Raw genomic sequence first — 461,373 nt, 5'->3', positions numbered from 1 at the left:
CAAGCTCGTGGAGCATCCTGCGGTAGCTGAGGCGGGTGTAATCGGTAAGCCGGATGTGACACGTGGGGAGATCATCAAGGCCTTTGTGGCGCTTCGTGAAGGATATGAGGCGACACCGGAGCTGAAAGAAGAGATCTATCGTTTTGTCAAAGAGGGCCTATCTGCCCACGCTGCTCCGCGTGAGATTGAGTTTAAGGATAAACTGCCCAAGACACGTTCCGGCAAGATCATGCGCCGTGTCCTGAAAGCCTGGGAGCTTGATCTGCCAACAGGAGATCTATCCACCATTGAAGACTAACGCGACAATGCTAGGATCATCAATGTGGTGCTATCGATACCGATACATTGAGTAGTGGGGAGAAGTTAATACTCTACGAAGCCAAATACAGTGACTCTACCCATTTAAAAAAATGGATTGTAAAAGCCTGCTTTATGCCAATGGCATGAAGCAGGCTTTTTGACTACTGTAAATACAAATAAAAAGCCGCACACTCAGATACAGTCTGAGGATGCGGCTTGTTTTGGAACGCTATGCCTGAATCAGGGTTGAAAATGTAGGGCTGCAGAAGGTTCGGATTCACCCGCACTGTTGCTGGCAGATACCTTGAACCATCCACTGGTCGATGCGGGTACTCCATAATCCATGGTATTTCCCGCTGTTGTTCCAATTTTGGTGTAAGGAGCCGAGCCTGTTTCACTGTAATATACAGTATAACTATCTGCGTTTGGACTGGCTGCCCATTGAATACGCAGTCCTTGAGTGAGGGCAGATACGCTGACTTGACCAGGTGTGCCTGGGGCTGTCGTTGTTGTATTATCGGTCTGCGTTTCTCCCGGCGTAACGACTGTACCTGGAACTTCAATCGGTTCATCAATCTCTTCTTCCACAGGAGGAGCTACACCAGCACTATTTACTGTAGCGCTAGGAGCAGATTCTCTGCCGGCAACATCCACTGCCGTTACATAGAAGGCGAAGTTACCGCCTTGCGCTGCATATGCAGAGAATGATCTGGATTCACCAGTCAGGACAACCTGACCCTGGTTCTGGAATCCTCCACCGTTTACAGAACGGTACAGACGATAACCCACGACATCATTTTCAGGTGTGGCATTAAATGTAATGACAGCTCTGTCACCTGAGGTTGAGATGCGTACGTTGCTTGGTGCATCAGGAGCTTTTCCGTTATCTGTCCTTGGATCAATCTGTGTTGGCATGTCTGCACCAGCATCTTCAGGAAGATAATAAGCAAGTGACTCATGTCGACTCATACGTGAGAATGCATTTTGCAATTCTTTGATGAGATCCGAGATTGGTTTTTTACGCTTAATTACTGTTTTTTCCTTCAACATGTCCGAAGGTGTTCCGTCACGCGGAATATAGTTTACACCATTGTAAGTAATGTACCTAGCTTTGGAGACACCGTCATCGCTATCCTTCGGAACAAACTTGCTGTTGAAAATATCCGTAACAAATTTGTCAGTCATGGATGTTGGCAACTTGCCACTGTATGCAGACACCGTGCGCGTTTCGATGCCAGACGGTTTTTTGAACGAATCCGTAACGAACAGATCTTTTTGCGTATCGATCACTTCGTTCAGGATTTTCGACCACAGTTGCTGCGCACGTTTTCTCTGTGATTTACTTTCCAGCGTATTCACGGGCTGTTTGTATCCAACCCACACACCAAGTGTGACATCTGGTGTATAACCTTCAAACCACACATCTGCGTAGTTTTGAGTGGAACCCGTTTTACCTACGATTGGCACACTCTTGGAATATTTGTAATTTTCACGTACTTTATCTGCCGTTCCTTCTGTAATAACGGTCCGCAGCATATCGGTCATCAGGTATGCTGTCTGCTCCGAGAAGGCTTGGACAGGTTCAGTATCGTGTTTATAAACGATGTTTCCTTTGGAATCTACAATTTTGCTAATCATGTAAGAATCGTTATATACACCCTTATTGGCGATAGCACCATAGGCACTGGTTAATTCTTCAACCGTTACACCGTATTGGAGACCTCCGAGAACACCAGTCTGAGCCTGATAGTCTTCCTTCTGAATGGTGGTAATCCCCAGTTTCTTGGCGAAGGTCCAAGCCTTCTCGATCCCCACTTCTTCATTAAACAACTTCAGAGCTGGTATATTGAGAGAATAATTCAGTGCTCTGCGGGCAGTGACTAGTCCCTGATACCGGTTGTTGGCATTCTTGGCAATGTGGTATCCGCTCGGACCATTTTTGAGAATGATCGGTGAGTCATCAATAATTGAAGCTGGCTGAACAAGACCTTCATCTAGCGCAGGAAGATAAGCGGCTATAGGTTTCATCGTTGAACCTGGCTGACGTATCATCTGCGTTGCGTAGTTCATCTGTTCATCTTGGAAATCCCGTCCCTCAATCATCCCTAGAATTGCACCGGTTTTGTGATTAATCAGCATAGCAGCAGTTTGTTCTTTTCCTTTGACAGGATCATCTGCTGAGAAATTGCTGTCATCTTCCGCAATGGTACGCATCGTTTTGTAGATGCTTTTGTTGATGGTCGTGTATATACGATATCCACCTGTCCGCAGTTGCGTCTGAGCTTCCTCTAATAATGCACTGCTTTCCTTCTGAGGTGTGGCTGCATCCGTAGCTTTGTCTGCAGATTCAGCTGTGTCGGAATTCAACTGTTTCATCAAAATCTGTGCAGCTTGTCGTTCCGTTTCCATCATAAGATATGGATAAGTGTTGTAAGCCTTGATGGTTTTCGGAGCGAGTGCGCTTTTGATATCAAAAGCAAGAGCTTTGTCATACTCGGACTGATTGATTTTGCCCAATTCAAGCATACGGCGCAGTACCAGATGCTGACGGTTGATTGCGCGGTCAAAATTCTCCTCTACAAAATCACCTTTACCGTTAAAAGCGGAGTAAGAGGAGGGGAGTTGTGGCAATCCAGCAAGATAAGCAGCTTGAGCGATGTTGATTTTTTCCAGATCGTTAATATTGAACAATCCTTTGGCGGCTGCTTTGATTCCGTAAACGTTGTATCCGCTGGAACCATTACCAAAAGGAACTTTGTTCAGATAGGCAGTCATGATCTCGTCTTTGGTCAGGAAACGTTCGAGTCGGAGTGAGAGCAAAATTTCTTTCACTTTCCGATCTTCCGTGCGATCCAGATTCAAAAACACACGACGCGCCAATTGCTGAGTCAGTGTACTACCGCCGGTTTGTACTGATTCTTTCAGCACTTTCTGTTTCACGGCACGTAGGGTTCCACTCATGTCTACACCTTTATGTTCGTAAAAATGATTGTCTTCAATTGAAACGACAGCATCAATAACCTTTTGTGGGATCTGGTCCGTAGTGACCGGACGCCTGTCTTCTTCCGTACGTAATTGACCGATCGGACTGCCGTCGGCAAAGTAAGCAAAGCCTGTGATGGAGTTTTCGCTGACTTTTTGTTCAATCAGGGCCCTTGAACGGACAGGCTCGTCTTTCACAATGGAACTGACGTATCCCATCAAAGCACCGCCTACAAATAGTGCCCCCATAAAGCCAAGGACAACCATCCATTTGACGAAACTTCCCAGTCTGCGGGCAAAGCTACGCTTGCGTACAGGCTGTTCATCGGGCTTTTTCTTATTAACATCAACCATTCAGTGTCTTCCTCCTTTTAACAGCACTTATTATAGCATAAAAAGGCGGGTTTGCATGCCTGAGAAATACAAGTAATGGTCGAAATTTGCCATTCTGCCATGCATTATGCTATATATCATGCGATATTGAAGCACATTTCATGAGTTGTAAGCCATAATAAGCAGGCCACCTCCATGCTGAGGTGCATAGGGTGGCCTGAATGATGTGTCGTAATGGAGGTCTTCTACATTAGGTTTTGAATCGTTGAATCAGCTCTAATAGTTCCTGGGTAAGATTAGCCAGTGAGGCAGATGCCGCCGTAATCTCTTCCATGGATGCGAGTTGTTCTTCAGAGGCAGAGGCGACACGAGTTGCGTGATCTGCTGTCTCATGACCAATGGTTTTGAGTTGCACTAACGTGGCATCAACCTGTTGTGATCCAGCTGACATCTGCTGCGCAATGGCTGAGACATGCTCAATCTGCTCATTAACATCTGAAATCTGTGATGAAATCGAGAGGAATAGTTCACCACTCTCATTAATCACTTCCGCTATATGGCTCACCTCGGCATTTCCATGTTCCATATTTTCAACGAGAGAAAGGACCTCTTGCTGAACGCTATGAATTAACGCTGCAATCTGCGCTGCTGATACTCTGGATTGTTCAGCCAGATTACGAATCTCGGAAGCAACAACACCGAACCCGCGCCCGTGTTCACCTGCTCGCGATGCTTCAATGGAAGCATTAAGTGCAAGTAGGTTGGTTTGACGGCTAACTTCCGTGATCATGCCTGTAATATGGCCAATCTCTTCCGAACGTTGGCGGAAATTCTCCAGTGCGGTCATCGACGTCTGCACAGAAGAAGTGGCACTATCGACCATACGCATAGCGGACTGAATCTTATCAGTTCCGATGGTTGTTCGTTCGGCCACAGTTCGCGATGAATCGGATACATCGGAGGCGGCCTTTGCAATTCTTCCGATCCCTGCAGATATTTCATTCATGGAACGGGAGGACTCTTGCAGCTCCTGCACCTGTTTACCTGCTTTATCTGCAAGTTCGACTCCTGTTAATGCAATCAGTTCGGCGGCTTTACCTGTTTCTTCGGCACCTGCGGTCAACTGTTGAGAGGTGGAGCCGACAGATAAAGCATGTTCGGATATAACCGATATGGTATGACGCAGGGTATCCATCATCTGATTCATATGACCCGCCATGATGCCAAATTCATCTTTGGATCGTACAGGTAACTTTTGTGTCAAATCTCCGCCAGCCAGCTGTCCAGCGACGATATTAACTTGATTCAACTGTCTAACAATGGAGATGATGGTGTAGGTAACCACACCTGCAAGCAGAAGTACTGCCAGTGCGGCAATCAGTATGGACCAGTTCAAGCTGTCATAGAAGGGTTGAAGGATATGGCTCTTTGGCAGCGCCGATACAAGGTACCAGTTTGAATCTGTTCCTTGTAACCTGGCAGGCTCGGCAATAAATAGTTCTTCACCTACTTCAGGGTCTGTAGCGTAAAACTGAGACTCGCCAGACTGTATACGCTGAATGACTGTCTTCATTTCAGATGGAATTACGGCTCCTTCATGAGCCAGCTCCGGTTTGGAGCCGTGTGCAGCAATCTGTCCTTCACTAGTAATAAGCATGGCATAACCCTGATCCGGATTAAGTGATGCTATATTTTGTTGAAAACGATCAATGGTAAAGTCGGCCCCAACAATGCCTAGAAAATTTTTGTTTTCATCTAATAGAGGGAGGACAATCGAAACGAGCAGTGTTTCTTTTCCGCCAACCGTGTAGGTAACAGGTTCGGACCAATAGATGGATTTGGTTTTCTTTGGATGCTGATAGTAAGTACTAGTTTCACCGCTTCCCTCATAAGTAGGCATAGGCTCAAAATGCAGGGAGTTGCCATCACGTATAACGTATGGAACGAATCGACCCGTAGCATCATCATATTCTTTTTTGTTGATGTGCTCCGCATCGTTTCCATCGAAGGCATTTGGTTCCCAGCCCGTATAAAAGCCAAAAACTTTCTCGTCCTTCTTCAGATATTGTTCAAGGAGTCTGACGACTTCTTCACGGTTGAGTGATCCGTTCTGAGCTGCATCCAATAACGTGGTACTCATGGTGTCCAACGTGTTTTTCACCTGATTAATGTCAGTCATAAACTCATTCGTAGCCCGGTTTGCTGCCTGTCCAGCAACGGTTTCGCCGTACTGGAGGCTTTTGTCGTAAATGGATTTGGTATTAAATGCAATCAGGGCTCCAATACAACAGAGTAATACGATCCCGAGTAAAAGTCCAAGCTTAACAGCAAGCTTGCGATTGCGAAAAAAATGCATGTTTTAATCCCCCTCGATGTCATTCTTGTGATGTATATATGGATGTGTGCTTCTCCTGAAGGGAGTCTATATTTTATATCGTTATTTACGTTCCTATAATGAAGATAATTAAAAAAAAGCATAGAAAAACAGCTGTCGAGAAAATCTCGACAGCTGTTTGGGTTGAAACTTTAATGTGATTGCAACGATTAACGGTTGTAGAACTCGACGATTTGTTTTTCATCGATGTCTTGGGACAATTCAGCACGCTCAGGCAAGCGGATGAATTTACCTTCTACAGCTGCTTCGTTGTATTCAACGTATGCTGGAAGATGCGAACGGCCTTCCAAAGCTTCTTTAATGGAAGAAAGAGCGCGGCTCTTCTCACGCAAGCCGATTACATCGCCAGTGCTTACTTGGTAAGAAGCGATATCGACTTTTTTACCGTTTACAGTTACGTGACCGTGTGCTACCAACTGACGCGCTCCAGCGCGGGAGTTAGCAAACCCAAGGCGGTAAACGAGGTTGTCAAGGCGGCACTCAAGCAAGAACATGAAGTTCTCACCGGCAATACCTTGCATTTTTTGAGCTTTAGAGAACAGTGTGCGGAATTGCTTCTCGCCCAAACCGTACATGTGGCGCAATTTTTGTTTTTCTTGCAATTGCATACCGTAGTTGCTGATTTTTCTGCGTTGGTTAGCTCCGTGCTGACCTGGAGGGAAAGGACGTTTCAATTCTTTGCCTGTTCCGCTAAGGGAAATGCCGAGGCGACGGCTCAATTTAAATTTAGGACCAGTGTAACGTGCCATGTTTAAAGTAGCTCCTTTTTAGTTAAAGTTCATATTAGGGCTCTGTTTGCGCTCCAATTTGTTGATGCGGGCTTGGCCACGCATAGAACGATCAGGAAAGTTCAGCCGCTGTCCTGAAAGCAACAAAAAGAATGAGGGTGACACAACCGGTAATGCCCAAATTTAAAGACCCATTAGTAGTCTTCATCAACAATTTATATTACAGTTTAAGAGAAACAAAGTCAAGCGCAGAATAAAAGCAAAAAAACGTCTAAATTTGTCGATAGGTCATTGGGCCTAAAATAATGGGACAATTTTCTGAAATATGGATGCAAAAATGGTTTAAACAGAGTAAAATAGATTGTATCTTAACTTTAAATCATCTTTATGTAACAAGGTTATCGCAACGAATTTGCAGGTTTGCGATAACGTCTGCAGATTAATGCATCCTGGTGGATGCAAAAACGGTGCAAAGGAGCGCCTGACATGTTAGAACATCTAAGAAGTTTACCTGCCAGCTTGAATTCACGAAGTTCGGGCGATTCCGCATCTTTTGCCGCTCCTCGTTCTCATGAAGAGCATGTGTTGTGGATGCAAAAAATGGATATCACACCTTTTGATTTTTCATATTTGGGCAGCTTGCTAGAGCAGGCATACAGTGACTGGAACTCCAGAGTGGGTTCAAGGCTGGCCAGACCATCAACCTTTTACAGCGTGTGGAACACGGAAGGTGATTGCATAGGATACGATAGCGATCATGAAACTGATCCGGGCGTAAATGCACGCAGGCTGGTATTGGAATGTTTGGATAAGAGACAGGCCCTGTCCCTTAAAGGGACAAGCGAACACGGAGAATATCTTATAATAACACATCCCTTATTCTCCAGAACTAACAAGGATATGTTTGCCGTATTCACTGCTGTGATCTATGAATCCAATGGATATGAAACGTCTGAAGCTGTGGTTCAATCTGAGGCATTGCATTATCACACCTGCTTTTACCGAAGATTCGAATACATATTTATGACGGACCTGTTACATGCTCATGAACAAACAGCTCGTGAGGAACACCGGAGGTCCATCCTCTTTCAGATTGTTCAGCGAATGCATGACAAAATGGATGTCGAGGCCATATTGGATGAGGTATTTGACAGTATGGATTACTTGTACCCGGCCACTTATATCAAATTGTATATGTCTCAGGATCAGAGCAACTCTGATCCACGGATTAAACCGTTGCTTGTCCACGAGCGAGGAGAAGATATTTGTGTGCGTTCATTTATGGAAGGTAAGCTGATCGTTGCTCGCTCACATGATGCAGAGAACCGCATTGTAGATGTAGGGATTCCGCTGAAAGGCAAACAAGGCATATACGGTGTGTTCCATATCGAAATGAATGAAGAGATTATGGAAGAATCGGACTTGCAATTGATTACGATGATGGTAGACACTGCAGGAACGGCCTTTGAGAACGCCAAGTTGCATGAACAATCCAATATGTTAATTCAGGAACTTCGTTTAATTAATGATCTTACACAGCGGTTGAACAAGAGTCTGCATCTTTCAGAGATTTATCAATTATCCGAACAAGAGTTAAAGGAAATATTCCAGGCTGAAACGTGTTGCATTCTTCAACTCAATGACAGTACCAATGACTTCGAAGTCATGTCATCTAACGTGAAAGATGTTTTTCACCGATCCTTTTCTGTAGACTACGGTATCGCAGGTTTGGTCTATCGAACAGAGGAACCGCTTATTATAGCCAATTATGCGCAATTTGATAAAGTGTCCTCCTTTTTCATGGAAGATACGGGATCCATGTCACTGATTGCATCACCGATCAGAGTCAATGGTGAAGTGAAGGGTGCCATTTTGCTGGGACACAGTAGAGAGCACTACTTTTCATATGATAACTATAGGCTCTTGCAGATGTTATCTATTCATATCGGGCTTGCCCTGTCAAATGCCACACTGCATGCCGAGGTTCGGCGCTTGGCTAATCTGGATATGTTGACAGGCCTGTACGTGAGGCATTATCTGGACAGTGTGATTCACGAGCGACAGGCTCATGAATTCTGTGGCTCCCTCATTGTGGTGGATATTGATCAGTTCAAACAGGTGAATGACACATTCGGACACCAGACGGGGGATCAAGTATTGAAGCAAGTGAGTGAGATCGTCACCAGCTCTGTTCGCTCGGAGGATGTCTGCGCCAGATGGGGTGGAGAAGAACTGGCGATCTATATGCCACAGGTGAGTGTAAGGCAGGCGTTAGATTATGCGGAAGTGATTCGAAAGAGAGTCGCAGAAGAGACCAGACCGCCCGTTACGGTATCCAGTGGCATCGCAGAGTGGAGTTGGATGGATGAAAAGGTCAGTGTAGAGTCCTTGTTTTATCGGGCTGATATGGCTTTGTACAGCGCCAAGAATGGTGGTCGGAACAGAATCGTTGTAGAGGAACAGGAAGTAACACGTTAAGAGAGAACAATTCCAATTGCGGAGTCGTTCTCTTTTTTTGTGCATGGGAGAATCAAGATGTGTATAGAAGGAAGTATAAGCGTATACGGGCGGGGCAATCTATGGAGAAAGTTCATGGAAGGGTGAAGATAGACATGTTTAACCGCCATTCGGTACGTACATTATGGTTATTTGTGAGCATCGTGATTATTGGTGTTCCGGGTTGTGGATTAATCCAGCGAGATCAAACGCCTGAAGAGGTCTTTTCCTTGGCTTTATCGGGGATAGCGGGAAAAGAAACGTTGAGTTTTGAAGGAGAGGCAGGACTTCGACGGGAAAACAGTGGGCTGTTTGAGAATCAGTTCAAATTCGAAGGCAAGCTGGAGAATCATGATCGTTTGACCCTTCAGACCCGATTACCTGGAGAAGTAACTGCTGTGGGGACAGGCATTCAAACAACTGCCGTAAAAAATAATGGACAGCCCAGTGGGTTTAGCGCCTCTTTCGAGCGGAAACAAGGGCAATGGATGGCATTGTCAGCGCAGCATGAGCCGCTGCGTGGGTCTCTTTCTCGATTTAATCCAATTGCCCAATTGGAGAAGATCGATGGGATGCACAAAACCATTCAATCCGAGTATGGTGCTGGTCGTCGAACCAGAACATTACGGATTGAACTTGCACCGGAAGACGCCAAATCATGGGCTGTAACCCAGCTAAACGACGAGATGAACGCCATTCGGGCAGAATATATGCATAAGGCAGCTACGGTGAAAGGGGCGCGTAAGGAGAAGCTTGAGAAGGATCTGGAGAAAGTTTGGAAACAGGGTGAAACAACGATGCAACAGATGATGAAACAAGCGAGCGTGCAGACGGTATATCATCTCACGGTAGATCGGAAGAGCAGTCTGCCTCTTCGCTTATCCTCTGAAAGTCAGATGAGTTACACGGACAACAACCGTAAAAGTAACAAAGAAGCCCTTGTCACCGATGTTAACTTCAAGTCATATCAATAAACGAAGTGAGGGACTGCCTGCTGACGGGAGGACTGTTCGCGTGCTACAATAGTATCGTAATTTACCGTTGTTCAATTCAAGTATGGCAGATGACAGGAGGATTTTACCAAGATGAAAGACCCAAGAATTCAAAAGCTTGCAGCAAACCTGGTGGGCTATTCAGTAGATGTACAGCCTGGTGAAAATGTATTGGTTGAGATGATTGGATCGGAACGTGATCTGATTAACGCCATTATTGAAGAGGTAGGAAAAAAAGGTGGTAACGTCTTTGTACAGTTGACTGATAAAACCGTACAGCGTGCGATGCTGAAAAATGCCACAGAAGAAATGATGAAAACATGGGCAGAGATTGATCTGAACCGTATGAAACAGATGGATTGTTATATCGGTATTCGTGCGGGAGAAAATGTGAATGATCTGTCCGATGTGCCGGAAGAAAAAATGAAAATGTACAATTCATTGTACTCCCACCCGGTACATAGTGAACAACGTGTCAAACATACGAAATGGGTTGTACTGCGTTACCCTAACGCAAGTATGGCGCAACTCGCCAATACAAGTACAGAAGCGTTCGAAGATTTCTACTTCGACGTATGTAACCTGGATTACGCCAAAATGGACAAAGCGCAGGACTCGCTTGCTAACCTGATGAAGCGGACGGATAAAGTTCGTATCACCGGACCAGGAACAGAGCTGAGCTTCTCCATTAAAGATATCGGTGCAGAGAAATGTTCTGGCCAAAAAAATATCCCGGATGGCGAAGTGTACAGTGCCCCTGTGCGCAATTCCGTGAACGGAACGATTAGTTATAACTCGCCAACCCTGTACAATGGAGTGACTTTTGAAAATATCAAGTTCACGTTCAAGGATGGCAAAATTGTTGAAGCGACAAGTAACGATACAGAGCGTTTGAATGAAATCCTGAATTCGGATGAGGGTGCTCGTCATATCGGTGAATTTGCAATTGGATTTAACCCGCATATTCTTCATCCGATGAAAGACATCCTGTTTGATGAGAAAATCGCAGGCAGCTTACACTTTACGCCAGGTCAGGCGTATGAAGAAACCGACAATGGCAACCGCTCGTCTATCCACTGGGATCTCGTATTAATCCAGCGTCCGGATTATGGCGGCGGGGAGATTTATTTTGACGATGTGCTGATTCGTAAAGACGGTATTTTTGTCATTCCTGAGCTGGAATGCTTGAATCCGGACCGTTTGAAGTAGGAACAGGATTTTGCTGTTGCTAGGAAAGCGGATTCACGGTATCATGTAGTGGTAATTAATAGATGATACCAATAGTAAAAAGACGGAGGGATTCCTATGTCGAGTAATAACGCGGCTGTAGTAGAAATTGCTCAAACAGCAGGCAAGTTTACTTCTTCAATCGTGCTTCATTCGGAGAACAAGTATATCGATGTAAAAAGTATTCTCGGATTATTTACAACGCTGATCAGCACGCACAGCTATGAACTGCATGTTCATGGTCCAGATGCAGTTGAAGCGAAAGCAGCCATGTCAGAAGTATTTGCCAAGCATGGACTGAATGTAAGCATCGCATCTGAGTAATAGCTCTCAAGAAGCACCTTTGCCTTTTTTGGCAGGGGTGTTTTTTGGCATGGAATGATCTGAATACTCGTCTGGACGTGACTGGAACAGGTGGATTAAGCTTCAACAAAAGGCTTAACTTTGCGGGCTTATTTTGGTCAGGTTCTTGTATTAGCTCTTCATTTCGTCTAATATTAGAGGTAGAACGTCTTTACGCGATTTTTGGGACATAGGGGGGAAAAATGCATGACTTCATCTGATCTGCAGGACCAGCTGAGTTTGAAAGCGATCAGTCTTCTTCAAGAAGATGCAGATAAAATACAGAAGCTTATTGAAGTACAGATGGAGAATCTGGCTACCCGCTACTGCCCTCTCTATGAGGAAGTATTGGATACACAGATGTATGGGTTCTCCAAAGAAGTTGATTTTGCTGTTCGTGCAGGGCTCCTTCCAGAAGGTGCAGGTAAGCAGCTGGTTAGCGCGCTTGAGCGGAATTTGGCAATTTTATATGAAGCCTTGAACAAGAAGAATGAGCAATAGCCTGCAAATGCGCGGGTCAGAATAGAAGGCATGCAGGCGTTTATGCATGCTTTTTTTGTGCGCCTGAACGGGACTGGGATGAAAGCCAGCCGGAAGGCGTATACAAATAAAGAGACAGCTCCAAATGTATATTGGGGCTGCCTCTTGTGGCTTGTTTATTTTAATCATGGCTACGTGAGGGCCTGGTTACACCAGGAAGAAGGATACACCGAGTATGATATATACGACGAGCAGGAGTAAACCTTCGTACCAATTCGTTGAACCATCTTGGGTAATGGACTTCGCAATAAATACGGATACGCCGATGGCGACCAGTTCAATCGTTGTGAATACGATATCCATGGTTCTGCCTGTGAAGTAGCTGACAAAAATCAGCACAGGAGCAACGAATAGTGCGATCTGCAAGCTGCTGCCGACCGCAATTTCAACGGCGGCTCCAATTTTATTTTTCATGGCAAGCATGATGGCTGCACTGTGTTCGGCCGCATTACCGATGATGGCCACAAGGAATGCACCGACAAACAGTTCGCTAAGTCCAAATTCCGAAGTGAAGACTTCAAGCGTGCCGACCAGCCATTCACTGACGAAGGCAACCATGACTGTTGCGAGCACCAGATAGAGGATTGATTTTTTCTTGGACCATGCCGGAGCATGCTCATGAGGTAGCTCTTCATCGCGATCCTCAGTGACGTCTGCGAGGTAGTTCTTATGCGTCACCATGGAGAATAGCAACCACGCAATATACGCGAGGATGAGCAATCCGGCCACGATGAGACTAAGTGTATTGGTGTCTTTCTGTGTAATGGAATGTGTATTGAGAAAGACTGCCGGAATAAACAGGGCAATGATGGCAACAATCATCAGGGAACCATTCAGACCTGCGAGTGAAACATTATAATTCTGAATTTTGAACTTGAGTCCTCCGGCAAAAATACTTAACCCGAGCACTAACAGCAGATTTCCAATGATGGAACCTGTCAGACTAGCTTTGACCATGTCGAAGAGTCCCTCTTTGACGAGGAAAATGGCGATGATCAATTCGGCAGCATTGCCGAAGGTGGCATTCAAGAATCCTCCCAGCCGCTGTCCGGCGTAGTGGGCTACATTTTCGGTGGCTTTGCCTAAAAAACCGGCCACAAAAATAACCGAAATGGCTGATATCACGAACTGTAGAATCGAATCCCATTTCAAGTAGTGGGCGATGGCACTGAGTGCAAAGAACGCAATCAGCAAAATGGATGAAATCCGGTTTCTCACAACAAACACCTCGGTTATAAATTATTTTGTTTTTGAATTACACTGTAAATCGCTTATGAGATTATTTTCATATTTCAATATAACCAAATGGTGGTAGGTTGTAAACGCATCTTTTTGAGTTTAATTTGCTTTTTGGGGTGGAAAGGATTTAAAATACGAGTAACGAAGTGAAGGAGGATGTGGCATGGCAGAACAACTTCAACTGGAGAGCGGAAACATCCGGATTGCCGATGACGTGGTTGCAAAAATTGCCGGAATGGCTGCAATGGAAACACCCGGAATTGCCGCAATGTCTGGAGGATTGTCAGAGGGCTGGGCGAAGCGACTCAGCGGTAAAAACGTACAGAAAGGCGTGAGCGTTGAGGTCGGCCAGCTGGAAGCAGCCATTGACCTGCGCATCATCGTCCTGTACGAAACCCCGATTCATGAAGTTTCCCGTATGCTTCAGCAGAATGTAAGAGAAGCGGTAGAGACCATGACCGGATTACGCGTGGTTGAAGTCAATGTAAAGGTAGAAGGCGTATCTTTCAAAGGCGACGATCTGTAGAAATCGCAATCCGCAATGGAGGACAGAGCGATATTGACCTGTTCTTCATCTTGATAGACAGAGTTTATTCAGTACACAGAAAAAGGCTGCGCATCCATTGGGTGCACAGCCTTTTTTGTGTTGCTTTTTTATCGAATCCGACGAATGGACTCCCGTGAACGAAGAGCAGGAGAGGTACGAGTCTGTGTCTGTACAGTCACGGACTTCGTTTTCTCTTCCTTGATCACGTCCAGATTGTTAGTACGTGAGATACTGAGCAGAATGCCCATGGCAACCATCATTACAAAGAGTGAGGTACCCCCATAACTGATAAATGGAAGCGTGACCCCCGTCACCGGAATGGTTTGAGTTACACCACCGATGTTGATAAATGCCTGAATCGCGATTAGTCCCATGATACCTATGCCGACCAATGTTCCGAATGGATCGGGACAGCGGAGAGAGACAATAATTCCGCGCCAGATGAAGTACAGGTAAACAAGCAGGAATAAGGCACTTCCGATGAATCCGAGTTCTTCCCCGATTACGGAGAAAATAAAGTCATTATACGCATTTGGCAAATAGTGCAGCTTCATCGTACCTTGTCCAATTCCCGAACCTGTCATGCCGCCATCACCAATGGCAACAAGAGAACGGTAGAGGTTAAGACTTCCGCCATTAATATCGGACATTGGATCAAGGAAAGCCTGAATACGTCCGATCTTGTAGTTCTGCTCCGCAGTGACTGCTGTTGTAGCAGTCGTTGTGTCGGAAGGAGACATGGAAGAAAACAAGGAATTCGCTCCAAACGCCAGTGCCCCACCGAGTACAACCAAGAGAATCGAACCCAGGATATGCTTCATACTGGCTCCACCGGCATAGATCAAGAGACCACAGGTGGACACCAGAATGAAGGTGGTACCGAAGTCTGGTTGCAGCATAATCAGCCCTGCGATGAATCCAACGATGAACAAGACGGGAACGTACCCTGTCTTGAAAACCCTGAATTTCTCACCTTTTTTGGTAATAAGAGCAGAGAGATAGAGAATGATAGCAATTTTCGCGAACTCTGCAGGCTGAAGACTGAAACCAAAAATGTGAATCCAGCTTCGTGCACCGTTCAATACTGCACCTGAGATCAAAACAATCACCAGCATGACCGTAGTGAGCAGGAAAAAGGGTGCATAGAGCTTTTTGTACTTGTTGAAGCGGATATTCATGGCAAAAAACATGCCAAATAGACCGATAATCGCCCACATAAGTTGTTTTTTCGTGAAGTAAAGGGCATCATTGTTAAATTTTTCGCTTGCGATTGCAATGCTGGAACTGGAGCTGAATACCATCACCAGTCCAAAGCCCACCAACAATAAAGTGAGGATTAGCAGTTGAAAATCCGGCGTGCCTCTCTTCGTTTTCGTTTGGGCCGTTTGTTGTTTCATCGTTTGGCCCAGCCTATGCTTCCAGCAGTTCTTTAAGCTGCTGTAATTTTTGGGCTGCCAGCTTCACGACTGGTTGCGGAACGGAAGAGTCATAATCCAGGCCGTGAGGGAAAGTGGCTTTGCCAAGGTATACTGCTTCAACAGCAAGAACGGTATCCGGTTTTTCCAATTTGCCTTCCACAGCGCGGGTATTAATGCGTACAAAGTATTCTGAGTTGGTTAGTTCATCTTCAATTTTGTAGTCATATGTAGCACGGTAATATTCCCATTGCCACCGGACAAATCCGACTTTCTCGGCGCTCTCATCCAGGTATGCCAAGTCGCTCTTCAAGCCATCCAAGCCTGTATTCTCAAAAATCATAAGCGTTTGATCCTCCTCATAAGCTTCCGAGTATAATTTCTCGAGTATTTCTCTAGTTCATGATAGTATGTTTCCCCTTCCCGTGCAAGCTTTCCAAAGGCGTTTCGTATCGGTTTTCTTCCAATTCTGCTACAATATACAGCAATAGGTTTGAAGAGGAAGGTTCGGGCTTGATCCAAGTCCCGTTCAAGATTGAAAGGGTGGAGAGACATGACTAATAATATATGGTGGGAAGATCTGCAGATCCACATGGTGGAATGGCGGCGTCACCTTCATCGCAATCCAGAGGTTTCCTTTCATGAGGAGAAGACATCCTCTTTTGTAGCGGATATGTTGGAGAGCTTTGGCGTTGAAGTGAGGCGTCATGTTGGTGGCCACGGGGTCATCGGTACCATTCGTGGGGACAAGCCGGGTCCTGTCGTCATGTTGCGAGCTGATATGGACGCACTGCCAATTCAGGATGAGAAGAATATCGAGTATGCATCACAACAAGCAGGAGCAATGCATGCATGCGGCCACGATGGTCATATCTCAATCTTGCTCGGTACGGCATTGTATTTCAGCCGTCACAAGCAGGAGATCCAAGGCGAGATTCGTTTTTTGTTCCAGCCAGCAGAAGAACTGCTTCCGGGTGGTGCAGTTCAGGTCATTGCGGATGGTGCGCTTGAAGGCGTGGATGTCATATATGGCATTCATCTGTGGACTCCGTTGCCTGTAGGTGTTGTTGCCAGTAAAGCAGGACCGATGATGGCGGCGGCGGACGATTTTTACATTGAGATCAAAGGCAAAGGTGGACATGGCGGGATGCCACAATCCACGATAGATAGTCTTATCGCGGGTTCTGCGCTTGTGATGCAGCTTCAGACCGTTGTCAGTCGTTCGGTTGATCCATTGCAACCCGCGGTGCTGACCATTGGTACAATGCAGGCGGGCTCGGCTCAGAATGTAATTGCAGAGCAATGCAAAATGAGCGGTACGGTAAGAACGTTTGATGAAGAGACCCGAAACGGGATGAAAGAGCGCGTGCTTACCATGGTAGCCCAGACAGGGGCAGCATATGGAGCAGAGACGCAAGTGAAATATATTATGGGATATCCGCCTGTGGTGAATGATGAACAAGAGACAGCACGTTTCTTCAGAGAGGCTACAGAATTATTTGGGGCAGAACGAGTGCAAGCATCCCCGATGCTGATGCCAGCGGAAGATTTTGCGTATTATCTGCAGAAGGTTCCAGGGTGCTTTATGTTTGTTGGAGCAGGTAACCCGGATAAAAATGCGATCTATCCGCATCATCATCCGATGTTTGATTTTGATGAAGACGCGATGCAGACGGCCGTGAGATTATTTATCGCCATGGCTAAAGGTTACACAGCCGAATGACTTTAGATGCAGTTGGGCATCCTGTTCATACCGAGGTATGGGCAGGATGTTTTTTTTGTGGATTTTATAGATGTTGTTCAAAAAGTCCACTTTTCGGTACTGAAAACTAGACTTTTTGAACGTGCACTTTATAGAGGTTCATTTTCGGAAGTTGCCGGAACTGGACTTTTTTTGTGATAGGAGGAAGGCTCCAAATGGAAGAAACAGAACATACGGTAAGGACAGATGCTTGTATCGTTCAGCGAGATTTTACAGTTTTGCTGGAAGTTGGTCACCCCGGATTCGAAAGAGCAAGAGAGCAGCTTGGGATGTATTCAGAACTGGTTAAGACACCAGCAGCGTTTCATACCTACCGAATCACTCCGTTATCGCTCTGGAATGCGGCTGCGCTGGGATGGAATGCAGATCAGGTCATCGCAAGTTTGGAGCTGGTATCCCGCTGGAACGTGCCTGCTGCACTGATACAGGATGTTCGGAGAATCATGGATCAGTATGGCAAATTAAAGCTGCATTCCGAAGCAGATCACACCAGAATGCGTCTTTACAGTGAGGATGAGCGGTTGCTGGATGAATTAAGTGGATTGAAAACAATAGCTGCCTTTCGCATGGAACGTAAGGACGCTCATGAACTTCTGCTCCCAGGAGAACAGCGAGGGTTATTAAAAAGGGAATTAACACGATTGGGTTACCCCGTACTTGATTACGTGGGATATCGGGAGGGAACCAAGCTTTCATTTGATTGGCGGTCTAATGATCCGGGGGACCACTCTGAGCGGTTTGCGCTGCGTTCTTACCAGAGAGAGGCTGTGGATGCATTTGAAGGCAGTGAGGGCATGGGAGGAAGCGGTTTACTCGTACTTCCTTGCGGGGCAGGAAAAACAGTCATTGGCATGGCCGTGCTGGAGCGGCTTCAATGTGAATGCCTTATTTTGACGTCTAATACAACGTCTGTGCGACAGTGGATTCAGGAAATTCAAGACAAAACCACGATTACCAGCGAACAGATCGGTGAGTATTCCGGTCAGAAAAAACAGGTGAAACCTGTGACTGTAGCTACATATCAGATTCTTACACACCGGAAATCAAAGGATGCTGATTTTACCCACATCAAACTGCTCAGTGAGCGGCAATGGGGGCTGATCATATATGATGAAGTACATTTGCTGCCAGCACCAGTGTTTCGTGCAACTGCGGATATTCAAGCTACGCGAAGGCTGGGATTGACGGCCACCTTGGTTCGAGAGGATGGCTGTGAACAGGATGTGTTTTCGTTGATTGGTCCAAAGCTCTATGATATGCCGTGGAAACAACTGGAGCAGCAAGGGTGGATTGCTGATGTACAATGTCAGGAGATACGTATCCCGTTTTCCCCGGAACTAAGATCAAATTATCTGCAAGCCGAGGTTAAACATCAATTTCGATTGGCTGCCGAGAATCCGGCGAAGGTACATGTAGTTAAGCGTTTGCTGGAACGTCATCGGGATTTGCCTGCGCTAGTGATTGGACAATATCTGGATCAACTTGAGTTGATTGCCCGGGAAATTGAAGCACCTTTGATCTCGGGTACCATGTCACAGCAAGAGCGAATCAAGTGGTTTGCCGCTTTTCGATGTGGAGAGATTAAAACAATTGTGGTATCCAAGGTTGCTAATTTTGCTGTGGATCTGCCCGATGCTGCTGTTGCGCTTGAGATATCCGGGAGTTTCGGGTCTAGGCAGGAAGAGGCACAACGTTTGGGGAGAATTCTGAGACCAAAAGCTGGAGAAAACAAAGCATATTTCTATGCGTTGGTATCAGAGGATAGTAAGGAACAGGAGTTTGCATTAAACCGTCAGATGTTCTTGGTGGAGCAGGGATATGAATATGCCATTGTGCACGAGAACGAATAGTCCATTTATACTCGTGAAAAGAGGAGGGATTGGGATATGTCTTCATTTGAACCAATAGATGAGCCTATGGTACTGAACCTTGATTCATGGTCAAAGCTTGCTTTGGTGGAACAAAAAGTGCTTGGTGCAATTTTTCACAAATATGCCGGTCAGTCTTTTTCCTCCCTCCTGCCGCGAGAACAGTGGGCCATCGAAGGACTAAGTGTCGCAGAAGCCAATTCTTCATTCGCCAACCTTAGGCAGCAAAGATGGATTGAATCTGTATATAAAAGTTGGGGGGAGCGATTATTCTATATTCCTGCTTCGCTGTTGGAGACATTGACGATTGCTTACGCACAAAGAGTGGGTATGATCGTTAAACAGATGGTACAGCATGCTCATGTAATACAGGAAGGAAAGCCGGATACTGCTGCGGAGCTGCTTCATCTGATCGCGTGGATCGAAAGAGAAGGACTTCCTTTGACAGGGAAGGGCACCATACATAAGAAAAGTGTTCAAAAATTAAGTGTGATCACGGTATTATCTTCGACAGACTTTGAAGGTCTGGGCATCCGATATGAACATTCGGATTTGTATCCGACCCACGTAGCAATCCTTCTCGATCTACTGCTCAGTCTGAATCTCGTTCAGAAGTTAGATGGCCAAATTCAGATTGTAGATCATCGGTTACAAACATGGTTGAAGCTCTCGTGGAGACAGATGCATCGGGAAATATATCAAGCGTGTATGGAAAGATACGGAGAAGCTGAACCCGCGTTGCAGCATTTCCGTTATCAATTGGCAGTGTTTGCTCCAGAAAAAAACATATGGTGCCATATAGAGAATTCGGAATTGATACCACGGGTCAGGGGCTGGCTCTACGCACTGGCTGGCTGGGGTTATGGTGAAGTAGGAGAAGATCAGTCGGGAGCGCTGGCATTCCGTTGGCTGATCGAACCGCATAGCCTGTTATATCGAGAACAAGAGATGGTAAGTGAGGCGGAGCCGTGTGGATTTTACATGCAGCCTGATTTCGAAGTGTTGGTACCGCCGGAAGCAGGGCCTGATGTGATCTGGATGCTGGAGCAATGCGCAGAACGGGTGACGCGTGATCGAATGTCCATCTACCGTATGACAAGAGAGCGATTCATTTCGGCCTTAGCCAGAGGGTATGAATTACATGAAGTGATAGAGTGTCTGGATCAATATGCGCTGAAAGGCATACCAGAGAATGTACGTATTGCGTTAGCAGATTGGGGCAAGGAGACGGATGCTGCACCGTTGACTGTAAATCGGAGTATGAAGGTAATGGAGGCAAGTACAGGCTCCGCAGATGATCCGAAGTTATTAGAAAATGATGTGTTGAGCGGTGTATATTCTTCTTTCTACACTCCCGATAATCTAGGTCTGGTTGATGTCCCTGCTTCTCTGCATGGGTTGGAGCGTGATCATTCTGTCATTGAGAAGAAGTTCTCTCTGTTGGGATTTGAGGAGATACCGGAGACCTGGTACAAGGAGTGGCGTCGATATCATAGTTCAACCGCCCGACAGATTGCTGCCAAAGCCATTGAGTGGCAGACCAAGCTGGGGATACAACAGGAAAATCAAACGCAATACCTCATTCCACATCAGGTAGAGGGTCATGAACAATGGACTTTAAGCGGTTGGTGCATGTTGGATTCAAGTGAAAATACATCAGAGACGGAATGGCGTACATTCTCCCCGTCAGAGTGGGATACAATGCGTCTTATCCTGCCAGATGATGTCATAACCTGACTATTTCACGTGAATATCAGGTTGAAAGGCGAATTTTCGAGTTCCCCCTATTTCTAATTGCAGGAAAAACTCTTCTTAACTATTCATGGATATGCTATGATGAGGTAGTCTACGTTAAGTAGAACTTTATATATAGATAGGATGAATATTTCATGAGCGTAGCGGAAATGAACACGGTCGATATGGCCCAAGTGTTAACGGGCGCATATGAACTGGGCGACATGATTAACCAATCTGCCGAAGTATCGGATTATTTATATTGGAAGCAGCAAGTCGAGACTACCCCTGAGATTCAGATGGGGATTCGGAAGCTGAATGCCAAGAAGGAATTGTTTGAAGAAACACAGCGTTTCGGTCATTTTCACCCGGATTATCATGCAGCAAAAGACCAGGTGAAGGCTCTGGAACAGGAGTTGGAAAATTTCGAGGCGGTAATCCGCTTCAAACAGGCAGAGAAGTCCCTGGATGATATGTTATTCCAGATGTCAGAGACCATTGCATTTGCAGTGTCAACGACCATTAAAGTACCGAGCAATGACCCGAATCCGAAGGGCGGCTGCGGTAGTGGCGGCAAGTGTGGTTGCAGTTAAGTAATCATTATAGAAGGGCGGGGAACGATGATGTTTGCGGAAAGGACAGGATTCATTATTTGGGTCAGTGATTTGAAGGCTGCCCGTAATCTCGAAAAATATGGCACCGTGCATTATATCTCCCGCCGTATGCATTATGTAGTCATGTATGTTAATGCAGAACGGGCAGATGATACGATGAAAAATGTGAAGCGACTTTCCTATGTGCGCAAGATCGAACGCTCGTATCGTAATGAGATCAAAACCGAGTATGCCAGCAAAACGATGGACAAAACGAGCTTTTACGGAATATAGACGAGAAACTGGAGGGACCCTTTGGGGTCGCTCTTTTCTTGAATTATACACAAATTGGCTATTGTGAAAAAAAGTTAAACTTACGCCTTGAGGTTGCGGGACTAATGTTGTAATATATTTGGTAATAAATAGATAGAAAGTCCTATCTGGTGGAGAGTGATTCCCATGCGTGATAAGGTGATGCAACGTTGGAGCACCTACGAGCCGTTTTTCGTGGCTCTTGGAGACAAGAAAGTGGCCGACATCGTCATTACCCATCATGCCAAGATGCGGTATGCAGACCGTATTGAGCCTGCACGTAGTGATGATGACCATATTGCGGCGTGGTTATGGGAGTGTCTGAAGCAGGACCGTATAACACCATACTACCGTAATGAACAGGACGTCTACCTGATTGATGAGGATCTGGTGGTGGTCGCCGAATTTTCCGAACTTGAAGGAGAATATGATATTGCGGGCAACCCGCTGCACAAAATGATTGTAGTTACGTTTCTGGGACGTATGTCGGAGACCATTGAATTAAGGGACCTGAAGTCATATTATTCATGGTTAAGACATTCAAGAAGAATGACGCTGGTCAAAAATAGCCGTAAGCATAAGTAAGCCTGAGTAGATTCAATATGTTGAAATCATAGATTCAAGGATTATCGCATGCAGACAAGCTGCATGCTTTTTTTGTTGCCAAGCGAGAAATCGGCTACAATGTAGAGAGTGTAATCGAAGAGGGGCGAAGATATGAATTTTCACCAATTGCATATTTTTTATACGGTAGCAGAGAAGGGGAGTTTCTCGGCTGCTGCACAAGCATTACATATGACTCAACCGGCAGTAACGATGCAGATTCAATCATTGGAGGACTATTTTGGCACCAAGTTATTGCATCGTTCCACCAAAAAAATAGAATTATCCGAGGCTGGCCGGACTTTATTACCTCATGCGAAACGGAGTGTAGAGTTGGTCAGACAGACGGATGAAGCGATGTCGGCATTTACCCAGATGTTACAGGGCAGACTCCAGCTGGGAGCCAGCTTAACAATCGGGGAATATGTGCTTCCACGCATGCTCGGACCATTTGCACTTCAATATCCCGATATTTCAATTGTCATGAAAGTGATGAATACAACGCAAATTATGGATGACATATTGAAGCACCAGCTTAATTTTGGTCTGATTGAAGCGCCAGTGCACCACCCGGACATGATTGTAGAGCCTGTCATGCAGGACGAACTGAAACTTATTGTACCTGCCGGGCATGATTTGGCTAAGCGTAGCAAAGTGAATATTGAGGATGTAATGAATTATCCTTTTGTGCTGCGTGAGAAGGGCTCGGGTACTCGTCAGGTGATGGAAGACCAATTGCAAAAGAAAAAAATTGATCCACAAGATATGAATGTTGTGATGGAACTTGGCAGTACAGGAGCGGTAAAATCGGCCGTGGAGGCAGGGGTAGGTATTACGATGTTATCTCCTTCTTCGGTGCAGCATGAACTGGCTCTGGGACTCGTTCATATTGTGGATATCCGCGGACTCGAATTCAAAAGGCAGTTCTATGCCATCCATCTAAAATCGTCCTTGTTGCCCCTGTCAGCAGTCGCTTTCCTGAATTATCTGCGTCAGCAGGAGCAGCCTAAGTCGGTACATAAAACGGGGAAGGCATAATCGTTGGCAACATCAATGGTAGATAAGATTAAATCATAATCAATTTACACAAAGGAGCTGTTGATCATGGATCAACGCCAAGGACGCTGTGATCTTCATACGCATAGTCAGGCTTCCGATGGAATGCAGCCACCTGCTGATAATGTGAAGCTTGCCAAACAAAAAGGGCTATCTGCGGTTGCCCTAACGGACCATGATACAGTAGCTGGTGTAGCGGAAGCACAGCAAGCGGGAAAAGAGTACGATATTGATGTTGTTGCCGGAGTGGAGATCAGCACTCGGGCTGGTGGGAAAGATATTCATGTGCTGGGCTATTACGTTAATACGGAGGATGAGATATTCCTGCAACGGTTGGCCGGATTACGAGAAGCGCGAGATGAGCGGAATCATCTGATTATCGCCAAGCTGCAAGAACTCGGGCTTGATATAAGCTGGCAGGAGGTACTGGATGAGCTGGGACGCCCGTTAGAGCCGGATGAGAGTATTGGCAGACCTCATATGGCCGATGTGCTGGTGAAAAAAGGCTACGCTGTTGACATGCGGGATGCATTTGATCAGTATCTTGCTGAAGGCAAGCCAGGCTTTGTATCTGTACCCCGCGTTGCACCAGAGGATGCTTGCGAGTGGATCAGAGCCGCAGGTGGAGCCGCTGTGATTGCCCATCCGGGTCTCTATAACGATGATGAATTGGTGCGACGTATCATCGAAGACTCTCATCCAGATGGCATTGAGGTGTTTCATTCGGACCATGGCCCGGAAGAGGAACGCAGGTATGCTGAGATGGCCAGGGAGTATGATCTTATTGAGACTGGTGGATCGGATTATCATGGCAAACGGCAAGGTGTTGTTTTCCACGGGGATCTTGGTAGCAAGACCGTAACGGTTGATGTGTTGGAAAGGCTGAAGGCAGCTGCTTCACAGCAAAAGGGAGAGTAAGCGAGACGTCGCAACGCTCTATCTGACTATAATAAATTCTGTATTACTGGATACATTTAAGATCGAAGGAGTAAAGGACATGCAAGCATGATAGGGCTGAACCTTCATGTTTCCATGTCCTTTTTTGTGTTAAAAAGAGTCTATGTAATGGAATAGTTTACCCAAGCGCCACGTGTAGCCCCGAGACGTTCGAATAATTGCTGGGCTCGCTCATTGGTCACTGCTGTGATCCAAGACATATATGCACATCCATGGTCACGCGTATATTGCTGACAGTGTGCGAATAATTTAGCTTCTGCTTCGCCCTCTCTAAATGTTTCCGTAACAAATAGGTCGTTCATAATGGCGACACGCTCTGCTTTCATCGTGCTGTAGGTAAAGAACAGGGTGGAAAATCCGATAAGCTTCCCGTCCTCTACTGCCACAAATTGAGCACCGATCTTCTGATTAAGCAGGTTGTTGATCAAAAGCTGGATGGATTGATCACCAGGCCAGGGGTTGTTGTAGAATCCCACCACATAGTCATGCATTAATGCCATCAGGGGTTTCAGATCATCAGGTTGCGTTTCTCGAATATGTATGGTCATGATACACTTCCTTTAACTATAAATTTATTCATCACAATCGAATTATTATACATATAAATGAATCAATATTCAATGAGAAAGCTAAATAAGCTGAGCTTCACATATCATTCAAACAAGTAATGCAATAACAAAAATCCCCTGAGCCGTTAATGGTCAGGGGATTTTTCTATTGTTACTGTTACATCGCACCTTATGAGCTAAGCATACTATCCATTTTTAATCGTGGATGGCAGACTCTTGATCAATTCATCATTTGGTGTAACAAACAAGGTCTTCTGATGATCATAGATCACAAAACCTGGCTTCGCACCACTTGGTTTGCGCACATGACGGATAAACGTGTAATCCACAGGCACACTGCTGGACTCCTTGGCTTGGCTGAAATAGGCAGCAAGCTGTGCTGCTTCTTCCAATGTAGCTTCACCAAATTCCGTACTGCGAATAACAACATGTGAACCTGGAATATCTTTGGTATGCAGCCAGGTGTCGTTGGAAGAAGCGAGACGGTTGGTCACGTACTCATTCTGCAGGTTGTTTTTGCCCACAAGAATATCAATCCCCTCGGAGGAGGTGAACTGGTGGACGGTTGGACGGTCACTTTTCTTCTTCTTTTTACCTTTTTTATTGCGGTCACGAAGGTATCCCTGTTGCACAAGCTCGTCCCGTATTTCCTCAATATCGTTCATCGATGCAATGGAGAGCTGCTGTAACAGGTTATCGAGATAGTCGATCTCGTCTTTGGTTTTGCCAAGCTGCTCATGAATGACAGCCAGACTGTTCTTGTATTTGTTATAACGCTTGAAATAACGTTGTGCGTTGTCAGACGGTGTGAGCAGTGGATCAAGCTGAATGGTAATGTTGGCTTGGTCTTCATCGTAGAAGTTCACAAGCTCCACGCTCTTGTCCCCTTTGTGAACCTGATGCAGGGAGGCAAACAGCAACTCACCCCATAGTCTGAACTTGTCCGCATCGTCCGCTTCCAGCAGGTCCTTGTTCAGGTTGTCCAGCTTTTTGATGTTTTTGCTTCGCTCATTCTGCAGAAAACGGAGCAGATCACTTACTCTCTGTTTTACCGTGTCCCGTTCAGCCTTGTCTCCGTAGTAATCCTCCATGCACTTGCTCATCGTGTCATAGGTTTTCTCCAAATCCTGAATACTCTGAAGATGAACGGCCGAGAAAATCATTTTGCCTTTGGCGTTCATTCCAGTTACAGGCGTGTAGATATGATCTCTGACAGGCCCCATCACGGCTTCAAAAGCGTTCCAGAGTGCACCAGCCTCAACTCGGCTTTCACCCTCAATCACAGCTTGAGTACTCACTGTGCCCTCAGCAGCAATTCCACGAGCAGCAATCTCTCCCGCAATTAACGGGCTAAGACCGCTAAAGGAGTTCACAAGCCAGCGTGATGCCTCTTCCTCAGCGGCATGATAGCTGTCCTCGAATGCTGTACGACTCACTTCGAGCGGATTACTTTTATGTTGCTCGGGTGGGGCAGTATACGCGAATCCAGGCATGATTACCCGGTAGCTACTGATGGAAGGAGTCACATGATGAATGCCATCCAGAATCGTTCCTGTAACAGGATCAAGCAAAATAATATTACTGTGACGCCCCATCAATTCAATGATGATCCGTTTAACCGAAACATCCCCCAGTTCGTCGCGCTGGCGCACATTGATGTGGATAATACGCTCCATGCCAATCTGACGGATCTCCTCAATGATTGCACCTTCACAGTGCTTACGGAGCAACATGCAGAACATGGGTGCTTCCGTAGGGTTAAGGAATGTCTTTTCCGTATAATGCACACGGGGATAGGTTGGGCTTGCCGAAACAAGCAATTTACTATTTCCGCGCTGAGCACGCAGGGTGAGAACTACGTCATGGCCATTCGGCTGATGGATTTTGCTGATACGTCCACCAATGCAGCCTTGCAGTTCATGAACAATGGCCCGTGTTACAATGCCGTCCAATGCCATTTTTTCCACTTCCTCTCTCTATCGAGCATCTGCATTTATCATGCCAAATGCTTCATCTATATAACTGAAACGTGCAACCAGGTATGTAAAAAAACAAGGACTGGCTACAGATTCTTCGTTGCTTGCCTGTTGAACGCTGGAATTGGTACTGCGCAGAACATCGCAGACTTTTATTTTAGCCTATTCTGTCCATCAGGGAAAGGATTCACCTTCCGGGTGCTAATCACAGACCTGTCCGAATACATATAGAGCAGGTAGTTTGTCCGGCATAGTGTACAGCCTGTCGACCAGCGCGCCGGTGAGTCATGTGAGCTTATTTTGCAGATGAAATACAGACTGGGAGGGAAACTTGAAGCATGGAACATACCAAGTGGCATCAACTTAGTGATGAAGAGCTTCGTAACACTCTTGGCGTCAGCCCGCAGGAAGGATTGACGGATGAAGCCGTAGCAGAGAAGAGGAAAGTGGTCGGTTCGAATGAGCTGAGCGAGGGGAAACGCATTTCTCCAATTACATTGCTCTTGAATCAGTTCAAGGATTTTATGGTGCTGGTGTTAATGGGAGCAACGTTGGTATCCGGATTACTGGGTGAGTATCTGGATGCGGTAACGATTGTGGCTATTATCGTACTGAATGCAATTCTGGGGTTTGTACAGGAATTCCGGGCTGAACGATCTCTTCGTGCATTGAAACAGTTGTCTGCACCTCTTGCCAAAGTGCTTCGTTCAGGCCAGGAAGTACACCTTGCCGCCAAACAACTTGTCCCTGGGGATATTGTCATGGTGGAGAGTGGGGACCGCATACCCGCTGATGTACGCTGGCTGCAAACGAACAGTCTGGATGTCGAGGAGTCGGCACTTACCGGGGAATCGGTTCCTGTAAGCAAACATTGCCGTCCGATTGCGGACGAGGACGTTCCGCTGGGTGATCAGAAGAATATTGGTTTTATGGGTACCATGGTCACTCGTGGCACAGCCAAAGGTGTGGTTATCCGTACGGGGATGGAGACGGAGATGGGCAAAATCGCCGATCTGATCCAAAATACGGAGGAGCAAGAAACACCGCTACAGCACAGGCTGGAGCAATTGGGCAAAATTCTGATTTTTGTCGCATTGGGATTAACCATTATGGTTGTCGTCGCAGGGATATTGCACGGACAACCAGCTGTTGGCATGTTTCTGGCAGGGGTCAGCCTCGCGGTGGCTGCCATACCGGAGGGTCTGCCGGCCATTGTAACCATTGCACTCGCACTAGGCGTGCAGCGTATGATCAAACGTAAAGCCATTGTACGCAAACTGCCTTCTGTCGAGACCCTTGGTTGTGCATCCGTAATCTGTTCGGATAAGACTGGCACGCTCACCCAGAACAAGATGACGGTAACGGATGTGTGGTTGGAGGGACGTAACATCAAGGTTACCGGGGATGGTTATGCACCTGAAGGGCAGATGCTGGAGAACGGTCGTACGGTGGAACTGAAGAGTGACCAGTCCCTGCGCAGAATGCTTCAGATCAGTGCGCTTTGCAACAATGCGAGTATTGTGGAAAGTGCTTCAAACGAGGTGGGGAGCAAGAAAAAGGGCAAGGATAACAAAAAGGACAGCAAGAAAAACACGAAAAAAGGTGACCTCCAAGAAGAAACCGTTCAACGAGATAATGTATTTTGGGAGCTGAAAGGCGATCCGACGGAAGGGGCACTCGTCACACTGGCCTCCAAAATGGGGCTTACTCCTGCCGGACTCAAAGAGTTGTATGCCCGCCAGCAGGAATTCCCGTTTGATTCGGAGCGTAAACGCATGTCGGTCCTGGTTCATCATCAGGGAGGCCGAATGATCTACACCAAAGGTGCACCGGATGTGTTAATCGGACACTGCAGTTATATTTTGTGGGAAGGCAAGGTTGTACCTTTCACTGGAACGCTGCGGCAGAAAGTGATGGCAGCTAACGAGAGCATGGCCGGAGCGGCACTACGTGTCCTTGGAATGGCCTATCGTGAAGTGCGGCCGGAAGAAAAAGTGGCTGACGAACACGCCGCCGAGAGTCAGCTTGTCTTCGTAGGACTTGCAGGTATGATAGATCCACCGCGTCGTGAAGTGCGAGATGCGATTGCCACATGCCGCAAGGCGGGGATACGAACTGTCATGATCACAGGTGATCATGGAACAACGGCAGAAGCCATTGCTCATCAGTTGGGGATTCTTCCCCGCGGAGGGGCTTCGTTAAGTGGTCAGCAACTGGCAGGCATGACAGACGATCAACTGGATAAACAGGTAGAGGGCATATACGTGTTCTCAAGGGTATCTCCGGAACACAAGCTTCGCATCGTGAAATCGTTACAGCGCAAAGGGCATGTCGTCGCCATGACGGGTGATGGAGTTAATGATGCTCCAGCCATTAAAGCAGCAGACATCGGGATCGCGATGGGCATTACGGGTACAGATGTCACGAAGGAAGCTTCGGCGCTCATTCTGAGTGATGATAACTTCTCAACCATTGTGGCTGCCATTGAAGAAGGCCGTAATATTTATGAGAACATTCGCAAGTTTATCCGTTATTTGCTGGCATCAAACGTGGGCGAAATATTGACAATGTTCTTTGCAATGATGATGGGCCTGCCGCTACCACTCGTGCCTATTCAGATTCTGTGGGTTAACCTGGTGACGGATGGTTTGCCTGCAATGGCGCTCGGGGTAGATCAGCCTGAGAAAGATTTGATGGAACACAAACCCCGTGGAGCCAAGGAAAATATTTTTGCGCGGAGACTGGGTTGGAAAATCGTTAGCCGGGGTGTGTTGATTGGATTATGCACACTCGGAGCGTTCTGGCTTACCCTTCAGGCTGCACCGGATAATCCGGGTCAACTGATCAAGGCGCAGTCTGTGGCTTTTGCTACACTCGTTTTGGCACAGCTTATTCATGTCTTTGACTGCCGTAGTTCGCGGTCGATCTTCCACCGGAATCCTTTACAGAACAAATATCTGGTTCTTGCCGTGATTTCATCGGTTGTACTGATGCTGGTTGTCATGTACGTTGAACCATTGCAGCCGATCTTCAAAACCGTACCGCTTGGTTTGCGTGAATGGGCGATCTGCATCGTTGCTGCGGGCATTCCAACGTTCCTTATGGGTGCAGGCAGCGTCTGGGGTGGTCGTCGTAACCGCCGCCGTATGGGTGGTTCTGGCCGCTTCGTACCGAAAAGTACAAAGTTTTCGGCATAAAATCAATACCTTTTCCTGACCTATTTCGTTATGCTATCCTCAAAATGATTCGAAGCGAGAGCTTTGGCATTTTGCAGGATAGCTTTTTTGTGTAAATGTTGAATATGAATTTCTATGGTAATCCTGTAGAAGAGCAAGAATATAGCTTTGGTAGCAGACTGCCAAAAGGAGTGGGCAAGATTATGGAATTTACGAAAATGCATGGACTTGGTAACGATTTTATCGTTGTATTTGGTGAAAAGGAGCTTCCGGCAGATGCAGCAGAACTGGCTGTGAAATGGTGCAACCGTTTCTTTGGCATCGGTGCGGACGGCCTGGTTTATATACTGCCTTCAGAAAAGGCAGACTTTCAGATGCGTATCATGAATTCGGACGGTTCGGAAGCAGAGCAGTGCGGTAATGCCATTCGCTGTGTATCCAAATACGTATACGATCATGGTCACGTGAACCTGGAGCAGATCACCATTGAAACGATTGGTGCAGGGGTACAACCTGTGAGTCTCAACATTCGTGATGGTAAAGTGGAAACTGTTCGTGTCGATATGGGTGAGCCGATTCTGAACGGTCTTCAAGTGCCTACAACGGTGGATGCCAACCCAGTGGTTGATCACTACATTGAAGCGAATGGACATGCGTTCAAATTCACTGCCGTATCCATGGGTAACCCGCATGCGGTTATCTATGTTGATGATGCTGTGAATTTTGATCTGACAACCTGGGGACCGCTTCTTGAAGTACATCCGATGTTCCCGAAAAAAATCAATGTGGAATTCGCCACAGTTCGTGACCGTGGATATGTGGACATGCGTGTATGGGAACGCGGAGCGGGTCCAACACTAGCTTGCGGAACCGGAGCTTGTGCGACACTGGTATCCTCTGTCCTGAATGGACATACAGATCGTACAGCAGTCATCAGCCTCAAGGGTGGGGATCTCCACATTGAGTGGAATGAAGCTGACAATCATGTGTACATGACTGGACCTGCTGAAGTTGTTTTTAAGGGTATCACTTCATAAAAAGTGAAAGGTTTAACCAAAGGGGCCTGCGGGCCTCTTTTTTTGTCAAAAAGGACAGGTCGTGTCTCCTGTACAGAGACATATTGGGGGCTGTATGGCAAGAAAGTCCATATGAGCTGGATACTCATTAAAAACCTGTGTTTTTCTTCGTTTTTTAGCGTTTTTTGTGTTACATTAGTATGTAAATGATCACAGCTAGGCGGGGGGAAATGGGATGAAGGCGGATTTGCGCAAAGTTATGCAGGAACGGGTTCTCGTTGGAGATGGGGCCATGGGAACATTTCTGTACCAAATGGGGTTCCCGGTGGGGATTTCATATGAAGAATTAAACTTGATTTCACCTGAAGTAGTGGCGGATGTACATCGCCGTTATCGGGATGCAGGTACAGAAATATTTGAAACAAATACGTATTCTGCCAATTACGACAAGTTGTCCAAGTTCGGTCTGGAGTCCAAGGTGGAGGACGTGAACCGTGCCGGCGTACGCATTGCCAAAGAGGTAGCTGGAGATACCGGTTATGTGCTTGGTGCAGTTGGTTCCATTCGAGGTGGCAAGCGGACGAATGTATCAACGAGTGAACTGAAACGCTTTTATCAACAACAGATCTCTGCACTGCTTGATGAAGGCGTGGATGGCATTTTGCTTGAGACCTTCTATGATATCGAGGAAATGGATATTGCCCTTTTGCAAGCGCGCAAGCTAAGTGATCTGCCCGTGATTGGACAGTTCGCGGTAGAGGATGTAGGACACACACTGGACGGATATACAATGCCTGAAGCCTTCCGTATTATGCGGGAGCAGGGTGCGGACGTCATTGGTTTTAACTGTCGCTCAGGTCCAAACGGGATTATGCGTGCCATGGAAACCGTCTCGGGACGAATTGGTATTCCAATGTCCGTCTACCCGAACGCGGGTGCCGCAGATTATGTAGATGGTGAGTTCCGTTATGGTGCGACTCCGGAGTACTTTGGTCAGACGGCAGTGCAATTTGCTGAACTGGGCGCTCGTATTATCGGTGGTTGCTGTGGTACGACACCTGATCATATTACCGCTATGAAAGAGGCGCTTGCTGACTATGTGCCTTCGCCTATTCTGGAGCCTGATCCGTCAGAATCTAAACCGCGTATTGTGTTGCATGAAAATGTGGATGAGCGTTCCGGACGTGGCGGACAGCCTACGATCGTTGATCTGGTCAAGCATCGTCACACCGTTATCGTTGAACTTGACCCGCCACGTGACTTGGACATTGCCAAGTTCATGAAAGGTGCCGAGACACTGAAAGCAGCCGGAGCCGATGCCCTGACACTGGCCGATAATTCACTCGCGGTTACACGCATGAGCAACATGGCGCTGGGTCACCTCGTTCAGGATCGCACGGGCCTTCGTCCACTGGTGCATATTGCCTGCCGTGACCGGAATCTGATTGGAACGCAGTCCCACATGATGGGGTTTGATGCTTTGAGTATTAATCATGTACTGGCTGTAACAGGAGATCCTGCAAGATTTGGCGATCTGCCTGGTTCGAGCTCGGTATACGATCTGACTTCTTTTGAAATCATACGCATGATCAAACAGTTGAACGATGGAGTAGCTTTCTCAGGTAAACCACTGAAGCAAAAAGCTGGTTTTGTAATCGGAGCAGCATTTAATCCCAATGTGAAATATTTGGAGAAAGCTGTACAACGTCTGGAGAAGAAAATTACCTCTGGCGCTGATTACATCATGACACAACCGATCTATGATCCTGAGTTGATTGTAGCAATGCACGAAGCGACCAAACATCTGGATGTGCCCATTTTTGTAGGTGTAATGCCGCTAGCGAGTGGACGGAATGCAGAGTATCTGCACAACGAGGTTCCCGGAATCCAGCTTTCGGATGAAGTGCGTTCCCGTATGGCAGGTCTGGAAGGCGAAGAAGGCCGTGCGATGGGAGTGAAAATTGCCAAAGAACTGCTGGACGTAGCAACAGCGCATTTCAAAGGCATCTATCTCATGACACCGTTTATGTTCTACGGCATGACGGCCGAACTGACTCAATACGTATGGGAGAAGTCGGAGCATCAATGTCCTACTTGTTTCAACCCTAATAATCAATTACAATAGTAAAACGGATGTGATGCCGATGTCATTCAGTATGACCGGATACGGTCAATCCGCCTTTCATTTTGGCGGCTATAAGGTACAATTAGAGATCAAATCTGTTAATCATCGTTATTGCGAAGTGATGATGCGTCTGCCAAGAGAGTGGACGTATTATGAAGACGGTTTGAGGAAGATCGTACAGAGTCGTTTGAAACGTGGGCGGATTGATGTTTATGTAATGAAAGAAAAAGAGGAAGACCAGGCTCTTCCCGCTGTTCTGAATGAACAGACGGTCAGGGCCTATCTGCAGGCTGCAGAGCAACTGGAGACCCAATATGGATTGCAGGGCAAACCAAGTATTGTGGATATGCTTGGGCTGCCGGACGTCATGGTTCATTCGGATGGGACAAGTTCCATTCCCGAAGAGCAGAAGGACGAATGGGAGCGAGTTCTGCAGGAAGGATTGAAAGAGGCTCTGTCCAGCCTTGAACAGATGCGCGCTCGCGAGGGTCTTCATCTGGCCAGTGATCTGGAACGGCGGATTACCCGTCTGGAGTCACTGCATACCGAAATGCTTGATCTTGCACCGACTGTGGTAAGTGATTATCGCAACAAGCTAAGACAAAGGCTTACGGAAATGCAGGAAGAAGGCTCTTTCCCTTTTGATGAGCATAAATTGGGTATGGAAATTGCAATGTTTGCCGATCGTTCTAACATAGAAGAGGAGCTTACGCGTCTACAGAGTCACTTTGGACAGAGCAGGGAACTGCTGAAGAGTGATGAGCCCGTAGGTCGTAAGTTGGACTTTCTAATTCAAGAGATGAATCGGGAAGTCAATACGATTGGATCAAAAGCCAACCATTTGGCTCTGGTGAATCGTGTTGTCGAGATGAAGGCGGAGCTGGAGAAGATTCGTGAGCAAGCTGCGAATATCGAATGAACGGCCACATTTCGGCAAAAGAGTCGCATGTATAGGGGGAAGAACCTGATTATGGCAATCAAACTCATTAACATTGGATTCGGTAACATCGTATCGGCGAACCGGATTATATCCATCGTGAGTCCGGAATCGGCGCCGATCAAGAGAATTATACAAGAGGCAAGAGATCGTCACATGCTGATTGATGCAACGTACGGAAGACGTACTCGTGCCGTAATTATTACGGATAGCGATCATGTCATTTTGTCTGCAGTTCAGCCTGAGACGGTCGCCCATCGTCTTTCTTCGAAAGATGATGATAACGACGAATAAAATGGAGTGTAATATGTCTAAGGGATTACTGGTAGTGTTGTCCGGCCCATCTGGGGTCGGGAAGGGTACTGTATGCAGCGCTTTGCGCAAACGGGTGCCGGAATTGATCTATTCCGTATCGGCAACAACCCGTCAGCCTCGTCTTGGTGAAGAACATGGTGTTAACTATTTCTTCAGAAGTCATGAAGAGTTCCAGAACATGATTGCTGAAGATCAATTGTTGGAACATGCGGAGTATGTTGGTAATTATTACGGAACACCGCGTGATTTTGTAGAGAAAACGATTAACGAAGGCCGCGACATCATTCTGGAGATTGAGGTTCAAGGCGCGTTAAAAGTGAAAGAGAAATTCCCGGAAGGGATCTTTGTTTTCCTGCTTCCTCCTTCATTGGACGAGCTGAAAGATCGCATTCAGGGCCGTGGTACCGAAAGCCAAGCGACCATTGATCACCGGATGTCCGTGGCGGTTGATGAGATCAGTCTGCTGGAGCAGTATGATTACGCTGTTGTTAATGATGAAATTGATTTGGCGTGCAAGAGAATAGAAAGCATCATAATCGCCGAACATTGTAAGATCAATAAATAATCCCTTTTGCCGCTGCAGAATGCGATATAAGTGGGGCAGTTGTCATATCATATACTGAAGCACTCCTTCTCGGAATGCCCGGGTGTGAAGACATGCCACATCAGTTCTGTCAGGCGGCAACTTGCGATTATACTAATGCGAAGAGGTGTTTGTTAATATGCTGTATCCTTCTATTGATGAAATGATGAACAAAGTCGACAGCAAGTATTCCCTTGTTGTTGCTGCTTCCCGCCGGGCTAGACAGCTACGTGAAGGTGAAAAAACGGATTTAAGAGGTGCGAGATCCCATAAACAAGTTGGCGTTGCACTGGAAGAAATCTATGGAGACCTGCTCGTTGTCATCAAAGGACAGGACGAAGAAGAAGAGTAAGCCGCCTGCGGCTGCTCTTCAACTGCATACGGCGTAAGCCGGATTAATTGACAACCGCGAGGTTGTTATTTTTTTACGAATAAGCATATTTTAACGGAATCTTACTTAGGACGTGTCTCAAAACTCGCTGAAGTGCATCTTTTACCGCCTTTTCGCCCCCTGCTGCGTCACTTTCCCTTGACGTGCCCCGGCACGCCTGCGGAAAACTTCCTTGCTTGGAACGAAAATTCGGGAAAATCTGCTTCCTTCGGAGTTTTCAGACGCGCCCTAGACGTCGTATAAATATCGGGGGAAATAAACATGTTGAACGGTAAAAAAATCGTGCTTGGTGTGACTGGCGGCATAGCCGCTTACAAAGCGGCAACATTATGCAGCAGACTGGTGCAAAAGGGAGCGGATGTTCATGTTATTATGACAGCTTCCGCTACACAGTTTATTACCGAATTGACGCTGCAAACGTTGACCCGAAATACCGTATACACCGATACATTTGATGAGCGTGAGCCAGCAGTCGTATCTCATATTCATCTGGCCGATCTGGCTGATCTTGTTCTGGTTGCTCCGGCAACAGCCAATGTGATTGCCAAGATGGCGCATGGCATGGCAGATGATATGCTCTCAACAACTCTTCTTGCGACGACAGCTCCTGTCATGATTGCACCAGCGATGAATGTACATATGTATGATCATCCAGCTGTAAAGCATAATATGAACCTGCTTGTTGAACGGGGCGCTATGATGATTGAACCGGGTGAAGGTCTGCTTGCGTGTGGATATGTGGGTAAGGGACGTCTGGAAGAACCGGAGAGCATTGTGGATGTGGTAGAACGTTTCTTTGAACAGCGAGAGTCCGCAGGCATTAGTCGGCAGGGACAAGCTCCATTGTTACAAGGCAAGAAGGTTGTTGTTACGGCTGGAGGTACGATTGAGCGCATTGACCCAGTACGATACATTACGAACGATTCATCTGGCAAAATGGGATTTGCCATAGCCGCAGCTGCGCGTGATCTGGGGGCAGATGTGAAATTGGTTATGGGCAGTACCCAATCCAAGCCACCGGAGAACGTGGAGTTGATCCCTGTACAGTCTGCACAGGATATGTATGAAGCGGTAACACGCGAGTGGGACGATGCTGATATCGTGGTTAAGGCGGCGGCAGTTGCCGATTATCGTCCAAAGGAAGTTTATACCGAGAAGATCAAGAAGAAAGGCGACACGCTGTCGCTCGAACTTATTAAAAATATAGATATTCTTGAAACACTGGGCAAACAGAAAACCCATCAGTTTTTGATTGGTTTTGCTGCGGAGACTCAGTCAGTTGAGATGTATGCACGTGAGAAATTGGAACGGAAAAACTGTGATCTGATCGTAGCCAATGATGTAACCCGCACGGGTGCAGGATTTGGAACAGACACCAACGCGGTACATATCTATGACCGGGAAGGTTTGGTGGAGGAGCTTCCAGTGATGGCCAAGGACGATGTGGCTCATCGGTTGCTCCAGATTGCGGCGGAGCGCATTGCCGGGAGGAATTAGGATATGGAGATTGCCAAGGTCATAGTCGATGTTCCCGTGAAGGAAACAGATCGGCCGTTTGATTACCTGGTACCTGAATCGATGAGAGAATGGATCGAGATTGGCAGCCGGGTGGGTGTGCCTTTTGGTCATCGGACGGTGCAGGGATTCGTGATTGATCTTGTGCCGCGTACCGGAGAGGAAACATTCAAGCTTAAGCAGATTCAGGAGTTACTGGACATTGTTCCCCCGTTGTCAAAGGATTTGGTTGAGTTGGCCGAATGGATGAGTGGACGTTATGCCAGCAACCGGATTTTGTCATTGCAGGTCATGGTGCCGACGGCATTGAAAGGGAAAGCAGAGCGATACATCTCGCTGGGAGATGCACTTGATGGACAGATGGCGGGAGCACAACCAGATGATGAGGTGTTATTTGTTTGGGGAGAAGAGTCTACGACCGAGAAAGTACAGCAGGATATCATCCGTTTTGTCAAAAGTCGGGGTCAGGTACCGCTACAACAACTGAGTCGAAAATATCCCAATCATGCTACACTAATTAAGAAATTATTGCTTGGTGGTGTGCTGCTGGAAAGTCAGGCCATCAAGGACAAGTTAAATAAAAAAACGATGAAGTCCGTTGATCTGGCTGTAGATATTGCTGCTGCTCAGGAAGCACTTGCTTCATTCCCGGCGAAAGCACAGCGGCAGAAGGAGATTCTGGCTTTTTTGCTGGAAATGAAAGAACTGCTGCCCATGCCGATGAAAGAAGTGTTATCTACACTACAGGTATCGGCCGCAACGATTAAAGGGCTTGAGGAAAAGGGATTGATTGTCACCGAGGACGTTGAGGTCTTCCGTGACCCTTATCAGGGCAGGACGTTCAAAGCGACTGAACCGCTGGTTCTGACCGATGAGCAAAAACTTGTCTACGACAATATCAATGGCCGATTGCAGGAACAACGCCATGGAGTGTTTTTGTTACATGGTGTTACGGGAAGTGGCAAGACGGAAGTCTATCTTCAAACCATTCAACAATGCATCGAACAGGATCGGCAGGCTATCGTACTGGTGCCCGAGATTGCGCTCACACCACAGATGGTAGAACGTTTTAAAGGGCGATTTGGGGACCAAGTTGCTGTTATGCACAGTCGTCTGTCTGGCGGTGAACGTTATGATGAATGGCGCAAGATTCGTGAGGGTCAGGTAAAGGTTGCAATTGGGGCACGTTCAGCTGTATTTGCTCCATTCAGTCGGCTTGGGTTGATCATTATGGATGAAGAACACGAGACTTCCTACAAACAGGAGGAAACTCCGAAATATCATGCTCGTGATGTAGCGGTAAAAAGAGCACAGCAGCATCAGGCGGTGGTTGTTCTGGGTTCAGCGACACCTTCGCTGGAAAGTTATTACGCTGCACGCTCGCAGAGTAATGATGATTTTGCACCACTCTTACTGGAGATGCCAACACGGGCACTGGGTAACAAGCTGCCTGAAGTGCGTATCGTTGATATGCGTGAAGAGTTGAAGGATGGCAACCGCTCCATGTTCAGCAGGGCTTTGCACAAAGGGCTGGAGGAACGCTTGGAACGTGGTGAACAGACGGTGCTTCTGCTGAATCGCCGTGGATATTCGACCTTTGTTATGTGCCGAAGTTGTGGATATGTGGCAGGTTGTCCTGAATGTGATATTTCATTGACGTATCATCAGCGCTCGAATAATCTCCGTTGTCATTACTGCGGGTATGCGGAAGCGGCTCCGGAAGTGTGTCCGGACTGTGGAAGTGAGCATATTCGATACTTTGGTACAGGTACACAGCGAGTCGAGGAAGAGCTTGCCAAGCTCTTCCCGGGTATTCGGGTCATTCGGATGGATGTGGATACAACAACGGAAAAAGGGGCTCACGAGAAGCTGCTGAAACAGTTTCGTGAGAAAAAGGCGGATGTATTGCTGGGCACCCAGATGGTTGCGAAGGGTCTTGATTTCCCGGATGTAACCCTGGTTGGCGTGATAACAGCGGACTCAGCGTTGAATTTACCTGATTTCCGTGCTGCGGAAAAAACGTTTCAGTTGCTAACACAGGTAGCTGGCCGAGCGGGTCGGCACCAATTGCCTGGTGAGGTGTTTGTTCAGTCCTATACGCCGGAACACTACTCCATTGGTCATGCGAGTCAGCATGACTATGTGTCGTTTGTACGTGAGGAATTGCTGCACCGTCGCAATTTGCAATATCCGCCATACTGTCGCCTGATTCTGGTGACCTTTTCGCATGAGCAACTTCCAGTATTGATTCGTCTTGCCGAGAACTATACGCGAATACTGAAAGAGAAGGCTAATGCGGCTGGATGGCTCGGCAGTCTGGATCGATTCAGCAATGATGCCTTTGATGTACTGGGGCCGGTAGCGTCTCCGATTCCTCGGATCAAGAATAGATACAGATTCCAATGTATGATAAAATGGCGGGGGGATGTAGACGCCATAGGACTCGCTCTGGCTACGGCCCGGCGCATGGACGATGATGTTCAGGCGCAAAAATTGCTTATTAGTCTGGATGTAGACCCGCAAATGTTAATGTAAGCATTTTGCAGCAATGCGGATGTAAACAAGCGGTATAAACATAGATTAAAATGAATACCCCAAAAATACAGATATCGTCCTGAAATTATGATGAGGATTAGGAAGGTGCTTACAACATGTCGATTCGCATTATCGTGCAAGAACCAGATGAGGTGCTCCACAAGAGAGCCAAAGAAGTAACCAAAATTACACCAAATGTACAAAAATTGCTGGATGATATGGCTGATACCATGTACGATGCGGAAGGTGTGGGTCTTGCTGCGCCACAGGTTGGTATTTTGAAACGTCTGATTGTTATCGACGCAGGTGATGAGCAAGGGCTGATCAAGATGATTAACCCGGAGATCATTGCAAGTGAGGGAGAACAATTTGGACCTGAAGGTTGTCTGAGTATCCCTGGAATTAATGGTGATGTTCGCCGTTTCGAGACCGTTACAGTTAAAGGTCTGGATCGTGAAGGTAAAGAGCTGATTATTACGGGTAGTGGCTTGCTGTCCCGTGCATTCCAGCATGAGATTGATCATCTGGATGGTGTACTCTTTACGGATGTCGCCGAGAAAGTGTACGAAATTGCAGCCGATCAAACGGGACCGCGTCGTAATTAAGGAGTGATCGATTTGAATATTGTTTTTATGGGAACACCTGAATTTGCAGTGCCTTCTCTCGATATGCTGATGGCAGAGGGGTACAATGTGGTGGGTGTGGTGACTCAACCTGATAAACCACAGGGACGCAAAAAAATACTTACGCCAACACCGGTTAAGGCCGCGGCAGAACGCCACGGTCTGCCGGTGTTTCAACCTGTTAAATTGCGTGATCCGGAAGCGGTAGCCCGCTTGGCTGAATGGAAGCCGGATCTGATCGTAACCGCGGCCTTTGGACAGATTCTGCCCAAAGCCGTGCTGGATATGCCTGTTCGTGGTTGTGTGAACGTGCATGGCTCTCTTTTACCGAAATATCGGGGAGGAGCACCGATTCAACGTTCCATTATTAACGGGGAATCCGTGACAGGAGTCACATTGATGTATATGGCTGAAGGCTTGGACACCGGAGATATGATCTCGCGTGTGGAACTGCCAATTACGGATGAAGATACATCAGGATCGATGTTTGATAAATTAAGTGAGGCTGGTTCCAAACTGCTTCAGGCAGAAATGCCACGATTGATTGCAGGCGAGACAACGGCGGTCCCTCAGGATGATGCTGAGGCTTCGTATGCTCGCAATCTGACTCGGGATGACGAGAAAATGGACTGGAGTCGTACTTCACGTGAACTGTTCAATCAGATTCGTGGTCTTGTGCCGTTCTCCGGTGCATTTACGATGTGGGATGATCAGGTCTTCAAAGTTTGGGCTGCGGCTAATCCCGATCAGGTGGACCTAGAAACTTCTTCAGATGCTGGACAAGCAGAGCCGGGAACGGTGCTGCAATTGAATAAGGCAGGGATTGAAGTCCGCACAGGCAATGGATCTCTCTGGTTGACTGAAGTGCAGCCAGCAGGTAAAAAGGTGATGCAGGCCGCTGACTTTGCTCGCGGTGGTACACTGAAACCTGGAACGGTGCTACGATGAGCGGTAATATACCAGGTCGTTCGTCAGGAAAAGGCCAGCAAGCTAATGGAAATTCATCCGGACGTGAAGGAAACCGTCGTCCGAATTCGGGTAAATCGGGTGGTGCATCGCGCTCCCAGCAACCCAAAACATCTGCTCGTACATTGGCAGTCAAGGTTCTGAGTGCTGTTGAGCAAGATGGAGCATACAGTAATCTGGAGTTGAACCGCCGTCTGAAAGAGGCGGATCTAAGCCCCGCAGATGCTGGACTAGCTACCGAATTGGTGTATGGAACAATCGCCAGATTGAATACACTTGATTATTTTCTGGAGCGTTACGTCGCCAAAGGAGTATCCAAACTGCAACCATGGGTTCGCAGCCTGCTGCGAATTAGCGTATATCAGATGATATACCTGGATCGTATTCCTGAGCATGCCGTGGTGAGCGAAGCGGTTAATCTGGCGAAGAAACTGGGCCATCAGGGAATCTCGGGTATGGTGAATGGAGTGCTCCGCAATATGATCCGCAATCGGGATGAACTTCGTATTCCAGAACATCTGCCCGTTGCCGAACGTATTTCACTGGAGCATTCCCACCCGTTATGGATGGTTGAACGCTGGATTGCCCAGTACGGCGAAGAGACAGCGGAAGCGATCTGTCGTGCGAATAATGAGCCGCCAGCGGTGAGTGTCCGTGTCAACACAACAATGACCACACGGGAGAAACTGATGCATGAGATGACCAGTACAGGTGCAGTCGTTGAAGCTTCTCAGCTGAGTTCCGATGGAATTCTTGTACGTAGTGGCGGAAACATGGCTCTAACGTCCTGGTATCGGGACGGGTTGTTCTCTGTACAGGACGAAAGTTCCATGCTTGTCGCTGAAGCAGTTGCGCCAGAAGTAGACCAACTTGTATTGGATTGTTGCGCAGCTCCAGGTGGTAAAACAGCTCACATGGCTGAGAAAATGCAGGATCGCGGTCGTATTGTCGCGAATGATGTACATGCTCACAAGCGCCAGCTGATCCTGGATCAGGCGGAGCGTCTCGGTCTGACTTGTATCGATGCTGTAACTGGAGATGCGCTAGACCTGAATGAACGGTATCCGGAAGCGTCGTTTGACCGCATTTTGCTGGATGCACCATGTTCAGGTCTGGGTGTTATTCGCCGCAAGCCTGATGTGAAATGGACCAAAACCGTAAAAGATATCGAAGATATCGCAGGCTTGCAGCGTGAATTGCTTGATCATGTTGCGCCGTTGTTAAAACCAGGTGGTATTCTGGTGTATAGCACGTGTACGATTGAGCCTGCTGAGAATGAGGATATGGTTGCAGACTTCTTGAATCGACATCCGGAATACAGCCCAGCAGAAGCATCCGTCTGGTCTGAATCGGAGACAGCGAACTTGAAGGTTGTGAACGGTGGTATTCAGATTTTGCCACAATACGCTCACAGTGACGGATTTTTCATCGCACGGTTGACAAAAACAGTGGAATAACAGTTTAATAGAGCACGGAAGTATGACCGCCGAGGGGAACTTCGGCGGATTTCTTTGTGATGGGACTTCGATATAATTGTCAGAGAATGTGGTGACAGGGTGCGATGGCGGCATTGAGATGTTATAATGCATGAAGTACAGATATCAAGGGTATACATGGATGTAACGTGGTCTTTGTGATAGAATAGGACGAATGGAACGAAAAGAAGGAAGCCAACGAAAAGAAAAGAAGGAATAGGTGTTGACAACAAAATGAAACCTTTTATATATGATTATTCTCTGGAACAACTGCAGCAATGGGCTGTTGAGAATGGGGAGCCGGCGTTTCGCGGTGGCCAAATCTTTGACTGGATTTATGTAAAACGCGTGAATGATTTCAGTGAAATGACCAATCTGTCCAAGCCATTGCGTGAAAAACTGACAGAGCAATTTGAATTCGTAACGCTTAAGGAAATTACCAAGTTTGAATCCAAGGATGGAACGGTTAAATTCCTCTTTGGTCTTCATGATGATCATGCCATTGAGACAGTAATTATGAAGCATAACTACGGGAACAGCATCTGTGTAACCACACAGGTTGGTTGTCGTATTGGTTGTACGTTCTGTGCATCCACATTGGGTGGACTCAAGCGTAACCTTACGGCTGGGGAGATTGTTGCACAGGTTGTGCAGGCTCAGAAAATTCTGGATGAACGCAACGAGCGTGTCAGCAGCATTGTGATCATGGGTTCGGGTGAACCTTTCGAAAACTATGAAGCTACGATGACTTTCCTACGCATTATGATTCATGAAAAAGGGCTGAACATCGGTCAGCGTCACATCACGGTATCCACGAGCGGAATCGTTCCGAACATCTACAAGTTTGCAGATGAAGATACACAGATTAACCTCGCCATTTCGATCCATGCACCAAATGATGCACTGCGTTCGAAATTGATGCCGGTTAACCGTCGTTTTCCTTTTGAAGACGTGATGGAGTCCCTTCGTTATTATCTGGCCAAAACAGGTCGGAGAATTACGTTCGAGTATGCACTTATTGGTGGGGTAAACGACCAGCCAGAGCATGCAGCAGAACTGGCAAGTGTGCTTAAGAACATGTTGTGCCACGTGAATCTGATTCCGGTTAACCATGTACCTGAACGCAAATACGTAAGAACATCGAGAAGCGACATTTTCAATTTTCAGAAGATTCTCTCGGAACAGGGTGTTAATGTAACCATTCGTCGTGAACAGGGACATGATATTGCTGCCGCTTGCGGTCAGCTTCGTGCAAAGCATATGGAGTTGAGGTGAGAACGTTTTGATCAAAACAGTTCATGTGAGCCATATCGGACGAGTGCGTTCGGTGAATGAAGATTCAGCCTGGATTCGTAATCTCGATACAGGATATATTCTGGGTATTGTTGCCGATGGCATGGGTGGACATCTTGCAGGGGATACGGCAAGCCGCTTGGCAGTAGAGACGTTGGTGAAAGATCTGGGAACACTGGAACCAGGTCTGTCACATGCGTCTCTGTCTGCGGCTCTCAGCGATGCTATTTTGCATGCCAACGAAGTTATCTTCCGCACGGCATCAACAGATGACAAGTATCACAACATGGGAACAACGGTGGTTGCGGCTTTATTGAACGATACGGAAGGTGTTATTGGACACATCGGTGATAGCAGAGCCTACAAAATTGCGAACAAAGCTGTGATCCAGCTAACCGAGGACCATACACTGGTGAATGAATTGTTCAAAAATGGTCAGATTAGCAAAGAGGATGTGTCCCATCATCCACGTCGCAACGTACTAACTCGTGCGCTTGGAACAGATGCCGAGGTGAAGGTAGATCTGGATACCGTCAAGCTGGAGGAAGGCGAAGTTCTTCTCCTGTGCAGTGATGGTCTCAGTAACCTGGTCAGCAATGAGCAGATTATTCAGGTTGCCGGCAATCTGGAACTGGCATTGGAAGATCGTGCAGACCGACTGCTTCAGTTGGCTTTACTTGCTGGGGGAGACGACAACATCACGCTTGCTTTGTTCGAGTTGCAGAGGGAAGGTTCCGTGGATACGGAAACGGGGTGTGAGTCATGATTGGGCACCAGCTAGGCGGACGCTATGAAGTGATTGAGCGTGTCGGCGGTGGCGGCATGGCTCTTGTGTACAAAGCCCAGGATCTTCTGTTGAACCGGAATGTAGCGATCAAAGTCCTTAGACAACAGTTTGTGCATGACGAAGAGTTTATTCGCCGTTTCCGCAGGGAAGCACAGTCGGCAGCATCGCTGTCTCATCCGAATGTAGTTAGCATTTATGACGTGGGGCAGGAAGATGACGTTCATTATATTGTCATGGAGTATGTGGAAGGCAAAAACCTGAATGAAATTATCAAAGAACGTGCCCCTCTGCAGGTGGACGAATCGGTGCGAATCGCTTCCCAGATTGCAGATGCTCTTGATCATGCACATCATAATCAAATCATTCATCGGGATATCAAACCCCACAATATATTAATTGGCCGGAATGGCCGCGTGAAAGTCACGGATTTCGGGATTGCCCGTGCCGTTACGTCTACAACGATTACGCAGACGGGTTCCGTAGTTGGTTCTGTACATTACTTCTCACCGGAGCATGCCAAAGGCATCGTTACTGGTGAAAAATCGGACTTATATTCTCTTGGGATCGTACTTTACCAAATGCTTACCGGGCAACTTCCGTTTCTGGGTGAAAGTCCAATCAGTGTGGCATTGAAGCATTTGCAGGAAGAGTTCGATGAACCACGCAAATTCAATCCATTGATTCCGCAAAGTGTGGAAAATGTCATCTTAAAATCCATGCGTAAAAATCCGCAGGAACGTTATCAGTCGGCCAAAGAAATGCAGACCGATCTGGAAACTTGCCTGATGCCGGAGAGACGAAATGAAACGAAGATTGATTTTCCGGATGAGGATGATATAGACCAGACTCGCGTAATGCCTGCGATCAAGCCTGAACCGCGCGGAGTTACATCCACGGGTGCGGTGCCTGTGATGGAGTCTGACGAAGAAACTGGCAAGGGTAAAGCGAAATCGAAGAGCTGGAAGAAGCCAGCTCTACTCATTTCATTAACCGTTCTTATTCTAATCGCCATGGTGGGCGTTGTATGGTATGTCAAGGGTATGTTGGTTGTACCTGAAGTTACCGTACCTAACGTGATCACCCAGACTGAAGAAAAGGCTCGGGAACTACTTGAGGAGAAAGGACTCGTCGTCAGTGATGAGGTCATCCGTCTTTACCAGGAAGGTGTCGAACCCGGTATTGTGTTTGACCAGAGCAGAAAAGAAGGCGATGTTGTCAAAGAAGGCTCCGAGGTCCAGATCAGTGTTGGTGCAAAAAAAGAACTGGTGAAGATGATTGATGTCAAAAAAGAAACTTATGATGAGGCTGTCAAGAAGTTGACTGCGCTTGGCATTAAGGAAGATCAGATTCAGCGGAAAGACGAGTTCTCCAATGATGTGGCTTCAGGTTCTGTTATTTCCCAGACACCGGGTGTGAATGAGGAATTCGATCCTGTGACAGTTCAGATTGAGATAACCGTAAGTAAAGGCACTGAAACGGTCAAAATGCCTGATCTGAAAAATCATACCCGCAGTGAAGCCGAAGAAAAACTTAAATCAGTTGGACTTGTACTTGCTCAGGTGCAGGAAGAATCAAGTTATACGGTGGACCAGGGCAAAGTGACGCAGCAATGGCCTGTGGAAGCTGGCGCAGAGGTTAGTCCTGGCGATAAGATTACAATCTTTATCAGTACAGGGTATCCGCCAGAAGCGCTGGAATATCCTTTTAATATCAATGTCTCACCCAAAGAAGAGGGCAAAAACAGTAAAATCCGTATCACATATGAAGACGCACGTGGCAAGAATCAGGAATGGGGAACACGCACCGTGAACTCAACCCAGACCTTGACCATTCCACTTGTGCTCGCTCCAAATGAAAATGGGGCTGTGTCCGTATATCGTGATGGACAGTTCCTGGATACGTATCTTGTCTCCTACAGTGAAGCCAAAAACGGAACAGTAAACGTACCTTCCATTGACCCGGAACAAAGCACTGAGACGCCGCCAGAAAATGAGCCTGATCCAGGTGAAGGTAGCGTTGATGAGGGAAGTGTTGATCCCAATCAGGAAGGTGAACCTGAGTCCACACCGGCAGACGGTGAGGGTGACAGCGTAGATGAGGACACTTCTGCCATGAATAATGGTAAGGGGCACGGCAAGGAAAAAGAGAAGAAAAAGGAAGTCATTAACGCATCAAGCCGTCCATAAGGGCGGCTTATGCTGGCGTCTGGAGTAAATGTACCACCATCTAAAGGAGGGCGTCGGAGCTATGCCAGAAGGTATCATCGTTAAAGCGCTAAGCGGTTACTATTATGTCATGCCAGTGGAAGACAACGGGGTTCCTTCGGTTGAAGGTTCCGCCGTTCAATGTCGAGCCAGAGGTATCTTCAGAAAGCGGGGAACGTCACCGCTTGTAGGTGACCGCGTCAGCTACATGTTGACAGAGAACGGAGAAGGAACGGTAGATGAAATCCGGAAGCGTGAGACGGAACTTATCCGTCCTCCTGTAGCCAATGTAAGTCTGGCTGTTCTCGTGTTCTCTGTGAAGGAACCGGATATGAACCTGAACCTGTTGGACAAGTTCCTTGTTCATATCGAGCAGGCGGGGCTGGATGCACTCATTGTGTTGACCAAACTGGATTTGGCTGATCCAGCCAAAGACACTGTTGCTGAAGTGAAAGCATTGTATGAGCAGGTTGGTTATGAAGTGATCTCCACAAGTTCACGTACCGGTGAAGGCAGTGAATTGCTCAGAGACCGACTGGCTGGTAAGATCAGCGTATTCTCCGGACAATCCGGTGTAGGCAAGTCTTCGATGTTAAATGCATTGATGCCGGGCCTGACGCTGGAGACAAATGCGATCAGCATGCGTCTAGGACGAGGGAAACACACCACCAGGCACGTGGAGCTTATTCCGTTGGATAATGGTGGGTTTGTTGCAGATACGCCAGGATTCAGCCAACTGGACTTTCTGGAGATCGGTGTGGAGGAACTCTCCACTTGTTTCCGCGAATTCGCCCAGTTTGCAGATCAGTGCAAATTCCGAGGTTGTACCCATACACATGAACCAGGCTGTCGTGTGCTTGCGGCCAAGGAGGAAGGTCTGATCTCCGAAAGCCGATATCAGCACTATGTGCTGTTCCTGAACGAAATGAAAGATAAGAAGCGGAGGTATTAACATGATTAAAATTGCCCCATCGATATTATCAGCTGATTTTGCCCGCCTTGGTGCGGAAGTTGCAGAAGCTCAAGCTGCAGGAGGAGACTGGATTCATGTTGACGTTATGGACGGTCATTTCGTCCCTAATATTACGCTTGGACCTGCGATAGTGAAGGCAATCGCTCCACATACAAGCTTGCCGCTCGATGTGCATTTGATGATTGAGAATCCGGAGCGTTATGTTGAGGAATTTGCCAAAGCGGGTGCAGCGGTAATTACCGTTCATGCTGAGGCTTGTGTGCATTTGCACCGCGTTATTCATTTAATTAAGGAGCAAGGAGTGAAGGCAGGAGTTGCCCTTAATCCGGGAACGCCAGCGTCTGCCATTCTCGAAGTTCTGGATGATGTGGACATGGTTCTTGTCATGACGGTCAATCCTGGCTTTGGCGGACAGGCATTTATCTCGGGTACGATGAACAAAATCAAGCAGATTCGTACCTGGTTGAACGAAAAGGGACGCCATGATGTACATATCGAAGTAGATGGCGGAATTGCTGCCGATACAGCCCCTCTTGTGGTGGAAGCTGGAGCAGATGTGCTCGTTGCCGGAAGTGCCGTATTTGGACGTGAGGATCGTGCTGCCGCGATTACTGAAATTCGCCGTAGCTATGGAGGTTGATCTATGACCCTCAAGGAGACACTGTGGACGATGGCTGCGAGTCTCGTGACGGGACTTGTGCTTGCTTTGTTTGCGGTTATTCAATCCCCGTTTAATGCTATTACGTCATTAATCGGGGTAGGCGTTGTTATTATGTATTTCCGCAAATTTGATCGTACGGGACATCGGGTTACTTTTGTCATTTTCGGCATACTGTATTATTTACTGAGTGTTTTCATGATCGCTGCCTATCAATATATTCCTGCCCAAACGTAAATGACCTGATCTTCGGGCTTGTCATTGTGGAATAGGGATCGAAGGTTCCGCATAAATATGGTTACATGAGCAGGTTTCTCATGTAGCCTTTTTTGTCGTGTTTGAGGTAAAGAAGGCCTGAAGCATAGGATACGGCGGACGCATGAGCATGATGGGGAGGGTGAATTATGAAATTTTACACATTCAAACTGCCGAAGTTTTTGGGAGGGTTTGTAAAGGCGATTCTTAATACGTTTCAAAAGCACTGATCCGATTGATAAGGTAACAGGGAATACCGCCGCTTTGGCTCAGGCTTATCTGGAATTCGTACCTGCGAAGCGCCATGCGGCGGCCATTCACATGTTAATGAGCGTATTCAAGAATCCCTTTTTTGAATACCAAAAAAGCACCTGCAAGGAACAAGGTGCTTTTTGCTTACCCGATTTATAGTAGCTTTGCGTGATTATACGCGAGTCACTTTACCGGCTTTCAGTGCACGGGTGCTTACGTATACACGTTTTGGTTTGCCGTCAACGAGAATGCGGACCTTCTGAACGTTTACGCCCCAAGTACGACGGTTACGGTTGTTAGCGTGGGATACGTGGTTACCGGTGCCCGGTTTCTTACCTGTCACATAACATTTGCGAGACATAGATTACACCTCCTATCCTAAAATAACCAGTTGCCTTCAGAAACGAAAAGTCATTCCATAAGGACTAAATTGTTCTTCCTGATCATAAAGATCAGGTTTCAGTAGCTAATGGCGTTGTTTAAGCCGGCATGAACCGGATCATTTCCATTACTTAACCTGCATAAAACAATACTTGAATATAATATCATAATTAAAAAAGCTTCGTCAACTGATCCAAAAACTTTATTTATTTCTCCTGTCTAATATAGTACAATGTTGAGTAGTCCATAATACAGTGGTGAACAGGCTGTTGCCGCGAGGAAGTCGGAGAATAAACCGTACTTAGAGGTCGGTGGTCTGCTTTTTGGCAACGCTGTGAGCTGCGGCATTCCATCATTGGCACCAGTCTCCATGCGGCATTCATGCCGGCTCTTGATACCGGTGCATATCCGTATGCCCCGAAGTTAGGGGTGCAGAGAGTGCAGGATATTGGTAGCCCGGCCGCCCAGACCGTTAATCCGGCTGACATGTTGTATTGTATGCCTGTGCCGGACAAGGTATGGACGAAGAATAACGCAGTCCGCGTTAGCGCATGAACAGACCAGACACATCTTGGTGCAAGGTGTTCGTGTATCAAGCTAGGAAGGGGAATTCTCACTTGAGTATACGTTCTTTAAATGGAACAGATTTCACCGCAATGGTACTTGCCGGAGCGGAACAACTTGGACAGCATGCAGAGCACGTCAATTCCCTGAATGTTTTCCCTGTGCCGGATGGTGACACGGGAACGAACATGAATTTGACAATGAGTGCAGGAGTCGCAGAGATTAAAAGAAAAAGTTCTGCCTCCATCGGCGAAGCTGCCGGTATTCTATCGAAAGGCCTGCTTATGGGCGCACGGGGGAATTCAGGAGTTATTCTGTCGCAATTGTTCCGTGGTTTTAGTCGTTCAGCTGCTCCCTATGAGGAACTGAATACGCTCCAATTTGCAGCAGCCCTGCAGAACGGTGTTGACGCAGCTTACAAAGCAGTCGTAAAGCCCGTTGAAGGGACCATTCTTACCGTAGCCAAGGAAGCGGCGAAACATGCCAACTACTACGCAAGACGGACGAATGATATTACTGAATTAATGAATGAAGTTTTGTTAAAAGCAAAAGAAGCACTGGCAATGACTCCGGAATTACTGCCTGTACTGAAACAGGTTGGTGTTGTGGATTCAGGTGGTCAGGGGCTTGTATATATCTACGAGGGCTTTATGGAAGTATTGTTGCAAAGTAACGGAGGGAGTCGTACTTCACTGAACAAAGAAGTAACCCCATCCGTGGTAGCATCTGCTTTGAAACCGGCTGGACCGACAGAAGTGGATATCAAGAAGCCTGCACAGCAGCAGGTGATTGCACCGGAGATGCCATTGTCTGCTCAGGCGAGACTGGAAACGGAAGATATTGAATTCCTGTATGATATGGAATTCTTCATTAATCGTGAGCTTGGAGAGAACGCAGGAGTGGCATTTGATGATGAAGCATTCCGGAAAGCGTTGTCAGTTAATGGGGATTCGATCATCATCATTGCCGATGATGAAGTCATCAAAGTTCATGTCCATTCCAAGACACCAGGCGATGTATTAAACCTGGCGCTGCATTATGGTGAGATTACACAGATTCATATTCTCAATATGCGTGAACAGCATCGGGATCTCCTGACAGCAGGCATGGATATTGCTCCATCACCTGAATTGTTTGCAGAGATTCCACCTGAGGCAGCGCGTAGTATGGAAGAGGCTGTGCTTCCTGCAGATGAGATGGCACCGTATGGTTTTATTGCGGTATCCTCCGGTGACGGTATTGCAGAGATTTTCCAAAGTCTTGGCGTTGATGTTGTTCTGTCCGGTGGACAGACAATGAATCCGAGTACTGAGGATTTTGTAAAAGCCGTTCGTTCCATTGCTGCGGAGCAGGTATTTATACTCCCGAATAACTCGAATATTGTACTGGCTGCGGAGCAGGCTCGTGAATTGCTTGAAGATGAGCGCCGGATTACGGTTATTCCAAGCAAGACCATTCCACAGGGAATGGCTGCTGCTTTTGCTTTCCAGGAAGATGAGTCTGCGGAAACAAACCGTGACCAAATGTTGGAGGCCATCAGCCGGGTACAGTCCGGTCAAGTGACTCATGCGGTTCGTGATACGCAATATGATGAATTGGATATCAAGGCGGGGCACTATATCGGTATTCATAACTCCAAAATTGTAGCGACGGATGAAACCATGCTTCAAGCATGTGAAGGTCTGCTCAAACAGATGATGGAGAGTGGAGATGAAGTGGTGACGATCCTTGAAGGGGACGAAGCTGACCCTGAGGTTACTGCTGCCCTCGCTGCATGGCTTGAAGAACAGTATCCTGATGCTGAGGTAGAGGTACATCTTGGAGGACAGCCGGTGTATTATTATCTGTTCTCCGTAGAGTCCTAATAGCACTCTAGCGAAGAGGAGGAGAGTCATGAGCCACAAGGTTACGATAGTAACAGACAGTACGGCAGATATTCCCGAAGAACTCATTCGCAAATACGGGATTCATATTGTTCCGCTACGTGTTCTATTCGGTGAAGAGACCTATGCAGATGGCGTTGATCTGACTTCGGAACAGTTCTACGAAAAGTTGAAGAAGGTATCTGTGTTGCCTACAACCTCACAGCCATCTCCAACCGATTTCATGGATGTGTACCAAGCATTGCTTGATGAGAACCCGGAACGCCCGATTGTATCGATCCACCTGTCATCCGGCATGAGTGGTACCTATCAATCGGCCATGCTTGGCAAGTCTTTGCTGGAGCGTGAGGGTGACATCACCGTGCTGGATTCGAAGTCAGCATCTTATGGATACGGTCTAATGGTGGTACAGGCTGCTGAACTTGCCGAACAGGGCAAGTCAGCAGTCGAAATCGCTGCTGCTATTGAAGGGATCCAACAATCTCGCAAGTTGTTCTTTCTTGTAGATACTTTGGAGTATCTGCAAAAGGGCGGTCGGATTGGCAAAGCTTCAGCCATCTTGGGAACGTTGCTTAACATTAAGCCGATCCTGTCTATTGATGAAGAAGGCGTTATCTACGCAGTTGAGAAAGTCAGAGGTCATAAAAAAGCAATGGCACGCATTATTGAGCTGTTTCAGAAGGATCTTGCAGGCAAACGGGTGAACCTGGCGGTAGGTCATACCGCTGACCCGGGATCAGCGATTGCTTGTGCAGAGCAGCTGCGGGGTCATTTTACACTGAATGAAGTGATCTATACCAATATTGGAGCCGTAATAGGCAGTCATGTTGGACCTGGTGTCATTGCGATCTTTATGTGGCCTGTTCCGGAATGAGGGATTAGACATGAAATTGGAAGAAATATCAGTTAAGCAAATTAACGGCGTGAGTGCTCTCAAAGAGGGAGAGCTTCACGCCTTTGGCATCTCTACTGTTAAAGACCTGCTTGAGTACTATCCTTTCCGTTACGAGGATTATCGTCTGCGTTCACTTAGTGAAGTGAAGGATGGGGACAAGATTACGGTCCAGGGACAGGTGATGGGTATTCCTGTATTACAACGATACGGTAAAAAGTCCCGTCTTACCTGTAAGATCATGACGGAAGAGTGGATGATTACAGCCACCTGGTTCAATCGCCATTTCCTCAAAGAACAACTAACCCCCAATCGGGAGATTGTGATTACGGGAAAATGGGAACAAAAACGCATGCAGATGACCGTGACTGACTCGGAGTTCCCTGATAAAGGCGATGGGCGTTCAGGTACATTGCAACCTGTATATTCGGTAACTGGCAAACTGACACAACAATGGATGCGGAAAACGATCAATCAGGGATTAATTCAATTCGGAGATATGATTCCTGAGATTCTGCCTCAGTCCTTGATGAGGAAATACAGCTTGATGCCTCGTAAACAAGCGATTGCTGGAATTCATCGTCCACAGGACAACCGGGAAGGTCAGCAGGCCAGACAGCGGATGGTGTATGAAGAGCTGTTTCTGTTCCAGTTAAAAATGCAGGCGTATCGCGCGCTCAACCGGAATCGCATGGATGGTGTAGTGCATACCACGGACAATACGACGATTCGTGAGTTTGTACGCAGTTTACCTTTTGAACTGACAGATGCTCAGAAAAAGGTGGAGCTTGAAATTCTGCATGATATGCGTTCGCCCTATGCAATGAATCGGTTATTGCAGGGTGATGTCGGATCAGGTAAAACGGTTATTGCGGCAATTGCGCTATACACAACTGTTCGATCTGGGTTCCAAGGGGCTCTGATGGTGCCTACGGAGATTCTGGCGGAACAGCATATGCGCTCACTGCAAAAGCTGTTTGAACCGTTTGGGGTAACCGTAGGGCTGTTAACGGGCAGTGTAAATGGACGCAAACGTAAAGATCTGATCGCCTCGTTGCAAATGGGCATGATTGATATCGTGGTGGGTACACACGCCCTGATTCAGGAAGATGTTTTCTTCCGTGATCTGGGTCTTGTGGTGACGGACGAGCAGCATCGCTTCGGGGTGAATCAGCGCAGCGTTTTACGACGCAAAGGATATAACCCGGATGTGTTAACGATGACGGCAACGCCTATTCCGCGGACACTGGCCATTACAGCTTTTGGGGATATTGAGGTATCCACGATCTCAGAGCGTCCGAAAGGACGGATTCCCATCTCCACGTATTGGGTCAAACACGATATGATGGAGCGGGTGCTCGGTTTTATCTCGAGAGAAGTGGATCAGGGACGTCAGGCTTATCTGATCTGTCCGCTCATTGAAGAGTCGGAGAAGCTGGATGTGCAGAATGCCATTGATCTGCATGTGCAGATGCAGCAGAACTTACCGAAATATCGTGTAGGTCTGTTGCATGGACGGATGACGGCTGCGGAGAAAGAAGAGATGATGCGGGACTTCTATAGCAATGATATTCAGTTGCTTGTCTCCACCACCGTTGTCGAGGTTGGGGTCGATGTGCCAAATGCCACGTTGATGGTCATTATGGACGCGGACCGCTTCGGTCTCTCCCAGCTGCATCAGCTTCGTGGTCGGGTCGGTCGTGGTGCTCATGCTTCCTATTGTGTACTCATTGCTGATCCCAAGACGGAGGTTGGACAGGAGCGCATGAAGGTCATGACGGAAACGGAGGATGGATTCGAGGTATCCCGGCGGGACCTGGATCTCCGGGGTCCGGGTGATTTCTTTGGTACCAAACAGAGCGGACTACCCGAGTTCCGTCTTGCCGATATGGTTGCCGATTTTGCTGTGCTGGAACAGGCCAGAGATGACGTGACCCACTTAATTGAGGATGCGACTTTCTGGACCTCCATGGACTATGCACCTCTGCGTGATTTCCTACAGCAACAGCAAGTATTCAAGGGTGATCTGATTGACTAAAGCTTGCCTTGATAGCTGGTTTTTCGTATTACCTTTGTAAAAAAAGACAAGTGTACAAGCCCTCCCGACATATGAATAAGAAGTGAGTTCATTCTTTTGGGAGGTGCTATACGTTTTGGGTTATCAACAATATGGAATTAGTCCGCAGCTGGTGGAGCGGATCAAATTAAAGATGAAAAATCCCGCTGTCAAAGAGCGTATCAAAAAGTTGATTGATGGCGTGACCAAGTCTGATCTGCAAGATAAGGCCAAGGTCAGAAGGTTGGTCAAGTCCTCGGCAGTTATTATGAATGAGAATTTCTCTCCGGCGCAGGAGGAGCAGTTTGTTGCTTTTGTGCTTGCACAGAAGATTGATCCGAACAATACGTTTCATTTGATTAAGCTGTGGGGGATGTTTAGGTAGGGATTCGATGTAATGTGGGTGGAAAAAAACATTCGTTTACACGAGGGCACTACGATGACAGAATAACCTTCCGAGCGCTGTTATCCCCGGATTTTCTGATTGACCCTTTCCAAGGGTAAAATCCGGTGATAAAGGCGCACGCTTCGCTTCTTTAGGTTATTTCTGTCCTCTCCGTTGTTGTGTAAATTGATTTATTTTACAAAACCAAATTACATCGAATGTTTATGAAGTAATTTTAGTGGGTGGGGCGTTCCATAAGTCAGGAAGATGACTTTTGGAACGCCCTTTTGATTGAATAACCAGGGACAAGCCTTGTGGTATTACTCGGTTGAATATTGGTTGTAGTTATCGAAATGACCCATGACCTTGCTTGTGTTACCGCAAAAACAAAATTTTCATTGAGTATGTTATGTTGGTTAAATCGACCATCTTAGTACTTGCGAGCTTCAAGGAATATGGGCTGATGGAAGAAGGCCAGTACCTGCCGAATGATCGCTAAGAACCACAACAACGAAAACAAGGAACTGGGCCATCATGCATGGCCTGGTTCCTTGTTGTTTGCGGTGAAGGATTTGTGTTGCTTTCGGTATTCCTCTGGGGTCCAACCGGTCAATTTTTTAAACACCCGAAAAAAATATTTTGGATTGTCGTAACCCAACTGTTTGGCAACCCGGTAGATTTTATCGTCTGTGCTCGTTAAAAGCTGCTTGGCTTGCCTGATCCGTAGTCTGTTTACGTAATCAGTGAAGTTCTCGGATGTCTTTTCTTTAAATAAATGACTGAGGTAACTCGGGTTCAGGTAGAACAGGGACGAAACCCATTCCAGCGTTAAATCCTTGGTATAGTGATTATCGATATATGTCCTGACGTTGTCGATCACTTGATCTGATGAGTAGGGGTTGTCTTCCTTAAGCAGAAGAGCTGTTTCCGTCAGCACCTTTACCATGTAATGCCTAATGCACTCCATATCGAACGAGACGTTCAGGACGGCCTCCAAGCTGGAAGAGGCGCTACTGTTGCCTCCGTTCTGGATATAGTTACTCAGCAGCCGTTTGGTTTCCGTGATAATGTCTCTGCACTGCTCTTTCAGGTGGGCAAGCAAAGCGTCAGGCTGGCGTATGTAGAAAGCAAAGAAATCGGTGATGACCTCTTCCACCTTCGGCACATTCCCGCTCTCTATAAAAAATAACAGTTCATATGTTCGAGCCCACTTCAGTTGATGTAGTGGAATTTGCTCCCGTGAAAATACGTAACATTTGCCAAAATCGGTAAAGGCTCGTTCGTCCAACGCAAGGATCGTTTGATGATGAGCTTCTCGGGCCCCACCAATGCCTGTATGAGGCAAACTGATCCCCACACAACAATCCGTAGTTTCAGATTTGGTCAAAATGATACTCGCAGTTTGTTCCGCCATTTTCTGCAAATCAAGCTGGCCTGAGTAATCCAGATCATGCATCAGGAAAAACAGTACCTGATCCGTTTGTGGATGAGGAATGTACAGGCCATTCGAAAAGGTAGGTAGTTGCTGTGCTGTAAGCGGTTGAGGACCATAAATCGTCAATAAAATGAACTGGTCAGATGCCATGATGGCGGCAAATTCCGCAGAGCGGAACACAGGTGTTTTGATGGATGAATGGGGAGCCAGCACATAATTCAGGAAGGCTTGCATGTCTGTATCCCTTTTCATCTGCTCCGTTTCTACTTCTCTTAGAACGACTTCCCGCTGAAGAGAGCGCTCCTGTTCGATGGATTGGATGGCTTGGTGAAGCGTACCGTGGATCTCGTCCCGGCTAAAAGGCTTCAGCAGGTAATTTACAACTTTCGCAGAGATTGCCTCCTGCATATAATCAAAATCGGTATGTCCGCTAATGACAATTAACTTAATGCGCGGATATTGCTGGCATACTGTCCTGATCAACAGCTTGCCGTCGACCTCAGGCATGCGCATGTCCGTAAAGATAATGTCCGGCTTGAACGATTCAATCAAAGCCAAGGCGTCTGCGCCGTTATCTGCTTCGCCTAAGAGTTCAAGCGAGTGCTCAAAATTCCCGATTTTTTTTAACAAACCTTTGCGGATCAAGGGTTCATCGTCCACAACGATATACGTGTACATCTCTTGGTCACCTCTTTTCCCAATTGGCCGGAATTTCGAGTGTAATTCGAGTTCCTGTATTCAAATCGGTATGAAACGAAAGGCCGTAACCCTCTCCGTAATACAAAGCAATTCGTGAATGCACGTTTTTGATGCCGATGCTTTGTTTATGCCTTTGACCAACGGCGATGAATTCAGGTGGCTGCTGGAGCAATTGTCGAAGTTCCTCCGCTTGTGTTGAGGACATGCCCACGCCGTCATCCCAGATCTCGAACACGATGCTGTCCCCCTGAAACAACCCGGTAATGGTAACGGTACCCTTCCCACGTTTGTTCTCCAACCCGTGATAGATGGCATTTTCCACGAGTGGTTGCAACAGAAGTTTCAGCATGCGACGACTCCGAATTTCCGGGTCCACATTCAGGTTGAACGCGAACTTGTCACCATACCGAATCTGCTGGATGGCCATGTAGTTTTCTACATGCTGAAGTTCTTCGCTGACCACGACCAGCTCGCTGTCCGTTTTGATGCTGTAGCGGAACATGTCCCCGAGTGACTTGGTCATCACCACAATACTCTCAACTTCTTCGATCTCGGCAATGCTATTAATCGACTCCAGCGTATTGTAGAGGAAATGGGAGTTGATCTGTGCTTCCAATGCCTTCATCTGGGAGTCCAGCATGAGGATTTTATTCTGGTAACTTTCTCGGATATGCGTATCGATGTCTTTCATCATTTTGTTGAACTCATGGTAAAGGATTCCAATCTCGTCGACTTGCCTTGTTACTTGAGGCTTGATGGTCACAAAACGATGAGATTTGGTTTTGCGCATCAGTTTGGTCAATTCGATGATGGGTTTGGTGATCAGGTTGGACAAGAAAAAGGAAAGTAGAAGGAAAATGACGGCACAGCTTACGGCCACGTATAACAGCAACTTTTGTGAGATGTTGTACTCCTCATACAGCCGATCCATAGAGATGTTGGCAATCACGTTCCAATTGCGGCCGGGAACTTTCTGGATTACCGTCATCATGTTATCTTGGATTGATTTGTACTGTGAACTGTTGCCGACTTGATGCGTTGCCGCAGCCAGAGTATCGGAGAGAGGAGTGCCAACTCTACTTCCGTCGCTGGAGTACAGGATCTCGCCAGCGTCGTTCGCCAGATATAGATTGGACAAGCTTGGTGCCGGATTACGTTTTAGACCGTCAAAAATGTTCATACTGCAATCCAGCATAAACACGCCTAGGAACTCGTTGTTGTTGGGATCGTAGAGGGCTCTGGAAAAGCCAATGGATTCCTTGGCGTTAATGATGTAAGGTTTGACGCCAACTTCACCAATATACAAATCGCCTTTGCGCTGGATCGTATCCAGATACCACTCATCGCGAAGTGCGACATAATCGAGGCGTAGGTCTGTGCCGCTACTGCCATAGCTTATCCATTTGCCATCAGGTGTGAAAAGGTACAAACCATTGATGTAATTGTAACCAAGCAGAATGTTTTCAAAGATCAATTTCAATTTGCTGCGAATCATGAAGATTTCATATTGATCGTTGGTACCGTTCAACTTGATTAGTTCATCACTCACAGTGCTGTAAGCGGTTGCATTGGAAGACTGCTGAAGGAGTGTGACAGAGATCCGGTCGATGTTCTGCAAAATTTCCTCCATGCTCTTGACCGAATTGCCTATAGTTGTCGATGTCACGAGAGAGGTCTGCTCATTCACCAGCTTCGTGTAACTGCGATAGGAACTGACAGAAACAACGATAATTGGCACGATTGATACGAGGACGAGGACCAGAAAAAGTTTAGTTTTGATGTTGAACAGAATCATACGTGCTCCTCCCGCCATTTGTCAATTCTAAAAATAGTGCACCATACGAGCCAAAGCAAATGCACTTTTGCCCACCGTATGATGAGAATGTGCACAAAGCAAGAATAAACATGAATTGGGGGAATGACAAGATGAAAAAAAGAAAACGACTGTGGTCCCTAACTTTGGTACTGCTCATGATGTTTCTGAGCGCATGTAGCTCCAGTAGCCAGGAGGGGAGCGGTACGGATACCAATAACGGGAGTTCAGATGAGTCAGGAAAGCCAATTACGTTGACGATGATGCTTTCGGGAAACAAGGCATCCGAGGGAGAGGATTTTGAGCTGGAGACCTTGCCGCGTCTAGTCAAAGAGAAGTTCCCGAACATTAACTTGGAAGTACAAAAGTTGCCTGATGATCAATACAATACATCTGTTCGAACCAAGCTTGCGGCTGGACAGGGACCGGACATTTTCTGGATTTTCCCGAAGAATGCGGCTGGCGGTGTCATTGATTTTGCAAAGGCTGGTTTCGCTGCAGATCTGTCAGATCTGAAGTTCTGGGACAACATCAGCCAAGGAGCGAAGGAAGATATGTCCTATGAGGGTAAACCTTACGGGGTGGCCGAAGGGTTGGACTTCTTGGGCGTTTACTACAATAAGGAGTTGTTACAACAAGCGGGATATTCCGAGTTTCCGAAGGATTGGCCTTCGTTTCTGGACTTATGCCAAAAGTTGCAGGCAGCGGGCGTAACACCAATTGCGATGGGTGACAAGGACCCTTGGATGATCCAATTCGGTATGTATCCGATTGCGGCCAATGTCGTGTATCCGAATGAGCTGGATTTTGATGTCAAACTGCAGAACGGCGAAAAATCGCTGACTGATCCAAAGTGGGTTCAAACGATATCGAAATACAAAGAGCTCTATGATAACAACTACGTTGTCAAAAACTCGCTTGGTATTGGCAGTGCCCAATCTGCACAGTTGTTTATCGACGGGAAAGCAGCCATGACCTTTACGGGAACATGGGATTATGCCTCCATGACGTCCAAAGGCGCTACCGATTTTACTCGCGGATTCGCTTCATTGCCAGGTAACGAGCCGGAACAGCCGGTGTTTGTATCTGCTGCAACATCTGCCGGATACGCTTTGAACGCCAAATCGGCAAACCTGGATGCAGCCAAGGAAGTACTGAACTACCTGTTTGATGGTGAATCCGATCTGTTCAAAGCATTTGTGGAAGCCAACAGTTCCATCAGCGTCTATAAGGACGTAGAACTTGAAAATGAATTGTTCAAGGAAGTGAATGACAATTATCAACAAACTGGAAATTCCATCTACTTCAGCAACCAGATGTGGCCAGCAGGAGTATCGGACGTCATGCAAGCAAAGTTTGCCGAGATTATTGCTGGACAGAAAACAACACCAGAAGATGTGGCAAACGCCATGGAAACCAAGTTTAGAGAGCTGTGGAAAAACTAGAACAAAACGATGCTGTCTGCTGTAAAGGGGAGAATGATTGTCCTTCTCCCTTGCCGCAGGCCCTCTTGGAAAGGATGGAGCAGGATGAGCTCTACTGTAATGAAAAAGTCCATGTACTGGTTTGCTTTGCCGGCATTGATCTTCTACCTGACCTTCTGGATCTTCCCGATCCTGCGGTTGTTCCAGTACAGTATAACGGACTATAACGGGTACGCCCAAGCCTATAACTATATCGGTTTCGACAACTATAAGGAATTGTTCCGGAGCGACATCCTAGGCATTTCTTTAAAAAATACACTGATCTATACATTCGTCACCGTCATAGCTGGCAATATCATCGGTTTGGCAATGGCTTTGCTGTTAAATATGAAAATAAGAGGAACCGGGATTTACCGTTCCCTGGCGTATATTCCCACATTGTTCAGTGCGATTGTCGTCGGCTTTTTGTGGAGCTACGTCTATATGCCGGATTACGGGCTGATTTCTTCCTTTCTCGATAAACTGGGTATCGCAAATGAACTGAATTTCCTGGGTGACTACTCGACCGCACTGTATTCTATTATCTTCGTGGAGATCTGGAAGACGATCGGAACGACAATGATTATCTTCCTTGCAGGACTACAGACTGTTCCAAGCGACCTTTTGGAAGCAGGACGGATTGATGGCTGCGGCTCATGGAGATTGCTGCGACATGTGAAGATTCCATTACTGGCAACAGCGATTACAATTAACGTGACGTTAAGTCTGATCAATGGACTCAAAGCGTTCGACTTCCCGTTTATCATGACGAATGGCGGTCCCGGCACGGCTACCAACACACTGATTTATACCATCTACAAGATGGCATTTACCGAACAACTCTTTGGTAAAGCTTCGGCTCTTGGCGTTATTTCCTTTGCCGTGATTATCGTCATTACCGCTGTTTTTGTCCTGAAAATGAACAAACGGGAGGTGTCGGCATGACGCTTCGTAAAGTTTTGGGGAAAGGGTCCGTTCAGGTCGTTGTGTTGTTGGTGATGGCGTTAAACCTGATTCCGTTAATTATTGCCTTTTCGACATCACTCCGAGATCCAAGCAACAACACAAATCCGCTGGTCCTGTTCCGGGAGATGTCCTTTGCAAGTTACAAGGCTGCCTTCGACCGCATGCACTTTCCGGAAGCGCTATGGAACAGCGTGGTGTTAACCGGCGTATCAGTCGTGTTCGTTGTCCTGTTTGCGGCGATGGCGGCCTACCCGATGGCCCGTTTGAAAACAAAGCTAAGCAAGTTCATGTATTTGTTTTTTTTGTCCGGACTCGTGGTACCTGCGCAAATGGTATTGATACCGATCGTGCAAATGATCAATGCACTGCATATTCCAACAAATCAATATACGCCTATTTTCATGTTCATTACGTGCAGTTTGCCGTTTTCAACTTTCCTGTACACGGGCTTCATTCGAAGCGGTGTGCCTGAGGAGGTAGAAGAAGCGGCGCACATCGACGGGGCGGGATTATTCCAACGGTTCTGGACCGTCGTGTTCCCCTTACTCATTCCGGTAACGGTTTCGGTCATTATTACACAAGGTGTCTGGATCTGGAACGATTATTTCTTCAATATGATCTTTATTTCCAGCGCAGGAGATTCACCGTTACCACTGGCCATGCTTGGATTTTTGGGCGATCAGCAAAATCCCACGCAGTGGAATGTCCTGTTTGCAGCGTGCTTTCTGTGCGCACTACCGTTGCTGCTGGCGTTCTTGTTCCTGCAAAAATATTTTATCGGTGGTATGACCGTTGGGGCGGTCAAAGGTTAAGGAGGACACTGCAATGAATGAAAAAGTGATAAACAATGCCTGGCTGGAAAAAGCACAGCGTCTAATGCCGGAGCTTCACCAGCAAAAGGTCTATCCGGAACATATCGTGAGCGCAGTTCCGGATGCGTCGGCTTTTCAGGGGTGGCGTATCGAACCACTCGGCTTAGCAGAACAACTATCTGATCAAGTGTTGTGCAAGGGAGACAGTGTTACGCTGGATTTCGGGGAGCATCTCGTCGGTTATCTGACCTTGTCGCTTCTTAACGAACGCAGCAATGCAGATGCACCTCTCAGGTTGAAGCTCACATTTGGAGAAATGCCCTGTGAGGTCGGTGAGAATTTTGCAGAATATTCGGGCTGGCTTAGCCGTTCATGGCTTCAGGACGAGATCGTGAATATGGATGTGTTACCTGGCACGCTAACACTGAACCGTCGATATGCCTTTCGGTATCTGAAAATCGAGGTGGTAGAAACGTCGATCCGTTACGATATTCGAATTAACGATATATATTGCTTGACGGTGACTTCAGCAGACATAGGGGCAGTACCTCAATTGCCTGAAGGTATCGACAAGGAGCTGCTGGAAATAGATCGCGTGTCCGTGAAGACACTCCGGGATTGCATGCAGACGGTATTCGAAGATGGACCGAAGCGCGATCGACGTTTATGGATCGGAGATCTTCGCCTTCAGGCCCTCGTCAATTATGAAACATTCGGCTGTAATGATCTCGTCAAGCGCTGTTTGTATCTCTTTGCCGGAACGAGACTGGAAGGCGGCCAGGTAGGAGCCTGTTTGTACGAACAACCAGAACCGTACGTGGACGACATTTACCTATATGACTATGCGTTGTTCTTTATTGCGACATTATGGGACTATTTTGAAGCTACCAAGGACAGGGAAACGTTGGAAGAACTTTGGCCGGTGGCTAGAGAACAGATTGAGATTGGGCTTAAACGACTTGATGAGCGGGGCATCGTAAGGGATGACGATACATGGTATTGTTTTCTGGACTGGCATGAAGAACTAAATAAACAGGCCGGTGCTCAGGCAGTTCTCATCTATAGTATGAAAAGGGGAAGGTCGATTGCCAAAGAACTAGAGTTGCCGGAGTATGAGCAATGGATTAACGCACACATCAAAGACGCTGAGCAAGCAGCCCACAAATATCTGTGGGATGGTGAGCAGGGCTTTTTCGTCAGTGGTGAAAAAAGACAGGTATCCTGGGCATCGCAAGTATGGATGGTACTGGCTGAGGTCATGGATGCTCCAGCTTCCCGGCAATTACTTGATCGGTTAATGAGTAACGAAGAAGCTATTGGCATGACCACGCCGTACATGGTTCATCATTATGTTGATGCATTAATAATGTGCGGGGAAGAGGAGCAGGCACTGGAGCAGATCCGAAGGTATTGGGGCGGTATGCTGAAGGATGGAGCGGACACTTTCTGGGAGCTCTACGACCCGGACGACAATACGTATTCTCCTTATGGTAGCAATTTGGTCAACAGTTATTGCCATGCTTGGAGCTGCACGTCAAGTTATTTTATCAGGCGAAATTTTTCATAAATTTTGGACTTGAGGTCAATCAGGTACGTCTGGTTGGCCTTTTTGGATTAGTTTCAGATAGTATAGAGCCTGCCATGGCCTATTGTTTTTATTTTTATCTGTTTTTGTTCGTAACGTTAAAAGAACGAGTGGCTATTAATGAAGCGATAAATACGAATATTAAAATATAGTTATATGGGTTTCCTTTAAGGTTGTAGACTTGAACGATGAGTGTCAGAGTTGAGATGCTTATGATTATTCGCAGGACAATCGCCGATGAGCGATCGGGAATAATTGGAATAACATGACAACTGATTATAACATAGGTTTTTCTGGAGTCGGATATTTTCATAGAAGTTAAGGGATGAACTATCATATGCATGCATGGTGCTGTCTTGTTGATGTTTTTTCACAGGATGGACTTTGCTTTCCTCCGGGGGGAGCGGTAAACTGTTGCATACGAGCTTTATGGATTAATGTCCTAGATGTTCTTTCAAAAAGGCGTGGCTGTGTCGGTATGCATTTTATTTTTCAAACAGATGTGGAGGAAGTACGATTGGAAATGTTTACGATGCTGCTAGGTTTATTTGAACGGGCGGCGCTGTTGATTATATTTTTATTCTTTCTGTCGAGGGTGCCAAGGTTTAGGCAGATTCTGCAAAAGGGGAAATTAAGGTGGCAGGAGTCTATTGCGGTTACCTTGTTATTCTGTGCTTTTGCCATTTTCGGGACATATACGGGCATTAATGTTGAAGGTTCACTGGTGAATGTACGGATCATCGCCGTGTTATCGGGTGGTATTTTGTTCGGAGCGCCTGTGGGTATTATTACGGGGATTGTCTCCGGGGTACATCGGTATTTGATTGATATGGATGGAGTCACAGCTATACCGTGTCTGATCACAAGTATCCTGGCGGGTCTAGTCTCCGGATATATACATAAGTACACGCCCAAGCCCAAGCGGTGGATCATCGGTATTGGTGCTGGAATGATCTGTGAAGCGCTCACGATGTTATTAATCCTGCTATTTTCCTATCCCGATCCACTGGGTGCCGATATTGTCTCGCAGATTGCGCTGCCTATGATTCTGGGTGAAGTCAACATTGGGCTGATTGTGCTCTTGGTACAGAGTGTGGAAGGGGAAAAGGAAATGATTGCAGCTCGTCAGGCGAAGCTGGCACTGGAGATTGCAAACAAAACCTTGCCGTATTTTCGATCGATTGATGAGGATTCTCTGCGCAAAATTTGCCGGATTATTCAGGAGGATATTCAGGCCGATGCGGTTGCAATTACGGATACCCGGAATGTGCTGGCGTATGTAGGATTTGGTGAAGAACGATACCATATCGGTAATGAAATTATAAGTGAGATGACCAAGAAGACAATATCCAGCGGGGAGATTACGATCAGTAATGATGTGATTGATGAAAAAACACCCGATATCCACTCGCTGTTAATCATTCCGCTCCAAGAACGAGGAGACATTACAGGTGCGCTCAAAATCTATTATCGCAAAGCGTACAAAATTACGTATCCATTACAAACGATGGCTGTAGGTCTATCGCAGATCATCTCGACCCAGATGGAGGTATCGCGGGTAGAAGAGATCAAGGCTGCTGCCAACAAAGCAGAGCTGCGTGCATTACAGACAACCATTCATCCTCATTTTTTGTTTAATGCGCTAAATGCGATTGCATCGTCCATCCGAACCAAACCGGATCGTGCTCGGGAGCTGATTGTGAATCTATCCGGGTACATGCGTTACAATCTGGAGCTGTCGGATGAGTTAATTGATATTCATAAGGAACTGGAGCAGGTCCGTAATTATGTAGAGATTGAGAAAGCTCGCTTTGGCAGCCGACTTAACGTGATCTATGACATTGATGAAGTCGCGGTGCATATTCCGAGTCTTGTTATCCAGCCGCTCGTCGAAAATGCAATTATTCATGGCATTCTCAAGGTCAAAGGACCCGGGACTGTTCGAATTCGGGTACAGGATTATCCGGAGTTTGTGCGAATCAGTGTCAGTGATACAGGTGCAGGCATCAGTGCAGATATTATTGAACGGGTCTACCACGACCGTATGCCTGGTAACCAGATCGGGCTATATAATGTGCATCGCCGGGTCAAGCTTATCTACGGACAAGGTGTAACCATTACAAGGCTGGAACAAGGAACCGATATTTTATTTGATGTGCCCAAAGGAGATGTCGTAACAAGGTGATGATGGATCAATGAGAGCTCTTATTGTGGAAGACGAGATTCTGGCAAGTGAGGAATTGAATTATTTAATCCAGGAACATAGTCAGATTGAAGTTGTGGACCGCCTTGAAGACGGGCTGGATGTACTGAAATTTTTGCAGGAACAAGAAGTAGATGTCATTTTCCTTGATATCAATATTCCCTCGCTGGACGGTATGATGCTGGCCCATCATATTGGGAAGTTTGCAACGAAACCCTACATTGTATTTACGACGGCGTATAAGGAACATGCAGCGGAAGCCTTTGAGTTGGAGGCATTTGATTATATTCTGAAGCCGTATGACGAGAAACGAATTGCTGCAATGCTCCATAAGCTGGAGCTCGCATTCAAACGTGATCATGCGCCGGTGGAGCAACATGTTGAGGATGGACCAGCCCCTACGGCGGACGGATCTGCTGCGCATGGTGAACTGGTACGAGAACGAGATACGAATTCCCATACAGACAGAAGAATTAATCTGCTGCGGAATGACAATATTATTGTTACGGATACGGCAGATATCTACTATGCGGAAGCACAAGAGAAAGTGACGAAGGTATATACCAAAAATGGGGAGTTCACCATGCCAGTGAGCATATCGGATTTTCACAGCCGTCTGCCACAGGATACGTTCTTTCGCTGCCACCGTTCGTACGTCGTAAATCTGTCGCAAATCCGTGAAATTGTACCTTGGTTCAACAATACGTATCTGCTCCGTCTGCGCGATTTGGAAGCTGAAGTGCCCGTGAGTCGTGGGAAGGTCAAAGAATTCAGGCAACTCATGCGCATCTAGAAGCATTTCATTCCGCATCTGATGCAACTCATGCTCAAAACGGTGTGATGAATCCCCTTTCATGTATGATTAGCTTGTGAACGCATTCATGTATATGACATCGGCAAAGGGGAGATCACGATGAAAGCAACAATTTCATCCGTTTCATCAACACCTGAATCAACTTCTGCACCTACAAAAATGAACCGCTGGCTTATTGTATTGGGGACCATCATTGTACAAATGGGTCTTGGAACCATCTATACTTGGAGTTTATTTAATCAACCGTTGTCTGATCGTTTCGGATGGGACGTCAGCTCGGTCGCGATAACTTTTTCAATTACCAGTTTTGCTTTGGCTTTTGCCACATTGTTTGCAGGTCGGTTGCAGGAACGTTGGGGTCTTCAGCGCTTGATCCGTGTAGCCGGGGTTGTGCTTGGGCTGGGTCTTATTCTGAGTTCCCAAGTCACCTCGTTAACACTGCTGTACATTTTGGCTGGATTTGTCGTTGGTTTTGCAGATGGTACGGCGTACATCACGTCGCTGTCTAATCTGATCAAATGGTTCCCGGAGCGTAAAGGCCTAATCTCGGGGATCTCGGTCGGCGCCTTTGGTACCGGTAGTTTATTGTTCAAATATGTGAACACGGCATTGATTGGTGCCGTTGGTCCTGCTCAGGCATTTATGTACTGGGGCATTATTGTTCTTGTTCTGGTCGTTGCGGGATCATTCCTGATCCGTGAAGCGGTTGTTCGTGAACAGGCTCCGGCAAGCAAGGAAGGATCCAAACAAGTCGTAGCACGTCATGACTATACGGTAAAAGAGATGCTGCGTACAAAAGAAGCGTATATGCTGTTTGTTATTTTCTTCACGGCGTGTATGAGCGGTCTGTACCTGATCGGTATTGTCAAAGATATCGGTGTACAGCTTGCAGGTCTTGATGTAGCTACCGCTGCAAACGCAGTGGCCATGGTTGCAATCTTTAACACGGCAGGACGTATTATTCTCGGTGCGCTGTCGGATAAAGTAGGACGAATGAAAGTCATCGCTGGTGCGTTGCTGGTTACAGCCGTAGCTGTCATGACACTTAGTCTGGTTCCACTGACCTTCGGGATCTTCTTCGCCTGTGTGGCGGCCGTTGCATTCTGCTTTGGCGGTAACATTACGGTATTCCCGGCGATTGTGGCCGATTACTTCGGATTGAAAAATCAGAGCAAAAACTATGGTGTGATCTATCAGGGATTTGGATTTGGTGCTTTGGCTGGATCATTCATCAGCGCCCTGCTGGGCGGATTCCATCTGACCTTCATCGTGATTGCTGTACTCTGCGCTGTCTCGCTGTTGCTCGCACTGATCATTACCCCTCCAGGTGAAGGTCGTCGTGCACGTCAACGTGAAAAACAGATGAACCTTAACCCTTCATCACGGGCAAGCTAACAACATGCACTGGAAGTACGGAACTGAGGATATTTCTTCATCTTAAAAAGCAAATTAAAAAACAAAGTAAACAAAGCGGTCTCCAGTTGAGGCCGCTTTTTGGTATCTACAGTGTTCAGATTGCTGACTTAGTTGGCCTATCGGACCATCTGGCTGCCTGCAAGCATGGTGCCTTGTGTGCATTCCATCATTCGCATCTGTTATACTCTAGGTGAATTCAACAAGACCAAGACAAGTTATGTACCCCAGAGGAGGCATATCATGAAGTTCATTAAATACACACAACCTGATTTTGATGATTATTATGCATTGGTTTCCAATATGGAAGTAATGAAACAGATTACAGAACGTGCAATACCTGAGCAAGAGGCGAGAACGCAATTTGAGTCCATGCTGGAGTTTAATGAGCGTTCCACTTGCGGACATTACCGAGTATATAGTGAAGATGGTGCCGGTGTGGCGTATGCCAAATTGATTCCGGATCAGGAGGACCCGACCAAGGCTGAGATAGGTTACATGATCCTACCTGAACATTGGGGCAAAGGTCAAGGCACATCCATAGCGTCACGGTTGATTATTCAGGCACAAGCCGCAGGGATTGGATCACTCTATGCAGTTATCGATCCGGGTAACGCTGCTTCCCGCCGGATCTTGACCAGGCAGAACTTTGTATCCACCTGGACAGGTGATTACGATGGTCTTCCTGGTGAGATCTTGGAGTTAAATCTTCAAATGAAGCGGTAAAGGAACTGTTCTGAGGGTAATCAGATAATATAGGGCATTTTGCATGAGATGGCTGGAACTCATTATCATCATGGTGCATGGGTTCAACATTTCATGCATGATGCTTGCTTATATAGAGATGTGGAGGAGATGAGATATGAGCAATTCAACCATGGAACGTCTGAATGCATTACTGCCGGAGTGGCTGGAGACCAGTCGTTTGCACACCGGGCAAGGTAAGGTGGCTTCTTATATCCCGGAGCTTGTCAAAGCCTCTCAGGATGAGCTCGGTATACATATCATGGACGCCGAAGGAAACTATGTGTCAGCAGGGGATTGCGGTGTCCCATTTACGATGCAAAGTATCTCCAAAGTATTTACCCTTATTCTGGCCCTGATGGATCATGGGGAAGAAGCGGTTTTCTTTAATGTAGGAAAAGAACCGACAGGCGACGATTACGATTCGATGATCAAGCTTGAATTGGTTGAACCCGGAATCCCATTTAATCCATTAATCAATGCGGGTGCGATTACGGTGTCTTCTCTTGTTGGAGGAGATTGTAAGGAAGAGAAATCACGGCGTATTCTGGAGTTTTTCCGCAAACTGGCGAATAATGATCAGCTGGGCTATAACGAAGAGGTATTCCAGTCCGAATCGGAGAGCGGTCATATGAATCGTTCACTTGGCTACTTTTTGAAGCACAACGGGGTCATTAAGGATGATGTTGAAGACGTGCTTGCCGTGTATTTCCGTCATTGCTCCATTGAAGTGACGTGTGCAGATCTGTCTCGAATGTCACTCGTTCTGGCCTATAATGGAACAGATCCAATTACGGGAGAAGAACTCATCCCTCGTCGCTATGTTCAGATTGCCAAAACCTTCATGACCACCTGTGGTATGTATAATGCATCAGGCGAATTTGCCATCGAGGTCGGCTTGCCCGCCAAAAGTGGAGTATCCGGTGGAATTCTGACCCTTGTACCGGGACAATTCGGCATAGGTCTTGTTGGCCCGGCTCTGAATCGCAAAGGCAACAGTATTGCCGGTGTGCATCTGCTCGAGCGTCTGTCCAAGGAATTCGACTGGAGCTTTTTCTAAATAAAGGGATTCAAAAGTCTTTGATAGGTTCGGTTTGAAAAGCAAACATAACATTAATATGTTCTTTAGGGATAGAAAACAACCTTCGCAATACATATTATAACTATTGGAAGGTTGTTTTCTATTATTATTGAATTTCTCGTCTTTCTAGCCAGTATTCCTCAATACTTTTAACCTTATTTTCTGTAAGAAACGTTTGAGTATCATTCTCTAAATTCATCAGCAATTCAATCCAAGAATCATTAGCAATGCTTTTTATTTGTGTGTTTGCCATAGTATTACTCCACTTTTTATTCAATTGTTGTGCCTTTTCAATTACATTTTTAGTGTTAGAATCAAGAATTTTTTCTTCATTGTCACCGTTTAAACCTTTGAAATATTGTGTAAGCTTCAAGGCGTTTTGTTGGGTTTCTGTGTATTGAGCTTCGCCTAATTGAACAGCTAAAGTTGAGTAATTATCAACGGTTTTTCTAATTTCATCATTATTTTCCATGAGATAGTTAGATTGGTCTTTTGAAAGCTTATCAGATTGCAAAATTTCTTCATAAGCCAAGTCGTTAGAGGACAATGCGCTTCGTAACTCGGTGATATCAGTGTTCAATTGATTTGTAAGTGCTGATTTGTACAACTCTTTAGCCTTGTATTGTGAAATATTCGTAACAACGAGTATCATAATTGTTAATACAAGAAGTATTTGAATATAGTTTTTTTTCAACATAGATATTCCTCTATTCCTCAGGTTGTTTGAGCAAAGAAGAGGCAACTCACTAGAGTTACCTCGCAAAAATTATTTAGAAACATTGTATTGGAATGTAACCTCTTTTTGACTTGTATTCAATAAGGCGTTAGCATACATAACGTCCCATTTAATGGTTAAGATAGCGTTTGCTGTAGCCGATGTGCCAGTATCGCTTTCATACTGTACCACAGTCTGGAGGCTTAAATGATGCCCCGTATTAGAACCGTTCAAGTCTGTAATCTTAAACATTTGATTATTTCCAGAGTTAACAGATTCAACTACAGTAGGGGATGTATTGAGTTTAATGTTTGAGCTTCCAAGTGTCACAGTTTTACTTGTTCCTGCATCTATAATAGCATTAACCCAACTTCTAATTTCACTAATAGAAGGTGCTAGAGGTAAAGCTTTTGACCATGCTTTTTCTGCGATTTTAATAGCCAGACTAGACCCACTGTTTATCCCAGCAAGGCGACCATCGATAAACGCAGTAACTATGGAAGACTTTGCTCCAACTGCTGTACTTAACTTGACATTACGATATTTGAAAGGGCTATCTACGCTTCTATTAGTTTGTCCATTTACAGTCACATGTTCTGCAATTTTAAAACTATTTGTCCATGTGGATTGATTTTTTACATCTAAAGCTTTCCATGACCCATAAGGCAGTGAATAAGCTTGAATATAGTCGCTTCCAATATAAAATGATTTATAGTATGTCGTGCTGTGCGTCCAATCTGAGAAATATCCAACTGCTGTGGGGGAAACAGAATCCACGCCAAGAGCCGATTTTATAGTATCGTTGGTTGGGATCTCTTTTTGCTCATATGGAGTTATAATATCATTGAACCAAAAGAAATCCTTTTCAGTATCAATTTTCTCATTATTACTTACAGAAACACGTTCTAGATCTTTAGGAAGAGGTGTTTCAAAAAGTATGATGTTCCCTTGATGGTCGGTTAAGTATGTTTTTAAATGTGGTTTATTCTGAAGAGAATAATCCGCGATCATTTTTTCTTCAGATGTATCGTTGTAAACATCAAATAATTTTATTTCAAAATTACCGCTTTGATCTTGAAGGTCGCCGACAATACTATTAATTGAATCTTGCTGTTTATAGCTATTGTAAAGTTCTCCAGTGGCCTCAAGTGTCTTGCTTTGGTTATTATAATCGACTATTGCAGATAGAGAAAGTTGGTTACCAGTAATCTGAATATTTTGAATTTGTATGCTGGCATTCTTTTCAATACTTGTAATTTCTTCTGGATCGCTAGTTGGTTTACCATAAAGAACATTGAATCTGTCTATAGGTAGGGCCAATCCTTGAACTTCATCCAGGTTTTCTTCTACCTGCTGTGCAAAAGCAGGTACAGTCAGACTTAATGTAAGGATCATTGTAAGCAAAATCTTCATAATAAACCTTGAATTTTTCATAAATAATCTTACCTCCTTATATTTTGAAATCAAAAACAATTATACCATTATATTTAAATTTAGTACATAACAAATAGAATTTAAGTGAAATACTGTAAACAATAATGTGTTCTATCAACATTACAGTACTTATTCCTATATGGAATTTCTTGAATGTAACCGAATCTTATAGTTTAATTAGCAACCTTTGTTACTAGGATGTGTCTTCAAACTCAGGCAAGCTAGACTATAATGAATGCCAAAGTCAAAAAAGCCTGAACGTACACGCTAATTTAACGTAGCGGGTCGCTAGACGACGATATTTGTTTACTTTATGAAGAAACATTTCACTAAATGACGTTCTCTATAGATATCTCGATTATAAGGTTGAATCTCTCTTGCTTGGTAACACTGAAATAGCCTGTTGCTTATGCAAAAGCACCTAAATCGCATTCGTATTTTACGCTCAATCGACCAATATTTGCTTCATCGAGCCCAAATTCTTCTCTGGGAGGATGAAGAGCGCTCGAATGGTCGCCTTTCGGATGTAGAAATTGCTGAGCGTTTGCAGGTGCACGCCAATATCGTGCATTTCGTTCGCAAGCGCTTTGCCGAGCAGGGACTTCAACCTAGGTTGGAACGGTAGAAGCGTTTGACACCTCCGAATCCGCCTAAGGTGACCGTTGAACTGGAAGCCCGGATTATCGCGATTAGTTGCAGCGAACCTCCTGCCGGGAAAAGTCGTTGTTTTTTCACGGTTTCTCTCAGACAAAGCGGTTGAACTGAATTATATCGAGAACCTTACTTACGATACGGTGGGAAAAATTTTAAAAAAACGAACTCAAGCCGCACCTTCGTAAAAGCTGGTGTATTCCGCAAAAACAAAATGCTGCATTTGTGGCAGCGATGGTGTACTCGAAGTCTATCGCTTGCCTTACGATCCGAATTGTCCAGTGATTTGCATGGATGAAAAACCATACCAGCTCCTGGACAAAGCTCGGAATCCTATCCCGATGAAGCCTGCCAAACCCCTGAAAAAAGGTGCAGAATATGAACGTTAGGAGACATGTAGCATCTTCATCTTTACCGAACCGTTTGGCGGATGGCGTCAGGTGAGTGTGCGATCCCGGCGCACGAGAATCGAATGGGCCGAAGAAATCCGAGAGTTACTTGACGTCCAGTATTCCGATGCCCCGAAAGTCTGCTTGGTGATGGATAATCTGAATACCGATGCCATTGCATCGGTATATCAGGCATTTGAACCGTAAGAGGCTTTACGACTGGCGAAACGTTTGGACATTCATTACACTCCGAAACATGGAAATTTGGCTAAATCTCGCAGAGATTGAACTCAGTGTGATGACCCGTCAATGCCCTAGGTTGCCGATCCCCTCAGAAACGGAGCTGGCTCGTGAACTTTCGGCATGGGAAAACGAGCGGGAGTGGATTGGCAATTTACTACCGAGGATGCTCGAATTAAACTCAAACGTTTATATCCACTCTTTAAAGACTGATGGAATACTAGTACTAATTTCTATAACATATTTTGAAAATATGACTAATTATCTTTCTTTTTGAGTCGCAAAGATTTTACATACACGTAATTACCATCCGATTCTAAATTATTGAAGTAGGATGAATAGTTCATTTGCAATCATCTTAATGAAGACTAGAAGTTGTGAAGGTTCGGAGAAATTATGTTTGAAGTTAAAGGATAATCTTGTTTTATATGAATTTTTTATATTAAATATTGTGTGTTTCATTTTTGTGTAGAGTGATTTAATCTATTAATTTATTTTCTTTGTTCATCTATCTTTTCAATCCTTCTCAGGGTCACGCATCCATCCACTCATTGGCAAGCTCGACATCCGTAATGAGGTTCATCTGAATATCCCGGGACCCATCTTCCATCAGCAGTCTGAGGGTACGAGCCGGACGGTCCAGTCGAAGCACTTGCCCCGTGTAACGAATATCATCATGTTCGTGAAACACGGTAATAGTGACCCTATCTCCAAGCATCATCGAGTTGCTGAGCAAACGGGACATTTCTTCCGCGGCCTGGGCATCCAGAGATGGGCGGGTACGAGGAGCAAGTTGTTCCTGATGAAGAATGTAAGCTTCCCGGTGTTCGGGGAGCATCATACGTGAGGACTCGAAGATACCGTTTTGCTGCAATTTTTTACTCATTTATAATGACCTCCAATTTTATGAGAACGTTCATGGGCTTGCGCGGACGAGCAGAGGGAGGATGCCCGCATAATGGCGGTTTCTCCGTACCTGCGCTTGATATCATCCGTGGCACGTTCCAATTCTCTTTTACGTTCACGATCATCGAACCAGGACAGCTGTACTTCGGAATCAGGCACTAGTCCGGTCAGTGACACGCTGATGCGGCGGATGGGTAATCCGTCCCAATGGCGCAGGAACAGAGCTGCTGCCGCATCGTATACTTCATCCGTAATGTTGGTGGGTTCTTTCACCTTCATCTGGCGGGAGAAACCGGTTGGCCGATCATAATCCTGTCCGCGACATCCAACCGAGACCACATGGCCCATGAGTGATTTGTCCCGGGAACGTCGACTGACGAGTTCCGCCAGTTCAAGCAGTACCACCTTGATATCTTCCCAGGAGTCATAGTCCCGGGGCAGCGTCATTTGATGTCCGATTCCCTGCTGCTGATGAGCATATGTCCCGGGTTTGACCGGGGAATCATCAATACCGCGGGCGATACGCCACAGTACCTCGCCATTCACACCCCAACGTTCTCTCAGTCGGGACAGTGGGGTCTGGGCCAGATCCCCGATCGTATGGACGCCCATCTTGTAGAGGTGCTGCGCCATGCGGGAACCGACCATGAACATGTCTCGTACAGGCTTCTGCCAGATGGTTGAAGGCAGATCTTTACGAGGCAACGTGCAGATGCCTCCCGGGACTTTTTTGGCATACAGATCACAGGCCATCTTGCTTACGACCTTGGTATCACTGATACCGATCCGAATGTACACACCCGTCTCATCCATCACCCTCGATTGAATGCTGCGGGCAATCGTCTCGGGGCTGCCGAACAGATCCAGGCTTCCGGTGACATCGAGAAATTGTTCGTCAATACTATAGGGTTCCACCAGATCGGTGTAAGACTGAAGGATACGTGTAATATGAAGGGACACCCGAATGTATTCGGCCATCCGGGGACGAACAACAACAACATCTGGACATTTGGCGAGCGCTTCGCCCAGTCGTTCTGCTGTCGTAATTCCATAGGACTTGGCGAGTGGACAGGCCGCAAGAATAATACCCGAACGGCGCGCCGGATCTCCCGCGACTACGAGGGGGCGGTCCTTGTATTCGGGATGTGCAGACTTCTCCACACTGGCATAGAATGACTGGCAGTCTGCCAGCATGATGACACGTCTGTCTTGGCGGGGCATAAGACTTCTCTCCTTATTCGTGATGCTAAGCTCTTATGTTAAGAAGCAATTATTTTCATTTGAACATCGATAATTAACAGTTTATTTACAGTATGGAACAAGTGTTCTTGTTTTATAAGCATATCTGACAATTCGAAATGCGGCAACCGGAATTTTTTTGCAAATTGGACACAATTATGGGTTAGCCATATTAGAGGCAGAAATTAGGAAATAAGATGTGCTTTTTTACATTTAATGTGAGAGATCCATGACCTACGGTTGATGACCGGGCGTTCATTTGGGTTTTTGTAAAAGGGTTATAAATGGGCACAGTCCTAGAGAGGGGGACTGACGTCCTTTTTTGATTTTCTGCATTTTTCAGAAAACCTTGATGTGACGCGGAATATCGCTGATGCGTTATCGGACTATAGTATCAATTTTGTAATCTTTATGGTTAATACTGTAAAAAGGTCCGCAACTTTAAATAATGACTCGCGTTTAATGGGGTATGTGTTCCAACGGCAAACGTTGCCTGTACCCGCGTTGCACATAACAATATAGGTTCCAGAATTGCAAGATCAGCAGGGCACCAATACCATGCGATTCCAGCAGATATTAGTGTTCGGGAATCAGACGTATCTCAGAGGCTTCCCGGTGCTAGTTGATGGCTCTTTTTACGAATTATGGGCAGAATGTTCCATTTCATGTTTGCTTCCATCAGCCTAGTTACAAATGCAGAGTCTTAGCGCTATAGTGAGAACTACACCGCTGACATCTCTACCAAGCGGACATCCGAAGCGGAAAGATTCGTAAACTTCATGTTGGACCATTCGATGTTGAAGCAGGATGCATATTAGAGAGGTGAGCAATCTAAAGACATGAGCAGACAAAGACGAAGACGCTGGCTATTAACGGTGTTGACAGGAGCAGTGGTGGTGACCGGTGGGATATTTGCCGGATGGCACTATATGCAACCCAAGCTCGTTACGTACACAGCGGAGAACGGCACGGAGATGAAATTCAAGACCGATGGAGACCGGTTCATGGAATACGGGCCAGATGGAACGTGGAGGGAGATGTTCGTCAAAGGTGTCAACCTGGGCGCAACTTCACCGGGGCATTACCCGGGAGAATTCCCGCTGACCAAAGAGGATTACTTGCGGTGGTTCCAGCAGATCGAGGATCTGGGAGCCAATGTAATCCGGGTATACACGGTTCACGAACCGATTTTCTACTCCGCATTAGTCGAATATAACCGCGGCCGGGAGCAACCGTTATATTTTATACAGGGCATATGGTCACCTGAAGAAGAGTTAATTGAGAAGCAGGATGCCTATGCGGCGCATATTGAGCAGACGTTCAAGCAGGAGATTGAAAAGGCCGTATCTGCTGTCTATGGCGATGCGGACATTCCTGCCAAGCAGGGAGAGTCCAGCGGCAAATATAAAACAAATGCAGGAAAATACCTGATGGCCTGGCATGTGGGGACGGAATGGGACCCGGCGATGGTGGACAACACAAACGCAAAACATGCGGACGTGCCGCAGTACAAGGGAGTTCATTTCTCGGCGAGTCCAGAAGCGTCACCGTTCGAGAACTGGCTGGCAGAGCTGCTGGATCATACGGCGGTCCTGGAGAAGAAGTATGGGTGGGAACATCCGATGACCTTCACCAACTGGGTAACGACCGATGTGCTGGATCATCCCGGCGAGCCGCTGTATGAAGAGGATCTCGTCAGTGTGGATGCCCGACATATTCAGCCGGAGGCGTGGCAGGGAGGTTATTTTGCAGCCTACCATGTGTACCCGTATTACCCGGATCTGTTCCATATCGATAAAACGCTCCAAACCATCAAGGATGAGAACGGTGAGTACAACACGTACAAAAGTTATCTGCGCAAGCTGAAAGCCGAGTTTTCCGATATGCCTGTAATGATTACAGAGTATGGCGTACCCTCTTCTCTTGGTATTTCCCATCTGGGTATGGGAGGACGGAATCAGGGTGGACATAACGAAGTAGAGCAGGGAGATATTGACGCGTCACTGACGCAGGATATCTATGATGAAGGATACTCGGGAGCGATTGTGTTCATGTGGCAGGATGAATGGTTCAAAAAAACATGGAACACGATGCCACTGGAAATCCCGGCTGATCGCCGTGCATATTGGCTGAACGTGCTGACAAACGAGAAGATGTTTGGTCTGCTTGCCATGGACCCGGGTAAACAGGAACAGTTGACCATCGACGGATCACTGGATGACTGGGATGATCTGAAGGTTGAAGAGGTCACGACCTGGCAGGGCCAAGTGGACGGCATTCAGGAAATGAAGATGACTCATGATGAAGCCTATCTGTATATTGGGCTGACCTTGGATCAACCGTTTGACCCGGAGAAGACAGTGCTGCGAATTGGCACAGATACACTTGCTGGAGGCAGTCAGCCTGACAAGTTACTCCCGGGCCGGACACTCAGTGATGGTCTTGAGACAGTGATTACACTGGGGCAGGATGAAGAATCACAGGTGGAGATTGCCAAGGATTATGACTTTAATCAGCGTCTGTACGGCAAAGAAGGATACGATATGCTGCCAGATCAGCAGTCAGATTCCGCAGATAATCCGTTCCACCCATGGAATCTGGCAGTCAGCCTGAGGATGACACCGCCGGATACCCGATCTGCTCAACCGTTCATGAATGAAAAGGTCGGAACATTGAAGCGAGGAACGACGGCTCCCGGCCAACCTGATACGGATTCATTAACGGCATGGCAGTATAATGGCAATCAAGTGGAGATGCGAATTCCCTGGATGCTGCTTGGGTTCGGTGATCCGAGTTCGCTGCAAGCGATCGACTATGGACCACTCAAGAATGGACGTGAGTTCTCTACAGTTGCTGTGAAAGGCGTTACCCTCATTCCGTGGTTAACGGACCGCGCCACGAAGAAAGTATCTTGGCCTGGGGGTGAACAGACGACCCTGGATCTGAATACATTGCCGGTATATAGCTGGCAGCCTTGGGAGCAGGTGCAGTATAGTGAACGCCTGAAGCTAAGCTACGAAAAAATGAAGAAGAGTTATGAAAAAATTCCTAGTTTTCAGATCGAATAAATGAGTATAAAGGAGGACCTTTTCACATGTTTCCAAGTTTGGCTTTGGCCTATCTGTTTTTGTACATCTGTATCGCACTTGTTGTTGTAGGCGTCATCGTATTGTTTGCCATGAAAATGTCCCACAATGGCAAACGACGTAAGACGGCATTTTATGAATTGAAGCAGCGTGACTACTTCACCTATCTGCAAACGGCTTTAACCGAGAATAGTCCGCTCAGACTGCCACCAGGCAAGCTGGCTCCGCTGGAACGCAGAGTCATTCAGGACAGGCTGATTGAATGGATCGACCAGTTCAAGGGTGAATATCGCGACAAATTAATTGTACTGTGTCGTGAAGCAGGATTCGTAGAGCATGATCTGAAGGAACTGGGTCGTCTGCGTTACGGTCGCCAGATTGATGCGGCTTATCGCTTGGGTGGCATGCGTTGTCCCGAAGCCGTTCCGGGCTTGATGGAATTGCTGAAGGATGAGAAGCCGGGCCCGATGGCCATTATGATTGGTCGTTCTATCTCCAGATGTACGACTCGACAAGGTGAACTGAAAGACATGCTGGCGTTGCTGTTAACCAAAGGCAATTCAATTCACCATCTGGCAGCAGATATTCTGCTCGAAACGAGTCTGGATACGAGCAGAATTCTAATCGAATTGCTGGAAGACCGGAATCCTGATTTTGTCAAAGTCGGACTGGTTGCCATGTGGGGGCAGGCTGTACCTGAAGTGATGCCTGCACTCGACAGACTGGTAGGCGCAGAACATCAGGATGTACGTGCCGAGGCGGTGAAGCTGTATCTTAGCGCAAGTCCGGCGCTCCGGGATGAGACAATTCTGAAGCTGATCCAGGACCCCGATCCGGAAGTTCGCGCCGAAGTGGTACAAGCGCTTGGTTACAAGCATGCATCTGGAAGCATTCCATTGCTGCGCAAAGCGCTGCGGGATGAGGACTGGAGAGTTCGCTATAACAGTGCGGAGAGTCTGAGCAAGCTCGGTGAACCGGGATTCGAAGCGCTGTGTCAGGCTGCGGTGCAAGGTACAGTTGCTGAGCGCGAGATTGCGATGCAGCAGATTGAGAGTACCATGCAGCATACGAGAACCGATGACAGAGCTGTAGAGCAGATGATTGCACATAACAAAAAAAGACTGCTGTACGATCGCTATTTTGGCCCTGTACGAGAGAACAGAACCAGCAAGAAGCGCACAGGTGTCGCTACGGTAGGAGGGGATTACACTGCTTAGGGATCTACTATTAATCTACGGCATGGTCGCAATCTACTATGTTGTTTTTGTAAATACACTCTATTTTTCCATTCTGGCCTTATCGTTCCGTAACATCTGGACGATCTTCCGGCGGTCGCATTATTCCAAATACAATACATTGTCAGGCTCGGAACTGGTGCCTTCCGTTTCTCTGCTGGTACCGGCATACAACGAGGAACTGACGATTATTGAAAATGTGAACTGTCTGATGACGCTGAATTATCCAACGTATGAAGTCATTGTGGTGAATGATGGCTCCAGTGATGCGACACTGAATATCCTGTTGAAAGAATATCGTCTGAAGCCAGTACCCAATACGAAGATTCGGGGCAAGATCGCCTGTCAGAAAATTCGTGGGATCTACCATAATCCGGAGTTCCCGGATCTGTATGTCATTGACAAGGAAAACGGCGGGAAGGCCGATTCCCTCAATGCCGGGATCAACCTGTCCCACTATCCGTTGATCTCTTCGATCGATGCTGACTCGTTGCTGGAAAAGGATGCCCTGATCCGCATGGCACGGATGTATATGGAGAATCCGGAAGAGACGGTAGCCATCGGTGGAGATGTAAGGATCGCCAATGGCTGCAAAATTGAAAACGGAGCAGTGCAAGATGTATCGCTGCCACGCAAGATCTGGCCCATGTTCCAGTCGATCGAATATCTCAAAGCCTTCCTGGGCGGACGGATTGGCTGGAGTCACATGAACGGTCTGATCATTGTCTCCGGTGCCTTCGGTATGTTCCGTAAGGACGCTGTTATCGCCGTAGGTGGATACCGGGATGGTTATCCTGGGGAAGACATGAACATCATCATCAAACTTCACCGTTACATGCTGGAAAACAAATTGAAGTACCGCATTGCCTTCTGTCCTGAGGCCGTATGTTGGACGCAGGCACCGGATTCCTACCGGATCTTGTCCAGTCAGCGTAAGCGCTGGGGCCGCGGGAATCTGAAGAACATGATCGAGAATCGTGGCATGTTGTTCAATCCGAAATATAAGGTTATGGGTATGGTGACCATGCCATATAACGTCCTTTTTGAAGCGCTCAACCCGTATTTCCGGATTACCGGACTTCTGGCTCTCGCTGGATATGTCCTTCTGGACATGACGCAATGGCCAATTCTGGTTCTGTTCGGACTGCTGAACTTTGTGAGTGGTTATCTGCTGAGTGTAGGCGCACTTGTCCTGGAGGAGATTGCTTTCAAACGTTACAACAAACTCTCCGATCTGGTCAAAATGCTCGTCTACTCCGCGCTGAAATTCGTGGGTTACCACCAGCTCGGCGTACTGTGGAGATTGCAGGGACATGTGCAGTTCATGCAAAACAACAACTCATGGGGTACCATGACACGTCAAAGCTGGTCCGAGGATGAGAAGAAAACAAGCGAAGCCGCTTAAGTAAAGAATAATCAAAGCAATTATATGTCCAACTAGACATTTACACGATAACGGAGAGGGCAGAAAAAGCCTGAAGAAGCGAAGCGTGCACCTAAAAGCTTTCTGAAAGAAAGCTGCATCGAAAGCATACCTTTATCCCCGGATTTCCCCTTGTATAAAGGAATCAAACAATCTGGGATAACAGTGATCGAAAGGCTGTTCTGTCATCAGAGTGTCAGTGTAAATAATATTTTTTGGACTTATAGATAATCGAGGAGAAGGGTGGAAAAGAACATGCCAAATACGGCGACATTGCAGCGTGAGGCTGCCGTTAATGTGTACCGAAGTGTAGAACAGGGATTGAAGGAAACGGGTGCCGAAACATGCGGCTTAATGTTCATCCATTGTGCAGGAAACTCTCAACCTGAGCAGCAGGTCAGGACACATCTGGAACAAACGAGTGAGTCTGCCTTCCAGGTGTGGAAGGATGGGGCTACCCAAGCGATTGCCGTCCTGTTGCCAGGTTTGTCACTGGATGAAGTTCATTATGAAGGACTTCGGATCAAACATGAGTTGCAAGAGACTGTACCCGGTGCCGATCCACAGATTACACTGGCCAGTTTCCCGGAAGGGGAGCGCCCTTCGAAGGCAACTATTCAGCATATGGCTGAGTCCTCGAAGCTCGTAGATTCGTCGGAGATTCATATCTACACGCTGGACAATACGGCGGACGAGCCGGAACGAATTTTGATTGTGGACAACGATCCGACGGTACGCGAATTCCTGCAATTGCGGTTGAAGATGCAGGGATACGAAACCTATGAAGCCGTTGATGGACTGGCTGCACTGGAGTTGATCGAGAAAGTCACACCAGATCTGGTGCTCACCGAACTGAATCTGTATGGCATCGATGGTCTGCCGTTCATCCATCATATTCAGAATCTGGAGATGGAGCAGCCACCCAAAATTGTCGTGTTGACCGAACAGCGTGTCGAGCAGACGATTAGTCAATGCTTCCGCAGCGGCGTGGATGATTACATGACCAAACCGTTCTCACCTGTAGAGCTGGATGCCCGAATCAGACGCTGCCTGCATTAGAAGACAGCTTGGAACAACTGATTGTGTGAAGTGCAAAGTAAGAGCTTTTTTACACTATGAATCAGATAGATTAGAGCAACATTTAGAGCACAGACACTCATCTATTTATATGGATTTTAAGCACCACCAAATACACTGCCCGGAGGGAATATCATGGAGAATCAACAATTCCACACATTACTGAATGCGATTGAAAATAAAGAAGCTGTACTCGGCGTTGTCGGGCTCGGTTACGTAGGACTTCCACTTGCCGTGGAAATGGTCAATCAAGGTTTCACGGTAATCGGAATTGATCTGGATGCGTCCAAAGTAGAAAGTATCTATCAAGGAGATTCCTATATTCACGATATTTCGTCTGATGAGTTGAAAAAAGTAATGCAAAGCGGCCGTTTCCAGCCAACGACAGATTACAGTATGCTGCGCGTTATCGACGCACTCAGTATCTGCGTACCGACACCACTTAGTGAGAATCAGGACCCGGATACGTCTTACATCGAGACTGTTGTGGATCAGATCAAACTGCACATGAAACCAGGCATGCTGATTACGCTGGAGAGCACCACTTATCCAGGTACAACCGAAGAACTGATCCAGCAGCAGCTGGACAAGATCGGACAAGAAGCAGGTAAAGACTATTTCCTCTGCTTCTCGCCTGAGCGTGTGGACCCGTCGAACGGACGTTTCACAACATTTAATACGCCGAAAGTAATCGGGGGCACAACTGAAGCTTGCTTGAAGCTCGGAACAGCGCTATATGGAAAATATGTAGAAACCGTAGTACCGGTATCTTCACCAAAAGTGGCTGAGATGTCCAAACTGCTGGAGAACACATTCCGCAGTGTGAACATTGCCTTTGTAAATGAAATGGCGATGATGTGTGACCGCATGGGCATCGATATCTGGGAAGTTATTGACGCGGCGGCGACGAAACCATTTGGTTTCATGCCATTCTATCCAGGGCCAGGCATCGGTGGACACTGCATCCCGCTTGATCCGATGTACCTGTCATGGAAGGCCAAAGGCTTCCGTTTCTATAGCAAATTCATTGAGCTGGCGCAATCCACCAATGACAACATGCCATATTATGTATTGAACAAAACGTCAACGATTCTGAACGAATACGCTAAATCCGTACGTAAATCAAATATTCTGCTCCTTGGCATGTCGTACAAGCCGAATATTGCCGACCTGCGTGAATCACCAGGACTGGAAGTATATGAACTGTTCAAGGAAAGTGGAGCTAACGTTAGCTACTACGATCCACATGCGGATTCCTTCCAGGACAAACATGGCGAGACCGTACACAGCGAAGCGTTCAATCTGGAGCAGTTCAAGAAGTACGATTGCATCGTGCTGATCACCAACCACAGCGATTTGCCTTACTTTGATATTGCCGAGATGGGTGTGCCGATTCTGGATACACGTAATGCGTTCCGTTCGTACACACATCCGCATATCTACAAAATTGGTCACTCGGTACAGCATCCTGTGCTTGAACCAAGTGAAGCGTTGCTCGTCTGAGGAAATATATGAGGCAACGGGGCAAGCTGGTGGGTATGGCGAAATGGGCTATTCTGGCTGTGGTGTTGTGCCTGCTGCTTCTGTCCTGGATGTTCAAATGGTTCTCGGCAGAGGAACACAAAGCGACCTGGCTGTGGGACGCGTCCATTATTGCAGAGCAGACACCTGAGATTATTGCTTTCTCCAAAGAACAGGGCGTCGATACCATCTTCCTGCAAATCCAGGATGAGTTGCCTGACTCAACATACCGCAAATTCATTGCGGCTGCCCGACAGGCTGAGATTGAAGTGCATGGACTTAACGGTCATGCAGACTGGGCCTATGAGGAGAAGCGGGATGAAGGACTTGCTTTTATCGAGCGAGTAAGAGCATACAATGCAGCTTCGGCCAAGAATGAACGCTTCCAAGGTATTCAACTGGATGTGGAGCCGTATCAGTTGAAGCGCTGGGAGAACGAGGAGAGCAGCGTCATTGCAGAGTGGCAGAACAACATGAAGGCCTGGACAAAAGCCGGCGAGGATGCCGGACTGTACATGAGCGCTGCCATTCCTTTCTGGCTTGATGCCCGTCAGTCGGCTGAAGGAGGTACATTCAGTCGCTGGGTGATCTCCCACTTTGATGCGGTGGCCATTATGGCTTACCGGGATAGTGGGCAGCAGATGTATGATCTGTCCAAGGAAGAACTGGACGAAGCGGATGATCTCGGCAAGAAAGTCTGGATCGGAGCGGAACTCGCGGATACACAAGAGGGTGATCACCTGACCTTTTTCCGTAAACCGGTTAGCAATATGAATGAAGAGATGGCAAAGGTGTTTGATCTGGGTACCTCTCATTCTTCATTTGCAGGTGTGGCTGTGCATCATTATGAAGCATGGTATGCCAAGGAGAACGGTATTCCGCTTGCGCGCAAGGATGAAAAGAAGGAATAGCGTTAGGTCAACGTAAAAAAGTTTCTAGTTTCAGGTAGTACGTGTAGTCAAGACTATAGTATAGAAAGAAGGCAAGTCCCGGGTAGATGGGGCTTGCCTTTTTGGTGGTGGATTTCGTAATGGGTTTGGCAGCACTATGATGTGCAGGATATGAAACTCAGGAGTCCGTTGTACTTTGGTAGAGGCAACATCTTACACACAGTACACAAGGCATGGAGTATAGGCTGAGGAGCGAAAGTCGCTCCCTCATTCTTTCGTGCTCTCCGCTGTGCGATAGCGATTGGGCGGCAGACCAACTTGCTTTTTGAACGCTTTAGAGAAGGAGAACAAGTCCGGGTAACCTACCGAATGAGCCACTTCAGTTAAGCTTAGCGGCGTCTGCACGAGTAGACGTTTGGCTTGGGTCATTTTCAATTGCTGGATATATTGCACAGGGGACAGACCATAGGCTTTGCGGAACTGTTTGGCAAAATGGGTTCGATCCACACCCGCATGAGCGGACACACCTTCCACGGAGATGCCGCCTGCAAAATGAATGTCCATGTATTCCTTGCCTTTCTGGAGCCAAGGTGTAGCTGAATCCGGTTGCAATCCTTTGGTTGCGGGGGAGCGGGCAATCCGGTCGAATAGAGTTAGAAACCGGGTGAGTCGTCCCAGATCACTCGCTCCGTCCTGCGGTTTGCGAACATCCTCCATGAATGAGCGCATGGCACTTGCAGTCTCCGGGGTAAGTACACCTGAACGGTATGGTGAGTCGGGTGTAAGTCCAATTCGGGAAAGCAGTTCGGCTGCATGTGCACCATCAAAGGCAATAAATATTTTCTGCAACGTATCCTCGGGGTCCGTCCAGTACTCATGGGTAACATGTGGAAACAGACAGAACGCATCCCTGGCACGAAGGGCGTGACGCTGTCCGTTCTGTATGAATGTACCTTCCCCCTCCAGCACAAATAGCAAATAATAATAAGGTGTAGTGCGCGGGCCAATATGATAGTTGGTCTTGGCTATATTACGGCCGATGCGGATCGGCCAGGCGCCACCAGCTTTCTCGAATTCAGATGGAGTGAAGAAAATAATATCCAAAAACTCATGGTGGTCCTCCTTCATGCTCTCGGTCATCAGGAACACCTCTTTATTATATAAGTATCGTTTGTACATTCTAAAAGTTTCGCTTATAGATGTAGTTCAAAAAGTCCACTTTTGATTACGAATCATGCCTAGTGGCATCATCAACAACGAAGCTGAAATTCAGCCGAAATAAGCGGGAGGCTTACGAAGAATGTTTCCTTTGGAAACATTGTGGTTGCTCACGTAGTTTTCCTACGCTCCGCTACTCCATTTCTAACTTCATTCCATCTTCTCGGTACTGAAAACCAGACTTTTTGAACACATATTTAAACCTATTATACAGGTGGGTTTTATATATATTCAAGATCTGGAAGACCTAAATCTGAGAAAAGACCACAAAATGACAAAATAAAATTGCCGCGAAATGACATTGATCATAGACAAATCAATTGTTATGATGTCCATACCTATTAAACCAAGTTAATTAATCGGTATTTGATTCTGAATATGTCTAATAAATCAATTTAAAGAATGACACGACAACGGAGGGGACAGAAAGGACCTGAAGAAGCGAAGCGTGCGCCTTTGTCACCGGATTTCCCCATGAAAGGGGAATGAGAAGAAATCTGGGGACAAGAGTGCTCGAAAGGTTTTCTGTAACCGAAGTGCTTGAGTGAAACATTTTTAGAGCAATTTATCATAGAAGGGACTGACTTTTGTGAGCGAACAGGAAGATATGAAGTTTGGATGGTTTTTGCCTACAGCAGGGGATGGTAAGTATGTAGGGGTTGCCCCGGAGCGGGAGCCGAGTCTGGATTATCTGGTCGATGTGGCACAGACGGCGGAGAAGGCAGGATTCGAATTTGTATTGATTCCGACAGGGGGAGCCTGTCTGGACGCGTGGGTGGTTGGCTCGGCTGTGATGAGTCACACAAAGACATTGCGTCCCCTGGTCGCTATTCGCCCGGGACTGGTTACACCCGTACTCGCTGCACGAATGGGAGCGGCACTGGATCAGCTCTCTGGTGGTCGCGCCATGATCAATGTGGTGACAGGCAGTTCCGTTCGAGATCTGGAGGAACTCGGCGATCCACTGGCACATGCGCATGATGAACGGTATGTGCGGGCGAGCGAGTATATGGAAGTCATGAAGCGTTCATGGACCCAATCGACGGGCTTGAATCTGACGGAGTTTGCCGGAAGTGGTTCAAAATCTGGTGCAGACGCACCCAGCGATCCTAATCCTGAATTCAACGGCCAGTATTATAATTTCAAAGGACCGGTAGGCATGCCGGAGACGGTGCAAAATCCGCATCCACCATTCTATCTGGGAGGAAGTTCTCCGATTGCCAAGAAGGTCGCTGTTGAACATGCGGATACGTTCCTTATGTGGGGCGAGCCTCATGACTGGATTCAGGAGCAGATCGAAGAGATTGAGGTCATCCGTCAGCAGGTGAAAGAGGAAACGGGACAAGATCGTCAGCTCCGTTACGGCATGCGTGCTCAGGTACTCATTCGGGATACCGAAGAAGAAGCATGGGCAGCAGCTTGGGAGATTATTAGCAAAGTACCACCAGAAGCGATCGAGAAAGCCAAAGCCGCTTTTGCCGAGACGGATGCAACCAACCAACGCAGACAGAACGAGCTACGGGAGCTGTCCGAGAAGCAGCAGTTTGTCGTAGGACCCAACCTGTGGACAGGCTTGTCCGTTGTGCGTTCCGGCGGTGCGATCCTCATTGTAGGTACAGCCGAACAGGTCGCAGAGCGTTTGATGGAATATGGAGATCTCGGCGTTACGACTTTCATTCTGTCCGGTTACCCGCATCTGGAAGAGGCCGAAATTTTCGGCCGGACTGTGATGCCGATCATTCGCGAGAAATGGAAAACAAGACAGAAACAGCATCAAGTTACTACTAACTAAGTAAGTTTAACTAATCTTTTTATACGAAAACGGAGAGGACAGAAATAACGTGAAGAAGCGAAGCGTTCGCCTTTATCCCCGGATTTTTCCTTTTATAAAAAGGAATCAAATAAATCTGGGGATAACAGCGATCGGAAGGTTATTCTGTCATCGGAGTGGTCAGTATAAACATTCTTTAGTTAAAATATCAAGCATCCTCAGGAGGTCGTCTTTCATGAAAAAAAATAAAAAATTAATCCTACCGCTTGTCAGTATGCTGGTGATGTCCATCCTGCTGTCAGCTTGCGGCGGCGGGGATAACACGTCATCTGGAGAGAACGGCTCCTCGGGTTCAGGTAAAGTTACGATCAGCTTCATGCACTGGCGTGGAGAAGATGTGGAAGCACTGAACAAAACCATTGACGCTTTTGAGACAGCAAATCCGAACATTAAAGTGGAGATGCAGACACTGCCCTCCGATCAATATCAGTCCACCGTACAATCCAAAATCAGTGACGGTTCGGTAGGGGATGTATTTGCTTCCTTCCCGGGTGCACAGTTCGAAGCTTTCACCAAAGCCGGCTTGTTCACGGACCTGACCGGATCATCGTTTCTGTCGGCCTACAATTCAAAGCTGATTGAATCAGGACAGCACGATGGCAAGCAATATGCGATCCCGTATCAACTCGTATATAACGATCCAATCTATAACGTAAAACTGTTTGAACAATACGGCTTGACGCCACCAACCGATTGGGAAGGCTTCCTGGCACTTTGCCAGAAGCTGAAAGACAATGGTATCATTCCGATTGCCTTTGCCGGAGCGGACATTGGCCCAGGGCAATTCATGAATACGATGGTGATGAACAATGCACCGAGTGACGACATTTTTACCAAAGTAGAAGCTGGCGAAGCCAAACTGACGGATGAGTTTTGGGTGAAAACATTGACTCAAATCAAGGAACTGAACGATAAAGGTTACTTCCAACAGGATGCACTGGGTACGAAAGACCCTGCGGCTGGCGCATTGTTTATTCAAGAAAAAGCAGCGATGCTCGCAAGTGGATCATATCAGTTGGCTCAGAACAAGCAGCAGAATCCTAATCTGGAGCAAAAACTGCTTGCACCAATTACAGTAAGTGCAGATCAAGCGAAGTATGAAGGGGTGCATACGACCACATTCATGCTCGCCGTGAACAGCAAGTCTAAACATCCGGAAGAAGCGAAGAAGTTCCTCGAATTCCTGAGCAATCCGGAAGTGGCGAGCGAGTATGCCAACCAGACTGGACAAAATGTAACGGTGAATGATGTGAAGTACGACACGCCTGAGCTTCAGGTAGCCGGAGAATGGGCAAGCAAAAAAACCGTGTTCCAGCCACGGTTCACCATCCTGAACGGAGACAATCAAAAAGCAGTAACCAACTCCATCCAGGCTGTACTGAGCGGCACTTCTCCAGAAGAAGCAGCACAGCAGGCACAAGCGATCATTGATCAGCATATCGGGAAATAAACGATGAAAAACCGTCTTCAGCTATCCCTGTTTCTGATCCCTGGGTTGCTGCTGTACGTTGGATTGTTCGTATTTCCTACATTGACGGGGCTGTTCTATTCCTTTACGGACTGGGATGGGGTATCCCCGTCGTATGCATTTGTAGGGCTGGATAATTACAAGGACAGTCTCAGCAGCATCGTATTCCGCAAAGCCTTTGGCAACAACGTGGAGTTCATGTTAACGGTTGTTATTGCACAAACCTTTATTTCACTTGTCCTGGCTCTACTCTTGGTACGTAATACCAAGACACGCATCGTGCTTCGGGCATTGTATTTCCTGCCTGCGATTCTGTCCTCCGTATCGGTTGGACTGATCTGGGCATTTATGTATGATCCATCCATTGGATTGATCAACTATGGACTGAATGAAGCGGGTATGAGCAGCATCGCTCGCAACTGGATTGGTGATCCCAAGATCGCCATCTATTCCATCGCTGCGGTGCAAGTCTGGGCCCACGCTGGCCAGATGATGATTGTATTTATCGCGGGTCTGCAAGGCATTCCGGCAGAACTGTATGAAGCGGCTCGTATGGATGGCGGCAGCAAATGGCAGGTATTCCGTACCGTGACCTGGCCACTGCTGGCACCTTCGGCAACGATTGTTGTGGCCTATACGACGATTCAGTCGTTCAAGGCATTTGACCTCATTTTCACAATGACGGACGGAGGGCCGAACTACGCAACTGAAATTTTGACAACATATATCTATCATACCGCCTTTGGCAGCTATTCATTTGGTCTGGCTTCTGCCGGTTCCATGATCTTCCTGGTGTTGCTCGCGCTCTTGACGCTGTTGCAGTTCAAGGCACTGCGTGCCGACCGGGTAAGTTATTGAGGTTGATGTTGGAGCATTCATCCTGCAATCGAGGCAGAAGGGAGTTCACATGTTTTTAAAATGGTTCAATCGCCTGATCTTATTGGTGTACGCGCTGCTGATTCTGGTGCCGCTGTACTTTGTGTTTGTATCCTCGTTCAAAACAAGCAGCAATTTCTTCACCAGTCCATTCAGCTGGCCGGACCCGTTTACGTGGGATAACATCACTGGCATGTTCCGCAATCAGCCGATGTGGCAATATTTCGGAAACAGTCTGGTCGTGACGCTTGGTACGGTTGCCATTGAGTTATTGCTGAGTAGCATGATTGCTTACGCCATTGTCCGCTGGGGCGGCAGTGTAGGCAAAATTGTATTTGCTCTGTTCGTAGCAGGGTTGATCGTTCCATCCCAGGTGAGTATGCTGCCGATCTATTCCCTTACGCGTACCCTCGGCTGGTCGGACAGTCTCACGGGCCTGATTGTCGTATCCGCGGCTATGCTGATGCCTGTCTCAGTATTTATGCTGACAGGTTTCATGCGCATGCTCAATTCGGAGATTCTGGAAGCGGGCAGTATGGATGGGGCCAGCGAATGGAGACTCTATACGCGGATTGCACTGCCACTGGCTGCACCTTCGCTGGCGGCAACGGCTACGTTCCTGCTCGTCATGGTCTGGAATGACTTGCTTATTCCGATGCTGATGCTCAGCAGTAAGTCCAAGCTCACTTTACCGCTCGCACTTATGCAGTTCCGCGGGGAATACGTGACGAACTACCCGATGATGCTTACAGGTGTGCTGGTAACGGCCATTCCGATGATTGCGTTGTTCCTTCTACTCCAGCGTTACTTTGTAGCAGGTCTGACAGCGGGTTCACTCAAGGGGTAAGGTATCGCAGAAATCGGAAGGAAAAGCTTATTTTGCATTGATTTCTGGAGCATTCTGCATAATAATGATTTAGTGTCAGAATGACTACATAGAGATCAAGGGAGCTATAAGTGATGAGCAAACTGGAAGTATTGCGGAATCCCAAGCAGCGCAAGCTGCTGTTTAGTGCCGGCATGAGCTGGCTGTTTGATGCGATGGAAGTTGGTATGATCTCCTTTATCGTGGCTGCACTTGCCAAGGAATGGAGTCTCAGTCCCGGACAAGTCGGTGTGCTTACGAGTATTAACTCCATCGGTATGGCATTAGGTGCTTTGCTTGCAGGTGCACTTGCGGACCGTTTTGGACGGAAGGCCATTCTGATGTGGACCTTGTTAATCTTTACGATTGCAAGCGGTCTGTCTGCATTGGCGACTGGATTTGCGGTATTGTGTGCACTGCGTCTGGTTGCGGGTATTGGACTTGGTGGAGAGCTGCCCGTGGCATCCACACTGGTATCGGAGTCGATGCCTACAGCCGAACGGGGACGTGCCGTTGTATTATTGGAAAGTTTCTGGGCAGGAGGCTGGATTGTATCGGCGCTCATTGCCAACTTTGTCATTCCGGAGTACGGATGGAGAATTGCTTTTGCCATTGGTGCGCTTCCGGCGTTCTATGCACTGTATCTGCGTCGTGCCATTCAGGACCCGCCGCGGTACAAGAATCATACCAAGCTTCATAAAATCACGTTCCGCGAGAAAGTGGCTACCGTCTGGTCAGCACCACATCGCCGTACAACGTTGATGCTCTGGATTTTGTGGTTTACCGTCATTTTCTCTTATTATGGAATGTTTCTGTGGCTACCTTCGGTTGTGATGGCAAAAGGATTCACGTTGGTTAAAAGCTTCCAATACGTGCTGATCATGACGATTGCACAGTTGCCAGGTTACTTCACCGCTGCGTACTTTATTGAACGTTACGGTCGCAAGTTCGTACTGGTTGTGTATCTTACCTTGACTGCATTCAGTGCGATTGCGTTTGGATTGGCTACAACGGAAGCGACGATCCTGACCGCAGGAATCTGTCTTTCCTTCTTCAATCTGGGAGCCTGGGGTGGTCTGTACGCCTACAGCCCAGAATTGTATCCGACTTCCGTTCGTTCGACAGGTGTTGGCCTTGCCACATCGGTTGGCCGAATCGGTGGCGTACTGGCTCCATTAATGGTCGGTATGCTGGTTCAACGCGAAGTGGCAATCAGCCTAATTTTCACGATTTTCTTCGTGACAATCCTCATTGGCGCAGCAGCTGTACTGTTCTGGGGCCGGGAAACGAAGGGTCAGGAACTTGCTGAGTAATTGTCAATAAATACAACGCAACTTTTGTACGGGTCTGCCTGCCTACGGAAATAACGGGTTGGACAAGCGGTATATGGTTGATACAAGAAGGGGTGTGACCATGGTGTGACCATGGGCTCATGCCTCTTTTTGTTATGTTCGGTGTCGTTTTTTCACTGCGTCATCGGTCCGATAGACTTCATTTTTTCTATATCCTATAATGACACTCGGGATGTCCAACCGTGAGGATTCAGGAGGAAGATGTGGGATCTGGATTCAGAAAAGTGGAGGTTAATGGAATGATGAAGAATAATATTGGAATGGATCAACCGAATGAAATCAATGAAAAGAATATGATAAGTGAATTAGATAGCGTAAGTGAGATGACAGAGATGAAGGGGGGAAGCCATATGAACAGTAATGAACGGACTACAGTTGATAGCACAAATGAGGGGCTGAATCCATTAACGTTTGCTGACAACATGGAACCTATCACTGTCAGTCGGAAAGTCACTCATGGGAAGGGTAACATGGCTGGCAAAAGAGCAGGGCGGGTCAGTATGCTTCTCGGTGCCTGCGCATTGACTCTGGGCTTGACCGTGGCAGCTCCTTCTGCGGGAGCACAGAAGTTGGAACAGGGCGTTCGCAGCGAGCATGTACTGCAATTGCAGGAGCAATTAAGCGATCTGGGGTACTTTGACGCCGGAATGACTGGATATTACGGTACCATCACCAAAGGTGCTGTCCGCAAGTTCCAGCAGGCGCAGGGACTGAGTGCAGACGGTGTTGCTGGTCCAGCGACGCTGAATAGGCTGAACAAAAAGGCCAAAGCCGAGGGCGAGACGCTGCGCCAGTTGGCGAAGCTGATCCACGGTGAAGCGCGCGGGGAGTCTTTTGAAGGGCAAGTCGCTGTAGGAGCGGTTGTGTTGAATCGGGTACATTCGAGTGAATTCCCGTCGTCTATTTCGAAGGTTATTTTCCAGAAAGGGCAATTCACGGCTATAGATGATGGGCAGTTTAATACCAAGCCAACCCAGACTTCTTACAGGGCTGCTCGTAAGGCATTGAATGGCGCTGATCCGACAAACGGAGCGCTCTATTATTACAATCCGAAGATCGCCACTTCGGTGTGGAGTAAGAGCAGGCCAACGCTGCTGACTATTGGGCAGCATGATTTTACGAGATGAGTTAAGTTGAGATAGGTAGTGTAACATTTGAAATGGTAATGGTGAACCTCGGCTGTACGCTGCTGAATGCAGACGTGTACCGGGGTTTGTTTTATATTTTGGTTGTGTAGGCGAGGAGTGGCTACTCATCCTTTAACCGCCGTTGATACAAAATAACAGACACAATCGTTAATACAACCGTCCATATCAAAATAATGAGGAGAGGTTTTAAGAGGTCTCCAATTGTAAAGCCTGTATGGGGTATATTTAGCAAAGTCACAAGTTGAATGCTTGGTGTATAATCCAGCATTTTAAAAATCGGGAAATCTCCAAACAAGATTGTTGCAACAGGAGGAGCAGAAAATACCATTGCTGCAGGAATGATTGCTAATGAAGCTTCAAGGACCGTTTTAGAGAATAAACCACATATCGTTCCTACTGCTGTGTATAGAATTATTGAAAGAATGATTGCAATTGCAAATGCCCATATACTAGGTGGCTCATAGCCTAATATATACGTAGCAATAGCCAGAACAATAGCAGACATGACAAAGACTAAGGTGCTTTTACCAACTAATACATCCATCGTTGTGGCTGGAGTCATCATTAATGATCGTAAGGTATTACGTTCCTTTTCTTCCGCGATCAAACATGCTTGTGCGAAAGAGGTTAAGAGCACAAACGAAATATTTAGAAGAAAACCTATTGCCCCAGGGAAAGAAGGGCCTGCAGTGCGAAAAAGAAATGCGAATAGAATCGGAACAAGCAACATGATGGAAATGCCATAATTGCGTGAAAACTCTTTGTAGTCCTTTACAAATATTGCTCGCGCACGTTTTAACGAGATACTCATAACAGTTCACCTCCTGTCACTTTAATAAAGATATCGCCTAAACTTGGCTCTTTCGATTCCAATCGCTCGATTAAGCCTCGCTTCATCCAATCGGCAATTTGCTCAGCCGTTCCTTCATTCATCGGGAGCTCGTAGGTTTCCCCGTTTACCAATTCTACACAAACGACGTTTTCCCGATGCTGTTTTCTAAGTGCCTTAGGCGAGCCAATAGCTTGGATTTCACCTTGATACAAAATCGCTACACGGTCACATAACAATTCTGCTTCTGACATATCGTGTGTCGTTAGAAAAATTGTTGTCCCTTTCTCATTTAAGTAGCGTAGCCCTTTATAAATATGTGTGGAGTTTACCGGATCCAAAGCTGAAGTAGGTTCATCTAAAAATAATAATTCCGGCTCATGGATAATTGCGCATGCCAGCATAACACGCTGACGCATCCCTTTCGATAAGTGGATGACTTTCTTTTTGCGTTCTTCGCTTAAGTTTACAAACTGCAATACTGTATCGATCGAAGTTTTAGGAAGGTCATATAATTGGCGATACAACTCCAGATTTTCATCTATCGATAATCTTTCATATAGACCACTGTTATCTGACAAAATACCAAAGCGCATCTTCTGTGCAGACTGATGCATCATCGCCACTGGCTGGTTAAATACAGTTGCCTGTCCACTTGTCGGATTTAATTGCGCAGTTAAAATCTTAATTAAAGTTGTTTTTCCAGAACCACTTGGACCCAGGAAACCTAAAATTTCACCTTTTGGAATTGAAAAAGATACTTCTGATAATGCATTCTTATTTTCAAATCTCTTTCGAATACGTTCTACTCGGATAACATCCATGCATATCACTTCCTTGGAGTTGATGACTTAAGCATATAAAGATTACATGCCTCCAACCATCGAAATCCGCCGAAATGTAGCTGTCAACGGCTGAACGGTACCATTAGTTGCTTGATTGAATCGATATTTCCCTGGAAATCAAATGTTAAGATGTGTTTTTAATTCTTGTAATTTTGAACGAGATAACGGAACAATCGCATCTTGTCCTGTATTTAATCGCAAGCTGTAGCTATTTTTCGTCCATGTAATAATCTCTCTTACCTTCTGTAGATTAACAATATAGGATCGATGACATCTAAAAAATCCGAAGTTAAACAATTTCTGCTCGAGCTCGGTCAGCGTCAGCGCACAGATAAAACTTTCTCCACCTACATGGACAAGAACTGAACCATCCATACTTTCTATGTAATCAATTTCAGGCGGATTAAACAAAATCACTTTGTCATTTTTTTTCGTATAAATCTTCTGCAGGGTTATATTGGCTCGATCTTGTTCCTGCACTGTTTGCTTGTCCTCTTCTGAATCACGAATATCCAACAGATGAAATCCGGATTCATTCAGACGATAAATTGAATCACAGGAAATCATAGCATCCTCTAAATTAGAAGTTAAAATTAAAATCTGTATTTGTTTCGAAAGATCATCTAAAATCCGTTTAAACTGGCGACGATCTTGTTCTTCCAAATAAAAATAGGGTTCCTCCAGTACCAGTGTAGGCTGATGTGCAAAATAAACGCGCAGCAACGTCACATACATTCTTTTTGATGGGCTTAGATGCTTGATTTTTACCTTCTGTTCTTCTTTCAAAGCGAAATAATTCAATAACATAGTGGCACGATCATTCCGCTCTGTTACGTTGATTAGAAAAGTGATTAATTCTTCCACCGTTAATTGTGTATACTCGTTTTGTTGAGCTCGAAGTATGTAATATTGGGAACGATCCTGCAGTTGATTCATTAAAATCTGTTTTCGCTTCAAGTCTGTTATAATGCCAATCGATTGGTTACATGCCATATTTAATTCGATTTTGGGTAAAAATAGTTCCCCATCATGATACACTGGTTGAAATTGCATCTTGTCCTCCTGGTCATCACTGCTTTTGGATAATATGTAACAATTATAATGTTGAAGTTATTTTTTGTCAGCTTCAATTGAGATGATTTAGATCCTCGATCAGGCATATGAATAATGAGTCTCCAGAAATCGGTTGGACGTAGCAGCATTGCATACGAAAAGCGATTGGATACCATGGATATATAAACAAAAAACCACTCCAAATGAATGAACTGCATTCCAATTGTTAGACACAACTACCAATTGGAGGTGCAGTTCAATGAATTAGGGTGGTTTTTAGAGTAGTAGTTTTGTCGTAATGAGCGATGGAGCTGTGTTTACACTACTCTTGAAGAGCAAAAGGAATTTTCAACAAAGTGGGCTCTACAATGGTTTTTCCAGTATCGTAGTCATAGACTTTGTTGAACACAAGTTCAATGGATTCCAACTTATCAGGGTCATCGGTATATACCAAACCGTAATTGGTATTATCAATAACTACGCCATCATACTGATTATAGACATATGATTTTCTCATAAAATTGCGATCTGCGGAGATCGGCTTTCCCGTGTTTGGATGAACGGAGTTTAAGCCGTAAAAACCGATATTCTGATCGGTTGTATTTTCCACAGTGTAGAGGATATTGATATAAGTGATCTTGGAACCGATATCTTCCCGATTTAGAATGGAAATGTTTTTCTGTGAATCCTCAGGAATGTCACTAGCCTCTAATAATTGGGCATGAACAATATGAATGGTTAGTGGGCCACGTTCAAAACGTGTATTCAGAGGCACAGACTTTAGTAATTTCAGATTCCCGCCATAATCAAATATTCCTGTATCGCCAGGTTTGGATAGGATCGGTGACACAACACTTTCAAATAGCCTGTTCTGAAGACTGCTGGCGGCCTGCTCGAATTGATCGAGTTCTGGCTCCCATCCATTATAATTGCGCTCGGACCGGAAAGGTTCTAAACCGGTTTCCATGACTTGTCCAGGAGAAGCATCCATAGGCTGTATTTGGTTGATTTCTAGTTGTGTAGAAGTGGCATAATTTGAGCTGTCTGAGCTGCCCAGAAGTGCGATAGCGAGCAGTAATTGAACAATAAACATAGGATGAGACACCCTTTCTCTCTAAAATAAAATTAAATAAGATCATCAACCCACCTAGTTGTTATCTGAAAATAATTTGGGCTGATATGGTATTGGTGGAATAGATTTACGGTCAAAGTAATAATAATCATAGCAAAATGGCGCATTGAGATAATGAGAATAACGACCTAACTTCAGGTAATAGAAGATTGACGAGTGGATATAGTGATTTAGATATAAGGACCCATGCGACAAAGTGGGGATTTCTGTTCGGTAAGGACCAGGATCGGTTATGAGTGGATACATAGAACCATTTTAGAAGAATAACAATGAAATTTATCGGAGGAACAGATCGAACAGATTCTACAGGCTGGATCGGTTGTGTTAGAATATAGGAATTATGGAAGTTGGAGGGTTGAAGTGGGAATACATAAAGAGTTAAGTCAAATTAGAGCTGAAAACCAATCCACTACAAAACAAAATGTCCTTTCAATTGTAAGTGCGATAACGATCGGAGTGATTTTAGGTTTAGCGGCAAAGCTTGTGGATGCTCAGGGGATTAACCCCATATTTGACGATATTGGTGGGCGTCTAGGTATTTGGATTTTTGTTGCCACACTCATATCGGTTATTAGTTATTCTCCTAAACTAGCAGTAGTTAAGGTATTCTTCTTTTTTGTGTCGCTACTAACTGTTTATTATCTATACACCGTGTTTTTTCTACATTTCGTTCCAATGAAAGAAATTATTTTTTGGGGGATGTGTGCAGTAGTATCTCCGATGTGTGCTTATGTGATGTGGTATGCACGAGGCAATGGAACTGTACCTAGTCTAGTGTTATCCCTTCCAATCACAGCTCTACTGTCCGAAGGGTATCAATTGCGCGATGCTTACTTGCCCGAGCATACTCATTACTATTTGATCCCAATACTTATGGGAATATATCTAATCATGGTCATTATTTTATTATTTATTGTTCCTACGAAAAGACTTAAATTTTTGATTATACTACCAATATCTATAATAATGTCTTTCATCATCATATATTTTGATGTCCTAGGGCGGTTATTCGGTGGCTTGAACGGAGTGTTATAGATCACTTTGGCAGATTGTCATACAAATGCGACAGTCTTTTTTACAATAGTATATTTGCTTGTGTCAAAGTCTGGTTCGTCCTGTGTTGCCATAACAGGATTAATATTTGAAAAGATGAGAGCTACTGCAAAAATGGTGACCATAATCTTCTTGAAATTCAAAATAATTCTTCATTTTCTCTAGATGTAATTTATTATGATCTCTTATTTTGCTAATTTAGTATTTGCTATATCTTGACTATAAAGGAGGATTTATTATGAAGAGAGTATCGTTTTTTTTGCTTTTTCTTCTTCTATTGACAGCATCCGCTTGTTCAAACAAAGTCATTTCATATACAGGAGAGAGTGAGAATTGGAGTGTCTCATGTACCGTTCAAAGTAATAGCTCTGTAGCAAGTTATGAATATGAAATTAGGTACTTAGGAGATAATCCTTCATTAATTGAAAAAGTTAAAACCAAATTTATGAGCAAAAATATTCATTCTACAGGAGAAGTTCCTTTTAATACTGTAATCAGAGGAAAAGCTGAAGGGATGTCCCCATTTTTGGATGAGGATGAATTTATAGTTCAGATGGATTGGGAAGGAAAATCGGAAAAGATAGTGGTTACCAAATGATGGTGATAATAAGCGGAAATATTAATAGAATTACAAACTACAGGCTAAAGTGAGGTGAATAAAATGAAATTTCTAAAGGGAGTATTGATTGTAATTGCACTAATAGTTGTAGCTTCAGTCACATGGTATGGCTCCTATAAGAATGATATGAAGGATCTTGAAGATGGTTTAAGAACGTATTTAATCGTTGAAAAGGGTATGGATGAACATGATATTATTAGCATCACCGCTCGTCGAAGTAAAATGCCACAGTATCCTGTAGTCGTCAAATTGGAGGATAACCCACAGGAATATGTCTACACCTACAGAGAAACGAAATGGGTACAACTATGGCCTGATCCATAATTCTTCAATGGTATGTCCGATATTATTCGGTTTTATGGAATATTACGTCCTTTGGATGGGTTAGGCCTTATCTGTTGGATATGCAAGAATAAGTTGCAAGGTCCGGGTTTCAGCTCGCTTTATCAATTTTGGGGTAGCAAACTCTCAGATCATCTTTAATCTGAAAGCAACTGCATCCGGGGCCAAGATGGAAAGAGGGTAAATGGTACGTTGCTAAATAGAAGGAAGGTCATATTTGAGAAAAGGATTATTTATAGGTTTATTATTGATTACAGTAATCATTCTGGTGTTTTTTATGATGAAAGATCCGGTTCCCGTAGAAACTAGCAGGCATGTAAAATCTGTTGAACTAAAAGGTAATGTGTGCTTAGTTACCGTCAATAACCCTCAAAAGTCTACAGAGAGTACTCAAACAGAACAGTTCGAAAGTCAGTCATGCACAAATTTAAAAGAAGGAGATGCAATAAGCTACCAATCTCTAAGTCAAGGTAAGTATCTACACATCGTTTCAATTAATAAAGAACTAACAAGAGATCCTCTGTCAGGCTCAATAACTAAGAAGTTTGAGGAGGGTGGAAATATGTATATCTCCGTTGAATTACCTGGTGTAGGGGAAGAAATCTTCTTAATAGATAAATCGGACATTACTTTTTACTTGGATACTTGGGGACTTCCTATTCATTTAATTTAAGTCTATTGTTCAACCAATACATATCTGAAGACTCACCAGTTGCTTTTACTACATGGGGGAATATGTCGAGGGACAAAATGTGGTCATTTAAAATTCGCTAATTTAAATTTAAAGATAAGTAAGATGTTCAAATATGATAATAAAATGGATCAATAAAGAAGGTAGTACTCTTGCAGTTCAGGTTTTTGATATATGAATAAAGTTAGGAGGATCATATATGGACAAAACGAATATTATGGCTGAATTTATCATTACAGGAGATCATTTCGAACCGAAGTTAATCACAGAACAGATTGGAATTGAACCATCTGGAACCTATATAAAAGGAGAAAAGATTGATGATAGAGATTTGTATCGAAAGGAAACCTGTTGGTTTTTGGAGACGGACTATCAGGAATCTTTTGATATCAATCAGCAATTGAATCACATACTCAATCTTTTGGAGCCACATATAGAAAAGTTGAAAACCTTGAGAATGAAGCATAATTTGAATTTTCGGTTTAGCTTCTCGATTAGGATTATGCATAATGAGACCCCTGCGATTACTATTGAGAAAAAGGCAATTGGTATAGCCTATGATTTGAACGCAGAGTTTGATTTTGATTTGTATATTCTGTAGCAATGGAAACAAGTCATTCTGAAAATACATACAGAGGACAAGGGAAATGATTAAATGAATATTGGAGATATTGAGAAATTAGCGGATAGGTTACCTACAGAAGTTTTACTGTCTTTGTTCAGGAATGCTTTAAAAGATTTTGAAAATAAGATTCTTGATAAAAAAGTTTTTTTGTTAATCCTATCCGAATTAACAGATCGACAAATCATGACTTATGAGCTTTTAGAGGATAAAACTAGAAATGAGATGGATGTCTTAATGAGGAAGTTATGGAATACTAATTCCTACGAAGATGTAGATATCATACTCTCTATTGTTGTTAACCTTGGTTTGAAGAATTGTTTTATTAAAATTAAAGAGTCTATAAGTAAAGAAGATAATATAGATTTGATAATTTTAAACGAGATTAAAGAGACGATTATGGAGGTTGGAGATCATATTTCAAATCCATACTATGACTTAGAAAGGTTTAAATCATCTAAAAGTGAGTTTTAGCTCATAAGATGGTAACCTGTGATATAAATTTATAGTTTTAATTTTGGTTCGTATCATTACTCATTCGAAGATGCCATTAAACATTTTGATGGCTCTTTTTTTGTGACAGTAGGGCAGTTTATTTAGAATATGTGTACACCTACAGAGAAGAGCAATGGATACAACTCCTGATCCATAATACCCAGATGAATTGATGATCACTTTCTTGATAGGAATAACCGGGTACTGGACGCCGATTCATCCACCTTTCTCTTCTCTACTTTACCTAATAGTAGTTCAAGCGCGGAATATCCTTGAAACCTAATACGAATTTACAAAGTATATATAAAGAAGGATATAATTAGTTACCATTTATAAATTTGTACTCGGTTACATCCATAGAGGGGAGGACGGATATGCCATTTATTGGGGGAATCATTTTAATTTTTATCCTAGCATTTATTCTATGGTCATTAATGTTCCCGCTATTCAATAAAATAGGTAGTAGAATTCTGAAGAAATACAATAAATTCAAACAGGAGGAGAATGGTGATGAAAAATTCAAAGACGTTTAGGGTAGGGGCAATTGCGGTTGCATTAGTTATTATTGTGGGAGTGCTAATGGTGACCTTCTTTTTAACACGAATTCCTAATGGATATGTTGGGGTCGTATATTCACCAAATGGAGGCGTAAAAGATAGCACACTGAGTCAAGGGTGGAAACTCGTTGGAGCGTTTGATAAAGTGACGAAATATCCGATCCGAATTCAAACGGTGGAATACAGAGATATTCAGATTGCTACTTCTGACGGGAAAAACATCACAATCGATTTTGCTTACAACTACCAAGTAGAACCAAGTAAAGTATCTTCTATCTTTAATACATTTGGGCCAATTAGCATTCAAGAAATTGAGGATACATATCTCAAAACACGTTTCCGTGACGCAGCTCGTAAGGGGATTTCCAAGTTTACAGTCATTGATGTGTATGGTGAAAAGTCATCCGAAGCAGGAGTAGACGTGCAACAACGTTTTTCTGATGACGTTAAAGAGTTAGGCTTTATTGTATCCAACGTTACTGTAGGTGTTCCTCAACCTGACGCCAAGACTCAGGAAGCAATCGATAAGCGTGTCGAAGCTTCTCAAGAACTGGAACGTAAAACGACTGAACTGGAGATCGCCAAGAAAGAAGCAGATCGTAAGCGCGTGGAAGCGCAAGGTAATGCAGACAAACTATTGATCGAAGCAGAAGGTCAAGCTAAAGCAAATAAAGAACTTCAACAATCATTGTCGAGTCAACTCGTTGAATATGAAACCATTAAGAAATGGGATGGAGCCCTTCCATATGTAAGTGGGTCAAATACGCCAATGATTCAATTGCCGACTACAAAAACTGAGCAAAATAGCGGCGGGGGGAGCGTATCTCCCTAATAGCGGTTTGAAATGCACGCCTTGCTTTCTCACCAATTTAATGTGTTGAATTCTAATGAACAAGCCGGTCCAATCGTGGGCTGACTTGTTCATTTTAAGTCTTTTCAAAGGTACCATGAGGGATTTAGTTAAGCCATGGCATTGGATTCACCTGTCCAATCCTGTACAATGGATAACGACAAAAACAACGGTAGATTAAGGATGGATCAGCACGATGAGAATTATCATATCACCAGCTAAAAAGATGAAGATTGATACCGATCTTATGGCTATCGCACAGATGCCGCAGTTTATAAACGAGTCAGAACAGCTATTGAGTCTGCTTCAAAAGTTATCCTATGACGAACTCAAAGCGATGTGGAAGTGTAACGATGCAATCGCCGAACAGAACGTGGAGCGGATTCAGAATATGAATATAAAAGCAAATCTGACACCAGCAATCTATGCCTATGAGGGCATTCAGTATCAATATATGGCTCCAGGTGTTTTTCAAAATGAGGAACTGGCGTATCTTCAGCAGCATTTACGCATATTATCCGGTTTTTATGGCATGTTACGGCCTTTGGATGGCGTTACTCCTTATCGGTTGGAGATGCAGGGCAAGCTGCAAGGTCCAGGTTTCAAATCGCTCTATCAATTCTGGGGTAGCAAACTCGCAGATCAGCTTCAGTCGGAAAGCAATTACATCCTAAATCTAGCGTCCAAAGAGTATAGCAAAAATATCACGCCTTTTCTAAGTGAGGAAACCCGGTTCATTACTTGTGTATTCGGACAAATGGTCAATGGGAAGCTTGTTGAAAAGGCAACCTGGGCTAAAATGGCCAGAGGTGAAATGGTACGTTATATGGCAGAGCATAAGATTGCAGAGGTGAAGGACGTAAGAAACTTTGATCGGTTAAACTTTGCCTTTTCAGAAGAGCGATCTGACGAGAGTACGTATGTATTCATACAAGCAGAGGGAAAGTAGCCTACAGTGCAACGGTGGGTTTCTATACAAAGTCGCGCCCTTTAAGGTCACAATGAGAAAAGACGCAGGGGATGTATATCCCTGCGCCTGATCAAGAATTATTAAATCCATGTCCAAAGCTGATGAGCTTTTGGGCTTACTTTCCGTATTCCTCAGGATAGAACCAGGATAGCCAAATCCTCCAATATTCATATTACATCCTTCCTGTTAGCGAACATTAATCCAAGCGGTCCACTGAGTTGGAATATTAATGGAATAGACTGTACCTACAAATTGTCCCCCTGTAGTAGGCGCTTCATAAACCCAAGAATAGGCCCAAGCATCTACGACACGGTCACCGTCCAGATCAATAGCTTCAGACCAGTTGTTTGTCATTGTATTGCCGGCGAGTGTGCCGTAGTGACTGCTGTCATAACCGATCTGGAAAGTAATACACTGAATCCAAGCCCCACCATGATCATTGGTTGTGGACAGTGGGTTGTTATTGAAGCCGTAAATTTCTTGACCGCCATTCGGAGATACGACACCGTATACATTAATGTGAGATACTTTCGGAGCAGGCGCAAACAGAACTGGACCACCCACATTATCAGCCTTCTGCGATTCAAATTCAGCCTTAGCCGCTTTCACAGCTTCACGGAATTCTTTGGAATTAATAATTTCTTCCTTTGTCATAGGTTTGGCTTGAGTCACATCACCGTCTGCATAGGCAGCTACATTAAATGAAAGCATTAGAACAAGAATAAGAGCTAAACTAATCAACTTTCTCATAGCAATAAATTCCACCTTTCTTGTTATGGGTATTCTTTAACAAAAACATGCGGTTACGACAAATAGACCTGCTTGCAGCTTAAAGCCTCTTGCCCTCCTCTCTTTTAAAGATGATTCTTCTCCTTTTTTCTTTACTAAAAAAGAAATTAAGAGGTAGAACTCTACAGGCTAGAAAACTCTATGAAGTAGGAATGTATATGTAAAATGAATGCCTGCCAATGATTATGTGTTGCAGACAAAATGTAAAACTCATTTATACGCATTGATATCTTAGTTATGTTAGGCTCTGATCCCCATCTTGTTAATATAAGATTCCAAAATAAATATTTAAATTGTAATATATTCCATTTATACAAACATATAGTACCCCCTATCAACGGCACAAGTCAAGTTCATTCTTTAATTCTATTATTTGTTAAAGTTTTCTGCTTGTCGTAGTAAAATGCCACAGTATCCTGTAGTCGTAAAAGGAAAACCCTCTGGAACATGTATACACCTACATAGAGATCGTATGGGGCTGAGGGACGGATATAAATCATTCTGAGCGTGGATTCATGCAGTGAAATCAGGAGGTTAGCCGGATGTAATTGCCATTAAAATTCTGCTAACATAGTCCTATCATATCTTAGATGAGCGGTGAAAACGGATGAGTACAATTAAGGTGACTCCTGAGCAACTACATCATGTATCCAATCAGGTGGATCAGGCCAGACAACAGTTGGAGCATATTCGCAGTGAACTGACGAGACAGATCATGTTCGTTCAGATGATGTGGATGGGGGCGACGCAGGAGCGATTCTACTATGAGTTTGAGCAGTCGCGCCCTGTATTGCAGAAGGCGCTGGAAAGTATGGTGGGCATCTCCAAGGAACTCAAGGATATCGCCATGCGGTTTGAGAATGTCGATGCTGAAAAGGTGAGTCTTGGAAGTGCTGTTGGCGCTGTGGGTGCGGGAGTAGTGATGAAGACCTTGGGTAATGATGCGAGTACGGAGGATAAAGGCTACCGGATGGCGCAAGTCAATGTGTATGGGAAGCTGATGTGGATGCCTGTGAACGAGAATGGTGTTACGGATCAGGCAGCCCTTCAGGCATATAAGAAGGATCAGGGGCATTTGGATATCAATCGGATGCAAGCTACGGATGCTGAAGCGCCAGGAGAAGATATTTATGCGATGCAGATCAAAGCCTTTGAAAATGGAATTCATCCCTTCACAGGCGAGCCTGTATCCGATAAGTATGCTCAGATGATGTTGACTTCTCTGAAGTTCAGCCAGCTATTTATGGCATTTCAGATGGTTCGTGGGAGTATGCCGGGTGGCAAAGGGCCGTTTCGCTTGCCTGCCTCTGATCCGGCTGTGGCGAAGATTAAAAAGAATCTGGAAGCGAGGAAAGCGAATGAGCAGAAGAAGGGTTCTGAGGGCAAGGGACAAGCAACTAAGACAGTAATAAGTGAACATGTAAGTGATGCGGAGAAATTGCAAAGGCCATATGCTCACCTAGTAAACGTTGATGGATTTAAGAGAGGTAGCAGACCTGGAGTATCTGGTGGTCATAATATGGACAAATTTAATGGGGCCTTACAAGAAGACGCAAATAAGTATGGACTGAGTGTTAAAAAGGATTATTTTATAGGTGAACCCAAGAAGCACAATGTCGAGGGGATCTACGAGGTGGAGTATCAAATTCCGTCCTTGAAACGAAGTGAATCAGATAAAAGTATTTTTGAACCGATAACGGACTCAAATGGAAATGTGCTTGGGAAGAGAGTGAATGATCCCAAAACAGTATATGATCCTAATATAATTTCTAATGAAAAAATGTATAATTGGGGAAAAGCAGCATTAGAGCCACAGATACAGGCTGGAAACGTGAAAAACGGGATAGTTAAAGGAGAACTAAATGGGCTGAAATTTGTGGGGTTCGTAGATGAAAAAGGGAACATAAAGAACTTTTATCCTGCTTTTTAATTAATATCGAAGGAGAGATATGATGTACAAAATTTTGACAACAAAAGCTGAAATAGATAGATTAGTCGAATCTTATTTCTGGATTATTGATTTTCCGAGAGCTTTAACATACTTCGGAGATCATGAGAGACATGGATATGGTTCAGGTCCACTGGAGGTACAATTTTCATCCTATCATATGCCAGAAGAGGAAGAGTATATTGGTGATCAGAAAGTGTGTTTTATTGGAGAGCCGCCAGCATATGATGAAGATGTAATTGCAGTGATGGAGCATGATGAATTTTATAACTATTTGATGATTTACAGTGAGAAGTACGTGGAGGAGCACCCAGAAGCTAAACAGGAGATTTATAATTTATTAGATATGGTAAAAAAAAGATTGGGTTTACATTCTTAACTCACTGATTGTGAATCATAAATCATTTACGAGGATCTACGAAAGTTCGTTTATCTTATACGTCCATAGTATTCATAGTCCAAGTATTGGCTGTACAGTTGGGAAGATATGCAAGCACTAAAAACGTTACCGTATGACCCCGATTGGTGTTATAAAAAATCCGAAAGCTCTTCCCACCTGAATGTTGTGAGGAACGAGCTTTTTTGTATGCAGAAAATAAACCAAAGAAGGTGAGAGGACAGCAAATAGAGGTGCTGAATAAATTATTGTAGGCTATATTGATATGATTACATCCGCCTATCCGTTGTATTAAAAAGATTGGAGATACGAACATGATTAAATACAGGTATACAATCGAATATAAAGAAGATTTCAACGAAGTTAACGTGGACTTAGGCATCGATTCATCATTAAAGAATGGTTATCTGATTAGTAATTCTTTGGGATCGGATATATTTGGAGACTTCGCCACGATCCAGGAAGAGATCGGAAACTTAATCGAATTACTGAAAGGGGAAATAACGTTATACGAAGGTGGAGGGAATGTGAACTTAATAAGATCTGACCAGTCTTTTACAACTTTTGAAGATATCTTTGCAGAAGAAGATGAAGAGGACAGTACATGTGAAATTGAGACGTTAGAATATGTAAAGATACTATTGTTATGGGCAAAAGAGAACTTTCAGTATAAAAGCCAGCGAGGCGTTATCTTGAAAGAAGAAGGGCAAGTAGCATTAGAGTGGTTAAACGAAAAATATATTGAGGTTTTAGTTTTGGGTCAAAAGATCGAGCGTATCAACAATTTGAAATTGATTGAATGAATGGTATGAACAATAGATCTGTAATATTTTGCGGAGAAAAGTGAAACTTTTCATTGCTCAAAAGTTACTGCAGTATAGCGAATTCGGAAAAACGTGTGCGAGTCAACGGTTAATACTATATCAAGTAAGTAATTAATAGATCCATTACATATACCTAGTTTGTTTCACTAAATGCGCGTAAGAACCAATTCATCTGCAATACTCAATGAGTTTCCCAATGGAATAACATCAAGAACGCGAAATTCACAATATAAGGAATATTAAAAGACAAAAAAGCCTAACCCCTCAGTATCTTGAACGAGGAATTTGGCTTATGGTCTTCAGCTTAAACAGTCGCGACCGATGGGTGATTAAAATAATGATTTATTTATCCATGTATAATTAATGAATTTTAACATTTGCCCATTCATTTCAAATTCTTTATCACTAGTTTCTGTATGCTCGAATCCGTTTTGCTCTAAAACTTTTTGAGATGCTATATTGTTGGTGGTTGTTTTTGCCTTAACTTCTTTTATATCTAAATCAACTATTGTATTGAGTAATAATTTTAATGCTTTTTTAGCAACACCTTTTCCAGTGTGGATTTGTCCCACTCTATAGCCGAGAAATCCTATTTTATCGGAATCAATATCAACTAAATTTATTCTTCCAAGAATAGAGTTATTTTCGTTTTTTATTAAATAAAAAAAGGAGAGTCCTTTGACTTGTTCATCAAGCAGAGATGCATTCCTTACTTTAAAAACCTCAGGTATGTAATAATCATCTCCTCGAGACGGTACCATCTCCTCAAAAAAAGTTCTGTTTTCAATTTCGAATTCATACAAGCTTTCAATATCTGTATCTTTTAACTTCTCAATTACTATATTCATGATCCTTTCCTCCTATCAACTTTAATGCAAGATACTACGAATCTGCTTATGTAAACTATAATTTGTACTACGATAGTTTGTTCTAGTTCCGTATTTTGGATATGTTGAATAAATACTGAATTTATTGCAATTAAGTTTTTGTGCATCAAGTATAACATCCTATTTCGTTATTCAACATCGCCCCTTGAATCTCGTGTATTACCTGTGACGAATGCTTGTTTTTTAGCGCGATTAAATCTCAGAAAAGGAAGTACCTTTTACAGTATGGTCCCGATTGGCAGGAAGAGGAAAATGTTTTAACCCAACTTTACCCGAAAGTAGTTTCTTAAAATGCTTGCGATTTTGCTCTAAAGATCGAGAGGATCAAAGGTTTCGGAAATATAGAATAACGTCAGGGTGAATAGAGACGAAGTCTCTAAAGAGAACATTGATTGTAATCACATTAATAGTCATAACTTCAGTCACATGGTATGGCTCATATAAAAATGATATGAAGGAACTTGAAGATGGTTTAAGAACGTATTTACGTTGAGAAAGGTATGGGTGAAAAAATATTAATAGCATCACAGCTCGTCACGGTAAAGTGCCACAGTATCCTGTAGTCGTTCAATTTAAGAATAACCCACAGGAATATACACATATAGAGAGAAAAATGGATACAACTTACGGTCGGGGGGAAGGTCATTGAAAAGGCAACCCGGGCCAAGATGGCCAGAGGCGAAGTGGTACGTTATATGGCGGAGCGTAAGATTACAGATGTAAAGGACGTCAGAAACTTTGATCGGCTTAAGTTTGATTTTTCAGAAGAGGTATCGGATAAGAGTATGTATGTCTTCTTGCATTCAGAAGGGAAATAGCCAGTTTTACAGCGATGGGTTTGATGTAAATCTTGCAAGGGAGCTTGTTGTCATGTCTACATTAACAAACATGGTAATTAGGAAATAATGATCTACACATCCCTGTCATTGATGAGATGTTTGCGTGAATCAATTTCTATAGAAGCTTCAGCTAATAGTATTAGTGGAAGTTATTCATTTGGATAAAGGAACAATGTTCGTCATATTCATCCATTTTATGGTATGATAAGACAGTTGATCATGTAGCTTATGTTTGGAAAAGAATGCTTTTATTCGGGGTGACCATTACTAAAAATGCGCAATTCATTTTTTATATCCAATACTTCAACTAAATTAAAAATAAGTTTTTCTATTGCTGGCATGATAATATTGTGGTGCTCTATTTTTGCACTAAAAAAGTACACGCCTGATTTGAACCTTCATGAGGAACCCAGAATTCTTTACTATGCGATCCTTGTCACTCTTATTTCGGCTATGGGTTCTTTATTAGGAGCAATAATGATTTTGAGTCATTTAAATTACAAAAATAAAATCAATCAGTTTATGTTGTTCTTGTTAATGGTTATCTTAATAGGCGTTAGTGTGTATAACAGTCTTACAAGAATTTTACTTATTACATTAATTGTAGATGCAATTATATTTTTTATAGTAGTTATATTGTTTAAAGTATACTCTACAATTACCACTATGATTGTTACCTCTTTTATATATTTGTTACTTGTTATGAGTAGTAGTGCATTGCTGTTTTTATTTGTCCCCAATTTCACAATTAATCTTAATAGTATACTTTATACTCTGATTACATTATTTCTAATTTTATATCGCATAGTAGGAGTATGGGTCAATCAGTTTTTTATTTCTGTTGTTATGAGTCAGAAAAAAATTAAACACGAATACACTTCTGAGGTTTTAGTATCACATATCAACCTAATCTATATAGTGATTTTCATATTAATAAATTCTACTGGATTAATTTATATGCAGGGAGATTACAATTTTTACAACGTACTTAATAATTGCTTTATTACTGCTATTGCGATTAATCAAGTTAATTGGCGAAGTTTTAAATTTTGATTTCATTAATTGTGTAAACAGCCACATAACTGGGATGTTCGCGTGAATCAATTGTTAAGAAGCTTCTGCCAAAGGAACTGGCGGAGGCTTTTTGTTTGAAAGTATAAGATTAGTGATCGTTATATTCTTTCATTTAGTAGTATAATAAAAACATGCTTCGAAAAGGCTATTTAAACACGATGATTTCGTTTAATCAATTGTATTCCTTATATTTACGAACTTCGTGGATATTACGTTATAAGAAATGGGGCAAGACTTGAATCTAAAACCCAACAAAAACACAAAGGATAGTGAAAACAGTGAAAGAAGAACTTTTGAATTTGGTTTCCATCTTCAGTTCGGGATTAACAATGTTTGAAAATAATCAATATATCCCTAAAATTAGAGATTATTTTGTTGAGTATATTCTACAATGTAAATCTGATTCATCAATTGATGAAGTAATGAAATACGAATTTACTAAAAAGGATTTAATTAACTCCACGATTTACTACATTCAAAGGAATGATAACGTTAGAAGTAAATCTGCAATTGATGACTATTTAATTGCAGTAAATAGATTTTTTGCAGAAACGATCTTTGAAAAATATCCTAATCAAAACTTAATTACAATCAGACCATTTACAATTCTATGTAAAGATGTAGAACAGGGATTATTAGATCAACAAATTTATCTTGAAGATAGACAAACTTTCCCTGCAATCAATGAAGAACAGTATAAATTTATCTTGAGTCATATTAATGAAGATTCTGAAGCATCTTATAAAACAAAGCAAATCCATATAATAATCAAGCTTACTTTATTATACGGTTTGAGTCCTGATAGAATAATTAACATGAAAAGAAGTAACTATCTCCATGATGAGAGAGTATTAGAAATAGTTTATTCAGCAAACCCATACAGAAATCTGAATTTAGATATTCCATATAAAGTACATAAATTGATTAATGACTATTTGAAGGATACCTTAAGTGAAAATCTTAAACATGATAATTTTTTTGTGAATAGGAATGGTAAACCTATTAAACATGATTTTCCTACCGGATATTTGAAATCACTAAAAGAAAAATATTTTACACTCTATCCTATTGAAGGCGAAGTAAGGAATCCGTTTACTCCAACAGGATTAGCTAAATTTGCAATTACTAGAATGATACTTAATGGAATAAATCCATCTGTGATATCTGATTTAACCGGATACATGGGTGATATAATTTCAGATTGCCAGAACAAAGTGAATGAAATGAAAGAATTAAATAGAAATAGATATATAAACCATATGATTAGAGGAATTCAAACTTATGAAGAAATCTAGTGAATTATTGAGAATAATTCGAAGAAGGCCCCACATATTATAACAAAGTATCTACGCTGCGGGCTTCGCCCTTGGTTCGCGAGAACTGGTAGGCAGAGAAGTTGAATCAGCTCACAACCTTGCGAGGCAAAGTCCGTTGGATCTGGTCGCCTCGCTCCCTTAAGCCTCTCAAGTTCGTAGTTACGAGAACGTTATTTGAAACAAAATGAATAACCTACCATCAATTGAAGAAGGCGAAAAGATGGTTGCAGAGCAACTAAAAAATTGGAATTCTATATAAATAGTGGTAGAAATTGCTGTGATGTTATCGCAAAATCTATTGAGGCATTATAGGTTGAACATATCTTAGATGAGCGGTGAACATGGATGAGTACAATCAAAGTTACTCTGAGCAACTACATCACGTATCGAATCAGGTGGATCAGCCCAGACAACAGATGGAGCATATCCGCAGTGAACTGACGCGACAGATCATGTTCATTCAGATGATGTGGATGGGGGCGACGCAGGAGCGATTCTATTATGAGTTTGAGCAGTAGCGCGCCCTATACTGGATAAAGCACTGTAGGGCATGGTGGGCATCTCCAAGGAACTCAAGGATATCGCAACCCGTTTCGAGCAAGCCGATGCTCATCAGGTAAGTTTAGGTAGTGCAATGATGGCCACGGGCGTGATGGCTGTGACGCAGAATCGACAGGGGAGGTCGATGCAGAATCAGTTAACAAGGGGTATCGAATGGCGGTTAACTCTGCACTTGGTGGCTGTTTGCCTGTGAATGAGAAAGGTGTAACGGATCAGGCCGCCCTTCAGGATTATGAGCGAGATAAAGGCAGTCTGGATGTAAATGGCATGCAAGCAGTGAATGCAGAACTGCCAGGGGAAGATATCTTTGCGCTACAGATCGAGGCATGGGAAAAGGGAATCCATCCATCAGGCGAGCCTGTGTCTATTCGTATGCTCAGACCATGCTTGCTTCTCTCAAGCTAAGTCAGGTATTCATGGTTGTTCAGGGAATACGCGGGAGTATGCCGGGTGGCAAAGGACCATTACGGATACCATGGTCCAGCCCAGCTGGAGCGAAAATAAAGAAAAACTTAGAGGCGGCTGAAGCAAGGAAAACGAGTGAGAAAAGAAGGTTACTGAGAGTAAGAGGCAGAGTAGTTGGAAAATCAATGATTTAAAGAATACTGAGGGTTTAAAAAAAGGAACTACAAGTAATGTATTGAATCATATCTTCGAGGGTGAAATAATAAAGGGACAAGTGGTTGGATTCCATTATGAAGGTATGCCAAATACCAAAGGGAAAATTAAGGGGAAAGTTACTTGAGATAGTAATAACAATCATTCTAGAAGAATGGAGTTTTTTGAGGTGTATAAATGGACAATTCAGTACTTTTAGAAGCCGCGGAGCGATTGAAAATAGGTTTGCTTGCCAAAGCTACAGATGGAGAGTACCTTGACTTAAACTATAAAGAAGATTTAAGAGTTCTATCATCTGATAATCGATTAAATATGATGTTACCATCTTTTATTCGTTTGAACCGCTCTAGCTCAGATTTTAGGAGAACTATGCAAACTAAATTTAAAGGCTACGCGGAACGTAGGAACTTTATTGATAAAGAATTAGAACCAATCTTTCAATACCTGGAAAGTGCTCCTAGTGGTAAATGTGAATTGAATATAGATGCATATGAATTAGGCGAACAGCTTGGTAATGGAGGATTTGGAGTAGTATATAAATACCACCACAAATTGTTGGACATTGATTTTGCGATTAAAATTTTTGAACCTGTATTTGTTTCTAACGATGAAAACATAGAAGGTGAAAGACGTTTTTTTAGAGAAGCAAAGATGTTATTTCAATTAAACAGTGATTATATTGTCCGAGTGTATGACATAGGTCGCATAGATGGAAAACCATTTATCCGAATGGAGTTAGTGGAAGGTTATACATTACTTGATTTCATATCACAAAATGGTTCAGTTTCTTTTACACGATCTATAAAACCTATTACTGCATTACTAAAGGGTTTGAATTATGCTCACAAAATGGGTGTTATCCACCGGGATTTAAAGCCCAGTAATGTTATGGTCACCAAGGATGGGAAGTTCAAAATTATAGATTTTGGCATCAGTGCCTTCTTAGAGAATGAAAATCATACAAAACTAACGAAAACTGGAGAACGTGTAGCCGGTGGGCCGTATACTGACCCTGCGCTGATAAATAATCCTAAATTACGTGATATAAGAAGCGATCTGTATTCTGTAGGCGCAGTTTGGTATTATCTATTGGTGGGACGATCTCCTGCCGGAGGCGATGCCCGAAGAGTTTTATTAGCATCTGGTAACGCCACAGAACTTCAAAGTGATATCATCTTTAAATGTTTGACTAGTGATCCTATTAATCGTTATCAATCATGTGAAGAGATATTAGCCATCTTGTATCCAAAGGAAATCGTAACCAATTCACCTTTTGCTGTTACAATGCCTAACAGAATTACAGAAATAACAAGAGAAGCAATTTTTGATTACTTAACAGAACGTCACTATGATGAATGTAATGCATATATTTTTTCACAATCAGGTGCATATCAGGAACCTGAACGTGTTTTTTATTATTATGGTAAAAGAAATTGTGCTACATTTCTCAATCGATTGTATGACTTGGGCAGTATGCCAAGTAGAGATTCTCGTTTAAAAACATTCAAAGAAGAAATCCAACGACACACTGTGGCAAATGACGACTATGAGTATGATTGGGTTTTTCACGATGAGAGCTTGGGATTAGTAGCTGGTAACGATGAAGTATTGCTTAAGGTTCTATGTGAAATGTTTCATCCATTAGTGCGCTCAGAGAAAAGTGATTGGCAAAGTGTTAAAGAGAGTATCAATGAGCTAATAAAAATAGATGGATACGAAATATACGAAAACGAAAAAATATCTGGTCGTTCTGTTTATTCTTATCGATATTGTCTTTAAAGAGAATGTTTCTACTCGAAAAAATAAAATCATGGTCTAAATCTTCTTTAGTAATATAAATATATTTTGTTTCCCAATCAACCTGATTATATATTTTTTGGACCGATCTTATTTAATAATCAAACATAATAAATGTTAATTAAAAATCAAAAGCGATCATGTCACACTGAGCATGATTGCTTTTGTTGTTTGATTGTAGTTATTTCTTTTTATTTCCTCGATTTCATTTTCAACCAAATCTTCTGCATTTCCAGCGCCGCGGCAATTCAATGTTTACTTAGGGGTTTCAAAACTTGTCCAAAAATCTCTTCTGAGTTCAAGGCTACACCTCTTTTTAAACTCATTGTCCTTGTGTATCTTGCGATATTCAACGGAGTATCTCTATAAAATGATGCAAATCTCTATTTTTATGAGATTTTAAAATTTTTGTGAATGATGAAAGTATGAAGGGTACCTTAAATTTGCAGATGGAATGTATGGAGAACGAACTCAATTTAAAATAGTTGCTGGAGCATCATTGGATAGTAATAACACTCCAAATCGGAAGATATTACTTCTGGAGAATATACTTTGAATTAACCAAGACAATTCTAACTGTTAACTCAGATGGAAGTATGTACATTACTTCAAGTAAGCCAGCAACAGTGTAATTGGTAGAACAATTGGTCCCGATCGACCAAGTAACAGCTCTGGGTAAGGATTAAGTGACTGAAGCCGATGTAGGTACTTTGGTTCCGACTCAAAGTTTGTTCCTGGAACCTATAGATTAATCACAATCAATAGAAATGTAATTAATGGCATTGTATTGAAGCAATAGATTAAATACAGGGCCGCTTTTTATTTTATTTTTTATTTTTTTATTCAAAAGCAAACATATGTTCTTATTTGTGTTAGAATTATTATATTGAGCTCATGAAAAAAAATCTATGAATGGAAGGAGGTATCGGTATAGTCGACATTACTACAAAAAGTAATCACAATTTGATTTTTCTGCTTGTAGAATGATGCATCTTTTGCCCAGCTCCCAGGCAACCTTGTCCTCAAATCATGGCAGAATAGGGAAATCAATTGATTAGCGGAAGTTCACGGAAGAGAATAAAGAAGAAAAATGCATAAAATAGAAGGATTTTGAATATATTTGTCGAAATATTCCTAATACTATAACCCCTTGTATGACGGAGGAAATGGATTAATGCAAATTTATATAAATAATTTGTGTAGAGGAATAGACAATGAATAATCAAAGTAAAGCTGCTGTAAATGCTGGGGTTCATGGTTCGACGGGCACTGAATTTCAAAAACATTGTGCCTTATACTTTTTGTTCGAAAAGTACAAAGATATAAAAGATAGAAAGTACTTTATTTGTATAGAGCACCATGATGATTTTTTGTTTTGTTATCAAACCTATGATGAACTTATCTCCTCCATTGACTCTTATCAAGCAAAGAAGTCTTCTGAAAAGTGGGAAATGAGTGGCTTGTATGAATTACTTGGAAAAATGACTGGAGTAGGATTATCACTGAACGCAGATAGTATGCCGAAAGAAAAAAACTATAAACATAACTTAGAATTTATAACGAATAACTCTATAAAATTAAGTAATGGTGCCAAAGGAAAGGGCAAAAATAAAAGTATAACTATAAACGAAAGCAATAGTAGGTTGAAATTTACTGAGTTAGATACAGAAATCACTAACAAAATTGAAGTGGAAATTAAAAAAATACTTGGCAATGACTTAGAAGGTTTAAAAGAATTAAATAATATTTCACTAGCCTATATTGATTTTCCAAAGAAAAGTGCTGGGCAAAAGGATTCATTAGTTGGACAGTTTAATAGAATATTTGGAGAAAAGGTCAGTGATCATAGAGCTGCTGTAGATGCTCTGTTGCTTTTATTTAGAGATGTAGAAAACACTTTAAACCAAGGTAATGTTGTGAAGTTAATGGATGAAACGAAACGAGTTAGTTCTTCAAGTATTAATGATGCTATTGATGTAATTACTACAAAAACGATGGCATTTGATTTGTGGCGAAACGAGGAAAAAGAAGTGTGTAGAAATCTGGAAATTGCCATTCCAGAAAAGAGTGAGTTTAAACTAAATTTTATTAATAGTTTTGATAGATTTAAAGATTATCAACAAGTTGAACATAAAAAAATACTCTCCTTTGTTAAGGATAATAGTAATATAATGTATCGCTTTACCGTGGAGACTGATTGTATTTTAGAATTATATCAGATGTTTCGAAAGAACGTAAGTTCTCAATTGTCAGAGCTTAGTATAAAAGCAGCTATTTATGCTGCATATATAGAAGTAAGGGGGCAATTATGAAAACAAAATTATTAATTAATAAACTTTTTGCATATTCAGAAAGTAAAAACAAATATTTTTACACAGAGTTTGATGATGATACAAACATTATTTATGGAAAAAACACATCAGGAAAAAGCACAGTTTTTCAAATGCTCTTATACACTTTAGGAATAAACGACAATAATGACCACCTAAAAGAAATTATTGAAGAAGGTGCTTTTTTAAGGGTAGATGTTCAAGTGATTAATAATCGAAAAAGTGAAAAAGTTACTTTTGTTAGAGATGATGAAACCATTTTCATTAAAAGGTTCGATAAACCCACTATGAGGTTTAATGGTATTAGAGCGAATCAGTCTGCTGAACATATTAAACTTAAAGGGTACCTCCATGAACTATTTAACTTCTCGCTTAAATTAGAGAATAAGGAGGGATACAAAGCTGCTCCAATAGAAGCAATGTTTTTGCCTTATTATATACCTCAGTCAGTAGGGTGGGTATATCTTAGAAAATCTTTTAGTAGCTTTGAATATTATAAAAATCTTAAAGAAGACTATCTTGACTATTATTTGGGAATCGAATCACTTGTTGATAGGGATAAGAAACAGGAATTAGAAAGAAAATTGAAAAGTAAAGAAGATGAAATTAAATTTTATATGAATTTAGAAAAAAATAATGACGAGTTCCAAATTACAAAACTAATTGATGAAGAATTCATTGAAGAGTCATTAGAATATATTAAGTCACACAGTGATAACCAGGTGCTTTTAAATAAAAATGAAGAAGAATATATTTCTAAATGTAATGAACAAAGCTATTATAAAGAACGGCTGTCTTTACTTCGGAAAGTGTCAAGGCATCATAAGAAACAAAACCCTATGGGGGGGGCATGTCCTGCTTGTGATCGTGAACTCTCATTTAGTATTACTTCATCATATAAGTATTTTCAAGAAGAGAATGATACTGAGTCAGAAATAGTAAAATGTAAAGAAATGATAAAGAAGCTGCAATCGGAAATTAATTCTTTGGGAAAACGTATAAATGATCTTAAAGAAAGTAACTTAAAAACATACAAAATACTAAAAAGATATTTTAAACATAATTTATCTTTTGATAGTTGGCTGGATAATAAAGTGAATATACAGTTGATTCATGATATTAAATATAAGCTAGGGGTATTAAGTGCTGAAAAAAATAGTATAGAGAATAGTCTCAAAGGATTTAAAACACAAGAAGAGGTTCAAAAATCTAGAGTGTCCAAAAGTAAAGAATTTGAACGGATATTTATAGCTTATGTTGATGATTTGGGTGTTAAAGCTTTAAAAGAAGATAGATATATATCATTATATAACATTTCAGCATTTCCTTCTCAAGGAGTAGAACTTCATAAAACAGTACTTGCATATAACTTTGCTTTGAATAAATTAATAGAAAAAACTGATGGTATACATCGTTTTCCCTTTATGCTCGATGCAATTTTTAAGGAAGATATAGAGCAATCCAATAAAAATGCTATTGTTGAGTTTATTGGGAAAAATAAACCTACCGATACTCAATTAATAATATCAATAGCAGAAACTAAAGAAAACGAAAAAAATATACACGAATACAATAAGAAGTATTTTAATGGAAGTGCTAAATTGATATGTATAGGAGAAGGAGTTAGAGAACGCGCATTTTTAACTCACTATGATGGTAGCATGGAAAATTATTTAGATGAGACTCTGAATATTATTAATTGATAAGTGTAATTAATTTTGAGCTACACGAATCATTTAGTGGGACGACAGAGATGTCGTTCTTCTTTGATTGTACAGCAATTGAACTGTGCTCACCTTATCTGAAGACGCTTTTGAAGTCGTCAAGCTCGAAAATAAGCCTATGTTCTTATCTATTGGATATAGCTAGTTGTTTATTCACACGTACCTGTCAATCATGAGATACCTGAAACAGTTCTGCATAATTATATTTTTAGTTAGAGGCTATGCTTACAGTGGTTTTGCTTAGCCTCAATTTATGTTTAGAACCAATTTCGTTCAACTTGAAGGATATGGCCTTCTTACATCCGTACGATTCAAAAGATAATCTGTACTGGTTTGATGATAATCAGCCAGCTTTATCAATATAGCTGTGGGAATATCCAATTCACCACGTTCATAGTTGCTATAAACACGTTGACTACAGCCAAGATAGGTGGCCATCTGTGTTTGGGATAAGTCTTTGTCTTCACGAAAATTGCGTATACGAGCGTACATTATCATCACCTCACCAATATCATACTTTAGCGTGTTATCCGCTATTGATTTTTAGCGGAAAATCCGCTAAAGTATAGTGAGAATAGTTGGTAAAAAGACTAGGTGGGGATAACATGTCAAACCTGATCGAAGATTTGTTTCACGGGAACCTGCGGTTGGACGAGTCGATTCATCCTGAGCAGGCCGAGTATCAGGAGATCAATCGCCAGATATCGGACCTGATGCAGGACTACAAAACACAGCTTACCGAGAACGAATACGATGCTCTGGAACAACTGATAGACTTGATAGGACAGTCCACGTCCATGTATGTGGAAGCGGCGTTTGAGCAAGGTTTTCGCACAGGCGGCAGGCTCATGATTGAGGTTTTAGCCAAACCTTGAATATCTATATACCTTATAAGGTAGCGGCAGACAATACAAAGCAATTCAAAAATCCCCTCCTCCATTACCACCGATCAGGCTGGCATGGGGGAGGGGATTTTGCTTTTAAATTATTCCTTTATCTAAATAACTACCACTTACCGTGCCCCAATATTCTTACCCGCTGGCGTACCCGAGCCGATCAAATCACTGCCACCCACAAGCTTGAGGAAATTACCCAAGACAGGTGTTCCGTCTGCGCTGCGCGTTACCGAAGGCACGAGGGAGACAAAGTCGGCTGCGCTGGCGAGCAGGCCTTTGGCGTTCTCACTTTTTTTGTTCTTCCACCAGACGTTGGTGCTGCTGACGTCAGTTCCGCTTGTTTTGTCACTGGCGCCGCCTTGGAAGGACAGGTTGTTGGTGAAGATGTGGGTGCCTACATCAAAGGCAAAGTTGCTTTGCCCATTGTTCCAGGAGGTGTTATTTTTCATCTGGATCGAACCGGGATTGCTGTTGTAGGTGAAGCCGTGCTTTTTATTATTAAATGCAATGTTGTTCTCGACGATATGATTTACCGCAATCTTCTCACCGCCGAGCTTGAAGCCGTTGCCATCACTGTTGGAGGTAGAAGTGCCGTCTGCGGTTGCGCCATTGGCGTAGGCGATGCTGTTGCGGATCGTAACCGCGCCGATGGCGCCTGTATCTGTTTTACTATACAGATCCCAGCCATCGTCCACGTTATAGGCTGCAATACAACCGTCGAAGACGTTGCCCGGGCCTACGGTCAGTTTGGCCGCAAAACCGTCTGCATCCTCGCCGTCATCCGGGTCATAGTTGTTGTGGGAGTATGAACGAATCACTTCATTATATGCTGGCCATTCACTCTTGGCGGCTGTGGAAGCATAACGTCCCATTTGAATACCCGTATCCCGGTTGTGATGAGCTTCAATCTGCTCCAGACGGTTGTAACTACCTCCGATGAAGATGCCGTTGTCGCCCGCACCTTTCACCTCAAGCCCTTTGACGAACCAGTAGTCTCCGAACATTTGCAGTCCACGATTGGTGGAAGCGAAGGCTTGGGCTGAGAAATCAAAGACCGGTTTTTCCGATCCATACGCTACCAGGTTTTTACGTTGGCTCGATGTACCGCTGTTGCCACGTTCAATGGTAATGGTCTGGGAGAAGTTATAGTTACCGCCGCGTAGATAGATCGTTTTGCCTGGTGCGATCTGGGTCAATGCGTTAGCCAGTGACGTTGGACTGTTCAGTGTTCCCGGATTGCTGGCTGAGCCGCCAGGAGACACATACAGATCACCAGCAGCAAGTGCGATATTCGAAGTCGCCACCGATTCAGAGGGATTTTGCAAGCTGCTCTCGATCAGTTCCTCAGCACCGGCCGATCCACCACCAATTAATAATAGAGGGAACGCGGCACTCAGACAGATATGGGCCATTTTGGATTTGAGGGAGCGTTCCTTCAGAGAACGTGCAGATCGTGCAGATACATGAGTAGATGTGGATGGGAATAATTTCATTACGTAGACCTCCTTGGTTAATTGGGAATAGAATGAAGAGCATGTGGTAGCCGTGTACCAGACGTTACCTATGAGATAGATCATGCCGGCTGGTTAGATGTAATCTCTAGGACACAGCTTTATGGTAAATGTTGTAAGCGTTATCATCAATAATCATCTGATCAGATGGAGGTACATGCAGGCAGGTCAGGCCTGCAAGCTTCCAATGCCTGTAATATCACGTGAATTATGTAATCTTTCCATTGGGTGATAGCTCTCATTTAACGAAGAATCATCTGAAATGAACGTAGAGAAGTACGCTTTTCCATCCTCAGAGTACCAGTTTTACTTATGATCCACTCCTATGAACTTCATTCAACCTAAAATAAATAGAAGCCTACATCCTGAAGTGAAGATTATACTCAAACTAGTCATGAAAAAGCCCTGATAGCAGCTGCAATTGGCAACTTGACGATCAGGGCTATGTTTAATCCAGAACGTAATCTCCTTACTCAAAATACCCAAATGTACCAACAGTGTCAGACTCAGCGATCCAAACGCTGTCCATCCACCTTAATATCCGTCCGTCTCACGACTGCGTTTCTCTGCTTGCTCGACACTTGGTTCATGTTTCGGTTGGACTGTGGCACTATCATCGGTTGGAACAGAGGCCAGCCCTTCAGCCACACGACGACCATAATCGGCATCGGCTTGGGTAAAATGAGAGATCATGCGCTCCCGGATATCCGGTTTGCATTGCGCCAAAGCCCCGACCATGTTGCTGACCAACTCATCTCGCTCCCAATCTTCGAACGCCCGATACGTATCACCGGCTTGACCAAAGTCATTCGTACGCTCAATCTTCTCACGAACAAGTCGGCCTTCCACCAGTGGTTCATGCTCCTTACCACGTGGCGCCGCTTCCTTTAGTCCACCGAGCGAGGAAGGTTCATAGTTCACATGTGGATTCTGACCCGGTGCCCGATCGACCTGATACTGCATCTGCCCGCCGCTCTGATTGGTTGCCACCCGGTTTTTCGGCGCATTCACAGGCAGTTGCAGATAGTTCGCACCCACCCGGTGACGCTGGGTATCCGAATAGGAGAAAGTCCGTCCTTGCAGCAGTTTGTCATCTGAGAAATCCAGCCCGTCTACCAATACACCTGTGCCAAACGCTGCTTGCTCCACTTCATTGAAATAATCCTCGGGATTACGATTCAGCGTCATTTTGCCCACAGGTAGAAAAGGAAACTGCTCCTGCGGCCACAACTTGGTCGGGTCCAGCGGGTCGAAATCCAACTCCGGATGCTCGCCGTCTTCCATCACTTGAACGCACAGCTCCCATTCGGGATAGTCCCCTTGTTCAATGGCGTGATACAGATCCAACGTCGCATGGTTGAAGTTCAGTCCCTGAATCTCGCTTGCGTCTTTTTGCAGCAGGTTGCGTATCCCTTGATTGAGCGGTTCCCAGTGGTATTTGATGAGTACGCCCTTGCCTTCCTGATTGACCCATTTATATGTATTGACGCCCGAGCCTTGCATCTGCCGATAATTCGCTGGAATGCCCCATGGAGAGAAGAGGAATGTCACCATATGGGTAGCTTCAGGACTTAATGATACAAAATCAAAAAAACGCTCCATATCCTGTGCATTGGTCAACGGGTCTGGCTTGAAGGCGTGTACCATATCCGGGAATTTAAGCGGGTCGCGAATGAAAAAGATTTTCAGATTGTTACCCACCAGATCCCAGTTGCCATCCTCGGTATAGAATTTTACAGCAAATCCGCGCGGGTCCCGCAGGGTCTCCGGTGAATGTCCACCATGTATAACGGTAGAGAAGCGAACGAACACGGGCGTTTGTTTGCCTTTTTCCTGAAATAGACGTGCACGTGTGTACTTCGATACTGGTTCACTCCCGGCTGTTCCATACGCTTCAAATACGCCATGAGCACCAGCACCACGGGCATGGACCACACGTTCCGGAATACGTTCACGGTCGAAGTGAGTAATCTTTTCGAGAAAATGATAGTTCTCCAGCGTAGTCGGTCCCCGGTTGCCAACGGTTCGTACATTCTGATTGTCCGTAATGGGATGACCTTGTCGATCCGTTAATGTCTCAGGGTCTTTGTCTGAGGAATGCTCTGATTGTGAAGACTGATGATTCATGGAGTGGAGCACCGCCTTTCCTTAAAGTGGATTCCTGTATATATTTTCCCTGAAAATTGGTTCTATACATTAAACCTCGCAAATAATCTCGTAAAAAAAGCTTGTCACCCGCTTCATCGCGTGAGATAATTAACTTTTGCCCTGCGGCCTTTTTTGAACGGAAAATGAAAGAGGACCGCGTCTAAGAATGGAGGCTGACCTAGGATTGTCTACACAACGTTATCCTTTTGCATATGATCCGGCTGAACCTTTTGTATCCCGTCTGGGAGAATGGGTCGCCGATGTTTTTTACGATATTTTGCCAGAGTTCGGCTTCGAGGTACGGGATGAACAGATTTTTATGGCGTACCAGCTCGAACGGGCCTATGGAGATAAAAAGACCATTATGGCGGAGGCCGGTGTCGGAACAGGCAAGACGTTAGTCTATCTGCTCTACGCGGTCTGTTATGCACGTTATACGGGCAAACCGGCGGTGATCGCCTGTGCCGATGAGTCCTTGATTGAACAGCTTGTGAAGCCCGGTGGAGATATTGCGAAGCTGGCTGCACATCTGGACTTGGAAGTGGACGCACGTCTGGGCAAATCACCGGATCAATACGTCTGTCTGAACAAACTAAGTGCGATGCGATTTGCGGATGAAGATGCGCCTGTTATTGAAGAAGTGCATGAGAGTCTGCCGGATTTTGTGAACACGCCGGGTACACTTCAGGCCTTCCATCCGTATGGTGACCGCAAGCAGTATCCACATCTGAATGATCGTCAGTGGAACAAAATCAACTGGGACCCGTTCCAGGATTGTTTTGTTTGTCCTAAAAGACAACGTTGCGGCCTGACGCTGTCGCGTGACCATTACCGACGTTCCAAAGACATCATCATCTGTTCCCATGATTATTACATGGAGCATGTGTGGACCTATGATGCGCGCAAACGCGAGGGACAATTGCCACTGTTGCCTGATCACAGTTCAGTTGTATTTGATGAAGGACATTTGCTGGAAGAAGCAGCCCTGAACGCACTGAGCTACAAGCTGAAACACCGCATCTTTGAGGAACTCGTCACTCGCCTGTTAGAAGGAGAGATTCGTGAATCCCTCGCGGAGTGTGTAGATGAAGCGATTGAGAGCAGTGAGCGACTGTTTGCATTGCTGGATACGTATACGGTGGCGATCCCTGGTTCGGAACGGAAAGAAGTTCGGGTAGAAGCACCGCTTCTGCGTGAGATTGAACGTCTGACGAGTGTGCTGGATGCGATCGGTGAGGAACTGGTATTTGAGAGCGGATTGTTCTCGCTGGATGGTTATCAGATGCGTGTCGTGGAAGAACATCTCGATATGATTCAGTCTGCGCTTGCCTTGTTCCGCAAGGAAGATGGTTACATCTGTTGGGCGGAAGAGAGCGAGGATGAGACGACCTTATCGATCATGCCGCGCACCGTGAAGGAAATGCTGAACGAGCGTGTGTTCAACACAGGTATTCCAATTGTATTCTCCTCCGCGACGTTATCTGTGGACAGTTCATTCCGTTATGTGGCGGACAGCCTGGGCATTGATGATTTTGTATCATTCTCGGTGGCTTCCCCGTATGATTATGCGGACAAAATGAAGATGAAAATTACCGATGAAGCTATACCGGGTCACCCGGAGAACGAAAATCGCATGCGTGATGCGGTGTCGTTACTTCAGGAGAGTGGAGGACGTGCGCTGGTTCTGTTCCGTACGATGGAAGAGCTACGTGCGTTCAAGCAGGACATCGTTCATGTACCTGAAGCAGAAGGTTTGCGCTTTATGTATGAGGGCGACCGGGAGATCAGTGATCTGATCGCGGCATTCCAGCAGGATGAGGAGAGTGTGTTGTGCTCCGTTAATCTGTGGGAAGGTCTGGACGTTCCAGGCCCGTCATTATCCAATGTCATGATCTGGTCGCTTCCGTATCCACCACAGGACCCTGTCTTCAATGCAAAACGCAGTGCGTCGGCAGCACCATACGAAGAGATCGATCTTCCGTATATGCTCTTGCGTGTGAAGCAAGGTCTCGGACGTCTGATTCGGACAAGCACGGATTCTGGTTCCGCGGTCATTCTCGATGAATCGCTGTATACCAAAAAGGAAGCCAAAGACCGCATTGCGGCTCTGCTTCCTGAAGGTGTGGAATGGACAACCCTGACACACTAACCAGCTTAGGTTACATGTTCTTGCTTTATTTTTGATGATAAAGTTTCTTGCCAAAATAAGTTCTTGTTCTCTGCGGATTCACCATCCGTAAGTGAGCAAGGGCTTATTTTTTTATTTTAATGGTTCCTTCAATGTACTTCTCTTCCCTTTTTTCAAGGGATTTCCCCTCGTTCCTCGCTACCAATTCCTTCAACATTCTAACGAACCTACCGCACCTTGTTAGGGTGATCATTAAGTGATGTAAATTCTAACGAATCTCAGTAACGTTATCCCGTCCGAAAGTGGCTTTTCAACCTGGAAATCGACCGAATTTGGAGAAATAACGTCGCTGTGATTCGTTACACGTCAAACCCACGCAAAGAGGAGCGAATTGCGTGGGTCAGGTTCATTAGAACCAATGACCAATGAGCGCTAATAAGGGAGGGCCTCTGTCATGCTCATGACTTATGGGAGATGGAAGCCCCTTTTTGATGTGTGCAGATTTTAGCTGTGTTAAAAAATACCCATGCTCAGATACCGTTCCCCGGTATCCGGCGCAATGCAGAGCACGCGGTGCCCCGGCCCCAGTTCCTTCGCAATGCGAAGGGAGGCCCACACCGAAGCGCCAGAGGAAGGGCCGAGCAACAGCCCTTCCCGGGCAGCAAGTTGCCGCATCGTATCCAGTGCGTCCTCATCGGACACCTGGATGATGGCATCCCACACGTCGGTATTCAGGATGTCCGGAATGAACCCCGGACTTGTACCGACGAGCTTGTGTGGTCCGGGCTCGCCACCGGACATCACCGGAGAACCTTTGGGCTCCACCGCATAGATGCGGATGTCAGGTAACTGCTTACGCAGTTCTTCCCCGCTGCCAGTAATGGTTCCGCCGGTTCCCGCCGTAGCGATGAAGGCGTCCAGCCTGCCTTCCATCTGTTGCATAATCTCGGGAGCCGTCGTGATCCGGTGAATGTCCGGGTTCGCCTGATTCTCGAATTGCTGCGGAATCAAACTTCCTGGAATGTCTGCCTGAAGTTCTTTCGCTTTGCGAATCGCACCAGGCATCCGCTCCGCAGCAGGGGTGAGCACCACATCTGCGCCATAGGCTTTCAGAATGTTGATGCGCTCCTTGGACATATTGTCCGGCATAATCAGAATGGCTTTATATCCTTTGGCGGCGGCATTCATCGCAAGACCAATCCCGGTATTTCCGCTCGTCGGTTCAATAATGGTAGCACCAGGGAGCAAGTGTCCCGCAAGTTCAGCCTGAACGATCAGGTTGTAGGCGGCACGGTCTTTGACGCTGCCACTTGGGTTGAAGTATTCCAGCTTCACATATACGTCAGCGGAGTCGCTGCCTGTGAGTCGGTTTAGTTTAACAGCAGGTGTATGGCCGATCAGTTCTGTTACATCTGCGGCAATGCCTGTATGTGCGGGTGTTTGTTTAATCGAATGTGTATTCAAATCCATGAAGTACAGCTCCTTGATTGATAAGACGTTGAGAGTATATCCGGTTGAAACTATATCATGCCTTATTGGAATGGTTGGATATCTCTATTCCATCTTAATGAACGTAACCTTCCGTGGTCAACTTGTTTTGCTGGGGAATGGGTTATATATTGTCAGAGTTGTATCAAGTCTGCGCCAAGTCCATCTGCAGATGCCGACTGAGTTCTTTTTTGACTTCATTGCGTGCGAATGTCCACAGCATATAGAACCGTTGCCAATACCCTCTGCACATATACAGAGTTTCGATTCCCTCGGCTTCCCGTTTCTCTTCCAGTACTTTGACACCGCGTGTTCTCATCTGTTTACGAAGGGCCAACATCTCCTTGAGCACATTGTTTTGAATGCGGGTCAGCGACAGAATGTAGACTTCGGGCATCTTCAGCAGCAACGTATCCAGTGTGTGAATATCTCGTTCAAGTACATCCAGCAAAAGCGTACGCACAACCAGACCTTTAATCAGACGATGGTCTTCATCCGCAGGGGATGGGGCGGAAGTTGAGGATGTCATATGTTCACTTCCTTAACCTTTAATTGGAATTTTATATTTACAGAACATGTGTTCCTATATTATAATCAATATATGTAATGGAGATACACAATACAACCGAGAAATATTGGAAGCACACATTATCGCATTTTCCTAAAGGTACAGATAATGAGTGAGGCTAGGGATTTAGGGACAAGCCTGCTCCAAAATAAGGTATAATTTATGGGTTTTGCAGGAAACCTAAGGCCATAAACCAAATAAGCCTTATGCAATGCATCTGCTACAGAAGTAATTACAAGCAATGAATTAAAGCAGTGAATTACAATAAGGATTTCAGAATGACTTGCCGCAACACGATGGCACCAGGTCAACGAGTAGAAGCAGTTTTATTTTAGCGAAAATGAGCAACAAAAAAGCCCCTGCCTTGGGCGGCGGGGCCTATGAAATACTGCCGATTCAGCGGCAGGTTTGATGATGTGTTCAGAAATTAAGCAAGATATTGAGGCTTTTCGTAGAACGCCTCTTTTTCAAGGATGACCTTATAAGGTCTTTCCTTGCCCTTCAGGGAGGGCCCAATGGTAGTTAGCGGTACGGCCGGCTTGTGGAAACGATCTTCTTCCTTGGGTTCCGGAACCGGTCGTGATGATTCGGGCGCAGAACTGAGGCGTACTTTTTTTTCGCTGCCCCAGCGCTTGCTTATTTTTTTCGTTTCCGGTTTCATTCCGGTTCGCCTCCTAACAAATCGTTGATGGCGTTGAACAGTTGACGATTCTGTAGGTCAATCTGCTGAAATACCGCCTCATCCGCTTCAATATGTCCAATAATGTGAACGGTGATTACATACCTCTTGGCTACAGGATAGCATAGCAGATACTCTTTCTCAAGGTAATCATCATACAGGTTAATCTTGATTTTATTCTCCCGGTAAGAATCAATCACCAGAATGCGCTTGGGATCATCCGGTTGTTTGTCGTCGTTAGCGGACAAGTCATACTTTCTCCCCGGTTCTCCAACATTACCACATAATTGCTCAATGTAACCACTGTCATCTGTACGGTATATGGCTGTGCCACGTACAGCGAATGGAGGATGAGAGACAAAGGCAGTACGCAGGGCATCGCTCATTCGCTCCAGCATCTTGGCATCTGCTTTGCGGGTACGCAGTAATTCCCTAAAGAACCGCAGCAACTTAAGCAGTTGTAACCTTGCTTCTCCCTCAGTGCGTTTATGCTCCTCAATGATGTTCTCCAATTCTGGATCACTCCAGCGTCCTTGTTCCTCAATACTGTCTGCGATTTTGGAACATGCCACGGACACGGCTGGTGCCCACTTTCCGTCAGAACGGATTTCATATACGAGTGGATTTAACCCCAGCAGATCTGTGGGCATACGCAATCCTTCGACCTTGGTTGTGTCCTTGATGTCTGTAATATCCTCAGGAAGAATGAAAAAAATACGTTTTCGTCCCAGACGACCCATAAACAGACCCATTTCCAGCATTGTATTATCCCGGACCGACGCGTAGTACTTCCCGCGAATTTTGGATATATCATCCGGATGAAAAATAAAAATGGCAAAGTCAGTCGTACGGACCTCTACTTCCAGATCGTCCATGGTATAGCTGCTTGGATTAAAAACCCCGGAATACCAAGGGGTAACTTCGGCTGAAAAACGTAAGTTTTCGTGTACTGCGGCTGCAATCGGCTTCGCTTCCAGCGAGCAGCCAATAAAGACTCTTGGCTTTAACGTTTTCATCAATCCGCCTCGCTTAAACGGTAGTGGGATTCAATTGTTATATTATACCATAAACAGCAGAGTAAGTCTGGAAACGTCTGAACTGGACAAAGAATAAGCCGATTACGTTTGCTATAGTGTATGTGTGAAAGGAAAATGATTCCTTTAAAAAGCGCAAGAAAATAAAAAAAGGCCCCAATTTGTCACAGTTGGGTGACTGACAGTTATTTTTGGAAGCTTTGGTCATAGAATAAAGGAGCAGGTTGCACCATTAGCAAGCATTGCTTATCCTGGTGTTGCCGTATGACTGCTGGAGCAGTCCAAAGGCTGCTTTATGCCTGTTTTTGAGGGGTCTACTGTTTAGACCCGGTCACGTTGGTGTTATATAATAGAAGAACAAGCAAGTTAGCTTTGGTGTTTAAACTGAATGAACTTGCAACTGCTGTAAGTTGGATTTACAATTTACACAGGAACGAAGAGTGCAGAACCCATCTGTAGAAGCGAAGCGTTCGTCTGAAAGCTTTTTGAATGAAAGCAGATTCGGAAGCATAAGCGATCACCGGATTTTCCCCAGAGGGAAAATGGAATTCCAAAAATCCGGGGATAACCGCGATCAAAAGAGGGTACTGTAATCCAAGTGTAAGTGTACAATTAAATGTTCAAGCTTATGCATTGTAGTTATTTTTCAGTTTAACTGAGCACAGCTAACCACAACAGAACAGAAAGGATCAGGATACCATGAGTTCCCGAAGGACAATCTCCCCAAGGACGATCTGGAAACGTTACGATCTCTCATACACATAGCGCCCCTTGTAGAGTACACCAACCGGTTCAAAAAAACGGCTGACTCTGCGAAAGAGGGGATTGGAATGAATATTCGAAGGACGTACACGATGATTTCTTCCAGGCTTACCTTTTGCAGGGTACGGTCGGTCTAAAAAACCAACCTACAAACTGCGAGGGAACCTGAATGAAGAGAACATCGTTAACCTTACAACACGTTAAAACAGAGGCGATCAAATTCGCCATTATGCTACTCGGTACATTTATTTTAGCTTTTGCTTATTATCACATTAACTTTCAGAATCATTTATCGGAGGGCGGATTTGTTGGTCTGGCCCTGCTCGGAAAATACGCAACAGGCTTATCACCTGCTATCGGTATGTTGTTACTGGACATTCCGGTCATGATCCTGGCTTGGTTCCTTAAAGGCTGGAAATTCATGATTCAGGCATTGCTTGGCGTCGGTGCATTTTCCCTATTCTATGACGGCTTTGAACGATACTCCACACTGGTATTGTCGTTTAACGGAAATCTGTGGATTCCGGCAGTTCTATCCGGTATATTGACAGGGGTAGGCGCTGGGATCGTGCTTCGATTCGGTGGAGCGACAGGTGGAGACGATATTCTCGCCGTGCTGGTTAGCCGCTGGAAGGGATGGAAGCTGGGAACAGTTTTCTTTGTCAGCGATGCTTTTGTATTGGGATTGTCGCTTTTCTTTCTTCCGGTAAAAGAAACTTTATATACGATTCTGGCCGTATGGATTGCCAGCAAAGTCATCACGTACGTCGTTAGTGTTCCGGCTCGCGGAACCGTGGTTACAACTTCGGCTGTGAAATTGCCGATGCCATCGGCTGCAGCCAAGGCAGTTAACGCTGCTGCTATTTCACAACGGACTACGGTGGCTAGAGGTGTATCCAATTAACCATACGTTTCAGAACAACCATAACCTGTATGCATCATATTCAGGTCTTGATAGTTAAAGTTCATACAAAATCCCTTTTGACTGCTCTTCAGCAGCAAAAGGGATTTTGTTGTTTTCCGATTCATTCAAGACTTGATCGAAGAAGCAATCTGACCATCCTGATTATGGATAATCGCTCGAATATTTTGTTTGCTACTCAGTTCTTTGGCCTTATCTACAGCTTCTGCCTTAGTATCAAATGTGGACAGATAGGTAGACTTTCCTTCTTCTTTGATCGCCCAACCGGAGTCGGTAGGCACGACATGGATGTTGTCATGACTTTTGGACGAAGAAACGGGCTTGGAATGACGACGATCCGTGGAAGACGACTTTTTAGGGTTGGAATTATCGGAAGAAGATGTGGAGTCCGATTTCGAACTTTCCGGTGCGGGATGATTTTCATCCCATTCTTCCGCCTTAGCTGTCGCTATGGCAATCGAGCGTCCTTCCTCATACCCGTCATCGAGCAGAGCATTGGCAATCTCAATTGCTTTATGTCTAACACGTGGTTCCAGATTCTTCATGGATACCGGATAATCCTGTTTGTTCCAAGGCATATGAACCCCTCCTGTACAATAATGGATTAATTGTATATTACCCTGTGAGGGGAGGGATAAACGATGAACAGCCGAGGTCGTAAGTGCATTTACCGATGATCTATATAAATTGAAATAAACATTTACACGAAACGGAGAGGACAGAAAAAACCTGAAGAAACGAAGTGTTCGCCTTTATCCCCGAATTTACCCCTTTATAAAAGGAATCAAAAAATCTGGGGATAACAGCGATCGGAAGGTTGTTCTGTCATCGGAGTGTCCATTGTAAACATTCTTTATTTAAACTTATATAAAAGGATCTCGTTCCTATACTTTTGCAAGCCAGAGGAGTATAATGCTGTCCATGAAAGAAATAAGTTCAATAACAGGAATATAAAGGAGTACATACATATGTTTAGTCTTAGTCTGGCAATCCCTATGCTGTTCACCATGCTGATTCATGCCGCAGACAGCTTGTCATACGCGCTCCGCCTCGGTGGATTACGCACCCGCAGAATCGCGTTGGCCATTTCATTGGCAGGTATCTTGTTGTTGGTTTCTCGAACCTCGAATATGGCCCAGGGTCCGATGGTAGGTAATCTAGTGGATACTGCAACACGTGGAGCCAATCCACACTTTGCGGCGCAGCTGCACTGGTTAATGGGTGCGGCAACAATTGGAACGGCATTAGCCATATTGTGTTTTCCAACCATGGTGAAGCTCTCATCAAGAATGGTTGTACATTTTGAAGCAGCCGGTTCCATCCCTGCGATGGTTCGCGGTATGCTGAAGCGAAGCAAGATTAGAAATGCAACGTATTACATCACCCCGCCATCCTGGAAGATGGCCAAACGATTAGTACAACATGGGATGCCAAGACGGTTAATGCTGCTTAATGTAGCGGTAACCGCAATCTATACCACGGGTGTCCTGTCCAGCTTATACGCAGCGTACCTTTACCCAGGGCAGGCTGTAGCTGCATCCCAATCGACCGGGTTAATTAACGGAATAGCGACTATTTTGCTAACCATCCTGATCGATCCACGGATTTCTCTGCTCAGTGACAAATCATTACGTGGCGAGATCCGTTTGGATCGCATGAATCAGATTTATGGCTGCATGCTCGTATCCCGTTTATTCGGTACTCTGTTGGCACAGTTGTTATTAATTCCATTTGCGTATTGGATCGGTTGGATTGTAAGTATGATGTGACTTCTTCTTTCCTGAATTGTAGCCAGGCACTCTCTTGTACATCCTTTTGAAACAGCAAATGAGAGGGTGCCTGTGCAAAATGAATTGACGGAGTATTTGTGCTGTGATACTATTAGACCGAATAGTCGGTTTAATTTATGGAGGTTTTTCCAATCGAAGTTAAACGAAGAAAAGATGTTACCCAGATAAAGAAAGACATTGCACGTAATACCAAGGAACTGTTTGCCCAAAAGGGATATAGTGCAACTTCCATGGAAGACATATGTACGATTAACAATCGGAGTAAAGGCAGCATCTATTATCATTTCAAAAGCAAAGAAGAGTTATTCATGTATCTAATCAAGCTTAACAATGAAGATTGGATGGATGCTTGGCTGGACAAAGAATCCGGGTATAAGACTGCCATAGACAAATTGTACGGACTTGCTGATCATTACGTGGATGATTTGGCTAACCCGCTGAATCACGCCATTAACGAGTTTGTCTCGGGTCAGGTCGTCAGTCAGGAGATGCTTGATGAGATGCTTTCCCTGATCCGAATTCCGTATGCGACATACGAGTCCATTATTACTAAAGGGATGGAAGATGGAGAGTTAAAACCGGATGACCCACAGGATGTAATGCACATCATCTACGGTCTGTTTAGCGGATTGACTACACTCTATTATGAGAAGGACCTGACGGATATTCGTCGTATTTACCACAAAGGCATGGCCAGTCTGCTGGCAGGTATTCAACAACATTAATTATGAAAAGCTGATGTAACGTCAGTTTTTCTTTTTAAATATTAATAAACCGGACAGTCGGTTTAAAAGAGGAGATGGCGAATGAACACATTGTTCAGGAATAAAGCTTTTTTAATCGTGACAGGGTCTGATCTGCTGCAAAATCTGGCGATATGGATCCGGAATATGGCAATCCTCTATTATGTAATGGATCGAACTCAAGGAAGTCCAATAGCTGTCTCGCTGATTACCGTACTTGAATATGCCCCGATTTTTGTTTTCTCCATCATAGGCGGTGCACTTGCTGATCGCTGGAATCCCAAACGTACGATGATACTGGGGGATATTCTGAGTGCGTTGTCTATTGTCATGATTATTGGCGTTTTATCTTCTGGGTATTGGCAGATTCTATACGTAGCCACGTTTGTATCCTCTATCGTTAGCCAGTTTTCTCAACCATCCTCTCTAAAGATTGTGAGGCGAAATGTAAAGGGAGAACATTTGCAATCTGCAATTGCTATTACCCAGAGTGGTCAATCGTTGTTTTTAATTCTCGGACCAATCGTCGGAACGTTTATATACACTGCAATGGGAATTCAGGCATCCATGTACGCATTACTCATTCTATTCCTGATCTCTGCGCTTCTACTCACATTTCTGCCTAAAGACGCCACTCAGCGGGTAACAAGTACCTCATTATTAGCGGATATCAGAGAGGGCTGGCAATATGTTGCTCGATCTCGCTCGTTAAAAATGCTTAGTCTGGTATTCATCTGTATAGGGCTTTCAGCGGGTCTCATCAGTCCACTTGGAATATTTCTAATCACTGAACGTCTGGGACTTGAAGCAACGTCGTTACAGTTCCTCTCTGGAGCGTCCGGAATAGGTTTATTGATTGGAGGAGGTATTGCGGCTGCTGTAAGTGCTAAGCTGAACCAGACCTTAACTCTGCTTGTAGGTGTGCTGTGTCTGGCTGTAGCCACGATGGGGGAAGTGTTATCCAGTTGGTTCTGGCTGACCCTTTTGATCAGCTTCTTAAGCTCAATCAGTATGGCATTCATCAACGTCATCATCTCCACGTACTTGGTCACTCGGATCGATGAGCATTTGATCGGGAGAGTGAATGGCACCATCACACCTTTATTCATAGGAAGTATGCTTCTTGGATCTTCCATGGCAGGTGTACTGATGAACAGCACATCCATTTTTATCGTCTACGCAATTTCGGTTACCGTGATGATCCTGGGTATCGTTCCAGCGATGCGAATTCAATTTCGTAATGATCAGACGGCTCCTGCCAGTCAATTGAATTCGGAAATCTCTTCGAGCCAAACCTAATCAATGCATTCTCGTGCAACAATAGTTCGTCTATTAAAAACAAAAATGTATAACAAAAAAGCAGCGGGATCATCCCACTGCTCTTTTTGTATTTGTATTATAACTTATTGGAAGAGGACGGCGTACTCACCGTATCCTTCTTTTTGCAAGTCTTCTTTGGGTACAAAACGAAGTGCCGCAGAGTTGATGCAATAACGCATTCCACCTGCTTCGGCAGGACCATCGTTGAACAGGTGACCCAGATGGGAATCGCCCTCACGACTTCTCACTTCGGTACGAATCATGAAGTGGCTGAGATCAGTTTTTTCCTTCACGTTGTGGTCACGCAATGGACGTGTGAAGCTCGGCCAGCCGCAGCCGGAGTCGTATTTGTCGGTAGAACTGAACAATGGCTCGCCAGATACGATGTCCACATAGATACCATCACCGTGGTGATCCCAGAATTCGTTATGGAATGCAGGCTCGGTCGCGCTATTCTGCGTAACTTCATATTGAAGCGGCGTCAAACGCTCTTTCAGCCCGTCTTTATCCACGTTACCGGTCCAGTTGCGTTCGATGAAATCTACACGTCCAGAACCTTTGCTGTAGCGTTTGTAATGGGCAGGGTTCTTCCGGTGATAATTTTGGTGATGTTCTTCCGCTTCATAGAACGGTTTGGCTGGCAAAATCGGAGTGAAGATTGGTTTATCAAAACGTCCGCTTTGTCCCAGCTCCGCTTTGGAAGCTTCCGCAATCTGGCGCTGTTCTTCGCTGTGATAGAAGATGGCCGTCTGATAGGAAGATCCACGGTCATGGAATTGCCCGCCTGTATCCGTAGGATCAATCTGCTGCCAGAACAGTTCAACCAGTTTCTTATAAGGGAAGATGGCAGGGTCAAACGTAATTTGCACAGCCTCTACATGTCCTGTTGTCTCCGAGCAGACCTCTTCATATGTTGGATTCTCGGTATGTCCTCCTGTATAACCCGATACGATCTTATGAATACCGGGCAGTTCTTCAAAGGGGGATACCATACACCAGAAGCATCCGCCTGCAAAAGTTGCTAACTCACTTGAATGTTGTTCCATGCTATAGTCACTCCATTTCTGATGAAGATTTAGCGCTCGTGTTCGAGCTCCAGCAATCTACCGTTTTATTAAAACTTGTTACACAAGCATTAGGCTTGCTCTTCTATTATATCCTGAATTGGCAAGCCAACCAAGCCGGAATGAAAACAAGCTGAATCTGAACGGTTTGCGAATTCTGAATTCAGGCTTTGTTGCGTGACCGAAAGCGAAATAAGAGCAATACAATGGCCATGAGCACCAGATATCCGGCAAGGATGGCCAGGCTCAGCCAGATTGAGGTTTCAGCTTGTGCACCTGCATAGGCAAATACAAAAATCGCTGGCATTTTCCCAATGGCCGTGGCAAGCATGAAGACCCAGAATGGCGTGTACGTTATACCTGCGTAGATATTAACGGCCATCTGAGGCACGATCGGCAACAGTCGCATCGACATGACACCCATGAACGGATGTGCTTCCATCCATGTAGTAAAACGGTTCAGACCCCGAATACGTTCGAGGTACGATCTCGCCTGATGTCTGAAGATGGTTCTTGCTCCGCCGTAAACGAGCATGGCTGCAAGTGTGGTGCCAAGCCAGCATATCCAGGCTGCTGTGGTGGTACCGTAACTGTAACCAAAGGCGATAATAACAAACTTATAAGGAATTACAGGCACAAGAGCAAACAATGTTGCCATGGCGAGTAACAGCGGAATGGACTGATGAAGATCGGTCCAGGCCAGCAGTTCATATCTGTAAATAAACGTGACTCCTGCAAGTAAAACATATAACAGAAGCCATAACCATTTTCGCAAAATCCCAAACGCTCCTTTCAGATCAGGCAGGTCTGGTCGTGTCCCAATCTGTACTGCTGTTCCTCCTAAGTTTACCACGTTCGCCCATTGTCTGAACAATTCGTGCGAAGTGTGCTGCAATCACTGGCAAGTTGCTGTCCGAAGGGTTACACTATAGGACGTGGAAATATAGAACCGAACTGAAGGTGGAATGATCATCATGGAAACAACCCAACGTAAACGAGTTGCAATTATCGGCCTCGGCGATATTGCACGTAAAGTATATTTGCCGCTGTTAACAGCTCATCCGAACGTGGAGATTGTAGGCATTATGAACCGATCTCCGGAGCCGGTCAAAACCGTTCAGGAGGCGTATCGATTAGAACGGGGAACAACGGATCTGAAAGAACTGTTGTCCTGGGACTTGGATGCGGTGTTTGTACATACAGCAACGGAAGCGCACTTTGACATTGTCATGCAATGTCTGGAACAGGGATTAGCCGTGTACGTAGACAAACCGTTATCCTATACGATTCGGGAGTCGGAAGAGATGACTGCTTTTGCCGAGGCACAAGGGCTGCTACTCGCAGTAGGCTTCAACCGTAGATTCGCACCGATGTACCAAAAAGCGAAAGAATGGATGCAGGGTGGAAAAGGTTTTGAATCCTTGACAGTGACCAAACATCGTACAGGCATTCAGGATCGTCCTGCGGCAGAAACCATCTATGATGATCTCATCCATATACTGGATCTGATGTTGTGGTACTCGGATCATAATGTGGAGTTGCTTCATCAATGGATTCGGAAGAATGATCTGGACAGACTGCTGCATGCAACCGGAACGGCCAAGCTGGGCAGAACAGCCTACGGTCGATTCGATATGGTGCGTGAAGCTGGGGCAGATCTGGAGAAGATCGAATTGCATGGTGGTGGACGATCTGTTGAAGTGGTGAACATGGACACGATCAGCTGCATGGAACAAGGGAGTCTGGAAACCAAAGAAACGTTCGGGAGCTGGGACACCGTGTTAACACGCAGAGGTTTTAGCGGAGCAGTTGATAATTTCCTGGCTTGTCTGGACTCACCTGATGATTGCCTGATCAGTGCAAGTCACGTCATGGACAGTCATGAACTGGCGGAACAATTGATTCGCAAATAATTGCAGAATACACATACGGAGGAATCAAGTCATGGATGAATATGAAAAGGAACGTAATAAACAGATCGAGGAAGCTGTTGTAGAAACCTATAAACAGGAAGAAGAGATGATGATCCTCGTATTTGCCCAGTGGTGTGTCAATAATGGTTTGGACCCGGAAGAGATGTACCGGCAAGCCTACCCGGATCAGCAGAGCAACGAGCGTTTGCAGCAGGTGCAGAAGCTGATTGTATCCAAGGAGGAAGCCGGTGAAATCCCGGATGATACGGTACTTGGCGTGTTGTCCATGTTTGGCAATGAAGATCTGGCGATGGTTGTATCCGAGGCCATAGCCGCGCGCAAATAAGTTCAACTTACGTATACTGATATGATTACATCTGTTCCCGGTGAATGACGCGGAATTCCTTCGGAGACATGCCAAACCGGGAACGGAATACCCGATGAAAATAGGTATAGTTGTTAAAGCCGGAAGACTCAGACACTTGCTCCAGGGTCATTGGACTGAAAATAATTCGTTCCCTGGCCATATTCAGCCGTACGTCAAGCGTGTATTGCATGATGCTTTTGCCAAACGCTTCTTTGAAGAGATGAACACCCCGTGAAACACTGATGCCAATATGTGTTGCCACATCATCGAGCTTGAATAAAGAGGAAGCGTTTTCTTCAATGTAGTTTTTGATCTCATAAGCCACATAATTGGTGTTGGTTATCGTTGGATGCTCCGCGAGCAGACGATCCACTTCGAGACATAAAATTCGCATATAATAACTTGAAATTTCCGGATAAGGATTGGAGATGCGGCGCTGTTCCAGTACGAGCTGTCGAAACAGGACCAAAAGACTTTCCGTCAGTTCGACTTTGATCCGGGTTGGCCTTTTGTGACGTTTCCACCACTCATCCACCCAGGAACCATTAAAGAAGATGTGATAGTCACCACTCTCCACCAGTCGTTCTCCCATCGGATTGGTTTCATTGTCTATTCTCAGCTCATAGGGTTCATCAGGATCAAAAAGAAGCAGATCGCCCGCATCCACCAGGGACATGTCCCCGTCTATGCGTGCACGGCAACGTCCGTCTGTTTGCAGTCTTAACAGGTAGTTCTTCACACCTTCAGGCTGCACCATAGCGTAGGGTTTACGATGAAATGAAAAGCCTGCTGTAAGAACTTGGCAGGATTGATCTGTCGGCATGGGCATACTCCTTGCAATTTGAAAATTATGACCAGATAGTTCATGTTTCAATCATATTATTCATTTTAATTGAAGCTGAAACGGAATACCATAGTATTAGATTTAAGGAACAGGAAACATCCAACAAAACATATGTATCTCAACCATTCAAACGCAGATTTTCACCATGCGTAAGGAGATGAACGTCACAGTGGAGAAAATGAAAGCAGGCATCATCGGGTGTGGTAACATCAGCGCCATCTACTTGGAAAATCTCAAAAACAACCCGGTCATTGAAGTCGTGGCTGTTGCGGATTTGATTCGTGAACGCGCTCAGGAACGGGCAGATGATTTTAATATCGCAAACGTTTACAATGTAGATGAGTTGCTGCAAAATAACGAAATTGAACTTGTGTTGAACCTTACGGTTCCTGGCAGTCATGCCATGACCGATCTGGCTGCACTCGAAGCAGGCAAACATGTGTATGCCGAGAAGCCGCTGGCAATTTCTCTTGAGGATGGTCGCAAAGTTGTTGAGTTGGCTGAGGAAAAGGGATTGTATGTTGGTTCTGCACCGGATACCTTCCTTGGTTCAGGCATACAGACAGCTCGTAAAGCCATTGAGGATGGGCTGATTGGCAAGCCGGTTGCAGCGACTTCATTCTTCATGGGTGGAGGACCAGAAGCTTGGCATCCTAATCCGGAGTTCTTTTATGTTGCAGGTGGCGGACCGATGTTTGATATGGGACCTTACTACCTGACCGCTCTGATTACGCTGCTTGGACCGATACGCAGAATCAGCGCCTCGGCAGGCATACAGATTGCAGATCGCAAGATTGGCTCTGGGCCAAAGGAAGGTACAGCACTGCAAGTAGAGACGCCTACCCACTTGGCAGGAACCATTGATTTTGCAGAAGGTGCCATTGCAACCATGATTACCAGTTTCGATATTCGCGGAGCTTCGGATCTGCCACGTATTGAAATCTATGGTACAGAAGGTACGCTTAGTGTACCGGACCCCAATTATTTTAACGGGGAAGTGAAGGTTCGCAGATACGGTCAAGACACTTGGGAGACGGTCAAACCAGTCTTCGAAAGTGGACAAAACGAACGAGGCATCGGCGTAACCGAAATGGTTGAATCCATTCGTGCCGGACGGGAACACAAAGCCAGTGGCAAGCTTGCTTATCACGTACTGGAAGCCATGCACTCATTCCAGCGTTCTTCACTTGAAGGCAAGCACATACATCTGGAGAGCAGCTATGATTCTTTTGCAGTAACTCGCACAGTTCAAACTGAGATTGAAACCGTGGAATCCCACTAGTCTGAGTAAAAGTGTTCGAAGCTTGATGCTCTTACTAGTGGTGAAGAATAACCAGTATTCTTACGTTCAATTTCAGGATAGAAACACTCTCGATTTTCCACACTAATCAAACAGGCATGTGATCTGAACGGTAATTGTATACAGTTCAATATTCATGAATTCAGCAATCATACGATATCTAATCCAGGGAGGAATCGCACTTGAAACTCGGCGTATTTTTGGTACTATTCGGAGGACGTAAATTGGAGGATGCTCTTGATTATGTAGCATCCAAGGGATTAAAAGCAGTAGAGATCGGAACAGGCGGACATCCAGGCAATGCACATTGTAAGCCAGATGAGTTGTTAAGCAATCCTACAGCCTTGAAAAACTTCAAAAATGCAGTGGAATCACGTGGTTTGACGATCAGTGCACTTAGCTGTCACGGTAACCCGCTACATCCGCAAAAGGATATTGCCAAAGGATTTCACGATGATTTTGTTAAATCGGTAGAACTGGCTGAGAAGCTGGAAGTACCTGTAGTGAATACATTCTCCGGTTGTCCGGGAGACCATGAGGATGCCAAATATCCGAACTGGCCTGTTGCACCATGGCCAAATGACTTCCAGGAGATCCTGAAGTGGCAGTGGGAGAACAAAGTGATCCCTTACTGGACAGAGTGGGGTAAATTTGCAGCAGATCGTAACGTAAAAGTTGGATTGGAGCTGCACGGTGGATTCTCCGTTCATACACCAGCAACCTTGCTGAGACTGCGTGAAGCAGCAGGTGAAGTGATCGGAGCCAATCTGGACCCAAGTCACATGTGGTGGCAAGGTATTGATCCGGTTCAGGCAATTCACATCTTGGGACGTGAAGGAGCTATCCATCACTTCCATGCAAAAGATACAACGATTGATCCGGTAAACGTGAACAAACACGGTGTAACGGATATGCAGGACTATACCAATATGCTGGATCGGGCTTGGCAGTTCCGCTCGGTCGGTTATGGACATGATAACAAGACTTGGGCAGATATTATGAGTGCCTTGCGTCTAGTCGGATATGATTATGTAGTAAGTATTGAGCACGAAGACGGTCTGATGTCGGTTGAAGAAGGATTCTCTAAAGCCGTGCAAAATCTCCAGCAAGTATTGATCGAAGAACCGCTGGGCGACATGTGGTGGGTTTAGAGCTACACTAGGGGGAAATTGAATATGATCAACGTCACCATTTGGAATGAATTTGTCCATGAGAAAATTCACGATGAAGTAAGGGAAGTCTACCCGGATGGTCTGCATCGAGCACTGGCTGACGGACTTGGCGGCGAAGGCTTTGCTATTCGTACAGCTACACTTGATCAGCCTGAACATGGATTAAGTGATGAAGTGCTGAATTCCACAGATGTGCTCATATGGTGGGGACATATGGCACATGATCGCGTAAGCGATGAGATCTCACAGAAGGTTGCGCAGCGAGTGCTGAACGGGATGGGAATGATTGTGCTCCATTCAGGTCATTTCTCCAAACCATTCAAAGCGCTGATGGGAACAAGCTGCGATCTGAAGTGGCGTGTAGCTGACGAGCAGGAAATTGTATGGTGTGTTAACCCATCTCATCCGATTGCGGATGGCATCGAAGGCAAGATTGTATTGGAAAAAGAAGAGATGTACGGTGAATTCTTCGATATTCCAGTACCGGATGAACTGGTGTTTGTGAGCAACTTCCAGGGTGGGGAAGTATTCCGGAGCGGATGTACGTTCCGGCGTGGTGAAGGTAAAATCTTTTATTTCCGACCAGGTCATGAGACGTATCCGACCTATTACAAACCTGAAATATTAAGAGTGATCAGCAATGCTGTGAAATGGGCATATCCTGCCCGCAGCTTTAAGCCGGAATTTGGCAAGAGCGAACCTGTAAGACCATTTGGTGGCGTGCTGGTCTAATTCACTAACTCAATCGTGTAATGGAAATTATAAGTTTTATTCAAAAAGAACCCTTCTCCGAGTCATTGATGACTGTGGCAGCTGGGTTCTTTTTGGGTAAGATAGTACTATGGGGAAGTTATACGATATTTCCCATGGTGACGACGTAGCGTGTAATGTATACTGGGATGTATGATCCATTTTGGATGATATGCTTCTAAAATTTAAACTTTTTAGTTGCAGGCGTTTTCTTTGAAGCTTAAATATGTTATTATGAAATATACTAACAAAATGTAAGTTGATTTGAGTGATCTCTAAAGAGGTGATTAATGTGGAAGGTCAAGACTTGCGGATGTGTCCGCGTTTTGAGACGGCGTTTTCTTTTTTGGGCAAGCGCTGGAATGGTTTAATTATTCAAACATTGATGAGTGGTTCGAAGCGATTCAAGGATATCTCCAATCTGATTCCATCCATGAGTGATAAGATGTTATCCGAACGGATGAAAGATCTGGAGAGTGAAGGTATTCTGGTTCGTCACGTCTATCCCGAGACGCCAGTTCGTATTGAATATGAACTGACGGATAAAGGTAGAGCGCTCCAGCCTGTCATGAATCAAATTCAAGACTGGGCTGAGCAGTGGGTTGACTAACGCATAAGCAATATCACCCACTTTTGTTGCATGAATGACATAGACTCCTGATTTCTGTGGAAATCAGGGGTTTTTGTCTTAAGTACTATGTTGATCGGCGTTTTTCTCTTGGGCTATGCACATGTTGTCATGAGTTGTAGTATAATCTATAGAAAATGGCCACAGACGGCCGGAGCGAAGGAGGCCCACTTGTCATGAGAGAAGAAAGCTTATCCCGTGAAGTACGCTACGGCAAAAAAGATATTGCAGAACTTGAGAGCGCATCCATTCAGGTCCATCTAATTTACAAAAAAGCTGCAGAGTTGTTTAAGCGCACAGCATATTCCCGTTTGGTTAAGGATGATCTTGCCGAAGTGAATACGCATTCTGTGAACAGCGATGGTCCGAGATTAGCTCCGGCGGTGCTGCAAAAATGGATTCAAACGTCCAGGGGCTGGAAGTGTATCGGATGTGAGCTGGGACAACCTGATTCAACGATGTCTCAGATGGAAGAAACTATCCGTGGTAAGCAATTGGCTTTAGATGTGGGAGAAGGTCGGTTGGTTCAGGCAGAAATGCTGATTCAGGCGGTTGTCTGGTCTCAATATGAGAAGATTCGAATGTTTGCACCATGGCTTGGTGATGAACCCTTTTATAGCGTGCAGGAGCTGGATGTCATTGCCCGTTACATTGTGCCTACCTATTTCTCGGAACGCCCTTTGCATGAGCAAGGGAAGGTATTTAAGGTCCATCAACAATATGGGCAGATTCCGTTGTATCAGGAGTATGTAGACGCACCTTCATGCTGCGTACAGGTGGATGGTGGATTACTTGAAGGGCGATTGCTGACAGGGGTCTATGTGTCTGAGGAGCAGTTCTTCGGGCTTAATCCATATCTGAAAGATGGAGATGGAGGACGGACATACATGCAGGCTAGTGTCCAATGATAACGTAACCAATTAGAACATAAAAATGATATAGATTGGAGAGCCTGTGTGCAGGCTCTCTTTCTTGTACAAGCCTTATTTGCAGGCGGTAGCCTATAAAAGTAACGGCTTTGACACTTTTTTTTGCCGAAGGTTGTGCCATAATAGAGGTTATGGACAACAGGGTGAATGATTTTACGCAGGGTGGTGTTACCTACATGATGAAGAAAATCCCCGGTTACATAGGTGTATGTTTGCTCCTACTGGCGATCTTGGCTGGTTGTAGTGAGACACAGCCTTCTGAGCAGCCAATTGTCAAAGAGACAGAAACAGCGAATACAATCACAGTGGCTGTAGATGGCAGTACGTTTTTGCCTGATGCAACAAAGTCCATTAAGCGAGATTTTAGTGAGGGTTTGACACTCAAAAAAGCATTACTCAATAGCGGACTGGTTGATTTTACGGCAGATGGCAAGCGGATTCAATCCGTCGGTGAAGTTTCTCTGGATTCTTCGCTTAGCTGGGCTGTCAAATTAAACGGCAAGGATATTGAACAGGAAGATTGGGACATGGAGCTTCATGCCAAAGATGAAGTGATCATTTACGTGAAAGCCGCTGACAGTGGGGGGGATGGCGTTGCATATCAGACAACGTTACTCAAGGTTAGCGGTGGAAACATTATGCCAACCCTTAATCGTCAATATGCCGGCGTCTACGTTCAAGAGTGCACAGTTCGTGATGTGTTGAAGTCCAGCGGCATTGTAAGAATGTCGGAGAATAACAAATTTGTCGTTTCGGTCGAGAATGTCACGCCTCGTATGAATGAGCGGTGGGTCATTATGGTGAATGACAAAGAATTAATGGAAAATGGTCTGGACATGAAATTGAATCCACGTGATGCGGTAAAGCTTGAATTAACCAATGCATCCTAAGTATACCAAGAAGCCCAATCTCTTTTTAGAGAACTGGGCTTTTTTTCATTAAATATATAAACAAGATCCGATCAGCATAGTCAAATATTAAATACGACAGATCTCGTTCGGGCAAAGTTCACAGTGACAGATGCCTTGCAGCATCTTCAGATCTTTGATGACAATCATGCCATTGTCATATTCAATCCCATCTTTCTTACGCAGGTCGCTTAACATGCGGTTTACACTTTCACGAGTGGCTCCAATCATATTGGACAGGTCCGTGTGGGTAATTTTTTTGTGAATAATGACATGCTCTCCATGAGGCTCACCATACGAATTCGACAACCGAATGAGGGTGGAGCAAAGTGCACCCGGTTTGCCATATAACATGAGATCCCGGAATTTGGTCTGTGTCAACCGGTGGTGGATGCCCATCCATTTCATAAAATCGATCGCGAAGTCACAATGCTGGCAGATTAACATTTCCAGGTCTTTATGTTCCAGTACACCGATCTCACTGTCCTCCAATACTTCCGCTGAGAAGCTGTGTTTAGAGCCAAAGAAGGGATCAGCCTGCCCAATCATATCACCGGATTGATACATGTACATGATCAGTTCCTTGCCTTCATCCGTGGATTTGGTGATCTGGGCACGGCCCCGTTTCATATAATAAAGTTTGTCAGAGATGTCGCCTTCCCAGTACAGATGTGTACCTTCCGGATAGGTTCTATCTTTCATGGTAACCAGCAGATGGTTGAAATTTGCTTCCGAGAAACAGTTAGTATTACCGCGCTTTTCCAGTACAGTTGTTAGTTCTCTCATAAGTCTATCTCCCCTTTATGTCCATCGGACGACCTTCTGTAGTAAGCAGTAGCCTCCGAGGTTCGCCGCAAACCGTTGCCGTCCTGATCAGGGTCATCTCGGCCGGGAGGAAGGACGGTACAAATTGCGGTGGTTCAATTTTTAAGTTCAGTATATACCTAATCTTACCGTTTGAGGGGGAAGGAAAGGGGGCAAAAATGACGAAATTTCAAACATTGTGATAAAATTCACTTTTAATGGAGAGGATGAATTTTACAGCTCTATATTTTAAATAGGAAGTGAAAATGGTCGTATGAAGGACACTACAAAACTTAAATTAAATTTGTTATACTTTGTGAAAAAAATCACATAATTAAGTTTATTGTCATGTTACGATGTGAATGTAAACGAGAGAGACAAACTAATACGAACCTTTAGGAGGATGAGGGAGATGGCTGTAAAGAACGAAGTCGCCCCAGCAAAAGAACCGACAGCAGGTCAGTATATTCAAACGTTAATCGACAAAGCGAATAAAGCACACGCCGCATTCATGAAGATGGACCAGAAGCAGATTGACCGGATTGTGCAAGCGATGGCACTTGCGGGTCTGGATAAACACATGATGCTCGCCAAGATGGCCGTAGAAGAAACAGGCCGCGGAGTGTATGAGGATAAAATCACCAAAAATATATTTGCAACAGAATATGTGTACCACAGCATCAAGTACGATAAAACCGTAGGTGTGATTGAAGATAACGAGTATGAAAGCTTCCAGAAAATTGCGGAGCCGGTCGGCATCATCATGGGTATTACACCAGTTACCAACCCAACATCAACGACGATGTTTAAAGCATTGATTTCCATCAAGACGCGTAACCCAATCATCTTTGGCTTCCACCCATCTGCACAGAATTGTAGCCGGGAAGCTGCCAAAATCCTGCTGGAAGCGGCTGTGAAACATGGTGCACCAGCAGATTGTATCCAGTGGATTGATGATCCTTCCATGGATCGTACAAACGAACTGATGAATCACAATGATGTGGCTCTCATTCTGGCAACAGGCGGATCAGGCATGGTACGTGCAGCGTACAGCTGTGGTAAACCTGCACTGGGCGTAGGACCGGGTAACGTACCTTGCTTTATCGAGAAAAGCGCGGATATCAATCAGGCAGTAACGGATTTGATCCTGTCCAAGTCTTTCGACAACGGCATGATCTGTGCTTCCGAGCAAGCGGTCATCATTGAAGAACCGATCTTCGATCAAGTGAAGAAAAAAATGATTGCAAATGGCTGTTACTTTGTTAACAAAGATGAAGCAGCAAAATTGACAGCAGGTGCGATTAATGCCGAGAAATGTGCGGTGAACCCGGCGATTGTTGGTCAATCTGCGGTTAGCATTGCAAAATTGTGTGGTATTGAAGTTCCAGCAGGCACCAAAATTCTCGTGGCCGAGATTGAAGGGGTAGGTACCAAATTCCCATTGTCGGCTGAGAAATTAAGCCCGGTACTGGCTTGTTACAAAGTTAAAACGGCAGCAGAGGGAATTGAACGTGCAGCAGAAGTGGTTGCTTTTGGCGGCATGGGTCACTCCTCGGTTATCCACTCCACAAATGAAGAAGTGATCGGCAAATTCGCAGATCGTCTGCAAACCGGACGGATTATTGTGAACTCACCATCCACACACGGTGCCATCGGGGATATCTACAACACAAACATGCCGTCATTGACACTGGGATGCGGATCATACGGACGTAACTCGACTTCTTCCAACGTAACCGCTGTGAACTTAATCAATGTGAAAAGGGTGGCTCGCCGTACCGTGAATATGCAATGGTTCAAAGTGCCGAACAAAGTCTACTTCGAAAAAGGGGCAACGCAGTATCTTGCCAAAATGCCTGACATCACACGTGTGGCCATTATTACGGATGCCATGATGGTGAAACTTGGATATGTTGAAAAGGTAGAACACTATCTGCGTCAACGCCAAATGCCAGTAGCGATCGAAGTATTCTCTGATGTAGAACCCGATCCATCCACAACGACGGTAGATCGCGGAACCGAAATGATGCGCCGCTTCCAACCAGACTGCATTATCGCACTCGGCGGTGGATCACCGATGGATGCTGCCAAAGCCATGTGGTTGTTCTATGAATACCCAGACACGGACTTCAACGACCTGAAACAAAAATTCATGGATATCCGCAAACGGATCTACAAATATCCACGTCTCGGCGTAAAAGCGAAATTTGTAGCGATCCCAACCACATCCGGTACAGGTTCTGAAGTGACATCGTTCGCGGTTATCACAGATAAAAATCAAGGTAACACCAAATATCCATTGGCCGACTATGAGCTGACACCAGACGTAGCGATTGTCGATCCGGAGTTCGTATACTCCCTGCCTAGAACAGCCGTTGCAGATACAGGTATGGACGTACTGACGCATGCGATTGAAGCTTATGTATCTGTTATGGCAAATGATTACACGGATGGACTTGCGATCAAAGCAATCCAACTGGTGTTCCAATACCTGGAGCAATCTGCGCTGCAAGGTGATAAACTGGCACGTGAAAAAATGCATAATGCTTCCACGATTGCAGGTATGGCGTTTGCCAATGCATTCCTGGGCATTAACCACAGCTTGGCGCACAAATGGGGCGGTCAGTACCACACCGCACACGGACGCACCAATGCAATCCTGATGCCACACGTCATTCGTTACAACGCGAAAAAACCGACCAAATTTGCATCGTTCCCGAAATATTCTCACTTTGTAGCGGATGAGCGGTATGCCGAAATTGCCCGTATCTTGGGATTGCCTGCACGTACGACAGAAGAAGGCGTAACCAGTCTCATCAATGCGATTCGCAAACTGAACAAAACATTGGGCATTGAAGAATCGTTCCAGGAAATCGGATTTGATGCCAAAGACTTTGAAGCACATGTCGATTATCTGGCTGACCGTGCCTTCGAAGACCAATGTACAACCGCCAATCCAAAGCTGCCATTGGTAACTGAACTGGCTGATGTATACCGCAACGCTTTCTACGGAAAGTTTGAATAACAAATTTAGATCGAAGCATGCCTTACGGCAAGAAGATTAGGGTTCCCCGAGAGGGGAGCCCCGATTGCCGTCTTTCACACAATAAAGAAGAGGGCAGAAAAACAGAAGAGCGAGCATCTGTTTTTCAGGATTTATTCTAAGATTTGATTTGCTCCAAGCATAGAGGAGCAAAGGGTTCTATAGAGGTTACACGGAATTCGTGATGTGGCTGTTTGAGCCAGATGTTCACACAATAACGAGAGGGCAGAAAAACAGAAGAGCGAAGCATCTGTTTTTCAGGATTTATTCTAAGATTTGATTTGCTCCGAGCATAGAGGAGCAAAGGGTTCTATAGAGGTTACACGGAATCCGTGACGTGGCTGTTTGAGCCAGATGTTCACACAATAACGGAGTGGGCAGAAAAAACTGAAGAAGCGGAGCGTTCGCCTTTATCCCCGGATTTTCCCCTTTGAAATATAAAATTGAAAAAATCCGGGGATAACAGCGATCGGAAGTTGTTCTGCCCGCGCAGTGGCTAAGTGTGAATTTACAGGGGTCAATGCGACACAGCGCAGATGGAGTGAGTTAGTTCACTGGCTTTGTGACAAAAATCACAGATGATGAAAGCCCCAAGTCGTATACTGAAAATGTAAGAAAAACATTCATCCCGCGGTTCCGGTTCCCAAGTAGAGAGAACATGTTCCGGTTTATGTGAAACAATTCACATTAATCGCGGCTCTGGGCACACAATGCTACGAATGAAGCAAGATGTTATGTGTCCAGAAATCCAAATTAGTGGAGGGATTACGATGTCGGTGATTGAAAAAGATGTCAAACAACAAACAGGCTGGAGAAACTTTACCAAAGGAACATGGACCAAATCCGTAGATGTGAATGATTTTCTGGCACACAACTTGTCTCCGTATTACGGTGACGAAGCATTTCTCGCAGGTGCAACCCAGAATACCAAAGAATTGTGGGAGATCGTATCTGATCTGACCAAAAAAGAACGTGATAACGGCGGTGTCCTTGACGTTGACGTGAACACACCAGGTACTATTATTTCTCACCAACCCGGTTATCTGGATCAATCCAAAGAGCAGATTGTCGGCGTTCAGACCGATGCTCCGTTCAAACGTTCCATTCAACCAACAGGCGGAATCCGCATGATGATTGACGCATGTGAGGCATATGGCTTTGAAATGCCACAGGGCGTCATTGATATATTTACAAACATTCGCAAAACACATAATCAGGGTGTATTCGATGCTTATACTTCCGACATGCGTGCAGCGCGTAAAGCAGGAATTATTACAGGTCTGCCAGATGCTTACGGCCGTGGCCGAATCATCGGTGACTATCGTCGTGTAGCTTTGTACGGGGTAGACTTCCTGATTCGTAACAAAAAAGGCGAACTGAATGCACTCGAAGTTGATGTTATTGATGAAGATGTCATTCGTCTGCGGGAAGAATTGTCTGAACAGATTCGTGCATTGCAAGAATTGAAACAATTGGGCGATATGCACGGGTTCGATATTTCCTTGCCAGCGACAACAGCAAAAGAAGCGTTCCAATGGTTGTACTTCGGTTATCTCGCTGCGATCAAAGAACAAAACGGTGCTGCGATGTCACTGGGACGTGTATCTTCTTTCCTGGATATCTACATTGAACGTGACCTGCAAGAGGGCATTTTGTCCGAAGAACAGGCTCAGGAATTGGTTGACCATTTTGTAATGAAACTGCGGATTGTCAAATTCCTGCGTACACCGGATTACAACGAACTATTCAGTGGAGATCCAACATGGGTGACTGAGTCCATCGGTGGTATGTCCGTGAATGGTGAAACACGTGTAACCAAAAACAGCTTCCGTTTCCTGCATACGCTGCACAACCTGGGTCCTGCACCAGAACCGAACCTGACTGTTCTCTGGTCAACGAAACTTCCAGAAGCTTTCAAAGATTATTGCAGTAAAGTATCCATCGAAACCAGCTCAATCCAGTATGAAAATGATGATCTGATGCGTCCGATCTACGGTGACGATTACGGTATTGCATGCTGTGTGTCGGCTATGAAGATCGGGAAACAAATGCAATTCTTCGGCGCTCGTGCCAACCTGGCTAAAGCTCTCCTGTATGCGATCAACGGTGGTCGTGACGAGAAATCCGGAGCACAAGTTGGACCTGAGTATCCTGCCATTACTAGCGAAGTGCTGGATTACAATGAGGTTATGAAACGCTTCAAACCAATGATGGAGTGGCTGGCTAAGCTGTATATGAACACCCTCAACGTCATTCACTACATGCACGATAAATACAGCTATGAGCGTATCGAAATGGCATTGCATGACCGTGACATTGTACGTACGATGGCTTGCGGTATCGCTGGTCTGTCGGTTACAGCAGATTCACTGAGTGCGATCAAATATGCCAAAGTAAAACCAATTCGTAACGAACAAGGCATCGCTGTTGATTTCGAAATCGAAGGAGACTTCCCTTGTTACGGTAACAATGAAGACAGCGTAGACAGCATTGCTGTTGAACTGGTCGAGAACTTCATGGGCATGATTCGCAAGCACAAAGCTTACCGTAACGCAGTTCCAACACAATCCGTTCTGACGATCACTTCCAACGTGGTATATGGTAAGAAAACAGGGACTACACCGGATGGTCGTAAAGCAGGTGAACCATTTGCTCCAGGTGCAAACCCAATGCATGGTCGTGACAAAAAAGGTGCACTGGCATCCCTTGGCTCGGTAGCCAAATTGCCTTATGAACACAGTCTTGACGGGATTTCCAATACCTTCTCCATCGTGCCAAAAGCATTGGGTAAAGAGGAGACTACACGTAAATCCAATCTGACTGCGATGATGGATGGTTACTTCGGTCAAAACGCTCATCACCTGAACGTTAACGTATTTGATCGTCAGCAATTGATTGATGCGATGGATCACCCGGAAAACTATCCACAACTGACTATACGGGTATCCGGATATGCCGTTAACTTCATTAAACTGACTCGTGAACAACAGTTGGATGTCATCAACCGTACGTTCCATGGCTCGATGTAATTGATTTGCAAGTAGAAGACCGCTAGAGCAAGGTATTCCAAATCATATTAAACGCATAGCGGATGCGGATACAGAAAGGAAGAGGCAGCATGGTTAACGGACATATTCATTCACTCGAAACTTTCGGGACGGTTGACGGCCCAGGCATCCGCTTTGTGCTTTTTATGCAAGGATGTCTACTCAAATGTCAGTATTGCCACAACCCTGATACTTGGGCGTTGGATGGCGGAAAAGAAATGACGCTTGAGGAGGTATTGGCTGAAATTGAGCCGTACCTATCCTACTACCGCAGCTCCGGAGGCGGGCTCACGATATCTGGTGGAGAACCAACGTTACAGGCTCACTTTGTAGCCGAAATCTTCAAGGAAGTGAAGCGGCGCTGGGGATTGCATACGACACTGGATAGCAACGGTTTTAACGAACCGGAACGGATTCACGATCTGTTGGATCACACAGACCTGGTTCTGCTGGACCTCAAACATATTGATGATGAGAAACACATCAAGTTGACAGGCAAATCCAACGAGAGAACGTTGAAAACGGCCAAGTGGTTATCGGAGCAAGGTCGGAAAATGTGGATACGCCACGTGTATGTTCCTGGCATTCATAACGAGGAAGAGGATCTGCTTAACCTCGGACGGTTTATTGGAACATTAAATGGCGTCGAAAAGTTCGAAATTCTTCCATACCATCAGATGGGGATCTACAAATGGGAGGCGCTTGGCAAAGTATATCCACTGGATGGAGTTCCTTCACCAAGTGAAGAAGAAGTGGAGCGGGCGTATCGCCTGATCGAACAAGGTCGCCAGTAAACGGCTGGCGTGGCTTGTTCAGGTAAGTGATCTAACCTTTATATAGTAAAAACAATCAACCAAGCAGTCCTTGCGAACATGTTTCGCAGGGGCTGTTTTTTTGCTGTTATCCATTGTAAATGCAAGATTATGGGTCCAGTGAAGGATTTTATCCCTCCATTGATGAATTGTCATCCTTACGATGTAAGCTCCGGCTTTTTATAATCAGAGTGTAAAGCCAAATGCTCAATATCTTGAGGAGGGTCAACCAGATGAAAAAAAGAATGACATTACTGCTTTCATTATTGCTTATCACTTCATGGACTTTGGCGGGATGTGCAAGCTCAAGTAACGAGCCACAGCAAGGCGCAGGCAATACACCTGTGGAGGAAATAAGTAAGGAACCGGTTGAAATGCTTCTCCGCCACACACAGGTGGGAGCCGATAAACAGAAAAGACTGACCATTCTGCAGGATGTTGTGGACAAAGTTGAGGGTGAGATACCCAATCTGACCTTCACGCTGGATGGTGTCGAATCCGATGTGAATCGTAAGGAAAAGCTTCGCGGAGAGATGGCCGCAGGTAACCCGCCGGATATATTTGAACTGTTCGGTAGCCCGGATTCCAAAGTTTATGCCAAGGAAGGTATGCTGCTTGATCTGACCCCAATCCTGCAAGAGCTGGGCATTCAGGACCAGTTTACATCCCTTGAGCCGTTTACGTATGAAGGCAAAGTATATGGACTGCCGATTGGCGGTTCGGGCGAAGGTTTTTTCTATAATAAAGAGTACTTCGAACAAAAAGGATGGAAAGCCCCAACTACCATGGCTGAACTGGACAATATACTGGCTGAGATCAAGGCTGATGGCAAAGTGCCGCTTGCTTCCGCATCTAAGGCGGGCTGGGTGCCGCTTATGTTAACCAACCATCTGTGGTCCCGGTATGCCGGGCCGGAGATTACCGCAAAGTTTGCAACAGGTGAAGCGAAGTGGACCGATCCGGGTGTTGTGCAAGGTTTTGCCAAACATAAGGAATGGGTGGATAAGGGTTATTTCAAAAAAGGTGAACTGGGCTTTGAGTATGCCGAATATACCACGCAATTTACAAGTGGAGAAGTGGTATTAATGTATGACGGAACATGGAAATCATCTGTATTTAAGGAAGGTCAGAGCGGTGAATCGCTCATTGGCAAGGTTGGATTCTTCAATATGCCTCCGGTAGAGAACGGAGCAGGAGATCAGACGTCTTTGATGCGTGATGTGAACAATGGATACGGGTTCTCGGCAGCAGTGGCGGATGACCCGCAGAAGCTGGACGCAGTGAAAGCTTTTATCAAAAATTTCTACAATGAAGATATGCAGATCCGCGGCCTTGTGGAAGACGGTGTGTTGCCTGCCATGAAGCTGGACGAGAAAGTGCTGACCGATAGCATTACCGATGATCTGATGAAAGAAATTGTGGCTGTGCTTAATGCGTCCAAGACGTCGTTCCCGGCATTTGATGCACTTGTTCAGGCCGATGTGACGACAGAGATCAGCAATCTGCAAATCCAGAAGTTGATTGGTGGACAGACCACGCCAGAGAAAATGGCAGAAGAGCTGCAAAAGGTGCAGGAGGAAGCAAACGCTTCCGTGGAATAAATCAATCCAAGTTGAAACTGCGATCGTTGAAGTGACTGAAGGAGGCTGACCATGAATACTTCACTCCGCAGCCCGTTAATCTATACGTTGTTTGTAATGCCAGCCCTAATTCTGTTTGTAATGTTCTTCTTATACCCTATTGGTAGCTCCCTGTATTACAGTCTGACGAGTTGGAATGGGGTATCGGCTGAGCCACGTTTTGTGGGTTTATCCAATTATGTGAAAGCACTGACCGATGAACGGTTTTGGATTTCCACACGGAATAACGGCTTTTTCATCGGATTTTCGGTACTGATTCAGGTACCCCTGATCGTCCTGTTTTCGCTTCTGATTGCCAATGTGAAAAGACTGAAAGGTCTGTATAAAACCGCTGTTTTTTTACCATCCATTATGTCGACTGCCGTTATCGGTATCTTATGGGGGTTTATCTATGAACCCAATATCGGACTATTAAACAAAATACTTCATGTGCTTGGTATCGATCCAATCTACTGGTTATCGGATAACCGATTTGCCATGTTGTCCATCTTGGTGACCAATGCCTGGCAGTGGACGGGATTTTACATTGTCATGGTGCTGGCGGCCATACTGGCGATTCCCCGTGATCTGGATGAAGCGGCTGCAATTGATGGGGCAACGGCGGTACAACGTGCAATGCGAATTACGTTGCCGCTGATCCGGCCGATCATTTCGGTGGTGATCATGTTGTCCATCGCAGGTGCCATGAAAGCAGCAGACATCGTGATTGTCATGACCAAAGGTGGGCCCGCCGGGTCCACCGAGGTTCTGGCCACATACATGATCAAATACGCGATTACCAACTTCAAATATGGCTATGGCAATACCATTGCAGTGCTGATCTTTGCTCTGACGCTTGTGCTCACTGCGGTGTATCAACTGCTGGTGGCGAGGCGGAGCGAGAAGGTGGAATATTGATGCCGAAAAGCATAAAAAGTAGTATACCTCATGTGTTGTTAATGTTGTACTTGATAGCGATTTTGTTTCCTTTTTTATTTGTAATTTTTTCTTCATTTAAGCAGGATAACAATGAAATCGCCCTGAATCCATTCGGTTTACCTACAACATGGGAGTTTAACAATTACGTGGAGGCTTGGGTGAATGCCAAGATTGGCACGTATTTCTGGAACAGCCTGTACATTTCGGTTTTATCGTCGGCGTGTACGATTGTGCTCGGTGCCATGTTTGCTTTTGCCGTAACCCGGATGAGACACCGGAGATGGAGTCTGTTTCTGTACAGTCTGATTCTGGCGGGTATGCTTATTCCCAACAATGCACTTATGCTGCCGATTTATCTGCTTGTTCGCAAAATGGGCATATTGGATACACATCTGGCATTGATTGTGCCCTATGTGGCCAATGCGATCCCCTTTACAATTATTATCCTGGCGGCTTTTATGCGTTCTCTGCCTGGGGAGATTGAGGAAGCGGCGGTCATGGACGGCTTGAGGGCCCCGGGTATCTTTGCTAAAATAGTGATACCTCTTACAGTTCCAGCCATTGTTACGGTTTTTATCGTTAATTTCCTCGGCAACTGGAACGAATTTTTACTCGCCAACTATTTCTTATCCACCGATAAATTGCGTACGCTGCCAGTGGGCATGGTCCAGTTTCGGGATCAATATCAGATGAACTATGCCCAGATGTCGGCAGGTATTGTATACAGTGTTGTACCTGTACTTGTGATCTACGCTATACTTCAGGAGAAAATTATAGAAGGAGTAACTGCAGGTGGTGTCAAAGGTTAATACCATGAACCAGTGAATAGGGAGAACGGGATATGAACTTGCGAATGAAGCTGGCCTTGGCATTTCTGCTGCTGATTATTGTACCGATGTGTGCACTGGGCATTGGCATGTTTCTGGTCACATCACATACGATTGAGAAAAAATACAATCAACAGGCTGAATATGCGCTTCAGGCCATCAGCTACAATATCGAGAATGTATTTCAGCAGATTAATAATGTGACCGACAACGGGATAGCGACATCGGTTTTTCAAATGGCGTTGAATGCCAAAGATCCGACCAAGCAGGATCTGGGAACCGGTAATCAGTTATCCCTGAATGCCAGCCAGCGCAATTTCCGTTCCCTTCTATATAATTATCCGTTCATTAGTTATGCCTTTTTATATGATTTGCGTTCTTCCGAGAATAACCAGATTGTCTCCATTTTCACCAAAGAAAACTTTCAAGCCCTTCCTTTTCAGCAATTCAAAGTGCATCCCTTATTCAACGAAATTCAGCAACTTAATGGCGTGCCTAAATGGCTCGCACCTCTGGAATATCCCGAATTAACCGGGGTAGAGCCTGTCTTCACCCAGATCAGACTGGTCAAAGAACTCAGTTATTTTCAAAATATCGGCGTGCTTGTTGTTCAGATCAAAAAAGGAGAGATCGACCGGATCTTCCGTCACCTGCAAATCAGCGATTCGGCACAGGATACGTCGTTCCTGTTAATTAACGAAGAAGGGCTCATTGTCTATGATCCTGCAGGGATCTATAACGGTGAGAACATGCAAAACCTTGGTGCTGAATCCGGCAGGTACGGTCCCGGTTTTAGCAGTGTCAGAACGGTCTTTGACGGCAAAGAGAGCATCATTTCGCAATATCATCTGAAGAACTATAACTGGAGTCTCGTCAGTGTGACTTCATGGGAAGCCTTATCTGCGGAAACCAATGCCTTTGCCGGTTGGTCTGTCATCATTATTCTGTCATGCCTGCTCGCAGCGATGATCTTTAATCTTTTTTTCATGAATCGCATTACGGGTAACATTGCTGTACTTGTAAGGTTTATGCGTCGTGTGGATGATGGTGACTTTAATGCGAGGGTGGAAGGAAAAGGATTCGATGAAATGCAGTTGCTTGCGCAAGGGTTCAATGAACTATTGGATCGGATCGGGGGATTATTCCGTCGCGTTCGGGCAGAGCAAGAGCAGAAGGCCCAAGCGGAACTGCGTGTACTACAGGCCCAGATCAAACCTCATTTTCTGTTTAACACATTGGAATCCATTAATGGATTAGCGCTGCGAGGGGAGGGCCGCAAAGTAAGCGAGATGGTGACCAGACTTGGCAATATGCTTCGTATCAGCATTCAGGATCAGGAGGAGATTCCGCTGGGTGAGGAAATAAGACATTTGCAGAGTTATCTGGAGATTCAACAGTACAGGTTCAGTGATTTGTTCACCTATGAGATTGACATTCCACCCCATCTATACAGCTCAATTCTGCTTAAGCTTACCCTTCAGCCTCTGGTGGAAAATAGTATTCAACATGGGTTTGAGGGGATCACCTATCCAGGTGTACTGCGGATAAGCGCATATGCAGAACGGGGTCATCTGGTGTTATGTGTTGAGGATAATGGGATCGGTATTCCCCAGGAAATGCTCGCACGATTTGAGTATATGGCAGAAGATCCGCCGGAAGATATGCTCACGGAAGGGGCGGAATCATTATCGTCCATAACGGAACGCAGGGGATTGGGATTACGAAGTGTGGCAGATCGAATTCGTATTCAATATGGGGCCGGGTATGGCATATTTATATGTTCAGCACCGGGGTATGGCACAGTTATTCGATGCATCATTCCATTATATGAGCAGGAGGAAGCCGGATGAATCTGACTGCAATGCTGGTTGACGATGAGCTGCCGATTCTGGAGAATCTGAACTACATTTTACCCTGGGAAGAGATGGGGATTGAAATCACAGGTACAGCGAGAAGTGGTGTAGAAGCGCTGGGGAAAGTAACAGAAAGTCATCCAGACATTCTCTTGTGTGATATTCGGATGCCGTCTATGGATGGATTGGAACTTATTCGTTTGCTGCGAGAGCAGGGTGAAACGTGTGAGATTATTTTGCTGACCGGTTATCAGCAGTTTGAATATGCTCGAACCGCTATCCAATATAACGTACATGAATACATATGTAAGCCAATTGATTATTTGAATCTGGAACATAAACTGCGTGAGCTTACCGGGCAGATCCAGAAGAGACGTCTGGAAAACGAATCGCAACGTTATCGCAGCCAAGAGATGGAAAGCTGGATCAGACACAAACAGTTGATTGACCTGTTACGAGGAGAAGCACCGTTGAAGGTTGCCTATCCTGCCTCTGTTCCTGAATTCATAACAACTGCTACACCGTATACGTTGCTGCTGGTGGATGCGGTCGGTTATTTTCGCCATTCTATCGGCTGGTCCGAGCTTCAGCATCAACGATGGCATGAGACCTTAAGTTCCAGACTTAGGGAAGTGGCAGATCGAATTACGGAGGACTGTCAGATTCTTTCGACCCGCAAAGGGGAGTGGTGCATCCTGCTGGAGGCATCAGGTGAGTGGAAACGTCGCTCAGAGGAACTGGCCCATCAACTGTGTCTCGAATTAAATGTGATATTGTCTCTGGATTCAAATGTGAAGGTTAGGATAGTTCAGGATGCTGTGCCCGTGAACCTGAAAAGTCAAATTCTGGAGCGATACCGGCATTGTCAAAAAATACTGATGTCCCATTCGGAGAGTGAAGACAAGGTGCTGAAGGCGAGTTGTCCCGAAACCACCTTATCGTATGATCATATGGCCTCCAAAGGGGCTAACTCATGGATTACAAGAGAAGATCTGGAGTTTGTTACTCGGTGGATTCGTCAAGGGAACAAGCAGGGGTTACGTGATGTATTGGAGCGGCTTAAACAGCAAATGGGGAATTCAGGACAATCCTTCAACAGGATAGATGAAACCAATCTTCGGTTTATGCTTGTACACATGCTTCGGGAACTGCGTGAAGTACAGGCCCTCGCTGAAGAACACGAAGTGAACTTTTGGAATGCACTGCAAGGGGCTGTATCCATGAGGGAACTCCTTGAACTTGCAGAGGTTGTTACCCATGCCTCTCAGGGCAAACAAACGCAACCACGTCCTTCTGTATCGGAACTGATCCTCTCTGCATGTGAGTATATGGACGCACGGCTGCAACAGGACTTGGGAATAGATGAAGTCTCAGATTGGCTTGGAATCAGCCCGGGATACTTTTGCCAACTATTTAAAACCCAAATGGGTGTTACTTTTGTGGAATATATGACGCAGAAACGGATGGAAAGTGCCGCTTTATTGTTGAGTACAACCGAATGGAGCATTACAGCGATTGGGGAAGCCACAGGTTTCAAGGAGCGCCGGTACTTCTCCAAGGTGTTTCATAAACACTTCCACATGAAACCCTCCGAGTACAGGCAGAGTAAACAATTGGGTTTGTAGTAGCAAGGGAAACGGGAGGAGAGGTCGAATGAAACCCTTGAATGATCTGACATTGGGGCAAAAGGTAGGACAATTGTTGATGTGTGGATTTCACAGTCAGCACGCAGATGGACAGATTACTCGTTTAATCCGTGACTATCACGTCGGGGGTGTCATTTATTTCCGGCGTAATGTCGAAAGTGTAGATCAATTGACACGGCTATCCGCCGAACTGCAAGAGATGGCTGCTGAAGCAGGGGCTCTACCACTCATGATTTCGGTGGACCAGGAAGGTGGCATGGTTGCACGGATTGACCAAGAGGGAATGACCCAAGTACCGGGTAATATGGCGCTTGGTGCGACAGGCAATGCGGAATATACTCTGGAGTGTGCTCAAATTCTGGGTCGTGAGTTAAAAAACATCGGTATTGATATGAACCTTGCGCCAGTGGTCGACGTGAATAACAACCCGCTTAACCCGGTTATCGGTGTGCGTTCGTATGGTGAACATGCTGAAAGTGTGGCCGCTCATGGCGTAGCAGCCATCACCGGATATCAATCACAGGGCATAGCTGCTACTGCCAAACATTTTCCTGGACATGGAGATACCGCTGTAGATTCTCATCTTGGTATGGTTACGGTACCTCATGATCGAAACAGGCTGGAACAGATGGAGTTGTTACCGTTCCGCAAGGCGATTGAGGCCGGAGTTGATGCTATTATGACAGCTCATGTGATGTTCCCTTCGATTGAACCCGAGCCCATTCCGGCTACGTTGTCATATAAGGTGTTAACGGGTCTGCTACGTGAGGAAATGGGTTTTGAAGGCATTATTATTACAGACTGTCTTGAAATGCATGCGATATCCAAGCCATATGGGGTAGCTGAAGCTGCCGTTCGTGCTGTGGAAGCAGGAGCAGATCTGATTCTGGTGAGTCATACCTTGCAAGATCAGGTTGCTGCGCTGGAAGCCATTGTGGAAGCAGTTCGAACGGGCCGGATCTCGGAAGAGGTTATTCATCAGGCGGTTGAACGCATTATGACATGGAAAAGAAAGCGCTGTGGGCAGCAGAATGATCATCTGGTTTCGCCGAAAGCGAGTGAAACGGTCGAAGCAACCGATGTCGAACCTGTTAATTGCACTAAACCCACTGAGCCCAACGAATTGACGTTGTTCAAGATTGCTTCAAGCAGTATTACCATCGTTCATAATGATGGGCTGTTGCCGTTGGACCCAGAGAAGGGCGTATATGTCATCTGGCCTGAGGTTGTGCAACGGACAGAGGTGGATGAACCATGGTCCCATACAGAATCGTTGGGTATGGCGTTATCGCAGCTGCGAGGCAGAGTTCGTGAGCACAAAATTACAACGCAGCCCACTTATGATGAAACAGATCGGATATTGGCTGATGTGTCAGATAGTGAACAAGTTATCGTATGTACGTACACATCGGCAGGTCATCTTCCGAAAGGGCAGCAGTTTTTGGTTGAAAAGCTTAGTAAAAATCATTCGCTGATTGTAATTGCTCTACGCAATCCATATGATCTGCTGGAGATCTCGAGGCCGGGTAGTTATGTATGTACATATGAGAATACACCTGCAGTTGTTCGGGTACTGTCCCATGTGTTAACCGGTGGACTGCAACCAACAGGAAGTCTACCTGTCCGTTTGCGCTAGACCTATTTAATCCTTACATCTCTCTGCGATATGGTGCTAATTGACCATCTCCTGGAGAGATTTTTTTGTTGGAATTTTCTATTGGTTAATTTTGGGATATGAATGCCAAAAAGATAATTGATAGATAACTATTTTCATAGTATTTTCCTTCTATTAAAAGTTTACAATTCTCCTCTTAACTTTTTAGCAACTTTTCCCGGTTCCAAGCGTCTAATAATATGACTTTTTGAGGGGGATATTTATAAAATGGGAGCAGAAGGAGCCAAAGACAAAGAATGAATTTGAAGAAGAAATTGTCCATACTTACCGCTTTTGCTGTGTTTCAGGCGTTTGCAGTGATTCCTGCCAATGCACAATCAGCAGATCAGAGCGATACTACATCAGTGAATACAGCCAAAGTTAAATCCGTGGAGGTTGTGAAGAAAGAACAGACCATCGCGGAATCCGAAGTGAAATCCGGAACAAACACTCCAACATCAAATAATGAAACAACTGAAGAAGTGAACCCTCCTGAGACAGATGTTCCTACAGGAACAGACGCGACTCCTGTTGAGCCGGTAATTGAACCTATGGACGAAGAAGGTACAGCTGAGGAAACACCAGCACCTGCACCAGTAGAAGTGGAGCAACCATCTACAGGCGGTTCATCTGTTGCTGGAGGCCGGGGTGGAGACCTCACTCTTTATATGAACAGTAATAAAATGATGCAAGATGGCAAAACATATCTTGCTGGACAGCCGATGGCTGTAAAAAATGGTGTATCCTATGTAGCGATCCGTGCTCTCGTTGATCGGGTTGGCTATGATGTCAAATATGATAACACAACTAAAGAAACGATCATTATTAGTGGTGAAGATGAGCTGCGTTTCAAAACAAACAGCAAGATTTATACCGTTAATGGTGTGTCCAGAACGATGAAGGGCGCGGCTTATCAACAAAAAAATACGTTCATGGTGCCGTTGACTTCAATTACACAGGCTCTGGACATTACGTATAAAGTAAATCAATCTGCAAAAACGGTTGTATTGAATCTGAGTACCAAACCGGTGGCAAGCTTCACGGTACAAAAAGAGGTCTTTGCCGGAGATCAGGTAACCTACACAACCAGATCCAGCTCTCCCAAGGGACTCAGCATTGTAGATGAGCGTTGGACTGGCCGTCAGGATTCATTCGACCAACCAGGTGTATACACAGTAACCTATGCGGTCCAGGATTCAAGTGGTCAGTGGAGTGATCCGTATTCGGTTACGATTAAGGTTGAAAGACCGAATCTGCCTCCTGTCGCGATGTTTACAACAGATAAAGAAGAATACAAAATGGGTGAGAAAATCACTTATATTGATCAAAGTACAGATGATGAGAACGCAATTGTAAAAACAGAATGGGATAACAATGCACTTGCATTCTTTGTTCCAGGACCCAAGACCGTAACGATTACAGTTACCGATAAACATGGTGCTAGCGATAGCTATACCAAGATGATCAATATTACGGGAGAAACACTTTATAGTGTGACTGACTTTAATCAATTGTTCACACCAGTCGGTGAGAAGTTCACTTTTGACGGTGGTGGAGTACCGGCATTGGAGAAAGTACCTTTCACTTATTATGATGAACCAAGTCTGCTGATCCGCAGTAACAGCCCTGAAACCGTGAATACGGAAGGCATTGTGTACAAGGAATCTTCCTTTGGACAGACACGCTTCATGATTCACCATGTGAACAACACGGGCAAAAGCGTAAAAATGTATGTTGTAGCGACAAACAACAATGCATACACGGCATCCATTGACCAGCAAAACATGGGTTTTGCAGGACCGTCTCCTTTTGCAACGGTAGCTGGAAAGCTGTCCATTGACCGTTGGTTCCAGTCGATGCAGAATGGTACCGGACAAAAGAAAGTGTACATCCAGCCAGGAGAAAGCAAGCTGATTCTTAATGATCTGAGCGTTCTTCCGATGAAACAGGGACAAGTCATTTCCTTGTATTCGGATGTATTCAGTGACTATGAACTGGATTACAACATTATCATGATCGAAGAAAACAAGGACCCGATGGAAGTGTTATCGAGCCTGCCGGTTCTGGATCGTGATGGAGTTCACAACCGTGGTACCTATCCAAATGCAACACGGATCATTACGTATGACCAAGAAGTAGGGTCGAAACCTGCACGTCTTCCACTTGGAGACAATGCAAGTGATCCAAACCTTGTGGGAACGGACCCTATGGCTTTCACTGAAGCGTCCAACGCAGGTAACTTCGGTGTATTGTACAAAATCACATTGAATAATGTTGCTCCGCGCACTTTAATTTCATTCAACCCTCGTGGAGGCAGATATTCAGGTGTGGCACTCGTGAATGGACAGGTCGTTCAGATTTCCACAGGTAAATCTGTAACTGCACCTAATGAGCAAAGCGTTATGTATCGCACAGGTTCGTACGGCGAGAGTGTAACCATTCTCTTCTCGGCGGCACCAGGAAGTAACTTGCCTGTTAACCTGCTGTTCACGCCGCTTCCGGCTGAAAAGTAATAATATGAACCTGCACGGACGGTTTGGAGTGAAAGCTTATATCATATATACCCGTTCACCCCAAAAGTCGCCCGAACGATTGATCATCTGAACCGTCAGGAAGGGACTCCATCAAAATGCAATGTCATTAGCTCAAGCTAGACTAATGGCAATGCATGTGCATGGAGTCCTTTTTATGTGATGTTGGAATGACCTAACCCGGTGTCTTCGTTGACTCTAATCGTAATTTGATGCATTATTAGAGGTATACAAGAAAGCAAAAGTTTTTGCTTTTGCCGAATAAACTGTCGCTCTATGAATGATGCAAAATGCTCGTATGACAGGAGGTGCTTTAGATCATGCTGTCGACAGAACAGATTATTTCAACCATGTCCTCACAGGGGCTTCGCATTACCGATCAGCGGAAAACACTGGCCCGGTTATTTGCTGAGTCTCCGGGGTATCTTACACCCAAGGACGTCTATGAATATATGGGTAAGACATACAGCGGACTGAGTTTTGACACAGTATATCGGAATTTGCGGGTAATGCAGGAACTGGGTGTACTGGAACAGGTCATCTTCGAAGATGGCGTTAAATTCAAAGCGCACTGTAGTGAAGATCATCATCACCATCATATGATCTGTCTGAAGTGTCAGAAGACATATCCTATTATTTTTTGCCCGATGCAGCTTGCAGATGCGCCTGAGCAATTTCAGGTTGTAGACCACAAGTTCGAGGTATTTGGATATTGTAAGGACTGTGCAGAGCATGCTCCGGCCAAAGCGGCATCGGGACATACACACGCTCATGGGAAGCACTGACCATGAAGTTATCGCGCAGAATTGCTCAGGCACCCATTCGGGTGTACCGCAACTATATCTCTCCATTAACACCGCCAACATGTCGGTTCTATCCGAGCTGTTCGGCTTACGCCATGGAGGCGATTGAAGTACACGGTGCGCTCAAAGGTTCGTTGTTAACAGCGAAACGTATTGCCAAATGCCACCCGTTTCATCCAGGCGGTGTAGATCTGGTGCCACCAAAGGCGGAAAAGTCTATGATGGTATCAGAGTAACGATGTTGCCTGAAGTATTCGGGTGGTATGGAAGCAGGCAGGATTGAACTTGAGTATGCTGTCCACTTGACAAAGGGGTCCGCATTTCAGTATATTTTTCCTATATATGCGAGTTCAATAAGTCTAGTTTTAACTTTTTGAACAACTTCTATATGATTTCCAGTGAAGGGATAAGTACAGACACACCCCCAGTGCAGAGAGCCGGATGAGCTGAGAACCGGTCTGGGAGGAGGATGGAATATGGTCCCGGAGGAACCTCTTTCGAGCGTGCAGACAGTGATTTCAGAGCTGCTGTCGTAAGGCTGAGGCGTGATCCAGCGTTAATGGGCGGTCGAAGGACCGACAGAGCCTGTGTTTTGCGAAAAACATGGGGAATTTGGGTGGTAACACGTGAGAGCAACTCTCGTCCCATAGGGGCGGGAGTTTTTTGTGTTCTTTTTTAGTTGTTTTGGACGAAGGGATCACATGAAGCAGAAACATTTGAAGGAGGAGAAGTCATTCATGGCTGACCAAAAAACATTTTATCTGACAACCCCGATTTATTATCCGAGTGACAAATTGCATATTGGGCATGCGTATACAACTGTGGCGGGAGATGCGATGGTTCGTTACAAGCGTCTACGCGGTTACGATGCTCATTATCTGACAGGAACCGATGAACATGGCCAGAAGATTGAGCGCAAGGCACAAGAGAAAGGACAGACACCGCAAGCTTTTATCGACGATATCGTTGTGGGGATCAAGGAACTGTGGAACAAGTTGGACATTTCCAATGACGACTTTATCCGTACAACCGAAGAACGTCACAAAACCATTGTTCAGGATATCTTTGACCGTTTGCTGAAACAGGGAGATATCTACAAAGGTGAGTACGAAGGCTGGTACAGCATTCCGGATGAGACGTATTACACGGAGACTCAACTGGTGGATGTAGAGAAGAATGAGAATGGTGAGATTATCTCGGCCAAGAGCCCGGATAGCGGACACCCAGTTGAATTGGTCAAAGAAGAATCTTACTTCTTCCGTATGAGCAAATATGCAGATCGTTTGTTAAAATATTATGAAGAGAACCCGGGCTTTATTCAGCCGGAATCCCGTAAGAACGAGATGATCAACAATTTCATCAAGCCAGGTCTTGAAGATTTGGCCGTATCGCGGACTACATTTGAATGGGGCGTCAAAGTTAAAGGTGATCCAAAACACGTGGTTTACGTGTGGATTGATGCGTTGTCCAACTATATTACAGCACTGGGCTACGGTTCATCCGATGCATCCCTTTATAACAAGTTCTGGCCTGCGGATGTACATCTGGTAGGGAAAGAAATTGTTCGTTTCCATACGATCTACTGGCCAATTATGTTGATGGCATTGGATCTGCCTTTGCCGAAGAAAGTGTTTGCACATGGCTGGTTGTTGATGAAGGATGGCAAAATGTCCAAATCCAAAGGTAATGTCGTTGATCCAGTGACTCTGATTGACCGTTACGGTCTCGATGCACTGCGTTATTACCTGCTGCGTGAAGTACCGTTTGGTTCCGATGGTACCTTTACACCAGAGAGCTTCGTAGAACGTGTTAACTCCGACCTCGCAAACGATCTGGGTAACTTGTTGAACCGTACCGTTGCCATGGTAGACAAATATTTTGAAGGCAAAGCCCCTGCGTTTGCATCGAATGTAACGGAATTTGATGCTTCGCTGGAAGAAGCAGGCCATGCTACGGTGGAAAAAGTGGAACAGGCGATGGAAAACCTGCAGTTTTCCGTAGCACTGACAGCGATCAGCCAGTTTGTCAGCCGCACCAACAAATATATTGATGAGACGCAGCCATGGGCGCTGGCTCGTGATGAAGCAAAACGTGATGAATTGGCATCCGTTATGGCTCACCTGATCGAAAGCTTGCGAATTGCTTCCATCTTGTTGCAACCGTTCCTGACACGTGCTCCTCATAAAATCTGGGCACAGCTCGGCATTCAGGAAGGTGAACTTACGGCTTGGGATACAGCCAAGCAATGGGGTCTGGTTCCAACTGGAAACGCATTGCAAAAAGGTGATCCAATCTTCCCACGTTTGGATTCCGAACAGGAAATTGCTTATATTTCCGAAGCAATGACTGGTGGCCAAAAAGCGGCACAACCTGAAGCAAGTCAAGCAGATGCTGGAGCTTCAGCATCTGTTGAACCGGTAACTGCACCTGAGGGCACGGAAGAGATCGGGATTGACGATTTTGCCAAAGTTGAACTGCGTGTCGCGCAAGTCATTGCCTGCGAACCGGTCAAAAAAGCGGATAAGTTGCTGAAATTGCAGCTCGATCTAGGTTATGAGCAGCGCCAGGTCGTATCTGGAATTGCGAAGTTCTATTCGCCAGAAGAGATGGTTGGACGCAAAGTTATCTGTGTGACCAACCTCAAACCGGTGAAACTTCGTGGTGAACTGTCTCAGGGAATGATCCTTGCAGCATCGCATGGCGACCAGCTTACACTTGCTACAGTACCAGACAACATGCCTAATGGCGCACAAGTGAAATAAGAATTGAGTTATGAAATTGATTCAAATTCTGTCATAAAAATGACACAAGGTGGCCCGATGTAATTCGGGCCCCTTTTTTTGTTGATATAAATCGCATCTTAAGGGAAGAGAACAAGCATATACTGTTATGAACTCCGTACTTCAGGAAAGAATGAATAGGACGGGATAGCTTGACAAGTAGGTTCAGGTTACCTATAATTCTTTCAGTAATGTTTACGATTAAGAGATGCGGAGTGAATCATAATGACATTTTATAAAGTGCAACATCAAGCTCAGGATAACCGGATAGGGAAGACGAGCAAAAGAGGCAACATGAAGTTACTGTGGACGGGTTTGCTTATTCTCACTTTGCTGGTATTGTCAGCGTGTGGGCAGGATAGTTCCAATAATGCGAAGATTGTGGAAGGCAAGGTAAACGTTGTGACGACATTTTATCCTGTATATGCTTTTACGACTGCAATTGGTGGTGAGGATGCCAATGTTATTAACCTGCTGCCAACGGGAGTAGAGCCACATGACTGGACTCCGAAGAGTCAGGATATCGTTAATACGTCCAAGGCACAGCTGTTTCTCTATAATGGAGCTGGACTGGAAGGATGGGTTCCGAATTTCCTGAAGTCGCTGAATAGCGATACACAGGTGAAGTCTGTTGCCGTCAGTGAAGGTGTTAAGCTGTTAACTGCTGAGGGTGATGATGGGCACGGTCACGGCGAAGAGCACGAAGACGAGCATGCAGATGAACATACTGATGAGGCTGCAAGTGAAGATGTCGCTGATCATCATATTGATCCACATACGTGGGTTAGTCCGAAATCAGCCATGATCATGGCTGAAAACATCAAAAATAGTCTGGTCGAGGCAGATCCTGATCACAAAGCAGGTTACGAACAACGTTATGAAGAGCTTCGTACCAAGCTTGAGACGCTGGATCAGCGTTTTACAGATGAATTGGCTAACGTACCAAACAACGAAATTGTTGTCTCGCACCAAGCGTTTGGCTACCTTGCACGTGATTATGGATTAACCCAGCATGCCATTATGGGACTTTCCCCGGATGCTGAACCGACAGGACAGGATATTGTGAAGCTTGCGAAACTCGTTAAAGATGAGGGCATTAAATACATTTTCTTCGAAGAGCTGGTATCTGACAAATTGGCGAAAACACTGGCAAGTGAAGCAGGAGTGGAGACCATGGTCCTTAATCCGGTTGAGGGATTGACCAAGGAGCAGGCAACAAACGGGGATGATTATTTCACCCTCATGGAGAAAAATTTGCAAAATCTGCTGATCGCATTAAAATAAGATATAATGAAGAATTCAGATCGAAGAGTCTTTACCGTTCACGGTGAAGGCTCTTAGGACGCTATGGGATTCTTATATATAATGAAGGGCGGCTTTGCCATGCAGCAAATCATGCCACTATGTCATGATCCAATTATAGAGATCGAGAAACTATCATTTTCCTACGGGGACCAGCGAGTGATTGAGAATCTCGATTTTATGGCCCAGGAACGGGACTTTGTCGGGATTATCGGTTCCAATGGGGCGGGTAAAACGACATTGCTGCGCATGCTGGTAGGACTTCTTCCTCCTGCGCAGGGAGATATCAAACTATTCGGACAGTCGATCCGCAGGTTCAAGGACTGGGACCGAATCGGGTATGTGCCTCAAAAGAATGCATTTAACCCGTTGTTTCCTGCGACCGTTCGTGAAGTGGTCATGTCAGGCTTGTATAATAACAAAAACATGTTCCGTCGTATGTCTCGCAAATGTCAGCAACAGTGCACGGATGCGATGCAGGTCATGCGGATCGAGGATCTGGCGAACAAACGTATTGGTCAATTGTCCGGCGGACAGCAACAGCGTGTATTTTTGGCACGAGCGCTTATCAATCACCCTGATCTGTTGATTCTGGATGAACCTACCGTAGGTATTGATGCTGAATCACAGGCCAGTTTCTTTGAACTGATTACGCATATGCATGAACATCACCGAATGACTTTTCTAATGGTGTCTCATGATATGGATCGGATGGAGAGTTATCTGGGTTCTGAAGCTGTGGTAACGAATGGCAAAATTAATTTTCATGTCCGTCATTCGCATGAGGTACAGGATTGTGCTGAGACCAATCTGCAACATACCACTGCACAGGTACGCTAGCCGTATTATGGTCCATTAGATTAGAGTAAGGCCGAAGGAGTCGTGTTTGTTTTGGAAATATTAATGAGTGATTTTTTTCAGCGTGCCCTGGCGGGTGGATTGTTAATTGGCATTACCGCTCCGTTAATCGGACTGTTCCTGGTCTTGCGGCGGTTATCCATGATCGGAGACACCTTGTCTCATGTGACCATTGCCGGTGTTGCACTTGGATTCCTGATTGAAGTGTATCCCATTGCGGTGGGCTTGATATTTGCCGTGCTTGCTTCATTTGCGATAGAGAAATTGCGCAAAGCGTACAAGAGTTACGCCGAATTATCGATTGCCATTATCATGTCCGGTGGCGTGGCTCTTGCTTCCTTGTTCTTTACGCTGGGCAAAGGATATAATGCAGATGTCATGAGTTATTTGTTCGGCAGTATATATACATTAGACGCTACGGATCTGAAGCTCGTAGGTGTGGTTACGCTTATCGTGGTGATTGTAGTGGCATTGTTACATAAGGAATTTTTCCTGCTCAGCTTTGAGGAAGATGCGGCAGCGGTTACAGGGTTGCCTGTGAGAATTCTGAACATGTTAATCACTGTGATGACAGCACTTGTCATAAGCACGGCGATCAAGATTGTCGGTGCGCTTCTGGTGTCAGCACTATTGACGATTCCGGTAGCAGTCAGCCTGTTGATGGCCCGAAGTTTCAAATCCGCCATTATTTTGTCCGTAGTGATTGGCGAAATTGCCGTAGTCCTTGGACTGGTTGTAGCAGGTATCTGGAACCTCGCACCTGGAGCAACGATTGTATTATTGCTGATCATGATGCTGATTCTGACGATGATTGGAAAAAAAGGGTTCCGAGCCTGACGGCTAAACGAACAAGCACGAGAGCCCGGGGAAGGGAGACATCCGCTTCATGCCTGATGTTAATGTATGGATGGCTTTTGTAGCAGGTTTGGTCTCATTTATATCACCATGTTGTCTTCCGTTGTACCCATCATACCTCTCCTACATTACAGGTATGACGGTGCAACAATTGAAGGATGACCGCAATCAGCGAGAAGTCCGTTTTAAGACGATGACGCACACGCTGGCGTTTATTTTAGGCTTCTCGGCTGTATTTTATTCGCTTGGCCTGGGTGCTGGACTGTTTGGCCAATTTTTCAATGATAACCGAGAACTGATTCGGCAATTGTCTGCGATTTTGATTATGCTTATGGGGTTATTTTTGCTTGGTGTGTTCAAGCCACAGTTTCTGATGAAGGAACGCAAGCTGGATATGAAATGGAAACCAGCAGGCTATCTGGGCTCTTTTATATTTGGCATCGGTTTCTCAGCAGGCTGGTCGCCGTGTATTGGTCCCATTCTGGCAACAATCATTGCTATGGCTGCAAGTGAGCCCACAACTTGGCTGGCGTTGATTACAGGTTATACGGCAGGGTTTGCCATACCGTTTTTCATTTTGGCCTTTTTCATCGGTTCGACACGCTGGATCTTACGGTATTCCAATGTCATGATGAAAGTCGGGGGAGCATTAATGTTGTTCCTTGGGGTATTGCTTTTTACAGATCAGATGACGAAGATTACGATCTGGTTGCAGCAGATTACACCAGACTGGATGATCATTTAAACGGATGAACTGAATTTGAATTTAAAAATGCACGACAAAGCAGGCTACATGTTACCAGAGTCAATCTGGGTCATGTAACCTGCTTTTTAATCGTTTGTTAGGAATGTTTTTAACTGCATATGATTTTGGGCAATCCTGTTGTTCGTTTAGGTGAAGTAATCAATATTGGCTAGTGGGAAATGTTCAAAGATCCGTTCCGTAATGAATTCGCGCAGCGCATCTTGCTGGTCATCCTTATACACATACTTGTACTGACCCCAGCGGCCCCATTTCATCTTACGTTTCTCAATATCCATCTCCAACTTGGTTTTAGGATAACGTTTCTCGATGGTTGCTTTGGCCGTTTTGGTAAAACGGTGCTGGATCATCTCAAAGGTAAGATCCTTGGTTGCTTCTTCTGGAAGCGTATCTGCCAGCTTCTGCAACAGATCCGAGTATCCTTCTTCCCAGCCTTCATACCACATGATCGGAGCGATAATGAAGCCCAGGGGGTAACCGGCGTGTGCAATTTTACCAGCAGCTTCAATGCGTTCCTCAAATCTGGAGGTAGCCGGTTCAAAGTTTTTGATGACATAATCCGAATTGACACTAAACCGGATACGGGTGTGGCCGTTATGTTTAAGGTTCAGCAACGGATCAACGTGATGATATTTGGTTACGAAGCGCAAGCGCCCATATTCTTCTTCCGCCATAAAACGGATCAAGTCACTTAAATTCTCCGTGATATGCTCGAGTCCTACGGGATCAGACGTACAGGCAGCTTCAAATCGTGTGATTTCAGGCGCGCGTTCTTCGATGTATCCTTTGGCTGCCTGAATGATCTCCTCGGTATTGACATAGACACGGACATAAGGTTTCGCACCAAGTGTAGTTTGAAGATAACAATAATGACAGTGCCCCATACAGCCTGTAGAGATGGGAATGGCATATTCCGCTGAAGGTTTCGACTGGTCAAACTTGAGTGTCTTGCGCACACCAACGACCAGAGTACGCTTTGCCATTCGATATTTTTCTTGTTCGGTTTCACCCGGCAAGTTTGTGATTCGATTATGGGATGTGGTCATCTGATAAGGTATGTTTTTGGATGTCACCCATTCCATAATCCGTTTGCCTTTGTCATATTCCAACGCACCGGGTTCAAAATACACCAAATCGGGAATAAAGGGTTTAGTACCTTTTGCTTTACGAACTGGCGGTGAGACTACACTTGTACTCACGAAATCACTCCTTTCGATGCGGAACTTTGTTTAGTTTGCCTCGTTTGGGGGGAAGTCACGCCTGCCAATTACTTGTGTAACAGCGCGCTCCGAACTGTACAGGACTTGCCAATGCGTATTGATAACATGTATCATTATAAGATAGGGACCAGGCATGAATAGGGGCCGGTCAGAGAGAAAAGAGGGAAGCAGATGCCAACGCCCAGTATGGAAGATTATTTGGAGCGTATATACAAATTAATTGATGAAAAGGGCTATGCTCGTGTGTCTGATATAGCTGAAGGACTGGAAGTACATCCTTCATCGGTGACGAAGATGATCCAAAAGCTGGACAAAGACGAGTACCTGATCTATGAAAAGTACCGCGGACTGGTGCTTACGCCAAAAGGCAAAAAGATGGGCAAACGTTTGATGGAGCGCCATCATCTGCTTGAACAATTTTTGACAACGATTGGTGTTCAGGAACAAAATATCTACAATGATGTTGAAGGCATTGAACATCATCTGAGCTGGGACTCCATTACATGCATCGAGTCCTTGGTTGAATACTTTCGTCAGGATGAGAGCCGGTTGCGTGACCTCAAAAACCTTCAGGACGTCATGAGTAATACGGAGTCTTAAGTTTAAGCAGTGGAATACACATGGTGATATACAATGAATTGTATCCCGTGATCAAAGGAATGCTTCTTGCCGTTTCAATGGCAGGAAGCATTTTTTTGTCTGCAATCACACCATAATACGGTGATTTTCGCAACTAAACGAACGGTAGGAGCGTCTATTAAACTAGTAGAATTTACCGCAAATTTATAATGATTTTGGAGGACTGCACTAATGAACGTTCGTAAAGGATTGATGTTGCTACTCATTTTTGTACTTGGATTACAGACAGCAGGCATGACGGCACAAGCGGCCGGGCAGAAGGAAATCGCTATTTTTCTAGACGGCAACCGTTTGGAATCGGATGTATCACCCTACATCTTGCCCAAAGTAAATGTAACGATGGTGCCTCTGCGTGTTATTAGCGAAGGACTGGGTGCGTCTGTTCTATGGTCTCAAGCTACTCGTACCGTGACCATTCAGAAATCCGATTCGGTCATCTCTATGACGAGCGGACGCCAGCAGGCGACCGTGGATAACGCTGTAGTTGGTCTGGATGCATCGGTCGAATTGAAACAAGGTCGAGTCATGGTACCCATTCGATTCGTCAGTGAGAACCTGGGCATTCGAGTGAACTGGAATCAGGCTGCCCAGACCATTGATCTTTACACAGGAGACGAATCAGTCCCAACTCCTGAACCAACCCCGGTAACCCCAGCGGAGCCTGGAGGCACGGGCACTGTACCAGCTTCTGAAGAGATGCGGGGAGCCTGGATTTCCACTGTGAATGGAGACTGGCCTACATCCGGTGCCAAGGGAAATGTAGAGAAGCAAAAACAGGAGTATACGAAACAGCTAGATACGTTGCAAGGTATGGGCATTAATGCCGTATTTGTCCAAGTGAGAGCCAATGGGGATGCCATCTATCCTTCAGGTCTGGTACCTTGGAACAGCGTATTGACAGGAACACAAGGTAAAGATCCAGGTTATGATCCCCTCGCGTTTATGGTTGAGGAAGCACACAAACGGGGTCTGGAGTTCCACGCCTGGTTTAATCCGTTTAGAGCAACGAACTCAGCAAGTACATCAAACTTGGCTGCAAACCATATCTCGAAGCTTCATCCCGACTGGATTGTGAATGCATCGGGCAAAATGTACATTAACCCGGGTATCCCGGAAGCCAGACAGCATATTATCGATACGATCATGGAAGTGGTCAATCAGTATGATATTGATGGTGTACATCTGGATGATTATTTCTATCCGTCCAATGTGACTTTTAATGATGATGCAGCCTTCAAAACCTATAACACATTAAATACTAAGGACCGTGCTGAATGGCGTCGGGACAATATCAATCAGTTCGTTAAGCAGCTCGGGCAGAGCATTCACAGCGTGAAAGCTAACGTTGAATATGGAATTAGTCCATTTGGTGTATGGCGTAACAAATCTGTTGATCTGACAGGTTCTGATACCAAAGCAGGAGTAACCGCGTATGACAGCATGAATGCAGATGTGCGGACATGGATTAACCAGGAGTGGATCGACTATGTCGCTCCGCAGGTGTATTGGAGTATGACACTGAGCGTAGCCCGATATGACAAAGTCGTGGACTGGTGGGCGAATGAAGTGGCTAACACAAATGTAAAATTGTATATCGGCCACTCACCTTATAAGTTAGGTACGCCAGAGATTGGGTGGCAGACATCACAGGAGATCATCGATCAGCTGAACTACAACAAGAAGTATGGTTCGGTCAAAGGGGATATATTCTTTAGTTCACAGTACTTGACGAAGAACCCTCTCGGCTTGATTGCCAAATTAAAAGCCTACTATGGTCTATAAAACATTTTAACAATACAGTGATAAGACAAACCCTTGTTCTCATAGAGTGGCAGTAGAAACGTGGCTGCCTGGAGAACGGGGGTTTTTTGTTATGTTAATTAACGCGGTGTTTGAAGGTGGAGGCGTCAAAGGGATCTCGCTTGCAGGTGCTGTGCAGGGTGCTCAAGACTGCGGCATTCAGTTTAATCGAGTGGCAGGCACATCATCCGGTTCCATTGTAGCTGCTCTGCTAGCGGCCGGTTACAGGGCCGAGGAGATGAAAGTCATTATTGAGAATACCCCCTTTGTTTCATTGCTACGTCGTTCCCCCATATTTAATACGCGATGGATCGGACCCGCGGCAAGGCTGTTCTTGAAGAAAGGACTATATTCGGGAGAAGCGCTGGAATCATGGATTCGTAAGATGCTGGAGCAGAAAGGGATTCGCACATTCGCTGACTTGCCACAAGGTAAGTTGCTTATTACCGCATCCGATATATCCAATGGGACCATTCTGGTGTTACCAGACGATATTCGGCGGTTCGGCATTGACCCTGCGAAGCTGGATGTTGCAAAGGCGGTACGTATGAGTTGCAGTATCCCGTATTTTTTCGATCCGGTAGTCATACGCAAATCACCATTATTCTCCAAAGGGCTTCCTTTTCAAGATCAGTTCGTTTATGTCGTGGATGGTGGATTGCTTAGCAATTTTCCGTTGTGGCTCTTCGATGGTGATCGCTCGGCACGAGGAGGAGACGTTATTCCGGTTGTTGGATTCAAAATGGTGGGGAAGACGGAAGTGGAACCTGCCCGGATTAAAGGACCGCTAAGCATGCTTCAGGCCCTTGTGGAGACGATGCTCACAGCGCATGATGAACGCTATATTGAACAGATTAACCGGTTTCGGACAGTGAAGATACCAACGCTTGGGATTAAACCAACGCAATTTCATTTATCGTTACAGGACAGCACGGCGTTATATCGATCAGGTACTACCGCAGGGAGTGAATTTTTCAACGGGTGGAATATGAAAGTGTATGATGAACAGCTGGACAAACAAAGAAAAGAATTGCGCAAGAAACAGGCAGAAGCTCCGCCTCTGATTCCTGTATAAACGCGAAAAAAGCAATTCTCCGCATATTGGGAGAACTGCTTTTTTTGTATATCAGTAACTTTTAATGAAATTTCGGTATATCTTCATCGCTTTTACCTTTTTGTCCCTGAATCACTTGGAAAGGATAATCCTTGCGTTTCTTAGAAGAGCCGCTGCTCTTTCTGGCACTGGACTGTGCATTGACTTTTGCCATGGTTCGTGCCGATGGCTTGATCTTTGGTGATTTGGTTTTGCTTGCCCAGCGACGAGGCGGATATTTGTACAGCAGGAATACGGCTCCGAACACGACCAGAGGAATAATGATCCTGGATGGACTAGCGTTCCCCACCCAAGTCAAGACTCCAACAGCAGCTAGTGCGATGAACGTCCAAAATAAGATTGCCTGCTTGTTCATATCATTCACCCTTTCACAGGATCGAGTGTTGCAACAGGTACTTCTGACGTAGCAGAGACATTGGCAAGCTTGGCATCCAACTCACGCATACGGTTAAACGAAGCAATGGATACTTCTACCTGTTCGTTGGTCGGCTCTTTTGTTGTCAGCAATTGCAGCCACAATCCCGGGTATCCGAGATAACGCAGTACAGGAATATCACGTACTGAATTCGTGAGCTTTAACAGTTCAAAAGAAATGCCTAGCACAACTGGCAATAACAACAGACGCTGACCCATCCGTTCCCAGAGGTTATCGTACGTGAAGAGAGAGTATAGAAACACTCCAATGATGACAGTCAACATAATGAAACTGCTACCGCAGCGGTAGTGCAGTCGGCTGTACTTTTGCACGTTCTCCGGTGTCAGTTCTTCACCAGCTTCATGTGCGCTGATTACTTTGTGTTCCGCTCCATGATACTGGAAGAGACGTTTAATCATCGGCGTCTGTGAGATTAACCACAGATAGGCGAGTAACAGGATCAGCTTAATGCCGCCTTCCAGTAAATTATGCAAAAACTGATTGTCGAATGCATTTTTGAATAGAAAATTCTCGATAACAACAGGAAGCAATGTGAGCACAACTTTACCAAAAAGGAATGAAAGGATGGCAACGGCGGTCACACCAATGATCATGCTAAGGCTCCAGCCCGAACCTTCTTTCTCTTTTTGCTTGGCTTTCTCTTCCGGTTCCAGTTCATCATCAGCATAGGCGTCAGCAGAATAATTGAGATGTCTGCTACCTTTGACACTTGAATCTATAATGCTGACAATTCCGCGTAATAAAGGAATCCGCCGCAATTTCATGACCCAGGACTTGTCTTGCTTGGGAACTTCCAGATACGTAATTTCGCCGTCTTTTCTACGAACAGCTGTAACGTTGACATGTTTCCCACCGAACATTACGCCTTCAATGACAGCTTGCCCCCCATAGCTGACAGGCTTGGATTGTTGAGGCAAATTATTCACCTTCCTATTCTGTTCTAGGCCTTCGCGATCAAAGGCAGTTTAATAACCCTATTGTATCGAATTTTGAGACCAATTTCTAGTTTGTGAGTCAAACCTTGAAGGATGTTGTTAAGATTGTCCTGTTTTGAACATACTACCTCGTAGAATCGGAGCGGAAATTCGAGGCATAATGCGGGATTATCAACTGAATGAAGGAGAATATCGATGACAGAACGTAAGCATGAAGATACATCACAAGATGAAGGTCAACGTCCGAAAGAACGGCAGCCAAAAGACAAGGGCAGGCGCCCTACCCAGAGGCAAGGTCAAGCACACTACTATACGAAGCCATTTTCCTTTGCATTAGAGCTTGGCTTCTTTGCCGGTTTTATCTGGGGTGGGCTACATTGGCTATTCTATCTGTTGCATTTTACGATTGTACCTGTCGGATTTTTGGCCGAGCCTTTTTTCAAACATGAATATATATATACCGCAGCAGGACATTTGACAGGCTGGCTGTTTTTTATCGTCTTTTCCATCTTGGCATCCTTACTCTACACGTTCACGATTAGAAAACTGAAAGGACCGTTACCCGGCATGGTATATGGAATCGTCTGGTGGCTGATTCTCTTTATACTGGTCGGACCAAAACTGGGGATGATGAAACCTTTGAACGGTTTAACGTGGGATTCAATCATCACGGAACTCTGTTTCTTTTTGCTGTGGGGGCTGTTCATTGGTTACACGGTAGCCATGGAGTACACGGACGAACGCAAACGCGAGCCGGAGCAAGCGGGGGCATAGCGCAAAAAAGCTTCTCAATCCGGCAATGCCTGTGTTAAAATAGCAGATGGTTATTTGCAGAGAGGGTGGAGCAGCGATGAAACGAATTATTGTGATCAATGGTCCGAACCTGAACATGCTTGGTGTACGCGAACCGGGCATCTATGGAACGCTTAGTCTGAAGGATATTGAGGACAAAATTCGCAGACAGGCTGATGAAATTGGCGTCTCCATCGCTTTTTATCAATCGAACCATGAAGGGGACATCATTGACCGCATTCATGCAGCGATGGGTGAGGCAGACGGAATAATACTGAATGCCGGAGCATTTACCCATTATAGCTATGCTATACGTGATGCAATCAATGCTGTAAAAGTCCCTACAGTGGAAGTACATCTATCCAACATTCATGCACGCGAAGCGTTCAGACATCATTCAGTGATTGCAGCGGAAACAATCGGGCAGATTGCCGGATTTGGCGAAGTAAGCTATGAACTGGGATTGCTGGCTCTTGTGCGTCATCTGGACAAACAAACCTGAGCCGGGAACCCGGGAATGTGAGAGAAAGAAGGGTTACCGATGGAAAACAAACGAGTAAATAAGTTGCGTGAAGCCATGCGTGAGCATGAACTCACTGCAATGCTGATTACAAACCCGATTAACCGTCGTTATATGACGGGTTTTACAGGCTCGGCGGGATATGTGCTGATTACGGAACAGGATGCATATCTGCTGACTGATTTCCGTTATATGTCACAAGCGCCTCAACAAGCCAAAGGATTCACCGTTGTGGAGCATGGAGCCAAGCCGATGGATACAGTGCGTGAACTACTGGCATCCGCAAATATCAAAGAAGTGGGCTTCGAGCAGGATAGTGTCACATTTGGCACGCATTCCGCTTATGCTGAAGCACTTCAATCTATCGAACTGAAAGCTGTATCCGGGATCGTGGAACAACTTCGTATGTTCAAGGATGAAGATGAGATCGCGGTTATGCAGAGAGCAGCAGATCTGGCGGATGCCACGTTCAGCCACGTTTTGCAGTTTGCAAAACCAGGTATGACGGAGCGTGAAGTGGATCTGGAGATGGAGTTTTTCATGCGCAAGCATGGAGCAACGTCCTCTTCGTTTGACACCATTGTAGCATCGGGTGAACGTTCTGCTATGCCTCACGGTGTAGCGAGCAACAAGGTCATCGGACAAAATGAGTTAATTACATTTGACTTTGGTGCACTTTTGGACGGATACTGTTCAGATCTGACACGTACCATTGCAACAGGTACACCTGTACCTGAACTGCGCAAAATTTATGACATTGTACTGGAAGCTCAGTTACATACGCTGGAGAACCTGAAACCGGGCATGACCGGACGGGAAGCAGATGCATTGGCTCGTGATATCATTGCAGGTCACGGATATGGAGATCAATTCGGACACAGCACAGGCCACGGTCTGGGTATGGAAGTTCACGAAGCTCCTCGCTTGTCCAAGCTTAGCGACGATGTATTGAAACCGGGTATGGTTGTTACTGTTGAACCGGGTATATATATTGACGGGCTTGGCGGCGTGCGTATCGAGGATGACGTAGTGATTACCGAGACGGGTATTCATATTCTCACGAAGTCGGACAAGAAGTTCACCGTAATCGGCTAAATTACAGCCACAGGGATATAAGACGATTTTTAATGTGTTATTTAAATTGAAAATAAGAAATTTCACCATAACAGAGAGTGCAGAACCAATCTGAAGAAGCGAAGCGTTCGCCTTTATCACCGGATTTTCCCATTGATAATGGGATCAAAAAAATCTGGGGATAACAGCGATCGGAGGATGGTACTGCAATCGAAGTGAACGAGGTGGCCATTCTTGGGCTCATTTTACATATAACATTAACCCATCGTCTTATATCACCTACTTTTTAACCATATCAGGAGGGATTTTTTGTGATTTCAGTAAACGATTTTAAAACAGGCTTGACCGTGCAAGTAGATAACGATATCTATACCGTGCTTGATTTCCAACACGTTAAACCAGGTAAAGGCGCTGCCTTTGTACGTTCCAAATTGAAAAACCTGCGTAACGGTAACACCGTTGAAAAAACATTCCGTGCAGGCGAAACGATTGGTCGTGCCATCATCGAAAACCGTGGCGTATCCTACCTGTATGCAAGCGGTACAGAGCACACGTTCATGGATAACGAAACATATGATCAGTTCACATTGACTAGTGAACAACTGGAATGGGAATTGAACTTCCTGAAAGAAAACATGGTCGTTAAGATTGTTAGCTACCAAGGTGAAATTCTCGGAATTGACTTGCCAACAAGCGTTGAGTTGAAAGTCATCGAGACTGAGCCAAGTGTTAAAGGTAACACTGCACAAGGCGCTACCAAAAATGCAAAAGTGGAAACAGGCTTGAACGTACAGGTTCCTTTGTTCATTAACGAAGGTGACGTTCTCCTGATTGACACACGTGAAGGTAAATACTCTTCCCGTGCGTAACTTTCACGGCTTGTAAGCTAAAAAAGGTTATTAACAACCCTTTGCCATTCCTTTGGCAGAGGGTTTTTTCGAAAAAAGATTAGCCTATCAGGCGCTTTCGTAATATACTGGGTTAAAGTCATTTCTCGTAGAGAATAATGACGATGGACATTAATTATGCATACTGCACAAGGTAGGGAGTGGATTTGCGTTGTCATTGTACGTCATGAAATTTGGGGGCAGCTCGGTCGGAGATACAGAACGCATGAAGCGTGTGGCCGGACGTGTTGTAGAAAAAGCTGATGAAGGACATCGGTGTGTAGTTGTGGTTTCGGCCATGGGGGATACAACAGATGATTTGATTGATCAGGCAAAACAACTGAATAGTGATCTGCCTGCTCGTGAGATGGATATGCTCTTAACGACAGGAGAACAGATTTCGATCTCTTTGTTATCGATGGCTATTCAAGCGCTTGGACGTAAGGCAGTATCGTTTACGGGCTGGCAAGCGGGATTCCGCACAGAGCCGGTCCACGGAAAAGCACGTATTCATGATATTCAACCTGACCGTGTGAATGCAGCACTTGCCGAGGGCAACATTGTTATTGTTGCAGGCTTCCAGGGCATGACGGAAGACGGCGAGATCACAACGCTGGGTCGTGGTGGTTCGGATACAACAGCTGTAGCGCTGGCGGCAGCAATTAAGGCTGATGCGTGTGAGATCTATACGGATGTAGACGGAATATATTCTACGGACCCGCGGATCGTTAAGGTTGCGCGCAAGCTGAAGGAAATATCGTATGACGAAATGCTGGAGCTCGCTAATTTGGGAGCAGCGGTGTTGCATCCGCGTGCAGTAGAGTACGCGAAGCATTCCGGTGTACCTTTAATCGTAAGATCCAGCTTTAACCATAATGAAGGAACGGTTGTGAAGGAGGAAGCAGCAATGGAACAAGGCGTAGTGGTTAGTGGTATTGCCTATGACAAAAACGTGGCTCGCATCAGTATTCTGGGTGTGCCGGATGTACCAGGAGTTCTGGCCGAAGTATTTGGTGCGCTTGCATCCAATCAGCTGGATGTGGACATTATCGTTCAGAGCGGAGTGATGGATGGCAAAGCGGACTTCTCGTTCTCTGTGGCGCTGTCTGATCGTGAGAACGCATTACGTGTCATTGAAGGCCTTCACAGCCGCTTGCCTTACCGTGAAGTTACATCTGAGGAGAACCTCGTTAAAATCTCCATTGTTGGCGCAGGCATGGTCAGTCATCCTGGTGTAGCTGCGAAGATGTTCAAAGTCATTTCGGCTGAAGGCGTGAGTATCAAGATGGTGAGCACTTCCGAGATCAAAGTATCTTGTGTTATTGACGGAGATAAGCTGCATGACGTCATTAAGGCATTGCATACAGCATATGATCTCGACACTGCCGAGCAAGCCGTTATCGGTGGACCTCAAGATCGCAGATAAGTATCTTCAATGTATGTAAATTAGCAAAGGTGTACTGTTGCCAACGGGCAGCAGTACACCTTTTTTTGTTTTTCTCATGGCAATTCTCACATCAACTTGAACATCTTTCCCCCGCGTATGCCTCTATAAGGCTGCATGCGGTTCCCCTCCCCCATCTCGGGAACACAATCCAGCAGGTTTAATTGAGAACAATACGAAATATCATGAACTCTGCCTAACTTTTCAAGCCTCCGCCCGCTAACAGACCCCTGGACCAACTCCGGGATGCTCTCACTACGTTGGGATACCGCCTGATGAAGCACTATGCCGAGATCGTTAAGTTGGAGGGGAGAACAGGATTGACGGTGCAGCTCATCGATGATACATCCAGCACACAAGCCGTCCTCCAGAGCAAATTCATCCTGGTTCCCCGCACATAACAGCAATACATCTCGTTGAAGTTCACATAGAGCTGCTGCAACAGCCTGCACATTGAGAAATGAACCAGCGAATACATGTTTCCCCTTGGAAGCCTTGATCAAAGCTCGTGTTCCATCGGTTGTGGTTAGAATGATTGTTTTATCTGCAATGCCTGCAGTCATATATTCATAGGGGGAATTCCCCACTTCGAATCCGGTGATTTTTTTGTCAAAACGCTCCCCGCCTCGAATGCAATCTTTCACTTCCATTTGTTTGGCTTGTGGAACGGTCTCTACGGCAATCACAGCCGAAGCGTCATACGCCAGAGCCGTAACAATTGTACTGGTCGTACACAATACATCAATGACAACTGCACTTCGCCCTGCAATATCAATGGTACGTACTTCATTCACATTGCCAACGACATCAACTCGCACTCCCCACAACTCCTTTCTGGTATCTGGGGATCGGTAGTTCTGTTTTGAACCGGAATGGAACTTACCTATCTGCAATTACTATATGCATGCACATCTAGACGGGTGCCTAGAACAGAAGGTGCATCTATGGTTTCAACTCTCAACCGTATTCTGAAGAATTGATAGATTTCAGCGTCATAAATTAAATGTACAGGCATAAACTTGAGATATGAACAAGCGCCAGAAGTGTGAACCAAATGATCTCAAGGTTGGAGGAGCCTACTCATGAAGGTGAACTGGAGGGAACTTTTTCCGGAACCGATCCGAACCATTCTTGGAAGAATGCCACCCGCTCTATTGGAACAAGTGGAGGAAGTACGTATTCGTGAAGGCAGACCCCTGGAGATTAATGCAGGCAACACATACCACTTCCTGACACCTCAAGGTTGTCCGACCGGGAATCCTGAAGAAGCGTATGTTCCTCAGAAAGAAGTGACGCACAGGTTGCTGGACCTGATCAGTAACCATTCACTTTATACATTGGAAGAGGAACTGCGTAAAGGGTTCATCACCATACCTGGGGGACATCGAATCGGGCTTGCTGGACGAACGGTACTAAGCGGTGGGCGTGTCGAATACTTGCGTGACATCAACGGGTTTAACGTTCGCGTAGCCCGTGAGGTACATGGAGTGGCTGATCGTATCCTTCCTTATCTTCTCGATATGAAGAGCGGACAGGTCCTGCACACGTTGATCCTATCACCACCACAACAAGGGAAAACGACGTTGCTACGAGATCTGGCGAGACAAATTAGTAGTGGTACAAAGCTTACAGGGGGAACTGAACTGGTTCAGGGAATACGTCCACGTCTGAAAGTGGGCATTGTGGATGAAAGGTCCGAAATCGCTGGTAGCTACAAAGGAGTACCTGGCTTCGACGTAGGTCCCCGAACAGATGTGATGGACGGTTGTCCGAAGGCTGAGGGCATGATGATGATGCTTCGCTCCATGTCGCCCGATGTCCTGATTGTGGACGAGATCGGTCGTCCGGAGGATGCCGAGGCTGTGATGGAAGCCCTGCATGCAGGAGTCTCAGTGATTGCGACTGCGCATGGCCGTGACCTATCGGAGCTGTCGGCCAGACCCGCCCTCAGAACCTTAATTACGGAGCAGATGTTTCAACGTTATGTCCAGCTGCAACGGACGAGCCGGGGCATGACCTTTCGGCTGGCTGATGGCAAAATGCGTGGGTTGCAGCAGACCGGGGCAGGAGGTGAAGCCTTTGGTTAACATGTTTGGTGCGGTAATTATTCTGTTAGCCAGCACCCTCGCCGGATTTTACAAGGCCAGACAGTATGCATTAAGACCGAGACAGTTGCGAGAACTCATTGCAGCCCTCCAGCGACTAATGACGGAGATTAACTATGGGCTCACTCCACTTCCCGATGCCATGGGCAAGATGGGAGCACAGACCAAAGAACCTGTAAAGACGTTGTTTCTTCATGCAGCTACACAGATGGAACCTCCTCATGGACTCACTGCCCGGGAAAGTCTGCAGTCAGGCGTGGATCTGGCGTGGGGAAGATCGGCCATGAAGGCTGACGAGAAGGAAGTGATGCTGCAATTAAGCTTCAGCCTTGGCACAAGTGACCGTCAGGATCAGACCAAACATATATCGTTAGCCATTCAACAACTAATGCATGAGGAATCCCGCGCCCAGGCCGATCAAATGAAATATGAACGAATGAGCCGAAGCCTCGGGATGCTTGTCGGAGCGTTAATCGTCATTCTGATCTTCTGAAATAGCCGGGATAGTGAGGTGCCAAGGTCATGAATCTAGAAGTGAACGCAATCTTTCAAATTGCGGGTATCGGAATCATCATCGCCATGATTCACACGGTACTGAAACAAATGGGAAAGGAAGATATGGCTCACTGGGTGACCGTAATCGGATTTGTCGTTGTATTGTTCATGGTGGTCCGTATGCTGGACAGCCTGCTACAAGAGATCAAATCGATATTTCTTTTTCAATGAAAAACGGTCATGAAGCCGGATGGTGGTGACCTGTGGAAATTATCCAAGTTGTAGGTTTGGCGCTCATCGCAACAGTGCTCATTCTGGTCATTAAGGAACAGAAACCGATGTTTGCCTTTCTGATTGCTGCCGCGACCGGCATTGTCATCTTCATGTTGTTGATTGGCAAAATCGGAGCAGTCATCGAAGTGTTGAAGCGGCTTGCCGAGAATTCAGGCATGGAAAGTATTTATCTGAAAACGGTGCTGAAAATTATTGGCATAGCGTACATCGCTGAATTTGGCGCACAGATTGTCAGGGATGCAGGTCAAGAAAGCATTGCGTCCAAGATCGAATTGGCTGGTAAGGTACTGATCCTTGTACTTGCTATACCGATCATCAGCATTATTATCGAAACCGTCATGAAGCTGATGCCGGTGTAGAAAGGGCGTGCGGACTTCATATGAAATCAATGCATCGTAAGCCGCAGTGGCGCCTTACGGTTGTGCTGATGCTCTGTTTTCTGTTTGGTATCCTGGGACAGGTTACTGCAACCTCGCCTTCCGGTGAGTGGATGGAGCAGCAGGCCGATCACCTTCCCAAGGATCAGGTGGAGAAATACTGGGATCAACTGATGCAACAATACGGTGGTTTCTTCCCGGATGGGAAGACCCCTTCCTTCATGGATATGTTAATCCCCGGCAATGAAGGGTTCAGCCTGAAATCGGTGTTTGTAGCGATAGGAACCTTCATGCTGCATGAAATTTTATATAATGGCAAACTTCTGGTCACGATTGTGATGTTAAGTGTACTCAGCATGATTCTGGAGACACTTCAGACTGCATTTGAGAAAAATAATATTAGCAAAATCGCCTATTCCATCTGTTATATGGTCATCATCATTATTGCGATTAACAGCTTCAGTGTGGCGATTGGATACGCCAAGGATGCCATAACCGGCATGATCAACTTCATGATGGCCATGGTTCCCTTGTTATTCACACTGCTTGCGTCCATGGGTAATGTCATCACCGTCTCGGTGACACATCCACTCATCATTTTCATGATTCATCTGGTGAGTACGTTGATTCACTTGCTGGTATTCCCGTTACTCTTCTTCTCAGCTGTTCTGCATCTCGTCAGTTCATTGTCTGACAAGTACAAGCTGACACAGCTGGCAGACCTCCTGCGCAATATTAGTGTGGCACTGCTGGGTATCCTGCTGACGATGTTTTTGGGTGTAATCTCGGTTCAGGGAGCATCGGGCTCCGTAGCGGATGGAGTTAGCCTGAAGGCCGCCAAATACATCGCAGGCAACTTTGTCCCTGTCGTGGGCAGAACATTTGCGGATGCGACGGATACTGTAATTACAGCTTCTTTACTTGTCAAAAATGCAATTGGACTCACCGGAGTGATCATCATTTTGTTTCTATGTGCCTTTCCGGCACTCAAGATTCTGGCTCTTGCCTTGATATACAACGTAACTGGTGCCATTATGCAACCGCTAGGAGACACCCCGATTGTAGGATGCCTCCAGGCCATCGGCAAGAGCATGATCTACGTATTTGCGGCGCTGGCAGCCGTCGGGCTGATGTTTTTCCTGGCCATTACCATCTTGCTGACCGCGGGCAATCTGACTGTCATGATGCGCTGAATGTATGTTGGCAAGAAAGGGGGTGGAAAGGATGGGGTGGCTGAGCAACTGGCTCCAGGAATTGATTATGATCGTTCTGCTGGCGACTTTTGTGGATATGTTGTTGCCCAATCGATCCATGGAACGTTATGTCAAGCTTGTGCTGAGCCTTCTCATCCTGCTGACCCTTTTATCACCCATAACCAAGCTGCTCAAAAGTGATCCGGTTGGCGAACTGAAACGGGCAATGTCTGCAATGGATGCTCCATCGAATGGGAATGCGACACTCGAACAGATATTAGCTCAGGGCAAACGGCTACAATCCAATGAACAGGAACAATCCTTACAATGGACAGCCAAAGAACTGGCTAATGTCATGAAAGGTCAGATTGAAGAAACAACAGGAGCCAAGGTGCGGTCCGTAGAGGTACAGCTGACCATGAGTAAATATGAAACGGAGATGGAAGCTGCCTCATCAGTCGAACTGCCTGTGATCCAGCGTGTGTTGGTCGAGATGGCCGGAGAGGGTGTAGAAGAAGAAGTGAAGGCAGGGCAGCAAGAAGTCGCTGCTAACAAACAACCCATATTTGGAACAGACACAGAAGTCGAGAAGGATAAATCACATCAAATACAGCAGCCCATCCAGATCGGTCAGATTGAAGTGCCTGATGTTCAGATTGATGTGAGTAGAGGGCAACGTGATGGAAATGAAGCGTCTTCGGAGCCTGTTATACGTGATCAAGCAGATGAGACGAAGCAGCAAGGTGAGACATCCACAAGGTCCGAACATGCGGTGCAGATTATTACATTGTTGACTGAAAAGTGGGATGTTGATGCAAACAACGTTCAAGTGACAGAACCAAAAAGTGCTGAAGTGCTCTGAGAAGGAGGGTGTCCGATGAAACAATGGTTCAAAAAGATGGAAACCTGGATGGGTGGCGGAGAGGGTGGGGCAAGGCGAAGTCAAACCTTCCGCTGGCTGATTATCCTGGGTTTGATCGGGGTGGGAATCATGCTGTTCAATTCCTTCGTCAATGTCAAAAAAATTGATTCCGAAAATATCGGTCGGGAACCACCGGACCCGGCAACATCCATGGCATCCATACAGAGTGATCCGTCGGAACAGAATCCTTTTCAGGCGATCGAAATTGCATTTGAAGACAAAATCAAAGGTGTGCTGGAAAACATTGTTGGTGTGGGAACGGTTGATGTGATGGTTACCGTGGATTCCACAGAAGAATTGGTCGTTCAGCGGAACGTGAAGGATTCTCAGCAACTTACCGAAGAAACCGATGCTAGCGGGGGCAAACGGCATATGACGCAATATACCCGTGATGGCGAGATTATTACTTACGAAATAGCAGGGGATCAGACACCTATAGTGACCAAAAAGCTCAAACCGCAGATCCGTGGGGTGCTTGTGGTTGCGAGGGGTGCAGAGAACAAGGTTGTGAAGGACCTGATAACCGATGCTGTGGAAAAAGGACTGAATGTGGCAGCCTACCGGATTTCGGTTGTACCGCGCAAACAAGACTAATCTGATGTGTTGAATCACAAGATTCAATTCTCATAAGATTGAAGCCAATTTGAGGAGGAAGTTCTAATGAATAACAAACGTCAAACGGTATGGCTCGTTTCCATGCTGAGTCTGATGGTCATTTTGTCCGCGTATTATCTGTTCACTGAGGATTCCGGTCCAGTCAACGCGCCGGTGGCTGACAGTCAGCAAGTGGATGGAATCAAGCAGGGGGAAGCAAAGGAGACGGCAGGCATTCTTGATCCTACAGAAGGTTTGGTTGTAAATGAAGTGGTGAATAGCGGCGAAGTTGAAAGTGATCCAAGTGCGGCTGGCGCTGTGGAGGAACCATCGGCTACGGAAGGTAAAGAAGCTGGAAATACAGAGAAAACACCTGCTGTCGAACCAGGCGAAAATAAGGGTGAGACAGGTAAAGAAACCAACAAAGAGACCGACAAAGGCGCAACAACTACACCGGAGACAGACGGTCAGGCAGGCGGCACTGCAACCAAGACAGATGAGGAAGTCCTCAAGGAAATGGAAGAGCAGAATACGACAGCATCTGCGAGCAGCCAGTTCCAGAACTACCAGTGGCAACGTGAGGAAAGCAACAATCGTAAGTATGAGGAACTGATGACCGTGGCAGGTGATCTGAGCAAAACGCCAGAGGAGAATGCCAAAGCAACCGAGCAACTCCGTACACTGGAAGAAAAAGAAGCTAAAATCACTGGCATTGAGGAGACGCTCTCTCAACAGTACGCTAATGCGATCGTTCAAGAAGATTCCGACAAGTATAAGGTTGTGGTCCTCAGTGACAAACTGGATGTAAAACAGGCGGTATCCATTGTAGATCTGGTCATGAAAGAATTGGCGGTTTCACAGAACAAAATCAGCGTGCAATACGTCACAGAACAGTAATCCAAATCATGGAAATGCAGTCCCGGGAGCTGGTTGCACTCTCGGGCTCTTTCCATTTTTAATGATTATGATATAATACATAAAGCCATATGACCGTCCTAGTGAGACTGGCATGATGCCGAAGGAGTGAATAATGGAAATGTTTAAATTGAGTGAAATCAAAGAACTGATTAAACTGGTAGATGAAAGTTCCGTTCAAGAGTTGGAAATTGAAAATGAAGGATCACGGTTATCAATCCGCAAACCGGGCAAAACGGAGTATGTTCAAGCAACTGCTGTGCAACCGCAAATGATTGCTGCTCCGCAAGTACAGCCGGCAGCAGTGGTAAGTGAAGCTGCACCGCAGGTCGATACTACAAGTCATTTACATAAAATTGTATCTCCGATGGTAGGTACTTTTTACAGAGCTTCCTCGCCGGAAGCGGGTCCTTTTGTGAGCGCTGGTGATAAAGTTGTTGAGAAAACAACGGTATGTATCATCGAAGCTATGAAGCTGATGAACGAGCTTGATGCGGACATCAAGGGAGAAATCGTTGAAGTGCTGGTTGAGAACGGACAGCTGGTCGAGTATGGGCAGCCCCTTTTCCTGGTGAAACCGGAATAACCGTTATAGCTGGTTAACAGCTAACCGCATGAGCTTCGAAGGAGGACAAAACGAAATGAAATTTCAAAAAATACTGATTGCGAACCGTGGAGAGATTGCGGTACGTATTATTCGTGCCTGCCGTGAAATCGGTATCTCAACGGTAGCCGTCTACTCGGAAGCGGACAAGGATTCTCTGCATGTTCGTCTTGCAGATGAGGCTTATTGTATCGGACCGACACTGTCTAAGGACAGTTACCTCAACTTCACAAACCTGATGAGTGTAGCTACGCTGACGGAATGTGATGCAATCCACCCTGGATACGGTTTTTTGGCGGAGAATGCTGATTTTGCGGAAATTTGTGAGTCTTGCAATATTACATTCATCGGGCCTTCACCCGAAGCCATTACCAAAATGGGAGACAAGGCTGTTGCCAAACAGACGATGAAAGATGCAGGAGTACCTGTTATTCCTGGATCAGACGGCCTTGTTGAAAATATGGATGAAGCCATCATGATTGCTAGAGATATCGGATATCCTATTATTATCAAAGCTACTGCTGGTGGCGGAGGTAAGGGAATTCGTATTGCCGAAGATGAAGAAACGCTGATTAAGCAGATTACCGCTGCTCAGCAGGAAGCACAAAAGGCATTTGGCAATGCAGGTGTATATCTGGAGAAATTCCTGACAGGTATGAAACACGTGGAAATTCAGATCATTGCTGATAAACACGGAAATGCAGCACATTTGGGAGAGCGTGATTGTTCGGTTCAGCGTCGTCGCCAGAAATTGGTAGAAGAAGCTCCGTGTCCGATTCTCTCCGAAGATGTGCGCACACTGATGGGTGAAGCTGCGGTACGGGCTGCCCTTGCTGTGGATTACTCGGGAGCGGGTACATTGGAGTTCCTGCTCAGTCCGAATGGCGAGTTCTATTTCATGGAGATGAATACGCGTATTCAGGTAGAGCACCCGGTGACTGAGATGGTTACTGGCGTGGATCTGATCCGTGAGATGATCTCGGTAGCTGAAGGCAACCCACTCTCATTCCGTCAGGAAGACGTGGTTATCAATGGCTGGTCCATTGAATGTCGTATCAATGCAGAAGATCCGGACCGTAACTTTATGCCATCACCAGGCAAAATCGGATTCTACCTTGCACCGGGAGGACCTGGCGTTCGTGTAGATAGTGCTGCTTATCCGGGTTATACCATTTCACCTTTCTATGACTCCATGATCGCAAAATTGATCGTGTGGGGAGCGAATCGTGAAGAGGCGATTGCCAAGATGAAACGTGCGCTTGGGGAATTTGCGATTGAAGGCATATCTACAACTATTCCTTTCCATCAGAAATTGCTGGAGCACCCAACGTTCATTCGCGGTGACTTTGATATCAAATTTCTTGAGGAAAACGAGATTTAAAAGGTATATTGGGCTTGTTTGTCATAATGTAGCCCAAATGATATAGTATGAATAATAAGAGCGCATGTCTCCTGCAAAGGATAAGCCCGCACCTCGCGGATGTTTGCAGGAGTTCCGGTAAAGCCGGACCGGAAGGGTTCTGAAGGTTGATTAACCTGAGTCCAGCGCCCTGACGGATGGCCGCAAACTTATCTCGCGAAAGGTGTGTTGAACAGTTATGAGTACACTACCGACTGAATTTGAACGAACGGATATCGGTGAAATCCAGATCGCACCTGAAGTTATTGAAGTGATTGCTGGATTGGCGACCCTTGAAGTGAAAGGTGTTGCAGGCATGAGTGGCGGATTCGCTGGCGGATTTGCTGAATTGCTTGGTCGCAAAAACCTTTCCAAAGGCGTTAAAGTTGAAGTGGGCCAACGTGAAGCTGCAGTTGATGTTTCCGTAATTATCGAGTACGGATACCGTCTGCCACAAGTAGCTACGGAGATTCAACAGAACGTGAAACGTTCCATCGAGAACATGACAGGATTGAATGTGAATGAAGTTAATGTGCACATTCATGACGTTCAGTTCAAGAGCACCGAGAAAGTGGAAGAGATCGACCTGAACAGTCAGCGCGTAAAATAAAAGAAGACAGATTCCCCCGGCATCATCTGCCGGGGGTTATCCCGTCTTGGACAGGTCTTCATTATAGCGAAAGCTAGATGAGGATCTGATTTTTTGCTAGTGAACAGGTTAAGCAATGTTAGTGAGCAAGGGAGGCTGTGCAGTTCGTGGCTAAAATACTGGATCGGCTTCTGTTGTTTATATACAGCATAAGCGTTGGAGCAATATCGGCAGCCGTCATTCTTCTGATTAGCGGTGTGCTGCCTTACGAATTGAATTACCAGCAGGAACAAAACGTTATTGTTGCGTCGGTTATTGCAGCAGCGATTTTGTTTATCCTGAGTTTGCGATTTTTCTACATCTCGGTTCGGCGTGAGCGTGCATCGTTGCCGTCTGTAGATCAACGTACTGAGTTTGGTGATGTACAGATTTCGATGGAGACGATTGAGAATCTCTGTTTGAAGGCAACTTCCCGTTTCCGGGGAGTACGTGATGTCAAGGCACGCATACGTGTGGTTGAGTCAGGACTGGAGATTATGATCCGTGCAGTAGTGGATGGTGAGACACCTATTCCTGCGCTGACTTCTGATCTGCAAAAGGCGATACATGATCATGTACAAGAGATTACGGGCATCCCAGTTTCTTTTGTCACGGTGTATATCGCTAATGTAACCCAGTCGCCTAACTACAAGAGTCGAGTGGAATGAGGTGAGTTTCACTGATGCTGTGGAAAGAGATTTGGGATAGTCACAGAGGCCGAATTACCGGAATTATCGGCGGCATCTTTTTTGGATTTCTTTATGTATGGATCGGTTTTTGGGATATGTTGTTCTTTGCACTCTTGGTGTTCATCGGTTATACGTTAGGCAGACGAAGCGATTCGAAGCTGGGTTCGTCCATTCCCTGGAGGGAGTGGGGGCAATGGCTGGGCGATCGCTGGCGTCCGTTTAAGTGACCTACCTGAACCCTGCAATATGTTTCTTCCGAAAATAGAGCTGTAGTTTAGGTTGCCCGTTTTTTGGAGGATACGTATTGCAGGTTTTTTTGTGAAAAGGGATAACAATAACAATACCGTGGAAGTCATCGATCAATCCAATACAGGATTTGATGAGATGGTTGCATGGATTATAAAATAAGCATGATGACGCTCCAGACGGAGCGCTGCAGGAGGCAGGACATGAAAAGACGTTTGGCAAGGGAAATTGCAGTACAAAGTCTGTATCAGATGGAAATGAATGAGGTAGGTGCAGCAGAAGCTGTAAACATGTTAATCAATGAAGCTGCTGAAGATAATGAAACCGAAGTAGTTATTCGCGATGCAGATGTAATGCGTACTTATGTTACTGAGATTGTACAAGGAGCCTGGAACAATAAGGAAGCCATTGACGGGCTGCTTGTGGATTATTTGAAAGGTTGGCAGATCAGCCGTCTATCACGTGTAGATCGCCAGATTCTACGACTGTCTACGTATGAAATGGTGTTTCGTGATGACATTCCGGCAAAGGTATCGGTCAATGAAGCGATTGAACTGTCCAAATATTTTGGTACAGAAGAATCCGGCAAGTTCGTCAATGGTGTACTTGGACGCATGATTCAGGAAGTTGACGCGATTAAAGCAAAATTATCTTAAGTTATGATTAATTATAGTGTGTGTTCAAAAAGACCGGTTTTCAGTATCCTTCGTAATCAAAAGCGGGCTTTTTGAACAACCTCTAAATTTATATTCACATAAGGGAGAGAGAGTACAATGACAGCATCTATTATTAACGGTAAAGAAGTATCCCAAGAGATCCGCGCAAGCATGACAACAGAAGTAAAACAGCTTAGCGAACAGGGGGTAGTACCTGGTCTGGCTGTTGTGCTCGTCGGGGAAGATCCGGCATCCCAAGTATATGTGCGTAATAAAGAAAAAGCATGTCACGACCTCGGTTTCTACTCCGAAGTGCATCGCTTGGATGCAGATACGTCCCAAGAAGATCTGCTTGCGCTGGTGGACAAGCTGAACAATCAACAATCCATTAACGGAATTTTGGTTCAACTTCCACTACCGAAACACATCGAAGAGAAAGCGGTTATTGATGCGATTGCCGTGGATAAAGACGTAGACGGATTCCATCCAGTCAATGTTGGTAATCTCGTAATTGGAGACGATAGTCTGCTTCCATGTACCCCAGCGGGTGTAATTGAACTGATCAAACGTACTGGACTGGAAATGTCCGGTAAACATGCAGTGGTTATCGGAAGAAGCAACATCGTTGGCAAACCGGTATCGCTGTTGCTCCAACGTGAGAATGCGACGGTAACCATGTGTCATTCCCGTACAGCCAACATGAAAGAAATTACACGTCAGGCGGACATTTTAGTTGTAGCCATCGGCCGTGCTAATTTTGTGGATGCTGATTTTGTGAAACCAGGTGCTGTTGTTATCGATGTCGGCATGAACCGTTTGGAGAATGGCAAACTGGCAGGAGACGTTGATTTCGAGAGTGTGAAAGAAGTTTCTGGTCCAATTACACCCGTTCCTGGCGGTGTTGGTCCGATGACAATCACAATGCTGATGCAAAATACATTGATCGCTGCCAAGCGCGCTCACGGATTGGCCTAGGGTTTTGTCTGTGGCAGATCAAAAGATCTACTCCATCAAAGACCTGAACCGATACATCCGGATGAAACTGGAATCGGATCAGGTCCTGTCGGACGTCTGGCTGCGCGGGGAGATTTCGAATTTCACACATCACTCCAGCGGCCATATGTATTTTACATTGAAGGACAAGGACAGCCGGATCAAGTCAATTATGTTTGCGTCCCATAACCAGCGATTACCCTTTGTACCGAAGGAGGGTGCAAGGGTTATTGCCCGTGGTAATGTCTCGGTGTATGAACGGGATGGGCAGTATCAATTCTATGCTACCCATATGCAGCCGGACGGAATTGGAAGTCTGTATCTGGCTTACGAACAGCTGAAGAAAAAGCTTGAGGATGAAGGGTTATTTTCACCTTCTCGAAAAAGACAGATCCCTCGTTATCCACAGACCATCGGGGTTGTAACTTCACCGACGGGAGCGGCGGTGCGAGACATTATGATCACACTCCAGCGCAGATACCCTTCTGCCAAAGTTGTTTTATATCCTGTTCTGGTTCAAGGGAAGGGTGCAGCACCTTCCATTGTCAAAGCGATTGGCAACCTGAACCGGATGGGAGAAGCCGATGTACTTATCGTTGGACGCGGAGGCGGTTCACTGGAGGAGTTGTGGGCCTTTAATGAGGAGATTGTGGCAAGAGCAATAGTTGCTTCGGATATTCCTGTCATTTCTGCGGTTGGGCACGAAACGGACTTCACTATTGCTGATTTTGCAGCCGATTTGCGTGCGGCTACACCTACAGCAGCTGCTGAATTAGCTGTACCTAATAGAGCTGAGTTGCTTGATCAGATCGGACAACGTCAGCGCCAGTTACAGCACAGCTTACGTCAGCGTGCTGTACATAATCGTGAACGGCTCGCAAGATTACAGCGTTCGCCAGTGCTGGTGCATCCAAGACGTACCTTGATGCAGCACACAGAACGACTGGATATGATGCACCAACGTCTTTTGAGAACAGTCGATACACGTATGAAATGGACAGGAGAGAAGCAGGAGCGTCTGCGGGCAGCACTGCAACGATTCAATCCTCGTGAGCAGGTCAATGTAGCACGCCGTGAGAATGCGGCAGCACGCAGACAACTGGAACTTGCGATCAGGTCTATAGCCAGATCGAAGCAGCAACAGTGGAAATCATCTGTGCGGCATCTGGACGCGCTTAGCCCGCTCAAAGTCATGTCACGGGGATACAGCCTTGTCTATGATGAGCAAGAACAGCGATTGATCAAGTCAACGAAAGATGTACAGCCTGGAGATTCAATTAAGATTAAATTAACAGACGGACAGCTGGACTGTCAGGTTTGGGGAATGAAGGAGGACGACAATACCCATGGCGAATGAACCGGAATTGAATTTTGAAGAGGCAATGGCGGCATTGGAAGACATTGTAGGTCAGCTGGAACATGGTGATGTTCCGTTGGAACAGGCCATCGATCTGTTTCAACGCGGGATGAAACTTTCGCAACTTTGCGGTCTTAAGCTGGAACAAGTGGAACGCAAGATCGAGATGATCGTAGAAGAAGATGGAGAGCTTCGCAAGAAGCCTTTTGGAACTGCTGACGATGAGAGCGGTGAAGTCCATGAGTAATCGTCCTTCGTTTCAAGCATATCTCGAAGAGGTCACAGCTGAGGTGACAGAAGCGTTGAAACACACGCTTCCCGATCACTGGGATGTACCCCAGTCGCTGACGGATGCGATGCAGTACTCACTTATGGCCGGAGGCAAACGCCTTCGTCCTCTTCTGGTCGTTGCTGCGGCGGAAGCCTTCGGTGCACAGCGTACAGCTGCAATGCCGGTAGCCTGCGCCGTGGAGATGGTTCATACGTATTCACTGATCCACGACGACCTGCCTGCTATGGATAATGATGATTACCGCAGGGGAAAATTAACGAATCATAAGGTATATGGTGAGGCAACAGCCATATTGGCAGGCGATGCGCTGTTAACCCATGCTTTTTATAGCATTGTTCAAGCTGGACGCCGTAGCGGTGTAGCGGCAGATGCGTTGCTGTCCATCGTAGAGGACATGTCCGAACTTGCTGGAGCAAGAGGTATGGTCGGCGGCCAAGTTGCGGATATGGAAGGCGAGCAAGGCATGACCGATCTTTCACAGCTCCAATATATTCATTTGCACAAAACAGGTGACCTGATTGTTTTCTCACTCATTGCTGGAGCACGAATTGGTGGAGCAACGGAGGGACAATTGGAAGCCTTACGTGTGTTTGGCCGTGATCTGGGGCTGGCATTCCAGATTCAGGATGATATTCTCGACCTGACGGGTGACGAGCAGAAGATGGGCAAGAAAACACAGAGCGATGTGAATCAACAGAAGGTAACATATCCTTATTTTATTGGCATGAAGGCTTCTGTAGATGAAGTGAAATCCCTTACCCAATCTGCAAAAGACGCACTTGAAAGAGCCGAGTTACCTGATGCATCCAGATTGTTGGAAATTGCAGATTACCTGATGAGTCGTGACCATTAGATTCTGACGGAGCGGTCTGTTTCAAAATCTATGTAACCGTGTAATGAATGTAATGTTCTTTTTCCGAGTGGATGGAAAAAGTCTGTCCCGAGTGGATGCGTGAATACATATGGAGAAGAATTTTAAATAACTTGCTGGCGAGAATGCTCGTTATCGGGAGTATAGTGCAGTAAATTATGATTCTTGTTCTTTTATGTTATAATGATTTAATGTCATTTGATTCATAATGTATATATCGATTTACAACAATAACTAAACAATCTAGGAAAGCGGGGAGATTCTCGTGCTGCTTCCACAAATTAAACAACCCAGTGATCTAAAGTCGATGTCTCAGGATGATCTTGCCCTTTTGTCGGCAGAGATCCGGCAGTTTCTGATTGAGAAACTGTCTGTTACAGGTGGGCATCTCGCACCCAACTTAGGCGTGGTTGAGCTCACGGTAGCCCTGCATTACTGTTATAACAGTCCAGCAGACAAAATGATTTTTGATGTAGGGCATCAGGCTTATGTGCATAAAGTCCTGACAGGGCGTATGGATCGCTTTGATACATTGCGTCAACATAACGGTCTGTGCGGGTTTGTCAAACGCAACGAAAGTGAACATGACGTATGGGAAGCTGGACACAGCAGTACTTCATTGTCTGCTGCGATGGGGATGGCCCTTGCACGTGATCTGAAGGGTGAGGACAACCAAGTTATCGCGATGATTGGTGATGGAGCGCTTACAGGTGGTATGGCTTTTGAAGCCCTCAATCATATCGGTCATGAGCAGAGAAAACTGATGGTTATTCTGAATGATAATGAAATGTCCATTGCTCCAAACGTTGGGGCCATGCATAAATATTTGAGCAAGATTCGTTCGGATCGTCATTATCTGAAAGCAAAAGATGATGTCGAGGGCATGCTTAAAAAAATTCCTGCTATTGGGGACCGTTTGGCCAAATCGGCAAGCTGGATCAAAGATAGTGTCAAATATATGATGGTACCAGGTGTTCTTTTCGAAGAACTGGGCTTCACGTATTTGGGACCGATTGATGGGCATGATATTCCCAAATTGATCGAAACCTTCAAACAGGCAGATAACGTTGATGGCCCTGTGCTCGTTCACGTGCTCACGACCAAAGGCAAAGGTTATCAGCCAGCAGAAGCCGATTCGCACAAGTGGCACGGGATTTCTCCGTACAAAATTGAATCCGGTCAAGTGCTGAAGGCAGTCGGAAAACCGATGTACACGGAAGTGTTTGGTCAAACGTTAATTGATCTTGCGAAGCAGGATAAGCGGGTCGTAGCTGTAACGCCAGCAATGCCTACAGGATCAGGTCTTATTCCGTTCAGTAAGGAATTTCCCGATCGCATGATTGACGTAGGTATTGCAGAACAGCACGCGGCGACCATGTGTGCTGCACTGGCTATGGAAGGTTTGAAGCCGGTCTTTGCCGTGTATTCTACGTTTATGCAACGTGCTTATGATCAGATTGTACATGATATTTGCCGTCATAACGCCAACGTGATGTTTGCCATTGACCGTGCCGGGTTTGTTGGTCCGGATGGGGAAACACATCAAGGGGTATACGATGTGGCATTTATGCGCCATATTCCAAATATCGTTCTGATGATGCCAAAAGACGAAAATGAATTGCGTCATATGATGAAAACGGCGCTTGATTATAATGAAGGTCCGATTGCTTACCGTTATCCACGAAACAATGTGGTCGGTGTACCTTTGGATGATGTACTTGTTCCGATTCCAATCGGATCATGGGAGCAACTGCGTCCATCCGAGGGATATGCTGTCATCGCTTCAGGTTCGATGGTGCAGCTTGCAGAAGAAGCAGCAGAGATGGTGAAGCGGGAAGGTATCACAGCAGGCGTAATCAACGCTCGCTTCCTGAAACCTCTTGACGAGCAAATGTTGCGTGATTTAGCTGTTCGAGGCACCAAATTGATTGTACTTGAAGAAACATCCCAGGCAGGCAGCATGGGTAGTGCAGTTCTGGAGTTTTATGCAGAACAGGGACTACATGATGTTCATGTACAATTGATGGGGATTCCGGATCGCTTCATCGAGCATGGCAGTATTAAGGAACAACGTGAGGAAGTGGGTCTTACCGTTGAAAATGTATGTGCTGAACTGCGCAAGATGGCTGTTCAATCATCTTACGGCATACCAAAAACACGTTTTCCTTCGTAAATTTACATGATAGGAGACAGACATGTCACTCCCGAAAGAACGAATTGATGTTCTGCTGGTTGAGCAGGGCTATTATGAAAGTCGTGAGAAGGCAAAAGCTGCAATCATGGCTGGACTGGTATATGCCAATAATGAGCCGATCGAAAAGGCAGGCATGAAAATTCCAAGGGAAGCCGAGCTGAAAGTTAAAGGCTCGGTACATCCCTATGTCGGCAGAGGCGGATTGAAGCTCGAAAAAGCGATCCGTCATTTCGGCCTTGATATGAATGGACTTGTCATGCTCGACATTGGTTCATCCACCGGTGGATTTACGGATTGTGCACTTCAGCATGGCGCATCTCACGTCTACGCTATTGATGTGGGCTATAATCAGCTCGATTGGTCTTTGCGTAATGATGAGCGGGTTACTGTTATGGAACGAACTAATTTCCGCTATGTGACTCCTGAAGATCTGACGGGACCCGTGCCGAACTTTGCGAGTATTGATGTGTCGTTCATTTCACTGCGAATCATATTGCCGCCACTTCTGGCTCTTTTGAAACAACCTGCAGATATCGTTGCATTGATTAAACCTCAATTTGAGGCAGGGCGTGAAAAAGTAGGCAAGTCCGGTGTGGTACGTGATACGAAGGTACACAAGGATGTATTGCAGACAATGCTTCATTTTTCCAGTCAACTTGGTTTACATCTGCAGAGTTTAACTTTTTCACCGATAACGGGTGGAGAAGGTAATATAGAATTTCTCGCACATTGGCGTCTGGAAGCACCAGAGGCAACACAACCAGAGATCGATCCAGCTTCACTTGACACACTTGCGGAGCAAGTTGCAAAGGAAGCAACTCATACATTTACGGGAAACTCATCATAAGATGGGTTTCTTTTCGCTGGAAAGGTGATTGACGTAAAGGGAAATCATTACTGAACCTCGAATATGTCTTCGAGGTGAGCGATAATGGATGGTCAATATGACACAATCTTTATAGGTGTACTTGCTGTCTGTTTGATCTTGTGGCTGTTCTTTGGCTTGCGTAATTGGGTGAACCGACCGACGCCGGTAAGCTTGTCTGGAATGCAACTGAACGTGAAGATTCAAGATTCCCCGGCCTTGGATTTGCTTGAAGCACAGGGCTACGAAGTCATCGGTGGGAAAATGAAAGTCCCTCTGGCTTTTGAGGCCAATGAATCCGTTTATTACAGCAGATTATTCATTGATTATGTTGCAGAACGTGAGGATCTCAGATACCTCGTGAAAACGTCTCGTCGCAGACAGCCAATCGATATGACCGGCCCTGCGCTAAGGGATCGCTTCCTCAATTATTTGTTGTTATATCCTGGCTGTGAAGGATTGCTGTATGTTGACGTGGAGGATTCCGATATTAAGTTAATCAGGCTCATGGACTATCAGGAAGATGTGTATGATGGGGATGATCTGGACTAATATAAAAGAATGAACATTGCAGGGCAAAGTCTGCGGCGAATTACAAATGCTGCTTTATTGCAATACATCTAACTGGAGGCATATATGAAAGGACAAAGGCACATCAAGATTCGTGAAATCATTAGTCAAAATGAAATTGAGACCCAGGATGATCTGGTTGAAGCACTACGCAAATCAGGTTTTCAGGTGACTCAGGCGACGGTATCCCGGGATATCAAGGAACTTCTGTTAATCAAGATTCCGATGGATGATGGAAGATACAAGTACTCTTTACCGACAGATCAACGATATAATCCGATTCAAAAGTTGAAGCGTGCACTCGTTGACAACTTCTTGCACATTGATCACACAAACAATCTGGTTGTGATGAAATGTTTGCCCGGAACAGCCAACTCCATTGCAGCTTTGCTTGATAATATTGAGTGGAATGAAGTCATGGGCACGATCTGTGGAGATGACACCATTCTGATTATCTGCCGGACTGAAGGTAACAGTGTGACCGTTATTGAGCGGATCATGGGTTACATTTCTTGAATAAATGGTTCAAAAACATAATTTCTGAGTTAGTCATCCGGAGGTGTTTTTGCAGATGTTAGTTACGTTATCGATTCGTAATCTGGCTGTGGTGGAAGAAGTGGATGTTGTATTCCACCCGGGATTCCATGTACTTTCAGGGGAAACGGGTGCAGGTAAGTCGATTATTATAGATGCACTTGGCTTAATTGCCGGTGGACGCAGTTCAGCTGATCTGATCCGGTACGGATGTGAGAAGGCAGAGATGGAAGCCTTGTTCGAGATGGAGCAGAGTCATCCGGTATGGCAGACATTAGAGAAATTGGGTATCCATTGTGAGCCTGAAGAGCATTTGGTTATACGACGTGAGTTGAATACTCAAGGGAAGAGTACGTCCCGCATTAATGGGCAATTGGTCAATCTGACCATGCTGCGGGAAGTAGGCGAGAAGCTGATCAATATTCATGGACAACATGAACATCAGAGTTTGCTACGCGCTGAGAGCCATCTGGGGCTTCTCGATACTTATGGCTCGGAAGTCATCGGACCGATCAAAGCGAAGTACCAGGAGCGCTACAGCAAGTTTATCACGGCGGAAAAAGAACTGCGTGCCCTTCAGGAGTCCAGTCAGCGGGCATATCAACTCTTGGACATGTATCGCTTTCAGCTTGAGGAGATCGCAGCAGCAAGCCTTACACAAGGCGAAGATGAATTACTCGGGGAAGAACGGGTCAAACTATCCCATAGTGAGAAAATGATGGACAGTGTTGCTGGTGCATATGATCTGCTCAGTGGTCAACGCGGACTTGAAGCTGTGAGCATTGCTCTTTCAAGAATTGAAGACATTTCTGGATATGATAGCAAAGGACTGCAACCAATCGTAGAACAGCTGCAATCTGCATTTTATCAATTGGAAGATGTGACATTTCAGTTAAGGGATTACCGGGAGAAGATTGAATTTAATCCGGCAAGGCTGGAAGAAGTGGAGCAAAGGCTGAATCTGATTTCTGGCCTCAGACGGAAATACGGGGACAGTGTTGAACTTATTCTGAGTTATTATGATCAGATTAGCCATGAAACCGACCAACTGGAGAACAAGGACGAACGGCTGGAGAAATTGCGAGCTGAACGTGACAAAATGCTTAACCTTGTGATGGAGTCTGCTGAAGAGCTCAGCAAGGTTCGCAAACAATGCGCCGAGGAACTTGCTGCACAGGTGGAAAGCGAACTCAAGGATCTGCAAATGGAGCGGACTACACTGCGTGTTCAAATTACTCCTTTCGAAGATCCAAAGGGGATTGAATGGAATGGACGTCGTATTCGTCTGAATCGTCATGGTGCGGACAATGCGGAATTCCTAATCTCACCAAACCCGGGCGAGCCATTACGACCACTTGGCAAAATTGCTTCAGGTGGTGAGTTGTCGAGAATGATGCTGGCGATGAAGAGTATCTTTGCGCGACATGACCGGATACCTGTGTTGATTTTTGATGAAGTTGATACCGGAGTTAGCGGTAGAGCAGCTCAATCCATTGCGGAAAAACTGTTCCGTTTGTCTTCGACTTGTCAGGTTTTCTCAATAACTCACTTACCACAAGTGGCTTGTATGGCAGATCATCAGTATCTCATTGAGAAACATGTCTACGATGGACGGACAATGACGCAGGTGGAATCGCTGTCAGACGAAGGCAGAGTGAAGGAATTGGCACGTATGCTGGGCGGCGTGGAAATTACAGAAAAAACGCTGCATCACGCACAGGAAATGCTGAATTTGGCGGAAGCCAAAAAAGGGTGAAACGGACGGCTGGCGTAATGATTGACAGTAATAAAAGCCTGGGGGCGAGGTTATCTTATAGGTACGCAATTGGCGACCACCTTTCGTCAAGCGAAAGAAGCAAAGGGAGTGTGACAGCCATTGAATTCCCCCCTCAGGAAGAAATTGCTAGGTCTTTTATTTGCCTTCTTTCTTTGTGTGATTAGCCAGGCCATTCAGCCTGTGCAAAGTTATGCTTCACTGCCGGATGAATTGCAGGTGTTTGCTGGCAGGCAAGCGGATGTCCGGCTCGCTGTACCTGCTGCTTCAAGCGCCGTTGTAGATCGTCCTGATATCATTGGTTTGGATGATCAGGCAGCGATGCATGTTACCAGGCAACAACCTTTGCATCTTCACCCTCAACAGACGGGACATGCCAAATTAACGTTGAAGTTGTGGGGTAAAATTCCGGTCAAAACAGTTCATGTGAATGTGATACCGGATTTGCGTGTTGTACCCGGGGGACAAACGATTGGCGTCAAGGTTAAATCGGCAGGCATTCTGGTGGTTGGACATCATCTGGTCCGTTCCGGTCAGGATGAGCGTGTATCGCCCGGAGAAACAGCGGGCATTAAGCTCGGAGATCTGATTACGCATATGGATGGAAAACGTCTGGATGGCGTAGCAGGTGTCTCTGAAGCCGTTGAACTTGCAGGGAAAAGTAAAAAAGGTATTGATGTTGTGTTAAAACGGGGCAAGGAAACGGTGAAGACACGATTAACTCCGGCGTATGACTCCGAGGATCAAGCGTGGAGGCTTGGATTGTACATTCGTGATTCTGCAGCCGGTGTTGGCACACTTACTTTCTATGCACCCGATCAGGGCGTATATGGCGCACTGGGCCATGTCATTACAGATATGAACACACAAACATCTATTGTTGTGGGTAGTGGTCAGATCGTTCAATCCAATGTGACGTCCATTTCTAAAAGTGAGACCGGTGATCCGGGTGAAAAACGTGCTCATTTCCTCAAGGAAAGCAAAATTTTGGGCAATATTGAACGTAATACGGCTTTTGGTATCTTTGGTAAAATGTCCGGAAATCCTGAGCACAGTCTGTATTCGAAAGGCATTCCCGTCGCTTTTTCTCATGAAGTAAAGGAAGGACCGGCCGAAATACTTACCGTGGTTGACGGTCAACAAGTTGAACGCTTCTCCATTGACATTGTTCATGTGGCAGATCAAACTGAACCAGCAACAAAAGGTCTGGTACTTCGAATTACGGACCCGAAACTGCTGGATAAGACCGGAGGTATCGTTCAAGGGATGAGTGGCAGCCCCATTGTACAAAATGGTAAATTGATCGGTGCGGTTACTCATGTATTCGTGAATGATCCAAAATCGGGTTACGGTTGCTTCATTGAATGGATGTTACAAGATGCTGGCGTTATGATGAAAAAGGAAAACGATAAGAACCTCAAGGCTGGCTAAACAGCCCTGAGGTTCTTTTTTGTCGAAAGCAAACATAATATATCGGATAATGAAATAAATTATTTATTATATAGGATCAAGAAAAAAAAATAAAGAAAAATAATTTTCGACAGGAGGAATTTAACTGGCTGTGTCGAAAATTAAACGTGTAAGGAAATGTACGAAACGATGTTTAATTTAAAGGAGGATACCGTTTTGCAAAAAATTGAGGTATTGCTGGCCGATGATAATCGTGAATTTACGAATTTGCTTGCCGAATATATATCTGAGCAGGAAGATATGGAAGTAACCGGTATTGCATACAATGGAGAAGAAGTACTGCAATTGCTGGAGCAAACTCGGGATGTGCCGGATGTATTGATTCTGGATATTATCATGCCTCACCTGGACGGACTGGGTGTGCTTGAGCGCTTGCGCGACCTGAACCTGTCTCCACAGCCTAAAGTCATTATGCTTACGGCATTCGGACAAGAGAATATCACACAGCGTGCCGTGCAACTCGGAGCTTCTTATTATATTCTTAAGCCGTTTGACATGGAAGTGCTTGCGAATCGTGTGCGTCAACTGGTGGGAACACAGACGGCGATGTCCACAAGCAGCGGATCATCCATGTTCATGAAATCATCCAATGTTGTGCCAATGGGCAAACACAAAAATCTGGATGCAAATATTACGTCCATCATACATGAAATCGGCGTTCCTGCGCATATTAAAGGATATCAGTATTTGCGCGAAGCGATTACGATGGTGTATAACAATATAGAAATTTTGGGAGCCATCACCAAAACACTGTATCCGGCGATTGCCGAAAAATTCAAAACCACGCCGTCCCGCGTCGAACGTGCCATCCGTCATGCCATTGAAGTGGCATGGACTCGCGGTAACATCGACAGCATCAGCCACTTGTTTGGCTACACGATTAACATCAGCAAGTCAAAACCAACAAATAGCGAGTTCATCGCGATGGTTGCTGACAAGCTGAGAATTGAGCATAAGGTAAGCTGAAAGGGTCAGGAGTAGTGAGCTGGCAAGTATAGTTTGGATTCAAATTTGATTCTAGCCAAATGGATTTTTGGCGGCCTATATCTGAATTCGTTCATTTCATGCCGATAAACTTCTGTAATATATGCCAACGAATACCGTCATTTATTGGATTAAAGATATCCAGTAAATGACGGTATTTTTGCATAACGAAATAACACAGAACATGATGATGAAATTTAGTGTTGCATGATTGCTTCAAAATTTTGAGATCAAGCATTAAAATAAGCTCACTATAGCAAAGTTTAGAAAAGGAAATATTTCATAAACTTTTACTCTCAGTTAACGCTTTTTCAAGTAGAAAGTGGTACGATGTGACCATTGACAAAGACCTACATATATATTTGAAAAGTTCGGATAAGATGCTACGAACAGAGGAGTAGAATAGTATGTTTACGCAAATAGGCGAGATTGCTGAACCAATCCCTGTAGTACAATCTGATACAAAATGTGATATCGTCTATCATCTTTTCAAGTCCAATCCTAGTCTGGAAGGTATAGCTGTTATGGGGGAGAAGGATGTGTCATTAATGATGCGGCCCCGATTCTTTCAGCAGATTGGCACCCAGTATGGCTATAATCTATATATGGGACGTCCTGTAGAACTGGTGATGAACACACAGGCACTGGTCGTGGATTATTCAGAACAGATTACAGATGTCAGTGTTCTAGCCATGGACCGAGATGAAGGGGAAATATATGATCTTGTGTTGGTCACGTCAGGAGAAAGTTTCTTTGGAGCTGTGAGTATTCGGCGTTTGCTCCTTGCTGTTGCTGATGTACGGGCTGAAATGGCGATTTTTATGAACCCGCTGACTGGTCTTCCTGGTAATCATATTATAGATGAAAGGCTGTCTCAGGCTCTTCAGATGGACCAATTTAGCGTACTGTACGTTGATCTCGATCAATTCAAATCCTACAATGATAGCTACGGCTTCAAAATGGGGGATCAGCTTATTCAGGCGACAGCTAACTTGCTTCGCAAGCTATTTGTTCCCCCTGAAGCTTTTCTTGGACATATCGGTGGTGATGATTTTATTACAATCCTGAATCACCATGATTACAAATATATTAGTGAGGAAGTCATCTTAGGTTTTGAGGAAATGAAAAGGACATTCTACAACGAACATGATTGGCATCATCAATATGTTCTGGGGGAAGGACGTTCCGGGCTAAATCGGCCCATTCCTCTCGTGTCGGTATCCATCGCCGTTGTAACCAATAACAAGCGAAAATATGAAAACATAGATCAGATAATTGATGAGGCCACACGCATCAAAAAAGGTTGTAAAGCGATTGCTGGAAGTATCATCTGTGCAAATGATACCGCCACTACTCCGTGCTAGACATAAAATTACGAGAACGTAGAGGACAGAGAGAATCTAAAGATGTGGGTCTAAAAGCTTTCTGTAAGAAAGCTTCTTCGGAAGCTGAGGCTTCGCCTCTATACCCATAACGTTAAAATACAGAAAAACCGCTACTTATCAGGAGTTAGTCACCTGTAATAGCGGTTCTATCATTGGATGCGAGTCAAAGGTTGTGTAGCAAACGAGCCACTTTAATCTTTAAGCTCATTATGTATACATAAAATTATGTTTGATCAATGCGTACTCAGATTCGAATATCGACAGATGGATATGAAGCAGCAGGAGATGTAGAAGCCGTAGTTTGCGGACCATTTCCTGATTCCTGATCTGTGGTTCCACCATCTGAAGGGTGCTCCTTATTTCCCGTTTTCTTTCCTTCATTTATTTCCTGATCTTCTTCTCCAGATGTTGCAGAGATAGGTGGTTGTATTCCCTTTTTAGGTGCGGGCTGATGGATCTCTTCCACCAGCTCCCCAATCTTCTGATTGACCTTGTTTAACTGGGAGTTGATGTCCTGGACGGTCTCTCGCTTTGCCTGAAAGACGGTGCGTTCTGAATTTTCCAACATCATTGATTTGCCTAGATCGAGATCATTTGCGGGAGGATTGATCTCGAGAACAAGTCGGTCAAAGCGGGTTTCTCCTTCGGTGGTCTGAATGGAGCCCTGCATGCGATCACGCAAACCGACCAGCTTACCCAATTGATCATAAGTCTGACTATGCTTGATCAGGTGATCGAGTGAAGGGGCTCGTGCCTCGTCGGTTGGTTTGGGTTGTTGCTGTTGAGCCTTTTCGGGCTGTCTTAATTTGTTCTTTTCTTGCAATTCTTCAGCTTTAATTTGGGCAATCTGGCTGTCGATCTGGGAAATGGAGCTTGTTAAGGATTTAATTCGCTGAGCTTTGGTTTTGGTATCCAACTCGTCATTGGTTTTTACACCTTGCATTTCTTCATTGAGCCGGGTCTTCTGCTGCATGAGTCCCTGAATTTCTTTATCCCGATTGGAGACTTGATTCCCTGGAGTGAAACTGCTTTTAGTTGCAGATGAGATTGAATTCATATCCTCTGTTCTCCTTCTCCACTTTATCATGGTTCTATTTACATATATCGGATGTTAAGAGAAAGATTTGAATAGCTCTTGTTTCCTCGCAATGGATTCATTTTGCGTCGGTTGTATTGCGTACTTCATCATAATAATTGATAATGGTTATCAATAAGTGAGTAGAGTACAGACACAATTTATGTAGACGGAGATGGGTTAGCAAAATGTGGAATGATTATTATATCCTCTGGAACTATGCTGCGGTGAGCATAACAGATATCCGTTACATTGAATTAGAGGCATATGAAGAGATGAAATACAAATTTCCGACAAGTACCTTTGTACTCACCATTCAGGGTGATGCTGGAGTGACGATTGACAATCAAACATATGAAGTGAGTCGCTTTTATATTTTCCATGGGGGAAAAGGGAGTAAGTTGATGATTCGAGCAGGCGAATCCGGATTGCGCCTATATTACTTGATGTACAAAGCAAACCTGCCTAGTGGAGGGAGAAATGATCTGGGAAGGTTAATGGAGCGTATCAATCCGTTCCAAATGAACTATGGCTTTACCCCCGATATGCCAACCATACTATATGAGCAATGGAAAAAGATGCACTTTTTGTGGGATCAAAAGAACCCTATTCAGCACTTTCAGGCCAAGAGTTTGTTCTATGCATTTGTGGAGCAGATCTCATCACAGATTCCTCGTATATCCAATCGTTATCCAAGTATGTTGGATCAGGTTAGCAAAGTCATTGAAATTGTAGAGTCTTCCTACACCCAGCCACTTACACTTCATGTTTTAGCAGAAATGATTGGCAGCAGCCCAAGAAGTTTGTCACGCAAGTTCAAGCAGTCGACGGGATATAGTCCCATTGATTATCTGATTCAGTTTCGTTTGTTCAAAGCCAAGGAGATGTTGCTGCAAACGGACGCCACGTTGGATGAGATCGCTGTAGGAATCGGTTATCCGGATGGATATTATTTGGGACGTATGTTCAAGAAACATACAGGTCTTTCTCCTTTGCAATTTAAAGAAAAGACCTCAGCACCCCTATGTTTATACTGATGGTGATAATCATTATCAATATAAACATGGAGGGTCATTAAATATGAACAGACAGACAAGAACGGGAATGCTGTTTAGCATTTTACTAAGTCTTACGTTACTGCTAAGTGCATGCTCAACAGGTGTTGCCAGTAATTCAAGCGGGGATGCATCCGGAAGCAATAGTACGTCAAGTTCCACGAAGACAGTAACAGCGGAGAATCAAGCCAAAACATCTGAACCACGTATAATCTCAACGGTGAAGGGAGATATTACAATCCCTGCTGAACCTAAACGGATTGTGGTTGACTTGTATCTGGGAAGTCTGATCGCCCTGGGGATTAAACCTGTGGGTACACCCGAGATGAACCTGAAAAATCCTTATTTTATCAAATCACTTGAGGGCGTGCAGAATATTGGCGAATATGAAACCATCTCTCTAGAAAAGGTGTTGGAACTTGAACCGGATCTCATTGTGACAGGTAATCCTGATTTATTTGATTCCTTTAGCAAGATTGCACCTACCTTGGTTGTACCTTATGGCGAATTGAAAAACACCCACGAAGAAATTGCCTATTTCGGTGAAGTGCTAAATAAAGAAAAAGAATCTGAGGCATGGTTAGCCGATTATGACGCAAGAATTGCAGATGCCAAGAAACGTGTTGGTGAGGCAATTGATCCGCAGGCCGAGGTGTCGGTCATGCAGTTCTATGATAAAGCACCGTTGGCCTTTGGTGATAATTTTGGTCGGGGAGGTCAGGCAGTCTACAGCGCGCTTGGTTTGAATCCTCCTGCAGATAAAAAAGAGATCTTAATGAAGGATCAACTGGTTGAAGTTTCATCGGAAGCGATTCCTGAGTTTGCCGGAGACTACATTATTCTAACAGCAGATAATCTGACCCTGGAAGAGTTGAAATCGAAACCGGTCTGGAGTTCACTGGATGCGGTTAAAAATGATCGTGTGTTTATCTGGAGCCCGGATCGTTCATGGTACTTTGACCCGATTGCAACATTGGATCAAACAGAGGAATTGGCCGCGTGGTTTAAGAAGATCTCTGAACCAAATTAAGTCTAACAAGTGATTGATGAGATGAAATCCAATTCCATTCTAAATTTCAGTTGATAATGAAAATTATTATCATTTATAATAAAGGTACATTAGTGAACCTCTGCTAGGCATATGTTATCGGATGTGTGGCAGAATGATGACCTTGTAAGGCCTTTGTTCCGGGTGAGGTTGGGATTGGAGAGTATTCGATGCAATTAGACGAACAGATGAAATGCTGGAATCATGCCGCTGTTAAGGTTCTGGATATACGCCGAATCGTTATGGAGGCAGGGGCACAACTGAGTTCCTACACACTTCCGGCAAATGGTTTTATATATACGATTCGAGGATCTGCTGTGCTTCAGTTGGATGGACAAACATACAAGGCAGAGCGGTTCTACATGCTTCATGGGGCCAAAGGATCTTCACTGGATATCCAAACCAACGAAGATTTCGAATATATTCTGCTCTATTACAGAGCATTTCTTGCCTTTCCTAGTTATCGTAAAAAGTGGTTATTGGCACAGCCGGAAGTTGCACCGTTCTCTTTGCAATATGGATTTGCACCGAGTAGTCCGCTGGGGTTATTACGTTACCTTGATGAGCTTGAGGGTGCATGGATTCAATCTGGCAGTCTGGATCTGCTTCATACAAAAAGTTTATTTTACCAGTTCATTCATGAAATGATGGTTCAATTGGCAGAGCAGGAGATCAAAACAGAGCTTGCTGACCCGGTGAAACAAACACTTCGTTATATACAGAATCATTATAGGGAACAGGTCACGCTTGATTTCCTGGCTGAACAGTTCAACTACAGCTCCCGTCATTTATCCATGCAATTCAAACGACAGACGGGTCACAGTCCCATTGATTATTTAATTCAGACCCGAATCGCTAAGGCTCGCAATCTGCTTTTGCGATCTGATGCAACGCTGAGTGAAATTGCAGCAGAAGTAGGTTATTCGGATGTGTATTATTTTAGTCGTATCTTCAAAAAACATGTGGGGATCTCTCCGATACAGTATCAACGAAAGATGAGAGAAGAAGCGAAAACAGAGGATCGTCCATTGGTAATCTCTGAATCGTCCATTGGCCGAAGATGGAAGTCGGGATATATTGATTATGAGAATCATTATCAATATATAGACGGAGGGTCTACACCAATGAAAAGAAGAAAAACAAGTTCCAGTATGATTATGGTTGCATTATTGAGCATAACGATGCTCCTCGCAGCCTGCTCTTCGGGTACAGCAACAACACCAGCAGCTGGCGAAGGAACGGGTGCCAGTTCCAATAACAGCAGTACGGCAGTATCATCAGACACAGGAAGCCAGACAAACAAAGACAATGAAACACGCACGGTCTCAACGGTTAAGGGCGACGTAGTTGTTCCAGCGAATCCGAAACGGGTTGTTGTACTATATCTCCAGGGAGACGTAGTTGCGCTTGGAATTAAGCCAATCGCCACCTCAGATGTATATGACGGGGCTGCCTACAAGAGTGAGCTAGAGGGTGTAAACGCATTGGGTACCTGGTTTGAACCGAATCCTGAAGCTGTCATTGATCTTGATCCGGATCTGATCATTGTTCCTTCAGAAGAGACGTATACGTTATTAAAAGATATTGCACCTACGGTATATATTCCGTATGAGAAATTGACTACAGAAGAGAGACTTCATGATATAGCAAGTATCTTTGGCAAAGAGCAGGAAGCCGAGACGTTAATCACCAATCTCAACAACAAAGTCGAAGAGAGTAAGAAAACTCTTGCAGATGCAGGCATACTGGACAAAACAATCTCCATTGTGGAGGGCGGTTTGAAAGGGATGGTTATTGTGGAAAGCAAACAATTTGGCCGTGGATCTCAGGCGGTATACGAGTACTTGGGAATGAAAGCACCTGAAGTCGTACAGAAAAAAATCGACGTGGTCTCGGACGCGGCAGGCTCCACGATTTCCATGGAAGTCCTTCCTGAATATATCGGAGACTATGTGTTTCGCTCTGTGTATGAAGGGGCAGATAACTTGACAGATAATCCAATATGGAGCAGTATCCCAGCGATCAAGGAAGGTCGTCTGATTGAGATTGATTTCGATTTCTTCTATTATTCGGATATCTATTCAATTAATAAACAACTTGATTTTGTCGTTGAAAAGCTGTTGGCGACTCCAAGAGCGCAATAGTAAAGAGCAGATGTGTTCGTGAAATTTTTGTACAAGAAATGTTTGTTTTTTAGCCATTGTATTTTGATAAGATTACCATTACACTAGGATTTAAGTGATAATGAGAATCGATATCAAATACTCGATGTTCTGGATCGAATTAACGGAGGTATTTTTAATATGAATCAGCAGTTGGAACTTTATGATGTAACCATTATCGGCGGTGGCCCTGCGGGCATGTACTCTGCCTTTTATAGCGGCATGCGAGATATGAAGACCAAGTTGATTGAGGCACGTGACAGATTGGGAGGTCGCATGCTCTTTTATCCGGAGAAAATGATCTGGGATGTCGGGGGTGTGACGCCAATTCTGTGTGAAGATCTGATCAAACAATTGGAAGAACAGGCAAGAACTTTTGAGCCAACCCTCGTATTTGAACAACAGATCGAAGGATTCGAGCGTCAACCTGATGGCACAATTCTGTTAACTTCTGCAACAGGTGAGCAACACTGGACACGTACCGTCATTATGGCAATCGGATATGGTATATATAAAATGGCCAAGCTGGAGCTTGAAGGTGCAGACCGCTATGAGGTTAGCAATCTGCACTATACTGTGCAGGAACTAGAGCCATTCCGTGGTAAACGTGTGCTAATCTCGGGTGGAGGCGACTCTGCTGTGGACTGGGCGAATGAACTGGAAGCACTGGCAGAGCAAGTTACGGTTGTGCATCGTCGTGACCGCTTTGGCGGGTTGGAGCGTAATGTACTGCGTATGAGAGAATCCTCTGTAGATGTCCGTACACCTTACGCGGTAGAGACCTTGCATAGTAAGAGTGGTGATGTGATTGAACAGGTGACCATCTCACATGTGGACACAGGTGAAACTGAACTGCTTGAAGTCGATGCTGTCATTGTAAACCATGGCATGAAGAGTGACTTTGGTCCAATCCGGGATTGGGGACTTGATCTTGGAGAATGGCATGTCACTACAACGGAGAGATTGCAAACCAATATTCCCGGCGTGTTTGGCGCAGGCGATTTTGTAGATTATGGTAGCAAACTGTACCTGATTGCGGGTACTTTCACAGATGCAGCCCTAGCGGTAAACAGTGCGAAGCTATACATGGACCCTGAAGCGGAAAAAGTGGCTTATGTTTCTTCCCATAACAGTCGCTTTAAAGAGAAAAATAAAGCCCTTGGCGTTGTAGAAGAATAAAGGTCTGCGATCGGTTATATTAAGATGACTTCGAGTTCATTCCGAAGTCATCTTTTTTGCATAAAATGGGTAATAAGAAGGCATAATGGCACAAGATAGAACACACTTCGAATTGAACATGAACCACCAAATGTCTATAATAAGCTTGAGAAACTTTAGAATAACATCAAGATACAATAACTAGATCAGAGTGGAGTGCAGCGTATGAAAAAGGGATCACAGCCACAACGAGGCTTCACCTTCATCCAGCGGTGGTTCAAACGATCTGATAAAAAAAAGATCAAATGGTCTGAAATGTATCTCGCACTGGCTGGCGCGCTTCATCGCTTGTTGGTTGAAGGGCGGCGTGAACGTTCAGCAGCCAAACGGCTGCATCAGGACTTGCCTATTAACGCGTTGGGCGAGATGAAGCTAGAGCCAGGGGATATTGTGTACACGCCAAGCTCGGAATCGACGTATTACGCCGGGCATATGGGCATTATCGGTCTCGACGGCAAGGTGTATCATGTGCACCCTTATGGGCCTGTATTTGCTGATTCATTAGAGTGGTATCTGACGCGATTTTATGAAGGAGATCGTTTCATTGTATTCCGTTCCAGATTGAATGAGGCAGGAATGAAAGCAGCGGGGTGGGTACACGACCATTACAAGCAGGTAAAATTCTACCGTTTGCAGACCAATCTGCGCAGTATTGAGCGCAATTACTGCTCTAAATTTATATATCAGGCCTATCAGTTCACATCGGGACTGGATCTGTGGAGCCGCAAATTTACCCGAATGAATCAGGGGTATATCTATCCATTTCGAATTGAGCGTTCATCAGAGCTGGACGTTCTGGGAACTTTTTATAAATAAGGCTGGAACCGACTAAAATACTGTTCTTCCGAAAAAAAGGAGAGCAGGTTCTGTCGGTTTTTTTTATATGTGTAGAGATTAAAAACAGGAAAAACGCTCAAAACGTCGAATAGATTATGAGATAGGCACGCACAACTTGGAATCGTATACATAAAAAAAGACGAGATGATTATTAGCCCAGAGTAAAAAAATGACTACGAAGTAGACGAACAAGAAAGAGTGAAGCGAGATGAAATGGCCGGGTTTCTTACAACGATTCCGACCGAACAAAAACGTGGTTAAGCTATCGGATTATATCCCAAAAAAGGAAAGGAGGCACTACTGTTCCATATGCAAGAAAAACGTTAAATCGGTCGTGCATTATGCCGCGCCACAGGGAAATGTTTCAGGTGTATGCAGTTCTTGTAAGTCTTTAGCGGATGAACGTGGAATGTTTCCCATTTAATAAGAAGAGATGCGCTCAGGAAATAAGAATTTTTTGATTTATGCGCGTTTTTGTAGTACATTAGCAAATGTATTCGAAGGAGGATTCTAATGTACTCAGGTAGACAAGACGATACTTTATACATCATGACCTACACCTTAAACAGCGGTATCAAGGGTACGGTTCCACTGTCTAATAAGCAGATTATTGAGTGGCTGGATTGCTACAGAAATGAGAAGCGCTTCGTGACCGAAATCGGCAAGGAGTTTTTTGGATTGAATGCAGGATTGGTAGCAGACTTCAAGGTTCAAAATCATTTATCGGATTATCAGCAGACCATTATGCCTACACAGCAGCAGGATAACCTGGAACGCTTGTCCAGTGCTTATAAATCAACCGAGTTATTAATGAAGATTGATTGTAAATGTGGCACGGCTTATGTGACGGAATCCCCATACAAGCGCACAAAATGGTACTGTACAAAGTGTAAAGAGATTGTATTTTTGGATGCCAAAAAAGGAATGGTGGAAACGTCGCGTGGTGACGCTTACTACATGACCAACAAATATTTTGTTTCCCGTGACTAGCGGGAAGTGACTCTGGAAGCATCGCTGCGAAGCGGTGCTTTTTTGTGCGAATGTTTGCTCTATAACAAAAAAAGCCCCAAGGGGCCTTTTTGGAAAATATCTAAGATCGATCTTTTAGGAATTATGAGGAGCATTCAACTTTGTGAGGAGGAATGAAGCAGCAACGACAGCGTGGCTCGTAAGCTTCTGAATCGCCAATCATGACAACCGGACCCAAGGTGACAGGCTCCCCATTGACGATACGTTGCGTAAAGGCTGCATCCGGGCTGCCACATACCGCACAGAAAGCCGAGAGTTTCTCAATGTCGTCTGCCATGGCAAGCAAACCACCGACATATCCGAATTCCTTACCACGGTAATCCATATTAAGTCCGTCCACAATGACATGTTTGCCACAATACGCTAACTCCGAGACAAGTTCCATAATGGCACTGCTGAAAAATTGTACTTCATCAAATGCAACAACATCAGCATCTATGGTTTGGTTCAAGATCATTTCTACGGATTCCGGGGTTAATTGCCGGGGAATGGAATGGGCAGGGAGTCGATAACCAATTCGGCTTACGATCTCGTCCTGGGCAAACCGATTATCCTCGGCTGGTTTGTAGGCCACAACCTTTTTACGGCCAAATTGTATTAATTTCTGACAACGGCGAATGAGTTCACCGGATTTTTCACTGAACATGGGTCCAGTAATTACGGTAATACGTCCTGTTTGCACGGTGTTGCTACTCCTCTCACATACGGGATTCAACAAAAAAAGCGACCTTTACAGAGTACCACAAAATCTTTGGAAAGAGCCAGAACTAATCTGCGCAGCTTTGTGTTACTATATGGAATGTTAAGGTATTGGTTACGGCAGCTAGTTAACAGGAGTTGTGAAAAGAGGTGTTTTAGTATGAGTGAAGCATTATCATCACTTCAAGAGCGATATGAAAGCCTGAAAGAACAGGGATCTCTAGATGAAGCGGCGCAGGCGTTATTTGCAGAACTGTTCGCAGAAGCGGAGAGACTGCAGGCAAGTAACCTTACCTTGCGTAGAACGATCTTGAAGTCTTCTTCCAAAGAATCACGTATGTCTACCAAACTGCGGGATGCCTTATACGAATGACCCGGAGATTACTCCGGGTCCTCTTCTGTCTTTAATTTGCGAGGGAATAGAATACCTGCTGTAATTCTGGCAATCATGGCAAAGGTGAGACCAATGCCCGCAAACATGTAAATTACGGTAAAGGCTTTGCTGAATCCGGTGGTTGGCACAAATTCAGGATGTCCCACCGTAGTCAGGGTAACCGCACAGAAGTATAACGCATCGATCCAGTGCAGACCTTCAACACGAGTGTAAAATAAAGTGCCTGATAGCAACGTTGCTGCCGTTAACGCGAACAGAGCCAGAAACTTAGGGTCTTTGAACGCATGGAAAATGCCTTTGAGCAATCGTTGTAACGTGATTAGAAATGATACCATGATGATCCATCCTGTCTATGTAAAGTAGGCGGTGTGTTGTATAAGCACACAAAAAGCCCGGACTCATGGAGTCCTTCCGGGCGTCTCTGCTTTTTCGGGTACACTTTTGGACCGGAAACGGGGACCTACATAATTACGCTTGCGGTCACGGAACAAGATCCAGCCTCCCAGAAAACTCATACCTGCGGCAAAAAGGACAAGTCCACCGCCAAAGGAAAGCCACTGGAATCCTGGTGAAATCAGTTCGTTCCCGTGCTCGGCATAATATAGGAACAGGGCATCTTTCATCATCAGAAAACCCTTCATAGCCATTAACCCGGGGATGACCAGAACAACAATTGCCAAAAATCGCGCAAAGACCAATCTTGTATTCATGAGCATTATACCCTTTCTGCCAAAGTCGACATTAAATAAAGGTTACGCTTACAGATCATACCTGTTTCCATCATAGCTTGGAATGCATAGGCTGTCCATGTGTGATTGCTTCAAACTTTGAGTTGACCGCTCAAGGAGAGTACAATGGAGTATAGAGGGTATAAGCCAAACCATGATTCAAGCCATCATAAATTATATTGAAATTTGATTCATAGAGGAGAACATGAGAGATGCCAATTACATGTGATGTTGCAATTCTTGGAGGAGGGACCGGTGGATATGTAGCCGCGATCCGGGCTGCACAGCTGGGAAAACAGGTCGTTATTATTGAGAAGGACAAGCTTGGTGGAACCTGTCTGCATCGTGGTTGTATTCCGAGTAAGGCTTTGCTGAAAAGCGCGGAAGTATACGCCGAGATCCAGGAGAGCGAGACGTATGGTATCGAGACAGCTGGAGCTACACTTGTATTTCCCAAAGTACAGGCGCGCAAGGATGCAATTGTCGAACAGCTCCACCAGGGCGTTCAGTATTTGATGAAAAAAAATAAAATCCAGGTTGTACACGCGAAAGGTCGCGTCATCGGACCATCCATCTTCTCACCGCAGAGCGGAGCAGTCGCTGTGGAGTTTGAAGATGGCGAGATGGATACGGTAGTTCCAACCAATCTCATCATTGCCACTGGTTCGCGTCCACGTGTGTTGCCGGGCCTGGAACCGGACGGCAAATTCATAATGAGCAGCGACGAAGCACTGCGTATGGATGAACTTCCTGCATCACTCATCATTGTTGGTGGGGGTGTGATTGGATTGGAGTGGGCATCCATGCTGAATGACTTTGGCGTAGACATCACAGTAGTAGAAGCAGCTGCTCACGTGTTGCCTGCCGAGGATGAGGATGTTGCCAGAGAAATGCAGCGATTGCTCGGCAAACGAGGTGTCCGTTTCCTGACAGGTGCCACCGTTCTAACCGAAACATATAACACGGATCAAGAGGGTATTCAGATTGATGTGCAGCTTGGTGAAGATAAGCAGGAAACGCTAAGAGCGGAGAAAATGCTCGTGTCGGTTGGACGTCAGGCTAATGTCGAAAATATCGGACTCGAAAATACAGATATCAAACTGGAGCGTGGGTTCATCGCTGTGAACAAACAGTTACAGACCGGTGAAGGTCACATCTACGCCATTGGTGACTGCATCGGCGGTTTGCAGCTTGCACATGCCGCAAGTCATGAAGGCATTCTCGCTGTCGATCATCTGGCGGGCAAAACGGTACATGCCGTAGAATCCCACCGTATCCCGCGCTGTGTGTACACACGTCCGGAAGCAGCAAGCATCGGATTCACCGAGCGTGAAGCCAAAGAACGTGGCTATGACATTAAAACAGGCAAGTTCCCATTTTCGGCCATTGGCAAATCGCTTATTCACGGAAGTCGGGATGGATTCGTGAAGGTGATCGCAGATGCCAAGACGAATGATATATTGGGGGTACATATGATTGGCACCCATGTGACGGAATTGATCGCTGAGGCTTCTCTGGCTCAGATGCTGGATGCCACACCTTGGGAAGTCGGACAAACCATTCATCCGCACCCTTCTCTGTCGGAAATTATGGGTGAAGCCATGTTGGCGGTCGATGGAAAGGCCATTGGAATGTAAGCCAAACAAGCTTATGAGAAAGGTCCTTTCCTTTTTTGGGTAAAAGGGATTATAATAAGGTTAAGCCAAGTCTTAGTACCAGGTTATAAGATCGGGTAGTAAGAGTGGCACAGGCTCTGATTAAAAGGAGGTACCTCATATGAGTTCACAAGGTACTGCAGACGCGGTCCACCGGCATCAACAGCTGGGACTTAGCGATGGTGAAGTATTGGATATGTACAAATACATGCTGCTCGCGCGCAAGTTTGACGAGCGTTGCTTGCTCTTGCAACGGGCTGGCAAAATTAACTTTCACGTATCCGGTGTAGGACAGGAAGCTGCGCAAGTAGGCGCTGCTTTTGGTTTGGATCGGGATCACGATTATTATTTACCTTATTACCGCGATTACGGTTTTGTACTTGCGGTAGGCATGACTCCGCGTGAGTTGATGTTGTCTGCTTTTGCGAAGGCGGAAGATCCGAATAGTGGCGGTAGGCAAATGCCGGGTCACTTCGGTCACAAAAAGCTGCGGATTGTGACGGGTTCCAGCCCGGTTACAACACAGGTTCCGCACGCTGTTGGATTTGCGCTGGCTGCCAAAATGAAGAAGCAAGAATTTGTTTCTTTTGTTACGTTTGGCGAAGGATCAAGCAATCAGGGTGACTTCCATGAGGGAGCCAACTTTGCAGGTGTGCACAAATTGCCTGTCATTATTATGTGTGAGAACAATCAATATGCAATTTCGGTACCGATTCATAAACAGTTGAGCGGCAAAATATCCGATCGAGCACAAGGATACGGTTTCCCCGGACTACGTGTAGATGGTAATGATGCATTAGAAGTATATGCTGCAGTGAAGGAAGCACGTCGCCGTGCCATAGCCGGGGAAGGCCCGACACTGATTGAAGCGATGATGTATCGGTTGTCACCTCATTCCACCTCCGATAATGATCTGGCTTACCGGACCAAAGAGGAAGTTGAGGAGAACTGGAAGAAAGATGGCGTTCCTCGTATGAAGAACTACTTGATCGATTGTGGCATCTGGGACGAAGCCCGGGATGCGGATCTGGCTTCCCAGCTTGCGCTGGAAATGAAAGAAGCAACTGAATATGCAGACAACGCGCCATATCCTAAACCTGAGGACACTCTGACGCACGTTTATGCGGACAGCGAAGAAGGGGGACGGTAAGTATGGCAGTGATGGAATATATTGATGCAATCCGTCTCGCGATGAAAGAAGAGATGGAACGGGATGAGAATGTTTTTATCCTTGGTGAAGACGTAGGTCTCAAAGGTGGTGTGTTTACCACAACTAAAGGGCTGCAAGATCAGTTTGGCGAAATGCGAGTGATGGACACACCATTGTCTGAATCCGCTATTGCAGGTGTTGCCATTGGTGCAGCGATGTATGGCATGAAGCCGATTGCCGAAATGCAATATTCGGACTTCATGTTGCCGGCAACCAACCAGATCATTAGTGAAGCGGCAAAAATTCGCTATCGTTCCAACAATGACTGGAGCTGTCCGATTGTTATCCGCGCGCCGATTGGTGGCGGGATCTTCGGTGGGTTGTATCACTCCCAATGTCCGGAATCGATTTTCTTTGGGACACCTGGTCTGAAAATTATAGCTCCCTACTCGGCATACGATGCTAAGGGACTGCTGAAGGCCGCTATTCGCGACCCGGACCCGGTACTCTTTTTTGAAAATAAAAAATGCTACAAACTTATCAAGGAAGATGTGCCTGAAGATGATTACATCGTTCCGATTGGTAAAGCCAACGTACTTCGTGAGGGTGCGGATATTACGGTGATCGGTTACAGTCAGCCGCTGCATTTTGTCATGCAGGCTGCTGAGGAGCTGGAGCGTGAAGAAGGCATTACAGCACACGTTCTCGATCTGCGCACATTGCAACCGTTGGATCGTGAAGCGATTATTGCTTCCGCTCGTCTGACAGGCAAAGTGCTGATCGTACACGAAGATAACAAAACGGGTGGTGTAGGTGCCGAAGTTGCCGCGATTATTAGTGAGGAATGTCTTTTTGAACTGGATGCACCGATTCAGCGTCTTTGCGGACCTGATGTGCCGGCCATGCCAATTAGCCCAACATTGGAGAAATTCTACATGCTGAGCAAGGACAAAGCCAAAGCAGCAATGCGTACACTTGCCGAGTTTTAATTTCGTTTTTGGATCGTTTAAAAGTAAAGTTTGGAGTGATAATCAAATGGCTGAACGTATGAAATGGATCGAGGTCATTATGCCGCAATTGGCGGAATCGCTGGTCTCGGCTACCATAGGCAAATGGTTGAAAAAACCGGGCGACCGTGTGGAACAGTACGAGCCGATCTGTGAAGTAATCACTGATAAAGTTAATGCCGAGATTCCATCCACTGTGGATGGAATTATGGGTGACCTTTTGGTGGAAGAGGGCACAACGATTGCTGTTGGTGAAGCAATCTGCCGCATGCAGGTCGCAGCTTCTGATGAAGAAGCGGCTGAGCAAGTAACACAAGTATCGCAGCAACAGGAGCAAGTGCAGCAACATGCGAGCCTCACTCCTCTTGCCGCGTCAAATACAGCAGGACATGATCCGAACCAGCCGATGCGTAATCGGTATTCCCCGGCAGTGCAATCCTTGGCAGCAGAGCATGGCTTGAACTTGCAAAGCATTCAAGGCACCGGTGCCGGTGGTCGTATTACCCGCAAAGATGTGCTGACATTTGTTGCACAGGGAGGTAACGCGGCTGGATCGTCCGCACAAGCATCATCTGCAGCAGTTCAGCATACACCTTCTAGTATGCCGTCTGCTTCTCCATTCAGCGGAGTGAATCGTGGAAATGGAGAAATGGGTTTGACCGCTGGAGAAGCGATCTCAGCGTCCGATGCAGGTGTTCCTGTGAGACATTCAGGCATTCATCTAACCGAAAGTCCGAAAATTCCACAGATCGAAGTGGAAGGTGGCGGCCAGGGAAGATCGGAGTATTTCATCGATGTTACCCCTGTGCGTAATGCCATTGCCCGGAATATGCGTCAAAGCGTATCGGAAATCCCGCATGCATGGACAATGATCGAAGTGGATGTAACCAATCTTGTGATGCTGCGCAATAAACTCAAGGATGAATTCAAGCGTAAGGAAGGCATCAATCTGACATATCTGTCCTTCATGATGAAGGGAGTCGTTAACGCGATTAAAGACTACCCAATCATGAACTCGGTATGGGCAGTGGACAAAATTATCGTCAAACGGGACATTAACCTGTCCATGGCGGTAGGAACCGAAGATTCTGTACTTACACCCGTAATCAAACATGCCGATCAGCGAAATATTGCAGGTCTGGCCCGTGAAGTCGATGAGCTAGCTCGTAAAACACGTGAAGGTACGTTGAAGCTGGACCATATGCAAGGTGGTACGTTCACGGTGAACAACACCGGTTCATTTGGTTCGATCCTGTCCCAGCCAATCATTAACTACCCGCAGGCAGCCATTCTTACATTCGAGTCGATTGTCAAGAAACCAGTGGTTATTAATGATATGATCGCTGTTCGTTCGATGGCTAACCTGTGTCTGTCGCTGGATCACCGAATCCTGGATGGTGTAATCAGCGGACGTTTCTTGCAACGTGTCAAAGAAAACCTTGAAGGATATACCATGGAGACCAAGGTGTATTAAGTAAATAGTTGTCGGGAAAGTGTATGTGCCGGAGGCCGTGCACTTTTCCTGCTGTCTACGGACAGGTGCTCAATTGTACACTGAACCTGAAGCAGAAGGGTGTGGGAATCATGAGCAAGCCGCTGGATGTTGCATACATATCAATGCTTGATTATGAAGAGGCTTGGAACCGCCAGAAAGCGATTGTGCAGCGATTGGACGAGGGCGAGGGAGCGGAGCAGATGCTGCTTTTACAGCATCCACCAACGTATACGATCGGCTCACAAAATCATCCGGAGCATCTGCTTCTCAGTCCGGAAGAGTTGCGTGAGCAAGGGATTTCTTTGTTTCAAATTGACCGTGGCGGTGATATTACTTATCATGGCCCGGGCCAGTTGGTAGGTTACCCGTTATTGATTCTTGGTCGGGATGAAGACCTGGATCTGCACGGCTATCTACGGAAACTTGAGCAGGTGCTTATGGATTATCTCGCAGACCAGGGCATTGAAGCTGGACGCAAAGAGGGTTACACGGGTGTGTGGATTGGTGATATGAAGATTGCTGCAATCGGCATCAAGTTTAATCGTTGCAAACACCGCCGCGGTTTTGTGACCAGTCACGGGTTTGCTTTTAACATCAGCTCAGGCATTCAACATGCAGGGTTTCAGGGGATTGTTCCTTGTGGGATTGAACAGTATGGCGTTACCTCACTGGAGGATATAACGGGCAAGTCCTATGCGGTGGAGCAAGTAGCGCAGGAGATTGTTCCGTACTTTAATCGTATTTTTCCATATCAAATTAATTGGGTCACGGAAAAAGAAGCCCTTCAACGTCTGTAAACAGGTCGTCGAAAGGCTTTAGGTTGCTATCCAAACAGCAACGGTTCGAGAGCTATGAAAAGGGTGGACCCGATCATGGCTATCAGCATGAGATAGATGATGATTTTGAACCATTTCTTTTTTTGCATGGATGAGAGAACTCCTTTCACCATAAAGTGTATGTTCAAAAAGACTGGTTTTCAGTACCAAGAAGATGGGATGAAGCTAGAAATGGAGTAGCGGAGCGTAGGGAAAACTACGTGAGCAACGGACATTTCGGCTGAATTCCATATTCGATGCTGATGATGCCGCCAGGCATCCTTCGTAATCAAAAGCAGACTTTTTGAACAACCTCATAAAATAAACAAGCCATAGTAATTGTATTGTACCGTATCTACGAGAGGGAGGAAAGTCCTATGATTAAACAACAACGTGTTATCGATCAGTTCATGGAACTGGTGCAGATTGATAGTGAAACGAAAAATGAACAGAACATCTCGAAGGTGTTAAAAGAACAGTTTGCAGAGCTTGGTCTTCATGTCTATGAGGATGATACCATGGAGCAAACCGGACATGGCGCAGGAAACCTCGTCATTACCTGGGAAGCCGAAGGAACTGAAGGGGTTGCACCGATCTTTTTCACATGTCATATGGACACCGTGACGCCGGGACAGGGAATCAAGCCTGAACTGGGTGAAGATGGCTGGATCCGCAGTGATGGAACAACGATCCTGGGAGCAGATGACAAAGCAGGGATTGCGGCATTGTTTGAAGCGATTCGTGTGATCCAGGAAAACAAGATTCCACATGGTAAAATTCAATTTGTCATTACGGTCGGCGAAGAGTCTGGACTGGTGGGTGCACGTGCCATGAATCCGAAGGATATCGATGCCGAGTTCGGTTATGCGCTGGATTCTAATGGAGCTGTAGGCACGATCTGTGTTGCTGCTCCAGCGAGAGCTGAAATTCAAATGAGCATCTATGGTAAGTCTGCCCATGCTGGCGTGAATCCGGAAGACGGGATCAGCGCCATTCAGGTTGCCGCAAAAGCAATTGCAGCGATGACACTGGGCAGAATTGATGACGAGACAACAGCAAACATTGGCAAATTCCAGGGTGGGTCAGCACTCAATGTGGTATGTGACTTTGTACAGCTTGAAGCGGAAGCTCGCAGTATTGTTCAGGAGAAAGTTGAATTGCAGGTTGCACAGATGCGTGACGCGTTGGAAACGACTTGTCGCAAATACGGTGCAACAGCTGAATTCAGAAGTGAGATCCTTTACCCTGCATTTGGCTTCCATGATGAACACGAAGTTGTACAACTTGCACAGCGTGCCATCCGCAGTATTGGGCTGGAGACAAGTACGTTTGCTTCCGGTGGTGGCAGTGATGCCAATATCTTTAACGGATTCGACCTTCCGACAGTGAATCTGGCGGTAGGGTATGAAGATATTCATACAACCAAAGAACGTATTCGTGCCGAAGACATTGTGAAGTTATCTCAGGTAGTCGTAGCTATTATTCAGGAAACGGTAGCTGACAAGAAATAATATAGAGCACATGTTACCTCACATGTTGTTAGACAAAAGTCCGAACCCGGTCTATCTGTATCGGATTCGGACTTTTTGTGAATTCATGTTATATTTCAAGTGAGAAGACTCGTTAATTTAGGGTCAAAAATGAAACAATGGATCGATTCCCCATTCATTTACGTCCAGCTAGCAGATCGATTAACTTGGCATCCGGGCCCCACTCGCGCAACCATTGTTTGAGTATGAGCTGTACTTGCCGGGCTTGTCCTACCACGTGTAAGGATTGAGGCGTCATATAACTGTTCATTGAAAGTCCCCCTGATTCGTTTATATTTGCTGTGAGAATCCTATACGCTCACCATATGCCCAAAATCAGAGATATATACATTAACCAAATATATAATCCTACGATATGGAGTTGAAGAACCAATGAAACCAAACCAATCTGTCCAATCCATCCACGCGGCGCAACCTGCCAATCCAAAACTAGATGAAGTGACCGTATCCACTAAGCCAATCTTCGAGGGCAAAGTAATTTCACTTCAAGTCGATACCGTTAAACTGCCGAATGGCCAGACGGCTACACGTGAGATAATCCGGCACCCAGGAGCGGTAGCTGTACTGGCTCTGAATGGGGATCGCATGCTTGTTGTGGATCAGTATCGTCAGGCAATGGGACGCACCGAAGTGGAGATTCCTGCGGGAAAACTGGACCCGGGAGAAGAGCCGGAAGTTGCCGCAGCACGTGAATTGCGAGAAGAGACGGGATATGTAGCCAAGTCGCTGCGTCATTTGCGTTCGTTTTACACGTCACCGGGGTTCGCAGATGAGATCATTCATCTTTACATCGCTGAAGAGTTGGAAGCAGGGGACATGGCGCTGGACGAAGATGAATTCCTTGAAGTTGCCGAAATCACTCTGGAGGAAGCCTATGCGCTTATGGACGAGAACCGGATTAGCGATGCCAAAACGATGATGGCCGTGTACGCGTGGGACCTTTACAGAACGACAGGACGGTTCTAGGCATGCAAGACCAACTGGAAACGTCCACGATGTGGGAGCCCTGTTACACAGATCTGCATATTCACATTGGACGAACCACACGCGGTGAGGCTGTTAAAATCAGCGGCAGTCGCGATCTGACATTTGAGAATATTGCTCGGGAAGCATCGGATCGCAAAGGAATTCATTTGCTTGGTGTTATTGATTGTCATTCTCCGGTTGTACAGATGGATATTGAGCAATTGCTGGAGAGTGGTACCATGTCCGAGATTGAGGGCGGCGGTATTGCCTATCAGGATACGACCATTCTGTTGGGTACAGAGATTGAGCTGCGCGAGCCTGGAATGCGTGAGTTCCATATGCTGGCGTACTTCCGTGATCTGAAAACGATGAAGTCCTTCACGGACTGGATGAAACGTTATATGAAAAATGTGAACCTCAGTTCTCAGCGTGTCTACGTGCCCGCTCTTGAGATGCAGGCGGAGATTAAGGCACGTGGTGGGCTTATTGTGCCTGCACATGTATTTACACCGCATAAAGGCATCTATGGCAGTACGGCGCCCCGTATGGGCGATGTACTGGATACCCGTCTCGTGGATGCGGTAGAGCTGGGTTTAAGCTCTGATTCATCCATGGCCAGTTATATTCGGGAATTGGATCATGTACCTTTTCTGACCAATTCGGATGCTCATTCACTCGGTAAGATTGGACGGGAGTATAACGAACTGCAAGTTGCTGCTCCTTCTTTTGATGAGTTCCGTATGGTACTTCAAGGAGAAGCCGGCAGGAAAATTGCGGCCAATTATGGACTTAATCCAAGGCTGGGCAAATATCATCGTACCTACTGTGCAGCATGTGGCAGCATTATGGATGAGCAAGCGATGTCTGCAGAGCGCTGTCCGCACTGTGGCAGTCTGAAGCTGGTGCAGGGGGTGCTGGATCGCATCTTGGCGATCTCTGATCGAGAGAGTCCTCATGTTCCTGCAAACAGACCAGCCTATCATTATCAGATACCACTGGAGTTCATCCCGGGACTTGGCAAAGCCAAACTGCGCCAGCTACTGGACCATTTTGGTACAGAAATGAACGTACTTCATCGCACGCGTGAGGAAGAGCTTGCTGCGGTTGTTGGACCTGTGCTGGCAGGCTTGATTGTGGCTGCACGGAACGGACAACTGGAGCTGTCCTCCGGAGGTGGCGGTACGTACGGAAAGGTTGCTGTTCAGGAAAAAGCTTCGGAGTGACCCCATGTAAATATTCTGTAGTTCAACTCATATAGCTTTCGTTTTACAGAGGTCCAATCTGGACAAGAAGTCATACAGGTGCATTCCGGTTCATAAGAATGACTATGAGGATGTAAATGAAAATCCTTGCAGCATGATACCGGAAAGGGGACTCGTACCTGTATGCGCTCTTCCTACTTTACATTTAAAGGTCAGACTTCGTTATATGTATTCGTGGCCGTCTTGTTTCTGGTCGGCGTCATTTTTGGTGCGCTCATGGTGAACGCATTGTCTCTCGAGCAACGTCAGGATTTGGAGGGTTATCTCGGTAATTTCTTCATGACCGTGCAGCACAGTGCACAAGTGACTGAGACCGGGGCATATTGGGACATTGCCATGCTCCATCTGAAATGGGTGGGTCTGATCTTTATTCTGGGTTTATCCGTCGTTGGACTACCCGGTATACTGGTTCTGGATTTTTTGAAAGGTGTGCTCATTGGATTCACAGTGGGGTACCTTGTTGGACAGTATTCCTGGAAAGGGTTGCTGTTTGCACTGGTGTCCGTGGCACCGCATAATCTATTTGTCATTCCGATCCTCCTGATCTGCAGTGTAGCGGCGATGACGTTCTCGTTATACATCATTCGCAATCGTGTTTTGATGCAGCGAACACCTGGTCGACAAAGGCCTTTTGCTTCATATATAGTGTTAACTTTGGTTATGGCTGCATTGCTGCTCGGCGTGGCGTCTTTTGAAACATGGGTTACACCTGCAATGATGCGTTGGGTCACGCCAATGTTACTACCGGCCTAACGTGCACCGTATAGTGTAAAATGTTGACTTTAATTACGCACTCCCCCTATAATGAAAAGAGTGGGTTAAGTTGCAGTGTGCAGTGATTTCCTAGGGGGAGGGAGAAAATGGAAGCACGGATTGATAAAATTAAGCAGCAACTACAGTCCCAAGGATATAAATTAACGCCCCAGCGGGAAGCCACCTTAAGAGTACTTCTTGAGAATGAAGAAGATCATCTGAGCGCAGAAGATGTATTCATGCTCGTTAAAGAAAAGGCTCCCGAAATCGGTCTGGCAACCGTGTACCGTACCCTCGAACTGCTGAGTGAGCTGCATGTTGTAGAGAAAATCAACTTCGGCGACGGTGTAGCGCGTTATGATCTGCGCGGAGATACATCCAAGCATCACCATCATCACTTAATCTGTGTTCAATGCGGAAGTATGGATGAAATACGTGAAGACTGGCTTGGACCGCTTGAAGAGCGTTTGGAGCGGGAATTCAACTTTTCGGTAGTAGATCACCGACTGGACTTTCATGGAATTTGTTATCGTTGCAAAGCTAAAAATGAACAGAAACCCAAAGATGAAGAATAACATAGCATATCTTCAAGCTCTCACCGGCGGTTTTGACGGGAGAGCTTTTTTGGCACCGGACATGATCTGGAGTTTCGCCCAAATGGCATAAACCTGTGTTTATGGACATACCCTGATTCAAGGACATTACCGGAATCGAATCAGGAGGGGACGCGCCCATGATTATATCAGTGCGGAGAGGGCTCCGTTTTATTCGATTTATTATATTTTTTGCTGCATTAGTTTATCTGTTCTATCATGTTCTGGATCTGTTTAATGGCTGGATCTCACCTGTGGATCAGTATCAGATGCCAACTGGCAATGCAATCAAAGTATTTCAGGAAATGGATTGGCCGGGTAATGGAGAAGGACGTCCTACGATGGCAGAGCGTCTCCGTTTGTTCTATTGGTACGGGGAGTAGCTTCGAACAGCCAGGGATGCAAATACGGGAGCAGTCTGCCAGAGCGGCAGATCTGTCAGTTGAGGAGCGTTGTACATGAAACAGACGATACACGCCTATGCCTTATACTTGGAAGATGATAAAGGGATGTCGAGCAGCACGCTTGAATCGTACCTCCGAGACGTGGACAAGTTCATTGAATTTGCAGATAAGGAATATGGCATACGCGAAGCCGACCAGGTCAGACGTACACATGTCGTCCTGTTTGCAGGTCAGCTCAAACAGGCAGGACGTGCCAATGCAACCATTGCCCGCAGCATCGTATCTCTGCGCTCCTACTTTCATTTTTTGATGCGGCGGGGTGATATTATACAGGACCCTACGTTTGATGTGGAAGCTCCCAAGGCGGACAAGACGCCACCACAGGTGTTAAGTATCCAAGAGATCGAACAACTTTTGACAGCGCCTGATACTCGTTCACCGCAGGGTGTGAGAGATCGAGCGATGCTTGAACTGTTATATGCTACAGGCATTAGGGTCTCGGAACTGATTGCCCTTGACATTCGGGATGTACAGCCAGGGATGCGCTTTATACGATGCGGTGGGGCGGGCAAGGAACGTATCCTTCCCATTGGTGCACCAGCTGCACATTGGGCAAGTGTATATGTGGAGGAATTCCGCAACAAGTTGCTCAAAACCGATTCGGACGAGCAGGCACTATTCGTGAATGTATCTGGTAGACGTTTAACCCGGCAGGGCTTCTGGAAGCTGCTCAAAAAAGCGGCGGTGGATGCGGGAATCTCGGAAGAAATTACGCCGCATACCCTTCGTCATTCGTTTGCAGCACACCTGATTGCCAATGGGGCGGATACACGTGCGGTTCAAGACATGCTGGGTCACGTGGAGCAGCCTGGACAACAATATGGCAATCATGGTCGCAAAACCATGAAAGAAATCTATGAAACCCATCATCCGAGGGCAAGATAGATTTTGACGCATGACATTCACAAATAAATGCGGAACATTGGGCCGATTTAGGATAAAATAAATTGAATACATCCAAACGCCGTTATACATAAGACGGATCGTTTCAACTCAAGGAGGAACATACATCGCATGACAGCATTAAACCAACAAATGATTTCGGAAGCAGCATCTTATATTCAAAGCAAAAGCTCCATCAAGCCGGAAGTCGGTTTGATTTTGGGTTCAGGTCTTGGCGTACTGGCAGAACTGATTGAAGATGGCGTAAGTATTGCTTATCAGGATATTCCGCATTTTCCAGTGTCCACAGTAGAAGGACATGAAGGTGAACTATTGGTCGGAACCATTAAAGGTCGTCCAGTCGTGATGATGAAAGGCCGTTTCCATATGTACGAAGGATATGGTCCGGAATTGACAGCTTTCCCGGTACGGGTTATGAAAGAACTGGGTGTAAGCAGCCTGCTTGTAACCAATGCTGCAGGCGGCGTGAATACGTCGTATGAAGCTGGAGACTTGATGCTGATCTCGGATCACTTGAATCTCACAGGCAAAAATCCACTGATCGGACCAAATGACGCTGCACTGGGCGTGCGTTTCCCGGATCTGTCCGAAGCATATAGCCGCCGTTTGCGTGCGCTGGCGAAGGATACGGCTGCATCACAAGGTTTTAACGTACGTGAAGGGGTATACGCAGGTATGCTCGGTCCGAACTATGAGACACCGGCAGAAATCAGAATGCTGCGTACATTGGGCGCAGACGCAGTGGGCATGTCCACTGTATCTGAAGTGATTGTGGCACGCCACGCGGGCCTGGAAGTACTCGGTATTTCCTGTATCAGCAACATGGCTGCTGGAATTCTGGACCAGCCGCTGTCACATGATGAGGTTATGGAGACGACGGAACGTGTGCGTGAGTCGTTCCTGGCGCTGGTAGTGGCAGTTATTCCACAAATGTAAGCAAGATTTGAGTAGATAAGGTTACCTCTTTAGATGAGAAATCATAGGGGGGTAACCTTTTTTTGTTGTGTTGAACGTACGGTTACTCATTCCTTGAGTGCAGTGCGTTTTTTTGGCTATGACCACATTTTCAATAAAAGTTCGGGAAATCATGCTTTACATGGAATAATTTACTGGAAACGGGCCGACAATGATTAGCAGTACATGCATGGAACATGCAGTAAGCAAGTCATTTGAGGAGGTAACCTTGTGAAGAAAAGAATAATGGCATCGTTCATGACCCTTTGTATCCTGCTGTCCCTTATGGCATCAACAGCATTGGCTGAAGAAACACCGAAGGCAGCGGGAGGAACTGATCTGGCCCCGTCGGCGCGCTCTGCGATCTTAATGGATGCAGACACGGGAACGGTCATTTATGAGAAAAACAGTCATGATCAGCTGCCTCCAGCGAGCATTACAAAGATTATGACCATGCTGCTTACAATCGAAGCGATCGACTCGGGTAAGCTGAAGCTGACCGACAAAGTAAGAACGAGCGAATACGCAGCTTCCATGGGCGGTTCGCAGATCTTTCTGGAGCTTGGGGAAGAAATGACGGTCGACGATATGTTAAAAGGGATCGCGATGGCTTCGGGCAATGATGCCTCGGTAGCGATGGCTGAGAAGATCGCTGGCTCGGAAGAAGCCTTTGTACAGCTGATGAATGAGCGGGCGAAGGAGCTTGGCATGAAGGATACTCATTTTGCCAACTGTAACGGCCTTCCGGTCGATAATCATTATTCTTCCGCCCATGACATTGCCGTCATGAGCCGTGAACTGCTGAAACATTCCGGGATTACGAAGTACACCGGTGCATATCAGGATTACCTTCGCAAAGATACGGAAAAGCCCTTCTGGCTGGTGAATACAAACAAGCTGGTTCGTTTTTATGAAGGGGCAGATGGTTTGAAAACAGGTTACACATCCGAAGCGAAGTTCTGTCTCTCCGCAACAGCGTCCAAGGATGGATTACGTGTCGTTTCCGTGGTACTTGGTGAACCAAATACTAAAACACGGAACAGCGAAGTATCTTCGATGTTTGACTATGCGTTCAGTCAATATACGATGAAGGCTCTCTATAAGGCAGGGGATCTGCTGGGTAGTCTGAAGATCGAAAAAGGTGAAGTTGCCGAATTGCCTCTGAATGCCACGCAAAATTATAGTGTGCTGATGCGCAAAGGAGCCAAATCCAACGACATCCGGCATGAATTGCTGGTTGCCAAAGAATTGAAAGCTCCGATCAAAGCCGGGCAAAGTATAGGTAAACTGGTTGTTTACCAGGGCAACGACGTCATTAAGGAGTTCGACATTCAGGCTCCGCAGGATGTGAATAAGGCTGGCTGGTGGAAGCTGTTCAAGCGGACAACGTCCAATCTGTTTGACTAAACGGCGATTTCCGCGAGTTGCACACATCCTTCGAACATATTTTGTAGTTAAATAGGGGTTTTCTTCTAGTTTTGTCGGGGGGCAGGAAAAGCCTTCGGAAGCGTAGAAATCCTTGTTCTAAGACAGGGAGGAGAGTGAGCAAACGTGAACTTGCATGTGGAAATGGAACACCATCGCGGGATTCTGATTGTACGATTATCCGGGGAGCTGGATCACCATACAGCTGACATGGTACGGATGCAAATGGATGAAGCCATCCAGCGGAGACAAAGCGAGCATCTCGTACTCAGCCTGAAAGATCTGCAATTTATGGACAGTTCAGGTCTGGGTGTCATTTTGGGAAGATACAAGCTCATTAAGAATAAAGGTGGCAAGATGGTTGTCTGTGACGTCAATTCGCCAGTGTACCGTTTGCTGGAAATGTCGGGGCTGTTTAAGATTATGCCGATATACGAAAATGAGGGAACTGCTCTCTCAGGTCTGGAGGTCGTCTCATGAATGAAGGAACAGGGACAAATTTCATGAATCTGCAATTCGCGGCCAAGTCAGAGAATGAGTCGTTTGCACGGGTAACCGTTGCTGCGTTTATCTCCCAGCTTGATCCAACGATGGACGAGCTCAGTGACCTGAAAACGGTCATTTCGGAAGCCGTGACCAACAGCATCATCCACGGATACAACAACAACTCCGAGGGTGTGGTGTCCATCCAGGCGGAGATTCGGGAAGACATGATCACAATCATCGTGGAAGACCGCGGTGAAGGAATCGAAGATCTTGAACTGGCCAAGCAGCCGCTATATACGTCCAAACCCGAACTTGAGCGGTCGGGCATGGGCTTCACCATTATGGAAAACTTTATGGATGAATTCGAAGTCAGCAGTGAGCCCGGCAGAGGCACCTCCATCAAGATGAAAAAAAGGATTGAATCCAAGAAAGCATTGTATAATTAGGGGTTGGTGTTCTTATGGATGCTGAAGTGAAACCATCTTCACAGACCTATTTGGACGATGCCGAGGTCAAACGGCTGATTGCGCTCAGTCAGTCGGGTGACCATGTTTCACGGGATACGCTGGTGAACTGCAACATCAGACTCGTCTGGTCCGTCGTACAGCGTTTTATGAACAGGGGATATGATCCGGAAGATCTGTTCCAGATTGGTTGTATCGGTCTGCTCAAATCAGTAGACAAATTCGATCTCAGTTATGACGTGAAGTTCTCAACCTACGCGGTACCTATGATCATCGGAGAAATCCAGCGATTCCTGCGGGATGACGGTACCCTGAAGGTCAGTCGTTCACTGAAAGAGATGGCGAATAAAGTCCGCAAAAAAAGGGACGAACTGTCCAAACATCTGGATCGTTTACCAACGATTAAGGAAGTTGCCGCAGAGCTGGGGGTAACTCCGGAGGAAGTTGTATTTGCCCAGGAAGCGAACAAACCACCGACCTCCATCCATGAGACCGTATTTGAGAATGACGGTGATCCCATCACGTTAATGGATCAGATTGCCGACGAGTCTCAGGAACGTTGGTTTGACAAGCTGGCTCTGAACGAAGCCATCGGTGGTCTCAGCGAGCGGGAGCGATTAATCGTTTATCTTCGGTATTACCGAGATCAGACCCAGTCCGAGGTTGCCAGCAGGCTGGGAATATCTCAGGTGCAGGTATCACGTCTGGAGAAAAAAATACTGCAATCCATCCGCGACCAGATCGCGCAGTGATTTCATGGGTTGCACCAACAGTATTGGCGTTTATACACCAATATACGACAACTAACAACCTTCTATCGCGCATTATGGCGAGGGAGGTTATTTGTTGTTAATACGGGGAGATTCCGAACGATTGGACTGCATGACCAGCATCATGCCAAGAATACATGCCATACCAATCCATTGATAGAAGCCAAAAGGTTCATGGAGCCATATGACGGTTGTTCCAACAGCAGCAAGCGGCTCTGCGCTCCCGAGCAGGCTAGTTTCCTTGGGTGTAAGACTTTTGAGACTCGCAATATAAAACCAAAAAGCAATCATGGTTCCAAAAAGGATTGTAAATATCAAATAACCGTAGGTTTCGAGCGTGATGTTAGCAAAATTCATTTTCCAGGGCGGGTGAATAAAACTCATTCCCAAACCACCGATGATCATAGCCCAGCCGACCACAACAAGTGAATCGAACTTTTTAATCTGTTGCACGGCATACAGCGTATAAAATGCTGCTGAAACCCCAGATAACAGTCCCCATATCACTGCGAGCGAGGAGACAGATAACTGCGTAAGCGAGCCATTCGTGAGCAGGAGAAAACACCCACTGAGAGCCAGAACGGCGCATGCAAGGTCATTGCGTGTGAGGACCGACTGCTTACGGAGTGCGATGTAAATCATGATCATGATAGGGGACAGGTACTGCAGGAGTGTAGCCACCGCCGAATTGCCGTGTTTAATGGATGCCATGTACGTATACTGAACGGCGAGCATGCCCACCAATCCGAAAATGATCATCTGCCCAGCCGTTTTTTTATTTCTCCATACATCAAAAATCTGAAATCGTCCATTTGTAAACGATTGAATAACCAGTAATAGTAACCCAGCAATCAACAATCGTACAGTGACATACCAATTGACCTCAATTCCATCCAGTTGAAACAGTTTTTGAGATACCGTACCCCCAATGCCCCAGCAGATGGCTCCCGTCAGAACGAGTACGATACCTGAAATTTTGGATTTTGCAGAAGTTGTCATTCTTGTTCGCCTCACCTTAAATATAAGAATAGTGTTATATTAAGGAGAAATACGATACATTTATATCAATATTACACTTAAAAATATAACTATATTGAGATGAGGGCCATGCAGAAGATCGAATTTATCATTGATCAACATTTGAAAGAAATGACGGAACACCGTACCGATACATTATCTATAGCTTGTTATGAGACAACCATTGTTCAAAATGTTCACAGACATATTCCTCTCCACTGGCATGATGAATTGCAGTTTGTTGCCGTTCTTCAGGGTACGGCGTTGTTTCATATCAACGATCAAAAGATGATTTTGTCCAAAGGTGACGGGATTTTTATCAACAGTGGAATAATGCATATGGCCGAAGATCACGGGGTGAGCGAGAACTGCATTTATTTATGTCTGAATTTGTCCCCACACGTTATCATGCCTTCGGATTTGTATATAAAGTACGTACATCCATATGTAACAGCAACTAATTTGCCTTTTCTGTATATCGAAAGAGCTAACGCTTGGGGAGAACAGATCTTGGATGCTGTTGCACGGATTAGAAAGGAGCTAGTGCACCAAGTTCCTTTTTACGAAGTGAATGTTGCTTCTGCGGTGCTTAATATGTGGAAACTGCTGATTATGAACGGATATTCTCTTGAACATGATCCATCAGAGATGAGCAGAAACAACCGAATGAAAGACATGTTGCAATGGATTAATCTCAATTATGCCGATCCAATTAAGCTTGAAGATATTGCAAAGGCTGGACAGTTAAGTCGATCGGAGACATGCCGTTATTTCAAGCAAATCCTGAAAACCACACCCATGCAATATGTGATCGAGTACCGCATCCAAAGAAGCATTGAACTATTGCAACTCTCCGAGCGTAGTATCACCCAAATTGCCTATGAGGTTGGTTTTAACAGCACGAGTTATTACATTAACCAATTCCGCAAAACAATGAATTCAACCCCTTTACGATTTAGAAGGGAATTGAACAAAAGAGAAAAAGAACATAATTCTTGAATTATTGTTCATGATCCGTGAACCTATCTACCAATACCGAAGAGTCGCTCATACGGCGACTTTTTGCTTCACACTCAGTTGCGCTTCAAATCCCCAAATTTCTAAAATTAATATCCAGAAGCTACCTTCACAAGTCATGGAATTTTGAGCAAAATAACCCCAAAAAGCTCATCTTTCAATTCCCTCCCTGCCCACTCCCCAGCATATTTATTTCAAACGTTTGGAAACGGGAGGACGATGGGCAGCGGAGGGATGGAATCGGTCAAAAGGAGCGAAGCGTGAGGGTTCATCTAAGGATACATAAGCAACGCAGGCGGCAGATTAGACCTAAAGAAGCGAAGCGTGCGCCTTTGTCTCCAAATTTCTAAACAACTTCTAAGACGCATGCAGAAGACAACTCCAACATCATAGAATTGTGAGAAGAATAACCCCAAAAAAGCTCATTTTTCGATTCCCTTTCTGCCACCTCCCCAGCATATTTATTTCAAACGTTTGGAAACGGGAGGACGATGGGCAGCGGAGGGATGGAATCGGTCGAAAGGAGCGAAGCGTGAGGGTTCATCTAAGGATACATAAGCAACGCAGGCGGCAGATTAGACCTGAAGAAGCGAAGCGTGCGCCTTTGTCTCCAAATTTCTAACACTTAGAAATCAATCATAAGAATTTGGAGACAACAGCGATCAGAAGGTTGGTCTGCCGTCGGAGTGTCTGCGTGTATCCTCCCCCCGAGCAACAGCGACCAATGACCGATCCATCCCGCAGCGTCAACTCAACCTTCCACCTTTTTTCCAACCAGTTTGTAATAAATTTGCACATTCTTCAAATACTAACCTAAATTACGCAGTAAAGGAGTGCTATGGATGTCCCAGACACCCACTCCAATGGTCTATATTCGTCTGCGCAGCCGTATTCGCATCCAGAGGGGCAGAGCAGTCAAGCTTGGAGACATTGCACATGTACTGACCTCTTCAGAAGACCAAGAGGTCAGGCTACTGGAGCTTGAACTGCTACGCCCTGGACCGGAGGATGGCAATCTGATCCTCATTGATATATTGCAGATAATTCCCCGAATTCGGCACATTTTGCCGGAGGTAAGTGTGGAACTGATAGGATCAGGCCATACGTTGGTTGAAGTCATTGCGGGAAATGGTCAACCTTCCAAGTCTCTGTTCATATTGGTTTGGTTGCTGCTGTTCTTCGGATCGGCCTTAACCATTATGAATTTTCATGCCGATGTGAACATGCAGGAAGTACAGATTCGTATTGTGGAGATGCTTACTGGGCATCGGGACGAACATCCCTATCTGTTCCAAGTGGCGTATTCCATTGGCATTGGATTCGGAATGGCAGTATTTTTTAATCATTTGTTCAAGAAAAAATGGAATGAGGAACCTACCCCGCTGGAAGTAGAGATGTTCCTATACCAGCAAAATGTAGATAAATATGTAGTGATTGAAGAAAGTGAACGGATGCACGAGCAGGAACGCAGGGAGATGAATGCGGATGAGCGTTCTTAATGGAGCAATCAGCATTGTATTGGGTATTGCAGGGGGAATTGCCGTAGGGAGCGGCGTAATTGCGCTTATTCTGGTGCTCGATATGATTCCCAGGTTGGCTCAACTTACGCAATCGTATGACAAAACTCACTGGTACGAAGGGGCGCTAATTGGTGGTTCACTGCTTGGGACAGTGGCGGACTTCTGGCACTGGAAAATGCATGGGGTGCTGCTGCTCAGCCCAATCGTTGGTTTATTCTGTGGCGTGTTCATCGGTCTGCTGGCCGCAGCGCTCACTGAGGTACTCAATGTACTACCCGTGCTAGCCAAACGATTGGGCATGAAACCTTATTTATTTGGATTACTGCTCGCCATGATTTTGGGTAAAATGACAGGTTCCCTGTTTGATTTTTTTATATATCAACGGTAACTCGTGGCCATAGGAGGATGGAAGATGGATGAACGAACGGAGCACACAGGCCAGGAAAATAGTGAAGGTATAACGGAAGAGATGTTACACAAGTCTGCTTATGAGATTCAGAAGGAAGAAGAGGAGAAAGCGTACAGTAAGAAAAAACAAAATGAGATGTCCGACAGCATTGAGGAATCTGTACAATATTGGCAGGAAAACGATGATATCTCCCCACGCATGAGTGAGAATAGATATACACTGCAACAGGTACTGGGGCTCGGAGAATCCTTCGACGTGAATATGAGGGAAATGGTTCTGGGTGGCAAGCACGTTGGGTTGCTGATGATCACCGGCTTCGCCAAGGATGAGATTTTGCTTGAAGTGTTGAAAAGACTGACCTATCTCACGCCGGATGACGTGTCCGGACATGCTCTCAAATCTTATTTTGAATGTTACATTCCCCATATTCAGGTGGAGAAAGTCGAGAAGATGAGTGCGGTCATCAACAAGGTTCTTACCGGTATGAGCGCAATGTTCGTTGAAGGAGACCGCTCGGTCTTAATTATGGATACCCGGAGTTATCCAGTACGTTCACCCGAAGAACCTTCCTTGGAAAGGGTAGTCCGAGGTTCCAGAGACGGCTTTACCGAAACACTCCTGACTAACGTGACCCTGGTGCGTCGCAGAATACGCGACCCGGGACTGAAGTTTGAGATTATGCAGGTGGGGCGGAGAACACAAACCGATGTCTGCGTGGTGTATATTGATGATATTGTGGATAAAGTGCAGGTCGATTCAGTTCGTGAAAAAATTCAGCGAGTAGATATCGATGGTATTCCCGCAGCCGATAAACAGCTGGAGGAAGCGATTATCAACAAGGGTTGGAATCCGTTCCCACTCGTTCGTTATTCGGAACGACCAGATGTTACAGCTTCTCATTTGCTGGAAGGACGAGTCGTCATTTTCGTAGACACTTCCCCCAGTGTGATGATTCTACCAACGACCTTTTTCGACCTATGTGAGCATGCGGAGGAGAACAGACAGACGGCCTTGATGGGAACATATTTACGATGGGTGCGTTTTGCAGGGATTCTCATCTCGTTGTTTTTGCTACCATTATGGCTTCTCATGGTTATTGACCCTTCGATTAAACCGATGGGACTTGACTTCATTGGTCCACAGGAAAATGTAAAGCTACCGCTGATTCTACAGTTTCTACTGATCGAACTGGGCGTCGATTTATTACGTATGGCAGCGGTCCATACGCCTACACCTCTGGCATCGGCTATGGGCTTAATCGCGGCCATTCTAGTCGGGGATATCGCGGTGAAAACAGGATACTTTGTCAATGAGGTTGTGCTCTATATGGCCATCGCAGCCATCGGTATGTTTGCCACGCCAAGTTACGAATTGGGTCTCGCCAATAGGCTGGTCAGGCTGGTTCTGCTAGTCGCTGTTGCGATATTCAAGGTTCCGGGGTTGGTCGTGGGCTGTACATTACTCATATTGGCGCTCACCGTTCACCGGTCGTACAATTCTTCGTATCTCTGGCCTTTTATACCGTTTAATGCAAAGGCCTTGGGCAACTTTTTATTCCGGCTTCCGCTACTGGAAAATAAAAAACGTCCATCATTCAATAAAACCCGTGACAACACCAAAATGTCCGATGATCCGGACGGGGAACTGCAAAAAAGTAAAAAACACAAATGATCTTCCAAAAAATCCATTCATCTCGCTGCCTAATTTGATATACTGGTGTAAAATCATTGGAATATCAATTGTTCCAGTATATAAAAAGTGAGGAATGCAGATTATGTATTTACATGGTACAAGTAAAATAAATGCGCAAGGACATCTGGAGATTGGCGGAGTTGATGCAACAGATCTGAAAGAACAATTTGGAACTCCCCTGTACGTTGTGGACGAGCAATTGGTTCGCGAGCGTTGCAGAGAGTACATGGAAGCATTCCGTGCTTCCGGATTGGGCTTCCAGGTTGCTTACGCAAGTAAAGCATTCTGTGTAATGGCGATGTGTGCCCTTGCAGCTGAAGAAGGACTTTCCCTGGATGTCGTATCTGACGGTGAACTGTTTACTGCACTGCAAGCAGGATTCCCGGCTGAGCGCATTCACTTCCACGGTAACAACAAAACGCTGGAAGAGATCGAAATGGCTCTTGATGCAGAGATTGGATGTTTTGTTGTTGATAACTTCAATGAATTGCATCTGTTGCAGGCTGTAGCAGCGGACAAAAATCGTAAAGTAAACATTTTGCTTCGTGTGACGCCTGGTGTTGAGGCACATACGCATGAATATATTTCCACAGGTCAAACGGATTCCAAATTTGGATTCGATATCGGTAATGGTACAGCATTTGAAGCGATTGACTTGGCTTCCAAGCAGTCTAACCTGGTATTGCTCGGTGTGCATTCCCACATCGGTTCCCAGATCTTCGAAGTTGAAGGCTTCCAGATGGCTGTTCAACGTGTTGCCGAATTTGCAGCAAGTGTATATGAGCGTCTTAATGTTGCTTTCAAAGTGGTTAACCTTGGTGGGGGATTCGGAATCCGTTATATCGATGGAGATACGCCGCTTAAAGTTGCACAATACGTGAAGGCTATTACAGATGCCGTTAAAAATCATTTTGCTCAAATCGGCTATGCCGTACCTGAGATCTGGGTTGAACCAGGCCGCAGCATCGTGGGTGAAGCGGGAACAACGCTGTATACCGTTGGAACAAGCAAAGACATTCCAGGCGTGCGTAAATACGTTGCCGTGGATGGTGGTATGACCGATAACCCACGTCCTGCTTTGTATGAATCCAAGTACGAAGCTGTGCTTGCTAACCGTGCGAATGAGGCTGCTCAGGAAACGGTATCCGTTGCGGGTAAATGCTGCGAGAGTGGCGATATGTTGATCTGGGATCTGGACCTGCCAAAAGTGGAAAGTGGCGACCTACTCGCTGTAGCTTGCACAGGTGCGTATAACTACTCCATGGCGAGCAACTACAACCGGATTCGTCGTCCAGCCGTTGTCTTTGTCAAAGACGGTCAAGGGGATGTCGTGGTACGCCGTGAGACGTATCAAGATATCATCCAGAATGACCTGGTACCTGCGCGCATTGGAAAACAGCCAGTTACTCGCTAATTCGTCAAAAGATAATGCGTTTCTGCATTATTCAAGATATAGCGCTCTTAAAGTTAAAGCAGATGAAAAAGGAACTTCCTTTTTTGTCTGCTTTTTGAGTATTTGAGCTAAATCATGAAAAAAGTTGCCGTTTTTTTTGCGATCCAGACATTTTCGGTGTACACTAAGAAAAGTGCTGTAATGCTTGGCCCAGGGTCATGCGTTCTGGCACCATTAACGATGGTCAATACGAAAGGAGTCATTTACATATGGCGAAACAAGCGAAAATTAAATTGGCAAACGGCGGAGAAGTTCTGATCGATCTGTTCGATCAAGAAGCTCCAAACACAGTAGCAAACTTTGAGAAACTGGCTAATTCCGGTTTCTACAATGGTCTTACATTCCACCGTGTTATCCCGGGCTTTGTAGCTCAAGGCGGATGCCCTAACGGTTCCGGTGCAGGTGGCCCAGGTTACACAATCAACTGTGAAATTAACCCAAACAAACATGAGCGCGGAACACTTGCTATGGCACATGCTGGCCGTAACACAGGTGGAAGCCAGTTCTACATCTGCTACCAACCGCAACCACATTTGGATGGACAACATACGGTATTTGGTAAAGTAACTAAAGGTATGGAGTTCGTGGATGCTTTAGAAGGTAAAGACAAAATGGAAACTGTTGAAGTTGTAGAAGCTTAATACCTTCACCTTAACTGGATCCATACATGAAGTGCTTCTTTTATAGAAGCACTTTTTTTATTTTTACATACTTGAAATCGGTGATTAGAAAGGATGAATAAAACCTTGGATATGGTTACTCAGCTAAGCTTGTTAAAACAAATTTATAGTGAGCGCACGTTGTGGGATGAAGAATTGCAGGCATCGCGCCATGTCGTTCCGGATAGTCTATCCGTAAAGGATCGAGAAGCGCTTGAGGCAGCCGGGCATGAACCGAATCGCTTTGTACGTCCGCAACATGATGAAACGATTACTGAGCTGAAAAAAGTTGCGAATCAATGGACGATCAATGATGCAGCGCAGGCCTTTGTATCCTCTTTGTGGTCAGCACCCATGATCTGGCGCTCGTTGCTTACGGGCAAGCTTATTGCGAGCAGTATGCCAAGTCATGAACATACGCCATATCCATCTTCGAACACTTGTAAGATCTGCGGATTAAGTGTAGATCAAGCAACCGACACAACGCTGCAATGGTATTGGCGGATGACCAATGGAACCCCGTTGGACGGTGATCCTTTTGGATGCGTGTTGGCACTTCGAGAGCTGGCTACCGCACAGGAGCTTCCAATACCCAATGAGTACGACCGCTGGACATTCCGTGCGGTGTTAACGGTGCTGCGCGAATTACCTCCCAAAACACGTTACAGCAAGGCAGCAGTAGCGCTCAAGAAGGAACGTCTTTTGCCTACACAGAAGGAATATGCTTACCGTGATTTGCTTGAGACGTTAGCTCTGATTGGCATATTGGATACGCCGGAACATCCCGGAATGATCACGGAATTCACCTCTTATATGCAGCGTGACGCACGCCCCAATGTGCGGGTGGAAGTGCAGGCCCCTCTGGCGTGGTGGGATTCATCTGTCGGAATTAATGAGAACAACCTGAACAAGATATTTCATGATTTTGATCTGAATAATATATCTCTTGCGGATAAGCCTGATGAGAGTCCAGCTCTAAAGGACACGATCTTAGGGGCATTGGAGAAGAAGAGAAGTGTTCGTGGAAAAGTACCAAAGGCATCTCCTGATGCAGGTACCGGGGAGGTACAGTCTGGCGATGTGTATGCTGTTCGGGTCCGAGAAGGTGTATGGGTGACTGTATATTGTCATGAAGTCAGAGACAAGCGCGTCATCGTTGAATATCTGGATGGTGTCTTTCCAGAGATGCCGGGTAAAGCAGATTTGCATGGGACGTTTCGACCGAGAGCGAATGGACGCTGGAAATGCTCGGCTATTGCGATCGATTCCACAAGTTGGGTCAGAAGGGTGGCAAGAGAGTTCCCGCTTCCGACTTCGCCCCTGCAAGAACCTGATCGCACTCCATTCCATAATGCCAAAGAATTAAAGCATATGGCGAGCTGGTGTTTTCCTGATATGTAGAATGATACGATGGATGTGAAATGTGTCTCCAAACAAAAACCGTGCCTCCTTGAGAGGAAGCGGTTTTTTGTTGTTTCTTAGCTTATTAAAAGTTAGTATGTGACAAAAAGGAACAAAAAACAATTGATTTTTTGGCATTAAAGTGCTAACATCCAAGTAATAACGAAAGCAATCCTTCAGGGCAGGGTGCAATTCCCTACCGGCGGTGATGCATCAAGTGTCTGGACATATGTCCAGCACTTGATGCAAAGTCCGTGACCTGTCTGCCATTGGCAGATGGCTGATCTGGTGTAATTCCAGAACCGACAGTATAGTCTGGATGGGAGAAGGAGAGGTGCAGACCTAACAGGTTTGCATTCAGCAGGAGTATTGCTGCACAGTCACGATTTGTGATGCTTGGACTGTGCAGGGAAGATCCGGTTACGCCGGACAGTTCCATACATATGCCGCACTATAAAAGCTCTTTACCTGTAATTGATGTTCATTAAGGTATGTGTCTATTTTCACTTGCCCGAAATGAAGTTTTGGGCAAAGTGTTGGCGTGCTGTATCCATTTCACTCCTGCTGGTGACAATTGTCTCTCATCATCCCCATCGAACTGATTGTTCGACGGGGATTTTTTAATAAACAAGACTTTAAACCGCGGGGTGAACGGATTTGGAAATGATCAATGATGAATTTTATATGGCACTGGCATTGGATATGGCGGAACGAGCACAGGGACAGACGGGGGTTAATCCGGTCGTTGGATGTGTAGTTGTGAAAGAGGGTCGTATTGTAGGCCTGGGGAGCCATCTGAAACGTGGAACCGGTCATGCAGAGGTGCATGCACTTAACATGGCAGGCAGTGATGCAGAAGGAAGTACGGTATACGTTACACTTGAGCCTTGTAGTCATTATGGCAAGACGCCACCTTGTAGTGAACGCCTGATTCATGAAAAGGTGAAACGTGTTGTGGTATGTTGTGAAGATCCAAATCCGCAAGTATCCGGCAGGGGTATAAGCATGCTTCGTCAACAAGGCATTGAAGTTGAAGTTGGCGTACTGCGTGAGCGTGGAAGACGCATGAATGAAAAATTCATTAAGTTTATTACAACGGGTCTACCTTTCGTGACACTGAAGACGGCTACTACTTTGGATGGCAAAATTGCAACGCGCAGCGGAGACAGCAAGTGGATCTCTAACGAGCCCGCTCGTGAGATTGTGCATGCCCTTCGTCATCGGCACCAGGGAATTATGGTTGGCGTCGACACGGTAATCGCCGATAATCCGGAACTTACAACCCGTTTGCAAGTCGAAGGCATTAGTCCAGTGCGCATTGTAGTGGATTCCAAGTTACGTCTTCCCGTAGGTGCCAAAATGGTTAAGGATGGTCTTGCTCCAACATGGGTGCTGACAACAGACGAAGCCAGTCCTGAAGCTGCTGAACGTTTGGAAGCCTACGGCGTCGAGATTATACGCTGTGGTCCTGGACCACGTGTGGATCTGTTAAACGGTCTTAGCAAGTTGGGTGAGCGTGACATTGGTTCAATTTTGCTTGAAGGTGGAGGCACCTTGAATGGAGCCATGCTGGAGGCAAGGTTGGTCGATCGACTGCTCATGTTTATCGCTCCGAAGATTGTAGGCGGTTATGATACACCTGGAAGCTTCCGCTTCGAGGGTGTGGAACGTATGAATCAGGCGATTCAATTGAATCAGTTGGAGATCGAACAAGTTGGAGATAATATCAGCATTGGCGGTATTCCGGTGTGGCCTGAATAAATAAATGGATTTGAAAGTAGAAAGTTAGGTTCTTTATAACTTGAAAAAGGGAGGCGGCAGCATGTTTACCGGTTTGGTGGAAGAAGTCGGTCAGATCCGGCGTATTGGTCGGAAAGGCGAAGCGATGGTCCTGAATATCGGAGCTTCCGCCATCATGGACGATCTGAAGATTGGTGATAGTGTAGCAGTGAACGGCGTGTGCTTAACTGCGACAACGCTCGAAGGTGGAGGTTTTACCGCCGATGTAATGCCTGAAACCTATCGCCATACCAATCTCAGTCAGCTGCAATCTGGCAGTAAAGTTAATCTGGAGCGGGCCATGCAATCAGGCGGTCGTTTTGGCGGCCATATCGTTCAGGGCCATGTTGATGGTACTGGAGTGATCGGCAGTATAACACGTGATCAGAATGCAATTGTGTTTGAGATCAAGCCTGATGATCACCAGTTGTTCAAATATCTGATCCCCAAAGGATCAGTTACACTGGATGGCATTAGCTTGACCGTTGTCCATACATCGGATACCGCATTCACGGTTTCCATTATCCCGCATACCATTGGTGAAACTGTACTAAATGTAAAAAAGACAGGGGATACCATTAATATCGAATGCGATATTTTGGGCAAATATGTGGATCATCTGCTCCAGTATGGGAGAGGACATCGGGAGACAGGTGCTGGCAAGCCGCGCAGTATCAGTGAAGATTTTCTCTCCAATCACGGATTTGCATAAATAGAGAACAGAAATTAACTGGAGGTGGACCAATGTCAGAACAATCCATTCTGGACACAATAGAAGAAGCCATATATGATCTCATGCGTGGTAAACCCGTCATTGTTGTGGATGATGAAGATCGGGAGAATGAAGGCGATTTTATCGCTTTGGCCGAAAAGGCGACGCCTGAAGTCATTAATTTCATGATTACTGAAGGTAGAGGTCTGGTCTGTGTTCCGATTACACAACAACGTGCGGACGAACTTAACCTGAAACCGATGGTTCAACAAAATACGGATTTCCATGGAACAGCCTTCACCGTCTCTGTGGATCACAAAGATACAACAACAGGAATCTCGGCACATGAACGCTCTATTACCGTGAAAGGTCTGATCGATCCTGAGGCGAAAGCCGGGGACTTCCGTAAGCCTGGTCACATGTTCCCGCTGATTGCAAAAGACGGCGGTGTACTTCGTCGTGCCGGACATACGGAAGCGGCTGTAGATCTCGCTATCATGTGTGGTTCCTACCCTGCTGGTGTTATCTGTGAAGTGATTAAGGAAGATGGCACGATGGCCAGACTTCCGGATCTGCAGGAGATTGCCCGCAAACATGATCTGAAGCTGATCAGTATTCAGGACATGATTCGTTACCGTAACGAAAAAGAGCAGCTGGTTCAACGTGAAGTAGCTGTGCGTATGCCAACGGACTTTGGTGAGTTTCAAGCGGTGGCTTATACAAATGCTGTGGACAATAAGGAACATGTGGCTCTGGTCAAAGGAGAAATTGATGGTTCGAAACCTGTGCTTGTACGTGTGCACTCTGAATGTTTGACAGGTGATGTATTCCATTCGCATCGTTGTGACTGTGGTCCGCAGTTTGATGCGGCACTCAAACAGATTCACGAGGAAGGCAATGGTGTACTGCTTTATATGAGACAGGAAGGTCGGGGTATTGGCCTGATCAATAAACTCAAAGCCTACAAGCTGCAAGAGGAAGGTATGGATACTGTTGATGCAAACCTGAGTTTGGGTTTTGCTGCCGACTTGCGTGATTACGGAATTGGTGCCCAAATTCTGAAAGACCTTGGGGTTCGTCAGATCAGACTGCTAACTAACAACCCTCGTAAAATTAAAGGTCTTGAAGGATATGGACTTGAAGTCGTAGAGCGTGTCGCGATCCAGATGGAGGAGAACGAGGACAATACGGTTTATCTTCATACCAAGCAAGCCAAGCTGGGGCATATGCTCAAGTTTGATGATATCGAGCAAAACGAACAGTAAATATATTTTAGATGAACAATGTTCACCATGTAATTTATGGAAGAGATTACTTAGGGATTTCCGTTACTTACATTACATTATACCGTTAGGGAGATGACTTGAATGCCACAATTTTTTGAAGGACATTTAGTTTCAGAAGGATCACGATATGGAGTTGTCGTTGGACGTTTCAACGAATTCATTACCAGTAAATTGCTTAGCGCAGCGCTCGATGCATTCAAACGTCACGGCGTTCAGGATGATGAAGTGGATGTAGCCTGGGTTCCAGGTGCGTTCGAAATCCCTTTGATTGCGCAGAAAATGGCAGAGAGCGGCAAGTATGATGCGGTGATTACCTTGGGAACTGTCATTCGTGGATCCACTACACATTACGATTATGTGTGCAACGAGATGGCTAAAGGGGTAGCAGCAATTAACCTGAAAACTGGCGTGCCTACGATCTTTGGACTGGTTACAACAGAAAATATTGAACAAGCGATTGAACGTGCTGGAACCAAAGCGGGTAACAAAGGATGGGATGCAGCTACGGCGGCAATTGAGATGGCAAACTTGACGAAACAGCTAAAATAGTGCTTATTTAATAGTAGTGCCCTGCTTTGCGCAGACGAACACGGGAAACCGGATTCGGACGGCTTAGCAGGGTTTTGTATTTTTCTGGCGGGAGGATTCGTCTAGTGACGGTAGTTACATACAAACTGGAGACTTTTGAAGGGCCTTTGGATCTGCTGCTTCATCTGATTGATAAGGCTGAAATTCATATCCAGGATATTCCCATCAGCGATATTACCGATCAATACATGGCGTATCTGCATTCGATGCAGGAACTGGAACTGGATATTACGAGTGAATTTCTGGTCATGGCAGCAACATTGCTGTCGATCAAGAGCAAACTTTTACTGCCCAAACCACCGGTCATTGAGGACTTCGAGGATTATGATTATATGGAAGAAGAAGATTATGATCCACGTGCAGAGCTGATTGCGCGTCTGATAGAATATCGCAAGTACAAGGGAATTGCGCGTCATCTTCATGAACGGGAGTGGGAACGCAGTCTTATATTTTCCAAAGAGCCCGAGGATCTGCGCCCCTATATGCCCGTAGAAGCCCAATCGAACCCGGTTGAGGGTTTACACACCTCTGACCTGATTGCAGCATTTCAGAAGGCGCTACGCAAGGCTGAGAAGCGTACAACCGTAACCCGGATCAAACGGGATGAGATTTCGGTTAAGGATCGGATACGGGATGTCATCGGCGCTTTGGAAAGTATGGGGCCGGGAGGCAGGCTGTTATTCTCCAAGTTGATGGATGAACATATCTATCGCCATGAGATTGTTGTCACTTTTCTGGCGGTGCTGGAACTGATGAAGATGAAGCAGATTGTCTGTTATCAGGAACGGATGTTTGAGGATATCGTTATGGAGTGGAGAGGGGAAACAAAGAATCATGGATTTTCCGAAATTGAAATCGATTATTGAAGGCCTGCTGTTTTTGTCCGGAGAAGAAGGTCTGAGTATCAAACAAATCGCCGAGATCGTTGACCAGCGAGTGGAGCTTGTAATGGACGCGATTGAGGAGATGATTCATGAATTTTCACAGCAGGGACGAGGTGTACAGATTCTCAAGATCGCTGGTGTAGTTCAGTTGGGCACCTTGCCTGACCACGCTGTATATTTCGAGAAACTGGCATACTCTCCCGCGCGTACGTCCTTATCCCAAGCGGCTCTGGAGACGCTGGCTATTGTAGCGTACCGGCAGCCCATTACACGGGTAGAGATTGAGGAAATCCGCGGTGTAAAATCGGAGCGGGCCATCCATACGCTTGTGAATAAGGATCTAATTATTGAAGTGGGACGAGCCGAGGCGATCGGACGACCAATTCTGTATGGAACGACCAAGTCATTCCTGGATTATTTCGGACTGGCTTCAATTAAAGACCTTCCGGAACCAGGTTTGTTCGAAGATTCGGAAAACCTGGAAGAAGAGACACAACTGTTATTCAACAAACTGGATTTGCAACAACTGGAACCGGAAAGTGCTGATCCGGCGGATGATCTAAGTCATATCGACAACGAAGACGATAATAACGATTCTTCACTCTAATTTGCAAGCTCATACTAACCGACACCCATCAGTGGAGTCGGTTTTTTTGTGCATTGTTTTAGATAAATGGTGAATAGAACAGTTTCCAAACAAATATGTAATGGGATTTTTAGGAGAGACGTGAATTTTTTCCTATCCAGAGTGCCATACTAGACGAGAAAAGAATTGAGGGCTTGGAGGTAAGGCCTGTGTGGATTTGGCTTGGAGGAATCGGTTTGTTGTTCGCATTGCTGATTGCCGCAGTCCTCATCTCAAATGTTCATGTACATTTTACATTCAGTAAACATAAAAGTGATGATTACGCCAATATTAATGTTCGTCTTCTCTATGGGATTGTGCGGATTAACTATGAGATCCCGAGTATCGTTTTTCGCAATATGAAGGAAGGTTTTCTGGTCAAGACCGAACAATCCATGAATCATTCGAGAGGCGAGGCCCAGGGTAGCGAGCGGGTCAACAAACGCAAAGTCAAGAAGTGGGCTAAAGATGTGAAAATTATGCTTAGGGCAACGGACGCGCTCAAGCTGTGGCTGAAGCAAACACTCACACGCGTACATATGACCCAACTGTCCTGGGCTACCCACATCGGCGTTGGTGATGCAGCATATACAGCGGTGCTGACGGGTTGGGTGTGGAGTATCAAGTCCATTATTATTGGTTTTCTCACCTATCAGATCCGCTTTGATGAAACACCTGTGCTTCAGGTTATGCCGGTATGGTCCGATGAAATGGAATTTAGAACGGAACTCGATTTCAGAGTGAAAATTCGGATTACAGCCGTTCTGATCGCTGGAGTTACACTACTCACCCGTGTGTTTCAAGTCGAAGGCGGATGGCGGATGTGGTTCAAGCTTCTTCAGGAACAGCGCCGCAGGCATAAGGAGAAGCAAAAGAAGAAACTTAGTGGGACAACAGTATAAAAAACCATCATAGTCGGTCTGTTTTTGGGAATGTAAGGTTGGGATTTGGTGAGTGTATTTAAAATGCTTATTACATAAGTCCCTTCAAGTTTGGGGATGATATGGTTAGATCAAACCTAGCTTACATTGAAACTGGAGGGAATTTAAATGTCAGATCATCCAATTCAAGGCTTAATGGAAACCGCAATGGAAAATATCAAGGCCATGGTGGATGTCAATACAATTGTTGGCGATGCAGTCGAAACACCAGATGGTACCGTGATTCTGCCAATCAGTAAGGTAGGATTCGGATTTGCTGCCGGTGGTAGTGATTTTCACGTTAATGGAGAAAGTAGTGGCAAAAGTGGTGCTACGGGTACCTCTGCTGAACATGCGAGTTCAGCTAAAGTTGCTTCTCCGTTTGGTGGCGGTAGTGGGGGCGGTGTATCCATACGTCCTATTGCGTTCCTGGTGGTAGGTAAACAGGGGGTACACATTGTACCACTTGATAACTCCACACATCTGTTTGAGAAACTCATTGACTCCACCCCTTATGTTCTGGACCGTATTCAAGGCATGTTCCAACGGAATACAACACCAACGAATACTACAGGTGTACCGGTTACACCAGATCCATCAACGTACAGCTGAATCATTTCGTTATGATCCCTCCCGCATCCAAGCGTGAGGGATTTTTGCTGTTTGTATAGCGGATGGTGAGTGTTTTTTCGGAGGTTTCCGTATTGCATGAGACTTATGTCTATGATCCGCCTAACCTAGACATGAAATAGGTTATTAAAGGGGGAACGTTAATGCACAGAGATACCGTGTTTATGGTTTTGTTTGGCTGGCTGCTATCGGCAGTCGTGTATTTGGTAGGAGGAATTGATCACCTGTTTATTGCCGTGACCATCTTTGTGGGGCTGGATTACATCACAGGGGTACTGTCTGCATGGTATAGGAAGGAGTTATCCAGCAGGGTTGGATGGTGGGGGCTTGCTCGTAAGTCATTGACATTTGTTTTTGTCATTATTGCACATCAACTGGATATGGTTGCAGGCAATTCCAATGATTTTATGCGAGATGCAATGTTAATGTTCATCATTGGTACCGAAGGAATCAGTATTTTGGAGAACATGGGGAAACTGGGCCTGCCTGTACCGAAGTTTATCACTTCAGCACTCTTTAAGCTTCGAGGGAATGAAGATCAAGTTGAAGATAAGGAGAAGATGTCATGATACAGATCACCAAGGATTACATACCTGTTAATAAATACAGTCGGGCCGGACTTAAGTTAAAAGCGAAACGTGGAATTGTGATGCATTATACGGCTTCTCCCGGAGCGCCCGCGAAGAACATTAGCAAATACTTTGCAAGTTTGGCACAGCAGGATTCCAATAAAGCAGTGAAAGGTCGTTATGCAAGCGCGCACTTCTCGGTAGATCGAACTTCGATATATAACAGTCTACCGGATGATGAACTGGCCTACCACTGCGGGAGTGCAACATACACGAAGGAAGCTATAGCCAAACTTGGGACATATCCTAACAATAGTACAGTGGGCATTGAGATGTGCATTGAAAAGGATGGCAGTATTCATGAAGATACATTTAATAACGTTGTAGACCTCGCGGTATACCTAATCAGGGAACGGGGCTTTCCACCCGTCTTCTTCACACATAAAGAAGTGGTTGGATGGAAGGAATGCCCGCTGCCATGGATTAAACAACCAGGTGAATATGAAAGATTTAAGCAAGCAGTACATATAAAATTAAACCTACTACAAGAAGTAGCAGTCGCGGAGGATGATGATATGAATACAGTTCTGGATTATGCACAATGGGCCTGGAATGAACTTGATCAGTACATTGGAGATGCCTACAACGACAAGGTGATTGAAGATTGGGCATGGGTAGAGAAGGTACGCAAGAAGAAGTTAACCTATGGAGAGTTGCTGTTACTGAAGGTTTTAATTGATGAGCGCAGACGTAAAAAGTCCTGACCCAAAGTACATCTCAGATAGAGGTTATGCCTGTCTGCTAGTTAACCAAGAGTTAAAGTGTGCTGGATCTTTCAAAAAATAAAAATGTTGTATAATCACGATATGGTCAGGATACTCAAGTTCATATTGGGTCTGAATCGAGGATTCATCGACGACTCCAATAACAGCGAGTTGATTTGTTTCAATCACATGTGTTGGTGTGGGTGAGCTCATACAACCATCCTTTCGTTTATTAAGTCAGAGTCAACAGGGGCGATGCAGATGTCCATAGTCCCTAGATGACCTATACGAGGCAGGATGGGGAAGGTTAAGCTGATCCGGTTCAAAAAGGGTTCAAAATTCAAAAAAAAAGCAGAACCCTACATCGAATGTGATGTGGGGTTCTGCTTATGTAACTACTCTTTTGAGAACGTGTCCAAGGCCTCATCTGTAAGATGGAGTTCTGCGAAAGCCCTGCATATCTTTTGGAAAGATCTAATGGTATTTGTCTCGTACAACATCTCAATGGGATCAAAACCTAACATGACAAGCGAATCCACAAGTTCTGTCTGATCTACTTCTGTATGGTGGAGCGCTTCAAGCATGGTTTCAATAACTGCTAAAAATAAAATGGCTTTATTCACTGTCTCGATTGGTGTCCCCTCCTTCGTAATACTACTAGAATAAGCAGAGGAGGACAGAAAATAACGAGAAATTCCAATTTCTCAGTGATGAATCTATTCAATCTAAAAGTGTGGAGAGAATAACTGGTTGTTGTAAATTAAAATCTGATGATAAGCTCTCCTTTGTATGTAAGATTAAGCTTTTTCGTTTACTTCGTGGAGAATGGAATCAATTAATTCATCATCAATCAGAGTGCTAGCTTTTTCGAGTGCCAACAGAATACCTTGCGGTTGTTCAAAAAAGACTGTAGAGAGAATAGGGGCAACTTCATCTAAATTAATCTTCTCAGCTTTGACCATACTGATCAAGGCAACAACGATCTCATGTCCCTCCACGTTACCTTCCATAAATCTTGTTCGTAAATGAGTCGCTACTATTTCGGTCTTTGACTGCGAGTACGCCATTACATTTCCCTCCAACGGTTTGAATATCTTAGCAGAGCTCCTCTTCATGCAAGTTTAAACCAGGTTAGATTAGGAGTTATCTTAACAATAATAAGGCAGATAGTTTAAATTATCAACAGCTACTAAGTCAATAAAATCGGATTTGGAATCACAGTTTTATCCAGCAAAAAAGACCCGGAGAGGGTCATTTTTTGGGTCTGCCTTCCCAATAATCAGGAAATCCGTTGTAATCCCATGCGTTCAGATTTTCGCTGTCGGCTTGAATGGCAACATCTGCTCCGGAACCAAAGTCAACACCTACGGTTTGCAGTTCTTTGGCCTTAATAACCAGTACCTTGCCGGGTGCACCTGCACATACCAGAGCAAGCTTCCACGGTGTCTGTTGGTAGATATGTTCCATTTGTTTGGATGCTGTGCTCACATGAGACCACGAGGGGCAGTCCACCGTTCCCACGATGCTTGTCCACCCGTATCTCCGCTCCAGAACTTCACGATATTGCTCAGCCTTGGCTCCGCAGATCAGAATAGGCATGGTCTTGAATGTTTCGTAGAATAACTTGAATCGGGCGATGTAATTATTCTCAAAAGCATAGAAGGTCTCTCTGGGCTCAACTTTGTAATATGCAAGGCACATATCGAATAACGGCTTGAAATACCAGTGATCTGTCTGGGTCAGATGTCCGACGTAATCCGCTTTTCGCAGGCAGTGTACGATAATTTCCCTCGCACTTGCATTGGGTAAGGTTATCCCGCAATAGGTAGGGTCGTTCAACCAGCCGTAATGAGACTTAATGAAATCCATAGTCAGAACGGTATCGTGGGCCAGAATGGTGTTGGAAGCATCCCCAAATCGTACAGAAGCATGGGCTTCTCCATCAGAGGCCATTTGGAACCAGTTGTGGATTAATTCTACACTCCCCAGCATGCGTGTCACCTTCTTTCCATGTGTGAATAATGGTTTTTTTGGTATACATATTCATCAACTCCTTCTGTACTAGAATAGGAATAATGCTTCGTTCTCTCTCTTCTTTTGAGGAATCACTCCTTTTTTGTTCAATGTGCGAAGGTTATTGAGCAACAGTCTAGACTATGTAAAAAGGGAGAGGGGATGGACTGTGAAAAACGTATTTATAGGTAGTCCTGTACGTAACCGGGCTTGGATTATGGAACGGCACTTGCAATCACTTGAGCAACAAGCAGTGCAGAAGCATTATATGTACATCCTGAATGATAGTGAAGATCAGACGGAGCATATCCTTGATTGTCATCAGATTCCTTATCTGACTCATAATCTGGGGAGAACATATGGTCATATACGTGGACAATATTCCTATCACCACCTGGCGTTGTTGAGGAATATGCTTCTGGATGAGTTTCTGAAATCGGACTGTGATTATCTGTTCTCAATTGATACGGATATCATCATTCCTGAGGGTAGCCTACGGCAGTTAATGGATAATGACAAAGATATATGCGCAATGCTTATACGGAATCACCCAAAATTGAAGGCTCATAATGCCATGAGCGGCGGAAAACATATACCTGAATTCAAAGCGGGTTTGTTCCAGGTAGAACTGACAGGTGCCGTATATTTGATTAAGCGTGAAGTGATCGAAGCAGGGGTTCGATATGGTTCCCATCCAACAGGTGAAGATGCACCATTTTGTGAGCAAGCTAGAAGATTGGGGTTTGAACTGTTTGTAGATACTCGGTTGCGTCCCGTTCATGCCTATGCGGAAGGGGTGGAGTTGATTGCTCAATTGGCTGCTTCGTAGAAAACAACGAGAAAATCCGGTTTTTGAAAGTATAGAAATGACCATTGTCTACCCGCCCGCACTTGACTGGAACCTCTTGTTCCAACGTCCTCAGCAATTGATGACCGCCTTCTCTAATATTCCAGGTATACGGGCTATCTTTATCAATGAAGAAACGTACAGAAAGCAGACCCGCCCGATTGAAAAGTTAAATGAGGATCTGTTCCTTGTGCAGAAAGGTGTGAACTACGATCACCTGGTGAAAGGAAAGAAGGTACTCTGGTTCTCGAATCCAGGTCAGTACAATTATTCGGATGGACGGAAGTTTGATTTTACCGTATTTGATTACCTGGATAATTCGGCTGATGAGTTTGCTGTGTGGAAATCCTACATCCCGAAATGTTTTGACCGTGCAGATCTTATTGCCACGACTGCCAAGGTGATGTACGAGGCACATAAACATGACGGAAAACCAATCTTTATGTGCCCTAACGGGGCAGATTACCAACATTTTGAGAAAGCGCGGGTTATTCTGCCCAAACCGGCGGACTTCCCCGATGTTCATGAAGGGCAAAAGATTGTGGGTTTCCACGGTGCAATGGCATCGTGGGTGGATTATTCGCTGATTACCGCTATTGCAGATAAAGGTTATCATGTTGTTTTGATTGGAAACAATGCCCTCTATCAAAAAAATATTGTGCATCCCAATGTGACTTGTCTTCCGCACAAAGATTATAAGGTGCTTCCCGCCTACATTGCTCAATTCGATGTCTGTATCGTGCCATTCAAGCTGACAGAGATGATCCGTGGCTGCGATCCAATCAAGTATTACGAATATTTGTCAGCGGGCAAACCTGTGTTGACAACGCGTATGGAGGAAATTGTTCATAAGTACAGCGATGTAACTTACTTTATGAATCAGCATAATTGTGGATTGATGTTGGAGAAAGCGATTCGTGAGAATAGTGCTTCCAAAATTGCGGCAAGAGTAAGGGTGGCTAAGTCTAATAGCTGGGATGGCAGGGCAATGGATGCCGTGAAGATGATTAATCAGGTCATAGGAGGTATGAGAAATGAGAAATATATTTAAACGAATGTTTGGTAGCCAACCGACTACACCGACAATTGAGCTTGAAGAAATAGAGATTGACGCGACGGAGTTCAATGTTACGACATATACCCCAAACACGGATACAACGATTGTATATCTGCCTGCGATCGATTTCCATAGTGAACGATTCGGGCGTCGACCACAACGGCTGTTAAAAGCACTCGCGGAAGTAGGCTACAATGTAATATATATCAACTCCAGTGACGAGTTCTATCAGGTTGATGCCTTGGAGTATCCATATCCGGAGATTCCAAACTTTGTTGTAGCCCGTGTGGGCCAGAATGTCCGTACGCTGTTTCAGGGTGATCGCGTGATCTACTGGGTGAACGATAGCCGGCTGGCAAGTTCTGTCGAGACAGCCTATCCTGATCTAGTCGTATTTGATTCGTTGACTGATCCGGATCAGTACGAGAAGCACAAACACAAGATGGAAGCAGTTGCTGACGTTGTCTTCATTACACCCGAGAGAATCTATGAGCATGGCAAATATTGCTCGCATGTTCATCTGGTTACTGCCGATGATTTTGAGATCAAGGAACGTGCAGAACAGGTAGCGCAAATTATAGATGCTTTGCCAAACAGAATGGCCCCTCTAATGTAGGGGTCTTTTCTTTGATCGTATATAGGCCTTTTCCTTTTGCAAAGATGACGGGGCTAATCGTGCTTCAATATATTTCGTTTACATTATCGTTAGGGATTGAAGATAGCGTTCTACACTATAAAAAGCAGAGACGGCGAACAGCCAGACGGGTTAAACGAAATGGATCTCCCGATCATCAAGTCAATTAACCTGATCCCGGCTTAAGCAAGTCTCAGTAGCTAAAATTACATACTATCCTAAGGAGTGGACTGTTCAATGGCTAAAAAAATGATTATCAAAGGTGTAGGTACGTTTATGGCTAAACGCCTTCCAAAAGATCCGATGGGCGAAATTGAGGTAGTTACCCTGGGTACTCTGCAAGATCTGAAAATTGACCTTAACGTGGAGCTTGAGGACATCTTTGGTGGTGACGGTCTGTTCGCCATTGATGTACTGGTGAAGTCCAAATCGATTGAAGTATCGGCAACAGACGCCAAGTTCGATCTGGATGCGATCCAGCTGATGATGGGTTCAACGGTACAAGAGCAAGTGAAGTCTTATGTATGGGTGCTGAATGAGCAGTCTACAGTGGCGGCAGGCGTATCCAATTCTGGCTTTGCTGAAGCCAAGCCAAAATATGCAAGTAAAATCTATGGAAGCAACGGTGGCATCACGGTTCGTCTCAAAGATTCCAACACATTGCTGAAACAACTCACTTTAAAAGGAACGGCCGTGGAACCAAATGCGTTCTTCTACGACGAAGCAAATGGTGTAGTCATCCTGAATGCGGTCCATATCGATAAGGAGATTGTGCTGAACTACAAACGTGAAGAAACTGTAGACATGGTTGACCTGTTGGTTGACGAAGTACCATTCCCAATCTCTGTCGTTCATCACGGGACGTTCCAGCAAAAAGATGGTTCGTATGCAGGTGTTGAAACCGAGCTGTACATGTGCCGTGCAAAAGGTACATTCAGCATCAATGCCCAGCGCGCTGCCGCTTCTGCATCTGCAATCTCTTTGCAGATTCTTGACCCTGAACGTGCTGATGGAAAAATCGGCAGTATCAAACGCTTCAGCGCACCAAGCAAGATCTAATATCTAAATAAGGTTGATTGCTCCTGGCAAGGTATCAAACGGCATCTGTGTCCTCCCCTTCACAGAGCCTTGCCTTGCCAGGTTTTTTATTATATGGGGGAGAATGTCCTGGGGAGGTCTTTAAATTCATGGAAACAGAACAAGAAAAATCCGAGCGTGAGCTTGCGGAAAAGCTGAATGAGGAAGCGGCGAAACGAATCAAAGATGATCCGGAAAACAAACGGGTGACTCCGGAGGAAGTGGAAGCTGCTGAGCGTGCATTCTTTGAAGATGATGAGATTATTACGCTGCGGGATCGACGGAAATATCGTATTCCGCCATGTAACTTGAAGGATGCCCGCCGTCTGATGAAGTTGCTAAAAACGGTGAATATCGATGCCATTATTCTTAACTTCATTCCGACTGAGAATGATGAACTGGATGAAAAGCGGCAGCAGGATTTATTTGATGTATTGGCAATGGCATTCAAAAACTATCCACATATCGTTACCAAAGATGAGCATGGTGAGTATACCATCAATCGAGAGTATCTGGATGAGTACCTTGATCTGAACACAGCTCGCAAAGTCATTGATTTGCTCATTGGACTCAATGGTTTAAAAAAGTAGAACGCACCGAGGGGGAGTCTTTGGAGGGAACCGAAATCCGTGATACGGAAACACAGGAACCTGTTCACTGGGGAGAAATCTTCTTCACCCTCCATAAACACTGTGGGCTGAACAAGTGGGAGATTTGGGAGTACACACTCCCTCAGGTTGCGGAGCTGTGCAAGTCAGCCGAGAAATATATTCAATTTGAGGTTGAACTTATGACAGCACCTCTTCGCATGTTCGGTGGCGGTGGGGGCGAGGAAGTTGAAGAAGATGGGACCGTCAGACGTAAAAGAACCTTCAATGACGAGGATTACACGGAGATATCAGAAGATGATATCGGTATGCTTGCACAAGCGCTCGGAGGATAAGAGAGAGATATCCCGTTTTGCCTAAATGAAGGTAGAACGGGATTTATGCATAAAGGCGGTGATTCTTTTGACTGAAACAGAAGGACAAGGAGATAAACATTCCTTAACACAAGAAATATTAACGGATAAGGATCAATTAACTGGACAAAACGCAGTACTGAAAGAGAGTTCCGCTTCAGGCGTTAGCACACTGATTAGACGAGTGGAGACAATCAGAAGTGATATGCAGTCGCAAATGATTGAAACACTGACTACCGATTTGGAGCACTTTTATCGTGGAGCGTTCAGTGAAATGAAGGATGTATCTGCAGCTGGCTCACAGGGGTTGATAGACTCCGTGATGAATACGATGAAATATATTTCAGCAGGTGAAACCAAGGGGTATTCATCAACACTACTCAAGAAATCCCTGGACTCGTCGCAGCAGATGGATCAACAGATGAGTCGGGCCGACCGAAATTTGGAGCTTAGATCGTCTGGGACAACAAATGACAGTGGGCAATTCACACAAACCGGAACGGTCAAAAATCTGCAACGAATTGCACTGCAACATGGTATAGATCAGGAAGATGTAGGTCTTGCCTATCGCATTGGTTCTCGTAATTATGATCATTCATCTGAAGCTGTCGCGTTTGCTGAAGAAGTAGCCAAGCTGCATTCAGTGGGCAATATGGATGTAGAACAGACGGCAACAGGTCTGGAAGCTGTTACTCCGGCATGGGGAAGCAGTAGCTTTGATCTGTCCCAAGTCACAGACATGATGATCAGAGCTTCAACGATGTTGGATGTTGGCATTCAGGACTTGATGGATATGATGCGCCAGACCCTTCCAATGGATGGTAACCCTGATGGAACGCTTGCACAAGAGGATGCATTAGCCAACTGGATTAGCAAGGCTGGATTGTTGGTTCAGTCAAAAGGAGATCATCCTCAGCAGGGCTTTGCATCGAATCGAGTTAGATTCGATCTTCTTGCTGAACAAGTGAAGGCTACGGATGCAAACGCGTCGATCCATCAGCGCACCGGTAGTAGAGACAACCTTCAATTCCGACAACGAGAGATCGAAATCGCATTTCAGATTGCAACACATGAGGCGATGCAAGGGTTGAAAGAGGAATTTGCCGAGCTGGGCGATTATCTTATCGCAGTCATGCGGTTAATTGGTGATCGTACGGGTGGCATTGTTGATCATATGGAATTGCTTAACCGAATTATGAATGAAGTCGGTGTTCAGGTTGCGTGGGATAAGTTCGGTGAAGTGATGAATGAAGGCGATCAGAAACGATACGGTGATAAGAATGCGGATCCAGGGAAAGTCGAAAATACGGGGAGCGATGTTCCCGAGTCACTTCGAGTCATGGATGTGCAACGTGCTGGTGTAGCGCAAGAAATGGGCAGACAGCAGAGTCGTCTACAGACGCTGGATCATCGCAGAACAAAAATTCAAAGTAGGGCCGCCTCCAAGCAAGATGATGTACTTCAGGCCCGGACTAACCGAGATCATCAACATAAAATGTACAATCAGGCTATACAAGATGGGGATACAGCGGCTTCTTCCATTCATGCAGAAAAACGTGACGAAGCTGAGAAGCGAGTCAAAACGTATAGTCGAGAACTTCTTCTGTTGCGAGAAGAAATGCATTCACTCGATATTCAGATTGCAAAGACGAAGCGAAGTCTTGAGTTTCTTGGGCGAGAGTTGGATGACACGAGTAGAGCAATGATGCAATTTGAACACCAAGCTAGAGTTTTGATGATGGCGATGGATGATATGGACCTGGATGCAGTTGAACTACGAAACAAGTTATATTTCCTTAATGCTGAGTTTACATACGGTTCAACCGATGTTCAACGGTACGAATCCGAGATCCAGAAGCTGCGTAAACAGTCAACTCTATTGAATGATGTTCTCTCCACATTGAGAACCGAAGTCAATGAGTTAAATGCTTCTTTTAGACAAGGCATGATCGATGCTACAGCATACATATCCAAACTGAAGGAACTTGAACAGGTTCAGCTCGCGAGTATGATGAGTGGTCCAGGAGGATTGTTAGTTACTCAAGGTGCAGGAAGTGTTGGATCCCCTGGATCCCCTGGATCCCCTGTTAAGGATGACAAGGAAGACTCAGCAAACAAGCCTTTTTTAGAGAGACATCAAGATTTTATCAATGACGTAATTAAGGATATGGCTAAATCAAAGATTGAGGAAGTTATGGATTTTGGTTCAGAGAAGAAGAAGAAGGACAAGCCGAAGCGACGAGGGATAAAACAGAGATTCGAAGATATGAAAGAAGTCGGTAGTAAAAAAGCATTTTTTAACGGTCATGCACCTATTCGTGACAAGGACGGGAACGTACTAAGAGGTCCAGATAAACCTGATGGAACCCCTGGAGATATCCTTACCCAACGTGATATTACAAGCGAGCGTAAGAAAAAAGGAGACATTCCAGGGAAATTAGCAAAGCTCGGCAAGTTCGGTAAGTCTATACTGAAACCCCTAAAAGCCGTTCCTTATCTTGGGGCTGCCATGACTGCTGTGGATGTAGTGTCCGGTCTTGTTGATCCGCTGAGTAATATGGGTAAGTCAGAAGCGGAGAAGCAAAGTATTCGTGCAACAAATAAAGAGGAACTGGCCAAGGATTTTAAAGATATGGAGCAGTCTTCAGTTGTAGGTAAAGTGTGGAAAGGCCTTAACCTTGGAATGGATGCAGTTGTTAAGGGAGGAATCAGCAGCCTATTTGGTAACAATGCAACGAATAACAAGTTCGGGGATTACTGGAAGGGATTTAAGGCGGTTTGGAGTGAAGATGGCGGAGATGCAGTTGAGAAGAAACTGGGCAAGGAATACAACTACAAGCAGGAGAAAAAAGAAGCCCAGATTCAAATGGATAAAGAGTCTGGAAAACCGCCTGGGGACAACAAACAACAACAACCGCAGATACAATACATTCAACCTCAAATGCAGTATATTCCTGCTGTGGGCGGAATAGGTACCATTGCTAACGGCTATACGCCTCAGCCACAGAGCAATGGTATTGATGAAATGATCGCCAAGATTAATCGGCAGCTTAACAAATCGACAAGTGATAACGAAACCAATTACCAAGTCACTCGATCCCGTCTATTGATTAGTGGTGTTCGCGAAGATTCTGGTCAGATGCGCGCGCTAATGGAGAAATATTTGCAAGAGAATATCAAGTTCTTCGATAAGGCTATTGCAAGTTTACAGAAGACGTACGACAAGATGGCTGAAGGCAAGGATAAAGATGAACTGGGCCTGGAGATCAATGAGAAGAAACAGCAGAAGGCACAATCAGAGCTTGAACTGAATGGTGTTAAAAACAGCCAGATTGATGAGCTTAGACGCAAGATGAATGATCAGTTTGAGTTGACGCAGTTGGATTATGATAAACGAATGTATGATCTCCTGGCGGCTAATGGAGGTAAGGAAGATGCACCAGAATTAATTGCATTGAACAAATCGCGTGCATCTGAAATGAACTCACAAATAAGTTCGATCAAGCAAGATTGGAAGAATCTGTTGAATAGTGGTGTGTTTAAACCGGGCTCGGATGAATATATGCAGATTTTTAAACAAATCCAATCATTGGGTGTAGAACAGTCCAAAAATTTGTATGAAATTAGCAAAAAAATGGATAAACCGATATCTTCATTCAACATTCCAGCAGGTCTTAAGGTCATGGATTACTTTGATTACATGACGACAAACAATACACATAAAAGTGTGATGGTTGGCTCGGGGGATGTTACGGTTCATGTGAACATCGATAATATGACAGGCAGCACAAAAGATGTGGAGAGACTTACATCTACGTTGGACAAGACACTACGGCAGAACAGTCCTGGTATTGCAAACCGAATGGCCAGCAATGTTGGTGCGGGAATGGGAAGTAATCATATCCCCAGATAAAATAGGTTAGGAGGGCATCTGATATGACTCAGCAAAATCCGTTTGGCTTAGTTAATGACCGGTATAAAAGAAAGCTGTTGGTAGATACAGGCATGAAGTTCGAGCCAGTGAACGGAAGAATTATTGATCCGTACTCTTCACCTTCGCCCAATCCGCAAGTGAGGGAAATTAAAATGATTAATGCTCCCTCGCATTTTCATCAGATGGGCGTATCTTCGTACAAGGCCATCATTAACATCCTGTTTAAAGATAAACAATCCTATCACGACTACGCGATGTACGTAGGCTGGACACACAAATTTTATGATGAGAAGGGCAATATCTATGTTGGTGTTGTAGAGTCCATCAAAGTTGACCCTATTTTCTACCATCAGGATACGATGGATAAGGATCAGAAGGGGTACAAGGTCGAATTGACCATGACCCTTATCAAAAAAGATGGATATGACCGTAAGAGTGCGATACAGTTTCAGGATTTACAGACGACAGAAGGGAAGGACCACTGGGCAAGAGATTCCATTGAACGCTTGGCTGATTTGGGACTGACGGTTGTAACACAATTGGATGGCACACCCATTCTATATTTCAGACCGGAAAACTTCATAACCAGAGCAGAGTTTGTTACTTTCCTGATGCGAACCAAGCGTCTGCTGGAACGAACAATTCGAGAGTAGGGTGACCTACTCTCTTTTCTGTCTATTCTAAAGATAGGAGGTGTTTATCATACGAAAATGGGTTGATGTAAACGAAGGGGATTGGTTCTATAACGATGTTATGGAAGCCACGAATATGGTTTTGGAAGATGGTGAAGTCTTTGTGGCCGGGATCAACTATAACAAGTTTGAGGAAGGCAAGCCTTTTGTATATGAGGAAATCAAAGGGAAAGCGGGGCAAACCTCATTTAGTCTGCCTGTGTTGATTAAACCAACAGATGACAATCCACTGTATGTGTTTATTGATGGTGTCCAAACAATCTACCAAACGGCTGAAACCAATAGTAAGGGATTAACCGATGTGGAGTTGTATACCGGTGTGAAAGCAGGTCAGGTGGTGTCCTTCTGTAGTTATGGAGAACCGTTGCTAGACAGTGCTTGGAAAAGGCCACCCGTGTCCTGGACTGGAGATCTGCCTAGAGCTGTACTTAGTGCAGCGACGACCTACTTCTACGATCCATTCAGTCGTAATCATCAGGAATATTTGTATGCAGCAGGCCAACCGCTTCGCAGACTCAGTATTCCTTCCGAGGTATGGGCAGACACCATGGGAGATGCCGCGGCGGTAACCAAAATTGCAACAAAGGCTATTGGTTACCGAACGGATGTATATTGTGTCAGCCCAGGGGGCTCGGTGTTTCTTCCTTTTAATCTGAACGGTGTCACCTGCAAGTTCAATTATTGGACAAAGAATAACAAGTTCATGAGTGAAGATATCAAAGCGACAACCCTCAAACCAGCATACAACAATTGTTTCTTTCCTAATGCCATTATACAGCGGGGAGAAGCCTTTCATCTGATTAATAAGTTACGCAAGGTGTTCTATGCCAGATTTACGGACATGAAAGCACCAACGACAGGTATTAATCAACCTATTACGGCATTTCAGGGACAACGGGTTTTTAGACTTAACGGCAATTATCCGGCAGGTAAAAAGAAACTTAAAATTACAGTGAAATTCAAAGACGAAAAAAAAGATAAAGTCCAAGAAACACCGGCTTATTCGGAAATTGACAACCATACGGTTGTCTTCAATCAACCTTTCTCAGAAGGCGACGAAGTGACGTTCTATTATCTCAAAGATGTGAGCGAGAGGTTCGCAGACGTCGGCAAAGATTCGGCCATTTATTATCGGGACAAAAAGGAGCGAGTTGTACAGAACAAGGATGCCTTCTGGAAAATAGCCGTCTCGGAAATGGAAGACGAAACATTTGCGAACAATGATCCACTAATTGCTGGCATTCCGATCAATAACAAGCTGGATGGTGCAGCGATAGTAACAGATATGGGGAGACCTACAAATGGCACAGAACAGGCAGAGGTATGGTTCCTTGGGAATTCCGCTATGACCCGGGCTGAAGCCGTAGCTTTCCTGGACCGATTCATGAAGTGGACCATCGAGCGATTCAAGTAAGGGGGAGATTACAATATGATTCCAATTTCGGATGAGGTTATGAATGTGCTATCCCAGCGTCTGAAGCTGGGGGAAGGAGCGCTTCCCAATATCCGGGTCGAAGTAGATCGGCTGGCATTTATCCCGGGACGGACAGAAGAGTTCAGGCATATCGTAACCGAGCAGGTACCCATCATCAGTACAGAATCCGTTTGGGTGGATGAGTCGAGTAATGGTATATATAACGGTTCGACTCAAGCGAATGCTCAGGAGATTTTTTTTCCGGTTAAGGGTAAAACGATTGATAGTATTACAGTTACAGATAATTTTGGCTCTCCTCGTGATAAAGGTACAAGAATTCATAAAGGTATTGATTTGTTTGATGAGATTGGAACGCCGATATTGGCTGCATGGGCTGGAAAGGTTGTTCAAATATCCTATAGTAAAACAAAGGGTGCTGGTAATGCCGTAAATATAAGACATGCAAACGGTGTAATCACCAAGTATTTTCATTTAAAAGAGATACTTTGTTCGGTGGATGATGAAGTAGCTCAAGGGGCTGTCATTGGAACACTAGGCAATACGGGTGGCGTATATACCGGTGGTCATAAGGTGTCTGCGGCTGAACGTGCGGTGGGCAAGGGACGACATCTACATTTTGAAATTTGGGAAGGAGTCAATCCAACAACGAGAACTGGAGAAGGTGGTAAGGCAGTTAATCCTCAATTGTATTTCAAGGGACAGCGCAAGTTGCACGGAAATGCGAAAACAACATTTACTGATGTAAAGCCGGTTCAGGTCGAAGGATATCCCGGAGAGATCAAACTGAATGAGAAGTTCGATAAACGAAACTGGTATGAGAAAAACGTTTATACAACCGGATTGAAATTTTCGGATTATGCCAAGATTGAATCGGGTTGGACTATGTTTGATTCAGGAGGCAAGTTGCTATACACCTTTGAAGGCAAAGCCGCCGTAGCTGAATTTGAGATTAACGTGACAAAACTGAGTATGCCTACACAAGGGCTGCTTAGTATTGGAATGGGGACTAATTTTAGTGATGCGGAAGGGGATTCTTTCGCCGTGGTGATCGATGGTAAAACGTATGCCTATGTCAATAAGTTTAACGGGGCCTATGATCTGACCAAACTGACGGAATTGAATAATATTGTGATCCCTGCAAAAGCCAAGAGTATCAAGATTAAGGTGACGTATGGGGGCAAACAAAACTCCACTGTCCCAACCGGGTCTGTTCCTGCTTCAAGTAAGAAGTATAAAAAATTCGCCATTGATTATATTCGCATACAAGAGTTGGTGCCTGCTCCGTTGAAGAATCAAAAGAGTGAAGAAGGGCTCGATCCATCTAAAGGATATTATCAAACGAACAGCTACGGAGATTTTATTAATAATAGAAGGACAGAGACGGATGTTATTCAGGTCGGGTCTTTTGTCTATATGGACACGCAGGTTCTTCCCAATATCATTAGTGCCGAAATCGATGATCAGTTTGATTCTGAAGCCCGGGAAGCACGGCTGACCATCTCCAATCCAAGAGGATTCTTCTCTCCGGATTATAATCCTGCTCATTTTCCCGAGCTTGGTGGTGTACCGTCTCCATGGTCTTATTTTGCAAACGGATTCCATATCGGGATTCTGAGTGAAAATACACCGATACGCATATATATGGGATATGGTCAGCACATGATGCGGGTATTTACGGGACTGATTGACAAGGTGGACATCAATGGCGAAGGCTCCACGCTGGAGATTACGGCCCGAGATATGTACAAGCGCATTATCGAGAAAGTCATTTCCGAGAAAAAAGCCTATCCAGAGGTAGAAGAGATTGATAATGTGCCAGATCCGGTGCCGCCTGCAGCAGTTGGCACGGACCGGACATCATCCATAATTCAGGCTGCACAGGCCCAAGCTGCAGCGTATGGTGTGCCTGATCATAAGTTTTTGCTTGCGATATGCAGGCACGAGACCGTTCTCGGAACACAGGGGAAGGGTAAAGATGAGAACGGTAGCTTTATTCTTGGATATGGCTGTCCTAGTAAAAGCGAGTGCAATCCCCTTTACAAGGGAATTCAGGAGCAAATGAAGCGCGGAGCAGAACGGATGTCCAAAGCACTAGCTTCCAGAGGTAAAAAAGTGACTTCAAAAGCCGATGTACTTTATTTCCACAATGGTGGAGACATTGCTCCCATGACCTGGAGTCAAGATCGGGAGAATTGGGTGGACAAGGTATGGACCTATTATCAGGAGATGCTCGCAGATCCGGCAAGCTGGACCATTACAGCAACCTCCACCCCGGCAGTTACACCAACACCCGCTCAGCCTGTAGAATTTGAAAAGCCGGCTTGGGTCAAATCAACGGTTGTACTAGATCTGGTTAAACATGCAGGTATGGTGGGTTGGCGGGCTACCAGTGAGGATCGCTCTTATCCTGACTACGTGATTGACGAGACCTATCTGATTGAGGTGAATCAGAAGACGGGCAGGGTCATTGTCCCCGTACCTGGTCAGGAAGGCGAGTTTGAAGTTAAGGACGCAAGTACAGTTCTGACACCGAACGGATGGCTTAATCCATTTATTGAGGAGTATGGCAAGACGTTTGAGCAATGGTCTGCCAAAGTTACGGAAGCTGTTCAGGAGGTAATCTCGGAGATTCCGTATCGAAGCTACTGTGACCGTTATGGTACGTACCGACTGGAGCGCCTGAATTATGACAAACCGGTCGTGGCAGAGTTTTCCGAGAATGACAATCTGATCTCAATTACCAAATCCACGGATTGGTCCAGAGGAAGAAGCCACATTGTTGTTATTGACTCGAATGATAGTCAGAGCAGTTTCGTAGACAAGGAGATTTTACTCGAACTCAAAGGAGAAATACGAACCATGGTGCTGGCCGTTCCTTGGGCGAAGACGGTTGAAGCCAAGAGACAGGTGGCAGAACGAGCTTTTTTTGATATGAAACGGATGTGCCGTACGCTACAGGTGTCCATTCCTGCGAATCCTGCGCTTGATCTGCTCGACAACGTCATTGTGACGGATAAAACGACCACCACACGAGCTGTATATACGATTAAAAGTATTAAAACCAGTTATTCGGTTGACCGTGGCATGTTACAGGTCATTGATATGATGTGGGCAAGAAAGGGAGTGATGGTGTAATGGCCGGCATTGTGAATGAAAATATTGTATTTCCCGTGCTGGATCTAATCCACCGGGAGCTTCGCAAATATAGCAGTATCTCCAATTCGAATGTTTCTCCCCTTGAAGGTGAACCTTCCGTTACATTATATCGGGAGCACATACAGGACCCGGACAGGGTGACTGGAGCAGACCTCTTGTATGAATCGGCATGGAAGGTTTCGATCTGGATGAAGTTTGGCTCAGAGGATGAGGAAGACTTTCCTTCCGGAGTGGGCTATTCCCACCCGGATTATGATTATTACAAGTATTTCAGGTTAACGCAGGTGACGGCCCGTACATATGATCCGAGTGGAGAGCCCATGTTCACTTACAATATTGGTCTAAATTATGATGACGAAGGACGCTTAACTGGAACGAGCGTAAGTCGTATATAACATGTAGGAGGTGGTTCCATGGCATTTAATGTATCTTACATCGCGGGTGGCGTCATCGACAAAGTGCGCGAGCTGCCGTACCCACACTTCAGTAAAAAGACGATCCCGTTCATTCGGGGACAGATGTTGGACATTCCGGCGGCCAAGACCACCAAGTCTGATACGTTCACCTTGGCGTATGACACAGAGTTTCTGAGCATTGCATTTGCTGCGAGCCACTACTGTGTCGGCGATTACTGGGAGCTGATGATCGGGACGGAGAAGGTATGTCGTACCATCTATACGAAGGAACTTCCCGAGTCGGTTTCCATGGGGAACAGTTTCGGAATTGTCTACCCGATTCCGGCGGGGACGACCATTAAGTTTGACTTCTACAACGCGGTGGCTGAAGCCAAGTCGGTCTGGTACAACATCAAATTTTTGAGATAAGGAGGGTGACGATGGCACTGCAAAAACCGCAGACGAACTTTGCCGCTTATATTGACGGAGAGTCGGAAGCACAAAAACTAATCAACACGCTGGCTGATGAAATCGTAGGTGCTGATATTCCCAGAGTAGAGGGCGGGATTGACGCCAATCGCTGGGAGAAGGTATACGAGGCAGAGCAAGATTATTGGGTAACATATACTCCTAAAACTCGGCCTAATATTCAAGGGAAGTACCTTCATACAGATGGTAACTTGTATGACGTCGTTAAAATTCCTGACTACAGTAAACTTAAGTTTAAAGATGGAACACCAGCTGTTGAAGATGATGGTTTTCTTTATGAAGTGAGTTCGGTATATTGGGATCCAATTGTCGAAGGTGGTAGTCGTCCCACAGTTAGAGAAAAGGATTACGGTAATTACAAGACAGGCAGAAAGATTCAAGTTGTTCAGTTTTCTTATACAAATAAGACAGGAGCTAATATTTTTGTAGACGTTCCTAATCAGCTAGCTACATTGGTAACAGATCTCACTAAACCTGATGGTGTTACTGCCTACATTGTAAAGCAGAAGCAAACGCTTAGTACAGGTGACGTAGTTTACTTGGACGACTGGAATGAATTTGAGTTAGTTACGGAACTACCTGATGACTGGAACTACGGTCTTAAGACGGCATATCAGTGGGAATACGTTAGGAATTTTGACTATTACGGTAATTGGACTACGTTGAAATCTAGTATTGCAGAACCCGCCAAATCAAAATACACGTTTACTGAGCGTTATTATACTGCGGATCCCGTTCATGATGTGCCTTCTAGAGTAGTGGTTAAAGGTACGCCAACTGTACCAACTGGAATTCCTGTGCGAGAGTACTCTGTAATGTTGGAGCAGCCAACGAATGATTGGAACTATATTAATATTTATTATGGTGAAGAGTTTGAAGGTACAAACACAAGTGGAGATTCAACGACCACATACAGAGGAGCTTGTGACCCATCTACGGTTAAACCGGGGTTAACACCTACGGTTACAGATCAAGCCAAGGCACAGGCCATTTATGAGATGTGGAACACAGATACGATTGTCAAAACATTCATCGCACCGTCCACGAAGTGGAAACTGGATTATGACGGCAAGACAGAGATCGTAAGCCCTGCAGCTCGGTTTTTCCACGGACGACATTCTACAACGTCATGGTTGCCTAACAAAAAACGCAGACCGGATTACCTGGTAGCTTACACTTTATCGGTAAACAATGATCGAGTAGTTCTTGTTCTGGAAGGTGATCCTTCACCGAATATTCACAGTTATTACCGCAGTTTTGGATACATAGGCAAGATCGTTCCGTTCAATGATTACGACCATGGAGGCAACTTTGGTGTCACCGTTGGCATGGGTGATCTGCGAACAGATATGACAGGTTATACGAAAAATGATATTCTCACGGATCTTAATCCGGATATCTATGCCAAATACGGTGAGTACACTTCAAATGGTATGGACTCCATGTCCATGTTGAAGACACGCAGTAATGTCTTGTTCCAGCGGTATTACCCGGCATTTATTTCGCATCTTCCGAACTATCCTTCTGTGGGTAAACTTCCCCCGGGCCTCTCGAAATTGATTGTAGATACGGATGGGTTCCAGAAATCTCTCTGGACAGGAAAGTATCACGCAAGCCCAATCTACCTTGTGCATCAGGCAGAAGGATATCGGGGTTATATGGACGGTGTAGTTGCGATATACGACCATAATTTGGTCAATCGCGATGAATTAATCGTAGATACAGAAATTCTGAAAGATCCTTCCAAACCTGCGTTGGGTACGTGGACAGAGGTTTACAAGTTTTTCAGTATCAAGAGTCCGTTGAATCTATTCAAGCATTCCCCATCACCAGATGTAATTACGATTGCATTTTTGAAAGAGATAAAATAAGGAGGATTACATAATGGCAAATTTTAAATATGTAGAAACAATCACTACTTCACAGGACGTGTTGACAAAACTGAAAGAGGAAGTTACAGGGTTTAAGAGTTTCCCATTTGAATCCACAGCAGGCGAGTCTCAGGAACAAAATCTGTGGGAAGTATTTTACGAAGAAAAGGACAGTAGTGACCGTATTCAGGAACTTATTCTTCGCGGGATCATGACCATTGGAACACAAGCAACACCGATTACTAAACATTTCTATGTAAGTTTCATTAATCATGCTCTGGTACCACGCGTCGTTGCACCAGTTCCAGCCTATGAGGAGCATAGTACGTTGACTGTTCAGCTGCTTGAAGGATTGGAAGGCAGCGAACCAACTACACTACCAGTTACCACTCGCCCTACATTCAAGCTAACAGGACATCCGGTACTCTACCAATGGGCACTGGAAAACTATACACCAACGGATCGGAATAAAGAAAAACCTGTATACATGTATGTAAATGTCATGAACAATCGTTTGGCGATGGTTCTCGTTGCGGACCCAGCAGTAAACTTCCTTGATTACAAAAAATCCTTCCTGTATGCAGGTGCATTGAAACCGTTCAAATACAACCTGAATGACGTAGACGGAAACGTAATGCTGACAGCTGGAGCAGTAATCGAAGAACCAGATATCTCTCAGATTGCAACAACAGGAACGTATTACTACGGTCAATATACTTCTGCAGGTAACAACACACTTCAGATGTTGAAAACCAAGTCAGGTATTGAATTCCAGCAACACTATCCCTCCTTTATTACTCAAGCTCCACCGAAGGGGAAAGCTTATCAAGATCCGGAATTGGGGGATACGGGGTTGGAACTGGAGCCTCAAGGCTTCCAAGCGTCCAAATGGACATCCAAATATCACTTGTCTCCGATCTACGTGGTTCACCCTTACGAGGGCTACCGCGGTCAATTCGATAACTGCATCGCGGTTACGAAGCATAATATCCTTCATCTAGATGAGTTAATTATTGATGTGGAAGGCAAGTCTTGGGACCAAGAGGTGTATCGTTACTTTGATACCGATACGGCGCAGAATTTCATGAATCTGTCTGCCAACCAACGCATGGGTGTGGCTATTCTGAAGGAAGTCCGTTATACGGCGTAAGTTAAACTGAATCAAAGCTGAGTCGTATAGATTCAGTGAGAGGGAACTTTCTGAGACTCCACTCAGGGGTTCCCTTTTTTTAGTTGGAAGGGGGCAGTGACGTGAGTCAAGTAGTCAATAAGTTTGATTTCACCGTTATAGATTACACGACAACTCAGTACGGTTACCTGTTTACAGTCGGAACTACAGGAAGCAGGCCTGAGGATTATCGATTTATATACATGCCTTACAGCCGGTATCCAAGTGTCCTGATGCTTGATTTTTACATGGCAAGATCGATCTCTCATGGATTTAATCATCAACTTGTGGAAGCGATTCGCAAGGATCTGGAAGGAGAAGAACGATTTATTGTTCTAAGTGATGCTGAACAGGATAAAGAAGGACTTTTACACAGTTCCATGGAAGGATCGAGCTCAGCTACCAAGCAAGGCGATGTCATGGAATTTTCGTTTGAAATGCAGCGGTCTGCTTTAATTGAAGCTTTGGAGATGGATCATCACGATGAAGGCCACAGGCCCGGAGGTTTAAAGGACTCATTCATTCCTGAAGATATGTCAGAGGGCTGGCGCGTAGATAACGATAAAGAGCTAAAGATTGTCCGTAATTTGGGTTTAACTCGTAACTTTGTTAAGAATCTGGATAAGCTGGAGCCTGGAAAAATCAGTTTCAGGGTTAGTGAATTTGGGATGATTGCGGACTATGCAGATAGTGCAGAGCAAGATAACAGCTCTGAACTGGTGATTAAACAATTGATACACTCTGTTCGAAACGATAAACCGGATATGGATGTGGCAGAGGTTTTCGAGAAAGTGGAGAAGATCATTGGACGCCGGGCACAAAATGACTTTTTGTTAGAAGCCATTCAAGACCACTTCAGAAGTACAGAACTTGAGAGAAGTCTCCAGTCCCGGAAAGTAAGCAAACAAGATGTGGAAATTCTATATCAGGACCTGTTAGGTTTACGTGATGATCATAAAGAAACATTTGCTGATCAAGCTACCATGATTGGGAAAAGGGTAGATGATCATCAGCAATTATCCATTTTCTCTGATATGTCGACTGCTTATATTCGTAGATTTCAGGAAATAAAGTATATGCACCTTGATCGGACGTTGCCGTTAGCCCAAAGAGTGGATAACATTTCACAATTGACACTCATGCATACACTGGGAACAGCTGTGCGAGCAACAACGTTTGGTGGAACGACTACAGGCAAAATTGTTCAAGCAATGAGAGACAACGAAGAGAATATGTTTCTTTCACAACTGAATCATGCTACGAGGGTTATTAAGAATGAAATGACAACTCACGAGAATGTACTTGCCAAACTGAAGGATCGTCAGTACCCGACTGTTCTACATACCGAAATGAGAAGTACGCGAGAAGTCAACAAGCAACTTTACTTTCATGATGATCTCAGTCAAAGCAGCCGTGACCAACATCGAAATGCGTTAGTCTTTCGTCCGAGTGATACCCTTTGGCATCCGCTCCAAGCTCACAGAATTATAGACAAACATCCGGCAACTACAGCATCCGGTATCATTTTGGCATCCAGAGATATAGGGACTATTACGGATGTGGAAAGGCAATTTCCTTGGGCTGTTCGAGATCAAGCGGAAGATATGAACGTCATGGGTGATCTGACTACGGGGCAAAGAGTTTATTTGGAGAAAATGTATATTGAGCACGAGCATCCTAAGGCACGACGAATTTATGTGGTTCATAGTGAGGTGGACCGTCATGCAGAACAGGCTTATCGTGAAAGTAAGGAGCACGGTTTTGTTTTCAGAGATTTGCAGGAGAGCAGAAGGATCAGTAAGGTTCCTGGGTATGTAGAGAGGGAGAGTAGGTTAGGCAAACGAGTGACTGCAGAGGCTCTTGAAATACTCAACAAGCAATCACTTGGTGAAAGGGAAAGCAAGTTCGATAGCTATATTGAGGACAAGTTCCATACTGCAAAAACAGAAAAAAGGAATTTGTTCATCCCGAACAGCGAAGAAGGTGCAGAAAGAAAAGCATCCTTTGAAAGTTATACGGCTGGTTCAACAACGGCAGAAAGAGCGTTGGCTCATGATTTGTGGTTACCTGAGTCTGAGGACCATTTGGCTGACAAAGAATTATTACGTTCTACCATGCTCGAAAAGCTAAATTCGTATGGAAAGAACGACGAACAGAAGCATGTACATCTGACAGAGAAACCACTTTTATCACATAGAGATCGTAAAAAGTTACATCTGGAAACGACCCTGCAATCCATCCGAGATAATAGTCGACCAACCATGATTCGGGATGAGCTTTTGGACAATTTGGTTGGTGGAGGATGGTTGGGGAATAAAGCATACCCTGGATATCTGGACGAGGAATTTATCGTAGGGGAGATCTTGGAGAACAGTCCGGCAGTCATCCTGGAAATGATGATGGAAGCTGTGAATAATGCAGGCGCTTCGGTTTATTTTGATGAACCGTTTTTGGCTGGGGTTAGAGAGCGGGTAGATGCGTTAATCGATTGTGGGATCTTATCAGCTGACAAAGTAGGAAGCAGATCAGGCATCATTTCCTTTAATTTCGAAGGTGCGAAGGAATCTCAGCCTGGTGATATAGGGACGGAACTCTCAGAAGCATCCAAAGATTTGAGCATAACAGTACTTGAGGATGAAACTCGATCGGCTGAACTGAACAGACGTAATTCTACTCTAGAGACAGACGTTTTCGAGGGAGTGAAAGTAAAGGAAGATCAGCATGGCGAAATTACGGAAGTCATTTACGGCGCAGATTTTAATGCAAGACCGGCTATTATTGAGTTTGAAGATTCATTAGGTTACCTGAATCCTGGAGGAGGATTATTCCCGGATGACCCAGCGTATGAAGGAAGTCAAGTTGAACGCAGAGGACAAACCTTTGATGAGTACGGGATAGGCGCAAAATATAAACGGGACGGAATGGCTCTCGACCATCATATCGTGAGTTCCAACATGAACCGTGAGAGTGTGATTCATACCGAATTTAATATGGGCGGGGTTTCCCGGTATCGATATGGAATAATTGATGATGAATACACCATGGGTGGCACGAACTTACGCCAGATGCTTTTGAACAGCGAATATGCTATTGGAACGTCAAAGACTCGTGAGGGATACTCGTATGATCAACAACTTATGGCTACTAATCCAATAAGAGAAGGTTTAATCAGTGGTGAGTACTCCATAGGCACAGCCAAGATCAGACAGTTGTATTTGAATGAGAGCTATTCTATTGGCATGATTGAACCACGTCAGGCAGCTATTGATATCGATTACTCACTGGCAACTATGGAATGGAGATCTGCGCTGCTCAGCGAGGATTATTCCATAAGCAGCTCGAAATATCGAGATGGAGTAGCTGAGATTGGATATACGCTTGGTTCATCGTGGGCAAGAGAAGGTGCGATGGATATTGAGTTTAACGAAGGTATGCGGCAAGCTTGGGAATCCACGTTGGTAAATATTACTCCTGAAGCGATTAGGGTAGATCGATATGGATCGGTGCAAGATGAGATATCTCTAGCCACTACTGTAATGAAATCTGCGAATCTTGACGATATGCTGACGGCTCATTCAATCATGCGCAAAGGACAATTGAACGTTGAAATCATTTCGGATAACATGAACAGATTATCCCTCATGCTTGAAGATAACCATTTTACAAGAATCGTGAAAGAGGCATCAGTTCATGAAATTGAGAGTGAAGTTGTCAAGTTACGCTTGAGTGAATTGCATGGTGAGGGTTGGTACGGTGGTAAAGGTATCAGAGATACTGACTTGGTCGAACTGATCTATGATTCGATAAAGAGTAAAAAGGATTCAGCACTGGATCATGATGTGATTCTTGCATACAAGCATACTCATGACGCTTACCTTCATGAGACAACTGATAGCACGATTGAAAAGATTGCTAATCTTGAAGAACAACTTATAGCGGATAAACCGCAAAATGGTTACCTTGACCTCACGTTACCACTAGGCGGTACAAATCTGAAATATGCAGATGTTCCAGTGGAATCTGTGGGTGGGACGGGGCTCACTTATGGAGATATACCTGTAGAGATTGTTGGCGGAACGAATCTGAAGTACGGTGATGTTCCAGTTGAGATTGTTGGTGGAACAAACTTGAAGTATGGAACAACAGAGATTGTACTCTCAGCGGACAAACCCCAGTACGGCAATATGGAAGAGAATCTGCTCGCTGACAAACCGCAATATGGATATTTGGAAGAGAACATGTACGGTCTGAAAAATGCCAAAGATTCCACTATTGATGAGCAAATTCATGCGTTTAAAAACGGTAATGAAGCTGATTTGATCCAAACGCTTGAGTTAAATAAAGAGGATAGGTCAGCATTCCTTCATGACAAACTTTTGGGGGTAAAAGCTGAAAGATGGGCGCATACCCATGAGACGATCAATGATGTAGTGAAACTGCGAAATGGATCGTTGGATCAGGACATGTTCTACGGAAACAAGGAATTTAATGAATCCATTTTGGACATGGAACTGGTTGGCTTCCAATATAAACAGCTAGACCTGATCCGAAGCGAATATGCTTACCTTAAAACGAGAGACGTTCATATTGAAGATAATTCGTTCATGAGCTCCAGAAGTTCTTATGACGCGTATAACCATCAATTGGATTCTGGAATGAACTTGTTAAGAAGCACGACTCTGGATTGGGAGCAATTCGCAGCGGAGAAAATAGATCGATATGGTCATTTACATGAAATGGAAAGTGGCGTTGGGGATGAGCGAGCCGGTGAGCATTTTGATGGGATATATGGTACCACACTCCAGAGGTTTGCTTTCTCCAGTGAGGAGTTAAGTTACGGAAATAGTCTGCCATACACAAGTTACATTGTTAATGACGGCGAGAGTTTTGGCAGTAAGTTAATAGACCCGGGTTATCTTAGTGAAGATGATTTTGAAGGGATAACAGAGGAACGTGAATCTAGCATAGAAAGAGAGTGGCCGACTGGAACAGCAAACGCCAGATTGTCTGAAATTGAAGATCCTGATTCTCTCATGGCTTCATTTGAAGAACGCTGTTCTCAAGTCATCACAGGTTTTATTTTCGCTGAAAGACCTGAGAAAAGAGCAGAGTATCTGGAACAGTTGCACGCGTTCCTTCCCGAGAGAACAGCTCATCTTATGGAAATGTATCACGAAGCCAAGATGGAACCACGTGAGAGCTTCACACTGACTGATCATCCGGTGGCTGAACGTGAAACCGCTGATGCTTACATTCCGATGATGGACACCATGGCACAGGGTCTTATATTCGATTACTCGGAAGATCTGCTCGATCGAGGGATGGATCCTGAAGATTGGGAAGGTGGTTTGGGTGTGCCGGAGGACTATGATCCGAATGATCCATTTAATGTGTACTATCCGTATTCCAAGGATATGGATGCACTGGAATTATCCCAATCAGACGATTGGACTAAATTCGGTCAAGGCGATTGGGATCGGGATCCATTGCTTGGAAAGTTTTATTCCAAGGCAGATACGAAGGACATCAGTGGATGGTACCGCAATAATTTCCTGGCTGAGACGTATAAGTTCTCCATTGATTTCAAGGTGGATGCAAGTACGGATGGGAATGGCGCAGGAATTATTTTCAAATACTTCGATGAACATAATTATTGGATGTTTATGGTTCATGGAGGAGACAGCGATAACAGTCTGGATATGAGAACGCCGATGCAGCTATATAAAATCGTTGCTGGCAATCCAACTGCAGTGGGTTCTCCGATGCAACCCTTTAAGTGGGAGAAGGATAAATGGTATACATTGTCCGTGTCTGTCATGAAAAACAAAATCCAAATCTACACAGACTCGAAATTGCAATATGATCTGACGGGCACCGATTAACTCGGTGCTCTTTTTGTCGTATAGAGAGATTGGGAGGTGATTGGTATGGGTCATACATTTGGTTTGTTCTCCAAATCACAGAAAGGTGTATTGTTCGCCAATATGAGAGCGAAGATTGCGGACGAAAGTTACGGCAACCCCAATAACCCTGCGTATTTACCGCAGAGTCCCAATGCACCGAGGAGTGAAACGGACCGGCATGGCGAAGAAAATAATCCTATTCTGGGTGATCCAGGTTACGGTCAGATAGGGCGATGGCAGACGGTTCAATTGGATGCACTGGAAAATAGTATTGATCAAATCATTGAGCAATATCTGAAAGATAAGTCGTGGTATGCGAGTGTACGATGCCGTGAAGCACTGTGGAATATGTATCGCAGGCTTGAATGGTGGGTAGAACAACAGCAGCCTCCAGATAAAACACAATATCAGCGAGTACTGCAGATGATTAAAGATTGTATTCACAAGATTCTTGAAAATGCTCAGAAGCCTGGCGGTAGTCATCATGGTGTATCATTGCCCGTATGTCCGGCACCCTACTACCATCATTTTAGCGGGAATTACTTTAATCATTTTGATGCAACCGTATATGAGATTCCGCTCTTTTCAATGAAAAAGGACGTCCCGTTCTCAAATAAATTCCCTGATTTCTTCAGATATGTATCATCGACGGAGGATCAGGAATGGGTAGCTGTCCACTCCGTAGGCCGAAATGAACAATCTGGATCAGAGATGATCTTAAAACTGGATTTAGGGCTTCTGGAGATTGGCAACTCATCCAAAATTACATTTAACTGGCGTGTGAAGCGTTATGGACAGATCAGGTTCAAGTACCTGGCTAGTGCCAAGCGCGGTAATGGCATGCTGTTCTATATTAATGGGCAGCAAGTTGGGGGCGAATGGAGCGAGAATAACGGATGGCAAGAAGCTGCATTTACGTTGCAGCCAGGACAGATGTACAAGTTCGACTGGTTAATCCGCAAAATGAGACCCGAAGTATGGCAGAACAATGGTATCTATATCAAGGATGTTGAAGTCGTTGAGATTGTGGATACACGCAAGCCGCCTGCGCCTCTGGATTATGATTTGGATGGGGAGCATGTACATGAGTACGGTAATTGGGTAGTAAGATCCCCACAAAGTGTGGCACAAGCGCATTTTCAAGGTCAATTTATTGCAGATGATTTACGAAAGAAAACTATGATAATGGATTTGGACAACGAATGTAACGGAAGTATCTCATTTGCCTACAAAATGGGTGTAGATGAAGAGCCCTATCCTGATCATGATTATGAGTTGTTTTTCGACGATAAAATGCTTCAACGTACCCAGCGCGGGGATGGAGATCATGGCAGCTATGCTCGATCAGTGCATGGTGTGGAGTGGATACTAAATGGAGAATATTCAGAAACGGAAACCGACCAGGCTAAAATTGAATATGAGATTGTTGCAGGGCATGATACGACCATTGACCTGAAAGGGGTAGTTGAGGTCATTTGTCCACCTCAAGAAATTGATCACTGGGAGCCCAGTCTTTATGGACAAGGGATTGGGAATTATCAATGGACAATGTCGGGAAATCCCAGTTGGATTCGTCACAATGATACATTGCGTCTGGATGAACCAAAGCAAGGTGATATGATTGCCCAAACAGAGGTGATTTTAGATGATGATGGCTGGTTTTTATTCAGTTACTCACATCAATTGAGGACTACTGAAGCGTTCGAGGTAACAGTCAACGGCATGTTAGAACATTATACAACCATGCAAAGTCACGGAGATCAGATACGAATCCCTTTGGAGGCTGGTATTAATTTAATACAGTTTTATATTCGAGATCGCTTGACCGAAGAACCACTCATATATGAGATGGATAAACCGTTCACCTATGGAAACAACACCGGCAATACATATCGTACCTTATCTCCGCTAGGCTCATATGTTGATGTGACAAGGAACTGGGATGTTACGGATGCTGGTGCAAGGACAGAACAACATGGAGATACGATTACGTATAAGGCGGAGTTGAACCCTGGTGCTAAGTTTAGTGTAAAAGAGCATATGCGTATTTATCCTGCAATGGACCCCGCGTACAATCCTGATAAAGGAGGTACAAGAGATGAGAACGTGTTTGAAGAGATATTTAATGACGAAGGCAACTATGATGAGGCATTGAGGTTCATAGGGAGTTGGGATTGGAAAGAAGTTGTAGTCGGAGATGGCGTGATGTGGGCCCAAGGTCATGATCAGGATTTCATATGCGAGTTTGAAGCACAGTTAGACAACTCAGGATATATCTGCTGGCAGTATGGAGGGGAATTTGACACCGGCGAGAAACTGGAACTTCAAATTGATGGTGTTTCAGTCTGGACAGGGAGTCAATCCAATGGAGACGATGGAACAAATTGTATGTATCCATTACCATCGGGGAGTCACAGTTTCCGCTGGATTTACCGGGATGGTAAGGCGTATGCACCAGGTAATGGTAGTACAGGCGGAGCAGAAAATGGATCAGCAAATTCCGGAGGGAATGGTACCGGTAATGATCAATCAGGTATAGCAGTTAAAAGTCCTTTTGGAGAAGAGTGTTATCCAGCTTCGTTCAAGAATCATGACATTCAATACGGGCAAAAGCTTTATTCAGGTAAGTCTGATCGTAATGCTTTGTGGAAGGCTTATAATCAGGGACAGGTCTTCTCAGGATCTGGTGGAGCATATGCGATAGGTGTTACGAACAATAAAGCCATTAAACGAGATTTTGTTGTTTCCGACGTTGGGACAATTCAATTCTCGGAATATCTCACTGTATACCCGGTTCAAAAGTTAAAGGTATATGGATTAAGAACGCTTAAAGATTCTACTTTCAAAGCAGAAGCAGGAATAAAAGAGCCGGGTAAAAATTTAAATTATTACTCAATAGATGTCCGTAATACCAGACCAGGTAATAAAGATTCAGATTTTGGAAGTGAACACACCAGAAAAGTTTACGTTGAATTTTATTGTAATGGAAGCTTTGAAATCAGTTTCGATTATATGTGTTATCTATTTGATGGAGATGAGAAAGCCAGATTTCGTGTCCAGTATTACAAAGGTACACAAGTAGAGGCGAAAAAAGGTGTAGTCATCTTAGATGAGAAGAAAAATTTAGGGTACAACCAAGGAATAATTAACTACAAATCCATTACTGATAAGCAGTGGAAGGATGCAATACCTTTTAACAAAAAAGTGACTGTTAAGGAGCCGGGTACTTATACCTTGTGTATTGGACTTACGGATACCTTGAAAGACGAAGATGAAGATTCAAAAGGGATTCCTTATCATGCATCCATTAAGAACCTTCAAATTCGAACTGAAGATCCTAACGGTAAAAACGGAGATAAACTAGTTAATTACTCTATTTATGATAATAAAACCTATGTAGATGTTGAATTGACAAATACTAAGACTGGGGCAAAAAGCCTTCTTAGAAAATTGAAAGTAGAAGCAGGTAACCAAACAGGTGAAAGCATCCAAATTCCAACTAACCTAGAACCTGGAACTAAATATACCATTACATACACACTCCATAAAAATAAGGGCTCATCGAACGCCACGGGTCTTGATGCTGGTGGTTTCACGCTTAGTAATGGGAGCTTTACAGAGACCTGGGGCGCTTATTGCACTGATGCGAAGGGGGGGATATATCTAAAGGATAAATCTCCCCATCCAGGAGAAGATTCATGGAATCCACCTGGACCAGATACGACTGCGCCAGATGGTGGCAGTCATGCCTGGCTCGACGTTATTCGATTATACGAGAATAGAGATAGGGCTTGTCGAGGAACCAAAATTGTCATTGAAACTTACGAGGACGGTCAACTACTAATTCCACCACGAGAAGTAACAACTGAAAATGATCAAATCATTTCAATTGAAGTCGAGAATACCTCAGATCAGAAAAAGAATTACGAGGTTCGTGTTCGATTCGAGCGAGGATGCCCGGGAGATGGCGCCATGATCTGGGGAGGGAAACTGAATATTGATGATATTATCAAAGTTGATCCATCCTGGGCTGAGGTGACTCACTTTGAAGTTTGGAATAATAAACCGATCTGGATGGGCGGTTGCGATAACAGTAATATGCGCGTAAGAATTACACGTGAGGACGGAAAAGTGTTATGGGATGAAAAGTATTACGGGGATGGGTATCGTGCATTCGAACTGAATGATCTGGCTCCCAAGCCATATAGCAAGTATAAGGTGGAGATTACAACAGATCAGAAGGGGCAAATCAGCGATTGGACAGGAAAACGATATCTAACCACCTTCCGGGTGCATGACTTCAAAGCCTACGAACGATGGGTGTGGGTACCTGAGCCATTTGATTGTCAACTGGATTTCTTCATTGACGATGAGCTTATCAAAACATTCACCCAAGAGGGTGGATACTATACATTTTCACATCCAGTGCCCAAAGGCAAACATGAGTTCAAATGGGTGTTCACCTCACTTCAGGAAGTGGGTACGCGTAGTTACGAATATGCTAATCTGGACTGGATGGAGCTGACCAACTGGATATGTGATGACGTCTACGTCATTCCTTACTGCGAAGGTGGTGGTGGAGACAAGTGTGTTGAAGCGCTTATTAAATGTTTGCTGGAAGTATGGAAAGCAAGGCCCAAGATGTGTGTGATCGGTAAACGCATCTGGCTATTCACGTAAAGAAAGGAGGTTCTGTATGGGTGTTGTGAGGTTGAAAGAGTCAGGCAGGATTTATGAGGATGCGTTCGTAAGCTCCAACCTGGATTCCAAATGGGAAGTACTCCCTAACGATGCTACTCGCTATGAAGCGGGTAGTGGCAGCCTGGTGCTCAAACATGGTCAAGATCCGCTGTATATGTTCTATAAACCTTTGACAGATATTAAGCAATTCGTCATGGATGTGAAGAACAGTTACAATCCCGATACAGAGGGATGTTACGGTGGAGTTATCGTGTTTGTAGATGAACATAACTACATGGAGATTGAAGAGTTTTTGGATATGTCCTTGCCAAAGCCTTTGCTGAAGACTTACCCGTGGATACGTTTGATTCGAGATTATAACTATTATACGGCGTATTGGTCGGATGATGGCGTGATTTGGAACATCATTGGTTCTGTAGAACTGGTGGGAGCCCCTAAAATTGGTCTTTATCTGAAGGGTGAAGGTGATCACCCCATGCATATTCAGTATATTCGAATCAACAAAGGAACATCTATTGCCGTAGACAATCTAACCAAAGGAACTGTGGTTGATCTAATCGATCAGAATGGTGTTGTGCTTGAGTCCAGGGTATGCCGATCTGAAGAAACGGTTGTACATTTTAACATGGATCCATATTCATATCCGTTTGAGGGTAATTTTGGGATTAGGCTTCCGGATGGAAATCGGTTTCAGGCCATGGATTCTATAAAGTTATACAGGGGAGACCTAATGTATTTTGAGGTTACACCAGATTTATATTACAAAGAATCAAATCCTGAAACAGGAGAAGATTTCGATGTGCTTCTCTATCCCAACACGGATAGGTTTCTAGGCTATTTAACGGCAGGTGGTTCTGCTACACAAGAAGTTCGAATGTTTGCCAAGAACCCCATGATATCAGGAGACTTTAAAAATGTAACCTTTGCGCTCACAAGCGGGACGGATAAAGTGCAGATTGCGCCTGATGTTGAAGGCATTCCGGGGTCTTTCAGCTACTCGATCACCGCGTTTACCATTCTACCAGGAGCGTCCTATCCATTCTGGCTGCGAATGGAAAGGGAAGAATCTCAAGACAGGTATGCTTCCCAGGTCAAATTTTCGCTACAGATGTATTCGACATACATATGACTTAATCGTATTGGAGTAATTACGTATAGATCATGTAAGGCATGAATGGAGGTGGTCAAATGTCAGTAAGAATTAACCAGTCTCATCGATCATCCGCCAAGAGTCATAAGGAATTAAGTGATATTGGGGTCCGTACGCATGATGAGATTGATTCCTATCTTGCAGAGTTGGATGAAGCCAGAGGGAATGCGCTTAGTCTAGGTGATCGAATCACACTCGTAGAAGAATCTGCACACGATAGCCGAGACGCAGTAAAAAATCATGAGCAGAGATTAGGCGATGTCGAGACTAAGGTTATTTCAAACAGCTCACGATTGGATGATGTTCAGCAGGATATTGTGACGGCAAGAGCAGATGTCAATACTATTTCCAAGAGTCAGGATGACCATGAGAAGAGATTGAGTCTTGCGGAGACGGAGATAAAAGAAGCACGTGGAGCAGAGGCATCCATAGATCATCGATTTGACACGTTGGAGAAAGCGATTGAAGTTGTAGTGAAGCAACCCATTCAGGATCTCAGTGTTACCAACCCCACGTACCTAGATGCAAATAACAGTGTCCAAGTTACGATTAATGCAGGACGAGCCAGTATCAACAAGGTTATTGTGGATCAGTTTTCTCAGACATTCAGCATTTCAGACATTGAAGCCAATACGACATATTATATTTTTCTTCATGAAAATGGGGAGTACACTTATAGCTCAGATCAAAAAGAGCCCAAGGATGCCATGATCATAGGTGGACTCGATGTTGGAGTTTCTCCAACAACTTCACTCACGGCTTTGGATTTCAGGTATTTCTTAACAAAGGGTTCTGTTGAAAATGACATGTCTGCATTGGGAATTCGTGTAGATGATCTGGAAAAAAACGTTGGTGAGCAAACCACAACAATTGCTACACATCATACGGCGATCAAAGCGATGGAAGTCCAATTAGAAGCAACTGCTAAAGAAGTTGTGGCTTCAAAAGAAGATAAAAACGGAGTTGTCTATGATGCTCTCAAGGACAGACTCGACAACATGCAGAGTCGTCTTGAACTCGCTGAGAGTCGAGGTACTATGGAGCATCAATCCGTATTCCATTTTACTTCTGCTCCTAACAGCAGGTTGTCGACGACTAGAGATTTTCAAGTGCCCAGATATGTGATTGGTTCAAATTCCGCAGAGGTATTTCTGGATGGAATACGCATGGATGCAGGAGACGATTACATTGAATATAATGATACGCTTATACGGTTTACTTTTGATGTGCCCAAGGAAGCCCGAGTAACTGTCATTGGTCGTGGGTCAATTATTAACACCACTTCGGTAACCGAATATACCTATTATCCAGATGGAAAAGTACATACGGAGAAGATTGATGGAGGGATCAACCGCACCATTGAGCACTTCTATAGCCCGGATGGAAATCTGGAACGACAGGAGGTTACTGAGAGTAACGGACAGATCAAGTCCATTGAGTATCAGCGTGACATTACGGGTAGAGTACTGCGCGAAATTAACAATGGTGCAGAGTATTATGTGCTTCAAGGAGGTGCTACCTTCGATGACACGGACATCCGGAGGAGACTTGTCTTTCTTGAAGGAAGTACACTTGAGCTGGATGTCGTATATAACTACTTCTCTAATGGTGACATTGAGTCAGAAGAAGTATTCTCAGTAGATTTGAATCCACAGCTATTGAAGAAAACATCGTTTACTTACAATGCAGATGGTACCGTTAAGACTGAGACCTTGATCTATGACGGCCAAGGAGTTCAGAAGGGATTTGAATATGATGCTAGCGGTAACATCAAACAAGTAAAAATTAGAAAGGTCGTGATTTGACGTGACGAGGACCGTGCAGGATGTAAAATTTGCACTACATACCATTATGGATAAATTAGTGGGCAATCACTTAGAGCCATTCAGTACAGAGGAAATTGAAATTCTAATCTTTGCTTTTGAAAGCAATATTCTGTTTGATAATGTGGCTCATAAGTTTCTGCCTTCACTTAAAGGGCTACCTAAAATTTATGAGGTTGCTAGTGGTGTGGAGTTGGAGAATGAAGTTAGGGAAAAAGAGCAGTCCTATCAAGAGAATCTCATAAGAGAGAGAAGCGACATGGTGAAAACAGTCTTGTTTGCTGTTATTAAGGAACATATATTTCGTGACATGAGTTTAAGATTCGGGACTTAAGGAGGTATTAGAGTGGCTGAGAACATTCTACTAAGCGCGCTACGAAGATACGAGTTTTATTCTTACTCGTCCACATTTATTTCAGAACTCTATAAAACAGTGAGCCAAGAGTTATATGGAGATACCAACTGGGAATGGGATTACAATACAACGAATGAATACTCGATTCCAAGAAGCTGGAATAGTACCAGTAGATTTACAGGAAACCAAGGCACAATAACGGCAAAAAATAAAAATGATCCAAGTTTGTTTTTTACAATAAGTATGAATATATCAAGATTTTATACTAATTATTATACTAATGACTATACACGGAGTTATTTACTTAGAACTGGATATAGAAACAATGGTTCAGTAGTTAAACCGGATCTTTATACTGAAGTAGGCGCTGTGTCAGAAATACCATTAAACACCTGCGTAAACGAGGCCTATTCCGACAGAAGCACTGCCCCAAATGTATACTGGAAATGGAGCTTGTTCATATCAAAATATTATATTTTTATGATAGGTGAGCCACAGAATGCTACTGACGTAGCGTATCCAGTAAGATTGTATCTTGGAAAATTGAAACCTTTCGAAAATGAGGACCCTTTAGTGGCTAACGATTTTGTAGGCGTTTTCGGACATTATCCTCTAGGTTTGAATATGTCGGACGACAAATTGAAGTACAGTACAGGGCGAGGCTATGTGAGAACATCAAGAAACGGCACAGCGAATGCTCTATATCATTTTTCAACAAGCTCTCAAGTCTCTTCTCCAGGTTTGGGTGGGAGGTACTTTATCTCGCCCTTCTATGTATGGCATGAATCAGAAGGTGTTCGTGGGGAGTTTTATGGTATTCGAACAGCCGTTTTAAGGGATGCAGGTATGTATCCCGATGGCTCTATTCTAGATCTTGGAGACGAACGCTATTATGTTTTTCATGTTATGAATCAACAGCATCCCGCAACACATCAAGGTTTTTATGCAAGCAATGGAGCTTACTACACCGGCCAACCCTACTTCTTCGACTCTCCCTTACTTCTCGGTGGCGGACAACGGGTGCTGCTATTCGAGATCGAAAAGGAGGTGTAGTGCATGACCATGATTCGCAGACACGAGTTTACCAGTACGCTAAGCTTATTTACTTCAACGCTTGTTAACACATTGAAAGATGCACTCGATCCTTACTGGGATACCATACATACGGCCGAAACGACATATGCCAATTGGGGAAACGCGCTGCTTACCAATAAAAAAAATACATCCATGCGTTTTACCATGTGTGTATGGGCGCACGCCAGAGGAGTCAACATTCGCTGGGGACTGAAGAACCTGGGAAGCAATGTGGCATCACCAGATCTATTCATAAATCCGCCAGTGGACACAGATAAATTCATGACGGAAACGCCATTTTTGTGTCATAACGTGCAGTACAATGTGAACTATAAGTGGTCTGTAATTACGAATGAGGACATACTGTTTATCCACGGAGAGAGTCTGAACTACCCGGAACGAGCTTACCCAGTACGAATATTCCTAGGCAAATGCCAGGCTTTAGAGCAAGAAGACCCGGCGATTGCCAACAAATTTTATGGCGTTTTCCCACATATGCCTTTATCCGCTTCGGATAACAACATATCAGATCAATATGACACTCCTAGAGGTGTCGTGATGACTTCACGGAATGGAACGGAGTACGCACTGTACAATTTTGGGACAGAGTCCATCCCTTCTCCAGGTGTAGGTTCAAGATACTATGTTACGCCTTTTATGGTCTATCATCCATCTGAAGGAGCTAGGGGTGAATTCAAGGGTATGCGTTCCATTGTATTTAAAAACAGTGCGCAGCACCCGGACGGATCGATCCTGGATCTTGGCAATGATGGCAAGTATTACGTGTTTCATGTCGTAGATCAGGATTATCCGAATACAGACTATGGACGTTATTACCACAATTCGAACCTGGCTCCTGTGTATTCAAGACCGAAGTTCTTCCATGGAGCCAGACTGCTTGGTGGTGGACAAAGAGCGTTACTTTTCCAAATATAGGAGGTGTTTATGAGGGATGGCTAATTTCACAGGCAAAGTTAAGATGAATGAATTATTTGCAAATATTGTTCAAGGCTTTAAAACGATTGCGGGATCTCCCTGGTCCATTTTTTACGAGACAGCGAGTGTGATCGTGCTTAAATCGGTGGGCACAACGGGTTCAGATAAACTGTTCTTCAGACTTGAGGTTGGAAACACGAAGGAAACTACGGGAAATAAATTGACCGTGAGTGTGGCTGAAGATGTGATGGCAACAGATGGTAGTATTCCTTTGGGCAGAGCCGAAGTGAAAAAGGACTTCCTATGTCATACGAGTGCCGTTGATACGAATCTATTAATCGATTACCAAGTTTCAGTACAACCAAACCGGATTATTATTTATTTGCAGGGGGATGTGAACTCGGTTACCGGTATATCCAATCTGGGTTACTTCGGAATTCTGAACAGGTATGCCACAGAGACAGATTCCTCGAGTTTGAGTGTTGGCCTCAGCTACAATGGGGATAATGGTATCCGGACGTTGCGTGATAAAGATAAACAGATGGTGAATAACATTTATGATGCCTACTCTGCCATGCTTCCTGTTAATCCAGGGTGGGGGTCTCTTTATCATCTTGCTCCGGTTATTATGTGTAATGGTGTGGAAGGTCCTAGGGGAGAGCTTATTGATATCTATGCGGTACCTTCTGCCGGGGTTTCCCATGGAGATGAGATCAAAGTGGGCACTAAAACATATAAGGTATACTCGCTGTCGATTGGTGGACAGAGCTTCTTATCAGGCGCTACGGTTGCTGTCCTGATGAATTAAGGTGGTGATGGACATGGCTATACATCAAGGGAAAGTTGTAGGGACCGCCGAGAGCGGTTCTCTCTATACCCAGAGTAAGGCGGCAGTTCTCCATGGCATTGGATACGATCTTGATGCTGTTCCGTTAACCATCGAAGGTAAGGAAATAGTCTATTCATTAGGAACGTTATCCACTACGGCTGAATTAATTGACATCTACCGTTGGGGTACATGGAGGATGCTGGACAACCATAATGATCAATTGATTGGATACGTTACGGATAAATATATTTATGGGCCACGAACCAGAGTGGGAGTTCCTAATGAAAAGAATATGATACTCAAGCATAAATTTTTGACCCAGTCCAGTGGAGTAGGTTTAATTCGTGATACCATAAGAGGCCTCAAAGTGAAACAAAATTATGCGGGGCTCGATTGGTGTATTAAGGTCAAGATTCCTGTCCAGCAGGCTGGGTTAGTGGGGAAAACGTGGGGGGATTGGTCCTACAGCGGAAGTGGCAACACATCTGATAGTCATATTCGTCCACGACGGTATCCGGATACACATACTCCTAGAAGGAGGGAAGGCTCTTGAACAGGACATGGAAACTGATGGAGGAGATGAGAAAAGTGCTATTGCCGGTATCGTTTGCCCAAAGAGTAGAGTATGTTGGCGGTGGGGCGAAGGCAATGATTGATATTCCCATGGAACATCCTCGATTCATGATCAAAACGATTAGGGTCATTCCGTCCAGAGAGACGAATGTGGAAGTTCATGTTTTGAACAGTGCGGGTCCACATCCAGAGGTTCTCTATTTCAACAATGCCCAATACTCGACGGGAAATTTTATGGAAGGGATTTACGATATGATCGATTTGCCATATGAGGACCTAGATGGGACTTCAACACTTCACTTGTCTTTAAAAAATCTGGGTACAGATGTGGCCAACTTCGATATTGAGGTCGTTGGTTTGACTACAAGGTGAGAGGAGGACCACCACATGGATATTGTTTCATACAGCAAAGCTGCCAAAGTAGAACGTGAAGTTAAACAAGCCAGGGATTCTTATGCCTCACTTGATGGCAGGCTGGACGCAGTGTCAGTAGGAAACGTGGTCTCGGTCAGACTAAAAACAGAACTTCCAACCGTAGGTGAAGCAGGAAGATTATATCTGGTACGCCAAGACTCAAGCAATCAAAATGAATCAACGACCTATACATACAGCGGTGGGAAATATGTAAAGGTGGGTGGTGATCGAGTTTCGAACCATCCTGAGAATGGAACGATTAATCTTAATGGTACCAAAACGGTGATCTATAACCACCCTGATACACACAGTGCTGATATGTTAACAGATGGAAGTCATAACGTTATCATGACTCTGAACGAACGTGAAAAGTTGTCCAACATCGAGCTTGAGGCCAATCATTACACACATCCTGACACACACAGTGCCGATATGATCAGCGATGGAGAAACCCATGTGAGCATGACTTGGGGTGAACGAAAACGCCTGAATGTCATTGATCCGTGGGAATCGATCAGCGATTTGGTAGATTATACGGATGTGGTTACATATTTTGCTTTTGACAATCAGGGAAGAGTTATTCGACAAGTCGTTACAGACAACTACACCGAGCAGCTTGTTAGAGAACCTGTACTTACCATGCCGGCTTCTCCAGAAGGTTATGCACAGGATGATTCCTTCTTGGTCATTTCGATTGGTGAGATATATCGATATGATGGTCTAGACTTCGTGCAGCTTCCTACTTTGGTTGATGTCATCTATCAGTATGATGAAGAGGGAAGATTGGTGGCCAAGTCCATCACCAGGTTGGGAACAACACCTGTTCAAACTAACTTCCAATATATATATGACTCATACGGCAATCGTATAGCGGTTAAGAAATACTAATACGGAAGGATAGCATATGCTGTCCTTTTTTCCTTTTAACAATAAAAATAATTTGTATTTCCCACATCTGCATTGAAGATTAGCATTAACAATTAGCTGATCAAGACGTATAGAGAAAGTAGTATGAGAACGTAATTATTCCGGGAGGTAGTGTACGATGAATATTGAACTTACTGCTCATTTCTATTTCAAGGGAAGTGGGAAGAAAAAAACGGTGAACTGGATGGAAGATAATCCTAGATTACAACAGAAAGAGAAAGATTCGGATAAGGTCGTACGCGAAATCCCGTTAACTTCGGATGAGGTTAAGCAAGAATATCGCCGACTTTTCACCAAACACAAGAACGAGGGGAAATCGATCACGTTGGAAGATATAGACGATGTGGTTCATATCATTGATCTTACTGATGTGCGAAATATTGAATTGACCTCTAAGGAGGGGAATACAGATGCTGTACAGGCTGACCTTTGCACTGAATGATGAGGAAATTGTCACTACGGAGATGACCTCGGATAAGGAGGATCTGGTTGGAGCAACGGAAGAAGCGTTCGATTTGATCGAAAGAGACTACGGTGCCAATGTCGTTTTGAACCTGGTTGCGTTTAGCCTGCTCAAAATAGAGCTCACCAATGAAATGATAAATTAAGCGTATAAGCTAACTAATGTTAGCTTTTCAGCACCAACTTCTAATTTATTTGAATAATTATAAAATATAGTTAATAAAGTGATATACCCCAAGCCTAGTTCTGGGGTCTATTCCTTTTTCATGAAAAGTTGAGAGTGACATGATTTAATGCATCCATTGAAACTTGTCTTGTACAAGCAGTTTTGATTAAACTAGGTTGAATTCATATGTTCAGGGGCAGTAGAAGGGGTCAGGATGATTGGCAAGGAGGGATGGGACATTGAGATAAAAGACTTGGAAAGAGAGCTCGCAAAGTTGGCATCCAGAATAAGAAAAGATTTTACTGAGCGCGGGCCGGTAGATACCAGAGTCTATATCATGAATCATTTTATCATCTTAAAGTTTACAGCAAAATTCACCAAGCCTGAAGCATTCATGCTGGAACATATGCAATCACACTCAAGTCAAATTTTCGCCGAATACAAGATGAAGCTAGCACATATGATGAGAGAAGATTTCAACCCCGTTTTCTCCTATATCAACATGGGTCTGAAGATCGAAGACATCGAAACAACATTTTTTGGTCATGATTTTGCAGAGCAGATTACAGTCTTCAAGATGAACAAGGATGTTGAAGTGCTGCTGAAAAATGATGAGATCAACATGCCTTAAGACCTATGAACTAACGTTTGAATGCTGGACAGGTTCTTAGGAACCAAATTTTGTCGTTGACAATATCCTACATATTTCCTTATACTATCCTTATGGCGATCAAATAGATTAATAATCTTGACGAAGCCTATAACCTTGTTAAAGAACTTGAAGGCCATATCTTCGGTAATTGGGACGAAATAGATGTCTGACCAAGACCGACACATTCCACCATTTTGGTATTTTCCAGTGGTGCGCTCTGTGTTGGTCTTTTTGTTTGTAAAAAATGCTACTTTACCTTTCACCGTATACTTCGTATATAGTCAGTAAAAGGCATATAAGCGAACGAAATAAATAAATGTTGCGAACACTAGTTCGTATTTGTTATTCTGAATGTAATAGGATGGGAATGGGGAGGCGGATCAAAGGGAGATTTCTTGATCGTTTGTATGTAATTAGGCTTATTAGCTTCAATTGTGTGTAACAAGACTACATATGGTATATGAGATTTCGGGAGCAAAAGCGGGAATGTAGAGTAAGATCATGCTGGATAGCGAATAGATTGTGAAGAAAGAATACGATTACTGATAATTAAATAGTTAATGGGGGAAATGAATAATGTCTGCTACAACTGCTATGGGTTTTGATGATTTATTTGAGATTGGGGATATAGACATGTTCCTGAATAAAGCTCAGGAGAAGTGTCGTCACAAACTTAGAGGTAAAACGTTTGCCGGGATGGAGAAAGAGGATGTGACCCAGGAGATTATGATCAAATTAGTTAATTCCCTGGACAAGTATGATGCAGAAAAGGCCAAAATGTCGACGTTTGTTGATCATCTTATCGAAAATAAAATCAAGGACATGTACCGCAAGTGTATGTCTGAGAAAAATCTCAGTGTGGTTAACGCTGTACAGATCATGTGCACGGATCAGGGTGGTGGCGATGAATCGGAAAGCTCAGACATCGCATTAGCGCTTGGTCATGCTGGGTTTGCTTATGAGAACTTTGAGTTTGTAACAGATATTATGGAAAATATGAGGCTGAACGAACGTGAGAAACAAATCTTTAAGCTTCGGACTTCGGGGTATGAATTTGTAGAGATTGCAGGAATGCTAGGTGTATCCAAGGCACGGATATCCCAGTTATGGAAAGCGATTCGTGAGAAATACGAAGCATTGTAGTCATAAGTGGCAATTAATAGCCTAAGTTTGATGAAGATAGATTCAGTAACCTACATAGAACAGAGAGAGCACCCTTAACTGGGTGCTTTTTTATGTCGTATAGAGAGATTAGTACAGAAAGAAAGGCGGAACAAGGATGCTTAGTGTGGTGGTTTTAGGATTTTCTGTGGAACGTCTAGAGGGGTATTCGGATATCGCTTGGGCAAGTCATGATTCTTCGACAGCTTCTGATTTAAGCAACAGGGAGTATACCTTGATCATTGAGAAAGTAGTGGTACAGGCTGATGCTGTCTTGGTTAATCTGGATATGGATTATTTGACCTCTACTGATATTGTGATCATGCATCATGCGTATATACATAAAAAACCGATCTTGGCTGTAGGTTTCAGGCCATTGGAGCCTGTCATCGAAGATTTTGTCTCCAAACGAGTGGCTGATCTGGACGTGGCTGTACACCATATGCGGACGAACTATATGGTCCTAAGCAGCGGAACCAATCCTTCATCTGCGGCTCCAATTTAACTGCCGCTCCGATAACACGTATAGAGAATGTAAGGGCAAGAATATTCGCGAGACTTTAACTAATGGAGGAATAATTCAATGACACATATGATCAAAGCAAAAGATGATAAATTAACGGAAGAAATCGTAGCCAGTATGATTGGAAAGTATATCCACGCGCCGACCAATATGCATGAAATCCAGACGCCAACCGGCGCAACAACAAAAGCCAACGTATGGTTTGCTGGTCGTGTAGCTGGTTACGAAAAAGCCGTTATTGGATTCAACTACGAAGAGGGTACCTTTCATGAAGAACTACAAACATTTTATAACGTTCATTTAACGGATGGTATGGGGTACATTCTGACAAGTGCTTACGAATTGGAGATTCATGAACTGACCGAAGAGGAGTTTAATCAACTCATTGAAGAGAAAAAGGAAGAGGAACAAGAGTCATCGGGTGAAGAGCAATGAAAGTGTTAAACTACGCTTCGGATTTAGCTGTAAAAACGTTTGTGTCCGCTAGCGCTGCAGGTGTGGAAGAATTAATCAACGCATGGATGTTATCCAAGCCGCACACGTTCGTTACCGGACTGGAGTTTACCTCCACCGTTGATCCATCCAGTAACACGTTGGAATATGCCGCAATCATTGTATATCAGCCAAGTGAACAAGACCAATCCTAACTTATGTATGAGATTATTCCTTCTATAATATAGAGGCTTTCAGTAAGGAGGTGGGCGAATCTGTTGCTCACTTTAGAAAGAGTAATAGGTATTGTTGTTGCGGTGGTGGTGTTAGTTTCACAATACCAAGCAACGGAAGCAGAGCAGGTAAAGCCAGTAAAACCAATGAAGCAAGAAAAACAAGAGAAGCAAGAAAAGCAAGAAAAGCAAGAAAAGCAGGGAAAACAAGTTAAAGATGCATTGGTTGCTCCTACGCACATACAAATGACGGATATGCTTGAGCAGTATATAGAACTCCACCATGAGAAAACAGTGAGCCGGGCAAAGCTGCTGAAGTATGTAAGGTGGGTAGTTCAATATTCGAAGGATACGGATATCGATTCCGTCTGGATTCTGGCTATGATGTGGCAAGAGAGCCGGATGTTAGAGGTAAGTGTATCATCCCATGGAGCGATTGGTTTACTTCAGATTCTTCCAAGCACAGCGAAATCGTTTGGAGTGAGTAAACAGGAGCTACTTCAGCCTGAAACGAATATCAGAACAAGCATTATATACTTGGAATATCTTATGGATAAGTACGACGGAAATCTTCGTACGGCAATTATTGCGTACAATCAGGGGGAGGGCAATGTAAATAAGGGAAAGGCTCGCCCCTGGTACTACAATCAAGTGAAGGAACATCATAACAAGATGCTTCAAATAATCGAAAAAGGTCATTAAACATCATTTAACAATAGAATTTGAATACTATAAGACCGTTTATCAATTTTACATAGGGAGATCCAAATGGGAAAATTTCCAGAACATATTAGCACGAATTTGCAGGCAGACAAGAAGCATTACACAATGGATGACGTAGAAAATATTGAACGTTGTAAGCTCGATGAGCATTTCCTCGGGGATTGTATTCTGGTCAATGAGAACCTGATATGGCATTCCGTTCATAAGTATATTGGAAAACCTGAAATGATTATTAAGAATCATTGTGTGGAGAAGGATGATATTCTTCAACTGGGCCGTCTGGGATTCATCAAAGCGGTTAAAGCATTTGATACGGGACGTGGCGTAAAATTCAGTTCGTTTAGTGTTACTGCGATTGTCAGAGAAATCAGATGTTTTCTGAGAGATAGTGCAAGCATTATTCGTCCAACTCGCACAGCTACGGAATTAATTAACCGAATCAATCGACTTGAGCACGATATGGGCTACCTCCCACCAGCACATGAAATCGCATTGTTGCTTGATGAGGAAGAAGAGAAGATCAATAAAGCACTTCAAGTGGGTAAAGGTGTGAAATACCTGGATGAGCCTGTAGGTGCTGATGATCAACAAACTCAATCCGTGACGTTGATGGATACCATCTATAGCGGGGAGAATATTGAAGAAGATATTCTGGACAAGTTATACGTTGATGCGGTTATTGATTCGGTCAAGCGCAAGCTTAGTGAGAAAGAAGTGACTGTACTGAAGCATCGTGTTGAAGGGTTTAATCAAACCCAGACCGCAGATATGGAAGACATTAGCCAGATGAGAGTCTCTAGAATTATGCGAAAAGTAGCTAAAATGCTGGATAAAAAGGATCAGGCTTGATTGTCGTCTAAGCACTTCATATCTTATTAATGTCTCATACATAACGTCCCTCCCGCGTCCAAGCGTGAGGGATTTTTGCTGTTTTTGCCCTATGGGACATACTCCAAGTTGTCCGGACATAAGATAGTACAAGATTCCAAGTGACCCGGAGGAATGAATTGATGCGAAAAATAACGAAAGTCATTGCATGCATGCTTATCCCTGTCTTCTTGCTGTCTTCATTAGGGGCAACTCAAGCCCAGGCAACGATTCAAGGTCCGTCTACACATGCGCAAAGCGCTGCTCTCATTGATGTCACATCAGGCAGGATCTTATACAGCAAGGACGGGGATAAAGAACTGCGAATTGCCAGCTTGACTAAAATCATGACAGCGATCGTAGCGATCGAACACAGCAAGCTGGATGATAAAGTGAAAGTGTCTCCCACGGCTTTTGCCAAAGAAGGATCTTCTCTCTATCTCAAGTTAGGTGAAGAGATGACGCTTGAAAACATGTTGTACGGGCTCATGCTCCGTTCAGGCAATGACGCGGCCTCTGCGATCGCAGAACATGTCGGTGGATCGGAAGAAGGCTTTGTCCTGTTAATGAACAAAAAGGCGGAGCAAATCGGTCTGACGCATTCTCATTTTATGAACCCTCATGGACTGGATGCAGAAGGTCACTATTCAACAGCTAACGACTTGGCACGATTAACGGCATATGCATTGCACAATCCGGTGTTCAAACGCATCGTAGCCACGGAGGACAAATCCGCACCGAACCCCAATGAAAGCTGGGAATACTCTTGGCACAATAAAAATAAAATGTTGCGGATGTATGAAGGTGCGGATGGAGTGAAAACCGGCTACACAAAAAAAGCTTTCAGATGTTTGGTCAGTTCCGCTACACGTAACGGACAGCAGCTCGCCGCAGTAACGCTGAACGACGGAAACGATTGGAACGATCATGCTCGGATGCTAGATTTCGGTTTTGAGTACTTCCCGTTAGTAGAGGTCGCCAAGCAAGAACAGCCTGTGCAAAATACAGATGTTGTTACGGGCCGGGGATTCTGGTACCCACTGGCTAAAAGTGAAGAAGGTTCATTGACCAAGAAATTGATACTACACGAAAATAGAGGACAGTCGGAAACGGAAGGCAAGGAACAATCGAAAGATCCTTCGTTTGGATTGGCAGGGCGCATTGATATGCAACTTGACGGCAAACTTGTGGGCTCAATTCCCGTGTATCGCAAAGGCAGTTATATTCCTCCTGAACCGAAGACAGAAGATGCAACGCTGGGTGGAATCGGTGATGTCTCTTCCTGGGCAACTGCATGGCGTGCCGTGTTAAGCCACCTGTTGTCTCCTTAGCTAAATCGCCATTGAAGGGAGGATATAATCCATGATTAATCTAATTTGGCTACTCATGATTTTAATCGGATTTGTTTTTGCAGCCGTCAACGGCAATATCGAAGTGGTCACGCAAGCCGCTTTTGATGGGGCGGCAACGGGAGTCACGGTCTGTTTTGGACTGATTAGTGTGCTTGTGTTCTGGATGGGCATGATGAAAATGGCTGAAGATGCGGGTCTCCTGGCTCGGATTGCCAAGCTGCTCGGTCCGGTTGTGGGCTTCCTGTTCCCCGATGTGCCCAAAAATCATCCGGCGATGGGTTATATTCTCTCCAATATGAGTGCCAATTTGCTGGGACTAGGAAATGCGGCTACACCGATGGGAATCAAAGCCATGCAACAGCTGCAGGAGCTTAATCCGGACAAACAAACCGCTTCTCCTGCGATGTGCACCTTACTGGCTCTGAATACGGCTAGCATTACCATTATTCCGACAACGCTGATCGCCATCCGCTTAAACTATCATTCCGCCAATGCAACAGAGATTGTGGGAACAACATTGATGGCTACCATTATCGCTACACTTGCTGCTATAATCGCCGATCGCTGGTATCGAAACAGGGCTTTACACAAACCGCCGCGCATACAGAAAAGTGGCAATCCCGGCATGAAAGGATGAGCACCTTTGTTAACCTTCATCAACTGGATTTCCGTCTGGGCCATCCCGGTTATTATCGCGTTTGTTCCATTATATGCGTTTACCAAAAAGGTCCCGGTTTACGAATCCTTTGTTGATGGGGCCAAGGATGGTTTCTCCACTGCAATCAGTATTATTCCACATCTCGTGGGCATGATGGTCGCAATCAGCGTATTTCGTGCCTCGGGTGCACTGGATTTTGTGATTAGTCTGTTTGCTCCGCTGGTGTCCTGGATGGGTGTTCCGGGCGAAGTGTTACCACTCGGAATACTGCGTCCTTTAACGGGGACAGGCTCTCTGGCGTTTACAACCGATCTGATCAAAACCCATGGCCCTGACTCCATGATTGGACGTATGGCATCTACGATTCAGGGGAGTACAGACACCACGTTATATGTGCTGACTGTTTATTTTGGGGCTGTAGGCATACGTAACGGTCGATATGCACTCAAAGTAGGGTTGTTTTCCGATGTCGTTGGTTTTATTGCTGCCCTCGCCATTTGTTTGCTCGTTTTTGGTTAAAAGATATCTCCTTTCCTTCCGATATATTAGATATGCTAGAATAATAGCGGAGGAGAGTGAGACATGCAGAAGAGTTGGAAACGAATGCTCCGTGTCGGAATGTCAGGCGTGCTTGCTATTGCAATGCTCGCAGGGTCAACGGGGCTGGCGGCAGCTCAAGCCGTTCAGACGATACATTTTACAGGTTACTTCGATAAACAGCTGCGTGCACAAATGGCAGTCACAGCGGATTCTTTTCCAGTCGTGAATGTACGTTTGGTCAAGCAGGATGAACCCGATATGGTATATTATGATGTTGGTACCTCAATATTGATCTCGAAGGATGAAGTACTCACGAATTATCATGTCGTTCAGAGTTTTGCTGAACTGTCTGATGGTGATGAAGGTACACTGACTGTTGCGAGTCCGGGTTCCTTGGGTAAGCCTGTAAAGGCAAAAATTATTAAGACAGACCCGGTGACAGATATGGCACTGCTGAAGCTGGACAAGGAAATAGACGCCCAACCGGTCACGTTTGCAAATGCAAGGGATAACCAGGTTGTTTATACGATTGGATTCCCCAAAAATCCTGCTGGTGATCTTGTCATCCTGGATGAAGATTTTCCTTCAACCTTCAATACGATAGCCAAAAGCAGAGTGTTTAGTTCCAAAGCTTTGGACGTTCCAGGTAAAAAGGGAATCGGCAGTATTGTGAAATCCATGGCACAAGGTAATTCAGGTGGCCCTGTTCTGGATCAGAACAACCGGGTAATTGGTATGATGACATTTGTGTACGGTGGACGTACCTATTATATTACTTCCAAGACATTGCAGACTTTCATTAAAGAGAGTACCAAACCTGCCAAAAAACAGGTTGCAGTTGCCGGCAAAGTTTCCAATTAAATGATTTGAGGAAAAGGCTTATCTTTACACCATCTGTGTTCAACAGGTCGTGTAAAGGTAGGCTTTTTTTTGCGGCGATCTCCAGGGGAAGGTAGTCTAAAATGCATATTCGTGTCGCCAGTTTACAAAATCCTTGGATTATCCTTGTGATTTCCTTGCGTGATGGGTATCATTAGTGTGAGGTGACATGACAAACATGGAAAGATTACAAAAAATTATCGCACAGGCAGGCATTGCATCCCGCCGCAAGAGCGAGGAACTAATCCTGTCCGGCAAAGTAGAAGTTAACGGGGAGGTCGTAACCGAACTGGGTACAAAAGCGAACCCCGAAGAGGATATGATTACGGTTAATGGAAAACCGATCCGCAGTGAGAAAAAAGTGTACTTGATGTTGAACAAGCCAAAAGGTGTAATCACAAGTGCATCTGACCCGGAAGGTCGGAAAATTGTATCCGACTACCTGAAAGGTGTCAAGGAACGCGTATATCCTGTAGGTCGTCTGGATTATGACACAGAGGGCTTATTGATCCTTACCAATGATGGTGAGTTTGCACATTTGCTGACGCATCCGAAGCATCACGTACCCAAAACGTATCATGCAACGGTTAAAGGTGTGCCGCATGGTACAGCTCTGGAGAAATTAAAGACAGGCATTATGCTGGATGACGGCATGACTGCTCCTGCAGAGGTAGAGTACAAAGATGTGGATACAGCGGCCAATGAGTCGATCATTTCCATTACGATCTATGAAGGACGTAACCGTCAGGTTAGACGTATGTTCGAGGCAATCAACCATCCGGTAACTCGTCTGAAACGGATTTCGTTTGGTGGTATTTTGCTACAAAACCTGAAACGTGGTCTGACACGCAATCTGACCAAAGAGGAAGTCAACAACCTGATTACCCTCGCACAATCAGAACCAGCCAAAAAAATGAAAAAAAGGTAATGTGAGGACACATAATTTTCATAAAACCGCCGCAGTTTTGTGACGAAATTCGCTATAATTGTTCATAGGATGTTCACAGTTGTCTTAGACCAATAAGATGCGAATGCTACAGTCACTTAAAAGGGGAGCAGCACATGGGCAAATCAAGAAGAACGGTGCAAATCGTCATTTTGTTATTGATCCTGGTGTTGGGCGGATATGCGATTACCACATCGGTATCCGGCTCGAATGGCAAGCCAAAGGAAGGGGACAAGTCTCCTTCTTTTGAACTGCTGGGCCTGGATGGTCAAGTTCATACGTCTGATGAGTACAAAGGAAAAGCAATGGTGATCAATTTCTGGGGCACGTGGTGTGAACCTTGTGTTAAAGAAATGCCTGCACTTCAGGCGCAAGCTGACAAATGGAAGGACCAGGGAGTACAATTTGTCGGAATTAATGTTGGAGAAGACCAGATGACCGTGGATAATTTTGTACGGCAGGTTGGGGTTACGTTTCCAATCATGCTTGACAGGGAGAAAAACTCGGTTCGTGATTTCGGGATCTCTCCGATGCCAACGACATTTTTTGTATCCGACACGGGCAAAATCTCTACCATTCATATCGGGCAACTTGATTTGGACACACTTGACGCTCAAATTTCGCAACTGGCGAAGCAGCCCTGACAGGAGGTCTATTCGTGTTCCAAAATACCAAATGTGAGTGCGGACACCAGAATCCGGTTGGCACTGTACTATGTGAAGCATGTGGAAAACCGTTACTGGAGTCTGAAGCTAAATCGGATGAAGTGCTGGAAATGCGTTATGATGGCATGGCGCGCCGTTCACAGCGTAGTAATCCCAACATCATTGACCGCATATGGAACTTTTTTTCATCCGTCAAAATTGCCGTCTATATGATTGTTTTCACGCTTGTAGGTTCTATGCTTGGTACAATCTATCCGCAAGAAAGTACGTTCTTGAATATTGATCCTTCCGTGTATTACAAAGAAACATACGGTCAATTGGGTCATATCTATTATCTGTTGGGTTTATCCCATACATACGAATCCTGGTGGTTTATTCTACTGCTGGTGCTGATTGGGGCATCATTGGTGATATGCAGTCTGGATCGCGTCCTACCGCTCTACAAAGCACTGAATAAACAGAGAATACGTAAGCATACGCAATTTTTGACAAGACAGCGTCTCGTGTACCAAGGTACCATCGAAGAGGCACCAGAAGACTGGATTAAGAAAGCGGTTACGCCGTTGAAAAAGAAAGGATACCGCGTGCACACTCAGGGGGATGCATTACTCGCCGAGAAACAGCGATTCAGTCGATGGGGCCCATATGTCATCCATATTGGACTCATTATATTTTTGCTGGCGGTGCTCGCACGAGGTCTTCCAGGTCTGAATTTGGACGAGCACGTCGCTTTTCCTGAAGGTGAGATCAAAAAGATCCCGAATACATCGATGTATCTGCAAAATGAACAGTTTAATGTTGAATTCTACAGTGAGGACGAAGTACCCGAGCAATTCCGTAACCTGAATAAGACCGTTCCAAAACTGTTCGAAACAAAAGTTGTTTTGTATGAATGTACAGCAGATTGTTCGGATCTCTCGAAGAAACCTCAGTTAGCTGAGGTGGCCAGACATGATGTACGCGTGAATCATCCATTGAATTATAACGGTCTGAAAGCATATCAGTTTGATTATGATCTAACACCGACCATTCGTTCCGTAACGCCTGATCTGGTCAATACAGAGACGGGTGAAGTATATGGGCCAATTAAGATCGATATGGTAGATACCCAAAGAACATTTGAAGCTGGTCCTTATAAGCTCACGGTAAAAGAAAAGTTTATGGACTTTGGATTGGATGAGAATGGTCAGCCCAAATCAAAATCACCTTCACCTAATGCACCTGCTTTTCTCTTTCTCATCAAGGGACCGGATCTGCCCGAAGAGGGGATACAATATCTGTACTTTGCGAAGCAGATTGATAAACAACGGTTTCAACAGGATGCAATTAACCAACAGCTGATTGGAGCTGAGATTCCTTTACAGCTGGAAGTAGACAGCATGGACAAGGTCGATATTATTCAGTCCGTAAGTTATCTCAATATAAGAGTGGACAAGGCAATGCCTTTTGTGTGGGTAGGAGCCGGTATTGTTATGTTGGGTCTGGTCATGGGTTTTTATTGGCATCATCGCCGCATCTGGATTCGTTTTGATGATAAACAGCTCACATTGGGTGGACATACCAACAAAAACTGGTTTGGCTTCAGGCGTGAAGTTGCGGCCGTCTTGAAACAGATGAATCTGGAAGTGGAAGAGAAGTCGTTGGATAACGGGGGGAATCAGGCATGAGTTTATTGGATTTCAGCAGCGACGCATTTATCGTATCTTTCTTTCTCTATTGTGCTGCATTCTTGTTATATGCTGTCGCGGTCATGGGCAAAAAATGGAGTAATCGTGATCCTCTGGACCATATGAATCGTTGGGGTAAAAGAGCTTTTATCGCTTCGACTGTCGCCTTGGCGGCACATATCGTATTTTTTGTAACCCGATGGGCTGGGGCAGGTCATATCCCGGTTAGTAACATGTATGAGTTCATGTCTTTTCTGTCCATGATGATTATGGTTGCATTTATTGTTGTATATGCCATATACCGCAAGTCATTACTGGGTTTGTTTGCGTTACCACTTACCATTATTATTATGGCGTACGCCGCTGTATTTCCTCAGGAGGTACAACCATTAATCCCTGCACTTCAGTCCATCTGGCTGAAAATTCACGTGACGTTGGCCGCGCTTGGTGAAGCATTCTTCGCCGTGGGTTTTGCCGCAGGGTTCATGTATTTGCTCCGTACTGTTGATTTCAGTGGTAAAGACAAATCTTCAAGACGTCAACGAGGATGGGTTGAATTCACCCTGGTTACGATCGTTGTAGTCATCGGATTCATCGGAACGGTATTTGCCTTTCGTACAGCTGGTTACGAGGCGGTTTTTGTACAGAAAACGGTCAGCATTGACACAGAGGTACAGGAAAATAGTACAATAGAGAAAGTGATTTATCGCATGCCTCCGATTTTTGCACCATATAATAGCGAAGTGGAGAGCATGACACCGTTTCTTGGCATGAAAAAACCTTTACTTGAGACGCCTTCCTGGATGAACGGGGTAAATGCCGGGCGCAAGCTGAATACGGTGGTTTGGTCACTTATTGTAGGTCTGATCCTGTATGGAATTGTACGACTTCTTGTGCGCAGACCACTTGGACAAGCATTACAGCCAATGATGGATGGAATCGATGCCGATGATCTGGATGAGATAAGTTATCGCGCGATTGCCATTGGTTTTCCGATATTTACGCTGGGAGCATTAATTTTTGCCATGATCTGGGCTCAGATTGCCTGGAGTCGCTTTTGGGGTTGGGACCCCAAAGAGGTGTGGGCATTGATTACATGGCTATATTATAGTGTGTATCTGCATTTGCGTTTATCCAGAGGTTGGCAAGGTCAGAAGTCTGCATGGCTTGCAGTTCTTGGCTTCCTGGTGGTCATGTTTACGCTGGTTGGAGTGAATCTGGTCATTGCCGGATTACATTCTTATGCTGGAGCGGACTAGGACAGACTCGTATTGTAAAGGTTGAGTTTAGAAGCGGGAAATACAAACGTACCTATTTATTGAAGGGTATTCAAATATTGTTCGCCAGATCGAACATAATAGAAGTGATGAGGAGTTATTGCAAAGGGGCTGGAGAGGCATGGCTGAACATGAGAATCGTATACTGGTCGTGGATGACGAAGAGAGAATCCGCAGGCTTTTGAAAATGTATCTTGAAAAAGAAGGTTATGAAATCGATGAAGCTGAGGATGGGGAAACTGCACTGCGTAAAGCAACAGCAGGGGACTACGGGCTGATTTTGCTTGATGTGATGTTGCCGGGTATGGATGGAGTTGAAGTGTGTACCCGTCTTCGTCAGGTGAAATCAACGCCGGTTTTGATGCTCACTGCAAAAGGTGAAGAGATTAACCGGGTTCAAGGCTTCGAAGTTGGCGCTGATGATTATGTTGTAAAACCATTCAGCCCGCGTGAAGTGATTTATCGCGTCAAAGCGATTTTGCGTCGAGCTTCCGCGACAGCTTATCTCTCCAAGGAGAGCAATTCGAGTAACAACATCGTGTTCCCGCATCTGGTTATTGAGCATGATGCCCACCGGGTAACCGCTGGTGGCGAAGAGATTAGTCTTACACCAAAAGAATATGAATTGCTGCACTACCTGGCAACATCTCCCGACAAAGTTTTCTCCAGAGAAGAATTGCTCAAAGATGTATGGAATTACGAATTCTTTGGCGATCTTCGTACCGTGGATACGCACGTGAAGCGTCTTCGCGAGAAACTTAACAAGGTATCGCCTGAATCGGCGGCCATGATTACGACGGTGTGGGGTGTGGGTTATAAACTGGAAGTACCGAAGTAGTTTTAGTTTCTGGAGATCACTGGTCGGGAAGTTATGGATCACTATTATCTGCCTTGTGGGTTGTGTACTTATAGCGCTGGGTCTTTTTTTGCTGCCCTACATTGATACGAACTTTGCAGAATCCGAATCCAGAGATATTAAGCGGTTGTTCACCTATATCTGTATTATCGGATTCAGTTTAACCACGTTTTTTGCATTGTTTCTATTCACTAAAATAACGCAGCCCATGCAGCAATTGATTCAGGCAGCCAATGCGATTCGCAAAGGGAACTACGGAACACGTCTCTCCCTGGTAACGAGTGATGAGATTGGTGAACTTGCCAACACATTTAATCATATGGCTGCCCAACTGGAAGATAATATTCGAAACCTTAACCATGAGAAGGAACATTTGGCGAGTGTGCTTCGCAGCATGACCGATGCGGTGGTTACATTTGATGGTGAAGGCAAAGTTATTCTGACGAATCCGCCAGGAGAGAAGATCATGCAGGCATGGTATGATCTCGATTGGGCAAAAATGGACGAAGGACAAGAATCCGAGCAGTCTGACAAGACTTCGCGTGATGTACCTGAGCCCCTTCTTCCTTTGTTCAAAATGGTGATGGAGCAAGGCGGGGACCAGAACTCCAATGTTCACGTACAGCAAGGTGTCTGGTCTGTTCAGATGGCACCGTTGTATGCTGACAGTGTTGTCAGAGGGGCTGTGGCTGTTTTAAGAGATGTAACAGAAGAAGTGCGACTGGAGAAAATGCGGCGTGATTTCGTGGCTAACGTATCTCATGAGATACGAACTCCGCTATCCATGATGCAAGGCTACAGTGAAGCCCTTTTGGACGGCATGGCAACCTCACCGGAAGAGAGCGAAGAACTGATCCAGGTCATTCATGATGAGTCTCTCCGGATGGGCAGACTGGTTAAAGACTTGCTTGATCTTGCGCGGATGGAAGCTGGACACACGGACATGGTGATGAAGGAAGTTGACCTCGGAGAACTACTTGAACGTGTATATCGGAAGTTCTCTGTGCGTTCAAAAGAACAGGGAATTCAACTGCAATTTAAGTTCGAACAACCAACCATTGAACTTCAACAGGCAGATGAGGATCGACTTGAGCAAGTATTTACGAATTTGCTGGATAATGCGTTCAGACATACACCTACTGGCAAAAATGTAATGATCTCAGCCGAGCGGGTCACTTATCTTCGTGCTCCATTTGTCAGAGTTTCTGTGAAGGATCAGGGAGTAGGTATCCCTTCATCCGACTTGCCATTTATTTTCGAACGATTCTACAAAGCAGACAAGGCTCGTGTTCGGGGAGAAAGTGTAGGTACGGGGCTTGGTTTAGCGATTGTGAAAAATATTGTTGATGCGCATCAAGGCATGATTACTGTCAATAGTGTGCTTGGCGAAGGGACAGAGTTTATTTTGCAATTCCCCTTGGATTCATCAAAATAGCCTGAATTTCATACAAAAAGTGCGGAAACACCCTCTTATGGAGGGTGTTTTTTTGTTGAAGACTACCGTTTAATCTTGTTCAACGTGGAACAAGAATGGTCTTTTTTTGATTAAAAAGAGTGTCCAAGATAATTTTCCTTCCTATGTGACATAAGCTTGAAAAGCAAGCAAGATAGAGGAGGATTGAGTTAAGCATGTCCGATGATCGAAAAAGGGTCAATATTAAAGCTTTCCTGGAAGGCAGATCTTTTAGAGCAGGCTCTCCGTTTATTCCAATAACCACAAGCGAACTGGAGCAGTTTGAATCCATACTGCGTTCTTTGGCTGTGGCTATTCCTGCTGCAATTAGTCAGCCGACTTCAGCCAATATACTGTCATTACAGAATGGATTACGCCAGTTACTTACTTTTGTAAATCAATCCGGATTTCGTGCCGGAGTAAAGGCAGAATTACAAGCCGTATTGGAATTAACGATTGCAGGTTCAGAGGTTGTTCCTGTTCCTCTTATTAATCTCGCAGGTAACTTGCAAAACTTACTGGATGACTTGTTAAGTGTGACGCTGCTTCTTGAAGTACCACCTGCAGAAAAAGATAAACTTGTGGGATTAATTCGATCGATCTCCATTTCGCTAAGCCGGGCGACGACAACTCTTGGAACTGGAGGGATTACCGGACCAGCCGGCCCACAGGGAGTGCCAGGAGTCCCGGGGGTACCAGGTGTCCCAGGAGTCCCTGGAGTGAAAGGGGCTACTGGCACACCAGGAGGAATTGGACCAGTAGGACCGGTTGGCCCAGTTGGTCCCCAGGGAGCACAGGGTCCGGCAGGAGCACCTGGTGTGGGCTTGAACAATATTACGGCTTTTGACCCTGCGCTTGGGCCGACATATGCTCAAGGTCAAGTAGTGAGCTACGAGGGTAGTCTTTATGTTGCCAATGTAAACGGTCCCTTGGGTACACCCGGAAGTTCTCCAGACTACACTCTTTTGCTGTCGGGAGGAACGACTGGAGTAACGGGAGCAACCGGAGCTGGTTTGACAGGAGCCGTGGCATTTAATCCAGCGCTCGCCCCGGGTTATCCAGCAGGTCAAGTCATTACGTATAACGATAGTACTTACATTACGAGTGTAGCTGGTCCTCTAGGAACACCAGGATCTTCATCGGATTACACATTAATCGCTGCTGCGGGGGCGACTGGTGCAACTGGAGCCACAGGTGCAGGATTAAGTGGCATCGTGCCATTCGATCCCACATTAGCCCCAACATATCCAGCTGGACAGATCGTCACGTTTGGTGACAGTACTTACATTACAAATGTCGCTTCGCCAACCGGAACGCCGGGCACATCGCCAGATTACACGTTGCTTGCTGGCGCGGGAGCAACGGGTGTGACGGGTGCAACTGGCGTTGGAGTGACCGGAAGTACCGGAGCATCCGGCGTAACAGGAGCGACAGGCGTAGGTTTAAGTGGTATAGTGCCATTTGATCCAGCCGTAGCCCCGACGTATCCATCGGGTCAGGTTGTAACGTTCAACGGCAGTACGTATATTGCAAATGTGGCATCACCAACCGGAACGCCGGGGACTTCACCGGATTACACATTGCTTGCGGGCGCAGGAGCGACAGGTGTGACCGGTGCAACTGGTGTTGGAGTAACCGGAAGTACCGGAGTCACAGGGGCATCAGGAGTAACGGGAGCGACAGGCGTAGGTTTAAGTGGCATTGTACCATTCGATCCAGCCGTAGCCCCGACGTATCCATCGGGTCAGGTTGTAACGTTCAACGGCAGTACGTATATCGCGAATGTGGCGTCACCAACCGGAACGCCGGGGACTTCACCAGATTACACGTTGCTTGCTGGCGCAGGAGCAACAGGTGTGACGGGTGCAACTGGTGTTGGAGTAACGGGAAGTACCGGAGTGACAGGAGCGACTGGTCTTACAGGGTTGACTGGGGCGACGGGAATTACAGGAGCCACGGGATTAAGCGTAACGGGATCAACAGGAGTAACTGGAGGAACTGGGGCAACTGGTGAAACAGGAGCGACAGGCGTAGGTTTGAGTGGCATTGTACCATTTGATCCAGCCGTAGCCCCAACGTATCCAGCGGGTCAAGTAGTAACGTTCAACGGCAGTACGTATATAACTAATGTCGCATCGCCAACCGGAACGCCGGGCACATCGCCGGATTACACGTTGCTTGCTGGCGCGGGAGCAACGGGTGTGACAGGTGCAACTGGAGTTGGAGTAACGGGAAGTACCGGAGTTACAGGGGCATCAGGGGTCACGGGAGCGACCGGTGTAGGTTTAAGTGGCATTGTACCATTTGATCCAGCCGTAGCCCCGACGTATCCTACAGGTCAAGTCGTAACGTTTAACGGTAGTACGTATATTGCAAATGTGGCATCGCCAACCGGAACGCCGGGGACTTCACCGGATTACACATTGCTTGCGGGCGCAGGAGCAACGGGTGTGACGGGTGCAACTGGTGTTGGAGTAACAGGAAGTACCGGAGCATCCGGCGAAACAGGAGCGACAGGTGTAGGTTTAAGTGGTATTGTGCCATTCGATCCAGCTGTAGCCCCGACATATCCAGCGGGTCAGGTTGTAACGTTCAATGGCAGTACGTATATTGCAAATGTAGCATCACCAACGGGAACGCCGGGGACTTCACCAGATTACACGTTGCTTGCTGGCGTAGGAGCAACAGGTGTGACGGGTGCAACTGGTGTTGGAGTAACGGGAAGTACCGGAGTGACAGGAGCGACTGGTCTTACAGGGTTAACCGGGGCGACAGGAATTACAGGAGCCACGGGACTAAGCGTAACGGGATCAACAGGAGTAACTGGAGGAACCGGGGCAACTGGTGAAACAGGAGCGACCGGTGTTGCAGGGTTGACCGGGGCGACGGGAATTACAGGAGCCACGGGACTAAGCGTAACGGGATCAACAGGAGTAACTGGAGGAACCGGGGCAACTGGTGAAACAGGAGCGACAGGTCTTACAGGGTTAACCGGGGCGACGGGAATTACAGGAGCCACGGGACTAAGCGTAACGGGATCAACCGGAGTAACTGGTGAAACAGGAGCGACCGGTGTTGCAGGGTTGACCGGGGCGACGGGAATTACAGGAGCCACGGGACTAAGCGTAACAGGATCAACAGGAGTAACTGGAGGAACCGGGGCAACTGGTGAAACAGGAGCGACTGGTGTTGCAGGGTTGACTGGGGCGACGGGGATCACAGGAGCCACAGGAGTAAGTGTAACAGGTAGTACTGGTGCTACAGGGGAAACAGGAGCAACAGGCGTAACGGGATTGACTGGCGCAACGGGAGTAAGCGTAACAGGTGTGACAGGAGCAACGGGAGTCGGCATAACCGGAAGTACCGGAGCAACTGGTGTCACGGGGGAGACCGGAGTCACAGGTATAACCGGTGCAACGGGAGTGGGCGTAACGGGAAGTACCGGAGCAACTGGTGTCACGGGTGGAACAGGAGTCACAGGTATAACAGGAGCCACAGGAGTCGGCGTAACAGGAAGTACCGGAGTTTCTGGTGTCACTGGTGAAACCGGAGCAACAGGTATAACGGGCGCCACGGGAGTAGGCGTAACGGGAAGTACCGGAGCAACTGGTGTTACGGGGGAAACCGGAGCGACAGGTATAACGGGAGCAACGGGAATCAGCGTAACGGGGAGCACCGGGGCAACTGGTGCGACGGGGGAAACCGGAGCCACAGGTATAACAGGAGCAACGGGAGTCGGCGTAACGGGAAGTACCGGAGCAACTGGTGTCACTGGTGAAACCGGAGCGACAGGTATAACGGGAGCAACGGGAGTCGGCGTAACGGGAAGTACCGGAGCAACTGGTGTCACTGGTGAAACCGGAGCGACAGGTATAACGGGAGCAACAGGAGTCGGCATAACGGGAAGCACTGGGTTTACTGGTGTCACTGGTGTAACTGGAGCCACGGGAGTGGGCATAACAGGAAGTACTGGAGTAACTGGTGCGACTGGTGCGACTGGGGGAACAGGAGCCACAGGTATAACGGGAGCAACGGGAGTCGGCGTAACCGGAAGTACAGGAGTTACCGGTGCAACCGGAACATCTGTAACATCTAATTCGGCTTTTGCTGAGAACACTAATGGTACAATTGTTGTAATATTGGGTGGTACACTTGTTCCATTACCGAATAACCAAAATATTGGCACAGGTATAACCGTCAATGGGGCTAATGACACCTTCACACTGACCAATGCAGGTCGTTACTATATCTCATACAAAATAAATCTGACAGCTGCACTTGCTATCCAATCTCGGGTTTTACTTAACGGTGCAGCAATTCCAGCGAGTGTAGTATCTCCAGTACTTTCTCTCAGTCAGCTGCAGTCTGACTTTATGGTTACCGTTACCGCTGGTTCTACAATACAGTTACAATTATTCGGGCTTGTTGGCGCAGCCGTTCTGTCTCCTCCGGGGTCTACACTAAACATTATTCAGTTAAGTTAATAGTTCGATTTCGTATTAAGACTATTTCCCAGTGGGCAAAAAAAGCGAATTTCATATAGGGGTGAGGGGCACCCCTTTTCCATTTCCACAAATATTTTTGTTTGCAAGCTTCATCACCGATATTTCAGCGGGTACACGAAAAAAAGACGGGAACCACTAGGGTCCCGTCTTTCCTTATACATTTAAAAATATATTTGATTATTCCAGAACAATTTCAACAGCAGTATTGATTTCAGGCAGCGCAGCAAGCTGCACAAGCACATCTTTTGGAACAGCTTTATCTACGGTCAGAATCATGATCGCTGCACCACCAATAATTTTACGTCCAACCTGCATGGATGCGATGTTGACATCGTTTTGTCCAAGCAGGGTTCCTACACGTCCGATAATACCTGGTTTATCGTTGTGGGAGATCAAAATTTGATGACTTTCCGGAGCGATATCTACCGGGAATTTGTCCAGACGAACAATACGTTCTCCATAACCTGCAAGCAATGTACCTGCTACACGACGTTCCTCAGCATCCTGAGTTGTAACCAATGTTACGGTAATCAGGTTAGTAAATCCTTTAGTTGTTGAGGTTTGGCTTACAACCACATTCAGATCACGGATTTTGGCCAGATGCATGGAGTTAACGATGTTGGCTTCCCCACCCAAATGTCTGGCGAGAATCCCTTTCACAATGTAACGAGTGAGAGGAGAAGTATCTACTTCAGAAAGTTCACCAGCATAGTCGATCCGAATCTCCTGCACTGCATTTTGTGTAATCTGTGCTGCAAAACTACCCAACGTTTCACCCAGTTTGAAATACGGTTGCAATTTGTTCATCACGGTTGGTGCAACAGCAGGCATGTTAACTGCGTTCTTGAACGGTTCATTGCGCAGAATATGAAGAACTTGTTCCGATACATCGATAGCCACGTTCTCTTGTGCTTCTACTGTGGACGCACCAAGGTGAGGCGTAACGATAATGCTTGGGTGATTCAGGAACGGGTGATCAGCGGCTGGCGGCTCGCTTTCGAATACGTCAAATGCTGCACCAGCAACAATACCTTGATCAATGGCTTCGACAAGTGCCATCTCATCTACAACTCCACCACGAGCACAGTTGATGATACGCATGCCTTTTTTCATCACTTCGAATTGTGGACGTGAAATCATATGCCGTGTTTCCGGTGTTAATGGCGTGTGAACGGTCATGAAGTCCGCATTGCGAATGATATCATCTACACTAGCCAGCTTCACTTGCAGCTTCTCGGCACGCTCCTCCGTGAGGAACGGGTCGTAAGCAAGAATGTCCATTCCAAATGCTTTGGCGCGCTTGGCAACTTCACTACCGATCCGTCCCATACCCAGTACACCGAGCGTTTTATTTCTTAATTCCACACCCAGGAAGGTTTTACGATCCCACGTACCCTGAATAGTCTTGGCATATGCCTGAGGAATGTGTCGTGCCAATGCCATCATCATGGCAAACGTGTGCTCACAGGTTGTGATGGTATTGCCATCAGGTGCATTAATAACGATGATACCGCGCTGTGTAGCAGCTTCCAGATCAATGTTATCTACACCAACACCTGCACGTCCGATCACCTTAAGGTTGGTACCAGCCGTCATAATACGATCTGTAACACGAGTCTGGCTGCGAACCAAGAGGGCATCATAATCACCAATAATGGCAACAAGTTCATCTTCACTAAGACCGGTTTTCTTCTCAACAACAACATCATTTGCATCCACCAGTTGCTGGATCCCCAGATCACTGATTGGGTCCGACACTAACACTTTGTACATGGTTTCTTCCTCCTTAGGTATGTGTATCTATATCGTCAAGGTCTGACCTCAGCGAAGAGGTATTCCTTAAAACCAGGTTGATTCTTCCGCCCAACAACGCGGTGTCGCAACAGAGGGGGAAGGTGAAGCAAATAGAGTGATCCCACAGATATCCTTTAAAATAAATCAAAAAACTCTCAATCCACATACTGCTTGCGCAATAAGGGACGAGAGTTGTCGTGGTACCACCCTAATTCACCGCCGTTTCGCAACGACAGTCTTAGCGGTCAATGAAGACCGAAGAGGATAACGGGTCTAAACCGATTGCACCTACTCCAATTTCAATGCAATAACTCAGGAGCGCTCAAGACCATTTGCCTGCCACCGATTCACACCTACCATCGGCTCTCTGTAAGACGAAGCAACGTCTTTTTTCCATCATCGTGTTTAACGTGACTAATTTTTTCATAATGTATCATGGCTGACATGAGCATGTCAATAGGCTTAAATGTTTTAAAATGTTTTGCAGATGTCTTTAGATTCACACATAAACAGAGTCACCATAAGTAATACAATAGTTAATATACCTATCACAAGAAGATGGAAAGTAAGCTGTTTGGTGAACTGAATTTTACTGCTTTAATGAAGTAATGGCACGGACATATAACCAGGACTTGGGGCAGGTCTTGAACCTAATTGGTTTTTTGGCTATCATTTAGTATACTATCCGATTGGACAACGTAATTGTTATCCATCAAATTTAACTCAAGAGGACAGACGCATCCGATGAAAAAATTCAAGTTTCCCAAGTTCAAGATTCAGAAGGCTGAGCCACAGCAGCTTACCGAGCGTTTGCTTTTAATCAATCTATACTTTACACAAGGTCTGACACTGATTATCGGAGTTGTATGGATCTTATTGCAGAAACGAAACTTGTTAGATGTACTCGCATGGCCTGACAATTACCAATTTATATGGTGGGGTCTGGGTCTTGCAGGAATAATGCTTGTTATGGACTTGGTACTGTCGTATGTTATACCTCAGGAAAGCATGGATGACGGTGGAATTAACGAGATGCTGTTCCGTGGGCGTCCGATCTGGCACATTGTATGTATAGCAGCCATTGTTGCTGTGTGTGAGGAATTATTATTCCGTGGAGCCATCCAACATGCCATCGGTCCTTACTGGACAAGTATTTTATTTGCAGTTATCCATATTCGTTATTTGCGCCACTGGATTCCAACAGGCTGGGTGTTTGTCTCAAGTTATGGATTAGGTTGGATTTACTTGCAGTCCGGCACATTATGGGCGCCTATATTATGTCACTTTATAATTGATTTGGTGTCCGGATTAGCGATACGTTTTCGGAGGGGATCATGAATCAGCCATTAAGTAGAATGAAGACATATGGCAGTCAGCGCCATCGTCAATCGGATAAAAAAGAGAAATCCGAGCGTCAGGTGGCTTCTCAAGTAAGCATCGTTGCTGAAACGGCAGCAGCTGCTGAGGTTGGCGGAATCACACCAATTACTTCCGTTTCTTTACCTAGATCACAGCGCAAGCCTTATACAGAAAAACTGGAAAGTCCAGTACTTCCTCAAAGGGCACCATCACGCTCCAAGAAAACGCCAAATACAACGGAAGAATCGATCCCCGAAGCGGGTTCGCTTCCTACACGGACAGAATTACATCCTTCACGTCGGTTAAAATTGAGCAAGAGGTTTGTCAATTCACTCATTTTTATTTTTGTCATGTTAACGATTAGTTTGGTTTGGTGGGGGGTTGAAGGGGCACCCGCTCTCAATACGTTCCTTCCCTTGCCGTGGTAATGCTTTTACTCGCAGGTTTAATCATTTTGATGGGAGTTTTACTGCTTTTTCATATGTGGCGTGAAGCCCATATTCATCTAATGATTGAAGAAGAGGTTGAAGTGCCTCATCTGCCAACATCCTTTGACGGGGCTAAGATTTTGTATGTATCCGACACGCACAAGCGCAAGCTGAAGCAGAAGAATCTGGCAAACGTTAAAAACAAAGTGGACTGGGTTCTCATCGGTGGGGATGTTGCGGAAAAAGGAATCTCATGGTCTTTAGTTAGACATAACATGAAAATTTTATCGAACATTGCTCCTTCATTTACGGTGTATGGCAACCATGACAAGAGGGCTGGTACCGCTCAACTTGCGCGAATCCTTCGGGAATCGGACGTTAGGCTCCTGCAGGATAATGTAGAATATCTGCAAAGGGGCAACGACAGATTGAGCCTGATCGGCATAGACTATCGTTCCAAACAGGGCGATGTATTACTACAGCAGATTAGTAACCGTTTTTGCAAAATTGCTATCGTTCATGATCCTTTGCAGGCCCTTCGCTTGGAAGAAAATGCAGATCTTATTTTAAGCGGTCATACACATGGCGGACAATTGGTTTTACCATTTTTCGGACCTGTGTTCCTGAGCAAAGCGTATCGTCCCGTATCGAACGGGTGGTACTCCCTGAAGCGAAGTCCGGAGGACATTCACCAAGAAGGCAAAATGCTTGTTAGCAGAGGATACGGTACAAATCATCTTCCTCTCCGACTAAGTTGTCCTGCGGAGATGCATATCATCACGTTAAGAGCGCCCGCGGAAAAAGCACTCACAGAGAAACAGCCTTGATCCATTGGATCAAGGCTGTTTTATTTTAATGCGCAAAATTACAATTTAACGAGCTTCCAATTCAATTGCACGCGGATCAACAAAGGAATAACCTTTCTTTTCGAGCTTGGTCAGCAACTCATCCAATGCTTCAACCGTCCATGGCAACTCATGCATCAAAATATTGCTTCCGGGATTTAACTGATCGAGTACATTTTGGATGACTTTTTCCGGGTTGTCTTTGGTGCTTTTATCCCAATCGAGAGAACCATTAGACCAAGTCATATATAACATGCCATTTTTCTTCACAGCAGCCTTCAGTGCATCATTTCCCGAACCAAAAGGTGGACGGAAGAATTGCGGTTCCTCACCAATGGTATCCTTCACTATTTTTTGGACATCTGTAACCTGTTTTGCCGCCTCAGCGTTGGACATTTTTTTGAGATCCTCATGATCCCAGGCATGATTGCCTACAATCTGACCCCGATCATGTATGAGTTTGAGCAATTCCGGATGGCTTTTCACCCGATATCCATTGACGAAAAATATCGCTTTAGCGTTATGTTTATCTAAAGTGTCGATCAGTGAAGTAATCATTTTTTCTTCTTTGGGTCCATCATCAAAAGTTAACAAGACCACTTTGCTTGGGCTCGCTTCATCGTTTGGTTTAATATAATAATTTTCATTCATATGATACGTCTTTTCCACTTTCTCTTCTGTAGAAACCTTCTCCGAAGATTCAGGTTCTTCTTCTGTCGCAGTTGAATCTTCCGTTGAAGACTCGGGCACACCAGTTCCGGGTTCTCCTGTTTCAGTTGGGTTAGAGTTACCTTGCTCTTCTTGAACCGTGGTAGTTGATTCGCCCGCTGGTGTGGAATTATCAGATGTTTTTTCTTCCGCTGTCCCACAAGCTGACAACAGCAAACTTGCAGCAATGATCAATGCGGCGGTATGTCTAAACATGATTTCAACTCGCTTTCCTGTAATTATACGGAATGAGATCGCTCACTACCGCAAACACTAAATATGATTTTAACACTTGAAGGAGGTTGGTGTAATGAAGGCTTCATCCTTTTTTTGGGGCATTGTCATTGGTGTTGCAGCCAGTTCATGGCTGTCCAAAGGCAAATTGCCCATGATGTCATCGGGTTCGTCAAGAAATATGATGGATCAGGCAAAACATAAGATGATGGAAATGACTTTCCCGGGTATGGACGGGTTCACAAGCAAGCAAAATCAACATGGTGAATCCCACAAAAATCCGGCAGCAAAGACCGCAAGAGCAATCACACCGCAGGAAAAAGAAGCGAATATGAGCATGCTCAAAGATTTTATTCGCACCAATCCCGATGTGAAGCATGAAGTTGAGCAAATTTTAAGCCAAACAAACACAACAGTACCGGGTTTATAAACCAAAACCTCCAATTAGAATCATCCACAGTCTTGATTTGCTGTGGAATGATTCTTTTTTTGTCGATTTTACTTCGTGCATTTAGAGGTATAAAATGATAACATAACTACATAGATTTATTTTCAGCACATATTGTTTTGTGCTTCATAATCTGTTATAAGACTTGCTTATAAAGGGGAGATCCTGTATGAAAATAGAACGACTAAGTCACGATAAGATACGGATTTTCCTGACCTTTGACGATCTGAGCGAGCGCGGAATACAAAAAGAAGATATGTGGCAGGAAATACCTAAGGTTCATGAACTGTTCACTGAAATGATGGATCAGGCTTATTCCGAACTTGGATTTGATGCCACAGGTCCACTCGCTGTCGAAGTATTCGCACTTCCCGCTCAAGGGATGGTTGTCATTGTCACACGTGGAAAATATGATCCGCAACAATATGGTTTAGGTCATGAAGATGATCTTCCTGAAGAAGTATATGAAATGGAAGTTACACTCGAGCAAAGCGATTCCATTGTTTATGCATTCAAGGACTTTGAAGTGCTCATTGAAGCTGCACATATGTTGCGTCAGCATGTTACGGATGCTGGGAGACTTTATTCCTATAAAGACAAGTGGTTCTTGCATTTGGAGCCAGATGAGGTAGATTCCACCAAACATGCGGCATTGATTGCCTTGCTTGCTGAATTTGGCGAAGGCTCCTCAGTTACTCCAGCAGTCATGGAAGAGTATGGTAAGGTTGTTATTCCTGCACAAGCGATTGATGTTATCTGCACCCACTTCAAACGCCAGGATTAATCTCTAGTTGTAATCGCGTCTTTAGTCAGAGGAGGGAATTTCGGTGCTTTTGTTTTCGGTCTTAGCGGCAGCAGTTGCTCCGGGTCTCGCCTTGTTAACATACTTTTACCTGAAAGACCGTTATGATTATGAGCCACTTCATATGGTATTGCGGGTTTTCCTCATGGGTATTCTGATGGTACTGCCTGTGATGATTATTCAGCGTGGCATGATGATGTGGCTCGGGGATAATCCTTATCTTGAGGCCATTATGATCTCAGGTGGTGTGGAGGAATTCGTTAAATGGTTCGTACTTTATCATATCATCTATAATCACACCGAATTTGATGAGCCGTATGACGGGATCTTATATGCAGTCGCTGTTTCACTTGGATTTGCCACTGTTGAGAATGTGTTGTATGCCTTTGCGGGGAATGCATCCGTCTCAGCCATGTTCCTTCGGGCACTGCTCCCTGTTTCAGGGCACGCTATGTTTGCGGTAATCATGGGTTATTATATGGGTAAAGCCAAGTTTATCGGTGGTAAGAAAAAGCGGTGGTATCTGGTTCTTTCTCTGGTGTTACCTTTTTTCTGGCATGCATTGTACGATGTCATCATGAACACCATGGTGAATCATTGGTTGTGGTTTATAGCGCCGCTAATGGCGGGCCTGTGGTATGGGGCAATGGGTAAAATCACACGAGCTAATAACCGTTCTCCTTTTCGTTTTGTGAAGCGGGAGGAAGAGGTTAAATTATAAAAATACGGACACACTGGTGGACATAAAGCGCATATTGCGCCTATGACTCCGGTGTGTTTTTATTTTTACAGATAAACTCCCGGGGAATGACCGACAGAAACGGAGATCGTTGTGATGAGAATTAAAATTAAAATCAGATGCAAACAATGCGGTGAACGATTTACATTACGAGGCAAGAAAGATCGGGGCCGGATTGAGACGGGATTCAAGCAGTGCCTATGTGATAACAGAGACCAGTTCGAAATTGAAGAAGAGGGCATGGCAACTGGGATTCAGCTGAATTAAAAGGAGGACCCAAACGCTACTTTAGTAGCCTGCTTGTGTAAGGACTGGAAATCGCATGCATAAGAGATCTTTCTTCGATCCACAATAGAGGTAGTGGTTTAGAAGAAAGGAGACTCTACCGATGTATAAACGATTAAGTTCAGTTATGTTTCCGATATTTGCGGTTCTGCTGGTCGGTGCGCTCGTGTGGGGCTATCAGGAGAATCAGGAGAAGAATGCAATTCTGATCAAGGCAGAGAATCAATATCAGCGTGCATTTCACGATTTATCTTTTCATATGGACAAATTGCATTCGGAGATTGGCAACACCTTGGCGGTTCACTCTACATCACAGGGGATGCATCGCAAAGGTTTGATGAATGTATGGCGACTCACCAGTGAAGCGCAGAATGAGATCAATCAACTGCCACTCACCATGTTGCCATTTAACGAGACAGAGGAGTTTCTCTCGCGTATTTCCAACTTTGCCTATCGGGCGTCGATGCGTGACTTGACGAACGAACCGCTAAGTGAGAAGGAAATGGGCAACCTGAAAAAGCTGTATCAGAATTCATCCGAGATTACCAAGAATCTGCAGGATGTGCAGCAGAAAGTCCTGACGGACCGATTGCGCTGGATGGATGCAGAGACTGCCATGGCAACACAAGAGCAAACCATGGACAACACGATCGTTGATGGTTTTCGTACTGTAAACAAAAAGGTACAGGAATACCCGGAGCTTGATTGGGGTCCTTCCGTATCCAACATCTATGCAAAACGATCAGTCAAGAAACTGGACGGCTTGCCGGTGACCAAAGAACAGATTCAGAGCAAGGCTGCAAAATTCTCTGATGCGGATCGTAGCAAAATCCAAGTGCAGGAGAACGGCAAAGGAACAGACTGGGAGTCCTACACTGCCACGATTGATCATGCCAACAATGGCAAACTGATGATGGATTTCACCCGTAATGGCGGAATGCTGATCTCTTACAGTGATACGCGTCCAATCGGAACCAAAAAAGTGTCTCGTCAGAATGCCATGGCTAAAGCAGATCAATTTCTAATGAACAAAGGCTATAAGGATATGAAGGCTGTAAACTACGATGAATATGGTAATCTGGGTAACCTTACTTATGTGCGTAAGCAAGGGGACACCTTGATTTATCCCGAGAAAATGTCAGTTCGTGTAGGTTTGGATACAGGCGAAGTAACCGGCTTCCAGGCGAGTGACTTTGTTTACGAACATAATGACATGCGCAAAATTCCGAAAGCAACTCTTACGGAGCAACAGGCGCGGAAAAAGCTTAATTCGGAGTTCGAAGAAAATTATGTTCGCAAATCCCTGATTGAGAATGATTACAGCAAAGAAGTATTGTGTTATGAATTCGGAGGGAAAATTAACGGTTCTCGTTACCGGATATACATTAATGCGAATACAGGAATAGAAGAAGCGGTTGAAGAGATCAAACCGGTCAATGCAACCTCATAAAAAGATGGATAATTTGAATTTGAAGTTGAGCGAATAACTGCGGCAGACCACGATGTGGTCTGTTTTTTTCTTGTTCAATGTGAGAAAGGTCATGGTATAATAGTCCTTGTACATACGAAGATAAATACATAAAGTGGCGGTGAACAGCTTGTTTCCGAAAATAAATGAAATTTTATACATCCACATTGCTTCTGCAGATGAAAAAGAGGAACACAAAGAGTACAAATCACGCATTGCAGATATGGATGACAGCAGTTTTCTGATTGAGGTCCCGATGCAACAAGGAAGCAGCCGTCTGAAAAGGCTCTTTTTCGGAGATGAATTGTCCATTTCATATATTACGGAGGATGGGGTCCGGCATTATTTTAATACCTATGTCACGGGATTTGAGGAAGATGTGGTCCGTCTTGTCCGTATCCGCAAACCGCTTCCGAGCGATATATCCAAAATACAACGGCGCAGCTTTCTTCGTGTTCATGCAAACCTCGAATTGGCCATCCAGAGTGAAGATCTGACCCGTGCTGTCGGATTGACTGAAGATATTGGCGGTGGTGGATTGTCCATCTACGGCGAAACAGGTTTCTCAATAGCTGAAGGTCAAAAATTGAAATGCTGGTTGCTGGTTCCCTACCGGAATTCAACCATTGAACATGTGAATTTTGAAGCTGAAGTTGTGCGGATCAAAACCCTGGAAACCGGCAGACAGCTATGCATGTTGAAATTTGTGCAGATTTCAGATTCGGAGCGCCAGAAAATTATCAAGTTTTGTTTTGAGCGGCAACTTGACTATCGCACGAAATAGGAATGTTGTGGCATAAAGAGAGGGAACTGCGGGTACCGTAATGAAAAAAACGGAGGTATTGCCTTGAATCGTCGTCATGCAACCCGCAGATATGAACGACTTTATTATGTTTTCTCCAGGCGAATGGAACGAAAGGTTACGATTCTGATTACAGTCCTTCTAATCTTGCTTGTGGTATATCAATTGCTGCTGTTGGTACCAGGCTTCAAAAAGAATTTGACCACCATTGACCGCCTGGAAGGAACGCCAATTGAAGTGCAAACGATGAATGATTACAAACGTCGTTGATTTGTCTGTTTTTGCATCCATGTGTAGAGTGTGGTATAATTTTCACGATGCAGGCAATGCCTGTTTTTTTATTGAGGTTTATCGTTTGAGGAGGAATGCCCCGTTGGCAAGCCAGAACACATCAGAGAACGGGAAAATGAACGTTGCAATTGACGGACCTGCCGGTGCCGGGAAAAGCACGGTGGCTCGATTGGTTGCAGAGGCGCTCGCGTATGTATACGTCGACACAGGCGCAATGTACCGTGCGGTAACCTTGCATATGCTTCGGAAAGGTATTACACCGGAAGATGTGACACAGGTACTTCAGGAAGCCCAAAAGCTGGTCATTGATTTACAACCGGATCCCGACGGACAGAAAGTGTTCTGTAATGGGGAAGAAGTAACCTCGGAAATCCGCTCCCGTGAAGTGACGGGAATCGTGTCCCGATATGCGCAAATCGAGGGGCTGCGTACGCAATTAGTGGATACTCAGCGGCAAATGGCTTTGCGCAAGGGCGTCGTCATGGATGGACGCGATATCGGAACGACAGTACTGCCCGATGCGGAAGTGAAAATCTTCATGACTGCCAGTGTGGAAGAGCGTGCGCTTCGCCGCTTCAAAGAACTGGACCCCTCTGAAGGACTGGCGTTGCAACAGCTGGAGCGAGACATTGCCACCCGTGACAGATTGGATGAGAATCGGGAAATTTCCCCATTGCGTTGTGCTGAGGATGCTATTGTCCTTGATACAACGGAGATGAACATTCATGAAGTGGTTGACAAAATCGTATCTTATTGCACAATGGTCAGAGGAGAGATCGGTCTATGATTTACACATTTTGCAGCACATTACTGCGGATCATTTATACCATTCTTTTCCGCTTGGAGGCCGTTGGACGGGAGAATATTCCGAAAGAAGGCGGCGTACTTTTATGTTCCAATCATATTAGTAACTTCGATCCTCCAACCGTTGGTATCAAACTTCGCCGTCAGGTGCGTTTCATGGCCAAAAGCGAATTGTTTGAAATTCCGGTATTCGGCCGAATTATTAAAGCCGTGGGCGCTTTCCCCGTTAAACGTGGAGGTGTCAGCAAGGAATCCATCAAAACCTCACTCAATATTTTGCGTGATGGTCAAGTGCTTGGAATCTTCCCCTCGGGAAGCCGTCACAATGATGGAGGTATCGGCAAAAAAGGGGCAGCGAGTTTTGCTCTCCGCAGTGGCGCTACAGTTATTCCTACTGCTATTATCGGTAACTACAAAGTTTTTCGTAAGATGAAAGTTGTATATGGAGCACCAGTAAGTTTGGACGAGTTCAAGGAAGACCCATCTGGAGAAGCTCTGGAGAAGGCGACTGAAAAGATTATGTCCAAGATTAACGAGATGGTGCAAACGGGCGTGCCAAGCAAGTAATGGCTTCGTCGGTAGCTGAGTGCATGTTTCCATATTTTTGAGGGAGACTAAAGTTTGAGCACTCAGTGATGAAAGTGTTTTGAACTCTGCTACAGGCAGGTTTGAATATAATGGGGTTTTTGAATTGAGGAGGGTATTTGACATGTCGGAAGAAATGAAAAATCAAGAAGCAACCCAAGATGAGTTGGATCAATTCGTTTCCTTGAAAAAAGGAGATACCGTAAAAGGAACCATCGTCAAATTGGAAGATAACCAAGCCTATGTGAGCATTGGATATAAATATGACGGTGTCATTCCAATTCGTGAACTGTCTTCATTACATGTTGACAGCGCGTCTGACGCAGTAGAAGTTGGACAAGAAGTTGAAGCTAAAGTTCTTAGCATCGACGACGAGAAAGAAAAACTCGTTTTGTCCAAACGTGCAATCGACAGCGAAAACGCATGGGATCAATTGCAAAAGCATTTTGAAGACCAAGACGTATTCGAAGTTGTTGTAGGTGATGTTGTTAAAGGCGGTCTGGTAGCAGACGTGGGCGTACGTGGATTTATCCCGGCTTCCATGGTTGAACGCCATTTCGTTGAAGACTTCAGCGACTACAAAGGACGCACACTGCGTGTTAAAGTGAAAGAGATCGACCGTGAGAACAACAAAGTGATCCTTTCCCAAAAAGACGTACTGGAGCAAGAATTCGAAGCAAACAAAGCTACAGTAATGGCTGGTTTGCAAGAAGGTCAAGTGATCGAAGGTACAGTACAACGTTTGACTCAATTCGGTGCATTTGTTGATGTGGGCGGAGTTGACGGTTTGGTTCACGTATCCGAGCTGGCTTGGACACACGTTGAAAAACCATCCGACGTACTGTCTGAAGGTGATAAAGTTAGTGTGAAAGTGCTGAAAGTTGACCCTGAAAAAGGCAAAATCAGCCTGAGCATGAAAGCTGTTCAACCAGGTCCTTGGGAAACAGCAAGCGAAAAATTCAATTCCAGCGATATCGTAACAGGTGTTGTAAAACGTCTGGTAGACTTCGGTGCATTTGTTGAAATCGCTCCTGGTGTTGAGGGACTTGTGCATATCTCGCAAATCTCCCACAAACACATCGGCACTCCTCATGAAGTGCTGAAAGAAGGACAAGAAGTTCAAGTTAAAATCTTGGACATGAACCCTTCTGAGCAACGTGTAAGCTTGAGCATCAAAGAAACAGAAGAAGCTCCAGCTCAACCACAAAAATCAGAAAGACCTTCAAGAAACAACGCTCCGCGTGAAGAAATCAACAATCCAAACGTTTCCTTGAACAATCAAGGTATGAGCACTACGCTTGGCGAACTGTTTGGAGACAAACTCAGCAAATTCAAATAAGTTAACAATGCATGGTTCTAAGTTATATACTGCATATTTTGCTGAATAACAAAAGCAAGATCGGCGAGCCCAAGGCGGGTTCGCCGATTGTTTTTATTGCGAGTAATTTGGCATGAAACGTTAGCCAAGATATATCTTTTTTGCTATGATGAGTATCGTAAGTATGGACAGGAGGAGTGGAATGTATGGCAAGACCCGTTGTGGCAATTGTCGGACGACCGAACGTGGGTAAATCCACCATTTTCAATCGGATCATCGGCGACAGACTGGCCATTGTGGAAGACAAGCCGGGCATTACCCGTGACCGTATATATGGAATCGGTGAATGGAACGGTAAACCATTTAGTATCATTGATACAGGTGGTATCGAAATTGATGGTGAAGATGTAATCTTAAAATCGATTCGGATGCAAGCAGAGCTCGCTATTGAAGAAGCGGATGTTATTGTATTCATGTGTGATGCAAAAGCAGGTATTACGCAATCGGATGAAGAGGTAGCAGAGATGCTCTACCGCTCAGGCAAGCCTATTGTTGTAGCCGTTAACAAAGTGGATAATATCGGACGAAGTGAGCTCATTTATGAGTTTTATGGATTTGGTTTCGGTGATCCCATCGGCGTATCCGGAAGTCACGGTACAGGTGTAGGTGACTTGCTTGATGCAATTGTGGAGAAGTTGCCAGAACTTGAGGAAGAGACTTACGATGAAGATGTCATTCGTGTAGCTCTGATCGGACGTCCTAATGTGGGTAAATCTTCACTGGTGAACGCTATTCTGGGTGAAGAGCGTGTCATTGTAAGTGACGTGGCTGGAACGACCCGGGATGCGATTGATACACCTTTTGAAAAAGACGGCCAACGTTACGTGCTGATTGATACAGCAGGTATGCGTAAGCGTGGTAAAGTATATGAAACAACTGAGAAATACAGTGTAATGCGTGCGATGCGTGCGATTGAGCGTGCAGATGTTGTTCTGATTGTCATTAATGGTGAAGAAGGCATTATTGAACAGGACAAGCATATTGCAGGATATGCATTCGAAGCTGGTAAAGCGTCATTGTTTGTTGTGAACAAATGGGACGTGGTAGAGAAGCATGACAAAACGATGAAAGAGTTTGAGAGAAAAATTCGGGATCACTTCCTGTTTATGACTTATGCTCCAGTCGTATTCTTGTCAGCCCTCACAAAACAACGCTTACAAAAATTGTTACCGGTTGTGAAAAGGGTAGCAGATCAACACTCGTTACGTGTACAAACACATCTACTTAACGATGTGGTGTCTGATGCGGTTGCAATTAACCCTCCGCCAACGGATAAAGGACGGAGAATGAGAATTAACTATGTGACTCAGGTTGCCGTTAAGCCACCGACCATGGTTGTTTTTGTGAACGATCCGGAATTGATGCACTTCTCATATGAGCGCTATCTGGAGAATAAAATCCGTGCAGCGTTTGACTTCGAAGGAACACCAATTCGCATATTTACTCGGAAGAAGTCCGACGAAAGTTAGGGGAGAAGTGTGTGATTTTACAAATCGCAGCGATTGTACTGAGTTATCTGCTCGGTTCGATCAGCTTTAGTGTCCTCCTTGCCAAAGCGATACGGGGGATCGATATTCGTCAGCACGGAAGTGGAAACGCGGGAGCTACCAATACATTGCGTATTTTGGGTAAAGGACCGGCAATTGCTGTTCTGTTACTTGATGTACTTAAGGGTGTTGCAGCTGTATGGATTGGAATCTGGCTGAGCGACGGTTCTGCCTGGATTCCTGCACTCAGTGGTATAGCAGCCATTGCAGGACATAACTGGCCGCTTTACTTCCATTTTCGTGGAGGAAAAGGCGTTGCCACAGCCATTGGTGTTCTGGTGAGTCTTGCTTTCCTGCCTGCGTTATGTGCTGGGGTGATCGCCATTCTGTCTATTGTATTGACACGCTATGTTTCATTGGGGTCTCTGATTTTTGTAGCATTTACACCCATCTTTATCATGGTATTACCCGGATATTCAATGAATATCTTCTGGGGGAGTCTGATTATTTGTCTGTTTGCGTTCTGGAGACATCGTACCAATATTGCGAAGCTCGCCAAAGGACAGGAAAATAAATTGGGATCGAAAAACCCTGGAGGGGGTAAACGAGTTGTCTAAAAAAGTTGCTGTTCTAGTCGCTGGGAGCTGGGGAACAGCTCTGGCCAGTGTACTCGCCGCCAATCAGTTGGATGTGATGATGTGGACACGTGGTGAAGACCAGGCTAACGAAATCAATAACAAGCACACTAATACTCGCTATCTTCCGGATGCGGAGCTTTCACCACGGATTCAAGCAACAACTGATATGGAAGCTGCGGTGAAAGGCGCTATAGCTGTGTTAATTGTTGCGCCTTCATCAGCCATGCGTGCAGTTACGAACCAGCTTAAGGCTTATTACAAGCCTGAGATGTTAGTCATTCATGCAACCAAAGGTTTTGAGACAGAAAGCCTCAAACGGATGTCCACAGTCATTTCAGAAGAGCTTGAATGTGAAGAAGGACGTGTGGTTGTTCTTTCTGGCCCAAGCCATGCGGAAGAAGTGGTGAAGCGTTGTCCAACGACAGTGGTTGTAGCTTCACTGGATAAGGCATCTGCCGAGTCTGCCCAAGCTTTGTTTATGAATGCTTATTTCCGGGTTTACACGAATCGGGATATGATCGGTGTTGAGCTGGCGGGTGCATTCAAAAATATCATTGCTCTTGGTGCAGGTATGTCGGATGGTCTTCAATTTGGTGATAATGCCAAAGCCGCTTTGCTAACACGTGGTTTGGCAGAGATCACACGTATTGGTGTTGAGATGGGAGCAAATCCGCTAACGTTTTCAGGACTTGCTGGAATCGGGGATCTGGTTGTAACGGCTACAAGTCAGCATAGTCGGAACTGGAGAGCAGGTTCCATGTTGGGCCAGGGACAGAAGCTGGATGATGTTCTGAAGTCCATGGGCATGGTGGTAGAAGGCATTCGAACTACGCAAGCTGCCTATTTCATCTCCCAAAAATACGGAGTGCAAATGCCAATTGCGGATCAGTTATATCACGTTTTATTCCAGGAGAGACAGCCGCGTGATGCGGTTGAAGCCTTGATGGGACGTGACCCGAAGACTGAAATGGAAGTCATGAAACTTGAAACCTGGGAGCAATGGCATTCCTGATTGTAATCAGCCTAAACGTACCTTGTGAAATAAGAAGCTTATTCACCTTTTCTGTAGCAGACTCATACTATACACATGAGTATTGCCGGAGGAGGGGAGACGAATGGGTAACAACATTTCCAAAGATGCACTGAATGCAATCAACAAGAAAACGGGTAAAACGATAACGGAAGGTGCCGTTAAGAAATTGGCAAGCACGGTGAAACCAACGACGATTCAGAATGAAGTTCAGTTGCGCCAATTGATCAAACAAGTATCCGCCATGGCGAAAGTTCCGGTATCTGAGGATACGGTTAAGGATATTGTGAGTGCGGTCAAGAAAAGCGGATTGAATCCGAGCAGTATGGAATCGTTAATGAAAATGATGATGAAAAAATAATAGATCACACCTGCTTGTGCAGGTGATCCAGTAAGACAAAAAGACGAGTCGGCTTCTGCCGGCTTGCTTTTTTGTCTTTTTTTTGGAAAGTTGAGCTGAATTTCGTGTTATAATGGTTGCAATTGTCACAGTGTCAGTGATGAATATCGAACTGAAGGGGAGACTGCTGGATTATGAGCGCAATGGACAAGATGTGGCTGTCATTGGTGGCCATCCTCATTATGGGACTATCTGTATTCCTGATTACGTTTGCTCGTGCCAAAACAAAAGGTATTGTACGGGGGATTCTTTCTCTGATTGCATTTTTGATTATGCTGATTGGCTTTTTCGGTGGAATCGCTTCTCTGACCTGATTTCCCATGCCTGAAAGATAACATCCGCATAAGCACATCATAAGAACTGACACAATGAACACGGATGAGGGGAGTGTGAGCCTATGAGGCCGCATGATACGGAGGGGCGGACAGAGCGTTATCCGGAATTACACGCGGCTTTGCTGGAAACGGCCAAAGCCTGGAACACACAGTCGCAGACATGGTTACTTGGAGGAAGTTGTGGGTTGCTGCTTCAAGGGGTGGAGTTGCAACAGGCTCCGAGAGATATTGATATCTATGCGGATGTTGCTGCTGCTAAGGAGCTTCACCGTAGCGCTCCGGGGGAAATGCTTGACGAGCCTACAGTGGACAAGACAGGACCGTATGCTTCTCTGCTGAGCCACTATCAGGTGGGTGAATGTGCGCTGGAACTGGTGGGTGGTTTCGAAATATGGGCTCGCAAAAGTTGGTACCGTATCGAGATTGAACATGTACTTGCTCCGCATGCACCAGTAGCACAAGTGGGTTCATATACCCTGCGACTGATGCCGCTTGCGCATGAGCTGTTGTTTAATCTGCTGCGAGGTCGTGAAGATCGTTATGTCCCCATTGCGACACAGATGCGCGAGCAGCCAGATGCACATCAACCTATAATGATGCTTTTAAGTCAACAGAATGTATGGACAAACCGCTTCAGAGCCGAAGTGGAAAAGCTTGTTGGCTTTACATGGCCCCAGTAGGTTGAGGGAGGAAAATGATGGACTATAAAGTTACTTTTTTACCTATGAACAAATCGATAGCACTCAAACCAGGGGCAACACTTCTGCATGCAGCACGACGTGCTGGAGTCAAGATTACGACCCGATGTGATGGCAAAGCGGCTTGCCTGATGTGCAAAGTGAACGTGGATGAAGAACATCGGACGGAACTGTATCCACCAACAGATGCAGAAAAGCGCAAGCTGGGTTCACTGTTGGAAGCAGGTACACGACTGTCCTGTCAGGCCAAGGTGTGTGGATCTCTATCGGTTCATGTTCCAGAGGACCCGCTGAAGGCAGCCATTCGGAAACAACTGGAACGTCAACAACAGGAAGACGACTGGTTCTGAGTGTTATAACATTGATTCTCTAATGAGTTATTCAAGGAGGACACGAATGATTAGGAACAAGCCAAAATGTGTGGAAGGAAGCGGATGGCAGCGTCTGAAACATCAGACGGGCGGTCTGCTGTTATTCCTGTTGTTTGCTTTTACAGCAAGTGGTTGTATGTATCCATCCCAGAGCAATTCAGACCCTAAGATAGCCTATCGGGAAAGCGTGAGCCGCATCCAGAGTGCGGTCGAGGCATTTCAGCAAGATGAGGGGATTTTGCCAATCATTAATGCAGATATGGAAACGCCAAAATATGAAAAGTTCAGAGTGGATCTGCCCAAGTTGAAACAACTGGGGTATCTGGATGAAATACCGGGGACTGCTTTTGAAAGCGGTGGGAGCGCTTACTTCCTTATTCAGGACGAAGAAGTGAATCCGACCATTAAAGTGATGGATCTTCTGACCGTACAGAAAGTAAATGATGTACAGCGAATGGTTAATCAATATAAGTCCGTACATAACAATAATCTGCCAAAGGGGGAAGAACTGTATCCGGGGTTATATGCTGTGGATATGGAGCAGGCTGCTCAGGCAGGTACTCCTTCCATAACGTTGAATAGTGTATATTCAGGTCAGGCGTTACCTTTTATGATGGATGACGAAGGCAAGGTCTATGTAGATTATGCTTTTGATATTATGCAGGCAGTGGAAAAGTCTGACGTGTCTCCAGCAGAGACTGAAGATGTTCGGTATTTGCTGGTGGAACACTCCTACTTCGTACCTGTAAAATCGGTTTCCTACGCTTGGAAAAATAATGCGCCGGTTGCCCAGCCCATAAAATAAGCATGGTTGCAATTCAAATGATTTAGCTGTATGACCACCATGGCTCTAATGATTCAAAAAGAGATATTCCAAATAAGGGATATCTCTTTTTTCTTTTGTCAGTATGAGCAATAACCGTCATAAAAGCTTCGCGGATCACATAAAGTAGATTGAAATAAAGACGCGCAGTCCGAGATCGGGGGATTCTCCTAATGTCATCACCTTAAGATAAAAAAACAAAAATACGCGTCATATTGCCGCATACGGATACATAAGATGATACTAGTCCAATTGCATGTACGAGTTAACGCCGCTCTCGCCGGTTTCATCAGAATGCAACGTTCGGCGGCGGACGACTTCCGGGCACTCACAAAGGCGGCTCTACCGTTGCAGGGATTTCAGTCTTCTGATTGAAAAAACGAAGCGGATGCTCTTTAGCATTTTTCCTTCGGAGTAATTTAGGGAGGGGATTTCATTGGAGAAAGTGGACATTTTTAAGGACATAGCTGAGCGGACCGGAGGGGATATTTATCTCGGGGTTGTCGGCGCAGTCCGGACGGGAAAATCAACATTTATTAAACGATTCATGGAAACCATTGTGTTGCCAAACATCACTAACGAGGCTGACCGTGGTCGAGCGGTGGATGAACTTCCACAGAGTGCAGCAGGTAAAACCATCATGACTACCGAACCAAAATTCGTACCAAATAACGCAGTCCAGATTAAGGTGGCAGAAGGACTCGATGTCAATGTGCGCCTTGTGGATTGTGTAGGTTACGCGGTGGAAGGAGCCAAGGGATACGAGGATGAGAATGGACCACGCATGATCTCCACGCCTTGGTTCGAGGAACCAATTCCGTTCCAGGAAGCCGCCGAGATTGGTACTCGCAAAGTCATTCAGGAGCATTCCACACTGGGTGTTGTGGTAACAACAGACGGCACAATCGCCGAAATTGCCCGCAGTTCCTATGTGGAATCCGAAGAACGGGTCATTGCGGAATTAAAAGAAGTGGGTAAACCGTTTGTCCTGGTCATCAACTCTACTCGTCCTCGCAGTGAAGAAGCCCTGCAATTGCGCAGTGAGCTTGCTGCCAAATACGACATTCCGGTGATGACACTCAGTGCAGCGACCATGACGGAAGATGATGTGACGGGTGTACTTCGTGAAGTGCTCTATGAGTTCCCTGTGCATGAAGTGAATGTAAACTTGCCGAGCTGGGTTATGGTACTCAATGAGACTCACTGGCTGCGTAGCAACTACGAAAATTCCGTACGGGATACCGTTAAGGACATTCGCAGACTTCGTGACGTGGATCGGGTTGTCGCTCAGTTCATGGAATATGAATTCATTGATCGCGCAGGCCTGAGTGGCATGAATATGGGGCAGGGTGTAGCCGAAATTGACCTGTACGCGCCGGATGAACTGTATGATCAGATTCTCGTGGAAGTGGTTGGCATCGAGATTCGCGGTAAGGATCATCTGCTGCAATTGATGCAGGAATTCTCGCATGCGAAGAGAGAATACGACCGCTTCGCAGAAGCGCTGGAGATGGTCAAAACGACCGGATATGGCATTGCTGCTCCATCTCTCGCCGAGATGGCTCTGGATGAACCTGAGCTCATTCGTCAGGGCACCAAATTTGGCGTACGTCTGAAAGCAACGGCACCGTCCATTCACATGATCCGGGTTGATGTGGAATCAGAGTTCGCTCCAATCATCGGTACGGAGAAACAAAGTGAGGAACTGGTGAGATACCTGATGCAGGACTTCGAGAACGACCCGATCAAGGTATGGGATTCAGACATGTTTGGTCGTTCACTGCACTCCATTGTGCGAGAAGGTATCCAGGGCAAGATTGCCATGATGCCGGATAATGCAAGATACAAATTGCAAGAGACGCTGGGAAGAATCATTAACGAAGGTTCAGGTGGCTTGATCGCTATCATTCTGTAAGACATCAAAAGACCGTAAGGGGGCATCCCCTCGCGGTCTTTTTTACGTGATTTCTTTATTTTGGATGAAATGGATAGGAAGAATAGTACTTTCGAAAAAACTTAGCGAGTTTTAGCTTTAAATTGCTAAAACCCATTTACATACTAGGGATTAGCCGTTATATTAATATTCAACTATTGTGATCGAGATCACAGAGAGTGGACAGGGGGATACAGAGATGAAAAGAAAAGAGACTAAATGGGTATGGTTGAGTGTGTTATTAGTATTTACATTGGCGCTGTCCGCTTGCGGAATCAAAAAAGAACCGGCAGCCACTCCGGCTTCGGGTGCATCAGATGATACACCAAAAACGGAAGCAGTTACAGGCCCTCTAAGCGGCAAACGGATTGCACTTATTATGGAGTTTAATACAGGTACTTTCTCGCAGCAATATGTACAAGGTGTAAAAGAAGAAATCGAAAAATTCGGTGGAGAACTGACAACGTTTGTTGCCGATAATGACAAAGCAAAGATGGTATCCTTGCTTGATAGCGCTATTAACCAGAAGTTCGATGCCATTCTCACGGATCACGGTGATTCCCTATTAGAGCCAGGCGTGAAGAAGGCAGTAGAACAGAATATTCCAGTGGTCGTGTTTGACGCAGCTATCAGTGTTCCAGGAGCTACAGTCCTGTCGCAGGATGACCAGAAGATGGCTGAACTGACGCTGGAGCAAATGAAAAAAGATATCAATGGACAAGGCAATATTGTCAAAGTATGGGTAGCTGGTTTCGCACCGATGGAACGCCGTCAGATTGCATACGGTGAATTCATGAAAGCAAATCCGGACATCAAGGAAATAGCTACATTCGGTTCTGCACAGAATCCGGCGCTGGATACACAAGCCAAAATGGAAGCTATTCTCAAGCAGTATCCAAAAGGTGAGATTACTGCTGTATGGACTGCTTGGGATGAGTTTGCCAAAGGTGCAGCACGTGCGATTCAACAAGCTGGACGTGATGAGATCAAAGTGTATGGTATCGATATGAGTGACGAGGATCTGCAAATGATTCAGGACCCGAAAAATCCTTGGGTTGCTTCTGCGGCTGTGGATCCAACAGATATTGGTCGCGTCCAGGTACGTTATGCTTATCAGAAATTGAACGGGGACGAGACGGAAGATGCAGTTGTTCTTAACCCGGTCTATGTTCAACGCGAAGCTCTGCCGGATAAACAAATCTCCACTTCGGAGCTGTCTGAGTTCGTTGAAGGTTGGGGTGGCAGCACACAAGGAATCAAGGACTGGATGAGTGAATACGGAATTACTGCTAAATAAGCAGCGTAAGGGAAGCGTGCCGCAAGGCGCGCTTTTTCCACCATAATGAAGATGTGCGAGTCTGGATGAGAAATGGGATACTCCCGTATGGGAACGATTGGAGGTTAACATCATGAGCACTGCACCGATACTGCTTCAAATGGAACATATCCACAAGCAGTTTTCAGGTATTCCTGCACTGAAGGATGTGGATTTCTCTGTAAAAGGTGGGGAGATTCATGCGCTGCTGGGTGCCAATGGTGCCGGTAAAAGCACGTTAATGAAAATTCTGTCCGGTGCCTATCCATTGGATCAGGGTACGATTCAGTTGAGTGGACAAGCGCTACATTTAAGTTCTCCTGGAGACGCAAAGGCAAGTGGGATTCACTGTGTCTATCAGGAAGTGGATGCGGCACTGGTGCCACAGCTGACGGCTGCGGAGAACATTATGTTGGATCAGTTGGCTTCATCTGCTGGAGGTTGGTGGAAAAGTCCACGGAAGCTGCAACAGCGCGCGGTTGAGGCATTGAAGCAATTAGGGGCGGACATATCCGTTCACCAAAAAGTGGCCGATCTGACACTTGCAGAAAAACAGATGATTTTGCTGGCACGGATTTTGATTCAGGATGCCAAGGTCATCATTTTTGACGAGCCTACTGCACCGCTGAGTCAGGAAGAAACGGATGCATTTTTCCGTATTGTACATCTGCTGAAGGAGCGGGGCGTAGCCTGCATTTTCATTACCCATCGTCTTGCGGAAGTGACGGGTCACTGTGATCGCGTTACGGTTATGAGAGATGGACAACATGTATTTACTGGTGAAGCAAAGGGACTGACGATCAATGATTTGGTTACTCAGATGTTAGGCAAACCATTTGAAGAAGAATTTCCAAAGACGGAAGCGCCCGTGGGGGAACTGCTTTTGGAGGCGCGTGGGCTTCGTCGTGGAGTGAAGGTTAAAGGTGTTAACCTCTCTGTAAGCCGAGGTGAAGTCCTCGCTGTGGTGGGTCTGGTAGGCGCGGGTAAAACGGAAAGCTCTCGTTTGCTGATTGGTGCAGATCGGCTGGAGGGAGGCGAGATCCGGCTTAACAACCGTAATCTCCGCCTATCTCAGCCTGCGGATGCGGCGGCTCTGGGGATTGTTTCTGTACCGGAGGAGCGGCGTAAACAAGGAATCCTGATTCAGGAGAACGTGGAACGGAATTTAAGTCTACCTTTGCTAAGTCGTCTTAGTACATTAGGTTTCGTAAGCCGTAAGCGGGAACGTCTAAACGCAGAGTCATTGGTGAAACAGCTTGGAATTAAAACATCGTCCGTGAAACAGGAAGTGAAATATCTAAGCGGTGGTAACCAGCAAAAGGTAGCCATTGGTAAATGGCTTAATGCGGATGCGGATGTATTTATATTTGATGAGCCAACCAAAGGCGTAGATATTGGGGCAAAAAGTGACATTTTCCGCATCATTAATGAACTGGCTTTGGCGGGCAAGGGTGTAATCTATTTCACCTGTGAACTGGATGAAGGCATGGGAATTGGTGACCGAATCGCTGTCATGTGCGAAGGTGTTATCGTAAAAGAGTTCAAACGAGGCGAGACTAACCAAGAACAGCTGCTATACTATGCAAGCGGTGGACAAGAGGTGCAATCATGAAGGATAAATCACTGGATTTTGCGTTCCGTTACGGGGCGATTATAGTCATAATAGGTGTTATCGCATTTTTCGGCATTAAATTGCCTTATTTCTTTACGTACAGTAACTTGACCGATATTTTGGGCTCGATCTCTATCGTTACTTTTGTAGCGATCGGTGTTACGTTATCTCTCATTGTTGATGGATTCGATCTCTCGGTTGGGGCGACTGTCTCATTAACTACCGTCGTTACTGCTTCGTTAATGATTTGGTATCAACAACCACTGGCAATTGTAATTATTGTGCCACTAATCATTGGCGCTGTTATTGGTTTACTTAACGCTTTGCTCATTGTAAAATTGCGTATTCCGGATTTGCTCGCCACCCTTGCCACGATGTACATTATCGGAGGTATTCACAAAACGTATGCACAGGGATATACCATTTACAATCACATGCAGTTCCCTGATGGGAGCAAAGCTGCGGGAGAGATGGACCCGACATTCCTGCTAATAGGGCAGGGTAAATGGCTTGGTATGCCGATATCGGTTATCATGCTACTTATTGCGGTAATAGGTGTGCATATCTTTTTGACGTATACGAAATATGGGCGCCAGATGTACATTACAGGTGGTAATGAGGAAGCTGCACGGTTGTCTGGAATCAAGGTGAAAAAGGTGCGTACACTCGCCTATGTAGCCGCTGGAGTGTTTGCAGCAATCGGGGGTATCATCTATGCCTCCAAAGTAGGATCCGGGCAAATTGATGCGGGATCACCGTTGTTAATGGAATCCGTAGCTGCAGTATTTGTCGGTTTCTCTGTGTTTGGTGCGGGTAAACCAAATGTCATCGGAACCTTCATTGGTTCGGTTCTGATTGGTGTACTTGTGAACGGTTTAACAATGATGAACGTACAGTATTTCACACATGATATTGTAAAAGGTGGGGTTCTCGTGCTTGCCCTGGCGGTTACATTTTACGTCTTAAACCGCAACCGGACTTGAAATTGTGGGCTGTCTGTATTAGTATGAAATTTGTTCGGCGTCTGAAATGCCCGTGGTTTCAGACGACATTCTGCCGAAAATGACTGTTGACCGCAGGCGGAGATTTGTGTTCAGCGCTCAAGATGTACGTAGATTTTTTGCGTATGAACGTATATTTCGCTATAAAACGGAAACACAGTATAACATTCAGGACATTGATACAGGAGGTGAAAAACAAATGAACAAATCAGACTTGATTACACACGTATCTGAAGCGACTGAATTGTCCAAGAAAGATGTAACGAAAGCGGTTGATGCCGTATTCGAAGCAATCTCTGAGGCTCTTCAAAGCGGAGATAAAGTACAATTGGTTGGTTTTGGGAACTTCGAAGTTCGCGAGCGCTCTGCACGTAAAGGACGCAACCCGCAAACAGGTGAAGAAATCGAAATTCCTGCGAGCAAAATTCCTGCATTCAAACCAGGTAAAGCGCTCAAAGACGGAATTAAATAAGATTTCTACATATTCCATATGTCGACAAAAAGACCGTGACTTGTTCACGGCCTTTTCTTTTGCCCTTTAACGATGATTCTTGCGGTTCATTCGTATAAGGCGCAGGTTGACAAATGAAACAATCTTAATCATCATTAACGCTATCGAACTAAAGAAGGGGACATGCGTGATGGATCATCCAACCGGCAATGATTATATTGTAATTAAGGCAGAGGAAAATGGTGTCCAGGTGATCGGATTAACCCGAGGTCAGGATACACGTTTTCACCACACCGAGAAATTGGACAAGGGTGAAGTGATGTTTGCCCAATTTACCACCCATACTTCAGCTATTAAAATCCGGGGCAAAGCCACGCTGATTACCAAGCATGGACAGATTGAATCGGAGTAATGGACAGATTGAATACATTCAAATGAAGATTGCAGGCATAGCCTGCTTTTTTTCATTGTACAATGAGGTATGAGCCTTTACCGGACAGACTACACTAACAGGTAAAGGCAGGGAGGCGTATATGAAACCGCGGATGATTGTTACTGCTTCAATGCTGGCAACGGTTGCGGCGGTCTTTCTGCTTGTTGCGATACAAACCTTACATATGCGTACATGGGGCGGGGACAACGTACAGCCTGCCTCTGCATCACATCATCCAGTTCAGCTAACGAATGACAATCTGGTTGATGTGCTAAGCTCCATGCAACTATCAACGCCCATTGCAAGAGTGGAATGGAAGCAGTCCATTTTGAGACTGGACCTCAAAGTTAAAGGAACGGGTACAAGTTACACTGAAATCTATGAGAACATGGCAGCTGTCGCGGATCTTGGCTTTCGGAGTCTGGATAACGTGGATCAGGTGCTGCTGCGTGTGATGGCAGAAGATGAATGGATGCATAAACGACATCTGTTACTTGCTGCTGATATTCGGCGTGGAGAGTGGCCTCTGTATGCGATTGAAACATTACGGAACTGGAAAAGTGCGGCCTTTTCAGATGAATTGAAGGACTGGTTTCATTTGATGGAGACCGAACTCTGGAAGAAGCAATTCGAAATGACAAGTCAGGGGTAATAGAATAGCAGGATTCAGTGCGTGCCCGTTCAACATATGCTATAATATATAAGATTGTAGTGCAGAAAAGGTTTAACAATGTTAAGGCTCGGAGGCTGAGAATGAATTCATATCGCGTACCCCAACTAGCAAAGAAATATACGGATTACGACATGATTCGACAACATACGGAAATCCCATCATTTCCGGATAGCCGAGCACGTCTGTTGCAGGTATTTGTGGGCCGCACAGACGAAAAGGTGCATCAAGAGTTATATGCTCTTGCAACTTCGCTCGTTCAGTTGGCCATGGATACGCATGATCGAATCGATACCATTTCCGGTGAGCGGAAAGAGCAGGAGATGCGTTCACGTCAGTTGAATGTACTCGCCGGGGATTATTTAAGTAGCCGTTTTTATCAATTGCTTGCCCAAGCGGGCAGAATTGAAATGATTGGCAAACTCAGTGGTGCTGTATCCGGAGTGAACGCACGCAAGATGACGCTGTATGAACGGATGAAGAAGCTTCTCGTTTCGGCTGACGAATACTTGCGTGAAACGGTACAGCTGAGAATGCAGCTGTTTCTTTCATTTACAGGCATGATTCAACATAAGGAAGAGTCATTATGGAACAGCCTGTTGACCGAATTCAGCTCCTGCGAAACGATCGTGGAAGAACTGAAGCGGATGAATGACGCAAAACGATATCTTCACAGCTATGCATATTGGCACATATACGAGCATGGTAATGACGATGAGCGCAATGTGTTGCGTCAATCTGAACCGGATGCACGTGCATGGAACACTATGGTGCTGAAGCATAGGGTTGGCGAGGTTTTGCTGGACAAGCTTCGCGAGTGTACACACCGCATTCAACTGTTGTTGCAAGATGAGGAAGGGCGGATGGGCTTGCATGAGATACATGCAATTCTAGAGCCTTACTTGGCATATTTGCAGCCTTCACATGCGGCAGTAAGGGAAGATTGAGGGGGAGACAGACGAATGGGGAGCGGAGAGACCAAACCGAAAGAAGAATATGTCCATTCGGTTTTTCAGAGTATAGCCGGAAAATATGATGTCATGAATGATATTTTAAGTTTCCGCAGGCATAAGGCTTGGCGTAAATTCACCATGAAAAAGATGAATATGTCCAAAGGCGATACCGGTCTTGATTTGTGCTGCGGCACATGTGACTGGACGCTTGCTATGGCAGAGGCAAGTGAAACGGGGCACATGCACGGACTTGATTTCAGTAGCAACATGCTGGAGGTCGGCCAGACAAAGATCAATGCGGTGCAACGTCAAAAACAGATTACCCTGACACAGGGAAATGCCATGTCACTTCCTTTTGAAGACAATTCGTTTGATTATGTGACGATCGGGTTTGGGTTGCGTAATGTACCTGATCTCAGACAAGTGTTGTCTGAAATGAAACGTGTGGTCAAACCGGGCGGTATGGTTGTATGCCTGGAATTGTCCAAGCCAACATGGCAGCCGTTCAAAGGCATTTATTATTTTTATTTTGAGAAGGTTTTACCGAATCTTGCCAAAGTGTTTGCTAAAAGTTTTGAGCAGTACAAATGGCTACCGGACTCACTGGCCATTTTCCCGGGAAGGCAGGAACTGGCAGACATTTTTGCAGAAACTGGATTACAACAAGTGCAGGCCTACCCTCTGACCGGAGGTATCGCGGCACTGCATATTGGAACCAAGGAGAATCAGCATGTTTAGGAAAATTCGCATCTTTTTAGAAATGATCAAGATTGAACACACGCTTTTTGCTTTACCTTTTGCATTTATGGGGGCGATCCTCGGCTCCATGGTAGTGAATGATACCTTCCCAAGCTGGATGCAGATCATGTGGGTATTGCTTGCGATGGTCGGCGCACGTAGTGCGGCTTTTGGTTTGAACCGAATTATCGACCAAGCGATTGATAGCAAAAACCCGCGTACCGCGATGAGAGCCATCCCGGCAGGACTGTTGAAAAATGGGGAAGTTGTTATATTTGTCATTATCTCATTTATATTGTTATTCTGGGCCTCATCCAATCTTAATGTATTATCGATGCAGCTGTTACCTATTGCTGTGTTTATGTTGGTACTGTATTCGTACACCAAACGATTCACATGGTTATGCCACATTGTTCTCGGAATGACGATTGGTTTGGCACCACTTGGTGGCTGGGTAGCTGTAACAGGAACGATGGATTGGACAGCGATTGTGCTGTACGTTACGATTGTGTTCTGGACAGCGGGCTTTGATATTATCTATGCATGTCAGGATCTGGAATTCGATCAGGGAGAGGGTCTTCACTCCATACCTTCCCGTTTTGGCCTGGTTAAATCCTTGCAGATCGCTAAGTTCTTCCATGTGATTACTGCAATTGGTTTTCTTGCGTTATTGTTGATGACAGATCTGAGCTGGTGGTATGGCGCAGGCATGTTGGTGACGTATGGAATTCTATTCTATCAACACTATATTGTATCGCCTAATGATATGAGCCGTGTTCAAACGGCGTTTTTTACCATGAACAGTTTGCTTAGTTTAATTGTATTTACGTTCACTCTGATTGATCTGGCGGTGAAATAAATGGTGCAGCAGCCGGACAATAAACGACTGGTTGTCGGAATTACCGGAGCGAGTGGCAGCATATATGGCATTCGATTAATTGAAACGCTGCTTGATTTGGAATATAACGTTCATCTGGTCATATCCAATGCAGGGTGGCGTGTACTGAAAGAAGAATTGGACTGGGATGTGACGAATCGGGACGCGGTGCTGGAAGAAAAATTCGGCAACCGTGCCGGTTCTCTGATCTATCATCCTGTGAGTGATATAGGGGCCTCCATTGCTAGTGGTTCTTATCTGGCCGACGGCATGATTATCATGCCATGTTCGATGGGAACTCTTTCGTCCATCGCGCAGGGATCGTCGGATAATCTGATGTCTCGCGCAGCCGATGTTATGATGAAAGAGGGAAGAACATTGATCCTCGTACCGCGTGAGACGCCTCTTCATGCAATCCATCTGGAGAACATGCTGAAGCTTTCTCGTCTTGGTGTACGAATGATACCGGCTATGCCTGCTTTTTATTACAAACCTCAGACTATGGATGAGTTGATTCTGTTTTTGGTGGGGAAAGTGCTGGATAGCTTGCGCATCCCACATCAACTGTTTACAAGATGGGGAGAACCGGATGAACGGGGATAACGACTGAGTTCGATACAAGGCTGTTTTTTGCCAAAGTGTTGCTCGGTTTATTTGTCCCCCGAATCCCGGGGTATTGGTGAGCACTGATGGTGAGTCTTCATGAACCACAGTCTTGACCCATGCTCCGGCAACTTCTGTATTTTGTTTCAGAACAAGTCGCAGAGTTTAATTTTCGGGTGTCGGCTATGACATTCGGAGAAGAAAAACACGTTAGATTACCTTATAGAACAACACAAGCAAGAACGGTAAGCCGGGTTTTTCGTAATGCCTGCAGGCCCGACTTGCTGGAGGGGAAGGTAAGCATGAATTTATGGACTGACAATACGCTGATACGGGTGAACGAATGAAACTATTGGATATTTTCGGGTTGTTAAAAAAGGACATGGATTACATTGAGAAAGAATTGTATCGCAGTGTTCGAGGAGAACAGAAGCTGCTGAGTGAAACGTCACTTCATTTGCTCAAAGCAGGAGGAAAACGGTTGCGGCCCGTTTTTGTGTTACTTGGTGGGAAATTTGGTACATACGACATTGAACGTCTGAAGCTGGTTGCGGTTCCGCTGGAACTCATCCATTCGGCATCCCTCGTTCATGATGATGTCATTGATAATGCGGAGACACGCCGAGGCAAACCCACGGTGAAGTCAAAATGGGATAACCGGATTGCCATGTACACTGGAGACTATATCTACGGTAAGGCACTTGAAATGACTGCCGGATTATCCGATCCAGCGATTCATCGTATCCTTGCCAAAGCTATGGTACAGATGTCCATTGGTGAGATGGAGCAAATTCGCGACTTTTTCAATACGGGACAAAGTGTTCGTAACTATCTGCTGCGGATTCGCCGCAAAACAGCACTTCTGATTGCAGTTAGTTGTCAGTTAGGGGCATTGGCTACACGTGCGCCTGAGCATGTATCTTCCCTGCTGTATACGTACGGATACAATGTGGGGATGGCTTTCCAGATTCAAGATGATGTACTTGATCTGGTAGGTACCGAGAAACAACTTGGCAAGCCACCTGGCAGTGACATGAAGCAAGGAAATATCACTCTTCCTGTACTTTATGCCTTGGAAGAATCCGATCTGCGGGAACCTTTGCTTAAGGAGATTTCCCGTGTCCAGCATGAAGAAGGACGAGCAAGTGCATCGGATGCAATTGGAATGATTCGCCAAAGTCAAGGAATTGCTAAAGCTGAAGCCCTTGCTGACCGATATATGAAGAAAGCGCTCGATGCTCTCGATCAGCTACCTAACATCAAGACGACCAAAAACCTGCGTGATATCGCTCATTTTGTGGTTAAACGTACACATTAAACAATGTATGACCTTCGACTCTCAGATTACTCATACCCAAAGATGAACAGAACTGTGAGATTCCTCATTGGGAGGATTTGGACATGTATGTTACAATCAGAGGGATTGCGTTTACATAGTGATTAACTTTGAACCGTGAGTGAGGAGTGAGCTGATGGATCGTACATTTTTGATGGTGAAGCCGGATGGTGTGCAGCGTGGATTGATCGGTCGAATTATTAGCCGTCTGGAAGACAAAGGATTTAAGTTGGTGGCAGGCAAATTGGTGCAGATGTCTGAGGATCAGGCAAAACGCCATTATGCTGAACATGAGGGTAAACCGTTTTTCGATGATCTGGTTCGTTTTATCACATCGGGGCCTGTATTTGCCATGGTGTGGGAAGGCGACGATATTGTGGCGCTTGCGCGAATCGTCATCGGAAAAACCAATGTGAAGGAAGCAGCTCCGGGTACCATTCGCGGAGACTTCGCCAGCCACACACCACATAATCTGATTCATGGGGCAGATTCACCGGAAAGTGCTTCCCGTGAAGCAGCAAATTTCTTTGCTTCAGATGAACTGGTGGTATACGACAAGAGCATCGCAGCCTGGTTGTAATTATTAGCCAAAAGGGTGATACACGATGCTGGAGCAAGAACAACTACTAGACCCGGATTACACCGGATTCATTCGTAAAATCAAAGAGAGCACAGGCATTGATCTTGCTCAATACAAGGAAGGCCAGATGAAAAGAAGGCTGACCACACTTCGCAACAAAAACGGGTTTCATACATTTTCTAACTTTTTTGAAGCTATGCAGAAAGATAAATCATTGTTTTACGAATTCCTTGATCGTATGACGATTAACGTGTCGGAATTCTGGCGTAATCCCAATCGTTGGGAAGTGCTACGGGACGAGATCATGCCTGAGCTGCTGGGGTCCAAGCGTCGTGCTAAAGTTTGGAGTGCGGCCTGTTCAACAGGTGAAGAACCTTATACACTTGCCATGATTCTGGACACGATGGGCATTTTGAAGGACAGCTCCATTACGGCAAGTGATCTGGATGAAGGTGCATTGGCCAAAGCCAAGGAAGGGCGTTATATGGAACGCTCACTTAAGGATGTGCCAAAGGAAACGGCGAACCGTTACTTCAAGCAGGATGGCTTGGTATACCGTATTGATGAGCAACTCAAAAATTCGATCAAGTTCATGAAACAAAATTTGCTGGTGGACCGTTTTGACGATGGGTACGATCTGATTGTGTGCCGGAATGTCATGATCTACTTTACCGAGGAAGCCAAAAACCTGTTGTATCACAAATTTGCAGCAAGTTTGCGTCCAGGCGGTATTTTGTTTGTGGGCAGTACGGAGCAGATCTTCTCCCCGGGACAATATGGTCTGGAGACAGCAGAGACATTTTTCTATCGGAAAAAATAATTATAATGGTTGTTCAGCCGTCTGAAGCACATGTACATGTGTTCAGGCGGTTATTTGTATACCAAGTACAAGAAAGAGCCGACTTTCTTGTCAAAGCCGGTCAGCTATACTATAATAAGCAAAGAAATTATGGGATTTTAGCAATGTGAAGTTTAACAGTTTAAAGGGGGAACGTATTATGAGTTTACGCTATTTAACCGCAGGGGAGACGCACGGACCCCAATTGACCGCTATTATTGAAGGATTGCCAAGTAATTTGACAATTGATTTTGAAGAACTGAATTTCCAGCTTCACCGCCGCCAAAAGGGATATGGCCGTGGACGCCGGATGCAGATCGAGAAGGATCAGGCGAATTTTGTTGGTGGTATCCGTCACGGATATACAACAGGTGCTCCGGTAGCGCTGGTTGTTCAAAATAACGACTGGAAACATTGGCAGAATATTATGAATATTGAGCCGATTGAAGGCAGTGACGAAGAGAAACGTCGCGTTCATCGTCCTCGTCCCGGACACGCTGATCTGAATGGTGGACTCAAGTATAATCTTAAAGACTTGCGTAACGTACTGGAGCGCTCCAGTGCACGTGAGACAACGGTACGTGTGGCATGTGGTGCCATTGCACGTCAATTCCTGGCTGAATTCGGAATCAAGGTAGCTGGACGTGTACTTCGTATTGGAGAGATCGAAGCTCCGTATCAGGACCTTCCGATTGATGAACTGATCGCAGTAACAGAAGCTTCCTCTGTACGTGTTACGGATGCTGAGACAGAGAAGAAGATGGAAGCCTACATCGACCAGATTAAACAAGAAGGCGATTCCATCGGAGGAATAGTGGAATGTATCGTTGAAGGTGTACCTATTGGTCTTGGTAGTTATGTTCAATACGATCGCAAACTGGATGCACGAATCGCTCAAGGCGTAATGTCCATTAATGCATTCAAAGGTGTAGAGATTGGTATCGGATTCGAAGCCGGAGTTATTCGGGGATCACAGGTGCATGATGAAATCATGCATACGGATGAACGCGGCTACCACCGGGCAACCAACCGTCTGGGTGGATTCGAAGGTGGTATGACAAACGGTATGCCAGTCGTTGTACGTGGTGTGATGAAGCCGATCCCAACGTTGTATAAGCCACTGCAAAGTGTCGATATCGATACAAAAGAAGCATTTACGGCTCAGGTTGAGCGCTCGGACGCTTGTGCTGTACCAGCAGCGAGTGTGGTTATGGAGCATGTTGTAGCGTGGGAAATTGCCAAAGCATTCCTGGAGAAATTCGGCGGGGATTCCATGGAAGAGATCCGTGCCAATGTTGCTAGTTATAACGCTCAACTGGAGAATTACTAATATGCGTCAGCTGACGGTACAGTTGGAGGAACGCTCATATCCGATTCTGATTGGCAGCGGTCTATTGGCACAAGCCCCTCAATATTTTGAGCAATATGGGTTGACCAAAAAAAGTCCGTTACTCATCATTACAGATGAAAATGTGGCTCCCAAATACTTGTCAGGTTTGGAGCAAACGCTGCGTACGGCTGGTTATACAGTCGTATCGGCGGTTGTACCCTCTGGTGAAACATCGAAATCCCTTTCGGTGTACCAGGATATGATGACCGTTGCTATTGAAGGCAAACTGGATCGGAGTTCTGCGATTCTGGCCTTAGGTGGTGGTGTAGTAGGTGATCTGGCTGGTTTTGTTGCCGCTACATATATGCGTGGAATCAAGTTTGTTCAAGTACCTACAACGATTTTGGCGCATGACAGCAGTGTAGGCGGCAAGGTGGCTGTCAATCATCCGCTGGCCAAAAATATGATTGGTGCATTCCACCAACCCGAGCTAGTGCTCTATGATGTGGACACACTTCAATCCTTGCCGCCACGAGATGTATCGGCAGGGTTGTCAGAGATGCTGAAGCACGGGCTGATCCGTGATGAGGCTTTTGCACATTGGTGTGAGGAACATGCGGAAGAACTGCTTGCGCTTAATCCGGAAGCACTTGGATACGGCTTGGAACGTGGATGTGGCATTAAGGCGGAGATTGTATCCAGAGACGAACGTGAAAATGGAGAACGTGCGTTGTTGAACCTGGGACATACGATTGGTCATGCCATTGAAGCGATTGCCGGTTATGGAGAATTTCTGCACGGAGAAGCGATCTCGATCGGTATGGCTGGATCAGCATTGCTTGGTGAGAAGCTTGGTGCGCCAGCAGGGCTCTATGAAGATACGGTCCGCATGTTGCGTTCACTTCGCCTTCCAACAACGATGCCTGCGCATCTCGACACGGATGCATTAATGGAAGCGATGATGCATGACAAAAAGTTCCGTGAAGGTCATATGGTGTTTATCATTCCTGATCGGATTGGGGCTGCAAGAATTGTGAAGGACGTACCTGTGTCGGCAGTTCGGGACGTCATTGAAATGCTCAGGAAGGGAGAATAACAGCGATGGTCACACGGGGAATTCGCGGGGCTACAACAGTCACGCAGAACAACGAAGAACAGATTTTGAAGGAAACGGCAGTATTGTTGCAGGAGATCGTGGATCGCAATGAGATCCAACCGGAAGATATCTGCAGTGTGTGGATTACGTTAACTGGGGATCTGGATGCTGCTTTCCCGGCAAAAGCTATTCGCCAACTGGATGGCTGGGAACTCGTACCACTAATGTGTGCACTGGAGGTTCCTGTTAAAGGTGCCTTGGCGCAGTGCATTCGTTTCATGGTGCATGTCAATACAAACAAAGATCAGAATGAAATCAACCATGTGTATCTGAACGGTGCACAGGCATTACGTCCGGATTTGGCAACACCTTCTGGTTCTTAAGTAGTGGGTTGTCAAACCGATCATAATGATGTATAGTGAGAACCAGTTGAGTAGAGTAGAGATTGAGCTGAGAGCAGCTGAGCTAGTGGAGTATATAGCAGAGTCCAGTGGGTGGTAACCGGGGCAACAGAAACCGGTCAACTGATTCACGGTACGTCGTGCTACGGAATAGGTAACAGGAACAGGGAAAACAAACGTGTCATAGGACATCTTTTGTTTTGATATATTTTGGTACAAACACAATCAATGCACTCTCCTATATTTTACGTAATATTGGAATGAGTAGTTGAAGTGTTATAACTAATTTATTTTCCCGATTTGGATGATGTGAGATGCATCAATTCAGCGACCTGTTAATAATCCGACAGCGAAGTATAGGGACTTGTTATTTATGAAGCATCACCCTGTTAAATACAGCTTATAACCAAACCTCTACCTGATGGTAGAGGTTTTTTTGTACATTGAATTGTTTCTTCTCCCCCTATAAGTTCAACTAAACTTTTACACAAAAACGAAGAGGACAGAAATAACGTGAAGAAGCGAAGCGTGCGCCTAAAAGCTTTCTGAAAGAAAGCTACATCGGAAGCATACGCTATCACCGGATTTTCCCTTTAGAAAGGGAATCAAAAAAATCTGGGGATAACAGCGATCGGAAGGTTGTTCTGTCATCGGAGTGCTCAGTGTAAACCTCTTTAGTTGAACTTACCTAAATCTGAAAGGACGTGATCTGATGATAACGCCAAACGTTAATCAAGTACTGAAAATGTCGAATGAGTATAATCTGATTCCGGTAGTCAAACGGATTCTGGCAGATATGGAGACTCCGATTCGAATATTCCGCCGTTATGCTGACAACGACCGGGCATTCCTGTTGGAAAGTGTAGAGGGGGGTATCCAATGGGCGAGATACTCGTTCATCGGTACAGATCCGTTCCTGATGATTTCGGCCAAGAAGGGTCGAATCGTTGTAGAAGAAGCAGGGAAGACTCGTGAATTGCCAGGCAAACCGATTGAAGAACTGAAAGCACTGTTGCGTAAGTATCGCAGTCCAAAAGATGATGAACTGCCACCATTCACAGGTGGGGCAATTGGTTTCTTCGGATATGATCTGCTGTCCTATTATGAGAAACTTCCAGCTCACGCGCTGGATGACCTGAATATGGATGACATTCGCTTTATGTTCTGTGACCAGATTATCGTGTTTGACCATGTGAAGCAGCAGATGCTGCTCGTTGGTAATGTACACGTCAAGGACGGTGCAACGGATGATGAGATACGCCAAGCGTATGCAGTGACTTCGGAGAAGCTGGAGCAGGCGGCAGAACGTTTGCAGCAGCAAGGACCAGGGGAGAACCTGAATCCGCGTTCCATTCCGGGAGACGTGGAACTGGGGGATATTCGCTCCAACCTCACGAAGGAGCAATTTATCGGTAATGTAGAGCAAGCCAAAGATTACATTCGCGCAGGTGATATTTTTCAAGTGGTATTATCCCAGCGTTTCCACATTGATACGGAAGTTTCTCCGCTTCACGTGTATCGTGTGCTTCGGACCCTGAATCCATCACCTTATATGTACTACCTCAAAATGGATGATGAGATTATCGTGGGTACTTCGCCAGAAGCGCTGGTCAAGGTGGACGGGAATCGTGTGGAGACACGACCGATTGCAGGTACACGTCCAAGAGGGGCAACAGAAGCGGAAGATCGTGCACTCGCTGCTGATCTGCTCCAGGATGAGAAGGAACGCGCGGAGCATCTGATGCTAGTTGATCTGGGGCGTAACGATCTGGGCCGGGTATCCAGTTTCGGCAGCGTGAAGTGTGACATGTTCATGGAGATTGAACGGTATTCTCACGTTATGCACATGGTATCCAACGTTACGGGCGAGCTTAGAGAAGATAAGGATTTCTTCGATGCATTCCTCTCTTGCATGCCAGCGGGTACTGTATCCGGAGCACCGAAACTGCGTGCAATGGAGATTATCGCGGAACTGGAGAAAGAGGCACGTGGAGCTTATGCAGGAGCAATCGGATACCTTGGTTTCTCGGGTAACATGGACTCCTGTATTACGATTCGTACGATTATTTTTAAAAAAGGAAAAGCGTATGTACAGGCCGGAGCGGGAATCGTATGGGATTCTGTGCCTGAGAATGAATATGAGGAAACGGTTAACAAAGCTAAAGCATTGCTCAAGGCGATTCGAACAGCAGAAGCAATGTTTCCTGCCAAAGAAAAGGACAGCACGTTGAGACTGGCGAATGCAGACTACTTTGTCACACCAGCGGCCGCTAAGAACTGAGAGAGGAGAGACCGGAGATGAACATAAACCCAATAATGAATGAGAACCCTGTAACCCCCATTGCTGAGATTACTCATGAGGAAGGCATGAAAAATGGCCTGACGAAGATTCTAGAGGGCAGCCATCTGGAGCAAGCCGAAGCAAGAGATTTGATGTACTCGATCATGAGAGGTGAGGCAACGCCGGCTCAAATCGGAGGTTTGCTGATGGCGCTACGGATGAAGGGTGAAACGGTAGATGAGATCACCGGTTTTGCTGAAGCCATGCGTGGTCAGGGCGGACGAATTCTAACGGATGGCAGCGGCTTGCTGGACACTTGTGGAACAGGTGGATCGGGTATTCACAAATTCAACATTTCCACAGCATCCGCGATCATTGCTTCGGCCGTCTCGGTTCGGGTCGCCAAACATGGCAACCGTTCAGCTTCAGGCAAAGCGGGTAGTGCAGATGTATTAGAGGCACTCGGTGTAAATATCCATCTGAACGGTGAGCAGGCCAGACAATGTCTGGATGATATAGGAATCTGCTTCTGTTTTGCCCAGGTATATCACCCTTCCATGCGACATGCAGCAGGACCAAGAAAAGAGCTGGGGGTTCGTACCATTTTCAATATGCTCGGACCGTTAACGAATCCTGCGGGAGCAGATCGCCAACTGCTTGGCCTGTATGATCGTTCCCGGACGCCGATGATTGCTGAAGTACTGAATCGTCTTGGTCTCAAAAGAGCGTTGGTTGTGGCCAGCCATGATGGTCTGGATGAAATCAGTATCTCGGCACCAACTCAGGTATCTGAACTTCGCAATGGTGAAGTGCACACCTATGATATTGATCCACGTGATATGGGTTTGTCTCTGCATCCGCTCGAAGCGGTACTTGGAGGAGATGCGGCACAGAATGCCGAAATTATTAAGAGGATCTTCCAGGGTGAGCAGAGTGCCTATCGTGATGTCGTTCTGTTGAACGCCGGAGCGTGCATCTATGTATCCGGTCTTGCAGATAGCATTGCTGAAGGGGTGACACTTGCCGCAGAAGCGGTAGATTCGGGCAAAGCTGCCGGGAAGCTTGAACAGTTAATTCATACAACGGAGGCGTACAGTCATGTATCTTGATCGAATCGTTGCAACCAAACATAAAGAAGTTGAAGTTCTTGCACAGACATTTCGCATGGATGAAGCTATCCAAAAAATCGAACAACTACCCGCAACCCGGGGGTTTGAACAAGCATTATCAAGCGGACGCAATCGCAAACTCGGCCTTATTGCTGAAGTGAAGAAGGCTTCGCCATCCAAAGGGTTAATTCGTCCGGATTTTCATCCGGTAGAGATTGCTGCTACTTATGAGCGAGCGGGTGCAGACTGCATCTCCGTATTAACAGATGTGTCATATTTTCAAGGCAGCAACGAGTACTTGCAGGCTATCCATCAAGCAGTGAACATTCCGCTATTGCGCAAGGATTTTATTATAGATGAACGACAGATTGCCGAGGCAAGATTACTGGGTGCGGATGCGATACTGCTGATTGCCAGCATTCTGACACCTGAACAGATTCGTCAATATCTGGAATTTGCCAAAAGTTTGGGGCTGGATGCCTTGATTGAAGTCCATGATCGAACAGAACTGGAGCAGGTATTGGAGATTCCGCAGGCAACACTTGTGGGCATCAACAATCGTAATTTGAAAACATTCGAAACCAGTCTGAACACGACACTTGATTTGATGGAATTGATTCCAAGTGGCGTTACCTTGATTAGCGAAAGTGGTATTGACGGACCAGAATCAACAGTACCTCTGATCCAGGCCGGTGTTCATGGTATTCTCGTAGGTGAGCATCTCATGCGCAAGGATGATGTCGAGGCGGCTGTATATGATCTGATGGGGCCCAAATGATGAATACTTCCTTACACGATGGCACAGGCGACAGTATGTCAGAACTGAGAAACCCGCTGCCAGCGGCCGTAAAAATATGTGGACTTCAGGACGTTGAAGTGCTAAAATCGATGATAAACTTGCCTGTGGATTACATTGGTGTTGTTTTTGCCAAATCACGCCGCCGAATCGAACCCGAGCAGGCTGCTGCATTAAGAACGGTGTTGTTCGAATGGTCTACCTATGATCGGCCGAAGCTTGCGGGTGTATTTGTGAATCCTACGCTCGAAGAACTGGAACACATTATGGACATTGCTCAGCTGGATGTTATTCAACTGCATGGACAGGAGACTGCGGAATTTTGCCAGCAGGTGAAGCAGCGGTGGAATGCCGCAGTGTTCAAAGTTTTTTCTTTTCCCAAAGATGAAACGGGACCGGAAGCTGATGATGCAGCCATAAGGGCTCTTGATACTTATGATAAATTCGTGGATGCGATATTGCTTGATACCCATGATCCTCTATATGGAGGGGGCTCCGGGAAAACGTTTGCCTGGGAGCGAATCCCTGCCTATGCTGAATGGGCGAAAAGTCGCGGAATTGCTCTGTTCGTTGCAGGAGGGTTGCAGCCGGACAATGTACAACAACTAATACAGACATATGCACCTTTCGGCGTCGATGTATCCAGCGGCGTGGAGACTGAAGGTGTGAAGGATATTGCCAAAATTACAGCATTCGTAGAAAGGGTGAAGCAGGCATGACACATCAATTGCCGGATCAACACGGGCGTTTCGGTCACTTCGGAGGCCGCTTTGTACCTGAGACACTAATGAACGCACTTATTGAGTTGGAGGAGGCATACAGCCACTTCTCTGAAGATGAGGAATTTAACAAGGAACTGAACTATCTGCTAAGCGAGTATTCTGGACGTGAAACGCCATTGTATCATGCAGAGCAATTGTCACGCCGATTGGGCGGACCGAAAATTTATCTGAAACGTGAAGATCTCAATCATACAGGCGCGCACAAAATTAATAACGCCATTGGACAAGGTTTGCTTGCCAAACGGATGGGCAAAAAGAAAGTTATTGCCGAAACGGGTGCAGGTCAACATGGCGTTGCGACCGCAACCGTAGCCGCATTGCTTGGACTGGAATGCAAAGTATTTATGGGCGAAGAAGATACAGAGCGTCAGCAGTTAAACGTATTTCGGATGAAGCTGCTCGGAGCAGAAGTAATTCCGGTGACGTCCGGAACACGGACACTGAAGGATGCTGGTAATGAAGCACTTCGCTACTGGGTCAGCAATGTAGAGGATACGTTCTATGTGCTCGGATCAGTGGTTGGTCCTCATCCATATCCGATGATGGTGCGGAATTTCCAACGTGTGATTGGTGATGAGACCCGTCGTCAGATTCAGGAGATCGAAGGGCGTTTGCCGGATGTAATTGTAGCCGCTGTTGGTGGAGGAAGTAATGCGATCGGTATGTTCTATCCATTTATCGGTGATCAGGATGTGAAGCTTGTTGGTGTTGAAGCCGCAGGCAAAGGGGTCGAAACCGAGTATCACGCTGCAACGATGACCAAAGGCACGCATGGTGTATTCCAGGGCTCTATGAGTTACCTGTTGCAGGATGAGTATGGACAGGTTCAGCCAGCGCATTCCATCTCGGCCGGACTTGATTATCCGGGTGTTGGTCCGGAGCATTCCTATCTCAAGGATATTGAACGGGCAAAATATGTACCGATCACGGATCAGGAAGCACTGGATGCCCTGCAACTCCTATGTCGGACGGAGGGAATCATTCCTGCTCTGGAGTCTGCACATGCGGTTGCCCAAGTTGTCAAACTGGCGCCTGAACTTACAGCAGATGATATTGTAGTCATTTGTCTGTCGGGACGTGGAGACAAGGATGTTGAATCCATCATGAAATACACGGGAGGTGACTTGGGATGAATCTGATGGACCAGACCTTCCAGCAATTGAAGGAACAGAATCGTACGGCACTTATTCCATTTTTAACCGTGGGAGACCCGGATGTGGACACAACGATTGATATCATCAAGGAGCTTGAACAGGCTGGAGCGGATATTTTGGAACTGGGTGTTCCCTATTCCGATCCGCTTGCAGATGGCCCAGTCATTCAGCGCGCTTCCGAACGTGCGCTGAAAAGCCAGATTACCATTCGTACTGTGATGGAAACCGCTGCAAAAGCTCGTAAGGCAGGTGTGAAACTGCCGTTTGTACTGTTCACTTATTATAATCCGGTATTGCAGACAGGCCTGGATGTATTCTTTGATGAATTGGTCAAACACGATATTAGTGGCATGATCATTCCGGACCTGCCAATTGAGGAAGCGGAAGAGATGCGAGAACGCGCAAATCGTGCTGGTGTGCATCTGGTGCCGCTTGTTGCACCTACATCTAATGCCCGGATTGAGCGGATTGTAACGGGCGCGAGTGGCTTTATCTATTGTGTATCTTCCCTTGGGGTAACCGGAGAGAGAGCTTCTTTCTTTGATGGCGTAGAGAGCTTTATTGAGACGGTGAAAAGTCTGACAGACCTCCCTGTAGCGGTGGGTTTTGGTATTTCCAGTCATGAGCAGGTGGCACATTTCTCCCGCATCTGCGATGGCGTTGTTGTAGGTAGTGCCATTGTTCGTCAGGTGGAAGATGCGATTCCTCTGCTTGAAAATCCGGATACGCGTGCAGCGGGACTGTTGCAAATTCGCAACTTTGTGGCACAATTAAAGGGATAGAGATGTCCTGAAAGGACATCTTTTGGACACGTAAGGTGCACGCTGATTCGTGTCTAACATTATTTCAATAACAGGAGGCGGTCGGGTTGAAACCGAAATCCCAGATTGTCAATCTGCCTGTGTACCAGCCGGGCAAACCGATTGAAGAAGTGAAACGTGAACTGGGGCTTGAACAAGTCATCAAGCTGGCCTCCAACGAAAACCCGTACGGCAGTTCCCCTGCCGCCCTGGAAGCCATTACGAGAGAAATGACGAATATAAGCATATACCCAGACGGTAGCTCGGTTGAGCTGACGGGAGTTCTTGCCAAGCATCTTGGGGTTGAACGGAACAACTTAATATTTGGTTGTGGTTCCGATGAGATTATTGCTTTGATCACGAGAGCTTTCTTCTTGCCGGGTGACGAGACCATCATGGCAGATCAGACATTTTCTGTATATAAAAGCAATGCAGATATTGAGGGTGCCGTGTCCATCGAAGTGCCTCTGAAAGATGGCACGCATGATCTGAGCGCGATGCTCGCGCAAATTAACGACAAAACCAAAGCAGTATGGGTGTGTAATCCAAATAATCCGACAGGTACGATTATCTCCGAGCAGGAACTTACAGCCTTTATGGACCGTGTGCCTGCTCATGTGATGGTCATACTGGACGAAGCTTATTATGAATTCGTAACCGATGAAGCATACCCGCAAAGTATACCATTGATCGAACGGTATCCGAACTTGGTCATCCTGCGGACATTCTCCAAAATTTACGGTTTGGCTTCGCTTCGGATCGGATATGGTATTGCACGTCCCGAAATTATTGATTTGATTAACCGTGTACGTGAACCGTTTAACACCTCCCGTTTTGGACAGGTTGCGGCAAAAGCTGCACTACTGGATCAGGATTTTGTTCAAGAGTGCTCGAAGCGGAATGCAACGGATCGGGATTACCTGCAAAATGAATTTGCACGCCTCGGGTTGTCGTATTTCCCTTCACAGGGTAATTTCATTATGGTTGACCTGAATATGCCTTCGGCAATTGCGTTCCAATCCTTGCTCAAACAAGGCATTATCGTTCGCTCAGGATTCCACGTATACCCAACTTACATTCGTGTGTCCGTCGGAACATCAGAACAGAACCGTGCATTTGTCACGGCACTGGAGAACACGCTGGCTGAGAAGGCGGTAGCACGCCCTTAATACTGGCGATGAAAGAGTGAGGACCCATGAAACTAAAAATTGCAATGATTGGTGTAGGACTCATCGGCGGTTCACTGGCACTCTGCTTCAAAGGCAAGCCAGGTGTAACCGTGATGGGCTACGCCCACTTGGATGAACTGAAGGACAAGTACATAGCGAGCGGTGTAGTGGATGATGCTACGCTCTCTCTGGAAGAAGCGGTAGAGGATGCCGACTTTATTTTTTTGTGCGTTCCCGTAGGTTTGCTTGAATCCTATTTCGAAAAGCTCTCCAAGCTGCCATTGAAAAAAGGATGTATCATCACGGACGTAGGAAGCACTAAAGCTTCCATTGCCGCTTTTGCCGAGCATGTGCGGTTGACTGACGCTTACTTCATTGGTGGTCACCCTATGGCGGGGTCGGAGCGTGCAGGCGTAGATGCGGCCTCAGCCGTGTTATTTGAGAATGCATACTATGTCTTAACCCCTTCAGAACATGTACCTGAGGAAGCCTACAGCAGGCTGTCTGAGCTGCTTGCGTATACGCGAGCACAGATCGTGCGTGTGGAGCCTCTGCTGCACGATGACATCGTGGGGGCGATTAGTCATCTGCCACATGTTATTGCTGTTGCGCTTGTGAATCAGGTGCGTGAATATAATGAGTCGAATCCACTGTATAAAATGCTGGCTGCAGGCGGTTTTCGGGATATTACCCGGATTGCGTCCAGTGATGCGATTGTGTGGAGAGATATCTTGCTTAGCAACCGTGATGTACTGCTGGGCTTGCTTAAGGACTGGAATAGCCAGATGATGGCCTTTACGGATATGCTGGAGCATAAGAACGGTGAAGGCATAGAGGAGGCATTCCGTCAGGCCCGCGAGTTCCGCAGTATATTACCAGAACGACGCAAAGGCATGATTTCGCCGTTATTTGATCTGTATACTGATGTCCAGGATGCACCGGGTATGATCGGTAAGATCGCAACTGAGCTTGGGGCGAATGACATCAACTTGAGCAACTTGGAGATTATCGAAAACCGGGTGGATGTGCCGGGCATTATGCGTCTGTCTTTCCGTCAGGAAGAAGATATGGAACGAGCCAAGACGTTATTGGATTCCTTAGGCTATCAAGTGTGGATATAAGACGAGAAAGAGGGCGAAAGCCCTCTTTTTTGTGAGGTTATATTGGAGTTGTTATTTGATTTTCAGTCACAGAAAAAAAGGATGTATTATCCTTATTTACCGAAAGATATAATTAATTCAAACAATTTTACTGAAAGTGTTGACAAAATGAAAACGTATACATATAATAAGGGTACAGTATGGTTTCTCTCCACTCCTATCCAATAACTGTATTGCTCCACGTGAGCAATGGCCGCTTATGTAAGCGGTCTTTTTTTTGTCTTAAAAAGTTTTGGGAAAGGCATTGATATGTTGATAGTTACACTTGGACTTACATCCTCTATTTACATCTCCCTCCTTAATCTGTTAGGATACCTTAGATCCAATAAATATCACATTTTTGTAACCTTTTCGGTATATCGTCCGTCTATATAAGCAAGGGTTACCAAAAAGGCTCAAAATGAAGTCATGAACGTGAAAATGACCGCATATGAATGACAGGTCGGGTTTTGTGGATGCCAATGGATTTGCCAGGATGATGCAGACCGTTGTACAATAAATACTGTTAATGTAGAAACGTTGGGGAAATTGCCATTACATAGGGGAATTTGGCGGGAAGGCCAGTTATGGCGCTGAACGCTTTTTATATGCGGTGAGAACCGCAACTTTTTTGTGCCTGTTCGGTAATACATGGATAGAGTCGAACGGGGAGAAGCACATGGATGGGCGAGGAGGGGTCGCACTCAAATGACGGATTCCCAGTTGATTCGAGAGATCAAGGAAGGTAACCTGGAGTTATATTCCGAGCTGATGAGTCGTTATCAGCGTAAAATACTGGCTTTCGTATATCATATGTTGAAAAGTTCCAATATGGAGCTGCTTGCGGAAGATCTCTGTTCTGAGACTTTCTATAAGGCGTTCCGCAGTCTGCACTCTTTCCGTGAGGTGGATGCCTCATTCTCAACATGGTTATATACCATTGCGAGAAATACGGTACTGAGTGAGCTTCGCAAACAGCGTAGCGGAAATGTCCCACTTGAAGAGAGCGGGATTGTTCCCGTTGCTCCTTCGGAGAATACACCGGAGTATGCTGTACTACGCAGCGAGCGGGTGATGCTGGTTAGGGATGCGATTAACAATTTGCCGGAGAAGCAGCGTTCTGCGATTATACTCCGTGAGTATGATCAACTAGACTACCAAGAGATTGCGAATATTCTTGGGCAGAGCGTCAGTTCTGTGAAATCGCTATTATTCAGAGCAAGATCAAGCGTAAAAACTCAATTGGAACCTTATTTCTTCGAACCGGTGTACGAGCCATATGAAGGGATGAAGAACCGATGAATTGCAATGAAGCCCAGGAACTGTTTGCACTGGTCTGGGACTTGCCGGAAACTCATCCTCAGCGGATTGCATTTCATGCTCATCTCGCTGGTTGTGAAGAGTGCTCCGAGCAGTTTGAGGTCTGGGAAGAAGCTCAGATCTTGCTGCACAGCATTCCGGTTCCAGTGACAGAACAACAAGCAGAGAGAGTGAACCGTAACGTTATGGACCGGATCTACGCGGAGTCTCCATGGTTACTGCCGGAAGAGGTAAAGGTTAATCGTTTCTCTGCTGTGATCCGCAAGCATATGTCTTTGTGGATTGCCGCGTTCCTGGCTATTTTTTTATGCAGCTTTCTGTATATGGCAATGTTTAAGCCAGATGTATCAGAAGCTGAGCAAACCAAAGTTGTTACTACGGGTATCCTGGAGACAGGGGTTGCCGGAAGCGGACCATCGTCCTCTGGAATGTATCAGTACAACATGACTGGAGCGGACAGAGGAAGTATCATAGAACCTTTTGTTGTGAGCATGGGACCTGCTTATCCGCAGTATTGGATGGCCCTCTCTTTACTTGCAATAGGAATGGCGTTATTTTCTCTTGGACGTATGCATCGAACAACGAATAAACGCAAACAAGGTGCGAGTGCATAGGTAATAACCTTTCGTTCGCCGTGTGGAGAAATGAGGGATGTAAGTGCGAATCGGGCTTATTCGTCACGGTCTTACAGACTGGAATGCGGCGGGCCGTATACAGGGTCAGACGGATATTCCTCTGAATGGAGAAGGTCGTGAACAGGCAGAGCGCCTGGGAAGACGTCTGCTAACGGAAGAATACCAATGGGACTATATCATCACAAGTGGATTATCGCGGGCACAGGAAACAGGGGAGATTATCTCCAAGCTGTTGAATGTACCTTTGCTCAAGCCAGACGCACGGTTGAAAGAAAGGGCTTTTGGTCAGATTGAAGGCCTGACTTCAGAAGAACGGGTTGCCCGTTGGGGCCAAGCCTGGGAGACATTAGACTTGGGACAGGAGCAGATAGCGGATATCCAGATTCGTGCACTGGCGTTTCTGGAAGATCTATGGTCGGCCTATTCTGACCAAAACGTACTCATTGTCACTCACGGAGCTTTCTTAGCCAACCTTTTAACAGCTTTGTTTAAAGATCGGTATACAGAACGGATTGGAAACCTGTCACTGACGATCCTGGAAAAGGAACGTGATGACTGGAGTCCACTGTTATATAATTGCACACGACATCTGTCTTTGGACACAGCGAAACAACCTGAGTAATCCAACTTGGGTTGTTTTTTTTGCGTTTTATGGGGAAATAAAGACTGTATATGATTTCAAACCTCTCATTTTTCTTCTGATTGACCAACTCGGGGCATAGTATGGTTTAAAACATAAAAGATTTCCAAAAAGAGGTTTAGATTATGGGAATTCCGTCAACGATGTTTACAAAACCAAACTATTTCAGGCTCTGAATCAGTAGTCGAAGTAGTTAACGGGCGAGGCGATGGACCCATGAATCTAGCGGATATGCTTACTTTTGCCGATATTGGCCAGCTTAATCGAATAGCAGACTATTACCAATGTGAATGCAAGCCCAATTCCAAACATGAACTCATCCAGAGTATTCTCACTACATTGGGCAGCAGACCCTTTTTTGAGCAGCAGGTACGTCAACTGAATCAAGCAGATCAGCGCTTTTTGAACAACTTGTTGTTTGATCCTCGCCAGTATTATGGTATGGAAGAACTCATTGCCATAGCCCGTCAATCGATGGACAAAAAGGAGAGTGAGGCTGGCGCGAGTCCACGTGATCTCATCGTTCGCTTCAATAAGAGTGGATGGTTGTTCAATGGGACAACGCAGCAGACCAGGTATTTGTATCAGGTACCCCAGGATCTGAAATTAAGATTCAGGGATGTGTTATCCACACATCTGCGAGCAGGGATTACCAAAACAACGGAGCCACCCATGTATAGGGATGAGTATCATCTCTTAGCGGATGATCTCAAGTTGTTCCTGCAGTTTGTCCAGCAGCACGAAATTGCCCTTAACGCTGAAGGCATGATGTACCGTCGCTCTCAACAGCAGATTATGGAGCATCTGCACATTAGTGAGGAATTGGTGGGCAAAGGTGGATGGAGATTCGGATATGGCCGTTCCTTCAAGGATTACCCGGATCGTTTCGCACTTCTCTACGACTATGCATTTCACCATCGGCTGGTTCGTGAGGAGCAAGGCACGCTGAAGTTATCACCAGCTGGAGAAGACAAGCTGGGAGCTGAGAAAACAGCCGAAATGATACAGCTATTTAGGTTTTGGTTAAGATTGTATAAAGGTGCTATTCCCAATCTGTCCTCTATTGTGTATTGGACAGGCGAATGTGCCCAAGAATGGTCAACCGCCGAGTCGCTGTTTCGTCAGATCGGTCCGTTCATTCAGCCGTTTTACTATGATACGGCCGAGGCCATTTATGATAACAGAATTGTTAAAATGATGTTGCATCTTGGCATGGTCCGTATTGGGGAACATGAGGAAGGCAGGACTATACAAATGACAGCCTGGGGCACACGTCTTGCTGCATCCTGTCGCTCCATCTCAGGAGACATTACGCCTATTATGTTTGACAAGTGAAGGACAAGTTGCTAAAATCACTCCCAAATTAAGGAGTGATAATAATGATAATTCCATACAAAGGTCTACAACCTCAGTTACATCCTTCGGTATATATGGCTGAAGGTGCAAAACTGATCGGTGATTTGAGAATGGGAGAAGAGTCTTCCGTCTGGTTCAATGCAGTCCTGCGGGCTGATTTGGCTCCTATTATCATTGGAAAGCGCTGTAATATTCAAGATAACGTTGTCGGTCATGTCAATACTGATCAACCTTTGATTGTGGGAGATGATGTCTCAGTAGGACATACAGCGATCATTCATGGTTGTTGTATTGGAACAGGATCATTAATCGGCATGGGAGCCATTCTGCTGAATGGAGCCGATATTGGCGAATATACGCTGATTGGAGCCGGTTCTGTTGTTACTGAGAATAGTAAAATTCCGCCCTATACTCTTGCTTTGGGGACACCTGCCAAAGTGATACGTGAGCTGACTGATGCCGATCTGGAGCGGATGTCCAGAACTTCACTGGGTTATGTTACCAAAGGAAAAGAATATAGGAGCTCTTAAATCCGTTTTGGAGGTGCATCCTATTGGATAAAATGAAAGTTACGTATGAAGTCATGTTGGGGCTGGCAGCTGAGATGGTTTGGGACGAAGCGCTTCGCAAACAGCGCAGCGAGAAGCTCTATTTGGAAATCGATAAAGCGTTAGCTACCGGAGACGAAGTAGCTTTCCGGAGTCTGACGGATGAACTGAGGACCATAAACTGATTAGCAAAATAGTTCCTTTCTGAGATAAAAGGGAATGCGCAGATGCGTGTTTCCTTTTTTTAATATGTTTAATTCCGAAATGAATGTCTGGATTTATAAGATATAGTCATATATAATATGGGAATAAAATGGATAGAGAGGGGATATAGGGAATTGAAATTCAGTGAGATGACTCAAGACAGCTGGGCTGAACTGCAACTCTATCTGGATACATGCCTTATTCCATACACAGCTCTTAGCGGTGAGCAGTCGCCAGTTGAAGCTACCGAGGCGTTGGAGCGGCTGAGAGATTTTCTGGATCTGGTCGAAATTCCTTTCAAAGGGAGAATCATGACTTATCCAGCCTTTCATTATGCTAATTCGGAATTGTCAATGACATTAAATTCCTTGTCCGAACAGCTTAAATCCTCAGGATTCAAATATGTGGTTATTATGTCATCGGATGGTCATTTGGATGGCGTGGAAATTCCAGCTGCTGATCTGGTTTTGAGTCGGTCCGTCTTAACTCATGAGGTCGGAGAAGAAGGGATTGCGAGATTTATAGGGGAAAAGATACGAGAGTTGTGGAAAAAATAGTTTTTAGCGACAAATGTGACAATTTTACAACAATTTTTTAATAACGCTTACAATTGAACCTTAAAAATGTGTGACAAATTCTTGACGGTGTTCTAGGGCTACTATATGATTATGTATGTTCTAGTAAGTCGTGGAATTTATGAAAATGAAAACGTTTGAGAGAGTTGGCTGAAAAAGGGGGTTGGAGACAGTATGAGCAGTGAGCATGACCACGAAGCTTCATTGAAATTGCCAAGCCGCATGGAGATGTCACGCAGGCAGTTTTTGACGTACACGCTTGGTGGAGCTACAGCCTACATGGCCGCCGGTGCAATCCTTCCTATGGTCCGTTTTGCGGTGGACCCGATTTTGCAACATAAGGGAGAAGGCACCTCTGTCAAAGTAGCTGAAATCAGCAAAATTACGAATGAGCCTCAAGAATTCACCTTTGAACTTAAACAACAGGATGGTTGGTATCTGAGTAATGCATCGTTAGTGGCGTGGATTCGCAAAGACGAGCAGGGTAAAATTTATGCACTCTCACCTATCTGTAAACATCTGGGATGTACAGTAGGCTGGAATAGTGACAAGCAATACCCTGACGAGTATCATTGCCCCTGCCATGGCGCGCACTATGACAAGGAAGGGAAGAATCTTGCCGTAGCCCCCAAACCGCTGGATGAGTACGTAGTCAAGGAAGAGCAGGGTTGGGTATATCTGGGCGACATTGTTCCGAACACCCGAGTGAATTAGGAGGCGTGAACGCAGATGTTTAAAAATGTCTATGACTGGATTGACGAGCGTCTTGACATCACGCCAATCTGGCGGGACGTTGCGGATCATGAAGTTCCAGAGCATGTAAATCCGGCTCATCACTTTTCCGCATTCGTGTACTGCTTTGGTGGATTGACGTTCTTTATTACTGTTATTCAGATTCTGTCAGGCATGTTCCTGACCATGTATTATGTACCTGATATTATCAATGCCTACGCTAGTGTGGAGTACCTGCAGACCAAAGTAGCCTTCGGCCAAATTGTTCGCGGCATGCACCACTGGGGAGCCAGTCTGGTTATCGTAATGATGTTCTTACATACGATGCGTGTGTTCTTTACAGGCTCTTACAAGGCACCGCGTGAAATGAACTGGGTTGTTGGCATGCTGATCTTTTTCGTCATGTTGGGCCTGGGGCTGACAGGGTACTTGTTGCCATGGGATAACAAAGCCTATTTTGCAACAAAAGTAACACTGGAGATTGCCAATACGGTTCCTTGGCTGGGACCGATTATTAAAGAATTCCTGCAAGGCGGTACGATTGTTGGTGCACAGACACTAACCCGATTCTTTGCCCTGCACGTATTCTTCCTCCCCGCTGTGCTTCTGGTGCTTCTGGTCGGACACTTTATCATGATCCGCAGACAGGGCATTTCGGGACCACTATAAACTGAGAAGGGAGGAATCGCAATGGCTCACGGACATAAGAAGAATGATGAGGAAAAGGTTATCTTTGTCGGTGATTCACGGGTCCGTAAAGGGGCGGGATTTATTACCCCTCCTGATTACACGGCGTATCCCGGCAAATCAGAAGCCTTTATCCCCAACTTCCTGCTGAAAGAATGGATGGTTGGTGTCGTTGTATTGGTGGGGATTCTGGTTCTCACGATCTCAGAACCTGCACCTTTAGGCTATCCGGCCAATCCGAGCGCATCCGTAATTCCTATGCCGGACTGGTACTTCCTTTTTCTGTATCAGTACTTGAAGTATCCATACGCATCGGGCGATTACGTTCTGCTCGGGGTACTGGGGGTCAGCGGAGTTGCTTTTGGAGCTTTGCTACTGGCACCATTCCTGGATACAGGCAAGGAGCGGCGTTTCTATAAACGCCCAATTGCTTCATCACTGATGATTTTGTCGGTCATTTCTGTATTCTACCTGACAAATGTAGCGTGGACGCACTACGAGCATGAGTTGGAAGCAAGTGGACAGAAACCTGAACATATTCAACGTGAAGAAGAAGCGCTGGAGAGGCGTGAACAGGGGCTCCCACCCGTTTCCAATGCACCTGGACAGCAAGAAGAAGTTGCGATCGTGGAACAGGATGATCCTGCAATGGAAACGTACAAGAAGGCTGGATGTATTGGTTGCCATGCGGCTGATATGAAGGGCGCAACTGGACCTTCGCTTCGAGGCATAGGTGACAAGCACAGCCAGGAAGAGATTCTGACCATTATCAAAGAAGGTTACAATGCAATGCAACCTCAGTACAATAATGCTATTGCTCAAGGTGTCACGGATGAAGAGATCACTCATCTGACCGAATGGCTTGCGAAACAGAAAGCAGAACAGTAAAATCGAAATAACCAATGAAACCTGATCGTTTATGCGGTCAGGTTTTTTGAAGTGTTTTTTTGGACAGCACTGTATCGTGCACAATATTGATGAAGGAAGGGGCAGGGAATGTGGCTTTATCGTATTTCTGGAGTAGGGAATTTCTAACCAATCGTTATTTCCTGTGGCTATTATTTTGGTGTAATGCGGTAGGAACGGTATACGGATACATCTGGTACGGAGAGCAAATGAAATTGACGCTGGCTGAGCAACCGGTGTGGCAGATCGTATTTGTGCCGGATAGCCCAACAGCGAGTTTGTTTTTTACTTTAGCGTTGTTATGGGTGTTGTACCCACCGCGGTCCATCATTATCAAACGGATCGGACATGTGATTCAGGCGCTTTCCGTGGTCACATCTGTGAAATATGGCGTGTGGGCGGTGTCCATTATTTTCGCTGGCTGGATGCAAGGTGGTACACAGCACTGGCAAGACTGGATGTTGATTGCTTCGCATAGTGCGATGGCCATAGAAGCTCTAATTTTTGTACGCTTTTTCGGCTTCCGCTGGACTTCCCTTGTCGTTGCAGGTCTCTGGACGCTGTTGAACGATACGATGGATTATACATATGATATTTACCCTTGGTTACCCGCATCCCTCTATGATCATGTAGATGGTGTGCGTAATTTCACATTCGGACTGACACTGGTAAGCATTCTGTGCGCGTGGCTGGCCTTAAGACAGGCGAAACGAACCTGATATCCGATCTTGAGCTTGTTCTAATGAACTGTCCCCCGCCATACATTGGTGGTGGGAGGGATGTCCATGAAGAGAACGTTTGGGACCAAAACTGGCTTACTGGTGGTATCGTTCATGGCTCTAATGCTGTGTACGAACTTAGCATATCGTGTATCCGCGCAAAGTGAAGCATTGAATTCGAATTCAGATCAGCAAGTGTCCACAAGCAATTCAATTGCACAACTGAATGAGGAAGCAGCCATATTGTATCGGCAGGCGCTCGAGAATAATATTGAAGAAGTGCGAGGAAGCATTCTGCGTATCAGTAAAAGTCTGGAGCATATCTCCTTTGAGGGACAAACGACAGTTGAGGGCATTCACGCCTTGTCCGAAACCATAGTTGAAGTGAAACAAGCCGTTGTGAAGGTGAAAAATGACGATGCTTCTCTTCAGCAGTCCTCAGCCAAGCTCAGACTTGCAGCAGATAGTCTCGCCAATCCAACCAAGCCTTTATGGCTTCAGTATTATAAAATCGTGAAAAACGATCTGGACGCTTTATCCGCTGCTACAAATCAAGGGCAAACTGCGGCCGTACTGGCAAACCGCTACACTGTTCTGGAGGAGCATTATGAGACAATTCGTCCTGCCGCACTGATTCGCCGTGAACCGTATGAGATTGCTCAGATGGACGCCTGGTTATCTCATACCAAAGGGCTTACCGCTGCCAAGCAACCTGATCTGGCTCAATTAAAGAGCATGGTAGGCCATGGGGAGGAACTGGTTAACCAGTTGTTTGGTCGCGAGAAGGACGAGAGTGCCTTTGTACCGTTTGTACAGGGTCCTGATCGCAGGGCAGCCGGGCTACTCATTAGTTCGGTCATTGTGGCGACGTTAAGTTACGCCGCATATCGTAAATATCGTGCGCAGCAGCAGGGGATTTTTCCTTTTCGGCGTTAATAGAACATGAACTTGATCCTGGCCTATAAGTGGTATATAAAAAAAGACCTCTTTCCGCATGAATAGCCACGCTAACGGCTCTTCATGTAAAAAGAGGTTTTCTTGTAGTTTCTGTGTTATATCAGCTTTCTTTGAAACCTTCGCCATGTACATCGTGAACATCGCTGATGATGACAAAAGCTCTCGGGTCAATGGAACGTACAATGGTCTGCAATCGCCTGAACTCTTGCCTGGAGATTACGCAGTAGGCCATGTGTTTGGCCTGTTTAGAGTATGCACCAATGGCTGGAATGAGGGTGACGCCACGATCCATATCCCGTGTGATCTGGTCCGCAATCTCGGGTGCATGGTCACTAATGATCATAAATGCCCGGGCAGAATATGCACCTTCCTGAATAAAGTCGATGACTTTAGAGGCGATGAATACAGCTACAAGCGTATACAGAATTTTTTCTTTGGGGATGTAGATGAGAGAGAGCCCGATAATGACAAAGTCGATGCCCAGTAATACTCGGCCCATGCTCCATCCATACTTGCGGTTGAGAATACGGGCAATGATGTCTGAACCGCCCGTCGTTCCGCCCCAACGGAATACAATGCCAAGGCCGGCTCCGAGGGTGACACCTGCATATAGGGCTGCGAGCAGGAGGTCATTCTCGGTATGTAATGGTTCAATCCAGCCCAGATGAATCAACTTCTCAAACAACCATAGAAAAACGGTCAGTGCCCCGATTCCGATACCCGTATAGATCATCTGTCTGCCGCCCAAAATTTTGAGCCCAATCAGAAAGAGGGGAACATTCAGAATCAAGGTTGTAAGTGAAGGTGAGATGCCAAAAGCGTAATTGATCAGCACCGTAACCCCGGTGAGGCCACCTTCCATAAGCTGGTTGGGGATAATGAAATAGAGGAGCCCAAAGGCATATAAGGCTGTACCCAGTACGATGGGAAGAACCAGTTTAACTTGTATCCAGGTTTTGGCAGTGCTCATAAGATCCCTCGCTGTAGATAAATTAGAATGAAGAAGCAATCATTCCCATCTAGTATACCTGTTTATTGATTCTTTAAAAATGATTTGTCGCTGATGATGGTGGAAGTGAATCTAAATAACTGATATTATTAGGAACAAATACGACATCATTTCAAAGGAGAATCCGTTCTCATGGAGAAAAGCATCGCAGAAATGCAGCGTGAGGTTGATCAGTATATCTCCCAGTTCAAGGAGGGGTATTTCAGTCCTCTGGCCATGTTGGCCCGGATGTCTGAAGAGGTTGGGGAGCTCGCCAGGGAAGTGAATCATGAATTCGGAGAGAAGCCGAAGAAATCTTCCGAAGTAGCCAATTCCATTGAACTTGAGCTTGGAGATATTTTATTTATCACGATTTGTTTTGCGAACTCACTGGGAATTGATCTGGCTGAGGCGCACGATAAAGTCATGCATAAATTTAACACCCGCGATGCCAATCGGTGGACTCCCAAAAACACCGATTAGGCGTAGATTACATATGCTGTACCATCACCCGATCGGGGAGGGTCAGCTTAATGATGAAACCGGAAGAATATATGCAGCAGGCTTACCGCTGTATATTGCAAAATGATTTTGAGCAGGCGATTCGTTGGTTCGAGTCAGCCATTCATGCTCATCCAAAACATGCGGAGTTATATTATCGCTGTTCCATTACACACGCCCGCAGCAAACATCTGGTTCCAGCGCTTGAATATGCGCGCAAGTCGGTTGAACTGTCGCCAGGAACAGAAGAGTATATTTTGCATCTGCAGACGTTGGAAGCAAAACAATTGACCTCCAGAGCGAAGTTGCTGTTGGAGCAGGCGGGTATTGCAACACAGGAGCGCTATGTGGAAGCGTCTACGCTTCTGCAAGAAGCGGTCAAACTTGATCCGCTCTCAGTGGAAGCTCATGTTATGCTTGCGCTGGCTTACAGTGATTTGAATGAATTTGACTATGCAATTCAGGCGCTGCGTGAGGCAATTTTGCTGGATCCGCAGAATGGGCAACTGCATCAGATGTTACAGGAAATCAAGCAACGTATGAAATCCATTCAATAAGAATTCATTTTGCAAAGATTTCTTTCGAGTTGAAATGGATTCTACGATATGATCCAACATAGTGAGGAGATGCAGTCAATATGAGTGAAGTAATCAGAGTTGCCGTGATCGGAGCGGCTGGCCGTATGGGCCGTGAAGTTGTGAAATTGGTACTTCAGGACCCGGAATTGGAGCTTGCAGCGGCTGTCAACCGCTCCGGAGCAGGCACGGATGCAGGAACCCTTGTTGGTTTGCCAGAGTGTGGGGTGCTGGTGACTGATGATATCGAAATGGCTTTTGCCGAAACAAAACCTCAGGTTATGGTTGATTTTACAGTACCACAATTTGCGTTTGCACATACTGAGATCGCGATCCGTCATGGAGTCAGACCTGTCATGGGTGTTACTGGCTTCACGCCGGAGCAGATCGAACAGTTGGACAAGCAGTGCCAGGACAAAGGAATTGGAGGGCTTATTGCCCCTAACTTCTCGATTGGTGCCATTTTGATGATGCGATTCGCAGCACAGGCTGCCAAACATATGCCAAATGTGGAGATCATCGAATATCACGGAGATCAGAAGTTGGATGCTCCTTCAGGAACTGCGATCAAAACAGCGGAACTGATTGCTGCCAATCGGGAAGAACTTCGTCAAGGTAATCCGAATGAGGAAGAAACGATTGAAGGATCACGCGGCGGGTATTACAATGGCTTCCGAATTCACAGTGTACGATTGCCTGGTGTATTCGCGCAGCAGGAAGTTGTTTTCGGAGATTATGGACAGTCACTCAAAATTCGGCATGACTCCTACGAGCGCGCAGGTTATATGCCTGGTGTTAAGATTGGTGTGCAAAAGGTTATGGAGTATACAGGAATGATCTACGGATTTGACCACTTTATCGACTAAAGGAGATTGTCATGTTGAAAATAGCATTTATCGCCCATGATCGTAAAAAAGAAGAGATGGTTAACTTCGTGACGGCATATGAGCCTGTTTTTACGGACCATCAATTATATTCTACAGGAACAACAGGCCTTCGTATTATGGAAGGAACGTCTCTGAAGATTCATCGATTCGAATCAGGCCCATTGGGCGGAGATCAGCAGATTGGAGCTTTGGTTGCGCAAAATGAGATGGATCTGATTATTTTCCTGCGTGATCCATTGATGGCACAACCTCACGAGCCAGATATTAATGCGTTGTTGCGTCTTTGTGATGTGCAAGGAATTCCACTTGCCACCAATATCGCAACCGCTGAGATTCTGGTCAAGGCTCTGGATCGTGGCGATTTTGCCTGGAGAGAGCTGGTACATAAATACAAGCCGGAGGCTGGATTGAATTCGGGTGATTCCGAATGAGTCTGGATATTCTCATCTTTGGAGCACATGCAGACGATGCGGAGATTGGTATGGGTGGAACGATTGCTAAACATACCGCTGCCGGCTTGAAAGTAGGCGTGTGTGATCTGACTCGTGCTGAGATGTCTTCCAACGGAACAGTAGAGCGCAGAACCGAGGAAGCGGAGCAAGCCTCCCGCGTCCTCGGTCTTTCGTGTCGAACGAATCTGGGGCTTCCTGATCGTGGCTTATATCTTACGCCTGAACATGTACAGGCGGTGACGGCTGAGATACGGCGTCATGCCCCTCGGATGGTGTTTGCTCCGTATTGGGAAGATCGTCATCCGGATCATGTCAATTGCAGTAAGCTTGTGCAGGAGGCTGTATTTAACGCTAAGCTTCGCAACTATATGCCGGACATGCCTGCCTTGCAGGTGAAGGAACTTTATTTTTACTTTATTAATGACATCGGGCCTACGGATTTGATTGTCGATATTACGGAACACTATGAGCAAAAAGAAGCATCACTGCTCTCTTATCGTTCCCAATTCGAACTGAGAGACGGAGCGGTCTCGACGCCATTGAATCAAGGGTATATTGAACGTGTAAGAGCCCGTGATTCCTTGCTCGGACAACGCAGTCTCATCCCGTTTGCAGAAGGTTTTGCTACAATTACACCTTACGTGGTTCATCAATTTGGCCCGGGTGCCAAATAAGCGATTTCACATTTTACGTTTAATGAAACGAAGGGTTTCATTATTCCATTGCATTATATCAACCTGCATGAAGCGGGAGATCAAAGGAGCGTCCACAGGATGGATAAAAAGCTAAAAATCGGCATCACCTGTTATCCGTCCCTCGGCGGGTCTGGCGTTGTCGCAACGGAACTGGGCAAATTACTTGCCGAACAGGGGCATCAGGTTCATTTTATTGCCAACAGTATCCCGTTCAGACTGGGTACGTTCCAGAAAAATATTTTTTATCACGAAGTTGAAGTAAATGATTATTATGTTTTCCGTTACCCTCCGTATGACCTGTCACTGGCAACAAAGATGGCTCAGGTGGCTAAGTCACAGCAGCTGGATCTGCTGCATGTTCATTATGCCGTGCCACACGCAGTATGTGCCTTTCTTGCGAAACAAATGGTAGGGGACGGCCTTAAAGTGGTTACCACGTTACATGGAACGGATATTACGGTTCTGGCTCAGGATGAATCTCTGAAGGATCTGATCCGTCTAGCCATTAATGAAAGTGACGCGGTTACTGCCGTATCACAAGATTTGATTCGAGAAACGGTCGAATTGCTGGATATTCAGCGTCCAATCGATCTAACCTATAATTTTATTGACAAACGAATATATTATCCGCGGGATGCTGCCAGTCTGCGAAGAGACTTTGCTACGCCTGACGAAAAAATATTAATGCACATCTCCAATTTCCGACCGGTGAAAAGAACTCAGGATGTGGTAGAGGTCTTCCGTCAGGTACAGGAGCAGGTTCCTGCCAAACTGTTATTTGTTGGTGAAGGACCTGATTTGCCGAAGATGCAATGGAAAATTAATGATCTCGGCTTGAATGATAAAGTTCATTTCCTTGGCAAACAGGATGACATTGCTCAGGTCATCTCCATGGCGGACGTGTTGATGCTTCCATCGGAGAAGGAAAGTTTCGGACTTGTGGCGCTCGAAGCAATGGCTTGTGGCGTACCCACGATCGGTTCACAGGCCGGAGGAATTCCGGAACTGGTCTTACATGGTAAGACGGGTTATTTATCCGCGATTGGGGATACACAATCCATGGCCGAGAACACCATTCGTTTGTTGACGGACGATCGTTTGGCTGCTGAGTTCAGGGAAGCATGTCTTCAGCGCGCGCATCACGACTTTTGCAATGATGCTATTCGGCATGAATATGAACAGATATATTACCGGGTGTTGGGAAGGGAAGTTCCGAATCTGAAGCCGGTTTGCGGTTAATCATTTCTTAGACGAAATCATACTGTGCATACCACAACAGGCAAGAGAAGAGGTGATATGTGGTGGTTCAATGGACACAGGTAGATCGTGAAATGGCAATGCAAAGTGAGAATGTACTCACAACATTAAACAAACACGGCTACAAGGCATATTGGGTAGGTGGTTGCGTTCGTGACGAATTGCTGGAACGTGTTGTGGACGATATGGATATCACGACATCTGCTTCTCCTGAGCAAGTCATGGAACTGTTTGACGATTGTATTCCTACAGGTTTGCAACACGGTACGGTTACCGTTCGTTCAGGCGGTTATTACTTTGAAGTGACCACGTTTCGAACAGAATCCGAATATCAGGATAACCGCAGACCTGCTGCGGTTCAATTTGTTCAAGATATCAAGGAAGACTTACAGCGGCGTGACTTCACGATGAACGCTCTGGCTATGGACGTCACTGGGACAATCGTTGACCCATTCGGTGGACAGGCAGATATCAAGGAAGAGCGAGTCAGATGTGTGGGTTCTGCGATGGAACGATTTGGTGAAGATGCACTGCGGATGCTCCGCTGTGTCCGGTTTGCTTCCGTATTTGATTTCAAAATTGCCCATAACACGTGGAAGGGTCTTGTAAGGCAGAAAGACCTGCTTCAACATATAGCAATGGAACGGGTACGTACCGAGATGGTAAAAATGATGTCTGGACCGCATCCTTTAAGAGGGTTGGAGCTGTTATACAGAAGTGATTCCCTTGCGCATATCAAAGCGCCGGTAAGCTCGACCCGATTTAACAAGATGTTGTTATCCAATTTGGAACAATTGTCAGGTCAGCATGTGTTGCTTCGTTGGTCACTCATCCTGATTGCTGGCGGTTATAGCAAGGATGAAGCAGATGTATTATTACGTCAGTGGACATTTTCCAATGAACATCGTTCTCGTATAACAGGGGTCCTCCAGGTGGAACAGTTGATTCATACTTCCGTGCAGGAGCCGAAGGATACGGTCAGTCTCCGTTCCGATTGGATCGTTACTGTTCTGGCTTGTGGCGTTCAGGCGGCGGATGATTGGCTTCGAATACAGTCTGCACTGCCAGCAGAATGGCGGAATCAGTCCGAACCGGCAGAAATGCAGGTTGTATTAGTACAAGAGCTTGCAGCCGAATGGAGTCAATCGATCCCTGTGCATGACTTGAAAGAGTTGGATATTACAGGGGAACAAGTGTTACAAATGGTGCAGCGCAAAGGCGGACCTTGGCTGGGGCAACTAATGAAACATTTGTTACGAGAAACGGCGATTGGAACGATAGCGAATCAGCATGAAGCACTAAGTGCAGAAGTGAAGCGGGTGGTTCAAGATGACCAAACATGAAGATCTGTTACATATGTTATTAAATGCAGAAGGACGATTCGTATCGGGTGAAGAGATCAGCCGTAATCTGTCCATCAGTCGGACCGCTGTGTGGAAACATGTGAACAAGTTGCGAGACATGGGTTATGAGTTTGAAGCGGTATCCCGCAAAGGATACCGTCTGGTAACGAAGCCGGATAGCATTGACGCTACTGGCCTCCAATTGGCCCTGGATACAACCGTATTTGGCCGTAAGGCTGTTTTGTTGGCTTCGACCCTGTCTACGCAAGGGGATGTTCTCAAGCTAGCTGAGCAAGGGCAGGCAGAAGGCGCTGTGGTCATTGCGGAAGAACAAACAGGAGGAAGAGGACGTTTCGGTCGACAGTGGTTCTCTCCTCCGGGTAAAGGAATCTGGATGAGTGTCCTGTTACGCCCTGATCTACCACTTCAGCATACGCCGCAGCTAACTTTATTAACAGGAGTGGCTGTATGTCGTGCCGTTCGAGCTTGTTCAGGAGCTGATGCGGGCATCAAATGGCCAAATGATGTGTTGATTGACGGACGCAAGGTATGTGGCATATTGCTTGAATCTACGGTAGAAGATCATGAAGTCAGATACTGTATCGCAGGTATAGGCGTTGACGTGAACTTTGATCCCGAGGATTATCCGGAAGATCTGACCCCAATCGCTACTTCGCTCAAGATGGAGACGGGTCAATCCGTTGATCGCACCAAACTAACGGCTGCCATTTTGACGGAGCTTGAACAGTTGTATTTTTTGTATCAAAAAGAAGGATTTGGCGTGATCTCAGCTCTATGGGAGGCCCTGTCCGTATCGATGAATCGAGAGATTACAGTGACGAATCCTCATGGTGTCATTGAAGGGAAGGCAATTGGTCTTGACCCTTCTGGTGCACTTATCGTGGAGAAGCACGATGGAGAACATACGCTAATCATCTCTGGTGAGATTTCCTGGAAATCATAAACAATTTGTCGAATTTTCACTGGTAAAATGAACATAAGACGTGAAGTTTGAGCAGAACTTTGGTATACTGTGTTCGTGAGGCGATATCGGCTAATACAGACCGAATTGCACTCCCGTAACAGTAACCTTTGTTCTGCTTTGATGTGTTTTATATAAGCAGACCGCAGTGCAAGAATGAAATACGTTTAAGTGAGTTGTTGGATTCTGCTCTGAGCCGAAGAGGACCGAGACAGAAGGGACGATCGCAAGTGACTCTTTTTTGACTTTTCGGGACTTTTTAGTGGAAAACTAAAAGGTTTTTTTGTTGCGTTTATTTGAAAAGAAGAAAGGAGCCATGAAAAAAATGGCGAACAAACAAGCGTTGAATATTGTGAAAATGAAAAAATATAAGCAGGATGGCGTGCCGCTTACCATGATCACGGCTTACGATTATCCAACAGCGCTCCTAGCAGAGGAAGCAGGTATTGATCTGATCCTGGTTGGTGATTCACTCGGCAATGTAGTACTGGGTTATAATTCGACGCTTCCGGTGACCATCGACGACATGGTATACCACACACGTTCCGTAGTGCGCGGTGCTGAGAAGACATTTATTGTGGCTGATATGCCTTTTATGACCTATCATGGCAGCGTGGATGAGACGCTTAAGGGTGTCCGTCGACTGATGCAAGAGGGGCATGCCCATGCGGTTAAAATGGAAGGCGGAGTCGAGATAGCGGACACCGTTAGAGCAGTTGTGCAAGCAGGCGTGCCTGTTCTTGGACATATCGGACTGACACCTCAATCGGTTAATCAGATTGGTGGTTACCGCATTCAGGGCAAGGATGCAGCGGATGCGAAACGTCTGATGGACGAAGCCAAAGCCTTGGAAGCTGCAGGTGCGTTTGGCATTGTGCTTGAACTGGTTACGGAAGAAGTTGCACGGGCGATCTCGGAGGAACTGTCCATCCCTACCATCGGAATTGGAGCAGGACGAGGCTGTGATGGTCAGGTACTGGTATTCCACGATGTGGTTCAATACGCCTCTCCGTATACGCCCAAACGATTTGTCAAAACCTATGGAGATGTGGGTACATTAATCAGAACCAGCATCGAAGCTTACGTGAAAGAAGTGAAAGATCGTTCGTTCCCGGCCGAAGAGCATGTATTCAATGCGGCGGATGGTGTTCTGGATCAACTGTACGGCGGACAACGCAAGGAAAAGGTGGGGAGTAACTCATGAAAGTATTACGGACAATCGCAGAGTTAAGACAGGAACTAAGCTTGAAGCGTCAAGCGATTCGGTCCAGTGCGTCTGTTGTAGGTCTTGTACCAACAATGGGTTATCTTCATCAAGGTCATGCAAGCTTGATGCAGGCAGCCAGACAACAGAGCGATATCGTGGTATTAAGCATATTTGTTAATCCAATTCAATTTGGCCCTAATGAAGATTTTGACAGCTATCCGCGGGATGAAGCCAGAGATGTGGAAACAGCACGCTCACAAGGAGTGGATATCGTATTTATTCCCTCTGTTGAAGAGATGTATCCACAGGCAACGCAAACGACCGTATCTGTCTCAAAACTGACGGAGCGCTTATGTGGCGCTTCACGTCCAGGACATTTTGACGGGGTAACGACCGTAGTCTCCAAACTCTTCAACATCGTACAGCCACAGCGTGCATTTTTTGGTATGAAAGACGCTCAGCAGGTTGCGGTCATTCAACAGATGGTGAATGATTTGAATATGCCTGTAGAAATTGTACCCTGTCCGATTGTTCGCGAAGAGGATGGCCTTGCCCTCAGTTCACGTAACGTCTACCTTAACCCAGAACAGCGTACACAGGCCTTGGTTCTATCGAAGGCACTACGTGCAGCTCAGGAAGCCACAGATACAGGTGTAGCTACTACAGCCGCAGATATCCGTCGTATTCTGCGCGAGCACATTGCAACCTCACCGCTTGCCGTTATCGACTACGCCGAGATTCAGGCTTTTCCAAGTCTGGAGCCGCTCACAGATCAGGAAGAAGTTCAAGGCCGTGACGATCTGCTCATTGCACTTGCGGTGAAATTCGGAAAAACAAGATTGATTGACAATATAAGGTTGCAAAAATCGGAGGTACTGTCCCATGTTTAGAACACTGATGAAATCCAAAATTCACCGGGCTACGGTAACGGAAGCCAACTTGAACTATGTGGGTAGTATTACCATAGATGAAGACTTGATGGAAACATCCGACTTGATGGAAAACGAGAAAGTGCAAATTGTGAACAACAACAATGGTGCACGTCTGGAAACATATGTGATTCCAGGACCACGCGGAAGCGGGGTCATATGTCTTAACGGCGCAGCTGCACGTCTGGTACAGCCTGGAGATAACGTCATTATCATTTCTTACGCCATGATGTCGCAAGAAGAGGCAAATACTCACAAACCAACCGTTGTATTTGTAGATGGACAGAATAAACCTGTACAAACGATGAAACAGGAAGTCCACGCAACAATTATGTAATCGACTGGTAAGGAGAATGAAATCGGCCCTTGAAGCAAAAAATGAGTACAGGTCACTGCACTAATCCATTTTTTCAAGGGTGGGGATGCATCGATGTTCCAGCATGTTTTCGCAGAAATGAACGACATGTTAGATGAAATTATCAAGAGCTATCCTTCCGCTGAAGGCCTGAACAAACAAGAATTGCTGCAAAAGTGGAACTTGCTTAAGCGGATGAGTGACGGAATGCTGGATGAATGGCTGATGTTTGAAGAAAAGATGAGCCAGGTGAGGGAGCGAGAGATGGATAAGCCTGCTTCCCTTGAACCGGAACAGGAAGCTGTTACCGCTCTGCCTGAACTCCATCTGGAATGTTTCAGTCGAGGTCAGGGTTATTTCAAATTACAGATGTATCCGCAGGCGATCATGCAATTCTCCCGGGTTGTGACCGACCATCCGGAGAGTGCATTAACTCGTTTTTACCTGGCGCTGGCGTATCTGAATCTGGAACAAATGGCGGAAGCCGGAACACATTTACAGCAGATCATGTACCTTAAAGGTTCACCTCGCTTGAAAGGGCTTGTGTGTAACGCCCTGGGCTGTATTCAAGTCAAGCTTGCGAATCCCGAAGCTGCATGTTCACTCTTTGCACAGGCCCTTCAGTATGACCCGACATTGACCGAACCACTGTACAACATGGAAGCTTGCAGGTTGAACAGGGGGAAATTGCAATATGCTAATCAGCTGACAACCCTTCATTAAGCGGGAATTCGGCGACAAAAAAACGGTGTTCCCTCCTTTGGCATAGCGGCGGGGACACCGCTTTTTTGTCAGTTAATTTTCAAATCCCCTTTTTTTTGCTATGCTGTAACATAGACTGGAATGGAAGGGACCGTACATTGCAATGAAATTTGCCGTATTGGATTTCGAAACAACCGGCACGCAGTCCGACGGTGAGATTATACAGGCCGGACTTGCCATCATAGATCATGACTACAGCATAACTCAAATATATAGTTCTTATGTGAACCCTGGTGTACCGATTCCCCCGTTTATTTCGGGGTTAACGGGTATTACCGATGAAGATGTGGCGGACGCTCCTTCACTCGAAGAGATGATGATGGAGATGGTTCCGCTACTTAATGATGTGGTGCTTGTCGGACACAACGTCGCTTTTGATTTTCACTTTTTGCAGAATGCTCTTGACCGTTGCGGTTATTTGCCGTTCACTGGCCGCATTCTGGACACGATTGATTTTCTGAAGATCACATTCCCATCTCTGGGTTCTTATCAACTCGGTTATGTGTCTTCCGAATTTGGATTTCAACATGATCGCCCTCACCAAGCAGACAGTGATGCACTGGCAACAGCCTATGTGCTGCTCAAGTGTCTGGATGAGTTAAAGGAATTACCGCTCATAACGATTCAGCGCCTCAGTGACCTGTTTGCACCAGAAGACAGTGACTTGGGCTGGTTCTTGGACGGGATGCGCAGTGAGAAGGAAGCAGAGCCGATTCAGGATCTGGACGGACATACCTATTATCGTCAGCTTGCTCTTAATGTAAGTGATTGGACCGATATTGGTGCACCACGCGATGAGCGGGAGGCTAACCCCCTCGATGGTGTAAGCTTCGAACAGTTTATGGACCAGGTTCGTGAGAACCTGAAGGATACGCTGGATCATTACGAAGAGCGTGAAGCGCAGACTCAGATGTTCAGCAGTGTAAGGCAAGCCCTGGATGAAGAGAAACATCTCTTGATCGAAGCTGGAACGGGTACCGGTAAATCTCTAGGGTATCTGTTGCCTGCTATTTACGAAAGTGTGAAGCAAGAACAGAAAGTTATGGTTAGCACGCATACGATCAATCTGCAGGAGCAATTGAGAGAGCGGGACATTCCGATGCTGACTCAAGTGGTTCCGTTCCCGTTTAAGGCTGCTGTATTCAAAGGACGTGGACATTACCTGTGCCTGCGCAAATTTGAACACAAAATCAATAAACGTGAATTCGCCACACCGAAAGAGGATTATTTCACAGCTGCTCAGATGATCGTCTGGCTTACGCAGACCGAAACCGGAGATGATGAGGAACTTAACCTTAGCGGACGCGGAGGGGACTTCTGGGAGACCGTACAGAGTGAATCCGAATCATGTCTGGGAAGATCCTGTCCATGGTTCCGTAAATGCTTCTACCATCGTGCCAAACATGAAGCAGGGTTGTCTGATATCGTAATCACCAATCACTCCAAATTATTTACGGATGTGAAAGCCGCGCATCAGCTGCTGCCAGCCTATGAGAGTCTTGTGATCGATGAGGCACATCATCTGGAGGATGTCGCTGGTAAACATCTTGGAATGCATATGAAATATTTCACCTTGGTTCATACACTGACCCGCCTATTTAAAGACAGTCGTAATGGTCAGCTACCTATGCTTCGTTCGCAGTTATCCGGGCATGAAAATTCGGTGCAATGGGGCTCCATGGTGGATCAGATGTTCCCGCTCGCTCTTGAAGTTAAGGAGCTGTGGGATCGTATGAGCGATGCCTTGTTTGGTCTCTTGCCTGAACGAAGTGATGCTTCACCGGGAGAGACGGGGCAATTTTCACTGCGTCTGAAAGCATCTCAGAAACCTGCAAAATGGCAGGAGTTGCAGGATCTGGAGAACCAGATCTATGTGACTCTGGGCGATTTGGTTCGCAAAGGGGACAAATTGCTGCTTGAAGTGAAAGAGGATCAGGATGATTATCAATCGGATAGTCTGATCACGGACATTACAGGACTGCTGAAAGATCTGACCACATTGAAGGAGAATCTACGTTTCTTCATGCGTATGGATGACGCCAAAACGGTGTACTGGATGGAAGCCAGCGGCCAATTCCGCAGCAAATCTCTCCAGCTGTATGCCGTACCTGTAGATGTGAGTGCACAACTTAAGGATTTATTTTTTGATAAAAAGAAAAGTGTTGTGCTTACATCGGCTACGCTTTCGGTAGATAAGTCATTCCAGTTCATGATTGAACAGCTTGGCTTGCAGGAAGCCGCCGAGAACAATCGGCTATTAACGTCGATGTTGCCATCACCTTTCAACTATCGCGATCAGGCACTTCTGGTGATTCCGCGTGATTTCCCAAGTGTGAAGGGAAGTGTGGGTGATGCGCACTTTGTTAATATGCTGGTGCAATCACTCGCAGAGACGGCAATTGCTACGCGTGGACGCATGATGGTTCTGTTTACTTCATACAAGATGTTGCGACAGGTCTATGATCCGCTGAAGGAGGCACTGTCTGGCAACGACATCTCGTTGCTTGGGCAAGGCGTTGACAGTGGAAGTCGTTCCAAATTGACTCGCAGGTTTCAAGATGCCAAAGCAACGGTACTTCTGGGCACAAGTAGCTTCTGGGAGGGTGTAGATATCCCGGGAGAGGCGTTAACTTGTCTCGCTATTGTGCGACTGCCTTTCCAGCCACCGAATCATCCGTTGGTGGAAGCCAAGAGTGAGTTGCTCCAGGAACAGAAGAAAAATCCGTTCATGAAACTGTCCGTGCCACAAGCGGTCATTCGTTTCAAGCAGGGATTTGGCCGATTGGTACGTACAGCAAAGGACAGAGGAATTGTCATTGTTTATGATACACGGGTGATTGAAGCGTATTATGGTAAATTCTTTTTGTATTCATTACCTGGTCCCAAAATGGAGCATATGCTCACGGAGCAAATGGTTCCACGAATTACTGAGTGGTTGGAAAAACCTGCTAATGAACAAAAATAATGGTTGTTTTGTTCGTTATATCATTGCATGACACTATCGTTTGGCGTTAAACTTTATTAGATATTTCCGTATCCGATTAAAGCAGTTGCACGTAAGAACTTATAACCTAAATTACAAGGAGCATTCTGTATAAAATGTCACGTTTATCTTTGAGTTTTATACAGAATGCTCATCTTTTCATCTATTATTTTATCGTGGCCTTGGTAAGGGGGAGCAAGAATGAAATCGGATAAAATTTCGGAAGCGGTGGTACGACGTCTGCCTGTTTACTTGCGTTATTTGAACGAGTTGCATCAGCGTGAGGTGGCTACTGTTTCTTCTCAAGAGCTTGGACAGAGGTTGGATCTGAATCCGGCCCAAATTCGTAAAGACCTGGCTTACTTCGGTGATTTTGGTCGTAAAGGGATCGGGTATGATGTATCCTATTTGATCGAGAAAATTCGTCACATTCTCAAAATCGATCAGCAAATTAATGTAGCTCTGGTAGGAGCGGGTAACCTCGGTCAAGCCTTGTCCAACTACAACGCATATCTGAAAGACAACATGAAGATTGTTGCTGTATTTGATGCATATGGACCGAAGATAGGTAGTCAAATCAACAGTTTGACGGTAAAACCAATGGATGAATTGACGGAAGCGGTTAAAATGGAAAACATTCGCATCGGAATTATCACGGTTCCGGATACGGAAGCCCAAAATGTAGCCGATCAGCTTATTGAATCAGGAATTGAAGCGATCCTTAATTTTGCACCAACCATTCTAAAAACACCGCCGCATATCCGCATTCACCATGCTGACTTTACAACGGATCTGCTTAGTTTGGCCTATTACTTGGAGACTGGAAAGGACGACGAGGAAGATGACAACAAATAGATGGGTAATTCACAACGGCAAATTTGCCGTTAATGAAGGCGGCACAACATGGAACGTGGTCCACGGATACATGGTTGTTGAGAATGACAAGATTGTGCATATTGGTGAGACATTGCCGGATGAAGACAAAAATTGTACCAAAGTGGATGGAAAAGGACTGTTCTTCCTGCCGGGTCTGATCAATACGCATGGTCATGCAGCGATGTCGTTGCTCAGAGGGCACGGAGACGATCTTGCATTGCAAGTATGGTTGCAGGAAAAAATGTGGCCGATGGAAGCGAAAATGACTTCAGAAGACGTATATTGGGGAACTTCGCTATCGGTGCTTGAAATGTTGAAAGGCGGAACTACAGCTTTCCTGGACATGTACGATCACATGGATCAAGTTGCCAAAGTTGTGGAGCAATCCGGCGTTAGAGCAGCACTGGCACGTGGTGTAATCGGGTTGTGCTCGGAGGAAGAACAATTGCGGAAGCTGGAGGAGTCGGCTGCGTTTGCGCGTGAGTGGAATGGACAGGCAGATGGTCGCATTACAACCGTAATCTCGCCACATGCACCATATACATGCCCTCCTGACTACATAGAGAAGCTTGTGCAGGTCGCGAACGACCTAAACCTTCCCCTTCATACACATATGTCGGAAACGCTTCGTGAAGTCGAGCAGAACGTGGCTGATTATGGACTGCGTCCTGTGGCACATCTGGAGAAACTGGGCTTTTTCTCTCGTCCATCCCTGGTTGCACATGCGGTGCATCTGAATGACGAAGAGATTGAGATTCTGGCCCGTCATGATGTGGCTGTATCCCATAACCCGGGAAGTAACCTGAAACTCGCTTCCGGTGTTTCGCGGGTACCTGCGTTGCTGAAAGCAGGAGTTACCGTGTCACTCGGAACAGACGGACCGGCAAGCAACAACAACCTGGATATGTTCGAGGAAATGAGACTGGCTGCATTGATCCACAAAGGTGTATCTGGTGACCCGACGGCAGTGCCAGCAGGCGAAGCGTTATTACTCGGAACGTCATACGGTGCCAAATCTATCTTCTTGAACAATACCGGAGCACTCCAGGTCGGCATGAAGGCTGACTTTATCGCCTTGGACATTGAACAGGCACATTTCTATCCACATACAGACCTGATCTCACATACAATCTACTCGGCTTCTGCTAAAGATGTTGAGCACGTATGGGTGGATGGAAAACAAGTGGTGAAACATGGCGAATGTCTGACGCTGGATGAAGAACGCATTTTGCGTGAGTCTCAATTGGCATTTGATGGTCTGCTTGCTCGTTAATTGCAGGACAGCATCATAGGGAAAGGAAGTTCGGCTTTTGAAGAAAAAAAAGAAGTGGATATGGATTTCGCTGCTTGCACTGGTTCTGATTCTGTTTGGACTTCAGCGTTATTACGTCCATGTCACGCAGGACCAACGCAAGGAAGAAGCGCTCGCCATACAGGCAGCACAGGAGCAACTGGGCATTACATCCTATGATGAATTGCGTAAGTACATCTGGGGAGACAAAGAAGGCTCTGACAACATCTACTGGACCCTGATCGGCAAAAACAAGGATAACCAGGATGTTATGGTCTGGGTTAAGTTCGACGCAAACAATCAGCCGGTTAAGGGTGCAAACGCTGTACACAGTGAGCTGCTGCAGAATGGCATGTCCGAAGCGCAGGTACGCAATCGCTTCAGTTCTGAAGTTCCTGCCGGTGAGATTAAACGAATCATGCCCGGAGTTGTGAATGGAATATATGTGTGGCAAGTGTATTATAAAGATGGTACGCACAACCACTATCGCTTTTATCGTTTTAGCAACGGAGAACAGGTGGACCTGGTCTACACACTCCCGAACAGCTAGAACAAGATAGAGTGAGATAACTAGAGAATTAAAGAAATGAAAGAACCGGCAGACGGATATCCGACTGAACCGGTTCTTTGTGTTGTCTGTAAACATATTTGATTTAAATAGTTAAAATTAATAATTTATTCATATTTTCGCCTTCGAAATTGTATATACGATGTGATATACTCAGATATGTACTCAAAGTTACATTCAAAAACAAATAATCCTGTCGAAATTCTCGCAGGAGTCAATGTACACATATTCGTATATACCAATAAGCCAGTAGGTTGGGCCAAAATCTGGGAGGGGTAATTCACTTGAAGCTAAAAGTATTGCCTATTGCTATAACTGCCGTCATTTCAGCCGTTGTGTTGTTTGGAGGTTGGTTTGTATATCGTCAGGTGGCTGTGCAGAATCCGATTGAAAAAATGGTAACCCAGTACGATGGAGTCAATGACGTTCAATTAACTATTAACCGCAATGACGTACAATTGAAACTTGATCTGCAACCTGATGTTGATTTGGGCAGACTGGTACAATATATTCACAAAGAAGGACAGACCCTGATTGGAACACGCTCACTAAAGTTGGATGTTGTGGATCATTCCAGTGAAGCACTGGAAAGTTGGTGGGGTGATGCGATGTTCACCGTAGCTCAGGCGATGGAGAACAAGCAATACACCGAGATTACACCAACGTTGTCAAAGATGGCGACGAATGGAATTAAGGTAAATACAGCGATGGATGACAACAATGTATATGTCAGTCTCAGAGACGGAGATGCCAGCAAGTTTATTATTCTGCCGCGTGTGCCCGGTCAGATAGGAGTGTGGCCTAATGCCTAAGTGGACAAAAGAAGTTGCCATCGGATTTTTTCCCGTATTGATTATTTTCCTTGCTTTTACTGGTGTTAATATTGTTCCGATCCTGATTGCAGCAGTGCTTGTCGGAGCTTTGCTGTTCATGATGCAAATGCGTGGCGGGATTACAGTAGGCGCTGCACAGGAACGTAAACGGAAGAAAAAAGGACCTTCCAAGCTTACTTTTGAAGAAATTGGCGGACAAGACAGTGCTAAGCAGGAATTGCGTGAAGCGCTTGACTTTCTGATCAAACATGAAGAAATCCGGAAGTTCGGGATTCGCCCGTTAAAAGGGATCTTGCTGACGGGCCCTCCAGGGACAGGGAAAACGTTGATGGCCAAGGCTGCTGCCCATTACACCGATTCTATTTTTGTAGCAGCATCGGGTAGTGAGTTCGTGGAAATGTATGTTGGTGTGGGTGCCAGCAGAATTCGGGATTTGTTCAAGGACGCGAGAACCCGTGCCACCAAGGAAAATAAGGAAAACGCTATTATCTTTATCGATGAAATCGATGTCATCGGGGGGAAACGTGAGGGTGGTCAACAGCGTGAATATGATCAGACCCTGAATCAGCTCCTGACGGAAATGGATGGAATCTATTCTTCCGATACGCCAAGAATTCTGGTTATCGCTGCAACAAACCGCAAAGAGATGCTGGATAGCGCCCTGACGCGACCGGGACGTTTTGACCGCCACATTCAAGTGGACTTGCCTGACAAAAAGGGCAGAAAGCATATTCTGGAACTGCATGCGGTGAACAAACCTCTGTTGAAGGAAGTTAATCTGGAGAAAACAGCGGAAGAATCATATGGTTTCTCCGGTGCACAGCTCGAAAGTGTGATGAACGAAGCAGCAATATACGCTATGAGAGACGGGCTGTTAAACATTGAACAGCGGCATTTGTCCCTGGCTATTGATAAAGTCATGATGGGTGAGAAGACAGACCGTGAGTCCAGCGTGGAAGAGAAGAAAAGGGTCGCCATTCATGAGTTGGGACATGCCATTATGGCTGAACTCGTTCGTCCAGGCAGTGTTAGTCAGGTGGCACTTAGTCCGCGTGGTCAGGCGCTGGGATATGTACGTCATAACCCGCAACAGGAACAGTTCCTCTATACGAAGCGCTTTCTGGAAGAGCAGATCATGATTGCACTCGGAGGAGCAGCTGCGGAGGAAATGTACTACGGTGGTCGTTCCACGGGTTCACGCAATGACTTTGATCAGGCAACCAATGTTGTACAGACGATGATGGCTTCGGGGTTGACTTCACTTGGGATTGTGAACATGGATATGGTCACAACCGAGGAACTGATGCGAGAGAATAAATTAATTCTGCAAGAACTGATGGAGCAGACAAAGCGGTTACTTGAAGAACAACGGACAATTTTCGACAATTCACTCGACATTTTGATTCGTGAGGAAGTTTTGTCTGGCGAGCAATTTCGTTGTCAATTTCGTGACAGTGCCCTTCTACCAGCATAATTTATTTATGCTGGTTATTTTTTTTTACATTTCACTCGTGCTAAGATATTATTATATGTTGGGTCGAAATTTGTAATTTTCGGCGAACAGGGTACAATAGAGAAATAGAGAACCGAAAGGATGGAGCAGAACCATGTTTTTCAAAAAAATAGGAGTTGTCGGCGGCGGTACGATGGGGCAAGGTATTTCCCAGATGCTCGCAGCCAAAGGACTTGATGTGCTTCTCGTGGAGCATACAACACAAAAGCTGGATCATGCATATGACATGATCGAAACCAATCTGGATAAACAACTGGAGAAATGGGCGATTACAAAAGCGGAGAAGAAATTGATTCTTTCCCGTATTACCAAGGTAGCTCATTTAGCTGAACTTGGAACTTGCGACATGGTCATTGAGACAATTTCAGAGGATCTGGATGCGAAAAAAGCAGTATTCAGCCAACTGGACCAAGTTTGTCCAAGCAATGTCATTCTGGCAAGTAATACATCCACGCTGAGTTTGACCGAGCTTGCAAGCTCGACCAAATATCCAGAGCGTGTTATTGGTATGCACTTTATTCACCCGGTATCCCGGGTTGATCTTGTAGAGATTATTCGTGGACTGAAAACTTCGGATACAACATTCGAAGAGACCAGACGTTTTGTTGAAGAAGTAGCGGACAAAAAAGGAGTCATGATTTATGAATCCCCTGGATTCGTAACTTCCCGTCTGATCTGCCTGCTGATTAACGAAGCGTTGCATGTATTGCAAGAAGGTGTTGCATCTGCTGAAGATATCGATGATGCAATGCGTATCGGATACAACTTCCAACATGGACCACTCGAAATGGCTGACCGTTTCGGATTGGATTCTGTTGAAGCTGCACTCGAAAGAATGTTCCGTGAATTCGGAGAATTGAAATATCGTCCTTCTACAGTCCTGAAGAAAATGGTGCGTGCAGGACACCTGGGTGCCAAAACAGGCGAAGGATTCTTCAAGTACGACAAGGATGGTGACCGACTGTGAAAGTACTCGTAATTAATGCGGGGAGTTCCTCGCTCAAATATCAACTGTATAATATGACTGACGAATCTGTACTGGCTAAAGGTTTGGTAGAACGGATCGGAATGGATTCCTCCATCCTGACACACAAACCGACAGGCCGTGAGGATGTTACAGAAGTTAGTGAGATTCTGGAGCATACAACAGCGATCCGTAAAGTCATTGATATTTTGACTCACAAAGAAAATGGTGTACTGGATTCTGTAAGTGAAATTCAAGCTGTTGGACACCGTGTTGTTCACGGTGGTGAAGCATTTAAAGAATCTGCATTGGTAGATGATGCTGCCAAAGCTGAAATTCGTCGTTTGTTCGACTTGGCTCCACTTCATAACCCTGCAGCAATGATGGGTATTCGTGCGGCTGAATTAAATATGCCTGGTGTGCCACAAGTTATGGTCTTTGATACAGCATTCCATCAGACGATGCCTGAAAAAGCTTACCTGTATGCTATTCCGCGTGTACTTTACAAAAAATATAAAGTACGTCGCTACGGCGCACATGGTACTTCCCATGATTTCGTAAGCAAGGCAGCTGCTGAATATCTGGATCGTCCAGTGGAAGATCTGAAAATTATCACTTGTCACGTCGGTAACGGCGGTAGTGTAACAGCAGTTAAAGGTGGCGTATCCGTGGATACTTCGATGGGTATGACTCCGCTTGAAGGATTGATGATGGGAACGCGTTCTGGTGACCTTGACCCAGCCATCGTACCTTATGTAATGAACAAGGAAGAACTGAGCGTAAGCGAAGTGAACTCCATGTTGAACAAACACAGTGGATTGCTTGCGATCTCCGGAATCAGCAGTGACATGCGTGAGATTACGGAAGGTATGGAGAATGGCGATGCCAACTCCACGCTTGCTTTTGAAATGTACGAATACCGTCTGCGTAAATACATCGGCTCATATGCAGCTGCAATGAACGGTGTAGACGTGATCGTCTTTACGGCTGGTGTAGGTGAGAACTCCGTTGTACTTCGCCAAAAAGTATGTGAGCAACTCACTTATCTGGGTGTTGAACTGGATGAAGCGCTGAATGCCATTCGTTCTGGCGAACCACGCCGGATTACAACAGCGAACTCCAAAGTGGAAGTTCTCGTTGTGCCAACAAACGAAGAATTGGTAATTGCACGTGATACACACCGAATCGTATTGAATTCTCAGTAATCTAACTGTAAAGTAAATATAGAATGACAAGGAAGTGCAGAGGACAGGCATAAGCCTGCCCGCTGCATTTTCAAATTCAGGAACCAAGGGGAGATATGGGCATGAATACGAATTGTGTAATTCGTAATGTGAACGAGCATGTGGGCGAAACCGTAACAATCGGTGCCTGGATTAACAACAAACGTTCCAGCGGTAAAATTCAGTTTTTGCAGCTACGTGATGGAACCGGATATATCCAAGGGGTTGTTGTGAAAAGTGAAGTTAGTGAAGAGATCTGGAACAATGCCAAGAGCCTGACTCAAGAAAGCTCTTTGTATGTTACAGGTATTATTCGTGAAGAACCTCGCAGTGCGTCCGGTTACGAGATGACTGTTACAGGGGTTGAGATCATTCACCTGACTGAAAACTATCCAATTACGCCTAAAGAGCATGGTGTCGATTTCTTGATGGATCATCGTCATCTTTGGCTTCGTTCTACGAAGCAACGTGCTGTTATGGTGATTCGTGCAGAGATTATTCGCGCTGTTCAGCAGTTCTTTGATGGTAACGGATTCACACAAGTTGATCCTCCGATTTTGACACCATCGTCTGCGGAAGGAACAACGAACCTGTTCCACATCAAATACTTTGATGAAGATGCTTATCTGACACAAAGTGGTCAATTGTATATGGAAGCCGCAGCCATGGCTCTGGGCAAAGTATATTCCTTTGGTCCAACATTCCGCGCAGAGAAGTCCAAAACACGTCGGCACTTGATTGAGTTCTGGATGATTGAGCCGGAAATGGCATTTGTAGATCACGAGGAAAGTCTGCGCGTACAAGAGAAATTTATCGCTCATGTCGTTCAATCCGTGGTGAAAAACTGCCGTGCAGAACTGGAATCTATCGGTCGTGACGTATCCAAACTCGAAGGCATCGTAGCTCCATTCCCGCGTATTACGTATGATGAAGCGATTGAATTCCTGCATGGACAAGGCTTTGATATTCCTTGGGGAGAAGACTTTGGTGCACCACACGAAACAGCTATTGCTGAGAAGTACAATACACCTGTCTTTATCACGCATTACCCTGCTGGAATCAAGGCTTTCTATATGAAACCAGATCCGAATCGCCCAGAAGTTGTTCTCTGTGCTGATATGATTGCACCAGAAGGCTACGGAGAGATTATTGGCGGTTCGCAGCGTATAGATGATCCGGAATTGATGCAACAACGTTTTGAGGAGCACAATCTCTCGGATGAAGCTTACCAATGGTATCTGGATTTGCGTAAATACGGATCGGTTCCTCACTCCGGTTTTGGTCTGGGATTGGAGCGGACGGTAGCATGGATCTGTGGATTGGATCATGTACGTGAAACAATCGCATTCCCACGTATGCTCTATCGTCTGTACCCTTAATGCTTAACCGAGGAGCGTCTATGGAAGACACCACATCCAAAGCTTGGTTGGATGGAGCAGCTTATGGCATGACTTCGGGTACAGCCCATCTGCCGTATGCCTTGTTACGTTTTTATCACCAGCTTGGCCTATCAGATGCAGAAGTGCTTCTTCTGATTCAACTGCTAGGGTTCCGTCAGGCAGAGTTCAATGAGTTTCCCACGCTTGAAGAGCTTGCGGCGCGCATGGGACTTGCACCTGAAGGCATTGCCAGAATGTTGCAACGTCTGATGAGGGATGGGTATATTGCTATTGACGAGCACCGTGACGAAGAACGGGACATCCAGTACGAGCGATATGATTTACATGGATTATATGCCAAGCTTGCAAAGTGCACTGCTGAAGAAGTAGCCGCATTCCGTGCGGAGCAGCAGAGTAGCAATTCAGCACGTCAAGATTCGAACAGTGTTCAAAAAGAAGAGGAAGAACGGAACATGTTCTCCATCTTTGAAAAAGAATTTGGACGTCCGCTCTCTCCAATGGAGTGCGAGACGATATCCGGCTGGTTGGATCAGGACCGTTATCAAGAGGAATTGATTCTAATGGCTCTGAAGGAAGCGGTTTTTGCAGGCAAAGTACATTTCCGGTATATCGATCGAATACTGCTTGAGTGGAGTCGCAATCGTGTTAAGACCGTTCAAGACGCGAAGGCGTACACGCAACGGTTTCGTAATGGTGGACGTTAATTCCAGCGTAGGCAGGGACAAGAAACAGGCCAGAAGTCATTCTGTGCCTGTTTTTTTTGGATTAAAGATTGGATGAGTGATCAGCAACATCAACCTTTCAGGCAATGATTTCATTTTGTTTTACAAAAATTTGATAGATCACGCAGGGGTTAACACACAAGCTGTCGTCTATTGTATTGGAGAGGAGGGGAGAGTTATTGATGAAGCGCGCGTAATCGAACAAATCCGTCAAGGAGATACATCCCAGATGCGTACTCTGATTGATAAATATAGCCAGCATGTATACCATGTGGCCTATTCCGTACTCAGGAACGATCAGGAAGCACAGGATGCAGCTCAGGAGGCGTTCATACAGATGTATAAGTCTCTCCCCGACTACCGTTCTGAAGGTTTCAAAACGTGGTTAACCCGAATTGCCTTTCACAAAGCGATTGATGCCAAACGCAAGCTGGGCAGACGAACTGCTGAGGATCTGGGTGGAGAAGAAAAAATAATCAATATGCCCGGACGGGATGAAGACGTTCTTACCCGTCTCGTTCGTGAAGAACGTCAGGATAAACTTCGCGAACGAATTAATCAGTTGCCTGCTCAGCATCGTGACATTATCACTGCGTATTATCTAAGCGAAAAAAATTATGAGCAGATTGCCAGTGATGCACAGGTGGCTGTGAAGACTGTGGAATCCCGCTTGTATCGTGCTCGGCAGTGGATTCGAAAAAATTGGAAGGAGGATGAATGGCGTGAGTAAACAGGAGAAGTATACCGCTGCGCAATGGACTGATTATATTGAAGGCCATATGAGTGAAACTCAAGCGAACCAAATGGAACAGCTTCTGATGGAAGATCCGGATGCGGTGGACATCTATCTGGAAGCGCTTGGTATCCATGGAGAACTGCCTCCGCTAGATGACCCAACAGGGTTTGCGGATTCAGTCATGCATCGGATTGAGGGCATTCAATCACCCAAGGTACAACGCAAATCCCGTGCTGGGCGAAACCGGCGCTGGCTTGATCATAAAGTGTTCCATTACGCGGTAGCAGCCTGTTTGACATTGATCTTCCTCTCGTCTGGACTTTTTGACAAGGTAGCACCCTATCACAAGTTCCAGGATGGCGACCACAGAGGGTCTTTTACCGAGAAATGGACGGAGGCAGCCACTTCATGGCTGGATAACTTCAAGCCTAAACCATAAATAGTTTCGCATTGCCTGAAAAGAAAGGATGACGACTGTGCACTCAGATCGTAACAAATTACTCGCATTTCTATTAAACTTGATACCCGGTCTTGGTTTTATGTATTGGGGTCGAGCCGCAAGAGCGGTGATCTATCCATTGCTTTTCTTCGGAACAGCTGTTGGCTCATTCATGTTAGCCATGGTCACTAATGAACAAGATTTATTGATTTTCGGTGCACTTTTTGCTGCTTTCTTCTGGGGGATCAGCATGCTGGATATGGTTATTGTTCTGCTCCGTACACCTTCTGCCCAAGAAGCACATTATAGGGGATACGGTGCGGCTTATGGAGCGCCTCCACACCAAGGGGCAGCCTACCAGGGAGCATACATGGGTCAGCAAGGGCCTATGGAGCAGATGAATGAAGATGAGCTGCATCAACATCCAGGTGGTGAATATGGCCATCCTGAGGGCCCCTATGGTCAACCCATGTACCGAAAAGGCAGTGAGGGTGAACGATTCTTCACCATTTTGCTCTCATTTGTTCCGGGATTGGGCCACCTTCATCTGGGATTGTTGCATCGCGGTTTGTCGTTCTTGATGGCGTTCTTTGGTTCATTTGCCATGATGGTTTTTGTAGCTTCGATCACGAATGAATCGGTATTTTTGATGTTCCTACTCATACTGCCTGTAATATGGGTATACTGCATGTTTGACGCGGTGCAGCATGTCCACCGTAAGCAGGCTGGTGAGATATTGCAGGATCGGACATTATTCGAAGAATTGGAGATGGGCAGAGTAGCCGGACGACGTAGCAAAGTGCTTGCAACGCTGCTATCCGCTTTTCCAGGTGCAGGTCATCTCTATCTGGGATTGCAGAAAAGAGGCATGCAATTGATGTTCCTGTTCCTGGGCAGCATCTATGTTCTGGACCTGCTTCACTTATCGGTGTTTCTGTTCATGATTCCGTTGATCTGGTTCTACAGCTTCTTTGACGGGCTCCAGTGCTCCAGTCGTTATGGACGCGAACCATTGGTTGATCAACCAATCTTCAAGGACTGGGCCCGCCATCAGCGTCTGATTGGATTCGGGATTGCCGCGCTGGGTCTATATTACCTGACGATCCGTCTTGTCATTCCACAGCTGAATGAGCTCTTCCCTAATGCATTTATGACGTATGAGATACGTTCCTATTTAAACACCGTCATCGTATCCTTGCTGCTCATTTTTGGCGGTTTGAAACTGCTGTTTGGCAAGCAACGGGGGACGGGTATCCAAAGTGCTGCTCATCAAAATGATGAGGGAGCAGACAGTCTCTTTTTATTCAAGGATCGGGATGATCGACTGTAGAGTGACCTAAAGATTATTTACACTGACACTACGATGACAGAGCAACCTTCTAATCTCTTTTATCCAACAACAAAAAAACACGCCGTGGCCTATGTATATCAGCCTCTGGCGTGTTTTTGGTTTTGCAGCTTTGTTTTCGAATAAATGATTGCTATTTCGTAGCACCCTTCAGCAGAAGTTGACGGTACATCACTTCGAACAGGAACTCGAACGCTTCCAGATGACGTTTCGCTTCAAAAGCATCCTTGCCCCACGCATATATGCCGTGGTTACGCAGCAAAATTCCTGGTACGTTGGCATCAAGTACACCTGGCACCAATTCAGCGATAGATGGAATATCCGCAAAGTTAGGCAGAACGGGTACACGAATCTCCGCATTTTCTTCCCAGATGTTGAAAGCCTTGATCAATTCGATTCCTTGAATCGGTACGTGTCCATCTGCTCCAAAGAATTCACTGATCAGGTTGTTAAACACGGTATGCACGTGGAATACAGCACCACAACCGGTCAAACGATAGATTTCACAGTGAATCAACGTTTCGGCACTTGGTTTTAACGTTGTTGTCTCAATCGCTTTGCCGTGCTTGTCCACAAAAAGGAAGTCTTCCGGTGTGCGAAGGGATTTGTCTTTGCCTGAGGCGGTAACCGCAAAATAAAATTGCTCCGGGTCAAAGTCTCCTACACGCATCGACAGATTGCCGCTTGTTCCAGGGAACCAGTTACGACTGGCAAACAACGCTTTAATATCAGCCAGTTCTTCAAGGACCTGACGTTTGTGTTCCAATGTAATCTTTTCAAAGCCCATCGTTTACAGCACTCCTTGTGTTTGCTTCTGTTTCATATCTTCGATGATATCGTAAAAGGTAACGAATGGCACATGGTCCACACCCAGCTCAATACATTTGTCCGTTAAAATGGAGCGGGAGTAGACGAGATCGGCAATTTTGGCACCTTCAAAATCCGTCAGACTGTCTCCAATGAGGATTCGATTGTATTGTTCTTCCGGGAAGGTACGAATGACTGTTGTTTTGCACATGCCGCAGCCATTCTCACAAGGAGGCTGGCAGGGATTCGGCCATTCGATCTTAATGGTTTCACCCGAGAAGTCAGCTCCATTGCAATAGACATGATCCTGCGGGATATGAAATGGTGCGAGTAACGGTTCAATGAAAAAGTCCATACCACCGCTGGTCACATTGAATTCGATACCTTCGCTGCGAACGTAGTCAAGAAACTCGCTGAATCCTTCACGGATCCCCGCTTGTCCAAGCACAAATTCCACAATTTCATCTTTCTGCGATGCAGGCAACAGAGCAAACATGGCTCCAACACCTTCACGCAGCGAGATTTTTTGCTCAATTGTATCTTTCATAATCGCTTCAATGCCCTCAGGCTTGAAATGTTTCATGATTGCGACAATATTGTCCGAGAGCGTAATCGTACCGTCAAAGTCACAGAAAATGACTGTTTTTTTATCACTTCTCATCGTTCGCCACCCCACAGATCCAATGCACTTTTCAGCTCCGGATGCTCGGTTGCATACTGCGCGAGTGGAATGGAACGTTGAGCTGCCTCAATGGCTTGCAGGAATGCACGTCCGCCTGCCTCAGTGCCCATAGGATGTCCATGAATACCGCCACCAGCATTAACGATGACATCCGTGCCAAAGTCGCGCAAAATGAGCGGTACAAGGCCTGGATGGATACCGGCTGAAGGCACTGGCATACTGGTTCGTACTGGCAGATCGGCTGTCAGTAATTGCTCCGTGATCGCCATATTTTCTTCCTTCGGCATCGTAACCGAACCATAAGGAGAAGGGAAGAGCACCAGATCGGCACCCGCAAGACGCATCAACTGGCCTAGTACAACCGAAGCGGACATGCCGTAATGTGGTGAAGGATACAGTGCACCTGCAAGAGCAGGGTGAGCCATAATTGGCACATTGATGTCAGGATCACTGCTGAGTTCATGCAGCACATCATATCCGTAAGACAATACGTTGAATAACAGGGCATTGGCTCCTGCACCAATAGCGCGTTCAGCTTGTTGCTTCAGACGAGATGTAGGTCCTGTAAGATTGGTTGCATACAGAAGTTTCTTGCCGGTCTCCTGGCGTGCCTGTTCGGCAGCTTTCATGCAGACCTCGACTCTTTTTTCGATAGGTGTCAATTTATTCTCAAACAGAATCTCATCGTCCTTGATCAAATCAACGCCACCAAGAGCCTGACGAATAAATTGTTCACGCAGTTCATCTGCATCCAGTCCGATAACTGACTTAAAGATACTCATTAACAGTGGACGATCATGTACACCAAGCAGATCACGAACACCATTCAGTCCAAACTTGGGTCCCGGGAATGCACTCAGGAAGCCATCCGAGAAACCAAGCTTTGTAAGTTTAATTCGGCCATCCATTGAGATTTTGCCAAAGACCGTCACGAGCAGGGCAGGGATATCACGGCTGAAGTTAACATCAGGATATCCGATGGTAATATCGGCGTAACGCTCACCCGCAGCTATTCCTTCAGCTTCATTTACTTCTACGCTGATTACTTCACCCAGATGTTTCTGCATCGCTTCACGCTGGGCTTGCGGCAACTCCGTCCAGCTACCCACGGTCATGCCAATCGCGATAGACTGAGCCTTCTTGCGAAAGTCTGCATGATCATCATGCAGACGATATGTGGCTGTGCACATGTTATTCATTTTAAATCCCCTTCCAAAGCAGCTCCCATCTCCCGTGAGCGCTCTGCACAGCGGTTGACGGCTGCGATTACATTTTCAAAGAAATCTCCTTCGTCCAGTGTCTTCAGTGCTGCCTGGGTTGCCCCTCCCGGGGAAGTCACATCACTACGAAGTTTCATCGGTTCCAAACCGGTTTGTTGTACCATTCGTGATGCGCCAAGCACCGTCTGAACAGTGAGATCACGAGATTGCTGGCTGGATAAGCCACCACGAATACCTGCCGCAATCATGGCCTCCATTAAATAGTATACATAAGCAGGGCCGCTTCCGGAAATCCCAGTGAGCACTTCGAGTTTATCTTCAGGTACGATGGTTACGATACCAACCGCTTCAAACATGGTCATCACCGTACTACGCTGTTCATCCGTAATCTCCGCAGAGAAGGCAAGCCCGGTTGCACCGAGTCCAATGGTACTGGATGTGTTCGGCATGGTTCTCGCGATCGGTTGTTTACGACCAAGCAAGGACTGCATCGTGCGGATTGATAATCCGGCAATGACAGATACGATCAGTTGATCAGGTGATAACAGCGGACCAAGCTCGCGCAGCGCTACGGCAGCATCTTTGGGTTTCATACAGAGTACAATGACCGGAGTGGAGGCAAGGTGATCCAAGGATTGCGAGGCAGTTCCGGTATGTACAGCATAACGGGTGCTGAGCTCCTCCTGACGTTTCTGGTTGCTGCGGTTCAGCATCGTAATATCCTGAGGACGAACGACTAGGCGGGAGATCAGTCCGCGCACGATGGCTTCAGCCATCGCGCCTGCTCCGTGGAAAGTAATCTTCTGTTGTAGTAACGTCTGTTGCTCTTGACTCATATTTATCGTTCCTCCTATATAACTGTTGCTGGGATATTATTGACGAATCTGTCCATTGCCTGTAATCCGATATTTGGTTGATGTCAGTGCTGGTAGTCCCATCGGTCCACGAGCATGCAGTTTCTGAGTGCTGATTCCGATTTCGGCTCCATAGCCAAATTCAAATCCGTCGGTGAAACGTGTGGACGCATTGTGATAGACGGCTGCTGCATCCACATCATGCATGAAGCGCTCTGCATGGGCTGTATCCCGTGTTACGATACACTCGGAATGTTTGGTTCCGTAATGTGCGATGTGCTGCATCGCTTCATCCAGGTTCTCGACCACCCGGATATTTAAAATGTAGTCGTTGTACTCGGTCGCATAGTCTTCCTCGGTTGCCTCAAGGGCAGAAGGAACAAGACGGCGCACCGTGTCGCAACCTTTCAAGACCACATTGGCCTCACGGAATTGCTCGGCAAGAGCAGGCAGATGCTCTTCTGCGTATGCGGCATGCAGCAGCAACGTTTCCATGGAGTTACATACGGATGGACGTTGTGCCTTGGCATTGATGGCAATTTCGGCTGCCATAACTGGATCGGCTGATTCATCCACATAGGTATGGCAGATGCCCGCCCCAGTTTCGATGACAGGTACCGTTGCGTTGGCAACCACATTACGAATGAGGGAAGCTCCTCCGCGTGGAATGATGACGTCCAGCAGTCCGTTCAACTTGAGCATTTCATCCACGGAAGCACGATCTGCATCTTCAACCAATTGCAATGCATCAGCAGGCATGTCTGTCGTTGTGAGTGCCTGATGCAGTACCTCCACAATTTTACGATTGGAGGACAGGGCAGAGGAGCCGCCGCGCAGAAGCACTGCATTACCTGTTTTGAGACATAATCCGGCTGCGTCTACAGTTACATTAGGACGAGCTTCATAGATGATGCCAATCAGGCCAATCGGCACTCTTAGTTTTTCAACATGTAATCCGTTTGGACGGGTAAATGTCTCTAACACTTCGCCGACTGGATCAGGCAAATCTGCAATCTGACGTAACCCTTCAGCAATGCCTGCGATCCGCTCCTTATTAAGGGCGAGTCGATCCAGCATGGATTCCGGCGTGCCTTGTTCTCTGCCGCGTGCCAGATCTTCGGCGTTTGCCGTAATGATGGAATCCGTTCCCTTAATCAAAGCATCTGCCATGACACGCAGGGCCGTATTTTTCTGTTCTGTATTCAATCGGTTCAGCTGTGGAACCGCTGCTTGGGCTTTGCTGGCTTTTTCTCTGACTTCACTCATCGTAATTCCTCCTCATATATATAAAGTTGAGTATTCCAACCACTATATAGCTTCATGTTTATTTTAACGTAATCCATTCGTCTCTATGAATAACTTCAAGTCTGTGGATGCTAGCGAGTTGTTTCATCACTTCACCACTGGGAAGTCCGGCAATGAGTCGAAGCTGGTCATCATCATAATTGACAATACCGCGACCGAGCAAGGTTTCATCCATACCAATGACCTCTACGACGTCTCCTGCATGGAAAGTTCCCAGTACCCGCTTGACCCCTACAGGTAGAAGACTGTGCCCCCCATGGACAAGGGCTTCTTCAGCACCATCATCCACAACGACTGTTCCCAGCGGAGTAGACATGAAGCCAAGCCACTGCTTTTTACGGGATAGCGAAGCGAGTCGTGTCTCAAAGTAAGTTCCTTTGCCCGTGCCATCAACTGCCTTCTGCATATCTCCGGGTTCTTTAACACTTCCCACAAATACGGGTACGCCTCCACGTGTAGCTACCTTAGCTGCATCTACTTTGGATCGCATTCCACCTGTACCAACCGATGATCCTGAACCACCGGCAAAAGCATAGATCTCAGCCGTGATTTCGGGGATACGGTCGTAACGCACGGCAGAAGGATCTTTACGCGGATCTGCGGTGTACAGGCCGTTGGTATCGGTAAGAATGATCAGATGCTGTGCCTTCACCAGGTTTGCAACCAATGCGGACAACAGATCGTTATCACCAAACTTCAATTCGTCCACCGACACCGTATCATTCTCATTAAAAATCGGAATCACTCGCTGTTTGAGCAGTTCCTCTACAGTCATGCCTGCATTACCCATGCGTTTACGACTGTGAAAGTCTGTACGAGTTAACAGAATTTGCGCCGTAGTAACGCGGTGCGCTGCAAAAGCCTGTTGATATGCCTGCATCAGTAATGCCTGCCCAACGGCCGCTGCGGCTTGTTTCTCATGTAGCAGTTTGGGGCGCTGAGGGTAGCCGATCTCCCGGAATCCAGCCGCTACCGCTCCTGAGGTGACCAGAAGTACTTCATGGCCCTGATCAGCCAATGCTGCAATTTCTCCGGCAAAAAAAGTAATCGAACTGCGATCCAGACCGCCTTCTTCCGTTGTAAGCGAGCTGCTTCCAATTTTAACTACAATACGTGAAGTCATGGTTTCACTTCCTTAAACATGATTAATAAGTGCTTCTGGAGCAGGCTTTAGCGGGTACAAAAAAAACTCCCGCCCTTTAGTTAAAAAGGACGAAAGTTCGTTACTTCCGCGGTACCACCTTTATTGATGATTAGATCATCCGGCTTCATGCCCTGTAACAGAAGGCACTGTCCTGCACGTAACAGGCCGCTCAGGGGTAGGTTTCAGAGAAGAGCCGCGGTAAATTCTTTCAGCAGGGTGGAATTTACTCTCTGGGCGCGACTGATATTCTCTTACTGGTCCCGTCATCACGTTTCGTTCAATATTTCTTATAACATACCATGGAAACTTGGCATATGCAAAGGGGTTATGGTCCTGTAAATTACTTGAATAAATTCAGCTTGCCAATCCGCTGGGCAGCTTCGCGTAATCGGTTTTCATCACTTAACAGTCCCGCGCGCACATAGCCTTCACCATGCGAACCAAAACCAATACCTGGGGCTACGGCTACCTTGGCTTCTCGCAGTAACAAGTCTGCAAATGAAGCGGAGGTATAACCGGCAGGTACAGGTAACCAGCTGAAGAATGAACCCGCTGGTTTCGAAGCTTGCCAGCCAATTGAGGAAAGAGCGTCATAAAATGCATTGCGACGCGATTCGTAGCGTGAAACCAGTGAGGCAACACATTCCTGTGAGCCAGTAAGTGCTTCCGTTGCCGCAGCCTGAATTCCACCGAAGAGACTGACATAGATATGATCCTGAAGCAGATTGATCTTAGAGACAATCTCTGCATTGCCGAGTGCGAATCCAACACGCCATCCAGCCATATTGTACGTTTTGGATAACGTATAGAACTCAATGCCCACTTCTTTGGCACCAGGGGCTTGTAGGAAACTTACGGGACGATGTCCGTCAAATCCAATCGCACCGTAAGCAAAATCACTGGCTACTACGATTTGATTTTGAATGGCAAATTCAACCGTATCTTCGTAGAACGAAAGGGGTGCCGTTGCTGACGTTGGGTTGTTGGGATAGTTCAGGAACATCAGCTTGGCCTTCTCCCGATCTTCGGCTGTAACAGCTTCGTAATCCGGCAGGAATGCATTGGACTCGAGCAAAGGCATAAATGACATGTTTGCTTTGGCGAGTGCAACACCAGACCAGTAATCCGGGTAGCCGGGATCTGGAACGAGAACGGTGTCCCCGGGGTTAAGCAGGACCTGAGGTAACTGAACCAATCCGGTTTTTCCTCCGAACAGAATGGCTACTTCAGTCTCGGGGTTCAGATCAACGTTGTAATCTTCCTTATAACGTTTGGCGACGGCTTCCTTCAGGAAAGAGTACCCTCTAAAAGGGGAGTATTTGTGGTAGAGGGGATTCTCAGCCGACTCTTGCAGTGTTTTCACAATATGAGGTGGTGTAGGTGTATCCGGGTTCCCCTGACCCAGATTGATCACGTCATGTCCACTTGCGATTTCACGATTTACATTTTGAACAAGGGTAGCAAAAAATTGCGTTGGAAGCTGTGTCATCACATCAGAAGTCGGTATCTTAAAAGCTGAACGAGCAGTTATATGGTCTGATTGGGTCATTATATTCATCACTCCGGTTTATTAAAAATGGCAAATAGTTCTCATTAATTTATCACGCCAATCCCGAGCTGTATAGAGGGAAATGCACTTGAATATACAGTACATAGGAGCAAAGAGCGGAGTATTGTACAAAACTGAAAGTGCCCATTTAGTTTTGTCCATTGAGCTGAGAGAAGCCATGTTTTATGATAATATCCGATAATGATAATCAATATCATTAATTTCTAGCACAACGCACATGATATAGGGGGAGAAATAGAAATGAAAAAGGGCATACGAAATACGGGAGTATTATTAACGATCACATGGTTATCCATCCTGCTACTGGCTTGTGGAAATCAGGCTGCAACACCTGCTACTGGCGCAGATGATTCCAAAGCAGCCACAGAAACCACAGAGACCCAAACTGCAACGGAAGAGACGAATGAGGGCGAGACCCGGATATTCAAAGACTGGACTGGCCACGAAGTTGAGATTCCTGTAAATCCGAAGCGAGTTATCTATCATGGAGAAGTTACAGGGGATCTGCTCGCGCTTGGTGTTGTTCCTGTCGGCATACTTCGTCAAGAGGGAACCGTATTTGATGATCAGGTTGCTCAGGCAGAAGATGTAGGATTTCCGATCAGTGTGGAAAAGGCGTTAGACCTGAATCCCGATCTGATTATTTTTTCCAACAGTGACGAGGCTCAATATGATCAGATCGCAAAGGTCGCACCCACGGTTACATTTGATTCATTTGGTTTAATAGAAGATCGCATGCGTATCCTTGGCGATTTGTTGAATAAGAAGCAAGAAGCGGAGGACTGGATTACGGCTCATCAAAAAGCGACGGAAGAGATGTGGACGCAACTTCATGAGAACGGAGTAAAAGAAGGGGAGACCGCTTCGGTATTCACCATGTATCCCGGGAATCGTCTGTTTGTCATGGCGGGTGCAGGATTGCCACAGTTGTTATACGGAAAAGACGGGCTGAAGCCAACCGCGGAAATCCAGAAAGTATTGGATGAAGACATGGGATTTGTAGAGATTTCGACTGAAAAATTATCTGAATTTGCCGGTGATCGGATATTTATTTTGGATCCCGTGACCGACGATGCGAAACAATCCACCAAGGAATTGCTGGATAGTACAATCTGGAAGAACCTGCCTGCGGTGAAAGAAGGGAAAGTATATCGTTTTAATATCGTAAAAGCTTCTAGTGATGCTCTTTCCAGGGAGTGGCTGTTACAAGAGCTGCCAAAACAGATGGTTCAATAATGGTGACGAGCTAGTGAGGCAGCAGTAACACCTTTGAGTAATGCAGTTATAAAAAAGTGAAAGGGGCCTTCAACATTTCGTTGAACGCTCTTTTTTTGCTGACTAAACTCATATCTGGATTATTAACAATCTCTCGCTTATAATCAGACCATACAGAATGATTGATAATTATTCTCATTTTAGAAAAACGAGGTGAACCGACATGCAGGCTTTGGATGCCGATGGGGGAGCGTTGTTCTTTTCAGCATTCATGTTTCGGCTGGATCATCTGGTACGTCGAATTGAACCACCTGAACAGGTGATGCTGGAAGTTGCTTGCGAGAAACATGCCTTCCTGATCTGCGAAGAAGGGGATGGGCGTTTATATATAGGGCATGAACAGTTTCCGTTTACTACGGGATGTGTTTATCCGCTTTCTCCGGGAGAGGGGTACCAGATTGAACATCGTAATAACTCGGAATTGAAATATATCATAATGGCTTTTGATGTTATTCATGTGTTGACGGGTGATCCCGAGCTCTTTACCCGCCCTGTATTTGAGCACAGAAACCAATTGAATGGTTATCCCTATGCTCCGTTAAGTGGGTTGCTGGAGCAGATGTATGTCATTCGGAATTATAAAACAGATGCTGAATACAGCCATCTGAATGCACAGTTCCAAAAATGGATGGAGATGATCATTACCCGGTACACTTCTCCAAAGACGGAACAGAGTATGGAAGCAAGACTACACAGCACGATTCAGTATGTGGACGACCATTATGCTGAAGAAATCACTGTACAGAAACTGGCACGACTTGCGGAGATCAGACCTGTACAATATACGACCCTTTTCAGACAACTCACGGGTCACAAGCCGCTCGATTATGTGAATCATGTACGCATCAAACATGCCAAGGACTGGCTTCGCAAATCAGATGAACCACTTCGGGATATAGCGAGTCGTGTGGGGTTTAAGGATGAGTATTATTTCAGCAGGCGTTTTCGCCAAATGACGGGATTATCTCCTCGTCAATATGACAGATCGATTCAGCAGCAGAAATTGGTACAGGATTGGTTGGGTCATGATGTGAATATTCCAGTAAATCCGGACCGAATTATGTATTACGGAGATTCCGCTGGGGATCTGCTGATGCTGGGTATTCAGTTGCTGGAAGATCGGACATATGACGCGGTCGCTCCGGTTAATGTGGAAGCCGCTGTTATCATGAAGCCGGATTTGATTATTTTTGATAGCAGTAATGAACAACAGTATGAACAACTTTACCGGATTGCACCGACGCTTGCTTACAATTCACATGCCACGTTGGAAGAACGAATGCGCAGATTGGGCAGCTGGTTTGGCAGACAACCGCAGGTTGAACAATGGCTAACCTCCTATGCGGAGCGTACCGAGCAGATGTGGGCGAAGATCCATACTGTGATTGAAGAGGGGGAAACGGCATCCGTATTTACATACCATCGGGGTGCACGATTATTTGTTATGGGCAATATCGGTCTGGCGCCTATGTTATATCATCCAATGGGATTCAGGCCAGTTACCAAAGTGAAGGAAGCACTTGTGGCAGGCAGAGCCTATAAGGAAATCTCGGCTGAAGCGGTACGTCAGTACGCGGGAGATCATGTGTTTGTTATGCTGCCTGAGGAAGTTGTGGCAAGACAGGCTACAGAGATGCTGCTGAAAAGTCCCAGTTGGCAGGCCCTTCCGGCTGTGCAAAATGGACGGGTATATCCTGTGGAGGAGTCAACATGGAATGTGGGTGATGCGCTCACGAGTGATCGATTGTTGACCCTGCTCCCTGAGTTGTTGTGTGCAAGTTCATAACAAAAACAGGCTTGCAGTCCTCAGGAGGATCAAGCTATGATAGCAGGTATTACGGTTCAGAGGAGTGCTTGTCATGACAGAAAAACAACAGGGAGAAATGCGTGTAGCCCTGATTCAGGGCGATATTCAGCTCGGAGACCCTGAGGCCAATCATAAACATATGCAGATGTTGCTTAAGCGTGCGGTAGAACAATATCCGGATCTGGGGCTGGCTGTGTTACCTGAGATGTGGAATACCGGATACGCTTTGACTCAAATTCATGAACTCGCTGACCCGGAAGGCCAGAAATCTCGGGAATGGCTGTCTGCTTTTGCTCAAAAACATCAAATTTCCATCGTTGGCGGTTCAATTGCCGAGAAACGGGATGGTCAAATATACAATACAATGTACGCTTATGATCGTGAAGGAAAACAGGTAACACGATACGATAAATTACATTTGTTCCGTCTGATGGACGAGGAGAAATATTTACAGCCTGGTGCGGAACCTGAAATTTTTGAATTGCAGAACGGTCTTACAGCGGGTGCTTCGATCTGTTATGACATCCGGTTCCCGGAACTTGCCCGCACCCTTGCTTTAAATGGTGCCAAGGCATTGATTGTTCCGGCTGAATGGCCGAAACCTCGTCTGCACCACTGGCGTACGTTGCTTACCGCACGAGCGATTGAGAATCAGATGTATGTGATCGCATGTAACCGTGTAGGTAAAGGGGGAGAGACCGAATTTTTCGGACATTCCCTCATCATTGATCCTTGGGGTGAGATTGTGGCTGAAGGTGGCGAAGGGGAAGAGATCGTGACCGGAATTATTCGTCCATCTCTGGTAGATGAGGTTCGCGGACGTATTCCCGTATTTGAAGACCGTCGACCTGGCGTTTATTTTGGCGGAAAATAAAAACTGAAATAAAATTCTTCAGAAAAAGTGTTTATTCTTCCAGGACGCGGGTAATGATAACTATCCCGTCACCAAGGAGGATGATCAATCAATGGACAACCATGTGAAAGATACGCTCAGGAGACTGGAACAGGATAACACAAGGGAAGATCACTTAAGGGCATTCTTAGAGAATGGAGCAGGAGGGCTATCACCCCCTGATTCAACTGTTCAGGACGAAGGCCGTGTAATGAATCAGCAAAACAGGCTGACAAGCGATCGTAATTTGCGTAAATAAACCGCCAGACATGAAGTTTTCTTATGTACGTTTCTACGTTAACATTATAAATTAGCATTGAGCTAAACAACTTAACAAGCAACATTGTACTGTAACCAGTTACTGTGATTGCAATGTAAGAACTCTATCCTGCGGATGCGGGAAACGAGTATATGACAAAGGCTTGGCCCATAAGGGTCAAGCCTTTGTTTTGTTTCAGTATGAAATGTACCCATACCCATAGGAGAAATTTTTTAGTCTCCCTTTGACAGTTCGGTCACGGTTTGTTGAAACGTATGGATGAATGCTTCGGCTGCCTTCGACAGCACTCTGCCTTGACGATAAGCCACAACAAGTGTTCTGCTAGGAGTAGGCTCAGCAAGTGGCACATACACAGGCACGAACTCACTGCGCGGCGCACGGGCGATAAAGCGTGGAACCAGTGTAATGCCCATACCAGTGGCGACCAGCGACTGAACGGTTTCAATATTTGTGCTCTCAAACACAACTTGGGGATCAAAACCAGCCTGCTCACAGAGATCAAATGTAAGTTTGCGGAAGCCCTGCCCTTTTTTCAACACAACAAACGGTTCATCCCGAAGCTCTTCAATTCGCACAGGAAGCGGATGTTCCGGATCTGCCCTGCGTGCCAAAGGGTGATTTGGGGGAACTGCCAGATCAATCTTTTCCTCTCCAATGGCAACGTAAGCGAGACTTGGCTCTTGTAAAGGAAGAGATAACAGACTAAGATCTGCTTTGCCGCTTGCTGTCAATTTCTCAAGCGTAAGCCCGGAGTCTTCCAATAAGGTAACCTCAATCTCGGGATAAGCTTGTTGGAACGCAGGAAGCACATGTGGGAGCAAGTGTGAGCCCGTGATCGGCATGCTGCCTACAACGACTTTACCTTTGCGAAGCTGGGAGATATCGGACATTTCCTGACGCAATAGCTCCACGGCATCTACGATCTTCTGGGCTTGCTCGACAAACGTAACACCCGCATGGGTTAACTCCACGGTACTGGTATTACGCTGAAACAGTAGCACTCCCAATTCTTTTTCCAATTTGGATAATTGCTGGCTTAATGAAGGTTGAGCAATATGCAGCTTCTCTGCTGCCCGGGAGAAATTGCGTTCGGCCGCAATTTGCAACGTATATTGAAGTTGTCTGAATTCCATCGTCATCGGTCATTCCTTTCGTTATGCCACCATTATATCATTACAGATGAAGAAATCATTAATTTCGCTTAACCGCTTGCACTCCATCAGAAGAGTTGCTATACTAATTTTGAAAACGCTTAATAAGAACCACTTACCCGGGTAAAACAAAATCAACGTTTTCATGTGTACCAGTTTCAAGTGTTAGCACAGAACCATTTCAAATGTTCATATTCTTTTTCGTTCATATAATTGAATAACATTCATCCAACGATGGCGTGTTACTGTTCGGCAGGCAAGACCTAGATTGGGTGGGAAGAGTTTCTCTTTTCCTACCCTTTTTAGGTCTTTTTTTGTTCCCATCAAGAAACGGAGGTGCACCATGAATTACAAACAATTAGCCCAATCGATTATGGAGCTGGTCGGTGGCAATGATAATATCAACACGTTAATTCATTGCTCTACCAGGCTCAGACTTACCCTGAAGAATCCGGATATGGCGAAGACCCAAGAAATTAAGAGCCTTGATGGTGTTATTGGCGCAGTGAATAGCGGCGGACAATATCAGGTTATTATCGGTAATGACGTCGCGTACGTCTACAATGAACTTGCCAAGATGATGGATACTCGGCAATCAAACGAAATTCAGGAGAAACAAAAAGCGGATTATAGCCCCAAAGGACTGTTTAATACTTTTGCCAGTGTCATTGCAGGCATTTTCCAACCTATTATCCCAGCCATTGCTGCCTCGGGCATGCTTAAGGCACTTTTGCTACTGGCGACCGTGACCGGCCTGATGTCTAAAGAGAGCCAGACATATACCGTTTTGAGTGTCATGTCTGATGCTGCCTTTTACTTTCTTCCGATTCTACTGGCCTATTCCAGTGCAAATAGATTTAAAACGAACCCCTTTGTTGCCGTTCTGTTTGGTGGAATCATGTTACACCCGAATATGATTGGTCTACTTGGCGGTGAAGATCCGGTGTCCTTTATTGGCATACCTGTTGCATCCGTTCAATATGCGACATCCGTGGTACCGATTATTTTAACGGTCTGGTTCATGTCTTACATTGAAAAATTCGCGGACAAGATCTCACCAGGACCGGTCAAAATTTTCCTTAAACCTTTGATTGTTATTCTCATTGTCGCTCCAGTTGCCCTGATTGTACTTGGACCTCTGGGGATGTATCTCGGAACGGGAATGTCCAACCTGATCTATTGGATTCAGGATAAGATTGGATGGTTGACCGTTGTCATTATGGCTATACTGATGCCTCTGATTGTCATGTTCGGTATGCATAAAGTATTTTATCCCATTATTTTCGCAGCCTTGGCTTCACCTGGATATGAAACACTGGTGCTGGTCGCGATGCTGGCATCCAATATGGCGCAGGGAGCAGGCGCACTGGCGGTGTCATTCAAAACCAAAGACATCAAGCTGAAACAAGTCGCTTTGTCTGCAGGAATTTCAGGTGTATTCGGTATCACGGAACCTGCTCTGTACGGTGTACATTTAAGGCTCAAGAAAACGCTGTTTGCCTGCATGATCGGCGCCGGAGTCGCTGGGTTGTTCGCAGGTATTGTGAATCTCAAGGCATATGCTGCCGTGGGTCCGGGGATTGCATCTATGCCTATGTTTATCAGTGAAGATCACATGAATATTATCTACGCGATCATTACCATGCTGATCTCTGCCATTGTCGCGTTTGTCGCTGTATATGTCATTGGATTTCAGGATGTTGTTCCAACAGCAGTGTCGATAGCAGGCAGTCCTACAAACAAAGCGAGAGGCGAATCTGAAATCCAGCCATCCAGAGGGATCAAATCGAAAAAGATCGTTTTTGCTCCATTGGAAGGTAAAGTTCTGCCATTAAGAGAGGTGAAGGACGAGGCCTTCTCGCAAGAAGCTATGGGACAAGGTATGGCCATTCAGCCAAGTGTTGGCAAGGTGTTTGCTCCGTTTGATGGTACCGTTGAGACGGTGTTCCGCACTAAACATTCCATCGGTCTGAGATCGGTAGAGGGGGTAGAAATTCTGATTCATGTCGGATTGGATACGGTGAAACTGAAAGGCCAGCATTTTGATGTAAAAGTGAATGAAGGAGAACAGATCTCTCATGGTCAACTCCTGATTGAATTTGATCTTGAAGCTATACAAGCGGCAGGTTATGACACGACGACCCCTGTAATTGTGACCAATTCATCAGATTATCTGGAGATACTGGGCAATGAAACTGCGGCGACAACAGGACCGGGGAAACCATTAATTACGGTGTTATAACTCGCTGAAATATGAATGAAAGGCAGGCAGCCTGATATGGAAGTCATAAAAATACTGAATTCGAGCATTGTTCTTGCCAGACGTGTTGAGGATGACAAGGAAATTATTGTGATGGGAAAGGGCATCGGCTACAGGAGCAAACCGGGAGATGTCGTGGGCGAGGATGAGATCGAGAAGATCTATGTCCTTGAAAATGAAACGATCTCTTCGGATCTCACCGCCCTGATGAAGGAAACGCCAAAAGAATATCTGATTCTGGCTGACGAAATCATCTCCCATGCCAAACATACATTGTCCCGCCATCTGAGTGATCATCTCTATGTCGCATTAACGGATCATCTGTATATGGCCATGAAGCGATTCAAGGACAATATGACGATCCAGAACCGAATGTTGTGGGAAGTGAAAAAGTTCTATCCGCAGGAGTTCAGCATCGGGTTGCATGGTCTGTCTCTCATTCAAAAACAGCTTGGACTCTCCCTGCCTGAAGAGGAAGCGGCGAATATTGCCTTTCATCTCGTTAATGCGCAGCAGAATGATGACAATATGAATCAGGTCATGATGATGACCAATACCGTCAAGGATGTACTCAATATTATCAAAATTCACTATCACGTGGAGCTGGATACACACAGCATCAACTATTCACGCTTTTTGACCCATTTGCAGTTTTTCATTCAACGGCTTTTTGAACATAAAACGTTAAACACACAGGATCATGAGCTCTTTGAGCAGATCGCGAATAAATATCCCCAGGAAGAAGCCTGCGTACTGCTAATCAAGGATTATATTGAAGCTCGGTTTGAACATACGATCTCCAATGAAGAGATGATGTATTTGATTATTCATATCAATCGGGTCATGAGTCGCAATTGAGCAAGAATCAAAGAGTTACAGAGATAATCCAAGGAGGAATACACAATGACCAATACAACAAGAACGTTTCCAGAAGATTTTCTATGGGGAGGAGCGATTGCTGCCAATCAGGCAGAAGGAGCGTGGAATGTGGATGGCAAAGGTCTGTCTACAGCCGACATTGCTATCTATCGAAAAGGTGTAGCCAAGAGTGAGTATAAAAAGCATAATGCGATCAATGAAGAACAGATCAAAACTGCGATGGAGTCTACCTCGGACAGAGAATATCCGAAACGCAGAGGCATTGATTTTTACCACCGCTATGAGGAGGATCTGGCCCTGTTTGGGGAGATGGGTCTCAAAACGTTGCGCTTATCTATTGCTTGGACCCGAATTTTCCCGAATGGCAACGAAACAGAGCCGAATGAAGCCGGTTTGCAGTTCTATGACCGCGTTATTGATGGCATGCTGAAACAAGGGATTGAACCATTAATTACGTTGTCGCATTATGAGATGCCGATGTATCTGGTGAATCACCATGGTGGATGGACGGATCGGAAAGTCGTCGAGTATTTTGTTCACTTTTGTAAAACCGTGTTCACCCGTTATAAGGACAAAGTGAAGTATTGGATTACATTTAATGAAATTGACAGCATTGTTCGTCATCCGTTTACGAGTGGTGGTATTGTGCCGGAGCGTTTCGAAAATGTGGAGCAGGCTGTATATCAGGGGTTGCACCATCAATTTGTAGCGAGTGCACTCGCAGTGAAATACTGTCATGAGATCATTCCCGGTTCCCAGATTGGATGTATGCTTACCAAACTGACAACATACGCTCATACATGTAATCCCGAAGATGTACTCGTTGCTTCCCGGGATAATCAATTCAATCTTATGTTTACGGACGTACAGGTGCGTGGAGCGTATCCGTACTTTACGAAGAGGTTTTTTGCCGAAAAAGGGATTAACCTGGATATGCTTGAGGGGGATGAAGAGATTCTGAAAGTACACACTGTGGACTTTATCTCATTCAGTTATTATATGTCCCTGGTATCAAGTGTGGATGGCGACCGATTGGAGCAGGTGAGTGGCAATACAACTGGAGGGGTGAAGAATCCGTATCTGCAAACGAATGATTGGGGCTGGCAGATTGACCCGGTAGGTCTGCGCATCTCACTGAATGAACTGTATAGTCGTTACGAGGTGCCTTTGTTTATCGTTGAAAATGGAATTGGGGCGGTAGACACGATTGAAGCGGATGGTAGCATTCAGGATGATTATCGTATTGATTATTTCCGCTCTCACATTGAACAGATGCATGAAGCGATTCTGGACGGTGTTGAACTGCTCGGCTATACCAGTTGGGGAGTAATTGATCTGATTAGTTATTCTTCTTCAGAGATGGAGAAACGATATGGCTTTATTTATGTAGATCAGGATAATGACGGCAATGGAACACTGGAGAGAAAACGAAAGAAGAGTTTCTATTGGTACAAAGATGTGATTGCGAATAACGGTTTGTAATACAGTAGTCGAACAAGTACTCTCTATAGAAGGCGTTGATATGATAACTTTCATTTCATAGCAGAAACTAGGAAAGCAGCTCTGGATTCAGGGCTGTTTTTTTATGTTCTAGATAAAAAGCATTGACAGCGCAGAGGCGGGAACGTAGTATAAGACTTATCTGATAATGATAATTGTTATCAATTGAAACCTCTGCGATGAGCAGTGGTTTATTTGTCTTTCTCTCATTATAGGTTAAACCTATTACATCTATAGATATTATATCTTGGAACAATGAAGGACAGGGTGATATATTTATGTCATTCAAGAGCTTCACTTTTTAAAGAAAACAGAGGCTCTTCCAAGGACCGAACTTATAATGAGGTGAAAATGATGAGTAAAAAAACGATGTTTGAGAAAATTTGGGAAAATCACGTAATTCATCAAGAAGAAGGCAAACCAAGCATTCTGTATATCGATCTGCATCTGGTGCACGAAGTAACTTCTCCACAGGCATTTGAAGGTCTTCGTCTCAGCGGACGTAAAGTTCGTCGCCCTGAACTGACATTTGCAACAATGGACCACAACGTTCCAACGAAAGACCGTTTCAACATTACAGATCCTATCTCCAAACAACAAATTGATACACTTTCGCAAAACTGCCGTGATTTCGGCGTGAAATTGTATGATCTGGACACGATTGATCAAGGCGTTGTACACGTTATGGGACCTGAACTGGGTCTGACTCACCCGGGTAAAACGATTGTATGTGGTGACAGTCATACGTCCACACACGGTGCGTTTGGCGCACTGGCATTCGGAATCGGAACAAGTGAAGTTGAGCACGTTATGGCAACTCAATGTTTGCAACAAGCAAAAGCCAAAACGATGGAAGTTCGTTTTGTCGGCAAACGTAACCCGGGTGTAACCGCAAAAGACATGATCCTCGCAGTCATCGCCAAATACGGTACAGACTTTGCAACAGGTTATGTTATTGAGTACACAGGCGAATCCATCCGTGAGTTGAGCATGGAAGAGCGTATGACGGTCTGCAACATGTCCATCGAAGGTGGAGCAAGAGCAGGATTGATCGCTCCGGATGAAACAACATTTGAATATCTGCGTGGACGTGAATACGTACCAGCGGATGCCAAATTCGACGAAGCTGTAGCAGGTTGGAAACAGCTTGTAACCGATGAAGGTGCCGAGTTCGACCATATGGTTGAAATCGATGTAGAGACATTGATTCCGCAAGTGACATGGGGAACAAGCCCAGGTATGGGAACCGACATTTCTTCGAAAGTTCCTGTTCCGGCTGAACTGCCTACAGAAAACGAACGTAAAGCGGCTGAAAAAGCGCTTGAATATATGGGACTTGAACCGGGAACACCAATCGCCGAGATTCCAATTGATTATGTATTTATCGGTTCTTGCACCAATGGACGGATCGAAGATCTGCGTGCAGCAGCACAAGTGGCTAAAGGTCACACGGTATCCAGTCAGGTTACAGCAATTGTTGTACCAGGCTCAGGACGTGTTAAAATTCAGGCTGAACAAGAAGGTTTGGATAAAATCTTTACGGAAGCTGGATTTGAATGGCGTGATGCGGGATGCAGTATGTGTCTGGCAATGAACCCGGATGTATTGAAGCCAGGTCAACGTTGTGCTTCGACGTCCAACCGTAACTTTGAAGGACGCCAAGGACGCGGAGGACGTACGCATCTGGTATCTCCGGCAATGGCAGCAGCAGCAGCGGTTAAGGGCCACTTTGTGGACGTACGGGACTGGAATTTCAAAACAGAAGCAGCGATCTAATCTATAACAGACAGAAGGGAGAACGTTTAATATGGAAGAATTCAAAACATTACAAGGCATCGTTGCACCGGTAGACCGGGTCAATGTAGATACAGACGCAATCATTCCGAAACAGTTCCTGAAACGGATTGAACGTACCGGATTTGGACAATTTTTGTTCTATGAATGGCGTTTTGATGAAGAGGGCAACAATAATGCTTCCTTCGAAATGAACAAACCTCGTTATGAAGGGGCATCCATCCTGATCTCACGCGCCAATTTTGGCTGTGGATCATCCCGTGAGCATGCGCCATGGGCGATTTTGGACTATGGATTCCGTTGTGTCATCGCTCCATCTTATGCAGACATCTTCTATAATAACTGCTTTAAGAACGGAATCTTGCCAATCAAGTTGTCAGAAGAGCAAGTTGAAGACTTGTTCCAACGTACAGCGACACATGAAGGCTATGAGATGAATGTAAATTTAGAAAACAAAACGATTACTGATGCATACGGACTGCATATCGATTTTGATCTGGATGAGCACCGTCGTCAATTCCTGTTGCAAGGATTGGATGATATCGGTCTGACTCTTCAACATGATGATGAAATCGCTGCTTACGAACAACGCCACGCGGCAAAACTGTTCGGTTAATCGTTAAAGTATCGCATAGCAAAAAGCTTCTGCCTCGCCCAAGGGACCTTGTTCCCATCGGTGAGACAGAAGCTTTTTGTAGTTTCAGAAGTAAATTAGCTTAATAAGTCAGCAATACATAGAACTCCTGATTTTTCTTGACCGAATACTTCAACAGATACAATAACAGCTGACTAAATAGAGAACCTAAAAATCGATTATTGAGGTAACTCCAAAGGGTCGTTTTTTGTATTCTGAAAATAGACGTAGATATAACAAGCCAAATGCACGAAATTCACAAGTGACCATACCATAAGCCATATGATTGGAGTTGATAGGGTAGTCCAGATGCCAAACCAAGGCAGCACACGTCCTCCGCCGATAAACGTAACCAGGTGGGACAGAGATAAGAGAATTAGAACCGGGATCAGTCTACCGACCGTGATCAGAATCAATTTTCTGATCGTTAGGCGTTGGTTGCTCCGACGTATGCGGAAATAGCCGTAGATGCCCCATGCAAGCGTAGCGATGATCAGCGCAATCATAATCATTTCCATATTCCGACCGTTTACAAAAGAGGTTTGGGGTTCCTGCCCCCTCATAATATCCGCTATCCCATCAATAAATGCCGAGTAATTCACATAAGCGTTTATACCAGAATTAAACATTACGGCAATGCCCATTTGCTCGTTCAAATAAACCAGTTCTTCTGACTTGTAAGTCCAGAAAATGCCGCTGTGGGAGATCGTTTGACCGTTAGATGCATCTTGGTCTGCAAGCCAGCCCATGCCGTACGGACTGATATCTCCTGCGGTATGATATTGTTTCATCAGCACAGGGGAAACGAGGCGGCCATTATATTGGGAAAGCATCCAAAGGGACATGTCCTCTGCGGTTGAAACGATGCCGGCGGGGCCCTCAATGAACCAAAGCGGTTCGGATTGACTTATAGCGCGTCCCAAGCTCAGGTAATGTCCTAGAGGGATAGTATTATTCTCATAGAATTGCTGCGTTGTATTGACACTGAAGGTATGATTCATTCCTAACGGTTCAAAAATATGTTTTTTCAGATAATCCGAAAAGCGCTCTCCGCTAACACTTTCCACGAGGTTCGCCAGCAGCACGTAATTGGGATTATGATAGCTGTAGGCTGTTCCGGGGATATGGGCAAGTTGAACCGTGTTTAATAATTGGTTCGCTTCAGCCAGTGATTGGAATTGCGGAGTCTTTGTCATATCGGGATTAATCTTGTCATTGAGACCACTCGTCTGATTCAGTAAATGACGGACCGTGATATCAAGAACGTGGGGGTCCTGTGGAGAAAGCTCTGGAAAATAGGAAGCGTAAGTCGCATCCAAGTCGATCTGACCCTTGTCCACCAGCTGCAGAACGGCTAATGCAGTAAAGGACTTGCTTAGTGAAGCAATGGGAAAAGGGGTGTTGCCCGTAACCTTCTGGCCGTCCGCCAATGTCCCGTAGCCTTTTGCGTAAAAGACCTCATCGTTATTGGCAATCGCCAGTGAAGCAGCCTTAATGTAATTGGCCTTCATGCTCCGATTCATATATTCGTCGATCTCCTGCAGCACTTCTGTCCTGTCTCTGGCTTCATTGGCGGATAAGGGGGACGCCCACGCGGTACATAACAACAAACAGCTAATTGTGATATACATTCTTTTTTTTAGTTTTAGCATGATAACACTCCTTGAATTCAAGATAAGGAGATGTTATCAGATCATTTTCAACTATTTATCAACTTGGGTCCCAATACTTGCCGTGACGCTTCCACCTCCGTTAGGACCGTTTGCAATCTGAAGACTACCTTCATGTTTTTCGCAAAATACCTTGCAAACGTAAAGGCCCAGCCCGCGATGTTCGCTCGCATCCCATACTTCGCCTCGGTAAAAAGGGAGTATAGCCTTACTCAGGGCTTCGTCAGAGAAACCAGTACCGTCCTCTGAGACGGTAATCTTCATAATACCTCCCTGAACGTCATAGTGAACGTTCACTTGACTGGTTGCGTATCTCGCCCCATTAGCCACTATATTCTCGAAAATCTGCATGACGAGATAGGGATCTACATGTACTGAGGCATTATCATATTCCACGGATGAGACGAAACGTATACCGAACTGTTTCGCGATTTGTTCAGCGCTGCCATCCAGCAAAGCCGTCAATGAAATCGTATCCATCGATTGGATGTTCAACGGCACATCCTCCAGCCTCTGAATGGAGTTCATGGCCTCTGCATAACTCTCCAGACGCAAGATGTGAAGGTTCATAGTATGGATCAAGTCCAGCACCTTTTCTTCCGACAACTTCTTCTCAGGAAGATAGGTGGAGAGAAGCTCGGCGTTTCCTTTTAACACGGACAGGGGTGTTCTCAGATCATGGGCAAAAATAGCATTGATCTGCTTGCGCTCTTCAACCGAACGCCAAAGTGTCTTAAGGTTTTTTTCCAATTGTGAGCGCATGTTTTCAAATAGCGCGATCAGCTCGCCCATCTCATCCTGGCTGTCATAGGAAATGCGGAAGTCTAGATCGTTGGCCGAAATGTTCTTGGATGCTCGTTTTAATAGCTCCAGCGGACGTTTTAGCTTCCATCTGTAAAATAGAACGGCCATGGTGACAATACCAGTCGCTACGGTGAGCAGAACCGCCGTGACGAGGGAGGGCATCACCCAATCCGTTTCTTCGAAACGCAGCCGCAGGTTCTCCGCCCAAGCAAACTCCATAGTTATAACGGCAAGCACGGCAATGAGTGTGACCACACACAACAGCATAAAAGATTGTAGCAAGGACAATCGCTTTAAAAACAGGAGTCTAGTCATGAACTTGGCCATTTGTACCCTACTCCCCAAACGGTCTCGATTTGATTATCACAGCCGTATTCCTTTAATTTGTAGCGAATTCGCCGGATATGCTCTGCGATGACGTTACTGTCACCTTGCTCGTCCATGCCCCAAATCTTTTCGTATATGCGTTCCTTTCCAAACACCATATCAGGATGCGTGGACAGCAATTCGACAATATCAAACTCTTTTTTGGGCAGTGAAATTCGCTTATCCAGGTAGTAGAGCTCCCTGGCCGTATAATCAATGACCAATTCATTGTTAAACCTTACCGAAGATTTAGTTTGGATTCGTTGTTCCCTGCGTATATGTGCTTCGACCCTGGCGCCCAACTCGCGAATGCTGAAAGGTTTCAGGATATAGTCATCGCCTCCGGCACGAAATCCCGCTATTTTATCAGCATCTTCGATTCGAGCCGTTAAGAATAAGATAGGGCAAGAGACAAAGTCGCGAATTTTTTCACATAATTGAAGGCCGTTCTGTTCAGGCATGTTGATATCTAACAAAACGAGATCGGGTTGTTTTTCCACTTTCCGCAGCGCTTCCCTGCTGTCCTTGGCCGTCATCACGGAATATCCGTTAATTTCAAAATAATCAGTCAGTAGCTTTCGAAGATCTGCTTCATCGTCCACGATCAGTATTTTAGGCATCAAGTCTCAATCTCCTGTATTCAAGTATTTGAACTCAGCATAGCAAAAATGGATGAGGAATGTAATTTCCATATGATTTCGGGTACTGGACGAATGGAGAAAGTAACCTTTTTGCCACTCAGTTTCCGACTAAATATGACAACGTTGTAACCGGATGATCAGACAATATCTGATAAACTGATTAGTAGATTATGGAAGGTTACATATTGTCATTGATGTAACGCTGCAGAGAATCAGGTCGGATGTTCAAAAGACAAAAAGAATGGTGGATGAGGTATGAAAAAATGGTCGGCAGCAGTCGTTTTTCTTCTGTTCCTATGTTTATTCCCAATCATGGCCCATGCAGACACCACGCCCTCGATTGTACTCGACGGTGTAACCATTAACCAGCAGACGGGTGCACCTGCAGAGAATATTGGGAAAACGGTCATGGTTCCAATTCGAATTGTATCCGAGAACCTGGGTTATAAGGTGAAGTGGGAGAAGGAAACTCAGTCAGTCCAGGTTCAAAAAGGAAACAGCATGATTCAAATGACGGCTGGCAAAGATGCAGCTACAGTGAATGGAAACGTGGTGAACTTGGATTCGCCCCCACTGATCAAACAGGGAACTACGCTTGTTCCGTTACGCTTTGTTGGGGAAGGCATGGGTCTGCGTGTTGGCTGGGACAATGGAACCAAGACAGTAAGCCTATTTAGTATTCCTCCCGTAGTTGAAACGGAAGGTGACAGTGACCCCGTCGAGGCACCTGTCCCGGATGGTTTGACAGAGCTTCAAGGCATCAGCTTCAGCGGAGATCGCTTGATTGTAGCAACAAACGGTAATATTAGCCCCAAAGTATCCAGTATTGGTGGGCCAGACCGAATTATTGTTGATCTGCCTTCAGCGACATTTTCTGAGGAATTCATTCAGGGACAAGCCTCTAACCCGGATGGGAGTGGACAGATTCTCGTTACGGATTCATCAATAGTTTCCAAAATCCGTTACGCCATGTTCAGTAAATCGCCTTCTACCGTGCGTGTCGTTCTGGATCTGAATCAGACGGCTACAGCCAAATGGTCTGTTGGAGATAACAATGTCTTGCTCGTTGACCTGACAGCCACGAGTGGAGAACCGACAAGCCAACCGGCAGTACCTACCAATGATGGCAAAACGATTGTGGTCATTGATCCGGGACATGGTGGTCGTCAATCGGGTGCAGTGAGTTTGTCAGGAGCTTATGAGAAGGATTTCAATCTGGCTGTAGGACTGAAGGTACAGGCAACCCTTCAAAAATACCCAAATATTGAAACGGTCATTACACGCCAGGATGATACAGAACTTTCGCTCAAACAGCGTGTGGATATTGCAGAATTGAATCAGGCAGATGTTTTTGTATCCATTCATGGAAACAAATTCACTACACCGGTACCAAACGGCATTGAAACGCTCTACAGTCGTAAAGAAAGCAAAACTTTGGCTGACACTCTTCACAAATATGTGTTACCGGTAACAGGACTCAAGGATCGTGGGGTTAAAACGGCTAGTCTGCATGTGACGCGTGAAACAACCATGCCTGCTGTGTTACTTGAACTTGGTTTTTTAAGTAACCCTACAGATGAAGCAGTCATGCTCACGGAAGAATACCAGGACAAATGTGCACAGGCGATTGTGGACGGAATTGTTGAATTTTTGGGACTGTAAATTGAATTGTGCGCAAATATGAAGGTTAGGGTATTACGTTGTTTAGAGATGTATATTTGATAAATAAGGAAAAAAGAAGACATTAAAATGTAAAAAAAGCTTGATCTGACAACGTTTTTTTTCTGTTATGTTGGAATATATTCGCAACTTTTGAGAGCGAGGGGCGTCTAATAGGTGTCTGGTAATGCCCAAGCGGTCAGTCGGAGTTGGAAAATGACAACATGCGGCAAAAAAATATGAGAATGGTAGGGGTGAAGGATGAAGAAGTTCGGTTTTTTGGTACTGTTATTTGTCTTTGGGCTCGTATTCCCGGGCTATAGTCACGCAGCAACAGACACGAAAATTATCCTAGACGGTAAAGAAATCGTACAGCCATCGGATACAAAAGCGGAAATTATCAACAGCAAGGTGATGGTTCCGATCCGGGTTGTGTCCGAAAATCTTGGATATAGCGTGGAGTGGAAGCAGCAAACTCAAACAGTGACTATTAGCAAAGACAACACTGCCATGCAGATGATTGTTGGACAGAAGACGGCAACGGTGAACGGCAGTAACGTAAACTTGGATGCCCCGCCACTCGTGAAAAATGGTACTACGCTCGTACCTCTCCGATTTATTGGTGAGGAAATGGGTCTTAAGGTGGGTTGGAACAATACCACGAAGACGGTAACATTAGTTACCCAGAATTCAGGTTCCGGAAACGGGACAACCACACCTCCGAACTCTGGCAATGAAGGCGGAGGATCGGATCAAGAAGGTCTTGTACTGGTGAACGGCATCAGCTTCAGCGACAACCGCTTCATGATTGCAACAAGCGGAAGTACGAAGCCGAACGTCTTCACGATGACAGGACCAGATCGAATCGTTATAGACTTGCCGAATACCGCATTTGCTGATTCGTTCAGTGAAGGACAGGCTCTAGACAGCAACCAGAATGGACAACTCGTCGTTAGCGGCTATCCGGATGTGTCGAAGATTCGTTACTCGTTATACAGCAACAGTCCATCTACAATTCGTTTTGTAATCGATCTGTCCAGTTCAAAAGGGTACAGTGTGCAAAATGATTCCGGACTGGTTATGATTAACCTCGACAATCAAAGTGGTACACCTGCCCCTCCAGTTGGTAATAATGGCAAAAAAGTTGTCGTTATCGATGCAGGTCACGGAGATCAGGATCCTGGGGCAATCGGTGTAACTGGTAAACGTGAAAAAGACTTCAATTTGGCAATGGCTCTGAAAGTGGAAGCCTTGTTGAAAAAAGAATCCAAAATTGACGTTGTGTTAACGCGCAGCGATGATACATTTTTGGCATTGAAAGAACGTGTGAAGATTGCACAAGACATAAAAGCGGATATTTTCATCTCCATTCATGCTAACAGTGGCCCTACTGCTGCGAACGGTGTAGAGACATTCTATACACGCTCCAACAGCAAAGCACTTGCTACAGTGATGCACAAGTATCTTTTACAGTCTTCCGGACTGAAAGATCGTGGAGTGAAAACGGCAAGTCTCCATGTGACCCGTGAAACGACAATGCCAGCAGTTCTGCTGGAAGGTGGATTCCTTAGCAATAAGAGCGACGAAGCAGCCCTGTTCACTGAGAGTTTCCAGAACAGTGTTGCCAAAGGGATTGTTGCAGGAATCAAGGAGTATCTGGGAATTAAATAAGGGACAAGCCCTTATGTTGAGGAGGCGGAGTTAGAATGAACAAGAAAATATGGATTGCAGCCTTGCTGGTAACGGTTATGGCAGTTGCTGCTGGATGTGGAAGCAAGCCAACAGCTGCTCCGAATCAGACGCAAGGCGCAGGAACTGAAAACAATGTAACCGAGGTTGAAGGCGAACCAATTACTGAACCGGTAACTGCTGAGCCTGAAGAGAATACAACGCCTACAGAATCGACGGAAGGCAGTTCGGAGGAAGAGACTACAACTACTCCGCCAAGCGAAACGTCTACGGAGAAGCCGGCAACTTCCGAAAGTAATGAAAAGAAAACGATCACTGTATTCTATACGGATGAAGAAGAACTGGAGTTGCACAAAGCTTCGGCAGAGATTTCATACGCATCGGATGATGCCAAATATAAAGCTGCCTTTGAATCACTGCAACAGAGCAAAGACGCTAAACTGGTTCCGCTGTGGTCTAAAGAAATTGAATTGAAGTCTGTTCAGTTCAAGGATGGAGCTCTTACGCTGGATATTCATATGCCAGATACGGCTCGTCTTGGAGCAGGTGGAGAGTCTTATGCGCTGGATGCTCTAAAACAAACGTTCTTCCAGTTTGATGAAGTAAAATCACTTGATTTACTGGTGGATGGTCAGCAGACAGAGAGTCTGATGGGCCATGTGGATCTTGAACATCCAATGACAAGATCCGAATAGGCTGTACAGCATGCTGTTGTACCGGGAATCCACGGAATATGGGTCGTTTTACATGAGAGAGGGGAATCATAGGTGACTTTTAAATATAACCATACATCACACTCTAAAAAAGTAGTATCAGCCGTGCTTGCAGGCATGATGGCCCTTAGCGCCGGCGGAGCTGCCATGGCAGCAGAATCAACAGAAACGGGGCAGGGTCAGACTGCTGCAATAACAAATACGGCTGCACCAACTGGTTTGTTCAGTGACATCAAGGTCGGATACTGGGCTGAGAAACATGTGTACAAACTGGCATATCAAGGTATTCTTCTCGGTAACAACGGCCTGTTCCGTCCAGGAGACGCGGTAACACAGCAAGAAGCTGTAACGATGGCAATCCGTTTTATGAATCAAGAGGGCCAGTTGAATACCGACACGGCTGCGGCATTACCGACAAACATGGAAGTGGGAAATTATTTCAAGCCATATGTCGCGCTGGCACTTCAACTGGGACTGATTGACAAAACGGAAGAATCAACGGTGGATGTATCCAAGACCTCCTGGGGTCAAAAACCGGCTTCACGGGAATGGATTACGAAATTGTTAATCCGTTCATTGGACAAGGATGCTGAAGCGAAGGCACAAAACAATCAATCTACCGGATTTGCTGATAATGCAAGTATTTCCGAAAGTGGTAAAGGTTATGTCAATCTGGCTGTTAGCCTGGATCTGGCCAAAGGTGTTGAAGGCAACAAATTCAATCCAACTGGTTCCGTAACCCGTGCTCAACTGGCTACCTTCTTCAGTCGTGGTGAATCGTTAACGGATACAACGTACCCGAACACATCCACGGGTTATGTGACAGGATTGAAAGATGGGCAGATCACGCTGGTTGTGGACGGCAAAGCCGTTAACTTCGCAGTGAACAGCAGTACGCCTTACTTTACGAAAGACAGTGAAACTCGTGCTTCCGCCACAGATGTGAAGCTGTATACAAAAGTTATGGTTGTAGGTTCTGCAGGTGGGGCTTCCTATGTGGAAGTTGTTGATGCTACACCGCAGGTGGAAAGTGTTGAAGGTACATTTGCACGTTCATTGTCTGGTAATAAAATTGGTATCTTTGTGGGCGAGAATTACGAAACGTACAGTTATGATGAGGCAACTGCATTCATCGATCAGAATGGTAATGCAATCAAACTGTCCGATATTACGGCAGATAGCATCATCGAAGTACAGCGTGAGACGTTCTCGACTGACAAAAAAACAGTTGCTATTCGTGTGAAATCCGGCATTGTTAACAAGAGTGACAATGGCGTAGTTGCTGAAGTATCCACTTCTGGCAAAACGATCAAACTTGTCAATGCAGCGGGTGCAACAGAGCAGTTTGCATACAATGACAATCTGCTTATCACATATCAAAACCGTATCATGTCAGTGGCTGATCTCAAAGCCGGCAGTGCCGTGAAATACACCGTAAAGGACAGTGTTTTGCAAACTATCACATTGTCTCAAGGTGTGGAGCAATCTGTGCGCGGAACATTGGTTGAGATCGGTGGCAACCAGTCCACGTTAACGTTCAAACGTGAAGGGGGTTCCCTTGAGGCGAAACTGCTGATTGAAAAGCCAGAAGTCATTATCAATGGCATTCAGGATGCAACGCTGAATGATCTCATCACGGATGCAACGAACGGGGATCAGGTGGAGTTGACATTGAACTCTGAAGACCAGGTAACGCGTATTCAGGTGATTGGACGTCAAATGGAACCTATGAACGGGGTAACGGTTGTATCTTACAACAGCAAAACAAAGGTACTTACCGTGTTGGACAACAACAAAAAACCGTTTGTATTTACATTGGACGAAAAAACCAAACTGGACTACAATACGACCAAACCTACACTCGCTGGTCTGGAGTCGATTTTAAATGATGGTCGCAAATTGGATCTGACCTATGTGGGAACACGTGCGTTGTCCGTTAAAGTGATTTACAAGTATGAAGGTACGATCAGCAACATTGACACAACGGGCAGAAAAATCAGTGTGTTGTCTGGTAATCAGACGATTACAGTGCCTTATACTACCTTACCTACGGTTGAGATCTATAACAAATCGGGCGCAAGTCTGGGAGATTTGAAGATTGGTGACAAAGTGACCGTAACGCTTGGAGCAAATCAGGATGTAGTGCAGAAGGTTTCACTGAACACTGTGGCTCAATTCGAAGTGGTTGCCTTGGAAGCAAATAGTCGTATTCGAGTAAAATCCGATCTGTTGACAAGTCAGTTCTACGTGGATCAAGCCGTACTGACAGGAGAGAGTGGTCAGACGATCACGCCTTCACAACTGACAGCAGGCAACCTGATTAATGTAACGTTTGAAGGAGCTACGCCAAAAGCGGTTCAAGTCGTGAAGCGTACGCTGGCTGAGGTTACAGCGGTGGATGCTTCATCTGTAACGCTCAAACAGTTTAACGGCCAGACTGAAACCGTGCCTGTTAGCGGTTCGGTTAAAGTCGTAAAATCTGGCTCCACATTAACTTCACTGACTAGTCTTACGGTCGGAGATCGTGTGGAAATGACAAAAGATACGGATAATTCCACACGCTTCAGAGTACTAACTGTCATGAGCAAACAATTCTGGTCTTATGATGGCGTTGGTAACCAGATTTTGGTTAAACGGGAAACGACAGCAGACACAAACTATCGTTTTGCACTCGGATCAAGTGTATTTGTTCACCAGGGTGACAATACTTTAAGCGTGCAATCTCTCAGAGATAATGATAATATTGTATTGTATCTCCTGAACAATGTTATTCTGGAGATTCAAAAACAGTAATCGTTTCTTTTCGAGGATCAAAAGAATGACCGTCTTGATACGGGATCTTTCCCGCATCAAGACGTTTTTTTTGCAAGCTTTTTGAGGTCCCCGCAAAGTACTCGGATGAAGCTTCGAAGTAAGGCTCCGCAGAGTGGAGTCATTTTGTGGGAGGTAGCTCTTCATGAATGCAGCGACGGTTAGACATATACTCGAAACTATGGAAGCAATGTTTCCTGATGCACATTGCGAATTAAATCACAGCAATGCATTTGAATTGACGGTAGCTGTCCTTTTGTCTGCCCAGTGCACCGATGAAACGGTGAACAAGGTAACCGCAGATCTGTTCCAGAAGTACAGAAGCCCAGCAGATTATCTGGCAGTTCCTCTCGAAGAGTTGGAACAGGATATTCGGCGAATCGGTTTGTACCGGAACAAGGCCAAGCATATTCAGAACATGTGCCGAATTTTAATAGAGCAGTATGGCGGTGATGTACCGCAGGAACATGATCAGCTTGTGACGCTACCAGGTGTCGGGCGGAAAACCGCGAATGTAGTTGTTTCCAATGCGTTTGGAGTACCGGCAATTGCGGTAGATACTCATGTTGAACGTGTATCCAAGCGGCTGGCGCTTGCAGGTTGGGATGACTCCGTACTTGAAGTCGAAAAGAAACTAATGAAGCGCGTACCCCGGGACGAGTGGACTTTAACTCACCACCGGTTTATATTTTTTGGACGCTACCATTGCAAGGCACAGAACCCTGCGTGTCATATCTGTCCATTGCTGGACATATGCAGGGAAGGGAAAAAACGTATGAAAACGTCCCAAATCAGGAAAGATAAGGAACGTGTCACCACCCGAAAACGCAAAATAAATTAATGAGCAGAAAAGGATGAATAATCATGAAATGCATTTCCGTGTACACTGACAATTTTGAGGCCTTCTCCGATATCTTTGAACAAATCGTTGAACAGGAAATGGCTGAAAATGAAGAAAAAGAAGTAGAAGGTATCACAGTAAGCCACTCTGGCGACGTGCCTGAACATTATCTGGAGCGTATGTCCGTTAAACCTGAAGTTGTTGTTATGAGAGACAAAGGCAGAGACATTACAATTCTGCAACATGGACAAGTATTTGAAATCTTGCTACCTTCCATGGAGAACGCAGTTTCATAAGAAGTGATTACACTATTGTTTCTGTTGTATTAATGTCATGAGGATCGTTGTGGTTAAGGTGATCACATCGCATTCATGCAACAGACACTTGGCGTAAGCATTTGCTAAATACCGAGTATAAAACGTATTACAGATAAAACCGACTTGTTCGGTTTTATTTTTTTTAGATTATAGAACTTATACGTCCATTTATGTATATTCAATTCCAACCGTTCAAATTCAAACTTGATAATGTTAAAATAAATGTTGTAAAAGAGATAGACGTCGAAACGGATGTCAAATTAGAGGAGCCAGGGGGAAGGCCAGTCATGTCCAGAACAGATTACCCAAAAGAAATGGCCAAACCTCTGCTTCCGCTGCGTGAAGCGATGGAGCAGACAGGGGACCATACGGCTGTACAGGCTATAACGGATTTAATCAGCAAGGCGGAAATGAAACATCTGACGATTGCGTTCTGTGGTCATTTCTCTGCAGGCAAATCGAGTCTCATCAACAGTTTATGCGGTAAGCGGGTGCTGCCTTCAAGTCCCGTTCCAACAAGTGCAAATGTGGTATCCATACGTAATGGTAAGCCAAGAGCGCTTATTTATACTACTCCAAACGTAAGCGCTGACAATGGAGCAGGAACACTTGAAGTTTCTCCAGAGGAATTGGAGGCGTATTGCAAAAATGGTGGAGCTTATAGCTCAATTGAGGTATGGGATGATATTCCTCTGCTGAAAGATGATGCTGTCCTGCTGGATACACCAGGTGTGGATTCAACAGATCGCGGACATAGTCTCGCAACCCATTCAGCGCTCCATCTGGCGGATGTGGTGTTCTATGTCATGGACTATAATCATGTTCAGTCCGAGACAAACCTTTCATTTGCCAAGAGTCTGTCGGATTGGGGCAAACCGTTGTTTTTGATCGTGAACCAGATCGACAAGCATCGGGAGCGTGAGCTCTCTTTTGACCAATATACCGAAGGTGTCGAAGCTATATTTGCGGCCTGGGAAGTCAGATATGACGGACTGTTGTTTACTTCCCTCCGCGACAAGCAGCATCGCTACAACCAGTGGGATGTGCTTCCGGAACTCATTGGACACATGATGCAAGAGAAGGAAGCGTTAATTACGCACAGTTTGGCAAGTTCGGCCAGTCATGTAACGGAGCAACACTTGACGAGAGAAGCCGAGAAACGTGAAGACGAAGAGAATTCCCTGCTGGATGAGATTGGTGGCAAGGAAGGAATTGAACGCTTGGAACGAGAGCTGGAGCTTCTTGATCAACAAGCAGCAGACATTCGTACCGGGCCTTCGCGAGTGCGTGAGAAATTCCGGGCAGAGCTGGAACCTCTTCTGGCGAATGCAAATCTTACTCCTGCGGATATTCGTGCGTCGGCTGCCGCCTATTTGGAGAGCCGCAAACCAGGTTTCAGGGTAGGCTTATTGTTCTCAGGTGGCAAAACCGAGCAGGAGAAACAACGCCGTGCTTCTGAGCTGGTAAGACTGTTACAGGATCAGGCTTCCGGACAAGTTGAGGTTCATATTCGTACGATGCTTAGACAGCTGGGTGAATCCCATCAGCTATGGGGAGCGGAGTGGGAGCAGGCGCTTAATACGGAACTGCCTGCTGTAGATGAGGCACTGCTGGAGATGAAACGCAGTGCGAGTGCAGAGGTATCTCCAGAGTATGTGATTCAGTTTAGTAAAGATGTGCGGGGCGAGATTGAGGCCCGCTATCGCAAGTCGGCCATGATGCTGGCCGACCGCATGCTGGAGGCGCTGGCAACGCGAGGCGAAGCCGCGCTTCAGGCGCTGGACGCCAGCCGCGCAGCGCTGCTGGCGCAATCCGCGGCGGCGGCGCGCTACACGGCGCTCCAGCGCAGCGCCGCCGCAGAGGCAGCAGGGCTGCGCAGCCTGCTGCCCCATGCGGGCCCTCTCCCCTCCGGGCTATTGCCGGAGGTGAAGGGCCCGCACGTGCCCGCGGTGCCAGAACCGGGCGAAGCTCCCGGTTCGCATGCGGGCACGTCAACGTCTGTGGCTGCGCAGCCACAGACGTCAGAGGCACCGCCAGCGCAGCGCGCAGTCGCGGCGGCGGTGCCTGGGCCATCGTCGTCGGCTGGCGCTGAACGACGCCGACGCCTGGACGCAGCAGCGGCACGACTCGAAGCCGCTGCTGCGCTGGTAGAGCCGTACCCCGCCATGGGGTCGGCGGTACGGGATCTGCGTGCACGCGCGGCTTCGCTTGCGGGCGGCACGTTCACATTGGCGCTGTTCGGAGCATTCAGCGCCGGCAAATCCTCCTTCGCCAACGCGTTGCTGGGCGAAGCTGTACTACCCGTCTCGCCGCATCCAACAACAGCGGCGATTAACCGAATCATGGCTCCTGCCGGGGGCGCGGAGCATGGAACAGCTCGGGTCCGGATGAAGACCCGGGAAGCCTTCCAGGAAGATCTCGGCTATTCCTTCCGATTGCTCGGACTGGGTGAGCCTGGAGCGGAGTGGCAGAAGCGAGTACGCTCCCTCTCACCACAGGATGTGCATCCGGCGGGGCGCCCGCATTACAGCTTTTTGCAGGCAGCGGCAGCCGGCTGGGAAGAAACAGCGGACCAGTTAGGTCAGGATGTGCTGGTGGATCTGGACGGTTATCGTAACTTTGTCGCTAACGAGAAAAAGTCCTGTTTTGTAGACAGTATCGATCTCTATTACAGTTGCGATGTGACTGAACAAGGCATTGTACTGGTAGACACACCAGGAGCGGACTCCGTGAATGCTCGTCATACGGGTGTAACCTTCAATTATATGAAGAATGCGGATGCACTCATTTTTGTAACGTATTACAACCATGCTTTCTCACAAGGAGATCGCCAGTTCCTGAATCAGTTGGGACGTGTTAAAGATAGTTCTGCCATGGATCAGATGTTCTTTGTTGTGAATGCCAGTGACTTGTCTTCCTCTGAGGAAGAACTGGAGCAGGTTCTCGATCATGTGAGTACCCAACTGCGCAGTAATGGAATTCGGGCACCACGACTCTTCCCGGTATCCAGCATACTGGCGATGGAAGGCAAGATGGCAGGTGATTCGAAGCTGCTTGAGCAATCCGGTTTTATCCGTTTTGAGGAAGAGTTCAACCAATTTGCAGGCAGAGAATTAGCCGATCTTGCTGTAGGTGGAGCTTCCGAAGAGATGGCACGTGTCATTCAGCGGCTGAAGAAGCGTGCGGAAGATGCGGCTCAGGGGGAGGAAGTATTGCAACAACGGCGGGATGAACTGGAGACGATCCAGGGACAGTCACGCCAGCGCATACAGCAACTTGCAGCAAGATCCATGAAGGAAGAAATGTCACAGGAAACAGCAGAATTGCTCTTCCATGTGCGGCAGCGACTTGCCTATCGCCTTGGTCTATTCATGGCAGAAGCATTCCATCCATCTGTACTTCGGGAGGATCGGGGCAATCTGAAGATGGCTTTTGCAGCCTGTGGACGTGAACTGTTACGCATGATTGCGATTGAACTGGAGCAGGAACTGCTTGCTACCACGCTCAGACTCGAACAGGCAGGTCAGTCCTGGCTGATGAAGCAAGTTACGGATTGTATAGATGAGGTGAGGCAGTTATCAGGGGGCGTGGATGTGTCACTGCCACTGAACGAACGCTGGAGTACACCTGTGCTTGAAGAAGTTCGTCTGGAAGAACCGTCTGGATGGAAAAGCTATTTGAATTATTTCCGCAATCCGAAACAGTTCTTCGAAGGGGATGGACGTCAGCGGTTACAAGAGGCACTTGATCCTGTCCTCAAACAGATGATCATTGAAGTTCTTCCTGCTGCGCAAGACAAGTTGATTCAGTTTTATGACAACCAGCTCTGTCAATCATTGCAACACCAATCCCGTCAGTTGGAGGAACGTCTGGACGAGGCGGTAAGTGGAATTCAAGATACACTGGAGAGCGGAATTCCGGCGGAGCAATGGACCGGCTTGTCTAACCAACTGGAACAGATTGAACGCAGTTAAAATCACGGCATAACGCGTATTCTCTGGAAGTCTTTGTAAAACAAAATGAATGATACAGCAACACATTGAAAATGTTGCGAAAATCAACCCAAAAAGGCCCCTGCCGAAAAGGCATATAGGGAGCCTTTTTTTGGTACGAACAACCTGAAATAAAGAGAATATTCAAACATTTGATTGAAAGGTGGGTATTTACCTTCGTTAATGCGTCAATAAGCTGAAAGCAGGCAGAATATGGTCTGTTATTCGCTTTGCCGCGAATGGGGTACGGTGATAAACTTCATAAATGTTCATAGTATTTTTGAACGACATAAGAGGAGGAGAAACATGGATGTTCTTAGGCAACTGCAAACCTTTTTTTGGGAAAAGCGAACGTATTTATTTGTATCAATCTTGTTCCTCGCCTTAGCGACCGCACTTGGGTTAGTGTATCCGTACATGCTGAGGATACTGATTGATGACATCATTGTTCCGCGAACTTTTGAAGACGTTCCCATAATTGCCTTGACTGTGTTAGGTGTAGTTATTTTGAAAGCGGGAATGCAGTTTTTACATGGCTTTTTTGGAGGACGCTTGGGTAACTTCCTGGCGTACAGACTGCGTAATGCATGTTACGAAAAGCTTCAATTTTTATCCTTCCGTTATTATGATACGGCCAAGACAGGTGATCTGATGTCCCGCCTCACGGGAGATTTGGAAGCCATCCGTAACTTTATCGGATTTGGTTTCGCCCAGATTCTTAACATGGTTTTCATGGTCGTATTTGGCGCAATCATGATGATGACCATGAGTTGGCAGCTTACGCTGTTCACGCTCATATGCATCCCATTACTTGCCTTCGTTGCGCTGAGATTCGAATCCAAAATTCACCCTGCGTTTCAGGAGATGCGGCTGGCGCTCAGTTCACTGACAACAGCGGTACAGGAGAATATTACTGGCGTACGTACGGTAAAATCCTTTGCACGTGAGCCTTATGAAGTGGAGAAATTCTCCATACGTAATGAGCGTTACAAAACAAATCAGATTCATGCCGCAACATTGTGGAGTCGCTATTTTCCGATCATGGAGATTCTTGCTTCGGTGAGTATCGTGCTGTTGCTGGTGATCGGTGGAAGAATGGTTATACAGAAGACGCTGACACTCGGTGAACTCGTTGCCTTTTTCAGTTTGATCTGGTACATAATCGGTCCAATGTGGAACCTTGGGTTCCATATCAACAACTATACGCAATCCAAAGCTTCAGGTGAACGGGTGCTCGAGCTGCTGAATACGCCAGTGGATGTGGAAGAAACGCAAGATCCGGTCATTGTGGAGGCAGACCAGGTGAACGGCCATGTGACATTTGAATCCGTTACCTTTGCCTACGGCAACAAAATGCCAGCAGTAACCGATATTAATTTTGACGCTGCACCCGGTTCTGTAATCGGTTTCCTCGGGGGAACAGGGTCAGGTAAATCGACCATCATTCAGCTTCTGATGCGTGCCTATAACGTGAACTCAGGAACGATCAAGCTGGATGGCAAAAACATTAAAGACATAGGCATCCGCAGTTTGCGGAGTCAGATCGCTTCTGTTTTCCAGGAAACATTCCTGTTTTCATCCAGCATTCGTAATAATATTTCCTACGGGCTTAAGAACGTCACCATGGATGAGATCATCCGTGCAGCCAAGCTGGCCAAGGCTCATGACTTCATTATGGAGTTCCCGGACGGATATGACACGGTGGTTGGTGAGCGCGGTATGGGTTTATCGGGTGGACAGAAACAGCGGATTGCGATTGCAAGGGCTTTGCTGAAAAATCCAAAAATTCTGGTACTTGATGATGCAACCAGCGCCGTGGACATGGAGACAGAACACGAGATTCAGTCCGGTTTCCAGGAAGTTATGCGCGGCAGAACGACATTTATTATTGCACACCGGATATCTTCACTACGACATGCAGATGAGATTTTGGTGCTCGATGAAGGTCGCGTGGTACAACGTGGTAAACATACCGAACTCATTGAAGTGCCTGGACCATATCAGGATGTTTATAAAATTCAATATGCAGATTATATTGCCCGCGGTAAGCGGGAGGCTGGGGAGCAGGTGAATTCATGAGTGCCGAAACGATAGCAGACAGGCGCGAGGCAAAAGTGGCCTCTGAGAAGAAACTGAATGAACGATTTGTGTATCAGGATGATGAAATTATTGAAAAACCGTTTAACTGGAAAGAATTTGGACGTTTATTTGCATACATGAAACCTTATGCGAAACAACTGTTACCACTCGTTATTCTAATGATGATCTTGGGTACCATTACAAAATTGTCCGTACCTTTTCTGATCAGTCTGGCGATTGACCGTGCCATCGCACCGGCAACGGGGTTGCCAAGCATGACTATGCTTTATCTTATTGCAGGCTCCATATTTGTGTTGTATCTCATCCAGTGGGCTGCCAATACGTACCGGATCAAATTGACAAACATTATCGGACAGCGTGTTATTTATGACCTTCGCTCGGATCTGTTCAAGCATATCCAGAAGCTGTCCTTTAACTTCTTTGACAAAAGACCGGCAGGTTCCGTACTGGTACGTGTTACGAATGATATTAACTCCCTCCAGGATCTATTCACTAACGGTGCAGTTAACGTCATGATCGACTGCGTACAGTTGCTCGGGATCATTGTGATCTTGCTGTTGATTAACTGGAAACTGGGTCTTGCCGTGATCATTACGGTGCCAATCATGTTTATCATCTCGACCAAACTGCGGGTGCTGATCCGTCGGGCTTGGCAGGATGTGCGCATGAAGAACTCTCGGATCAACTCCCACTTGAATGAATCCATTCAGGGGATTCGAGTGACTCAGGCTTACACACAGGAAAAAGAGAACATGAAATATTTTGACAACATGAACCTGTCCAGCAAAAAGTCATGGGATAGAGCATCAGCGATGAACCAGGGCTTTGGACCGCTGATTGAGATTACCGGCGGATTCGGTACGTTAATCCTTTTCTGGTTTGGTGCTTACCTGATTCAGGAAGGTCAGTTGACCGTGGGATTACTTGTCGCTTTTGCCAACTATGTCGGCAACTTCTGGGACCCAATCAACCGTCTGGGACAGATGTACAATCAGTTGCTGGTTGCAATGGCATCATCGGAGCGTATCTTCGAATTCATGGATGAAAAACCAAGTATTGCGGATAAACCAGGTGCCAAGCCACTTCCTTCTATTAAAGGGGATATCGCATTCGAAAATGTGGTGTTCGAATACGAGAAGGGCAGACAGGCGCTGAAAGGGATCAGCTTCTCAGCGGCTGCGGGACAATCGATTGCACTTGTTGGTCATACGGGCTCAGGTAAAAGTACGATCATTAATCTGATCAGTCGTTTCTATGATATATCCGGCGGACGTCTCACCATTGACGGACAGGATGTGCGGGATGTAACGGTAGAGAGTTTACGCAGCCAGATCAGCATTGTATTACAGGATACCTTCATCTTCTCGGGTACGATTCGTGACAATATTCGATTTGGACGACTGGACGCAACGAATGAAGAGGTGGAGGACGCAGCCAAAGCAGTCAATGCACATGAGTTCATCATGAAGCTGCCTGGCGGATATGATACTGAAGTAGAGGAACGCGGGAACGTATTATCCATGGGACAGCGACAACTGTTATCCTTTGCCCGTGCGCTGCTTGCTGATCCACGCATACTGATCCTGGATGAAGCTACAGCCAGTATTGACACGGAGACAGAGCTTAAAATCCAGGAAGCGTTGAAGGTGCTGTTGCAGGGAAGAACGTCCTTTATGGTCGCTCACCGTCTCTCAACCATCCGGAATGCAGATAACATTATCGTCCTGGATCATGGTGAAATTAAAGAAGAGGGTAACCATGAGCAGCTTATCCAAAAACAAGGCGTGTATAATGGATTAATTGAAGCTCAATACAGATTTTTGTGATGAAACCTTCGGACGCCTGTGAAGCGTCTGAACACATATGAACTTATAACACTCTGGCGTTCTATAGCCTGATCTTTCAATAATAAGCGCATCTTATTCATTGAAGAAAGGTTAGAGGATAGCCGGAGTGTTTTTTTTATTCGTTAGTGTGGTATGTTATATTTTTGAAGAATGAAATCAATACAATCGTTCATGGCTGGAGGGAGATCAATGCAGATGGACAACAACGAAATAAATTCAGAGCATTTGGATCACCTGGATCATATGAATTTTAGGCTCCTTCACGTGAATTATACAAGTGATCCAGCGACGGAGTGGCTTCTGAGGAAACACTTCATTGAAACATACATGTTATTATTTGTAGCCAGTGGGCAAGGGTGGTTAAAGATAGATGGCAGTTTCATTGAATTAAAGGCGGGCGGACTGTATGTAGGCTTCCCGGGGCAACTGGTTGAGGCAAATGTGCATTCGTTGGATGAAAGAGGCGTGTATCACATGAGTTTTGATGTCATGTACGCACTGGAGCAGGAGGGTGGAACAGCCCTTGAAATGATGAAGCAACTTTTACGTAATGAAGTAAATGGCGAGGTCAGCTCATCTTCACCCGTTGCTGTTGGCGTGATCTGTCAGATGATTTACCACCACACGTTGAAGAAGGATGGTTTGCAAAGGTACTATGGTCAGATTCGTTTTCAGGAACTGTTGTATACCATGTTTTACGACGTGGCCCTTACCGAAAAGACGGACCTGGCTTCACCAATTGAACATGTCAAAGGTTACATGGAGCAGAATTATTCGAAGAGATTAACCATTGAGGAATTAGCAAATGTGGCACGAATGAGCCCTCGACATTTCATGCGTTTATTCAAGAAAAGGTATGGTTATAGTCCAGTGGACTATCTAACGCTATACCGAATTAAACAAGCCCAGATCTTAATGAGAAATGATCACAGTTATCGACTCAAGGATGTGGCATTGTACGTGGGTTATCAGGATGAGACGTATTTCCGGCGTAAATTCAAGCAAATCTCTGGCATTCCACCAGCAGCGTTTATACGTAATAGCAAACAAAAAATTGCTGCAGTTCATTCTGTGAGCATTGGTATACTGCTTGCATTGCAGATCATTCCCTGTGCCGCGCCGGCAAGTCATCCGTGGACATACTATTACCGACGTAAATATGAAACGGACAAAGTTATGCCACTCGCAGAGAGTGAGACCACCTGGCTGGAACAGCTTCGATTAGTTAAACCTGATTATATTATTACTGTTGGGGCGGAGTCTGAGGATTTGCAAAGACAGCTTCATTCCACTGCTCCTGTGTGTGACCTCCCGTGGGAAAAAGGAGATTGGAGAGAGCATTTGAGATATGTTGCAAGCTTTTTGGACAGGTCTGATATTGCAGAGGTATGGCTTCAAAGATATGAAGAGAAGGCAACGACCATAAAGGACCAGCTTGAGGATTTCATACGAAAAGACAGATTAGTTGTACTCAAAGTTTATGGTGAAGCGTTGCAGATGTTAGGCCCAAGGAGCATTGCTTCCGTTTTTTACGTTGATATGCAAATGGAGGGTCCCGAAGGAGTTGAGACTTATTGGGAACGGGGCACAGTAACCATTAAGGAGTTATCTGTTCTCAACGTGGAAAGAATATTATTGATTGTTGGTGATGATGAGACATCCAGGCAGACATGGTCTGCTGTACGTAAGTCTGAAGAATGGCTTGAGTTGTTAGCGGTACAGAATGGCAGAATGGATATCCTTTTGTCGAGCGTCCTGCTGGACTACACTGCGTTTACTCATGAGCTTATGTTGGATGAAATATTAAAGTTATGGCAAGATCGTCCATAGCAAAAAGTCTGAATAGTCAATATCATACCTGAACATATTTTAATATACTTACTCCTATATCAAATGATAATGATAATTATTATTAATTAGACGTTGTCATAACTAAATGCCATATAGGGGGTACATAAAGAATGAGATTCAGATGGTTAACGGTACTATGCACCATGATGTTGGTGCTCATTATTGCGGCTTGCGGTACAGCGGGGAAAGATGAGGCCACGAGCGAAGGACAGAAGACTGGTTCTGCCAATACATCCACAACAGAAACAAGTCAGGTAAAAAAAGTGACTACAAAGATGGGAGAAATTGAAATCCCGGTTGAACCACAAAGAGTAGTGGGTCTGTCCCTTGTATATCCGGAGTTTTTGTATGCACTTGGCATCGTACCTGTTGCTGTGCAGAACTATCACGAGGATCATCCTTCTTATTTGGAAGAGCCATTCGCGAATACCATGAAAATGGGCATCGCACGAACGCCGAATTTTGAAGCGGTTATGGAGACAATGCCTGATTTGATTATAGCTCCTGACTGGTGGTCCGAAAAGGATTATGATCAGCTTTCTCTGATTGCACCGACTGTACTTCTTCCACAACGTGATGATTGGCGGGACGAATTACGTGATATTGCCAAAATTCTGGACAAAGAAGAACAGGCAGAAAAGGTTATTGAAGATTTGGTAGCGAAGGAAAAAGTTGCAGCCGACAAATTAAACGAGATGATCGGAGAAGAAACAGTTCTCTATATTCGAGTCATGGAAAAAGAAATCGTCCTTCACGGGGAGAACCTTGACCGTGGAAACTTCGTGCACAAGCGTCTGGGTATGAATCCGCTCCCGAATTTCCCGAAAGATCAAGTTGCCATGTCCGTATCCATGGAAGTGTTGCCTGAATACGATGCAGATCACTTGATCGTTCAACTGGATGACGATAAGAATCCTGAAATTAAGAAGAAATTTGAAGAGATGTTGGCAACTTCACTATGGAAAAATCTGAAAGCAGTCAAAAATGATCATGTGTACATGGTTGGTGGTAAAGAATGGCTCAATCTGGGGATGTCTCCACTGGCTGATCAGTATGTTATTGATGACATTGTAGCTGTTTTTGAAGAGAAAAATAAATAAAGCAAACGGTTCATGTTACACATATCTCTAAATTCACTACTAAATAACAGGATGTGTCCAAAATGAATAAGGAAGATATCTATGACTTGACCATCGTCGGAGGCGGACCGGCAGGATTATATGCGGCCTTTTATGCCGGGATGCGTGATATGAGAGTTAAGATCATTGACGGCAAAGACCAACTTGGTGGTTTTCTGCATACCTATTCCGAAAAAACTATTTGGGATGTGGGTGGCCTGCCACCAATGAAGTGTTCAAAGTTGATTGAGTATCTGGTTCAGCAGGCGAATACCTTTAATCCAACGGTTGAATTGAATTGCATAGTAGATCGGTTCGCTCGACTGGACAACGATATTTTGGCTCTGTATACTGCTGAAGGCGACATACACTATACGCGTACAATCATTGTTGCAGTAGGCCGCGGTATCGCAGAAATTCAGAAATTGGAGCTTCAGGAGCCGATTGAATATGAGCATGAGAATCTTCATTACACCGTGCAAAATCCAGAACATTTTTCTGGGAAGCGTGTGCTCATTTCAGGAGGAGGCAACAGTGCAGTAGATTGGGCAATTGAACTTGCTCAACTTGCACGGAGCGTAGTGGTCGTCCACCGAAAAAATGAGTTTCGTGCAATGGAACGCAATGTTAGCGAGATGAACAATGTAACGGATGTCAGAACACCATATAGCATCACACGGCTTCATAATCATGGTGAACGTATCCATCAGGTTGTAATTACGCATATGGAGAGTCAGGAAAATGTATTGTTAGATGTGGATGAAGTCGTAGTTAGTCATGGATATAAAAGCAATTTAAGTGATCTTGCCAGTTGTGGCTTAGAAATGGACGATGGAATGGTTCTAATGAGCCAACATGCGAATACGAACCTCCCGGGTATTTTTGCTGCAGGGGATTGTGCAACTCACGATAGCAAAGTCAGGCTTATTGCCGGAGCCTTCAACGATGCGATTTTAGCTGTAAATAGTGCGAAAAAATACTTGACTCCAGATGCTCCCATGATGGCGTACGTCTCCTCCCATAATGAAATTTTCAGAGAAAAAAACAAACAAATCCCAAGGTTCTAAACTTGGGGTTTGTTTGCTTATTCATGTTCACTGGAGTATTAAAATCTGCTGTTTCAACATATCCTTATTTCTGGGAAGAATGGAAAGGTTGACGAATCTGTAAGCGATAATTGTAAAATTTGATCGAAAAAACACAAAAAATCTTGTAAAATTCACAAGAAAAATAGGGAGCACTCTTGCAATCTTTAACCAAAACCCCGAAAATAGAGAGACAGATATAGAAGATTTCTCTTTGGGAGGATTGGAAAGAACATGTGGGGTGCTCCTTTTACGGCTCAAGCCAAAAAAATGCTGCTACTAGGCAGTGGAGAATTGGGAAAAGAGGTCGTTATTGAGGCCCAACGACTGGGAGTAGAGACGATCGCTGTTGATCGTTATGAGAACGCACCTGCAATGCAGGTCGCGCACCGGTCTTACTGCATCGACATGCTGGATGCCGAAGCTTTGAAACAATTGATCCGTAAAGAAAAACCTCATTACATCGTACCTGAGATTGAAGCTATTGCAACAGAAGCTTTACTGGAGCTTGAGGAAGAGGGATTTTGTGTAGTACCTACTGCCCGAGCTGCACGTCTAACGATGGATCGCGAAGGCATCCGTCGGCTTGCAGCCGAACAATTGAAACTTCCGACAGCTGATTACCTTTTTGCGGACAACCTGGAACAACTTCAGGAAGCCGTACGTGAGCTTGGCACACCTTGTGTCATTAAACCATTAATGAGTTCTTCCGGCAAAGGGCAGAGTGTATGCCGAACACCGGGCGACGTAGAGGATTGCTGGAACATTGCTCTTTCGGGGGCTCGTGGCAAATCCGTTCGTGTTATTGTGGAGAGCTTTGTGCAATTTGACAGTGAGATTACATTACTTACCGTTAGGTCTGTATCAGGCACCGTATTTTGTCCTCCGATTGGTCATATTCAGAAGGATGGGGATTATGTCGAATCCTGGCAGCCTCATGCAATGACTCCTGAGCAATGGCAGCAAGCTTGTCATATTGCCAAATCCGTCACGGATGAACTTGGCGGGTATGGACTGTTTGGAGTGGAATTGTTCCTCACATCGGATGGCGTTGTGTTCAGCGAGGTATCTCCTCGTCCACATGACACAGGTATGGTTACAATGGTGACGCAAGACAGTTCCGAGTTTGCGCTGCATGTACGTGCAATTCTTGGTTTTCCGGTCACAGGTGTACATCTGTTGACACCGGGAGCTTCAGCAACGCTGAAGGCTAATGATGAAACATCTGACTTTACTGTAGGCGGGATTGAAGAAGCACTGGCTCTTCCTCGTACTCAGATTCGTGTATTTGGCAAACCTGAGACCAAAGTAGGACGTCGAATGGCTGTAGCTTTAAGTGCTGGTCAAGATGTGGAAGAAGCTCGTAAAACAGCGGTGCAAGCCGCTAATATGCTGAAAGTGGAGGTAAATCATGTCCAATAATGTTGAGGCCCCTGTACTGATGATCCGAGAGTGTGAACTACGAGATGCTGAAGCGGTAACGGGACTGATGCGAGAGGTCAGCTATCCGACAACAACCAATGTCATGAAAGAACGTATTGAATGTTTGGAAACCAATCCAAACGCATGCATGCTTGTTGCCGAAGTGGATGAACAAATTATTGGTGTGATTGGCTTGCAATGTGTGCAAAGTCATGCCTATCCAGAACCTGCCGCACAAATTACTTCCCTGATTGTAGGTCAAGAACATCGTGGTGGTGGGATTGGCCGTCGTCTGATGGCTCGTGCCGAAGATTGGGGCAGACAGCAAGGTGGTAAACAACTGTTTGTCACAGGTGCAAACCGTGAAGTGACTTCAACAACGTACTCTTTTTATGAGCACATTGGTTTTCAGAAGAGAGGTTATCGGTTCAGTAAAGTTCTTCTATAGTACAAATAAAGTTTCTTCTATTGCATGGAAATTCTCATGATATCCTGATCTGCACATTCTTGTGTGGTGAATGATAAATAGATGGTGAAGCGACATTCGACTAGCATTTTTAGTCCGAATGTCTTTTTTTTATGGCGCGTGCCCAGAGGCACGCATGATCTTGTTGGTGAAAGTCCAACCCAAGGAGGGGCCAAGCCACCTTGGTAGCTAGGATGCTTGCATATGGCGAAATCTGTGTGCAAAAGCGCATCGACAAAAGTACCTGTCAGAAACAGGGCGAGCAACAAGCCAGGCCGTAACATGAAGTGAATCCTGCCGCGTCGTCAAAAAGGCCCTGCAAGGGGGAAAAGAAGGTGCCGAGTCTCGGTCATATAGATGAAGGCCAAGGAAGCTGTGCAGAACTTGGAACAACAGTGAAGAACCTTCCGGCGTAAAGGGAGCGGCATGGCTTGAAAGATCATGCAGTGAACTGGGGAGACCCTCCCCCACACGGATTTTTTTTTTAGGAATTCGTAAAGAGATGCTCTATAAGTCCAAAAGACGAAGTGAAACGTCTGTGGGAAGGGAGTCCGAGGGGCTCATAGTACCGAAGAACCCAAGGACAACATAACCTTGGGGAGGGAAGGAGCCCTGCTTTGTTTATGCTTTTGGAGGAGGTACGAGTGAGTGAATGCCAATCGGCTAACAACACCAAAGGAAAAAGTTCAACAACTCCAAGAAAAGCTAGGTCATGTGGCCAAGGAGAACAGCAAGCGTAAATTCCATGCCTTGTACGACAAAGTCTACCGGGGAGATGTTTTGTGCGAAGCCTGGAGACGAGTGAAAGCGAACAAGGGAGCAGCAGGAGTAGATGCCATGACGCTGGCAGATGTGGAGGAACAAGGAGAAATGAACTTCCTTAAGGACTGCGAACGAGCGTTGAAAGAAGGCAACTACCATCCGCAGCTTGTACGGCGGCACTATATCCCCAAGAAAGATGGGAAGCAAAGGCCGCTGGGCATACCCACCGTGCGCGACCGAGTCATACAGATGGCAACGAAACTGGTAATTGAACCCATATTTGAAGTGGATTTTGAGGACGTATCCTTCGGATTTCGCCCAAAACGAAGTGCGAAAGGAGCGCTGGAACGAATTCGGAAAGCCTGCAACCGCAAAGGGAATTGGGTAGTCGACGTCGATATCCAAGGTTACTTCGATAACATTAATCAAGAGAAGCTTATGAAATTGGTGCAGATGCGCATCAACGACAGGCGGATACTGAAATTAATACGGAAGTGGCTTCAGGCGGGAGTGATGGAAGAAGGAAACGTAAGGCGCTCCGATTTAGGAACGCCGCAAGGTGGTGTGATCTCACCGCTTCTGGCGAATATCTATCTGAACTATTTTGACCGACTATGGGAGAAACATGGAAGAGGTCTGGGAGAACTGACAAGGTATGCAGACGACTTTGTAGTCATCTGTAAAACCAAAAAGGACGCCGAGCATGCGTATGAACACATAGGCAAAATTATGGAACGTCTGGAGCTAACCCTGCACCCGACCAAAACTCGCATTGTAGGTCTATGGACAGGAAACGAGGGATTCGACTTCTTAGGAATGCACCACCGAAAAACGAAAGCAGAAACGTCGCAAGGGAAGGTATATTACACCACACAGCAATGGCTAACCAAAAAGGCGGAAGAACGAATTCGTGGAGTCATTAAAGAGCGATTATCCCCACCGAGTATGCGATCTAGATCGTTTGCGGAACATGTGAAATGGCTCAATCCGAAAATTCAAGGGTGGAGAAACTATTACTACACGAGTTACAGCCAAAAGAGACTAGCTAAGCTGGATTGGTATATGTTGCAACGGTTAACACGGTGGTACGCGAAGAAGAGACAACGCAGAAAATGGATGGGTTCAATAGCTGAGGTTAAGTACATCGCCAGTCAATATGAATTAAAAACGCTATTGTAATCTGCATGCCCATGAATGACAAACATCGGAAAGCCGTATGAGGGAAAACCTCACGTACGGTTTGATGAGGAGAGGCTGGGTTTTGCCCAGCCTTTTACTCTAGTAAAAAATGACAAAAAAGTTACTTTTCCATATTTTATAGGTTCACAATCTCCTGTCGAATTGATATACTGCTAGAGTATTAATTACAAAGTTGTAATAACTAATCTTAAGGAGATGAATGAATTTGAAAAAGAAATGGATGAAAACTGTCGTAACGAGTAGTCTGACAGCCGTACTGGCCGTAGGGGTAATGCTTCCTGCTTCCGCGTCTGCTGCAGATTCAACATATAAGACTATCACAACGTACAAAATTACAAGTACAGACAGCTTGAAAGCTTATATTGAGAAATGGCTCAAACAAAATGGATACACCGTATCCGAGGGGCAAATTGTAGAGAAACCTGCTACGCAGCCTGATCAAACGACGAAACCTGCTGAGCCGACAACAAAACCAACTCAACCAACAACAAAACCTGCTGAGCCTACAACTAAGCCTGAGCAACCGACTAAACCAACACAACCAGTTCAAGAAGAAAAACCGGAAACTACACCGGCTAAAGATCCTTCAAACACGGGTAACACAGGTAACACAGGTAACAATACAAGTAATAATGGTAGCGAAAGCACACAATCCGACTTTGCTACTCAAGTTGTAAAACTTGTGAACGCTGAGCGTGCTAAAGCAGGTCTGAACGCTCTGACTTCAGATGCACTTCTGGACAAAGTAGCTGTTGCTAAAGTAAAAGATATGAGTAACAATAACTATTTTGATCACCAGTCACCTACGTATGGTTCTCCGTTTGATATGATGAAACAATTCGGAGTAACTTACAGCTATGCAGGTGAGAACATTGCCCAAGGACAAAAAACACCACAGGAAGTTGTTACAGCTTGGATGAATAGTGAAGGTCACCGTGCCAATATTCTGAGCAAAAACTTTACGCATATCGGAGTAGGTTTCTACAACGGATACTGGGCACAAGAGTTTATCGGTAAGTAATCGATTTATAATGAAGAAAGTATGATTTTCTTTTCCACAAGGTTATGCCAGTACACAGTTCAAATCTGTGTATGGCATAACCTTTTTTCCGTAAAATGACATATAAAAAATGAATTCTGCGAATGCAGCGCCAAAGTTTGCAAATTAACGACAGAACATTTATGTTATTTAGGAATAGCATCATTAAGGCGTGTCTGAAAACTCCGAAGTAAGCGGATTTTCAGACACGCCTTAATGTAAAGTCATTATAAATTATAAAGCACCCGGATTGGTGTACATGAGTGGAGATGTGATGATGAAAAAGAAAAAAAGCCTGGATTCAGCACCATGGATCTGGAGAACTGTCAGTACAGTATCCATCTTGGCAACTTTGTTGTTGTTATTTGGATTTGGTTACGCCATAAAAGACGTGATTTTCCCCGAGGGAGATTCCGCATTAACTACAGGCCAGGAGGCAACTGCTCCATCTAAGGATATCGAGGGGGAACCGGCTGTCGTGGAAGATGGCAAGATTCGGATGGCCGTCATCGGTGATTCTCTGGCAAGAGGCACGGGCGATGATGAAGGACTCGGTTTTGTGAGACGTGCAGGGAATCTGCTTAAAGATAAAGGATATGACGTTCAGGTTCTTAATAATCTGGGTGTAAACGGTTTGAGAACAGATGCTTTATTGGAAAAACTCGATGAGCAAGGCGTACGTTACGTCTTACAACAATCCAATTTTATCTTGCTCTCGATCGGCGCAAATGATTTGTTCCAGGGAGGACAAGTTCTACAGGGGGAAGATCCGCCAACAGCAGAGCAGCTGGCAGCGGCTTTGCCGGAAACGTCGAAGCGCCTTCAAGAGATATTGAAGAAAGTAAAAGAAATTAATCCCGATGCGCAGATTGCGTACATAGGGTTGTACAATCCATTTGGCGATGTGAAGGAACTGGAGAAGCCAGGTAATGCAGTGGTAGCTGCATGGAACGATGCTGCACTGGCTATTTTGAACAATGAGGACAAGATGACACTGGTCCCTACATTCGATTTGTTTGAAAATCATCTGGGGGAGTATCTCTCGTCAGATCATTTCCATCCCAACGGACAAGGTTATGAGCAAATTGCAGTTCGGATTGCACAGGAATTCCAGGCAGATACACCGGCAGAAGGGAGCGGAAATTAAATGGCAGAGCAACTGTATGATTCCGTCCTATCCGTACAGAATCTGAAAAAGCGGATCGGACGCAAATGGATCATTAAGGACGTTACATTTGACGTAAAACCTGGTGAAATCTTCGGATTTCTCGGTCCCAACGGTGCCGGCAAAACAACTACGATACGGATGCTGGTCGATCTGATCAAACCAACAAAAGGAAAAATTAAAGTTTGTGGTTATGATGTGAATCGGGACCCTGAGCGTGCTTTGAAGTATGTAGGCTCCATTGTTGAAAATCCGGAGGTATATACATATCTGACAGGGTGGGAGAACCTGGAGCATTTCGCTCGCATGCAACCAGGTGTGGACAATGAACGAATTCAGGAAGTTGTAGATATTGTGCGTCTGGATCAGCGGATTCACGATAAAGTCAGAACGTACTCATTGGGTATGCGTCAACGGCTCGGTATTGCACAAGCGCTGCTTGGGCGACCGCGTCTGCTTATTCTGGATGAACCGACAAATGGTCTTGATCCAAAAGGCATTAAGGAACTTCGTGTCTTTATTAAGCAACTTGCCAGCGAAGGTATGGCTGTATTTGTCAGCAGTCACTTGTTAAGTGAGATCCAGCTTCTCTGTGACAGAGTAGCCATTATCAGTGCTGGGCGTGTGCTTGCTGTTGGAGGTGTAAGCGAACTGATTGAAGATCATTCGAAGTTGGCTATATGGCATGTTTCACCACTGGAGCAAGGCAAAAAAATGTTGCAGGATGCAGGCATTGCTCTGGTAGGTCGACCTGCGGATGTGATGGATGATACCATTGTTGCGGGCCTTGGTCCCAACGCTGTGGTTGCCGAGATGCACGAAGATCGAATTCCTGATATGGTGCAACAGATGGTTCAAGCTGGTATACAGGTTGAAGGGGTACAGCGGATTCAGCCTACGCTTGAGCAACTATTCTTAAAAATGACAGAAGGTGAATCCATTGAGTAATATCATGCCGCTGATCCGCAATGAAACGATTAAGATGGTGAAGAAAAAACGGCTTTATATTATATTTATTGTACTTGCGGTCCTCGTACCGATGTTTACGTATGCCCAGATGAAATCTGCGGAGAATAATCGCGACAAGTTTGGCGGCGATTGGCGTCTTGAACTGCAACAGGCCATCACAGACAATCAAAATTCGCTCGGTAGCGATCGGGTACCTGAAGAGTACAAAAAATATAGAACCGTATATATCCAGCAGATGCAGTATTATCTTGAGAATGACATCAATCCCAAAGAACCGGGCGGTGTCACCTTTACGCGGGAGTTCATGAACAACGCGGTTGGATTGTTTATTCCACTGTTAATCATGGCTATTGCTTCAGATCTTGTTTCTGGTGAACGTACGACAGGTACGATTAAAATGCTTTTAACGCGTCCGGTTAGACGCTGGAAAGTGCTTTTGAGTAAATTAATTACGCTGATTATGTTTGTTTCGATCATAGTGGTATCAGCCTACATTATATGTTATGTCATATCGGGTGCGGTCTTTGGTTATAAAGGCTTCAACATGCCAATCTTCACAGGATTCAAAGTTGTGGGAACAGATGTCGATATGTCGGCAGTGCATGCTGTAGACCAGTGGCTGTATATGCTCATGCAGGCAGGACTGATCTGGTTTGTGAGTGTAATTGTGGCTATGCTTGCATTTATGGTATCTGTGCTTGTGCGCAGTACTGCTGCAAGTATCGTTATCATGATGGCCGCTTTGATTGCAGGAACAATCTTGACCAGTATGGCAGCGTCCTGGCAGACCGCGAAGTATTTGTTCATGGTTAACCTCGAACTTCCGAATTATTTGTCTGGCGGGTTACCTCCAATTGAGGGTATGAATTTAGGTTTTTCCCTTATTGTGCTTAGTGTTTGGGGCATTGCGTCACTCATTGTGTCATTCCTTGTCTTTACGAAACGGGATATCTTGAATTAAAATGGACAAGGATAAGAAAACATCTGTTTGCATTTTAGGCATTTTTTTAGTTGCAAGTTAAGAAGGGGGAGCATGAATGGTCGAGCAAATCGATATGTCGGCAGGTTCGACAGGCGGAGGACAGGGGTCTTCAGGCTACGACGCGGACGACATTCAAGTACTTGAAGGGTTGGTAGCGGTACGGAAACGGCCGGGGATGTACATCGGCAGCACCAGCACTTCAGGTTTACATCATTTGGTATGGGAAATTGTCGACAACGCTGTCGACGAACATCTCGCCAAATTCTGCTCCAAAATCGATATCACGCTGCATAAGGACGGTTCTATTACGGTTCAGGATAACGGAAGGGGAATTCCGACAGGTATACATAAAACAGGGATTCCTACTCCCCAGGTCGTGTTTACGATTTTGCACGCAGGCGGAAAGTTCGGTGGATCAGGATACAAAAAATCAGGCGGTTTGCACGGTGTAGGTGCGTCAGTTACTAACGCATTGTCCGAGTGGCTTGAAGTCGAGATTTTCCGTGATGGCAAGATTCATCGTCAGCGATTCGAGTATTGGAAGGACAAAAAAGGGATTGAACATGTCGGTGAACCGGTCTCCGGTCTCGAAGTGTTGGGCAATACCAATCGGACAGGTACAAAAGTTACATTTAAACCGGATATTCGGGTGTTCCAGAGCGGTATTCAATTTAATTATGATACATTGGCAGAACGTCTTCAGGAAATTGCTTTTCTGAATTCGGGTCTGAGAATTGTGCTCAAGGATGAACGTTCGGGCAATCAGGATGAATACATGTATGAAGGCGGAGCAAGCCAGTTTGTTGCTTTTCTTAACGAAAATAAAGATGTGCTGCATGATGTTATTCACTTCTATGCGGAGAAGGATGACATTGAAGTCGAAGTGGCGATCCAGTATAACGCGGGTTATACCGAAACGCTGGCTTCGTTCGTGAACTCGATCTCTACTCGGGGTGGCGGTACACATGAGACCGGATTCAGGGCTGCGTATACTCGTGTAATGAATGACTACGCGCGGCGTACCAGCATGATTAAGGAAAAAGATAAAAACCTCGAAGGCAATGATTTGCGTGAAGGTATGATGGCCGTCATCAGTGTCAAGATGTCAGAGGTTGAGTTCGTAGGTCAGACCAAGGATCAGCTCGGCAGCGCTTCCGCTCGAAGTGCAGTGGATTCGGTCGTGTCCGAGAATATTCAACGGTTCCTGGAAGAAAACCCGCAGGTAGCGCAAACGTTAATTCGCAAAGCGGTCCAAGCCTCCAGAGCCAGAGAAGCAGCACGCAAAGCACGTGATGATATGCGCACAGGAAAGAAACGTAGCGAAAGTTCCAACCTGAACGGCAAACTAACGCCGGCGCAATCAAAGGATTTTACCCGAAATGAGTTATTTATTGTCGAAGGGGATTCCGCAGGTGGTTCTGCCAAACAGGGACGTGACTCGAAGATTCAGGCTATTCTGCCGCTCAAGGGAAAACCGCTCAATCCGGAAAAATCAAAGCTGGCCGACATTCTCAAAAATGAAGAATACCGCGCCATTACAGCGGCGATCGGGGCGGGCATAGGAACCGAATTTGCAGTTGAAGACAGCAATTATTCCAAAATTATCATTATGACCGATGCGGATACGGACGGCGCACATATTCAGGTGTTGCTGTTGACCTTCTTTTATCGTTATATGAAGCCTTTAATTGATGCAGGCAAAGTATATATTGCTCAGCCGCCATTGTACAAACTTACTCGTAAGTCTGGTAAGCTTGCGAGTGTTCGATATGCATGGACGGATGAAGAACTGGCGAATTATATGAAGGAATTCGGTAATAATGTTGAGCTTCAACGTTATAAAGGTCTTGGTGAGATGAATCCGGATCAACTGTGGGAAACAACAATGAATCCGGAAACTCGTGCGATGCTGAAGGTACAGATTGTTGATGCAGCAAAAGCAGAACGTCGTGTATCTACGCTCATGGGTGATAAGGTTGATCCGCGGAAACGCTGGATTGTAGAGAACGTCGACTTTACAGAGTACGAAGAATAGAAGGTGCTTGGAATGAGTCCATCAGAACAATTTATGCCGGCCTTTCTCGAAGAGGTCGTTGGGGACCGTTTCGGTCGCTACTCCAAATATATTATTCAGGATCGAGCCATTCCGGATGTCCGGGATGGGTTGAAGCCAGTACAACGGCGTATTCTATACGCCATGTACGATTCAGGCAATACGCCTGACAAGACTTACCGCAAGTCTGCCAAAACCGTTGGGGACGTAATGGGTAATTATCATCCACATGGTGACTCATCCATCTATGAGGGCATGGTACGGATGGCTCAGCCATGGAAAATGGGCCATATGCTCGTGGATGGTCATGGTAACTGGGGATCACAGGATGATGACCCGGCAGCGGCGATGCGGTATACGGAGGCCCGTTTGTCGCCCATCGCGATGGAGATGCTTCGCGATATCGAGAAACGGACGGTTCTGTTTAAGGATAATTTTGATAATACGGCCAAAGAACCGGTTGTATTGCCATCCCGTTATCCGAACTTGCTGGTTAATGGTGTCAGCGGTATTTCCTCCGGATTTGCAACGGAGATTCCTCCACACAATTTGCGTGAAGTCATTGATGCTTCAATCGCTGTGATGGAGAAACCGTCGATTGAGCTGGACGAAATCATGATGTTTATGAAGGGTCCTGACTTTCCAACAGGCGGATTGATTATGGGCGGTGACGGCATTCTGGATGCCTATCGCACAGGTAAAGGACGGATCTATATCCGGTCCAAAACCGAGATTGAAAACATGCGCGGTGGCAAACAGCAGATCGTCATTACCGAAATTCCTTATCAGGTCGTGAAATCTCGTCTGGTTACAGCGATGGAGAACATCCGACTGGAGAAGAAGGTTGAAGGTATTGCCGAAGTGCGTGATGAGAGCGGACGTGAAGGTCTGCGAATCGTGGTTGAGTTGAAAAAAGAAGCGGACGCACAAGGTATTTTGGCTTATTTGCTGAAGAAAACCGACCTGCAGGTCACCTATAATTTCAATATGGTTGCGATTGTGAATAAAGCACCTCATCAATTAGGATTGAAATCGATCCTCGAGGCTTACATTGCCCATCAGCGGGAGGTTGTAACCTTCCGTACCCGGTTTGAGCTGGAGAAGGCGCAAGACCGTGCGCATGTGCTCGAGGGCTTGGTAAAAGCACTTAACATCCTTGATGAGGTCATTGCGGCCATCAAAGCGTCGAAGAACCGTCAGGATGCTCAAAATAACCTGATGTGGATGTTTGGATTCACGGAACGCCAAGCAGATTCCATCCTTACGTTGCAATTGTACCGTTTGACAAATCTGGAGATCAATTCTCTGGAGAAGGAACTCGGTGAACTGATGAAAAAGATTGCACAATTACAATCCATTCTCGATAGTGACCGCAAGCTCATCGGAGTCATTCGCAAGGAATTGATGGAGATTCGTGAGAAATACGGGATAGACCGTCGTTCTGCGATCCAGGGTGAAGTGGAAGAACTTAAGGTTAATCTCGAAGTACTTGTGAATGCGGAAGATGTATTTGTTACGTTATCCAAAGAGGGATATGTGAAACGTACAGGCATGCAGTCCTTTACACGTTCTGGTGGTGAACGGAGCGGAAGTGGTGTGAAAGACGGCGATTATATCGCTCAGGTTCTGGAAGTAAATACGCTTGAGAACTTGCTTGTCTTTACGAGGAAAGGTCAGTACTTCCTGTTACCTGTTCACCAGGTACCTGAATTCAAGTGGAAAGATCCAGGCACAGCCATTGTGAATGTCATTCCCCTTGCGAAAGATGACCGTATTGCAAGTGTGCTTGCTGTGAAATCCTTTGAAGAGCCAAACCACAGTCTGGTCTTCGTTACGCGAAGAGGACAGGTGAAACGAACGGAGCTGAAGGATTACGTTACCAAACGTTCCGGTGCAGTTGCGGCTTGTAAAGTGGGCAAGGACGATGAAGTGTTATCTGTACATCTAAGTACAGGTGGTCAAGATATTATGTTGATTACAAAAGAAGCCATGGCGATTCGTTTCCGAGAGGATGAGGTTAATCCAATGGGACGTGTATCCGGTGGTGTTCGTGGTATTCAGTTAAGAGATACAGATGAAGTTGTATCGGCTCTATGGGTAGAAGGAGATGAAGGTGAAGTTGCCGTGTTGTCCGATCTGGGATATGGTAAACGATCATTACTTCTGGATTACGCTATACAGAGCCGTGGAGGCAAGGGACTTGCCACATTCGAGTTCAAAGAAGGCAAACGTGTGAAACCGAATGGTAGCCGTATTGTTGGAGCGTTTTATTGCAAAGAGCAACGTAAGATCACTGTAATGACCAAAGAAGGCCAAGTGTTCCCGATCTCTTCGGAAGGTGTTCCGATTACAGAGCGCAAACATATTGGCAAGCTGATCGTTCATGTGGACAAACAGGACGAGATCGTTGAACTTCTAAGGGACTTCAATGAGAATCAACCAGCATCATCTTCATAAAAACAAACAAACGAGACTTTTCGCAGAACAGCTAATCCTGTCATGCGAGGAGTCTTTTTTTGTTGTTCGAAGGCGGATTAGAAGAGGGCAGTCATGCGAAGTTTAACAACCTTCGTCGATTACGGTCGATCGCTAGGAAATTGAAAAAAGGCAGCAGGAATGCGGCTTTGGAGCGCGAAAACTTAAGCAAGTGAAGTGATAACCGGTTGCAGAGAGGAGCGATGGAAGATGTATAATTCCGATTTTGCCAAGTGCTGGTCCAGGTTGACCAAAGATTATAAATTGCATATGGATCAAGAGCTGGCACCCTCATTAACGGAGGCTCAACTGGCTGTTCTGGAGGTACTTGAAGACCATCAGAAGATGAAACCTTCGGATCTGATTCCTTATCTGTCGACTACGCCAGCTGCTGTAACCATGCTGCTCGATCGAATGGAGAAGAATGATCTGATTCGCAGGAATCGGGATAATCAGGATCGACGTATTGTGTGGGTATCTCTGTCAGAGAAAGGAAGAATGGAGACAGAGCGGGGAATCACCATCCGGAATGAATTCATGAACTCTGTTCTCAGTAACATTTCGATGCACAATCAACAATTGCTGGTATATCTGTTAGGCAAAATGACAACACCCAAGACCAAAGAGCCTGCCTTATCTACTTCGGTATGATACAATGCTGATTCTTCTGAATAACCATAGGAGTGCCTGCTCGTTTCATGCAGGAGCCCTATGGTTATTTTTTTACAAATTACATATGCTACACACTGTGTCCAGGTTAGTTGGGTAAAGGCATGGATGTAACACAGTTAGTATGTCCTAATATTATTTTTGTGAATTCATATGTAAAGAGTTGACTATGTAGATATTTTTGTTATAATAAATAATTGTTCCCCTGATATTTCGTGTACGAAATATTATATTCCAAAAGTAAAAGGGTGAAACAATGACTGATACGTATGAAGTATTCTATATTATTAATTCGTTCCGCCAAGTGAATCAAATGCTTTTTCGAGCATTTTGGAATGAAAACAAGGAGATCGAGCTGACTTCGATCCAGTTTATGGTGTTATCCATCCTGAGGGAGCGTCCTTCCATTGGCATCAACGAAGTGGCTGAGCTATGCCATATGGGCAGCAGTTCCATGAGCGCTGTTGTGGAGCGGCTCGTCAAAGGCGAGTATATCGTTCGGACACGTTCGGATGCTGACCGCCGATCCGTTAAGCTTCAGATTACGGATAAAGGGGAACAGGCCCAACAGGAAACGCACCATTTGTGGATGGAAAGAGTGTCACCCATTCTGGATATATCGAAGGAAGACCTTGAGCACCTACTTAGAATTCATAGTCAAATGATTGAAAAGTTAGAAGGAAGAGAGATGAACAACATATGAGTACGACTACTGCTGCAGCTCCATCCTCAGCGATGGACAACATCAAGAAAGGCCCTATTGTAGCGGCATTGTTAATTGGTGCCTTTGTGGCATTCCTGAACCAAACCCTGATGAACGTTGCGCTTCCTAAAATCATGGATGACCTCGGCATCGGGCCAAACAAAGCCCAATGGTTAACTACGGGTTATATGCTTGTGAACGGTGTGCTGATTCCAATTACGGCATATCTGATTGCCAAATTTTCAACGCGTCAAATTTTCATTACAGCCATGACTCTATTTACCATAGGTACATTAGTCTGTGGTCTTAGTCCAACCTTCACCATTCTGATGGTAGGTCGTGTTATTCAAGCGGCAGGTGCAGGTATCCTGATGCCTCTGATGACCGTTGTATTCCTGACCATCTTCCCAATTGAGAAACGCGGTCAGGCCATGGGAACCATGGGGATTGCGATGATTCTGGCTCCTGCGATTGGGCCTACACTTTCAGGTTATGTGGTTGAGCATTATTCCTGGAGATTGTTGTTCTACATCATCTTGCCATTCTCTATTATTGCAACGGCAATTGGTATTGCTTTTGTCAAAAACGTAACACGTCAGTCCAGACCTAAACTGGATTATCCAGGCGTTATTTTATCTACACTTGGTTTTGGTAGTTTGCTCTACGGATTCAGTGATGCGGGTACCGATGGATGGGGCAGTACAATTGTCATTGGATGTCTCGTCGTAGGTGCGATATCCCTGATTCTGTTCGTTATTCGTCAACTGACAACAGATCATCCGCTCCTTGAGTTCCGTATTTTCAAGTACAACATGTATACATTAACAACGATTATCAACATGCTCGTGACAATGGCGATGTTTGCAGGTATGATCCTGCTCCCTATTTTCCTGCAAAACATTCGTGGATTCTCACCAATTGAATCAGGACTTCTGATGATGCCCGGTGCGATATTGATGGGGATTATGTCCCCAATTACAGGTCGCATATTTGATAAAGTGGGCGCACGCTGGCTTTCGGTTGCAGGTCTTGCCATTACGGCAATTACAACTTTTGGACTGAGTCGCCTGGCAATCGATACGACCTACGGCTACATGATGTTTATCTACACGGCTCGTATGTTCGGTATGTCGATGCTGATGATGCCAATCCAGACAGCAGGTCTGAATCAACTGCCTCAACGTCTGAACGCGCATGGTACAGCAATGTCCAATACATTGCGTACAGTTGCCGGTGCGATCGGTACAGCCATTCTGGTTACTATCATGAGTAGTAAGCTCAAAACACATCTGGCGGATGCAGTGGCTGCTGGCCAAGTTGACCCTAATAATAAGACAGCGATGTTAGCAGCTACAGCAGATGCAACAATTTACGGTGTTAACTATGCATTCATCGTGGCTACTGGAATGACCGTGGTTGCTTTGATCATGGCGTTCTTTATTCGGAAAACAAAACCAGCTGTTGAGCCTGTTACTGTAGAACAGGAAAAAGCGACGGCTACAGCATAACGAATATCAGATAAAACCAAAAAGAGAACTCTAGCAGTCGAAGGGGTAACCCTAACTGCCTGAGTTCTCTTTTTTTGGTGTGCGCGATAGGAGGAGAGTACTTTATTATTCGGGCTGGATCGTTGGATCGATAAGAAATACAGGATCGGGCTCATGACCGAACTGTTTGAGATTAATGGTTCCGTTTAGTTGAAACTCCACACCTTCGCTAATCAGTTCTGTTTCCTGCATCATGCGCGAGTGTTCGTCCGGTATGGAGATTTCTCCTTTTGCATTGACGACACGGTGCCAGGGCAGACGTTCCTTGCGGCTCATCGAGTGCAGAATACGTACGACTTGTCTCGCGGCTCTTGGACTCCCGGCATGGGCTGCAATCTGACCGTAAGTCATCACTTTACCTTCGGGAATCGCCGCGATGATCGCAACGACTTGTTTGGTAAACGGGGTCATCATGATGTCTCCTCTCTGTATTTTAGGTATACAGCTGAAAATATAAGAAAACGTGTCGTTCAGATACAGAATCTGAACGACACGTTGTATGGACAGATGTAACCTGATCCTGTGCACTTATAGAGGTTGTTCGATAATACCGCTTCTGATCCCATCGTATCGGTATTGAAAACCAGTCTTTTTGAACACGTATTTATTGAGATTGTCCAAAAGCTTTTTGGTACACAGCGTCTGGCCATTCTGCCCAGGGGAATTCTCTTGCAGGCAAAGATTGCAGAATAACTTCTTCCTTAGTAACTGGATGAGGAAAAGCAGCAATCGCAGACCATAGAGCAATCTGTTGCCCGGGTTTATTCACGCTTGCGCCGTACTTCTGATCCCCATACAGAGGGCAGCCGATTTCTTTCATTTGCACTCGAATCTGATGAGATCTGCCGGTGTGCAGTTCGATATGGAGGAGGCTGTAACGGTCTGTCTCGCCGATAACACGGTAATCCAGCACGGCATCCTTACCGCCAGCCGTACCTTTAGGTACAACAGTAACGGTATTTGTACGTGCATCTTTCAGGAGCGTGTGTTTTAACGTTCCCTGCTGTGCAGGCAACTTGCCGTGTACAACAGCCGCATATATTTTACGGAAATGACGTCCCCGCACAGTCTCGGACAATCTCGAAGCTGCTTTAGAAGTCTTGGCAAAAATCATTGCCCCTCCAACAGGACGATCAAGTCGGTGTACTAACCCGAGATAAACATTGCCAGGTTTGTTGTATCGTTCTTTCAGATCCTGCTTCAGCAATGTAAGCAAATCCGGATCACCTGATGAATCTTCCTGTGTAGGTACATTGACCGGCTTCGTAATGCCTAACAGATGGTTGTCTTCGAACAGAATCGGAATTGCATCGTGATCATGCCGATGTTCTGACATGATTAAGACTCCCAACGGCCCAGAATACCACAAGGCAGATCAAGACCACTACGTGTAATTGGCAGACCAATTTCACCTGCAGTAATGTCACCACCGTACTGAGCAGACATCGTCATGGTCAACATGTTGCGCAGAACCGTAGAGGAAATGCCCGTAGTGTAGGAGTTAACCAGCATGAATAATGGATTATCCGACAAGATCGTCATACATGACTTCAGGAAAGGATATAGGTTCTCTTCCAGTTTCCATGTCTCTCCATTAGGGCCACGGCCATATGAAGGAGGGTCCATAATAATAGCGTCGTAACGATTTCCGCGACGTTGTTCCCGTTGTACAAATTTGAATACATCATCTGTAATAAAACGAACAGGGCGATCAGCCAGTCCGGATAATTGAACATTTTCCTTAGCCCATTGAACCATGCCTTTAGCTGCATCCACATGCACAACAGAAGCGCCTGCGTAAGCTGCGGCTACCGTTGCTCCGCCTGTATAGGCAAACAAGTTCAAAACAGAAATAGGGCGTCCTGCATTGGAGATTTTATCCATCATCCAGCTCCAGTTGGCGGCTTGTTCAGGGAACAGACCAGTATGCTTAAAGCTGGTAGGTTTAATGTGGAATTTCAGGTTTTCGTATCCGATCGTCCAACGCTCGGGAATGGGCTTTTTCATATCCCAGTTACCGCCACCGGAAGAGCTGCGATGATAGTGACCATGCACCTGACGCCATTCATTGGTTTCTTGCTCAAGGGGCCAGATAATCTGTGGATCGGGTCTGCGTAAAATCACATCTCCCCAACGCTCCAGTTTCTCGCCGCCTCCTGTATCGATTACTTCATAGTCCTTCCAATTCTTAGCTACGTACATAATGATTTATCCATCCTTCAAAAGTCATTTGGATACTATTGTACAACAAAAAAGGGCTTGGACGCCAGTTGGGGGACGGGAGTGCACCATATACTGAAAAACAAAGATAACCAAAAATTTAATTTGACAATGATAATCATTATCACATATGATTTTGTTAATCAAAAATTCATTCTTTCTTCATAGAGAGAATATAACATGATCAAATAAAGTGAGGGAAAAATAGATGGCTAAATTGTTAGTGGCTTATGCGAGCATGACAGGAAATACAGAAGAAATTGCAGAACTGATTGTGGAAGGAATTACACAGGGAGGCCACGAGGCAGACCTGAAATCCGTAACGGATTGTAATGCATCTGATGTATTGGACTATGACGGATTCATGATCGGTGTGTACACCTGGGGAGACGGGGAGTTGCCAGATGAATTCCTTGATTTCTATGAGGAGCTGGATGAGCTTGACCTGAGTGGTAAGAGAGCTGCGGTGTTTGGTAGTGGTGACACCTCGTATGAGCAGTTCTGCGGTGCAGTTGATCTTGCGGCTGCCAAGCTGCAAGAGCGTGGGGCGGAGGTATCTCCAGAGATGTTGAAAATTGAATACAGTCCACTTGAGCAGGAGAAAGAAACATGCCGTGACTTTGGCAAACGCTTCGCTGCTGCCGGATTACAGGTATCCTAAAGATCATGTTAAGACATAATGTTCAGGCAGCGATGCCAGTCGGAAGGAATGACCTTCCTGGACGTCTGCTTGAAGATTACAGATTGGAAGAAATGCTGCGCAGCCCACACCGATTCATCCGCCCTGAACCAGTGTCTGAGCAGCGTCTTCCACTGCAATGGAGGCACCGTGTACAATATGCGGTGAGCCATGCGGTCAATGCTTTTTACAGTCTCGACCCCGATGTTCGCAAAGAGGTACCCGTACAGTATTTACTTGAGAAGTGGTGGCCCAGAAAGACGGATGGTTTCGAATCTGTTCTCCATTACTGGGATGTGAAGAACAAGATTACGGATGAATTGTCACTCGCCATTGCAATGAACGATGATTTAAAGCATCCAGCCATTCTTTTTGAACAGTGGAGAACGGAGTTACCTTCATTATCCATGCATTTATCGATGATATTTCAGGCGGCCTGGCAACCCGAAGGCTGGGATTCGCTGCTGATTCAGAAATATATGGTTGTCCATGATCCAAACGTAGTTGAGGCGTTTCAGCATATGGTCAGTGCATTCTGCTGGGAAGCCTTCGGAAAATTACCGGGTATGATCGAGATATACTGTTTGTTGGAAGGACGCAAAATAAGGTACATCCCTGGACGCCAGTCTCTGATACGTTCCATGGACTACATTCGCTTGATACGTGACAGCATGCCGCAAGCAGAAGTGGTGGAGTCAGAACAGTTTACGACGCGTGATAAAGCGCGCATACACGAAGAGGTAGATCGCTGGAGAACGGAAGCTATTGAACCGAAGAAAACATGGTTGATGTGAAGACAGTTGAAGGATAACAATATATCATGCAGATAGAGGAGGGAAAGTTGCCATGTCTACCGGTCTAGGTCAAGATATAAGCAACAGCAAGAGACGTGCAGGAACTTGCGAATTCAGTCCGTTGCCAGTACCCCAGTCGGTTATACGAAAGTTGCTTGATGAAGCAGATCCTTCATTATATGTAATGAGTTCAGAACCCTGGAGGTTTATGTTGTTTGCAGGCGAAGGACGACAGCTTTATCTGGAAGCGGTCAGACAGAGCTATCCACCCCATCTGGCTGATCGCTACGGCGATTGGGCTACATATCAATACACGGAAGCAATCCCTACCCATCTGGTTGTCGTGGCGCCTAGAAATGCCCGTGAGGATGATCTTCTGCCTGCCAAAGCCTGGAGCAAACGCTTTAGTATTCTGGCTGCGGAACAGGGGTTGAATGCTGTCTGGAAGATCAATGATTATCAACAACATCCTGTGTTTATGAATTTGATGGGTTTGACAAGTGAAGAGAAGGTGCTGGGGGTATTCCATATCGGTTACGGAGACCAGCCTGCATTGCGGGATATGGATGCAAGCAGACCAGCCTCTGAACTGATGACGGTCTATGACCATCTGGTCTAAAAAAATGATTCATTAGTTCTGTTATATGCTGGTGTTGAATAGAAAATCACGAACGAGCTGACGATTCGTCTGATCTTTGTTGTAGACGGAGAACAACCGATTGGATACCGTAAGGACATTGCCAAAAAAGAATCGTTCGAATTGGGTCTGTCTGCCCCCGAATGAACCAGACCCAAGCTCCCAGATCAGGCGGAACAGAGCGTTGCGTTCGTGAGAAGGCATATCGTTCCCTTTCAGATATATATTCAGTGAAGGAGCGATATCGGATTGAAACTCTTCTTCCTGAGGGATCATAATCACCCCGCTCGAACCCAAGAGCTGCAGAATTTCAATCATCTCAGGATAAAGTTTCGGAAAAAGGAGATTGGCTGCCATCAACGGTTTGGGTGCAGGTAATACAAATCCTCTTCCGTCTGGTATTGCACCTGCCTCCGCGGCCAAGGCCAATGCTTTTAACGATTCAAGACCTGCGAACACACGTGCAGATTTCTCTATAACATGTGCTTCCGTATTCAGATCCAGCGTATCCGTGAGAAGCTGGATTGTACCGAGAACAAATTCCGTCTTGGCAATATAACGACACAATACCTGATGACCTGCGTGAATATGAAAGTTACTACCACTGAAGAGACGCGAGGACATTTCCTCACTTCCTGCAAAAAATATTCGTTCATGCGGAACGAGCACCCGGTCAAAGATGACGATATTGTCCATTTCTTCATATCTGGAGCTCAGGGGATAGTTGGTGTGAGATTCGGCTGCGTAGGTGTCCCTGCATACCAGACTGATTCCTGGAAGATCATTGGGGACAGCAAAAGAGAATGCAAATGGATTTTCGTCATCAAATGGGGCGGGAGAAGGTGACGGATAGACAAAAATCTCATCCGAAGTGGCAGCTTGTGTAGCCATCATGAATGCTCCGCTAATAATGAGGCCATCCTCGGTGCGATCTACGACCTTTGCGGCAATAGCATCCTCAGTAGCATCCAATTGCCCTGAGATTTTGCTGGCATATGGCTGAATGAAGGCATGGGATAGCGTGATATCATGATCACGGCAGTACGCATAATAATTCTTGAGATTTTCTGCATATTGGGGAGATAGTTCGTTCAGGAGATCGGCACCTGTGTAAAAGGACATTATGGCTGTATTCATGTAATCGGGTGAGCGACCAAGAAAGCCATGATGCACATTTGCCCAGATATTCATCCCTTCCCGTCGTTTACGGAGGTCGTCGGCACTGGTTGGAGGCAGGAAGGATATGCCCACAGGGTTGCCGTCTGCCGGGGAAGCATACGTCATCGTTTCTGCAAATTTAGAATCTGATTGCAGATCATACATGTGCATCTGAGTCTCCATTAAGCCAGCAAATGCTACATGTTCAGAGCGTTTACCAGTAATAAGGTTACCTTTGTACCAGCAAGGGACGGACTGTGCATCAATTCGTTCGCGATACTGTGTGCCACTTTTAACAGGCATTGTTATTCACCTCTTGGTTCTAATCGTTCATAGGCATACTGACTTCTTACGTAGTGTACGTAGGTCATCTGTCCAATGTGCATTTAAGAGGTGAGAAGGATTTTTACAGAATAGGGCTTGATAATAATTATCATTCTTGTTACAATAGACAAAGAAAAAAGGAACCGGTAAGGGCTCCTTTAAGTGAATCACATGAAATTACTTATTTTACTTCAAAAGTCTTACAGTCTGTTTCAGCAGACTGACTTGCTTCTTTGGAACTGTGACTCACGATGTAGATCGAGGAAGCGTTACATTTGTTCTCTTGAGCCCAGTGACGACAGGAATTAACTTCACACAATACGTCTTTTGCCATGATTGTTAACCTCACTTTAATTGGATTACAGTCGTTGGTATAAAGAATCCGGATATAACAAGTTGCCGCTTGTTAATCTGGGAAATTTTTGCTCTCGTGAAATTCGGAGGGCTTTTTTTGCGTTATACACAACGATGCATACTTAGAATAGCAAATTTAATTGAAGCTTGCAACCAAATGCCCCCATCTGTGGCAAAATAGTGGACGTGCTGTGGTTATATTTGCAAAAAGGCAGTAGTATGTTATTATTTAATAGTAATAATTACGATTAAAAGTCTAATTGATTCTATATAAATTGAACTAAACATTTACACGAAACCATAAATGAAGGAGCATGTGAATACATGAGCAAAATAAACCATATGAACCGGATTCCCCGCGCGAAAGGGATCGATATGGCTACTTTTTACACGCCGAAAGAGTGTAGACATAAAGCCCAGCATATTGTATTTTCCGTTGAAAATGAACGCATCATTAATGAATTTGTCACCATTCTGGGCATGAAAGAGAAGTTCAGAGAGCATGATGTATCAATCCCCAACAAAATGGTCATGTTCGGGCCTCCCGGTACGGGAAAAACATTAACGGCATCACATCTGGCGGAGCGCCTTGATCTGCCATTGGTTCTTGTGAGATTAGATGCGATCATTCATAGCCATCTTGGTGAGACGGGGAGTAACGTGCGTAAGTTATTCGAATATGCACGAATGAATCCCTGTGTGTTATTTCTGGATGAATTTGATGCCATAGGCCGGACACGTGAGAGCAATGATGAAGTGAAAGAGATGGCTCGTGTCGTCAATACGTTGTTGCAATGTCTGGACGAATTCGATGGGGACAGTATTCTGGTGGCTGCGACGAATCTGGAAACCCAGCTGGATCACGCCATCTGGCGGCGGTTTGATACGAAGATGACCTACGGTATGCCTGATGATTCGAGTCGCAAATTGTATATCAGCAAATTGGTAGGGGCATTTGAACAGGAGACTCGGCTGGAAGATTACATATGTGAACGCTTGACTGGGTGCAGTTATGCGGATATAGAGCAGATCGTTCTGAAAGCAAAGCGGAAAGCAATCATTTCCAGTAGTGCACTTCATAAGCAACTGATCTCGGATGCTTACGATGAATACAGACCACGTGTATTAGAGTGTTGATTGCTTCCGTTCTGGATAAAGCAACAAAGAACAACGTTGAACTAGCCCAGTCTCCTGAATGGAGTTCTGGGCTAATTGTCATGTTAGCGAGGTGCTTTATACTTTAACGGCTGCTCCGTATGCTTTTTCAGTATTCATAGCTTCTTGTGTTGCAGTCCAGCGTGGCAGGCTTAATCTGAACATGCTACCTTCCGGGCTGCTGGAGACAAGTGTCAGTTCACCGCCCTGTTCCTGAGCGAGTAGGCGGCTATATGTTAATCCTAGACCCAGACCGCGGTTACGACGTTTTTTGAGTTCTCCACGATAGAACCGTTCGAAGATTTTGGGTTGTTCTTCGGCTGCGATGCCTGTGCCGTGGTCTTTAACATCAACGTACAGCATCTGTTCTTCTGTACTTAGATAAATGTCGAAGACAGCCTTCTGTTCAGGAGCTGTGGCATGAAGTGCGTTATTGAGTAAATTGACAATGATCTGCTGAATGCGAAGAGCATCCCCCATGGTAAAAAAGTTAATCGGAGGTGCATGCAGCTGAACCTCTGGCATTTTGTCCTCGTACGCAATCTTCCACTGATAGATGATCTCACCGACCAACAGTTTCAGATCCGTCCGTTCCTTTCGAACGGCAACACTTCCTGCAGCCATGGCGTTATAGTCAAGCAAATCTGCGACCATTCGCTCCATGCGTTCAGATTCCTTCAAAGCGATATCCAAAAATTCTTTACCTTCCTGTGGACTCACAACATCGTCACGTACTGCCATAACGAGCCCCTTGATGGAAGTTACCGGTGTCTTGAGTTCATGACTTACCCCTGCCAGCGAAAGTGTACGCCATTCTTCAAGTTGCTGGAGACGAGTGGCCATATCGCGAAATGAATTTACAAGTTCATTGATCTCACGTTCTCGTGTATTCAAGTCAAGACTCACATCATAATTGCCACCTCGAATCTGTTCAGCGGCATAGGCGACCTGACGAATCGGTCTGGATAACTTTTTGGACAGGAGATAGATTGTAAACCATCCACAGAGGATTAGTCCTCCGAGGATTAGAGCCACGAGCCATATCGTCTCTGGACCAAATGTAATGGATTGTTTGGATTGCATGACCCACACTTTGCCCAAGGTTTGATCGCCCTCGGATATGTTGACCGTTACACCTGCATATTTATTGTTTCGCGGTTCAAGATAGTCGTCTGACAGTCGATAATGCACATCTTTTTGCTCCATTTTAGGCTGGGAAAAGATCAATTGATTGTTATTGTCCAAGATCATGACACAAAAATAATTATCTGTGTTGAATAGTTTCTCTCGCTTGGTTACCAGTCTGTCCAGATCGGGTGGAACTCGAAGCATATTATTCTCACTGGTCACTCGATCGGCAATCTCCAGACCAAGCAGTTCTGCGGTTTTGAGGCTTTTCTCAATGGAAGTTGTTCGAATCCAGTAGAGTGCCCCTGCCGCAATAATCGTGAAACCAATGCACAAAATGAGAAAATATCGCAGTGTCCAGTGTGACAGAATGGATATCGTTCGTTTGGGTTTCTTCTGTTTCAGTTGGCGATCCAAAATTGATACCCCATTCCTCGCAACGTCCGAATTTCTCCCGTCTCTGGCGACCAGTGGGAGAGGGCTTGACGTAGTCGTTTAATCGATAGATCCACAGCACGATCACTGCCATCATAGTCCATCCCCCATACCTGTTCAATAAGATGATCTCTGGTAAATGTACGATTCGGATAATCGGACAGGAAGAACAGTAACGACAGGTCACGAGGTGTGAGTGCAACCTCTGCACCGTTCAGCAGCACCTGCTTGGCAGCAAGATCAATGACGAGATTTCCAAAAGAACGCTTCTCTTCGCCACCTGAGGTCCAATGTGGATTACGGCGCAACACCGCATTAACTCTGGCAACCACTTCTTCCGGTACAAAAGGTTTGCTCATATAATCGTCAGCACCGGCATTTAGTCCGTTGAGACGGTCTGAAATGTCATCCAGTGCAGTTAGCATGATCACGGGACAAGCACTTTTTTCACGAATAATTCGCAGCAGATCCCATCCGTCCATTCCTGGCAGCATCACATCAAGTAATACAAGGGAAGGCGTTACGGTATCAAAAAGGGTAAGTGCAGTCGGTCCATCTGCTGCATGATGAACTTCAAATTCTGCTTTTCTCAGATAAGCAGCCAATACACGTGCAATAGCTTGCTCATCCTCGACGATAAGTATGGATTTCAAAAAAAGCGTTCTCCTTTCGCTTTGTAAACTTGTACTGATTTTACATGAGCCAGAGCGTAAAGCCAATCCTGTATTACGGATTTCAAAAAAATATGTGACTTGTCTTATCTTGACTTCTTCCTGACACATTCAATTGATATGATTCACTCCAAGAAGCAACCTAAACAATCATGTACTGGAGGAAACATAGAGATGAACAAGAAAGCAAAAGCATGGCTTATTACAGGTGTAGCGGCGGTTGCCGTAATCGGTGGCGGTGGTTACTATATCACAAACAGTTACTTGGGGAACAACGTGGAGATTGAGCAGGTGCTTCCTGCGAGCACAGCGACTTCCACCACAGCTGTAGATAGCACAGGAACGGTTGTAGCCAATGAAACTGCTGGAGCAGAGCAACTGAACGGAGACTGGAGCATCAGCGAAGGTTCCAAAGTATACTTCTCCGTAACCACATCACAGGAGACAGTTAACTTTGTGGACGAGAAGGTAACAGGCAATTGGACAATTAATGTAGATGATGCTGCTCAGATGAAGGCAGAAGGACAGATCGAGATGGACGGAATTGATTCCGGGAATGGACAGCGTGATGGTCACGTGAAGCAAGCCGATTTCTTCGACGTTGCTACATATCCACAAGCTACATTTACAGCGACTTCATTTGAAGGGGTACCTGCGGAATGGCCTGTCGGTCAAACGGTTGATATCAAAATGAATGGTACCATTACGGTTAAAGGTATTGAAAAAGAAGTAACCTTTGACGCAAAAGCTGCTTATGAGAATAATGCAGTATTGTTGTCGGCAACATCGATGGTAACGTTCGAAGATTTCGGAATGGAAAATCCGCACTCCGTTGTGCTCTCGACTGAAAATGATATCCAGGTACAACTTGAATTGAAACTTTCTAAATAAGTGTAACAATGATCATATACCTGAAAATCTGTTCTGTTCTGCCTTACGGTAGACGGACAGATTTTTTTGTTTTTCTTACAAAATAGTGTGATTAATATAACTCAAATGTAACTGTCACAGGATCATATTGTTAAAATAACTGCTGTTTCCTTTGGAAAATGCCGTGTTACCCATCGCTATTAAGCGCTTACAATGAGGAGGAATCATAACATTCATTGATCCATGCACAATCAAACACAAAAAGGGGGAGATCAAGAGTGAACAAAAGGTACATAAGCGGGTGTCTGGTATTACTAATGCTGTTCTGTGATCTGGGGTTGATGGTTCGTCCAGCGGCTGCAGAAGATGCAAAAGTGAACGTGGCACTTAACAAGGCGGTTTCGGTAAGCACAGAATATTTGGAGCATTGGAGCAAAAAGGAGCACTTGGTTGATGGTAAAAGTGACACGCATTGGGCTGCTAAGGCTGGAGTGACAACGGAACAACCACAGTGGGTGATGATTGATCTGGGTGAAGACTACAATCTGTCCGGAGCGGAGATAACGTGGAGAGAAAACACGGTTGTGAAATATATGGTAGAAACATCTGCTGATCAGCAGGCATGGACCAACGTTGCTGATCAAAATGAAAATGCCGATCCCAAACAGATCGCTGATCTGACGTTTCAGCAGAATGATGTGCGATACATCAGATTGAACATATCTTTTTACAAGGGTGAGGGTGTCTGGCCGGAAATATTGGAGTTCAAAGTGTGGGGAGAAGCAGAAGGAACTGAACCAGCCAATATTAAAGGATATGATGAGATCGAAGTGAGAACGGTGACCAGAAGTGCGCCAATTCTGCCCAACGAGGTAAAGGCACAGTTTCAGAATGAAAAATCGGGAATGGTACCTGTGACTTGGGATTATATCGACCCTATGCAATACGCCTCTGCAGGCGAATTTACGGTAACAGGAGTTGTATATGGTGCGCCTCCAGAACCTCAGCTTAAAGCTAAAGTGATCGTTGAGGGATATCGTGCAGACTATGTTAGAGGTGTTGATATTTCCACGTTGACTGCCATTGAGGACAAAGGCGGCAAATACGTGGACAGCAACGGTACAGAGCGTGATTTGCTCGATATTCTCAAGGATCGCGGTGTCAATTATGTGCGTCTTCGTCTGTGGAATGATCCACAGAAATCAGGGGGATACAACGACAAGGACGATGTCATTCGTTTGGCCGAGCGGGTGAAGAAAAAAGGTATGAAGATCCTGTTGGATTTCCACTACTCGGATGAGTGGGCGCACCCGGGCCAGCAGCTTCGTCCAAAAGCTTGGGAAGGTCTTTCGCCCGAAGAGCTGAAGCAGGCCGTATACAACTATACGTATGAAGTTGTGCGAGAAATGAAAGCTAAGGGCGCCATGCCTGATATGGTGCAGATCGGTAATGAGATCAACAGTGGTGTTCTGAACGGTTTGAGCAGCGACGTGGATTTCGAGCAAAATGTTGCATTGCTGAAAAGCGGAATTGATGCTGTACGTGCAGTAGAAGGAGAGATCACCGATAACGCGGATAAGGTGAAGATTATGATCCATCTGGCTGAAGGTGGCAAGGTGGATACGTTCAAATGGTACTTTAAAGAGTTAAGTGCTGGCGGACTGGAATATGACATTATCGGACTGTCGTATTACCCGTTCTGGCATGGGACGTTTGCGGATGTACAGAAAACGATGAATGAAGTGTCAGTCGAGTTTGGCAAAGATGTCATTATCGCTGAAACGTCCTATCCGTTTTCCTACAAAAACGGGGACGCTCATGGAAATATCATTGGATCAGATGAAGCGCTTCATGTAGGGGGAGCAGACTTCCCCGCAACCGTTCAAGGTCAATATGATGCTATCGCCGGCATTATGGACATGATTGCGAACGTGCCGGATAATCATGGAGCAGGTTTCTTCTACTGGGAGCCAGCTTGGATTCCGGCCGGTGTAGGCTGGATTGCATCTGAAGGGAATGCATGGGAGAACCAAGCCATGTTTGATTACGACGAATTTCCGGCCAACGGCGGGCATTCTTATGAAGGCAGAGCGTTATGGTCCCTTGATGTGTACAAACGCGGACTGGAGCTTCTGCCCGCAGACCGCCAGCAACTGGATGCGGCACTTACACGAGCCGAATCATTGGTACAGACTGATTTTACTCCGGAAAGCTGGGTGACTCTGGCTCCGGCAATCTCGGCAGCGAATGATGTATACCAACAGGCATACACGCCGGGTGGGGTAACTCAATTAGATACAGATGCAGCGACAACAGCATTGGAACGTGTGATGCAGCAGATGCAGGTTATCACCCCGCAGCTTGACGAGCTCAGATCTAAAATAGCGGAAGCGCGTACGTATCAGCAGGCTGACTGGTCTGCGGCCACTTGGGCGGTATTGACCAAAGCGCTGGAAGGCGCTGATCAGATCTTGAATGATCCAAGAGCAACACAGACGGATGCGAATACAGCGGTTAAACGTTTGCATGATGCCATTCAAGGTCTATCCAATGTGGACAAAACACAACTGCACCAGTACATTCAACAAATGCAACAGCAGACTAAATCTTCCTATACACGCCGGAGCTGGTCTGTATTGGAACAGTCTTTGCAGGCAGCGATTCAGGTCCGAGATAACAATGCTGTTGTCCAGTCTGAGGTGAATTCAGCACTGAGTACGTTGAAACAAGCCTTTACTAATCTAGTCTCTCTGGAGGCTTTAACAACGGGCAAAACGGCAACGGCTTCAAGTAGTGCAGGGACAGGAGGCAATCAAGCCAACTCTCCTGAAGGTGCAATTGACAACAATCCGAACACTTCATGGGGAACAGACCAGAGTAAGGATAGCTGGTGGCAAGTGGATTTGGGTCAGGTTGCTAACCTCCGTAAAATCGAAATGTCGATGTGGAGTGGCGGCATCAAATATACGATCGAAGTGTCCAACGATAACAAAAATTTTGTGAAAGTAGTGGACACCACAAGTGATGTAGTTGTATCAACCGCACCTAGCCATGTACTTCCAGAAGGCACGGAGGGACGTTACATTCGGGTAACGATTAAAACAGGTCCCACATGGGTAGGATTCATGGAATTTGAAGCAT

The 461,373-nt window shown here is 45.6% G+C and carries 422 protein-coding genes, 1 riboswitch and 2 other annotated features (2 of these 425 running past the window's edge); of the genes, 352 read left to right on the top strand and 70 right to left on the bottom strand.

Annotated features, from left to right (window positions below; all coding sequences use genetic code 11):
• Positions 1–298, top strand: partial view of an acetate--CoA ligase gene (gene acsA, locus MHI52_RS20815; RefSeq protein ID WP_282320803.1) — the end only. 1,427 nt of this gene lie to the left of the window's left edge; only the last 298 of its 1,725 coding nucleotides appear in the window; its start codon lies off the left edge, out of view; its stop codon occupies positions 296–298.
• A 242-nt stretch (positions 299–540) separates the two neighbouring features.
• On the opposite strand, the gene MHI52_RS20810 is transcribed toward acsA, so the two are convergent.
• The 3 genes from MHI52_RS20810 to rpsD all read right to left on the bottom strand — a co-directional run bounded on the left by MHI52_RS20810 (position 541) and on the right by rpsD (position 6,759).
• Positions 541–3,636 carry a transglycosylase domain-containing protein gene (locus MHI52_RS20810; RefSeq protein ID WP_405157565.1) on the bottom strand — a complete coding sequence of 1,032 codons (3,096 nt, stop codon included), beginning with the start codon at positions 3,634–3,636 and terminating at the stop codon, positions 541–543.
• A gap of 229 nt (positions 3,637–3,865) precedes the next feature.
• Positions 3,866–5,971 (bottom strand): methyl-accepting chemotaxis protein, encoded by a 2,106-nt coding sequence (locus tag MHI52_RS20805; protein ID WP_101313586.1) that lies wholly within the window; start codon positions 5,969–5,971, stop codon positions 3,866–3,868.
• Between the two features lie 188 nt (positions 5,972–6,159).
• Positions 6,160–6,759 (bottom strand): 30S ribosomal protein S4, encoded by a 600-nt coding sequence (gene rpsD, locus MHI52_RS20800; RefSeq protein WP_017687421.1) that lies wholly within the window; start codon positions 6,757–6,759, stop codon positions 6,160–6,162.
• 465 nt (positions 6,760–7,224) lie between these two features.
• On the opposite strand from rpsD, the gene MHI52_RS20795 reads away from it, so the two are divergent.
• The 5 genes from MHI52_RS20795 (at position 7,225) to MHI52_RS20775 (ending at position 12,296) form a co-directional block, all read left to right on the top strand.
• On the top strand, positions 7,225–9,216 hold the full coding sequence (locus MHI52_RS20795; protein WP_340017933.1) for a sensor domain-containing diguanylate cyclase: 1,992 nt from the start codon (positions 7,225–7,227) through the stop codon (positions 9,214–9,216).
• A gap of 101 nt (positions 9,217–9,317) precedes the next feature.
• Complete coding sequence (locus tag MHI52_RS20790; protein WP_076250858.1) at positions 9,318–10,208, top strand: hypothetical protein; 891 nt, start codon at positions 9,318–9,320, stop codon at positions 10,206–10,208.
• A 111-nt stretch (positions 10,209–10,319) separates the two neighbouring features.
• Positions 10,320–11,435 carry an aminopeptidase gene (locus tag MHI52_RS20785; RefSeq protein WP_076328038.1) on the top strand — a complete coding sequence of 372 codons (1,116 nt, stop codon included), beginning with the start codon at positions 10,320–10,322 and terminating at the stop codon, positions 11,433–11,435.
• Between the two features lie 96 nt (positions 11,436–11,531).
• Positions 11,532–11,777 (top strand): HPr family phosphocarrier protein, encoded by a 246-nt coding sequence (locus tag MHI52_RS20780; RefSeq protein ID WP_036614658.1) that lies wholly within the window; start codon positions 11,532–11,534, stop codon positions 11,775–11,777.
• A 225-nt stretch (positions 11,778–12,002) separates the two neighbouring features.
• Positions 12,003–12,296, top strand: a complete 294-nt coding sequence (locus MHI52_RS20775) for a YlaN family protein (RefSeq protein WP_036614657.1) — start codon at positions 12,003–12,005, stop codon at positions 12,294–12,296.
• Between the two features lie 186 nt (positions 12,297–12,482).
• Here MHI52_RS20775 and cax read toward each other — a convergent pair whose 3' ends face one another.
• Positions 12,483–13,553, bottom strand: a complete 1,071-nt coding sequence (gene cax / locus MHI52_RS20770) for a calcium/proton exchanger (RefSeq protein WP_036674882.1) — start codon at positions 13,551–13,553, stop codon at positions 12,483–12,485.
• 184 nt (positions 13,554–13,737) lie between these two features.
• Between cax and MHI52_RS20765 the strand changes: the two genes are divergently transcribed.
• A complete protein-coding gene (locus MHI52_RS20765) occupies positions 13,738–14,100 on the top strand; it encodes an Asp23/Gls24 family envelope stress response protein (protein ID WP_017687428.1) in 363 nt (120 codons plus the stop codon).
• Between the two features lie 128 nt (positions 14,101–14,228).
• Here the strand turns inward: MHI52_RS20765 and ftsW are convergent, their stop codons facing one another.
• Both ftsW and MHI52_RS20755 read right to left on the bottom strand, forming a co-directional pair.
• The gene (gene ftsW / locus MHI52_RS20760; protein WP_405157564.1) at positions 14,229–15,518 is read right to left on the bottom strand and encodes a putative lipid II flippase FtsW; all 1,290 of its coding nucleotides are present in this window, start codon (positions 15,516–15,518) and stop codon (positions 14,229–14,231) included.
• Positions 15,519–15,531: 13 nt separating this feature from the next.
• The gene (locus tag MHI52_RS20755) at positions 15,532–15,879 is read right to left on the bottom strand and encodes a YugN family protein (protein ID WP_036614650.1); all 348 of its coding nucleotides are present in this window, start codon (positions 15,877–15,879) and stop codon (positions 15,532–15,534) included.
• Between the two features lie 210 nt (positions 15,880–16,089).
• Between MHI52_RS20755 and MHI52_RS20750 the strand changes: the two genes are divergently transcribed.
• The 8 genes from MHI52_RS20750 to MHI52_RS20715 all read left to right on the top strand — a co-directional run bounded on the left by MHI52_RS20750 (position 16,090) and on the right by MHI52_RS20715 (position 24,382).
• Positions 16,090–17,259, top strand: a complete 1,170-nt coding sequence (locus MHI52_RS20750) for a M20 family metallopeptidase (protein WP_076318910.1) — start codon at positions 16,090–16,092, stop codon at positions 17,257–17,259.
• A gap of 194 nt (positions 17,260–17,453) precedes the next feature.
• Positions 17,454–19,148, top strand: a complete 1,695-nt coding sequence (locus MHI52_RS20745) for a DNA repair helicase XPB (RefSeq protein WP_405157563.1) — start codon at positions 17,454–17,456, stop codon at positions 19,146–19,148.
• Between the two features lie 36 nt (positions 19,149–19,184).
• Positions 19,185–20,903 carry a helicase-associated domain-containing protein gene (locus MHI52_RS20740; protein WP_405157562.1) on the top strand — a complete coding sequence of 573 codons (1,719 nt, stop codon included), beginning with the start codon at positions 19,185–19,187 and terminating at the stop codon, positions 20,901–20,903.
• 152 nt (positions 20,904–21,055) lie between these two features.
• A complete protein-coding gene (locus tag MHI52_RS20735; protein ID WP_036614642.1) occupies positions 21,056–21,493 on the top strand; it encodes a YlbF family regulator in 438 nt (145 codons plus the stop codon).
• A 30-nt stretch (positions 21,494–21,523) separates the two neighbouring features.
• Positions 21,524–21,787 carry a YlbG family protein gene (locus tag MHI52_RS20730; protein WP_026080981.1) on the top strand — a complete coding sequence of 88 codons (264 nt, stop codon included), beginning with the start codon at positions 21,524–21,526 and terminating at the stop codon, positions 21,785–21,787.
• A 165-nt stretch (positions 21,788–21,952) separates the two neighbouring features.
• Positions 21,953–22,390 (top strand): hypothetical protein, encoded by a 438-nt coding sequence (locus MHI52_RS20725; protein ID WP_017687436.1) that lies wholly within the window; start codon positions 21,953–21,955, stop codon positions 22,388–22,390.
• A gap of 132 nt (positions 22,391–22,522) precedes the next feature.
• Positions 22,523–23,446 (top strand): selenium metabolism-associated LysR family transcriptional regulator, encoded by a 924-nt coding sequence (locus MHI52_RS20720; RefSeq protein ID WP_036614641.1) that lies wholly within the window; start codon positions 22,523–22,525, stop codon positions 23,444–23,446.
• A gap of 66 nt (positions 23,447–23,512) precedes the next feature.
• Positions 23,513–24,382, top strand: a complete 870-nt coding sequence (locus tag MHI52_RS20715; protein WP_353881521.1) for a PHP domain-containing protein — start codon at positions 23,513–23,515, stop codon at positions 24,380–24,382.
• Between the two features lie 140 nt (positions 24,383–24,522).
• Here the strand turns inward: MHI52_RS20715 and MHI52_RS20710 are convergent, their stop codons facing one another.
• On the bottom strand, positions 24,523–24,969 hold the full coding sequence (locus MHI52_RS20710) for a GNAT family N-acetyltransferase (protein ID WP_076328033.1): 447 nt from the start codon (positions 24,967–24,969) through the stop codon (positions 24,523–24,525).
• Positions 24,970–25,175: 206 nt separating this feature from the next.
• On the bottom strand, positions 25,176–26,948 hold the full coding sequence (locus MHI52_RS20705) for an NFACT family protein (protein ID WP_405159408.1): 1,773 nt from the start codon (positions 26,946–26,948) through the stop codon (positions 25,176–25,178).
• Positions 26,949–27,304: 356 nt separating this feature from the next.
• Here MHI52_RS20705 and MHI52_RS20700 point away from each other — a divergent pair, with 356 nt between their 5' ends.
• The 19 genes from MHI52_RS20700 (at position 27,305) to spoVM (ending at position 49,023) form a co-directional block, all read left to right on the top strand.
• Positions 27,305–30,163, top strand: a complete 2,859-nt coding sequence (locus tag MHI52_RS20700) for a calcium-translocating P-type ATPase, SERCA-type (protein ID WP_405157561.1) — start codon at positions 27,305–27,307, stop codon at positions 30,161–30,163.
• Positions 30,164–30,345: 182 nt separating this feature from the next.
• Positions 30,346–31,179 (top strand): diaminopimelate epimerase, encoded by an 834-nt coding sequence (dapF, locus tag MHI52_RS20695; RefSeq protein ID WP_405157560.1) that lies wholly within the window; start codon positions 30,346–30,348, stop codon positions 31,177–31,179.
• 214 nt (positions 31,180–31,393) lie between these two features.
• Positions 31,394–33,283, top strand: coding sequence for a bifunctional homocysteine S-methyltransferase/methylenetetrahydrofolate reductase (locus MHI52_RS20690; RefSeq protein WP_047843687.1), 1,890 nt, complete (start codon positions 31,394–31,396; stop codon positions 33,281–33,283).
• A gap of 19 nt (positions 33,284–33,302) precedes the next feature.
• On the top strand, positions 33,303–34,202 hold the full coding sequence (locus MHI52_RS20685) for a YicC/YloC family endoribonuclease (protein ID WP_036614623.1): 900 nt from the start codon (positions 33,303–33,305) through the stop codon (positions 34,200–34,202).
• 51 nt (positions 34,203–34,253) lie between these two features.
• Positions 34,254–34,514, top strand: a complete 261-nt coding sequence (gene remA / locus MHI52_RS20680) for an extracellular matrix/biofilm regulator RemA (protein WP_006209218.1) — start codon at positions 34,254–34,256, stop codon at positions 34,512–34,514.
• A gap of 13 nt (positions 34,515–34,527) precedes the next feature.
• Positions 34,528–35,100, top strand: a complete 573-nt coding sequence (gene gmk / locus MHI52_RS20675) for a guanylate kinase (protein WP_017687445.1) — start codon at positions 34,528–34,530, stop codon at positions 35,098–35,100.
• Positions 35,101–35,257: 157 nt separating this feature from the next.
• Positions 35,258–35,470 carry a DNA-directed RNA polymerase subunit omega gene (gene rpoZ, locus MHI52_RS20670; protein ID WP_036614619.1) on the top strand — a complete coding sequence of 71 codons (213 nt, stop codon included), beginning with the start codon at positions 35,258–35,260 and terminating at the stop codon, positions 35,468–35,470.
• 300 nt (positions 35,471–35,770) lie between these two features.
• The gene (gene coaBC / locus MHI52_RS20665) at positions 35,771–37,006 is read left to right on the top strand and encodes a bifunctional phosphopantothenoylcysteine decarboxylase/phosphopantothenate--cysteine ligase CoaBC (protein WP_405157559.1); all 1,236 of its coding nucleotides are present in this window, start codon (positions 35,771–35,773) and stop codon (positions 37,004–37,006) included.
• A 3-nt stretch (positions 37,007–37,009) separates the two neighbouring features.
• Entirely contained in the window at positions 37,010–39,559 is a 2,550-nt protein-coding gene (gene priA, locus MHI52_RS20660) for a primosomal protein N' (RefSeq protein ID WP_405157558.1), read from the top strand.
• A 116-nt stretch (positions 39,560–39,675) separates the two neighbouring features.
• Positions 39,676–40,164 (top strand): peptide deformylase, encoded by a 489-nt coding sequence (def, locus tag MHI52_RS20655; RefSeq protein WP_017687449.1) that lies wholly within the window; start codon positions 39,676–39,678, stop codon positions 40,162–40,164.
• 12 nt (positions 40,165–40,176) lie between these two features.
• Positions 40,177–41,130, top strand: a complete 954-nt coding sequence (fmt, locus tag MHI52_RS20650) for a methionyl-tRNA formyltransferase (protein WP_127545450.1) — start codon at positions 40,177–40,179, stop codon at positions 41,128–41,130.
• Positions 41,127–42,605 (top strand): 16S rRNA (cytosine(967)-C(5))-methyltransferase RsmB, encoded by a 1,479-nt coding sequence (rsmB, locus tag MHI52_RS20645; protein ID WP_340984680.1) that lies wholly within the window; start codon positions 41,127–41,129, stop codon positions 42,603–42,605. Before fmt ends, rsmB begins: the two co-directional genes overlap by 4 nt.
• Before the next feature lie 252 nt (positions 42,606–42,857).
• Positions 42,858–43,898 carry a 23S rRNA (adenine(2503)-C(2))-methyltransferase RlmN gene (rlmN, locus tag MHI52_RS20640; protein ID WP_017687452.1) on the top strand — a complete coding sequence of 347 codons (1,041 nt, stop codon included), beginning with the start codon at positions 42,858–42,860 and terminating at the stop codon, positions 43,896–43,898.
• 7 nt (positions 43,899–43,905) lie between these two features.
• Complete coding sequence (locus tag MHI52_RS20635) at positions 43,906–44,682, top strand: Stp1/IreP family PP2C-type Ser/Thr phosphatase (protein WP_017687453.1); 777 nt, start codon at positions 43,906–43,908, stop codon at positions 44,680–44,682.
• Entirely contained in the window at positions 44,679–46,889 is a 2,211-nt protein-coding gene (gene pknB, locus MHI52_RS20630; protein ID WP_405157557.1) for a Stk1 family PASTA domain-containing Ser/Thr kinase, read from the top strand. The genes MHI52_RS20635 and pknB overlap by 4 nt, the downstream gene beginning before the upstream one ends.
• Positions 46,890–46,950: 61 nt before the next feature.
• Positions 46,951–47,859: a ribosome small subunit-dependent GTPase A gene (gene rsgA / locus MHI52_RS20625; RefSeq protein WP_076328024.1), complete on the top strand. Its 909-nt coding sequence runs from the start codon at positions 46,951–46,953 to the stop codon at positions 47,857–47,859.
• Between the two features lies 1 nt (position 47,860).
• Positions 47,861–48,520: a ribulose-phosphate 3-epimerase gene (gene rpe, locus MHI52_RS20620; RefSeq protein ID WP_017687456.1), complete on the top strand. Its 660-nt coding sequence runs from the start codon at positions 47,861–47,863 to the stop codon at positions 48,518–48,520.
• Between the two features lie 3 nt (positions 48,521–48,523).
• Positions 48,524–48,775 (top strand): hypothetical protein, encoded by a 252-nt coding sequence (locus tag MHI52_RS20615; RefSeq protein ID WP_047843680.1) that lies wholly within the window; start codon positions 48,524–48,526, stop codon positions 48,773–48,775.
• A gap of 167 nt (positions 48,776–48,942) precedes the next feature.
• On the top strand, positions 48,943–49,023 hold the full coding sequence (spoVM, locus tag MHI52_RS20610; protein ID WP_017687458.1) for a stage V sporulation protein SpoVM: 81 nt from the start codon (positions 48,943–48,945) through the stop codon (positions 49,021–49,023).
• Positions 49,024–49,217: 194 nt separating this feature from the next.
• Here the strand turns inward: spoVM and rpmB are convergent, their stop codons facing one another.
• Positions 49,218–49,406 carry a 50S ribosomal protein L28 gene (gene rpmB / locus MHI52_RS20605; protein ID WP_017687459.1) on the bottom strand — a complete coding sequence of 63 codons (189 nt, stop codon included), beginning with the start codon at positions 49,404–49,406 and terminating at the stop codon, positions 49,218–49,220.
• A gap of 637 nt (positions 49,407–50,043) precedes the next feature.
• Here rpmB and MHI52_RS20600 point away from each other — a divergent pair.
• The 4 genes from MHI52_RS20600 (at position 50,044) to MHI52_RS20585 (ending at position 55,206) form a co-directional block, all read left to right on the top strand.
• Complete coding sequence (locus tag MHI52_RS20600; protein ID WP_405157556.1) at positions 50,044–51,855, top strand: DAK2 domain-containing protein; 1,812 nt, start codon at positions 50,044–50,046, stop codon at positions 51,853–51,855.
• 28 nt (positions 51,856–51,883) lie between these two features.
• Entirely contained in the window at positions 51,884–52,747 is an 864-nt protein-coding gene (locus MHI52_RS20595; protein WP_405157555.1) for a DegV family protein, read from the top strand.
• A gap of 10 nt (positions 52,748–52,757) precedes the next feature.
• Entirely contained in the window at positions 52,758–54,803 is a 2,046-nt protein-coding gene (recG, locus tag MHI52_RS20590) for an ATP-dependent DNA helicase RecG (protein ID WP_405157554.1), read from the top strand.
• A gap of 115 nt (positions 54,804–54,918) precedes the next feature.
• On the top strand, positions 54,919–55,206 hold the full coding sequence (locus tag MHI52_RS20585) for a stage VI sporulation protein F (RefSeq protein WP_036614589.1): 288 nt from the start codon (positions 54,919–54,921) through the stop codon (positions 55,204–55,206).
• Positions 55,207–55,738: 532 nt separating this feature from the next.
• Here MHI52_RS20585 and MHI52_RS20580 read toward each other — a convergent pair.
• Together MHI52_RS20580 and MHI52_RS20575 are read right to left on the bottom strand one after the other, a co-directional pair.
• Positions 55,739–57,319, bottom strand: a complete 1,581-nt coding sequence (locus MHI52_RS20580) for a response regulator (protein ID WP_405157553.1) — start codon at positions 57,317–57,319, stop codon at positions 55,739–55,741.
• Between the two features lie 7 nt (positions 57,320–57,326).
• Positions 57,327–59,135 (bottom strand): sensor histidine kinase, encoded by a 1,809-nt coding sequence (locus MHI52_RS20575; protein ID WP_076250895.1) that lies wholly within the window; start codon positions 59,133–59,135, stop codon positions 57,327–57,329.
• Positions 59,136–59,266: 131 nt separating this feature from the next.
• Between MHI52_RS20575 and MHI52_RS20570 the strand changes: the two genes are divergently transcribed.
• The 9 genes from MHI52_RS20570 to glsA all read left to right on the top strand — a co-directional run bounded on the left by MHI52_RS20570 (position 59,267) and on the right by glsA (position 70,213).
• Complete coding sequence (locus tag MHI52_RS20570) at positions 59,267–60,598, top strand: ABC transporter substrate-binding protein (RefSeq protein ID WP_076250897.1); 1,332 nt, start codon at positions 59,267–59,269, stop codon at positions 60,596–60,598.
• 84 nt (positions 60,599–60,682) lie between these two features.
• Positions 60,683–61,561 carry a carbohydrate ABC transporter permease gene (locus MHI52_RS20565; protein WP_036614579.1) on the top strand — a complete coding sequence of 293 codons (879 nt, stop codon included), beginning with the start codon at positions 60,683–60,685 and terminating at the stop codon, positions 61,559–61,561.
• Positions 61,558–62,394, top strand: coding sequence for a carbohydrate ABC transporter permease (locus MHI52_RS20560; RefSeq protein WP_127545475.1), 837 nt, complete (start codon positions 61,558–61,560; stop codon positions 62,392–62,394). The genes MHI52_RS20565 and MHI52_RS20560 overlap by 4 nt, the downstream gene beginning before the upstream one ends.
• Before the next feature lie 13 nt (positions 62,395–62,407).
• Complete coding sequence (locus tag MHI52_RS20555; RefSeq protein ID WP_405157552.1) at positions 62,408–63,961, top strand: sugar hydrolase; 1,554 nt, start codon at positions 62,408–62,410, stop codon at positions 63,959–63,961.
• 550 nt (positions 63,962–64,511) lie between these two features.
• Complete coding sequence (locus MHI52_RS20550; protein ID WP_405159407.1) at positions 64,512–66,164, top strand: LytS/YhcK type 5TM receptor domain-containing protein; 1,653 nt, start codon at positions 64,512–64,514, stop codon at positions 66,162–66,164.
• A 10-nt stretch (positions 66,165–66,174) separates the two neighbouring features.
• Complete coding sequence (locus MHI52_RS20545) at positions 66,175–66,975, top strand: LytTR family DNA-binding domain-containing protein (RefSeq protein WP_047843671.1); 801 nt, start codon at positions 66,175–66,177, stop codon at positions 66,973–66,975.
• A gap of 180 nt (positions 66,976–67,155) precedes the next feature.
• A complete protein-coding gene (locus MHI52_RS20540) occupies positions 67,156–68,391 on the top strand; it encodes an OFA family MFS transporter (RefSeq protein WP_036675050.1) in 1,236 nt (411 codons plus the stop codon).
• Positions 68,392–68,652: 261 nt separating this feature from the next.
• The gene (locus MHI52_RS20535) at positions 68,653–69,135 is read left to right on the top strand and encodes a GNAT family N-acetyltransferase (RefSeq protein ID WP_047843670.1); all 483 of its coding nucleotides are present in this window, start codon (positions 68,653–68,655) and stop codon (positions 69,133–69,135) included.
• Positions 69,136–69,271: 136 nt separating this feature from the next.
• Positions 69,272–70,213 (top strand): glutaminase A, encoded by a 942-nt coding sequence (gene glsA, locus MHI52_RS20530; protein ID WP_036614565.1) that lies wholly within the window; start codon positions 69,272–69,274, stop codon positions 70,211–70,213.
• A gap of 127 nt (positions 70,214–70,340) precedes the next feature.
• Here glsA and MHI52_RS20525 read toward each other — a convergent pair whose 3' ends face one another.
• Positions 70,341–70,931, bottom strand: coding sequence for a hypothetical protein (locus tag MHI52_RS20525; RefSeq protein WP_036674918.1), 591 nt, complete (start codon positions 70,929–70,931; stop codon positions 70,341–70,343).
• A gap of 69 nt (positions 70,932–71,000) precedes the next feature.
• Positions 71,001–72,383: a hypothetical protein gene (locus MHI52_RS20520; RefSeq protein ID WP_405157551.1), complete on the bottom strand. Its 1,383-nt coding sequence runs from the start codon at positions 72,381–72,383 to the stop codon at positions 71,001–71,003.
• Positions 72,384–72,792: 409 nt separating this feature from the next.
• Here MHI52_RS20520 and MHI52_RS20515 point away from each other — a divergent pair, with 409 nt between their 5' ends.
• Both MHI52_RS20515 and MHI52_RS20510 read left to right on the top strand, forming a co-directional pair.
• Positions 72,793–73,008 (top strand): hypothetical protein, encoded by a 216-nt coding sequence (locus MHI52_RS20515; protein WP_405157550.1) that lies wholly within the window; start codon positions 72,793–72,795, stop codon positions 73,006–73,008.
• A gap of 466 nt (positions 73,009–73,474) precedes the next feature.
• Positions 73,475–73,630, top strand: coding sequence for a hypothetical protein (locus MHI52_RS20510; RefSeq protein WP_156946192.1), 156 nt, complete (start codon positions 73,475–73,477; stop codon positions 73,628–73,630).
• A 565-nt stretch (positions 73,631–74,195) separates the two neighbouring features.
• Here the strand turns inward: MHI52_RS20510 and MHI52_RS20505 are convergent.
• On the bottom strand, positions 74,196–74,549 hold the full coding sequence (locus MHI52_RS20505; RefSeq protein ID WP_405157549.1) for a YolD-like family protein: 354 nt from the start codon (positions 74,547–74,549) through the stop codon (positions 74,196–74,198).
• Entirely contained in the window at positions 74,546–75,790 is a 1,245-nt protein-coding gene (locus tag MHI52_RS20500; protein WP_405157548.1) for a DNA polymerase IV, read from the bottom strand. Before MHI52_RS20500 ends, MHI52_RS20505 begins: the two co-directional genes overlap by 4 nt.
• An 857-nt stretch (positions 75,791–76,647) precedes the next feature.
• Here MHI52_RS20500 and MHI52_RS20495 point away from each other — a divergent pair.
• The 6 genes from MHI52_RS20495 (at position 76,648) to MHI52_RS20470 (ending at position 85,061) form a co-directional block, all read left to right on the top strand.
• Positions 76,648–78,876, top strand: coding sequence for a hypothetical protein (locus tag MHI52_RS20495; RefSeq protein ID WP_405157547.1), 2,229 nt, complete (start codon positions 76,648–76,650; stop codon positions 78,874–78,876).
• Between the two features lie 26 nt (positions 78,877–78,902).
• On the top strand, positions 78,903–80,111 hold the full coding sequence (locus tag MHI52_RS20490) for a HEAT repeat domain-containing protein (RefSeq protein ID WP_405157546.1): 1,209 nt from the start codon (positions 78,903–78,905) through the stop codon (positions 80,109–80,111).
• Between the two features lie 22 nt (positions 80,112–80,133).
• On the top strand, positions 80,134–81,534 hold the full coding sequence (locus MHI52_RS20485; protein WP_179088526.1) for a glycosyltransferase: 1,401 nt from the start codon (positions 80,134–80,136) through the stop codon (positions 81,532–81,534).
• Between the two features lie 273 nt (positions 81,535–81,807).
• Positions 81,808–82,611, top strand: a complete 804-nt coding sequence (locus MHI52_RS20480) for a response regulator transcription factor (RefSeq protein ID WP_036674925.1) — start codon at positions 81,808–81,810, stop codon at positions 82,609–82,611.
• 153 nt (positions 82,612–82,764) lie between these two features.
• The gene (locus MHI52_RS20475; RefSeq protein ID WP_036674926.1) at positions 82,765–84,132 is read left to right on the top strand and encodes a nucleotide sugar dehydrogenase; all 1,368 of its coding nucleotides are present in this window, start codon (positions 82,765–82,767) and stop codon (positions 84,130–84,132) included.
• An 8-nt stretch (positions 84,133–84,140) separates the two neighbouring features.
• On the top strand, positions 84,141–85,061 hold the full coding sequence (locus tag MHI52_RS20470; RefSeq protein WP_405157545.1) for a hypothetical protein: 921 nt from the start codon (positions 84,141–84,143) through the stop codon (positions 85,059–85,061).
• A 246-nt stretch (positions 85,062–85,307) separates the two neighbouring features.
• Here MHI52_RS20470 and MHI52_RS20465 read toward each other — a convergent pair whose 3' ends face one another.
• Positions 85,308–86,180 (bottom strand): AraC family transcriptional regulator, encoded by an 873-nt coding sequence (locus tag MHI52_RS20465; protein WP_036674928.1) that lies wholly within the window; start codon positions 86,178–86,180, stop codon positions 85,308–85,310.
• 685 nt (positions 86,181–86,865) lie between these two features.
• On the opposite strand from MHI52_RS20465, the gene MHI52_RS20460 reads away from it, so the two are divergent.
• The 6 genes from MHI52_RS20460 to MHI52_RS20435 all read left to right on the top strand — a co-directional run bounded on the left by MHI52_RS20460 (position 86,866) and on the right by MHI52_RS20435 (position 93,777).
• Positions 86,866–88,050 carry an LLM class flavin-dependent oxidoreductase gene (locus MHI52_RS20460; RefSeq protein WP_390925873.1) on the top strand — a complete coding sequence of 395 codons (1,185 nt, stop codon included), beginning with the start codon at positions 86,866–86,868 and terminating at the stop codon, positions 88,048–88,050.
• 214 nt (positions 88,051–88,264) lie between these two features.
• On the top strand, positions 88,265–89,539 hold the full coding sequence (locus MHI52_RS20455; RefSeq protein WP_282320830.1) for an ABC transporter substrate-binding protein: 1,275 nt from the start codon (positions 88,265–88,267) through the stop codon (positions 89,537–89,539).
• Between the two features lie 3 nt (positions 89,540–89,542).
• A complete protein-coding gene (locus tag MHI52_RS20450) occupies positions 89,543–90,415 on the top strand; it encodes a carbohydrate ABC transporter permease (protein WP_017687487.1) in 873 nt (290 codons plus the stop codon).
• A 49-nt stretch (positions 90,416–90,464) separates the two neighbouring features.
• Positions 90,465–91,280 carry a carbohydrate ABC transporter permease gene (locus MHI52_RS20445; RefSeq protein WP_036674932.1) on the top strand — a complete coding sequence of 272 codons (816 nt, stop codon included), beginning with the start codon at positions 90,465–90,467 and terminating at the stop codon, positions 91,278–91,280.
• A 113-nt stretch (positions 91,281–91,393) separates the two neighbouring features.
• On the top strand, positions 91,394–92,611 hold the full coding sequence (locus MHI52_RS20440) for an MFS transporter (RefSeq protein WP_036614537.1): 1,218 nt from the start codon (positions 91,394–91,396) through the stop codon (positions 92,609–92,611).
• Between the two features lie 278 nt (positions 92,612–92,889).
• Positions 92,890–93,777, top strand: a complete 888-nt coding sequence (locus MHI52_RS20435) for a cell wall hydrolase (RefSeq protein WP_235431594.1) — start codon at positions 92,890–92,892, stop codon at positions 93,775–93,777.
• A gap of 121 nt (positions 93,778–93,898) precedes the next feature.
• On the opposite strand, the gene MHI52_RS20430 is transcribed toward MHI52_RS20435, so the two are convergent.
• From MHI52_RS20430 to MHI52_RS20415, 4 genes are all read right to left on the bottom strand, one after another.
• Positions 93,899–94,609 (bottom strand): ABC transporter permease, encoded by a 711-nt coding sequence (locus MHI52_RS20430; RefSeq protein WP_282320831.1) that lies wholly within the window; start codon positions 94,607–94,609, stop codon positions 93,899–93,901.
• Positions 94,606–95,451, bottom strand: a complete 846-nt coding sequence (locus tag MHI52_RS20425; RefSeq protein ID WP_253501708.1) for an ABC transporter ATP-binding protein — start codon at positions 95,449–95,451, stop codon at positions 94,606–94,608. The genes MHI52_RS20430 and MHI52_RS20425 overlap by 4 nt, the downstream gene beginning before the upstream one ends.
• Before the next feature lie 138 nt (positions 95,452–95,589).
• Positions 95,590–96,525 carry a LytTR family transcriptional regulator DNA-binding domain-containing protein gene (locus MHI52_RS20420; RefSeq protein WP_282320832.1) on the bottom strand — a complete coding sequence of 312 codons (936 nt, stop codon included), beginning with the start codon at positions 96,523–96,525 and terminating at the stop codon, positions 95,590–95,592.
• Between the two features lie 322 nt (positions 96,526–96,847).
• Complete coding sequence (locus MHI52_RS20415; protein ID WP_282320833.1) at positions 96,848–97,618, bottom strand: hypothetical protein; 771 nt, start codon at positions 97,616–97,618, stop codon at positions 96,848–96,850.
• A 399-nt stretch (positions 97,619–98,017) separates the two neighbouring features.
• Here MHI52_RS20415 and MHI52_RS20410 point away from each other — a divergent pair, with 399 nt between their 5' ends.
• From MHI52_RS20410 to yaaA (MHI52_RS20375), 8 genes are all read left to right on the top strand, one after another.
• Entirely contained in the window at positions 98,018–98,692 is a 675-nt protein-coding gene (locus tag MHI52_RS20410; RefSeq protein WP_282320834.1) for a hypothetical protein, read from the top strand.
• A 256-nt stretch (positions 98,693–98,948) separates the two neighbouring features.
• On the top strand, positions 98,949–99,308 hold the full coding sequence (locus MHI52_RS20405; RefSeq protein WP_340984700.1) for a hypothetical protein: 360 nt from the start codon (positions 98,949–98,951) through the stop codon (positions 99,306–99,308).
• Between the two features lie 63 nt (positions 99,309–99,371).
• Positions 99,372–99,653, top strand: coding sequence for a hypothetical protein (locus MHI52_RS20400; RefSeq protein WP_340984701.1), 282 nt, complete (start codon positions 99,372–99,374; stop codon positions 99,651–99,653).
• Between the two features lie 235 nt (positions 99,654–99,888).
• Positions 99,889–100,344, top strand: a complete 456-nt coding sequence (locus tag MHI52_RS20395; RefSeq protein ID WP_340984702.1) for a hypothetical protein — start codon at positions 99,889–99,891, stop codon at positions 100,342–100,344.
• 217 nt (positions 100,345–100,561) lie between these two features.
• Positions 100,562–100,963 (top strand): DUF4279 domain-containing protein, encoded by a 402-nt coding sequence (locus MHI52_RS20390; RefSeq protein WP_339177743.1) that lies wholly within the window; start codon positions 100,562–100,564, stop codon positions 100,961–100,963.
• A 54-nt stretch (positions 100,964–101,017) separates the two neighbouring features.
• The gene (locus MHI52_RS20385) at positions 101,018–101,458 is read left to right on the top strand and encodes a hypothetical protein (protein ID WP_340984703.1); all 441 of its coding nucleotides are present in this window, start codon (positions 101,018–101,020) and stop codon (positions 101,456–101,458) included.
• 531 nt (positions 101,459–101,989) lie between these two features.
• Entirely contained in the window at positions 101,990–102,868 is an 879-nt protein-coding gene (locus tag MHI52_RS20380) for a prohibitin family protein (RefSeq protein WP_083669817.1), read from the top strand.
• Positions 102,869–103,082: 214 nt separating this feature from the next.
• On the top strand, positions 103,083–103,835 hold the full coding sequence (gene yaaA, locus MHI52_RS20375) for a peroxide stress protein YaaA (protein WP_339177737.1): 753 nt from the start codon (positions 103,083–103,085) through the stop codon (positions 103,833–103,835).
• 207 nt (positions 103,836–104,042) lie between these two features.
• Here yaaA (MHI52_RS20375) and MHI52_RS20370 read toward each other — a convergent pair whose 3' ends face one another.
• Positions 104,043–104,606, bottom strand: a complete 564-nt coding sequence (locus MHI52_RS20370; RefSeq protein WP_076328002.1) for a DUF4879 domain-containing protein — start codon at positions 104,604–104,606, stop codon at positions 104,043–104,045.
• A 646-nt stretch (positions 104,607–105,252) separates the two neighbouring features.
• On the opposite strand from MHI52_RS20370, the gene MHI52_RS20365 reads away from it, so the two are divergent.
• From MHI52_RS20365 to MHI52_RS20355, 3 genes are all read left to right on the top strand, one after another.
• Complete coding sequence (locus tag MHI52_RS20365) at positions 105,253–106,575, top strand: WXG100 family type VII secretion target (RefSeq protein WP_340984704.1); 1,323 nt, start codon at positions 105,253–105,255, stop codon at positions 106,573–106,575.
• 34 nt (positions 106,576–106,609) lie between these two features.
• Positions 106,610–106,972: a ribonuclease toxin immunity protein CdiI gene (cdiI, locus tag MHI52_RS20360; protein WP_405157544.1), complete on the top strand. Its 363-nt coding sequence runs from the start codon at positions 106,610–106,612 to the stop codon at positions 106,970–106,972.
• Positions 106,973–107,304: 332 nt separating this feature from the next.
• Entirely contained in the window at positions 107,305–107,793 is a 489-nt protein-coding gene (locus tag MHI52_RS20355; protein ID WP_405157543.1) for a hypothetical protein, read from the top strand.
• Between the two features lie 350 nt (positions 107,794–108,143).
• Here the strand turns inward: MHI52_RS20355 and MHI52_RS20350 are convergent, their stop codons facing one another.
• Positions 108,144–108,662: a GNAT family N-acetyltransferase gene (locus MHI52_RS20350; RefSeq protein ID WP_405157542.1), complete on the bottom strand. Its 519-nt coding sequence runs from the start codon at positions 108,660–108,662 to the stop codon at positions 108,144–108,146.
• Between the two features lie 656 nt (positions 108,663–109,318).
• Between MHI52_RS20350 and yaaA (MHI52_RS20345) the strand changes: the two genes are divergently transcribed.
• From yaaA (MHI52_RS20345) to MHI52_RS20315, 7 genes are all read left to right on the top strand, one after another.
• Positions 109,319–109,519, top strand: coding sequence for a peroxide stress protein YaaA (yaaA, locus tag MHI52_RS20345; protein ID WP_405159406.1), 201 nt, complete (start codon positions 109,319–109,321; stop codon positions 109,517–109,519).
• A 1,373-nt stretch (positions 109,520–110,892) separates the two neighbouring features.
• Entirely contained in the window at positions 110,893–111,909 is a 1,017-nt protein-coding gene (locus MHI52_RS20340; protein ID WP_405157541.1) for a tyrosine-type recombinase/integrase, read from the top strand.
• A 362-nt stretch (positions 111,910–112,271) separates the two neighbouring features.
• On the top strand, positions 112,272–112,448 hold the full coding sequence (locus MHI52_RS20335) for a hypothetical protein (RefSeq protein WP_405157540.1): 177 nt from the start codon (positions 112,272–112,274) through the stop codon (positions 112,446–112,448).
• Positions 112,449–112,644: 196 nt separating this feature from the next.
• A complete protein-coding gene (locus MHI52_RS20330; protein WP_405157539.1) occupies positions 112,645–112,896 on the top strand; it encodes a hypothetical protein in 252 nt (83 codons plus the stop codon).
• A 390-nt stretch (positions 112,897–113,286) separates the two neighbouring features.
• Complete coding sequence (locus MHI52_RS20325) at positions 113,287–114,888, top strand: protein kinase domain-containing protein (RefSeq protein WP_405157538.1); 1,602 nt, start codon at positions 113,287–113,289, stop codon at positions 114,886–114,888.
• Positions 114,889–116,120: 1,232 nt separating this feature from the next.
• Positions 116,121–117,218, top strand: a complete 1,098-nt coding sequence (locus MHI52_RS20320) for a dsDNA nuclease domain-containing protein (RefSeq protein ID WP_405157537.1) — start codon at positions 116,121–116,123, stop codon at positions 117,216–117,218.
• Entirely contained in the window at positions 117,215–118,939 is a 1,725-nt protein-coding gene (locus MHI52_RS20315) for a hypothetical protein (RefSeq protein ID WP_405157536.1), read from the top strand. Before MHI52_RS20320 ends, MHI52_RS20315 begins: the two co-directional genes overlap by 4 nt.
• A 294-nt stretch (positions 118,940–119,233) precedes the next feature.
• On the opposite strand, the gene MHI52_RS20310 is transcribed toward MHI52_RS20315, so the two are convergent.
• Positions 119,234–119,452 (bottom strand): helix-turn-helix domain-containing protein, encoded by a 219-nt coding sequence (locus tag MHI52_RS20310; protein ID WP_405157535.1) that lies wholly within the window; start codon positions 119,450–119,452, stop codon positions 119,234–119,236.
• 113 nt (positions 119,453–119,565) lie between these two features.
• Between MHI52_RS20310 and MHI52_RS20305 the strand changes: the two genes are divergently transcribed.
• Positions 119,566–119,835, top strand: a complete 270-nt coding sequence (locus MHI52_RS20305) for a DUF6809 family protein (protein ID WP_024631058.1) — start codon at positions 119,566–119,568, stop codon at positions 119,833–119,835.
• A 137-nt stretch (positions 119,836–119,972) separates the two neighbouring features.
• Here the strand turns inward: MHI52_RS20305 and MHI52_RS20300 are convergent, their stop codons facing one another.
• Together MHI52_RS20300 and MHI52_RS20295 are read right to left on the bottom strand one after the other, a co-directional pair.
• On the bottom strand, positions 119,973–121,349 hold the full coding sequence (locus MHI52_RS20300) for a right-handed parallel beta-helix repeat-containing protein (protein WP_405157534.1): 1,377 nt from the start codon (positions 121,347–121,349) through the stop codon (positions 119,973–119,975).
• 552 nt (positions 121,350–121,901) lie between these two features.
• The gene (locus MHI52_RS20295; RefSeq protein WP_405157533.1) at positions 121,902–123,494 is read right to left on the bottom strand and encodes a catalase; all 1,593 of its coding nucleotides are present in this window, start codon (positions 123,492–123,494) and stop codon (positions 121,902–121,904) included.
• A gap of 205 nt (positions 123,495–123,699) precedes the next feature.
• Between MHI52_RS20295 and MHI52_RS20290 the strand changes: the two genes are divergently transcribed.
• Positions 123,700–125,664: an ATP-dependent DNA helicase gene (locus tag MHI52_RS20290; protein WP_338706507.1), complete on the top strand. Its 1,965-nt coding sequence runs from the start codon at positions 123,700–123,702 to the stop codon at positions 125,662–125,664.
• A 492-nt stretch (positions 125,665–126,156) separates the two neighbouring features.
• Here the strand turns inward: MHI52_RS20290 and cysK are convergent, their stop codons facing one another.
• The 4 genes from cysK to MHI52_RS20270 all read right to left on the bottom strand — a co-directional run bounded on the left by cysK (position 126,157) and on the right by MHI52_RS20270 (position 129,394).
• On the bottom strand, positions 126,157–127,113 hold the full coding sequence (gene cysK / locus MHI52_RS20285; protein WP_405157532.1) for a cysteine synthase A: 957 nt from the start codon (positions 127,111–127,113) through the stop codon (positions 126,157–126,159).
• A gap of 163 nt (positions 127,114–127,276) precedes the next feature.
• The gene (locus tag MHI52_RS20280; RefSeq protein WP_036674948.1) at positions 127,277–127,660 is read right to left on the bottom strand and encodes a hypothetical protein; all 384 of its coding nucleotides are present in this window, start codon (positions 127,658–127,660) and stop codon (positions 127,277–127,279) included.
• Positions 127,661–128,126: 466 nt separating this feature from the next.
• The gene (locus MHI52_RS20275) at positions 128,127–128,360 is read right to left on the bottom strand and encodes a hypothetical protein (RefSeq protein WP_017687536.1); all 234 of its coding nucleotides are present in this window, start codon (positions 128,358–128,360) and stop codon (positions 128,127–128,129) included.
• Positions 128,357–129,394, bottom strand: a complete 1,038-nt coding sequence (locus MHI52_RS20270; protein ID WP_083677397.1) for a nucleotide-binding protein — start codon at positions 129,392–129,394, stop codon at positions 128,357–128,359. Before MHI52_RS20270 ends, MHI52_RS20275 begins: the two co-directional genes overlap by 4 nt.
• Positions 129,395–130,343: 949 nt before the next feature.
• On the opposite strand from MHI52_RS20270, the gene MHI52_RS20265 reads away from it, so the two are divergent.
• Positions 130,344–131,078, top strand: coding sequence for a YitT family protein (locus tag MHI52_RS20265; protein WP_036614465.1), 735 nt, complete (start codon positions 130,344–130,346; stop codon positions 131,076–131,078).
• Between the two features lie 125 nt (positions 131,079–131,203).
• Here MHI52_RS20265 and MHI52_RS20260 read toward each other — a convergent pair whose 3' ends face one another.
• Positions 131,204–131,674, bottom strand: coding sequence for a DUF2188 domain-containing protein (locus MHI52_RS20260; protein WP_405157531.1), 471 nt, complete (start codon positions 131,672–131,674; stop codon positions 131,204–131,206).
• A gap of 390 nt (positions 131,675–132,064) precedes the next feature.
• Between MHI52_RS20260 and MHI52_RS20255 the strand changes: the two genes are divergently transcribed.
• The 3 genes from MHI52_RS20255 to MHI52_RS20245 all read left to right on the top strand — a co-directional run bounded on the left by MHI52_RS20255 (position 132,065) and on the right by MHI52_RS20245 (position 134,928).
• Complete coding sequence (locus MHI52_RS20255; RefSeq protein WP_249913447.1) at positions 132,065–132,865, top strand: lipid II flippase Amj family protein; 801 nt, start codon at positions 132,065–132,067, stop codon at positions 132,863–132,865.
• Positions 132,866–133,002: 137 nt separating this feature from the next.
• Entirely contained in the window at positions 133,003–133,611 is a 609-nt protein-coding gene (locus MHI52_RS20250; protein ID WP_127545594.1) for a TetR/AcrR family transcriptional regulator, read from the top strand.
• 81 nt (positions 133,612–133,692) lie between these two features.
• Positions 133,693–134,928: an MFS transporter gene (locus MHI52_RS20245; RefSeq protein ID WP_405157530.1), complete on the top strand. Its 1,236-nt coding sequence runs from the start codon at positions 133,693–133,695 to the stop codon at positions 134,926–134,928.
• A 104-nt stretch (positions 134,929–135,032) separates the two neighbouring features.
• On the opposite strand, the gene msrA is transcribed toward MHI52_RS20245, so the two are convergent.
• Both msrA and MHI52_RS20235 read right to left on the bottom strand, forming a co-directional pair.
• Positions 135,033–135,995 carry a peptide-methionine (S)-S-oxide reductase MsrA gene (msrA, locus tag MHI52_RS20240; protein WP_036614455.1) on the bottom strand — a complete coding sequence of 321 codons (963 nt, stop codon included), beginning with the start codon at positions 135,993–135,995 and terminating at the stop codon, positions 135,033–135,035.
• A 181-nt stretch (positions 135,996–136,176) separates the two neighbouring features.
• Entirely contained in the window at positions 136,177–136,866 is a 690-nt protein-coding gene (locus tag MHI52_RS20235) for a VTT domain-containing protein (protein ID WP_340386735.1), read from the bottom strand.
• A gap of 121 nt (positions 136,867–136,987) precedes the next feature.
• Between MHI52_RS20235 and MHI52_RS20230 the strand changes: the two genes are divergently transcribed.
• Positions 136,988–137,926 carry a Gfo/Idh/MocA family protein gene (locus MHI52_RS20230; RefSeq protein WP_405157529.1) on the top strand — a complete coding sequence of 313 codons (939 nt, stop codon included), beginning with the start codon at positions 136,988–136,990 and terminating at the stop codon, positions 137,924–137,926.
• 31 nt (positions 137,927–137,957) lie between these two features.
• Entirely contained in the window at positions 137,958–138,272 is a 315-nt protein-coding gene (locus tag MHI52_RS20225) for a hypothetical protein (protein WP_036674958.1), read from the top strand.
• A 25-nt stretch (positions 138,273–138,297) separates the two neighbouring features.
• Here MHI52_RS20225 and MHI52_RS20220 read toward each other — a convergent pair whose 3' ends face one another.
• Positions 138,298–139,116, bottom strand: coding sequence for an AraC family transcriptional regulator (locus tag MHI52_RS20220; RefSeq protein ID WP_017687546.1), 819 nt, complete (start codon positions 139,114–139,116; stop codon positions 138,298–138,300).
• 190 nt (positions 139,117–139,306) lie between these two features.
• Between MHI52_RS20220 and MHI52_RS20215 the strand changes: the two genes are divergently transcribed.
• The 6 genes from MHI52_RS20215 (at position 139,307) to MHI52_RS20190 (ending at position 144,806) form a co-directional block, all read left to right on the top strand.
• Complete coding sequence (locus tag MHI52_RS20215) at positions 139,307–140,419, top strand: Gfo/Idh/MocA family protein (protein WP_405157528.1); 1,113 nt, start codon at positions 139,307–139,309, stop codon at positions 140,417–140,419.
• A 200-nt stretch (positions 140,420–140,619) separates the two neighbouring features.
• Positions 140,620–141,588 carry a sugar phosphate isomerase/epimerase gene (locus MHI52_RS20210; protein WP_017687548.1) on the top strand — a complete coding sequence of 323 codons (969 nt, stop codon included), beginning with the start codon at positions 140,620–140,622 and terminating at the stop codon, positions 141,586–141,588.
• Positions 141,589–141,612: 24 nt separating this feature from the next.
• Entirely contained in the window at positions 141,613–142,341 is a 729-nt protein-coding gene (locus MHI52_RS20205; RefSeq protein WP_017687549.1) for a ThuA domain-containing protein, read from the top strand.
• A gap of 331 nt (positions 142,342–142,672) precedes the next feature.
• Positions 142,673–142,969 (top strand): helix-turn-helix domain-containing protein, encoded by a 297-nt coding sequence (locus MHI52_RS20200; RefSeq protein WP_074096966.1) that lies wholly within the window; start codon positions 142,673–142,675, stop codon positions 142,967–142,969.
• A gap of 194 nt (positions 142,970–143,163) precedes the next feature.
• Entirely contained in the window at positions 143,164–143,895 is a 732-nt protein-coding gene (locus MHI52_RS20195) for a hypothetical protein (protein WP_353881564.1), read from the top strand.
• A gap of 197 nt (positions 143,896–144,092) precedes the next feature.
• Positions 144,093–144,806 (top strand): hypothetical protein, encoded by a 714-nt coding sequence (locus MHI52_RS20190; protein ID WP_017687552.1) that lies wholly within the window; start codon positions 144,093–144,095, stop codon positions 144,804–144,806.
• Positions 144,807–144,893: 87 nt separating this feature from the next.
• Here MHI52_RS20190 and MHI52_RS20185 read toward each other — a convergent pair whose 3' ends face one another.
• Positions 144,894–145,610, bottom strand: coding sequence for a Crp/Fnr family transcriptional regulator (locus MHI52_RS20185; RefSeq protein WP_036614443.1), 717 nt, complete (start codon positions 145,608–145,610; stop codon positions 144,894–144,896).
• Between the two features lie 430 nt (positions 145,611–146,040).
• On the opposite strand from MHI52_RS20185, the gene adhE reads away from it, so the two are divergent.
• The 17 genes from adhE (at position 146,041) to MHI52_RS20100 (ending at position 170,942) form a co-directional block, all read left to right on the top strand.
• Positions 146,041–148,653, top strand: coding sequence for a bifunctional acetaldehyde-CoA/alcohol dehydrogenase (gene adhE, locus MHI52_RS20180; RefSeq protein WP_074095716.1), 2,613 nt, complete (start codon positions 146,041–146,043; stop codon positions 148,651–148,653).
• A 788-nt stretch (positions 148,654–149,441) separates the two neighbouring features.
• Entirely contained in the window at positions 149,442–151,700 is a 2,259-nt protein-coding gene (gene pflB / locus MHI52_RS20175; RefSeq protein WP_036614438.1) for a formate C-acetyltransferase, read from the top strand.
• Positions 151,701–151,789: 89 nt separating this feature from the next.
• A complete protein-coding gene (gene pflA / locus MHI52_RS20170) occupies positions 151,790–152,512 on the top strand; it encodes a pyruvate formate-lyase-activating protein (RefSeq protein WP_405157527.1) in 723 nt (240 codons plus the stop codon).
• Between the two features lie 251 nt (positions 152,513–152,763).
• Positions 152,764–154,131 (top strand): ABC transporter substrate-binding protein, encoded by a 1,368-nt coding sequence (locus MHI52_RS20165; protein ID WP_405157526.1) that lies wholly within the window; start codon positions 152,764–152,766, stop codon positions 154,129–154,131.
• Positions 154,132–154,182: 51 nt separating this feature from the next.
• A complete protein-coding gene (locus MHI52_RS20160) occupies positions 154,183–155,067 on the top strand; it encodes a carbohydrate ABC transporter permease (protein ID WP_036614432.1) in 885 nt (294 codons plus the stop codon).
• Positions 155,067–155,897 (top strand): carbohydrate ABC transporter permease, encoded by an 831-nt coding sequence (locus MHI52_RS20155; protein ID WP_036614430.1) that lies wholly within the window; start codon positions 155,067–155,069, stop codon positions 155,895–155,897. Before MHI52_RS20160 ends, MHI52_RS20155 begins: the two co-directional genes overlap by 1 nt.
• Positions 155,898–155,929: 32 nt before the next feature.
• Positions 155,930–157,765, top strand: a complete 1,836-nt coding sequence (locus MHI52_RS20150; RefSeq protein WP_405157525.1) for a sensor histidine kinase — start codon at positions 155,930–155,932, stop codon at positions 157,763–157,765.
• Positions 157,762–159,393 carry a response regulator gene (locus MHI52_RS20145; protein ID WP_405157524.1) on the top strand — a complete coding sequence of 544 codons (1,632 nt, stop codon included), beginning with the start codon at positions 157,762–157,764 and terminating at the stop codon, positions 159,391–159,393. Before MHI52_RS20150 ends, MHI52_RS20145 begins: the two co-directional genes overlap by 4 nt.
• 28 nt (positions 159,394–159,421) lie before the next feature.
• Positions 159,422–161,050 carry a beta-N-acetylhexosaminidase gene (nagZ, locus tag MHI52_RS20140; protein ID WP_405157523.1) on the top strand — a complete coding sequence of 543 codons (1,629 nt, stop codon included), beginning with the start codon at positions 159,422–159,424 and terminating at the stop codon, positions 161,048–161,050.
• 275 nt (positions 161,051–161,325) lie between these two features.
• Entirely contained in the window at positions 161,326–163,581 is a 2,256-nt protein-coding gene (locus MHI52_RS20135) for a stalk domain-containing protein (RefSeq protein WP_036614422.1), read from the top strand.
• 338 nt (positions 163,582–163,919) lie between these two features.
• A complete protein-coding gene (locus MHI52_RS20130) occupies positions 163,920–164,384 on the top strand; it encodes a Fur family transcriptional regulator (RefSeq protein ID WP_017687564.1) in 465 nt (154 codons plus the stop codon).
• Between the two features lie 2 nt (positions 164,385–164,386).
• Positions 164,387–164,638: a membrane protein insertion efficiency factor YidD gene (yidD, locus tag MHI52_RS20125; RefSeq protein WP_017687565.1), complete on the top strand. Its 252-nt coding sequence runs from the start codon at positions 164,387–164,389 to the stop codon at positions 164,636–164,638.
• A 501-nt stretch (positions 164,639–165,139) separates the two neighbouring features.
• Entirely contained in the window at positions 165,140–167,164 is a 2,025-nt protein-coding gene (metG, locus tag MHI52_RS20120; RefSeq protein WP_405157522.1) for a methionine--tRNA ligase, read from the top strand.
• A gap of 243 nt (positions 167,165–167,407) precedes the next feature.
• Entirely contained in the window at positions 167,408–168,466 is a 1,059-nt protein-coding gene (locus MHI52_RS20115; protein ID WP_081746024.1) for a metal ABC transporter solute-binding protein, Zn/Mn family, read from the top strand.
• Between the two features lie 99 nt (positions 168,467–168,565).
• Complete coding sequence (locus MHI52_RS20110) at positions 168,566–169,324, top strand: metal ABC transporter ATP-binding protein (RefSeq protein ID WP_036614907.1); 759 nt, start codon at positions 168,566–168,568, stop codon at positions 169,322–169,324.
• A 51-nt stretch (positions 169,325–169,375) separates the two neighbouring features.
• The gene (locus tag MHI52_RS20105) at positions 169,376–170,179 is read left to right on the top strand and encodes a metal ABC transporter permease (protein WP_017687569.1); all 804 of its coding nucleotides are present in this window, start codon (positions 169,376–169,378) and stop codon (positions 170,177–170,179) included.
• 49 nt (positions 170,180–170,228) lie between these two features.
• Positions 170,229–170,942, top strand: a complete 714-nt coding sequence (locus MHI52_RS20100; protein WP_017687570.1) for a cytochrome c biogenesis CcdA family protein — start codon at positions 170,229–170,231, stop codon at positions 170,940–170,942.
• A gap of 146 nt (positions 170,943–171,088) precedes the next feature.
• On the opposite strand, the gene splB is transcribed toward MHI52_RS20100, so the two are convergent.
• Entirely contained in the window at positions 171,089–172,159 is a 1,071-nt protein-coding gene (gene splB / locus MHI52_RS20095) for a spore photoproduct lyase (protein WP_405157521.1), read from the bottom strand.
• Positions 172,160–172,351: 192 nt separating this feature from the next.
• Here splB and mntR point away from each other — a divergent pair, with 192 nt between their 5' ends.
• The 3 genes from mntR (at position 172,352) to MHI52_RS20080 (ending at position 175,694) form a co-directional block, all read left to right on the top strand.
• Positions 172,352–172,780, top strand: coding sequence for a transcriptional regulator MntR (mntR, locus tag MHI52_RS20090; RefSeq protein WP_036614415.1), 429 nt, complete (start codon positions 172,352–172,354; stop codon positions 172,778–172,780).
• A gap of 210 nt (positions 172,781–172,990) precedes the next feature.
• Positions 172,991–174,601, top strand: coding sequence for a family 10 glycosylhydrolase (locus MHI52_RS20085; RefSeq protein ID WP_127551281.1), 1,611 nt, complete (start codon positions 172,991–172,993; stop codon positions 174,599–174,601).
• Positions 174,602–174,692: 91 nt separating this feature from the next.
• The gene (locus MHI52_RS20080) at positions 174,693–175,694 is read left to right on the top strand and encodes a patatin-like phospholipase family protein (RefSeq protein WP_101313618.1); all 1,002 of its coding nucleotides are present in this window, start codon (positions 174,693–174,695) and stop codon (positions 175,692–175,694) included.
• 61 nt (positions 175,695–175,755) lie between these two features.
• On the opposite strand, the gene MHI52_RS20075 is transcribed toward MHI52_RS20080, so the two are convergent.
• Positions 175,756–176,088, bottom strand: coding sequence for a hypothetical protein (locus MHI52_RS20075; protein ID WP_047843629.1), 333 nt, complete (start codon positions 176,086–176,088; stop codon positions 175,756–175,758).
• Positions 176,089–176,093: 5 nt separating this feature from the next.
• Positions 176,094–177,086: a DUF1385 domain-containing protein gene (locus tag MHI52_RS20070; RefSeq protein WP_047843628.1), complete on the bottom strand. Its 993-nt coding sequence runs from the start codon at positions 177,084–177,086 to the stop codon at positions 176,094–176,096.
• Positions 177,087–177,299: 213 nt separating this feature from the next.
• Here MHI52_RS20070 and MHI52_RS20065 point away from each other — a divergent pair, with 213 nt between their 5' ends.
• The 5 genes from MHI52_RS20065 (at position 177,300) to MHI52_RS20045 (ending at position 181,803) form a co-directional block, all read left to right on the top strand.
• A complete protein-coding gene (locus MHI52_RS20065; RefSeq protein WP_036674985.1) occupies positions 177,300–177,878 on the top strand; it encodes a YqhR family membrane protein in 579 nt (192 codons plus the stop codon).
• Between the two features lie 76 nt (positions 177,879–177,954).
• Positions 177,955–178,398 (top strand): type II 3-dehydroquinate dehydratase, encoded by a 444-nt coding sequence (aroQ, locus tag MHI52_RS20060; RefSeq protein WP_036614400.1) that lies wholly within the window; start codon positions 177,955–177,957, stop codon positions 178,396–178,398.
• A gap of 39 nt (positions 178,399–178,437) precedes the next feature.
• Positions 178,438–179,511, top strand: coding sequence for a Xaa-Pro peptidase family protein (locus MHI52_RS20055; RefSeq protein ID WP_076327965.1), 1,074 nt, complete (start codon positions 178,438–178,440; stop codon positions 179,509–179,511).
• A 290-nt stretch (positions 179,512–179,801) separates the two neighbouring features.
• Positions 179,802–180,359, top strand: a complete 558-nt coding sequence (gene efp / locus MHI52_RS20050) for an elongation factor P (RefSeq protein WP_036614394.1) — start codon at positions 179,802–179,804, stop codon at positions 180,357–180,359.
• Positions 180,360–180,549: 190 nt separating this feature from the next.
• Positions 180,550–181,803, top strand: coding sequence for an aspartate kinase (locus MHI52_RS20045; RefSeq protein WP_047843625.1), 1,254 nt, complete (start codon positions 180,550–180,552; stop codon positions 181,801–181,803).
• 86 nt (positions 181,804–181,889) lie between these two features.
• Here MHI52_RS20045 and MHI52_RS20040 read toward each other — a convergent pair whose 3' ends face one another.
• On the bottom strand, positions 181,890–182,639 hold the full coding sequence (locus MHI52_RS20040) for a 2-phosphosulfolactate phosphatase (RefSeq protein WP_076251020.1): 750 nt from the start codon (positions 182,637–182,639) through the stop codon (positions 181,890–181,892).
• 264 nt (positions 182,640–182,903) lie between these two features.
• On the opposite strand from MHI52_RS20040, the gene spoIIIAA reads away from it, so the two are divergent.
• From spoIIIAA to MHI52_RS19910, 26 genes are all read left to right on the top strand, one after another.
• Positions 182,904–183,908 (top strand): stage III sporulation protein AA, encoded by a 1,005-nt coding sequence (gene spoIIIAA / locus MHI52_RS20035; RefSeq protein WP_036674989.1) that lies wholly within the window; start codon positions 182,904–182,906, stop codon positions 183,906–183,908.
• A complete protein-coding gene (gene spoIIIAB, locus MHI52_RS20030; RefSeq protein ID WP_036614389.1) occupies positions 183,901–184,419 on the top strand; it encodes a stage III sporulation protein SpoIIIAB in 519 nt (172 codons plus the stop codon). Before spoIIIAA ends, spoIIIAB begins: the two co-directional genes overlap by 8 nt.
• A 29-nt stretch (positions 184,420–184,448) precedes the next feature.
• On the top strand, positions 184,449–184,652 hold the full coding sequence (gene spoIIIAC, locus MHI52_RS20025; protein ID WP_017687585.1) for a stage III sporulation protein AC: 204 nt from the start codon (positions 184,449–184,451) through the stop codon (positions 184,650–184,652).
• 32 nt (positions 184,653–184,684) lie between these two features.
• Positions 184,685–185,074: a stage III sporulation protein AD gene (spoIIIAD, locus tag MHI52_RS20020; protein WP_017687586.1), complete on the top strand. Its 390-nt coding sequence runs from the start codon at positions 184,685–184,687 to the stop codon at positions 185,072–185,074.
• A 68-nt stretch (positions 185,075–185,142) separates the two neighbouring features.
• On the top strand, positions 185,143–186,285 hold the full coding sequence (gene spoIIIAE / locus MHI52_RS20015; protein WP_370511423.1) for a stage III sporulation protein AE: 1,143 nt from the start codon (positions 185,143–185,145) through the stop codon (positions 186,283–186,285).
• Positions 186,286–186,316: 31 nt separating this feature from the next.
• Positions 186,317–187,147, top strand: a complete 831-nt coding sequence (gene spoIIIAF, locus MHI52_RS20010; RefSeq protein ID WP_405157520.1) for a stage III sporulation protein AF — start codon at positions 186,317–186,319, stop codon at positions 187,145–187,147.
• A gap of 15 nt (positions 187,148–187,162) precedes the next feature.
• A complete protein-coding gene (gene spoIIIAG, locus MHI52_RS20005; protein ID WP_036614381.1) occupies positions 187,163–187,801 on the top strand; it encodes a stage III sporulation protein AG in 639 nt (212 codons plus the stop codon).
• A gap of 66 nt (positions 187,802–187,867) precedes the next feature.
• Positions 187,868–188,698: a SpoIIIAH-like family protein gene (locus tag MHI52_RS20000; RefSeq protein WP_405157519.1), complete on the top strand. Its 831-nt coding sequence runs from the start codon at positions 187,868–187,870 to the stop codon at positions 188,696–188,698.
• A gap of 139 nt (positions 188,699–188,837) precedes the next feature.
• The gene (gene accB / locus MHI52_RS19995; RefSeq protein WP_076251231.1) at positions 188,838–189,302 is read left to right on the top strand and encodes an acetyl-CoA carboxylase biotin carboxyl carrier protein; all 465 of its coding nucleotides are present in this window, start codon (positions 188,838–188,840) and stop codon (positions 189,300–189,302) included.
• Between the two features lie 55 nt (positions 189,303–189,357).
• Positions 189,358–190,701, top strand: a complete 1,344-nt coding sequence (accC, locus tag MHI52_RS19990; RefSeq protein WP_036614375.1) for an acetyl-CoA carboxylase biotin carboxylase subunit — start codon at positions 189,358–189,360, stop codon at positions 190,699–190,701.
• Between the two features lie 217 nt (positions 190,702–190,918).
• The gene (locus tag MHI52_RS19985) at positions 190,919–191,329 is read left to right on the top strand and encodes an Asp23/Gls24 family envelope stress response protein (RefSeq protein WP_017687593.1); all 411 of its coding nucleotides are present in this window, start codon (positions 190,919–190,921) and stop codon (positions 191,327–191,329) included.
• Positions 191,330–191,475: 146 nt separating this feature from the next.
• On the top strand, positions 191,476–192,015 hold the full coding sequence (gene amaP, locus MHI52_RS19980; RefSeq protein WP_017687594.1) for an alkaline shock response membrane anchor protein AmaP: 540 nt from the start codon (positions 191,476–191,478) through the stop codon (positions 192,013–192,015).
• Between the two features lie 14 nt (positions 192,016–192,029).
• Positions 192,030–192,263 (top strand): DUF2273 domain-containing protein, encoded by a 234-nt coding sequence (locus MHI52_RS19975; RefSeq protein WP_017687595.1) that lies wholly within the window; start codon positions 192,030–192,032, stop codon positions 192,261–192,263.
• 222 nt (positions 192,264–192,485) lie between these two features.
• The gene (gene nusB, locus MHI52_RS19970; RefSeq protein WP_017687596.1) at positions 192,486–192,938 is read left to right on the top strand and encodes a transcription antitermination factor NusB; all 453 of its coding nucleotides are present in this window, start codon (positions 192,486–192,488) and stop codon (positions 192,936–192,938) included.
• 117 nt (positions 192,939–193,055) lie between these two features.
• Positions 193,056–193,913: a bifunctional methylenetetrahydrofolate dehydrogenase/methenyltetrahydrofolate cyclohydrolase FolD gene (folD, locus tag MHI52_RS19965; protein ID WP_017687597.1), complete on the top strand. Its 858-nt coding sequence runs from the start codon at positions 193,056–193,058 to the stop codon at positions 193,911–193,913.
• Positions 193,914–193,923: 10 nt separating this feature from the next.
• Positions 193,924–195,288, top strand: coding sequence for an exodeoxyribonuclease VII large subunit (gene xseA, locus MHI52_RS19960; protein ID WP_074095694.1), 1,365 nt, complete (start codon positions 193,924–193,926; stop codon positions 195,286–195,288).
• Positions 195,278–195,535, top strand: a complete 258-nt coding sequence (xseB, locus tag MHI52_RS19955; protein WP_017687599.1) for an exodeoxyribonuclease VII small subunit — start codon at positions 195,278–195,280, stop codon at positions 195,533–195,535. Before xseA ends, xseB begins: the two co-directional genes overlap by 11 nt.
• Positions 195,528–196,433 (top strand): polyprenyl synthetase family protein, encoded by a 906-nt coding sequence (locus tag MHI52_RS19950; RefSeq protein ID WP_405159405.1) that lies wholly within the window; start codon positions 195,528–195,530, stop codon positions 196,431–196,433. The genes xseB and MHI52_RS19950 overlap by 8 nt, the downstream gene beginning before the upstream one ends.
• Before the next feature lie 283 nt (positions 196,434–196,716).
• Positions 196,717–198,624, top strand: a complete 1,908-nt coding sequence (gene dxs, locus MHI52_RS19945) for a 1-deoxy-D-xylulose-5-phosphate synthase (RefSeq protein ID WP_036614362.1) — start codon at positions 196,717–196,719, stop codon at positions 198,622–198,624.
• A gap of 22 nt (positions 198,625–198,646) precedes the next feature.
• On the top strand, positions 198,647–199,492 hold the full coding sequence (locus MHI52_RS19940) for a TlyA family RNA methyltransferase (protein ID WP_405157518.1): 846 nt from the start codon (positions 198,647–198,649) through the stop codon (positions 199,490–199,492).
• Between the two features lie 84 nt (positions 199,493–199,576).
• A complete protein-coding gene (locus MHI52_RS19935; protein WP_036614357.1) occupies positions 199,577–200,062 on the top strand; it encodes a hypothetical protein in 486 nt (161 codons plus the stop codon).
• A gap of 84 nt (positions 200,063–200,146) precedes the next feature.
• Positions 200,147–200,596 carry a transcriptional regulator AhrC/ArgR gene (gene ahrC / locus MHI52_RS19930; protein ID WP_145322615.1) on the top strand — a complete coding sequence of 150 codons (450 nt, stop codon included), beginning with the start codon at positions 200,147–200,149 and terminating at the stop codon, positions 200,594–200,596.
• A 55-nt stretch (positions 200,597–200,651) separates the two neighbouring features.
• Positions 200,652–202,370 (top strand): DNA repair protein RecN, encoded by a 1,719-nt coding sequence (gene recN, locus MHI52_RS19925; protein ID WP_405157517.1) that lies wholly within the window; start codon positions 200,652–200,654, stop codon positions 202,368–202,370.
• Positions 202,371–202,490: 120 nt separating this feature from the next.
• Positions 202,491–203,819 (top strand): SpoIVB peptidase, encoded by a 1,329-nt coding sequence (gene spoIVB / locus MHI52_RS19920; RefSeq protein WP_253501570.1) that lies wholly within the window; start codon positions 202,491–202,493, stop codon positions 203,817–203,819.
• Positions 203,820–204,014: 195 nt separating this feature from the next.
• Positions 204,015–204,824: a sporulation transcription factor Spo0A gene (gene spo0A, locus MHI52_RS19915; RefSeq protein ID WP_036614349.1), complete on the top strand. Its 810-nt coding sequence runs from the start codon at positions 204,015–204,017 to the stop codon at positions 204,822–204,824.
• A gap of 425 nt (positions 204,825–205,249) precedes the next feature.
• Positions 205,250–206,206, top strand: a complete 957-nt coding sequence (locus tag MHI52_RS19910; RefSeq protein ID WP_339283311.1) for a GGDEF domain-containing protein — start codon at positions 205,250–205,252, stop codon at positions 206,204–206,206.
• 265 nt (positions 206,207–206,471) lie between these two features.
• On the opposite strand, the gene MHI52_RS19905 is transcribed toward MHI52_RS19910, so the two are convergent.
• A complete protein-coding gene (locus tag MHI52_RS19905; protein ID WP_405157516.1) occupies positions 206,472–207,284 on the bottom strand; it encodes a hypothetical protein in 813 nt (270 codons plus the stop codon).
• Between the two features lie 206 nt (positions 207,285–207,490).
• Here MHI52_RS19905 and MHI52_RS19900 point away from each other — a divergent pair, with 206 nt between their 5' ends.
• The 6 genes from MHI52_RS19900 (at position 207,491) to MHI52_RS19875 (ending at position 214,612) form a co-directional block, all read left to right on the top strand.
• A complete protein-coding gene (locus tag MHI52_RS19900; protein WP_405157515.1) occupies positions 207,491–208,339 on the top strand; it encodes a helix-turn-helix domain-containing protein in 849 nt (282 codons plus the stop codon).
• A 43-nt stretch (positions 208,340–208,382) separates the two neighbouring features.
• A complete protein-coding gene (locus tag MHI52_RS19895) occupies positions 208,383–209,387 on the top strand; it encodes an ABC transporter substrate-binding protein (RefSeq protein WP_405157514.1) in 1,005 nt (334 codons plus the stop codon).
• A 188-nt stretch (positions 209,388–209,575) separates the two neighbouring features.
• Positions 209,576–211,549 (top strand): AraC family transcriptional regulator, encoded by a 1,974-nt coding sequence (locus MHI52_RS19890; RefSeq protein WP_405157513.1) that lies wholly within the window; start codon positions 209,576–209,578, stop codon positions 211,547–211,549.
• 159 nt (positions 211,550–211,708) lie between these two features.
• Positions 211,709–212,746, top strand: coding sequence for an NAD(P)/FAD-dependent oxidoreductase (locus tag MHI52_RS19885; RefSeq protein ID WP_036675019.1), 1,038 nt, complete (start codon positions 211,709–211,711; stop codon positions 212,744–212,746).
• Between the two features lie 204 nt (positions 212,747–212,950).
• Positions 212,951–213,601: a hypothetical protein gene (locus MHI52_RS19880; RefSeq protein ID WP_017687613.1), complete on the top strand. Its 651-nt coding sequence runs from the start codon at positions 212,951–212,953 to the stop codon at positions 213,599–213,601.
• 534 nt (positions 213,602–214,135) lie between these two features.
• Entirely contained in the window at positions 214,136–214,612 is a 477-nt protein-coding gene (locus tag MHI52_RS19875; RefSeq protein WP_017687614.1) for a hypothetical protein, read from the top strand.
• Between the two features lie 121 nt (positions 214,613–214,733).
• Here the strand turns inward: MHI52_RS19875 and MHI52_RS19870 are convergent, their stop codons facing one another.
• Entirely contained in the window at positions 214,734–215,333 is a 600-nt protein-coding gene (locus MHI52_RS19870; protein ID WP_017687615.1) for a thymidine kinase, read from the bottom strand.
• 177 nt (positions 215,334–215,510) lie between these two features.
• Here MHI52_RS19870 and MHI52_RS19865 point away from each other — a divergent pair, with 177 nt between their 5' ends.
• Positions 215,511–215,723 (top strand): hypothetical protein, encoded by a 213-nt coding sequence (locus MHI52_RS19865; protein WP_076318970.1) that lies wholly within the window; start codon positions 215,511–215,513, stop codon positions 215,721–215,723.
• A gap of 8 nt (positions 215,724–215,731) precedes the next feature.
• Here MHI52_RS19865 and MHI52_RS19860 read toward each other — a convergent pair whose 3' ends face one another.
• Complete coding sequence (locus MHI52_RS19860; RefSeq protein ID WP_036607883.1) at positions 215,732–216,079, bottom strand: potassium channel family protein; 348 nt, start codon at positions 216,077–216,079, stop codon at positions 215,732–215,734.
• A gap of 63 nt (positions 216,080–216,142) precedes the next feature.
• The gene (locus MHI52_RS19855; RefSeq protein WP_017687618.1) at positions 216,143–216,460 is read right to left on the bottom strand and encodes a DUF2627 domain-containing protein; all 318 of its coding nucleotides are present in this window, start codon (positions 216,458–216,460) and stop codon (positions 216,143–216,145) included.
• Between the two features lie 224 nt (positions 216,461–216,684).
• Here MHI52_RS19855 and lpdA point away from each other — a divergent pair, with 224 nt between their 5' ends.
• The 5 genes from lpdA to lipB all read left to right on the top strand — a co-directional run bounded on the left by lpdA (position 216,685) and on the right by lipB (position 222,576).
• On the top strand, positions 216,685–218,109 hold the full coding sequence (gene lpdA, locus MHI52_RS19850) for a dihydrolipoyl dehydrogenase (protein ID WP_405157512.1): 1,425 nt from the start codon (positions 216,685–216,687) through the stop codon (positions 218,107–218,109).
• Positions 218,110–218,248: 139 nt separating this feature from the next.
• On the top strand, positions 218,249–219,277 hold the full coding sequence (locus MHI52_RS19845) for a thiamine pyrophosphate-dependent dehydrogenase E1 component subunit alpha (protein WP_017687620.1): 1,029 nt from the start codon (positions 218,249–218,251) through the stop codon (positions 219,275–219,277).
• A gap of 2 nt (positions 219,278–219,279) precedes the next feature.
• A complete protein-coding gene (locus MHI52_RS19840) occupies positions 219,280–220,266 on the top strand; it encodes an alpha-ketoacid dehydrogenase subunit beta (protein WP_017687621.1) in 987 nt (328 codons plus the stop codon).
• 46 nt (positions 220,267–220,312) lie between these two features.
• Entirely contained in the window at positions 220,313–221,758 is a 1,446-nt protein-coding gene (locus tag MHI52_RS19835; RefSeq protein WP_405157511.1) for a dihydrolipoamide acetyltransferase family protein, read from the top strand.
• Between the two features lie 110 nt (positions 221,759–221,868).
• The gene (gene lipB / locus MHI52_RS19830; protein ID WP_405157510.1) at positions 221,869–222,576 is read left to right on the top strand and encodes a lipoyl(octanoyl) transferase LipB; all 708 of its coding nucleotides are present in this window, start codon (positions 221,869–221,871) and stop codon (positions 222,574–222,576) included.
• 26 nt (positions 222,577–222,602) lie between these two features.
• On the opposite strand, the gene prli42 is transcribed toward lipB, so the two are convergent.
• Positions 222,603–222,704: a stressosome-associated protein Prli42 gene (prli42, locus tag MHI52_RS19825; protein WP_017687624.1), complete on the bottom strand. Its 102-nt coding sequence runs from the start codon at positions 222,702–222,704 to the stop codon at positions 222,603–222,605.
• Between the two features lie 267 nt (positions 222,705–222,971).
• Here prli42 and MHI52_RS19820 point away from each other — a divergent pair, with 267 nt between their 5' ends.
• Positions 222,972–224,105, top strand: coding sequence for a M20/M25/M40 family metallo-hydrolase (locus MHI52_RS19820; protein WP_405157509.1), 1,134 nt, complete (start codon positions 222,972–222,974; stop codon positions 224,103–224,105).
• A gap of 154 nt (positions 224,106–224,259) precedes the next feature.
• Here MHI52_RS19820 and MHI52_RS19815 read toward each other — a convergent pair whose 3' ends face one another.
• Positions 224,260–224,394 carry a Z-ring formation inhibitor MciZ gene (locus MHI52_RS19815; protein WP_100527202.1) on the bottom strand — a complete coding sequence of 45 codons (135 nt, stop codon included), beginning with the start codon at positions 224,392–224,394 and terminating at the stop codon, positions 224,260–224,262.
• 122 nt (positions 224,395–224,516) lie between these two features.
• Between MHI52_RS19815 and MHI52_RS19810 the strand changes: the two genes are divergently transcribed.
• From MHI52_RS19810 to sigF, 11 genes are all read left to right on the top strand, one after another.
• Entirely contained in the window at positions 224,517–225,110 is a 594-nt protein-coding gene (locus MHI52_RS19810; protein WP_405157508.1) for an NUDIX domain-containing protein, read from the top strand.
• A 2-nt stretch (positions 225,111–225,112) separates the two neighbouring features.
• Complete coding sequence (locus MHI52_RS19805) at positions 225,113–226,333, top strand: endonuclease Q family protein (protein WP_405157507.1); 1,221 nt, start codon at positions 225,113–225,115, stop codon at positions 226,331–226,333.
• 162 nt (positions 226,334–226,495) lie between these two features.
• Positions 226,496–227,125, top strand: a complete 630-nt coding sequence (gene spoIIM, locus MHI52_RS19800; RefSeq protein WP_017687629.1) for a stage II sporulation protein M — start codon at positions 226,496–226,498, stop codon at positions 227,123–227,125.
• A 107-nt stretch (positions 227,126–227,232) separates the two neighbouring features.
• Entirely contained in the window at positions 227,233–227,700 is a 468-nt protein-coding gene (locus MHI52_RS19795; RefSeq protein ID WP_036607866.1) for a Fur family transcriptional regulator, read from the top strand.
• 158 nt (positions 227,701–227,858) lie between these two features.
• Positions 227,859–228,101: a DUF4227 family protein gene (locus tag MHI52_RS19790; RefSeq protein ID WP_036672325.1), complete on the top strand. Its 243-nt coding sequence runs from the start codon at positions 227,859–227,861 to the stop codon at positions 228,099–228,101.
• 75 nt (positions 228,102–228,176) lie between these two features.
• Positions 228,177–229,067, top strand: a complete 891-nt coding sequence (locus MHI52_RS19785; RefSeq protein ID WP_036607863.1) for a tyrosine recombinase — start codon at positions 228,177–228,179, stop codon at positions 229,065–229,067.
• A 129-nt stretch (positions 229,068–229,196) separates the two neighbouring features.
• Complete coding sequence (locus tag MHI52_RS19780) at positions 229,197–230,021, top strand: purine-nucleoside phosphorylase (protein WP_036607861.1); 825 nt, start codon at positions 229,197–229,199, stop codon at positions 230,019–230,021.
• Between the two features lie 303 nt (positions 230,022–230,324).
• The gene (locus tag MHI52_RS19775) at positions 230,325–231,446 is read left to right on the top strand and encodes a D-alanyl-D-alanine carboxypeptidase family protein (protein ID WP_405159404.1); all 1,122 of its coding nucleotides are present in this window, start codon (positions 230,325–230,327) and stop codon (positions 231,444–231,446) included.
• Between the two features lie 144 nt (positions 231,447–231,590).
• A complete protein-coding gene (gene spoIIAA / locus MHI52_RS19770) occupies positions 231,591–231,944 on the top strand; it encodes an anti-sigma F factor antagonist (RefSeq protein WP_017687636.1) in 354 nt (117 codons plus the stop codon).
• The gene (spoIIAB, locus tag MHI52_RS19765) at positions 231,941–232,396 is read left to right on the top strand and encodes an anti-sigma F factor (protein ID WP_036672324.1); all 456 of its coding nucleotides are present in this window, start codon (positions 231,941–231,943) and stop codon (positions 232,394–232,396) included. Before spoIIAA ends, spoIIAB begins: the two co-directional genes overlap by 4 nt.
• A 14-nt stretch (positions 232,397–232,410) precedes the next feature.
• Positions 232,411–233,166, top strand: a complete 756-nt coding sequence (gene sigF / locus MHI52_RS19760; RefSeq protein ID WP_036607856.1) for an RNA polymerase sporulation sigma factor SigF — start codon at positions 232,411–232,413, stop codon at positions 233,164–233,166.
• 87 nt (positions 233,167–233,253) lie between these two features.
• On the opposite strand, the gene MHI52_RS19755 is transcribed toward sigF, so the two are convergent.
• Positions 233,254–234,183, bottom strand: a complete 930-nt coding sequence (locus tag MHI52_RS19755; RefSeq protein WP_405157506.1) for a DMT family transporter — start codon at positions 234,181–234,183, stop codon at positions 233,254–233,256.
• Between the two features lie 108 nt (positions 234,184–234,291).
• Between MHI52_RS19755 and MHI52_RS19750 the strand changes: the two genes are divergently transcribed.
• The 17 genes from MHI52_RS19750 to MHI52_RS19670 all read left to right on the top strand — a co-directional run bounded on the left by MHI52_RS19750 (position 234,292) and on the right by MHI52_RS19670 (position 251,109).
• Positions 234,292–235,200, top strand: a complete 909-nt coding sequence (locus tag MHI52_RS19750) for a helix-turn-helix domain-containing protein (RefSeq protein ID WP_405157505.1) — start codon at positions 234,292–234,294, stop codon at positions 235,198–235,200.
• A gap of 860 nt (positions 235,201–236,060) precedes the next feature.
• Positions 236,061–236,717, top strand: coding sequence for a stage V sporulation protein AA (locus MHI52_RS19745; protein ID WP_036607850.1), 657 nt, complete (start codon positions 236,061–236,063; stop codon positions 236,715–236,717).
• Entirely contained in the window at positions 236,698–237,126 is a 429-nt protein-coding gene (locus tag MHI52_RS19740; RefSeq protein WP_026080996.1) for a stage V sporulation protein AB, read from the top strand. The genes MHI52_RS19745 and MHI52_RS19740 overlap by 20 nt, the downstream gene beginning before the upstream one ends.
• Positions 237,127–237,150: 24 nt before the next feature.
• Entirely contained in the window at positions 237,151–238,818 is a 1,668-nt protein-coding gene (locus tag MHI52_RS19735; protein WP_036607848.1) for a spore germination protein, read from the top strand.
• Positions 238,819–238,921: 103 nt separating this feature from the next.
• A complete protein-coding gene (gene lysA, locus MHI52_RS19730) occupies positions 238,922–240,253 on the top strand; it encodes a diaminopimelate decarboxylase (RefSeq protein WP_405157504.1) in 1,332 nt (443 codons plus the stop codon).
• A gap of 248 nt (positions 240,254–240,501) precedes the next feature.
• Positions 240,502–240,933, top strand: a complete 432-nt coding sequence (locus tag MHI52_RS19725) for a peptidylprolyl isomerase (RefSeq protein ID WP_017687646.1) — start codon at positions 240,502–240,504, stop codon at positions 240,931–240,933.
• Positions 240,934–241,026: 93 nt separating this feature from the next.
• The gene (locus MHI52_RS19720; RefSeq protein WP_405157503.1) at positions 241,027–242,352 is read left to right on the top strand and encodes a hypothetical protein; all 1,326 of its coding nucleotides are present in this window, start codon (positions 241,027–241,029) and stop codon (positions 242,350–242,352) included.
• 168 nt (positions 242,353–242,520) lie between these two features.
• Positions 242,521–242,687: riboswitch (FMN riboswitch) on the top strand.
• A gap of 322 nt (positions 242,688–243,009) precedes the next feature.
• Complete coding sequence (ribD, locus tag MHI52_RS19715; RefSeq protein ID WP_164783406.1) at positions 243,010–244,113, top strand: bifunctional diaminohydroxyphosphoribosylaminopyrimidine deaminase/5-amino-6-(5-phosphoribosylamino)uracil reductase RibD; 1,104 nt, start codon at positions 243,010–243,012, stop codon at positions 244,111–244,113.
• Between the two features lie 61 nt (positions 244,114–244,174).
• The gene (gene ribE, locus MHI52_RS19710; RefSeq protein WP_036607839.1) at positions 244,175–244,843 is read left to right on the top strand and encodes a riboflavin synthase; all 669 of its coding nucleotides are present in this window, start codon (positions 244,175–244,177) and stop codon (positions 244,841–244,843) included.
• A gap of 32 nt (positions 244,844–244,875) precedes the next feature.
• On the top strand, positions 244,876–246,108 hold the full coding sequence (locus MHI52_RS19705; protein WP_076318983.1) for a bifunctional 3,4-dihydroxy-2-butanone-4-phosphate synthase/GTP cyclohydrolase II: 1,233 nt from the start codon (positions 244,876–244,878) through the stop codon (positions 246,106–246,108).
• Positions 246,109–246,210: 102 nt separating this feature from the next.
• The gene (ribE, locus tag MHI52_RS19700; RefSeq protein ID WP_017687651.1) at positions 246,211–246,678 is read left to right on the top strand and encodes a 6,7-dimethyl-8-ribityllumazine synthase; all 468 of its coding nucleotides are present in this window, start codon (positions 246,211–246,213) and stop codon (positions 246,676–246,678) included.
• A 104-nt stretch (positions 246,679–246,782) separates the two neighbouring features.
• Entirely contained in the window at positions 246,783–247,583 is an 801-nt protein-coding gene (locus MHI52_RS19695; RefSeq protein WP_036672308.1) for a ScpA family protein, read from the top strand.
• Positions 247,552–248,208 (top strand): SMC-Scp complex subunit ScpB, encoded by a 657-nt coding sequence (gene scpB / locus MHI52_RS19690; RefSeq protein ID WP_405157502.1) that lies wholly within the window; start codon positions 247,552–247,554, stop codon positions 248,206–248,208. The genes MHI52_RS19695 and scpB overlap by 32 nt, the downstream gene beginning before the upstream one ends.
• A gap of 188 nt (positions 248,209–248,396) precedes the next feature.
• Positions 248,397–249,128 (top strand): DUF2953 domain-containing protein, encoded by a 732-nt coding sequence (locus MHI52_RS19685; RefSeq protein WP_076251141.1) that lies wholly within the window; start codon positions 248,397–248,399, stop codon positions 249,126–249,128.
• Positions 249,129–249,275: 147 nt separating this feature from the next.
• The gene (gene ytfJ, locus MHI52_RS19680) at positions 249,276–249,758 is read left to right on the top strand and encodes a GerW family sporulation protein (RefSeq protein WP_036607830.1); all 483 of its coding nucleotides are present in this window, start codon (positions 249,276–249,278) and stop codon (positions 249,756–249,758) included.
• 161 nt (positions 249,759–249,919) lie between these two features.
• Complete coding sequence (locus MHI52_RS19675; RefSeq protein ID WP_036607828.1) at positions 249,920–250,345, top strand: holin family protein; 426 nt, start codon at positions 249,920–249,922, stop codon at positions 250,343–250,345.
• Positions 250,342–251,109, top strand: a complete 768-nt coding sequence (locus MHI52_RS19670) for an N-acetylmuramoyl-L-alanine amidase family protein (protein ID WP_405157501.1) — start codon at positions 250,342–250,344, stop codon at positions 251,107–251,109. The genes MHI52_RS19675 and MHI52_RS19670 overlap by 4 nt, the downstream gene beginning before the upstream one ends.
• 24 nt (positions 251,110–251,133) lie before the next feature.
• Here MHI52_RS19670 and MHI52_RS19665 read toward each other — a convergent pair whose 3' ends face one another.
• The 4 genes from MHI52_RS19665 to MHI52_RS19650 form a co-directional block, all read right to left on the bottom strand.
• Positions 251,134–251,322: a hypothetical protein gene (locus tag MHI52_RS19665; protein ID WP_036607825.1), complete on the bottom strand. Its 189-nt coding sequence runs from the start codon at positions 251,320–251,322 to the stop codon at positions 251,134–251,136.
• 182 nt (positions 251,323–251,504) lie between these two features.
• On the bottom strand, positions 251,505–251,732 hold the full coding sequence (locus MHI52_RS19660) for a hypothetical protein (protein WP_036607823.1): 228 nt from the start codon (positions 251,730–251,732) through the stop codon (positions 251,505–251,507).
• Between the two features lie 174 nt (positions 251,733–251,906).
• The gene (locus MHI52_RS19655; protein WP_036607821.1) at positions 251,907–252,176 is read right to left on the bottom strand and encodes a hypothetical protein; all 270 of its coding nucleotides are present in this window, start codon (positions 252,174–252,176) and stop codon (positions 251,907–251,909) included.
• Between the two features lie 184 nt (positions 252,177–252,360).
• Positions 252,361–253,101, bottom strand: a complete 741-nt coding sequence (locus MHI52_RS19650) for a GT-D fold domain-containing glycosyltransferase (protein ID WP_127550998.1) — start codon at positions 253,099–253,101, stop codon at positions 252,361–252,363.
• A 190-nt stretch (positions 253,102–253,291) separates the two neighbouring features.
• Here MHI52_RS19650 and MHI52_RS19645 point away from each other — a divergent pair, with 190 nt between their 5' ends.
• From MHI52_RS19645 to MHI52_RS19425, 45 genes are all read left to right on the top strand, one after another.
• The gene (locus tag MHI52_RS19645) at positions 253,292–253,951 is read left to right on the top strand and encodes a glycosyltransferase family 2 protein (RefSeq protein ID WP_076328274.1); all 660 of its coding nucleotides are present in this window, start codon (positions 253,292–253,294) and stop codon (positions 253,949–253,951) included.
• Positions 253,952–253,988: 37 nt separating this feature from the next.
• Entirely contained in the window at positions 253,989–255,020 is a 1,032-nt protein-coding gene (locus tag MHI52_RS19640; RefSeq protein ID WP_253501506.1) for a glycosyltransferase, read from the top strand.
• Positions 255,004–255,642 (top strand): hypothetical protein, encoded by a 639-nt coding sequence (locus MHI52_RS19635; RefSeq protein ID WP_339283288.1) that lies wholly within the window; start codon positions 255,004–255,006, stop codon positions 255,640–255,642. Before MHI52_RS19640 ends, MHI52_RS19635 begins: the two co-directional genes overlap by 17 nt.
• A 255-nt stretch (positions 255,643–255,897) precedes the next feature.
• The gene (locus MHI52_RS19630; RefSeq protein ID WP_076328277.1) at positions 255,898–256,719 is read left to right on the top strand and encodes a hypothetical protein; all 822 of its coding nucleotides are present in this window, start codon (positions 255,898–255,900) and stop codon (positions 256,717–256,719) included.
• A 128-nt stretch (positions 256,720–256,847) separates the two neighbouring features.
• On the top strand, positions 256,848–257,327 hold the full coding sequence (locus MHI52_RS19625; protein ID WP_339186672.1) for a hypothetical protein: 480 nt from the start codon (positions 256,848–256,850) through the stop codon (positions 257,325–257,327).
• A 20-nt stretch (positions 257,328–257,347) separates the two neighbouring features.
• Complete coding sequence (locus tag MHI52_RS19620; protein ID WP_223199730.1) at positions 257,348–257,680, top strand: hypothetical protein; 333 nt, start codon at positions 257,348–257,350, stop codon at positions 257,678–257,680.
• A gap of 67 nt (positions 257,681–257,747) precedes the next feature.
• Entirely contained in the window at positions 257,748–261,611 is a 3,864-nt protein-coding gene (locus MHI52_RS19615) for a hypothetical protein (protein ID WP_405157500.1), read from the top strand.
• Between the two features lie 23 nt (positions 261,612–261,634).
• Entirely contained in the window at positions 261,635–262,285 is a 651-nt protein-coding gene (locus MHI52_RS19610; RefSeq protein WP_076318990.1) for an S-layer homology domain-containing protein, read from the top strand.
• A gap of 100 nt (positions 262,286–262,385) precedes the next feature.
• Positions 262,386–263,738, top strand: a complete 1,353-nt coding sequence (locus MHI52_RS19605; protein ID WP_405157499.1) for a hypothetical protein — start codon at positions 262,386–262,388, stop codon at positions 263,736–263,738.
• Positions 263,739–263,753: 15 nt separating this feature from the next.
• On the top strand, positions 263,754–266,894 hold the full coding sequence (locus MHI52_RS19600; RefSeq protein ID WP_405157498.1) for a M23 family metallopeptidase: 3,141 nt from the start codon (positions 263,754–263,756) through the stop codon (positions 266,892–266,894).
• Positions 266,894–267,310 carry a hypothetical protein gene (locus MHI52_RS19595; protein ID WP_340984761.1) on the top strand — a complete coding sequence of 139 codons (417 nt, stop codon included), beginning with the start codon at positions 266,894–266,896 and terminating at the stop codon, positions 267,308–267,310. Before MHI52_RS19600 ends, MHI52_RS19595 begins: the two co-directional genes overlap by 1 nt.
• An 18-nt stretch (positions 267,311–267,328) precedes the next feature.
• Positions 267,329–267,739 carry a hypothetical protein gene (locus MHI52_RS19590; protein WP_405157497.1) on the top strand — a complete coding sequence of 137 codons (411 nt, stop codon included), beginning with the start codon at positions 267,329–267,331 and terminating at the stop codon, positions 267,737–267,739.
• Positions 267,740–267,750: 11 nt separating this feature from the next.
• Positions 267,751–269,670, top strand: a complete 1,920-nt coding sequence (locus tag MHI52_RS19585; protein WP_340984762.1) for a hypothetical protein — start codon at positions 267,751–267,753, stop codon at positions 269,668–269,670.
• Between the two features lie 13 nt (positions 269,671–269,683).
• Positions 269,684–270,820 (top strand): hypothetical protein, encoded by a 1,137-nt coding sequence (locus MHI52_RS19580; RefSeq protein WP_036607790.1) that lies wholly within the window; start codon positions 269,684–269,686, stop codon positions 270,818–270,820.
• Positions 270,821–270,921: 101 nt separating this feature from the next.
• Positions 270,922–276,720, top strand: coding sequence for a hypothetical protein (locus MHI52_RS19575; RefSeq protein WP_405157496.1), 5,799 nt, complete (start codon positions 270,922–270,924; stop codon positions 276,718–276,720).
• Between the two features lie 45 nt (positions 276,721–276,765).
• Positions 276,766–281,421, top strand: coding sequence for a hypothetical protein (locus MHI52_RS19570; protein WP_405157495.1), 4,656 nt, complete (start codon positions 276,766–276,768; stop codon positions 281,419–281,421).
• A 16-nt stretch (positions 281,422–281,437) separates the two neighbouring features.
• Positions 281,438–282,571, top strand: coding sequence for a hypothetical protein (locus MHI52_RS19565; protein ID WP_405157494.1), 1,134 nt, complete (start codon positions 281,438–281,440; stop codon positions 282,569–282,571).
• 59 nt (positions 282,572–282,630) lie between these two features.
• Positions 282,631–284,397: a hypothetical protein gene (locus tag MHI52_RS19560; protein ID WP_405157493.1), complete on the top strand. Its 1,767-nt coding sequence runs from the start codon at positions 282,631–282,633 to the stop codon at positions 284,395–284,397.
• Between the two features lie 46 nt (positions 284,398–284,443).
• Positions 284,444–284,749: a hypothetical protein gene (locus MHI52_RS19555; RefSeq protein WP_340984766.1), complete on the top strand. Its 306-nt coding sequence runs from the start codon at positions 284,444–284,446 to the stop codon at positions 284,747–284,749.
• 12 nt (positions 284,750–284,761) lie between these two features.
• Complete coding sequence (locus MHI52_RS19550; RefSeq protein ID WP_340984767.1) at positions 284,762–285,823, top strand: hypothetical protein; 1,062 nt, start codon at positions 284,762–284,764, stop codon at positions 285,821–285,823.
• A 3-nt stretch (positions 285,824–285,826) separates the two neighbouring features.
• Complete coding sequence (locus tag MHI52_RS19545; RefSeq protein ID WP_340984768.1) at positions 285,827–286,780, top strand: hypothetical protein; 954 nt, start codon at positions 285,827–285,829, stop codon at positions 286,778–286,780.
• Positions 286,781–286,796: 16 nt separating this feature from the next.
• Positions 286,797–287,588, top strand: coding sequence for a hypothetical protein (locus MHI52_RS19540; RefSeq protein WP_405157492.1), 792 nt, complete (start codon positions 286,797–286,799; stop codon positions 287,586–287,588).
• Between the two features lie 13 nt (positions 287,589–287,601).
• On the top strand, positions 287,602–288,162 hold the full coding sequence (locus tag MHI52_RS19535) for a hypothetical protein (protein WP_405157491.1): 561 nt from the start codon (positions 287,602–287,604) through the stop codon (positions 288,160–288,162).
• Positions 288,159–288,554 (top strand): hypothetical protein, encoded by a 396-nt coding sequence (locus tag MHI52_RS19530; RefSeq protein ID WP_405157490.1) that lies wholly within the window; start codon positions 288,159–288,161, stop codon positions 288,552–288,554. The genes MHI52_RS19535 and MHI52_RS19530 overlap by 4 nt, the downstream gene beginning before the upstream one ends.
• A 15-nt stretch (positions 288,555–288,569) precedes the next feature.
• Positions 288,570–289,484, top strand: coding sequence for a hypothetical protein (locus tag MHI52_RS19525; RefSeq protein ID WP_405157489.1), 915 nt, complete (start codon positions 288,570–288,572; stop codon positions 289,482–289,484).
• A gap of 157 nt (positions 289,485–289,641) precedes the next feature.
• The gene (locus MHI52_RS19520) at positions 289,642–289,965 is read left to right on the top strand and encodes a hypothetical protein (protein WP_405157488.1); all 324 of its coding nucleotides are present in this window, start codon (positions 289,642–289,644) and stop codon (positions 289,963–289,965) included.
• Positions 289,934–290,131 carry a hypothetical protein gene (locus MHI52_RS19515; protein ID WP_076251186.1) on the top strand — a complete coding sequence of 66 codons (198 nt, stop codon included), beginning with the start codon at positions 289,934–289,936 and terminating at the stop codon, positions 290,129–290,131. The genes MHI52_RS19520 and MHI52_RS19515 overlap by 32 nt, the downstream gene beginning before the upstream one ends.
• Positions 290,132–290,365: 234 nt before the next feature.
• Complete coding sequence (locus MHI52_RS19510) at positions 290,366–290,782, top strand: Na-translocating system protein MpsC family protein (protein WP_405157487.1); 417 nt, start codon at positions 290,366–290,368, stop codon at positions 290,780–290,782.
• Between the two features lie 597 nt (positions 290,783–291,379).
• On the top strand, positions 291,380–291,946 hold the full coding sequence (locus tag MHI52_RS19505) for a sigma-70 family RNA polymerase sigma factor (RefSeq protein ID WP_051447053.1): 567 nt from the start codon (positions 291,380–291,382) through the stop codon (positions 291,944–291,946).
• A 166-nt stretch (positions 291,947–292,112) separates the two neighbouring features.
• On the top strand, positions 292,113–292,469 hold the full coding sequence (locus tag MHI52_RS19500) for a hypothetical protein (protein WP_253501445.1): 357 nt from the start codon (positions 292,113–292,115) through the stop codon (positions 292,467–292,469).
• Positions 292,470–292,547: 78 nt separating this feature from the next.
• A complete protein-coding gene (locus tag MHI52_RS19495) occupies positions 292,548–292,922 on the top strand; it encodes a hypothetical protein (RefSeq protein WP_282320899.1) in 375 nt (124 codons plus the stop codon).
• Positions 292,919–293,134, top strand: coding sequence for a hypothetical protein (locus MHI52_RS19490; RefSeq protein WP_340905622.1), 216 nt, complete (start codon positions 292,919–292,921; stop codon positions 293,132–293,134). The genes MHI52_RS19495 and MHI52_RS19490 overlap by 4 nt, the downstream gene beginning before the upstream one ends.
• 63 nt (positions 293,135–293,197) lie before the next feature.
• The gene (locus MHI52_RS19485; protein ID WP_405157486.1) at positions 293,198–293,854 is read left to right on the top strand and encodes a lytic transglycosylase domain-containing protein; all 657 of its coding nucleotides are present in this window, start codon (positions 293,198–293,200) and stop codon (positions 293,852–293,854) included.
• 66 nt (positions 293,855–293,920) lie between these two features.
• Positions 293,921–294,724 carry a sigma-70 family RNA polymerase sigma factor gene (locus MHI52_RS19480; RefSeq protein WP_315371738.1) on the top strand — a complete coding sequence of 268 codons (804 nt, stop codon included), beginning with the start codon at positions 293,921–293,923 and terminating at the stop codon, positions 294,722–294,724.
• Positions 294,725–294,885: 161 nt separating this feature from the next.
• The gene (locus tag MHI52_RS19475) at positions 294,886–296,073 is read left to right on the top strand and encodes a D-alanyl-D-alanine carboxypeptidase family protein (protein ID WP_405157485.1); all 1,188 of its coding nucleotides are present in this window, start codon (positions 294,886–294,888) and stop codon (positions 296,071–296,073) included.
• Between the two features lie 31 nt (positions 296,074–296,104).
• Entirely contained in the window at positions 296,105–296,731 is a 627-nt protein-coding gene (locus MHI52_RS19470; protein ID WP_036607746.1) for a nucleoside recognition domain-containing protein, read from the top strand.
• A gap of 6 nt (positions 296,732–296,737) precedes the next feature.
• A complete protein-coding gene (locus MHI52_RS19465; protein WP_017687658.1) occupies positions 296,738–297,271 on the top strand; it encodes a spore maturation protein in 534 nt (177 codons plus the stop codon).
• Positions 297,272–297,334: 63 nt separating this feature from the next.
• Positions 297,335–298,153, top strand: a complete 819-nt coding sequence (locus MHI52_RS19460; protein WP_405157484.1) for a serine protease — start codon at positions 297,335–297,337, stop codon at positions 298,151–298,153.
• Positions 298,154–298,349: 196 nt separating this feature from the next.
• The gene (locus MHI52_RS19455) at positions 298,350–299,099 is read left to right on the top strand and encodes a pseudouridine synthase (protein WP_017687660.1); all 750 of its coding nucleotides are present in this window, start codon (positions 298,350–298,352) and stop codon (positions 299,097–299,099) included.
• Positions 299,100–299,233: 134 nt separating this feature from the next.
• Positions 299,234–299,761 (top strand): redoxin family protein, encoded by a 528-nt coding sequence (locus MHI52_RS19450; RefSeq protein WP_017687661.1) that lies wholly within the window; start codon positions 299,234–299,236, stop codon positions 299,759–299,761.
• A 14-nt stretch (positions 299,762–299,775) separates the two neighbouring features.
• Positions 299,776–301,449, top strand: coding sequence for a cytochrome c biogenesis protein ResB (locus MHI52_RS19445; RefSeq protein ID WP_127550939.1), 1,674 nt, complete (start codon positions 299,776–299,778; stop codon positions 301,447–301,449).
• Positions 301,446–302,708: a cytochrome c biogenesis protein CcsA gene (ccsA, locus tag MHI52_RS19440; protein ID WP_127550937.1), complete on the top strand. Its 1,263-nt coding sequence runs from the start codon at positions 301,446–301,448 to the stop codon at positions 302,706–302,708. The genes MHI52_RS19445 and ccsA overlap by 4 nt, the downstream gene beginning before the upstream one ends.
• Positions 302,709–302,847: 139 nt before the next feature.
• On the top strand, positions 302,848–303,564 hold the full coding sequence (locus MHI52_RS19435; RefSeq protein WP_036607918.1) for a response regulator transcription factor: 717 nt from the start codon (positions 302,848–302,850) through the stop codon (positions 303,562–303,564).
• A 55-nt stretch (positions 303,565–303,619) separates the two neighbouring features.
• Entirely contained in the window at positions 303,620–305,017 is a 1,398-nt protein-coding gene (locus MHI52_RS19430) for an ATP-binding protein (protein ID WP_405157483.1), read from the top strand.
• 194 nt (positions 305,018–305,211) lie between these two features.
• Positions 305,212–309,519, top strand: a complete 4,308-nt coding sequence (locus MHI52_RS19425) for a BclA C-terminal domain-containing protein (RefSeq protein ID WP_405157482.1) — start codon at positions 305,212–305,214, stop codon at positions 309,517–309,519.
• A 198-nt stretch (positions 309,520–309,717) separates the two neighbouring features.
• Here the strand turns inward: MHI52_RS19425 and serA are convergent, their stop codons facing one another.
• Positions 309,718–311,313 (bottom strand): phosphoglycerate dehydrogenase, encoded by a 1,596-nt coding sequence (gene serA, locus MHI52_RS19420; protein ID WP_047843574.1) that lies wholly within the window; start codon positions 311,311–311,313, stop codon positions 309,718–309,720.
• Positions 311,314–311,512: 199 nt separating this feature from the next.
• Positions 311,513–311,743: a binding site (T-box leader), on the bottom strand.
• 335 nt (positions 311,744–312,078) lie between these two features.
• On the opposite strand from serA, the gene MHI52_RS19415 reads away from it, so the two are divergent.
• From MHI52_RS19415 to MHI52_RS19405, 3 genes are read left to right on the top strand one after another with little or no spacing between them, the layout of a single operon-like run.
• Positions 312,079–312,672, top strand: coding sequence for a CPBP family intramembrane glutamic endopeptidase (locus MHI52_RS19415; protein ID WP_036607728.1), 594 nt, complete (start codon positions 312,079–312,081; stop codon positions 312,670–312,672).
• The gene (locus MHI52_RS19410) at positions 312,669–313,121 is read left to right on the top strand and encodes a hypothetical protein (RefSeq protein WP_315372560.1); all 453 of its coding nucleotides are present in this window, start codon (positions 312,669–312,671) and stop codon (positions 313,119–313,121) included. Before MHI52_RS19415 ends, MHI52_RS19410 begins: the two co-directional genes overlap by 4 nt.
• 29 nt (positions 313,122–313,150) lie before the next feature.
• Positions 313,151–313,948 carry a metallophosphoesterase gene (locus MHI52_RS19405; protein ID WP_405157481.1) on the top strand — a complete coding sequence of 266 codons (798 nt, stop codon included), beginning with the start codon at positions 313,151–313,153 and terminating at the stop codon, positions 313,946–313,948.
• A 45-nt stretch (positions 313,949–313,993) separates the two neighbouring features.
• On the opposite strand, the gene MHI52_RS19400 is transcribed toward MHI52_RS19405, so the two are convergent.
• Positions 313,994–314,890: a polysaccharide deacetylase family protein gene (locus MHI52_RS19400; protein WP_076249993.1), complete on the bottom strand. Its 897-nt coding sequence runs from the start codon at positions 314,888–314,890 to the stop codon at positions 313,994–313,996.
• 94 nt (positions 314,891–314,984) lie between these two features.
• On the opposite strand from MHI52_RS19400, the gene MHI52_RS19395 reads away from it, so the two are divergent.
• The 55 genes from MHI52_RS19395 to MHI52_RS19125 all read left to right on the top strand — a co-directional run bounded on the left by MHI52_RS19395 (position 314,985) and on the right by MHI52_RS19125 (position 362,947).
• Positions 314,985–315,338, top strand: a complete 354-nt coding sequence (locus MHI52_RS19395) for a hypothetical protein (RefSeq protein ID WP_036607724.1) — start codon at positions 314,985–314,987, stop codon at positions 315,336–315,338.
• A 187-nt stretch (positions 315,339–315,525) separates the two neighbouring features.
• The gene (locus MHI52_RS19390) at positions 315,526–316,140 is read left to right on the top strand and encodes a genetic competence negative regulator (protein ID WP_017687675.1); all 615 of its coding nucleotides are present in this window, start codon (positions 315,526–315,528) and stop codon (positions 316,138–316,140) included.
• A 43-nt stretch (positions 316,141–316,183) separates the two neighbouring features.
• On the top strand, positions 316,184–316,879 hold the full coding sequence (gene prsW / locus MHI52_RS19385) for a glutamic-type intramembrane protease PrsW (protein WP_017687676.1): 696 nt from the start codon (positions 316,184–316,186) through the stop codon (positions 316,877–316,879).
• Between the two features lie 114 nt (positions 316,880–316,993).
• Positions 316,994–317,164, top strand: coding sequence for a hypothetical protein (locus MHI52_RS19380; protein WP_164783335.1), 171 nt, complete (start codon positions 316,994–316,996; stop codon positions 317,162–317,164).
• A 121-nt stretch (positions 317,165–317,285) separates the two neighbouring features.
• Entirely contained in the window at positions 317,286–318,632 is a 1,347-nt protein-coding gene (gene ypeB / locus MHI52_RS19375; RefSeq protein ID WP_036607717.1) for a germination protein YpeB, read from the top strand.
• A 148-nt stretch (positions 318,633–318,780) separates the two neighbouring features.
• The gene (locus MHI52_RS19370; RefSeq protein WP_036672025.1) at positions 318,781–319,434 is read left to right on the top strand and encodes a flagellar brake protein; all 654 of its coding nucleotides are present in this window, start codon (positions 318,781–318,783) and stop codon (positions 319,432–319,434) included.
• 63 nt (positions 319,435–319,497) lie between these two features.
• Positions 319,498–319,722 (top strand): hypothetical protein, encoded by a 225-nt coding sequence (locus MHI52_RS19365; RefSeq protein ID WP_076317426.1) that lies wholly within the window; start codon positions 319,498–319,500, stop codon positions 319,720–319,722.
• 103 nt (positions 319,723–319,825) lie between these two features.
• Positions 319,826–320,530 (top strand): (d)CMP kinase, encoded by a 705-nt coding sequence (gene cmk, locus MHI52_RS19360; RefSeq protein ID WP_405157480.1) that lies wholly within the window; start codon positions 319,826–319,828, stop codon positions 320,528–320,530.
• On the top strand, positions 320,527–321,114 hold the full coding sequence (locus tag MHI52_RS19355) for a 1-acyl-sn-glycerol-3-phosphate acyltransferase (protein WP_282320911.1): 588 nt from the start codon (positions 320,527–320,529) through the stop codon (positions 321,112–321,114). The genes cmk and MHI52_RS19355 overlap by 4 nt, the downstream gene beginning before the upstream one ends.
• Positions 321,115–321,256: 142 nt before the next feature.
• The gene (gene rpsA / locus MHI52_RS19350; RefSeq protein WP_036607712.1) at positions 321,257–322,471 is read left to right on the top strand and encodes a 30S ribosomal protein S1; all 1,215 of its coding nucleotides are present in this window, start codon (positions 321,257–321,259) and stop codon (positions 322,469–322,471) included.
• A gap of 185 nt (positions 322,472–322,656) precedes the next feature.
• Positions 322,657–323,979 (top strand): ribosome biogenesis GTPase Der, encoded by a 1,323-nt coding sequence (gene der / locus MHI52_RS19345; RefSeq protein ID WP_017687684.1) that lies wholly within the window; start codon positions 322,657–322,659, stop codon positions 323,977–323,979.
• 11 nt (positions 323,980–323,990) lie between these two features.
• A complete protein-coding gene (gene plsY / locus MHI52_RS19340; RefSeq protein WP_074095653.1) occupies positions 323,991–324,614 on the top strand; it encodes a glycerol-3-phosphate 1-O-acyltransferase PlsY in 624 nt (207 codons plus the stop codon).
• On the top strand, positions 324,607–325,647 hold the full coding sequence (locus MHI52_RS19335; RefSeq protein ID WP_405157479.1) for an NAD(P)H-dependent glycerol-3-phosphate dehydrogenase: 1,041 nt from the start codon (positions 324,607–324,609) through the stop codon (positions 325,645–325,647). Before plsY ends, MHI52_RS19335 begins: the two co-directional genes overlap by 8 nt.
• A gap of 103 nt (positions 325,648–325,750) precedes the next feature.
• On the top strand, positions 325,751–326,026 hold the full coding sequence (locus tag MHI52_RS19330) for a stage VI sporulation protein F (RefSeq protein WP_076317428.1): 276 nt from the start codon (positions 325,751–325,753) through the stop codon (positions 326,024–326,026).
• 173 nt (positions 326,027–326,199) lie between these two features.
• Positions 326,200–326,379 carry a DUF2768 family protein gene (locus tag MHI52_RS19325; protein WP_017687688.1) on the top strand — a complete coding sequence of 60 codons (180 nt, stop codon included), beginning with the start codon at positions 326,200–326,202 and terminating at the stop codon, positions 326,377–326,379.
• A gap of 83 nt (positions 326,380–326,462) precedes the next feature.
• Positions 326,463–327,080: a hypothetical protein gene (locus MHI52_RS19320; RefSeq protein WP_405157478.1), complete on the top strand. Its 618-nt coding sequence runs from the start codon at positions 326,463–326,465 to the stop codon at positions 327,078–327,080.
• 17 nt (positions 327,081–327,097) lie between these two features.
• Complete coding sequence (locus MHI52_RS19315) at positions 327,098–327,448, top strand: 2Fe-2S iron-sulfur cluster-binding protein (protein ID WP_036607701.1); 351 nt, start codon at positions 327,098–327,100, stop codon at positions 327,446–327,448.
• Positions 327,449–327,494: 46 nt separating this feature from the next.
• A complete protein-coding gene (locus tag MHI52_RS19310; protein WP_405157477.1) occupies positions 327,495–328,274 on the top strand; it encodes a hypothetical protein in 780 nt (259 codons plus the stop codon).
• A gap of 454 nt (positions 328,275–328,728) precedes the next feature.
• Positions 328,729–330,207, top strand: coding sequence for a stage IV sporulation protein A (gene spoIVA, locus MHI52_RS19305; protein ID WP_036607700.1), 1,479 nt, complete (start codon positions 328,729–328,731; stop codon positions 330,205–330,207).
• A 217-nt stretch (positions 330,208–330,424) separates the two neighbouring features.
• Positions 330,425–331,522, top strand: coding sequence for a sugar ABC transporter substrate-binding protein (locus tag MHI52_RS19300; RefSeq protein ID WP_036672016.1), 1,098 nt, complete (start codon positions 330,425–330,427; stop codon positions 331,520–331,522).
• 112 nt (positions 331,523–331,634) lie between these two features.
• On the top strand, positions 331,635–333,152 hold the full coding sequence (locus MHI52_RS19295) for a sugar ABC transporter ATP-binding protein (protein WP_076250000.1): 1,518 nt from the start codon (positions 331,635–331,637) through the stop codon (positions 333,150–333,152).
• Positions 333,149–334,135: an ABC transporter permease gene (locus MHI52_RS19290; protein WP_017687695.1), complete on the top strand. Its 987-nt coding sequence runs from the start codon at positions 333,149–333,151 to the stop codon at positions 334,133–334,135. Before MHI52_RS19295 ends, MHI52_RS19290 begins: the two co-directional genes overlap by 4 nt.
• 217 nt (positions 334,136–334,352) lie before the next feature.
• Positions 334,353–334,625 (top strand): HU family DNA-binding protein, encoded by a 273-nt coding sequence (locus tag MHI52_RS19285; protein ID WP_024630670.1) that lies wholly within the window; start codon positions 334,353–334,355, stop codon positions 334,623–334,625.
• Between the two features lie 169 nt (positions 334,626–334,794).
• Positions 334,795–335,016 carry a trp RNA-binding attenuation protein MtrB gene (gene mtrB / locus MHI52_RS19280; RefSeq protein ID WP_017687697.1) on the top strand — a complete coding sequence of 74 codons (222 nt, stop codon included), beginning with the start codon at positions 334,795–334,797 and terminating at the stop codon, positions 335,014–335,016.
• A 121-nt stretch (positions 335,017–335,137) separates the two neighbouring features.
• On the top strand, positions 335,138–335,689 hold the full coding sequence (locus tag MHI52_RS19275; protein WP_017687698.1) for a hypothetical protein: 552 nt from the start codon (positions 335,138–335,140) through the stop codon (positions 335,687–335,689).
• A 101-nt stretch (positions 335,690–335,790) separates the two neighbouring features.
• Entirely contained in the window at positions 335,791–336,654 is an 864-nt protein-coding gene (locus MHI52_RS19270) for a heptaprenyl diphosphate synthase component 1 (RefSeq protein ID WP_282320914.1), read from the top strand.
• Between the two features lie 15 nt (positions 336,655–336,669).
• Positions 336,670–337,398 (top strand): demethylmenaquinone methyltransferase, encoded by a 729-nt coding sequence (locus tag MHI52_RS19265; protein WP_036607690.1) that lies wholly within the window; start codon positions 336,670–336,672, stop codon positions 337,396–337,398.
• Positions 337,391–338,257 (top strand): UbiA-like polyprenyltransferase, encoded by an 867-nt coding sequence (locus tag MHI52_RS19260; protein WP_047843561.1) that lies wholly within the window; start codon positions 337,391–337,393, stop codon positions 338,255–338,257. Before MHI52_RS19265 ends, MHI52_RS19260 begins: the two co-directional genes overlap by 8 nt.
• A complete protein-coding gene (locus MHI52_RS19255; protein ID WP_017687702.1) occupies positions 338,258–338,878 on the top strand; it encodes a UbiX family flavin prenyltransferase in 621 nt (206 codons plus the stop codon).
• 343 nt (positions 338,879–339,221) lie between these two features.
• Positions 339,222–340,196, top strand: a complete 975-nt coding sequence (locus MHI52_RS19250) for a polyprenyl synthetase family protein (protein WP_017687703.1) — start codon at positions 339,222–339,224, stop codon at positions 340,194–340,196.
• 154 nt (positions 340,197–340,350) lie between these two features.
• Positions 340,351–340,794 (top strand): nucleoside-diphosphate kinase, encoded by a 444-nt coding sequence (ndk, locus tag MHI52_RS19245; RefSeq protein ID WP_017687704.1) that lies wholly within the window; start codon positions 340,351–340,353, stop codon positions 340,792–340,794.
• 25 nt (positions 340,795–340,819) lie between these two features.
• Entirely contained in the window at positions 340,820–341,614 is a 795-nt protein-coding gene (locus tag MHI52_RS19240; RefSeq protein WP_127549785.1) for a protein-glutamate O-methyltransferase CheR, read from the top strand.
• Positions 341,615–341,792: 178 nt separating this feature from the next.
• Positions 341,793–342,962: a chorismate synthase gene (gene aroC / locus MHI52_RS19235; RefSeq protein ID WP_017687707.1), complete on the top strand. Its 1,170-nt coding sequence runs from the start codon at positions 341,793–341,795 to the stop codon at positions 342,960–342,962.
• A 1-nt stretch (position 342,963) separates the two neighbouring features.
• On the top strand, positions 342,964–344,058 hold the full coding sequence (gene aroB, locus MHI52_RS19230; RefSeq protein WP_036607679.1) for a 3-dehydroquinate synthase: 1,095 nt from the start codon (positions 342,964–342,966) through the stop codon (positions 344,056–344,058).
• A 5-nt stretch (positions 344,059–344,063) separates the two neighbouring features.
• Positions 344,064–344,441: a chorismate mutase gene (aroH, locus tag MHI52_RS19225; RefSeq protein WP_315370822.1), complete on the top strand. Its 378-nt coding sequence runs from the start codon at positions 344,064–344,066 to the stop codon at positions 344,439–344,441.
• A gap of 730 nt (positions 344,442–345,171) precedes the next feature.
• Positions 345,172–346,740: an anthranilate synthase component I gene (gene trpE / locus MHI52_RS19220; RefSeq protein WP_405157476.1), complete on the top strand. Its 1,569-nt coding sequence runs from the start codon at positions 345,172–345,174 to the stop codon at positions 346,738–346,740.
• Between the two features lie 35 nt (positions 346,741–346,775).
• A complete protein-coding gene (trpD, locus tag MHI52_RS19215; RefSeq protein WP_405159403.1) occupies positions 346,776–347,849 on the top strand; it encodes an anthranilate phosphoribosyltransferase in 1,074 nt (357 codons plus the stop codon).
• Positions 347,839–348,627: an indole-3-glycerol phosphate synthase TrpC gene (gene trpC / locus MHI52_RS19210; RefSeq protein WP_405157475.1), complete on the top strand. Its 789-nt coding sequence runs from the start codon at positions 347,839–347,841 to the stop codon at positions 348,625–348,627. The genes trpD and trpC overlap by 11 nt, the downstream gene beginning before the upstream one ends.
• A 35-nt stretch (positions 348,628–348,662) precedes the next feature.
• A complete protein-coding gene (locus MHI52_RS19205; protein WP_405159402.1) occupies positions 348,663–349,364 on the top strand; it encodes a phosphoribosylanthranilate isomerase in 702 nt (233 codons plus the stop codon).
• A complete protein-coding gene (trpB, locus tag MHI52_RS19200) occupies positions 349,361–350,560 on the top strand; it encodes a tryptophan synthase subunit beta (RefSeq protein ID WP_017687714.1) in 1,200 nt (399 codons plus the stop codon). Before MHI52_RS19205 ends, trpB begins: the two co-directional genes overlap by 4 nt.
• A complete protein-coding gene (trpA, locus tag MHI52_RS19195) occupies positions 350,557–351,363 on the top strand; it encodes a tryptophan synthase subunit alpha (RefSeq protein ID WP_074095638.1) in 807 nt (268 codons plus the stop codon). Before trpB ends, trpA begins: the two co-directional genes overlap by 4 nt.
• A gap of 86 nt (positions 351,364–351,449) precedes the next feature.
• A complete protein-coding gene (gene hisC, locus MHI52_RS19190; protein ID WP_405157474.1) occupies positions 351,450–352,550 on the top strand; it encodes a histidinol-phosphate transaminase in 1,101 nt (366 codons plus the stop codon).
• Positions 352,551–352,576: 26 nt separating this feature from the next.
• Positions 352,577–353,671 carry a prephenate dehydrogenase gene (locus MHI52_RS19185; RefSeq protein ID WP_405157473.1) on the top strand — a complete coding sequence of 365 codons (1,095 nt, stop codon included), beginning with the start codon at positions 352,577–352,579 and terminating at the stop codon, positions 353,669–353,671.
• 726 nt (positions 353,672–354,397) lie between these two features.
• A complete protein-coding gene (locus tag MHI52_RS19180; protein WP_036607662.1) occupies positions 354,398–354,991 on the top strand; it encodes an RNA polymerase sigma factor in 594 nt (197 codons plus the stop codon).
• Positions 354,988–355,623, top strand: coding sequence for an anti-sigma factor (locus MHI52_RS19175; protein ID WP_036607660.1), 636 nt, complete (start codon positions 354,988–354,990; stop codon positions 355,621–355,623). The genes MHI52_RS19180 and MHI52_RS19175 overlap by 4 nt, the downstream gene beginning before the upstream one ends.
• A 43-nt stretch (positions 355,624–355,666) precedes the next feature.
• Positions 355,667–356,266, top strand: coding sequence for a histidine phosphatase family protein (locus MHI52_RS19170; RefSeq protein WP_076328398.1), 600 nt, complete (start codon positions 355,667–355,669; stop codon positions 356,264–356,266).
• Positions 356,267–356,500: 234 nt separating this feature from the next.
• Positions 356,501–357,619 (top strand): hypothetical protein, encoded by a 1,119-nt coding sequence (locus MHI52_RS19165; protein ID WP_036607656.1) that lies wholly within the window; start codon positions 356,501–356,503, stop codon positions 357,617–357,619.
• Between the two features lie 44 nt (positions 357,620–357,663).
• Positions 357,664–358,170, top strand: a complete 507-nt coding sequence (locus MHI52_RS19160; RefSeq protein ID WP_036607653.1) for a gamma carbonic anhydrase family protein — start codon at positions 357,664–357,666, stop codon at positions 358,168–358,170.
• 23 nt (positions 358,171–358,193) lie between these two features.
• On the top strand, positions 358,194–358,373 hold the full coding sequence (locus tag MHI52_RS19155; protein ID WP_017687723.1) for an IDEAL domain-containing protein: 180 nt from the start codon (positions 358,194–358,196) through the stop codon (positions 358,371–358,373).
• A 153-nt stretch (positions 358,374–358,526) separates the two neighbouring features.
• Positions 358,527–358,949, top strand: coding sequence for a DUF2487 family protein (locus MHI52_RS19150; protein WP_036607650.1), 423 nt, complete (start codon positions 358,527–358,529; stop codon positions 358,947–358,949).
• Positions 358,950–359,141: 192 nt separating this feature from the next.
• On the top strand, positions 359,142–359,681 hold the full coding sequence (locus MHI52_RS19145) for a ubiquinol-cytochrome c reductase iron-sulfur subunit (RefSeq protein WP_036607648.1): 540 nt from the start codon (positions 359,142–359,144) through the stop codon (positions 359,679–359,681).
• A 15-nt stretch (positions 359,682–359,696) separates the two neighbouring features.
• Positions 359,697–360,368, top strand: coding sequence for a menaquinol-cytochrome c reductase cytochrome b subunit (qcrB, locus tag MHI52_RS19140; protein WP_017687726.1), 672 nt, complete (start codon positions 359,697–359,699; stop codon positions 360,366–360,368).
• A gap of 21 nt (positions 360,369–360,389) precedes the next feature.
• A complete protein-coding gene (locus MHI52_RS19135; RefSeq protein WP_405157472.1) occupies positions 360,390–361,274 on the top strand; it encodes a c-type cytochrome in 885 nt (294 codons plus the stop codon).
• A 110-nt stretch (positions 361,275–361,384) separates the two neighbouring features.
• The gene (locus tag MHI52_RS19130; RefSeq protein ID WP_405157471.1) at positions 361,385–362,011 is read left to right on the top strand and encodes a DUF1405 domain-containing protein; all 627 of its coding nucleotides are present in this window, start codon (positions 361,385–361,387) and stop codon (positions 362,009–362,011) included.
• A gap of 66 nt (positions 362,012–362,077) precedes the next feature.
• The gene (locus MHI52_RS19125) at positions 362,078–362,947 is read left to right on the top strand and encodes a sporulation protein YpjB (protein WP_405157470.1); all 870 of its coding nucleotides are present in this window, start codon (positions 362,078–362,080) and stop codon (positions 362,945–362,947) included.
• 121 nt (positions 362,948–363,068) lie between these two features.
• Here MHI52_RS19125 and MHI52_RS19120 read toward each other — a convergent pair whose 3' ends face one another.
• Positions 363,069–363,938, bottom strand: coding sequence for a YitT family protein (locus MHI52_RS19120; protein WP_036607636.1), 870 nt, complete (start codon positions 363,936–363,938; stop codon positions 363,069–363,071).
• 171 nt (positions 363,939–364,109) lie between these two features.
• On the opposite strand from MHI52_RS19120, the gene MHI52_RS19115 reads away from it, so the two are divergent.
• From MHI52_RS19115 to MHI52_RS18995, 25 genes are all read left to right on the top strand, one after another.
• The gene (locus tag MHI52_RS19115; RefSeq protein WP_076317442.1) at positions 364,110–364,439 is read left to right on the top strand and encodes a nucleotide pyrophosphohydrolase; all 330 of its coding nucleotides are present in this window, start codon (positions 364,110–364,112) and stop codon (positions 364,437–364,439) included.
• 50 nt (positions 364,440–364,489) lie between these two features.
• Positions 364,490–365,014, top strand: a complete 525-nt coding sequence (locus MHI52_RS19110) for a tetratricopeptide repeat protein (protein ID WP_017687733.1) — start codon at positions 364,490–364,492, stop codon at positions 365,012–365,014.
• 80 nt (positions 365,015–365,094) lie between these two features.
• Positions 365,095–365,898: a 4-hydroxy-tetrahydrodipicolinate reductase gene (dapB, locus tag MHI52_RS19105; RefSeq protein ID WP_036607633.1), complete on the top strand. Its 804-nt coding sequence runs from the start codon at positions 365,095–365,097 to the stop codon at positions 365,896–365,898.
• A gap of 11 nt (positions 365,899–365,909) precedes the next feature.
• Entirely contained in the window at positions 365,910–366,350 is a 441-nt protein-coding gene (gene mgsA / locus MHI52_RS19100) for a methylglyoxal synthase (RefSeq protein WP_017687735.1), read from the top strand.
• Complete coding sequence (bshB1, locus tag MHI52_RS19095) at positions 366,347–367,045, top strand: bacillithiol biosynthesis deacetylase BshB1 (protein ID WP_405157469.1); 699 nt, start codon at positions 366,347–366,349, stop codon at positions 367,043–367,045. The genes mgsA and bshB1 overlap by 4 nt, the downstream gene beginning before the upstream one ends.
• Positions 367,046–367,144: 99 nt before the next feature.
• A complete protein-coding gene (gene bshA / locus MHI52_RS19090; protein WP_036672009.1) occupies positions 367,145–368,305 on the top strand; it encodes an N-acetyl-alpha-D-glucosaminyl L-malate synthase BshA in 1,161 nt (386 codons plus the stop codon).
• A 62-nt stretch (positions 368,306–368,367) separates the two neighbouring features.
• The gene (locus MHI52_RS19085; RefSeq protein WP_036672006.1) at positions 368,368–369,666 is read left to right on the top strand and encodes a CCA tRNA nucleotidyltransferase; all 1,299 of its coding nucleotides are present in this window, start codon (positions 368,368–368,370) and stop codon (positions 369,664–369,666) included.
• Positions 369,653–370,630 (top strand): biotin--[acetyl-CoA-carboxylase] ligase, encoded by a 978-nt coding sequence (locus tag MHI52_RS19080; RefSeq protein ID WP_405157468.1) that lies wholly within the window; start codon positions 369,653–369,655, stop codon positions 370,628–370,630. Before MHI52_RS19085 ends, MHI52_RS19080 begins: the two co-directional genes overlap by 14 nt.
• Positions 370,631–370,973: 343 nt before the next feature.
• A complete protein-coding gene (gene panB, locus MHI52_RS19075) occupies positions 370,974–371,852 on the top strand; it encodes a 3-methyl-2-oxobutanoate hydroxymethyltransferase (protein ID WP_036672039.1) in 879 nt (292 codons plus the stop codon).
• The gene (panC, locus tag MHI52_RS19070) at positions 371,849–372,745 is read left to right on the top strand and encodes a pantoate--beta-alanine ligase (protein WP_076317445.1); all 897 of its coding nucleotides are present in this window, start codon (positions 371,849–371,851) and stop codon (positions 372,743–372,745) included. The genes panB and panC overlap by 4 nt, the downstream gene beginning before the upstream one ends.
• Positions 372,738–373,121 carry an aspartate 1-decarboxylase gene (gene panD, locus MHI52_RS19065; protein ID WP_017687742.1) on the top strand — a complete coding sequence of 128 codons (384 nt, stop codon included), beginning with the start codon at positions 372,738–372,740 and terminating at the stop codon, positions 373,119–373,121. Before panC ends, panD begins: the two co-directional genes overlap by 8 nt.
• 93 nt (positions 373,122–373,214) lie before the next feature.
• Positions 373,215–373,862 (top strand): tetratricopeptide repeat protein, encoded by a 648-nt coding sequence (locus tag MHI52_RS19060; protein WP_076250014.1) that lies wholly within the window; start codon positions 373,215–373,217, stop codon positions 373,860–373,862.
• 142 nt (positions 373,863–374,004) lie between these two features.
• Positions 374,005–376,866 (top strand): ATP-dependent DNA helicase DinG, encoded by a 2,862-nt coding sequence (dinG, locus tag MHI52_RS19055; protein WP_282320926.1) that lies wholly within the window; start codon positions 374,005–374,007, stop codon positions 376,864–376,866.
• Between the two features lie 219 nt (positions 376,867–377,085).
• Positions 377,086–377,739 carry a redox-sensing transcriptional repressor Rex gene (locus tag MHI52_RS19050; protein WP_076317448.1) on the top strand — a complete coding sequence of 218 codons (654 nt, stop codon included), beginning with the start codon at positions 377,086–377,088 and terminating at the stop codon, positions 377,737–377,739.
• Positions 377,726–379,033 (top strand): amidohydrolase, encoded by a 1,308-nt coding sequence (locus tag MHI52_RS19045; protein WP_405157467.1) that lies wholly within the window; start codon positions 377,726–377,728, stop codon positions 379,031–379,033. The genes MHI52_RS19050 and MHI52_RS19045 overlap by 14 nt, the downstream gene beginning before the upstream one ends.
• A 37-nt stretch (positions 379,034–379,070) precedes the next feature.
• A complete protein-coding gene (locus MHI52_RS19040; protein ID WP_405157466.1) occupies positions 379,071–379,601 on the top strand; it encodes a hypothetical protein in 531 nt (176 codons plus the stop codon).
• Positions 379,602–379,903: 302 nt separating this feature from the next.
• Positions 379,904–380,431, top strand: coding sequence for a hypothetical protein (locus tag MHI52_RS19035; protein WP_036671991.1), 528 nt, complete (start codon positions 379,904–379,906; stop codon positions 380,429–380,431).
• Entirely contained in the window at positions 380,424–381,926 is a 1,503-nt protein-coding gene (locus MHI52_RS19030) for an AAA family ATPase (protein WP_047843540.1), read from the top strand. The genes MHI52_RS19035 and MHI52_RS19030 overlap by 8 nt, the downstream gene beginning before the upstream one ends.
• Positions 381,927–382,059: 133 nt before the next feature.
• Positions 382,060–382,932: a 3-hydroxyacyl-CoA dehydrogenase family protein gene (locus MHI52_RS19025; RefSeq protein WP_017687750.1), complete on the top strand. Its 873-nt coding sequence runs from the start codon at positions 382,060–382,062 to the stop codon at positions 382,930–382,932.
• On the top strand, positions 382,929–384,134 hold the full coding sequence (locus MHI52_RS19020; protein ID WP_036671987.1) for an acetate/propionate family kinase: 1,206 nt from the start codon (positions 382,929–382,931) through the stop codon (positions 384,132–384,134). Before MHI52_RS19025 ends, MHI52_RS19020 begins: the two co-directional genes overlap by 4 nt.
• A 101-nt stretch (positions 384,135–384,235) precedes the next feature.
• Positions 384,236–385,531 (top strand): asparagine--tRNA ligase, encoded by a 1,296-nt coding sequence (gene asnS / locus MHI52_RS19015; RefSeq protein ID WP_017687752.1) that lies wholly within the window; start codon positions 384,236–384,238, stop codon positions 385,529–385,531.
• Between the two features lie 20 nt (positions 385,532–385,551).
• Positions 385,552–386,256, top strand: coding sequence for a DnaD domain-containing protein (locus MHI52_RS19010; protein ID WP_084650363.1), 705 nt, complete (start codon positions 385,552–385,554; stop codon positions 386,254–386,256).
• A gap of 247 nt (positions 386,257–386,503) precedes the next feature.
• Positions 386,504–387,004: an RNA polymerase sigma factor gene (locus MHI52_RS19005; protein ID WP_235193861.1), complete on the top strand. Its 501-nt coding sequence runs from the start codon at positions 386,504–386,506 to the stop codon at positions 387,002–387,004.
• Complete coding sequence (locus MHI52_RS19000; RefSeq protein WP_405157465.1) at positions 386,997–387,449, top strand: hypothetical protein; 453 nt, start codon at positions 386,997–386,999, stop codon at positions 387,447–387,449. Before MHI52_RS19005 ends, MHI52_RS19000 begins: the two co-directional genes overlap by 8 nt.
• 28 nt (positions 387,450–387,477) lie before the next feature.
• A complete protein-coding gene (locus MHI52_RS18995; protein ID WP_405157464.1) occupies positions 387,478–388,779 on the top strand; it encodes a multi-tm2 domain protein in 1,302 nt (433 codons plus the stop codon).
• 151 nt (positions 388,780–388,930) lie between these two features.
• Here MHI52_RS18995 and MHI52_RS18990 read toward each other — a convergent pair whose 3' ends face one another.
• From MHI52_RS18990 to MHI52_RS18960, 7 genes are all read right to left on the bottom strand, one after another.
• Positions 388,931–389,584, bottom strand: coding sequence for a methylthioribulose 1-phosphate dehydratase (locus MHI52_RS18990; RefSeq protein WP_036607600.1), 654 nt, complete (start codon positions 389,582–389,584; stop codon positions 388,931–388,933).
• 3 nt (positions 389,585–389,587) lie between these two features.
• Complete coding sequence (locus MHI52_RS18985) at positions 389,588–390,265, bottom strand: 2-hydroxy-3-keto-5-methylthiopentenyl-1-phosphate phosphatase (protein ID WP_315371259.1); 678 nt, start codon at positions 390,263–390,265, stop codon at positions 389,588–389,590.
• Positions 390,262–391,485 carry a 2,3-diketo-5-methylthiopentyl-1-phosphate enolase gene (locus MHI52_RS18980; RefSeq protein WP_076317454.1) on the bottom strand — a complete coding sequence of 408 codons (1,224 nt, stop codon included), beginning with the start codon at positions 391,483–391,485 and terminating at the stop codon, positions 390,262–390,264. The genes MHI52_RS18985 and MHI52_RS18980 overlap by 4 nt, the downstream gene beginning before the upstream one ends.
• Positions 391,482–392,342, bottom strand: a complete 861-nt coding sequence (proC, locus tag MHI52_RS18975) for a pyrroline-5-carboxylate reductase (protein ID WP_340905500.1) — start codon at positions 392,340–392,342, stop codon at positions 391,482–391,484. Before proC ends, MHI52_RS18980 begins: the two co-directional genes overlap by 4 nt.
• Positions 392,343–392,378: 36 nt before the next feature.
• The gene (locus tag MHI52_RS18970) at positions 392,379–393,626 is read right to left on the bottom strand and encodes a glutamate-5-semialdehyde dehydrogenase (protein WP_340984794.1); all 1,248 of its coding nucleotides are present in this window, start codon (positions 393,624–393,626) and stop codon (positions 392,379–392,381) included.
• Positions 393,627–393,684: 58 nt separating this feature from the next.
• The gene (proB, locus tag MHI52_RS18965; protein WP_047843533.1) at positions 393,685–394,788 is read right to left on the bottom strand and encodes a glutamate 5-kinase; all 1,104 of its coding nucleotides are present in this window, start codon (positions 394,786–394,788) and stop codon (positions 393,685–393,687) included.
• A gap of 82 nt (positions 394,789–394,870) precedes the next feature.
• Positions 394,871–395,085 (bottom strand) — a binding site (T-box leader).
• Positions 395,086–395,149: 64 nt separating this feature from the next.
• Complete coding sequence (locus MHI52_RS18960; RefSeq protein ID WP_405157463.1) at positions 395,150–396,358, bottom strand: pyridoxal phosphate-dependent aminotransferase; 1,209 nt, start codon at positions 396,356–396,358, stop codon at positions 395,150–395,152.
• A 261-nt stretch (positions 396,359–396,619) separates the two neighbouring features.
• Here MHI52_RS18960 and MHI52_RS18955 point away from each other — a divergent pair, with 261 nt between their 5' ends.
• The 4 genes from MHI52_RS18955 (at position 396,620) to MHI52_RS18940 (ending at position 400,612) form a co-directional block, all read left to right on the top strand.
• Positions 396,620–397,615 carry an ABC transporter substrate-binding protein gene (locus tag MHI52_RS18955; protein WP_405157462.1) on the top strand — a complete coding sequence of 332 codons (996 nt, stop codon included), beginning with the start codon at positions 396,620–396,622 and terminating at the stop codon, positions 397,613–397,615.
• Between the two features lie 202 nt (positions 397,616–397,817).
• Positions 397,818–399,440 (top strand): ABC transporter substrate-binding protein, encoded by a 1,623-nt coding sequence (locus MHI52_RS18950; RefSeq protein ID WP_405157461.1) that lies wholly within the window; start codon positions 397,818–397,820, stop codon positions 399,438–399,440.
• A gap of 73 nt (positions 399,441–399,513) precedes the next feature.
• Positions 399,514–400,335 (top strand): carbon-nitrogen family hydrolase, encoded by an 822-nt coding sequence (locus tag MHI52_RS18945; protein ID WP_074095606.1) that lies wholly within the window; start codon positions 399,514–399,516, stop codon positions 400,333–400,335.
• 91 nt (positions 400,336–400,426) lie between these two features.
• A complete protein-coding gene (locus tag MHI52_RS18940; protein WP_017687767.1) occupies positions 400,427–400,612 on the top strand; it encodes a hypothetical protein in 186 nt (61 codons plus the stop codon).
• A 233-nt stretch (positions 400,613–400,845) separates the two neighbouring features.
• Here the strand turns inward: MHI52_RS18940 and MHI52_RS18935 are convergent, their stop codons facing one another.
• A complete protein-coding gene (locus MHI52_RS18935) occupies positions 400,846–401,766 on the bottom strand; it encodes a LysR family transcriptional regulator (protein ID WP_076318119.1) in 921 nt (306 codons plus the stop codon).
• A 361-nt stretch (positions 401,767–402,127) separates the two neighbouring features.
• Here MHI52_RS18935 and MHI52_RS18930 point away from each other — a divergent pair, with 361 nt between their 5' ends.
• From MHI52_RS18930 to leuD, 5 genes are all read left to right on the top strand, one after another.
• On the top strand, positions 402,128–404,026 hold the full coding sequence (locus MHI52_RS18930; RefSeq protein ID WP_405157460.1) for a beta-glucoside-specific PTS transporter subunit IIABC: 1,899 nt from the start codon (positions 402,128–402,130) through the stop codon (positions 404,024–404,026).
• Positions 404,027–404,062: 36 nt separating this feature from the next.
• Entirely contained in the window at positions 404,063–404,902 is an 840-nt protein-coding gene (gene licT / locus MHI52_RS18925) for a BglG family transcription antiterminator LicT (protein WP_074095604.1), read from the top strand.
• A gap of 45 nt (positions 404,903–404,947) precedes the next feature.
• On the top strand, positions 404,948–406,405 hold the full coding sequence (locus tag MHI52_RS18920) for a glycoside hydrolase family 1 protein (RefSeq protein WP_253501322.1): 1,458 nt from the start codon (positions 404,948–404,950) through the stop codon (positions 406,403–406,405).
• 372 nt (positions 406,406–406,777) lie between these two features.
• The gene (gene leuC, locus MHI52_RS18915; RefSeq protein WP_074095602.1) at positions 406,778–408,199 is read left to right on the top strand and encodes a 3-isopropylmalate dehydratase large subunit; all 1,422 of its coding nucleotides are present in this window, start codon (positions 406,778–406,780) and stop codon (positions 408,197–408,199) included.
• Positions 408,200–408,230: 31 nt separating this feature from the next.
• Positions 408,231–408,833 (top strand): 3-isopropylmalate dehydratase small subunit, encoded by a 603-nt coding sequence (leuD, locus tag MHI52_RS18910; RefSeq protein ID WP_036607574.1) that lies wholly within the window; start codon positions 408,231–408,233, stop codon positions 408,831–408,833.
• Between the two features lie 197 nt (positions 408,834–409,030).
• Here leuD and MHI52_RS18905 read toward each other — a convergent pair whose 3' ends face one another.
• Genes MHI52_RS18905 through MHI52_RS18895 form a run of 3 tightly spaced genes read right to left on the bottom strand, consistent with a single transcriptional unit; the run spans position 409,031 to position 412,311 of the window.
• Positions 409,031–410,503 (bottom strand): serine hydrolase domain-containing protein, encoded by a 1,473-nt coding sequence (locus tag MHI52_RS18905; RefSeq protein WP_405157459.1) that lies wholly within the window; start codon positions 410,501–410,503, stop codon positions 409,031–409,033.
• A gap of 51 nt (positions 410,504–410,554) precedes the next feature.
• Entirely contained in the window at positions 410,555–411,640 is a 1,086-nt protein-coding gene (locus tag MHI52_RS18900) for an ATP-binding protein (protein WP_339194205.1), read from the bottom strand.
• Positions 411,637–412,311: a response regulator transcription factor gene (locus MHI52_RS18895; protein ID WP_036607568.1), complete on the bottom strand. Its 675-nt coding sequence runs from the start codon at positions 412,309–412,311 to the stop codon at positions 411,637–411,639. The genes MHI52_RS18900 and MHI52_RS18895 overlap by 4 nt, the downstream gene beginning before the upstream one ends.
• Positions 412,312–412,587: 276 nt before the next feature.
• Here MHI52_RS18895 and MHI52_RS18890 point away from each other — a divergent pair, with 276 nt between their 5' ends.
• The 24 genes from MHI52_RS18890 (at position 412,588) to MHI52_RS18775 (ending at position 447,768) form a co-directional block, all read left to right on the top strand.
• Entirely contained in the window at positions 412,588–413,994 is a 1,407-nt protein-coding gene (locus MHI52_RS18890) for an N-acetylmuramoyl-L-alanine amidase (protein ID WP_405157458.1), read from the top strand.
• Between the two features lie 258 nt (positions 413,995–414,252).
• Positions 414,253–415,662 carry an N-acetylmuramoyl-L-alanine amidase family protein gene (locus tag MHI52_RS18885; protein WP_076250034.1) on the top strand — a complete coding sequence of 470 codons (1,410 nt, stop codon included), beginning with the start codon at positions 414,253–414,255 and terminating at the stop codon, positions 415,660–415,662.
• 35 nt (positions 415,663–415,697) lie between these two features.
• The gene (locus MHI52_RS18880; RefSeq protein ID WP_405157457.1) at positions 415,698–416,375 is read left to right on the top strand and encodes a GerMN domain-containing protein; all 678 of its coding nucleotides are present in this window, start codon (positions 415,698–415,700) and stop codon (positions 416,373–416,375) included.
• A 72-nt stretch (positions 416,376–416,447) separates the two neighbouring features.
• Positions 416,448–419,186, top strand: a complete 2,739-nt coding sequence (locus tag MHI52_RS18875; protein WP_340984806.1) for an S-layer homology domain-containing protein — start codon at positions 416,448–416,450, stop codon at positions 419,184–419,186.
• A gap of 163 nt (positions 419,187–419,349) precedes the next feature.
• Entirely contained in the window at positions 419,350–420,045 is a 696-nt protein-coding gene (nth, locus tag MHI52_RS18870; protein WP_036607558.1) for an endonuclease III, read from the top strand.
• Between the two features lie 23 nt (positions 420,046–420,068).
• Positions 420,069–420,341, top strand: a complete 273-nt coding sequence (locus tag MHI52_RS18865) for a hypothetical protein (protein ID WP_017687779.1) — start codon at positions 420,069–420,071, stop codon at positions 420,339–420,341.
• 308 nt (positions 420,342–420,649) lie between these two features.
• On the top strand, positions 420,650–424,336 hold the full coding sequence (locus MHI52_RS18860) for a dynamin family protein (RefSeq protein ID WP_405157456.1): 3,687 nt from the start codon (positions 420,650–420,652) through the stop codon (positions 424,334–424,336).
• A 324-nt stretch (positions 424,337–424,660) separates the two neighbouring features.
• On the top strand, positions 424,661–426,433 hold the full coding sequence (locus tag MHI52_RS18855) for an ABC transporter ATP-binding protein (RefSeq protein WP_036613268.1): 1,773 nt from the start codon (positions 424,661–424,663) through the stop codon (positions 426,431–426,433).
• On the top strand, positions 426,430–428,280 hold the full coding sequence (locus MHI52_RS18850) for an ABC transporter ATP-binding protein (protein WP_036613270.1): 1,851 nt from the start codon (positions 426,430–426,432) through the stop codon (positions 428,278–428,280). The genes MHI52_RS18855 and MHI52_RS18850 overlap by 4 nt, the downstream gene beginning before the upstream one ends.
• 210 nt (positions 428,281–428,490) lie before the next feature.
• Positions 428,491–430,131, top strand: a complete 1,641-nt coding sequence (locus MHI52_RS18845) for an AraC family transcriptional regulator (protein ID WP_405157455.1) — start codon at positions 428,491–428,493, stop codon at positions 430,129–430,131.
• A gap of 131 nt (positions 430,132–430,262) precedes the next feature.
• Complete coding sequence (locus tag MHI52_RS18840; RefSeq protein WP_339283193.1) at positions 430,263–431,252, top strand: ABC transporter substrate-binding protein; 990 nt, start codon at positions 430,263–430,265, stop codon at positions 431,250–431,252.
• 62 nt (positions 431,253–431,314) lie between these two features.
• The gene (locus tag MHI52_RS18835) at positions 431,315–432,337 is read left to right on the top strand and encodes an NAD(P)/FAD-dependent oxidoreductase (protein ID WP_405157454.1); all 1,023 of its coding nucleotides are present in this window, start codon (positions 431,315–431,317) and stop codon (positions 432,335–432,337) included.
• A 252-nt stretch (positions 432,338–432,589) separates the two neighbouring features.
• On the top strand, positions 432,590–433,777 hold the full coding sequence (gene purT / locus MHI52_RS18830; protein ID WP_047843517.1) for a formate-dependent phosphoribosylglycinamide formyltransferase: 1,188 nt from the start codon (positions 432,590–432,592) through the stop codon (positions 433,775–433,777).
• Positions 433,767–434,225: a GNAT family N-acetyltransferase gene (locus tag MHI52_RS18825; RefSeq protein WP_017687788.1), complete on the top strand. Its 459-nt coding sequence runs from the start codon at positions 433,767–433,769 to the stop codon at positions 434,223–434,225. Before purT ends, MHI52_RS18825 begins: the two co-directional genes overlap by 11 nt.
• A gap of 666 nt (positions 434,226–434,891) precedes the next feature.
• On the top strand, positions 434,892–436,184 hold the full coding sequence (gene ltrA, locus MHI52_RS18820) for a group II intron reverse transcriptase/maturase (RefSeq protein ID WP_405157453.1): 1,293 nt from the start codon (positions 434,892–434,894) through the stop codon (positions 436,182–436,184).
• Positions 436,185–436,410: 226 nt separating this feature from the next.
• On the top strand, positions 436,411–437,226 hold the full coding sequence (locus MHI52_RS18815) for a CAP domain-containing protein (protein ID WP_051449892.1): 816 nt from the start codon (positions 436,411–436,413) through the stop codon (positions 437,224–437,226).
• 292 nt (positions 437,227–437,518) lie between these two features.
• On the top strand, positions 437,519–438,391 hold the full coding sequence (locus tag MHI52_RS18810) for a GDSL-type esterase/lipase family protein (protein ID WP_305955651.1): 873 nt from the start codon (positions 437,519–437,521) through the stop codon (positions 438,389–438,391).
• Positions 438,392–439,357, top strand: coding sequence for an ABC transporter ATP-binding protein (locus tag MHI52_RS18805; RefSeq protein ID WP_340029089.1), 966 nt, complete (start codon positions 438,392–438,394; stop codon positions 439,355–439,357). It abuts the gene before it with no gap.
• Complete coding sequence (locus MHI52_RS18800; protein ID WP_036613298.1) at positions 439,350–440,339, top strand: ABC transporter permease; 990 nt, start codon at positions 439,350–439,352, stop codon at positions 440,337–440,339. Before MHI52_RS18805 ends, MHI52_RS18800 begins: the two co-directional genes overlap by 8 nt.
• 76 nt (positions 440,340–440,415) lie before the next feature.
• Positions 440,416–442,395, top strand: a complete 1,980-nt coding sequence (parE, locus tag MHI52_RS18795; protein ID WP_036613300.1) for a DNA topoisomerase IV subunit B — start codon at positions 440,416–440,418, stop codon at positions 442,393–442,395.
• A 12-nt stretch (positions 442,396–442,407) separates the two neighbouring features.
• Positions 442,408–444,870 (top strand): DNA gyrase subunit A, encoded by a 2,463-nt coding sequence (gene gyrA, locus MHI52_RS18790; protein WP_047843513.1) that lies wholly within the window; start codon positions 442,408–442,410, stop codon positions 444,868–444,870.
• A 228-nt stretch (positions 444,871–445,098) separates the two neighbouring features.
• Positions 445,099–445,539, top strand: coding sequence for a MarR family winged helix-turn-helix transcriptional regulator (locus tag MHI52_RS18785; RefSeq protein ID WP_036613306.1), 441 nt, complete (start codon positions 445,099–445,101; stop codon positions 445,537–445,539).
• A gap of 274 nt (positions 445,540–445,813) precedes the next feature.
• Positions 445,814–446,260, top strand: coding sequence for a MarR family winged helix-turn-helix transcriptional regulator (locus MHI52_RS18780; protein WP_036613308.1), 447 nt, complete (start codon positions 445,814–445,816; stop codon positions 446,258–446,260).
• Positions 446,257–447,768, top strand: coding sequence for a DHA2 family efflux MFS transporter permease subunit (locus MHI52_RS18775; protein ID WP_282320950.1), 1,512 nt, complete (start codon positions 446,257–446,259; stop codon positions 447,766–447,768). The genes MHI52_RS18780 and MHI52_RS18775 overlap by 4 nt, the downstream gene beginning before the upstream one ends.
• Positions 447,769–447,873: 105 nt before the next feature.
• On the opposite strand, the gene MHI52_RS18770 is transcribed toward MHI52_RS18775, so the two are convergent.
• From MHI52_RS18770 to MHI52_RS18760, 3 genes are all read right to left on the bottom strand, one after another.
• The gene (locus tag MHI52_RS18770; protein ID WP_036613313.1) at positions 447,874–448,218 is read right to left on the bottom strand and encodes an MGMT family protein; all 345 of its coding nucleotides are present in this window, start codon (positions 448,216–448,218) and stop codon (positions 447,874–447,876) included.
• Positions 448,219–448,411: 193 nt separating this feature from the next.
• Entirely contained in the window at positions 448,412–449,143 is a 732-nt protein-coding gene (locus tag MHI52_RS18765; RefSeq protein WP_405157452.1) for an RluA family pseudouridine synthase, read from the bottom strand.
• A gap of 2 nt (positions 449,144–449,145) precedes the next feature.
• Complete coding sequence (locus MHI52_RS18760; RefSeq protein ID WP_017687801.1) at positions 449,146–450,009, bottom strand: class I SAM-dependent methyltransferase; 864 nt, start codon at positions 450,007–450,009, stop codon at positions 449,146–449,148.
• A gap of 226 nt (positions 450,010–450,235) precedes the next feature.
• Between MHI52_RS18760 and MHI52_RS18755 the strand changes: the two genes are divergently transcribed.
• Genes MHI52_RS18755 through MHI52_RS18745 form a run of 3 tightly spaced genes read left to right on the top strand, consistent with a single transcriptional unit; the run spans position 450,236 to position 452,119 of the window.
• Positions 450,236–450,688, top strand: coding sequence for a flavodoxin (locus MHI52_RS18755; protein WP_017687802.1), 453 nt, complete (start codon positions 450,236–450,238; stop codon positions 450,686–450,688).
• Between the two features lie 5 nt (positions 450,689–450,693).
• The gene (locus MHI52_RS18750) at positions 450,694–451,500 is read left to right on the top strand and encodes a hypothetical protein (RefSeq protein WP_076250045.1); all 807 of its coding nucleotides are present in this window, start codon (positions 450,694–450,696) and stop codon (positions 451,498–451,500) included.
• A 52-nt stretch (positions 451,501–451,552) separates the two neighbouring features.
• Entirely contained in the window at positions 451,553–452,119 is a 567-nt protein-coding gene (locus MHI52_RS18745) for a nitroreductase family protein (protein ID WP_405157451.1), read from the top strand.
• Positions 452,120–452,140: 21 nt separating this feature from the next.
• On the opposite strand, the gene MHI52_RS18740 is transcribed toward MHI52_RS18745, so the two are convergent.
• A complete protein-coding gene (locus MHI52_RS18740) occupies positions 452,141–453,598 on the bottom strand; it encodes a 4-hydroxyphenylacetate 3-hydroxylase family protein (RefSeq protein ID WP_405157450.1) in 1,458 nt (485 codons plus the stop codon).
• A 202-nt stretch (positions 453,599–453,800) separates the two neighbouring features.
• Positions 453,801–453,953, bottom strand: a complete 153-nt coding sequence (locus MHI52_RS18735; protein ID WP_074095586.1) for a DUF1540 domain-containing protein — start codon at positions 453,951–453,953, stop codon at positions 453,801–453,803.
• 344 nt (positions 453,954–454,297) lie between these two features.
• Here MHI52_RS18735 and MHI52_RS18730 point away from each other — a divergent pair, with 344 nt between their 5' ends.
• Entirely contained in the window at positions 454,298–455,110 is an 813-nt protein-coding gene (locus tag MHI52_RS18730; RefSeq protein ID WP_405157449.1) for an AAA family ATPase, read from the top strand.
• 96 nt (positions 455,111–455,206) lie between these two features.
• Here the strand turns inward: MHI52_RS18730 and MHI52_RS18725 are convergent, their stop codons facing one another.
• Together MHI52_RS18725 and MHI52_RS18720 are read right to left on the bottom strand one after the other, a co-directional pair.
• Complete coding sequence (locus MHI52_RS18725; protein ID WP_047843507.1) at positions 455,207–456,673, bottom strand: HAMP domain-containing sensor histidine kinase; 1,467 nt, start codon at positions 456,671–456,673, stop codon at positions 455,207–455,209.
• Positions 456,658–457,344 (bottom strand): response regulator transcription factor, encoded by a 687-nt coding sequence (locus tag MHI52_RS18720; RefSeq protein WP_036613325.1) that lies wholly within the window; start codon positions 457,342–457,344, stop codon positions 456,658–456,660. Before MHI52_RS18720 ends, MHI52_RS18725 begins: the two co-directional genes overlap by 16 nt.
• 192 nt (positions 457,345–457,536) lie before the next feature.
• Between MHI52_RS18720 and MHI52_RS18715 the strand changes: the two genes are divergently transcribed.
• The gene (locus MHI52_RS18715; RefSeq protein WP_076317527.1) at positions 457,537–458,253 is read left to right on the top strand and encodes a YceI family protein; all 717 of its coding nucleotides are present in this window, start codon (positions 457,537–457,539) and stop codon (positions 458,251–458,253) included.
• A gap of 257 nt (positions 458,254–458,510) precedes the next feature.
• Positions 458,511–461,373: the 5' portion of a glycosyl hydrolase 53 family protein gene (locus MHI52_RS18710; protein WP_405157448.1), read on the top strand. It continues 1,517 nt past the right edge of the window; the window shows 2,863 of its 4,380 coding nt (coding positions 1–2,863); it begins with the start codon at positions 458,511–458,513; its stop codon lies off the right edge, out of view.

The sequence above is a fragment of the Paenibacillus sp. FSL H8-0283 genome, from assembly GCF_045040675.1.
In the GTDB taxonomy this organism is placed as follows: domain Bacteria; phylum Bacillota; class Bacilli; order Paenibacillales; family Paenibacillaceae; genus Paenibacillus; species Paenibacillus amylolyticus.
This window is presented reverse-complemented; position numbering and strand designations above follow the sequence as displayed.

Coding starts and splice junctions, on each gene's coding strand:
- MHI52_RS20415 (WP_282320833.1), bottom strand. CDS start 97,618: ATGTTTATTGTTCAATTACTGCTCGCTATCGCACTTCTGGGCAGCTCA.
- MHI52_RS18940 (WP_017687767.1), top strand. CDS start 400,427: ATGGACAACCATGTGAAAGATACGCTCAGGAGACTGGAACAGGATAAC.
- MHI52_RS20500 (WP_405157548.1), bottom strand. CDS start 75,790: ATGCCCCGCCAAGACAGACGTGTCATCATGCTGGCAGACTGCCAGTCA.
- aroQ (WP_036614400.1), top strand. CDS start 177,955: ATGAAACGAATTATTGTGATCAATGGTCCGAACCTGAACATGCTTGGT.
- der (WP_017687684.1), top strand. CDS start 322,657: ATGGCAAGACCCGTTGTGGCAATTGTCGGACGACCGAACGTGGGTAAA.
- MHI52_RS19505 (WP_051447053.1), top strand. CDS start 291,380: ATGTCTGCTACAACTGCTATGGGTTTTGATGATTTATTTGAGATTGGG.
- MHI52_RS18980 (WP_076317454.1), bottom strand. CDS start 391,485: ATGAATAACATGTGCACAGCCACATATCGTCTGCATGATGATCATGCA.
- MHI52_RS18780 (WP_036613308.1), top strand. CDS start 445,814: ATGACTGATACGTATGAAGTATTCTATATTATTAATTCGTTCCGCCAA.
- MHI52_RS20155 (WP_036614430.1), top strand. CDS start 155,067: ATGCCGAAAAGCATAAAAAGTAGTATACCTCATGTGTTGTTAATGTTG.
- MHI52_RS20430 (WP_282320831.1), bottom strand. CDS start 94,609: ATGAGTATCTCGTTAAAACGTGCGCGAGCAATATTTGTAAAGGACTAC.
- MHI52_RS18895 (WP_036607568.1), bottom strand. CDS start 412,311: ATGCCTAAAATACTGATCGTGGACGATGAAGCAGATCTTCGAAAGCTA.
- MHI52_RS19875 (WP_017687614.1), top strand. CDS start 214,136: ATGTACTCAGGTAGACAAGACGATACTTTATACATCATGACCTACACC.
- MHI52_RS19265 (WP_036607690.1), top strand. CDS start 336,670: ATGGGGAGCGGAGAGACCAAACCGAAAGAAGAATATGTCCATTCGGTT.
- MHI52_RS20135 (WP_036614422.1), top strand. CDS start 161,326: ATGAATTTGAAGAAGAAATTGTCCATACTTACCGCTTTTGCTGTGTTT.
- rpmB (WP_017687459.1), bottom strand. CDS start 49,406: ATGTCTCGCAAATGTTATGTGACAGGTAAGAAACCGGGCACCGGTAAC.
- MHI52_RS20130 (WP_017687564.1), top strand. CDS start 163,920: ATGCTGTCGACAGAACAGATTATTTCAACCATGTCCTCACAGGGGCTT.
- spoIIIAE (WP_370511423.1), top strand. CDS start 185,143: ATGCTCTGTTTTCTGTTTGGTATCCTGGGACAGGTTACTGCAACCTCG.
- MHI52_RS19495 (WP_282320899.1), top strand. CDS start 292,548: ATGACACATATGATCAAAGCAAAAGATGATAAATTAACGGAAGAAATC.
- MHI52_RS19540 (WP_405157492.1), top strand. CDS start 286,797: ATGGCTAATTTCACAGGCAAAGTTAAGATGAATGAATTATTTGCAAAT.
- dapF (WP_405157560.1), top strand. CDS start 30,346: ATGGAATTTACGAAAATGCATGGACTTGGTAACGATTTTATCGTTGTA.
- MHI52_RS19835 (WP_405157511.1), top strand. CDS start 220,313: ATGGCTGAACGTATGAAATGGATCGAGGTCATTATGCCGCAATTGGCG.
- MHI52_RS20185 (WP_036614443.1), bottom strand. CDS start 145,610: ATGAGAGAACTAACAACTGTACTGGAAAAGCGCGGTAATACTAACTGT.
- MHI52_RS19480 (WP_315371738.1), top strand. CDS start 293,921: ATGGGAAAATTTCCAGAACATATTAGCACGAATTTGCAGGCAGACAAG.
- MHI52_RS18890 (WP_405157458.1), top strand. CDS start 412,588: ATGAAAAAATGGTCGGCAGCAGTCGTTTTTCTTCTGTTCCTATGTTTA.
- MHI52_RS19810 (WP_405157508.1), top strand. CDS start 224,517: ATGAAACCAAACCAATCTGTCCAATCCATCCACGCGGCGCAACCTGCC.
- proC (WP_340905500.1), bottom strand. CDS start 392,342: ATGAGTCAAGAGCAACAGACGTTACTACAACAGAAGATTACTTTCCAC.
- MHI52_RS19840 (WP_017687621.1), top strand. CDS start 219,280: ATGGCAGTGATGGAATATATTGATGCAATCCGTCTCGCGATGAAAGAA.
- MHI52_RS18955 (WP_405157462.1), top strand. CDS start 396,620: ATGAAAAAGGGCATACGAAATACGGGAGTATTATTAACGATCACATGG.
- MHI52_RS19120 (WP_036607636.1), bottom strand. CDS start 363,938: ATGAGCACTGCCAAAACCTGGATACAAGTTAAACTGGTTCTTCCCATC.
- MHI52_RS20545 (WP_047843671.1), top strand. CDS start 66,175: ATGAGAGCTCTTATTGTGGAAGACGAGATTCTGGCAAGTGAGGAATTG.
- mtrB (WP_017687697.1), top strand. CDS start 334,795: ATGGATCATCCAACCGGCAATGATTATATTGTAATTAAGGCAGAGGAA.
- MHI52_RS19720 (WP_405157503.1), top strand. CDS start 241,027: ATGAATAAAACCTTGGATATGGTTACTCAGCTAAGCTTGTTAAAACAA.
- MHI52_RS20485 (WP_179088526.1), top strand. CDS start 80,134: ATGGTCGCAATCTACTATGTTGTTTTTGTAAATACACTCTATTTTTCC.
- MHI52_RS19580 (WP_036607790.1), top strand. CDS start 269,684: ATGGCAAATTTTAAATATGTAGAAACAATCACTACTTCACAGGACGTG.
- spoIIIAC (WP_017687585.1), top strand. CDS start 184,449: ATGAATCTAGAAGTGAACGCAATCTTTCAAATTGCGGGTATCGGAATC.
- MHI52_RS19270 (WP_282320914.1), top strand. CDS start 335,791: ATGAATTCATATCGCGTACCCCAACTAGCAAAGAAATATACGGATTAC.
- MHI52_RS19515 (WP_076251186.1), top strand. CDS start 289,934: ATGCTGTACAGGCTGACCTTTGCACTGAATGATGAGGAAATTGTCACT.
- MHI52_RS19655 (WP_036607821.1), bottom strand. CDS start 252,176: ATGGCGTACTCGCAGTCAAAGACCGAAATAGTAGCGACTCATTTACGA.
- rsmB (WP_340984680.1), top strand. CDS start 41,127: ATGAGCGGTAATATACCAGGTCGTTCGTCAGGAAAAGGCCAGCAAGCT.
- MHI52_RS19910 (WP_339283311.1), top strand. CDS start 205,250: ATGTTTACGCAAATAGGCGAGATTGCTGAACCAATCCCTGTAGTACAA.
- MHI52_RS19410 (WP_315372560.1), top strand. CDS start 312,669: ATGAATCAGCCATTAAGTAGAATGAAGACATATGGCAGTCAGCGCCAT.
- glsA (WP_036614565.1), top strand. CDS start 69,272: ATGAGCAATTCAACCATGGAACGTCTGAATGCATTACTGCCGGAGTGG.
- MHI52_RS18730 (WP_405157449.1), top strand. CDS start 454,298: ATGAGCAAAATAAACCATATGAACCGGATTCCCCGCGCGAAAGGGATC.
- MHI52_RS20270 (WP_083677397.1), bottom strand. CDS start 129,394: ATGAAAACGTTAAAGCCAAGAGTCTTTATTGGCTGCTCGCTGGAAGCG.
- MHI52_RS19405 (WP_405157481.1), top strand. CDS start 313,151: ATGGGAGTTTTACTGCTTTTTCATATGTGGCGTGAAGCCCATATTCAT.
- MHI52_RS20575 (WP_076250895.1), bottom strand. CDS start 59,135: ATGATTCTGTTCAACATCAAAACTAAACTTTTTCTGGTCCTCGTCCTC.
- MHI52_RS18825 (WP_017687788.1), top strand. CDS start 433,767: ATGTCCAATAATGTTGAGGCCCCTGTACTGATGATCCGAGAGTGTGAA.
- MHI52_RS19545 (WP_340984768.1), top strand. CDS start 285,827: ATGACCATGATTCGCAGACACGAGTTTACCAGTACGCTAAGCTTATTT.
- MHI52_RS19355 (WP_282320911.1), top strand. CDS start 320,527: ATGATTTACACATTTTGCAGCACATTACTGCGGATCATTTATACCATT.
- MHI52_RS19705 (WP_076318983.1), top strand. CDS start 244,876: ATGTCAGAACAATCCATTCTGGACACAATAGAAGAAGCCATATATGAT.
- serA (WP_047843574.1), bottom strand. CDS start 311,313: ATGTACAAAGTGTTAGTGTCGGACCCAATCAGTGATCTGGGGATCCAG.
- MHI52_RS19880 (WP_017687613.1), top strand. CDS start 212,951: ATGAAAAAGGGATCACAGCCACAACGAGGCTTCACCTTCATCCAGCGG.
- MHI52_RS20715 (WP_353881521.1), top strand. CDS start 23,513: ATGGATCAACGCCAAGGACGCTGTGATCTTCATACGCATAGTCAGGCT.
- MHI52_RS18845 (WP_405157455.1), top strand. CDS start 428,491: ATGCAGATGGACAACAACGAAATAAATTCAGAGCATTTGGATCACCTG.
- MHI52_RS20305 (WP_024631058.1), top strand. CDS start 119,566: ATGTCAAACCTGATCGAAGATTTGTTTCACGGGAACCTGCGGTTGGAC.
- MHI52_RS19050 (WP_076317448.1), top strand. CDS start 377,086: ATGAAATCGGATAAAATTTCGGAAGCGGTGGTACGACGTCTGCCTGTT.
- MHI52_RS20055 (WP_076327965.1), top strand. CDS start 178,438: ATGGAAAACAAACGAGTAAATAAGTTGCGTGAAGCCATGCGTGAGCAT.
- MHI52_RS19010 (WP_084650363.1), top strand. CDS start 385,552: ATGGAAGACACCACATCCAAAGCTTGGTTGGATGGAGCAGCTTATGGC.
- ahrC (WP_145322615.1), top strand. CDS start 200,147: ATGAAAGGACAAAGGCACATCAAGATTCGTGAAATCATTAGTCAAAAT.
- MHI52_RS20380 (WP_083669817.1), top strand. CDS start 101,990: ATGAAAAATTCAAAGACGTTTAGGGTAGGGGCAATTGCGGTTGCATTA.
- ndk (WP_017687704.1), top strand. CDS start 340,351: ATGGATCGTACATTTTTGATGGTGAAGCCGGATGGTGTGCAGCGTGGA.
- spoVM (WP_017687458.1), top strand. CDS start 48,943: ATGAAATTTTACACATTCAAACTGCCGAAGTTTTTGGGAGGGTTTGTA.
- MHI52_RS20425 (WP_253501708.1), bottom strand. CDS start 95,451: ATGGATGTTATCCGAGTAGAACGTATTCGAAAGAGATTTGAAAATAAG.
- MHI52_RS18880 (WP_405157457.1), top strand. CDS start 415,698: ATGAACAAGAAAATATGGATTGCAGCCTTGCTGGTAACGGTTATGGCA.
- MHI52_RS20705 (WP_405159408.1), bottom strand. CDS start 26,948: ATGGCATTGGACGGCATTGTAACACGGGCCATTGTTCATGAACTGCAA.
- MHI52_RS19315 (WP_036607701.1), top strand. CDS start 327,098: ATGGACTATAAAGTTACTTTTTTACCTATGAACAAATCGATAGCACTC.
- yidD (WP_017687565.1), top strand. CDS start 164,387: ATGAAGTTATCGCGCAGAATTGCTCAGGCACCCATTCGGGTGTACCGC.
- MHI52_RS19585 (WP_340984762.1), top strand. CDS start 267,751: ATGGCACTGCAAAAACCGCAGACGAACTTTGCCGCTTATATTGACGGA.
- MHI52_RS18740 (WP_405157450.1), bottom strand. CDS start 453,598: ATGCCTGTTAAAAGTGGCACACAGTATCGCGAACGAATTGATGCACAG.
- aroH (WP_315370822.1), top strand. CDS start 344,064: ATGGTCACACGGGGAATTCGCGGGGCTACAACAGTCACGCAGAACAAC.
- MHI52_RS20450 (WP_017687487.1), top strand. CDS start 89,543: ATGAAAAACCGTCTTCAGCTATCCCTGTTTCTGATCCCTGGGTTGCTG.
- MHI52_RS19165 (WP_036607656.1), top strand. CDS start 356,501: ATGAATCTAGCGGATATGCTTACTTTTGCCGATATTGGCCAGCTTAAT.
- MHI52_RS18765 (WP_405157452.1), bottom strand. CDS start 449,143: ATGTCAGAACATCGGCATGATCACGATGCAATTCCGATTCTGTTCGAA.
- recN (WP_405157517.1), top strand. CDS start 200,652: ATGTTAGTTACGTTATCGATTCGTAATCTGGCTGTGGTGGAAGAAGTG.
- MHI52_RS20560 (WP_127545475.1), top strand. CDS start 61,558: ATGACGCTTCGTAAAGTTTTGGGGAAAGGGTCCGTTCAGGTCGTTGTG.
- MHI52_RS20335 (WP_405157540.1), top strand. CDS start 112,272: ATGGATGAGTACAATCAAAGTTACTCTGAGCAACTACATCACGTATCG.
- MHI52_RS20785 (WP_076328038.1), top strand. CDS start 10,320: ATGAAAGACCCAAGAATTCAAAAGCTTGCAGCAAACCTGGTGGGCTAT.
- MHI52_RS20220 (WP_017687546.1), bottom strand. CDS start 139,116: ATGCCGACAGATCAATCCTGCCAAGTTCTTACAGCAGGCTTTTCATTT.
- MHI52_RS19940 (WP_405157518.1), top strand. CDS start 198,647: ATGTCACTCCCGAAAGAACGAATTGATGTTCTGCTGGTTGAGCAGGGC.
- MHI52_RS19635 (WP_339283288.1), top strand. CDS start 255,004: ATGAGAAATATATTTAAACGAATGTTTGGTAGCCAACCGACTACACCG.
- MHI52_RS20310 (WP_405157535.1), bottom strand. CDS start 119,452: ATGTACGCTCGTATACGCAATTTTCGTGAAGACAAAGACTTATCCCAA.
- MHI52_RS20265 (WP_036614465.1), top strand. CDS start 130,344: ATGAAGAGAACATCGTTAACCTTACAACACGTTAAAACAGAGGCGATC.
- MHI52_RS20390 (WP_339177743.1), top strand. CDS start 100,562: ATGGACAAAACGAATATTATGGCTGAATTTATCATTACAGGAGATCAT.
- MHI52_RS19310 (WP_405157477.1), top strand. CDS start 327,495: ATGATTAGGAACAAGCCAAAATGTGTGGAAGGAAGCGGATGGCAGCGT.
- rpsD (WP_017687421.1), bottom strand. CDS start 6,759: ATGGCACGTTACACTGGTCCTAAATTTAAATTGAGCCGTCGCCTCGGC.
- MHI52_RS20555 (WP_405157552.1), top strand. CDS start 62,408: ATGAATGAAAAAGTGATAAACAATGCCTGGCTGGAAAAAGCACAGCGT.
- MHI52_RS20685 (WP_036614623.1), top strand. CDS start 33,303: ATGTCATTCAGTATGACCGGATACGGTCAATCCGCCTTTCATTTTGGC.
- MHI52_RS18755 (WP_017687802.1), top strand. CDS start 450,236: ATGGCTAAATTGTTAGTGGCTTATGCGAGCATGACAGGAAATACAGAA.
- MHI52_RS19135 (WP_405157472.1), top strand. CDS start 360,390: ATGGCTCACGGACATAAGAAGAATGATGAGGAAAAGGTTATCTTTGTC.
- leuD (WP_036607574.1), top strand. CDS start 408,231: ATGGAAGAATTCAAAACATTACAAGGCATCGTTGCACCGGTAGACCGG.
- msrA (WP_036614455.1), bottom strand. CDS start 135,995: ATGGAACAACATTCAAGTGAGTTAGCAACTTTTGCAGGCGGATGCTTC.
- MHI52_RS19255 (WP_017687702.1), top strand. CDS start 338,258: ATGGTGCAGCAGCCGGACAATAAACGACTGGTTGTCGGAATTACCGGA.
- MHI52_RS19320 (WP_405157478.1), top strand. CDS start 326,463: ATGAGGCCGCATGATACGGAGGGGCGGACAGAGCGTTATCCGGAATTA.
- MHI52_RS19460 (WP_405157484.1), top strand. CDS start 297,335: ATGCAGAAGAGTTGGAAACGAATGCTCCGTGTCGGAATGTCAGGCGTG.
- MHI52_RS19745 (WP_036607850.1), top strand. CDS start 236,061: ATGTCCCAGACACCCACTCCAATGGTCTATATTCGTCTGCGCAGCCGT.
- MHI52_RS19900 (WP_405157515.1), top strand. CDS start 207,491: ATGTGGAATGATTATTATATCCTCTGGAACTATGCTGCGGTGAGCATA.
- MHI52_RS18810 (WP_305955651.1), top strand. CDS start 437,519: ATGATGAAAAAGAAAAAAAGCCTGGATTCAGCACCATGGATCTGGAGA.
- rpsA (WP_036607712.1), top strand. CDS start 321,257: ATGTCGGAAGAAATGAAAAATCAAGAAGCAACCCAAGATGAGTTGGAT.
- MHI52_RS20350 (WP_405157542.1), bottom strand. CDS start 108,662: ATGAATATAGTAATTGAGAAGTTAAAAGATACAGATATTGAAAGCTTG.
- dapB (WP_036607633.1), top strand. CDS start 365,095: ATGAGTGAAGTAATCAGAGTTGCCGTGATCGGAGCGGCTGGCCGTATG.
- MHI52_RS19625 (WP_339186672.1), top strand. CDS start 256,848: ATGGAAACAGAACAAGAAAAATCCGAGCGTGAGCTTGCGGAAAAGCTG.
- MHI52_RS20385 (WP_340984703.1), top strand. CDS start 101,018: ATGAATATTGGAGATATTGAGAAATTAGCGGATAGGTTACCTACAGAA.
- MHI52_RS19935 (WP_036614357.1), top strand. CDS start 199,577: ATGGATGGTCAATATGACACAATCTTTATAGGTGTACTTGCTGTCTGT.
- MHI52_RS18835 (WP_405157454.1), top strand. CDS start 431,315: ATGAATAAGGAAGATATCTATGACTTGACCATCGTCGGAGGCGGACCG.
- MHI52_RS19115 (WP_076317442.1), top strand. CDS start 364,110: ATGGAGAAAAGCATCGCAGAAATGCAGCGTGAGGTTGATCAGTATATC.
- pflB (WP_036614438.1), top strand. CDS start 149,442: ATGTCGGTGATTGAAAAAGATGTCAAACAACAAACAGGCTGGAGAAAC.
- MHI52_RS18745 (WP_405157451.1), top strand. CDS start 451,553: ATGTCTACCGGTCTAGGTCAAGATATAAGCAACAGCAAGAGACGTGCA.
- MHI52_RS20490 (WP_405157546.1), top strand. CDS start 78,903: ATGTTTCCAAGTTTGGCTTTGGCCTATCTGTTTTTGTACATCTGTATC.
- ccsA (WP_127550937.1), top strand. CDS start 301,446: ATGAGTTTATTGGATTTCAGCAGCGACGCATTTATCGTATCTTTCTTT.
- yaaA (WP_339177737.1), top strand. CDS start 103,083: ATGAGAATTATCATATCACCAGCTAAAAAGATGAAGATTGATACCGAT.
- MHI52_RS20805 (WP_101313586.1), bottom strand. CDS start 5,971: ATGCATTTTTTTCGCAATCGCAAGCTTGCTGTTAAGCTTGGACTTTTA.
- MHI52_RS19520 (WP_405157488.1), top strand. CDS start 289,642: ATGAATATTGAACTTACTGCTCATTTCTATTTCAAGGGAAGTGGGAAG.
- MHI52_RS18860 (WP_405157456.1), top strand. CDS start 420,650: ATGTCCAGAACAGATTACCCAAAAGAAATGGCCAAACCTCTGCTTCCG.
- MHI52_RS20320 (WP_405157537.1), top strand. CDS start 116,121: ATGAATAATCAAAGTAAAGCTGCTGTAAATGCTGGGGTTCATGGTTCG.
- gmk (WP_017687445.1), top strand. CDS start 34,528: ATGTCTAAGGGATTACTGGTAGTGTTGTCCGGCCCATCTGGGGTCGGG.
- purT (WP_047843517.1), top strand. CDS start 432,590: ATGTGGGGTGCTCCTTTTACGGCTCAAGCCAAAAAAATGCTGCTACTA.
- MHI52_RS20725 (WP_017687436.1), top strand. CDS start 21,953: ATGCGTGATAAGGTGATGCAACGTTGGAGCACCTACGAGCCGTTTTTC.
- accB (WP_076251231.1), top strand. CDS start 188,838: ATGTTTAAATTGAGTGAAATCAAAGAACTGATTAAACTGGTAGATGAA.
- MHI52_RS19755 (WP_405157506.1), bottom strand. CDS start 234,183: ATGACAACTTCTGCAAAATCCAAAATTTCAGGTATCGTACTCGTTCTG.
- MHI52_RS20710 (WP_076328033.1), bottom strand. CDS start 24,969: ATGACCATACATATTCGAGAAACGCAACCTGATGATCTGAAACCCCTG.
- MHI52_RS19205 (WP_405159402.1), top strand. CDS start 348,663: ATGTCAGAACTGAGAAACCCGCTGCCAGCGGCCGTAAAAATATGTGGA.
- MHI52_RS19285 (WP_024630670.1), top strand. CDS start 334,353: ATGAACAAATCAGACTTGATTACACACGTATCTGAAGCGACTGAATTG.
- MHI52_RS19640 (WP_253501506.1), top strand. CDS start 253,989: ATGACCATTGTCTACCCGCCCGCACTTGACTGGAACCTCTTGTTCCAA.
- MHI52_RS19905 (WP_405157516.1), bottom strand. CDS start 207,284: ATGAATTCAATCTCATCTGCAACTAAAAGCAGTTTCACTCCAGGGAAT.
- MHI52_RS20400 (WP_340984701.1), top strand. CDS start 99,372: ATGAAATTTCTAAAGGGAGTATTGATTGTAATTGCACTAATAGTTGTA.
- MHI52_RS19600 (WP_405157498.1), top strand. CDS start 263,754: ATGATTCCAATTTCGGATGAGGTTATGAATGTGCTATCCCAGCGTCTG.
- MHI52_RS18785 (WP_036613306.1), top strand. CDS start 445,099: ATGTATAATTCCGATTTTGCCAAGTGCTGGTCCAGGTTGACCAAAGAT.
- MHI52_RS19795 (WP_036607866.1), top strand. CDS start 227,233: ATGGAAGCACGGATTGATAAAATTAAGCAGCAACTACAGTCCCAAGGA.
- MHI52_RS20470 (WP_405157545.1), top strand. CDS start 84,141: ATGAGGCAACGGGGCAAGCTGGTGGGTATGGCGAAATGGGCTATTCTG.
- MHI52_RS20255 (WP_249913447.1), top strand. CDS start 132,065: ATGTTTAGTCTTAGTCTGGCAATCCCTATGCTGTTCACCATGCTGATT.
- spoIIIAA (WP_036674989.1), top strand. CDS start 182,904: ATGAAGGTGAACTGGAGGGAACTTTTTCCGGAACCGATCCGAACCATT.
- MHI52_RS20405 (WP_340984700.1), top strand. CDS start 98,949: ATGAAGAGAGTATCGTTTTTTTTGCTTTTTCTTCTTCTATTGACAGCA.
- MHI52_RS20580 (WP_405157553.1), bottom strand. CDS start 57,319: ATGTACACGTATATCGTTGTGGACGATGAACCCTTGATCCGCAAAGGT.
- MHI52_RS19740 (WP_026080996.1), top strand. CDS start 236,698: ATGCGGATGAGCGTTCTTAATGGAGCAATCAGCATTGTATTGGGTATT.
- MHI52_RS18865 (WP_017687779.1), top strand. CDS start 420,069: ATGAAATGCATTTCCGTGTACACTGACAATTTTGAGGCCTTCTCCGAT.
- MHI52_RS20245 (WP_405157530.1), top strand. CDS start 133,693: ATGAACACATTGTTCAGGAATAAAGCTTTTTTAATCGTGACAGGGTCT.
- MHI52_RS20225 (WP_036674958.1), top strand. CDS start 137,958: ATGGATGAATATGAAAAGGAACGTAATAAACAGATCGAGGAAGCTGTT.
- MHI52_RS20250 (WP_127545594.1), top strand. CDS start 133,003: ATGGAGGTTTTTCCAATCGAAGTTAAACGAAGAAAAGATGTTACCCAG.
- MHI52_RS20755 (WP_036614650.1), bottom strand. CDS start 15,879: ATGATTTTTGAGAATACAGGCTTGGATGGCTTGAAGAGCGACTTGGCA.
- MHI52_RS19885 (WP_036675019.1), top strand. CDS start 211,709: ATGAATCAGCAGTTGGAACTTTATGATGTAACCATTATCGGCGGTGGC.
- panD (WP_017687742.1), top strand. CDS start 372,738: ATGTTTAGAACACTGATGAAATCCAAAATTCACCGGGCTACGGTAACG.
- MHI52_RS19560 (WP_405157493.1), top strand. CDS start 282,631: ATGTCAGTAAGAATTAACCAGTCTCATCGATCATCCGCCAAGAGTCAT.
- pflA (WP_405157527.1), top strand. CDS start 151,790: ATGGTTAACGGACATATTCATTCACTCGAAACTTTCGGGACGGTTGAC.
- MHI52_RS19890 (WP_405157513.1), top strand. CDS start 209,576: ATGCAATTAGACGAACAGATGAAATGCTGGAATCATGCCGCTGTTAAG.
- rsgA (WP_076328024.1), top strand. CDS start 46,951: ATGCCAGAAGGTATCATCGTTAAAGCGCTAAGCGGTTACTATTATGTC.
- MHI52_RS19390 (WP_017687675.1), top strand. CDS start 315,526: ATGAAAATAGAACGACTAAGTCACGATAAGATACGGATTTTCCTGACC.
- MHI52_RS18990 (WP_036607600.1), bottom strand. CDS start 389,584: ATGGGCTTTGAAAAGATTACATTGGAACACAAACGTCAGGTCCTTGAA.
- MHI52_RS20700 (WP_405157561.1), top strand. CDS start 27,305: ATGGAACATACCAAGTGGCATCAACTTAGTGATGAAGAGCTTCGTAAC.
- ribE (WP_036607839.1), top strand. CDS start 244,175: ATGTTTACCGGTTTGGTGGAAGAAGTCGGTCAGATCCGGCGTATTGGT.
- spoIIIAG (WP_036614381.1), top strand. CDS start 187,163: ATGAAACAATGGTTCAAAAAGATGGAAACCTGGATGGGTGGCGGAGAG.
- MHI52_RS19510 (WP_405157487.1), top strand. CDS start 290,366: ATGATTGGCAAGGAGGGATGGGACATTGAGATAAAAGACTTGGAAAGA.
- MHI52_RS20565 (WP_036614579.1), top strand. CDS start 60,683: ATGAGCTCTACTGTAATGAAAAAGTCCATGTACTGGTTTGCTTTGCCG.
- lpdA (WP_405157512.1), top strand. CDS start 216,685: ATGCCAATTACATGTGATGTTGCAATTCTTGGAGGAGGGACCGGTGGA.
- mgsA (WP_017687735.1), top strand. CDS start 365,910: ATGTTGAAAATAGCATTTATCGCCCATGATCGTAAAAAAGAAGAGATG.
- MHI52_RS20720 (WP_036614641.1), top strand. CDS start 22,523: ATGAATTTTCACCAATTGCATATTTTTTATACGGTAGCAGAGAAGGGG.
- nusB (WP_017687596.1), top strand. CDS start 192,486: ATGAAAAGACGTTTGGCAAGGGAAATTGCAGTACAAAGTCTGTATCAG.
- MHI52_RS18850 (WP_036613270.1), top strand. CDS start 426,430: ATGAGTGCCGAAACGATAGCAGACAGGCGCGAGGCAAAAGTGGCCTCT.
- MHI52_RS19295 (WP_076250000.1), top strand. CDS start 331,635: ATGAGCACTGCACCGATACTGCTTCAAATGGAACATATCCACAAGCAG.
- MHI52_RS19820 (WP_405157509.1), top strand. CDS start 222,972: ATGATTAAACAACAACGTGTTATCGATCAGTTCATGGAACTGGTGCAG.
- rlmN (WP_017687452.1), top strand. CDS start 42,858: ATGAAACCTTTTATATATGATTATTCTCTGGAACAACTGCAGCAATGG.
- sigF (WP_036607856.1), top strand. CDS start 232,411: ATGGATGCTGAAGTGAAACCATCTTCACAGACCTATTTGGACGATGCC.
- ytfJ (WP_036607830.1), top strand. CDS start 249,276: ATGTCAGATCATCCAATTCAAGGCTTAATGGAAACCGCAATGGAAAAT.
- MHI52_RS20750 (WP_076318910.1), top strand. CDS start 16,090: ATGACTAATAATATATGGTGGGAAGATCTGCAGATCCACATGGTGGAA.
- MHI52_RS20525 (WP_036674918.1), bottom strand. CDS start 70,931: ATGTTGAAAAAAAACTATATTCAAATACTTCTTGTATTAACAATTATG.
- MHI52_RS20795 (WP_340017933.1), top strand. CDS start 7,225: ATGTTAGAACATCTAAGAAGTTTACCTGCCAGCTTGAATTCACGAAGT.
- MHI52_RS19470 (WP_036607746.1), top strand. CDS start 296,105: ATGATTAATCTAATTTGGCTACTCATGATTTTAATCGGATTTGTTTTT.
- MHI52_RS19650 (WP_127550998.1), bottom strand. CDS start 253,101: ATGCTGGGGAGTGTAGAATTAATCCACAACTGGTTCCAAATGGCCTCT.
- MHI52_RS20365 (WP_340984704.1), top strand. CDS start 105,253: ATGAGTACAATTAAGGTGACTCCTGAGCAACTACATCATGTATCCAAT.
- MHI52_RS19855 (WP_017687618.1), bottom strand. CDS start 216,460: ATGCTCATGAATACAAGATTGGTCTTTGCGCGATTTTTGGCAATTGTT.
- MHI52_RS20325 (WP_405157538.1), top strand. CDS start 113,287: ATGGACAATTCAGTACTTTTAGAAGCCGCGGAGCGATTGAAAATAGGT.
- MHI52_RS20145 (WP_405157524.1), top strand. CDS start 157,762: ATGAATCTGACTGCAATGCTGGTTGACGATGAGCTGCCGATTCTGGAG.
- MHI52_RS19450 (WP_017687661.1), top strand. CDS start 299,234: ATGGGCAAATCAAGAAGAACGGTGCAAATCGTCATTTTGTTATTGATC.
- MHI52_RS20110 (WP_036614907.1), top strand. CDS start 168,566: ATGCAGCAAATCATGCCACTATGTCATGATCCAATTATAGAGATCGAG.
- MHI52_RS19025 (WP_017687750.1), top strand. CDS start 382,060: ATGTTTTTCAAAAAAATAGGAGTTGTCGGCGGCGGTACGATGGGGCAA.
- panB (WP_036672039.1), top strand. CDS start 370,974: ATGGCGAACAAACAAGCGTTGAATATTGTGAAAATGAAAAAATATAAG.
- MHI52_RS19490 (WP_340905622.1), top strand. CDS start 292,919: ATGAAAGTGTTAAACTACGCTTCGGATTTAGCTGTAAAAACGTTTGTG.
- MHI52_RS20330 (WP_405157539.1), top strand. CDS start 112,645: ATGGCGGTTAACTCTGCACTTGGTGGCTGTTTGCCTGTGAATGAGAAA.
- MHI52_RS19750 (WP_405157505.1), top strand. CDS start 234,292: ATGCAGAAGATCGAATTTATCATTGATCAACATTTGAAAGAAATGACG.
- MHI52_RS19250 (WP_017687703.1), top strand. CDS start 339,222: ATGAAACTATTGGATATTTTCGGGTTGTTAAAAAAGGACATGGATTAC.
- MHI52_RS19725 (WP_017687646.1), top strand. CDS start 240,502: ATGGCGAAACAAGCGAAAATTAAATTGGCAAACGGCGGAGAAGTTCTG.
- MHI52_RS19975 (WP_017687595.1), top strand. CDS start 192,030: ATGCTGTGGAAAGAGATTTGGGATAGTCACAGAGGCCGAATTACCGGA.
- MHI52_RS18935 (WP_076318119.1), bottom strand. CDS start 401,766: ATGGAATTCAGACAACTTCAATATACGTTGCAAATTGCGGCCGAACGC.
- qcrB (WP_017687726.1), top strand. CDS start 359,697: ATGTTTAAAAATGTCTATGACTGGATTGACGAGCGTCTTGACATCACG.
- ftsW (WP_405157564.1), bottom strand. CDS start 15,518: ATGAAACAACAAACGGCCCAAACGAAAACGAAGAGAGGCACGCCGGAT.
- prli42 (WP_017687624.1), bottom strand. CDS start 222,704: ATGCAAAAAAAGAAATGGTTCAAAATCATCATCTATCTCATGCTGATA.
- trpE (WP_405157476.1), top strand. CDS start 345,172: ATGATAACGCCAAACGTTAATCAAGTACTGAAAATGTCGAATGAGTAT.
- MHI52_RS20165 (WP_405157526.1), top strand. CDS start 152,764: ATGAAAAAAAGAATGACATTACTGCTTTCATTATTGCTTATCACTTCA.
- mntR (WP_036614415.1), top strand. CDS start 172,352: ATGCCAACGCCCAGTATGGAAGATTATTTGGAGCGTATATACAAATTA.
- MHI52_RS20080 (WP_101313618.1), top strand. CDS start 174,693: ATGTTAATTAACGCGGTGTTTGAAGGTGGAGGCGTCAAAGGGATCTCG.
- MHI52_RS20570 (WP_076250897.1), top strand. CDS start 59,267: ATGAAAAAAAGAAAACGACTGTGGTCCCTAACTTTGGTACTGCTCATG.
- MHI52_RS20495 (WP_405157547.1), top strand. CDS start 76,648: ATGAGCAGACAAAGACGAAGACGCTGGCTATTAACGGTGTTGACAGGA.
- MHI52_RS20205 (WP_017687549.1), top strand. CDS start 141,613: ATGATCAACGTCACCATTTGGAATGAATTTGTCCATGAGAAAATTCAC.
- MHI52_RS18900 (WP_339194205.1), bottom strand. CDS start 411,640: ATGACTAGACTCCTGTTTTTAAAGCGATTGTCCTTGCTACAATCTTTT.
- MHI52_RS19380 (WP_164783335.1), top strand. CDS start 316,994: ATGAGAATTAAAATTAAAATCAGATGCAAACAATGCGGTGAACGATTT.
- MHI52_RS19185 (WP_405157473.1), top strand. CDS start 352,577: ATGAAACTAAAAATTGCAATGATTGGTGTAGGACTCATCGGCGGTTCA.
- MHI52_RS18840 (WP_339283193.1), top strand. CDS start 430,263: ATGAGATTCAGATGGTTAACGGTACTATGCACCATGATGTTGGTGCTC.
- MHI52_RS20370 (WP_076328002.1), bottom strand. CDS start 104,606: ATGAGAAAGTTGATTAGTTTAGCTCTTATTCTTGTTCTAATGCTTTCA.
- MHI52_RS19950 (WP_405159405.1), top strand. CDS start 195,528: ATGAGTAATCGTCCTTCGTTTCAAGCATATCTCGAAGAGGTCACAGCT.
- MHI52_RS19275 (WP_017687698.1), top strand. CDS start 335,138: ATGAAACCGCGGATGATTGTTACTGCTTCAATGCTGGCAACGGTTGCG.
- MHI52_RS19110 (WP_017687733.1), top strand. CDS start 364,490: ATGATGAAACCGGAAGAATATATGCAGCAGGCTTACCGCTGTATATTG.
- MHI52_RS18775 (WP_282320950.1), top strand. CDS start 446,257: ATGAGTACGACTACTGCTGCAGCTCCATCCTCAGCGATGGACAACATC.
- coaBC (WP_405157559.1), top strand. CDS start 35,771: ATGTTGAACGGTAAAAAAATCGTGCTTGGTGTGACTGGCGGCATAGCC.
- MHI52_RS19780 (WP_036607861.1), top strand. CDS start 229,197: ATGACAGCATTAAACCAACAAATGATTTCGGAAGCAGCATCTTATATT.
- dinG (WP_282320926.1), top strand. CDS start 374,005: ATGAAATTTGCCGTATTGGATTTCGAAACAACCGGCACGCAGTCCGAC.
- MHI52_RS19260 (WP_047843561.1), top strand. CDS start 337,391: ATGTTTAGGAAAATTCGCATCTTTTTAGAAATGATCAAGATTGAACAC.
- MHI52_RS20790 (WP_076250858.1), top strand. CDS start 9,318: ATGGAGAAAGTTCATGGAAGGGTGAAGATAGACATGTTTAACCGCCAT.
- MHI52_RS19030 (WP_047843540.1), top strand. CDS start 380,424: ATGCCTAAGTGGACAAAAGAAGTTGCCATCGGATTTTTTCCCGTATTG.
- spoIIAB (WP_036672324.1), top strand. CDS start 231,941: ATGAATGAAGGAACAGGGACAAATTTCATGAATCTGCAATTCGCGGCC.
- nagZ (WP_405157523.1), top strand. CDS start 159,422: ATGAAACCCTTGAATGATCTGACATTGGGGCAAAAGGTAGGACAATTG.
- MHI52_RS19665 (WP_036607825.1), bottom strand. CDS start 251,322: ATGAGCTCACCCACACCAACACATGTGATTGAAACAAATCAACTCGCT.
- MHI52_RS19895 (WP_405157514.1), top strand. CDS start 208,383: ATGAACAGACAGACAAGAACGGGAATGCTGTTTAGCATTTTACTAAGT.
- MHI52_RS20300 (WP_405157534.1), bottom strand. CDS start 121,349: ATGAAATTATTCCCATCCACATCTACTCATGTATCTGCACGATCTGCA.
- MHI52_RS20160 (WP_036614432.1), top strand. CDS start 154,183: ATGAATACTTCACTCCGCAGCCCGTTAATCTATACGTTGTTTGTAATG.
- aroB (WP_036607679.1), top strand. CDS start 342,964: ATGCGTCAGCTGACGGTACAGTTGGAGGAACGCTCATATCCGATTCTG.
- MHI52_RS18735 (WP_074095586.1), bottom strand. CDS start 453,953: ATGGCAAAAGACGTATTGTGTGAAGTTAATTCCTGTCGTCACTGGGCT.
- trpC (WP_405157475.1), top strand. CDS start 347,839: ATGTATCTTGATCGAATCGTTGCAACCAAACATAAAGAAGTTGAAGTT.
- MHI52_RS19400 (WP_076249993.1), bottom strand. CDS start 314,890: ATGTTTAGACATACCGCCGCATTGATCATTGCTGCAAGTTTGCTGTTG.
- bshB1 (WP_405157469.1), top strand. CDS start 366,347: ATGAGTCTGGATATTCTCATCTTTGGAGCACATGCAGACGATGCGGAG.
- MHI52_RS19565 (WP_405157494.1), top strand. CDS start 281,438: ATGGGTGTTGTGAGGTTGAAAGAGTCAGGCAGGATTTATGAGGATGCG.
- spoIIIAF (WP_405157520.1), top strand. CDS start 186,317: ATGGGGTGGCTGAGCAACTGGCTCCAGGAATTGATTATGATCGTTCTG.
- MHI52_RS19815 (WP_100527202.1), bottom strand. CDS start 224,394: ATGAACAGTTATATGACGCCTCAATCCTTACACGTGGTAGGACAAGCC.
- MHI52_RS18930 (WP_405157460.1), top strand. CDS start 402,128: ATGAATTACAAACAATTAGCCCAATCGATTATGGAGCTGGTCGGTGGC.
- lipB (WP_405157510.1), top strand. CDS start 221,869: ATGAGCAAGCCGCTGGATGTTGCATACATATCAATGCTTGATTATGAA.
- MHI52_RS18985 (WP_315371259.1), bottom strand. CDS start 390,265: ATGAGAAGTGATAAAAAAACAGTCATTTTCTGTGACTTTGACGGTACG.
- MHI52_RS19860 (WP_036607883.1), bottom strand. CDS start 216,079: ATGGTATCATTTCTAATCACGTTACAACGATTGCTCAAAGGCATTTTC.
- MHI52_RS20690 (WP_047843687.1), top strand. CDS start 31,394: ATGAAGGCGGATTTGCGCAAAGTTATGCAGGAACGGGTTCTCGTTGGA.
- scpB (WP_405157502.1), top strand. CDS start 247,552: ATGGATTTTCCGAAATTGAAATCGATTATTGAAGGCCTGCTGTTTTTG.
- trpB (WP_017687714.1), top strand. CDS start 349,361: ATGACACATCAATTGCCGGATCAACACGGGCGTTTCGGTCACTTCGGA.
- MHI52_RS20100 (WP_017687570.1), top strand. CDS start 170,229: ATGCCTGATGTTAATGTATGGATGGCTTTTGTAGCAGGTTTGGTCTCA.
- MHI52_RS20480 (WP_036674925.1), top strand. CDS start 81,808: ATGCCAAATACGGCGACATTGCAGCGTGAGGCTGCCGTTAATGTGTAC.
- MHI52_RS19605 (WP_405157499.1), top strand. CDS start 262,386: ATGGAAGCCACGAATATGGTTTTGGAAGATGGTGAAGTCTTTGTGGCC.
- MHI52_RS20065 (WP_036674985.1), top strand. CDS start 177,300: ATGACAGAACGTAAGCATGAAGATACATCACAAGATGAAGGTCAACGT.
- MHI52_RS19865 (WP_076318970.1), top strand. CDS start 215,511: ATGAGTGAAGCATTATCATCACTTCAAGAGCGATATGAAAGCCTGAAA.
- adhE (WP_074095716.1), top strand. CDS start 146,041: ATGGCTGTAAAGAACGAAGTCGCCCCAGCAAAAGAACCGACAGCAGGT.
- MHI52_RS19300 (WP_036672016.1), top strand. CDS start 330,425: ATGAAAAGAAAAGAGACTAAATGGGTATGGTTGAGTGTGTTATTAGTA.
- MHI52_RS20775 (WP_036614657.1), top strand. CDS start 12,003: ATGACTTCATCTGATCTGCAGGACCAGCTGAGTTTGAAAGCGATCAGT.
- MHI52_RS18960 (WP_405157463.1), bottom strand. CDS start 396,358: ATGACCCAATCAGACCATATAACTGCTCGTTCAGCTTTTAAGATACCG.
- licT (WP_074095604.1), top strand. CDS start 404,063: ATGGAAGTCATAAAAATACTGAATTCGAGCATTGTTCTTGCCAGACGT.
- metG (WP_405157522.1), top strand. CDS start 165,140: ATGGCTGACCAAAAAACATTTTATCTGACAACCCCGATTTATTATCCG.
- xseB (WP_017687599.1), top strand. CDS start 195,278: ATGGCGAATGAACCGGAATTGAATTTTGAAGAGGCAATGGCGGCATTG.
- MHI52_RS20115 (WP_081746024.1), top strand. CDS start 167,408: ATGACATTTTATAAAGTGCAACATCAAGCTCAGGATAACCGGATAGGG.
- MHI52_RS20730 (WP_026080981.1), top strand. CDS start 21,524: ATGTTTGCGGAAAGGACAGGATTCATTATTTGGGTCAGTGATTTGAAG.
- MHI52_RS18905 (WP_405157459.1), bottom strand. CDS start 410,503: ATGCTAAAACTAAAAAAAAGAATGTATATCACAATTAGCTGTTTGTTG.
- MHI52_RS20540 (WP_036675050.1), top strand. CDS start 67,156: ATGAACCGCTGGCTTATTGTATTGGGGACCATCATTGTACAAATGGGT.
- MHI52_RS20765 (WP_017687428.1), top strand. CDS start 13,738: ATGGCAGAACAACTTCAACTGGAGAGCGGAAACATCCGGATTGCCGAT.
- MHI52_RS19735 (WP_036607848.1), top strand. CDS start 237,151: ATGGATGAACGAACGGAGCACACAGGCCAGGAAAATAGTGAAGGTATA.
- MHI52_RS19160 (WP_036607653.1), top strand. CDS start 357,664: ATGATAATTCCATACAAAGGTCTACAACCTCAGTTACATCCTTCGGTA.
- nth (WP_036607558.1), top strand. CDS start 419,350: ATGAATGCAGCGACGGTTAGACATATACTCGAAACTATGGAAGCAATG.
- MHI52_RS19595 (WP_340984761.1), top strand. CDS start 266,894: ATGGCCGGCATTGTGAATGAAAATATTGTATTTCCCGTGCTGGATCTA.
- MHI52_RS19425 (WP_405157482.1), top strand. CDS start 305,212: ATGTCCGATGATCGAAAAAGGGTCAATATTAAAGCTTTCCTGGAAGGC.
- priA (WP_405157558.1), top strand. CDS start 37,010: ATGGAGATTGCCAAGGTCATAGTCGATGTTCCCGTGAAGGAAACAGAT.
- MHI52_RS18715 (WP_076317527.1), top strand. CDS start 457,537: ATGAACAAGAAAGCAAAAGCATGGCTTATTACAGGTGTAGCGGCGGTT.
- panC (WP_076317445.1), top strand. CDS start 371,849: ATGAAAGTATTACGGACAATCGCAGAGTTAAGACAGGAACTAAGCTTG.
- MHI52_RS20260 (WP_405157531.1), bottom strand. CDS start 131,674: ATGCCTTGGAACAAACAGGATTATCCGGTATCCATGAAGAATCTGGAA.
- MHI52_RS19675 (WP_036607828.1), top strand. CDS start 249,920: ATGCACAGAGATACCGTGTTTATGGTTTTGTTTGGCTGGCTGCTATCG.
- MHI52_RS19570 (WP_405157495.1), top strand. CDS start 276,766: ATGGGTCATACATTTGGTTTGTTCTCCAAATCACAGAAAGGTGTATTG.
- MHI52_RS19045 (WP_405157467.1), top strand. CDS start 377,726: ATGACAACAAATAGATGGGTAATTCACAACGGCAAATTTGCCGTTAAT.
- def (WP_017687449.1), top strand. CDS start 39,676: ATGTCGATTCGCATTATCGTGCAAGAACCAGATGAGGTGCTCCACAAG.
- MHI52_RS20075 (WP_047843629.1), bottom strand. CDS start 176,088: ATGAACAAGCAGGCAATCTTATTTTGGACGTTCATCGCACTAGCTGCT.
- MHI52_RS18855 (WP_036613268.1), top strand. CDS start 424,661: ATGGATGTTCTTAGGCAACTGCAAACCTTTTTTTGGGAAAAGCGAACG.
- MHI52_RS19475 (WP_405157485.1), top strand. CDS start 294,886: ATGCGAAAAATAACGAAAGTCATTGCATGCATGCTTATCCCTGTCTTC.
- MHI52_RS18945 (WP_074095606.1), top strand. CDS start 399,514: ATGACAGAAAAACAACAGGGAGAAATGCGTGTAGCCCTGATTCAGGGC.
- asnS (WP_017687752.1), top strand. CDS start 384,236: ATGAATACGAATTGTGTAATTCGTAATGTGAACGAGCATGTGGGCGAA.
- remA (WP_006209218.1), top strand. CDS start 34,254: ATGGCAATCAAACTCATTAACATTGGATTCGGTAACATCGTATCGGCG.
- MHI52_RS19805 (WP_405157507.1), top strand. CDS start 225,113: ATGCAAGACCAACTGGAAACGTCCACGATGTGGGAGCCCTGTTACACA.
- trpD (WP_405159403.1), top strand. CDS start 346,776: ATGAATGAGAACCCTGTAACCCCCATTGCTGAGATTACTCATGAGGAA.
- MHI52_RS20150 (WP_405157525.1), top strand. CDS start 155,930: ATGAACTTGCGAATGAAGCTGGCCTTGGCATTTCTGCTGCTGATTATT.
- MHI52_RS20420 (WP_282320832.1), bottom strand. CDS start 96,525: ATGCAATTTCAACCAGTGTATCATGATGGGGAACTATTTTTACCCAAA.
- MHI52_RS18950 (WP_405157461.1), top strand. CDS start 397,818: ATGCAGGCTTTGGATGCCGATGGGGGAGCGTTGTTCTTTTCAGCATTC.
- MHI52_RS19080 (WP_405157468.1), top strand. CDS start 369,653: ATGACCAAACATGAAGATCTGTTACATATGTTATTAAATGCAGAAGGA.
- MHI52_RS20230 (WP_405157529.1), top strand. CDS start 136,988: ATGGAAACAACCCAACGTAAACGAGTTGCAATTATCGGCCTCGGCGAT.
- MHI52_RS19330 (WP_076317428.1), top strand. CDS start 325,751: ATGGGTAACAACATTTCCAAAGATGCACTGAATGCAATCAACAAGAAA.
- MHI52_RS19240 (WP_127549785.1), top strand. CDS start 340,820: ATGCTGGAGCAAGAACAACTACTAGACCCGGATTACACCGGATTCATT.
- MHI52_RS19610 (WP_076318990.1), top strand. CDS start 261,635: ATGACTCAGCAAAATCCGTTTGGCTTAGTTAATGACCGGTATAAAAGA.
- MHI52_RS19775 (WP_405159404.1), top strand. CDS start 230,325: ATGGCATCAACAGCATTGGCTGAAGAAACACCGAAGGCAGCGGGAGGA.
- MHI52_RS20515 (WP_405157550.1), top strand. CDS start 72,793: ATGCAAAAGCACCTAAATCGCATTCGTATTTTACGCTCAATCGACCAA.
- MHI52_RS20595 (WP_405157555.1), top strand. CDS start 51,884: ATGAGCCACAAGGTTACGATAGTAACAGACAGTACGGCAGATATTCCC.
- MHI52_RS19790 (WP_036672325.1), top strand. CDS start 227,859: ATGATTATATCAGTGCGGAGAGGGCTCCGTTTTATTCGATTTATTATA.
- MHI52_RS18920 (WP_253501322.1), top strand. CDS start 404,948: ATGACCAATACAACAAGAACGTTTCCAGAAGATTTTCTATGGGGAGGA.
- MHI52_RS19555 (WP_340984766.1), top strand. CDS start 284,444: ATGGATAAATTAGTGGGCAATCACTTAGAGCCATTCAGTACAGAGGAA.
- MHI52_RS20275 (WP_017687536.1), bottom strand. CDS start 128,360: ATGAAACCGGAAACGAAAAAAATAAGCAAGCGCTGGGGCAGCGAAAAA.
- rpoZ (WP_036614619.1), top strand. CDS start 35,258: ATGCTGTATCCTTCTATTGATGAAATGATGAACAAAGTCGACAGCAAG.
- MHI52_RS20455 (WP_282320830.1), top strand. CDS start 88,265: ATGAAAAAAAATAAAAAATTAATCCTACCGCTTGTCAGTATGCTGGTG.
- parE (WP_036613300.1), top strand. CDS start 440,416: ATGGTCGAGCAAATCGATATGTCGGCAGGTTCGACAGGCGGAGGACAG.
- MHI52_RS19415 (WP_036607728.1), top strand. CDS start 312,079: ATGAAAAAATTCAAGTTTCCCAAGTTCAAGATTCAGAAGGCTGAGCCA.
- MHI52_RS19535 (WP_405157491.1), top strand. CDS start 287,602: ATGGCTATACATCAAGGGAAAGTTGTAGGGACCGCCGAGAGCGGTTCT.
- pknB (WP_405157557.1), top strand. CDS start 44,679: ATGATTGGGCACCAGCTAGGCGGACGCTATGAAGTGATTGAGCGTGTC.
- MHI52_RS20475 (WP_036674926.1), top strand. CDS start 82,765: ATGGAGAATCAACAATTCCACACATTACTGAATGCGATTGAAAATAAA.
- MHI52_RS20735 (WP_036614642.1), top strand. CDS start 21,056: ATGAGCGTAGCGGAAATGAACACGGTCGATATGGCCCAAGTGTTAACG.
- MHI52_RS19630 (WP_076328277.1), top strand. CDS start 255,898: ATGGCTAAAAAAATGATTATCAAAGGTGTAGGTACGTTTATGGCTAAA.
- cysK (WP_405157532.1), bottom strand. CDS start 127,113: ATGGATTTGAATACACATTCGATTAAACAAACACCCGCACATACAGGC.
- MHI52_RS20810 (WP_405157565.1), bottom strand. CDS start 3,636: ATGGTTGATGTTAATAAGAAAAAGCCCGATGAACAGCCTGTACGCAAG.
- MHI52_RS20535 (WP_047843670.1), top strand. CDS start 68,653: ATGAAGTTCATTAAATACACACAACCTGATTTTGATGATTATTATGCA.
- ypeB (WP_036607717.1), top strand. CDS start 317,286: ATGTATAAACGATTAAGTTCAGTTATGTTTCCGATATTTGCGGTTCTG.
- MHI52_RS20315 (WP_405157536.1), top strand. CDS start 117,215: ATGAAAACAAAATTATTAATTAATAAACTTTTTGCATATTCAGAAAGT.
- MHI52_RS20465 (WP_036674928.1), bottom strand. CDS start 86,180: ATGACCGAGAGCATGAAGGAGGACCACCATGAGTTTTTGGATATTATT.
- MHI52_RS20745 (WP_405157563.1), top strand. CDS start 17,454: ATGGAAGAAACAGAACATACGGTAAGGACAGATGCTTGTATCGTTCAG.
- MHI52_RS20445 (WP_036674932.1), top strand. CDS start 90,465: ATGTTTTTAAAATGGTTCAATCGCCTGATCTTATTGGTGTACGCGCTG.
- MHI52_RS20740 (WP_405157562.1), top strand. CDS start 19,185: ATGTCTTCATTTGAACCAATAGATGAGCCTATGGTACTGAACCTTGAT.
- MHI52_RS20780 (WP_036614658.1), top strand. CDS start 11,532: ATGTCGAGTAATAACGCGGCTGTAGTAGAAATTGCTCAAACAGCAGGC.
- MHI52_RS19005 (WP_235193861.1), top strand. CDS start 386,504: ATGCGTACTCTGATTGATAAATATAGCCAGCATGTATACCATGTGGCC.
- lysA (WP_405157504.1), top strand. CDS start 238,922: ATGTATTTACATGGTACAAGTAAAATAAATGCGCAAGGACATCTGGAG.
- bshA (WP_036672009.1), top strand. CDS start 367,145: ATGGATAAAAAGCTAAAAATCGGCATCACCTGTTATCCGTCCCTCGGC.
- MHI52_RS20440 (WP_036614537.1), top strand. CDS start 91,394: ATGAGCAAACTGGAAGTATTGCGGAATCCCAAGCAGCGCAAGCTGCTG.
- MHI52_RS20085 (WP_127551281.1), top strand. CDS start 172,991: ATGAACGTTCGTAAAGGATTGATGTTGCTACTCATTTTTGTACTTGGA.
- trpA (WP_074095638.1), top strand. CDS start 350,557: ATGAATCTGATGGACCAGACCTTCCAGCAATTGAAGGAACAGAATCGT.
- recG (WP_405157554.1), top strand. CDS start 52,758: ATGAAATTGGAAGAAATATCAGTTAAGCAAATTAACGGCGTGAGTGCT.
- MHI52_RS20505 (WP_405157549.1), bottom strand. CDS start 74,549: ATGAGTAAAAAATTGCAGCAAAACGGTATCTTCGAGTCCTCACGTATG.
- MHI52_RS18805 (WP_340029089.1), top strand. CDS start 438,392: ATGGCAGAGCAACTGTATGATTCCGTCCTATCCGTACAGAATCTGAAA.
- MHI52_RS20000 (WP_405157519.1), top strand. CDS start 187,868: ATGAATAACAAACGTCAAACGGTATGGCTCGTTTCCATGCTGAGTCTG.
- MHI52_RS18885 (WP_076250034.1), top strand. CDS start 414,253: ATGAAGAAGTTCGGTTTTTTGGTACTGTTATTTGTCTTTGGGCTCGTA.
- MHI52_RS19290 (WP_017687695.1), top strand. CDS start 333,149: ATGAAGGATAAATCACTGGATTTTGCGTTCCGTTACGGGGCGATTATA.
- MHI52_RS19060 (WP_076250014.1), top strand. CDS start 373,215: ATGTTCCAGCATGTTTTCGCAGAAATGAACGACATGTTAGATGAAATT.
- MHI52_RS19590 (WP_405157497.1), top strand. CDS start 267,329: ATGGCATTTAATGTATCTTACATCGCGGGTGGCGTCATCGACAAAGTG.
- accC (WP_036614375.1), top strand. CDS start 189,358: ATGAAATTTCAAAAAATACTGATTGCGAACCGTGGAGAGATTGCGGTA.
- MHI52_RS20435 (WP_235431594.1), top strand. CDS start 92,890: ATGATGAAGAATAATATTGGAATGGATCAACCGAATGAAATCAATGAA.
- spoIIM (WP_017687629.1), top strand. CDS start 226,496: ATGCGCTCTTCCTACTTTACATTTAAAGGTCAGACTTCGTTATATGTA.
- MHI52_RS19670 (WP_405157501.1), top strand. CDS start 250,342: ATGATACAGATCACCAAGGATTACATACCTGTTAATAAATACAGTCGG.
- MHI52_RS18770 (WP_036613313.1), bottom strand. CDS start 448,218: ATGACCCCGTTTACCAAACAAGTCGTTGCGATCATCGCGGCGATTCCC.
- MHI52_RS19145 (WP_036607648.1), top strand. CDS start 359,142: ATGAGCAGTGAGCATGACCACGAAGCTTCATTGAAATTGCCAAGCCGC.
- MHI52_RS20520 (WP_405157551.1), bottom strand. CDS start 72,383: ATGAAAAATTCAAGGTTTATTATGAAGATTTTGCTTACAATGATCCTT.
- MHI52_RS19435 (WP_036607918.1), top strand. CDS start 302,848: ATGGCTGAACATGAGAATCGTATACTGGTCGTGGATGACGAAGAGAGA.
- leuC (WP_074095602.1), top strand. CDS start 406,778: ATGAGTAAAAAAACGATGTTTGAGAAAATTTGGGAAAATCACGTAATT.
- MHI52_RS19125 (WP_405157470.1), top strand. CDS start 362,078: ATGAAGAGAACGTTTGGGACCAAAACTGGCTTACTGGTGGTATCGTTC.
- MHI52_RS18995 (WP_405157464.1), top strand. CDS start 387,478: ATGACGACTGTGCACTCAGATCGTAACAAATTACTCGCATTTCTATTA.
- MHI52_RS18760 (WP_017687801.1), bottom strand. CDS start 450,009: ATGTACGTAGCTAAGAATTGGAAGGACTATGAAGTAATCGATACAGGA.
- MHI52_RS20280 (WP_036674948.1), bottom strand. CDS start 127,660: ATGACATCCTCAACTTCCGCCCCATCCCCTGCGGATGAAGACCATCGT.
- MHI52_RS20195 (WP_353881564.1), top strand. CDS start 143,164: ATGAGAGAAGAAAGCTTATCCCGTGAAGTACGCTACGGCAAAAAAGAT.
- MHI52_RS20550 (WP_405159407.1), top strand. CDS start 64,512: ATGCTGCTAGGTTTATTTGAACGGGCGGCGCTGTTGATTATATTTTTA.
- MHI52_RS19785 (WP_036607863.1), top strand. CDS start 228,177: ATGAAACAGACGATACACGCCTATGCCTTATACTTGGAAGATGATAAA.
- MHI52_RS19455 (WP_017687660.1), top strand. CDS start 298,350: ATGGAAAGATTACAAAAAATTATCGCACAGGCAGGCATTGCATCCCGC.
- MHI52_RS19845 (WP_017687620.1), top strand. CDS start 218,249: ATGAGTTCACAAGGTACTGCAGACGCGGTCCACCGGCATCAACAGCTG.
- aroC (WP_017687707.1), top strand. CDS start 341,793: ATGAGTTTACGCTATTTAACCGCAGGGGAGACGCACGGACCCCAATTG.
- MHI52_RS20190 (WP_017687552.1), top strand. CDS start 144,093: ATGATGAAGAAAATCCCCGGTTACATAGGTGTATGTTTGCTCCTACTG.
- MHI52_RS19175 (WP_036607660.1), top strand. CDS start 354,988: ATGAATTGCAATGAAGCCCAGGAACTGTTTGCACTGGTCTGGGACTTG.
- ribE (WP_017687651.1), top strand. CDS start 246,211: ATGCCACAATTTTTTGAAGGACATTTAGTTTCAGAAGGATCACGATAT.
- MHI52_RS19180 (WP_036607662.1), top strand. CDS start 354,398: ATGACGGATTCCCAGTTGATTCGAGAGATCAAGGAAGGTAACCTGGAG.
- MHI52_RS20355 (WP_405157543.1), top strand. CDS start 107,305: ATGATTAAATACAGGTATACAATCGAATATAAAGAAGATTTCAACGAA.
- MHI52_RS19985 (WP_017687593.1), top strand. CDS start 190,919: ATGAGTACACTACCGACTGAATTTGAACGAACGGATATCGGTGAAATC.
- folD (WP_017687597.1), top strand. CDS start 193,056: ATGACAGCATCTATTATTAACGGTAAAGAAGTATCCCAAGAGATCCGC.
- rpe (WP_017687456.1), top strand. CDS start 47,861: ATGATTAAAATTGCCCCATCGATATTATCAGCTGATTTTGCCCGCCTT.
- gyrA (WP_047843513.1), top strand. CDS start 442,408: ATGAGTCCATCAGAACAATTTATGCCGGCCTTTCTCGAAGAGGTCGTT.
- MHI52_RS20295 (WP_405157533.1), bottom strand. CDS start 123,494: ATGAATCATCAGTCTTCACAATCAGAGCATTCCTCAGACAAAGACCCT.
- MHI52_RS18970 (WP_340984794.1), bottom strand. CDS start 393,626: ATGAGTGAAGTCAGAGAAAAAGCCAGCAAAGCCCAAGCAGCGGTTCCA.
- MHI52_RS19395 (WP_036607724.1), top strand. CDS start 314,985: ATGAAGGCTTCATCCTTTTTTTGGGGCATTGTCATTGGTGTTGCAGCC.
- MHI52_RS20615 (WP_047843680.1), top strand. CDS start 48,524: ATGACCCTCAAGGAGACACTGTGGACGATGGCTGCGAGTCTCGTGACG.
- MHI52_RS20460 (WP_390925873.1), top strand. CDS start 86,866: ATGAAGTTTGGATGGTTTTTGCCTACAGCAGGGGATGGTAAGTATGTA.
- proB (WP_047843533.1), bottom strand. CDS start 394,788: ATGACTTCACGTATTGTAGTTAAAATTGGAAGCAGCTCGCTTACAACG.
- MHI52_RS20200 (WP_074096966.1), top strand. CDS start 142,673: ATGTGTCCGCGTTTTGAGACGGCGTTTTCTTTTTTGGGCAAGCGCTGG.
- MHI52_RS18750 (WP_076250045.1), top strand. CDS start 450,694: ATGTTAAGACATAATGTTCAGGCAGCGATGCCAGTCGGAAGGAATGAC.
- MHI52_RS19325 (WP_017687688.1), top strand. CDS start 326,200: ATGAGCGCAATGGACAAGATGTGGCTGTCATTGGTGGCCATCCTCATT.
- MHI52_RS19525 (WP_405157489.1), top strand. CDS start 288,570: ATGGATATTGTTTCATACAGCAAAGCTGCCAAAGTAGAACGTGAAGTT.